At 64.2% G+C, this 459,872-nt stretch carries 391 protein-coding genes, 6 tRNA genes, 1 rRNA gene, 1 other RNA gene and 4 pseudogenes (2 of these 403 running past the window's edge); 249 read left to right on the top strand and 154 right to left on the bottom strand.

The window, feature by feature from the left end; genetic code table 11:
* Positions 1-130 carry the start of a patatin-like phospholipase family protein gene (locus tag AC0MAZ_RS22640; protein WP_232857332.1) on the bottom strand. Its footprint begins 2,057 nt before the window's first position, so 130 of the gene's 2,187 nt are visible here — the first part of the coding sequence; the start codon lies at positions 128-130; the stop codon falls past the left edge of the window.
* 66 nt (positions 131-196) lie between these two features.
* On the opposite strand from AC0MAZ_RS22640, the gene AC0MAZ_RS22635 reads away from it, so the two are divergent.
* Positions 197-478, top strand: coding sequence for an Rdx family protein (locus tag AC0MAZ_RS22635; protein ID WP_203651500.1), 282 nt, complete (start codon positions 197-199; stop codon positions 476-478).
* On the opposite strand, the gene AC0MAZ_RS22630 is transcribed toward AC0MAZ_RS22635, so the two are convergent.
* Together AC0MAZ_RS22630 and AC0MAZ_RS22625 are read right to left on the bottom strand one after the other, a co-directional pair.
* Entirely contained in the window at positions 479-1,366 is an 888-nt protein-coding gene (locus AC0MAZ_RS22630; protein ID WP_475861480.1) for a DMT family transporter, read from the bottom strand.
* A 178-nt stretch (positions 1,367-1,544) separates the two neighbouring features.
* On the bottom strand, positions 1,545-2,312 hold the full coding sequence (locus AC0MAZ_RS22625; protein ID WP_203651502.1) for a helix-turn-helix transcriptional regulator: 768 nt from the start codon (positions 2,310-2,312) through the stop codon (positions 1,545-1,547).
* 124 nt (positions 2,313-2,436) lie between these two features.
* Here AC0MAZ_RS22625 and AC0MAZ_RS22620 point away from each other — a divergent pair, with 124 nt between their 5' ends.
* A complete protein-coding gene (locus AC0MAZ_RS22620) occupies positions 2,437-3,252 on the top strand; it encodes a UDP-2,3-diacylglucosamine diphosphatase (RefSeq protein ID WP_203651503.1) in 816 nt (271 codons plus the stop codon).
* Positions 3,253-3,401: 149 nt separating this feature from the next.
* On the opposite strand, the gene AC0MAZ_RS22615 is transcribed toward AC0MAZ_RS22620, so the two are convergent.
* Together AC0MAZ_RS22615 and AC0MAZ_RS22610 are read right to left on the bottom strand one after the other, a co-directional pair.
* Entirely contained in the window at positions 3,402-3,986 is a 585-nt protein-coding gene (locus AC0MAZ_RS22615; RefSeq protein WP_203651504.1) for an HD domain-containing protein, read from the bottom strand.
* Positions 3,987-4,088: 102 nt separating this feature from the next.
* Positions 4,089-4,400, bottom strand: coding sequence for an Mpo1-like protein (locus tag AC0MAZ_RS22610; RefSeq protein ID WP_186714521.1), 312 nt, complete (start codon positions 4,398-4,400; stop codon positions 4,089-4,091).
* A gap of 154 nt (positions 4,401-4,554) precedes the next feature.
* Between AC0MAZ_RS22610 and AC0MAZ_RS22605 the strand changes: the two genes are divergently transcribed.
* A complete protein-coding gene (locus AC0MAZ_RS22605; protein ID WP_050706761.1) occupies positions 4,555-5,601 on the top strand; it encodes an AraC family transcriptional regulator in 1,047 nt (348 codons plus the stop codon).
* Here AC0MAZ_RS22605 and AC0MAZ_RS22600 read toward each other — a convergent pair.
* Positions 5,558-7,012, bottom strand: a complete 1,455-nt coding sequence (locus tag AC0MAZ_RS22600; protein ID WP_110739850.1) for a TrkH family potassium uptake protein — start codon at positions 7,010-7,012, stop codon at positions 5,558-5,560. The two genes, AC0MAZ_RS22605 and AC0MAZ_RS22600, sit on opposite strands and share 44 nt — an antisense overlap.
* 203 nt (positions 7,013-7,215) lie before the next feature.
* Here AC0MAZ_RS22600 and AC0MAZ_RS22595 point away from each other — a divergent pair, with 203 nt between their 5' ends.
* Positions 7,216-7,773: a nitroreductase family protein gene (locus AC0MAZ_RS22595; RefSeq protein WP_203651505.1), complete on the top strand. Its 558-nt coding sequence runs from the start codon at positions 7,216-7,218 to the stop codon at positions 7,771-7,773.
* A gap of 119 nt (positions 7,774-7,892) precedes the next feature.
* Here the strand turns inward: AC0MAZ_RS22595 and AC0MAZ_RS22590 are convergent, their stop codons facing one another.
* The 6 genes from AC0MAZ_RS22590 to AC0MAZ_RS22565 all read right to left on the bottom strand — a co-directional run bounded on the left by AC0MAZ_RS22590 (position 7,893) and on the right by AC0MAZ_RS22565 (position 12,060).
* On the bottom strand, positions 7,893-9,224 hold the full coding sequence (locus AC0MAZ_RS22590) for a sensor histidine kinase (protein WP_475859236.1): 1,332 nt from the start codon (positions 9,222-9,224) through the stop codon (positions 7,893-7,895).
* Between the two features lie 70 nt (positions 9,225-9,294).
* Positions 9,295-9,711 carry a Spy/CpxP family protein refolding chaperone gene (locus tag AC0MAZ_RS22585; RefSeq protein WP_203651507.1) on the bottom strand — a complete coding sequence of 139 codons (417 nt, stop codon included), beginning with the start codon at positions 9,709-9,711 and terminating at the stop codon, positions 9,295-9,297.
* Between the two features lie 210 nt (positions 9,712-9,921).
* A complete protein-coding gene (locus tag AC0MAZ_RS22580; RefSeq protein WP_110739854.1) occupies positions 9,922-10,599 on the bottom strand; it encodes a response regulator transcription factor in 678 nt (225 codons plus the stop codon).
* A 7-nt stretch (positions 10,600-10,606) separates the two neighbouring features.
* A complete protein-coding gene (locus tag AC0MAZ_RS22575; RefSeq protein ID WP_203651508.1) occupies positions 10,607-10,999 on the bottom strand; it encodes an SH3 domain-containing protein in 393 nt (130 codons plus the stop codon).
* 163 nt (positions 11,000-11,162) lie between these two features.
* Positions 11,163-11,462, bottom strand: coding sequence for a YciI family protein (locus AC0MAZ_RS22570; RefSeq protein WP_186732960.1), 300 nt, complete (start codon positions 11,460-11,462; stop codon positions 11,163-11,165).
* Position 11,463: 1 nt separating this feature from the next.
* Positions 11,464-12,060: a septation protein A gene (locus AC0MAZ_RS22565; protein ID WP_232857334.1), complete on the bottom strand. Its 597-nt coding sequence runs from the start codon at positions 12,058-12,060 to the stop codon at positions 11,464-11,466.
* Between the two features lie 67 nt (positions 12,061-12,127).
* Here AC0MAZ_RS22565 and AC0MAZ_RS22560 point away from each other — a divergent pair, with 67 nt between their 5' ends.
* From AC0MAZ_RS22560 to AC0MAZ_RS22535, 6 genes and pseudogenes are all read left to right on the top strand, one after another.
* A complete protein-coding gene (locus tag AC0MAZ_RS22560; RefSeq protein ID WP_203651510.1) occupies positions 12,128-12,988 on the top strand; it encodes a PHP domain-containing protein in 861 nt (286 codons plus the stop codon).
* Positions 12,989-13,001: 13 nt separating this feature from the next.
* Positions 13,002-13,631, top strand: coding sequence for an L-threonylcarbamoyladenylate synthase (locus tag AC0MAZ_RS22555; RefSeq protein WP_475859233.1), 630 nt, complete (start codon positions 13,002-13,004; stop codon positions 13,629-13,631).
* 125 nt (positions 13,632-13,756) lie between these two features.
* On the top strand, positions 13,757-14,455 hold the full coding sequence (locus AC0MAZ_RS22550) for a segregation and condensation protein A (protein WP_475861478.1): 699 nt from the start codon (positions 13,757-13,759) through the stop codon (positions 14,453-14,455).
* A 14-nt stretch (positions 14,456-14,469) separates the two neighbouring features.
* A pseudogene (gene scpB, locus AC0MAZ_RS22545) lies at positions 14,470-15,225 on the top strand (SMC-Scp complex subunit ScpB); the annotation flags it as partial.
* Between the two features lie 235 nt (positions 15,226-15,460).
* On the top strand, positions 15,461-16,525 hold the full coding sequence (gene rluB, locus AC0MAZ_RS22540) for a 23S rRNA pseudouridine(2605) synthase RluB (protein WP_203651515.1): 1,065 nt from the start codon (positions 15,461-15,463) through the stop codon (positions 16,523-16,525).
* A 703-nt stretch (positions 16,526-17,228) separates the two neighbouring features.
* Positions 17,229-18,647, top strand: a complete 1,419-nt coding sequence (locus AC0MAZ_RS22535; RefSeq protein ID WP_232857337.1) for an amino acid permease — start codon at positions 17,229-17,231, stop codon at positions 18,645-18,647.
* 158 nt (positions 18,648-18,805) lie between these two features.
* Here the strand turns inward: AC0MAZ_RS22535 and AC0MAZ_RS22530 are convergent, their stop codons facing one another.
* Complete coding sequence (locus AC0MAZ_RS22530; RefSeq protein ID WP_475859231.1) at positions 18,806-19,690, bottom strand: LysR substrate-binding domain-containing protein; 885 nt, start codon at positions 19,688-19,690, stop codon at positions 18,806-18,808.
* A gap of 239 nt (positions 19,691-19,929) precedes the next feature.
* Between AC0MAZ_RS22530 and ydiJ the strand changes: the two genes are divergently transcribed.
* Positions 19,930-22,938, top strand: coding sequence for a D-2-hydroxyglutarate dehydrogenase YdiJ (ydiJ, locus tag AC0MAZ_RS22525; protein WP_475859230.1), 3,009 nt, complete (start codon positions 19,930-19,932; stop codon positions 22,936-22,938).
* A 245-nt stretch (positions 22,939-23,183) separates the two neighbouring features.
* Here the strand turns inward: ydiJ and AC0MAZ_RS22520 are convergent, their stop codons facing one another.
* From AC0MAZ_RS22520 to phhA, 4 genes are all read right to left on the bottom strand, one after another.
* Positions 23,184-23,312 carry a hypothetical protein gene (locus AC0MAZ_RS22520; RefSeq protein ID WP_256582346.1) on the bottom strand — a complete coding sequence of 43 codons (129 nt, stop codon included), beginning with the start codon at positions 23,310-23,312 and terminating at the stop codon, positions 23,184-23,186.
* Positions 23,313-23,678: 366 nt separating this feature from the next.
* Positions 23,679-24,875 carry an amino acid aminotransferase gene (locus AC0MAZ_RS22515; protein WP_475859229.1) on the bottom strand — a complete coding sequence of 399 codons (1,197 nt, stop codon included), beginning with the start codon at positions 24,873-24,875 and terminating at the stop codon, positions 23,679-23,681.
* Positions 24,872-25,228 (bottom strand): 4a-hydroxytetrahydrobiopterin dehydratase, encoded by a 357-nt coding sequence (locus tag AC0MAZ_RS22510; protein ID WP_203651524.1) that lies wholly within the window; start codon positions 25,226-25,228, stop codon positions 24,872-24,874. Before AC0MAZ_RS22510 ends, AC0MAZ_RS22515 begins: the two co-directional genes overlap by 4 nt.
* Before the next feature lie 38 nt (positions 25,229-25,266).
* A complete protein-coding gene (gene phhA / locus AC0MAZ_RS22505; RefSeq protein ID WP_062360651.1) occupies positions 25,267-26,055 on the bottom strand; it encodes a phenylalanine 4-monooxygenase in 789 nt (262 codons plus the stop codon).
* Positions 26,056-26,310: 255 nt separating this feature from the next.
* On the opposite strand from phhA, the gene AC0MAZ_RS22500 reads away from it, so the two are divergent.
* Positions 26,311-27,870, top strand: a complete 1,560-nt coding sequence (locus tag AC0MAZ_RS22500) for a sigma-54-dependent transcriptional regulator (protein WP_475859227.1) — start codon at positions 26,311-26,313, stop codon at positions 27,868-27,870.
* A 222-nt stretch (positions 27,871-28,092) separates the two neighbouring features.
* On the opposite strand, the gene AC0MAZ_RS22495 is transcribed toward AC0MAZ_RS22500, so the two are convergent.
* The gene (locus tag AC0MAZ_RS22495; protein WP_023630669.1) at positions 28,093-28,347 is read right to left on the bottom strand and encodes a DUF2790 domain-containing protein; all 255 of its coding nucleotides are present in this window, start codon (positions 28,345-28,347) and stop codon (positions 28,093-28,095) included.
* Between the two features lie 406 nt (positions 28,348-28,753).
* On the opposite strand from AC0MAZ_RS22495, the gene acs reads away from it, so the two are divergent.
* From acs to mgtE, 22 genes are all read left to right on the top strand, one after another.
* Positions 28,754-30,715 carry an acetate--CoA ligase gene (gene acs, locus AC0MAZ_RS22490; RefSeq protein WP_203651528.1) on the top strand — a complete coding sequence of 654 codons (1,962 nt, stop codon included), beginning with the start codon at positions 28,754-28,756 and terminating at the stop codon, positions 30,713-30,715.
* Between the two features lie 549 nt (positions 30,716-31,264).
* Positions 31,265-32,050, top strand: a complete 786-nt coding sequence (locus AC0MAZ_RS22485) for an ABC transporter substrate-binding protein (protein ID WP_203651530.1) — start codon at positions 31,265-31,267, stop codon at positions 32,048-32,050.
* Between the two features lie 91 nt (positions 32,051-32,141).
* Positions 32,142-32,831 (top strand): ABC transporter permease, encoded by a 690-nt coding sequence (locus tag AC0MAZ_RS22480; protein WP_028691070.1) that lies wholly within the window; start codon positions 32,142-32,144, stop codon positions 32,829-32,831.
* Complete coding sequence (locus AC0MAZ_RS22475; protein ID WP_475859226.1) at positions 32,828-33,526, top strand: ABC transporter permease; 699 nt, start codon at positions 32,828-32,830, stop codon at positions 33,524-33,526. The genes AC0MAZ_RS22480 and AC0MAZ_RS22475 overlap by 4 nt, the downstream gene beginning before the upstream one ends.
* Positions 33,527-33,548: 22 nt before the next feature.
* Entirely contained in the window at positions 33,549-34,313 is a 765-nt protein-coding gene (locus AC0MAZ_RS22470) for an ABC transporter ATP-binding protein (RefSeq protein WP_023630946.1), read from the top strand.
* A 103-nt stretch (positions 34,314-34,416) separates the two neighbouring features.
* A complete protein-coding gene (gene argR, locus AC0MAZ_RS22465; RefSeq protein WP_254465089.1) occupies positions 34,417-35,397 on the top strand; it encodes a transcriptional regulator ArgR in 981 nt (326 codons plus the stop codon).
* Positions 35,398-35,737: 340 nt separating this feature from the next.
* Positions 35,738-36,958: an aspartate aminotransferase family protein gene (locus tag AC0MAZ_RS22460; RefSeq protein ID WP_203651539.1), complete on the top strand. Its 1,221-nt coding sequence runs from the start codon at positions 35,738-35,740 to the stop codon at positions 36,956-36,958.
* Positions 36,959-37,094: 136 nt separating this feature from the next.
* Positions 37,095-38,114: an arginine/ornithine succinyltransferase subunit alpha gene (gene aruF / locus AC0MAZ_RS22455; protein WP_203651541.1), complete on the top strand. Its 1,020-nt coding sequence runs from the start codon at positions 37,095-37,097 to the stop codon at positions 38,112-38,114.
* Positions 38,115-38,169: 55 nt separating this feature from the next.
* A complete protein-coding gene (gene astA, locus AC0MAZ_RS22450) occupies positions 38,170-39,198 on the top strand; it encodes an arginine N-succinyltransferase (protein WP_232857738.1) in 1,029 nt (342 codons plus the stop codon).
* Entirely contained in the window at positions 39,199-40,662 is a 1,464-nt protein-coding gene (astD, locus tag AC0MAZ_RS22445) for a succinylglutamate-semialdehyde dehydrogenase (protein ID WP_475859222.1), read from the top strand. It abuts the gene before it with no gap.
* A gap of 23 nt (positions 40,663-40,685) precedes the next feature.
* Entirely contained in the window at positions 40,686-42,035 is a 1,350-nt protein-coding gene (gene astB, locus AC0MAZ_RS22440) for an N-succinylarginine dihydrolase (protein WP_475859221.1), read from the top strand.
* A gap of 15 nt (positions 42,036-42,050) precedes the next feature.
* Positions 42,051-42,341 carry a hypothetical protein gene (locus AC0MAZ_RS22435; RefSeq protein ID WP_011534960.1) on the top strand — a complete coding sequence of 97 codons (291 nt, stop codon included), beginning with the start codon at positions 42,051-42,053 and terminating at the stop codon, positions 42,339-42,341.
* Between the two features lie 10 nt (positions 42,342-42,351).
* Positions 42,352-43,359 carry a succinylglutamate desuccinylase gene (gene astE / locus AC0MAZ_RS22430; RefSeq protein WP_475859219.1) on the top strand — a complete coding sequence of 336 codons (1,008 nt, stop codon included), beginning with the start codon at positions 42,352-42,354 and terminating at the stop codon, positions 43,357-43,359.
* Between the two features lie 731 nt (positions 43,360-44,090).
* Positions 44,091-46,715 (top strand): alanine--tRNA ligase, encoded by a 2,625-nt coding sequence (gene alaS, locus AC0MAZ_RS22425; RefSeq protein ID WP_475859217.1) that lies wholly within the window; start codon positions 44,091-44,093, stop codon positions 46,713-46,715.
* Positions 46,716-46,798: 83 nt separating this feature from the next.
* The gene (locus AC0MAZ_RS22420; protein WP_028691060.1) at positions 46,799-48,034 is read left to right on the top strand and encodes an aspartate kinase; all 1,236 of its coding nucleotides are present in this window, start codon (positions 46,799-46,801) and stop codon (positions 48,032-48,034) included.
* 168 nt (positions 48,035-48,202) lie between these two features.
* Positions 48,203-48,391, top strand: a complete 189-nt coding sequence (gene csrA / locus AC0MAZ_RS22415; RefSeq protein ID WP_003254503.1) for a carbon storage regulator CsrA — start codon at positions 48,203-48,205, stop codon at positions 48,389-48,391.
* Positions 48,392-48,463: 72 nt separating this feature from the next.
* Positions 48,464-48,554, top strand: a tRNA-Ser gene (locus tag AC0MAZ_RS22410).
* A gap of 48 nt (positions 48,555-48,602) precedes the next feature.
* Positions 48,603-48,679, top strand: a tRNA-Arg gene (locus AC0MAZ_RS22405).
* 70 nt (positions 48,680-48,749) lie between these two features.
* Positions 48,750-48,826, top strand: a tRNA-Arg gene (locus AC0MAZ_RS22400).
* Positions 48,827-48,898: 72 nt separating this feature from the next.
* Positions 48,899-48,975, top strand: a tRNA-Arg gene (locus tag AC0MAZ_RS22395).
* Positions 48,976-49,046: 71 nt separating this feature from the next.
* Positions 49,047-49,123, top strand: a tRNA-Arg gene (locus AC0MAZ_RS22390).
* A gap of 399 nt (positions 49,124-49,522) precedes the next feature.
* On the top strand, positions 49,523-50,965 hold the full coding sequence (gene mgtE, locus AC0MAZ_RS22385) for a magnesium transporter (RefSeq protein ID WP_110738608.1): 1,443 nt from the start codon (positions 49,523-49,525) through the stop codon (positions 50,963-50,965).
* A 162-nt stretch (positions 50,966-51,127) separates the two neighbouring features.
* Here the strand turns inward: mgtE and AC0MAZ_RS22380 are convergent, their stop codons facing one another.
* Positions 51,128-51,454 carry an Arc family DNA-binding protein gene (locus AC0MAZ_RS22380; protein ID WP_003254499.1) on the bottom strand — a complete coding sequence of 109 codons (327 nt, stop codon included), beginning with the start codon at positions 51,452-51,454 and terminating at the stop codon, positions 51,128-51,130.
* 346 nt (positions 51,455-51,800) lie between these two features.
* On the opposite strand from AC0MAZ_RS22380, the gene phnN reads away from it, so the two are divergent.
* The gene (gene phnN / locus AC0MAZ_RS22375) at positions 51,801-52,424 is read left to right on the top strand and encodes a phosphonate metabolism protein/1,5-bisphosphokinase (PRPP-forming) PhnN (RefSeq protein ID WP_475859214.1); all 624 of its coding nucleotides are present in this window, start codon (positions 51,801-51,803) and stop codon (positions 52,422-52,424) included.
* A 74-nt stretch (positions 52,425-52,498) separates the two neighbouring features.
* Positions 52,499-52,575 (top strand) — tRNA-Arg (locus AC0MAZ_RS22370).
* A gap of 23 nt (positions 52,576-52,598) precedes the next feature.
* Here AC0MAZ_RS22370 and AC0MAZ_RS22365 read toward each other — a convergent pair.
* Positions 52,599-53,801, bottom strand: a complete 1,203-nt coding sequence (locus tag AC0MAZ_RS22365) for a benzoate/H(+) symporter BenE family transporter (protein ID WP_254465085.1) — start codon at positions 53,799-53,801, stop codon at positions 52,599-52,601.
* 360 nt (positions 53,802-54,161) lie between these two features.
* On the opposite strand from AC0MAZ_RS22365, the gene AC0MAZ_RS22360 reads away from it, so the two are divergent.
* Positions 54,162-55,553: an aminotransferase-like domain-containing protein gene (locus AC0MAZ_RS22360; RefSeq protein WP_475859212.1), complete on the top strand. Its 1,392-nt coding sequence runs from the start codon at positions 54,162-54,164 to the stop codon at positions 55,551-55,553.
* 380 nt (positions 55,554-55,933) lie between these two features.
* Positions 55,934-56,932, top strand: a complete 999-nt coding sequence (locus AC0MAZ_RS22355) for a diguanylate cyclase domain-containing protein (protein WP_475859210.1) — start codon at positions 55,934-55,936, stop codon at positions 56,930-56,932.
* 65 nt (positions 56,933-56,997) lie between these two features.
* On the opposite strand, the gene lpdA (AC0MAZ_RS22350) is transcribed toward AC0MAZ_RS22355, so the two are convergent.
* From lpdA (AC0MAZ_RS22350) to AC0MAZ_RS22335, 4 genes are read right to left on the bottom strand one after another with little or no spacing between them, the layout of a single operon-like run.
* Positions 56,998-58,377 (bottom strand): dihydrolipoyl dehydrogenase, encoded by a 1,380-nt coding sequence (gene lpdA, locus AC0MAZ_RS22350; protein ID WP_203651566.1) that lies wholly within the window; start codon positions 58,375-58,377, stop codon positions 56,998-57,000.
* Between the two features lie 2 nt (positions 58,378-58,379).
* Entirely contained in the window at positions 58,380-59,648 is a 1,269-nt protein-coding gene (locus tag AC0MAZ_RS22345) for a dihydrolipoamide acetyltransferase family protein (protein WP_203651568.1), read from the bottom strand.
* Positions 59,649-60,707: an alpha-ketoacid dehydrogenase subunit beta gene (locus AC0MAZ_RS22340; RefSeq protein ID WP_186714872.1), complete on the bottom strand. Its 1,059-nt coding sequence runs from the start codon at positions 60,705-60,707 to the stop codon at positions 59,649-59,651.
* 1 nt (position 60,708) lies between these two features.
* Positions 60,709-61,941 carry a 3-methyl-2-oxobutanoate dehydrogenase (2-methylpropanoyl-transferring) subunit alpha gene (locus AC0MAZ_RS22335; protein ID WP_110738599.1) on the bottom strand — a complete coding sequence of 411 codons (1,233 nt, stop codon included), beginning with the start codon at positions 61,939-61,941 and terminating at the stop codon, positions 60,709-60,711.
* A gap of 198 nt (positions 61,942-62,139) precedes the next feature.
* Here AC0MAZ_RS22335 and bkdR point away from each other — a divergent pair, with 198 nt between their 5' ends.
* From bkdR to AC0MAZ_RS22320, 3 genes are all read left to right on the top strand, one after another.
* Positions 62,140-62,628: an Lrp/AsnC family transcriptional regulator gene (gene bkdR, locus AC0MAZ_RS22330; protein ID WP_203651586.1), complete on the top strand. Its 489-nt coding sequence runs from the start codon at positions 62,140-62,142 to the stop codon at positions 62,626-62,628.
* A gap of 296 nt (positions 62,629-62,924) precedes the next feature.
* Positions 62,925-64,166, top strand: coding sequence for a glutamine synthetase family protein (locus AC0MAZ_RS22325; RefSeq protein WP_232857538.1), 1,242 nt, complete (start codon positions 62,925-62,927; stop codon positions 64,164-64,166).
* A 130-nt stretch (positions 64,167-64,296) separates the two neighbouring features.
* Positions 64,297-65,619 carry an MFS transporter gene (locus AC0MAZ_RS22320; protein WP_203651588.1) on the top strand — a complete coding sequence of 441 codons (1,323 nt, stop codon included), beginning with the start codon at positions 64,297-64,299 and terminating at the stop codon, positions 65,617-65,619.
* A gap of 206 nt (positions 65,620-65,825) precedes the next feature.
* Here AC0MAZ_RS22320 and AC0MAZ_RS22315 read toward each other — a convergent pair whose 3' ends face one another.
* The 4 genes from AC0MAZ_RS22315 to flgA form a co-directional block, all read right to left on the bottom strand.
* Positions 65,826-66,569: a flagellar brake protein gene (locus tag AC0MAZ_RS22315; protein WP_203651590.1), complete on the bottom strand. Its 744-nt coding sequence runs from the start codon at positions 66,567-66,569 to the stop codon at positions 65,826-65,828.
* An 81-nt stretch (positions 66,570-66,650) separates the two neighbouring features.
* On the bottom strand, positions 66,651-67,118 hold the full coding sequence (locus tag AC0MAZ_RS22310; RefSeq protein ID WP_203651591.1) for a flagella synthesis protein FlgN: 468 nt from the start codon (positions 67,116-67,118) through the stop codon (positions 66,651-66,653).
* Positions 67,119-67,165: 47 nt separating this feature from the next.
* Positions 67,166-67,480 (bottom strand): flagellar biosynthesis anti-sigma factor FlgM, encoded by a 315-nt coding sequence (gene flgM / locus AC0MAZ_RS22305; RefSeq protein WP_203651596.1) that lies wholly within the window; start codon positions 67,478-67,480, stop codon positions 67,166-67,168.
* A 177-nt stretch (positions 67,481-67,657) separates the two neighbouring features.
* Entirely contained in the window at positions 67,658-68,407 is a 750-nt protein-coding gene (gene flgA / locus AC0MAZ_RS22300) for a flagellar basal body P-ring formation chaperone FlgA (RefSeq protein ID WP_186714868.1), read from the bottom strand.
* A 63-nt stretch (positions 68,408-68,470) separates the two neighbouring features.
* On the opposite strand from flgA, the gene AC0MAZ_RS22295 reads away from it, so the two are divergent.
* On the top strand, positions 68,471-69,400 hold the full coding sequence (locus AC0MAZ_RS22295; RefSeq protein WP_050706714.1) for a chemotaxis protein CheV: 930 nt from the start codon (positions 68,471-68,473) through the stop codon (positions 69,398-69,400).
* Positions 69,401-69,451: 51 nt separating this feature from the next.
* Entirely contained in the window at positions 69,452-70,279 is an 828-nt protein-coding gene (gene cheR, locus AC0MAZ_RS22290; protein WP_050706713.1) for a protein-glutamate O-methyltransferase CheR, read from the top strand.
* Positions 70,280-70,355: 76 nt separating this feature from the next.
* Here cheR and AC0MAZ_RS22285 read toward each other — a convergent pair whose 3' ends face one another.
* The gene (locus tag AC0MAZ_RS22285; RefSeq protein ID WP_475859205.1) at positions 70,356-72,956 is read right to left on the bottom strand and encodes an autotransporter family protein; all 2,601 of its coding nucleotides are present in this window, start codon (positions 72,954-72,956) and stop codon (positions 70,356-70,358) included.
* 334 nt (positions 72,957-73,290) lie between these two features.
* Between AC0MAZ_RS22285 and flgB the strand changes: the two genes are divergently transcribed.
* From flgB to AC0MAZ_RS21950, 67 genes are all read left to right on the top strand, one after another.
* Positions 73,291-73,698 carry a flagellar basal body rod protein FlgB gene (gene flgB, locus AC0MAZ_RS22280; RefSeq protein ID WP_203651598.1) on the top strand — a complete coding sequence of 136 codons (408 nt, stop codon included), beginning with the start codon at positions 73,291-73,293 and terminating at the stop codon, positions 73,696-73,698.
* A gap of 2 nt (positions 73,699-73,700) precedes the next feature.
* On the top strand, positions 73,701-74,144 hold the full coding sequence (gene flgC, locus AC0MAZ_RS22275) for a flagellar basal body rod protein FlgC (RefSeq protein WP_198743001.1): 444 nt from the start codon (positions 73,701-73,703) through the stop codon (positions 74,142-74,144).
* Positions 74,145-74,159: 15 nt separating this feature from the next.
* Positions 74,160-74,858: a flagellar hook assembly protein FlgD gene (gene flgD, locus AC0MAZ_RS22270; protein WP_234561781.1), complete on the top strand. Its 699-nt coding sequence runs from the start codon at positions 74,160-74,162 to the stop codon at positions 74,856-74,858.
* Positions 74,859-74,888: 30 nt separating this feature from the next.
* Positions 74,889-76,262: a flagellar hook protein FlgE gene (flgE, locus tag AC0MAZ_RS22265; protein ID WP_203651599.1), complete on the top strand. Its 1,374-nt coding sequence runs from the start codon at positions 74,889-74,891 to the stop codon at positions 76,260-76,262.
* Between the two features lie 72 nt (positions 76,263-76,334).
* Positions 76,335-76,520 carry a hypothetical protein gene (locus tag AC0MAZ_RS22260; protein WP_050706708.1) on the top strand — a complete coding sequence of 62 codons (186 nt, stop codon included), beginning with the start codon at positions 76,335-76,337 and terminating at the stop codon, positions 76,518-76,520.
* A gap of 118 nt (positions 76,521-76,638) precedes the next feature.
* Entirely contained in the window at positions 76,639-78,369 is a 1,731-nt protein-coding gene (locus AC0MAZ_RS22255) for a type I secretion system permease/ATPase (protein WP_475859202.1), read from the top strand.
* Positions 78,366-79,679: an HlyD family type I secretion periplasmic adaptor subunit gene (locus tag AC0MAZ_RS22250; protein WP_475859200.1), complete on the top strand. Its 1,314-nt coding sequence runs from the start codon at positions 78,366-78,368 to the stop codon at positions 79,677-79,679. The genes AC0MAZ_RS22255 and AC0MAZ_RS22250 overlap by 4 nt, the downstream gene beginning before the upstream one ends.
* Before the next feature lie 66 nt (positions 79,680-79,745).
* Positions 79,746-84,149 carry a beta strand repeat-containing protein gene (locus AC0MAZ_RS22245; protein WP_475859199.1) on the top strand — a complete coding sequence of 1,468 codons (4,404 nt, stop codon included), beginning with the start codon at positions 79,746-79,748 and terminating at the stop codon, positions 84,147-84,149.
* Between the two features lie 217 nt (positions 84,150-84,366).
* On the top strand, positions 84,367-85,107 hold the full coding sequence (locus AC0MAZ_RS22240; RefSeq protein ID WP_203651601.1) for a flagellar basal body rod protein FlgF: 741 nt from the start codon (positions 84,367-84,369) through the stop codon (positions 85,105-85,107).
* Between the two features lie 48 nt (positions 85,108-85,155).
* Positions 85,156-85,941, top strand: a complete 786-nt coding sequence (gene flgG / locus AC0MAZ_RS22235) for a flagellar basal-body rod protein FlgG (protein WP_050706704.1) — start codon at positions 85,156-85,158, stop codon at positions 85,939-85,941.
* A 79-nt stretch (positions 85,942-86,020) separates the two neighbouring features.
* Entirely contained in the window at positions 86,021-86,716 is a 696-nt protein-coding gene (gene flgH, locus AC0MAZ_RS22230) for a flagellar basal body L-ring protein FlgH (RefSeq protein ID WP_050706703.1), read from the top strand.
* A gap of 12 nt (positions 86,717-86,728) precedes the next feature.
* Positions 86,729-87,838, top strand: a complete 1,110-nt coding sequence (locus AC0MAZ_RS22225) for a flagellar basal body P-ring protein FlgI (protein WP_408005613.1) — start codon at positions 86,729-86,731, stop codon at positions 87,836-87,838.
* 11 nt (positions 87,839-87,849) lie between these two features.
* Positions 87,850-89,043 carry a flagellar assembly peptidoglycan hydrolase FlgJ gene (gene flgJ / locus AC0MAZ_RS22220; RefSeq protein ID WP_475859196.1) on the top strand — a complete coding sequence of 398 codons (1,194 nt, stop codon included), beginning with the start codon at positions 87,850-87,852 and terminating at the stop codon, positions 89,041-89,043.
* A gap of 12 nt (positions 89,044-89,055) precedes the next feature.
* Entirely contained in the window at positions 89,056-91,104 is a 2,049-nt protein-coding gene (flgK, locus tag AC0MAZ_RS22215; protein ID WP_475859195.1) for a flagellar hook-associated protein FlgK, read from the top strand.
* Between the two features lie 13 nt (positions 91,105-91,117).
* Positions 91,118-92,686, top strand: coding sequence for a flagellar hook-associated protein 3 (locus AC0MAZ_RS22210; RefSeq protein ID WP_234560350.1), 1,569 nt, complete (start codon positions 91,118-91,120; stop codon positions 92,684-92,686).
* Between the two features lie 123 nt (positions 92,687-92,809).
* The gene (locus AC0MAZ_RS22205; protein WP_475859193.1) at positions 92,810-96,382 is read left to right on the top strand and encodes a glycosyltransferase; all 3,573 of its coding nucleotides are present in this window, start codon (positions 92,810-92,812) and stop codon (positions 96,380-96,382) included.
* Between the two features lie 54 nt (positions 96,383-96,436).
* Positions 96,437-99,172 carry a glycosyltransferase gene (locus AC0MAZ_RS22200; protein WP_475859191.1) on the top strand — a complete coding sequence of 912 codons (2,736 nt, stop codon included), beginning with the start codon at positions 96,437-96,439 and terminating at the stop codon, positions 99,170-99,172.
* A 253-nt stretch (positions 99,173-99,425) separates the two neighbouring features.
* Positions 99,426-100,196 (top strand): glucose-1-phosphate cytidylyltransferase, encoded by a 771-nt coding sequence (rfbF, locus tag AC0MAZ_RS22195; RefSeq protein WP_234560347.1) that lies wholly within the window; start codon positions 99,426-99,428, stop codon positions 100,194-100,196.
* A complete protein-coding gene (gene rfbG / locus AC0MAZ_RS22190; RefSeq protein WP_234560346.1) occupies positions 100,178-101,254 on the top strand; it encodes a CDP-glucose 4,6-dehydratase in 1,077 nt (358 codons plus the stop codon). The genes rfbF and rfbG overlap by 19 nt, the downstream gene beginning before the upstream one ends.
* Positions 101,247-102,569, top strand: coding sequence for a lipopolysaccharide biosynthesis protein RfbH (rfbH, locus tag AC0MAZ_RS22185; RefSeq protein ID WP_234560345.1), 1,323 nt, complete (start codon positions 101,247-101,249; stop codon positions 102,567-102,569). Before rfbG ends, rfbH begins: the two co-directional genes overlap by 8 nt.
* A gap of 68 nt (positions 102,570-102,637) precedes the next feature.
* Positions 102,638-106,150 (top strand): glycosyltransferase family 2 protein, encoded by a 3,513-nt coding sequence (locus AC0MAZ_RS22180; protein ID WP_475859188.1) that lies wholly within the window; start codon positions 102,638-102,640, stop codon positions 106,148-106,150.
* 149 nt (positions 106,151-106,299) lie between these two features.
* Positions 106,300-107,409: an N-acetylneuraminate synthase family protein gene (locus AC0MAZ_RS22175; RefSeq protein ID WP_186714849.1), complete on the top strand. Its 1,110-nt coding sequence runs from the start codon at positions 106,300-106,302 to the stop codon at positions 107,407-107,409.
* Between the two features lie 2 nt (positions 107,410-107,411).
* Entirely contained in the window at positions 107,412-109,256 is a 1,845-nt protein-coding gene (locus AC0MAZ_RS22170; protein WP_475859187.1) for a thiamine pyrophosphate-binding protein, read from the top strand.
* A complete protein-coding gene (locus AC0MAZ_RS22165; protein WP_475859185.1) occupies positions 109,249-110,382 on the top strand; it encodes an FkbM family methyltransferase in 1,134 nt (377 codons plus the stop codon). Before AC0MAZ_RS22170 ends, AC0MAZ_RS22165 begins: the two co-directional genes overlap by 8 nt.
* On the top strand, positions 110,379-111,344 hold the full coding sequence (locus AC0MAZ_RS22160; RefSeq protein WP_475859183.1) for an NAD-dependent epimerase/dehydratase family protein: 966 nt from the start codon (positions 110,379-110,381) through the stop codon (positions 111,342-111,344). The genes AC0MAZ_RS22165 and AC0MAZ_RS22160 overlap by 4 nt, the downstream gene beginning before the upstream one ends.
* A 48-nt stretch (positions 111,345-111,392) precedes the next feature.
* On the top strand, positions 111,393-112,283 hold the full coding sequence (locus AC0MAZ_RS22155; protein ID WP_475859182.1) for a class I SAM-dependent methyltransferase: 891 nt from the start codon (positions 111,393-111,395) through the stop codon (positions 112,281-112,283).
* 271 nt (positions 112,284-112,554) lie between these two features.
* Entirely contained in the window at positions 112,555-113,490 is a 936-nt protein-coding gene (locus tag AC0MAZ_RS22150) for a ketoacyl-ACP synthase III (protein ID WP_475859180.1), read from the top strand.
* A gap of 249 nt (positions 113,491-113,739) precedes the next feature.
* On the top strand, positions 113,740-114,594 hold the full coding sequence (locus AC0MAZ_RS22145; protein WP_186714844.1) for a flagellin domain-containing protein: 855 nt from the start codon (positions 113,740-113,742) through the stop codon (positions 114,592-114,594).
* A 72-nt stretch (positions 114,595-114,666) separates the two neighbouring features.
* Entirely contained in the window at positions 114,667-115,026 is a 360-nt protein-coding gene (locus AC0MAZ_RS22140) for a flagellar protein FlaG (RefSeq protein WP_234560338.1), read from the top strand.
* Between the two features lie 78 nt (positions 115,027-115,104).
* Positions 115,105-116,514, top strand: a complete 1,410-nt coding sequence (gene fliD, locus AC0MAZ_RS22135) for a flagellar filament capping protein FliD (RefSeq protein WP_475859178.1) — start codon at positions 115,105-115,107, stop codon at positions 116,512-116,514.
* Between the two features lie 131 nt (positions 116,515-116,645).
* Positions 116,646-117,041, top strand: coding sequence for a flagellar export chaperone FliS (gene fliS, locus AC0MAZ_RS22130; protein WP_475859176.1), 396 nt, complete (start codon positions 116,646-116,648; stop codon positions 117,039-117,041).
* Positions 117,042-117,055: 14 nt separating this feature from the next.
* Positions 117,056-117,352: a flagellar protein FliT gene (gene fliT / locus AC0MAZ_RS22125; RefSeq protein WP_186714840.1), complete on the top strand. Its 297-nt coding sequence runs from the start codon at positions 117,056-117,058 to the stop codon at positions 117,350-117,352.
* Between the two features lie 166 nt (positions 117,353-117,518).
* Complete coding sequence (fleQ, locus tag AC0MAZ_RS22120) at positions 117,519-118,994, top strand: transcriptional regulator FleQ (protein ID WP_186714839.1); 1,476 nt, start codon at positions 117,519-117,521, stop codon at positions 118,992-118,994.
* Between the two features lie 160 nt (positions 118,995-119,154).
* Positions 119,155-120,372, top strand: a complete 1,218-nt coding sequence (locus AC0MAZ_RS22115; protein ID WP_475861476.1) for a sensor histidine kinase — start codon at positions 119,155-119,157, stop codon at positions 120,370-120,372.
* The gene (locus AC0MAZ_RS22110) at positions 120,369-121,745 is read left to right on the top strand and encodes a sigma-54-dependent transcriptional regulator (protein WP_475859174.1); all 1,377 of its coding nucleotides are present in this window, start codon (positions 120,369-120,371) and stop codon (positions 121,743-121,745) included. The genes AC0MAZ_RS22115 and AC0MAZ_RS22110 overlap by 4 nt, the downstream gene beginning before the upstream one ends.
* A gap of 107 nt (positions 121,746-121,852) precedes the next feature.
* Positions 121,853-122,185: a flagellar hook-basal body complex protein FliE gene (fliE, locus tag AC0MAZ_RS22105; RefSeq protein WP_050706674.1), complete on the top strand. Its 333-nt coding sequence runs from the start codon at positions 121,853-121,855 to the stop codon at positions 122,183-122,185.
* 15 nt (positions 122,186-122,200) lie between these two features.
* The gene (gene fliF, locus AC0MAZ_RS22100) at positions 122,201-123,979 is read left to right on the top strand and encodes a flagellar basal-body MS-ring/collar protein FliF (RefSeq protein WP_050706673.1); all 1,779 of its coding nucleotides are present in this window, start codon (positions 122,201-122,203) and stop codon (positions 123,977-123,979) included.
* Positions 123,972-124,991 carry a flagellar motor switch protein FliG gene (gene fliG, locus AC0MAZ_RS22095; RefSeq protein WP_023631000.1) on the top strand — a complete coding sequence of 340 codons (1,020 nt, stop codon included), beginning with the start codon at positions 123,972-123,974 and terminating at the stop codon, positions 124,989-124,991. The genes fliF and fliG overlap by 8 nt, the downstream gene beginning before the upstream one ends.
* A gap of 176 nt (positions 124,992-125,167) precedes the next feature.
* Positions 125,168-125,941, top strand: a complete 774-nt coding sequence (fliH, locus tag AC0MAZ_RS22090) for a flagellar assembly protein FliH (protein WP_254463830.1) — start codon at positions 125,168-125,170, stop codon at positions 125,939-125,941.
* Positions 125,931-127,286 (top strand): flagellar protein export ATPase FliI, encoded by a 1,356-nt coding sequence (gene fliI, locus AC0MAZ_RS22085; RefSeq protein ID WP_203651647.1) that lies wholly within the window; start codon positions 125,931-125,933, stop codon positions 127,284-127,286. The genes fliH and fliI overlap by 11 nt, the downstream gene beginning before the upstream one ends.
* 6 nt (positions 127,287-127,292) lie before the next feature.
* Positions 127,293-127,748: a flagellar export protein FliJ gene (gene fliJ, locus AC0MAZ_RS22080; protein ID WP_475859171.1), complete on the top strand. Its 456-nt coding sequence runs from the start codon at positions 127,293-127,295 to the stop codon at positions 127,746-127,748.
* A gap of 287 nt (positions 127,749-128,035) precedes the next feature.
* Positions 128,036-128,341 carry an STAS domain-containing protein gene (locus tag AC0MAZ_RS22075; protein ID WP_232856532.1) on the top strand — a complete coding sequence of 102 codons (306 nt, stop codon included), beginning with the start codon at positions 128,036-128,038 and terminating at the stop codon, positions 128,339-128,341.
* An 8-nt stretch (positions 128,342-128,349) separates the two neighbouring features.
* Positions 128,350-130,041: a SpoIIE family protein phosphatase gene (locus AC0MAZ_RS22070; protein ID WP_475859169.1), complete on the top strand. Its 1,692-nt coding sequence runs from the start codon at positions 128,350-128,352 to the stop codon at positions 130,039-130,041.
* 50 nt (positions 130,042-130,091) lie between these two features.
* Positions 130,092-130,439, top strand: a complete 348-nt coding sequence (locus AC0MAZ_RS22065) for an Hpt domain-containing protein (RefSeq protein WP_254463829.1) — start codon at positions 130,092-130,094, stop codon at positions 130,437-130,439.
* Between the two features lie 67 nt (positions 130,440-130,506).
* Positions 130,507-131,853, top strand: a complete 1,347-nt coding sequence (locus tag AC0MAZ_RS22060) for a flagellar hook-length control protein FliK (protein WP_475859167.1) — start codon at positions 130,507-130,509, stop codon at positions 131,851-131,853.
* Positions 131,854-132,000: 147 nt separating this feature from the next.
* Positions 132,001-132,498 (top strand): flagellar basal body-associated protein FliL, encoded by a 498-nt coding sequence (gene fliL / locus AC0MAZ_RS22055; RefSeq protein WP_050706666.1) that lies wholly within the window; start codon positions 132,001-132,003, stop codon positions 132,496-132,498.
* Between the two features lie 10 nt (positions 132,499-132,508).
* Positions 132,509-133,477: a flagellar motor switch protein FliM gene (gene fliM / locus AC0MAZ_RS22050; RefSeq protein WP_050706665.1), complete on the top strand. Its 969-nt coding sequence runs from the start codon at positions 132,509-132,511 to the stop codon at positions 133,475-133,477.
* A 46-nt stretch (positions 133,478-133,523) separates the two neighbouring features.
* Positions 133,524-133,988 (top strand): flagellar motor switch protein FliN, encoded by a 465-nt coding sequence (gene fliN / locus AC0MAZ_RS22045; protein WP_050706705.1) that lies wholly within the window; start codon positions 133,524-133,526, stop codon positions 133,986-133,988.
* 9 nt (positions 133,989-133,997) lie between these two features.
* Positions 133,998-134,435, top strand: a complete 438-nt coding sequence (gene fliO / locus AC0MAZ_RS22040; RefSeq protein WP_267967042.1) for a flagellar biosynthetic protein FliO — start codon at positions 133,998-134,000, stop codon at positions 134,433-134,435.
* Complete coding sequence (fliP, locus tag AC0MAZ_RS22035) at positions 134,435-135,190, top strand: flagellar type III secretion system pore protein FliP (protein ID WP_186714830.1); 756 nt, start codon at positions 134,435-134,437, stop codon at positions 135,188-135,190. The genes fliO and fliP overlap by 1 nt, the downstream gene beginning before the upstream one ends.
* Before the next feature lie 21 nt (positions 135,191-135,211).
* On the top strand, positions 135,212-135,481 hold the full coding sequence (gene fliQ, locus AC0MAZ_RS22030) for a flagellar biosynthesis protein FliQ (protein WP_050706662.1): 270 nt from the start codon (positions 135,212-135,214) through the stop codon (positions 135,479-135,481).
* A 7-nt stretch (positions 135,482-135,488) separates the two neighbouring features.
* On the top strand, positions 135,489-136,265 hold the full coding sequence (gene fliR / locus AC0MAZ_RS22025) for a flagellar biosynthetic protein FliR (protein WP_198742974.1): 777 nt from the start codon (positions 135,489-135,491) through the stop codon (positions 136,263-136,265).
* A gap of 2 nt (positions 136,266-136,267) precedes the next feature.
* On the top strand, positions 136,268-137,410 hold the full coding sequence (flhB, locus tag AC0MAZ_RS22020; RefSeq protein ID WP_475859163.1) for a flagellar biosynthesis protein FlhB: 1,143 nt from the start codon (positions 136,268-136,270) through the stop codon (positions 137,408-137,410).
* A 954-nt stretch (positions 137,411-138,364) separates the two neighbouring features.
* The gene (flhA, locus tag AC0MAZ_RS22015; protein WP_475859162.1) at positions 138,365-140,494 is read left to right on the top strand and encodes a flagellar biosynthesis protein FlhA; all 2,130 of its coding nucleotides are present in this window, start codon (positions 138,365-138,367) and stop codon (positions 140,492-140,494) included.
* A gap of 11 nt (positions 140,495-140,505) precedes the next feature.
* A complete protein-coding gene (gene flhF, locus AC0MAZ_RS22010) occupies positions 140,506-141,819 on the top strand; it encodes a flagellar biosynthesis protein FlhF (protein WP_475859161.1) in 1,314 nt (437 codons plus the stop codon).
* A 114-nt stretch (positions 141,820-141,933) separates the two neighbouring features.
* The gene (fleN, locus tag AC0MAZ_RS22005) at positions 141,934-142,767 is read left to right on the top strand and encodes a flagellar synthesis regulator FleN (RefSeq protein WP_016393812.1); all 834 of its coding nucleotides are present in this window, start codon (positions 141,934-141,936) and stop codon (positions 142,765-142,767) included.
* Positions 142,764-143,504: an RNA polymerase sigma factor FliA gene (gene fliA, locus AC0MAZ_RS22000; protein WP_050706656.1), complete on the top strand. Its 741-nt coding sequence runs from the start codon at positions 142,764-142,766 to the stop codon at positions 143,502-143,504. The genes fleN and fliA overlap by 4 nt, the downstream gene beginning before the upstream one ends.
* Positions 143,505-143,608: 104 nt before the next feature.
* Positions 143,609-143,983 carry a chemotaxis response regulator CheY gene (locus AC0MAZ_RS21995; RefSeq protein WP_023630863.1) on the top strand — a complete coding sequence of 125 codons (375 nt, stop codon included), beginning with the start codon at positions 143,609-143,611 and terminating at the stop codon, positions 143,981-143,983.
* A 19-nt stretch (positions 143,984-144,002) separates the two neighbouring features.
* Positions 144,003-144,791: a protein phosphatase CheZ gene (locus tag AC0MAZ_RS21990; RefSeq protein ID WP_203651664.1), complete on the top strand. Its 789-nt coding sequence runs from the start codon at positions 144,003-144,005 to the stop codon at positions 144,789-144,791.
* 12 nt (positions 144,792-144,803) lie between these two features.
* Entirely contained in the window at positions 144,804-147,029 is a 2,226-nt protein-coding gene (locus AC0MAZ_RS21985; RefSeq protein WP_203651666.1) for a chemotaxis protein CheA, read from the top strand.
* Between the two features lie 45 nt (positions 147,030-147,074).
* Positions 147,075-148,199 (top strand): protein-glutamate methylesterase/protein-glutamine glutaminase, encoded by a 1,125-nt coding sequence (locus AC0MAZ_RS21980; protein ID WP_203651668.1) that lies wholly within the window; start codon positions 147,075-147,077, stop codon positions 148,197-148,199.
* Positions 148,199-148,939 carry a flagellar motor protein gene (locus tag AC0MAZ_RS21975; protein WP_186735477.1) on the top strand — a complete coding sequence of 247 codons (741 nt, stop codon included), beginning with the start codon at positions 148,199-148,201 and terminating at the stop codon, positions 148,937-148,939. The genes AC0MAZ_RS21980 and AC0MAZ_RS21975 overlap by 1 nt, the downstream gene beginning before the upstream one ends.
* Before the next feature lie 3 nt (positions 148,940-148,942).
* Positions 148,943-149,800 (top strand): flagellar motor protein MotD, encoded by an 858-nt coding sequence (gene motD / locus AC0MAZ_RS21970; RefSeq protein ID WP_475859159.1) that lies wholly within the window; start codon positions 148,943-148,945, stop codon positions 149,798-149,800.
* 78 nt (positions 149,801-149,878) lie between these two features.
* Positions 149,879-150,667, top strand: coding sequence for a ParA family protein (locus AC0MAZ_RS21965; RefSeq protein ID WP_203651672.1), 789 nt, complete (start codon positions 149,879-149,881; stop codon positions 150,665-150,667).
* Complete coding sequence (locus AC0MAZ_RS21960) at positions 150,667-151,587, top strand: CheW domain-containing protein (RefSeq protein WP_232856540.1); 921 nt, start codon at positions 150,667-150,669, stop codon at positions 151,585-151,587. The genes AC0MAZ_RS21965 and AC0MAZ_RS21960 overlap by 1 nt, the downstream gene beginning before the upstream one ends.
* A gap of 67 nt (positions 151,588-151,654) precedes the next feature.
* Positions 151,655-152,134: a chemotaxis protein CheW gene (locus AC0MAZ_RS21955; RefSeq protein ID WP_003254393.1), complete on the top strand. Its 480-nt coding sequence runs from the start codon at positions 151,655-151,657 to the stop codon at positions 152,132-152,134.
* A gap of 1 nt (position 152,135) precedes the next feature.
* Positions 152,136-152,531 carry a DUF2802 domain-containing protein gene (locus tag AC0MAZ_RS21950; RefSeq protein ID WP_023630608.1) on the top strand — a complete coding sequence of 132 codons (396 nt, stop codon included), beginning with the start codon at positions 152,136-152,138 and terminating at the stop codon, positions 152,529-152,531.
* A gap of 32 nt (positions 152,532-152,563) precedes the next feature.
* On the opposite strand, the gene AC0MAZ_RS21945 is transcribed toward AC0MAZ_RS21950, so the two are convergent.
* From AC0MAZ_RS21945 to fliK, 4 genes are all read right to left on the bottom strand, one after another.
* A complete protein-coding gene (locus AC0MAZ_RS21945) occupies positions 152,564-155,269 on the bottom strand; it encodes a dermonecrotic toxin domain-containing protein (protein ID WP_475859158.1) in 2,706 nt (901 codons plus the stop codon).
* A 115-nt stretch (positions 155,270-155,384) separates the two neighbouring features.
* Positions 155,385-158,093: a dermonecrotic toxin domain-containing protein gene (locus AC0MAZ_RS21940; RefSeq protein ID WP_475859156.1), complete on the bottom strand. Its 2,709-nt coding sequence runs from the start codon at positions 158,091-158,093 to the stop codon at positions 155,385-155,387.
* A gap of 123 nt (positions 158,094-158,216) precedes the next feature.
* Positions 158,217-158,561 (bottom strand): EscU/YscU/HrcU family type III secretion system export apparatus switch protein, encoded by a 345-nt coding sequence (locus AC0MAZ_RS21935; RefSeq protein ID WP_203651676.1) that lies wholly within the window; start codon positions 158,559-158,561, stop codon positions 158,217-158,219.
* Positions 158,558-160,120, bottom strand: a complete 1,563-nt coding sequence (fliK, locus tag AC0MAZ_RS21930; RefSeq protein ID WP_234560325.1) for a flagellar hook-length control protein FliK — start codon at positions 160,118-160,120, stop codon at positions 158,558-158,560. Before fliK ends, AC0MAZ_RS21935 begins: the two co-directional genes overlap by 4 nt.
* Before the next feature lie 267 nt (positions 160,121-160,387).
* Between fliK and ccmA the strand changes: the two genes are divergently transcribed.
* The 12 genes from ccmA to AC0MAZ_RS21870 all read left to right on the top strand — a co-directional run bounded on the left by ccmA (position 160,388) and on the right by AC0MAZ_RS21870 (position 169,733).
* On the top strand, positions 160,388-161,020 hold the full coding sequence (gene ccmA / locus AC0MAZ_RS21925) for a cytochrome c biogenesis heme-transporting ATPase CcmA (protein WP_254463825.1): 633 nt from the start codon (positions 160,388-160,390) through the stop codon (positions 161,018-161,020).
* Positions 161,017-161,685 (top strand): heme exporter protein CcmB, encoded by a 669-nt coding sequence (gene ccmB, locus AC0MAZ_RS21920; RefSeq protein WP_028691018.1) that lies wholly within the window; start codon positions 161,017-161,019, stop codon positions 161,683-161,685. Before ccmA ends, ccmB begins: the two co-directional genes overlap by 4 nt.
* Positions 161,686-161,731: 46 nt before the next feature.
* Positions 161,732-162,499, top strand: a complete 768-nt coding sequence (locus AC0MAZ_RS21915) for a heme ABC transporter permease (RefSeq protein ID WP_232856545.1) — start codon at positions 161,732-161,734, stop codon at positions 162,497-162,499.
* Positions 162,496-162,672, top strand: coding sequence for a heme exporter protein CcmD (gene ccmD / locus AC0MAZ_RS21910; RefSeq protein WP_011534872.1), 177 nt, complete (start codon positions 162,496-162,498; stop codon positions 162,670-162,672). The genes AC0MAZ_RS21915 and ccmD overlap by 4 nt, the downstream gene beginning before the upstream one ends.
* Positions 162,669-163,124 carry a cytochrome c maturation protein CcmE gene (gene ccmE / locus AC0MAZ_RS21905; protein ID WP_110739738.1) on the top strand — a complete coding sequence of 152 codons (456 nt, stop codon included), beginning with the start codon at positions 162,669-162,671 and terminating at the stop codon, positions 163,122-163,124. Before ccmD ends, ccmE begins: the two co-directional genes overlap by 4 nt.
* An 11-nt stretch (positions 163,125-163,135) precedes the next feature.
* Positions 163,136-165,109, top strand: a complete 1,974-nt coding sequence (locus tag AC0MAZ_RS21900; RefSeq protein ID WP_475861474.1) for a heme lyase CcmF/NrfE family subunit — start codon at positions 163,136-163,138, stop codon at positions 165,107-165,109.
* Complete coding sequence (locus AC0MAZ_RS21895) at positions 165,106-165,642, top strand: DsbE family thiol:disulfide interchange protein (protein WP_475859152.1); 537 nt, start codon at positions 165,106-165,108, stop codon at positions 165,640-165,642. The genes AC0MAZ_RS21900 and AC0MAZ_RS21895 overlap by 4 nt, the downstream gene beginning before the upstream one ends.
* Positions 165,639-166,115, top strand: coding sequence for a cytochrome c-type biogenesis protein (locus tag AC0MAZ_RS21890; protein ID WP_475859151.1), 477 nt, complete (start codon positions 165,639-165,641; stop codon positions 166,113-166,115). The genes AC0MAZ_RS21895 and AC0MAZ_RS21890 overlap by 4 nt, the downstream gene beginning before the upstream one ends.
* Positions 166,108-167,295 (top strand): c-type cytochrome biogenesis protein CcmI, encoded by a 1,188-nt coding sequence (gene ccmI, locus AC0MAZ_RS21885; RefSeq protein ID WP_475859149.1) that lies wholly within the window; start codon positions 166,108-166,110, stop codon positions 167,293-167,295. The genes AC0MAZ_RS21890 and ccmI overlap by 8 nt, the downstream gene beginning before the upstream one ends.
* A 12-nt stretch (positions 167,296-167,307) precedes the next feature.
* The gene (locus AC0MAZ_RS21880) at positions 167,308-167,730 is read left to right on the top strand and encodes a hypothetical protein (protein ID WP_203651691.1); all 423 of its coding nucleotides are present in this window, start codon (positions 167,308-167,310) and stop codon (positions 167,728-167,730) included.
* A gap of 147 nt (positions 167,731-167,877) precedes the next feature.
* Positions 167,878-168,816 carry an NAD(P)-dependent oxidoreductase gene (locus AC0MAZ_RS21875; protein WP_475859147.1) on the top strand — a complete coding sequence of 313 codons (939 nt, stop codon included), beginning with the start codon at positions 167,878-167,880 and terminating at the stop codon, positions 168,814-168,816.
* Positions 168,817-168,944: 128 nt separating this feature from the next.
* On the top strand, positions 168,945-169,733 hold the full coding sequence (locus AC0MAZ_RS21870; RefSeq protein ID WP_475859146.1) for a PhzF family phenazine biosynthesis protein: 789 nt from the start codon (positions 168,945-168,947) through the stop codon (positions 169,731-169,733).
* Between the two features lie 62 nt (positions 169,734-169,795).
* Here AC0MAZ_RS21870 and AC0MAZ_RS21865 read toward each other — a convergent pair whose 3' ends face one another.
* From AC0MAZ_RS21865 to AC0MAZ_RS21850, 4 genes are all read right to left on the bottom strand, one after another.
* Positions 169,796-171,844: a hypothetical protein gene (locus AC0MAZ_RS21865; RefSeq protein WP_475859144.1), complete on the bottom strand. Its 2,049-nt coding sequence runs from the start codon at positions 171,842-171,844 to the stop codon at positions 169,796-169,798.
* Between the two features lie 297 nt (positions 171,845-172,141).
* Positions 172,142-174,172, bottom strand: coding sequence for a hypothetical protein (locus tag AC0MAZ_RS21860; protein ID WP_475859143.1), 2,031 nt, complete (start codon positions 174,170-174,172; stop codon positions 172,142-172,144).
* A 209-nt stretch (positions 174,173-174,381) separates the two neighbouring features.
* Positions 174,382-176,604 carry an autotransporter outer membrane beta-barrel domain-containing protein gene (locus AC0MAZ_RS21855; RefSeq protein ID WP_475859142.1) on the bottom strand — a complete coding sequence of 741 codons (2,223 nt, stop codon included), beginning with the start codon at positions 176,602-176,604 and terminating at the stop codon, positions 174,382-174,384.
* A gap of 258 nt (positions 176,605-176,862) precedes the next feature.
* Positions 176,863-178,656, bottom strand: coding sequence for a hypothetical protein (locus AC0MAZ_RS21850; protein ID WP_475859140.1), 1,794 nt, complete (start codon positions 178,654-178,656; stop codon positions 176,863-176,865).
* Between the two features lie 255 nt (positions 178,657-178,911).
* Between AC0MAZ_RS21850 and AC0MAZ_RS21845 the strand changes: the two genes are divergently transcribed.
* The 4 genes from AC0MAZ_RS21845 to AC0MAZ_RS21830 all read left to right on the top strand — a co-directional run bounded on the left by AC0MAZ_RS21845 (position 178,912) and on the right by AC0MAZ_RS21830 (position 181,852).
* Positions 178,912-179,325, top strand: a complete 414-nt coding sequence (locus AC0MAZ_RS21845) for a GFA family protein (protein WP_475859138.1) — start codon at positions 178,912-178,914, stop codon at positions 179,323-179,325.
* Between the two features lie 73 nt (positions 179,326-179,398).
* Positions 179,399-179,737 carry an FKBP-type peptidyl-prolyl cis-trans isomerase gene (locus AC0MAZ_RS21840; protein ID WP_203651705.1) on the top strand — a complete coding sequence of 113 codons (339 nt, stop codon included), beginning with the start codon at positions 179,399-179,401 and terminating at the stop codon, positions 179,735-179,737.
* Between the two features lie 213 nt (positions 179,738-179,950).
* Positions 179,951-180,613: a histidine phosphatase family protein gene (locus AC0MAZ_RS21835; protein WP_232856556.1), complete on the top strand. Its 663-nt coding sequence runs from the start codon at positions 179,951-179,953 to the stop codon at positions 180,611-180,613.
* 45 nt (positions 180,614-180,658) lie between these two features.
* Positions 180,659-181,852 (top strand): D-amino acid dehydrogenase, encoded by a 1,194-nt coding sequence (locus AC0MAZ_RS21830; protein ID WP_234560314.1) that lies wholly within the window; start codon positions 180,659-180,661, stop codon positions 181,850-181,852.
* A 111-nt stretch (positions 181,853-181,963) separates the two neighbouring features.
* On the opposite strand, the gene AC0MAZ_RS21825 is transcribed toward AC0MAZ_RS21830, so the two are convergent.
* The 5 genes from AC0MAZ_RS21825 to AC0MAZ_RS21805 all read right to left on the bottom strand — a co-directional run bounded on the left by AC0MAZ_RS21825 (position 181,964) and on the right by AC0MAZ_RS21805 (position 187,271).
* Entirely contained in the window at positions 181,964-182,692 is a 729-nt protein-coding gene (locus AC0MAZ_RS21825; RefSeq protein WP_203651710.1) for an aspartate/glutamate racemase family protein, read from the bottom strand.
* 17 nt (positions 182,693-182,709) lie between these two features.
* Positions 182,710-184,245: an NCS1 family nucleobase:cation symporter-1 gene (locus AC0MAZ_RS21820; RefSeq protein ID WP_475859135.1), complete on the bottom strand. Its 1,536-nt coding sequence runs from the start codon at positions 184,243-184,245 to the stop codon at positions 182,710-182,712.
* 430 nt (positions 184,246-184,675) lie between these two features.
* Entirely contained in the window at positions 184,676-185,152 is a 477-nt protein-coding gene (locus tag AC0MAZ_RS21815; protein ID WP_475859134.1) for a toxin-activating lysine-acyltransferase, read from the bottom strand.
* A 4-nt stretch (positions 185,153-185,156) separates the two neighbouring features.
* Positions 185,157-186,878, bottom strand: a complete 1,722-nt coding sequence (locus AC0MAZ_RS21810) for a hypothetical protein (RefSeq protein WP_475859133.1) — start codon at positions 186,876-186,878, stop codon at positions 185,157-185,159.
* 165 nt (positions 186,879-187,043) lie between these two features.
* Positions 187,044-187,271, bottom strand: coding sequence for a response regulator transcription factor (locus tag AC0MAZ_RS21805; RefSeq protein ID WP_475859132.1), 228 nt, complete (start codon positions 187,269-187,271; stop codon positions 187,044-187,046).
* 244 nt (positions 187,272-187,515) lie between these two features.
* Between AC0MAZ_RS21805 and AC0MAZ_RS21800 the strand changes: the two genes are divergently transcribed.
* The 5 genes from AC0MAZ_RS21800 (at position 187,516) to AC0MAZ_RS21780 (ending at position 194,515) form a co-directional block, all read left to right on the top strand.
* A complete protein-coding gene (locus AC0MAZ_RS21800; protein ID WP_475861473.1) occupies positions 187,516-188,769 on the top strand; it encodes an HlyD family secretion protein in 1,254 nt (417 codons plus the stop codon).
* 10 nt (positions 188,770-188,779) lie between these two features.
* Entirely contained in the window at positions 188,780-190,933 is a 2,154-nt protein-coding gene (locus AC0MAZ_RS21795) for a peptidase domain-containing ABC transporter (protein WP_475859130.1), read from the top strand.
* Between the two features lie 32 nt (positions 190,934-190,965).
* A complete protein-coding gene (locus tag AC0MAZ_RS21790; protein WP_475861471.1) occupies positions 190,966-192,345 on the top strand; it encodes a TolC family protein in 1,380 nt (459 codons plus the stop codon).
* A 663-nt stretch (positions 192,346-193,008) separates the two neighbouring features.
* A complete protein-coding gene (locus AC0MAZ_RS21785) occupies positions 193,009-193,179 on the top strand; it encodes a hypothetical protein (protein ID WP_234560308.1) in 171 nt (56 codons plus the stop codon).
* A 361-nt stretch (positions 193,180-193,540) separates the two neighbouring features.
* Positions 193,541-194,515 (top strand): SbmA/BacA-like family transporter, encoded by a 975-nt coding sequence (locus AC0MAZ_RS21780; protein WP_475859128.1) that lies wholly within the window; start codon positions 193,541-193,543, stop codon positions 194,513-194,515.
* A 57-nt stretch (positions 194,516-194,572) separates the two neighbouring features.
* Here the strand turns inward: AC0MAZ_RS21780 and AC0MAZ_RS21775 are convergent, their stop codons facing one another.
* Complete coding sequence (locus AC0MAZ_RS21775; protein WP_475859126.1) at positions 194,573-195,010, bottom strand: Lrp/AsnC family transcriptional regulator; 438 nt, start codon at positions 195,008-195,010, stop codon at positions 194,573-194,575.
* A gap of 133 nt (positions 195,011-195,143) precedes the next feature.
* Between AC0MAZ_RS21775 and AC0MAZ_RS21770 the strand changes: the two genes are divergently transcribed.
* Positions 195,144-196,049, top strand: a complete 906-nt coding sequence (locus tag AC0MAZ_RS21770) for a DMT family transporter (RefSeq protein ID WP_475859125.1) — start codon at positions 195,144-195,146, stop codon at positions 196,047-196,049.
* Positions 196,050-196,243: 194 nt separating this feature from the next.
* Here the strand turns inward: AC0MAZ_RS21770 and AC0MAZ_RS21765 are convergent, their stop codons facing one another.
* The 8 genes from AC0MAZ_RS21765 to AC0MAZ_RS21730 all read right to left on the bottom strand — a co-directional run bounded on the left by AC0MAZ_RS21765 (position 196,244) and on the right by AC0MAZ_RS21730 (position 204,616).
* Positions 196,244-197,104, bottom strand: coding sequence for a glutathione S-transferase C-terminal domain-containing protein (locus tag AC0MAZ_RS21765; protein WP_051555768.1), 861 nt, complete (start codon positions 197,102-197,104; stop codon positions 196,244-196,246).
* A gap of 1 nt (position 197,105) precedes the next feature.
* On the bottom strand, positions 197,106-197,753 hold the full coding sequence (locus AC0MAZ_RS21760; protein ID WP_023629104.1) for an FMN-dependent NADH-azoreductase: 648 nt from the start codon (positions 197,751-197,753) through the stop codon (positions 197,106-197,108).
* A gap of 206 nt (positions 197,754-197,959) precedes the next feature.
* Entirely contained in the window at positions 197,960-198,397 is a 438-nt protein-coding gene (locus AC0MAZ_RS21755) for a PaaI family thioesterase (RefSeq protein WP_028692820.1), read from the bottom strand.
* A gap of 11 nt (positions 198,398-198,408) precedes the next feature.
* A complete protein-coding gene (locus AC0MAZ_RS21750; protein ID WP_213884160.1) occupies positions 198,409-199,485 on the bottom strand; it encodes an acyl-CoA dehydrogenase family protein in 1,077 nt (358 codons plus the stop codon).
* A 10-nt stretch (positions 199,486-199,495) separates the two neighbouring features.
* Positions 199,496-200,620, bottom strand: coding sequence for an FAD-dependent oxidoreductase (locus tag AC0MAZ_RS21745; RefSeq protein WP_046856510.1), 1,125 nt, complete (start codon positions 200,618-200,620; stop codon positions 199,496-199,498).
* The gene (gene asnB / locus AC0MAZ_RS21740; protein ID WP_234560304.1) at positions 200,617-202,560 is read right to left on the bottom strand and encodes an asparagine synthase (glutamine-hydrolyzing); all 1,944 of its coding nucleotides are present in this window, start codon (positions 202,558-202,560) and stop codon (positions 200,617-200,619) included. Before asnB ends, AC0MAZ_RS21745 begins: the two co-directional genes overlap by 4 nt.
* 80 nt (positions 202,561-202,640) lie before the next feature.
* A complete protein-coding gene (locus tag AC0MAZ_RS21735) occupies positions 202,641-203,423 on the bottom strand; it encodes an enoyl-CoA hydratase-related protein (protein WP_110739294.1) in 783 nt (260 codons plus the stop codon).
* A gap of 5 nt (positions 203,424-203,428) precedes the next feature.
* Complete coding sequence (locus tag AC0MAZ_RS21730; RefSeq protein WP_475859121.1) at positions 203,429-204,616, bottom strand: hydroxymethylglutaryl-CoA synthase; 1,188 nt, start codon at positions 204,614-204,616, stop codon at positions 203,429-203,431.
* On the opposite strand from AC0MAZ_RS21730, the gene AC0MAZ_RS21725 reads away from it, so the two are divergent.
* Together AC0MAZ_RS21725 and AC0MAZ_RS21720 are read left to right on the top strand one after the other, a co-directional pair.
* Positions 204,539-204,745 (top strand): hypothetical protein, encoded by a 207-nt coding sequence (locus AC0MAZ_RS21725; protein WP_475861507.1) that lies wholly within the window; start codon positions 204,539-204,541, stop codon positions 204,743-204,745. The genes AC0MAZ_RS21730 and AC0MAZ_RS21725 overlap by 78 nt on opposite strands.
* A gap of 453 nt (positions 204,746-205,198) precedes the next feature.
* Complete coding sequence (locus tag AC0MAZ_RS21720; RefSeq protein ID WP_203651719.1) at positions 205,199-206,095, top strand: LysR family transcriptional regulator; 897 nt, start codon at positions 205,199-205,201, stop codon at positions 206,093-206,095.
* Positions 206,096-206,695: 600 nt separating this feature from the next.
* On the opposite strand, the gene AC0MAZ_RS21715 is transcribed toward AC0MAZ_RS21720, so the two are convergent.
* From AC0MAZ_RS21715 to AC0MAZ_RS21700, 4 genes are all read right to left on the bottom strand, one after another.
* On the bottom strand, positions 206,696-208,063 hold the full coding sequence (locus tag AC0MAZ_RS21715; RefSeq protein ID WP_254463811.1) for a TolC family outer membrane protein: 1,368 nt from the start codon (positions 208,061-208,063) through the stop codon (positions 206,696-206,698).
* Between the two features lie 78 nt (positions 208,064-208,141).
* Complete coding sequence (locus tag AC0MAZ_RS21710; protein ID WP_203651721.1) at positions 208,142-211,219, bottom strand: MexW/MexI family multidrug efflux RND transporter permease subunit; 3,078 nt, start codon at positions 211,217-211,219, stop codon at positions 208,142-208,144.
* A gap of 36 nt (positions 211,220-211,255) precedes the next feature.
* Entirely contained in the window at positions 211,256-212,359 is a 1,104-nt protein-coding gene (locus AC0MAZ_RS21705; RefSeq protein ID WP_232856566.1) for an efflux RND transporter periplasmic adaptor subunit, read from the bottom strand.
* Entirely contained in the window at positions 212,356-213,009 is a 654-nt protein-coding gene (locus tag AC0MAZ_RS21700; RefSeq protein ID WP_203651723.1) for a DsbA family oxidoreductase, read from the bottom strand. The genes AC0MAZ_RS21705 and AC0MAZ_RS21700 overlap by 4 nt, the downstream gene beginning before the upstream one ends.
* Positions 213,010-213,170: 161 nt before the next feature.
* Here AC0MAZ_RS21700 and AC0MAZ_RS21695 point away from each other — a divergent pair, with 161 nt between their 5' ends.
* On the top strand, positions 213,171-214,097 hold the full coding sequence (locus AC0MAZ_RS21695; RefSeq protein WP_475859118.1) for a class I SAM-dependent methyltransferase: 927 nt from the start codon (positions 213,171-213,173) through the stop codon (positions 214,095-214,097).
* Between the two features lie 123 nt (positions 214,098-214,220).
* On the opposite strand, the gene AC0MAZ_RS21690 is transcribed toward AC0MAZ_RS21695, so the two are convergent.
* The 8 genes from AC0MAZ_RS21690 to gcl all read right to left on the bottom strand — a co-directional run bounded on the left by AC0MAZ_RS21690 (position 214,221) and on the right by gcl (position 223,944).
* A complete protein-coding gene (locus AC0MAZ_RS21690; RefSeq protein ID WP_475859116.1) occupies positions 214,221-215,219 on the bottom strand; it encodes a sulfate ABC transporter substrate-binding protein in 999 nt (332 codons plus the stop codon).
* Between the two features lie 220 nt (positions 215,220-215,439).
* Positions 215,440-216,261: an ion transporter gene (locus AC0MAZ_RS21685; protein ID WP_203651729.1), complete on the bottom strand. Its 822-nt coding sequence runs from the start codon at positions 216,259-216,261 to the stop codon at positions 215,440-215,442.
* A gap of 45 nt (positions 216,262-216,306) precedes the next feature.
* Positions 216,307-217,182 (bottom strand): urea transporter, encoded by an 876-nt coding sequence (locus AC0MAZ_RS21680; protein ID WP_475859114.1) that lies wholly within the window; start codon positions 217,180-217,182, stop codon positions 216,307-216,309.
* Positions 217,183-217,353: 171 nt separating this feature from the next.
* Positions 217,354-218,769 carry a pyruvate kinase gene (gene pyk / locus AC0MAZ_RS21675; protein WP_232856782.1) on the bottom strand — a complete coding sequence of 472 codons (1,416 nt, stop codon included), beginning with the start codon at positions 218,767-218,769 and terminating at the stop codon, positions 217,354-217,356.
* Positions 218,766-220,040 carry a glycerate kinase type-2 family protein gene (locus AC0MAZ_RS21670; protein ID WP_254463808.1) on the bottom strand — a complete coding sequence of 425 codons (1,275 nt, stop codon included), beginning with the start codon at positions 220,038-220,040 and terminating at the stop codon, positions 218,766-218,768. The genes pyk and AC0MAZ_RS21670 overlap by 4 nt, the downstream gene beginning before the upstream one ends.
* Before the next feature lie 218 nt (positions 220,041-220,258).
* Positions 220,259-221,152, bottom strand: coding sequence for a 2-hydroxy-3-oxopropionate reductase (locus tag AC0MAZ_RS21665; RefSeq protein ID WP_011532931.1), 894 nt, complete (start codon positions 221,150-221,152; stop codon positions 220,259-220,261).
* Between the two features lie 179 nt (positions 221,153-221,331).
* A complete protein-coding gene (gene hyi / locus AC0MAZ_RS21660; protein ID WP_186715579.1) occupies positions 221,332-222,114 on the bottom strand; it encodes a hydroxypyruvate isomerase in 783 nt (260 codons plus the stop codon).
* Between the two features lie 54 nt (positions 222,115-222,168).
* Positions 222,169-223,944, bottom strand: coding sequence for a glyoxylate carboligase (gene gcl, locus AC0MAZ_RS21655; RefSeq protein WP_254463807.1), 1,776 nt, complete (start codon positions 223,942-223,944; stop codon positions 222,169-222,171).
* 257 nt (positions 223,945-224,201) lie between these two features.
* Between gcl and AC0MAZ_RS21650 the strand changes: the two genes are divergently transcribed.
* Positions 224,202-224,642, top strand: coding sequence for a GlcG/HbpS family heme-binding protein (locus AC0MAZ_RS21650; protein WP_028692837.1), 441 nt, complete (start codon positions 224,202-224,204; stop codon positions 224,640-224,642).
* 126 nt (positions 224,643-224,768) lie between these two features.
* On the opposite strand, the gene AC0MAZ_RS21645 is transcribed toward AC0MAZ_RS21650, so the two are convergent.
* Entirely contained in the window at positions 224,769-225,380 is a 612-nt protein-coding gene (locus AC0MAZ_RS21645) for a TetR/AcrR family transcriptional regulator (protein ID WP_102684647.1), read from the bottom strand.
* Between the two features lie 130 nt (positions 225,381-225,510).
* On the opposite strand from AC0MAZ_RS21645, the gene AC0MAZ_RS21640 reads away from it, so the two are divergent.
* The gene (locus AC0MAZ_RS21640; RefSeq protein ID WP_475859112.1) at positions 225,511-226,425 is read left to right on the top strand and encodes a DUF808 domain-containing protein; all 915 of its coding nucleotides are present in this window, start codon (positions 225,511-225,513) and stop codon (positions 226,423-226,425) included.
* A gap of 145 nt (positions 226,426-226,570) precedes the next feature.
* Here the strand turns inward: AC0MAZ_RS21640 and AC0MAZ_RS21635 are convergent, their stop codons facing one another.
* The 7 genes from AC0MAZ_RS21635 to puuE all read right to left on the bottom strand — a co-directional run bounded on the left by AC0MAZ_RS21635 (position 226,571) and on the right by puuE (position 233,523).
* Entirely contained in the window at positions 226,571-227,353 is a 783-nt protein-coding gene (locus tag AC0MAZ_RS21635; RefSeq protein WP_046856491.1) for an outer membrane protein OmpK, read from the bottom strand.
* Positions 227,354-227,703: 350 nt separating this feature from the next.
* Entirely contained in the window at positions 227,704-228,489 is a 786-nt protein-coding gene (locus tag AC0MAZ_RS21630; protein WP_186715585.1) for an outer membrane protein OmpK, read from the bottom strand.
* A 141-nt stretch (positions 228,490-228,630) separates the two neighbouring features.
* On the bottom strand, positions 228,631-229,986 hold the full coding sequence (locus AC0MAZ_RS21625; RefSeq protein WP_028692843.1) for a nucleobase:cation symporter-2 family protein: 1,356 nt from the start codon (positions 229,984-229,986) through the stop codon (positions 228,631-228,633).
* Between the two features lie 179 nt (positions 229,987-230,165).
* On the bottom strand, positions 230,166-231,485 hold the full coding sequence (locus tag AC0MAZ_RS21620; RefSeq protein WP_186715589.1) for a urate hydroxylase PuuD: 1,320 nt from the start codon (positions 231,483-231,485) through the stop codon (positions 230,166-230,168).
* 45 nt (positions 231,486-231,530) lie between these two features.
* A complete protein-coding gene (locus AC0MAZ_RS21615; RefSeq protein WP_050706598.1) occupies positions 231,531-232,034 on the bottom strand; it encodes an ureidoglycolate lyase in 504 nt (167 codons plus the stop codon).
* A gap of 47 nt (positions 232,035-232,081) precedes the next feature.
* Positions 232,082-232,597 carry a 2-oxo-4-hydroxy-4-carboxy-5-ureidoimidazoline decarboxylase gene (gene uraD / locus AC0MAZ_RS21610; protein ID WP_028692845.1) on the bottom strand — a complete coding sequence of 172 codons (516 nt, stop codon included), beginning with the start codon at positions 232,595-232,597 and terminating at the stop codon, positions 232,082-232,084.
* Positions 232,597-233,523: an allantoinase PuuE gene (puuE, locus tag AC0MAZ_RS21605; protein WP_232856778.1), complete on the bottom strand. Its 927-nt coding sequence runs from the start codon at positions 233,521-233,523 to the stop codon at positions 232,597-232,599. Before puuE ends, uraD begins: the two co-directional genes overlap by 1 nt.
* A gap of 377 nt (positions 233,524-233,900) precedes the next feature.
* Between puuE and uraH the strand changes: the two genes are divergently transcribed.
* Positions 233,901-234,254: a hydroxyisourate hydrolase gene (uraH, locus tag AC0MAZ_RS21600; protein WP_028692847.1), complete on the top strand. Its 354-nt coding sequence runs from the start codon at positions 233,901-233,903 to the stop codon at positions 234,252-234,254.
* Positions 234,255-234,532: 278 nt separating this feature from the next.
* Here uraH and AC0MAZ_RS21595 read toward each other — a convergent pair whose 3' ends face one another.
* The gene (locus AC0MAZ_RS21595; RefSeq protein ID WP_203651739.1) at positions 234,533-235,882 is read right to left on the bottom strand and encodes an NCS2 family permease; all 1,350 of its coding nucleotides are present in this window, start codon (positions 235,880-235,882) and stop codon (positions 234,533-234,535) included.
* A 359-nt stretch (positions 235,883-236,241) separates the two neighbouring features.
* Here AC0MAZ_RS21595 and AC0MAZ_RS21590 point away from each other — a divergent pair, with 359 nt between their 5' ends.
* Both AC0MAZ_RS21590 and aqpZ read left to right on the top strand, forming a co-directional pair.
* The gene (locus AC0MAZ_RS21590; protein WP_203651740.1) at positions 236,242-236,997 is read left to right on the top strand and encodes a GntR family transcriptional regulator; all 756 of its coding nucleotides are present in this window, start codon (positions 236,242-236,244) and stop codon (positions 236,995-236,997) included.
* Positions 236,998-237,224: 227 nt separating this feature from the next.
* Positions 237,225-237,923: an aquaporin Z gene (gene aqpZ / locus AC0MAZ_RS21585; protein WP_475859111.1), complete on the top strand. Its 699-nt coding sequence runs from the start codon at positions 237,225-237,227 to the stop codon at positions 237,921-237,923.
* 47 nt (positions 237,924-237,970) lie between these two features.
* Here the strand turns inward: aqpZ and guaD are convergent, their stop codons facing one another.
* The 4 genes from guaD to xdhA all read right to left on the bottom strand — a co-directional run bounded on the left by guaD (position 237,971) and on the right by xdhA (position 244,130).
* Positions 237,971-239,275 (bottom strand): guanine deaminase, encoded by a 1,305-nt coding sequence (guaD, locus tag AC0MAZ_RS21580; RefSeq protein WP_203651744.1) that lies wholly within the window; start codon positions 239,273-239,275, stop codon positions 237,971-237,973.
* Positions 239,276-239,285: 10 nt separating this feature from the next.
* Positions 239,286-240,131, bottom strand: coding sequence for a xanthine dehydrogenase accessory protein XdhC (gene xdhC / locus AC0MAZ_RS21575; RefSeq protein ID WP_232856777.1), 846 nt, complete (start codon positions 240,129-240,131; stop codon positions 239,286-239,288).
* Between the two features lie 152 nt (positions 240,132-240,283).
* A complete protein-coding gene (xdhB, locus tag AC0MAZ_RS21570; RefSeq protein WP_475859110.1) occupies positions 240,284-242,683 on the bottom strand; it encodes a xanthine dehydrogenase molybdopterin binding subunit in 2,400 nt (799 codons plus the stop codon).
* A complete protein-coding gene (gene xdhA / locus AC0MAZ_RS21565) occupies positions 242,676-244,130 on the bottom strand; it encodes a xanthine dehydrogenase small subunit (RefSeq protein ID WP_475859109.1) in 1,455 nt (484 codons plus the stop codon). Before xdhA ends, xdhB begins: the two co-directional genes overlap by 8 nt.
* Before the next feature lie 272 nt (positions 244,131-244,402).
* Here xdhA and AC0MAZ_RS21560 point away from each other — a divergent pair, with 272 nt between their 5' ends.
* The 7 genes from AC0MAZ_RS21560 to AC0MAZ_RS21530 all read left to right on the top strand — a co-directional run bounded on the left by AC0MAZ_RS21560 (position 244,403) and on the right by AC0MAZ_RS21530 (position 255,013).
* Positions 244,403-245,062 carry a GntR family transcriptional regulator gene (locus tag AC0MAZ_RS21560; protein ID WP_050706590.1) on the top strand — a complete coding sequence of 220 codons (660 nt, stop codon included), beginning with the start codon at positions 244,403-244,405 and terminating at the stop codon, positions 245,060-245,062.
* 3 nt (positions 245,063-245,065) lie between these two features.
* The gene (gene smc / locus AC0MAZ_RS21555; RefSeq protein ID WP_475859107.1) at positions 245,066-248,554 is read left to right on the top strand and encodes a chromosome segregation protein SMC; all 3,489 of its coding nucleotides are present in this window, start codon (positions 245,066-245,068) and stop codon (positions 248,552-248,554) included.
* A gap of 205 nt (positions 248,555-248,759) precedes the next feature.
* Positions 248,760-249,650: a cell division protein ZipA gene (gene zipA, locus AC0MAZ_RS21550; RefSeq protein WP_203651753.1), complete on the top strand. Its 891-nt coding sequence runs from the start codon at positions 248,760-248,762 to the stop codon at positions 249,648-249,650.
* Between the two features lie 100 nt (positions 249,651-249,750).
* Positions 249,751-252,093, top strand: coding sequence for an NAD-dependent DNA ligase LigA (gene ligA, locus AC0MAZ_RS21545; protein WP_475859105.1), 2,343 nt, complete (start codon positions 249,751-249,753; stop codon positions 252,091-252,093).
* A gap of 291 nt (positions 252,094-252,384) precedes the next feature.
* Positions 252,385-252,481, top strand: an RNA gene (ffs, locus tag AC0MAZ_RS21540) — signal recognition particle sRNA small type.
* Positions 252,482-252,644: 163 nt separating this feature from the next.
* On the top strand, positions 252,645-253,040 hold the full coding sequence (locus AC0MAZ_RS21535) for a hypothetical protein (protein ID WP_203651755.1): 396 nt from the start codon (positions 252,645-252,647) through the stop codon (positions 253,038-253,040).
* A 23-nt stretch (positions 253,041-253,063) separates the two neighbouring features.
* Positions 253,064-255,013, top strand: coding sequence for a hypothetical protein (locus tag AC0MAZ_RS21530; RefSeq protein WP_475859104.1), 1,950 nt, complete (start codon positions 253,064-253,066; stop codon positions 255,011-255,013).
* 33 nt (positions 255,014-255,046) lie between these two features.
* On the opposite strand, the gene AC0MAZ_RS21525 is transcribed toward AC0MAZ_RS21530, so the two are convergent.
* Positions 255,047-255,448: a helix-turn-helix domain-containing protein gene (locus tag AC0MAZ_RS21525; RefSeq protein WP_475859103.1), complete on the bottom strand. Its 402-nt coding sequence runs from the start codon at positions 255,446-255,448 to the stop codon at positions 255,047-255,049.
* 84 nt (positions 255,449-255,532) lie between these two features.
* Between AC0MAZ_RS21525 and AC0MAZ_RS21520 the strand changes: the two genes are divergently transcribed.
* Entirely contained in the window at positions 255,533-256,039 is a 507-nt protein-coding gene (locus AC0MAZ_RS21520) for a DUF2938 domain-containing protein (RefSeq protein WP_475861470.1), read from the top strand.
* A gap of 358 nt (positions 256,040-256,397) precedes the next feature.
* On the opposite strand, the gene AC0MAZ_RS21515 is transcribed toward AC0MAZ_RS21520, so the two are convergent.
* The gene (locus AC0MAZ_RS21515; RefSeq protein WP_203651759.1) at positions 256,398-257,156 is read right to left on the bottom strand and encodes a substrate-binding periplasmic protein; all 759 of its coding nucleotides are present in this window, start codon (positions 257,154-257,156) and stop codon (positions 256,398-256,400) included.
* A 131-nt stretch (positions 257,157-257,287) separates the two neighbouring features.
* Here AC0MAZ_RS21515 and dnaX point away from each other — a divergent pair, with 131 nt between their 5' ends.
* The 3 genes from dnaX (at position 257,288) to recR (ending at position 260,444) form a co-directional block, all read left to right on the top strand.
* On the top strand, positions 257,288-259,354 hold the full coding sequence (dnaX, locus tag AC0MAZ_RS21510; protein WP_203651761.1) for a DNA polymerase III subunit gamma/tau: 2,067 nt from the start codon (positions 257,288-257,290) through the stop codon (positions 259,352-259,354).
* Between the two features lie 63 nt (positions 259,355-259,417).
* Positions 259,418-259,753, top strand: coding sequence for a YbaB/EbfC family nucleoid-associated protein (locus AC0MAZ_RS21505; protein ID WP_023632783.1), 336 nt, complete (start codon positions 259,418-259,420; stop codon positions 259,751-259,753).
* A gap of 88 nt (positions 259,754-259,841) precedes the next feature.
* A complete protein-coding gene (gene recR, locus AC0MAZ_RS21500) occupies positions 259,842-260,444 on the top strand; it encodes a recombination mediator RecR (protein WP_028692866.1) in 603 nt (200 codons plus the stop codon).
* Positions 260,445-260,691: 247 nt separating this feature from the next.
* On the opposite strand, the gene AC0MAZ_RS21495 is transcribed toward recR, so the two are convergent.
* From AC0MAZ_RS21495 to ccoN (AC0MAZ_RS21420), 16 genes are all read right to left on the bottom strand, one after another.
* Positions 260,692-261,240 (bottom strand): adenine phosphoribosyltransferase, encoded by a 549-nt coding sequence (locus AC0MAZ_RS21495; protein WP_232856763.1) that lies wholly within the window; start codon positions 261,238-261,240, stop codon positions 260,692-260,694.
* A 52-nt stretch (positions 261,241-261,292) separates the two neighbouring features.
* Positions 261,293-262,027 (bottom strand): Crp/Fnr family transcriptional regulator FnrA, encoded by a 735-nt coding sequence (gene fnrA, locus AC0MAZ_RS21490; protein ID WP_110739928.1) that lies wholly within the window; start codon positions 262,025-262,027, stop codon positions 261,293-261,295.
* A 187-nt stretch (positions 262,028-262,214) separates the two neighbouring features.
* Complete coding sequence (gene hemN / locus AC0MAZ_RS21485; RefSeq protein ID WP_050706579.1) at positions 262,215-263,597, bottom strand: oxygen-independent coproporphyrinogen III oxidase; 1,383 nt, start codon at positions 263,595-263,597, stop codon at positions 262,215-262,217.
* Positions 263,598-263,725: 128 nt separating this feature from the next.
* A complete protein-coding gene (locus AC0MAZ_RS21480; protein WP_203651764.1) occupies positions 263,726-264,409 on the bottom strand; it encodes a sulfite exporter TauE/SafE family protein in 684 nt (227 codons plus the stop codon).
* Positions 264,402-264,614, bottom strand: a complete 213-nt coding sequence (ccoS, locus tag AC0MAZ_RS21475) for a cbb3-type cytochrome oxidase assembly protein CcoS (RefSeq protein WP_050706577.1) — start codon at positions 264,612-264,614, stop codon at positions 264,402-264,404. The genes AC0MAZ_RS21480 and ccoS overlap by 8 nt, the downstream gene beginning before the upstream one ends.
* Positions 264,596-267,067, bottom strand: a complete 2,472-nt coding sequence (locus tag AC0MAZ_RS21470) for a heavy metal translocating P-type ATPase (protein WP_475859099.1) — start codon at positions 267,065-267,067, stop codon at positions 264,596-264,598. The genes ccoS and AC0MAZ_RS21470 overlap by 19 nt, the downstream gene beginning before the upstream one ends.
* A gap of 148 nt (positions 267,068-267,215) precedes the next feature.
* Positions 267,216-267,746 (bottom strand): FixH family protein, encoded by a 531-nt coding sequence (locus tag AC0MAZ_RS21465; RefSeq protein WP_028692872.1) that lies wholly within the window; start codon positions 267,744-267,746, stop codon positions 267,216-267,218.
* A gap of 15 nt (positions 267,747-267,761) precedes the next feature.
* On the bottom strand, positions 267,762-269,177 hold the full coding sequence (gene ccoG, locus AC0MAZ_RS21460) for a cytochrome c oxidase accessory protein CcoG (RefSeq protein WP_203651766.1): 1,416 nt from the start codon (positions 269,175-269,177) through the stop codon (positions 267,762-267,764).
* A 304-nt stretch (positions 269,178-269,481) separates the two neighbouring features.
* On the bottom strand, positions 269,482-270,459 hold the full coding sequence (ccoP, locus tag AC0MAZ_RS21455; RefSeq protein ID WP_203651767.1) for a cytochrome-c oxidase, cbb3-type subunit III: 978 nt from the start codon (positions 270,457-270,459) through the stop codon (positions 269,482-269,484).
* Complete coding sequence (locus AC0MAZ_RS21450; RefSeq protein ID WP_186715629.1) at positions 270,456-270,647, bottom strand: cbb3-type cytochrome oxidase subunit 3; 192 nt, start codon at positions 270,645-270,647, stop codon at positions 270,456-270,458. The genes ccoP (AC0MAZ_RS21455) and AC0MAZ_RS21450 overlap by 4 nt, the downstream gene beginning before the upstream one ends.
* Before the next feature lie 5 nt (positions 270,648-270,652).
* The gene (gene ccoO, locus AC0MAZ_RS21445) at positions 270,653-271,261 is read right to left on the bottom strand and encodes a cytochrome-c oxidase, cbb3-type subunit II (protein WP_186715631.1); all 609 of its coding nucleotides are present in this window, start codon (positions 271,259-271,261) and stop codon (positions 270,653-270,655) included.
* Positions 271,261-272,703, bottom strand: a complete 1,443-nt coding sequence (gene ccoN / locus AC0MAZ_RS21440) for a cytochrome-c oxidase, cbb3-type subunit I (RefSeq protein ID WP_011533054.1) — start codon at positions 272,701-272,703, stop codon at positions 271,261-271,263. The genes ccoO (AC0MAZ_RS21445) and ccoN (AC0MAZ_RS21440) overlap by 1 nt, the downstream gene beginning before the upstream one ends.
* A gap of 599 nt (positions 272,704-273,302) precedes the next feature.
* Positions 273,303-274,244, bottom strand: a complete 942-nt coding sequence (gene ccoP, locus AC0MAZ_RS21435; RefSeq protein ID WP_475859097.1) for a cytochrome-c oxidase, cbb3-type subunit III — start codon at positions 274,242-274,244, stop codon at positions 273,303-273,305.
* The gene (locus AC0MAZ_RS21430) at positions 274,241-274,435 is read right to left on the bottom strand and encodes a cbb3-type cytochrome oxidase subunit 3 (RefSeq protein ID WP_023632287.1); all 195 of its coding nucleotides are present in this window, start codon (positions 274,433-274,435) and stop codon (positions 274,241-274,243) included. The genes ccoP (AC0MAZ_RS21435) and AC0MAZ_RS21430 overlap by 4 nt, the downstream gene beginning before the upstream one ends.
* A 5-nt stretch (positions 274,436-274,440) precedes the next feature.
* On the bottom strand, positions 274,441-275,049 hold the full coding sequence (ccoO, locus tag AC0MAZ_RS21425; protein ID WP_028692880.1) for a cytochrome-c oxidase, cbb3-type subunit II: 609 nt from the start codon (positions 275,047-275,049) through the stop codon (positions 274,441-274,443).
* 13 nt (positions 275,050-275,062) lie between these two features.
* Positions 275,063-276,487, bottom strand: a complete 1,425-nt coding sequence (gene ccoN / locus AC0MAZ_RS21420; RefSeq protein WP_050706570.1) for a cytochrome-c oxidase, cbb3-type subunit I — start codon at positions 276,485-276,487, stop codon at positions 275,063-275,065.
* 49 nt (positions 276,488-276,536) lie between these two features.
* On the opposite strand from ccoN (AC0MAZ_RS21420), the gene AC0MAZ_RS21415 reads away from it, so the two are divergent.
* Positions 276,537-277,229 carry an alpha/beta family hydrolase gene (locus AC0MAZ_RS21415; RefSeq protein ID WP_203651771.1) on the top strand — a complete coding sequence of 231 codons (693 nt, stop codon included), beginning with the start codon at positions 276,537-276,539 and terminating at the stop codon, positions 277,227-277,229.
* A 102-nt stretch (positions 277,230-277,331) separates the two neighbouring features.
* Here AC0MAZ_RS21415 and ppnP read toward each other — a convergent pair whose 3' ends face one another.
* Both ppnP and AC0MAZ_RS21405 read right to left on the bottom strand, forming a co-directional pair.
* Positions 277,332-277,616: a pyrimidine/purine nucleoside phosphorylase gene (ppnP, locus tag AC0MAZ_RS21410; RefSeq protein WP_038705716.1), complete on the bottom strand. Its 285-nt coding sequence runs from the start codon at positions 277,614-277,616 to the stop codon at positions 277,332-277,334.
* A gap of 73 nt (positions 277,617-277,689) precedes the next feature.
* Positions 277,690-278,241 (bottom strand): 3'-5' exonuclease, encoded by a 552-nt coding sequence (locus AC0MAZ_RS21405; protein WP_475859095.1) that lies wholly within the window; start codon positions 278,239-278,241, stop codon positions 277,690-277,692.
* 188 nt (positions 278,242-278,429) lie between these two features.
* Between AC0MAZ_RS21405 and AC0MAZ_RS21400 the strand changes: the two genes are divergently transcribed.
* On the top strand, positions 278,430-279,230 hold the full coding sequence (locus AC0MAZ_RS21400) for a substrate-binding periplasmic protein (RefSeq protein ID WP_203651775.1): 801 nt from the start codon (positions 278,430-278,432) through the stop codon (positions 279,228-279,230).
* 187 nt (positions 279,231-279,417) lie between these two features.
* On the opposite strand, the gene AC0MAZ_RS21395 is transcribed toward AC0MAZ_RS21400, so the two are convergent.
* Positions 279,418-279,945: an RNA polymerase factor sigma-70 gene (locus tag AC0MAZ_RS21395; protein WP_203651777.1), complete on the bottom strand. Its 528-nt coding sequence runs from the start codon at positions 279,943-279,945 to the stop codon at positions 279,418-279,420.
* A gap of 319 nt (positions 279,946-280,264) precedes the next feature.
* On the opposite strand from AC0MAZ_RS21395, the gene AC0MAZ_RS21390 reads away from it, so the two are divergent.
* The 4 genes and pseudogenes from AC0MAZ_RS21390 to AC0MAZ_RS21375 all read left to right on the top strand — a co-directional run.
* Entirely contained in the window at positions 280,265-293,212 is a 12,948-nt protein-coding gene (locus tag AC0MAZ_RS21390) for a non-ribosomal peptide synthetase (RefSeq protein ID WP_475859093.1), read from the top strand.
* A 148-nt stretch (positions 293,213-293,360) separates the two neighbouring features.
* On the top strand, positions 293,361-297,920 hold the full coding sequence (locus AC0MAZ_RS21385; RefSeq protein ID WP_475859091.1) for an RHS repeat-associated core domain-containing protein: 4,560 nt from the start codon (positions 293,361-293,363) through the stop codon (positions 297,918-297,920).
* A gap of 11 nt (positions 297,921-297,931) precedes the next feature.
* On the top strand, positions 297,932-298,351 hold the full coding sequence (locus AC0MAZ_RS21380) for a hypothetical protein (protein ID WP_475859090.1): 420 nt from the start codon (positions 297,932-297,934) through the stop codon (positions 298,349-298,351).
* Positions 298,352-298,437: 86 nt separating this feature from the next.
* Positions 298,438-298,572: pseudogene (locus AC0MAZ_RS21375) on the top strand (IS5/IS1182 family transposase); the annotation flags it as partial.
* Between the two features lie 182 nt (positions 298,573-298,754).
* Here AC0MAZ_RS21375 and dsbG read toward each other — a convergent pair.
* Genes dsbG through dsbD form a run of 3 tightly spaced genes read right to left on the bottom strand, consistent with a single transcriptional unit; the run spans position 298,755 to position 302,063 of the window.
* Positions 298,755-299,513: a thiol:disulfide interchange protein DsbG gene (dsbG, locus tag AC0MAZ_RS21370; RefSeq protein ID WP_475859089.1), complete on the bottom strand. Its 759-nt coding sequence runs from the start codon at positions 299,511-299,513 to the stop codon at positions 298,755-298,757.
* A gap of 1 nt (position 299,514) precedes the next feature.
* Positions 299,515-300,345: a TlpA family protein disulfide reductase gene (locus AC0MAZ_RS21365; RefSeq protein WP_198742788.1), complete on the bottom strand. Its 831-nt coding sequence runs from the start codon at positions 300,343-300,345 to the stop codon at positions 299,515-299,517.
* Complete coding sequence (gene dsbD / locus AC0MAZ_RS21360) at positions 300,345-302,063, bottom strand: protein-disulfide reductase DsbD (protein ID WP_475859087.1); 1,719 nt, start codon at positions 302,061-302,063, stop codon at positions 300,345-300,347. Before dsbD ends, AC0MAZ_RS21365 begins: the two co-directional genes overlap by 1 nt.
* A 290-nt stretch (positions 302,064-302,353) precedes the next feature.
* On the opposite strand from dsbD, the gene AC0MAZ_RS21355 reads away from it, so the two are divergent.
* From AC0MAZ_RS21355 to AC0MAZ_RS21345, 3 genes are all read left to right on the top strand, one after another.
* Positions 302,354-303,037 carry a response regulator gene (locus AC0MAZ_RS21355; protein ID WP_254463787.1) on the top strand — a complete coding sequence of 228 codons (684 nt, stop codon included), beginning with the start codon at positions 302,354-302,356 and terminating at the stop codon, positions 303,035-303,037.
* Positions 303,034-304,356 carry an ATP-binding protein gene (locus AC0MAZ_RS21350; RefSeq protein ID WP_475859086.1) on the top strand — a complete coding sequence of 441 codons (1,323 nt, stop codon included), beginning with the start codon at positions 303,034-303,036 and terminating at the stop codon, positions 304,354-304,356. Before AC0MAZ_RS21355 ends, AC0MAZ_RS21350 begins: the two co-directional genes overlap by 4 nt.
* A gap of 228 nt (positions 304,357-304,584) precedes the next feature.
* Positions 304,585-305,985: a diaminobutyrate--2-oxoglutarate transaminase gene (locus AC0MAZ_RS21345; protein WP_475859084.1), complete on the top strand. Its 1,401-nt coding sequence runs from the start codon at positions 304,585-304,587 to the stop codon at positions 305,983-305,985.
* Between the two features lie 168 nt (positions 305,986-306,153).
* Here AC0MAZ_RS21345 and AC0MAZ_RS21340 read toward each other — a convergent pair whose 3' ends face one another.
* Positions 306,154-307,086: a siderophore-interacting protein gene (locus AC0MAZ_RS21340; protein ID WP_267812853.1), complete on the bottom strand. Its 933-nt coding sequence runs from the start codon at positions 307,084-307,086 to the stop codon at positions 306,154-306,156.
* Between the two features lie 135 nt (positions 307,087-307,221).
* Here AC0MAZ_RS21340 and pvdP point away from each other — a divergent pair, with 135 nt between their 5' ends.
* Positions 307,222-308,844 carry a pyoverdine maturation tyrosinase PvdP gene (gene pvdP, locus AC0MAZ_RS21335; RefSeq protein WP_232856750.1) on the top strand — a complete coding sequence of 541 codons (1,623 nt, stop codon included), beginning with the start codon at positions 307,222-307,224 and terminating at the stop codon, positions 308,842-308,844.
* A 92-nt stretch (positions 308,845-308,936) separates the two neighbouring features.
* On the opposite strand, the gene AC0MAZ_RS21330 is transcribed toward pvdP, so the two are convergent.
* From AC0MAZ_RS21330 to AC0MAZ_RS21320, 3 genes are read right to left on the bottom strand one after another with little or no spacing between them, the layout of a single operon-like run.
* A complete protein-coding gene (locus tag AC0MAZ_RS21330; RefSeq protein ID WP_475859083.1) occupies positions 308,937-310,340 on the bottom strand; it encodes an efflux transporter outer membrane subunit in 1,404 nt (467 codons plus the stop codon).
* A 3-nt stretch (positions 310,341-310,343) separates the two neighbouring features.
* Entirely contained in the window at positions 310,344-312,305 is a 1,962-nt protein-coding gene (locus AC0MAZ_RS21325; RefSeq protein ID WP_475859082.1) for a MacB family efflux pump subunit, read from the bottom strand.
* 1 nt (position 312,306) lies between these two features.
* Positions 312,307-313,485, bottom strand: coding sequence for an efflux RND transporter periplasmic adaptor subunit (locus tag AC0MAZ_RS21320; RefSeq protein ID WP_475859081.1), 1,179 nt, complete (start codon positions 313,483-313,485; stop codon positions 312,307-312,309).
* Positions 313,486-313,701: 216 nt separating this feature from the next.
* Between AC0MAZ_RS21320 and AC0MAZ_RS21315 the strand changes: the two genes are divergently transcribed.
* The 6 genes from AC0MAZ_RS21315 (at position 313,702) to AC0MAZ_RS21290 (ending at position 318,808) form a co-directional block, all read left to right on the top strand.
* Positions 313,702-314,178, top strand: a complete 477-nt coding sequence (locus AC0MAZ_RS21315) for a sigma-70 family RNA polymerase sigma factor (RefSeq protein ID WP_186732870.1) — start codon at positions 313,702-313,704, stop codon at positions 314,176-314,178.
* 172 nt (positions 314,179-314,350) lie between these two features.
* Positions 314,351-314,836: a histidine kinase gene (locus AC0MAZ_RS21310; protein WP_232856744.1), complete on the top strand. Its 486-nt coding sequence runs from the start codon at positions 314,351-314,353 to the stop codon at positions 314,834-314,836.
* A 53-nt stretch (positions 314,837-314,889) separates the two neighbouring features.
* Positions 314,890-316,215, top strand: coding sequence for an MFS transporter (locus AC0MAZ_RS21305; RefSeq protein WP_232856743.1), 1,326 nt, complete (start codon positions 314,890-314,892; stop codon positions 316,213-316,215).
* A gap of 94 nt (positions 316,216-316,309) precedes the next feature.
* On the top strand, positions 316,310-316,606 hold the full coding sequence (locus tag AC0MAZ_RS21300; RefSeq protein ID WP_203651799.1) for a type II toxin-antitoxin system MqsR family toxin: 297 nt from the start codon (positions 316,310-316,312) through the stop codon (positions 316,604-316,606).
* A 1-nt stretch (position 316,607) separates the two neighbouring features.
* On the top strand, positions 316,608-317,009 hold the full coding sequence (locus AC0MAZ_RS21295) for a type II toxin-antitoxin system MqsA family antitoxin (protein WP_203651800.1): 402 nt from the start codon (positions 316,608-316,610) through the stop codon (positions 317,007-317,009).
* 149 nt (positions 317,010-317,158) lie between these two features.
* Positions 317,159-318,808 (top strand): hypothetical protein, encoded by a 1,650-nt coding sequence (locus AC0MAZ_RS21290; RefSeq protein ID WP_232856741.1) that lies wholly within the window; start codon positions 317,159-317,161, stop codon positions 318,806-318,808.
* Positions 318,809-318,871: 63 nt separating this feature from the next.
* On the opposite strand, the gene AC0MAZ_RS21285 is transcribed toward AC0MAZ_RS21290, so the two are convergent.
* Positions 318,872-320,536 (bottom strand): electron transfer flavoprotein-ubiquinone oxidoreductase, encoded by a 1,665-nt coding sequence (locus AC0MAZ_RS21285; protein ID WP_203651802.1) that lies wholly within the window; start codon positions 320,534-320,536, stop codon positions 318,872-318,874.
* 542 nt (positions 320,537-321,078) lie between these two features.
* On the opposite strand from AC0MAZ_RS21285, the gene AC0MAZ_RS21280 reads away from it, so the two are divergent.
* The 9 genes from AC0MAZ_RS21280 to AC0MAZ_RS21240 all read left to right on the top strand — a co-directional run bounded on the left by AC0MAZ_RS21280 (position 321,079) and on the right by AC0MAZ_RS21240 (position 329,026).
* A complete protein-coding gene (locus AC0MAZ_RS21280; RefSeq protein WP_102683119.1) occupies positions 321,079-321,828 on the top strand; it encodes an electron transfer flavoprotein subunit beta/FixA family protein in 750 nt (249 codons plus the stop codon).
* Positions 321,829-322,758 (top strand): electron transfer flavoprotein subunit alpha/FixB family protein, encoded by a 930-nt coding sequence (locus AC0MAZ_RS21275; RefSeq protein ID WP_028692906.1) that lies wholly within the window; start codon positions 321,829-321,831, stop codon positions 322,756-322,758.
* A gap of 87 nt (positions 322,759-322,845) precedes the next feature.
* The gene (locus AC0MAZ_RS21270) at positions 322,846-323,667 is read left to right on the top strand and encodes a substrate-binding periplasmic protein (protein WP_232856739.1); all 822 of its coding nucleotides are present in this window, start codon (positions 322,846-322,848) and stop codon (positions 323,665-323,667) included.
* Positions 323,668-323,676: 9 nt separating this feature from the next.
* Positions 323,677-324,030 (top strand): DUF4398 domain-containing protein, encoded by a 354-nt coding sequence (locus AC0MAZ_RS21265; RefSeq protein WP_203651804.1) that lies wholly within the window; start codon positions 323,677-323,679, stop codon positions 324,028-324,030.
* Positions 324,027-324,836: an OmpA family protein gene (locus tag AC0MAZ_RS21260; RefSeq protein WP_203651805.1), complete on the top strand. Its 810-nt coding sequence runs from the start codon at positions 324,027-324,029 to the stop codon at positions 324,834-324,836. Before AC0MAZ_RS21265 ends, AC0MAZ_RS21260 begins: the two co-directional genes overlap by 4 nt.
* Positions 324,837-326,037: 1,201 nt before the next feature.
* On the top strand, positions 326,038-327,480 hold the full coding sequence (locus AC0MAZ_RS21255) for an aminotransferase-like domain-containing protein (RefSeq protein ID WP_475859076.1): 1,443 nt from the start codon (positions 326,038-326,040) through the stop codon (positions 327,478-327,480).
* A 62-nt stretch (positions 327,481-327,542) separates the two neighbouring features.
* Positions 327,543-328,025 (top strand): hypothetical protein, encoded by a 483-nt coding sequence (locus tag AC0MAZ_RS21250; RefSeq protein ID WP_475859075.1) that lies wholly within the window; start codon positions 327,543-327,545, stop codon positions 328,023-328,025.
* Positions 328,026-328,132: 107 nt separating this feature from the next.
* Complete coding sequence (locus tag AC0MAZ_RS21245) at positions 328,133-328,387, top strand: YkgJ family cysteine cluster protein (protein ID WP_203651810.1); 255 nt, start codon at positions 328,133-328,135, stop codon at positions 328,385-328,387.
* Positions 328,388-328,417: 30 nt separating this feature from the next.
* A complete protein-coding gene (locus tag AC0MAZ_RS21240) occupies positions 328,418-329,026 on the top strand; it encodes an START domain-containing protein (RefSeq protein WP_475859072.1) in 609 nt (202 codons plus the stop codon).
* Positions 329,027-329,247: 221 nt separating this feature from the next.
* Here the strand turns inward: AC0MAZ_RS21240 and gltA are convergent, their stop codons facing one another.
* Positions 329,248-330,537 carry a citrate synthase gene (gltA, locus tag AC0MAZ_RS21235; RefSeq protein WP_203651814.1) on the bottom strand — a complete coding sequence of 430 codons (1,290 nt, stop codon included), beginning with the start codon at positions 330,535-330,537 and terminating at the stop codon, positions 329,248-329,250.
* 352 nt (positions 330,538-330,889) lie between these two features.
* Here gltA and sdhC point away from each other — a divergent pair, with 352 nt between their 5' ends.
* The 11 genes from sdhC to AC0MAZ_RS21180 all read left to right on the top strand — a co-directional run bounded on the left by sdhC (position 330,890) and on the right by AC0MAZ_RS21180 (position 345,031).
* A complete protein-coding gene (sdhC, locus tag AC0MAZ_RS21230; RefSeq protein ID WP_011534755.1) occupies positions 330,890-331,276 on the top strand; it encodes a succinate dehydrogenase, cytochrome b556 subunit in 387 nt (128 codons plus the stop codon).
* Positions 331,270-331,638 (top strand): succinate dehydrogenase, hydrophobic membrane anchor protein, encoded by a 369-nt coding sequence (sdhD, locus tag AC0MAZ_RS21225; protein WP_023628896.1) that lies wholly within the window; start codon positions 331,270-331,272, stop codon positions 331,636-331,638. The genes sdhC and sdhD overlap by 7 nt, the downstream gene beginning before the upstream one ends.
* Positions 331,639-331,641: 3 nt before the next feature.
* Positions 331,642-333,414, top strand: coding sequence for a succinate dehydrogenase flavoprotein subunit (gene sdhA, locus AC0MAZ_RS21220; protein WP_023628895.1), 1,773 nt, complete (start codon positions 331,642-331,644; stop codon positions 333,412-333,414).
* A gap of 11 nt (positions 333,415-333,425) precedes the next feature.
* Positions 333,426-334,130 carry a succinate dehydrogenase iron-sulfur subunit gene (locus AC0MAZ_RS21215; protein ID WP_012315348.1) on the top strand — a complete coding sequence of 235 codons (705 nt, stop codon included), beginning with the start codon at positions 333,426-333,428 and terminating at the stop codon, positions 334,128-334,130.
* A gap of 245 nt (positions 334,131-334,375) precedes the next feature.
* Positions 334,376-337,207: a 2-oxoglutarate dehydrogenase E1 component gene (locus AC0MAZ_RS21210; RefSeq protein ID WP_186734737.1), complete on the top strand. Its 2,832-nt coding sequence runs from the start codon at positions 334,376-334,378 to the stop codon at positions 337,205-337,207.
* A gap of 41 nt (positions 337,208-337,248) precedes the next feature.
* Positions 337,249-338,478: a 2-oxoglutarate dehydrogenase complex dihydrolipoyllysine-residue succinyltransferase gene (odhB, locus tag AC0MAZ_RS21205; RefSeq protein WP_475859069.1), complete on the top strand. Its 1,230-nt coding sequence runs from the start codon at positions 337,249-337,251 to the stop codon at positions 338,476-338,478.
* Positions 338,479-338,570: 92 nt separating this feature from the next.
* The gene (lpdA, locus tag AC0MAZ_RS21200) at positions 338,571-340,007 is read left to right on the top strand and encodes a dihydrolipoyl dehydrogenase (protein ID WP_110739478.1); all 1,437 of its coding nucleotides are present in this window, start codon (positions 338,571-338,573) and stop codon (positions 340,005-340,007) included.
* A 172-nt stretch (positions 340,008-340,179) separates the two neighbouring features.
* Positions 340,180-341,346, top strand: a complete 1,167-nt coding sequence (sucC, locus tag AC0MAZ_RS21195) for an ADP-forming succinate--CoA ligase subunit beta (RefSeq protein ID WP_023629628.1) — start codon at positions 340,180-340,182, stop codon at positions 341,344-341,346.
* Positions 341,346-342,230, top strand: a complete 885-nt coding sequence (gene sucD, locus AC0MAZ_RS21190) for a succinate--CoA ligase subunit alpha (RefSeq protein ID WP_004376004.1) — start codon at positions 341,346-341,348, stop codon at positions 342,228-342,230. Before sucC ends, sucD begins: the two co-directional genes overlap by 1 nt.
* Positions 342,231-342,687: 457 nt before the next feature.
* Positions 342,688-344,001, top strand: coding sequence for a branched-chain amino acid transport system II carrier protein (brnQ, locus tag AC0MAZ_RS21185; protein WP_110739479.1), 1,314 nt, complete (start codon positions 342,688-342,690; stop codon positions 343,999-344,001).
* 280 nt (positions 344,002-344,281) lie between these two features.
* On the top strand, positions 344,282-345,031 hold the full coding sequence (locus AC0MAZ_RS21180; RefSeq protein ID WP_203651816.1) for a DUF599 domain-containing protein: 750 nt from the start codon (positions 344,282-344,284) through the stop codon (positions 345,029-345,031).
* A 66-nt stretch (positions 345,032-345,097) separates the two neighbouring features.
* Here the strand turns inward: AC0MAZ_RS21180 and AC0MAZ_RS21175 are convergent, their stop codons facing one another.
* Entirely contained in the window at positions 345,098-345,373 is a 276-nt protein-coding gene (locus AC0MAZ_RS21175) for a hypothetical protein (RefSeq protein ID WP_050706517.1), read from the bottom strand.
* A gap of 136 nt (positions 345,374-345,509) precedes the next feature.
* Between AC0MAZ_RS21175 and AC0MAZ_RS21170 the strand changes: the two genes are divergently transcribed.
* From AC0MAZ_RS21170 to AC0MAZ_RS21155, 4 genes are all read left to right on the top strand, one after another.
* Entirely contained in the window at positions 345,510-345,986 is a 477-nt protein-coding gene (locus AC0MAZ_RS21170) for a PaaI family thioesterase (protein ID WP_254465237.1), read from the top strand.
* Entirely contained in the window at positions 345,983-346,441 is a 459-nt protein-coding gene (locus AC0MAZ_RS21165) for a PaaI family thioesterase (RefSeq protein WP_050706515.1), read from the top strand. Before AC0MAZ_RS21170 ends, AC0MAZ_RS21165 begins: the two co-directional genes overlap by 4 nt.
* A 94-nt stretch (positions 346,442-346,535) precedes the next feature.
* Positions 346,536-348,443 carry a molecular chaperone HtpG gene (gene htpG / locus AC0MAZ_RS21160; RefSeq protein WP_234560546.1) on the top strand — a complete coding sequence of 636 codons (1,908 nt, stop codon included), beginning with the start codon at positions 346,536-346,538 and terminating at the stop codon, positions 348,441-348,443.
* 112 nt (positions 348,444-348,555) lie between these two features.
* Complete coding sequence (locus tag AC0MAZ_RS21155; protein WP_110739484.1) at positions 348,556-349,281, top strand: dienelactone hydrolase family protein; 726 nt, start codon at positions 348,556-348,558, stop codon at positions 349,279-349,281.
* A gap of 103 nt (positions 349,282-349,384) precedes the next feature.
* Here the strand turns inward: AC0MAZ_RS21155 and AC0MAZ_RS21150 are convergent, their stop codons facing one another.
* A complete protein-coding gene (locus tag AC0MAZ_RS21150; RefSeq protein ID WP_475859065.1) occupies positions 349,385-350,248 on the bottom strand; it encodes a pirin family protein in 864 nt (287 codons plus the stop codon).
* A 109-nt stretch (positions 350,249-350,357) separates the two neighbouring features.
* On the opposite strand from AC0MAZ_RS21150, the gene AC0MAZ_RS21145 reads away from it, so the two are divergent.
* The 3 genes and pseudogenes from AC0MAZ_RS21145 to AC0MAZ_RS21135 all read left to right on the top strand — a co-directional run bounded on the left by AC0MAZ_RS21145 (position 350,358) and on the right by AC0MAZ_RS21135 (position 353,105).
* The gene (locus tag AC0MAZ_RS21145; RefSeq protein ID WP_475859064.1) at positions 350,358-351,365 is read left to right on the top strand and encodes an amidohydrolase family protein; all 1,008 of its coding nucleotides are present in this window, start codon (positions 350,358-350,360) and stop codon (positions 351,363-351,365) included.
* A gap of 114 nt (positions 351,366-351,479) precedes the next feature.
* A pseudogene (locus AC0MAZ_RS21140) lies at positions 351,480-352,202 on the top strand (MCP four helix bundle domain-containing protein); the annotation flags it as partial.
* 39 nt (positions 352,203-352,241) lie between these two features.
* Positions 352,242-353,105 carry a methyl-accepting chemotaxis protein gene (locus AC0MAZ_RS21135; RefSeq protein ID WP_420713669.1) on the top strand — a complete coding sequence of 288 codons (864 nt, stop codon included), beginning with the start codon at positions 352,242-352,244 and terminating at the stop codon, positions 353,103-353,105.
* Positions 353,106-353,314: 209 nt separating this feature from the next.
* Here the strand turns inward: AC0MAZ_RS21135 and fabB are convergent, their stop codons facing one another.
* From fabB to AC0MAZ_RS21110, 5 genes are all read right to left on the bottom strand, one after another.
* Positions 353,315-354,535 carry a beta-ketoacyl-ACP synthase I gene (gene fabB / locus AC0MAZ_RS21130; RefSeq protein ID WP_050706509.1) on the bottom strand — a complete coding sequence of 407 codons (1,221 nt, stop codon included), beginning with the start codon at positions 354,533-354,535 and terminating at the stop codon, positions 353,315-353,317.
* Positions 354,536-354,546: 11 nt separating this feature from the next.
* Positions 354,547-355,062: a 3-hydroxyacyl-[acyl-carrier-protein] dehydratase FabA gene (gene fabA / locus AC0MAZ_RS21125; protein ID WP_102684717.1), complete on the bottom strand. Its 516-nt coding sequence runs from the start codon at positions 355,060-355,062 to the stop codon at positions 354,547-354,549.
* 206 nt (positions 355,063-355,268) lie between these two features.
* Positions 355,269-357,197: a response regulator gene (locus tag AC0MAZ_RS21120; RefSeq protein WP_475859061.1), complete on the bottom strand. Its 1,929-nt coding sequence runs from the start codon at positions 357,195-357,197 to the stop codon at positions 355,269-355,271.
* Positions 357,194-358,084 carry an ABC transporter substrate-binding protein gene (locus tag AC0MAZ_RS21115; protein ID WP_232856376.1) on the bottom strand — a complete coding sequence of 297 codons (891 nt, stop codon included), beginning with the start codon at positions 358,082-358,084 and terminating at the stop codon, positions 357,194-357,196. The genes AC0MAZ_RS21120 and AC0MAZ_RS21115 overlap by 4 nt, the downstream gene beginning before the upstream one ends.
* A complete protein-coding gene (locus AC0MAZ_RS21110; protein ID WP_475859059.1) occupies positions 358,084-360,231 on the bottom strand; it encodes a TonB-dependent receptor plug domain-containing protein in 2,148 nt (715 codons plus the stop codon). Before AC0MAZ_RS21110 ends, AC0MAZ_RS21115 begins: the two co-directional genes overlap by 1 nt.
* 195 nt (positions 360,232-360,426) lie before the next feature.
* Here AC0MAZ_RS21110 and AC0MAZ_RS21105 point away from each other — a divergent pair, with 195 nt between their 5' ends.
* The 14 genes from AC0MAZ_RS21105 (at position 360,427) to AC0MAZ_RS21040 (ending at position 374,796) form a co-directional block, all read left to right on the top strand.
* A complete protein-coding gene (locus tag AC0MAZ_RS21105; RefSeq protein WP_475859058.1) occupies positions 360,427-361,452 on the top strand; it encodes an NAD(P)H-dependent glycerol-3-phosphate dehydrogenase in 1,026 nt (341 codons plus the stop codon).
* A gap of 11 nt (positions 361,453-361,463) precedes the next feature.
* The gene (locus AC0MAZ_RS21100) at positions 361,464-361,811 is read left to right on the top strand and encodes a DUF4389 domain-containing protein (protein WP_203651828.1); all 348 of its coding nucleotides are present in this window, start codon (positions 361,464-361,466) and stop codon (positions 361,809-361,811) included.
* Positions 361,808-362,266 (top strand): phosphohistidine phosphatase SixA, encoded by a 459-nt coding sequence (sixA, locus tag AC0MAZ_RS21095; RefSeq protein WP_475859055.1) that lies wholly within the window; start codon positions 361,808-361,810, stop codon positions 362,264-362,266. The genes AC0MAZ_RS21100 and sixA overlap by 4 nt, the downstream gene beginning before the upstream one ends.
* 320 nt (positions 362,267-362,586) lie before the next feature.
* Entirely contained in the window at positions 362,587-362,934 is a 348-nt protein-coding gene (locus AC0MAZ_RS21090; protein WP_203651830.1) for a hypothetical protein, read from the top strand.
* 99 nt (positions 362,935-363,033) lie between these two features.
* Positions 363,034-363,822, top strand: coding sequence for an alpha/beta fold hydrolase (locus tag AC0MAZ_RS21085; protein ID WP_475859053.1), 789 nt, complete (start codon positions 363,034-363,036; stop codon positions 363,820-363,822).
* Positions 363,819-364,673 carry an alpha/beta hydrolase gene (locus AC0MAZ_RS21080; RefSeq protein ID WP_203651833.1) on the top strand — a complete coding sequence of 285 codons (855 nt, stop codon included), beginning with the start codon at positions 363,819-363,821 and terminating at the stop codon, positions 364,671-364,673. The genes AC0MAZ_RS21085 and AC0MAZ_RS21080 overlap by 4 nt, the downstream gene beginning before the upstream one ends.
* Before the next feature lie 102 nt (positions 364,674-364,775).
* Positions 364,776-365,570, top strand: a complete 795-nt coding sequence (locus AC0MAZ_RS21075; protein WP_203651834.1) for a DUF4892 domain-containing protein — start codon at positions 364,776-364,778, stop codon at positions 365,568-365,570.
* 12 nt (positions 365,571-365,582) lie between these two features.
* Positions 365,583-366,635 (top strand): AI-2E family transporter, encoded by a 1,053-nt coding sequence (locus AC0MAZ_RS21070; protein ID WP_254464442.1) that lies wholly within the window; start codon positions 365,583-365,585, stop codon positions 366,633-366,635.
* Between the two features lie 238 nt (positions 366,636-366,873).
* Complete coding sequence (gene kdpF, locus AC0MAZ_RS21065) at positions 366,874-366,963, top strand: K(+)-transporting ATPase subunit F (protein ID WP_011534724.1); 90 nt, start codon at positions 366,874-366,876, stop codon at positions 366,961-366,963.
* Between the two features lie 9 nt (positions 366,964-366,972).
* Positions 366,973-368,667 (top strand): potassium-transporting ATPase subunit KdpA, encoded by a 1,695-nt coding sequence (gene kdpA / locus AC0MAZ_RS21060; protein WP_475859052.1) that lies wholly within the window; start codon positions 366,973-366,975, stop codon positions 368,665-368,667.
* Between the two features lie 10 nt (positions 368,668-368,677).
* Positions 368,678-370,732, top strand: coding sequence for a potassium-transporting ATPase subunit KdpB (gene kdpB, locus AC0MAZ_RS21055; protein ID WP_203651838.1), 2,055 nt, complete (start codon positions 368,678-368,680; stop codon positions 370,730-370,732).
* Positions 370,733-370,742: 10 nt separating this feature from the next.
* Positions 370,743-371,300: a potassium-transporting ATPase subunit KdpC gene (kdpC, locus tag AC0MAZ_RS21050; protein WP_475859050.1), complete on the top strand. Its 558-nt coding sequence runs from the start codon at positions 370,743-370,745 to the stop codon at positions 371,298-371,300.
* Between the two features lie 149 nt (positions 371,301-371,449).
* Complete coding sequence (locus AC0MAZ_RS21045; RefSeq protein ID WP_475859048.1) at positions 371,450-374,104, top strand: DUF4118 domain-containing protein; 2,655 nt, start codon at positions 371,450-371,452, stop codon at positions 374,102-374,104.
* A complete protein-coding gene (locus AC0MAZ_RS21040) occupies positions 374,101-374,796 on the top strand; it encodes a response regulator (protein ID WP_475859046.1) in 696 nt (231 codons plus the stop codon). Before AC0MAZ_RS21045 ends, AC0MAZ_RS21040 begins: the two co-directional genes overlap by 4 nt.
* Positions 374,797-374,883: 87 nt before the next feature.
* Here the strand turns inward: AC0MAZ_RS21040 and lysA are convergent, their stop codons facing one another.
* Positions 374,884-376,113 (bottom strand): diaminopimelate decarboxylase, encoded by a 1,230-nt coding sequence (gene lysA, locus AC0MAZ_RS21035; protein ID WP_475859045.1) that lies wholly within the window; start codon positions 376,111-376,113, stop codon positions 374,884-374,886.
* Between the two features lie 228 nt (positions 376,114-376,341).
* Here lysA and AC0MAZ_RS21030 point away from each other — a divergent pair, with 228 nt between their 5' ends.
* A complete protein-coding gene (locus AC0MAZ_RS21030) occupies positions 376,342-377,268 on the top strand; it encodes a LysR family transcriptional regulator (RefSeq protein WP_232856364.1) in 927 nt (308 codons plus the stop codon).
* A gap of 4 nt (positions 377,269-377,272) precedes the next feature.
* Here the strand turns inward: AC0MAZ_RS21030 and AC0MAZ_RS21025 are convergent, their stop codons facing one another.
* Both AC0MAZ_RS21025 and AC0MAZ_RS21020 read right to left on the bottom strand, forming a co-directional pair.
* Positions 377,273-377,572, bottom strand: coding sequence for a hypothetical protein (locus AC0MAZ_RS21025; RefSeq protein ID WP_234560528.1), 300 nt, complete (start codon positions 377,570-377,572; stop codon positions 377,273-377,275).
* An 18-nt stretch (positions 377,573-377,590) separates the two neighbouring features.
* Positions 377,591-377,977, bottom strand: a complete 387-nt coding sequence (locus AC0MAZ_RS21020; protein ID WP_475859043.1) for a hypothetical protein — start codon at positions 377,975-377,977, stop codon at positions 377,591-377,593.
* Positions 377,978-378,142: 165 nt separating this feature from the next.
* Between AC0MAZ_RS21020 and AC0MAZ_RS21015 the strand changes: the two genes are divergently transcribed.
* Together AC0MAZ_RS21015 and AC0MAZ_RS21010 are read left to right on the top strand one after the other, a co-directional pair.
* Positions 378,143-378,982 carry an AraC family transcriptional regulator gene (locus AC0MAZ_RS21015; protein ID WP_475859042.1) on the top strand — a complete coding sequence of 280 codons (840 nt, stop codon included), beginning with the start codon at positions 378,143-378,145 and terminating at the stop codon, positions 378,980-378,982.
* Between the two features lie 95 nt (positions 378,983-379,077).
* Entirely contained in the window at positions 379,078-379,416 is a 339-nt protein-coding gene (locus AC0MAZ_RS21010; protein WP_110738724.1) for a hypothetical protein, read from the top strand.
* A gap of 3 nt (positions 379,417-379,419) precedes the next feature.
* Here the strand turns inward: AC0MAZ_RS21010 and cynR are convergent, their stop codons facing one another.
* Positions 379,420-380,310 (bottom strand): transcriptional regulator CynR, encoded by an 891-nt coding sequence (gene cynR / locus AC0MAZ_RS21005; RefSeq protein WP_475859040.1) that lies wholly within the window; start codon positions 380,308-380,310, stop codon positions 379,420-379,422.
* A gap of 110 nt (positions 380,311-380,420) precedes the next feature.
* Between cynR and AC0MAZ_RS21000 the strand changes: the two genes are divergently transcribed.
* The 3 genes from AC0MAZ_RS21000 (at position 380,421) to AC0MAZ_RS20990 (ending at position 382,989) form a co-directional block, all read left to right on the top strand.
* Positions 380,421-381,080 (top strand): carbonic anhydrase, encoded by a 660-nt coding sequence (locus AC0MAZ_RS21000; RefSeq protein ID WP_186733909.1) that lies wholly within the window; start codon positions 380,421-380,423, stop codon positions 381,078-381,080.
* Positions 381,081-381,110: 30 nt separating this feature from the next.
* The gene (cynS, locus tag AC0MAZ_RS20995; RefSeq protein WP_186714928.1) at positions 381,111-381,581 is read left to right on the top strand and encodes a cyanase; all 471 of its coding nucleotides are present in this window, start codon (positions 381,111-381,113) and stop codon (positions 381,579-381,581) included.
* Between the two features lie 184 nt (positions 381,582-381,765).
* Positions 381,766-382,989 carry an amidohydrolase family protein gene (locus AC0MAZ_RS20990; RefSeq protein ID WP_475859037.1) on the top strand — a complete coding sequence of 408 codons (1,224 nt, stop codon included), beginning with the start codon at positions 381,766-381,768 and terminating at the stop codon, positions 382,987-382,989.
* 9 nt (positions 382,990-382,998) lie between these two features.
* Here AC0MAZ_RS20990 and AC0MAZ_RS20985 read toward each other — a convergent pair whose 3' ends face one another.
* From AC0MAZ_RS20985 to AC0MAZ_RS20975, 3 genes are all read right to left on the bottom strand, one after another.
* Positions 382,999-384,252, bottom strand: coding sequence for an arsenic transporter (locus AC0MAZ_RS20985; RefSeq protein ID WP_475859036.1), 1,254 nt, complete (start codon positions 384,250-384,252; stop codon positions 382,999-383,001).
* A gap of 8 nt (positions 384,253-384,260) precedes the next feature.
* On the bottom strand, positions 384,261-385,514 hold the full coding sequence (locus tag AC0MAZ_RS20980; protein WP_254464451.1) for an MFS transporter: 1,254 nt from the start codon (positions 385,512-385,514) through the stop codon (positions 384,261-384,263).
* A gap of 133 nt (positions 385,515-385,647) precedes the next feature.
* Entirely contained in the window at positions 385,648-386,541 is an 894-nt protein-coding gene (locus tag AC0MAZ_RS20975) for a LysR family transcriptional regulator (RefSeq protein WP_028690499.1), read from the bottom strand.
* Positions 386,542-386,687: 146 nt separating this feature from the next.
* Between AC0MAZ_RS20975 and AC0MAZ_RS20970 the strand changes: the two genes are divergently transcribed.
* The 6 genes from AC0MAZ_RS20970 to AC0MAZ_RS20945 all read left to right on the top strand — a co-directional run bounded on the left by AC0MAZ_RS20970 (position 386,688) and on the right by AC0MAZ_RS20945 (position 393,984).
* Positions 386,688-387,767 (top strand): 4-oxalomesaconate tautomerase, encoded by a 1,080-nt coding sequence (locus AC0MAZ_RS20970; protein ID WP_028690500.1) that lies wholly within the window; start codon positions 386,688-386,690, stop codon positions 387,765-387,767.
* Positions 387,768-387,843: 76 nt separating this feature from the next.
* Positions 387,844-389,157 carry a C4-dicarboxylate transporter DctA gene (dctA, locus tag AC0MAZ_RS20965; protein ID WP_028690501.1) on the top strand — a complete coding sequence of 438 codons (1,314 nt, stop codon included), beginning with the start codon at positions 387,844-387,846 and terminating at the stop codon, positions 389,155-389,157.
* 124 nt (positions 389,158-389,281) lie between these two features.
* A complete protein-coding gene (locus AC0MAZ_RS20960) occupies positions 389,282-390,586 on the top strand; it encodes a CitMHS family transporter (protein WP_050704953.1) in 1,305 nt (434 codons plus the stop codon).
* Between the two features lie 63 nt (positions 390,587-390,649).
* Positions 390,650-391,903 (top strand): OprD family porin, encoded by a 1,254-nt coding sequence (locus AC0MAZ_RS20955; RefSeq protein WP_232856356.1) that lies wholly within the window; start codon positions 390,650-390,652, stop codon positions 391,901-391,903.
* A 179-nt stretch (positions 391,904-392,082) separates the two neighbouring features.
* Positions 392,083-393,435 carry a spinster family MFS transporter gene (locus tag AC0MAZ_RS20950; RefSeq protein WP_232856355.1) on the top strand — a complete coding sequence of 451 codons (1,353 nt, stop codon included), beginning with the start codon at positions 392,083-392,085 and terminating at the stop codon, positions 393,433-393,435.
* Positions 393,436-393,534: 99 nt separating this feature from the next.
* Positions 393,535-393,984 carry a hypothetical protein gene (locus tag AC0MAZ_RS20945; RefSeq protein ID WP_084942532.1) on the top strand — a complete coding sequence of 150 codons (450 nt, stop codon included), beginning with the start codon at positions 393,535-393,537 and terminating at the stop codon, positions 393,982-393,984.
* A gap of 85 nt (positions 393,985-394,069) precedes the next feature.
* Here the strand turns inward: AC0MAZ_RS20945 and AC0MAZ_RS20940 are convergent, their stop codons facing one another.
* Complete coding sequence (locus AC0MAZ_RS20940) at positions 394,070-394,891, bottom strand: helix-turn-helix domain-containing protein (protein ID WP_475859032.1); 822 nt, start codon at positions 394,889-394,891, stop codon at positions 394,070-394,072.
* Between the two features lie 246 nt (positions 394,892-395,137).
* Here AC0MAZ_RS20940 and AC0MAZ_RS20935 point away from each other — a divergent pair, with 246 nt between their 5' ends.
* From AC0MAZ_RS20935 to AC0MAZ_RS20925, 3 genes are all read left to right on the top strand, one after another.
* Entirely contained in the window at positions 395,138-395,452 is a 315-nt protein-coding gene (locus AC0MAZ_RS20935) for a DUF2834 domain-containing protein (protein WP_475859031.1), read from the top strand.
* A complete protein-coding gene (locus tag AC0MAZ_RS20930) occupies positions 395,449-395,877 on the top strand; it encodes an MAPEG family protein (protein WP_475859030.1) in 429 nt (142 codons plus the stop codon). The genes AC0MAZ_RS20935 and AC0MAZ_RS20930 overlap by 4 nt, the downstream gene beginning before the upstream one ends.
* Before the next feature lie 101 nt (positions 395,878-395,978).
* Complete coding sequence (locus AC0MAZ_RS20925) at positions 395,979-396,434, top strand: hypothetical protein (protein WP_475859028.1); 456 nt, start codon at positions 395,979-395,981, stop codon at positions 396,432-396,434.
* Between the two features lie 2 nt (positions 396,435-396,436).
* Here the strand turns inward: AC0MAZ_RS20925 and AC0MAZ_RS20920 are convergent, their stop codons facing one another.
* Entirely contained in the window at positions 396,437-397,228 is a 792-nt protein-coding gene (locus AC0MAZ_RS20920; protein WP_475859027.1) for a helix-turn-helix transcriptional regulator, read from the bottom strand.
* Positions 397,229-397,366: 138 nt separating this feature from the next.
* On the opposite strand from AC0MAZ_RS20920, the gene AC0MAZ_RS20915 reads away from it, so the two are divergent.
* The 3 genes from AC0MAZ_RS20915 (at position 397,367) to AC0MAZ_RS20905 (ending at position 400,169) form a co-directional block, all read left to right on the top strand.
* Positions 397,367-398,470 carry a polyamine ABC transporter substrate-binding protein gene (locus AC0MAZ_RS20915; RefSeq protein WP_203651876.1) on the top strand — a complete coding sequence of 368 codons (1,104 nt, stop codon included), beginning with the start codon at positions 397,367-397,369 and terminating at the stop codon, positions 398,468-398,470.
* 165 nt (positions 398,471-398,635) lie between these two features.
* The gene (locus tag AC0MAZ_RS20910) at positions 398,636-399,508 is read left to right on the top strand and encodes a contractile injection system protein, VgrG/Pvc8 family (protein WP_475859025.1); all 873 of its coding nucleotides are present in this window, start codon (positions 398,636-398,638) and stop codon (positions 399,506-399,508) included.
* Positions 399,509-399,626: 118 nt separating this feature from the next.
* Positions 399,627-400,169, top strand: a complete 543-nt coding sequence (locus AC0MAZ_RS20905) for a hypothetical protein (RefSeq protein ID WP_475859024.1) — start codon at positions 399,627-399,629, stop codon at positions 400,167-400,169.
* A gap of 13 nt (positions 400,170-400,182) precedes the next feature.
* Here AC0MAZ_RS20905 and AC0MAZ_RS20900 read toward each other — a convergent pair whose 3' ends face one another.
* From AC0MAZ_RS20900 to gloB, 14 genes and pseudogenes are all read right to left on the bottom strand, one after another.
* On the bottom strand, positions 400,183-400,569 hold the full coding sequence (locus AC0MAZ_RS20900) for a hypothetical protein (protein WP_475859023.1): 387 nt from the start codon (positions 400,567-400,569) through the stop codon (positions 400,183-400,185).
* A gap of 24 nt (positions 400,570-400,593) precedes the next feature.
* Positions 400,594-401,088, bottom strand: coding sequence for a GNAT family N-acetyltransferase (locus AC0MAZ_RS20895; protein WP_475859021.1), 495 nt, complete (start codon positions 401,086-401,088; stop codon positions 400,594-400,596).
* A gap of 187 nt (positions 401,089-401,275) precedes the next feature.
* A pseudogene (locus AC0MAZ_RS20890) lies at positions 401,276-401,514 on the bottom strand (DUF3077 domain-containing protein).
* A 33-nt stretch (positions 401,515-401,547) separates the two neighbouring features.
* Positions 401,548-402,123, bottom strand: coding sequence for a PIN domain-containing protein (locus tag AC0MAZ_RS20885; RefSeq protein WP_475859020.1), 576 nt, complete (start codon positions 402,121-402,123; stop codon positions 401,548-401,550).
* Entirely contained in the window at positions 402,120-402,587 is a 468-nt protein-coding gene (locus AC0MAZ_RS20880) for a helix-turn-helix domain-containing protein (protein ID WP_213657552.1), read from the bottom strand. Before AC0MAZ_RS20880 ends, AC0MAZ_RS20885 begins: the two co-directional genes overlap by 4 nt.
* A gap of 188 nt (positions 402,588-402,775) precedes the next feature.
* Positions 402,776-403,045 carry a DUF3077 domain-containing protein gene (locus AC0MAZ_RS20875; RefSeq protein ID WP_182323516.1) on the bottom strand — a complete coding sequence of 90 codons (270 nt, stop codon included), beginning with the start codon at positions 403,043-403,045 and terminating at the stop codon, positions 402,776-402,778.
* A gap of 198 nt (positions 403,046-403,243) precedes the next feature.
* The gene (locus tag AC0MAZ_RS20870; protein WP_475859017.1) at positions 403,244-403,489 is read right to left on the bottom strand and encodes a hypothetical protein; all 246 of its coding nucleotides are present in this window, start codon (positions 403,487-403,489) and stop codon (positions 403,244-403,246) included.
* Between the two features lie 387 nt (positions 403,490-403,876).
* A complete protein-coding gene (locus tag AC0MAZ_RS20865; RefSeq protein WP_232856344.1) occupies positions 403,877-405,487 on the bottom strand; it encodes an ABC transporter ATP-binding protein in 1,611 nt (536 codons plus the stop codon).
* Between the two features lies 1 nt (position 405,488).
* The gene (locus AC0MAZ_RS20860; protein ID WP_254464464.1) at positions 405,489-406,508 is read right to left on the bottom strand and encodes an ABC transporter permease; all 1,020 of its coding nucleotides are present in this window, start codon (positions 406,506-406,508) and stop codon (positions 405,489-405,491) included.
* A gap of 1 nt (position 406,509) precedes the next feature.
* Complete coding sequence (locus tag AC0MAZ_RS20855) at positions 406,510-407,583, bottom strand: microcin C ABC transporter permease YejB (protein ID WP_046854817.1); 1,074 nt, start codon at positions 407,581-407,583, stop codon at positions 406,510-406,512.
* Position 407,584: 1 nt separating this feature from the next.
* Positions 407,585-409,417 (bottom strand): extracellular solute-binding protein, encoded by a 1,833-nt coding sequence (locus AC0MAZ_RS20850; protein ID WP_475859015.1) that lies wholly within the window; start codon positions 409,415-409,417, stop codon positions 407,585-407,587.
* Entirely contained in the window at positions 409,414-411,246 is a 1,833-nt protein-coding gene (locus AC0MAZ_RS20845) for an extracellular solute-binding protein (RefSeq protein ID WP_475859013.1), read from the bottom strand. The genes AC0MAZ_RS20850 and AC0MAZ_RS20845 overlap by 4 nt, the downstream gene beginning before the upstream one ends.
* A 217-nt stretch (positions 411,247-411,463) precedes the next feature.
* Positions 411,464-412,891 (bottom strand): lytic transglycosylase domain-containing protein, encoded by a 1,428-nt coding sequence (locus AC0MAZ_RS20840; RefSeq protein ID WP_203651896.1) that lies wholly within the window; start codon positions 412,889-412,891, stop codon positions 411,464-411,466.
* A gap of 100 nt (positions 412,892-412,991) precedes the next feature.
* Positions 412,992-413,771 carry a hydroxyacylglutathione hydrolase gene (gene gloB / locus AC0MAZ_RS20835; RefSeq protein ID WP_475859011.1) on the bottom strand — a complete coding sequence of 260 codons (780 nt, stop codon included), beginning with the start codon at positions 413,769-413,771 and terminating at the stop codon, positions 412,992-412,994.
* A gap of 84 nt (positions 413,772-413,855) precedes the next feature.
* On the opposite strand from gloB, the gene AC0MAZ_RS20830 reads away from it, so the two are divergent.
* The 4 genes from AC0MAZ_RS20830 to AC0MAZ_RS20815 all read left to right on the top strand — a co-directional run bounded on the left by AC0MAZ_RS20830 (position 413,856) and on the right by AC0MAZ_RS20815 (position 418,405).
* Entirely contained in the window at positions 413,856-414,629 is a 774-nt protein-coding gene (locus AC0MAZ_RS20830; protein WP_203651900.1) for a class I SAM-dependent methyltransferase, read from the top strand.
* Positions 414,630-414,642: 13 nt separating this feature from the next.
* Entirely contained in the window at positions 414,643-415,089 is a 447-nt protein-coding gene (gene rnhA / locus AC0MAZ_RS20825) for a ribonuclease HI (protein WP_028690529.1), read from the top strand.
* A gap of 162 nt (positions 415,090-415,251) precedes the next feature.
* Positions 415,252-416,007: a DNA polymerase III subunit epsilon gene (gene dnaQ / locus AC0MAZ_RS20820; RefSeq protein WP_254464468.1), complete on the top strand. Its 756-nt coding sequence runs from the start codon at positions 415,252-415,254 to the stop codon at positions 416,005-416,007.
* A gap of 154 nt (positions 416,008-416,161) precedes the next feature.
* Entirely contained in the window at positions 416,162-418,405 is a 2,244-nt protein-coding gene (locus AC0MAZ_RS20815; RefSeq protein ID WP_475859008.1) for an Orn/Lys/Arg family decarboxylase, read from the top strand.
* Here the strand turns inward: AC0MAZ_RS20815 and AC0MAZ_RS20810 are convergent.
* Entirely contained in the window at positions 418,389-418,607 is a 219-nt protein-coding gene (locus AC0MAZ_RS20810) for a hypothetical protein (protein WP_028690532.1), read from the bottom strand. The genes AC0MAZ_RS20815 and AC0MAZ_RS20810 overlap by 17 nt on opposite strands.
* A gap of 158 nt (positions 418,608-418,765) precedes the next feature.
* Between AC0MAZ_RS20810 and AC0MAZ_RS20805 the strand changes: the two genes are divergently transcribed.
* Entirely contained in the window at positions 418,766-419,326 is a 561-nt protein-coding gene (locus tag AC0MAZ_RS20805) for an NADPH-dependent FMN reductase (RefSeq protein WP_232856337.1), read from the top strand.
* A 127-nt stretch (positions 419,327-419,453) separates the two neighbouring features.
* Here the strand turns inward: AC0MAZ_RS20805 and phnX are convergent, their stop codons facing one another.
* The gene (phnX, locus tag AC0MAZ_RS20800; RefSeq protein ID WP_475859006.1) at positions 419,454-420,281 is read right to left on the bottom strand and encodes a phosphonoacetaldehyde hydrolase; all 828 of its coding nucleotides are present in this window, start codon (positions 420,279-420,281) and stop codon (positions 419,454-419,456) included.
* 34 nt (positions 420,282-420,315) lie between these two features.
* Positions 420,316-421,422 carry a 2-aminoethylphosphonate--pyruvate transaminase gene (locus AC0MAZ_RS20795; RefSeq protein WP_475859004.1) on the bottom strand — a complete coding sequence of 369 codons (1,107 nt, stop codon included), beginning with the start codon at positions 421,420-421,422 and terminating at the stop codon, positions 420,316-420,318.
* A 113-nt stretch (positions 421,423-421,535) separates the two neighbouring features.
* On the opposite strand from AC0MAZ_RS20795, the gene AC0MAZ_RS20790 reads away from it, so the two are divergent.
* From AC0MAZ_RS20790 to AC0MAZ_RS20755, 8 genes are all read left to right on the top strand, one after another.
* A complete protein-coding gene (locus tag AC0MAZ_RS20790) occupies positions 421,536-422,399 on the top strand; it encodes a LysR substrate-binding domain-containing protein (protein ID WP_203651913.1) in 864 nt (287 codons plus the stop codon).
* A 64-nt stretch (positions 422,400-422,463) separates the two neighbouring features.
* A complete protein-coding gene (locus AC0MAZ_RS20785; protein WP_203651914.1) occupies positions 422,464-423,492 on the top strand; it encodes an AraC family transcriptional regulator in 1,029 nt (342 codons plus the stop codon).
* 70 nt (positions 423,493-423,562) lie between these two features.
* Positions 423,563-428,116 carry an NEL-type E3 ubiquitin ligase domain-containing protein gene (locus tag AC0MAZ_RS20780; protein WP_475859002.1) on the top strand — a complete coding sequence of 1,518 codons (4,554 nt, stop codon included), beginning with the start codon at positions 423,563-423,565 and terminating at the stop codon, positions 428,114-428,116.
* Between the two features lie 89 nt (positions 428,117-428,205).
* The gene (locus AC0MAZ_RS20775; protein ID WP_475859000.1) at positions 428,206-429,852 is read left to right on the top strand and encodes an AMP-binding protein; all 1,647 of its coding nucleotides are present in this window, start codon (positions 428,206-428,208) and stop codon (positions 429,850-429,852) included.
* 12 nt (positions 429,853-429,864) lie between these two features.
* Complete coding sequence (locus AC0MAZ_RS20770) at positions 429,865-430,632, top strand: SDR family NAD(P)-dependent oxidoreductase (protein ID WP_254464470.1); 768 nt, start codon at positions 429,865-429,867, stop codon at positions 430,630-430,632.
* Between the two features lie 12 nt (positions 430,633-430,644).
* On the top strand, positions 430,645-431,838 hold the full coding sequence (locus AC0MAZ_RS20765; protein WP_232856331.1) for an acetyl-CoA C-acyltransferase: 1,194 nt from the start codon (positions 430,645-430,647) through the stop codon (positions 431,836-431,838).
* Between the two features lie 8 nt (positions 431,839-431,846).
* Positions 431,847-432,974, top strand: coding sequence for an acyl-CoA dehydrogenase (locus AC0MAZ_RS20760; RefSeq protein ID WP_203651921.1), 1,128 nt, complete (start codon positions 431,847-431,849; stop codon positions 432,972-432,974).
* Between the two features lie 13 nt (positions 432,975-432,987).
* Positions 432,988-433,761: an enoyl-CoA hydratase gene (locus AC0MAZ_RS20755; RefSeq protein WP_198743228.1), complete on the top strand. Its 774-nt coding sequence runs from the start codon at positions 432,988-432,990 to the stop codon at positions 433,759-433,761.
* Positions 433,762-433,798: 37 nt separating this feature from the next.
* Here AC0MAZ_RS20755 and AC0MAZ_RS20750 read toward each other — a convergent pair whose 3' ends face one another.
* Entirely contained in the window at positions 433,799-438,334 is a 4,536-nt protein-coding gene (locus tag AC0MAZ_RS20750) for a hypothetical protein (protein WP_475858999.1), read from the bottom strand.
* A gap of 341 nt (positions 438,335-438,675) precedes the next feature.
* On the opposite strand from AC0MAZ_RS20750, the gene AC0MAZ_RS20745 reads away from it, so the two are divergent.
* The 3 genes from AC0MAZ_RS20745 to AC0MAZ_RS20735 all read left to right on the top strand — a co-directional run bounded on the left by AC0MAZ_RS20745 (position 438,676) and on the right by AC0MAZ_RS20735 (position 441,151).
* Complete coding sequence (locus AC0MAZ_RS20745) at positions 438,676-439,080, top strand: TraR/DksA family transcriptional regulator (RefSeq protein WP_050704989.1); 405 nt, start codon at positions 438,676-438,678, stop codon at positions 439,078-439,080.
* Between the two features lie 161 nt (positions 439,081-439,241).
* Complete coding sequence (locus AC0MAZ_RS20740; protein WP_203651924.1) at positions 439,242-440,840, top strand: methyl-accepting chemotaxis protein; 1,599 nt, start codon at positions 439,242-439,244, stop codon at positions 440,838-440,840.
* A gap of 116 nt (positions 440,841-440,956) precedes the next feature.
* Entirely contained in the window at positions 440,957-441,151 is a 195-nt protein-coding gene (locus AC0MAZ_RS20735) for a hypothetical protein (RefSeq protein WP_203651925.1), read from the top strand.
* Positions 441,152-441,155: 4 nt separating this feature from the next.
* Here AC0MAZ_RS20735 and AC0MAZ_RS20730 read toward each other — a convergent pair whose 3' ends face one another.
* Positions 441,156-441,296 (bottom strand): hypothetical protein, encoded by a 141-nt coding sequence (locus AC0MAZ_RS20730; RefSeq protein WP_203651926.1) that lies wholly within the window; start codon positions 441,294-441,296, stop codon positions 441,156-441,158.
* A 362-nt stretch (positions 441,297-441,658) separates the two neighbouring features.
* Here AC0MAZ_RS20730 and AC0MAZ_RS20725 point away from each other — a divergent pair, with 362 nt between their 5' ends.
* On the top strand, positions 441,659-442,129 hold the full coding sequence (locus tag AC0MAZ_RS20725) for a hypothetical protein (RefSeq protein WP_028690546.1): 471 nt from the start codon (positions 441,659-441,661) through the stop codon (positions 442,127-442,129).
* Positions 442,126-442,335 (top strand): hypothetical protein, encoded by a 210-nt coding sequence (locus tag AC0MAZ_RS20720; RefSeq protein WP_203651927.1) that lies wholly within the window; start codon positions 442,126-442,128, stop codon positions 442,333-442,335. Before AC0MAZ_RS20725 ends, AC0MAZ_RS20720 begins: the two co-directional genes overlap by 4 nt.
* 165 nt (positions 442,336-442,500) lie before the next feature.
* On the opposite strand, the gene AC0MAZ_RS20715 is transcribed toward AC0MAZ_RS20720, so the two are convergent.
* The 7 genes from AC0MAZ_RS20715 to AC0MAZ_RS20685 form a co-directional block, all read right to left on the bottom strand.
* Positions 442,501-442,866 (bottom strand): Na+/H+ antiporter subunit G, encoded by a 366-nt coding sequence (locus tag AC0MAZ_RS20715; RefSeq protein WP_475858996.1) that lies wholly within the window; start codon positions 442,864-442,866, stop codon positions 442,501-442,503.
* Positions 442,863-443,141, bottom strand: coding sequence for a K+/H+ antiporter subunit F (locus AC0MAZ_RS20710; protein WP_011534656.1), 279 nt, complete (start codon positions 443,139-443,141; stop codon positions 442,863-442,865). The genes AC0MAZ_RS20715 and AC0MAZ_RS20710 overlap by 4 nt, the downstream gene beginning before the upstream one ends.
* On the bottom strand, positions 443,138-443,626 hold the full coding sequence (locus AC0MAZ_RS20705; RefSeq protein ID WP_475858995.1) for a Na+/H+ antiporter subunit E: 489 nt from the start codon (positions 443,624-443,626) through the stop codon (positions 443,138-443,140). Before AC0MAZ_RS20705 ends, AC0MAZ_RS20710 begins: the two co-directional genes overlap by 4 nt.
* Entirely contained in the window at positions 443,623-445,302 is a 1,680-nt protein-coding gene (locus AC0MAZ_RS20700; RefSeq protein ID WP_475858993.1) for a monovalent cation/H+ antiporter subunit D, read from the bottom strand. Before AC0MAZ_RS20700 ends, AC0MAZ_RS20705 begins: the two co-directional genes overlap by 4 nt.
* A complete protein-coding gene (locus tag AC0MAZ_RS20695) occupies positions 445,299-445,643 on the bottom strand; it encodes a Na+/H+ antiporter subunit C (protein WP_028690551.1) in 345 nt (114 codons plus the stop codon). The genes AC0MAZ_RS20700 and AC0MAZ_RS20695 overlap by 4 nt, the downstream gene beginning before the upstream one ends.
* Positions 445,643-448,549 carry a monovalent cation/H+ antiporter subunit A gene (locus AC0MAZ_RS20690; protein ID WP_203651931.1) on the bottom strand — a complete coding sequence of 969 codons (2,907 nt, stop codon included), beginning with the start codon at positions 448,547-448,549 and terminating at the stop codon, positions 445,643-445,645. Before AC0MAZ_RS20690 ends, AC0MAZ_RS20695 begins: the two co-directional genes overlap by 1 nt.
* Before the next feature lie 298 nt (positions 448,550-448,847).
* Complete coding sequence (locus AC0MAZ_RS20685; RefSeq protein WP_203651932.1) at positions 448,848-449,792, bottom strand: DMT family transporter; 945 nt, start codon at positions 449,790-449,792, stop codon at positions 448,848-448,850.
* Positions 449,793-449,876: 84 nt separating this feature from the next.
* Between AC0MAZ_RS20685 and AC0MAZ_RS20680 the strand changes: the two genes are divergently transcribed.
* On the top strand, positions 449,877-450,440 hold the full coding sequence (locus AC0MAZ_RS20680) for a helix-turn-helix domain-containing protein (RefSeq protein WP_254464475.1): 564 nt from the start codon (positions 449,877-449,879) through the stop codon (positions 450,438-450,440).
* 4 nt (positions 450,441-450,444) lie between these two features.
* Here the strand turns inward: AC0MAZ_RS20680 and AC0MAZ_RS20675 are convergent, their stop codons facing one another.
* Positions 450,445-450,993 (bottom strand): cysteine hydrolase family protein, encoded by a 549-nt coding sequence (locus tag AC0MAZ_RS20675; RefSeq protein WP_475858990.1) that lies wholly within the window; start codon positions 450,991-450,993, stop codon positions 450,445-450,447.
* 82 nt (positions 450,994-451,075) lie between these two features.
* Here AC0MAZ_RS20675 and AC0MAZ_RS20670 point away from each other — a divergent pair, with 82 nt between their 5' ends.
* Positions 451,076-452,053 (top strand): GlxA family transcriptional regulator, encoded by a 978-nt coding sequence (locus AC0MAZ_RS20670; RefSeq protein WP_475858989.1) that lies wholly within the window; start codon positions 451,076-451,078, stop codon positions 452,051-452,053.
* Here AC0MAZ_RS20670 and soxR read toward each other — a convergent pair.
* Positions 452,020-452,508 (bottom strand): redox-sensitive transcriptional activator SoxR, encoded by a 489-nt coding sequence (gene soxR / locus AC0MAZ_RS20665; protein ID WP_232856325.1) that lies wholly within the window; start codon positions 452,506-452,508, stop codon positions 452,020-452,022. The two genes, AC0MAZ_RS20670 and soxR, sit on opposite strands and share 34 nt — an antisense overlap.
* A gap of 88 nt (positions 452,509-452,596) precedes the next feature.
* Here soxR and AC0MAZ_RS20660 point away from each other — a divergent pair, with 88 nt between their 5' ends.
* On the top strand, positions 452,597-452,977 hold the full coding sequence (locus AC0MAZ_RS20660; protein ID WP_203651937.1) for an antibiotic biosynthesis monooxygenase: 381 nt from the start codon (positions 452,597-452,599) through the stop codon (positions 452,975-452,977).
* Here AC0MAZ_RS20660 and AC0MAZ_RS20655 read toward each other — a convergent pair.
* Entirely contained in the window at positions 452,956-453,726 is a 771-nt protein-coding gene (locus AC0MAZ_RS20655; protein ID WP_203651938.1) for an alpha/beta hydrolase family protein, read from the bottom strand. The genes AC0MAZ_RS20660 and AC0MAZ_RS20655 overlap by 22 nt on opposite strands.
* Positions 453,710-454,822 (bottom strand): DUF3182 family protein, encoded by a 1,113-nt coding sequence (locus AC0MAZ_RS20650; protein WP_475858987.1) that lies wholly within the window; start codon positions 454,820-454,822, stop codon positions 453,710-453,712. The genes AC0MAZ_RS20655 and AC0MAZ_RS20650 overlap by 17 nt, the downstream gene beginning before the upstream one ends.
* A 195-nt stretch (positions 454,823-455,017) precedes the next feature.
* Between AC0MAZ_RS20650 and AC0MAZ_RS20645 the strand changes: the two genes are divergently transcribed.
* Positions 455,018-456,820 carry an aminopeptidase P family protein gene (locus AC0MAZ_RS20645; protein WP_232856323.1) on the top strand — a complete coding sequence of 601 codons (1,803 nt, stop codon included), beginning with the start codon at positions 455,018-455,020 and terminating at the stop codon, positions 456,818-456,820.
* 48 nt (positions 456,821-456,868) lie between these two features.
* Here AC0MAZ_RS20645 and AC0MAZ_RS20640 read toward each other — a convergent pair whose 3' ends face one another.
* Both AC0MAZ_RS20640 and rhtA read right to left on the bottom strand, forming a co-directional pair.
* Complete coding sequence (locus tag AC0MAZ_RS20640; protein WP_186714886.1) at positions 456,869-457,150, bottom strand: hypothetical protein; 282 nt, start codon at positions 457,148-457,150, stop codon at positions 456,869-456,871.
* A 185-nt stretch (positions 457,151-457,335) separates the two neighbouring features.
* Entirely contained in the window at positions 457,336-458,223 is an 888-nt protein-coding gene (gene rhtA / locus AC0MAZ_RS20635; RefSeq protein WP_475858985.1) for a threonine/homoserine exporter RhtA, read from the bottom strand.
* Positions 458,224-459,202: 979 nt separating this feature from the next.
* Between rhtA and AC0MAZ_RS20630 the strand changes: the two genes are divergently transcribed.
* Positions 459,203-459,872 (top strand): 16S ribosomal RNA (locus tag AC0MAZ_RS20630); it runs 867 nt beyond the window's last position.

Genomic DNA, 459,872 nt, shown 5'->3' with positions numbered 1-459,872 from the left:
CGCCGATATGGGCCAGGCCGCGGGCGGCGCCGCCCGACAGCACCAGGCCGATCTTTGGCCGTGCCGCTTCGGCGGCCAGCACGGTGAAGGAGGTGAGCATCAGCAGGAGGCAGTACAGCAGGCGGCGCATCGTGAGTCTCAAACCAGAGGATAAAGACCGCTAGTATAAGCGGCCCTTCCTACGGAGTTTCCCTACATGGCAGACAGCAAGCCACAAATCGTCATCACCTATTGCACCCAGTGCCAGTGGCTGCTGCGCGCCGCCTGGCTGGCCCAGGAACTGCTCAGCACCTTCGCCGATGACATCGGCCAGGTAGCGCTGGAGCCTGGCACCGGTGGGGTGTTCCGTATCACCTGCGACGGCGTGCAGATCTGGGAGCGCAAGGCCGACGGCGGCTTCCCCGAGGCCAAGGTGCTCAAGCAGCGGGTGCGCGACCAGATCGATCCGCAGCGCGACCTGGGCCACAACGATCGCTGATCAGGCGCTTTCGGGCTGTGGCTGGCGGGCCGGTTGCTCGGCGGCCAGGCGGCTGGACAGCACGATGGCGAAGATGATCAAGGCACCACCGGCGAGCATGCGCAGGGTCGGCTGTTCGGCGAACACCACCCAGGCCACGGCGATGCCGTAGATCGGTTCCATGCCGAACACCACCGCGGCGGTGCGCGCCTTGATCACCGCCAGGCTGGCGACGAACAGGCTGTGGGCGACGCCGGTGCAGAAGACGCCGAGCAGGGCGATCCACAACCAGTCCAGCGGCGCCACCGCGCCCAGGCCGGGGGCCGCGAACGGCAGCAGGCACAGGCTCACCACCAGGTTCTGCCACAGCGCCGCCTGCACGGCGGGCAGGCGCCCGGAACCGGCGCGGTTGGTCAGCGACAGCAGCGAGAACAGCAAGCCCGAGAGCAGTGCCCAAAGCAACCCGCCGGTGGCCTCGCTGGCCAGGTCGAATGCCGGGGTGACCAGCACCAGGCCGATGCTCACCAGCAGCACCAGCAGCGCTTCGTTGCGGCGGATGCGTTCGCGGAACAGCAGGCCCTCGAGGATCACGGTGAAGGCCGGGAAGCTGGCGAAGCCGAGGGTGGCGATGGCCACGCCGCCGACCTTGACCGCGATGAAGAAGCTCACCCAGTGCCCGGCCAGCAGCGCGCCGCCCAGCAGCAGGCGGCGCAGGTCCTGGCCGCGTAGCGGTTGCCAGGCCTGGCGCGCCAGGCTGGCGAACAGGGCCAGGGCCAGCACCGCGAACAGGGCGCGGCCGAAGACGATGATCGAGGGGCTGGCGCTGGCGGCCAGCTTGCCGAAGACGCCGGTCAGGCCGAAGAACAGCGCGCCGATGTGCAGGGCGCCGAGGGCGGTGCGGTGGTTCATGGTGGTCCTTTGCATTCGCAGGTTCCTGTGCTGGCCTCTTCGCGGGTAAACCCGCTCCCACAGGTCAGTGCGAATCCTGTGGGAGCGGGTTTACCCGCGAAGAGGCCAGCACAGGGAGAGAAGATCTAGGCGCTCAGTGTAAGAGCCCGGTCTGCCCGTGTCTGTCGCGCATCTCGCGTCAGTTGTCGCCAGACTCGCGCCGCAACGCCAGCGGCGTACAGCCGAACGCCCGCATCACCGCCGCGCTGAAGGCGCTCTGCGAGCCATACCCCACCCGCGCCGCGACCTCTCCCACCGGCAACAGCGTCTCACGCAACAATCGTCGCGCCATCGACAGCCGCCGCTGGCGGATGTAGTCCATCGGCGTCATGCCGCACTCGCTGGCAAAACGCGCGTGCAGTCGCGCGCTGGACAGCCCGGCCAGGCGTGCCAGGTCGGCGACCTGCAATGGATAGGCGGCGTGCTGCTCGATATGCCGGTCGAAGGCGGCATAGGGCAGGCGCCTGCTGGCCAGTAGCGGAGCGCCGGCCTGCGGGTTGAGGCTGGCCAGCAGCAGCACCGCGCCCTGGCGGGCAATCAGCGGGTCGTCCACCGGGCTTGCCGCCAGCCAGTCGACCAACTGCTGCTGGCGGCTGTTCAGGCCCAGGGGGCCGGGGCGGTCGAGCAGGCGGCGGCTGTTATCGGCGTGTTCGCCCAGATGGTCACCGAGCCAGTGCCCGCCCGGCACGTCCAGCACCAGGCAGTGGCTGCCCTCAGGGCTGCCGCAGGTGTGGTGGGCACCGGCAGGCACCACCATCAGGTCCTGGCGACCGACCCGGCCGCCGTGGCCATTCACCTCGAAGTCCAGGCGCCCGCCCAGGCCGAACACCAGCTGCGGGTGGTCGTGACTGTGGGCGATCAGGTCGTGGCGATAATGGCGCAGCGAAAGCAGGGGGCCGGCGGTCATGGTGAGTCCTCACGAAGCAGGTGAAGAGTGTACACCTCAAGGCGGGCGCAGGATGGTCATGTGCCTGCCACCAATCTGTCACCTGTGCCTGCCAGTCTCCAGCAAACAGCGCCGGAGCCTGCCCATGACCCACGCCGAACCTCTCCGCCCGTCACGCAAGCAGCGTGTCCGTACCCTGTGGATTTCCGATGTGCACCTGGGCACCCGGGATTGCCAGGCCGAACACCTCGCGCACTTTCTCAAGGGCTACCAGGCCGAGCGCATCTACCTGGTCGGCGATATCATCGACGGCTGGAAACTGCGCGGCGGCATCTACTGGCCCCAGGCCCACACCAACGTCATCCGCCGCCTGCTGACCCTGAGCAAGCGCGGTACCGAAGTGATCTATGTCACCGGCAACCACGACGAGTTCCTGCGCCGCTATTCGAAACTGATCCTGGGCAATATCCAGCTGGTGGACGAGGCCGAGCACCTTACCGTCGATGGTCGGCGGCTGCTGGTGATCCACGGCGACCAGTTCGACGTGATTACCCGCTACCACCGCTGGCTGGCGTTTCTCGGCGACCGGGCCTACGAGTTCACCCTGGTGCTCAACCGTTGGCTCAACCACTGGCGCGCCCGTTATGGCTATGGCTACTGGTCGCTGTCGGCGTACCTCAAGCACAAGGTCAAGGGCGCGGTGAACTTCATCAGCGATTTCGAGGACGCCATCGCCCACGAGTGCACCCGGCGTGGCTTCCAGGGCGTGGTGTGCGGTCATATCCACCATGCCGAGATACGCCGGGTGGGCGAGGTGGAGTACCTCAACTGCGGCGACTGGGTGGAGTCGTGCACGGCGCTGATCGAGCACTGGGACGGGAGGATCGAACTGTACCGGTTCGCCGATGCTCAGGCGCGCGAGGCGGCGTCGCGGTTGGCGGAGCTGGGTGAGCCGGCCTAGGTCGCCTTCAGCCCTGTAGGAGCGGCCTTGTGCCGCGAAAGGGGCGCGCAGCGGCCCCAGGATCTCGGGTATGTCTCAAGATCGTCGGGGCTGCTGCGCAGCCCCTTTCGCGGCACAAGGCCGCTCCTACAGGTGGCGGGTAGCTGGAATCAGGCCGACGCCTTCAAGGCCGCCTTGTAGATCGACTGCCTGGGCTGGGCGAACAGCCGCTCCATCATCGGTTCGAAGAACGACAGCGGCAGGCTCGGGTACTCGGGGTCGAACGCCGCCGCGTCGTAGCGTGCGCAGAATTCGATGGTCCGCTGGTACTGCGGGTGATCGCTGAACTGCTCGCGCAGGTGGCGATCCATGCCCAGGTGGTGGAAGAAGTAGTAGCCCTGGAAGATCCCGTGCTTTTCGATCATCCACAGGTTCTCGGTGCTGACGAAGGGCTTGAGGATCGCCGCGGCGATATCCGGGTGGTTGTAGCTGCCGAGGGTGTCGCCGATGTCGTGCAGCAGGGCGCAGACCACGTATTCCTCGTCGCGGCCGTCACGGTAGGCGCGGGTGGCGGTCTGCAGCGAGTGGCTCAGGCGATCGATGGGAAAGCCGCCGAAGTCGCCATCGAGCAGGCGCAGGTGGGCGACGATGCGTTGGGGCAACTGCCGGGCATAGGCGCGAAAGTCGTCGGCGATGATCGCCCAGTCCTGGGCGGTGCCGTCGCGCATGTGGCTGAAGTTCGCTTGCTTGTTCATCGCCGCGGGCCACTCGTGTCGGGGACATGTCTGGCAGTGTTGGCCAGGACACGGGCTTTGGCAGTGGCCGGCCGGGACGCGAACCTGGCCTTGCGGGCCGATTCAGAGGCTGAGGCGGCCCAGCAGGATGTCGCGGAACATGGCGAAGTCGCCGACCAGGCTGTACCAGGGGTGGGTGAAGGTGGCCGGTCGGTTCTTCTCGAAGAAGAAATGCCCGGCCCAGGCAAAGCCGTAGCCGGCCAGCGGCACGGCCAGCAGCAACAGCCACTGGCCGCTGCCGATGCTGTAGGCGAGCAGGGCGATCACCAGGCTGGTGCCGACGAAGTGCAGGCGGCGGCAGGTGGCGTTGCTGTGCTCGCCCAGGTAGTAGGGATAGAACTCGGCAAAACTGCGGAACTGCGCTGTGCGGGTCATGGCGGGTTTCCGGATCTGCGGGTCGTGCTTACAGGATACACGGCGTGGAGCCTGAATCGAGTCTAGAGTCACTGGGTGCAGTGGCCAGTGACAATAGGCGCCAATTGAGTATCCTTTCGGTTCACCGCAGGAGCGGTCAGCACAAGAGCCTGTCATGAGTGAGAGAACCACGTCAGCCAGCTGGGCATCAGGGATCGTCAAGGCACTCGAGCTGGAAGGGCTCGATTGCCCGGCCATGTTCAAGCAGCTCGGGCTCGACTTTTCCGCCCTCGACGACCCCGATGCGCGATTCACCCAGGATTCGATGACCCGGCTGTGGCAGCTGGCGGTCGAGTTGTCGGGCAACGAGGCCATCGGCCTGAACATGGCCCGGGTGGTGCGACCGGCGTCGTTCCATGTGGTGGGCTATGCGCTGATGTCCAGTCGCACCCTGGCCGAGGGTTTCGAACGCCTGGTGCGCTACCAGCGGATCATCGCCGAGAGCTCGGACCTGAGCTTTCGCCGCGAGCCCGACGGCTACGCCCTGGTGCTGACCGTGCATGGCGACCACCTGCCGCCGACCCGGCACAGCGCCGAGGCGTCCCTGGCCTGCGCCCTGGCCCTGTGCACCTGGCTCAGCGGGCGGCCGATCCAGCCGCGGCGGGTGCTGATCCAGGGCGGCCAGCCGAAGAATGTCGAGCCGTACAAGGTGGCCTTCCATGCGCCGCTGGTATTTGGCGCGCCCCATGACGCGCTGGTGCTCGAGCGTGCCGACATGGAGGCGCCGCTGCCGACCGCCAACGAGGCGATGGCGGTGCTGCATGATCGCTTTGCCGGGGAATACCTGGCGCGCTTCTCGGAAAGCCGCGTGACCCACCGGGTGCGCCAGGTGCTGTGCCGCATCCTGCCCCAGGGCGAGCCCAAGCGCGAGACCGTGGCCCAGGCCCTGCACCTGTCGCAGCGCACCTTGCAAAGGCGTCTGCAGGACGAGGGCACCAGCTTCCAGACCCTGCTCGACGACACCCGCCGCGAACTGGCCGAGCAGTACCTGGCGCAGCCCGGCACCACCTTGCTGGAGACCGCCTACCTTTTGGGTTTCGCCGATCCGAGCAACTTCTACCGGGCGTTCCGCCGCTGGTTCGACACCACGCCGAGCGAGTACCGCACGCGGCTGTCGGTCAGTGACGCCAGAACGCCGGCATGCACAACACCAGCACCGTGATGATCTCCAGGCGGCCCAGCAGCATGCCGCCAGCGAGGATCCACTTGGCCGCGTCCGGCAGGCTGGCGTAGTTGCCGGCCGGGCCGATCACCTCGCCCAGCCCGGGGCCTACGCCCGACACCGTGCCGGCGGCGCCGGTCAGCGCGGTCATCCAGTCCACGCCCAGCAGCGACAGCAGCAGGGCGATGATGCAGATGGTGATGGCGAAGAAGAACGAGAAGGTCAGGATCGAACGCACGATCTCTTCGTCGAGGCGATGGCCGTTGTACTTCTGCTTGATCACCGCCCGTGGGTGGATCAGCTGGTTGAGGTTGGCCTTGAGCAGGATGTAGGCGACCTGGAAGCGGAAGATCTTGATACCGCCGGCGGTGGAGCCGGAGCAGCCGCCGACGAAGCCCAGGTAGAAGAACAGCATCAGCGAGAAGTTGCCCCACATGCTGTAGTCGCCCAGGGCGAAACCGGTGGTGGTGACCACCGAGGTGACGTTCAGCGCCACGTGACGCAGGGCGTCGAGCCAATGCAGGTCAGTGGTGGCCCAATACCAGGTGCCGAGCACCAGCCAGGTGGCCACCAGCATGGCCAGCAGTCCCTGCACCTGCTGGTCCTTGATCAGCGCCTTGCGGTGGCCGCGCAGGGTGGCCACGTACAAGGTGAATGGCACGCTGCCCATGATCATCACCACCACCGCGACCCAGTGCACCGCGGGGATGTCCCATTTGGCCAGGGACTGGTCGGACGTGGAGAAACCGCCGGTGGAGATCGCCGACATGGCATGGTTGATCGCGTCGAACGGGCTCATCCCCGCCCACCAGAACGCCAGGCTGCCGAGCACGGTAATGCCCACATACACCGCGACGATCGACTTGGCGACCATGTGCGAGCGCGGCATGACCTTTTCCGAGCGGTCGGAGGACTCGGTCTGGAACAGGCGCATGCCACCAATGCGCAGCAGTGGCAGGATCGCCACCGCCATACCGATGAAGCCGATGCCGCCCAGCCAGTGCAGCATTGAGCGCCACATCAGGATGCCCGGCGACATGTTGTCCAGGCCGCTGAGCACGGTGGCGCCGGTGGCGGTGATGCCGGACATGCTTTCGAAGAAGGCGTCGGTGTAGCTGATGTGCTGCGTCAGCAGGAACGGCAGGGCGGCGAACACGCAGACCACCAGCCAGCTGCTGACGGTCAGCAGGTACATGTCGCGTGGGCGCAGGTGCACGTGCTCGGGGCGGCCGGGGATGACCAGGCCGAGCCCGGCGAGGAAGGTGATCAGGCTCGACCAGAGGAACGACGGCATGTCGCCGGTGCGCTCGAAGACCACCAGGGTCGCCATGGGCACCACCATGCTCACCGCCAGGGTGATCAGGAAGATGCCGATGATGAAACCAATGATCCTTAAGGTCGGCAACGCCATGTGATCTGCTCTGACTCGCTACGGAAAGGGCGCCATTCTACCTGTGCACCGGGGCTTGTAAACGAACGATTGGCTGGGGCATGGTAGCGGGCTTGCACCGCGATACCTACCGGGTCGATGCCATCGCGGGACAAGCCCACTCACATGTTGCCTTCTGGTTAGTGCAGAATGGCCGCACTTTCAATCTGCCAGGAGGTAAGCCCATGGAGGCTCTCGACGCATTGCTCAACCGTGTTTCCGTGCCACGCCTGACCGAACCGGCGCCCAATGCCGCCCAGCGCGAGGCGCTGTTCCAGGCCGCGCTGCGTGCGCCGGACCATGGCCAGCTGCGTCCCTGGCGCTTCCTGACCATCGAGGGACAGGGCCGCGAGAAGCTCGGCGAACTGTTCGCCGAGGCGGTGCAGGCCAAGGGCGATGCCACCCCGGCCGCGCTGGACAAGGCCCGGGCGATGCCGCTGCGGGCACCGTTGCTGATTGTGGTGGTGGCCCGGTTGCAGGAGCATTTCAAGGTGCCGAAGATCGAACAGCGCCTGGCCGCCGGCTGCGCCGCCCACGGCATCCTCGTTTCCGCCCACGCCCAGGGTATCGGCGCGGTGTGGCGCACCGGTGACATGGCGTATGACGTCCATGTGCACGAGGGCTTGGGTCTTGAGGCGAATGAAGAGGTGATCGGCTACCTGTATGTCGGCACGCCGATGGGCGAGCCGCGCACGGCGCCGGTCCTGGAGACGGCCAAGTACGTCAGCGCCTGGGGAGAGTGATGTGAGGCGGGGCCGCTCTGCGGCCCATCGCGGCACAAAGCCGCTCCTACAGGCGATCGCGGATTCTTGTAGGAGCGGCCTTGTGCCGCGAAAGGGCTGCGCAGCAGCCCCGCGGTCTGTCAGACTGCACTGATATTGCAGGGAATCTCCAGCGTCGCAATAAACCCACCCTGCGGATGATTGCCCAACACCAGGCTGCCGCCATGGCGCTCTGCCGCCTTGCGCGCAATCGCCAGCCCCAGTCCATGCCCAGGTGCGTCCTGCCCCGGCGCCCGGAAGAACGGCTCGCCCAGTTGCGCCAGGTGCTCTGCCGCCACCCCCGGCCCATGATCGCGCACGCTCAGCACGATGCGATCCTGCTCCCGACGGGCATGCACCTCGATCGGCTGCCCGGCCGGATTGAAACGCAGGGCATTGCGCAACAAATTGTCCACCGCCCGTTCGATCAAGGTCGGCCAGCCGTGCAAGGTCAGGCCTGCCTGCGCTTCCAGTCGCACTTCCTGTTCCGGCGCTGACAGTTGGGCGTCCTTGCGCACGCCGCCCAGCAAGGCATTGAGGTCCACGGGTTCGGCATGGGCCTGGTCGGCATCGACCCGGGCCAGCACCAGGATCTCGCTGATCAGGTCTTCCAGGCGATCGCACTCGCGGGTCAGGCGCGGCCACAGGGCCTGGCGCTGCTCCGGCTCGGCGCGCTCGGCCAGGGCCAGGGCGATGCGCAGCCGCGCCAGCGGCGAGCGCAGTTCGTGGGACACGTCACGTAGCAACTGGCGCTGGCTGCCGATCAGACTCTGCAAGCGCGCCCCCATCTTGTTGAAGTCGTTGGCCAGCACGCCGAACTCGTCGCGGCGCACTGCCAGCCGCGCCAGGCTGTTCTGCTGGTAGCTGGTCTGCCCCAGGTCGTGCACCGCGCCGCGCAGGCGGCTGAGCGGGCGGGTGATCGACAGGGTCACCAGCAGGCTGAACAGGGTCAGTACCACCAGGGCGATCCCCAGGGCGCTGAGCGGCCAGATCAGGCTCTCGCGGTGCCAGGCGGCCAGTTCGGGGTGGGGGATGCGGTAGATCAGCAGGTAGGTCTCGCCGCTGGTGGGGCTGGTGTATTCCTCGGTCAGGCGGCGCCAGGGTAGGCGCCGCTCGTCGTTGTGCTGGCGCGCCTCGAAGGCGGCGGCGCGGCGCGGAAAGGTGCCGGGCACCACGGCGTCGCCGCTGTCATCGAGCACCTGCACGTCGATCTTGTAGCGCTGCTTGCGTCTTTCCAGGAAGCGCTGCGACGACTCCAGGCCGTCCTGTTCATAGTGCTGGGCCCAGTGGCTGGCCAGGTTGTTCAGGCCCGGATGGCGGCTGAGGATCCAGGTGTCCTGGTTGAGCATGTGCCCGAGCAGGATCGACAGCCCGGCGACCAGGGCGATGGCCAGCCAGAAGCTGGCCAGGATGCGCCAGAACAGTGAACGCAAGACGAGCACCTCCGAGAAATGGCGAAAGCCCGGCCCGCGGGGGGGGCGGGCCGGGCATCGGGCTGACAGCTTACTGGGCCTTGCCGGCTTTTTCAGCCTTCCAGGCCTGGAACTCCTGCCACTCGGCCTTGCGCGCGGCGCGTTCCTTCTGCAGGTCGTCGAACTTCTTCTGCTGCTCGGGCTTGAGCAGGGCGCGGATCTGGCCGTCGGTCTTGTCGTGGCTGGCCTTGAGTTCGTCCTTCATGGCTTTCTGCTCGGCGGCCGGCAGCTTGGCCATGTAGCGCTCGGTGATGTCGCGGCGCTGCTGCATCTGCTCGCCCATCAGCTTGCCGATCTGCTGGCGCTGGTCGCGGCTCAGGTCCAGCTGGGCGAAAGGCGCGTCACCGCGATGATGCGGGCCGTCGTGGCGCGGGCCGCCGTCAGGCATGGCCATGGCCACGGTCGGCAGGGCGGCGGCGAACATCAGGGCGATCAGGGTCTTGCGCATGGTGTCTCTCCTTTCAGGGGCCGGTGGTTACCGGATGAGCCCAGTCTAGGGAGATCAAGGTCAAGGGCGGTCAGGCGAGGGTAAAGGCTGGGTAAAGATGCTGTCGGGACAGAGGACACTCGTGTGGGAGCGGGTTTACCCGCGAATGCTGCGGTGGGTTCAACGACGCATTCGCGGGTAAACCCGCTCCCACAGGACCTGTGCAGCCTGTCAGAGGCTGTAGTAGTAGCCGCGGCTGCGCAGCGCGACGATGCGCGGGCGGCCGTCCGGGTGCGGGCCGATCTTCTTGCGCAGGTTGCTGACGTGCATGTCCAGGCTGCGGTCATAGAGCGTGAGTTTGCGACCCAGGCCGATCTGCGCCAGCTCCTGCTTGTCCAGCGGTTCGCCGGGCTGGCGCAGCAGCGCCTCGAGGATGCGGCTCTCGGACAGCGTGAGGGTCATCTCGCGCTCGTCGATGCTGACCACGCCGCGCACCGGACTGAAGGTCAGGTCGCCGATCTCGACCTGGCTGCTGGGCGCGCTGGGGTGGCTGCGGCGCAGCACGGCGCGCAGGCGGGCGGTAAGTTCGCGGGGGTCGCAGGGCTTGGCCAGGTAGTCGTCGGCGCCCAGCTCAAGGCCGAGTATGCGGTCCAGCGGCTCGCCACGGGCCGAGAGCATCAGCACCGGCAGGTCGGTGTGCTCGCTGCGCAACTGTTTGAGCAGTTCCAGGCCGCTGCCGTCGGGCAGCATGACATCCAGCACCACCGCCGCCGGGGCGTGGCTGGCCAAGGCCTGGCGCGCACTCTGGCCATCGTGGCAGGCGCGCACCGCAAACCCTTCCTGGGTCAGCCAGCTGCCGAGCAGCTCGCACAGTTCCTGGTCATCATCAATCAGTAACAGCTCGCTCATGTCTCACTCAATTCAACCATTGCCGGCGTCTTCTGTGTCCGCCGCTGGCTAAGATACCGCAGACTGCCGACAACAGTGCAACGACCGAGCCGATCAGGAACCACTGCTGCTGGTCGGTGAGCAGGCGCTGGGGGGCGCTGCTGGCGGCCTGCAGTTCCTTGACCGTCAGTTTCAGGCGCTGGTTGTCCTGGCGCAGGCGCGAGAGCTGGGCGCTTTCGCGTTCGCTGTCCTGGTTCTGCAGTTGCAGGGTCAGCGCGTCGCGCTGTTTCTCGCTCTCTTCCAGGCGCTGCTGCAGCTCGGTGATCCGCGCCCCGGCTTCCAGCGACAGCGGCTGCTCGGCCGCGGCGAAAGGGGACAGCAGTAACAGGCAAAGCAGCAGGGACATCGGACCTTGACGCATTGGAACTCCTGATTCGTATCGATTCAGGAGGTTGTCGGCCAGTTGTCGGATTAGATGAGGCGGGTATCGAGTTGGCCTCATTCGCGGGTAAACCCGCTCCCACAGAGGCGTGCGGCGCCTGTGGGAGCGGGTTTGCCCGCGAAAAAGGCGATGCGGTTTCGGATCAGGGCAGGACTTGCTTGAACGGCTTGACCACGACCTTGTCGTAGACGCCTGCGGCGATATACGGGTCGGCGTCGGCCCAGGCCTGGGCGGCGGCCAGCGAATCGAACTCGGCGACGATCAGGCTGCCGCTGAAACCGGCGGCGCCCGGGTCGTTGCTGTCGATGGCCGGGTGCGGGCCGGCGAGGACCACGCGGCCCTCGGCCTTGAGCTGCTGCAGGCGCTCGATATGGGCGGGGCGGGCGGCCAGGCGTTTTTCCAGGGAGTTTTCGACGTCGCTGGCGATGATGGCGTAGAGCATGTCAGTCCTTGGGTTTGGAGGTGGAAGGATCGGCATCGTGCAGGTGGCGCGACAGATAGACACCCTGGGCCACCAGGAACAGCACGGTCATGCCGAGGCTGCCGAACACCTTGAAGTCGACCCAGATGTCCTGGAAGGTGAAAGCGACAAACAGGTTGGCGGCTCCGCACACCAGGAAGAAACCGATCCACGCCAGGTTCAGGCGGGTCCAGACGGCTTCCGGAAGGGTCAGGGCGTGGCCCATGATGCGCTTGATCAGCACCCGATCACCGATGAAGTGGCTGCCGGCGAAGGCCAGTGCGAACAGCCAGTTGACCACCGGTGCTTTCCACTTGAGGAAGGTCTCGCTGTGGAAGGCCAGGGTCAGGCCACCGAACACCAGGCAGGCGACCAGGGTCAGCAACTGGCCCTTTTCCAACTTGCCGTGGCGCAGGAACAGCGCGCCGTAGACCACCACGGAGCTGGCGATCAGCATGGCGGTGGCGCTGTAGATCCCGCCGAACTCGAAGCCGTGGCCGGCGAATTCGACCGGGCGCGGGTCCAGTTTGTAGACGATGAAGAACAGCAGCAGCGGGATGAAATCGATGAATTGTTTCACAGTGGCAGCCAGAAGCGGGATGTGACGGCATAATAACAAACATCGATTCCTGCGAAAGCGCTCCTCCATGAATGTTGATCTGCACTGTCACAGCACGGCCTCCGACGGCGCCCTGTCGCCCACGGCACTGGTCGCCCGGGCCCACGAGCACGGGGTGCGGACGCTGTCGCTCACCGACCACGACACCCTCGAAGGCCTGCCCGAGGCCCGCCAGGCCTGCCTGGACAACGGCATGCAGTGGGTCAGCGGGGTAGAGTTGTCGTGCACCTGGGGCGGCGCCACCATCCATGTGCTGGGTTACGATTTCCCGCTCGATGCCCCGCCCTTGCTCGAAGCCATCGGCAATCTGCATCGCGGCCGCTGGCTGCGCGCCGAGGAAATCGACCGCAAGCTGGCGGCCAAGGGCATGCCCGGCGCGCTGGACGGTGCGCGGGCCGTGCAGCAGGAACTGGGTGACAGCGGCAACGCCCCGGCGCGCCCGCATTTCGCCGAATTCCTGGTGCGCGCAGGCTTCGTCAAGGACCGTGGCGAGGCCTTTCGCAAGTGGCTGGGCGCCGGCAAGCTGGGGGACGTCAAGCTGCACTGGCCGACGCTGGAGGAAACCGTCGCCACGTTGCGCCAGTCCAATGCCTGGGTGAGCCTGGCCCATCCCATGCACTACGAACTGACCCGCAGCAAGCGCAGACGGCTGATTGCCGACTATATTCAGGCAGGGGGGCAGGCGCTGGAAGTGGTCAATGGGATGATGCCGCCCGAGCAGGTGGGGACAATGTCGATCCTCACCCGTGAGTTCGGCTTGCTGGCAAGCGCCGGCAGTGACTTCCACGGCCCCGGCACCTGGGGCGAGATCGGTGCCTACCGGCCATTGCCCGAGGACCTGCCACCTCTGTGGCGTCGATTCCGACATGAACAGTCTATGGCGGTATGAACAGGACGACTACGTGAGCCAATTTTTCCAGATTCATGCGGAAAACCCGCAGGCTCGGCTGATCAAGCAGGCCGTGGAGATCATCCGCAAGGGGGGCGTAGTGGTCTATCCGACCGACTCGGCCTACGCGTTGGGCTGCCAGATCGGCGACAAGGGCGCGATCGAACGTGTGCGCCGGCTGCGCCAGCTGGACAAGCAGCACAACTTCACCCTGTTGTGCTGCGACCTGTCGCAGATGGGCACCTTCGCCAAGATCGACACCGCGACCTTCCGTCTGCTCAAGGCGCACATTCCAGGCCCCTACACATTCATCCTCAACGCTACCCGGGAAGTGCCGCGTCTGCTGATGCACGAAAAACGCCGCACCATTGGTCTGCGCGTACCCTCCAAGCCAATCGTTCTGGCCTTGCTCGAAGAGCTCGGTGAGCCATTGATGAGCGTGAGCCTGATCCTGCCGGGCGATGAAGAGCCGATGACCGACCCTTACGAGATCCGTCAGCGCCTGGAGCATCATGTCGACCTGATCATCGATGGCGGCTTTGGTGACCTCAAGGCATCCACCATCATCGACCTGACCGGCGACGAGCCTGCGCTGATCCGCGAAGGTTGCGGCGACCCCACACCGTTCCTGGTCGACGCGTGAGCCAGGTGGAAGCGCCCGAGGCGCCGGCCATCGAGGCAGAAGCGCCGTTCCAGCTGCAACTGGCCCTGGTCTACGGCGAAGCCCTGACCGAGATGCCGGTCGACCTGTATATCCCGCCTGATGCCCTGGAAGTCTTCCTCGAAGCTTTCGAGGGCCCGCTGGACCTGCTGCTGTACCTGATCCGCAAGCAGAACGTGGACATCCTCGATATCCCGGTGGCGGAGATCACTCGCCAGTACATGAGCTATGTCGAGCTGATGAAGAACGTGCGCCTGGAACTGGCCGCCGAGTACCTGGTGATGGCCGCCATGCTCGCCGAGATCAAGTCGCGCATGCTGCTGCCGCGTTCCAGCGAGATCGAGGAAGAGGAAGGCGATCCACGCGCCGAGCTGATCCGCCGCCTGCAGGAGTACGAGCGCTTCAAGGCTGCCGCCGAAGGTATCGATGAGCTGCCGCGGGTTGGCCGCGACGTCGTCGTGCCGCGTCTCGAGGCCCCTCAGGCCAAGGTGCGCAAGCTGTTGCCGGAGGTCGCCCTGGAGGAGATCCTGCTGTCCATGGCCGAGGTCATGCGCCGCAACGACCTGTTCGAGAGCCACCAGATCACTCGCGAGACCTTGTCGACCCGCGAGCGCATGAGCGAGGTGCTCGAACGCCTCAAGGGCGGTGGCTTCGTGCCCTTCGTCGAACTGTTCACCCGCGAGGAGGGCAAGCTCGGCGTGGTGGTGACCTTCATGGCGATTCTCGAACTGGTGAAGGAATCGCTGATCGAACTCGTGCAAAATGAGCCTTTCGCCCCGATCCACGTCCGTGCCCGGGCAGAGTGACCTGACGACTACCGATGAACCTGAACGAACCCCGCGAACTGGCGTCGCTGATCGAGGCCTTCCTGCTCGCCTCGGGCAAGCCGCAATCCCTCGAGCGCCTCTATGAGCTGTTCGAGGAAGCCGAGCGCCCGGCCCCCGCCGTTTTCAAAAAGGCCCTGGAGGTGCTGGGCAAGTCCTGCAGCGGCCGTGCCTTCGAGCTCAAGGAAGTGGCCAGCGGCTATCGGCTGCAAATCCGCGAAGACTATGCACCCTGGGTCGGCCGCCTGTGGGAGGAGCGCCCGCAGCGCTATTCCCGTGCGCTGCTGGAAACCATGGCGCTGATCGCCTACCGCCAGCCCATCACCCGCGGCGAGATCGAGGACGTGCGCGGCGTGGCGGTCAACAGCAACATCATCAAGACCCTGATGGAGCGCGAGTGGATCCGCATCGTCGGCTACCGCGAGGTGCCAGGGCGTCCTGCGATGTTTGCCACCACCAAGGCGTTTCTCGATCACTTCAACCTCAAGAGCCTCGATGAACTGCCGGCGCTGGCCGAGTTGCGCGAGCTGGAGCCGGAACCGCTGCTCGACCCGGACGAGGCGCCGGTGCCCGCTCACCTGCAAGCCCTGGCCGATGCCAGCCTGGGCGAGGAGGGTGAGGAAGCGGAGCCCAAGGATGAGACCAGCTTCCGTTCGCTGCTGGTGGAGCTGGATGCGATGGAAGAAGGGCTCAAGACCGATTTCGATGATTTGCGCGATGAAGAAGAGCCTGAGGCCTCGGAGCAGGACGAGGGCAAGCTGCAGTCTTGATTTAACTACTGCCTGTGCCGGCCTCTTCGCGGGTAAACCCGCTCCCACAGGGGTATCACAAGCTGTGGGAGCGGGTTTACCCGCGAAGAGGCCGGCCCTGATCAGACAAAGGCCATTTGGCAGAAAAACACTTCCAATTCCACAAAACACTCTACTCTCCAGTGCGTTGCGCGTATGATGCGCGCCCGCTTTCACTACTACACCGGGAGGTGCCCAGATGAGTGACAAAGACCTGCAAGACCAACAACCCACCCCGCCGTCCGGCGAAAAACTGCAGAAAGTACTGGCGCGTATCGGCGTCGGCTCGCGTCGTGACGTCGAGGCCTGGATCGGCCAGGGCCGTATCAAGGTCAACGGCGTCGAGGCCACCCTGGGCCTGCGCGTCGACCTGCACGACGCCATCACCGTCGACGGCAAGCTGATCAAGCGTGTCGAGGCCGCCGAGGCGACCCGCCGCGTGATCATGTACAACAAGCCCGATGGCGAGATCTGCACCCGTGACGACCCGGAAGGCCGCCCGACCGTGTTCGACCGCCTGCCGCGCCCGAAAGAGGGGCGCTGGATCAACATCGGCCGCCTGGACATCAACACCACCGGCCTGCTGTTGTTCACCACCGACGGTGAGCTGGCCAACCGCCTGATGCACCCGTCCTATGAAATGGACCGCGAGTACGCCGTGCGTGTGCGCGGCGAGGTCGACGACGACATGGTCGACCGCCTCAAGGCCGGCGTGGTGCTCGAGGACGGTCCGGCCAAGTTCACCGATATCCAGAAGGCACCGGGTGGCGAAGGCTTCAACCACTGGTACCACTGCGTGGTGATGGAAGGCCGCAACCGTGAGGTGCGCCGCCTGTGGGAGTCCCAGGGGGTGGTGGTCAGCCGCCTGAAGCGCGTGCGTTTCGGCCCGGTGTTCCTCAACTCCGACCTGCCGATGGGCCGCTGGCGCGAAATGAGCCAGGGCGAGATCGACATCCTCGCCGCCGAAGTCGGCCTGCAGCCGGTGGCGCTGCCGGAGATGAAGCTCAAGGCCAAGGACAAGCTCGAGCGCCTGCAGCGCAAGTCGACCCGCCCGCTGGGGCGTGGCGAGCGTGTGCGCACCCTGCGTCCGGCCGCCGAAGGGCAGGGCGAGCGCCCGGCGCGCGCGCCGCGTGAAGAGGCTGCACCACGCAAGGGCAGCCGCGGCAGCGCGGTGGCCGAGCGCCCGAGCGAGATGCGCAAGCGTCCAGCCCGTCCCGAAGGCGACAAGCCAGCCGGTCGTGGTCGCGGCAAGCCGCGTGGCTGATCCGGCCCGGTAACGAAAGAGCCAGCCTTCGGGCTGGTTTTTTTGTGCCTGTTGAAAAGGAAGTCCCTCGATACGCATCCCAGTGTAGGAGCGGGCTCGCCCCGCGATGGGCCGCAAAGCGGCCCCAAGTACCTGAACAGACAGAATTTTTCCCGACCGGTGGCAAATTTTCAAACCACCTTGTAAAGAAAACTATACGATTCTGGGCCTTTTCCCCGGCTTGCCTGTGCTTCCCCACTCTTCGTCACAAAATCTTTCCAAGACTTGCGCGCCAGAGCCTCCCCGGTCCCCTTCACCCCCTTCCCAAACCCCCGCCCAAACGTTGAGATAGCGCCATTGCCGTGTGCAGAGCCAGGCAGGATAGCCAGGCATCGAAAACAACAAAATGGAGGCGCCATGTACGCCGATCACTCCGCCTTTTCAGGCCTTCACCCCAGGACCGGTGCGTTTTTTCCACAGGAAACGATGCAACGCGTTGACGCCTGCGCGTTTGCAGGGGTATACAATGCGCCGCGTTTTACCTGTGACCCCCTTGCGTACCGCGCACGCTTGCTGACACCCGGTTGATCCGCACCTGGCTACCAAGGCCACGAGCGACTTCCCGTCACAAGTATCCAAGGTAACCACCTTGCCCATTCCGCTGCGCCACGAGTGCGGTGGGTCCGATTCCGTCACAGATAAAAACAAGCAGGTGACTTCGTTCATGAGTGGACATAATTCACAGTCTGGCGAACTCAAGCGTGGCTTGAAGAACCGCCATATCCAACTGATCGCCCTGGGTGGCGCGATCGGCACCGGATTGTTCCTGGGCTCGGCCGGCGTGATGAAGTCCGCCGGTCCGTCGATGATCCTCGGCTATGCGATCTGCGGTTTCATCGCCTTCATGATCATGCGCCAGCTCGGCGAGATGATCGTCGAGGAGCCGGTGGCCGGCTCCTTCAGCCACTTCGCGCACAAGTACTGGGGCGGTTTCGCCGGCTTCCTGTCGGGCTGGAACTGCTGGGTGCTGTACATCCTGGTGGGCATGTCGGAGCTGTCGGCAGTGGGCAAGTATGTCCATTACTGGTGGCCGGAGATCCCGACCTGGGTCACCGCGGCGGCATTCTTCCTGCTGATCAACGCCATCAACCTGATGAACGTGAAGTTCTTCGGTGAAGCCGAGTTCTGGTTCGCGATCATCAAGGTCGCCGCCATCGTCGGCATGATCGGCCTGGGCGCCTACCTGCTGACCAGCGGCAGTGGTGGCCCGGAAGCGTCGGTGACCAACCTGTGGGCCCATGGCGGTTTCTTCCCGCATGGCGTCAGCGGCCTGGTGATGGCCCTGGCCTTCATCATGTTCTCCTTCGGTGGCCTGGAAATGCTCGGCTTCACCGCGGCCGAGGCCGACAAGCCGAAGACCGTGATCCCCAAGGCGATCAACCAGGTCATCTACCGCATCCTGATCTTCTACGTGGGTGCCCTGGTGGTGCTGCTGTCGCTGACCCCGTGGGACAGCCTGGTGGCCAGCATCGACGCGTCCGGCGGCAGCTATGGCAGCAGCCCGTTTGTCCAGGTCTTCTCGCTGCTGGGTAGCGACGTGGCCGCGCACCTGCTGAACTTCGTGGTCCTGACCGCGGCGCTGTCGGTGTACAACAGCGGTACCTACTGCAACGCCCGCATGCTCCTGGGCATGGCCGAGCAGGGCGATGCCCCGGCGGCGCTGGCCAAGGTCGACCGTCGCGGCGTGCCGGTACGTTCGATCCTGGTGTCGGCGGCCGTGACCCTGATCGCGGTGCTGCTCAACTACCTGATGCCGCAGAATGCCCTGGAGCTGCTTATGTCGCTGGTGGTGGCGACCCTGGTGATCAACTGGGCGATGATCAGCTACTCGCACCTGAAGTTCCGCCAGCACCTCGACCGCACTGGCCAAAAGCCGCTGTTCAAGGCGCTGTGGTACCCGTACGGCAACTACCTGGTGCTGGCCTTCGTGGTGCTGATCCTCGGCATCATGCTGCAGATCCCTGGCATCCAGGTGTCGGTGTACGCCATGCCGGTATGGCTGGTGGTGATGTATGTGTTCTACGTGCTCAAGAGCAAGCGTGGGGCGCAGGCCAACGGCGCTGCCGGTAGCGTGGCCAAGTAAGCGTCGAGGCGCTTCGAGAAAACCCGATGCCGGGTGACTGGCATCGGGTTTTTTGTTGTCTGTACCGGCCTCTGCGCGGGTAAACCCGCTCCCACAGGGGGCACAGAACCTGTGGGAGCGGGTTTACCCGCGAATGGCCGGCTCTGGCAACCGATGACTCAGATCTGTTCCAGCAACCAGCCACGAAACGCCCGCAACGAAGGCAATGCCTCATTCCTCGGCGGATAGATCAGGTAGTAGCTGCGCTGGCTGGCAAACGGCGCCCCCGGGCTGAACAGCTCGCCACTGGCCAGTTCCTCCTCCACCAGAATCCTGGGCACCAGGCCAATCCCTATCCCCGCCCGTACCGCCTGGATCAAATGTGACGTCAGCTCGAAGCTCGGCCCCAGGCGCATTGAGCGGTGGGGCAGGGCGTGGTGGGAGAACCATTCGCCCCAGGCGTGTGGATTGTTGGCGACGTTCAGCAGCACCTCTTCGCTGATCCGCGCCGGGCACCAGTCCTGGCTGTCGCGAGCGCTGTCCGGCGGCAGGATCACCAACAGTTCCTCGGCGTGCAGGCGATGGCAGACCAGCCCGGGCAGGTCGTGGGTGGCCACGCCGATGGCCGCGTCGATCTCGCTGGTGTCGAAGTTGATCGCTTCGATACGAGAATGAATGTGCACCAGCATGCCCGGATGAGCGCCATAGAACGCATGCAGGCGCGGCAGCAGCCATTTCGAGCCGAAGGTCGGCAGGGTCGCCAGGCGCAGGGTGCCGACCCCGGTCTGATAGGCCAGGGCTTGCAGGGTGGCGCTGCGGATACGCCCCAAGGCTTCGCTCAGCTCGCGCTGGTAAAGACGGCCCACGTCGGTCAGTTGCACCTGGCGCCCCTCGCGGCGGAACAGGGTGAGCCCCAGCTGCTGTTCCAGCGCCTGCACCTGGCGACTTACCGCGCTCTGGGTCAGCGACAGCTCGGCGGCGGCGCGGGTGTAGCTTTCATGTCGCGCGGCGGCCTCGAAGGCCAGTAGCAGCGACATCGAAGGGGTGAGGTGGCGGTAATTCATTCATAAAGCTCATCGATAGCGGCAGGAATATCCGTTTGCCCCTGGCGCGAAACTACAGGAACATGGGCGTATTCGTCATGCGGTATAGATCATTCATACCGTAGTCGCAGGAAATACAACATCTCGTGGGAGCGGGCTTGCCCCGCGATGGCGCCATCGCGGGGCAAGCCCGCTCCCACGAGATGTTGCAATGCCTGGAACCCGTGAACTAGCCAATATCGAATAGAGGCCATCCTTCGATGATCGCCCAGCTGCCGCCCCGCGCGCCCGCCGCCCATTACCCTGAATTCCTCGAAGCCCTGAAGAACAGCGGCTTCCGTGGCCAGATCAGTGCCGACTACGGCACCCGTACCGTGCTGGCCACCGACAACTCCATCTACCAGCGGCTGCCCCAGGCGGCGGTGTTCCCGTTGGATGCCGACGATGTGGCGCGGGTTGCCACGCTCATGGCCGAGCCACGCTTTCGCGACATCAAGCTGACCCCGCGTGGTGGCGGCACCGGCACCAACGGCCAGTCGCTGACCGACGGCATCGTCGTCGACCTGTCGCGGCACATGAACAGCATTCTTGAAATCAATGTCGAGCAGCGCTGGGTGCGGGTCCAGGCGGGCGTGGTCAAGGACCAGCTCAACGCCGCGCTCAAGCCCCATGGGCTGTTCTTCGCGCCGGAGCTTTCGACCTCCAACCGCGCCACCGTCGGCGGCATGATCAACACCGACGCCAGTGGCCAGGGCAGTTGCACCTATGGCAAGACTCGCGACCACGTGCTCGAGCTGCACAGCGTGCTGCTTGGTGGCGAGCGCCTGCACAGCCTGCCGATCGACGACGCGGCCCTGGAGCAGGCCTGCGCCGCGCCCGGCCGGGTCGGCGAGGTGTACCGCATGGCCCGCGAGATCCAGCAAACCCAGGCCGGGCTGATCGAAAGCACCTTCCCCAAGCTCAACCGCTGCCTGACCGGCTACGACCTGGCGCACCTGCGCGACGAGCAGGGCCGCTTCAACCTCAACAGCGTGCTGTGCGGCGCCGAAGGCTCGCTGGGCTATGTGGTCGAGGCCAAGCTCAATGTGCTGCCGATCCCGAAGTACGCGGTGCTGGTCAACGTACGCTACACCAGCTTCATGGACGCCCTGCGCGATGCCAACGCGCTGATGGCGCACAAGCCGCTGTCGATCGAGACCGTTGACTCCAAGGTGCTGATGCTGGCGATGAAGGACATCGTCTGGCACAGCGTCGCCGAGTACTTCCCGGCCGATGCCGAGCGCCCGACGCTGGGCATCAACCTAGTGGAGTTCTGCGGCGACGAGCCGGCCGAGGTCAATGCCCGGGTCGAGGCGTTTGTCGCGCACCTGCAGCGCGACACCAGCGTCGAACGCCTGGGACATACCCTGGCGGAGGGCGCCGAGGCGGTCACCAGGGTCTACACCATGCGCAAGCGTTCGGTGGGGCTGCTGGGCAACGTCGAAGGCGAGGTGCGGCCACAGCCGTTCGTCGAGGACACCGCCGTGCCGCCGGAGCAACTGGCTGACTACATCGCCGACTTCCGCGCGCTGCTCGACGGTTACGGCCTGGCCTACGGCATGTTCGGCCATGTCGATGCCGGCGTGCTGCACGTGCGCCCAGCGCTGGACATGAAGGATCCGGCCCAGGCCGCGCTGGTCAAGCCGATCTCCGATGCCGTGGCGGCGCTGACCCAGCGCTATGGCGGCCTGCTCTGGGGCGAGCATGGCAAAGGCCTGCGCTCCGAGTACGTGCCGGAATACTTCGGCGCGTTGTACCCGGCACTGCAGCGCCTCAAGGGCGCCTTCGATCCGCACAACCAGCTCAACCCGGGCAAGATCTGCACCCCGCCGGACAGCGCCGAAGGCCTGACCCCGGTGGATGGCGTGACCCTGCGCGGTGACCTTGACCGCAGTATCGACGAACGCGTCTGGCAAAGCTTCGGCAGCGCCGTGCACTGCAACGGCAACGGCGCCTGCTACAACTACGATCCCAACGACGCCATGTGCCCGTCGTGGAAGGCCACCCGCGAACGCCAGCACTCACCCAAGGGGCGCGCTTCGCTGATCCGCGAATGGCTGCGCCTGCAGGGCGAAGCGAACATCGATGTGCTCGCCGCCGCCCAGCGCAAGGCGTCCTGGTTCAAGGGGCTGCCGGCGCGCTTGCGCAACAGCCGTGCGCGCCAGGAAGACTTCTCCCACGAGGTGTACGACGCCATGGCCGGCTGCCTGGCGTGCAAGTCCTGCGCGGGGCAGTGCCCGATCAAGGTCAATGTGCCGGACTTCCGCTCGCGCTTCCTCGAGCTGTACCACGGCCGCTACCAGCGTCCGCTGCGCGATTACCTGATCGGCTCGCTGGAATTCACCATCCCGTACCTGGCCCATGCACCGGGCCTGTACAACGCGGTGATGGGCTCGAAGTGGGTGAGCAGGTTGCTGGCGGACAAGATCGGCATGGTCGACAGCCCGCTGATCAGCCGCTTCAACTTCCAGGCCACCCTGACCCGTTGCCGCGTCCAGGTGGCGAGCGTGCCGGCCCTGCGCGAGCTGACCCCGGCCCAGCGCGAACGCAGCATCGTGCTGGTGCAGGACGCCTTCACCCGCTATTTCGAGACGCCACTGCTGGCCTCGTTCATCGAGCTGGCCCATCGCCTGGGGCACAAGGTATTCCTCGCGCCTTACAGCGCCAACGGCAAGCCGTTGCACGTGCAGGGTTTCCTCGGTGCCTTCGCCAAGGCGGCGATCCGCAACGCCACCCAGCTCAAGACCCTGGCCGACTGCGGCGTGCCGTTGGTGGGGCTGGACCCGGCGATGACCCTGGTCTATCGCCAGGAGTACCAGAAGGTCGATGGCGTGGAGTGCCCGTCGGTGCTGTTGCCCCAGGAATGGCTGATGAACGTGCTGCCCGAGCAGGCGCCGGTCAAGGCCGACAGCTTCCGCCTGATGGCCCACTGCACCGAGAAGACCAATGTGCCGGCCAGTACCCGGCAGTGGGAGCAGGTGTTCGCCCGCCTGGGGTTGAAGCTGGTCACCGAGGCCACCGGCTGCTGCGGCATGTCCGGTACCTATGGGCATGAAGCGCGGAACCAGGAAACCTCGAGGACCATCTTCGAGCAGTCCTGGGCGACCAAGCTGGACAAGCAGGGCGAGGCGTTGGCGACCGGTTATTCGTGTCGCAGCCAAGTCAAGCGCATGACCGAGAAGCAGTTGCGCCATCCGCTGGAGGTGGTGTTGCAGTACGCGCAGCGCTGAGGCGCGTCATTCGGTGCATGCCTCTTCGCGGGTAAACCCGCTCCCACAGGATCGTCGCTGCCTTTGATGGCGGTGCTGTACCTGTGGGAGCGGGTTTGATGGAAACGACTTGCAGGGTGACCGCAATGGGGGTGCGGTAAGTCGGGTATGGAAGTCTTCGGTAGGGCTTCTGGACGGTGTGAAAACGCGATGACGGGGATGTCCCGCAGGTCAGCCGTTTTCACACAGTCGGGTGGGGTGCGCGATTATTCCTGGTCGGCGCTGGATTGATCGTCACCGTCCTGGTCGACGGCGGGCGTCGGTTCGGCGTGGGCGGCAACGGATTGCTCTTCGGGGTTCAGGCTTGGGAAGGGAAGATTCGGGATTTCATGCATCTCGTCGTTCCTCGCAAGTGTGAGTGAAAAGGCGGCGCCAGGGCGCATGTGTGGCTTCGAAAAACTGGGGCAGGATACAGCAGTCTGGATGACAGTTTGAGATTTTTGCCGGGCGCTGGTCGGTTTTAGCGGGCGATCAGCGCACCGCCGACTGTGTTCGGGCGCCGGAAACACTGTGGGAGCAACAGTCTTGTACTGCCTGCGTTCGATTCATCGCAGGCTGCGCTCCCCCACAGTTACAGCGCTTGATGTCGAAGCGGCGCGTATCCTGTGGGAGCGGGTTTACCCGCGAACACCGGCGAAGCCGGTGCCATCCACCGCGTCGCTTGCTTCGCGGCTAAAGCCGCTCCCACAGGTACTGCGATATCAGCGACAGACGTCGGCGATGGCCGCCGCCAGCTTCTCCAGGCGCTGCGCATCCGCCCCGGCGATGTTCGCCCGGCCGGTACCGACCATGTACACACTGTGCCGTTCACGCAGCAGGCGCACTTGCTCGGGGTTCAGCCCGGTGTAGGAGAACATCCCGCGTTGCGCGGCGATGTGCGCGAAGCGCTCGGCCAGGCCGTGTGGCGCCAGCGCCTGCACCAGGCCCTGGCGAAGCTCGGCAATGCGCTGACGCATGGCGTTCACTTCCTCGACCCACAGCGCCTTGAGCGCCGGATCACCGAGGATCTCGGCGACCACTGCGGCACCATGGTCCGGTGGCGTCGACCACAGGTTGCGCGCAATGAACGCCAATTGGCTGCGCACATCCAGCAGTTTCTCGGCATCGTGGCTGCACACCAGCAGGGCGCCGGTGCGATCGCGGTACAGGCCGAAGTTTTTCGAGCAGGAGCTGGTGACCAGCAGTTCCGGCAGTTCGGCGGCAAACAGGCGCACCGCCCAGGCGTCTTCCTCCAGGCCGTCACCGAAGCCCTGGTAGGCAAAATCGATCAGTGGCAGCAGGTTGCGGCGCTTGACGATGTCGAGTACCGCGCGCCAGTCGTCCTGGCCCAGGTCGAAGCCGGTCGGGTTGTGGCAGCAGGCGTGCAGCAGCACCACGTCGCCTTCCGGTGCCTGTTCCAGCGCGGCGAGCATGCCGTCGACGTTAAGGCGGTTGTCCTTGCCCACGTAGGGGTAGTGGGACACCTTGAGCCCGGCGCCGGCGAAGATCGTCTCGTGGATCGGCCAGGTCGGGTCGCTCAGAAAGATGCCACGCCCCGGCAGGCAATGGGCGATGAACTCCGCCGCCAGGCGCAGGGCGCCGGTGCCGCCCGGGGTCTGGGTGGCACCGGCGCGCTGGCTGGCCAGCAACGGCGATTCGCTGCCCAGCACCAGTTCGCTGATCAGGCGCCCGAACGCCGCGTCACCATGGCCACCGATGTAGCTTTTGGTGTCCTGGCGTTCGACCAGGCGCTGCTCGGCCTGCTTGACCGCTGCGGGAATCGGCGTCAGGCCCTGGGCGTCCTTGAACACGCCGACCCCCAGGTCGAACTTGGCCGGATTGTCGTCGCGGGCGTAGGCCTCCATCAGCCCCAGGATCGGGTCGCCAGGGACCCGTCCGATGGCCGCGAAGTGCATCACTTGCGCCCTTCGGCGGTTTTGGCGACCTCGTCGGTGCGCGCGCACATGATGAAGTCGTTGCGGTGCAGGCCCTTGATCGAGTGGCTCCACCAGGTCACGGTGACCTTGCCCCACTCGGTCAGCAGGCCCGGGTGATGGCCTTCGGCTTCGGCGATCTCGCCGACGGCGTTGGTGAAGGCCAGGGCGTGCTTGAAGTTCTTGAACAGGAACACGCGCTCGAGCTCCATGTGGCCGTCGCGGGTTTCGATGTTCCAGTCCGGGATCTGCCGGATCAATACCGGCAGTTCCTCGTCGCTGACTTTCGGCGCATCGGCGCGGCAGGCTTCGCAGTGGGCTTGGTTCAAGGCATTCATGGGTGTTTTCCGGTTTGAGTTGTTATCGACAGGGGCGCTCAGGCGGCGACCTTGGGTGGAAACTTCGGTGCGTGCAGGCCCAGCTGCATGGCCTGGTGGACCATGGCCATGATGTCTTCGTGGGCCAGGTCGAACAGGCGTTTCATGTTCGGCAGGACGAAGTACAGGGGCTGCAGGATATCGATGCGGTACGGCGTGCGCATGGCCTCGATCGGGTCGAAGGCCTGGTGCTCCGGCTCGCCGGACAGGCTGTAGACGGTCTCCTTCGGCGAGGAGAGGATGCCGCCGCCATAGATCTTGCGACCCTGCGCGGTCTCCATCAGGCCGAACTCGATGGTCATCCAGTACAGGCGCGCCAGGTACACACGCTGTTCCTTGGTCGCCGCCAGGCCCAGCTTGCCGTAGGTGTGGGTGAATTCGGCGAAGAAGGGGTTGGTCAGCAGCGGGCAGTGGCCGAAGATCTCGTGGAAGATGTCGGGCTCCTGCAGGTAGTCCAGTTCTTCCGGGGTGCGGATGAAGGTGGCGACCGGGAAGCGCTTGCTGGCCAGCAGCTCGAAGAAGGTCTGGAAGGGGATCAGTGCCGGCACGCGGGCGACCTGCCAGCCGGTGGTGGCGCCCAGCACCTTGTTGATTTCGCCGAGCTGGGGGATGCGGTCATGGGGCAGCTTGAGCTGCTCGATGCCGTCCAGGTATTCCTGGCATGCCCGGCCTTCGATCACTTTCAGTTGGCGAGTGATCAGGGTGTTCCACACCGCATGCTCTTGCTGCGGGTAGTCGATAAAACCATGCGCATCGGGCTCGCGTGCCACGTATTGCGTCTGTTTCATGTGGCTCTCCTGGTGAGGGCGTTCTTGTTATGTACAGGACATACCTTAGGAATATCCCTACAAACGCGGCTTTGCACTGGGGTGAAGGGCAGTTAATCGTCACCGCTCATCCTGAATTCGTAACGATAATTTTACAAAAATACCCTTATCCCGGAAAATCACGGGTGTCGAGCTGGGCAGAAGGTTGATTTTGTCAGCTTATCTTTACGACTTTTCCGCGCGCCGGGTAAAAACCTGGCCGCTTCGAGAGCCTTCATGCGTATCAAAGTGCACTGCCAGAACCGCATCGGCATCCTGCGGGACATCCTCAACCTGCTGGTGGAGTACGGCATCAACGTGCTGCGCGGCGAGGTGGGGGGGGATCACGGCAACGCCATTTATCTGCATTGCCCGAACCTGATCAACCTGCAGTTCCAGGCCCTGCGGCCGAAGTTCGAGTCGATCGCCGGGGTGTTCGGGGTCAAGCGCGTCGGCCTGATGCCCAGCGAGCGCCGGCACATGGAACTCAATGCGCTGCTGGGCGCGCTGGACTTCCCGGTGCTGTCGATCGACATGGGCGGCAGCATCGTTGCCGCCAACCGTGGCGCGGCGCAGTTGCTCGGGGTGCGGGTGGACGAGGTGCCGGGCATTCCGTTGTCGCGCTATGTCGAGGACTTCGACCTGCCGGAGCTGATCCGCGCCAACAAGTCGCGGATCAACGGCCTGCGCATCAAGGTCAAGGGCGATGTGTTCCTCGCCGATATCGCGCCGTTGCAATCTGAGCATGACGACAGCGAGGCGCTGGCGGGCGCGGTGATCACCTTGCATCGCGCCGATCGCATCGGCGAGCGCATCTACAACGTGCGCAAGCAGGAGCTGCGTGGCTTCGACAGCATCTTCCAGAGCTCGCGGGTGATGGCTGCGGTGGTGCGCGAGGCGCGGCGCATGGCGCCGCTGGATGCGCCGCTACTGATCGAGGGCGAGACCGGTACCGGCAAGGAATTGCTGGCGCGCGCCTGCCATCTGGCCAGCCCTCGTGGCCAGGCGCCGCTGATGGCGCTCAACTGCGCCGGCCTGCCGGAGTCGATGGCCGAGACCGAGCTGTTCGGCTATGGCCCAGGGGCGTTCGAAGGCGCACGGGCCGAAGGCAAGCTGGGGCTGCTGGAGCTTACCGCCGGTGGCACGCTGTTCCTCGATGGCGTCGGAGAGATGAGCCCGCGCTTGCAGGTCAAGTTGCTGCGCTTCCTGCAGGATGGCTGTTTCCGCCGGGTCGGCAGTGACGAGGAGGTGTACCTGGATGTGCGGGTGATCTGCGCGACCCAGGTCGATCTGTCCGAGCTGTGCGCCCGGGGCGAGTTCCGACAGGACCTCTACCATCGCCTCAACGTGCTGTCGCTGCACATTCCGCCGCTGCGCGAATGCATGGATGGCCTGGAGGGGCTGGTGCAGCACTTCCTTGACCAGGCCAGCCGGCAGATCGGCTGCCCGATGCCGCGCCTGGCGCCGGCGGCGATGGACAAGCTTGCTCAATATCATTGGCCGGGCAACGTGCGCCAGTTGGAGAACGTGCTGTTCCAGGCGGTGTCGTTGTGCGAGGGCGGGGTGGTGAAGAGCGAACATATCCGTTTACCGGATTATGGCGCACGCCAGCCATTGGGCGAGTTTTCCCTGGAGGGCGATCTTTCGCAAATTGTCGGGCGGTTTGAAAAGGCGGTATTGGAAAGTTTGATGAGCGAGTTTCCAAGTAGCCGGGCGCTGGGGAAAAGATTGGGTGTTTCCCATACGACCATTGCCAACAAGTTGCGGGATTATTCGTTGAGCAAGTCGGTGGAGTGAACGTGGTTAATTACCTTGAAAGTTACACTTGTCCCTGTAGGAGCGGCCTTGTGCCGCGAAAGGGCCGCAAAGCGGCCCCGACGATCTTGGCATGCTGCTGAAAACCCAGGGCCGCTACGCAGCCCTTTCGCGGCACAAGGCCGCTCCTACAGGGATCGCGCAAGGCTTGAGGTTGGCGCGGTCGGAGTGGGAGCGGGCTTGCCCCGCGATATACCTATGGCCTCAGCCGTTGGAACAACCGTTCCCCATCACGCGGTATTCGAGAATGTGCTTCTGGCCCTGGGAGTCCTCGTAGGTCATGCGGGCCGGCACCACTTCACAGACGTTCGGCACTTCGCTCATGGAGATGACGCGGGCGATGTCCAGGTGCTGCGAATAACTGTACTGTTCAACCGGAATCTGCTCGACATCTTTTGCTTCGCCGGCCAATGCCGCGCCGCAAAAACCGCCAAGTACCAATACCAGTAAAGCTTTCATTTTCAAGTTACCTGTCTAAGGTCGTGAGGGGGCACGCGGCGCTTATGGCGCCGCGAGTACAGCAAGTTTCAACTATCGGGATGAGGTACGGATTAACGCTGCCTGCGTGGGGGCTGTTACCAAGTTAATCGCGTTGCCGTTGCTGGCGAGATGAATTTTAGGGAGGCGCCCACGGCTGAAACAGAGGGGGTTTTGATAAAGTCTTTTGACAGAATATGTAACAATCCCCGTCGAAACCCTGTCTTTTCCTCTCGGAGATGGCTGCATGCCATGTACTAGAGCGGTCGCGCCTGATTGGTGAGTCGACGGCCCGTCGTGTTACTACCAACGTCGAATGGCCTTGGCCGCTCTGGTACAGTTACAAACGGTTCCATACAAAAACAACTATTACACCGAGGTAACACAGATGAGTGCGGCTCCACTGTATCCCGTTCGTCCCGAGGTTGCGGCCAGTACCCTGACCGACGAGGCCACCTACAAGGCCATGTACCAGCAATCGGTGATCAACCCGGACGGCTTCTGGCGCGAGCAGGCCCAGCGTCTGGACTGGATCAAGCCTTTCACCAAGGTCAAGCAGACCTCGTTCGACGACCACCATGTCGATATCAAGTGGTTCGCCGACGGCACTCTGAACGTTTCCTACAACTGCCTGGACCGCCACCTCGAAGAGCGCGGCGACCAGCTGGCGATCATCTGGGAGGGCGACGACCCTTCCGAACACCGCAACATCACCTACCGCGAGCTCCACGAGCAGGTCTGCAAGTTCGCCAACGCCCTGCGTGGCCAGGACGTGCACCGCGGCGACGTGGTCACCATCTATATGCCGATGATTCCCGAGGCAGTGGTCGCCATGCTGGCCTGCGCCCGCATCGGTGCGATCCACTCGGTGGTGTTCGGCGGCTTCTCGCCGGAGGCGCTGGCCGGTCGCATCATCGACTGCAAGTCGAAAGTGGTGATCACCGCCGACGAAGGCCTGCGCGGCGGCCGCCGTACCCCGCTCAAGGCCAACGTCGACCTGGCCCTGACCAACCCTGAAACCAGCAGTGTGCAGAAGATCATCGTGTGCAAGCGCACCGGTGGCGACATCGCCTGGCACCAGCATCGCGACATCTGGTACGAAGACCTGATGAAGGTTGCCTCCAGCCACTGCGCGCCGAAAGAGATGGGCGCCGAGGAGGCGCTGTTCATCCTCTATACCTCCGGCTCCACCGGCAAGCCCAAGGGCGTGCTGCACACCACTGGCGGTTACCTGGTGTATGCCGCGCTGACCCACGAGCGCGTGTTTGACTACCGTCCGGGCGAGGTCTACTGGTGCACCGCCGACGTGGGCTGGGTCACCGGTCACAGCTACATTGTCTACGGCCCGCTGGCCAACGGCGCCACCACGCTGCTGTTCGAAGGCGTGCCGAACTACCCGGACATCACCCGGGTGTCGAAGATCGTCGACAAGCACAAGGTCAATATCCTCTACACCGCGCCAACCGCCATTCGCGCCATGATGGCCGAAGGTGAAGCGGCGGTGGCCGGTGCCGATGGCTCCAGCCTGCGCCTGCTGGGCTCGGTGGGCGAGCCGATCAACCCCGAGGCCTGGAACTGGTACTACAAGACCGTCGGCAAGGAGCGTTGCCCGATCGTCGATACCTGGTGGCAGACCGAGACTGGCGGTGTGCTGATCAGCCCACTGCCAGGCGCCACCGCACTGAAGCCTGGCTCGGCGACCCGCCCGTTCTTCGGCGTGGTGCCGGCGCTGGTGGACAACCTGGGCAACCTGATCGAGGGCGCCGCCGAGGGCAACCTGGTGATCCTCGACTCCTGGCCGGGCCAGTCGCGCTCGCTGTACGGCGATCATGACCGTTTCGTCGACACCTACTTCAAGACCTTCCGTGGCATGTACTTCACCGGTGACGGTGCCCGTCGCGACGAAGACGGCTACTACTGGATCACCGGTCGCGTCGACGACGTGCTCAACGTCTCCGGACACCGCATGGGCACCGCCGAGATCGAGAGCGCGATGGTGGCGCATCCGAAGGTCGCCGAAGCGGCGGTGGTGGGCGTGCCGCACGATATCAAGGGGCAGGGCATCTATGTCTATGTCACCCTCAATGCTGGCGAGGAGTCGAGCGAGCAACTGCGCCTTGAGCTGAAGAACTGGGTGCGCAAGGAAATCGGCCCGATCGCCTCGCCGGATGTGATCCAGTGGGCGCCGGGGCTGCCGAAGACCCGTTCGGGCAAGATCATGCGCCGCATCCTGCGCAAGATCGCCACCGGCGAGTACGACGCGCTGGGTGATATCTCCACACTGGCCGACCCAGGGGTGGTGCAGCACCTGATCGACACCCACAAGGCGATGAGCCTGGCCACCGCCTGAGTCGAAGCGTCGCGGCAAGTCGGCTCCTGAAGGTCGTGGGAGCGGGCTTGCCCCGCGATCAGGCCATCAGTAAAAGCCCCGCCCACACCCGGCGGGGTTTTTGCTTTACTGATGCAGACTGTTACTCCGACATTCATCGGTAACCCTGGCTGTCACCGATTTCGCCCAAATGCGGGGCTTGTGGAAACATTCATGTGCCATTTGAGTGCATTCCTGCGAGCATTTTGTGCAGGGTCGCACGCTGCGCTTGCCGGAATACAAGGCTTTGCCAATAATGGGCCCGCTTATTGCTTTGGGTATAGGTTATTTCTCTTTTGCTCTTGCATATCTCGCAGGAGCTGTCAATATCGCCCGCCGCGGTTCCTGGCGCTTCTGTAATTAGTTGTCGCTTTGAAGAAATATCGACCACCGGGCTGTCGCTAGAATGCCACTCACTCGCTCGTGGTCTGCGACCTTGGTCGAAACCTGCGCGGCTCGCGCTGTACCCATTCGCATATCGGGCAGCCGTTACAACTGCCTTGTATTGCCCCGTACCGATGGAGTTACCTGATGAAGAAGCTCGCACTGCTTGGCGCCCTGGCGCTTTCCGTGTTTTCCCTGGTATCGCAGGCCGATGAGAAGCCGTTGAAGATCGGTATCGAGGCCGCCTACCCACCCTTCGCCTTCAAGCAGCCTGATGGCAGCCTCGCCGGCTTCGACTACGACATCGGCAACGCCCTGTGCGAAGAGATGAAAGCCAAGTGCACCTGGATCGAGCAGGAGTTCGACGGCCTGATCCCGGCGCTGAAAGTGCGCAAGATCGACGCCATCCTGTCGTCCATGTCGATCACCGACGATCGCAAGAAGTCGGTCGACTTCACCAAGCGCTACTACCTGACCCCGGCGCGCCTGGTCATGAAGGAAGGCACCACCGTCAGCGACAGCCTGGCTGAGCTCAAGGGCAAGAAGATCGGCGTGCAGCGCGGCTCGATCCATGATCGCTTCGCCAAGGAAGTCCTGGGCGCGCAAGGCGCCACCGTCGTGCCTTACGGCACCCAGAACGAAATCTACCTGGACGTCGCCGCCGGTCGTCTTGACGGTACCGTGGCCGACGCCACCCTGCTCGAAGACGGTTTCCTGAAAACCGACGCCGGCAAGGGCTTTGCCTTCGTAGGCCCGGCCTTCACCGATTCCAAGTACTTCGGTGACGGTATCGGCATCGCCCTGCGCAAGGGTGACAAGGCCAACGCCGACCGCATCAACGCCGCCATCGACGCGATCCGTGCCAACGGCAAATACAAAGAGATCGAGAAGAAGTACTTCAACTTCGACATCTACGGTCCAGACTCGAAGTAAGCCATCGAGTTTCACCTGTGCAATGGTGCAAACAGCAGAAGCTCTGAGGTTTGCACCATTTTTCATTCCCAAGCCCTGAGGAATTCGAATCATGTTGAAAGGCTATGGGGCAGTCATCCTCGACGGAGCGTGGCTGACGCTGCAGCTCGCCCTGTCGTCGATGGCCCTGGCCATCGTCCTCGGCCTGATCGGCGTGGCGCTGCGCTTGTCGCCGGTGCGCTGGCTGGCCTGGCTGGGGGATCTGTATTCCACGGTGATCCGTGGCATCCCTGACCTGGTCCTGATCCTGCTGATCTTCTACGGCGGCCAGGACATCATCAACCGGGTGGCGCCGCTGCTCGGCTATGACGACTACATCGACCTGAACCCCCTGGTCGCCGGCATCGGCACCCTGGGCTTCATCTTCGGTGCCTACCTCTCGGAAACCTTCCGCGGCGCCTTCCTGGGGATTCCCAAGGGGCAGGCCGAGGCGGGTGCGGCCTACGGCATGAGCGGTGTCCAGGTGTTCTTCCGGATCATGGTGCCGCAGATGATCCGCCTGGCGATCCCGGGCTTCACCAACAACTGGCTGGTGCTGACCAAGGCTACCGCGCTGATTTCGGTGGTCGGCCTGCAGGACATGATGTTCAAGGCCAAGCAGGCGGCGGACGCCACCCGCGAACCCTTCACCTTCTTCCTCGCGGTGGCGGCGTTGTACCTGGTGCTGACCAGTGTCTCGCTGCTGGCGCTGAAGTATCTCGAGAAGCGCTACTCGGTGGGCGTCAAGGCGGCTGAACTATGATCTTCGACTACAACGTCATCTGGGAGGCCCTGCCGCTGTACCTGGGCGGCCTGCTGACCACCCTCAAGCTGCTGGCGCTGTCGCTGCTGTTCGGCCTGCTGGCGGCAATTCCGCTGGGCCTGATGCGCGTCTCCAGGCAGCCGCTGGTGAACATGAGTGCCTGGCTGTACACCTACGTGATCCGCGGCACGCCGATGCTGGTGCAGTTGTTCCTGATCTACTACGGCCTGGCCCAGTTCGAGGCAGTGCGCGAGAGCTTCCTGTGGCCGTGGCTGTCCAGCGCGACCTTCTGCGCCTGCCTGGCCTTCGCCGTCAACACCAGTGCCTACACCGCCGAGATCATCGCTGGCAGCCTCAAGGCCACGCCCCATGGCGAGATCGAGGCGGCCAAGGCCATCGGCATGTCGCGCATGAAGATGTACCGCCGCATCCTCCTGCCGTCGGCCCTGCGCCGGGCGCTGCCGCAGTACAGCAACGAAGTGATCATGATGCTGCAGACCACCAGCCTGGCGTCGATCGTCACCCTGATCGACATCACCGGTGCCGCGCGCACGGTCAACGCCCAGTACTACCTGCCTTTCGAGGCCTACATCACGGCGGGCGTGTTCTACCTGTGCCTGACCTTCATCCTCGTGCGCCTGTTCAAGATGGCCGAACGCCGCTGGCTCGGCTACCTGGCGCCGCGCAAGCACTGACCGCTCTGTGAGATCCGACAGCATGTACAAACTTCAAATCCAAGACCTGCACAAGCGCTACGGCAGCCATGAGGTGCTCAAGGGCGTCTCCCTCGAAGCCAAGGCAGGCGACGTGATCAGCATTATCGGCTCCAGCGGCTCGGGCAAATCGACCTTCCTGCGCTGCATCAACCTGTTGGAGCAGCCGCACGCGGGCAAGATCCTGCTCAACAACGAAGAGCTCAAGCTGGTGGCCGGCAAGGACGGCGCGCTCAAGGCCGCCGATCCGAAACAGCTGCAGCGCATGCGCTCGCGCCTGTCGATGGTGTTCCAGCATTTCAACCTGTGGTCGCACATGACGGCGCTTGAGAACGTCATCGAGGCGCCGGTGCATGTGCTGGGCGTGAACAAGAAGGAAGCGCTGGAGAAGGCCGAGCACTACCTGGCCAAGGTCGGCGTGTCCCATCGCAAGGATGCCTTCCCCGGCCACATGTCCGGCGGCGAGCAGCAGCGCGTGGCCATTGCCCGCGCCCTGGCCATGGAGCCTGAGGTGATGCTGTTCGACGAGCCGACCTCGGCGCTCGACCCGGAGCTGGTGGGCGATGTGCTCAAGGTCATGCAGTCGCTGGCCCAGGAAGGCCGCACCATGGTGGTGGTCACCCACGAGATGGGCTTTGCCCGCGAGGTGTCCAACCAGCTGGTGTTCCTGCACAAGGGGCTGGTGGAGGAGCGCGGCTGCCCGCGCGAGGTGCTGGTCAATCCGCAGTCCGAGCGCCTCAAGCAGTTCCTTTCCGGCAGCCTGAAGTAATCGCTGCAAATTTGCACCATAATGGGGCATGCTGCGCCATCCGCGCGGCATGCCCTGGCGCCACAAGCGCGAACCTTTCCTTCCAGGTTTCGGACCACGCCCTATGACCACCCAGCGAATCGGATTTCTCATCTGGCCAAGCACCAAGCCGCTGACCCTGGCGTTGGCCGAAGAGGTGCTGCAGGTGGCCCAGCGGGTGCATCCGGACGTGGTCTACGAGCTGGCCTATCTGCAGGCCGAAGCCGTGCAGGAGGGTGCCTGGCGCCTGCCGGGCGAGGCCTGGAACGGTCGTCTGGAGGGTTGCCACAAGCTGTTCCTGCTGGCCGACGAGCCGCCGACGGCCATCGGCTCGTCGCTGTCCGCCGCGCTCAAGCAGCTGGCGCGCAGCGGCTGCATGATCGGCGGCCTGTCTGCTGGGGTGTACCCGCTGGCGGCGCTGGGCCTGCTTGATGGCTACCGCGCCGCGGTGCACTGGCGTTGGCAGGATGATTTCGCCGAGCGCTTCCCCAAGGTGATCGCCACCAGCCACCTGTTCGACTGGGACCGTGATCGCCTGACTGCCTGCGGCGGCATGGCGGTGACCGACCTGCTGCTGGCGGTGCTTGCGCGCGATCATGGCGCGGAGCTGGCGGGCGCGGTGTCGGAAGAGCTGGTGGTCGAGCGTATCCGTGAAGGGGGCGAGCGCCAGCGCATTCCGCTGCAGAATCGCCTGGGCTCCAGCCATCCCAAGCTCACCCAGGCGGTGCTGCTGATGGAGGCCAATATCGAGGAGCCGCTGACCACCGACGAGATCGCCCAGCATGTGTGCGTGTCCCGTCGCCAGCTGGAGCGGATCTTCAAGCAGTACCTCAATCGCGTGCCCAGTCAGTATTACCTGGAGCTGCGCCTGAACAAGGCACGGCAGATGCTGATGCAGACCAGCAAGTCGATCATCCAGATCGGATTGTCCTGCGGGTTCTCTTCGGGGCCGCATTTCTCCAGTGCGTACCGCAATTTCTTTGGCGCCACACCGCGTGAAGACCGTAACCAGCGGCGCAGCAGCAGCCCGTTCGAGCTGAGTTCGGCGCCGGCCGAGCGGGGCTGATTTCTCTATTGTCTGTGCCGGCCTCTTCGCGGGTAAACCCGCTCCCACAGGCAATCTGCTGTTTTCAGGTACGGTGCCATCCTGTGGGAGCGGGTTTACCCGCGAAGAGGCCGGTGCAGGCAACCTCTTTTCATATGTGAACGGTCGTTCACCCGATTCCTATCTCCCGTTACACTGCGCGATTGCGACACTGTTTGTCGCATTGCCGAAAACCGCGTGAAAACACGGTTTGGCGCTGTAACAAGTTGTCGCCTGGCAGCAAGGACAGGCGCCGATCAGTCCTTACAATCCCTTCATCGCTCGCCACTTCCAGGCCAGCGTTCCTCTTCAGGAGACTCAGATGTCCGTTGAGCAAGCCCCGGTGCAACGTGCCGATTTCGACCAGGTCATGGTTCCCAACTACTCCCCGGCGGCGTTCATTCCTGTGCGAGGCGAGGGTTCCCGAGTCTGGGACCAGACCGGTCGCGAGCTGATCGACTTCGCCGGCGGCATCGCGGTTAATGCCCTGGGCCACTGCCATCCGGCGCTGGTCAAGGCGCTCACCGAGCAGGCCAACACCCTCTGGCACGTCTCCAACGTGTTCACCAACGAGCCGGCCCTGCGCCTGGCGCACAAGCTGGTGGACGCGACCTTCGCCGAGCGTGCGTTCTTCTGCAACTCTGGTGCCGAGTCCAACGAGGCCGCCTTCAAGCTGGCCCGTCGCGTCGCCCACGACCGCTTCGGCCCCGAGAAGCACGAAATCATCGCCACCGTGAACAGCTTCCACGGTCGCACCCTGTTCACCGTCAGCGTCGGTGGCCAGCCCAAATACTCCGACGGCTTCGGTCCGAAGATCACCGGCATCAGCCATGTGCCGTACAACGACCTGGAAGCGCTGAAAGCGCAGATTTCCGACAAGACCTGCGCCGTGGTCATTGAGCCGATCCAGGGCGAGAGCGGCGTGGTCCCGGCCGACCAGGCCTACCTGGAGGGCGCGCGCAAACTGTGCGACGAGCACAACGCCCTGCTGATCTTCGACGAAGTCCAGACCGGTGTCGGCCGTACCGGCTCGCTGTACGCCTACCAGCACTACGGCGTCACCCCGGACATCCTCACCAGCGCCAAGAGCCTGGGCGGCGGCTTCCCGATCGGCGCCATGCTGACCACCAGCGACCTGGCCAAGCACCTGGCCGTCGGCACCCACGGCACCACCTACGGTGGCAACCCGCTGGGCTGCGCCGTTGCCTGCGCGGTGCTGGATGTGATCAACACCCCGGAAACCCTGGCGGGCATCAAGGCCAAGCATGAGCGCTTCAAGACTCGCCTGGAGAACATCGGCCAGCAAACCGGCCTGTTCACCCAGGTGCGTGGCGTCGGCCTGCTGATCGGCTGCGTGCTGAGCGAGGCCTGGAAAGGCAAGGCCAAGGACATCCTCAACGCCGCCGAGAAAGAAGGCGTGATGGTCCTGCAGGCAGGTCCCGACGTGGTGCGCTTCGCCCCGAGCCTGGTGGTCGAGGATGCCGACATCGACGAAGGCCTGGATCGTTTCGAACGCGCCGTGGCAAAACTGATCAAGGGCTGATCGCCCTTCGCCGGCCCCGAGAAGGGGCTGGCGATACCCGAATTCCAGTGCGGGCACCTGCTTGCAGGTGGTGGCGCGTGCCCGCCGTTTTTCCGTGCCGATGTGATCGGCGCGCTTTCCCGAAAGGAGTGACACCATGCTGGTGATGCGCCCCGCGCAAATGGCTGATCTGAACGAAGTGCAGCGCATGGCTGCCGACAGCCCCATTGGTGTCACCTCGCTGCCGGATGACGCCGGCCGCCTGGGCGACAAGATCGCCGCCTCGGAAACCTCGTTCGCTGCCGAGGTCAGCTTCAATGGCGAAGAGAGCTACTTCTTCGTGCTTGAGGACAGCGCCACCGGCAAGCTGGTCGGCTGCTCGGCCATCGTCGCTTCGGCCGGCTACTCCGAGCCGTTCTACAGCTTTCGCAACGAGACCTTCGTGCACGCCTCCCGCGAGCTGAAGATCCACAACAAGATTCACGTCCTGTCGCTGTGCCACGACCTCACCGGCAACAGCCTGCTGACCAGTTTCTACGTGGTGCCGGAACTGGTGAGCAGCGCCTTCGCCGAGCTCAACTCACGGGGCCGCCTGCTGTTCATGGCCGCGCACCCCGAGCGCTTCGCCGAGTCGGTGGTGACCGAGATCGTAGGCTACAGCGACGAGCAGGGCGAGTCGCCGTTCTGGGACGCCATCGGCCGCAACTTCTTCGACCTCAACTACGCCGACGCCGAGCGCCTGTGCGGCCTGAAGAGCCGCACCTTCCTCGCTGAACTGATGCCGCACTACCCGATCTACGTGCCGCTGCTGGCCGACGAGGCGCAGGAGGCCATGGGCCAGGTGCACCCGCGGGCGCAGATTACCTTCGACATCCTCATGCGCGAAGGCTTCGAGACCGAGCATTACATCGACATCTTCGACGGCGGCCCGACCCTGCACGCCCGCGCCTCGGGCATCCGCTCCATCGCCCAGAGCCGGGTGGTGCCGGTCAAGCTCGACGAGACGCCAGTCAAGGGCGGCCGTCCGTACCTGGTGTGCAACGGCCAGTTGCAGGATTACCGCGCCGTGCTGCTGGAGCTGGACTGGGTGCCGGGCAAGCCGGTCAGCCTGAGCGGCGAAGCCGCCGAGGCCCTGGGTGTCGGCGAAGGCGCTAGCGTGCGCCTGGTCGCGGTCTGAACCGCCGGAACAGAGAGTTTCGCGGCAGGCACAGACCGCCGCACAAGGAGATAGCATGATCGTTCGTCCTGTACGCAGCAGCGATTTACCCGCGCTGATCGAATTGGCCCGCAGCACCGGCACCACCGGCCTGACCACGCTGCCGGCCAACGAGGAGCGCCTCGGCCAACGGGTCGGCTGGGCCGAGAAAAGCTTTCGCGGCGAAGCCGAGCGCGGCGACACCGACTACCTGTTCGTGCTGGAGAACGACGAAGGCATGGTGGTCGGCATCAGTGCCATCGCCGGTGCCGTCGGCCTGCGCGAGCCCTGGTACAACTACCGGGTCGGCCTGACCGTCAGCGCCTCGCAGGAGCTGAACATCTACCGCGAGATCCCCACGCTGTTCCTGGCCAACGACCTGACCGGCAACTCCGAGCTGTGCTCGCTGTTCCTGCGCAGCGACTACCGCAGTGGCCTCAATGGCCGTCTGCTGTCCAAGGCGCGGATGCTGTTCATCGCCGAGTTCCCGCAGCTGTTCGGCAACAAGATCATCGCCGAGATGCGCGGCATGTCCGACGAGGCAGGCCGTTCGCCCTTCTGGGAGAGCCTGGGCCGGCACTTCTTCAAGATGGAGTTCAGCCAGGCCGACTACCTCACCGGCGTGGGCAACAAGTCGTTCATCGCCGAACTGATGCCCAAGTTCCCGCTGTACACCTGCTTCCTCTCGGAAGCGGCGCGCAGCGTCATCGGCCGCGTGCACACCGACACGGAGCCTGCGCTGGCCATGCTCAAGCGCGAAGGCTTCAACTACCAGGGGTATGTCGACATCTTCGATGCCGGCCCGGCCATCGAGTGCGAGACCTCGAAGATCCGCGCCGTGCGTGACAGCGAGACCCTGGTACTGGCCGTCGGCACCCCGGGTGACGACGCCACCCCTTACATCATTCACAACCGCAAGCGCGAAGACTGCCGCATCACCGCCGCACCGGCGCGCCTGGCGGCAGGTACCCTGGTGGTCGATCCGCAGACCGCCAAGCGCCTGCGCCTGGGCGCCGGCGACAATGTCCGCGCCGTGCCGCTGTCCGCCGGTCGGGAGGCCCAGTAAATGAACACGCATTACATCGCAGGCCACTGGCTGGCCGGCCAGGGTGAAACCCTGCAGTCGCTCAACCCCGTCACCCAGGCGGTGATCTGGCAAGGGCAGGGCGCCGACGCCGCCCAGGTCGAAACCGCCGTGCAGGCCGCCCGCCAGGCGTTCCCGGCCTGGGCATCGCTGAGCCTGGAGGCGCGCATCAGCGTGCTGGAGGCCTTCGCCGAGAAGCTCAAGGCCAATGCCGAGGCGCTGTCGCGCTGCATCGGCGAAGAAACCGGCAAGCCCCTGTGGGAGTCGGCCACCGAAGTGACCAGCATGGTCAACAAGGTCGCCATCTCGGTGCAAAGCTACCGCGAGCGCACCGGCGAGAAGAGCGGCCCGCTGGCCGACGCCACCGCCGTGCTGCGGCACAAGCCCCATGGCGTGGTGGCGGTGTTCGGCCCGTACAACTTTCCCGGCCACCTGCCCAACGGCCACATCGTTCCGGCGTTGCTGGCCGGCAACTGCGTGGTGTTCAAGCCCAGCGAGCTGACCCCCAAGGTCGCCGAGCTGACGGTGCAGTGCTGGATCGAGGCCGGCTTGCCGGCCGGCGTGCTCAACCTGGTCCAGGGCGCTCGCGAAACTGGCGTGGCGCTGGCCGCCAACCCGGGTATCGACGGCTTGTTCTTCACCGGTTCCAGCCGCACCGGCAACCTGCTGCACCAGCAGTTCGCCGGCCGCCCGGACAAGATCCTCGCCCTGGAAATGGGCGGCAATAATCCGCTGGTTGTCGATGAGGTCAAGGACCTGGACGCTGCGGTGTACACCATCATCCAGTCGGCGTTCATCTCCGCCGGTCAGCGTTGCACCTGCGCCCGCCGCCTGCTGGTGCCGCAGGGCGACTGGGGTGACGCGCTGATCCAGCGCCTGGTCGAGGTGAGCCGCAGCATCAGTGTCGGTGCCTTCGATCAGCAGCCCGCGCCCTTCATGGGTTCGGTGATTTCGCTGCAGGCCGCTCGCGCACTGCTGGCGGCCCAGGCCGAGCTGCTCGGCAAGGGCGCCGTGGCATTGCTGGAGATGACCCAGCCACAGGCCGGCGCTGCCTTGCTTACGCCGGGCATCATCGATGTCAGCGCCGTGGCCGAGCGCCCGGACGAAGAGTTCTTCGGCCCGCTGCTTCAGGTGATCCGCTACGCCGACTTCGACGCGGCGATCGAGGAGGCCAACAACACCCAGTACGGCCTGGCCGCTGGGCTGCTGTCGGACTCCAACGCCCGCTACCAGCACTTCTGGCTGCGCAGCCGCGCCGGCATCGTCAACTGGAACAAGCAGCTGACCGGCGCCGCCAGCAGCGCGCCGTTCGGTGGCGTCGGCGCCAGCGGCAACCACCGCGCCAGCGCCTACTACGCGGCGGACTACTGCGCCTACCCCGTGGCTTCGCTGGAGACCGCGAGCCTTGCACTGCCGGCGACCCTGACGCCGGGCGTCACCCTATAACAACAGGTCTCGGAGCCTTGCCGATGAAATCCTTTGAAGTGAATTTTGATGGCCTGGTGGGGCCGACCCACAACTACGGCGGCCTGTCGTACGGCAACGTGGCCTCGCAGAGCAACAGCCAGCAGGGTTCCAACCCGCGCGAGGCGGCGCGCCAGGGCCTGGCGAAGATGAAGGCGCTGATGGAAATGGGCTTCCAGCAGGGCGTGCTGGCCCCGCAGGAACGTCCGGACGTGGCCGCGCTGCGTCGCCTGGGCTTCACCGGCAGCGATGCCGAAGTGATCCAGCGTGCGGCCAAAGACGCAATGCCGCTGCTGGTCGCCAGTTGCTCGGCCTCGAGCATGTGGGTGGCCAACGCCGCCACCGTCAGCCCCAGCGCCGATACCGCCGATGGCCGCGTGCATTTCACCGCCGCCAACCTCAACTGCAAGTACCACCGCAGCATCGAGCACCCGACCACCAGCCGTGTGCTGGGCGCCATGTTCAGCGATGACAAGGTCTTCGCCCACCATGAGGCGCTGCCGGCGGTTGCCCAGTTCGGTGACGAGGGCGCGGCCAACCACACCCGCTTCTGCCGCGCCTATGGCGATGCCGGCGTCGAGTTCTTCGTCTATGGCCGCAGCGCCTTCGACAGCCGCTATCCCGCGCCGCAGAAGTATCCGGCGCGACAGACCCTGGAAGCCTCCCAGGCCGTCGCTCGCCTGCATGGGCTGAGCGATGAAGGCGTGGTCTACGCTCAACAGAATCCGGCGGTGATCGATCAGGGCGTGTTCCACAACGACGTGATTTCGGTGGGCAACGGCGAGGTGCTGTTCTACCACGAGGACGCGTTCCTCGAGACCGACGCCGTGCTCGGCCAGCTGCAGGCTAAACTGGCCAGCAAGGGCGGCAACTTCCAGGGTATCTGCGTGCCGCGCGCGGCGGTGACGGTGGAGGACGCGGTGCGTTCCTACCTGTTCAACAGCCAGCTGCTCAGCCGCGAAGACGGTTCGATGCTGCTGGTGGTGCCGGAGGAGTGCCGCAACAACGAGCGCGTCTGGGCTTATCTGAGCCAGCTGACCAGCCAGGGCGGCCCGGTGAAGGAGGTCAAGGTTTTTGACCTCAAGCAGAGCATGCAGAACGGTGGCGGCCCGGCTTGCCTGCGTCTGCGCGTGGCGCTGAAGGAAAACGAACTGGCGGCGGTCAATCCAGGCGTTATCATGACCGCCTCGCTGTACGACACCCTGGTGCAGTGGGTCGACAAGCACTACCGCGATCGCCTCGGCGAAGCGGACCTGGCCGACCCGCAGCTGCTGGTGGAATGCCGCACGGCCCTGGATGACCTGACCCAGATCCTCAAGCTGGGCTCGGTGTATCCGTTCCAACGCCAACCTTGATAGAGAGAAATTGCAATGTCCGACGCCCTGCGCCTGATCCTGGAAGATGAAGACGGCACCCAGCTGGAAACCTCGTGCACCCGTTTTGCCGTGGTCTGGCAAGGCAAGGAAGTGTGGATCCAGCAGGACGGCCGCGGCCAGCTGCTGATCGGCGTCGATGTCGAGGAAGACGACACCGAGTACGCCAACCTGCTGCTGCGCCCGATGGCCACCAACCTGGTCAGCCTGCAACTGGAAATGGAACCGGCCGACGTTGCCGGTGACGACGACCACGTCCACGGCCCGGACTGCGGCCACCACCACTAAGGAAGCGCCTATGCTCGCCCTCGGCAAACTGCTTGAGCTGACCCTGACCGATCACGAACCGGCCGAGAAGACCCAAGTGACCACCGGGGGCGTGCGTTTGCGCTGGCTGGGGGAGGGCGCGCTGGAAGTGCGTCCCCCCGAAGGTGAGGATTGCGGGCTTGACCTGCTGCTGTCGGCCGGTATCCACGGCAACGAGACGGCGCCGATCGAGCTGCTCGAAAGGCTGCTGCACGGTGTGGCCAGCGGCAAGATCAAGCCGCGTGCGCGGGTGCTGTTCCTGTTCGGCAACCCGGCGGCGATCCGCAAGGGCGAGCGCTTCATCGAGCAGGACATCAACCGCCTGTTCAATGGCCGCCACGAACTCTCCAGCGGCTTCGAGGCGCTGCGCGCCGCGGAGCTTGAGCAGTTCGCCCGGGTGTTCTTCAGCAAGCCTGAGCGCACTCGTTTGCATTACGACCTGCATACTGCCATCCGCGGGTCCAAGATCGAGCAGTTCGCCTTGTATCCCTACAAGGAGGGCCGCACGCATTCCCGACGTGAACTGGCGCGCCTGGCTGCGGCAGGGATGGAGGCAGTGCTGTTGCAGAGCAAGCCTTCGATTACTTTCAGTGCCTTCACCTATGAGCAGCTGGAGGCCGAGGCCTTTACCCTCGAATTGGGCAAGGCGCGGCCATTTGGGCAGAACGAAGGCGTCAATCTCGACAAGCTCGAAGAACGCCTCATCCAGATCATCGAAGGTACCGAGCCTGAGACCGGCGACTCGCTCGATAGCCTGAAGCTGTTCAGCGTCGCCCGCGAGATCATCAAGCACAGCGACAGCTTCCACCTGCACCTGCCGGCCGATATCGAGAATTTCTCCGAGCTGAGCAAGGGCTACCTGCTGGCCGAAGACCTGGCCGAGACGCGCTGGGTGGTGGAGGAGGAGGGCGCGCGAATCATCTTCCCCAACCCCAAGGTGAAGAACGGGCTGCGCGCCGGCATCCTCATTGTGCCCGACTCGGGCCAACGGCTGGCTTAAGCCTTGCGCGATCCCTGTAGGAGCGGCCTTGTGCCGCGAAAGGGCTGCATAGCAGCCCCGGGATCTCAGCTGCGAAGCTGATATCGCTGGGGTCGCTTTGCGACCCTTTCGCGGCACAAGGCCGCTCCTACAGGAGCGCTCAGCGCTTGGCCGGTTTTGGATCCCTTCGGTGATGAAATTCTTTTAATTCACCAACCTGTTAATTTTCCCCGTCCCGGGACCGTAATTGGCTTGCCAGTAGCGAAACGCTGGCTTTAGCATCGCGGTCATGCCGTTTTCTGCCCGACTCGGGCCAACGGCTGGCTTAAGCCTTGCGCGATCCCTGTAGGAGCGGCCTTGTGCCGCGAAAGGGTCGCAAAGCGACCCCGGCAATATCTGCTTTGCTGCTGAGATCCTGGGGATGCTTTGCAGCCCTTTCGCGGCACAAGGCCGCTCCTACAGGAACGCTCAGCGCTTGGCCGGTTTTGGATCCCTTTGGTGATGAAATTCTTTTAATTCACCAACCTGTTAATTTTCCCCGTCCCGGGACCGTAATTGGCTTGCCAGTAGCGAAACGCTGGCTTTAGCATCGCGGTCATGCCGTTTTCAATTGCTGTAGTCCGACAAACCGTCCATTCGACGGTTTCTATCGCATAAACACACTGCACCGAGACTGCAGGACCGATATAATGCGGCCCTTTGCCGTCGTTTCGTCGATTCGACGTGTGGCCGCCGTTTCCGTGGAAGAACCTATGAAAAGCGCAGAAATCCGTGAAGCCTTCCTCCGCTTCTTCGAAGAGCAGGGACATACTCGCGTTGCCTCCAGCTCCCTGATCCCGGGCAATGACCCGACCCTGCTGTTCACCAACGCCGGCATGAACCAGTTCAAGGACTGCTTCCTCGGCCAGGAAAAGCGCGCCTATACCCGCGCCGTGAGCAGCCAGAAGTGCGTACGCGCCGGTGGCAAGCACAACGACCTGGAAAACGTCGGCTACACCGCCCGTCACCACACCTTCTTCGAGATGCTGGGCAACTTCAGCTTCGGCGACTATTTCAAGCGCGATGCCATCACCTTCGCCTGGACCTTCCTGACTTCGGACAAGTGGCTGAACCTGCCGAAGGAAAAACTGTGGGTCACCGTCTACGCCAGCGACGACGAGGCCTACGACATCTGGACCAAGGAAGTCGGCGTGCCGGCCGAGCGCATGGTGCGCATCGGTGACAACAAGGGCGCCCCGTACGCCTCCGACAACTTCTGGACCATGGGCGACACCGGTCCGTGTGGCCCGTGCACCGAGATCTTCTACGACCACGGCGCCGACATCTGGGGCGGCCCACCCGGCTCGCCGGAAGAAGACGGCGATCGCTACATCGAGATCTGGAACAACGTCTTCATGCAGTTCAACCGCACCGCCGACGGCGTCCTGCACCCGCTGCCGGCGCCGTCGGTGGATACCGGCATGGGCCTGGAGCGCATCAGTGCGGTGATGCAGCACGTGCACTCGAACTACGAGATCGACCTGTTCCAGAGCCTGCTGGCCGCTGCCGCCAATGCCATCGGTTGCGCCAATGACGACCAGCCGTCGCTGAAAGTGGTCGCCGACCACATCCGTTCCTGCGGCTTCCTGATCGCCGACGGCGTGCTGCCGTCCAACGAAGGCCGCGGTTACGTGCTGCGCCGCATCATTCGTCGCGCCTGCCGCCACGGCAACAAACTGGGCGCCAAGGGCAGCTTCTTCCACAAGATCGTCGCCGCGCTGGTGGCCGAGATGGGCGAAGCCTTCCCAGAACTCAAGGGCCAGCAGGCGCACATCGAGCGCGTGCTCAAGACCGAGGAAGAGCAGTTCGCCAAGACCCTCGAGCAGGGCCTGCGCATCCTCGAGCAGGACCTGGCCCAGCTGCAGGGCCAGGTCGTGCCAGGGGATGTGGTGTTCAAGCTGTACGACACCTATGGCTTCCCCATGGACCTGACCGCCGACATCGCCCGCGAGCGCGAGCTGACCATCGACGAAGCCGGCTTCGAGCGCGAGATGGAAGCCCAGCGTGAGCGTGCCCGCTCCGCAAGCGCCTTCGGCATGGACTACAACAGCCTGGTCAAGGTCGACACCGTCACCGACTTCCTCGGCTATGACGCCACCGAAGGCCAGGGCAAGGTCATCGCCCTGTACAAGGACGGCCAGGCTGTCGAGCAACTGGCTGAAGGCGAGGAGGGCGTCGTGGTCCTCGACCGCACCCCGTTCTACGCCGAGTCCGGCGGGCAGGTCGGTGATTGCGGCTACCTGCAGGCCGGCGCCGTGCGCTTCGACGTGCGCGACACCACCAAGACCGGCGGTGCCTTCCTGCACCACGGCGTGGTCGCCAGCGGCGCGCTGACTGTAGGTGCCGCAGTTGATGCCCGCGTCGATGCCGAGGTGCAGCACGCCACCTCGCTGAACCACTCCGCCACCCACCTGCTGCACGAAGCCTTGCGCCAGGTGCTGGGCGAGCACGTGCAGCAGAAGGGCTCGCTGGTCGACAGCCAGCGCCTGCGTTTCGACTTCAGCCACTTCGAGGCGGTCAAACCAGAACAGATCAAGGCCCTGGAAGACATCGTCAACCGCGAAGTGCGTCGCAACACCGAGGTACAGACCGAGCTGACCGACATCGAGACCGCCAAGGCCAAGGGCGCCATGGCGCTGTTCGGTGAGAAGTATGGCGACACCGTGCGCGTGCTGAGCATGGGCGGTGACTTCTCCGTCGAGCTGTGCGGCGGCATCCATGCCAAGCGCACCGGCGACATCAGTCTGTTCAAGATCATCAGCGAAGGCGGTGTGGCCTCTGGCGTGCGCCGTATCGAAGCGATCACCGGCGCCGCCGCGCTGGCCTACCTGAACACTGCCGAAGAGCAGGTCAAGGAAGCCGCGCAGCTGGTCAAGGGCAATCGCGACAACCTGATCGACAAGTTGTCGGCTGTGCTCGAGCGCAACCGCCAGCTGGAAAAGCAGCTCGAGCAGCTGCAGGCCAAGGCCGCCAGCGCCGCCGGGGATGATCTCTCCAACGCGGCCGTTGAGGTCAAGGGTGCCAAGGTCCTCGCCGCCCGCCTGGATGGGCAGGATGGCAAGGCGCTGCTGGCGCTCGTCGATCAACTGAAGAACAAGCTCGGCCACGCAGTGATCCTGCTGGGCAGCGAGCATGAGGGCAAGGTCGTGCTGGTGGCTGGCGTGACCAAGGACCTCTCCAGCCAACTCAAGGCTGGCGACCTGATGAAACAAGCTGCTGCGGCGGTCGGTGGCAAGGGCGGCGGTCGTCCTGACATGGCCCAGGGCGGTGGCGTCGACGTCGCCGCGCTGGACCAGGCGCTGGCCCTGGCCGTGCCGTTCGCCGAGCAGGGACTTTGAGATGGAGGGGGCGCCGGTCTAGTCGGCGTCCCCGCCATGTTGGATTGTTTTTTGGGGCCCTTGAGGGCTGAGGCACCTTTGAAATGGCGTTGATCGTACAGAAATTTGGCGGTACCTCTGTCGGTTCCATCGAGCGGATCGAGCAGGTTGCCGACAAGGTCAAGAAATTCCGCGAGCAAGGCACCGACCTGGTGGTTGTGCTGTCGGCGATGAGCGGGGAAACCAATCGCCTGATCGACCTGGCGAAGCAGATCACCGACAAGCCCGAACCCCGCGAGCTGGACGTGATCGTCTCGACCGGCGAGCAGGTCACCATCGCCCTGTTGTCCATGGCCCTGATGAAGCGCGGCGTGCCGGCGGTGTCCTACACCGGCAACCAGGTGCGCATCCTCACCGACAGCGCGCACAACAAGGCGCGCATCCTGCAGATCGACGACCAGAAGATCCGCGCCGACCTCAAGGCCGGCCGTGTCGTGGTGGTCGCCGGTTTCCAGGGCGTCGACGAGCACGGCAACATCACCACCCTCGGCCGTGGCGGCTCCGACACCACCGGCGTGGCCCTGGCGGCGGCGCTGAAGGCCGACGAGTGCCAGATCTACACCGATGTCGATGGCGTCTACACCACCGACCCGCGTGTCGTGCCCCAGGCCCAGCGCCTGGAGAAGATCACCTTCGAGGAGATGCTGGAAATGGCCAGCCTCGGCTCCAAGGTGCTGCAGATCCGCTCGGTGGAGTTCGCCGGCAAGTACAACGTCCCGCTGCGCGTGCTGCACAGCTTCAAGGAGGGTCCGGGTACCCTCATTACCATTGATGAAGAGGAATCCATGGAACAGCCGATCATTTCCGGTATCGCCTTCAACCGTGATGAGGCCAAGCTGACCATTCGTGGTGTCCCGGATACCCCAGGCGTCGCCTTCAAGATCCTCGGCCCGATCAGCGCCGCCAACATCGAAGTCGACATGATCGTGCAGAACGTCTCGCACGATAACACCACCGACTTCACCTTCACCGTGCACCGCAACGAGTACGAGAAGGCGCTGAGCGTGCTGGAGAACACCGCCCGCGAAATCGGCGCGCGTGAAGTGATCGGCGACACCAAGATCGCCAAGGTGTCGATCGTCGGCGTCGGCATGCGCTCCCACGCGGGCGTTGCCAGCCGCATGTTCGAGGCCCTGGCCAAGGAGAGCATCAACATCCAGATGATCTCCACCTCCGAGATCAAGGTCTCGGTAGTGATCGAAGAGAAGTACCTGGAGCTGGCCGTACGCGCGCTGCACACCGCGTTCGAACTCGATGCGCCTGCCCGACAGGGTGAGTGACACGCTGCCTGGAGGGGCGCGGCTTGCCGCGCCCTTCGTGTTTCTGGCCGCTGCGGCTGTCCCTGTCCAGGCAGCCATGGTGGTCGATCCGGGCCAGTGCCGTCGTCCCCGGCCAGGCCCTGCTTTTCAAAGACTGTTGTCCCTGAAGATTCATGTGAGGAGAAAACTATGCTGATTCTGACTCGTCGGTGCGCCGAGAGCCTGATCATTGGTGACGGTGAGATCACCGTGACGGTCCTGGGTGTCAAAGGCAACCAGGTGCGTATTGGCGTTAGCGCGCCCAAGGAAGTGGCTGTTCACCGCGAGGAAATCTACCTGCGGATCAAGAAAGAGAAGGACGAGGAGCCAAGCCTTTAATTTTTTTGAAGTTTTTTTCAAAAAAAGGGTTGCAAACGAGGAAGGGTGTGTTTAATATTCGCCTCGTGTTGCGGTGAGGTGGCCGAGTGGCCGAAGGCGCTCCCCTGCTAAGGGAGTATACCTCATAAGGGTATCGGGGGTTCGAATCCCCCCTTCACCGCCATTATTTGCCTGGAGCGCTTCAAGCGATCCGAATGGCACAGCAAGACACGGACTCATAGCTCAGCTGGATAGAGTACTCGGCTACGAACCGAGCGGTCGGAGGTTCGAATCCTCCTGAGTCCGCCACTTTTGAAGTGGCTTTGCCTGCAAGGCTGCTTCAATCCACCAGTGGTAATCTGGTCTAAAACTACCCCACGGACTCATAGCTCAGCTGGATAGAGTACTCGGCTACGAACCGAGCGGTCGCAGGTTCGAATCCTGCTGAGTCCGCCACTTTTGAAGTGGTTTTGCTTGCAAAGGCACTTCAACAAGCCAGTGGTAATCTGGCCTAAAACTACCAACCACGGACTCATAGCTCAGCTGGATAGAGTACTCGGCTACGAACCGAGCGGTCGCAGGTTCGAATCCTGCTGAGTCCGCCACTTTTGAAGTGGTTTTGCTTGCAAAGGCACTTCAACAAGCCAGTGGTAATCTGGCCTAAAACTACCACTACGGACTCATAGCTCAGCTGGATAGAGTACTCGGCTACGAACCGAGCGGTCGCAGGTTCGAATCCTGCTGAGTCCGCCACACATCAAGAAGCCCGCTCATTAGAGCGGGCTTTTTGTTTTTCTGGCGCGCTGAATTGTCACGGATGTCCATCTACGCTGTTCTTTAGATGTTCCCGAAAGGGGCCAGGCGCCGCAAATCGAACCAGCGCAAGACGAATGTGCTTTTCACGCCAGAGCGACCGTCGCACTGATGGCTTCGAGCGTTGTCACAGCTTTAGCGCGCAAACGATTGTTCTGGCCAAAAATTTAAGCGATCCGACAGCTTGCACAGTGTATGATTGCGCCCGTCAGCCCCGCCGGGGCTTGTGGAATCCCACCATGGACTTACCCAGTAGTTACTCGCCAACACGCTTCATACAGCCTGATCTGACCGATTGATTCTCCCGGCGTGCTCCGCTGCTGGGAGTGGAGTTCGCCTATGACCGAAATCGAAGTAAAGAAAGCCCAAGACAGCCTGCAGGATCGCCTGGCCCAGGTGATCGAGCTGCTGCAGCGCCAGCGGGTGGTCGAGGACCTGACGCACCGTCAGGAAGGTCACCACCATGACCTGGTGGAAAACCTCGTCCACCGCCAGAACCTCGTCGAACTGCAGCGCAAGCTCGACGACCTGCACCCCGCCGACATCGCCTATATCCTCGAAGCCTTGCCGCTGGACGACCGCCTGACGGTCTGGCAGCTGGTGCGCTCGGATCGCGACGGCGACATCCTGCTCGAAGTCTCCGACGCCGTGCGCCAGACCCTGATCGCCGACATGGACGATCACGAGTTGCTGGCCGCCGCCAAGGAAATGGACGCCGACGAACTTGCCGACCTGGCGCCGGAGCTGCCTCGCGACGTCGTGCACGAGCTCATGGAAACCCTCGATGCCCAGCAGCGCGAGCGTGTGCGCTCGGCCCTGAGCTATGACGAAGAGCAGGTCGGCGCGCTGATGGACTTCGAGATGGTCACCATCCGCGAAGACGTCAGCCTCGAGGTGGTATTGCGCTACCTGCGCCGGCTCAAGGAGTTGCCAGGGCATACCGACAAGCTGTTCGTCGTCGATTACGATGGCATTCTCAAGGGCGTGCTGCCGATCAAGCGGTTGCTGGTCAACGACCCGGACAAGAAAGTCGCGGAGGTCATGGCCAATGACCCGGTGACCTTCCACCCCGAGGAAGATGCCTACGACGCCGCCCAGGCCTTCGAGCGCTACGACCTGGTTTCCGCCCCGGTGGTGGACAAGAACGAGCGCCTGATCGGCCGTCTGACCATCGATGAAATGGTCGACCTGATTCGTGAAGAGAGCGAGAGCGAAGTGCTCAACATGGCCGGTCTGCGCGAGGAGGAAGACATCTTCGCCTCGGTCTGGCGCTCGCTGCGCAACCGTTGGGCGTGGCTTGCCATCAACCTGATCACCGCATTTGTCGCCTCGCGGGTGATCGGCCTGTTCGAAGGCTCCATCGAAAAGCTGGTAGCGCTGGCGGCGCTGATGCCGATCGTGGCGGGTATCGGCGGCAACTCGGGCAACCAGACCATCACCATGATCGTGCGCGCCATGGCCCTCGACCAGGTGTCGCCGGGCAATACCAGCCGCCTGATGCGCAAGGAGCTGGCGGTGTCGCTGCTCAATGGCCTGATCTGGGGTGGCGTGATCGGTGTCGTGGCGTTCTGGCTCTATGGCAGCTGGTCGCTGGGCCTGGTGATGACGGCGGCGATGACCCTGAACCTGTTGCTGGCCGCCTTGATGGGCGTGCTGATCCCGATGACGTTGACGCGCCTGGGGCGTGATCCGGCGATGGGGTCGAGTGTGATGATTACGGCGGTCACCGACAGTGGTGGTTTCTTTATCTTCCTGGGGCTGGCTACGCTGTTCCTGCTGTAAGCGTTGGGTTCAGGTCATGCGCCCCCCCCCCCTGTAGGAGCGGCCTTGCGCCGCGAAAGGGCCGCAAGGCCGCTCCTACAGTAGGGGTGTGCGTGACTCGGCAATCAGATGCAAAAAAGCCAGCTTGCGCTGGCTTTTTTGTGTGCGGTGTCGCTGCCTGGATCAGGACGCGTCGGCGGCCATTTCCACATCGTGAGCGATGAGGGCGACCAGGGCATTCTGCTGGCGGTGGGACAGTTGGCGGAAGCGCTGCAGCAGTTCACGTTCGTGGAGGCTGAGCTCTGGGCTGTCCAGGCGCATGCTCAGTTCATCACCCAGGGCGCCTTCCTGGATAAGGCTCTGCTCCAGGCGGGCGATGATCTCGGAGTTCATGCTGCGGTGGTGGTTGCGCGCTACCTCGGCAATGCGCTCACGCATCCCGTCTGGCAGGCGGACGACAAACTTGTCAGCGGTGCGGCTCGAATAGATAGCCTGTTTCATTGGGCGCATATAAATTGACCGGTTGTTCTGGTTCAGGGGGAGCGGTTCGCAAATTGGCCGCACGGTGGAAGTACGACCGCGGCGACGACAAAATGTTCAACCGTGATGTGATTTTGGTTCTTCATCTTGCCTCAGGGTCGCCGTTTCCTTGGCGTCAATTCTGTGACAAATAGTGATCTCGATAAAGGCTTTTTGCCAGTACCAATTATCAGAAATGAGCACTGGTTTGAAAAGTTTCACATTCATCGAATTACACCGGTGTCAGACAAATGCCGTCAAAATCTGGTGAAAGACGGTAAAGGCCTAGGGAAAATCCTGGAATAGGCTGGTTTCCCATACATTGAGCATAGTGGCTATGCAATATGACGCAAGCGGTGGGGCAACCTCAAGGGGGCGCCTTGTATTCCTCATGGGACCGTCGGGTTCGGGAAAAGATTCCCTGATCGATGCGGCGCGTGAGCGATTGTTCACCCTAGGTGTCGAAGTCGCCCGGCGGGTCATCACGCGCTCAGCCGAGGCCAAGGGCGAAGCTGCGCTCGGAGTGAGCGTCGAGCGCTTCGAGGCGATGCGCGAGGCGGGGGCCTTTGCCCTGGACTGGCAGGCTAACGGCTTGAGCTATGGCATTCCTGTTCAGCTGGACGCATGGCTCGCTGCGGGTCGGTCGGTGCTGGTCAATGGTTCGCGTGCCTACCTGGCCAATGCCCGGCAGCGCTATCCCGACCTGGTGGCCGTGGGGCTGACCGTTTCACAGCAGGCGCTGCGCCAGCGTCTGCTGGCCAGGGGGCGAGAGAGCAACGAAGAGATCGAACAGCGCCTGGCCCGCAACTTCAGGTTGCAGGCGTATGATCCCGGCGTGCATGTCGTGGACAACTCCGCTTCGCTGGCCGGTGCGGTCGAGGCGTTGCTCGCGCTGTTGCGCAGCGAAGGCGTGATCGCTGACGCGCAGGGGAAAAAGCCGACGTGCAAAACGCCCGATTGATACATGACAAATGCCCGCACGCTGGTTAACATGCTCGCCGTCCCCGCCGCACAGCGTCTGTTGTCGGCTTCAGTGTCTCAGTAGCTCAATTGGATAGAGCATCCCCCTCCTAAGGGGAAGGTTGGCAGTTCGAACCTGCCCTGGGACGCCATTTCCCCATTCCCCTTGTCTTCTTCACCGTACCTGAACGCTTGCCTGCGGCTGTTGAGCCGTGCGGCTGTAGCTCAGGGCGAAGTGTGCCGCCAGCCCGAAGATCAGCCCCCAGAACGCGGCGCCAAGACCGAGCAGGCTCATGCCCGATGCGGTGACCAGGAAAGTGATCAGCGCCGGCTCCCGCTGTTTCTCGTCACTCATGGCGCCTGCCAGGCCGTTGGCGATGGCACCGAACAGTGCCAGGCCGGCGAGGGCGGCGATCAGTTCCCTCGGCAGGGCGGCGAACACCGAGGCCAGGGTGGCGCCAAAACTGCCCATCAGCAGGTAGAAGGCACCGCAGGCCATGCCGGCGATATAGCGTTTATCCGGGTTCTCGTGGGCCTCGCGGCCGGTGCAGATGGCAGCGGTGATCGCCGCCAGGTTGACGCCGTGGCAGCCGAACGGCGCCAGCAGCAGCGAACCCAGGGCGGTGACCGAGACGATCGGGCGTGCCGGCACCTGGTAGCCGGAGGTGCGCAGTACGGCGATGCCGGGCACCGACTGGCCGGTGAGCGATACCAGGGCCAGGGGCAACCCGATATTGACGATGGCCTGCCAGCTCCACTGCGGGCTGGTCCAGGTCGGGATGGTCATTTCCAGCACCAGCGCCTGGGTGTCCAGTTGGCCCAGGCCGGCGGCGAGGCCGCAACCGACGATCAGCACCGAAAGAATCGCGTAACGCGGCGACAGGCGCTTGAACAGCAGGTAGCTTGCCAGCATCGACAGTACCAGCACGGGCTGCAGGCGGATCGAGCTGAACAGCTCGGCGCCGAAGCGGAACAGGATGCCGGCCAGCATCGCCGCGGCAATGGCCTTGGGCAGGCGATTCATCAGCTTGTCGAAGGCGCCGCTCAGCGCGATCACGGCAATCAGCAGCGAGGCGACGATGTAGGCGCCCACCGCCTGGGCCAGTGACACACTCGGCAGCATCGACACCAGCAGCGCCGCGCCGGGCGTGGACCAGGCGGTGATCACCGGCACCCGCAGTTTCCAGCTCAGCAGCAGGCCGGTCAGGCCGCTGCCGATGGAGATGGCCCAGATCCACGAAGCGGTCGCTGCGTTGTCCAGACCTGCCTGGTCGGCGGCCTGGAACACAATGATCAAGGGGCCTGCGTAGGAGATGATCACGGCGATCAGGCCGGCGACCAGGGCGGAGAGGGAAAAATCCTTTCTGAGGTTGTCCATGGCGAGTCCAGGTGAGTTAATTGATTCGATTGAGTCGATTCAAATTGAATCTATACGGTAACGAGACCTGAATTCAAGTGGGGCTGCTCTCCAGCCCGTCGCGGGCACGCTCACTCCTCCTGGAGCAAGCTGTAACTTGTTGATTCAGTGAGTACCTGTGGGAGCGGGTTTACCCGCGAAGCATTCGGCGCGGTGGATGGCACCGGCTCCGCCGGTGTTCGCGGGCAAGCCCGCTCCCACAGAGGGACAATTTCATCCGTGATTTCATGGCAGGAAGGCACAACTTGAATCGCTCGGAGGATCGACTCAAGTCGGCCTGTGTGTTCAAATTTCAATCATTTTCAGCCCGGTAGCCGTCTCATGTGGGTTCCACGGATCAGCGAAAGCAATCAGCCTGTCTACCTGTCCATCGCCGATGCGCTGGCGCATGACATTGCCAGCGGCGCGCTGCGGCGTGGCGAGCGCTTGCCGACGCTGCGCGAATTGGCGCAGGCGCTGGATGTCACGCCCGGCACCATCAGCCGCGCCTACACCGAGGCGTCGCGCCGTGGCTTGACCCAGGGCGAGGTGGGGCGTGGCACCTACGTCCTTGACCGGATCACCGAGACGGACGAGGCCCCCGTTGCCGCCCGTGCTGCCCCCGCGGTCCGCAGCGAAGTGCTCGACCTGTCGATCATCAAGCCCTACGGCGAAACCCTGCAGTACTGGTTGCGCAACGCCTTGACCGAGCTGGCCAATACCTCACGGCTGGAGCAGGTGCTGGACTACGCCCCCGACGGCGGCCATCCGGCGCATCGCGAGGCGGGCGCGCAATGGTTGCGCCAGTGGCTACCGGGTGCGCAGTGGCAGCAGGTGGTCATCACCAGCGGTGCCCAGCATGGGCTGATGGTGGCGATCAGCGCCCTGACCGGGGCGGGCGACCTGATACTGTGCGAGTCGCTGTGCTATCCGGGCATCATTTCCGTGGCCCATGGCCTGGGCCGCCGTCTGCGTGGCGTGCCGATGGACGAGCAGGGCATCATCCCCGAGGCCTTGCGCGAGATCTGCCAGCGCGAGCGGCCCACCATGCTGGTGTGCGTGGCGACCTGCCAGAACCCGACCATGGCAATCATGTCCAACGAGCGGCGCGCCCAGATCGCGGCGCTGGCGGAGGAGTTCGACTTCCTGCTGCTGGACGATGACATCTACGGCTTCCTTGCCACCGACCCGCAGACCCGGCCGCTGGCGACCTTCGCCCCGGAGCGTTCGATCTACCTCACCAGCCTGTCCAAGTCGGTCATGCCGGCGCTGCGCATCGGCTACCTGTACAGCCCGCCGAAGCTGCTGTCGCGCCTGACCGCCATGGTGCGCAGCACGGTGTGGATGCCTTCGCCATTGACCGCGCAATTGGCCAGCCATGTGATCGGCGAAGGGTTGGACAGCCAGTTGATCCGCATGCACCGCGCCGAGGCGGCGGCACGTCAGGCCATCGCCCGTGAAGTCTTCGGCAGTGCGTCGCTGCAGAGCCAGTCGCACTGCTATCACCTCTGGCTCAACCTGCCCGAGCCGTGGCGCAGCGACGAGTTCGCCCTGCTGGCGCGGGCCAATGGCGTGGTGGTCATGAGCGCCAGTCAGTTCCAGGTGGAGCGCACGGGCGATCCACGTGGCGTGCGGGTCGTGCTGATGGCGCCGACCAGTCGGGAGGAGTTGCGCTTCGCCCTGACCCAGTTGGCCAGCCTGCTTGAGTCAGGGGATCCGCAGCGCTTTTACTGACGGATGCTCAGGGCTACAGCTTGGCGCTGTACTTACGCTCGGTGTCCCTGTCATCCGCCGAGGTCATGGCGCCCTGGGCGCGCTGCGCTTCCTGATCGTTTCATCTCGGTCTCCTCCTGCATGCGTTGGGCGATCTGTCGAGCGATCGCGGTGATAAGCATGATGGCTCCCGGGATGGAGCTGAAGACACGACGAAAGGGGCAAAAGCAGTACCAGTAGTGGTACCGGGGCGAAATAGGCCGTCAGGGCTATTCCGGCAGCCTGTTGCTCGGAATATGCTTGCCCGGCATAGGAACAGGATTGCCGCTTGCGGCAAATACAAGCATGTGTCGGCAGCACCGGATACGGGGCGCAGTTGCTGGACAACAGGGAGCGCGTCCATGAGTCAGGCAACAAAGCCGCTACCGGCTGGCTTCACCGAGCAGCAATTGCACACCTTGTTCGATCTGATCAGCGACGGTATCTGGGACTGGGATGCCAACAGCGGCTATGTCTACCGCAACCCGGGCTGGTACGCGATGTTGGGCTACGCCAGCCATTCGCTGGACAATTCCGTGCTGACCTGGGAAAGCGTGATTCACCCCGAGGATTACCCGCGGGTGATGGCGCATTTCGAGGCTTACATCAACCAGCGCAACGAGCGTTATCTCATCGAGTACCGTTGCCGCTGCCAGGATGGCAGCTATCTGTGGATCGAGGACAGCGGCCATGTCATCGCCCGCAACGCCGACGGTTCGGTGGCGCGCATGCTCGGCGCCCACCGCAACATCGACGCGGGCAAGCGCCTGGTCGCCGAACTCGAGCAGCGCAACCTGTCCCTGGAAAGCCTGGTGGCCGAGCGCACCCGCGAACTGTCTTGGGTCAACCAGCAGTTGCAGCGCCAGCTCGACGAGAATCGCGAGTTGGCCGAGCGCGACGCCCTGACCCGTACCGCCAATCGCTATCGCCTGGAAAAGACCCTCGAGGAGGCGTGCGAGCGTGCCCGGCGCTTCCGTGAACCGCTGGCGTTGATCGCCATGGACCTGGACGACTTCAAACCGATCAACGACCTGCACGGCCACGCCCGTGGCGATGCCGCACTGGTCGAGGTTACCGAACGGATCCGTCGGTGTCTGGGCGAGCAGGACTTGTTGGCACGTTGGGGCGGCGATGAATTCGTGGTGGTCTTGCCGCGAACTTCGCAGGAGCAGGCACGTGAAGCGGCGCAGCGAATCCAGGAGGCCGTGGCCAAAGTGCCGCCGATAGGCCAGTGCCAGCTGACCATGAGCTATGGCGTGGTGCAGTGGCGCGAAGGGGAGGACCGTCAGGGGTTGCTGGGCCGTGCCGACAAGGCGCTGTACCGGGCCAAGGCAGCCGGCAAGAACGTCGTCGCCGAGTGAAAAAAAGACCCGCTGCGCCAGGGGCGTAGCGGGCCAAATACGGCGATTGCCGCTTCAGTGTCAGGTCAGATGTGCAGGGCGTGGCCCAAGGCGCGCAATGCCGCTTCCTGCACCGCCTCGCCCAGGGTCGGGTGGGCGTGGATGGTGCCGGCGATGTCTTCCAGGCGTGCGCCCATCTCCAGCGACTGGGCGAAGGCGGTGGACAGTTCCGACACCGCCACGCCCACGGCCTGCCAGCCGAGGATCAGGTGGTTGTCACGGCGGGCCACCACGCGCACGAAGCCGGTCTTTGATTCCAGGCTCATTGCCCGGCCGTTGGCGGCGAAGGGGAACTGCGCGACGATGCAGTCCACGCCCTGCTGGCTGGCTTGTTCCGGGGTCTGGCCGACCACCACCACTTCCGGGTCGGTGAAGCACACCGCGGCGATTGCGCTCGGCTCGAAGCGTCGGCTCTTGCCGGCGATGATCTCGGCGACCATCTCGCCCTGGGCCATGGCCCGGTGCGCCAGCATCGGCTCGCCGGCCACGTCGCCGATGGCCCAGACGTTGCGCATGCTGGTCTGGCAGCGCTCGTCGATGGCGATGGCCGCGCCGTTCATCTTCAGATCCAGGCTTTCCAGGCCGAAGCCTTTGGTACGAGGGCGACGGCCCACGGCCACCAGCACCTGGTCAGCCTCAAGGCGCAGCTGGCCACCTTGGCCATCGCTGGCCAGCAGGCAGCCGTCGGCATAGCCTTCGACACTGTGGCCCAGGTACAGGGCGATGCCGAGTTTCTTGATCGAGTCGGCCACCGGCGCGGTGAGTTCGGCGTCGTAGGTCGGCAGGATGCGTTCGCGGGCTTCCACCACGCTGACCTTGGCGCCAAGCTTGCGGTAGGCGATGCCCAGTTCCAGGCCGATGTAGCCGCCGCCGACCACCACCAGGTGCTGAGGCAGCGCCTTGGGCGCCAGGGCCTCGGTGGACGAGATGATCGGCCCGCCGATCGGCAGCATCGGCAGTTCGACGCTGTTCGAGCCGGTTGCCAGCAGCAGGTGCTCGCACTGGATGCGCTGGCCATCGACCTCGACGCTCTTGCCGTCGAGGATCTTCGCCCAGCCATGGATCACCTTCACGCCGTGCTTTTTCAGCAGGGCGGCGACGCCGCTGGTGAGGCGGTCGACGATGCCGTCCTTCCACTCGACGCTGCGCGTGATGTCCAGGCGCGGCGAGGATACGCTGATACCCAGCGGCGAAGGTTCGGTGAAGCGACTGGCCTGGTGGAACTGCTCGGCCACATGGATCAGCGCCTTCGAGGGAATGCAGCCGATGTTCAGGCAGGTGCCGCCCAGGGCCTGGCCTTCGACCAACACGGTGGGGATGCCCAGTTGTCCGGCGCGGATGGCGGCCACATAACCGCCGGGGCCGCCGCCGATGATCAGCAGGGTGGTGTTGATGAGCTCTTGCATGATCACTCCACGAACAGGCAGGCAGGCTGTTCCAGCAGGCCGCGCACGGCCTGGATGAACAGGGCGGCATCCATGCCGTCGACCACGCGGTGGTCGAACGAACTGGACAGGTTCATCATCTTGCGCACGACGATCTGGCCGTCGATCACCACCGGCCGTTCGACCATGCGGTTGACGCCGACGATCGCCACTTCCGGGGTGTTGACCACCGGGGTGCTGACAATGCCGCCCAGGGCGCCGAGGCTGGTCAGGGTGATGGTCGAGCCGGTCAGCTCTTCGCGGCTGGCCTTGTTGTTGCGCGCGGCGTGGGCCACGCGGGCGATCTCGCCGGCGTTGCTCCACAGGTTGCCGGCCTCGGCATGACGCAGTACCGGCACCATCAGGCCGTTGTCGCCCTGGGTGGCGATGCCGACGTGCACCGCGCCGTGGCGGGTAATGACCTGGGCCTCGTCGTCGTAGGTGGCGTTGATCTGCGGGAAGTCGCGCAGGGCGACGACCATGGCGCGCACCAGGAACGGCAGCAGGGTCAGCTTGCCGCGGCTGTCGCCGTACTTGGCGTTGAGCTGCTGGCGCAAGGCTTCCAGGTTGGTGACGTCGATTTCCTCGACGTAGCTGAAGTGGGCGACGCGACGCTTGGCGTCCTGCATGCGCTGGGCGATCTTGCGGCGCAGGCCGATCACCGGTACCTGCTCGCTGTCGGTGCGCTTGCCGTAGCCGCCCGGTGCCTGGCCGGCGCCGGTCTGCGGCTTGCTGATGAAGGCGTCGAGGTCTTCATGCAGGATGCGCCCGGCCGGGCCGCTGCCATGTACGTAACGCAGCTCGATCCCGGCGTCCAGGGCGCGCTTGCGCACGGCCGGGGACGCCAGTGGCTTGTCGTGGGCTTCGCGCGGCACGATAGGCGCGGCGGCATGGGCCGCAGCAGCCTGGGGTTGTGCCTCGATGCGTGGCTCGGGCTGGGCCACGGCCTTGACCGGCGCGGCTTCCGGCTCAACCGGCTTGGCCTGTGGCGCGTCGACATGGTTGCCACTGCCTTCGACCTCGATGCGGATCAGCTCGCTGCCGACCGCCATCACTTCACCCGGCTGGCCGCCCAGGGCCAATACCTTGCCGCTGACCGGCGAGGGAATTTCCACGGTGGCCTTGTCGGTCATGACATCGGCCACCACCTGGTCCTCGGCGATCATGTCGCCGACCTTGACGAACCATTCCACCAACTCGACTTGCGCGATGCCTTCACCGATATCCGGCATCTTGATGACGTGCGTGCCCATTCAGACCTCCATGACCCGTTTCAGTGCCGCGCCTACCCGCGAAGGGCCGGGGAAGTAGGCCCATTCCTGTGCGTGGGGGTAGGGCGTGTCCCAGCCGGTGACGCGCTCGATCGGCGCCTCGAGGTGATGGAAGCAGTGCTCCTGGACCAGCGACACCAGTTCGGCGCCGAAGCCGCAGGTACGGGTGGCCTCGTGCACGACCACGCAGCGACCGGTCTTCTTCACCGAGGCGACGATGGTCTCCAGGTCCAGCGGCCAAAGGCTGCGCAGGTCGATGACCTCGGCGTCGACGCCGCTCTCCTCGGCGGCCACTTGCGAGACATACACGGTGGTGCCGTAGGTCAGCACGGTGACGTCATTGCCTGGGCGGGTGATCACCGCCTTGTCCAGCGGCACGCTGTAGTAGCCATCAGGCACTGCGCTGTGCGGGTGCTTGGACCACGGCGTTACCGGGCGGTCGTGGTGGCCGTCGAACGGGCCGTTGTACAGGCGCTTGGGCTCGAGGAAGATCACCGGGTCGTCGCATTCGATCGAGGCGATCAGCAGCCCCTTGGCGTCGTACGGGTTCGACGGCATCACGGTGCGCAGGCCGCAGACCTGGGTGAACATCGCCTCGGGGCTCTGGCTGTGGGTCTGGCCGCCATAGATGCCACCACCGCAGGGCATGCGCAGGGTCAGCGGCGAGATGAACTCGCCGGCCGAGCGATAACGCAGGCGGGCCATCTCCGAGACGATCTGGTCGGAGGCGGGATAGAAGTAGTCGGCGAACTGGATCTCGACCACCGGACGCAGGCCATAGGCGCCCATGCCCACGGCGGTGCCGACGATGCCGCTCTCGGAGATCGGCGCATCGAACACGCGGGACTTGCCGTACTTGGTCTGCAGACCTTCGGTGCAGCGGAACACGCCGCCGAAGTAGCCAACGTCCTGGCCGTAGACCACCACGTTGTCATCGCGCTCGAGCATGACATCCATGGCCGAGCGCAGGGCCTGGATCATGGTCATGGTGGTGGTGGACATGGCGTTTTCCAGATGGATGCTGTTGTTGTGATCGTTCATCTCAGACCCCCAGTTCCTGGCGCTGACGGCGCAGGTGGTCGGGCATTTCCTTGTACACATCCTCGAACATCGAGGCGGCGCTGGGGATATGGCCATTGCTCAGGGTGCCGAACTGCTCGGCGTCCTTCTGCGCCTTGATCACCTCGGCCTCGAGCTCGGCGGTGACCGCCTGGTGCTCTTCCTCGGACCAGTGGCCGAGCTTGATCAGGTGCTGCTTGAGGCGGGCAATCGGGTCGCCCAGCGGGAAGTGGCTCCAGTCGTCGGCCGGGCGGTACTTGGACGGGTCGTCCGAGGTCGAGTGCGGGCCGGCACGGTAGGTGACCCACTCGATCAGCGTCGGGCCCAGGCCGCGGCGGGCGCGTTCGGCGGCCCAGCGCGAGGCGGCGTAGACGGCGATGAAGTCGTTGCCGTCGACCCGCAGCGAGGCGATGCCGCAACCCACGCCACGGCCGGCGAAGGTGGTCGACTCGCCACCGGCGATGGCCTGGAAGGTCGAGATCGCCCACTGGTTGTTGACCACGTTGAGGATCACCGGGGCGCGGTAGACGTGGGCGAAGGTCAGGGCAGTGTGGAAGTCGGACTCGGCGGTGGCGCCGTCACCGATCCACGCCGAGGCGATCTTGGTGTCGCCCTTGATCGCCGAGGCCATGGCCCAGCCGACCGCCTGGACGAACTGGGTGGCCAGGTTGCCGCTGATGGTGAAGAAGCCGGCTTCGCGCACCGAGTACATGATCGGCAGCTGGCGGCCCTTGAGCGGGTCACGGGTGTTGGACAGCAGCTGGCAGATCATGTCCACCAGCGACACCTCGCGGGCCATCAGGATGCTCTGCTGGCGGTAGGTGGGGAAGCACATGTCGCTGCGGTTCAGGGCCAGGGCCTGGCCGCTGCCGATGGCTTCCTCGCCCAGGCTCTGCATGTAGAAGGACATCTTCTTCTGGCGCTGGGCAACCACCATGCGGCTGTCGAAGATACGCGTCTTGAGCATGGCGTGCATGCCCTGGCGCAGTACCTGCGGCTCGATGCCCTCGGCCCAGGGGCCGACGGCGTCGCCGTGCTCGTTGAGCACGCGCACGAGGCTGTAGGAGAGGTCCGCCGTGTCGGCAGGCTCCACATCGATAGGGGGTTTACGGACTTGACCGGCGTCGTTCAGGCGCAGGTAGGAGAAATCGGTCTGGCAGCCTGGCCGGCCTGTAGGCTCGGGCACATGCAGACGCAGGGGGGCGTACTCGTTCATGCTTTTTACGCTCGCTCGAATGTTGTTTTTGTGAGCTTTGAAGCGGCCGCCGCTGACTGCCGGCTCGTGACTGGCAGGTCAGCGTCTTTTTACATCATAGGGGGACGGCAGGAGAATTTTTCTCTCAAGTTCATTGCCTTTGTCCGGCGGCGCAGATAAACATTCCGTACAAACACAAAAACCAGGTCAATTTCTCTCATGCGTAAACTGGATCGAACGGATATCGGCATCCTCAACAGCCTGCAGGAAAACGCCCGGATCACCAATGCAGAGCTGGCGCGCTCGGTCAACCTGTCGCCCACGCCGTGCTTCAACCGGGTCAAGGCCATGGAGGAGCTTGGGGTGATCCGCCAGCAGGTCACGCTGCTGTCGCCCGAGGTGCTGGGGCTGGATGTGAATGTGTTCATCCACGTCAGCCTGGAAAAGCAGGTGGAGCAGTCGCTGCACCGCTTCGAGGAGGAGATCGCCGAACGGCCGGAGGTGATGGAGTGCTACCTGATGACCGGGGATCCGGACTACCTGCTGCGGGTGCTGCTGCCGAGCATTCAGGCGCTGGAGCGCTTCCTCGATTACCTCACGCGCTTGCCCGGGGTGGCGAACATTCGTTCCAGCTTTGCCTTGAAACAGGTCCGTTACAAGACCGCGTTGCCGCTGCCGGCCAATGGCATGACGCTGCGCGAGCAGTAACCTGGGCTGGCCCTTTCGCGAGTAAACCCACAGGTTCACCTTTGCCCTGAAGGCTGGCCAGGTTCCTGTGGGAGCGGGTTTACCCGCGAAGAGGGCGCCACGATCCCTGGGGTGCTTGATATTTTAAACACCCCCGGCCTATGTTGTGTGCGTCGCCATTCCCGGCATGCGAACACAACAAGAAGGACAGCGTCATGACGACCGAAGGCCCGCGCAACCAGGCAGCGTTCCTCAAGGGCATCGATGAAATCGAGTGCGTCACCCCCGACCTCAACGGCGTGCCCCGCGGCAAGGTGATGACCGCCGAGGGCTTCCTCGAGGGCCGCCGCCTGCAGATGGCTCGCGGCGTGCTGCTGCAGTGCATCATGGGCGGCTACCCGGCGGCCAAGTACTACGGCAGCGACGACGGCGACCTGGCGTTGGTGGCCGAGCCTTCGCAGATCCACCGCCTGCCCTGGAGCGACGAGCCTCGCGCGCTGGCCATCTGCGATGCGGTGGAGCTCGATGGCACGCCCTCGGGCCTGTCCAGCCGTGGCCAGCTCAAGGCGGTGATCGCCCGCTATGCCGAGCGCGGGCTGGCGCCGGTGGTGGCGACGGAACTGGAGTTCTTCGTGTTTGCCGCCAACAGCGACCCGACCCAGCCGTTCCAGCCGCCACTGGGCAAGGACGGTCGTCGGGAAATGGGCCACTCGGCCTTCAGTGTCAGCTCCAACAACGGCCTGCGTCCGTTCTTCAACGATGTGTACCGCTGCATGGCGGCGTTGGGGCTGCCGCGTGACACCTTCATGCACGAGATGGGCGTCAGTCAGTTCGAGATCAACCTGCTGCACGGCGATCCCTTGCTCTTGGCCGACCAGACCTTCCTGTTCAAACACCTGCTCAAGGAAGTCGCGCTCAAGCATGGCCTGACCGTGGTGTGCATGGCCAAGCCCCTGGCGCACACCCCCGGCAGTTCGATGCATATCCACCAGAGCCTGGTCGACAGCGCCAGCGGGCGTAACGTGTTCAGCGACGAGCAGGGCAGGGCGACCGACACCTTCCACCATTTCATCGGTGGCCTGCAGGCCTGTCTGGCCGACTTCACCGTGCTGTTCGCGCCGAACGTCAACTCCTACCAGCGCCTGTGTCACCCCTATGCGTCGCCGAACAATGCCTGCTGGTCCGAGGACAATCGCGCAGCGGGCCTGCGCATCCCGGCCAGCTCGCCTGCGGCGCGGCGAGTGGAGAACCGCCTGCCGGGCGCCGACGCCAACCCTTACCTGGCCCTTGCCGCGAGCCTTGCCGCCGGCCTGCATGGAATCGAGCGGCAGCTTGCGCCGACGCCGGCGATCCAGGGCGAGTTCGAAGTCCCCGAGCACCTGAGCCTGCCCTGCACCCTGCACGCCGCGCTGGAGCGCCTCAAGCGCAGCAACCTGGCGCGGGAACTGTTCGGCAGGGAGTTCATCGAAGGCTACATCGCCACCAAGACCCTGGAGCTGAGCGATTTCTTCGATGAGATCACGCCCTGGGAGCGCCGCGTGCTCGCCGCGCAAGCCTGAGCGCGACACGACCGCTACTGGATGCGCCCCCGGCGGCCGATTTCGCCGTCCGGGGCCTGCGCCGCGATGGATTTGCTTTTATGCTTGGCAGCACCCCCGCGCCACCAGATCAAGGAGCTTGACGGGACGTATGCGAAATATCTGGAAGCCGTTTCAGTCGTTGTACTTCGCCGCCCTGATGATGCTGATCGGTTCGGGCCTGCTCAGTACCTACCTGGCCCTGCGCCTGGCCGCCGACCATGTCGACAGCCTGTGGATCGGTGCGTTGATGGCGGCAAACTACTTCGGCCTGGCGGTGGGCGGCAAGGTCGGGCACCGGCTGATCGGCCGGGTCGGGCATATCCGCGCCTACGCCACCTGTGCCGGCATCGTCGGCGCGGCGGTGCTCGGGCACGGGCTGACCAGCTGGCTGCCGGTGTGGATCGGGCTGCGGATGATCGTCGGCCTGGGGATGATGTGCCAGTACATGGTCATCGAAAGCTGGCTCAACGAGCAGGCCGATGCCAAGCATCGCGGCGCGGTGTTCAGCGGCTACATGATCGCCTCGTATCTTGGGCTGGTGCTTGGCCAGTTGATCCTGGTGGTGCATCCGCAGCTGGGGCCTGAGTTGCTGATGCTGGTGGCGATGTGCTTTGCCCTGTGCCTGGTGCCGGTGGCCATGACCCGGCGTATCCACCCCGCGCCTTTGCGGCCGGCGCCGATGGAGCCGAAGTTCTTCATCAAGCGCGTGCCGCAGTCGTTGTCCACGGTGCTCGGCTCGGGTCTGATCGTCGGTTCGTTCTATGGCCTGGCGCCGCTGTATGCGTCCAGCCAGGGGCTGTCCACCGAGCAGATCGGTCTGTTCATGGGCAGCTGTATTTTTGCCGGCCTGCTGGTGCAGTGGCCGCTGGGCTGGTTGTCCGACCGTTATGATCGCGCCGTGCTGATCCGCAGCGTGGCGATCGGCCTGGCGCTGGCCTCGGCGCCGCTGGCGATCCTGCCGGGCGTGCCGTTGGCGCTGTTGTTCGGTATCGGCTTCGTCATATCGCTGTTGCAGTTCTGCCTGTATCCGCTGGCGGTGGCGTTCTCCAACGACCATGTGGAAAGCGAGCGGCGGGTCTCGTTGACCGCCATGCTGCTGGTCACCTATGGCGTGGGCGCCTGCATCGGGCCGCTGGCGGCGGGGGTGCTGATGAAACTGCTGGGTGCGCAGATGCTGTACGCCTTCTTCGTGTTCTTCGCCCTGGTGCTGGTCTGGCGCATTCGGCCCAAGGCGGTCACCGGGCTGCACCAGGTCCAGGATGCGCCTCTGGGGCACGTGGCCATGCCGGCGGCGGGGTCGCCCTTGTCGGCGGCCCTTGACCCTCGGGTGGACGAGCAGACCGTGCAGGAGGTGATGCAGGCGCCGGTGGCGGCGGAGGATACCGAAGAGGAGGCCGGCGCGGAGCGGGAAAGCGAGATGAGCAAATCCTAGCCAGTCAGTTAAGCCAATTGGGGTCGCTGCGCGACCCTTCGCGGGTAAACCCGCTCCCACAGGATCGCGCAGACGCTGAATCGAGCGCTGTACCTGTGGGAGCGGGTTTACCCGCGAAGGGCTGCAAAGCAGCCCCAATAAGTGCGATCAAGCGCTAACTGCCTGGCATTAACCCGTGGGGTGGCGTTTTCGTGCCCTGCTGACGCTCAATAGTCGTCTTTGTCGAACCGCCGCGCCTCGCGCTGCAGCTGATAGACGAAACTCTCGATCTTGCGCTGCGCCTGACCGTTGAGGTTATGGAAGCGCACCCCAGCGAAGGTGGTGTTGATACGCTCCTCGAAGTGCAGGTGGCGCAGTTCGACCAGGGTGTCGGTCAGCCCCAGTGGGTTGCTGGCCTTGAAGCGCTCGTAGACCTGGCCCAGTTGCAGGCGGTCCTCGACGTTGCCGTCGAAGCGCAGCTTGCAGCCGGTGGCGGAAATGTCCAGCAGCTTGCCGCGCAGGGCGCCGTTGCCCTTGAGGTGGGCGCCGTCGAGGACGATGTCGACCAGTTGCGACAGTTTCAGCGCGGCGCGGAAGGCGTTGCGGCGCTGGTGGTAAGTTACTTCCTCGGGCAGCGGGCCACGGTAGCAGCGGTGGCCGTCGATCTCGCCGATGGTCAGTGCCGTGTTGGATTCCCAGGCGATGCGCACGCCGTCATGGAAGCCTTCGACACGGAACGGTTCGCCGTTCTCGATGTACTTCTCGCCGTCGCGAGGGATCATTTCATCCAGTGCCAGGACGCCGCTGTCCCGGTCGACATGCACCACGTAGCTTTGAAACCGCTGGCTGCGCTCATGGAAGCTGATGATCAGCGGGTCGTGGCTCTCCAGCAGCTGGCGCAAGTTGGCCGTGATCTCCAAAGGGGTGGTCAGCACCTTTGGTGGCTGGGGAGCATCGGTTTCATTGAACACGGGTAATCAATCTCCAGGCGAATACGGCACACGCAAGTAACGGCATTATGCCAGTATGTTCCGTGCCTTGATCAGGGTCAATCAGACTTGGCCGATGGCCCTGGGCTTGTCCATTGGCGAGGTGGCGCCGCGGCTGTCATAGAGCGACGGCGAGTCGCCGCCCATGAGGATTCTGATCTGGTTGGCCGTGGCGTATTGCTGCATCTGGATGATCCGGCCATTGTTCTCGTTGACCTTCTGGCAGGCATCCATCAGCTGGGTGAGCTCATTGAGCTGCTGCATGATGAGTTCGCCGTTGGGCGACTGGTCGGCCACTGCCTGCACGCCCGCGCGGTCGGCGCTGAGGCCGAGATCGATGAGCAACTGGTTGCGCCGCAGGCCCTGCTGTTCGAGCAGCACGACCAGCGACTGCTTGCGGGCAAGGATATGCTCCAGCGCCATGATTTCCCGGCCATGCAGGGAAACTGCCTCCTTTTGCAGAAGGTCGAGCAGTTCCTGGGTCGGCGCGATGTCGTCTTCGATCAGTTGCAGCAGGGTGATGTCGTGCATGGCTAACTCTTGGCGAATTGCGTCCTTGAAGTCAGCGCCCCTGGGGGTCAGCGCTGGGCTTCGAAATCAAGCAGTTTGCTGGCGACCCGGTCGGCATCGACCTTGTAGCTGCCGTCTGCGATGGCCTGTTTCAACTCGGCCACGCGGGCGCTGTTGACGGTCGGCTGATCGCGCAGCTTGTCGCTGATCTTCTGCAATTGCTGGGCCTCTGGGCTCAGGTGTACCGCTTCTCCGCTGACACTGGCGTGCTTGGGCGCTGCGCTGGCCTCGCCGGCTTTATCGGCGTTGCCTGGCGCGGCATTGCCGCGAACGCCGCCCGTGACGGACGGAGAGTTGTTGAGACGACTGAAGTCGATGACCATGTTCAGAACCCCTGGGAATTAGGACGCATGCCTTGCTTTCGGCCTACCCGAGCAAAACTTTAGGCGTGAATGCATCACCGCCTCTCGGCACACGTGCGCAACCCGATCTGTGACACAGTTTAGGGGGCGCGGTTCCACATCGCCAGCGTTGCGTCACTATCCCGACGCAGTGCAGTCCTACATGGCCACCTCGACCTGCCCCGGGCCCGTGACGCGGGCCTTGACCACGCGTTTGGAGTTCAGGTTGCGCACCCGGATCTGCGTCTGCAGGCCGCCCTTGTCCAAGGCCTCGCCGGGCATGCGCACGCTCAGGCTGCCGCTGCGGGCGATGATCACCACGTGATCGCCCTTGCGCACCACATCGGCCTGCTCCAGGTGCTGTTGCGTCAGCACCTGGTCGAGCACAGTGGGGCGCAACAGCTTCAAGCCCACGGCCTGGTCAAGCTGGGTCAGGTAGCCGACGCCGAGGGTGCCCACATCGCGTTCGCGCAAGGCCACATCGCCTTCACCCACCACGCTTTCACGTTTCAGGGGGCGAGTCATGACCACCACGTCGCGCATCAGGCGCACCTGGGCTGGGACGAATACCGTCCAGGGCGCCGTGCCGTCGCAGCGGACCCGTACCGTAACCCGCCCCAGGGGCGTCGAACCTTCCAGCGAGGCGTCCAGCTGCTGGCTGCACAGCGGCATGCGCAGGCGTGGGTCGAGGTTGTTGACCTGGATCTCGTAGCGGCCCGGGGTCTGGGTGGTCGCCAGGTAGTCCTCCACGGTGAATTCAAGAAACCCCTGAGTGACACCGATAAGCTGTTCAGGCAAGGTAAAAGAGTCCGCCAGCGTACGAATGCCGGGTGCCAGCAGGCACAGGGCGGCCAGTGAGCCGGTCAACAGGCGCGTCAGTCGTCGGAAATTTGTCGTTTTCGTATACATGGCGTTCAAAAAAGCAAAGCCCGTGCCGATTCGGTACATAGGCAATCGTTGAAGGAGTCTGGCATGGCTGGAGTGATGGATTCGGTCAACCAGCGCACGCAACTGGTGGGGCAGAATCGCCTGGAGCTGCTGTTGTTTCGCCTCAATGGCGATCAGCTCTACGGCATCAATGTGTTCAAGGTACGGGAGGTGCTGCAGTGCCCGGACCTGACGCTGCTGCCCAGGTCCCACCCGGTGGTGCGCGGCGTGGCCAACATTCGGGGGGCGACCATCCCGATCCTGGACCTGTCGATGGCCACCGGCCTTCCGCAGTTGAAGGAAGAAACGCGCAACAGTTTCGTGATCATCACCGAGTACAACACCAAGACCCAGGGTTTCCTGGTGCATTCGGTCGAGCGCATCGTCAACATGAACTGGGAAGAGATCCATCCGCCACCCAAGGGTACCGGACGCGATCACTACCTGACAGCCGTGACCCGGGTCGACAACCGCATGGTCGAGATCATCGATGTGGAGAAGGTGCTGGCCGAGGTGGCGCCTTCGTCCGAGTCGGTGTCCGATGGCGTGATCGATGCCGAAGTGCAGGACAAGGCGGTGATGCTGCGGGTGCTGACGGTCGATGACTCGTCGGTGGCGCGCAAGCAGGTGAGCCGTTGCCTGCAGACCGTGGGAGTCGAGGTGGTGGCGCTCAACGACGGTCGCCAGGCCCTGGATTACCTGCGCAAGCTGGTGGACGAGGGCAAGCGTCCGGAGGAAGAGTTCCTCATGATGATCTCGGATATTGAAATGCCGGAAATGGACGGCTATACCCTCACGGCGGAGATCCGCAGCGATCCGCGCATGCAAAAACTGCACATCTGCCTGCATACTTCGCTGTCCGGGGTATTCAACCAGGCGATGGTCAAGAAAGTCGGTGCCGATGACTTCCTGGCCAAGTTCAGGCCGGATGACCTCGCCCAGCGCGTGGTCGATCGGATCAAGGCAAGTCATTGAAACGGCCGGGGCCCGTCCCCGGCGCTAGCGATTTAAGAAGAGGCGGCAGCATTGTCTACGGGTAATTTGGATTTCGAACAGTTCCGGGTCTTCCTGGAGAAAGCCTGTGGCATCCTGCTGGGCGAGAATAAGCAGTACCTGGTCTCCAGCCGTCTCAACAAGCTGATGGAGCAACAGGGCATCAAGTCGCTGGGCGAACTGGTGCAGCGCATCCAGACCCAGCCACGCAGTGGCCTGCGCGAACAGGTGGTCGATGCCATGACCACCAACGAGACGCTGTGGTTTCGCGACACCTACCCGTTCGAGGTGCTCAAGAGCAAGGTGATCCCGGAGTTCATCAAGAACAACCCGGGCCAGCGCCTGCGCATCTGGTCGGCGGCCTGTTCGTCCGGTCAGGAGCCGTACTCGATCTCGATGTCGATCGACGAGTTCGAGCGCACCAACCTCGGCCAGCTGAAGATGGGGGCGCAGATCGTCGCTACCGACCTGTCGGGTGCCATGCTCAACAACTGCAAGACCGGCGAGTACGATAGCCTGGCCATCGCCCGCGGCTTGTCGCAGGAGCGCCTGCAGCGCTACTTCGACCCAAAGGGGCCGGGGCGCTGGGCGATCAAGTCGCCGATCCGCAGCCGCGTCGAGTTCCGTTCGTACAACCTGCTCGACAGCTATGCGCCGCTGGGCAAGTTCGACATCGTGTTCTGCCGCAACGTGCTGATCTACTTCTCGGCCCAGGTCAAGAAGGACATCCTCATGCGCATTCACGGCACCCTCAAGCCCGGTGGCTATCTGTTCCTGGGGGCGTCCGAGGCGCTCAACGGGCTGCCTGACCATTATCAGATGGTCCAGTGCAGCCCGGGGATCATCTACCAGGCCAAGTAAGGCTGGGCGAAAAAAGGCCGGTATCCTGCGATACCGGCCTTTTTGTTTTCGCTGCGGGCTTGCCTGTAATGGCGTGTCAGAACGCGTAGCGCAGCCTGGCCGAGAACACGTCGGCATCGAAGCCCGATTTGCCCACGTAGTCATAGCTGACGCCGATGCTCACCGCACCCAGTTTGTAGTCCGCACCCAGCCCGGCCTCGTAGCTGTTACGCGCCACGCTGGCGCCATGGCTGACGAAAGGTGTGGTGCCCAGCACGAAGGTCGCGGTGTTCTGCACAGGATCCGCGGCAAAGTCGTGGAAGGCCATGACTTTCACCTGCGGCTCCAGGATGCCGGCGCCGAGCGGCAGTTGGCTGGCCACGCGCACGCCGGCGCCCAGCTCGATGGCCTCGTAGCGCTGCGCCTCGACCTTGAGTGCGGCGGCCGAGCCTTTCTCGTTGAAGCGGTCGATGTCGACGCGGCTGTAGCGCGCTGCCAGGCGCGGCTCGACCAGCAGTCGCGGATTCAGCTGCCAGCTGTAGCCGCCCACCAGGTTCAGGCCCAGCAGGTTGCTGTCATAGTCCGACTTGGCCCGTGTGCCCGCGACCTCTCGCTTGCCTTGGTTGTCGTTGAAACCGTAGGTCAGGCTGGCGTCGACGAAGTAGTTGTCCAGGGTGTAGCTGCCATACAGCGAGAAGGCGTGGCTCTGTACCTGGGTCTTGTTGCCGCGTTTGCCGTTGACGTCAGTGTCGATGAAGCTGTAGGCCGCACCGAGGGTGAGCTGGTCGTCCAGTTGGCCATCGGCGCCGACCGCCACGCCGCGGCTGTAGGCGTTGTAACCGGCAATGCCATCGCGCTGCTGCTGGCTGGCGTCGCTGTACAGCGACTGCATCCACACGCCGGAGGCGCGGCGTGCCTCGTCGGCGCGAGGGGCGCGCAGGCTGCTGGAGCGGTTGTCGATGGCGTTGCCGATCAGTCGCTGGCTGGCCATGGCGGCCTGGCGGGCGCCGTCGCTGACGTCCGGCGCCAGTTGCTCGGCGAGCCTGGCCAGTTGCGCCTCGTCGGCGCTGGCGGCGGCGAGGAACAGTGGGTCCTGGTTGCCCAGGCGTGCCAGCAGGCCGGCTTCGGCCAGGTTGCCCAGGGCACGCTGTGCATTGCTGTCGCCACCCTGTTGGGCGACGATCTGCTCAAGGTCCTCGGTCGGCTTGGTGCTGACGGTGACGTAGACCTTGTTGTCATCGAGCGTGCTGCTCAGCACATTGAGCATGGCCGAGGTGCTGGCGACCAGGGGCTTGGCGTTGACCTGCAGGCCGTTGGCGTCGAGGACCTGCACCTGGCCGGCCTCGAGCAGCAGGTAGCGGCTGCCGCTGGCCTCGAAGTCGGTGTCCTCCGGCTCCAGCAGGATCCGCGCGTTCTGGGCGAACTCGGCGATGCCGCTGACCTTGAGCAACGCTGTGTTCGGGTCAGTGCTGCTTGCCAGCCACAGGCCCAGCGCCGAGTTGTCGGCAATCCTCAGGTTGCCGTCGAGGGTGGTGTGAAGGCTGTGCAGGGTGAAGGTAGTGGGTGGCTCGCTGCTGTCGCCAACGTCGATCCAGCCACCGTTTGCCAGGCGGATGCTGTTGCTGCCGGGCGGGGCGTAGGCGACGCCATAGGTGCTGTCGCCTTCGACCTCGATGTTGGCCAGGTCGACGAGGTCGCCGTAGATCTTGCTGCCCTGGCGCATGATCAGCTCGACCGGGCGGTTGCTGGTGGTGGCGTCGATGGCGACTTTGGCCCAGATCTCGCCGCTGTTGAAGATGTTCAGGTCACCGTTGGCCTTGTACCCGGGTTGCAGGCCGGGGCCGTCAAAGGCGGTATTGCCAATGCGGATAGCGGTGTCGCCGGCCACGATCCTGCCGCTGTTTTCGACATGGCGTCCCAGGCTGTCGAACAGGGTCGCGCCGTCGAGCACGATGGCCTGGGAGCCTTGGTCACCAGCGAAAATCTGGCCCTGGTTGTCGATGCCGGCCAGTACGGTCGGCCGGTTGGCGGCATCCGTGGTGGCGTGGATGGCGATGGCGCCCGGGCCCGTCGCGCTGATCTCGCCGCGGTTGACCACCCGCTCTTCCAGGTTCGCCCCTGCCAGGTTGATGGCCCGTGAGTTGCGGCCGGTGGCGATGATGCGGGCGCCTGCGGTATTGATCAGGCCGCCGTGGATGCGGCTGATGTTGCTACCGGGGCTGGACAGGTCGATGCCGTAGGTGGGGCCGCCATTGTTGTACGAGAAGCTGGTGCCGGCCTTGAGCAACCCTTCGTTGGTCAGGTCGTCGTCGACGGTGCTGGCGCTCAGGCGCAGGGCGGCACCGTCGAGGCTGGTGGTGACAACATTGCCGCGGTTGGTCAGGAAGCCGCCGATGTTGGTGCCGCTGATACGGATACCGTCGCTGCGATGGATCAGGTCGACAGCGTTCGTGTCGCTGTCGTTGATTGCACTGCCAAGCGTCATGTTGCCCGCCACCAGGCTGTTCGCGAGGGCGATCGCGTCCTGCTGGTAGCCGGTGAAGCTGCCGGTGAATTCGAGGTCGTCGGCAAAGGACTGGTGGTCACCCCTGTAGCCAGCATGGGTGAGTGCAATGGTCTGGGGCAAAGCCAGGGCGGGGGCGGGAATGGCGCCGATCAGGAGGGCCAGGAGGGTCTTGCGCAGGTTAAGCGGTGGCACGGTTTCGTTCCTTTGAAATCGTAATGAAAGCGGCGCGCATCCATGCGGGCGACAACCGTGATGGCGTGGGCTGGTGCGCGAGGACGCGGATGCTATCGCGATTGGTGGCTAAATGACATGTCGAATTGACGTCAATTTTTTGTTTTGCCGCTTTTGCCGCCTGGCAATTGCCGCTTGCCGAGTTGGATGCGGAAGCACATTGCCGCTTTTCTGGCATCGCCAGTGTCCTGATATCTGGCTAGCCCCCGCTTTACTGGGGTTGCGCAGGTTGGCACAGCCCTTGCTAAAGCCTAAGCCAACGAAACTCTGGTCAACCTTTGAAGGTTTCCCCGATATGAGCATCAGCTTCGACAAGGCGCTTGGCATCCACGAAAAGGCATTGGGCTTCCGCGCCCAGCGTGCCGAGGTGCTGGCCAATAACATCGCCAACGCCGACACGCCCAACTACAAGGCGCGTGACATGGACTTCTCGTCGGTACTCGCCGCCGAGGCCGACAAGCAGCAGAAGGGGCGCATAGCCCTGGACCGCACCAACAACCGCCACATCGAGGCCGAAGGCCTGGCGATGATGGACGACACCCTGCAGTACCGTACGCCGATGCAGCCGTCGATCGACCAGAACACCGTGGATGCGCAGATCGAGCAGTCGAACTACGCGGAAAACGCCGTTGGCTTCCAGGCCAGCTTCACCCTGCTCAACAGTAAATTCAAAGGGCTGGTATCGGCCCTGCGTGGAGAGTGACCATGTCCCTTGCCAGTGTCTTCAACATCGCCGGTAGCGGCATGAGCGCGCAGAACACGCGCCTGAACACCGTTGCCTCGAACATCGCCAACGCCGAGACGGTGTCCTCGAGCATCGACCAGACCTACCGCGCCCGCCATCCGGTGTTCGCCACCACCTTCCAGAACGCGCAGAACGGCATGGGCCAGTCGCTGTTCGAGGAGCAGGGCGAGGCCGGGCAGGGCGTCCAGGTCAAGGGCATCATCGAGGACCAGAGCAACCTCGAGGCACGTTACGAGCCCAATCATCCGTCGGCGAACAAGGACGGCTACGTCTACTACCCGAATGTCAACGTGGTCGAGGAGATGGCCGACATGATCTCCGCCAGCCGTGCGTTCCAGACCAACGCCGAGCTGATGAACACCGCCAAGACCATGATGCAGAAAGTACTGACCCTGGGTCAGTGATAAGGAATCCCGACCATGGCAGTCGAAAACCCCAGCGTGAACCTCAATGATGTGCTGACAAAATCCGGGGTCAGCACCGGCACCAAGAAAACCACCACCGAGCCTGTCGACAAGAATGCGCTGGGCAAGGATGCGTTTCTCAAGCTGCTGGTCACCCAGATGCAGCACCAGAACCCGCTGGATCCCCAGGACAACGGTCAGTTCATCGCCCAGCTGGCGCAGTTCAGCAGCCTGGAAGGCATCCAGACCCTGAACAGCTCGGTCAACTCGATCATCAGCGGCATGGGCTCGTCCCAGGCGCTGCAGGCCTCCTCCCTGGTAGGGCGTTCGGTGATCGTGCAGAACGACAAGGCCCTCTTCGATCCGAAGGAAAGCCTCAATGGCCAGGTGGTCGTGCCGCAGAACATCACCGACGGCAAGGTGACCATCAAGGACAAGGATGGCAACGTGGTCAAGACCATCCAGTTGGGCGAGCAGAAGAAAGGCACCGCCGATTTCATCTGGGACGGCACCAACGACAAGGGCGAAAAAGTCGAGGCGGGTACCTATAGCTTCACCGCCACCACCACTGTCGACGGCAAGTCGCAGGAGATGTACACGATGCTGCCGGCCAAGGTCACCAGTGTCAGCTTCCAGAACGGTGGCGAGATGATGCTCAACCTTGCCGGGATCGGCAAGCTGGGCATCTCCAAAGTACAAACTATCGGAATCTAAGGCCGCTAGCACGGCATAAGGAGTGAATGCATGTCTTTCAATATCGGCCTTAGCGGTCTGTACGCAGCCAACAAGAAGCTGGACGTCACCGGCAACAACATCGCCAACTCCGAGACCGTCGGCTTCAAGTCGTCGCGCGCCGAGTTCGCCGACGTCTACGCCGGCGCCAACCGCCTGGGCGTGGGCAAGAACCAGGTCGGCAACGGCGTGCGCCTGGCCACGGTTTCTCAGCAGTTCGGCCAGGGCGACGTCAACAACACCGGCAACGTACTGGACATGGGCATCCAGGGCCAGGGCTTTTTCGTCCTGTCCGACAACGGCTCGCTGAGCTATACCCGCGCCGGTGCGTTCCAGACCAACAAGGACGGCTATGTCGTCACCTCCGATGGCCTGGGTCTGCAGGGCTATGGGGTCGATGCCAATGGCAAGATCATGAAGGGCGTGCTGACCGACCTGCGGATCGATACCTCGGCAATGGCGCCGAAGGCGACCACCCTGATCGACCAGGGCATCAACCTGAACTCCTCGGCCCCCGACATCCCGCTGCAGGTCCCGGACAACTCCACGCCGCCCGTGATGGTGCCGAACAAGCCGTTCGATCCGAAGGATCAGAGCACCTACACCAAGTCGTTCCCGACCAAGGTGTACGACAGCCAGGGCAACGAGCACGTCATGGAGCAGTTCTACCGCAAGACCGGCGAGAACCAGTGGACCATGTACACCCTGGTGGAAGGTCGCAACCCTTACGATCCGAGCAAGACCACGCCGCTCATTGGCAACATCGACTTCAACCCCGATGGCAGCGTCAAGGCCATGACCGCCAGCCCTGACAACGTGCCGACCACGCCGGTGGGAGCGTTCGACTGGAGTGTGGTCAACAACACCTTCACCATGAAGGGCTGGATCCCGGCCGCCAAGGACGCCGCGGGCAACTGGGGTTCCAACGGCTCGGTGGGTAACGCCGACGGTATGCGTCTGTCGATGAACAGCACCACCTCCTACAACCTCGAGACCGCGCGCAGCTCGCAGTCCCAGGACGGTTATGCCACGGGTGTCCTGTCGAACCTGTCGATCGACTCCACCGGCGTGATGTTCGCTAGTTTCAGCAACCAGCAGTCCCGCGCCATCGGCCAGGTAGCCATTGCCAGCTTCGCCAACGAGCAGGGCCTGCAGCAGGTCGGCGGTACCCGCTGGAAGGAAACCTTCTCCTCGGGTATTCCAGGTATCGACGCGCCAAAAACTGGCACCCTGGGCTCGGTGGAGTCCAACTCGCTGGAGGCTTCCAACGTCAACCTGACCAAGGAGCTGGTCGAGCTGATCAAGGCGCAGAGCTTCTACCAGGCCAACGCCAAGACCATCTCCACTGAAAGCACCATCATGCAGACCACCATCCAGATGACCTGATGGTCGCTGGCTGAGCGTTTGTCGACGAACCCCTTTGCACGAAGGGGTTCGTCGTTTTCGAGGAGAGGCTCCATGAAAAAGCTGGTCGCTGCCGCTGTTGCGGCGCTCTGCCTGCTCCAGGCGCAGGCCGCGATGGCCCCCTGGTGGCGCTGGGAGAGCCAGGCCGATGGGCGTCTGGTGTGTTCGCAATGGTCACCTGGCGAGGGCTGGAAACGCTTTGCCGGGCCGTTCGACAATGCCGGTTGCAGGTCGCTTTGACCCAAGGCAAAAATTGATGGCTTGAGGCCATCGATTGGCGGATTTGCTTCAGGTATGATCCGCGTCATTCCACTCGTTCGAGTGGCTGGCAAGCGTCATTTTCCAAGGATCGGAACTCTTGAAAAGCAGTAAGGATACTGGCGCGCGCGTGCTGCCGGCGCCGCTTCGCGTGGCCTTGAAAAAGGGCCTGGTCGGCGCAGCCCTGTTCTCTGGCGTGATCAACCTGCTGGCGTTGATCGGCCCCCTGTTCATGCTCGAGGTCTATGACCGGGTCATCCCCAGTCGCAGCCTGCCCACCTTGGTGGCGCTGGGGCTGCTGGTGGCGGGTGCGTACCTGGTGTTCGCCGTGCTCGACATCATTCGCTCGCGGGTCATGTCGCGTATCGCTGGAGCTGTGGACGGAGCGCTTTCGACGCAGGTGTTCAGGATCATCGCCGGCACGCCGCTGAAGATCGCCCTGGACCAGGATCCGCTCAAGCCCGCCCAGGAACTCGAACAGATCCGCGCCTTCATCGCCGGCCCCGGGCTCATGGCGTTCTTCGACCTGCCGTGGATGCCGGTGTACCTCGCGGTCAGCTTCTACATCCATCCATCACTGGGCTGGCTGGCGTTGGGCATGATCGTGCTGATGGTACTGCTGACCTGGCTCACCGACCGTGGCACGCGCCGGGCCATGCGTGACAGCGCGGTACTGGCCAGCCAGCGCAATCGCCTGGGCCAGCAGGCCCATGTCGGCGCTGAAGTGCTCGCCGCGATGGGCATGACCGAGCGTGCCGCTGCACGTTGGCAGGTGCTGCAGGAGCAGTACGCCACGTTGCAGCGGCGCAGCGCCGATGTCGGCAGCTTCTATGGCGGGATCACCAAGGCCCTGCGCCAGTTGGTGCAATCGGCGTCCCTGGGTGTGGGTGCCTGGTTGGTGATCGGGGGCGATCTCAGCGGCGGTGCGATTGTCGCCGCCTCGATCATCGTTGCCCGCACCCTGGCCCCGGCCGAGCAGATCATTGGCACATGGCGCAGCCTGGTGTCCGCGCGATTTGCCTGGCAGCAGTTGCGCGGCGTGCTGGCGATCTTTCCGGCACCCGCGCACAGGACTGCGCTGCCGACTGCTCGCAGCCAGCTGCTGGTGAGCGGCCTGTGTGTGGCGCCGCCGGGCGTGCAGCGGCTGGTGCTGCAAGGGGTGAATTTCAGCCTGGCTGCCGGCGGCTCGCTGGCGGTGATCGGCCCCAGCGCCTCGGGCAAGTCGTCGCTGGCGCGGGCCTTGGTCGGCGCGTGGCCGGCGCTGCGCGGCCAGGTCTGCCTGGATGGCGCGGCACTGGAGCTCTGGCCGGATGCGGCGCGGGCGGTCATGACCGGTTACCTACCGCAGAGCGTCGATCTGTTCGAGGCGAGCGTGGGGCAGAACATCGCGCGTCTGGATCCGCAGGCCGATGCCGCGGCGATTGTCGCGGCGGCGCGTCAGGCCGGCGTGCACGAGTTGATCCTGCAACTCCCGCAGGGCTACGACACGCCGGTCGGCGAGGGCGGCGTCAATCTTTCGGCAGGGCAGCGCCAGCGTATCGGCCTTGCCCGCGCGTTGTATGGCGAGCCGTTCCTGGTGGTGCTCGACGAGCCCAATGCCAACCTTGATGCCGAGGGCGAACGGGCGTTGGCCCGGGCGATCGAGGGCGTCAAGGCGCGCGGCGGGGTGGTGGTGGCCATCGCCCACCGTTCCGGGCTGCTGGCGGTGATGGACCAGGTGCTGGTGCTTGAGCAGGGGGTGCAGGCGGCATTTGGCCCGCGCGATACCGTGCTGGCGCGACCGGTGACGCTCGCCGAGCCGCGAGTGGTCAAGGGGGGTGTGCAGGCATGATGCGGATCGATGATGAACAGGGGCTGCTGCGTTCGCTGCGTGGCCACCTGTGGGTCGGTGCCGGGGTCGTGGTGGTGTTGCTGGGCGGCGCGCTGACGTGGTCGGCCGTCACTGAACTGGCCGGTGCGGTGATTGCGCCGGGGGCGGTGGCGGTGCAGGACAGCGTGAAGAAGGTCCAGCATCCCAGTGGTGGTGTGGTGGCGCAATTGCTGGTTGGCGAGGGGCAATCGGTGCAGGCCGGTGACGTGTTGCTGCGACTGGACGCGACCTTGCAGGAGGCCAGTCATGCCATCGTCGCCAAGGCCCTTGACCAGGCCTTGGCGCGTCAGGCTCGGCTCGAGGCGGAGCGCGATGGCCTGGCGCAGGTGGACACGCCGTCACGGCTTGTCGCGCGCGAGGGTGAGGCACAGGTGCAGGCGGTGCTGGCCAGTGAGCGGCAGTTGTTCGTCGACCGCCGCCAGTCGCGGGATGGGCAGAAGCAGCAATTGCGCGAGCGTATCGAGCAACTGATCCAGACCATCGCCGGTCATGACCTGCAGCAGCGCACCAAGGGCGAGGAAATCCGCCTGATTGACGAGGAATACCAGGCCGTCAAGATCTTGCAGAAGAAGGGCCTGATGACCCTCGACCGAGTCAATGCCCTGGCCCGCGGCATCGCTCGCCTGCAGGGCGAACGTGGCCAGTTGGTCGCGGCCATCGCCGAGGCGCGGGCGCGCATTGCCGAAACCCGTCTGGAGCTGTTGCAGGTGGACCAGCGGTTCCGCGAACAGGTTTCCGGCGAGCTGCGTGACCTGATGGCGCAGCAGGGCGAATGGGTGGAGCGCGAGGTCGCTGCGGCCGACCAGCTCAAGCGCATAGAAGTGCTGGCGCCCAGTGCCGGGCGGGTCCAGCAGTTGGCGGTACACACCGTGGGCGGTGTGATCTCGCCGGCCGAGACCCTGATGCAGATCGTCCCGCTGGACGACGAACTGTTGGTCGAGGCGCGCATCAGCCCGCAGGACATCGATCAGGTCGTGCTCGGCCAAGAGGCGTTGCTGCGCTTCAGTGCGTTCAATCGCGCGACCACCCCCGAAGTGCTCGGGCGGGTGGTGCGTCTCTCCGCCGACCTGGTAACCGACCCGCAGAGCGGGCTCGGCTTCTACCGCGCCGGCATTCATATCGACAAGGCCGAGCAGCGCAAGCTGGACGGCCTCACGCTGGTGCCGGGCATGCCGGTGGAGTCGATGATCCAGACGGGTCATCGCACCGTGCTGTCCTATCTGCTCAAGCCAGTAGGCGACCATGCGCAACGGGCATTCAGGGAAGGATGAGCGCCGACCGGAGGGTGGGCGCTGTCATGCAGGGATTGTTCAACCATTGGCAAGGAATCAGTAGACATGGCTGTTATCCAGGGAACCGAAGGCGCCGACAATCTGGTCGGTACCAGCGCGGACGATCAGATTTTTGGCAAGGGTGGCGATGACATCATCAATGGCGGTGATGGTAACGACACGCTATACGGTGGCGCGGGTGCCGATCGCTTCATCGGTGGTGCGGGCAACGACACCGTGTCGTACACCGATGCCAGTGCCGGCATTACCCTGAACTTCAAGACCGGCGTGCATACCGGTATCGCCGCTGGCGATACCTTTGAAAGCATCGAGGTGTTCCAGGGTTCGAACTACGCCGACACCTTCATCAGCGATGCGCGCGCGCAGACCTTCAATGGCGGCCTGAACGACACGATGGACTACTCGCTGTCCGACCAGGCGGTGACGATCACCATCGACAACACCGGCGGCAAGGGCCAGGGCGGCGACGCCGAAGGCGACAAGTTCACCGGCATGTACAGTGTCATCGGCAGCAGCCAGAACGACACCTTCATCATGCAGGCGACGGGTTCGAGCAAGAGCTTCGCCGGTGGTGCCGGCAACGACGTGTACTACCTGCATGGCGCTGCCGGCGTGTTCGAGCAGGCCGGCGGCGGCATCGACGAGGTGCGCACCTCCCTGGCCAGCTACACCCTGACCAGCGAGGTGGAAAACCTCACCTACATCGGTAGCGGCAACTTCACCGGTGTCGGCAACGCCAGCGACAACATCATCACCGGCGGCAGCGGCAACGACGTGATGCGCGGCGGCGCCGGTGGCGACCGCTTCATCGGCGGCGCGGGCAATGACACCGTGTCGTACACCGATGCCAGCGCTGGCATCACCCTGAACTTCAAGACCGGCGTGCATGGCGGCATCGCCGCTGGCGACACCTTCGACAGCATCGAGGTGTACCAGGGCTCGAACTATGCCGACACCTTCATCAGCGACGCGCGCGCGCAGACCTTCGATGGCGGCCTGAACGACACGATGGACTATTCGCTGTCCGACCAGGCGGTGACGATCACCATCGACAACACCGGCGGCAAGGGCCAGGGCGGCGACGCCGAAGGCGACAAGTTCACCGGCATGTACAGTGTCATCGGCAGTAGCCAGAACGACACCTTCATCATGCAGGCGACGGGTTCGAGCAAGAGCTTCGCCGGTGGTGCCGGCAACGACGTGTACTACCTGCATGGCGCTGCCGGCGTGTTCGAGCAGGCCGGCGGCGGCATCGACGAGGTGCGCACCTCCCTGGCCAGCTACACCCTGACCAACGAAGTGGAAAACCTCACCTACATCGGTAGCGGCAACTTCACCGGTGTCGGCAACGCCAGCGACAACATCATCACCGGCGGCAGTGGCAACGACGTGATGCGCGGCGGTGCCGGTGGCGACCGCTTCATCGGCGGCGCGGGCAATGACACCGTGTCGTACACCGATGCCAGCGCCGGTATCACCCTGAACTTCAAGACCGGCGTGCATGGCGGCATCGCCGCTGGCGACACCTTCGACAGCATCGAGGTGTACCAGGGCTCGAACTATGCCGACACCTTCATCAGCGATGCGCGCGCGCAGACCTTCGATGGCGGCCTGAACGACACGATGGACTACTCGCTGTCCGACCAGGCGGTGACGATCACCATCGACAACACCGGCGGCAAGGGCCAGGGCGGCGACGCCGAAGGCGACAAGTTCACCGGCATGTACAGTGTCATCGGCAGCAGCCAGAACGACACCTTCATCATGCAGGCGACGGGTTCGAGCAAGAGCTTCGCCGGTGGTGCCGGCAACGACGTGTACTACCTGCATGGCGCTGCCGGCGTGTTCGAGCAGGCCGGCGGCGGCATCGACGAGGTGCGCACCTCCCTGGCCAGCTACACCCTGACCAACGAAGTGGAAAACCTCACCTACATCGGTAGCGGCAACTTCACCGGTGTCGGCAACGCCAGCGACAACATCATCACCGGCGGCAGCGGCAACGACGTGATGCGCGGCGGCGCCGGTGGCGACCGCTTCATCGGCGGCGCGGGCAATGACACCGTGTCGTACACCGATGCCAGCGCCGGTATCACCCTGAACTTCAAGACCGGCGTGCATGGTGGTATCGCCGCTGGCGACACCTTCGACAGCATCGAGGTGTACCAGGGCTCGAACTATGCCGACACCTTCATCAGCGACGCGCGCGCGCAGACCTTCGATGGCGGCCTGAACGACACGATGGACTATTCGCTGTCCGACCAGGCGGTGACGATCACCATCGACAACACCGGCGGCAAGGGCCAGGGCGGCGACGCCGAAGGCGACAAGTTCACCGGCATGTACAGTGTCATCGGCAGCAGCCAGAACGACACCTTCATCATGCAGGCGACGGGTTCGAGCAAGAGCTTCGCCGGTGGTGCCGGCAACGACGTGTACTACCTGCATGGCGCTGCCGGCGTGTTCGAGCAGGCCGGCGGCGGCATCGACGAGGTGCGCACCTCCCTGGCCAGCTACACCCTGACCAACGAAGTGGAAAACCTCACCTACATCGGTAGCGGCAACTTCACCGGTGTCGGCAACGCCAGCGACAACATCATCACCGGCGGCAGCGGCAACGACGTGATGCGCGGCGGCGCCGGTGGCGACCGCTTCATCGGCGGCGCGGGCAATGACACCGTGTCGTACACCGATGCCAGCGCCGGTATCACCCTGAACTTCAAGACCGGCGTGCATGGTGGTATCGCCGCTGGCGACACCTTCGACAGCATCGAGGTGTACCAGGGCTCGAACTATGCCGACACCTTCATCAGCGACGCGCGCGCGCAGACCTTCGATGGCGGCCTGAACGACACGATGGACTATTCGCTGTCCGACCAGGCGGTGACGATCACCATCGACAACACCGGCGGCAAGGGCCAGGGCGGCGACGCCGAAGGCGACAAGTTCACCGGCATGTACAGTGTCATCGGCAGCAGCCAGAACGACACCTTCATCATGCAGGCGACGGGTTCGAGCAAGAGCTTCGCCGGTGGTGCCGGCAACGACGTGTACTACCTGCATGGCGCTGCCGGCGTGTTCGAGCAGGCCGGCGGCGGCATCGACGAGGTGCGCACCTCCCTGGCCAGCTACACCCTGACCAACGAAGTGGAAAACCTCACCTACATCGGCTCTGGCAATTTCACCGGTTATGGCAATGCCGGCAACAACGTGATTGTCGGTGGCGCTGGCAATGACACCTTGTTTGGCGGTGCCGGTGCCGACCGTTTCGTCGGCGGCGCGGGTATCGACACTGTTTCGTATGGCGACAGCACTGCCGGCATTCTCCTGAATCTCAAGACCGGCGTGCATGGCGGTATCGCCGAGGGCGATACCTTCGAGGGCATCGAGAAGTTCGTCGGCTCGTCGTCGGGCGATGTCTTCGTGGCCAACGACCAGCCCAACGACTTCAATGGCTCGCTAGGTGTCGATCTGTTGACGTTCGCCGGCGAGGGCGCTGGGGTTACGCTCGATCTGAACGCTACCGGTAATGACCTGTTCACCAGTATCGAGAGTTTCGAGGGTACGGCGTTCAACGATACGTTCGTGGGGACCACTGCGAACGAGAACTTCATTGGCGGTGCTGGCGCGGATGTGATCAATGGTGGGGCCGGTCGGGATTCGGCCTGGTACATCTCGAGCAATGCCGGCGTGTCGATCGATCTTGCCGCAGGTACTGTGGCTGGCGGGCATGCCGAGGGTGATGTGCTGAGTGGAATCGAAGGGCTGGCGGGCTCCGCGTTCGCCGATGTGCTCAATGGCGATGCCGGTGCGAACACGCTCTACGGCGCCGAAGGCGACGATGTCATCAATGGCGGTGCGGGCAATGACATCCTCTACGGGGATGGCATCTACTCCACCGATTTCGGTGCCCTGGCGCGCCCGGCGAACACCCAGGTCGCCCAGGCGGATGTCGTCAATGGCGGTGACGGCGACGACACCATCACCGGTGCGCTGAACGACACGGGTTCCGTCTACCATGGTGATGCCGGCAACGACACCATCCAGACCACCAACGGCAAGGCGTATGGCGATGATGGCAACGATCGCCTGGTTGGTAACGGTTTTGCCTACGAACTCTATGGTGGCGCCGGCGCCGATCGCCTGGACATGATGTCGGCCGGCTACGCCTTCGGTGGCGAGGGCAGCGATGTCTACACGATCTACTCCAAGGCGGGCGTGGTGATCCAGGATACCGGTAGCGCAGGTGTCGACGTGGTGGTGCTGAAGAACATCCAGACCTTCCAGGATGTCGTGGTGCAGAACGATGGCGTCAATGCCTTCATCTTCTCCAAGGCTGACTGGAATGCCGGCAACCTCGATTCGGGGGTGATGCTCAGCAACTGGTACGCCGGCTCGAACACCATCGAGTCGTTCCAGACCAACAACGGCGACACCTTCACCATCACCTGACAGGCAAGCGGCGTCTGACAGCGTCCGCAGGCGGCCAAGCCTTGCCGCTGTCAGACGCTCGCCGCCGAGATTTTGTCTCTCTGACAGCGTGCTTTTCGGCAAAGGCCCCGTAAACCGGGGCCTTTGTCGTTTCTGTGGTAATTGGCGCGAAACTTGCTAGAAGCTTCGTACAGCCACGGCGACCGGCAATCGATCGCCCGTGCAGCGGAGGATGACTGTGGACAAGATGCTTTACGTGGCCATGACCGGCGCCAGCCAGAACGCGCTGGCGCAGAAGGCCCATGCCAACAACCTGGCGAACGTTTCCACCAACGGCTTCCAGCGTGATCTGGAGCAGGCCCGTTCGATGCCGGTGTTCGGCGACAGCTTTCCGGCGCGTGCGTTTGCCATGAGCGAACGGCCGGCCACCGATTTCAGTGCCGGTCCGCTGGTGGAAACCGGTCGCGAGCTGGACGTGGCGGTCAGCGGCAACGGCTTCATTGCCGTGCAGGCCCCCGATGGCAGCGAGGCCTACGTGCGCACTGGCGGCCTGAACATTGACGCCCTCGGTGTGTTGCGCGCCGGCAACGGCATGGCGGTAATCGGCAATGGCGGTCCGATCGCCATACCACCGGAGCAGAAGGTCGAGATCGGCGATGACGGCACCATCAGCATCCGCGCCATGGGCGAGGACCCACGGGTGATGGCCGAGGTCGACCGGATCAAGCTGGTCAACCCTGACATCAAGGGCATGATCAAGGGCCAGGACGGGCTGATCCGTACCGCCAGCGGCCAGCCGGCCGACATGGACGTGAACGTGCGCGTGGTGTCGGGATTCCTCGAAGGCAGTAACGTCAATGCCGTGGAGGAAATGACATCGGTGCTGGCGCTGTCCCGACAGTTCGAGTTGCACGTCAAGATGATGAAAGCGGCCGAGGAAGGCGATCAAGCCATGGCTCGGGTTTTGCAGATCGGCTAATCACATTTGAACGGGTGCCGTAAAACAGGCGCACGAGGAGAACACTAAATGCTTCCGGCTCTTTGGGTCGCTAAAACCGGCCTTTCCGCCCAGGATACCAACCTGGCGGTCATCTCGAACAACCTGGCCAACGTCTCGACCACTGGCTTCAAGCGTGATCGCGCCGAGTTTCAGGACCTGCTGTACCAGATCAAGCGCCAGCCCGGTGCGCAGTCCACCCAGGACAGCGAGCTGCCTTCGGGCCTGCAGGTCGGTACCGGTGTACGTATCGTCGGCACCCAGAAGAACTTCCAGACCGGCAGCCTGCAGACGACCGAGAATCCGCTGGACATGGCCGTCAACGGTCGTGGCTTCTTCCAGGTGCTGCAGCCTGACGGCACCGTCTCCTATACCCGTGACGGTACCTTCCACCTGAACTCCGACGGCCAGGTCGTCACCGCCAACGGCTTCGCCCTGGAACCTGCGGTCGTCGTACCGCCGGATGCCCAGACCTTCACTGTCGGCCAGGACGGCACGGTGTCGATCACTACCCCCGGCAACCCGGCCGCGCAGGTCATCGGCAACATCCAGACCGCCGACTTCATCAACCCGGCGGGCTTGCAGGCCATCGGCGGCAACCTGTTCCTCGAGACCGCCGCCAGCGGCGCGCCGCAGATCGGCACGCCTGGCCTGAACGGTTTCGGCCCCACCCTGCAGAAAACCCTGGAGGCGTCCAACGTCAGCACCGTGGAAGAAATGGTCAACATGATCACCACCCAGCGTGCCTACGAGATGAACTCCAAGGTCATCTCCGCCGCCGACAAGATGCTGTCGTTCGTCACCCAGCAGCTGTAAGCCCTGGCGGCCCGATCAAGGCGGGCCGCTGATCATCCGCTCGCTGTTGCAGCGCCTGTTTCACCATGAGGTAAGTGTCATGAGCCGTCTGTTGTCCGTATTCGCCCTGGGGGGGGTGGTGTTGCTGGCTGGTTGCGTTGCGCCGACGCCCAAGCCAAACGACCCGTATTATGCGCCGGTCCTGCCGCGCACCCCGTTGCCGGCGGCGGCCAACAACGGCTCGATCTACCAGGCCGGTTTCGAGCAGGGTCTGTACACCGATCGCAAGGCGTTCCGGGTCGGTGACATCATCACCATCACCCTGAACGAGCGTACCTCGGCGAGCAAGAACGCCGGTTCCCAGATCCAGAAGAACAGCAAGGCCGATATCGGCCTGACCTCGCTGTTCGGCACCGTGCCCAACACCAACAACCCGCTGGGCAGCGGCGACCTCACGCTTGAAGCCGGTTACAGCGGCGACCGCTCCACCAAGGGCGACAGCAAGGCCACCCAGGGCAACACCCTGACCGGCTCCATCACGGTGACCGTGGCCGAGGTGCTGCCCAACGGCATCATCGCCGTGCGCGGCGAGAAGTGGATGACGCTGAACACCGGCGAGGAACTGGTGCGCATTGCCGGCCTGATCCGTGCCGACGACATCGCCACCGACAACACCGTGCCGTCCACTCGCGTGGCCGACGCGCGCATCACCTATTCGGGCACCGGCTCGTTCGCCGATGCCAGCCAGCCCGGTTGGCTGGACCGTTTCTTCATCAGCCCGCTCTGGCCTTTCTGAGTACGGATGACCATGTTCAACGCTAGGCGGTTGATTGCCGCGACCCTGCTTCTGTCCTGTGCGTTCGGTGCTCACGCCGAGCGCCTGAAGGATATCGCCAGCATTTCCGGCGTGCGCGCCAACCAGCTGATCGGCTACGGCCTGGTGGTGGGCCTCAACGGCACGGGTGACCAGACCACCCAGACACCGTTCACCCTGCAGACCTTCAACAACATGTTGTCGCAGTTTGGTATCAAGGTGCCGCCGGGGTCGGGCAACGTGCAGTTGAAGAACGTTGCCGCCGTGTCGGTGCATGCCGACTTGCCGGCATTCGCCAAGCCCGGCCAGGTGGTCGATATCACCGTGTCTTCCATCGGCAACTCCAAGAGCCTGCGTGGCGGCAGTCTGTTGATGACGCCGCTCAAGGGTATCGACGGCAACGTCTACGCCATCGCCCAGGGCAATCTGGTGGTGGGTGGCTTTGATGCCGAAGGTCGCGACGGCTCGAAGATCACCGTCAACGTTCCGTCGGCCGGTCGCATTCCCGGCGGGGCCTCGGTCGAGCGCGCGGTGCCGAGCGGATTCAACCAGGGCAATAGCCTGACGCTCAATCTCAATCGTCCGGACTTCACCACCGCCAAGCGCATCGTCGACAAGGTCAACGAGCTGCTCGGGCCGGGCGTGGCCCAGGCCGTCGATGGCGGTTCGGTGCGGGTCACCGCGCCGATGGACCCGAGCCAGCGCGTGGACTACCTGTCCATCCTCGAGAACCTCGAGATCGACCCGGGCCAGGCGGTGGCCAAGGTCATCATCAACTCGCGCACCGGGACCATCGTCATCGGCCAGAACGTCAAGGTGTCGCCGGCGGCGGTTACTCACGGCAGCCTGACCGTGACCATCACCGAAGATCCGATCGTCAGCCAGCCGGGGCCGTTCTCCAATGGTCAGACCGCGGTGGTGCCGCGTTCGCGGGTCAACGCCGAGCAGGAAGCCAAGCCGATGTTCAAGTTCGGCCCGGGCACCACGCTGGATGAGATCGTCCGTGCGGTGAACCAGGTCGGCGCGGCGCCGAGCGACCTGATGGCCATCCTCGAAGCGCTGAAGCAGGCCGGTGCGTTGCAAGCCGACCTGATCGTGATCTGAGGACGCCAGGGATGAATTCGAAGAGTCTTGTTTCCAGTCAGGCCGACAGCGGCGCCTACACCGACCTCAATCGCCTGGGCTCGCTCAAGCGCGGGGATCGCGACAGCGAGGGCAACATCCGCAAGGTGGCCCAGGAGTTCGAGTCGTTGTTCATCAGCGAGATGCTCAAGGCGTCGCGCAAGGCCAGCGATGTGATGGCTGACGAAGACAGCCCGATGAACAGCGACACGGTCAAGCAGTACCGCGACATGTACGACCAACAGATGGCCGTGAGCATGTCGCGCGAAGGGGGTGGTATCGGCCTGCAGGATGTGCTGGTGCGCCAGCTGTCGAAGAACAAGGCCGCGCGCCCGAACACCAGTCCGTTTCCCCGGATCGAAGGGCAGGCGCCGGCATTGTGGGCCTCGAAAGTGGCCGAGCCCGCGCACATGGTCGAGAGTGTCGCTACGCGTAACGATGTGGCTGCGCTCAATGCGCGGCGCCTGGCGCTGCCTGGCAAACTCACCGATCGCTTGCTGTCCGGCATCGTGCCGTCTGCTGGCAATGCCGTCGCCAATGCCACGGCGCTGCCTGGGCGTGGCGATATCCCGCCCGGTGGCGTGGCCGTCGGCGACTGGGAGCCGGCCCGCACCTTCGCGGCGCCAGGTGGCAACCTGCAGATTCTCGGTCGGGCCGTGGCCCAGCCGCCGCTGGCACCGAAAAAGGCCTTCGCCGACAGCGACGCCTTCGTCGCCACCATGCTGCCGATGGCCGAGCAGGCCGCCAAGCGTATCGGTATCGATCCGCGCTACCTGGTGGCCCAGGCCGCGCTGGAAACCGGCTGGGGCAAGTCGGTCATGCGCAACCCCGATGGCAGCAGCAGTCACAACCTGTTCGGCATCAAGGCCACCGGCAGCTGGCAGGGCGGCGAGGCGCGGGCGATCACCAGCGAGTTCCGCAACGGCCAGTTCGTCAAGGAGACCGCGGCGTTCCGTTCCTACGACAGCTACCAGGACAGCTTCCACGACCTGGTGAGCCTGTTGCAGAACAATTCGCGCTATCAAGATGCAGTGCGGGCGGCCGATAAACCAGAACAGTTTGTGCGGGAGTTGCAGAAGGCCGGTTACGCCACCGACCCCAACTACGCCAGCAAGATCTCGCAGATCGCAAAACAGATGAAGTCGCAGCAGAGCTACGCAATGCTCGGTACCACCACGAAACTTTAAGGGCAGGAAACCATGGCGAGTTTGATCAATATCGGTATGTCTGGCCTGGGCGCCGCCCAGTCCGGGATGTACACCCTGGGTAACAACATCGCCAATGCCGATGTGGAAAGTTACTCTCGCCAGCAGATCGTCCAGAAGACCAAGGGTGGCCAGCAGGTCGGCCAGGTGTTCATCGGCACCGGCACCACGCTGTCCGATGTGCGCCGGGTGTACAACGCCTTCCTCGAGAACCAGCTGCGTTCCACCACGTCGCTGTCCAGCGACGCGAACGCCTACCTCAACCAGATCGGCCCGCTGAACAATGCCCTGTCCAGCGCCGACACCGGTATCACCGCAGCGCTCAAGAGCTTCTTCAGCGCGATGCAGGACGCCTCGGCCAAGCCCACCGAGGATGCCTCGCGGCAATTGCTGCTGACCAGCGCCCAATCGCTTGCCAAGCGTTTCAACAGCCTGTCGGCGCAGTTCAACCAGCAGAACAGCAACATCAACACTAACATGGCGGCGACGGCCGACCAGATCAACAAGCTGACCGCGACGATCTCCGAGTACAACCAGCAGATTGTCAAGATGACCGCCATCACCGGCAAGCCCAACGACCTGCTCGACCAGCGCGACGGCGCGGTGCGCGAGTTGAACAAGCTGATTGGCGTGGACGTGGTCGAGCGTGACGGCAACTACGACATCTACCTGAAGAACGGCCAGTCGCTGGTGCTGGGCAACACCACCCAGACCCTGGGCGTGGAGCCTGCGGCGACCGACCCGTCGCGGATGAACCTGGTGCTCAATCGCGGCTCGACCAAGATGGACATCACCGACAGCACCACCGGCGGCGAGCTGGGCGGTCTGCTGCGCTACCGCAAGGACACCTTGGACCCTGCGCTCAACGAGCTGGGCCGTGTGGCCCTGGTGGTGGCCGATGCGATCAACAGCCAGCTGGCCCAGGGCATCGACAAGAACGGCGAGTTCGGCGCGACCCTGTTCGGCGACATCAACAGCGCCGCCGCCATGGCCGGGCGCAGCGTGGCCAAGCTCGGTAACAGCCCCGGTTCCGGCAACCTCGATGTGAACATCAAGGACACCGGCAAGCTGACCACCAATGACTACCAGGTAACGTTCACCAGCGCCAACGAGTTCACCGTACGCCGCCTGCCCGACAACACCGAGATGGGCAAGTTCGACATCACCGCCAATCCACCACCGGTGATCGATGGCTTCAGCCTCAACCTGCGCGGTGGCGCGCCGATCGCCGGCGACAGCTTCAAGATCACCCCCACCCGCAATGCCGCGGCCAGCATCGAGACGGTGCTCACCGATCCCAAGCGCCTGGCGATGGCCAGCCCGCTGACCGCTACCAGCGGCTCGGGCAACAAGGGCACCGGGCAGATCGGCCAGCCCACGCTGACCTCCGAGCTGGACATCTACGATGCCGCCCAGCGCGCCGACCTGCAGACGGGGCTCAAGTACTCGACGCCGGTCAAGCTGGTGTTCGGTGACGAGAAGACCTCGCCCCAGACCTACACCATGTTCGATGCCAAGGGCAGCCCCATCGGCAGCGGCACGATCATCCCCGGCCAGGAGAACAAGCTGCAGCTGTCCGTGCCGATGGTCGATGGCAGCGGCAACCCGATCAACGACGCCAGCGGCACGCAGAAGAAGTTCACCTTCGAGATGACCGTCGCTGGCGCCCCGAAGGGCGGTGACAACTACACCGTCTCGCTGACCGGTGCCGGCTCGGCCGACAACCGCAACGCCCAGTCGGTGATCAACCTGCAGACCAAGCCCACCGTCGATACCGGTGCCGATGGCAAGGGCATCAGCTTCACCGATGCCTACGCCAAGCTGGTGTCCAACGTCGGTGGCAAGACCAACCAGGCCGAGATGGACAGCAACGCCACCCAGGCGCTGCAATCCTCCGCCCTGACCAGCCGCAACTCGAGCTCCGGCGTGTCCGTGGACGAAGAGGTCGGCAACCTGGTCAAGTTCCAGCAGTACTACACCGCGTCGTCGCAAATCATCAAGGCGGCCCAGGAAACCTTCGCCACTTTGATCAACAGCCTTTAAGGAGCCGTAGACCGTGCGCATCTCCACCCCGCAGTTCTACAACAGCAGCAGCGCCAACTACGAGCGCACCTTCGGCAACGTCAACAAGACGACGCAGGAAGCCAGCGACTTCATTCGCGTGCGCACCGCCGCCGACGATCCGGTCGGCGCCGCGCGCCTGCTGCAGCTCGAGCAGCAGCAGAACATGCTCGGCCAGTTCAAGGGCAATATCACCAACGTGCGCAACGCGCTGGGCAGCAGTGAAAGCACGCTCAATGCCATTGGTACCGTTCTGCAGCGGGTCAACGAGCTGGCTGTCAGCTCCGGTAACGCGAGCTTTACCGACGCCGACCGCAAGGCCAATGCACAAGAGCTGGCCTCGCTGGAAGACCAGCTGTTCTCGTTGATGAACAGCAAGGACGAGAACGGCAAGTACCTGTTCTCCGGCTCCAAGGGCGATACCCAGCCTTACGTGCGCAACTCCGATGGCACCTACAGCTACCAGGGCGATCAGAGCAACCTGATGCTGCAGGTCGGCGACATGCTCAGCCTGGCCGCCAACGAGACCGGCTACAGCGCCTTCGAGCAGGCGCTCAACACCAGCCGCAGCGAGACCCGCCTGACCGCGCCGGCCACCGATGACGGCCGGGTCAGCCTGTCCAACGGCCAGGTGTCCGGCAACACCACCTACAATGACCGTTTCCGCAGCGGTGAACCCTACAGCGTCCAGTTCACCAGCAGCACCGAGTACAAGATCCTCGATGCCGGCGGCAACGATGTGACGCTGGAAGCCAGCCAGGGTGGCAAGTTCGATCCCAATGGCACGAACATGGCCATCAGCTTCCGCGGTGTCGACCTGCGTCTGAAGATCAGCTTCAAGCCGGGTGACGAAGCCAACCCGGATGCCGCCATCGCCGGTCACACCTTCAACCTGAGCTCCAAGGCCGATTCGATCGCCGGCACCCGCAGCCCGGGCAACACCTCGTCGGCGCAGATCACCGATGCAAACATCAGTGACCCGGCCGCCTACAAGGCCGCGTTCCCCGGTGGTGGCGCGGTGCTGAAGTTCACCAGCGCCACCGATTTCGAACTGTATGCTTCGCCAATGACCGCCGACAGCCGTCCGATCTCCAGCGGCACGCTCAGCGGCACCACGGCCACCGCCGCCGGTGTGACGTTCGACCTGGCCGGTGCCCCGAATGCTGGCGATTCGTTCGCGGTCAAGGTGGACACCCATCAGAACCAGAATATCCTCAACACCATCAGCCAGTTGCGCACCGCGTTGAATACCCCGCAGGACAACGATCCGGTGGCCAAGCAGAACTTCCTCGCCGCCCAGGATGCGGCGCTGGGCAATATCGCCAGCGGCATGAACCAGGTGTCGTCGTCGATCTCGTCCATCGGTGGTCGCGGTCAGGCGCTCGATGTACAGGCTGAAACCAACGAGGCGCTTGCCGGCGAGAATACCAAGACTCAGAGCTCGATCCGCGAGAGCGACCCGGCCGAAGTGATGCTGCGCCTTGAAATGCAGAAAAACATGCTGCAGGCCTCGATGCAGTCCTTTGCCAAGATTGCCGGCCTGTCGCTGGTCAACTACATCTGATCGATCCTGCCCAAGGCAACGGCCTTTTGCCGTTGCTTTGCCCGTTACCCAGCGCAATGCTGGGCAGCGGGCTGGTCTGAGCCAGAGGCCTGGCTGTTCGAACCATTGCCTGAGTGAGCCTCCGTGGACGCACAACCCCTTGTCACTATCGCCATTCCAGCGTTCAATCCCGACTTCTTCCGCAGTACGCTGAACAGCGCGTTGACCCAGGACTATCCAAACCTGGAGATCGTGGTATGCGATGACAGTGCCGGAAGTGAGATCGAGGCTATCTGCCATGGGTTGACCGAGGGCTCGAGCCGCGTCCTGCACTACGTGCGCAACCCTCGCAGGCTTGGTTTTGCCTGCAACCTGATGGCGTGCCTGGAGCAATCATCGGGGGACTACATCAAGTTCCTCTGCGATGACGACACGTTGCTCGGGTATTGCGTCGGCCTGCAGGTCAATGCGCTGGAGGGCCGGCCCGAGGTCAGCATGGTAATAGGCCAGCGGCTGGTGTGTGCCGCTGACGATGTGCTCCTGCCGTCACGTCCGCTCAACTTCATCATCTCTCCTGAGAGCGCGGTGTTGAAGGGGACGGATCTGCTCGACAGTATCGCCGACAACGTACCGAATCTGTTCGGCGGTATCAGTCACGCTTTGTTCCGCAGGGCGCAGGTCGAAGAGTATCTGCCGACGCTGGTGCAGGAAGGCCGTGGGTTCATTGCGCGACTGGATCTGGCGTTGTACACCTGCATGTTACGCCGCGGTGACTTGTGCAGCCTTGAGCAGATCCTCAGCCTCGAGCGCGTTTACCCGGGCCGGCTCAGTTATCAGTCCTCAATGACCGAGGCGGCCAAGGCCGAGACCGAATGGTTGCGGCAAATGCTCGCGGCCCGCACGGGTGACGCGGCGCCAGCGGTCGGCTGGGTGCGTTACCTGCCGCTTGCATCCTATCCCGCAGGAGAGGGGCAGGCGTGGGAGGAGGTTGACATGCGTGCGGCCTTTTCCAAGCAAATGGCCAATTACAATCAGCAGGTCGGTACCTACAGTCTCGATTTCACCGAGCTCTATGAGCAGTGGCTGGCGCACCGTGAACTATCGCCGGGCCAGGCCCGCCTACTGCCCAAGCGACTGGAGCAATGGCCTGTCCTTCCGCGTATCGTCGCCGTGGTGTTGTGCAACGAAGGTGAGGAGGAGGCATTGCGTGCCACTCTGGACAGCCTGGCGGCGCAATCCTATGCAGCGAGTCGCATCCTGATGGTCGCTCCGGCAGTCGTCGAGGGGGTGACTGAAGAGGTACGCTTCATCCGGCGGCGTGGTCACGGTTTTGCCGAACTTGAGCAGTGGCTTGACGGCAATGAGCAGGCCGAGTGGGTCTACCTGCTGCGAGCCGGTGACCGGCTGCATCCTCATGCGCTAGTGATCATGGCCGAGCGCATGGCGCTGCGTGCCGACTGTGCCTGCCTGTACAGCGACGAGGGCAGTCATGATGGGCTGGCGCCTTCCCACCCTATCCTGAAACCCGACTTCAATCTCGACTTGATGCGCAGCCTGCCCTATGTGGGGCGCCTGCTGGCATTTCGATGTTCGGTATTGCGTAACCTGGGTGGCTTCGATGAGCGTTTCGCTGCCCTGGCGCCCCACGACCTGCTCTGGCGCATAGTGGAGCAGCACGGCTTGCAGGCGGTGGAGCACGTCGCAGAGGTGCTGGTGCATTGCAAGGAAACCTACGCGAACTGGCTGGGCCACCCGGAAGGCGGGGGGCAGGCTGTGCAGGTGGTAGAGGCGCATCTGCAGCGCCTTGGGGTTGGTGCGCAGGTTGCCGGTGTCGAGGGCGGCATGGTCTCTCGCGTGACCTATCTGCATGACTACACAGCGAGCGTTTCGATCCTGATCCATGCGGGCACGCAGTTGTCGGTGTTGATGCGTTGCCTGCAGTCGTTGCTGGCCAATACCGCCTATGCTGGCTTTGAAGTGCTGCTGGTGGCTGACGAGCAGACTCCGGCCGATGTACTCGACTGGCTCTCGGCAATGGCTGGCATGGGTAGTGAACAACTGCGTGTGACTCGGGTCGCAGGTCGGGGCCGGGCGCATAGTCTCAACCTGGCCTGCCAGCAGGCGCGCGGTGAGTATCTGTTGTTGCTGGAAAGCACCTGTGTGGTGTACGAGTCGCAATGGCTGCAGGAGTTGATGCAACATGCCCAGCGACCGGAAGTCGGCGTGGTCGGACCCAAGCTTTTCTCCAGCGACGGCAACGTGGTGTCTGCAGGTCTCGTGCTCGGACTCAACGGCCTGGTGGGTAGTGCATTCGTCGGCTGTGCAGTGAATGCCGAAAGCTACATGAATCGTCTGGGCATGGTGCAGAACTGGAGTGCCCTGAGCCTCGATTGCCTGGTAATACGGCGGGAGCTGTTCACCGAGCTGGGTGGCCTGGATACGGCATCCCTGGAGCAGTCGCTGTTCGATGCAGATCTATGCCTGCGGGTTCGTGAAAAAGGCTACCTGGCTGTCTGGACGCCTTTCTCGAAGGTGGTCAGATTCCCCTCTGCACCGCACGAGGGAGAGGTGGTGCAGCTCGGATCCGCCGACAGCGATGTCTTCTTCGAGCGTTGGCTGCCGTGGATAGCCCGGGATCCGGCGTACAACCGCAACCTGAGCCTGAAACTGGCGAATTTCAACTTCGAGCCCGGCCTGCGATCGGGCTGGGACCCCTTCATGGCGCGGGCGATGCCGTCAGTGCTTGGCTTGCCGAGCAACACCTCGGCGATTGGTCACTACCGCGTGGTCCAGCCGTTTACTGAGCTTGAGCAGCGCGGTTGGATCCAGGGGCGGATCAACTACAGCACGCCGGGCCTGATCGAGCTGGAGCGGGAGAAGCCTGATGTGCTCATTCTGCAATGTCGCTACATGCCGCACAGCATCAGGGAGCTGAGCCAGCTCAAGCGCTATTCTGGCGCACGGCGCATCTACGAGCTCGATGACTACGTGATCGAGCCTTCGCAGAAGAATGACCATGTGCGCAACCTGCCAGGGAATATCCGCGAGCTGGTCCGTGAGGGCGTCGGCCTGTGCGATCGGGTGGTAGTTTCCACCGAGCCTTTGGCCGATGCGCTTTCTAGCATGCACCATGACATCCGGATTGTGCCGAACATGCTCTCGGCCCCCTTGTGGACTGGATTGACCAGTGAGCGTCAGACGAGCGCCAGGCCGCGTGTCGGTTGGGCTGGGGGGACCAGTCACCGTGGCGATCTGGAGTTGTTGCTGGAAGTCATCAAGACACTGGCCAATGAGGTCGACTGGGTGTTCTTCGGCATGTGCCCGGAAATGCTGCGACCCTACGTCAAGGAGTTCCATCCGGGCATCTCGTTTGCAGACTATCCGCGCAAGCTGGCCAGTCTCAATCTTGACCTCGCTCTGGCACCGCTCGAACAGAACCTGTTCAACGACTGCAAGAGCAACTTGCGGTTACTGGAGTATGGCGCATGTGGTTTTCCGGTGATCTGTACCGACACCAAGGCCTATGCGGGCTATCTGCCGTGCACCCGGGTGAAGGACAACAGCAGCGGGCAATGGCTGGAGGCGATTCGCATGCACCTTGCAGACCCGCAGGCCAGCTACCGGCAGGGCGACGCCCTGCGCGAGGCGGTATTGCGCGACTATTTACTGACACCGCATCACCTGCAGCATTGGGCCAATGCCTGGCTCGCGGACTGAATCTGGTAGCTGCGGGATGACCGCGCTCCGAACCGACATTTTGAAGAGGGCACTATGGCCGAAATCACAACTGCACCGTGCACCAAGGTGACTGTCGTATTGCTGGGGCAGGAGCAGGCTGACTACCGGGCTCGTGCGCAGCACTATTACCAGAGGGCCGGCGTCCAGTGCTTGTCGCTTGACGTGCAGCCTCAAAATCAGGCGGCGCAGCATTACAGCGAGCTTCTGGGGCAATTGTTGCAGCAGGTGACCACTCCCTACGTGGTGCTTGCCCACGAGTCTGACTTTGCGCTGGTTCCAGCCCTGCAGGCCGCCGTTGTTCAGCTGGAGGCGCAGTCGAGTGCCATTGCAGCCCAAGGCCATGCGCTGGGCTTCAGGACGGGCAATGCCCAGCTGACGTACCACAAGGTGGGGGGAGCAATTCCCGCACTGGAGGGCGAAGGGGGGCTGGCGCGTCTACGCCAGTATGGTCAGGCCCGCCGTCAGGCATGGCGTGCCGTCACCCGGCTGCCAGCCATGCTGGCGGCGCTGGATCAGACCCCAGCGGGCGATGATCCGGCCGTGTTCTGTCTGGGGCTGTCATATGCGATCCTCGCCCAAGGCGAAGTCGCCTTGCTCGAACAGACCGATGTGCTGTGCAGCCTGGAATCCGAGGGCTGCGATCAGGTCTTGCGCGAGGAGCGCATGAATCGTGCGTTGTTCGCTCTTCGTCAATGGGATGCCCAGGGGCAGGCCCTATGCGTTGGCGAAGGTGAATTTGCAGTACTCCATCGCTTCGTTCGCGGGACCTATGATCACGGCGAGGCGCCCCTGCTGTTCACTTCCACCTGGAGCAGCGTGATCGATGATCCTGAACGGCTTTTCGAGCCGCGCCAGTATGTCGAGATGCCTTACTACAACAGCGCCCTGTTTACCCAACTGGCAGCGCTGGAGTTTCTCTGCCATGCCTTGCCGGCTGGCAAGGCGCAGCACGCGGCACTGGAAGGCCGCTGGGTACGCCAGCGTGACCTGTTGCAGGTGCATCCCAATGACACGCCCGCCAGTTTGCAATTGCGTTACTGGCAAGCGCTGGCGCTCGGACTGTTCGACCCGCAGCTCTGTCAAAAGCTTGTGGAGACGTTGGACGCAGAACGCGATGGTGATCAATTGCGTGAGATACGCAATTGGCTCGAGCGTTTGCGACAAGTGCCGGGGGTTGATCACCAGCCGCGCTTGCAGGCCACCCCGTCCGGGCAATTGCTGGCGAGTATTGGCGCGGCGACGCCTGACGCTGCGGCGCGTCAGCAGGTGTTGAATCACCTGTCCAGCCATCCCGCTGCGCAGATCGCCTTCGTGGTACTGGATCTGGAGAACGATGATGCGGCGTTGCAGGCTACTTTCGACAGCCTGCTGGCCAGCGGTATTCGCGACTTCAAGCTGGTGGTCCTCAAAGGTGGCAAGCCGCCGGTGATCACCACTGCGCGCGATACCTTGCACTTTATCCAGGTCAATGACGGCAACTGGTTGGCGCATCTGAACCAGGTGGTGCGCCAGTTGCCGAGCGAATGGTTGCTGTTGTTGCAGGCAGGAGACGAACTGCAGACGGGTGGATTGCTGCACCTTCTGGTGGAGCTGGCCGAGTCGCCTGCTTGTCAGGCGATTTGTGCCAACGAAGTGCAGCGTGACGAGGAGGGACGTTTACATGCCGTGATGCGTCCTGGCGCGGACCTGAATCTGCTACGTAACCAGCCGGGCCTGATGTCCCGGCACTGGCTGTTGCGTCGTCAGGCGGTGGTCGATCTGGGTGGCTACAGCGAAGCCCACCGGCAAGCCCTGGAGTTCGACTTGCTGCTGCGACTGATCGAGGCGCAGGGGGTCGGTTGTCTTGCGCACCTGGATGACTATCTCGTCATCACGCAGCAAGCTACGGCTGCACTGATGGATGCGGCGCAAGGTGCGCTCAATCGTCATTTGACCCACCTGGGGTATCGCGCCCAGGTGAGCGAACAGCCGAACACTGGGTTGCGTATCGATTTTCGGCATGCGGCAACACCGCTGGTGAGTATTCTGGTGGCCAGTACGGGTGACCATGCCCAGCTCGAGGCCTGCCTGACCAGTGTCCTGCAACGTACCCGATACCCGCGTTACGAGGTGCTGGTGGTGTGCGCCGAGGAGGAAGTGGAGGCGTTGCAGCACCTGGGGGGGCGCGTACAGGTGTTGGTGGGCGAATCTGCTGGCTCGCGCAGTGCCTGGCTGAACCAGGCCGCAGGGCAGGCGCGCGGTGAGTACCTGGTGCTGTTGTCGGCGCAATGCCAGGTCATCACGCCAGCCTGGATCGAAGCGTTGCTCAATGAGGCGCAGCGCCCGGAAGTGGGTGTGACGGGAGCGGCGCTGCGTACCGTCGATGGCGCCCTGGCACATGGCGGCTATGCCCTATTGGAAGGGCCGCAAGTGGCGGTGCCTTGGCAGGGCATTTCGGACGAGGAGTGCCGCAATGCCCGCTGGCCGGAGGCCGTGCGCGGTTGTGCTGCCGTTTCGGCTGACTGCCTGATGGTTCGCCAGGAGGTGTTCGCCCATTGCGGTGGCTTGCAGATCGTGGAGGGGGCCGACCTTGACCTGTGCCTGGCGGCGACTGAAGCTGGCCAGTTGGTGGTGTGGACGCCTCAGGCACAGCTGCAGGTGAGCGCGTTGTCTGTACCGGCCGAGGGCCTGGCGCTCGAGCTGCAGGCTCGCTGGCCGGCGGCGTTCAGTGGCCGAGACGTACAGGTTCCTGCTTTGGCCTGGCTCGACCAACTCCGCCAGGGCTTGTAAGCCAGGCGGTTTATTGACGGGGTGCGGCGCCAGTCGCCGTATCCCCGTTTCGCGTCACCTTCTCCTCCCGGCATGTTCCGATGTCGTGCAATACCATCCTACCTCCCGCCCATCGCCAAAAACCTCGTAAACCCTTTGTATGACTGAGTGCTAACGGAATTGGCAATATTTTTGCTTTGGAAGCCCAAGTAGCTGAATTGGTCAGTATTTTGTCAGCCCGTCCAGGGCCGCGGCCTTCCAAGGTAAGTCGACAATGAAAACAGTCATCCTGGCCGGCGGCCTGGGTACACGCATCAGCGAAGAATCACACCTTCGCCCCAAGCCAATGATCGAGATCGGCGGCAAGCCGATCATCTGGCACATCATGAAGATCTACTCCCATCACGGGATCAACGATTTCGTGATTTGCCTGGGCTACAAGGGCTACGTGATCAAGGAATACTTCGCCAACTACTTCCTGCACATGTCCGACGTGACTTTCGACATGTCGGAAAACCGCATGCACATTCACAACCGCAATGCCGAGCCGTGGCGAGTAACGCTGGTGGACACCGGTGAGAACACCGCCACCGGCGGGCGGATCAAGCGCGTGCGTGACTACGTGGGCGACGACACCTTCTGCCTCACCTATGGCGATGGCGTGGCCGACGTCGATATTCCGGCGTTGATCGACTTCCACAAGAGCCACGGCAAGCTGTCGACGGTAACTGCGGTGCAGCCGCCTGGGCGCTATGGCGCGCTCGATGTGCGGGGCGAGCAGGTGCGGGGTTTCCAGGAGAAGCCACTGGGCGACGGTGGTTGGATCAACGGCGGTTTCTTCGTGCTGGAGCCTGGCATTTTCGACTACATCGACGGTGACGACACCACCTGGGAATACGAACCCATGCGCGCGCTTGCGCAGGACGGTCAATTGATGAGCCACACCCACCGGGGCTTCTGGCAAGCGATGGATACCCTGCGTGACCGCAATTACCTCGAAGAGCGCTGGAAGTTGGGAGAGGCGCAATGGCGGGTATGGCCGTAAGCCGCGAATTCTGGGCCGGGCGTCGGGTATTCCTGACCGGCCACAGCGGCTTCAAGGGTGGCTGGCTGGGTTTGTGGCTCAGCGAGCTTGGTGCTGAAGTGTACGGATATTCGCTTGCCCCGCAGACCCAGCCGGCATTGCACCAGAGCATTCGCCTGGCTGAGTGCCTGGCGGGCGAGTTCGCCGATATTCGCGACGCCGAGCAACTGCGTCGCAGCCTTCAGGCATTCCGTCCCGAAGTGGTCCTGCACCTCGCCGCGCAACCTCTGGTACGGGAGTCTTACCGGACCCCAGCGGACACCTACGCCACCAACGTCATCGGCACCCTCAACCTGCTCGAGGCCGTGCGCCAGTGCGACACGGTGCGCGCTGTGCTGGTGGTGACCAGCGACAAGTGCTACGAAAACCGCGAGTGGCTATGGCCCTATCGTGAGCAGGACGCCCTCGGTGGTCACGACCCTTACAGCAGCAGCAAGGCCTGTGCCGAGCTGCTCTGTGTCTCATGGCGTGACTCCTTCCTGCGCGAGCGCGGTGTCGCGCTGGCGACCGCCCGCGCCGGCAATGTGATCGGCGGCGGCGACTGGTCGGCCGACCGGTTGCTGCCGGACATCCTGCGTGCCTGGGATGCGGGCGAGTCGTTGACCCTGCGCTATCCGGGCGCGGTGCGTCCGTGGCAGCACGTGCTCGACCCGCTGCAAGGCTATCTGCTTCTGGCCCAGGCGTTGGTCGAACAGGGTCAGGCGGTTGCCCAGGCCTGGAACTTCGGCCCCGACAGCGAAGGCACGGCCACCGTTGGCGAGGTGGTCCAGGCCATGGCCGAGCGGTGGTCCGGCGATGCGCGCTGGGCGGTCGAATCGCTCGACCAGCCCCATGAGGCGGGGCTGCTCACCCTCGATTCATCCCGGGCCCGCCAACGGTTGGGCTGGCGCCCGAGCTGGGACTTGCCGCAGGCCCTGCAACGAACCCTCGATTGGCATCGTGCCTGGCGCGACGGCCAGGACATGCAGCAATACAGCCGTGCACAGATCGCGGAACATGAAGGCGAAAACAATGACTGATCAAACGGCGCAGCAGTTGCGCCAGCAAATTGCCGAGCTCGTGGGCCGCTATGCGGAGCTGGAACTGGCGACCCCGCAATTTGTACCCGGGCAGCATGCCATACCGCCGTCGGGCAAGGTCATCGGGGCGCCGGAGCTGCAAGCCATGACCGAGGCGGTGCTCGATGGCTGGCTGACCACCGGCCGTTTCAACCAGGCCTTCGAAAAGCGCCTGGCCCGCTATCTCGGCCGACGCGGCGTACTGACTGCCAACTCCGGGTCATCGGCCAACCTGCTGGCGTTTTCCGCGCTAACCTCGCCGCGTCTGGGTGACCGTGCCATTCGCAAGGGTGACGAAGTCATCGGTGTCGCTGCCGGTTTCCCGACTACGGTCAACCCGATCCTGCAGTTCGGCGCGGTGCCGGTGTTCGTCGATATCGAGATGGGCACCTACAACATCAACCCGGCGTTGATCGAAGCGGCTATCGGCCCGCGTACCAAGGCAATCATGCTGGCCCACACGCTGGGCAACCCGTTCAACCTCAAGGTGGTGCGCGAGCTCTGCGACCGCTATGGCCTGTGGCTGATCGAGGACTGCTGCGACGCCCTGGGCGCCACTTATGACGGTCGCCAGGTTGGCAGCTTCGGTGACCTGGGAACGCTGAGCTTCTATCCGGCGCACCACATCACCATGGGCGAGGGCGGGGCCGTGTTCACCGACTCGCCTTTGCTCAAGCGCATCGTCGAGTCGTTCCGCGACTGGGGGCGGGATTGCTATTGCGGTCCAGGCGAGGACAACACCTGCAGCAAGCGCTTTTGCTGGCAGCTTGGCGACCTGCCGCAAGGTTACGACCACAAGTACACCTACTCGCACCTGGGCTACAACCTCAAGATCACCGACATGCAAGCCGCCTGCGCCTTGGCGCAGATGGATCGGGTGGATGACTTCATCGCCGCGCGCAAACGCAATTTCGCCTGGCTCAGCGATCGCCTCGCCGGGTGCGCCGAACAGCTGATCCTGCCCCACGCGACCCCCAACAGTGATCCCTCCTGGTTCGGCTTCCCGTTGACCCTGCGCGACAATTGCGGCACCGATCGCCTGGACCTGCTGCGCCACCTCGATGCACACAAGATCGGTACGCGTTTGCTGTTTGCCGGCAACCTGACCCGCCAGCCCTATATGAAGGACCAGCAGTACCGCGTGGCCAGCGATCTACATGTCACTGACAAGGTGATGAAGGACACGTTCTGGACGGGTTTGTGGCCGGGGCTCGGCGAAGAGCATCTTGAGCACGTTGCCAGCACGATCGAACAGTACGTGCGCAGGTTGCGTTGATGAACTGCTTCGAACAGACGCGTTTCAAGCTCAATCGTCCACCGAAGCAGAGGCTCGAAGGATAGTTCATGGCCAGCCGCACCTACCCGCCGTTGCACACGGCACCGAAGCGTCCGTACTACATCTACGCTCCGGATTACCGTCAGACCTCGGCGGGCATTCGTGTGACCCACCTGATCTGCCATCTGCTCAATCGTTGCGGGCAGGATGCGTATCTGCTGTTCGCCAAGCAGACCAATCCGCTGTGGCATACGCCCCTGCTGACTGACATCCTGGAGCAGCAACATGCTGAGGCGGGGCGTCAACCGATCGTGGTGTATCCGGAGGTGGTGCGGGGTAACCCTGCCAATGGGCAATCGGTCGTGCGGTACTTGCTGAATGTGCCAGGATTGTTGGGGGGCGACAGCGAGTTCCCCGCCACGGACATGATTTTCGCGTATGGCGAGAACCTGCTTCCTGAAGGGCTTGGTGACGACCACATTCTGTTCATGCCGCCCATCGATACGTCGATTTTCAACAACCAGGCTAACAGTTTCGATCAACATCGAAAGGGCTGGTTGCTGTATCCAGGGCGTTACATCGATGCCTTGCAGCAGTACCCAGAGCTGGCTGCGAAATGCACCATCATCACGAGCAAGTGGCCCGCTACGCCGGAGGAAATGGCTGAGCTTTTCCGGCGCAGTGAGCGCGTCTACTGTTTCTCATCCACGGCCATTGCGCTGGAAGCAATGCTATGCGGTTGCCCGGCAGTGATTCTCAAGTCACCCTTTTTTGACGGTGTGCCTATTGGTGGTGGCGAGTTCGGTACTCACGGTCTGGCCTTTGAGGATTCTGATGAAGCAGTCGCTCAGGCCGTTGCCGGGCTGGATATTGTTTCGCAGACCTATGCCAGGCTGCAGAATCGCTTCTGGGAACAGTTTGATATCTTTATTGCCAAGACACAGGCGATGCCGATCCAGCCGCGTTTGCTCAATGACGTTTCCGTGGAACAGGGTGCTGCGACGCCAGCGTTTGCGCATAGCCAGATGGTCAGGCAGTGGCTGCGCCAGCGTACCCCCAATGATGCCCAGGCTGAATTGATCATCCAGCGCCTGGAGGCATGCCAGCAAGCATTGCCTCGTTTCGATTTTATTCTCGTGCCGGATGGCCAGCCAGGTGCGGTTGAAGTCACGCGTCAAAGCTTGCTGGAGCAAGGTTACCCATTCATTGGTATCCATCTGCCGGGCGATGCCGAAGCTGAAACCCTTAACGAAGTCGCGCTGAATCAATGTCACGGACAGTGGTTGTGCTTCGTTCGCGCCGGGACGACGTTCACGACGTTTGGGTTGGCCCTCCTTGCCCTGGAATTACTGGCATCGGCGAATGTGCGCGCGTTCTACACCGATGAGGTCGTCCGCCATCCTTCCGGCGATATGGAAACGATACTGCGACCGGACTTCAACCTCGACATGCTACTGAGCGCGCCAGCAGACATGGCGTATCACTGGCTTTACAAGCGTGAGGTATTCCTCGACGCAGGTGGTTTTGACCCGGCATGTGCCGGTGCGATCGAGCTTGCCCTGCTACTGTGGTTGATTGAGGGCAGTGACGGCGTGGACGGCCTTGCGCATGTCAGTGAGCCGGTATTCATCACAGATGCCATCCGGCCGGCCCATAGTCCGCAGGCGCAGGCTGTTGTGGCCCAGCATCTGAACCGTCGTGGGTATACGCGCGCAAGGGTGCAGAAGCACCTTCCAGGCATTCATCGAATCCATTACGGCCACGGGGATGAGCCGCTGGTCTCGATCATCGTTCCCATTGGTGGGCAAGCTGGACAGATCCAGCACTGCATCACCTCGCTGATGGAAACAACCACCTATCCCCGCTATGAGATTCTCCTGCTGGACGATGGCGAGGCTGATTGGGCCACGCGGGTCTGGCTCGATGCTCTTGCGTCCCAGCAAGTGGGTGGCATCAGTGTGCTGACCGGCGGTGGTGCGGTGGCCATGCAGCGTGCTGTCCAGCATGCCCGAGGTGATTACCTGCTCATGTTGAGTAGTGACACAACGGTGGTCCACAGCGACTGGCTGGATGCATTGCTCAACCACGCGCAGCGCCCGGAGGTGGGAATTGTTGGCGGCAAGTTGCTGCACCCTGGTGGCACGGTGGAGCAGGCCGGCATGGTGCTTGGACTCAACGGTGCAGCAAGTACTGCCTTCAGTGGCCAGACCAATGGTTTGGGCTATATGCGCCGCCTCGAAATGGATCAGAACTACAGCGCGGTTTCCGCTGCCTGCCTGATGATCCGGCGCTCGCTTTTCGAGGCGTTGGGTGGCCTGGACATGCTGCAATTCAACGGCTCTGGCGCAGCCATCGACTTGTGCCTGAAGTCGATGCAAGCGGGCTATCTCACCGTCTGGACGCCTCACGCTGTTCTGTTCTGCGAGGGTCGTGATGTGTCCGGGCAGGAGGCTGCGACCAGTGACGAAGGGCAAGCGCAGCAAGATGCGCTGTTGCGAAAGTGGTTGCCTCTAATTGCTCATGATCCGGCGTACAACCGCAATCTGACTCTGCAAGGTTCTGGTTTTACGCTGGAAACCGATCCCGGGCTCGCCTGCCGTTATTTAAGCTGGCGTCCGCTGCCCGTGGTGTTGACGATGCCTGCGGATTTCGAAGCCAGTGGACATAGCCGCATCATCGATCCCGCGCTGGCCATGAGGAGCAACGGTCAGGCCGATATCCGTCTGGCCCTTCGCAATTATTCGCCGGTTGAGCTCGAACGTTTGCAGCCTGACGCATGGGTCATGCAGCCGCCTCGCCTCGAGACGCAGGTCGAGGCATTGCGGAAAAACGCACGGTTCACATCGGCATTCAAGGTGCTGGAGGTCGATACTCTGTATTGCACAGAGGCTGGGGATTCACTGTCGGCGCCGGTTGACGGAGCGCTGCGTCGCTTGTCTGCCATGGCCGACCGGTTGCTGGTGGCGACGTCGGGATTGGCCGAAGCGTTGCGCGATACCTGCGCGGATGTTCGTGTAATCCCTGATCGATTGAATCCGGCTCGCTGGAGCGGGTTGCGGAGTCAGCGGCGGTTCAGTGCTCGTCCTCGCCTCGGGTGGGTTGAAGGAGGGGGCGCGCAGGAGCAGGCATTGTTACTGGAGATCGTCCAGCAGTTGCATGGGGAAGTCGACTGGGTATGTCTGGGTCAGTGTCCGTCGCTTCTTCGCCCTTATCTTAGCGAGCAGCATGATGCGGTGTCGTTCGATGAATATCCGGTAAAGCTTGCCTCCTTGAATCTGGACCTGGCCATCGCGCCCTTGGCTCCGGGTTTGCTCGGCGAATGCCGAAGCCCGTCGCGCCTGTTGGAATATGCCGCGTGCGGAGTGCCTGTGGTCTGCAGTGACGTTTGGTCCCTGCAAGGGCTGTCTGTGATACCGGTCAGGAACATTTCCAGGGACTGGGTTGAAACCATTCGGATGTACCTGGCGGAGCCGGAGGCCAGCGCCAGGTGTGGCGATGCATTGCAGGAAGCGGTCCTGACGCAGTGGATGCTGGATGAGGACCATATCCAGACGCGACTAAAGGCCTGGCTCCCCGGCTGACGGGCGGGTACGCAACAGGCCGCGATTATCCACACAACATTTACAGGATCGGTGCACTGCAAGGTCATCATCCATTTGCGGTAGTCCAGACGGACCAAGATCTGGGCGCCGACATCCATTCAGTCATGCGAGTGAGCAGGGGAGCTTTAATGAAAACCATCAGCCAACGTGACAAAGATCTGTTCGAAAACCTGTTCGTGCTTGAACTGGCCAACAATCACTGGGGCAGCCTGGAGCGGGGGCTGAAGATCATTCGAGATCACGGCGCAATCGCACGCTTCAACAATGTCAAGGCTGCGATAAAACTGCAGTTTCGCGACGTCGATGAATTCATCCACCCGGACTTCAAGGGTACGACAGAGCTGCGCTATGTGAAGAAGACCGAGGACACTCGACTGAGCAAGGCCGAGTTTGCCCGGATGGTTGAGGAAGTCCGCAATCTGAGTTGCATTCCCATGGCTACCCCGTTCGACGAGGCCTCGGTAGACCTGTGCGTCGAGTTCGACATGCCGATTCTCAAGATTGCCAGTTCTGACATGAATGACTGGCCATTGATCGAGAAGATCGCCTCCACGCGCCGTCCGACCATCATCTCGACTGGGGGGGCATCGGAGAAGGACCTCGATGACGTAGTTCGATATTTCGAGAAGCGTGACATCCCGCTTTCGATAAACCACTGCGTTTCGCTCTACCCCAGTGAAGATGATGAACTGCACCTGGATCAGATCGACTATCTGCGCAATCGCTATCCAGGTCACGTGATTGGCTTGTCTACCCATGAGTATCACGACTGGCATTCGTCGATGCTGATCTCCTACGGCAAAGGAGCCCGTACCTGGGAGCGTCATATCGACATACAGTATGAGGGCGTTCCGGTCTCCAACTACTGCTCGCTGCCGGAGCAGTGCGACAGTTGGTACAAGGCATTCCACAAGGCCAAGGAAATGTGCGGGGGCGTGAGTGCCAGCCGACGCATCATCTCGCGCAAGGAAACCGAGTATCTCAACGCCCTCGTGCGCGGCGCCTATGCGCGACGTGACCTGGAGCCTGGTTATGTGCTGACGCGTGACGAATTCGAAAAGGATTTCTATCTGGCCATCCCGTTGCATAAAGGGCAGCTGTCGTGCCGTGAGGTGATGAATGGCGAGCGTCTCTTGCAGTCGATCAAGGCCAACGAGCGCTTGACTATCGAGCATATCGACGGCCCCTACAGCGAAACGCCCGCGCTCAAGAACCTGATCCTGAACAGGGGGCTTTGAGCATGAAGCGTGTTTCCGAGCAGATCGCTCAGTGGTTGGTGCAGCAGGGTGTCGAACAAGTCTTCACTGTCACTGGCGGCGGTGCCATGTTCCTCAATCAGGCGCTTGGTGGGCATGAGGGCCTGCGTTGCACTTTCATGCACCATGAGCAGGCATGTGCCATGGCTGCTGAGGGGTACGCACGGGTCACCGGCAAGCCTGCGGTGGTGATGCTGACCACCGGGCCGGGTTCGATCAATGCTCTCAATGGTGTGCACGGCGCATTCACCGACTCGATTCCGATGATCGTGATCTCTGGTCAGATCAAGCGTGAAACCTGTGTTTCCTTCCAGGACGTGCCGGGCCTGCGGCAGTTGGGTGACCAGGAGGGGCCGACCATCGCGATGGCCAGTCCGGTTTGCAAATATGCCCGGATCGTGCGCAGCGAAAAAGACCTTGAGGACATGCTGCCCACCGCCTACGCCGAGGCAGTTGGCGGACGTCCTGGGCCGGTATGGCTTGATATTCCCCTGGACATCCAGCAGTCGACCGCGTCGATCAATATTCCCGCCCCGGTTCTGACTCGGCCTGCTCCGGCCGAAGGTCTGAGGAGCGCCTGCACGCAGATCGCCCGTCGTTTGCTGGAGTCGCATCGACCGCTGATCCTGGGTGGTACGGGGGTTCGGCTTTCGGCTACGGAGAAGCGCTTGCTGGCCTTGGTCGAGCGCTACCGTATCCCTCTGGCCACTGCGTGGACTCACGACCTGATTGCCAGTGACCACCCGCTGTTTGCCGGGCGCCCTGGCACCATCGGTACGCGCTCTGGCAACTTCTGTCTGCAAACCGCTGATTTCGTGCTGGTGTTGGGGTCACGGTTGAATGTGAGACAGACGAGCTACAACTGGCAGGCCTTTGCGAGAAACGCCTGGGTCGCTCAGGTGGATATCGATGCTGCGGAACTGAACAAGCCCACCGTTCGTCCAGACCTCGGGGTTGTCGCAGACCTGAATGATTTTCTGGATATGTTCGAGGAGGAGCTGGCGCGTTGCGTCCTGCCGAACTTCTCCGCTTGGGTGCAATGGTGCAAACGCATTGGCGAGACCTACCCGGCTATTGCGGAGCATCGCCAGCAAGCTGGGGCGGCGCTCAATCCCTATGTCATGGTAGAGCGTATCTTTGCTCAGATGCGTCCTGACGACATTGTTGTCTGTGGCAATGCTTCTGCGTGCATCCTGCCGTTCCAGGTGGGAGCGCTACAGTCTGGTCAGCGTTTGTTCAGCAACTCCGGCTCGGCCTCCATGGGGTATGACTTGCCGGCGGCCCTGGGTGCTGCAGCGGCTGCTGCTCAGGAGAATGGGCGGCGGGTGATCTGCTTCGCGGGCGATGGCAGCCTGCAGATGAATATCCAGGAGTTGCAGACGCTGAAAACCGTCGCGGCCAATCTCATCGTGATTGTTCTGAACAACCGTGGCTATCTTTCCATCTGGCAGACGCATGAGAACTTCTTCGGTCGTGTGATTGGCGCAACTCCCGAATCGGGAGTGGAGTTCCCTGATTTCACCGCCGTTGCTCGCGCCTATGGTTTGCGGGCCGAATCGATCCACGGTGAGGAGGATCTGCGCCGGCTCGATGAGCTCTTGGGCTGCAACGGGCCACTGCTCATCGACTTGCACGTTGATCCTCGGCAAGAGTTCGTGCCGCGCATCAAATCTCGCGTCGATGCTAACGGTGCATTCGTGACGCCAGAGCTGGACGACATGCACCCGTTCCTTGAGCAGGCGACACTCGAGCAGTTACGCAACGAGGCCCTGGCCATACGCGCAATCCCCCATACCGTCACTGACTCAGGAGCCAACGGCAATGGTTGACAAGACTTATCGCACTGCTGATTTCAATGCCCTGCGTGAGCAGGCGGCCGGTTTGCCGCGGACACATATCGAACCAGGCAGCGTCATCTGGATTTTTGGTGCGGGCAACTTCGGTCGAAGCCTGGCGGCGGCGATGCAGAAACAAGGTATTGTCGTGGCGGGCTTTGTCGAGACCGCTCCCCGTGTGGCAACCGTGCTTGACCTGCCTGTGCTGGACTGGCGGGCATTGGCGCGGGAGCATTCGGGAGCGCGGCTGGCGCTTGGGATCTTCAATCGCGATACGCCGTATGATGAGCTGCTGACGATTGCCGCCGAGGCAGGTTTCGCACCGCCGTTGATGCCGTGGATGCTGTACGAGCAATTTTCCCAAGATCTTGGCTGGCGATTCTGGCTCAGCGCCCGTTCGTTCCTGTTAGAGGCAATGGGACGAATTGCTGGAGTGGCCGAGCAATTGGCTGATGAGCAAAGTCGGGAAATCCTGTATCGCATGTGCGCGTTCCGTCTTGGCCTGGATATGGAATACGCCAGCTACCTTTCCAGCGAGGCGCGCTACATCAATGAATTGACCTTGCCTGCGTTGCGGGGCCACGGTATCACCTACGTGGACTGCGGTGCCTATGATGGTGACAGTTACGAAGAGCTGATAGCGTGTCCCGACATTACCTGCAAGCAAGCGTTTTTGCTGGAGCCTGATGCGGAAAACTTCAGTCGTCTGGTAAGGCAGGTAGCGCTTGGCGGTACCAACGCCGTTTGCTTGCCCATGGCCGCTGCCCAGACCTACAGTATCCTGACGTTCAACGCCGGACAGGGAGAGGCTTGCTCCCTGAGTCAGGATGGTGCTGGCACTTCGATCGCAGCGGTAGCCTTGGATCAAATGCTGCCCTGTCTGCCGGTTGACCTCATCAAGCTCGATGTCGAAGGGGCAGAGGCTCAGGTGCTGAGGGGAGGCGAGCAGATCATCCGTCGCAGCCGTCCAACGCTGATCGTATCGCTCTACCATAACCCGGAAGATCTCTGGGAGTTGCCGGAGCTGCTGTTCAATTTCTGCCCGAACTACCGTTTCTACATCCGCCAGCATTGCCCGAATACATTCGAGTCGGTCCTCTACGCTGTACCCAACCCATGAACGTGTTACTGACCGGGGGTACTGGATTTTTCGGGCGCGCATTGTTGCGGCATTGGCAGGAATGTGCAGATGCCGGCGCCCAGGTACCCAAGGTTACTGTGCTAAGTCGGATGCCGTATGCATTCCTTGAGCGGTACCCTGAGTTTGCGGGCCAGCCTTGGCTGCGCCTGCATGAAGGTGACATTCTGGTGCCGGATTCGCTGCCGGTATCACGGAATTTTACGCATGTGCTGCATGCGGCTGCTGACTCGACAACCGGGCCTGCCCTCGGCCCGCTGGAGCGCTATCTGCAGATCGTCGACGGAACCCGGCATCTGCTGGACTATGCCGTTGCCAATCGTATTCCGCGTTTCCTGCTGACAAGTTCTGGTGGCGTTTATGGTCCTCAGCCGCAAGGCATGGGGAGCATCGTGGAAAGTTACAATGGCATGCCGGATCCGCTCGAGCCAGGACATGCATATAGTGTGGCCAAACGCTGTGCCGAGCATCTTTGCGCCCTGTATGGCCATCGGCACGGTCTTGATGTTGTGATTGCCCGCTGTTTTGCCTTCGTCGGGCGTGATTTGCCTCTGGATGTGCATTTCGCCATCGGCAACTTCATCAGGGATGCGCTTGGTTCACCCGTCATTGCAGTGAATGGCGATGGTACGCCCGTGCGTACCTACATGGATCAGCGAGATCTGGCGCACTGGCTAGAGGTGCTCCTGAGTAGCGGGAAGCCAGGGCATGCCTACAACGTAGGCTCTGATGAGGTCATTACGATCGGTGAACTGGCACACTTGGTTCGCGACACACTCGCGCCCGGGAAGCTTGTGCGCATTGCTCAGCGTGAAGAGTCGCCTGGAAGTTTCCGGAATCGTTACGTGCCAGCAATCAGCAAGGCGCGTGATGAACTGGGGCTATCCCTGCGTTACAACCTGGCAAGGTCGATACGGGATGCGGCGGAGCATGTGGGTCGTTGACCGGTACGTAATGACTCTCTTCTTCTTTGATGTATCAGGAATGCAAGCATGAACAACGACTTCCCTGCTTCGTTGCGACGTGAGCGCGTGGCTCAACAGTGCATCTGCTGTGGTGGTGTGCAACTGCAACGGTCGCCGGCTATTCTCATGCCGTTCGTTTCCCATCGGGCATTGGGGCTGGCGCCTGTTCTCATTGATGAGCAGTGGGGTCTGAAATCCATTCCTCAAGGTATGGCGTATTGCCTGTGCAATACACTTCATTGTTCACAATGTGAATTGTTGTTCTTGGACATTCGTTTTTCCGACCGCGAGATGGCCTGCCTGTATGACGGCTACTACGGTGAGGCATACGAAGCGCTTCGAGAACACTATGAACCCGGCTTCAAGGCGCGAAATCTTGCCCTGAGGGCGCCTAGCGAGCTAATGGGGCTGACGATCGATTACATTCTGCAGTACCTCAGCCCCGTGCGCATCCTTGATTGGGGAGGGGGAGATGGCACGAACACTCCGTTCAAGGGGGATGGGTACCAGACTGACATCTTTGATATCGACCGCAAACCTACCGTGGTGGGTACTCGCAGCGTCGCAAAGGACGATGTTGACGGCGTCGCTTACGATCTCATTGTCTGCCGCCAGGTGCTTGAGCATGTTCCCTATCCAACGGATGTGCTTGCCGAGATCCGTCACTGCATGGGGGATGAGACTTTGCTCTACGTGGAGTTGCCGCATGAGGCGCTCATGGTCGGCAACCAGGCGCTTTCACCGTCGCAAAAGCGGCATTGGCACGAACATATCAACTTTTTCTCACCTGCTGCGCTCGCTAACCTCTTCCTGGCCTGCGGTTTCAAATTGTTGAATGTGCAATCGACTCCTATAGGGAGTGACCCACGATTGAGCTCAGCCTCTCGGATTCTGCAGGCCATGGTAAGGAAGGCATAAGTACTGCGGGTAATGTCGCAGTGGCATTGGCGTTGAAATGAAGGCCGGCGGTGCAATGCCGCCGCCTGACGCCGTGAGGTCTTCGGGCGCTTCAATAGCGCAGGTGGCATTGCGTGGATTACAGGATTGGTCGTATAACCGTGACCTGGCAGTCAAAACGTGCATCACACATGCATTGAGTCTGCGGGCAGCCATGTCGACATGCCAGGCCAGGCGTATGGTTCTGGTCGCCAGCCCCGTGATTTTTCGTCATTTCCATTGGGAAGCCACAATGATTGGCATTAAAAGCATCGCCAGTTACGTACCTGTGGAGGGCGTCGACAACTACGCCCAAGGTGCGAAATTCGGCAAGGATCAAGAATTCATTTTCGGCAAGATCGGTTCGACCTTCCTGCCGCGCAAGGGTGTCTCCCAGGAAACCTCCGACCTGTGTGTCGAGGCCGCGAAAAATCTGTTCGCTGCCAATCCGGCACTGGACCCGGCGTCCATCGATGTCGTCATTGTCGTCACCCAGAACGGTGACGCGGAAGGCCTGCCGCACACGGCGGCCATCGTTCAGCACAAGCTTGGGTTGTCGACCGCCCTTGCCGCGTTCGACATCTCGCTGGGCTGCTCGGGCTATGTCTATGGGCTGTACGCGATGAAGGGCTTCATGGAGGCCGCAGGCCTGAAGAACGGCTTGTTGCTGACCGCTGACCCTTATTCGAAGATCGTCGACCCAGAGGATCGCAACACCACCATGCTGTTCGGCGACGCCGCTACCGCCACCTGGATGGGTGATGGGGCGATCTGGCAATTGGGCAAGTCGCTGTTTGGCAGTGATGGTGCCGGTGCCGAGCATCTGCGTACCACCGACGGCAAGTTCTTCATGAACGGTCGTCAGGTCTACAACTTCGCCCTGGTCAAGGTGCCTGCGCACTTGCAGCAGTTGCTCGAGGCCAGTCAACTGAAGGCCGAGGATGTCGACCTGTACTGCCTGCATCAAGGCAGCGCTGCGATTGTCGATGCCGTTTCCGCGCGGTTCTGTGAAGGCGAGCACAAGGCCAGGTTCGTCAAGGACATGGTCGAAACCGGCAATACCGTTTCGTCGAGCATCCCGCTGCTGCTGGAGAAGCATGTGCTTGGATCGCAGCACCAGCGCGTCGCCCTGAGTGGCTTTGGCGTGGGCCTGTCCTGGGGGTCGGCCATTATCGAGCGCGCCACTTGACCGAAAGTGGGTGTTCAGCAGAAGCGCCGACCACAAGTGGTCGGCGTTTTTTTTTGTTCTGGGGTTGAGTTTCTGGCGTCAAATCCCTGAATTCATTGAGGGTGGCAGGGTGCCAGTAAAAAATTTGAGAATTCGCCCTAAAGCAAACTGCCCTGGCGACGATAAACATTACGAAGGTTCTCTAGGCCAACCACCCGGCGAATTGCCAAGGCCGGAAGCCGTAGTACCCAATCCAACGAGGAATTCGTCATGGCTTTGACTGTAAACACTAACACCACCTCTCTGGGCGTTCAGAAGAACCTGAACCGTGCTTCCGACGCACTCAGCACTTCGATGACCCGTCTGTCCTCCGGCCTGAAAATCAACAGCGCCAAAGACGACGCCGCCGGCCTGCAGATCGCTACCCGCATGACCTCGCAGATCCGTGGTCAGACCATGGCTATCAAGAACGCCAACGACGGTATCTCCATCGCCCAGACCGCTGAAGGCGCGATGCAAGAGCAGACCAACATGCTGCAGCGCATGCGGGAACTGGCCAACCAGTCGCGAAACGACTCCAACAGCACCCTGGACCGTGAAGCACTGGACAAAGAGTTCCAGTCGATGCTGAAGGAAATCGACCGTATCGCCAGCAGCACCGAACTGAACGGCAAGAAGCTGCTCAACGGTAGCTCGGGTGTCATGACCTTCCAGGTTGGCTCCAACATCGGTAGCGACAACCAGATCACCATCAGCCTGAGCTCCTCGATGAGCACCGGCACCGGTGGCGCTCTGAGCGGTCTGAACGGCAAGGCCATCACTGGCACCAGCGCCAACATCGAAGCCAACTTCACTGCTGCCATGAGCGCCATCGACGACGCTCTGCAGGCAATCAACACCTCGCGTGCTGACCTGGGTGCTGCCCAGAACCGTCTGACCAGCACCATCAACAACCTGCAGAACGTCAACGAGAACGCCGAAGCTGCTCGTGGCCGTGTACAGGACACTGACTTCGCTGCTGAAACTGCCCAGCTGACCAAGCAGCAGACCCTGCAGCAAGCTTCGACCTCGGTTCTGGCCCAGGCCAACCAGCTGCCGTCGGCAGTCCTGAAGCTGCTGGGCTAATCTGCCTGATAGCTGATGGCGGGGAAGTGCTCTCCAGGCGCTTCCCCGCCTTTTCATTGTGAGGTGGTGGACATGGACATGAGCGTCAAGCTGAACCTGTCTTACCCGGCCGCAAGGATGGCCGAGCAGGTTGCCGATAAACCGGTTGCCCGGTCTGTGAATGTTCCCGGCGACGGCGAAAAAAGGCAGGATCCGGCCAAGGTGCAGGGCGCCGACAAGGTCAAGGACGCTGTCTCGGAAATCGAGAAGTTTTTGAAGGAAACGCGACGTAACCTGGAATTCGTCACTGACGAAGAATCCGGTAAGATCGTGGTCAAGGTCATCGCCAGCGAAACGGGCGAGTTGATCCGACAGTTGCCCTCCGAAGAGGCCCTGCGGATTGCTCATAGCCTGAGCGATGTCAAGAGTGTTCTGTTCGACGCCAAGGTCTGACCGGCGGCGAACACCATCATGTAATTCAAGTTGGCCTTGCAGGAGCGGGGCTGACGCATTGAAGAGAGGAGCAACAGCATGGCAAGCCCGATTACTACCAGCACGGGTGCAGGCTATGGGCTCGACATCGCCAACATCGTCAAAGTGTTGGTGAATGCCGATACATCGGCCAAGGCCAATCAGATTGCCCGGCAGACGAGCAACAACTCGGCGATGATCTCCGGCATCGGCTCCCTGCGCAGCGCCCTCACGGCGTTCCAGGATGCGATGAAGAAGCTCAACGACAAGGATGCTCCTTCTTTCAATGCATTCGCCGGCACGTCCGCCGACGAAAAAGTGGTCAAGATCAAGTCTGGCAACACTGCGGTTGCCGGTGCCTACGATATCAAGGTCGACAAGCTGGCCACTGGTTCCAAGGTCGCCAGCCAGAAGTTCGTCGGTGGAGCGGCGACGCCGATCGATGCCGGGGAGTTGGTGATCAGTCAGAATGGCAAGGACTACAAGGTCACCGTTGCCAGCGGCGCCACACTGCAGACCGTGCGTGATCAGATCAACAAGGAAATGAGCACCAAGGGGATCACTGCCAACATCATCAACGAGGCAGGTGGTTCGCGGCTGGTGTTCAGCTCCACCACGACTGGTGCAGGTAGTGATATTTCTGTTGGCGGTATTGCGGCACTGGCTATCGACGGTACCCAGCCGATTTCGGGAGGCGGTGCCGGTTACATCAGTGCGAAGGCCCAGGATGCGGAATTTTCCATCGATGGACTGAAACTGACCAGTCCGACCAATACCGTGGACAAGGCGATCAGTGGCCTGACCCTCGAGCTTACCGGTACCACTGCGCCGGGCGCCGCCACTGGCACCAAAGTGACTGTGGCCCTTGACAATCAAGGGCTGCAAAAGTCGGTACAGTCGTTCGTCGATGCCTACAACACCCTGCAGAAGGCTATCACTTCGCTGGTAACGCCAGAGAAGGATGCGAGTGGCAATGTCAAGAGCCTTGGTCCGCTGACCAACGATCCGACCACGCGTTCGTTGGTGGGTGACGTACGCAAGGTGCTGGCTGATGTAGGTGCCGGTGACAAGTTGACTACCCTCAGTCAGCTGGGTGTCAATACCAAGAATGATGGTACGCTTGAGTTCAACAGCACCAAGTTCAATGCTGCGCTGAACGACAAGAAGCTCGGTCCGGAAATTCAGGAATTGTTCTCTGGTACCAATGGCCTGTTCGAGCGAATGAACAAGGCGATTGATCCGTACAATGCGTCTGGTGGTACGCTGGATTCGCGCAAGAACAACCTCGACAAGGCGACCAAGGATCTGCAGAACCAGCAGGCCGCACTGGATCGTCGTACCGAGTTGCTGACAGCGTCGCTGACCAAGAAATTCTCCGCGCTCGACGCGGCCCTGGCCAAGATGAAGAAGCAGGGCGAGCAGATCACCTCGATCTTCGAGGCAATCAACGCCCAGGCCAAGAAGTCCTGATCGATCGCGCATGACAAAAGCCCGGCGGCGCCTCACAGGCGTGCCGGGCTTTGTCTTTTCCGGCTAAAGTTTTTTGACGCGGCGGCGATACAAGAGGTATATGCACCTTTTCGCTGCAACGAGGTAGATCCATGAACCCGATGTTGGCCCTTCGGCAATACCAGAAAGTCAATGGCGTGGCACAGACTTCTGAAGCCAGTCCGCACCGCCTGGTGCAGATGCTCATGCAGGGTGGTCTCGACCGCCTGGCCCAGGCCAAGGGCGCCATTGCCCGCAAGGATATCGCCCAGAGGGGCATTCTGATCGGCAAGGCCATCGATATCATCGGCGGCCTGCGCGAGGGTCTCGACCTGGAGAACCATGCCGACAGCCTGACCGACCTGGACAACCTGTACACCTACATGAGTCGTCGCCTGGTCGAGGCCAACGTCAAGAGCGATCCCGAGATCATCGACGAAGTCGCGCGTCTGCTGATCACGGTCAAGGAAGGCTGGGACGCGATCGGCGAACAGCAGCCGGCGCCCTGAACCAGGAGGTTGTCATGAGTGAGGTGATCGAGCGTATCGACCAGACCCGCGAGCTGCTGCTCGCCGCCCTGGCCAGTCGCGACTGGGAGGCGGTTGGCGAGCTGGATCTGGAGTGCCGCCTGTGCGTCGACGATGTGCTGGCCGAGGCGTTGTCGAACGAGGATGAGGTGCGTGCCAGTCTGGAGCAGCTGCAGGCTGTCTATCGGCAGCTAATCGAAGTTGCAAGTGGCGAGCGTCAATCAGTGGTCGACGAGATGGCGAAGATACGTCAGGCAGAAAACGCGACAAAGGTATACCATTTGTTCACCTGACCACAGGTTACACAAAAATCAGCGCGCCATAAATTTGACTGTGTGCCGTTTTTTGACTTTACTAGTGGCTGTTTTCGAAATTCAGACGTCCGAACACTGACCATTCAGTCGGAATGATGTCGTGCACGCCTTCGGGCGCCGATATGACTAGGGAAGTTGCTATTGCATGTGGCGTGAAACCAAGATTCTCCTGATCGATGACGACAGCGAACGCCGCCGCGATCTGGCGGTGGTCCTGAATTTTCTCGGCGAAGAAAACCTGTCCTGCTCCAGCGACGACTGGCAGCAGGTGGTCGAGGGTTTGTCTTCCAGCCGTGAAGTGCTGTGTGTCCTGATCGGTACCGTAAATGCCCCGGCCAGCGTGCTGGGGCTCCTTAAGACAGTGGCCGGGTGGGATGAGTTCCTTCCGGTTCTGCTTCTGGGTGAAATTTCTTCTGCGGACTTCCCCGAGGACCTGCGCCGCCGTGTGCTGTCCAACCTCGAGATGCCGCCGAGCTACAGCCAGTTGCTCGACTCCCTGCACCGTGCCCAGGTCTATCGCGAGATGTACGACCAGGCCCGCGAGCGTGGTCGCCAGCGCGAGCCCAACCTGTTCCGCAGCCTGGTGGGCACCAGCCGTGCCATCCAGCATGTGCGGCAGATGATGCAGCAAGTGGCCGACACCGATGCCAGCGTGCTGATCCTTGGCGAGTCGGGCACCGGCAAGGAAGTGGTGGCGCGCAACCTGCACTACCACTCCAAGCGTCGCGAGGCACCGTTCGTGCCGGTCAACTGCGGGGCGATCCCCGCGGAGCTGCTCGAAAGCGAACTGTTCGGTCACGAAAAGGGCGCCTTCACCGGGGCGATCACCAGCCGTGCCGGGCGTTTCGAGCTGGCCAACGGCGGCACGCTGTTCCTCGACGAAATTGGCGACATGCCCCTGCCGATGCAGGTCAAGCTGCTGCGCGTGCTGCAGGAGCGTACCTTCGAGCGGGTCGGCAGCAACAAGACCCAGAGCATCGATGTGCGCATCATCGCCGCGACGCACAAGAACCTCGAGACCATGATCGAGGACGGGACCTTCCGCGAAGATTTGTATTACCGGCTGAATGTGTTCCCGATCGAGATGGCGCCATTGCGTGAGCGGGTCGAAGACATCCCGTTGCTGATGAACGAGCTGATTTCGCGCATGGAGCACGAGAAGCGCGGCTCGATCCGCTTCAACTCGGCGTCGATCATGTCGTTGTGTCGCCACGGCTGGCCGGGCAACGTCCGCGAGTTGGCCAACCTGGTGGAGCGCATGGCAATCATGCATCCGTACGGGGTGATCGGCGTGGCGGAGCTGCCGAAGAAGTTCCGTTATGTGGATGACGAGGATGAACAGCTGGTCGACAGCCTGCGCTCCGATCTCGAGGAGCGCGTGGCGATCAATGGCCATGCGCCGAACTTCGCCAGCCACGCCATGCTGCCGCCCGAGGGGCTGGACCTCAAGGACTACCTCGGCAGCCTCGAGCAGGGGCTGATCCAGCAGGCGCTGGATGATGCCAACGGCATCGTTGCCCGGGCTGCCGAACGACTGCGCATCCGGCGTACCACGCTGGTGGAGAAGATGCGCAAGTACGGCATGAGCCGCCAAGGTGGCGAGGAACAGGCGGACGACTGATCCCGTCTTGCCTGGACGCAATGGTCGGGGGCTGTGACAGTCCCGGCCATTGCCTTCGATCAACGATCCTGCAGTCGATTATCCCCATCTCCGGCACGGCTATTGCTACAGCGCAGGCAACATACCGTTTTTATGACGGTCAGCCATGCGAGAGAGCACGATGCCCCAGGCCGCCCACCGTTCCCATGCCGCCGATCAGCGCGGGCACACCCCGCTCGAGCAGGAAAGCCGGCAGGGTCTTGAGCAGGCGTTCGCCCTGTTCGATCAGGTTTCCAGCCAGCTGAGCCAGTCCTACACCATGCTCGAGACGCGGGTCAGCGAGCTCAAGGGCGAGCTGGCGGTGGTCAGTGCGCAGCGCATGGCCGAGCTCGATGAGAAGGAGCGCCTGGCCAATCGCTTGCAGAACCTGCTCGACCTGCTGCCGGGCGGGGTGATCGTGATCGACGCCGAAGGGTGCGTGCGCGAAGCCAATCCGGCGGCCTGCGAGTTGCTTGGCGAGCCGTTGATCGGTATGCGCTGGCGCGAGGCGATCGCCCGCAGTTTCGCGCCGCGTGATGATGACGGCCATGAGGTCTCCCTGCGTGACGGGCGTCGCCTGTCCATCGCGACGCGCTCGCTGGATGCCGAGCCGGGTCAGCTGGTGTTGCTCAACGACCTGACCGAAACCCGCCGTATGCAGGATCAGCTGGCGCGGCACGAGCGCCTGTCCTCGCTGGGGCGCATGATCGCGTCCCTGGCGCATCAGATCCGCACGCCGCTCTCGGCGGCGATGCTCTATGCCAGCCACCTGGCCGAACCGCAGCAGGTATTGACGGACGAAACCCGGCTGCGCTTTGCCGGCAACCTCAAGGAGCGTCTCCACGAGCTCGAACACCAGGTGCGTGACATGCTGGTGTTCGCCCGCGGGGAATTGCCGCTCAATGACCGGATCAGCCCGAAGGCGTTGTTCCAGGCGCTGCAGCAGGCGGCTCATGCCCATGTCGAGGGGCATGCGGTGCGCTGGCAGTGCGACAGTCGTCTCGGGGAGTTGCTGTGCAACCGTGACACCCTGGTCGGCGCCTTGCTCAACCTGATCGAGAATGCCCTGCAGGCCAGTAGTGGGCCGGCGAAACTCAAGGTGCACCTGTCGCGTCGCGACGACAATCTGCGCGTGTGCGTCAGCGATGCCGGCAGCGGTATCGACGAGCAGTTGCTGGCGCGCCTGGGGGAGCCATTCGTGACCACCAAGGCGACTGGCACCGGCTTGGGGTTGGCGGTGGTCCAGGCGGTGGTGCGCGCGCACCGCGGCACCCTGCAGCTACGCTCCAGGCTTGGCCGTGGTACCTGTGTCACCGTGCTGCTGCCGTTGATCGACGGCCGTGGGGAGGTAAATCAATGAGCGTCAAGGTACTGCTGGTCGAGGATGATCGGGTTCTGCGTCAGGCGTTGGCCGATACCCTGGAGATCGGCGGTTTCTGCCACCGAGCCGTCGGCAGTGCCGAGGAGGCCTTGCTGGCGGTGGCTGAAGAGTCGTTCAGCCTGGTGGTCAGCGACGTGAACATGCCGGGCATGGACGGTCATCAACTGCTCGCCCAGCTGCGTCGACAGCACCCGCAGCTACCGGTGTTGCTGATGACCGCCCATGCGGCGGTGGAGCGGGCGGTGGAGGCCATGCGCCAGGGGGCTGTCGATTATCTGGTCAAGCCTTTCGAGCCCGCAGCGCTGAACGGCCTGGTGGCGCGTCATGCCGTCGGCAGCGCTGCCGGCAGCGATGACGAAGGGCCGGTGGCGTGCGAACCGGCCAGCCGGCAATTGCTGGAATTGGCGGCACGGGTTGCGCAAAGCGACTCCACCGTGCTGATCTCCGGTGAGTCGGGAACCGGCAAGGAAGTGCTGGCGCGCTACATCCATCAGCAGTCGCGGCGGGCGGACCAGCCCTTCGTGGCGATCAACTGCGCGGCAATCCCGGACAACATGCTCGAGGCGACCCTGTTCGGCCATGAAAAGGGCGCCTTCACCGGGGCGATCGCCGCCCAGGCGGGCAAGTTCGAGCAGGCCGACGGCGGCACGTTGCTGCTGGACGAGATTTCCGAGATGCCGCTCGGCTTGCAGGCCAAGCTGCTGCGGGTGCTGCAGGAGCGCGAAGTCGAGCGCGTCGGTGGGCGCAAGCCCATCGCCCTGGACATCCGCATCCTTGCCACGACCAATCGCGACCTGGTGGGGGAGGTGGCGGCCGGCCGTTTCCGTGAAGACCTGTACTACCGCCTTTCGGTGTTCCCCATGGCCTGGCGCTCCCTGCGCGAGCGTCCTGCCGATATCCTGCCGCTGGCCGAGCGCCTGCTGGCGCGCCATGCCCGCAAGATGCGCCATGCCCAGGTGTGCCTGTCCAGCGAGGCGCGGGCGTGCCTGCAGGCGTATGCCTGGCCGGGTAACGTGCGGGAGCTGGATAACGCCGTGCAGCGGGCGCTGATCCTGCAGCAGGGCGGTGTGATCGAGGCGGCGGATTTCTGTCTGGCTGGCGCCATTCCATTGTCGGCGCCGAAAGTGGCCACTATTGAGCCATTACCTGCTGAGCCGGTTGTCGAGGTTGGGGGGCTGGGCGACGACATGCGTCGTCATGAGTTCCAGATGATCATCGACACCTTGCGTGCCGAGCGCGGCCGTCGCAAGGAGGCTGCCGAGCGCCTGGGGATCAGTCCGCGCACCTTGCGCTACAAGCTGGCGCAGATGCGTGACGCGGGCCTGGATGTCGAGGCCAGCCTGTTCGGTTGATGCGTCGTTTTGAATGATTTTCGGGTTGGCTGGCACTCCTCTTGCTAGTTCCAACCCATTCGCTGCACGAGTGTCAAAAAAAGTGCGGCAGCCGGAGAGAGAAGTCCATGACCCAAGGTGTTGAATTCAATCGTCTGATGTTGGACATGCGTGCCATGCAGGCCGAAGCCATGTCCCAGCCCAAGGCTGTCGCCGCGCCTGAACTGGCGCCAGGCCAGAGCAGCTTTGCCGACATGCTTGGCCAGGCCATTGGCAAGGTGCATGAAACGCAGCAGGCCTCCTCCCAGCTGTCCAACGCTTTCGAGATCGGCAAGAGCGGGGTCGACCTGACCGACGTGATGATCGCCTCGCAGAAGGCCTCGGTGTCGTTCCAGGCCCTGACCCAGGTGCGCAACAAGCTGGTACAGGCGTACCAGGACATCATGCAGATGCCGGTATAAGGGCGAGAGTGAGTCATGGCCGAAGCAGTCGTCGATAACGCCCCCGCCAAGAGTGGTCCGCCAGCGGCCAAGCCGCCGCTGTTCGGCATGGCATTCCTGGAAAACATCTCGCAGATGCCCATGCTGCGTCAGGTCGGCCTGCTGGTCGGCCTGGCCGCCAGCGTGGCCATCGGTTTCGCCGTGGTGCTGTGGTCGCAGCAACCGGACTACCGGCCGCTGTACGGCAGCCTGGCGGGCACCGACACCAAGCAGGTGATCGATGCCCTGACCGCCGCCGATATCCCCTACCGCGTAGAGCCGAACTCCGGCGCCCTGTTGGTCAAGGCCGACGACCTCTCCCGTGCGCGCCTGAAACTGGCCTCCGCCGGTGTAGCGCCAAGCGATGGCAACGTCGGCTTCGAGTTGCTCGACAAGGAGCAGGGCCTGGGCACCAGCCAGTTCATGGAAGCCACCCGCTACCGTCGCAGCCTGGAAGGCGAGCTGGCGCGTACCGTGTCGAGCCTGAACAATGTCAAGGCCGCCCGCGTGCACCTGGCGATCCCGAAAAGCTCGGTGTTCGTGCGTGACGAGCGCAAACCCAGCGCCTCGGTGCTGGTCGAGCTGTACCCGGGCCGCGCCCTGGAGGCGGGCCAGGTCATGGCCATCGTCAACCTGGTGGCCACCAGCGTTCCGGAGCTGGACAAGTCCCAGGTGACCGTGGTCGACCAGAAGGGCAACCTGCTTTCCGACCAGTTGCAGGACACCGCCCTGACCATGGCAGGCAAGCAGTTCGACTACAGCCGCCGCATGGAAGGCATGCTCACCCAGCGCGTGCACAATATCCTCCAGCCGGTGCTGGGCAACGACCGCTACAAGGCCGAGGTGTCGACCGACGTCGACTTCAGCGCCGTCGAGTCCACCTCCGAGCAGTTCAATCCCGACCAGCCGGCGCTGCGCAGCGAGCAGTCGGTCAACGAACAGCGTGCCAGCAGCCAGGGCCCGCAAGGTGTGCCGGGTGCCCTGAGCAACCAGCCGCCGGCCGGCGCCTCCGCGCCCGAGAACGCCAAGGCCGCCGCCACGCCGGCCGGTGCCATCCAGCCTGGCCAGCCGCTGGTGGATGCCAACGGCCAGCAGATCATGGACCCGGCCACCGGCCAGCCGATGCTTGCGCCGTACCCGAGCGACAAGCGTCAGCAGAGCACCAAGAACTTCGAGCTGGATCGCTCCATCAGCCACACCCGTCAGCAGCAAGGTCGCCTGACCCGCCTGTCGGTGGCCGTGGTGGTGGACGACCAGGTCAAGCTCGACGCCGCCACCGGCGAAACCACCCGCACTCCGTGGGGTGCCGAGGACCTGGCGCGCTTCACTCGCCTGGTGCAGGACGCAGTGGGCTTCGATGCTAGCCGTGGCGACAGCGTCACCGTGATCAACGTGCCGTTCGCCGCCGACCGTGGCGACGAGCTGGTCGACATTCCGTTCTACTCGCAGCCGTGGTTCTGGGACATCGTCAAGCAAGTGCTGGGCGTGCTGTTCATCCTGGTGCTGGTGTTCGGCGTGCTGCGTCCGGTGCTCAACAACATCACAGGTGGCGGCAAGCAGGCTGCCACGGACAGCGACATGGAGCTGGGCGGCATGATCGGTCTGGATGGCGAACTGGCCAACGACCGCGTCAGTCTGGGTGGCCCGACAAGCATTCTGTTGCCGAGCCCGAGCGAGGGTTACGAGGCACAGCTCAACGCAATCAAGGGCCTGGTGGCCGAAGACCCGGGCCGCGTGGCCCAGGTCGTGAAAGAGTGGATCAACGCCGATGAGTGACAATCGAGCCATTACCGCCAAGCTGAGCCGCGTCGACAAGGCGGCCATCCTCCTGCTCTCGCTCGGCGAGACCGATGCCGCGCAGGTCCTGCGCCACATGGGGCCCAAGGAAGTGCAGCGGGTCGGTGTGGCCATGGCGCAGATGGGCAACGTCCATCGCGAGCAGGTCGAGCAGGTGATGAGCGAGTTCGTCGAGATCGTCGGCGACCAGACCAGCCTGGGCGTCGGTTCCGACGGTTATATCCGCAAGATGCTCAACCAGGCCCTCGGCGAGGACAAGGCCAACGGCCTGATCGACCGTATCCTGCTCGGTGGCAACACCAGTGGCCTGGACAGCCTCAAGTGGATGGAGCCGCGTGCCGTGGCCGACGTCATCCGCTACGAGCACCCGCAGATCCAGGCCATCGTGGTCGCCTACCTCGACCCCGACCAGGCCGGCGAGGTACTGAGCAACTTCGACCACAAGGTGCGCCTGGACATCGTCTTGCGCGTGTCGTCGCTCAACACCGTGCAGCCGGCGGCGCTCAAGGAACTCAACCAGATCCTCGAGAAGCAGTTCTCCGGCAACTCCAATGCCGCGCGCACCACCCTGGGTGGCATCAAGCGCGCCGCCGATATCATGAACTTCCTCGACAGTTCCGTGGAAGGCGCGCTCATGGACTCGATCCGCGAGATCGACAGCGACCTGTCGGAGCAGATCGAAGACTTGATGTTCGTCTTCAACAACCTGGCCGACGTCGACGACCGTGGCATCCAGGCGCTGCTGCGCGAGGTGTCTTCGGACGTGCTGGTGGTGTCGCTCAAGGGCGCCGACGAGCGGGTCAAGGACAAGATCTTCAAGAACATGTCCAAGCGTGCGTCGGAGCTGTTGCGCGACGACCTGGAGGCCAAGGGGCCGGTTCGGGTCAGCGACGTGGAGACGGCGCAGAAGGAAATCCTCACCATCGCCCGTCGCATGGCCGAGGCCGGCGAGATCGTGCTGGGCGGCAAGGGCGCCGAGGAAATGATCTGATCAGCGGGGCGACGCGGTCCCCTGTAGGAGCGGCCTTGTGCCGCGAAAGGGCAAGGCTGCCCCGACAATTTTGCGGTGACATCGATATCGAGGGGCTGCTTTGCAGCCCTTTCGCGGCACAAGGCCGCTCCTACAGGGGCGCGTTGGTTGCAGATGGCTTTTGAGTACCTGAAAACATGTCCACCACCGAACACCCCAGCGACCTGATCCGTGCCCGCGACCTCGAGGGCGTGGATGTGTGGGCGCTGCCCAGCTTCGACCCCGAGCCCGAGCCGCAACCCGAGCCGGAGCCTGAGGTTATCGAGGAAGAAGTCGAAGAGGTGCCGCTGGAGGAAGTCCAGCCGCTGACCCTCGAAGAGCTCGAGGCCATCCGCCAGGAGGCCTACAACGAAGGCTTCGCCACTGGCGAGCGCGAAGGCTTCCACAGCACCCAGCTGAAGGTTCGCCAGGAGGCCGAAGTGGCCCTGGCGGCCAAATTGGCCAGCCTCGAACAGGTCATGAACCATCTGCTCGAGCCCATCGCCGAGCAGGACACCCAGATCGAGAAAGCCCTGGTGCAACTGGTCGCCAGCATGACCCGCCAGGTCATCGGTCGCGAGTTGCGCAGCGATTCGAACCAGATCACCCACGTCCTGCGTGAGGCGTTGAAACTGCTGCCGATGGGTGCCGACAACATCCGTATCCACCTCAACCCGCAGGATTTCGAGCTGGCCAAGGCCTTGCGCGAGCGTCATGAGGAGAGCTGGAAACTGCTTGAGGATGAGTCGTTGCTGCCGGGCGGCTGCCGGATCGAGACCGCTCACAGCCGTATCGACGCGACCATGGAGACTCGCATCGAAAAGGCCGTGATGCAGTTGTTCGACCAGTCCCACGACCAGGCCCTGCATCCTGCTGCGCCGGATATATCCGTCGAGCTGGACGTGCCGGCGGGTGAAGCCGATGCGCCTTGACCGTACCAGCTTCGGCAAGCGCTTGGAGGGCTACGCCGACGCGGTGAAGCTGCCCGACCAGCCGATCGTCGAAGGGCGCCTGCTGCGCATGGTCGGTCTCACCCTGGAGGCTGAAGGCCTGCGCGCTGCGGTGGGCAGCCGCTGCCTGGTGATCAACGACGACAGCTATCACCCGGTGCAGGTGGAGGCCGAAGTCATGGGCTTTGCCGGCAGCAAGGTGTTCCTGATGCCGGTCGGCAGTATTGTCGGCCTGGCGCCCGGTGCCCGCGTGGTGCCGCTGGACGACAGCGGCCGCCTGCCCATGGGCATGAGCATGCTTGGCCGGGTGCTCGATGGCGCCGGTCGCGCGCTGGACGGCAAGGGTGGGATGAAGGCCGAGGACTGGGTGCCGATGGACGGCCCGATCATCAACCCGCTCAACCGTGATCCGATCAGCCAACCGCTGGATGTCGGTATCCGCAGTATCAATGGTTTGCTCACTGTCGGCCGCGGCCAACGCCTGGGCCTGTTCGCCGGTACCGGTGTCGGTAAGTCGGTGCTGCTGGGCATGATGACCCGCTTTACCGAGGCCGAGATCATCGTGGTCGGCCTGATCGGCGAGCGGGGTCGGGAAGTGAAGGAATTCATCGAGCACATCCTCGGCGAGGAGGGGCTCAAGCGCTCGGTGGTGGTCGCCTCACCAGCGGATGACGCGCCCTTGATGCGTCTGCGTGCGGCGATGTATTGCACGCGCATCGCCGAGTACTTCCGCGACAAGGGCAAGAATGTCCTGTTGCTGATGGACTCGCTGACCCGTTTCGCCCAGGCCCAGCGCGAAATCGCCCTGGCCATCGGCGAGCCGCCCGCCACCCGCGGTTATCCGCCGTCGGTGTTCGCCAAGCTGCCCAAGCTGGTGGAGCGGGCTGGTAATGGTGAACCGGGCGGAGGTTCGATCACCGCGTTCTACACGGTGCTGTCCGAAGGCGACGACCAGCAGGACCCGATCGCCGATTCGGCGCGGGGCGTGCTCGACGGCCACTTTGTGCTGTCCCGGCGCCTGGCCGAGGAAGGGCACTACCCAGCCATCGACATCGAGGCCTCGATCAGCCGGGTCATGCCCCAGGTGGTCGACCCCGATCACCTGCGTCAGGCGCAGAAGTTCAAGCAGCTGTGGTCGCGCCTGTCGCAGAGTCGCGACCTGATCAGCGTCGGCGCCTATGTGGCTGGTGGCGATCCGGAGACGGACCTGGCCATCGCCTTGCAACCCAGGCTGGTGGACTTCCTGCGCCAGGGTCTGGATGAAAACGTCGGCATGGCGCAGAGCCGTGAAGAACTGGCCGCGGTGTTCGCGCCGCCGGCGGGCTGATAGGCCATGGCCCAGCCCAGCCGAGCGGCACGCCTGGTGCCGGTGGTGGACATGGCCGAGGAGGCCGAGCGCAAGGCTGCCCAGCGCCTGGGGCATTTCCAGAGGCTGCTCAGCGATGCCCAGGCCAAGCAGGCCGAGCTCGAGAGTTTTCGCGAGGCCTATCAGCAGCAGTGGATCAATCGCGGCAGCCAGGGGGTCGACGGCAACTGGCTGGTGAACTACCAGCGCTTCCTTGGGCAGTTGGAAGCGGCAATGACCCAGCAGCGCCAGAGCATGGCCTGGCACCAGAACAACCTGAACAACGCCCGTAACACCTGGCAGCAGGCCTATGCCCGGGTCGAAGGGCTGCGCAAGCTGGTCCAGCGCTACCTGGACGAAGCGCGCCGGGCTGAGGACAAGCGCGAGCAGAAGCTGCTCGACGAGCTGTCCCAGCGCCTGCCGCGCCAGCATATACCTTATTGATTTAGCAGGGACCTGTGGGAGCAACTGTCTTGCTCAATTTTTAGAGTCTGGCGCGATCCCTGTGGGAGCGGGCTTGCCCGCGAACACGGGCGAAGCCCGTGCCATCCACCACGGTGTCGGCTTCGCGGGCAAACCCGCTCCCACAGGGTGTGTGCTGGCCAGGCAATCGCGGTTCTCTGCGCGACAGCCCTGCACGGGGGCAACCCAGGTCCACCACCTTGCACCTGCCGTCAGCGCCTGCTAAACCTTCAGAAGTCGCATTCGCCATCATCGAAGGAATCGCTCGCATGGCAGTCGAAACTGATTTTTCACAGGATGGGAAAAAGCTGACGATCAAGGTCAAGGGTCGTTTCGATTTCGGCAAGCACCAGGAATTCAGGGATGCCTACGAGCGCCAGCGCCCGCGTCCGGACTCCGTGGTGGTCGACCTGAAGGAGGCCACGTATCTCGACAGCTCGGCGTTGGGCATGTTGCTGCTGCTGCGCGACCATGTCGGTGGCGAGGATTCGGATATCCGTGTGGTCCATGCCAGCCCTGATGTGCGCAAGATCCTGGCGATCTCCAACTTCGAAAAGCTGTTCGACATCAGTTGAGCGTGGCCATGTCCGCCGATCAGCCGTTGACCGTGCTGGTGGCCGAGGACGGCGCCGCGGACAGGCTATTGCTGGCGCAGATCGTCCGGCGCCAGGGGCATGAGGTGGTCACTGCCGAGAACGGCGAGCAGGCGGTGGCGCTGTTTGCCGAGCGGCGGCCGCAACTGGTGCTGCTCGATGCGCTGATGCCGGTGATGGATGGCTTCGAGGCGGCGCGGCGGATCAAGGCGCTGGCCGGCGAGGCGCTGGTGCCGATCATCTTCCTGACCTCCCTTAATGAAGAGGAGGGGCTGGTACGTTGCCTGGAGGCCGGGGGCGACGATTTCATGGCCAAGCCCTACAGCGCCGTCATCCTGGCGGCGAAGATCCGAGCCATGGACCGCTTGCGTCGCCTGCAGGCGACGGTGCTGGAGCAGCGCGACCAGATCGCCCGCCATCACCATCACCTGCTCAACGAGCAGCGGGTGGCCAAGGCGGTGTTCGACAAGGTCGCCCACTCCGGCTGCCTGGGTGCCTCGAACATCCGCTACCTGCAATCGCCCTACGCGCTGTTCAATGGCGATCTGTTGCTGGCGGCGTTTACCCCTTCGGGCGACATGCATGTGCTGCTGGGGGATTTTACCGGCCATGGCCTGCCGGCCGCGGTCGGCGCCATGCCGCTGGCGGAGGTGTTCTATGGCATGACCGCCAAGGGCTACGGCCTGGTCGAAACGCTGCGGGAGATGAACGCCAAGCTCAAGCGCATCCTGCCTGTGGACATGTTCTGTTGTGCGCTGTTGCTCAACCTGAGTTTCCAGCGAGAAACCGTGGAGCTCTGGAACGGTGGCATGCCGGATGGCTATCGGTTGTCGGCGCAAGGCGAGGTGCTCGAGGTGTTGCCTTCGCGTCACCTGCCGCTGGGCATCCTGCCGCCCGAGCAGTTCGACGATACCACCGAGGTGAGGCCGCTTGCGGCGGGGGAGCGACTGTTCCTGCTGTCTGATGGCGTGGTCGACACCGGGGATGCCCGGGAATGCCTGTTCGGCGTCGAGCGTCTGTTGGCGGTGCTGGCGGCTAACCGCGATCCGGTGGTGTTGTTCGACGAGGTCATGCAGGCACTGGCGGGCTTCGGCGGCCAGTCTCGTGACGATATCAGCCTGTGCGATATCCGCATGCTGGCGCCTGAACATGCAGTACCGCAGGCGGTGGTTTACTCCGACAGTGGTCGTTCCAGCCCGTTGGACTGGTCGATGCAGTTCGAGTTGCGGGGCCAGAGCCTGGGGCGTTTCAACCCGGTTCCTTATCTGGTACAGCTGTTGCAGGAAATTCACGGTCTCAGGCCCAGCAGCGGCAAGTTGCACAGTGTGCTGAGCGAGCTGTACTCCAATGCGCTGGAGCATGGTGTGCTGGGGCTGGACTCGGCGCTCAAGCGCGACGCCGAAGGCTTCGCCGAGTACTATCGCCAGCGCGCCGAGCGCCTGGGGCGAGAGGTGCACGGCAGCGTCGGTATTGCCCTGCGGGTGGAACCTCAAGGTGCGGGTGGGCGTCTGATCATCGAGGTCCGCGACAGCGGCGCGGGCTTCGACGTGGAGCGCCTGTCGGCCGCCACGCCAGTGGAACAGGGCTTCAGTGGGCGAGGGGTGGGCCTGGTGCGGCGGTTGGCCGGCAATGCCCAGTGGTTGGAGGGTGGACGCTTGGCGCGCGTGGCGTTTCAATGGTGAGCCGGTTTGCGCGGCTCGGGCCTAATCAGGCTTGATCAAGGAGTGAACAAGTGGCGGACATGCATATTGATCAGAAGGTGCTGAGTGACTTGCGGGAGGTCATGGAAGATGGCTACCTGCAGTTGCTGGAAACCTTCCTGGAAGACTCCGAACGGCGGCTGAAGCAGCTGCTCGAGGCCAAGGATGCCGACGAGCTGGGTCTTGCCGCACACAGTTTCAAGGGCAGCAGCAGCAATATGGGGGCCGTGGGCCTGGCCAAGCTGTGTCAGCAGCTCGAGGAGCGAGTGCGTCAACAACCCTTGTATGGCATCGAGGACCTGATCAACCGCATCGACCAGGAGTACCTGGAGGTCCAGCGCTTCTACCGTGGCGAGCGTCAGCGAATCGCCGCCGAGTAAAGCTGGCGCGAGTTTTGCTTTTCTTCGCACAGATGCACTTTACCAGTTCTGCCGCGGAGACCTTTCAATGCCTGTCGCATCCAATCCATTGTTGCAAGCCGGCCTCGTCAATACGGCGTCGCGCCCGGCTGCCGGAGTGGCGGACAAACCGCTGCAAGCCCCGGCCAGCCAGGGCGGTGGCTTCGACCAGGTCATGGCTCGGCAGGGTCGCGACAATACCCCTTCCCGTGATGTCAAGGTTGCCAAGGATACCGCTGCGGCCAAGCCCAAGGAGCAGGCAGCCCCCGCCAATGGCGGCAAGCCGGCGGATGCCAGCAAGCCAGCGGTTGCCGATGACGGCAAGAACTTGCCTGCGACGGCTGAAGCCAAGCCGGTCGGCGAAACGGACGAGTCGGCTGATAGCAGTAATACTCCCTCCCTCGATGCCAATCTGGTGGCAGGGCAGATCACCAATGCCCAGGCCGGCGCGCAGTTGATCCAGGCCCAGGCCGAAGCGGTCGCGCCGGTTTTGCAGGCGGCGGTGCAGACGCCGCAACCCGCCGTGCCGGCTCCGCCGGTCGGTGAGGAGGTCCTCAAGGACGCAAACTTCGATCCGGAGGCCGACCCATTGGCCGATATGCCGACCTTGCGTCTGGCGTTGGAGCACGAGGCCCAGGCCAAGGGCACGACTTCGGCGCATGCCGCCAGCGCGCGCCCGGAAAATGGCCAGGTACCGGCCGACCCGGCCGCGACTGCCGTCAATACCTTGGCGAATGTGACAGAGAAGGCCGAGTCCGAGGCCGGGCACTCCGAGCGTGGTGACAAGGCGTTCGCCGGGCTGATCGACGATGGCCTCAAGGACATCAAGGAAGCCAGCAGCGACACGCGTGTGGATGACTTCGCCAATCGCCTGGCAAACCTGACGCAAGCGGCGACGCCCAAGACCGCCAACGCCGTGCCGGTAGCGCCGAACCCGCTGCAGCAGCCGCTGGCGATGAACCAGGGGGCCTGGACCGAAGGCCTGGTGAATCGGGTCATGTACCTGTCCAGCCAGAACCTGAAGTCGGCGGATATCCAGCTTGAACCTGCCGAGCTGGGTCGCCTGGACATTCGTGTCAATGTCGCGGCGGATCAATCCACCCAGATTCACTTCGTCAGCGGTCACGCCGGGGTGCGCGATGCCCTCGACAGCCAGGCCTACCGTTTGCGCGAGCTGTTCGCCCAGCAAGGCCTGGCGCAGCCGGACGTCAGCGTGGCCGATCAGTCCCGCGAGCAGCAGCAACAGCAGCAGGCGCAGCAGGGTGGGTCGAACCTGTCCGGCGTCGCGGCGAGGCGCGCCGAGGCGGCCGGGGAGGGCAGCGAACTGGCCGATGCCGCGCATCCCGTCGAGCAGCAGACGGTGATCGGCAGCAGCATGGTCGACTACTACGCCTGATCTTCCCCCCGGCCCTGGCCATGCCCCGTCGGGCGGGTACTTTCCCGCGACGGGGCTGGTACTTTCCGACTCGGGCAGATTTGGCATAACACTTGCTCAAGCCACGTCATCCTTCCTTGAAACCCCGATGGACGACGGATTATTGGCATGGCGAAGAGTGACGCAGTGAAAGACCCCGCCACTAAAGGCAAACTCAAGTTGATCCTGCTGCTGGTGCTGGCCCTGCTCCTGGCGGTCGGCCTGTCGGTAGGCGCTACCTGGTTCTTCATGCACAAGAGCGAGTCGGCGCCAGCGCCTGACGCCGCGCAGAGCAATGTCAAGCTGCCGGCGATCTACGAGCCGCTGGCACCGGCCTTCGTGGTCAACTTCAACCAGAATGGCCGCCAGCGCTACATGCAGGTGAGCATCACCATGCAGGGGCGCAGCCAGGCCGATCTTGAAGCGCTCAAGGTGCACATGCCGGTGATCCGCAACAACCTGGTGATGATGTTCTCCGGCCAGGGCTTCGACACCCTTGCCGCCAGCCCCGTCGGGCAGGAGATGCTGCGCCAGAAGGCCACCGCGGTGGTGCAGGAAGTGGCGCAGAAGGAAGTCGGCAGGCCGGTCGTCGACCAGCTGCTGTTCACCAATTTCGTATTGCAGTAGGAGCACATAGATGGCCGTGCAGGACCTGCTGTCCCAGGATGAGATCGACGCCCTGCTGCATGGGGTGGACGATGGGCTGGTACAAACCGAGAGCGCTGGCGAGCCCGGCAGCATCAAGAGCTACGACCTGACCAGTCAGGACCGTATCGTGCGGGGTCGCATGCCGACCCTGGAAATGATCAACGAGCGTTTCGCCCGTTATACCCGTATCAGCATGTTCAACCTGCTGCGTCGCTCCGCCGACGTGGCGGTGGGCGGCGTGCAGGTGATGAAGTTCGGCGAGTACGTGCACTCGCTTTACGTACCCACCAGCCTCAACCTGGTCAAGATCAAGCCGTTGCGCGGTACCGCGCTGTTCATCCTCGACGCCAAGCTGGTGTTCAAGCTGGTGGACAACTTCTTCGGTGGCGACGGGCGTCACGCCAAGATCGAGGGTCGCGAGTTCACCCCGACCGAGCTGCGCGTGGTGCGCATGGTCCTGGACCAGTGCTTCGTCGACCTCAAGGAAGCCTGGCAAGCGATCATGCCGGTCAACTTCGAGTACATCAACTCCGAGGTCAACCCGGCCATGGCCAACATCGTCGGCCCCAGCGAGGCGGTGGTGGTCTCGACCTTCCACATCGAACTCGATGGCGGTGGCGGCGACCTGCACGTGACCATGCCCTATTCGATGATCGAGCCGGTGCGCGAAATGCTCGACGCCGGGTTCCAGTCCGACCTGGACGACCAGGATGAGCGCTGGGTCAAGGCCCTGCGCGAAGACGTACTGGACGTCAACGTGCCGGTGTCGGCCACGGTCGCCCGTCGCCAGCTGAAGCTGCGCGACATCCTGCACATGCAGCCGGGTGACGTGATTCCGGTGGAACTGCCGGAGCACCTGGTGCTGCGCGCCAACGGCGTGCCGTCGTTCAAGGCGCGGCTGGGTTCGCACAAGGGCACCTTGTCGCTGCAGATCATCGACCCGATCGAACGCCGCTGACGGCGTGCCGGTCGCTCCAACGTATTGAATGCCTGTCGAGGAAATCATGGCTAACGAAAACGAGATCAACTCTCCCGAGGAACAGGCCCTGGCCGATGAGTGGGCTGCCGCCCTGGAAGAGACCGGTGATGCCGGTCAGTCTGACATCGACGCACTGCTGGCAGCCGACGCCGCTTCGGCCGGCGCCGGCCGCCTGCCAATGGAAGAGTTCGCCAGCTCGCCCAAGCCCAACGAGCATGTCAGCCTCGAAGGCCCCAACCTGGACGTGATCCTGGATATCCCGGTGAGCATCTCCATGGAAGTGGGCAGCACCGAGATCAGCATCCGCAACCTGCTGCAGCTCAACCAGGGCTCGGTGATCGAGCTCGACCGCCTGGCCGGCGAGCCGCTGGACGTACTGGTCAACGGCACGCTGATCGCCCATGGCGAGGTGGTGGTGGTCAACGAGAAGTTCGGCATCCGCCTGACTGACGTGATCAGCCCCAGCGAACGTATCAAGAAGCTGCGCTGAGTGAAGGGCATGCTGCGGAGCGTCACAGCCTTCGGTGCGTTGCTGGTCAGCGAGGTGGTGATCGCCGCCGCCGAGCCTGCTGCTGCCTCGACGGCGACGCCCGGTGGAATGGGCGCGCAGCTGGCGCAAACGGTGATCGGCCTGCTGCTGGTGGTGGGGCTGATCTTCTTCCTGGCCTGGCTGCTGCGACGCATGCAGGGCAGCGCGCAGCAGGGCGCCCAGGTGATCGAGGTCATCGGCACCCGGGCCATCGGTCCGCGTGATCGGCTGCTGCTGGTGCAGGTCGGCAAGGAGCAGATCCTGATCGGCCATACCCCCGGCAGCATCGAGGCCCTGCACGTGCTGGCCGAACCCGTGGATGTGCCCGCCTCGGCGCGCCAGGCCACGCCGGAATTCGCCCAGCGGCTGCTCGAGCTGATGGGCAAGGACCAGAAGGACAAGAAGTGATGAGCGGCGCAGTGCGCTTTCTGTTGACCCTGGCGCTGCTGCTGGCCGCGCCGCTGGCCCTGGCCGCCGATCCGTTGTCGATTCCGGCCATCACCCTGTCCAGTGGGGCGGACGGGCAGCAGGAGTATTCGGTCAGCCTGCAGATCCTGCTGATCATGACGGCGCTGAGCTTTATCCCGGCGTTCGTCATCCTGATGACCAGCTTCACCCGCATTATCATCGTTTTCTCGATCCTGCGTCAGGCCCTGGGTCTGCAGCAGACTCCTTCGAACCAGTTGCTTACCGGCATGGCGCTGTTCCTGACCATGTTCATCATGGCGCCAGTGTTCGATCGGGTGAACAAGGACGCCTTGCAGCCCTACCTGGCCGAGCAGATGACCGCCCAGCAAGCGATCGACAAGGCCCAGGTACCGTTGAAGGACTTCATGCTGGCACAGACCCGGCAGAGCGATCTCGACCTGTTCATGCGCCTGTCCAAGCGCACCGATATCGCCGGGCCCGACCAGGTGCCGCTGACGATCCTGGTGCCGGCGTTCGTCACCTCCGAGCTCAAGACTGCGTTCCAGATCGGCTTCATGATCTTCATCCCGTTCCTGATCATCGACATGGTGGTCGCCAGCGTGCTGATGGCCATGGGTATGATGATGCTGTCGCCGTTGATCATCTCGCTGCCGTTCAAGATCATGCTGTTCGTCCTGGTCGATGGCTGGGCGCTGATCATGGGCACCCTGGCCGGAAGTTTCGGCGGTGTCTGACGCCGTCAAGGAGAGCCTCGCATGACACCTGAAGTCGCCATCGACCTGTTTCGCGAAGCGTTGTGGATGACCACCATGATGGTCGCCATCCTGGTGGTGCCGAGCCTGCTGGTGGGCCTTGTGGTGGCCATGTTCCAGGCGGCGACGCAGATCAACGAACAGACCCTGAGCTTTCTTCCGCGCCTGCTGGTGATGCTGGTCACGCTGATCGTCGTCGGTCCGTGGCTGACGCAGAAGTTCATGGAGTACTTCATCGGCCTCTACACCAGCATTCCGCAGCTGGTCGGTTGACGCCACGATGCTGGAATTGACCGACACGCAGATCGGCACCTGGGTCGCCACCTTCATCCTGCCGTTGTTCCGGGTGACCGCCTTGCTGATGACGATGCCGATCATCGGCACCAAGATGCTGTCGGCCCGGATACGCCTGTACGTTGCCGTTGCCATCACCGTGGTGATCGTGCCGGCCCTGCCACCGCTGCCTGAAATCGACCCGTTGAGCCTGCGTGGCGTGCTGTTGTGCGCCGAGCAGGTGATTGTCGGGGCATTGTTCGGTTTTTCCCTGCAGTTGCTGTTCCAGGCCTTCGTGGTCGCAGGGCAGATCGTCGCGGTGCAGATGGGCATGGCCTTCGCCTCCATGGTCGATCCGGCCAACGGCGTCAACGTCGCGGTTATCGGTCAGTTCATGACCATGCTGGTGAGCATGCTGTTCCTGCTGATGAATGGCCACCTGGTCGCGTTCGAGATACTCACCGAGAGCTTCACCACGTTGCCGGTGGGGCACGCGCTGGTGGTCGATCATTTCTGGGAAATGGCCGGGCGCATGAGCTGGGTGCTGGGGGCCGGGTTGTTGTTGATCCTGCCGGCTATCGCCTCGCTGCTGGTGGTCAACATCGCCTTTGGCGTGATGACCCGCGCCGCCCCGCAGTTGAACATCTTCTCCATCGGTTTCCCGCTCACGCTGGTGCTGGGCATGGTGATCTTCTGGATCGGCCTGGCCGATATTCTTTCACACTATCAGGCACTGGCCAGCGAAGCGCTGCAGTGGCTGCGTGAGCTGGCACGGGCGCGCTGAACATGGCGGAAAGCGAAAGCGGTCAGGACAAGACAGAGGAACCCACCGACAAGCGCAAGCGCGACGCGCGGGAAAAAGGTGAGGTCGCCCGCTCCAAGGAATTGAACACGGTGGCGGTGACCCTGGCTGGCGCCGGGGGACTGCTGGCCTTTGGTGGGCACCTGGCTGAAGAATTGATGGCGCTGATGCGCATGAACTTCAGCCTTACCCGCGAGGTGGTGGTGGACGAGGGGAGCATGGCGGCGTTCCTGCTGGCCTCGGGCAAGATGGCCATCTGGGCGGTGCAGCCGGTGCTGATCCTGCTGTTCGTGATCGCGTTCGTCGGCCCGATCACGTTGGGCGGCTTCCTGTTTTCCGGAAGCCTGCTGCAGCCCAAGTTCAGTCGCATGAACCCTTTGTCGGGGATCAAGCGCATGTTTTCGATGAATGCGCTGACCGAGCTGCTCAAGGCACTGGCCAAATTCTTCGTGATCCTGATCGTGGCACTGGTGGTGTTGGCCGGGGATCGCCAGGCACTGCAGGCGATTGCCAACGAACCGCTCGAGCAGGCGATCATCCATTCGGTTCAGGTGGTGGGTTGGAGCGCGTTGTGGATGGCGGCTGGGTTGTTGCTCATCGCTGCGGCCGATGTGCCGTTCCAGCTGTGGCAGACCCACAAGAAAATGAAGATGACCAAGCAGGAAGTGAAGGACGAGTACAAGGACAGCGAGGGCAAGCCTGAGGTCAAGCAGCGTATTCGCCAGCTGCAGCGCGAGGCGTCGCAGCGCCGGATGATGGCGGCGGTGCCGGATGCTGATGTGATAATTACCAACCCGACCCACTATGCCGTGGCCTTGCAGTACGACCCCGAGAAGGGCGGCTCGGCGCCGCTGCTGGTGGCCAAGGGTACCGATTTTGTCGCCTTGAAGATGCGGGAGATCGGGGTCGAGCATAACGTGCAGATACTTGAGTCGCCGGCCCTGGCGCGGGCTATCTATTACTCTACCGAGATGGAGCAGGAGATTCCGGCGGGGTTGTACCTGGCGGTGGCGCAGGTGTTGGCCTATGTGTTCCAGATTCGGCAGTATCGGGCGGGCAAGGGGAAGGCGCCGGAGCCTTTGAAAGAGGATTTGCCGATTCCTGATGATTTGCGGCGGGATAGTTGAGTTGAGTTGAGTTGAGTTGAGTTGAGTTTGGTTGTGGTTGTGGTTGTGTTGAAAGTTGTATGTGCATTCATTTGTGATGTCGACGCTTATTCACCTTTCCGCCCTTACGGCGGGTAACTTTTTGAAGGATCAAAAAGTCACCAAAAAATCCTCGCTCCATTCATCCGGCCCCTGCGCTTCGCTCCGGGGTCCCCTCACTCCGGCCTTGCTCCCGGGAGGGCCGCGCTGCAGGGCCCATCCTGGGCCCCAGCGCTTGACGGGCATCCATGCCCGTCACCTCCCTCCGCAAGTCCTGCGTTCGGCCTCCTGAAGTCGCGAAGTTACGAGCGGCGCCTGGACTGGCGCAGCTATCGCTAGTTGAAGCTTAATTAAGCTCTCGATTACATCGCGGGGCAAGCCCGCTCCCACGCAATAGTCGCCGTTATATAGATCCCTGTAGGAGCGGGCTTGCCCCGCGAAAGGGCCGGAACAGCCAATACATAATTAACTGTCAAACAACTAACTTCGAATTTCTTGCTCTTGCTCTTGCTCTTGCTTCTAAACGCGCGATAGTTCAGGCGCCACCAATTGCGACTTCAGGAGGCCGAGCGGAGTTCTTGCGTAGTGGGGCGACGGCCATGGATGGCCGTCGAGCGCTGCGGCCCAGGATGGGCCGTACAGCGCGGTACCCACGGGAGCAAGAACGGAGCGAGGGAACCCCGGAGCGAAGCGTAGGGGCCGGATGAATGGAAGTCAGCGGTTTTTGCCTACTTTTGCCCAAGAGCAAAAGTAGGTCGCCGTAAAGGCGAAAAGGTGCCTATGCGTCACCATCGCCAATGAATGCGCATAAAAAAATCAAAACAGTAATCCCCGAACCCCCGAAAACCCCCACCCCCAGAAAAGTTGGAAAGCTTCTTGCAAAGGCAGCGCCAGCCGCCACACAGGCGTCAAAGTTTTGCTTGAAGAGGAATAGCGGTGGATCGCACTCAGTTAATCAGCAACGCCCGCAACAACCTGGCCGGTCTCGGCCGGGGCAACCTCGGCGTGCCGCTGCTCCTGCTGGTGATGCTGGCAATGATGATGTTGCCGATCCCGCCGTTCCTGCTTGACGTGTTCTTCACCTTCAACATCGCCCTGTCGATCGTGGTCCTGCTGGTCTGCGTCTACGCCCTGCGTCCCCTGGACTTCGCCGCGTTTCCCACCATCCTGCTGGTGGCAACGCTGCTGCGCCTGGCGCTGAACGTGGCCTCCACCCGCGTGGTCATGCTTCATGGCCAGGAGGGCCATGGCGCCGCGGGCAAGGTGATCCAGGCCTTCGGTGAAGTGGTGATCGGCGGCAACTACGTCGTCGGTGCGGTGGTGTTCGCCATCCTCATGATCATCAACTTCGTCGTGGTGACCAAGGGCGCCGGGCGTATCTCCGAGGTGAGCGCGCGCTTCACCCTCGACGCCATGCCCGGCAAGCAGATGGCCATCGACGCCGACCTCAACGCCGGCCTGATCGACCAGGCCCAGGCCAAGTCGCGCCGCGCCGAGGTCGCCCAGGAGGCCGAGTTCTACGGCTCCATGGACGGTGCCAGCAAGTTCGTCCGCGGTGACGCCATCGCCGGCCTGCTGATCCTGTTCATCAACCTCATCGGTGGCATGCTGATCGGCATGCTGCAGCACGGCATGACCTTCGGCGACGCCGGCAAGGTCTACGCCCTGCTGACCATCGGTGACGGATTGGTGGCGCAATTGCCATCGCTGCTGCTGTCCACCGCCGCTGCGATTATGGTTACCCGGGCCTCGGGGTCCGAGGACATGGGCAAGCTGATCAACCGGCAGATGTTCGATTCGCCCAAGGCCCTGGCGGTCTCCGGTGCGTTGATGATCGTCATGGGCCTGGTGCCCGGCATGCCGCACATCGCCTTCCTCGGCCTGGGCGGGTTGGCTTGCGGTGGCGCCTACCTGGTATGGAAGAAACAGCAGAAGGCCAAGCTCGTGGCTGAGCAGGAGGTCCAGCGTCAGCAGGACCTGCTGCCTTCACCGCAGCGCGCCATGGACACCAAGGAGCTGGGCTGGGACGACGTCTCGCCCATCGACATGATCGGCCTGGAGGTCGGCTATCGCCTGATTCCGCTGGTGGACCGCAACCAGGGTGGCCAGTTGCTGGCGCGGATCAAGGGCGTGCGCAAGAAGCTCTCCCAGGACCTGGGCTTCCTCATGCCGACCGTGCACATTCGCGACAACCTCGACCTGCAGCCCAGCGCCTACCGCCTGACGCTGATGGGGGTGATCCTGGCCGAGGCCGAGATCTACCCGGATCGGGAGCTGGCGATCAACCCGGGCCAGGTGTTCGGCTCGGTCAATGGTATCGCCTCGCGGGATCCGGCCTTCGGCCTGGAAGCCGTGTGGATCGATGTCGGCCAGCGCGCCCAGGCGCAATCGCTGGGCTATACGGTGGTGGACGCCAGCACCGTGGTCGCCACCCACCTCAACCAGATCCTGCAGAAGCACTGCCATGAGCTGATCGGGCACGAGGAGGTGGTGCAATTGCTGCAGGTGCTGGCCAAGGTCTCGCCGAAGCTGGCCGAGGAGGTGGTGCCGGGTGTCATTTCCTTGTCGGGTCTGCTCAAGGTCCTGCAGGCGCTGCTCGCCGAGCAGGTACCAGTGCGTGACATCCGCAGCATTGCCGAAGCCATCGCCAACAACGCGGCGAAGAGTCAAGATACCGCCGCGCTGGTGGCGCTGGTGCGCGTCGGTTTGTCCCGCGCCATCGTGCAAAGCATTGTCGGCGTTGAGTCCGAGCTGCCTGTGATTACCTTGGAACCAAGGTTGGAACAGATCTTGCTCAATAGTTTGCAAAGGGCCGGGCAGGGTCAGGAAGATGGTGTTCTTCTTGAGCCGAGCATGGCCGAGAAGCTTCAGCGTTCGCTGATCGAGGCGGCCCAGCGTCAGGAAATGCAGGGTCAGCCGGCCATCCTCCTGGTCGCCGGCCCGATCCGCGCCATGCTGTCGCGCTTCGGTCGCCTGGCTGTACCGAATTTGCATGTTTTGGCGTATCAGGAAATACCTGACAACAAGCAAGTCACCATTGTTGCCACCGTGGGCCCCAACGGCTGAGGTAGTGGGTTATGCAAGTTAAGCGTTTTTTCGCCGCCGATATGCGTCAGGCCATGAAGCTGGTCCGGGATGAGCTCGGCTCCGACGCCGCCATCATCGGCAACCGCCGCATCGCTGGCGGTGTCGAACTGACGGCCGCGCTGGACTACAAGCTGTCCGCCCTGGCCCCACGCGTGCCCAATGCGGAGCTCGAGGACGAGTTGCGCAAGACGCAGTCGCGCATCGTCACCGCCCAGGCCGAATTGACCGGGCGCGGTGATGCCGTCGAAGGCGGCAACCGGCAATTGTTTGCCGGCCAGTCGCTGACTGCGTCCGAGCCGTTGATCGAACCGCATGTCGATGAGCCGGCGGTAGCCGTTGCGCCTGCTGCGGCCCCCGTCGATCCGCGTCTGTTCGATGCCATGCGCTCCGAGCTGACCGGCCTGCGCGAGCTGCTGGAAGTCCAGCTCGGTTCGCTCGCCTGGAGCCAGCTGCAGGGCAGCAAGCCACAGCAGGCCAACCTCTGGCGCCGTCTGCAGCGCCTCGGCCTGTCCGGTGGCCTGGCCCGCGAGTTGCTCGACCTCACTGCCGAAATCGAAGACCCACGTCATGCCTGGCGCATGGTCCTGGCACACCTGGCGCGGATGATCGAAGTGCCCGAGATCGAACCGATCGAGGAGGGCGGGGTCATCGCCATGGTCGGCCCGGCCGGCATGGGCAAGACCACCACCCTGGCCAAGCTGGCCGCCCGCTACGTGCTCAAGTACGGCGCGAACAACCTGGCGCTGGTCAGCATGGACAGCTTCCGCATCGGCGCCCAGGAGCAGCTCAAGACCCTGGGGCGCATCCTCAACGTGCCGGTCACCTATGTCGACCCGGGCGAGTCGCTGGCCCAGGCGCTGGAACCACTGCTGCGCAAGCGCGTGGTGCTGATCGACACCGCCGGCCTGCAGGCCAGCGACCCGGCGCTGCGCATGCAGCTCGAGACCCTGGCCGGGCGCGGCATCGCCGCCAAGAATTACCTGGTGCTGGCAACCACCAGCCAGAAGCAGGTGCTCACCGCCGCCTACCACAGCTACAAGCGCTGCGGCCTGGCCGGTTGCATCCTGACCAAGCTCGATGAAACGGCATGCCTCGGCGAAGTGCTGAGCCTTGCCATCAGTCATGAACTGCCGGTGGCCTATCTGACCGATGGGCCGCGCATTCCTGACGACCTGCAACTGCCGCGCAAGCACCAGCTGGTGAGTCGCGCGGTCAGCGTGCAGTTGCAGGACGAGCCCAGCGACGAGGCCATGGCCGACATGTTCGCTGATCTCTACCACAACCCTGGCAAGCGTGCGGGTTGAGGGTGAATACTGTGCAAAGTACCTACATCATGGGGTTGCCCGGCCGGACCGTGGCCTTGAACGTTCAGCCCCTCATGTGGCCTGGGTCCAAGCGAGACAAGGTAAAGAACAGACATGGGTAGCATGCATCCCGTACAGGTGATCGCCGTGACCGGTGGCAAAGGTGGCGTCGGCAAGACTAACGTTTCAGTGAACCTGTCCCTGGCGCTGGCCGAACTCGGCCGCCGGGTCATGTTGCTGGACGCCGACCTGGGCCTGGCCAATGTCGACGTTCTGCTGGGGCTCACGCCCAAGCGCACCCTGGCCGACGTCATCGAAGGCCGCTGCGAGCTGCGCGATGTGCTGCTGCAGGGCCCCGGCGGCGTGCGCATCGTCCCGGCGGCGTCCGGCACCCAGAGCATGGTGCACCTGGCGCCCGCCCAGCACGCTGGCCTGATCCAGGCCTTCAGCGAGATCGGCGACAACCTCGACGTGCTGGTGATCGACACCGCTGCGGGTATTGGTGACTCGGTGGTCAGCTTTGTCCGCGCGGCCCAGGAAGTGTTGCTGGTGGTGTGTGACGAGCCCACCTCGATCACCGACGCCTACGCCCTGATCAAGCTGCTCAACCGCGACTACGGGATGAATCGGTTCCGCGTGCTGGCCAACATGGCCCAGAGCCCGCAGGAAGGGCGCAACCTGTTCGCCAAGTTGACCAAGGTCACCGACCGCTTCCTCGACGTCGCCCTACAATACGTCGGCGCCGTGCCGTACGACGAGTGTGTGCGCAAGGCCGTGCAGAAGCAGCGGGCGGTCTACGAGGCCTTCCCGCGCTCCAAGTGCGCGCTGGCGTTCAAGGCCATCGCGCAGAAGGTCGACAGCTGGCCGTTGCCTGCCAACCCGCGCGGGCACCTGGAATTCTTCGTCGAGCGCCTGGTGCAGCCCACCAGTGCAGGGCCAGTGTTATGAACGCGAGTGGTTTCAAGATGTACAGCAAGGCCGCCAAGGACGCTCAGTACGAGCTGATCGAACGCTACGCGCCACTGGTCAAGCGTATCGCCTACCACCTGCTGGCGCGCCTGCCAGCCAACGTCCAGGTCGAGGACCTGATCCAGGCCGGGATGATCGGCCTGCTGGAAGTGGCCAACAAATACGATGCCAGCAAGGGCGCCAGTTTCGAGACCTATGCCGGTATCCGCATCCGCGGCGCCATGCTCGACGAGGTGCGCAAGGGTGACTGGGCGCCACGCTCGGTGCACCGCAACACGCGCATGGTCAGCGACGCGATTCGCTGCGTTGAAGCAAAGACGGGGCGCGACGCTAAAGATCACGAGGTTGCTGCCGAACTCCAATTGAGTCTCGATGATTACTACGGGATTTTGAACGACACCCTGGGCAGTCGCCTGTTCAGTTTCGACGACCTGCTGCAGGACGGCGAACACGAGGGGCTGCACGAGGATGGCGCCAGCAACCAGCTGGAGCCGGCGCGGGACCTGGAGGACGAGCGCTTCCAGGCCGCATTGGCCGAGGCGATCGCCAACCTGCCGGAACGCGAGCGCCTGGTGCTGGCGCTGTACTACGACGAAGAGCTGAACCTCAAGGAAATTGGTGAGGTGCTGGGGGTCAGCGAATCGCGTGTCAGCCAGTTGCACAGCCAGTGCGCGGCACGTCTGCGCAGTCGCCTGGGTGAATGGCGGGCGCGTTGAGCCAAGGTTCGATGCAGTCGTTTTTTTGTGGTGCCGAATTGATTGAGTGCGCGCTCGGCGCCGAGCGCGTTTAAGACTGCTTGGAGGTCTAATTGAACAAAGACATGAAAATCCTCATCGTTGACGACTTCTCGACGATGCGGCGGATCATCAAGAACCTGTTGCGTGATCTGGGTTTCACCAACGTCAAGGAAGCCGATGACGGCAACACGGCACTGCCGATGCTCACCAGTGAGCACTTTGACTTCCTGGTAACCGACTGGAACATGCCGGGCATGACCGGTATCGACCTGCTGCGCGCGGTCCGTGCCGACGAGCGCCTCAAGCACCTGCCGGTGTTGATGGTCACCGCCGAAGCCAAGCGCGAGCAGATCATCGAAGCTGCCCAGGCCGGCGTAAACGGCTATGTGGTCAAGCCTTTCACCGCCCTGGCGCTGAAAGAAAAGATCGAGAAGATCTTCGAACGCGTCAACGGCTGAGTCACGTCTGGGGGGCGCAATGGAGTCAACCAACAACTCTTTGGGTGAGTTTGAATCAACCCTGAAGAAGCATGCCCAGGAGCTGGTCGAGAGCCTCGAGCGCGGCCGGTTCGGTGATGCGGTGCAGCTGATCCACCAACTGAACCAGACCCGCGACCGCGGGCTGTACCAGGAGGTCGGCAAGCTCACCCGTGAACTGCACAGTGCAATCGTCAACTTCCAGATCGACCCGTCCATGCCGCAGGCCGAGGAAGTGTCGCAGATTACCGACGCCGCCGAACGCCTCTCCTACGTGGTTCGCCTCACCGAAGGTGCGGCCAACCGCACCATGGACCTGGCGGAGGCGTGCACCCCGGTGCTCAACGACCTCGCCGCCGAGGCCCAGAGCCTGTCCGCCGACTGGCAGCGCTTCATGCGCCGCGAGGTGGCAGCGCCGGAATTCCGTGAGCTGGTCAAGCGTGTGGACAGTTTCCTGGCGCACAGCGCCGAAGGTAACCAGAAGGTCGCCGGCCATCTCAACGATATCGTCCTGGCCCAGGATTATCAGGATCTCACCGGCCAGGTGATCAAACGGGTGACCGCGCTGGTCACCGAAGTCGAAAGCAATCTGCTCAAGCTCGTGCTGATGGCAAGCCAGGTCGACCGCTTTGCCGGGATCGAACATGACCACCAGCAGCTGCGCGCTGAAAAAGATCAAGAAAAACATCCGACTCGGGGTGAAGGTCCGCAGATTCATGCCGATAAGCGTGAAGACGTCGTGTCCAGCCAGGACGATGTCGACGATCTGTTGTCCAGCCTGGGTTTTTAAGGAGCACGTTTAATGAGCTTCGGCGCCGATGAAGAAATCCTTCAGGATTTCCTGGTAGAAGCCGGCGAAATCCTCGAGCAACTGTCCGAGCAATTGGTCGAGCTGGAAAGCCGGCCCGATGATGCGGACCTGCTCAACGCGATTTTCCGCGGTTTCCACACTGTAAAAGGGGGCGCCGGCTTCCTTCAGCTCAATGAGTTGGTGGAGTGCTGCCACATTGCCGAGAACGTGTTCGACATTCTGCGCAAAGGTGAGCGCCGGGTTGACGCGGAACTGATGGACGTGGTGCTCGAGGCCCTCGACACGGTCAACAGCATGTTCGGCCAGGTGCGCGAACGTACCGATGTCACGCCGGCCACGCCGGAGCTGCTGGCGGCGCTGTCGCGCCTGGCCGAGCCCGGTGGCGCCGAAGCGCCGGCCCCGGTGGTCGAAGCCGCGCCCGTGGTTGAAGCTGCGGCTGCCGAGCCCGACATCACCGATACCGAGTTCGAGCAGCTGCTCGACTCGCTCGATGCGGTCAAGGCCGAAGCTCAGGCTCATGAGCAACTGCAGGGTGAAGAAATCAGCGGCGGCGGTGACGAGATCACCGACGCCGAGTTCGAGTCGCTGCTTGACCAGCTGCACGGCAAGGGCCAGTTCTCGGCCGATGCCGCCGTCAGCGCGCCTGCGGCAGCCGCCCCGGCCAGCGATGAGATCACCGACGACGAGTTCGAATCGCTGCTCGACCAGTTGCACGGCAAAGGCACCTTCGCCGTCGACGCACTGCCAGGCGCCGCCGCGCCAGCGGCCAGCGCCGCATCCGCTGCGGGCGACGAGAGCATCAGCGAACACGAATTCGAGGCGCTGCTCGACCAGTTGCACGGCAAGGGCAAGTTCTCCGGTGACGCAGTCACCGCCGAAGCGCCTGCCGCTGCCGTTGCCGCACCTGTCGCGGCCAAGGCCGAGGTCAAGCCAGTTGCCAAGCCGGCACCGGCCGCCGCGCCCGCCGCAGCTCCGGCTGCCGCCGCCAAGCCTGCCGCACCGGCCCGCGCTCCGGCGCCTGCCGCCGAGAAGCACGGCGCCAGCGAGGCGGAAACCACCGTGCGGGTCGATACCGCGCGCCTGGACGAGATCATGAACATGGTCGGCGAACTGGTGCTGGTGCGTAACCGCCTGGTGCGCCTGGGGCTCAACAGCGGCGACGAGGCCATGTCCAAGGCCGTGTCCAACCTCGACGTGGTCACCGCCGACCTGCAGACCGCGGTCATGAAGACCCGCATGCAGCCGATCAAGAAAGTCTTCGGCCGCTTCCCGCGCCTGGTCCGCGACCTGGCCCGCCAGCTCAAGAAAGAGATCAACCTCGAGCTGGTCGGTGAAGAGACCGACCTCGACAAGAACCTGGTCGAGGCCCTGGCCGACCCGTTGGTGCACTTGGTGCGCAACGCCGTCGACCATGGCGTCGAGATGCCCGATGAGCGCGAGGCCTCTGGCAAGTCGCGCATGGGCCGGGTGGTGCTGTCCGCCGAGCAGGAGGGCGACCACATCCTGCTGTCGATCTCCGACGACGGCAAGGGCATGGACCCGAGCATCCTGCGCGCCAAGGCCGTGGAGAAGGGCCTGATGGACAAGGACGCGGCCGATCGCCTGAGCGAGTCGGACTGCTACAACCTGATCTTCGCCCCGGGCTTCTCGACCAAGACCGAGATCTCCGATGTATCCGGCCGTGGCGTCGGCATGGACGTGGTGAAGACCAAGATTTCCCAGCTCAACGGCTCGATCAACATCTTTTCGGCCAAGGGCCAGGGCTCGAAGATCGTCATCAAGGTGCCGCTGACCCTGGCGATCATGCCGACCCTGATGGTGATGCTGGGCAACCAGGCGTTCGCCTTCCCGCTGGTCAACGTCAACGAGATCTTCCACCTCGACCTGTCGCGCACCAACGTGGTCGACGGCCAGGAAGTGGTGATCGTGCGCGACAAGGCGCTGCCGCTGTTCTACCTCAAGCGCTGGCTGGTCCAGGACCACGAGCACGAGGAGCAGCACGAAGGCCATGTGGTGATCCTGTCGGTCGGCACCCAGCGCATCGGCTTCGTCGTCGACCAGCTGGTCGGCCAGGAAGAGGTGGTGATCAAGCCTCTGGGCAAGATGCTGCAGGGCACCCCGGGCATGTCCGGCGCGACCATCACCGGTGACGGCCGGATCGCGCTGATCCTCGACGTCCCGAGCATGCTCAAGCGTTACGCCGCCCGGCGTATTTGATTTCGGTGGCGCGCCCTGGCGGGTGCGCCGCCTAATGGAGTGTTTATGGCAGTCAAGGTCCTGGTGGTGGATGATTCCGGTTTCTTCCGCCGCCGTGTCTCGGAAATTCTCTCGGCGGACCCGACGATCCAGGTCGTGGGTACCGCGACCAACGGCAAGGAAGCGATCGACCAGGCGCTGGCGCTCAAGCCCGATGTCATTACCATGGACTATGAAATGCCCATGATGGACGGCATCACCGCGGTGCGGCACATCATGCAGCGCTGCCCGACGCCGGTGTTGATGTTCTCCTCGCTGACCCACGAAGGCGCCCGCGTCACCCTCGACGCCCTGGACGCCGGCGCGGTCGACTACCTGCCGAAGAACTTCGAGGACATCTCGCGCAACCCGGAAAAGGTCAAGCAGATGCTCTGCGAGAAGGTCCACACCATCTCGCGCAGCAATCGCCGTTTCAGCGCCTATTCCAGCCCGGCGCCGACTGCCGCGCCAGCTCCAGCCAGCAGTCATGCGCCGGCCAGCAGCTTCGCCAGCACCGCACCTGCGCGCACGACCGCCCCGGTGCGTACCGCGGCACCGGCCACCGCGCATTCGCCGGCGCCCAAGCGCAAGCCGTACAAGCTGGTCGCCATCGGCACCTCCACCGGTGGTCCGGTGGCGCTGCAGCGGGTGCTGACCCAGTTGCCTGCCGGATTCCCGGCGCCGATCGTGCTGATCCAGCACATGCCGGCGGCGTTCACCAAGGCCTTCGCCGAGCGCCTGGACAAACTGTGCAAGATCAGCGTCAAGGAAGCCGAGGACGGTGACGTGCTGCGTCCCGGCCTGGCGCTGCTGGCCCCGGGTGGCAAGCAGATGATGGTCGACGGTCGTGGCACGGTGAAGATCCTGCCGGGTGACGAGCGCCTGAACTACAAACCTTGCGTCGACATCACCTTCGGCTCCGCCGCCAAGTCCTATGGCGACAAGGTGCTCTCGGTGGTGCTCACCGGCATGGGCGCCGACGGTCGCGAAGGCGCGCGCCTGCTCAAGCAGGGTGGCAGCACCGTGTGGGCACAGGATGAAGCCAGCTGCGTGATCTATGGCATGCCCATGGCCATCGTCAAGGCCAACCTGGCCGATGCCGTGTACAGCCTGGACGAGATCGGCAAGCACCTGGTCGAGGCCTGCGTCTGATGGATGTGTTGAGCCTTATCGGCCTGATCCTCGCCTTTGTCGCCATTGTCGGCGGCAACTTCCTCGAGGGTGGCCACGTCGGTGCGCTGATCAACGGCCCGGCGGCATTGATCGTGCTGGGCGGTACCCTGGCAGCTGCGTTGCTGCAGTCGCCGCTGTCGTCGTTCAAGCGCGCGCTGCAGATCGTGCGCTGGATCTTCTTCCCGCCGCGGGTGGACCTGCCCGGTGGTATCGACCGGGTGGTGAACTGGAGCCTGACCGCACGCAAGGAAGGCCTGCTGGGGCTGGAGGGCGTGGCCGACGCCGAGCCCGATCCCTATGCACGCAAAGGCCTGCAGCTGTTGGTCGACGGCGCCGAGCCCGAGGCTATCCGCAGCATCCTTGAAGTCGACTTCCTGACCCAGGAGGCCCGCGACATACAGGCCGCCAAGGTGTTCGAGAGCATGGGCGGCTACGCGCCGACCATCGGCATCATCGGTGCGGTGATGGGCCTGATCCACGTGATGGGCAACCTGGCCGACCCGTCGCAGCTGGGCAACGGCATTGCCGTGGCCTTCGTCGCCACCATCTACGGCGTGGCCAGCGCCAACCTGATCCTGCTGCCGGTCGCCAACAAGCTCAAGGCCATCACCCTGCGGCAGTCGCGTTACCGCGAGATGCTGCTCGAAGGCCTGCTGTCGATCGCCGAAGGCGAGAACCCACGCTCGATCGAGCTGAAGCTGCAAGGCTTCATGGAGTAAGCCATGGCCCGTCGTCGCAAGATCGAAGAGCACGAGAACCACGAACGCTGGCTGGTCTCGTATGCCGACTTCATCACCCTGCTGTTCGCCTTCTTCGTGGTCATGTACTCGATCTCGTCGATCAACGAGGGCAAGTACAAGCAGATTTCCCAGGCACTGATCGGGGTATTCAACGACCCCGAGCGCAGCATGAAGCCGATCCCCATCGGTGACGAGCGGCCGTTGAGCGTCAAGCCCGCCGAGCCGCTGATCAAGGACAGCGAGCAGACCGATGCGGGCCTGGCCCAGACCAGCGCCGACCCGCTCAGGACCATCACCGACGATGTCCGCGACGCCTTTGGCGACCTGATCAAGTCCAACCAGATGACCGTGCGCGGCAACGAACTGTGGGTGGAGATCGAGCTCAACTCCTCGCTGCTGTTCGCCAGCGCCGACGCCATGCCCAGCGATGTCGCCTTCGAGATCATCGAGAAGGTGGCGAAGATCCTCAGGCCGTTCGCCAACCCGGTGCACGTCGAGGGCTTCACCGACAACCTGCCGATCCGCACCGCCCAGTACCCGACCAACTGGGAGCTGTCGTCGGCGCGGGCGGCGAGCATTGTCCGGCTGCTGGCCATGGAAGGGGTCAGCCCGGGGCGCATGGCCTCGGTGGGGTATGGCGAGTACCAGCCGGTGGCTGGCAACGACACCGCCGAAGGCCGTGCGCGCAACCGCCGGGTGGTGCTGGTGATCTCGCGCAACCTGGAGGTGCGCCGCAGCCTGACTGGCAGCGGCAGCGCCAATGCCACCCCGGATGCGGCGATGCGTCGGGCTGGCACACAAAGTGCACCAGCCTCGCCAGCGCCGTCGACCGGGGGCTGATTTCGTCAAATCCCCGTCACTGAATTTCACACCGTTCCCGGCAGGGCAGGCGGCCATACCGGGAGGAAGCAACGCACGATGAGAGTCTGGGCAGTAGCCAATCAAAAAGGTGGTGTCGGCAAGACCACCACCACCATCGCCCTGGCCGGCCTGCTGGCCGAGGCGGGCAAGCGCGTGGTCGTGGTCGACCTCGACCCGCACGGCTCGATGACCAGCTACTTCGGGCACAACCCCGATGCGCTCGAGCACAGTTGCTACGACCTGTTCCTGCACAAGGGCACGGTGCCCGAGGGCCTGCCGGGCCAATTGCTGCTGCCGACCAGCGACGAACGTATTTCGCTTCTGCCGTCAAGCACCGCACTGGCGGTGCTGGAGCGCCAGTCGCCGGGGCAGAGTGGCCTGGGCCTGGTGATCGCCAAGAGTCTGGCGCAGCTGTGGCAGGATTTCGACTTCGCCTTGATCGACAGCCCGCCGTTGCTGGGCGTGCTGATGGTCAACGCCTTGGCCGCCAGCCAGCAGTTGGTGATCCCGGTGCAGACCGAGTTCCTTGCGGTCAAGGGCCTGGAACGCATGGTCAGCACCCTGGGCATGATCAACCGTTCGCGCAAGCAGGCGCTGCCCTACCAGATCGTGCCGACCCTGTTCGACCGCCGCACCCAGGCGTCGCTGGGCACCTTGAAGGTGCTGCGTGACACCTATGGCGACCAGGTCTGGCAGGGCTACATTCCGGTGGACACGCGCCTGCGTGACGCCAGCCGCAATGGCGTCACGCCTTCGCAGTTCGACGGCAAGAGCCGTGGCGTGGTGGCCTACCGGGCGCTGCTCAAGCATATGCTCACCTACCGTTCCGCATTGCAGGTGGCGTGATGAACCAGGCACGGCACATCACCACCAAGCCACAGATGGCCTTGCAGTCCTATCTCGATGGGCTGTTGCAGGAGGCCACCGAGTCGTTCGAGCTGCCGGCGGAGCTGGAGGCACCTGTCGAGGAGCCTGTCGAGCAGGCCCCCGGCGATGACTTCGAAGCCGCGGTCCGCGAGGAACAGGCTCGTGACGCCCAGCGTCAGGTGGCCCCGGCCCTGCCTGCGGCGCGGCCCTTTGCCGAGCCGCAGGCGAAGGTCCTGCCGACCGTGCTGCCGCCTGCCGCGCCGGTGGTGGAACCGGTGGTCGCCGTGGTCGAGACCGAGGTGGTGGCTGAAGCCAGCATCCCGGTCCTGAGTGAAACCCAGGCCATCGAGCCCGTGGCGCCGCTGGTGGAGCTCAATGTGACGGTGGCACCCGCCGCGCCTACACCGCCGGCCAGCGTCGATGGCCGTCCGGATTGGGCCGCCGAACCGTTCGAGTGCCTGCTGTTCGATGTCGCCGGGCTGACCCTGGCGGTACCGCTGGTGTGCTTGGGCTCGATCTACACCCTGGCCGGCCAGGAGCTGACACCATTGTTCGGCCAGCCGGACTGGTTCCTCGGCATCCTCAGCTGCCAGGCGGGCAACCTCAAGGTGCTCGACACGGCGCGCTGGGTGATGCCGGATCGCTACCGCGACGACTTCCGCCAGGGTCTGCAGTACGTGATTTCGGTCCAGGGCTACGAGTGGGGGTTGGCCGTGCACCAGGTCAGCCGCTCGCTGCGCCTGGACCCGAACGAGATCAAGTGGCGCAGCCAGCGTGGTCAACGCCCGTGGCTGGCCGGCACGGTGATCGAACACATGTGCGCGCTGCTCGATGTCGCCGAACTGGCCGAGCTGATCGCCAGTGGCGCGGTCAAGCAGATGAACACCAAACACAACTGAATCAACGCCGCTACTGCCGCGGCAACACAGAGCACACCGCCGATGGCGGATTTTGAGGGCTAGGGGAATGAAAAAGTCGTCTGCACAAGGTTCCGAAGATCCGATCCTGCAGTGGGTAACCTTCCGTCTGGACAACGAGTCCTACGGCATCAACGTCATGCAGGTGCAGGAAGTCCTGCGCTACACCGAGATCGCTCCGGTTCCGGGCGCACCCAGCTACGTGCTGGGCATCATCAACCTGCGCGGCAACGTGGTGACGGTGATCGACACCCGCCAGCGCTTCGGCCTGATGCCGACCGAAGTCACCGACAACACCCGCATCGTCATCATCGAGGCGGACAAGCAGGTGGTCGGTATCCTGGTCGATAGCGTCGCCGAAGTGGTCTACCTGCGTCAGTCGGAGATCGAGACCGCACCGAACGTCGGCAACGAAGAGTCGGCCAAGTTCATCCAGGGCGTCTGCAACAAGAACGGCGAACTGTTGATCCTGGTCGAGCTGGACAAGATGATGACCGAGGAAGAGTGGTCCGAGCTGGAGAACATCTGAGTTGATCTTCGAGGTTGCTGTCATCTTCCTGGCGCTGCTCTGGGCGCTGAGCCTGTGGTTCTTCCTCAACTACAGCAAACGCCAGCGCGAGCTGGCCGCCCAGCAGGCCCAGGGCGATGCGCTGCGTGACCAGCGCATCAAGGACCTGGCCAAGCGCCTGGACGACTACCAGAACGGCACCGTGCGCATGGGCGAGGCGATCCATGAACTGCGCGCGGTGGTCGCGCCGTTGCCCGAGAAGCTCCAGCAACTGGAGCAGCGCGACCCCAACAGCGTCACCTTCGCCCAGGCCGCCAAGCTGGTGGGGATGGGCGCGAGCGTCGAGGAGCTGACCCAGACCTGCGGGTTGACCCAGGCCGAGGCGCAGTTGATGAGCAAGCTGCACCGCGGCGAGTGATGATCCGGGCGACGCAAGTCGCCCGGCTTGTATCAGGGTTTCGCCCACGAATTGTTGTTGCCTACCGTCACAAGGTCTCTCAGCGCCTGGTCGCCACGCTGCGCCTCGGAAATGCCGGCGTGGGCTGGACTTGTGAGGAAGGTGAAGTCTTTCTGAGGGACTGACTCCAGCTTGGTGATTTGTCGCAAGATACGCAGCCTGGACAGATCCTCGTAGTCCTCATCGTCAATCACATCGTTGAGGACGCCAGGACCGGTCATCTCGTTCAGTTTCTTGGCGTAGGTCTCATGATCGGGGGCGCCATACAACGGTCTGCTGTCATAAAAGTTCGGGTTGTCCTCGAAGCGTTTGAGTATCTCATCGGAGATAGCGTCCAGCGTATCGTTCCCTGCATGACTGCCAATCAAGCTGTTCGAGTAGGCGCAATGCATGCCCAGGCGTGCATTGTCCATCGGGGCGCCCAGCACAAGACCATTTTGCGTCGCTTTCAAGGGCGTCGAAGCGATCATTGCATCGGTGTCAGGATGATCGCCAAGGGTGCGCAGGGTGTCGTCGATGTCTATATAAACGCCGCCTTCGCTGTTGAGTAGTTGGTAGCGAAGCACGTCGCAGGCCGAAGCATAATTTCCACCTTTGATGGCCTTCTCGTATTGCCCAAAGTAAGGACTGTCCTGGAAGTCATCGTAGAAGGCTTGCTCTTCCAGCGGCAGTATCTGCAGATTCTCAGCATGCTTGAGCAGCGCGGCATGGTTGATGCTGTATACATTCGAATCGGCAGTGGACAGGTATATCCGGTAGGAGGTTCTGGAATGCAGCAACCCCCTGGCGTTGGCTTCCACGGTCTTCAGCAGATTGTCGGGGATGATTTTGTCACCGACCCAGATATTCAGGATCTGCTTGGGAAGTTCGAACATTTCGCTGGTGGGCGTTGGGATTTTGATGGGCAGTTGCAGGTCGACGCCCAGTGCGCGCATTGTCCTCATGCGCATGGCGTCAGTGACTGGGCGGTTTGTGACATCGATGACTTCCAGGCCGTTGCTCTGCTCGGAAACCTGATAATAGGTTGGCGATTCATTCTTGCTATTCGGCCTGCGGACGAATGCATCGTGTTCACTGTCGTAGCGTACTTCGAACCTCGCTTCTTCCAGGGTTGCCTCCATATGCTTTACGCCATTGCCATCAATGAATCGGGTGATCCAGTTGCCTAGATGGCTATCTTGTGGAAGTGCTATTGGCTCTGGAGGTGGGGCGAAGAATTGCGCGGCCCCCTCTTCGGGTAGCCTGGGCGGATCCATGGGGCTAAGAGGGTAACCCAACTGATCGTTCACTCGCGTTGGCATGACGAATCGTGGGCTTTTGCCAGGGAACAGGATTTTCACGCGAGTCGCTTCTCGCAAGACCAGCGGGACGGCATTGAGCAGGCCGAACTCGATGTTACTTACGCCGTCGGCCTTGTCCTCCAGCGTCTTGCCGTTGATTGCCTGGTCGATCCCCAGGCCAAATTGCGCGATGCCACCGACGGCCAGCAGTGGTATGAGTTCGGGCACCACCAGCGCCAGGGGCGCCAGCAGATTGATCGAGGTCACCAGGTAGTCACGCCAGCGGGCCTTGGTCACTTGCGTCCTGCTGGTGATGAGAAAGTCGGCGTCGGCATAGCTGCGTTTGCGCTGGCGCAGCGTGAGGGCTTCGAACAAGTCGCCTTCTATCAATGGGCTGTACTTGTGGGGCTTGTAGTTGACGTAGTCCCTGGGAGGCCATGGACCATCGACGGTGAAGCCTGGCCGGTTGGGCGATCGCGTGTGGAAGCGCGGGAAGGTGCCAAGGCCATCCAGCGCGGTATCCAGGCCGCTGAAGTCCAGGCCGTCGGGGGTGTCTGCCGCTTTGAAATACTGACGCAGGCGCTGGCGTTTTTCGCTGGTGCGGCACTGTTCAGCGAACCAGTCCTTCAGGGCATTCATGCCGTCGAACTCATGGAAGGGTGATGAATTTCCCGGCAGGTACAGCAGTACTGGCTGATGTGCTGGGTCAGCAATCTGGATGATGTCGGTGGCGGCGTAGCCATAGACATTCAGAGGCCTGATTTCCAGGCCGGAAGCTCTCGGCATGAGTCCCGCCGCTTGCCAGGCCAACTGACGGCCAGCGTCACTCAAGGAACCTTCCTGGACCTGTTTGTTGCAGGCTGCGATAAAGCTTATTTGCAGAGACTGTGGATGGGTTTTGCTGGTCTTTTGCCAATACTCGTCCAGCATCGAGACGAAGCGGGTGTGAACGTCCAGATCCCAGATGAACCGCTGCATGGCCTCGACATCCACTGGCAGGTGCGTGGTGCTGTCGTAGCGGGCCGGGGTGGACCTGCGGAAGACACCGTCGAAGACCGAGAAACGTGCGCTGTTGTCGAGCGGTCCGAGCGCTGGCAGATGTTCGACAATGGTCAGCGGGCCGTCTGGCAAGGTACCTGCCCAGTTACCCGGGAATAGCTGGCCAACCAGGTCCTTGTTGTTTTCACCTTGCCAGTTCGAGAGCACCGCCTGGGTGAGTGAAAGGCGCTGGGCAATCATGACCTGATTGCCACGGTAGTGCAGGGTGACGACGTCGGTCTGGTCGGGGTCGAGTTGATGTTGCTCTTGCCCAGCCCATTCACGGATTGCCTTGGCGGCAAATAGGCTAGGCCTGGGAATATTCTGCAGGTGGCGGCGGATGAACTGTTTGCCCGCGTTATTTACGAAAGTGGAAGCCATTGGAATCGATCCGTGTGGATAAATGAGGCTCCACGGTAGCGACGGCGAGGCCCCAAGCTTGCGTATATGTTTACCACCTGATGACAAGGGCGGCCGTCAGGCCGCCCTTGTTACATCAGGGCTTGGCCCACGAGTGGTAGTTTCCGACTTCGGCTACCTGGTTGAGCGGAATGTCGCCGGTCGCGGCTTCCCGCAAGGCCTGTTCGATCGGGGTCACCAGGTACATCGGATTGTGTTGCGGCAAGGCGTGCAGGTTGATGATCCGCCGTAGTGCCCGCAGCCTTGGCAGGCGCTGGTCGATGACATCATTCAGCAGGCCGGGCCCGGTCATGTGGCTCAGGCGCAAGGCATAGGCATCGAATTCGGGGCCCTTCACTACTGGCCTGTTGCCGTAGAAGTCACGGTTGGCCAGGTAGCGTTCGTGCATGGTGTCCGAGATCGCCTGCAGCGTCGGGTTGCCAGCATGGCTGGCGATCATGTTGGTGTTGTACTGGCAGTGCATCCCCAGGGCGTCGTTGTTCATCGGGCCACCTAAAATGAGGCTGTCCGGTGTGGTGGCCAGGGTCACCGAGTCGATCGCGGCGCGGTTGGGATTGTCCGGATGAACCGGGTCGGCAAGCAAGGTATCGTCGACGTCCAGGTACAATCCGCCTTCCTCGGCGAGCAGGGGATAACGCAGGATGTCGGATGCCGAAGAGAAATTTGCACCTGCGCCGCCAACGGCATCTTGATACTGCTCGAAGTATTTGGTTTCGCGCAACCTTGCGAAGAACGGCTGCTCCTCCAGGGTCAGCACATCGAGATGCGGTGCGTGTGCGGCCAGTAGCCTCAGGTTCGCGCCGAAGGCCTGGGCATTGGCGTTGGACAGGAACAGTCGGTAGGCATACTGGCTGTTCGTCAGGCGTTGCTGATTGCGGACCAGCGTGGTCAACAGTTTGGGTGCGATCACCTTGTCGCCTACCCAGAGGCTCGAGATCTTCCGTGGGATCGGCTGGCGCAGGTGTGCCTCGAAGGGCGGGATTTCCAAAGGCAGTTGCACATCCACGCCCATGGCTCGCAGGCTGCTTATGCGCATCGGGTCGGTGACTGTGCGTGCGTTCAGGGGCATCTCGACAAGCCCATGGCCTTCTGGCGATACCTGGTAGTAGCTTGGCCTTATCTCGTTGGCCTCGGACTCAAGGATGAAAGCATCATGTTCACTGTCGTAGAGGACCAGTGTGTTGTAGCCATTCAACAGGGATTGAAGCTGCGCTTGCGAGTCCGCAGAGACCGGCACGTGCGCCAGCCATTGGGCAATGGCGGTGTCGCCGCCGGGCAAGGGGGGGACTGTCGAACCGAACAGACCGGCCAGCTGGCGTTCGGGCAGTGCCGGGGGCGTCATCGGGCTCAATGGGTAGCCCAGTTGGTCGTTCACCCGACTGGGGAAGATAAAACACCTGTCTTTGGCGGGGTACAGCACTCGCGCTCGCGCCAATGGGCGCAAGGCAAGTGGTGCAGCGTTCATTAGCCCGAACTCGATGTTCGTCACGCCATCGGCCTTGTCTTCAAGTGACTTGCCGTTGATTGCCTGATCGATCCCAGCCGCGAACTGGGCAATGCCACCCAGAGCAAGCAGCGGCGCCAGTTCTGGCAGTACCACGGCCAAGGGGGCCAGCAGATTGATGGTATTGACCACATAGCCGCGCCAGCGCGCCTTGTTCACCTCCTGATTGCTGGTAACGATGAAGTCAGCGTTGGCATAGCTGCGCTTGCGCTGACGCAGGCTCAGGGCTTTGAACAGATCGCCGTCGAGCTTCGGGCTGTATTTGTCCGGACGGTAGTTGACGTAGTCCCTTGGTGACCAGCGGCCGTCGGTGGTGAATCCCGGTCGGTTTGGCGAGCGATAGTGGATGCCCGGGTAGGCGCCCAGGCCTTCGAGGGCAGTGTCCAGGCCGCTGAAGTCCAGTCCATCTGGCGTGTCGGCCAAGTTGAAATGCTGGCGCAGGCGCTGACGTTTATCGGGGTTCTGGCACTGTCTGGCGAACCAGTCCTGAAGCGCCGCCATGTTGGCGAACTCGTGAAGGGGGGAGGCGTTGCCTGGCAGGTAGAGCAGGGTGAGCGGTTGGGATTTGTCGGTGATGCACAGCAGATCGGTGGCACTGTAGCCGTAGACGTTCAGTGGCCTGATTCGCAGGCCAACCGCCCGAGGGGCCAAGCCGACAGCCTGCCAGGCCAGCTGGCGTGCTCCATCGCTCAATGAGCCTTCGCTTACCTGCTTGTTGCAGGCGGTGATGAAGCTGATCCGCATGGACAGCTGGTGGCCATGCAGGGCGCGCTGCCAGTAGTTGTCCAGCATGGCGGTGAAGCGGGCGTGAAAATCCAGGTTCCAGATGAAGCGCTGCAGGGCTTCGACATCCACGGCAAGATGCGTTGTGCTGTCGTATTGGCCGTTACCGGTCCGGCGGAACAGACCATTGAATACTGAATGATCGGCACCGTTCGCCCATGGCTCGCGAGCAGGCAATCGATCGACGATCTGCAACGGGCCGGATGGCAGGGTACCGGTCCAATGACCCGGGAGCAGTTGGCCGATCAGGTTCTTGTCGGTCTCGCCTTGCCAGTTCGAGAGCACCGCTTCGGTCAGTGACAGGCGCTGGACGATGACGGCCTGGTGGCCTCGGTAGTGCAGGGTGACGACGTCGGTCTGATCCGGATCCAGGTCCGATCCCTGGCGTTTGGCCCAGTCACGGATGGCTTGTGCGGCGTGCTTGTCGGGGCGGGGGATGGTCTGCAGGTGATCGCGAACGAGCTGTACGCCCAGGTTGGTGATGAAGGTTGGAGGCATGATTGAGTCGACCTGTGTGGAGAAACCAGGCACAACGGTGACTCAACCCTTATGTCGGGGAGCGGTAATGAATTATCGCGCAAGCATGGCATTGCCCCTTTGGGAGTGGTGCCACACGCAGGGTCAGCGTGTATCCACGCCTGCCGGCAGGAACAGCTGCTCGGGCGTGATATCTCGTGGCGGCGCAGGCTGGTCGTCGAAGCCCACCGGCACTTTGCCGCGCAATTGCCAGGCGAAGGCGATGATCTCGGCGATGGTCAGGTACAGCGCCTCGGGGATCTGCTCGCCCAGTTCCAGCCTGGCCAGCAGGCGTACCAGCTCGGCGTTCTCGTAGATCGGCACTTCATGTTCACGGGCCAGGGCGAGGATGGCCTCGGCCAGTTCGTCGTCGCCCTTGGCGCTCAGGGTCGGGGCCTGCTGGCCGTCGTAGCTCAGGGCAATGGCCTGGCGTGGCTGCTTGTGCTTCATGCGGTCTCATCCACCCAGCGTTGTTCGAGGCGTGTGCGGGGGCCTTGCGGTGGCGTGCCGGGGTGGCACTCCAGGTCGCCGACATCCAGGCCGCGTGCCAGCAGGCGCTCGCGCAGCGTGCCGAGCTGACTGTCGATCAGGCGGGCGGTCTGTTCCTGCTCTGCCCACAGCTGTCCCGACAGACGTCCTTGCAGCAGTTGCGCCTGGACCTGCAGCGGACCGAGTGGTGACAGGTCGAAGGCCAGTTCGATCCGCCATATGGCCTCCAGCGGATCACGCCCTTCACGTTCGCGATCGGCTTGCTGCTCCGGCGTTTCCTCGCGCTGCAGCTTGACCTGCAGGGGAATGAACTCCTGGCCATGGCGGATGGGGATCTCGGTCTGCCAGGTGGTCTGTTGGTTGCCGTTCTCCAGTGGTCCGGATTGCTGCAGGCTGGACAGCGCATGGCTCTGCAGGCGCGAGATGGCGGCGGCGGCCAGGCGCAGCAATTGCTGCAGGTCGCCTTCGTTTTCCAGGCTCTGCAACAGCCGCGAGGGCAGGGGGAAGGCTCCAGGTTGCGGGCGCGGGCTGACCTGGCCGAGCATGCCCAGGGCACTGCGGGCGAAACCGGGCAGGGCATGGGCCAACGTACTGGTCTGTGCGGGCGTGAGCATCTGTCCCGTGGGAGGATTGGGCAACTGTGCGATCAGCCTGACCAGTTGCGTCTTCAGGTCGGGCGCCACGCCGCTTGCCAGGCCACCCAGCAGCTTGGCTTCAAGGAAGGCGCCACTGTTGTTCAGGGCCTGGGCCAGATTTTTCGCATCACCCAGTTGGCGGGCATCGGGCAGGCTGGCCAGCAGGCGTTCGGCGCTGGCGCGCAGTTGCGTGCCAGCGTCGCCGGAGGTGGCGACCTGCTGCAGGGCATTGAGCAAGCCAGGCAGCGAGGCCTGGCGGCCTTGCTGGGTCACCAGCTGCTGGGCAATGGCCAGTTGATCCTGGCGGCCGCTCAGGGGAACGAAGCGCAGCGACTGGTCACCTTGTACCAGCGCGCTGAGCAGGCTGCCGATCGGCAGTGGCCGCGGGCTGTCGATGGCCAGGGTGGCGCCGGCCTGGCTGCTGTTGAGCAGGCTTACCAGCGAGCGGAAACTGGCGATCTCGCCGGCGTTCTGAACCAGGGGCTGGCTGGTCAGGACCTTGCCTTGCAGCAGTGTGCCGACTGGAACCTGGCTGGTGTCCAGGCGGGTGAGGGTAGTGATGTTGTTGGCGTTGACCTGCTGCACCATGACCGCCAGGCGGTTGCTTTCAGTCTGCGTGACCGTGATCTGGCTGCCCTGGGGCAGGGGTTGGCTGGCATTGGCCTGCAACTGGGTCTGGTTGCCGTTGCCCTGGGTCAGGCGTAGCAGCAGCTGGAAATCCACGCCGACCTGGCGCATCGACATGACCTCGGCACGTGCCGTCTCGCCCGGGGCCAGCAGGCCGGGTTGCGCTTGCAGCAGGCGCAGCAGCTCGCCGGTCATGGCCGCCTTGGCCGCCTGGGGCCCTGGCACGGTTTGTGCGCCGAGACTATTGATTTCAGTCATGATTGTATACAACCTGTCGAACTCGGCCTCTTGGCAGCGCGGTGACGCGTGTAATAATGCCGACCGCCCATTGTTGCCAGTATAACGGCAGTGCGGCGGGCGACTTGAGACATAGGGGCTTTGGAGCGGCGTTGCCTGCATCGCGGGTAAACCCGCTCCCACAGGGTACGGCGCAGCTTTCAGATGCCGCGCAAGACCCTGTGGGAGCGGGTTTACCCGCGAAGCAGGCGACACCGCCCCGAAGCCCTACATAGATAAGGCGAAACCGTGACCCTTCACCTCCAAGCCGCAGGCCTGGCCTGCGAGCGCGACTGGCGCTTGCTGTTCGAGCAGCTCGATTTCGAGCTGGGCGCTGGCGACATGCTGCAGATCAGCGGCCCCAACGGCAGCGGCAAGACCAGCCTGCTGCGCCTGCTGGCCGGGCTCATGCAACCCACCGCCGGGCAGATCCTGCTCGGCGGCCAGCCATTGGCCGAACAACGCCATGCCCTGGCCAGCATCCTGCTGTGGATCGGCCATGCCGCCGGGATCAAGGACCTGCTTACCGCCGAAGAGAACCTCGCCTGGCTCTGCGCCCTGCACCGACCGGCTGGTAGCGAGGCGATCTGGCAGGCACTGGAGGCTGTCGGCTTGCGCGGTTTCGAGGACGTGCCCTGTCACACCCTGTCCGCCGGCCAGCAGCGCCGGGTCGCCCTGGCACGGCTGTACCTGGACAGCCCGCCGCTGTGGATCCTCGACGAACCCTTCACCGCCCTCGACAAGCAGGGCGTGGCCCAGCTGGAAGCTCACCTCGCGGCCCACTGCGAGCGGGGCGGCACCGTGGTGCTGACCACCCACCATACGCTCGAGCGCAAGCCATCCGGCTACCGTGAGCTGAACCTGGGGCAATGGGCGGCATGAGCGTATTCCTTCTGCTGTTGCGCCGCGAGGCGCGCCTGTTGTTCCGCCGCCCGGCGGAGCTGGCCAATCCGCTGGTGTTCTTCGCCATTGTCGTCGCCCTGTTTCCGCTGGCGGTCGGTCCTGAGACACAATTGTTGCAAACCTTGTCGCCGGGACTGGTCTGGGTTGCGGCCCTGCTGGCGGTGCTGCTGTCGCTGGACGGGTTGTTCCGCAGCGATTTCGAGGACGGTTCGCTCGAACAGTGGGTGCTTTCGCCGCACCCGCTGGCCCTGCTGGTGCTGGCCAAGGTGCTGGCGCACTGGATCTTTTCCGGGCTGGCGCTGGTATTGTTGGCGCCACTGCTGGCGCTGATGCTGGGCCTGCCGAGCGCCTGCCTGCCGGTGCTGCTCGCCTCCCTGCTGCTGGGCACGCCGGTGCTGAGCCTGCTGGGCGCGGTGGGGGCGGCGCTGACGGTCGGTCTCAAGCGTGGCGGCCTGCTGCTGGCGTTGCTGATTCTGCCGTTGTATATCCCTGTATTGATCCTGGGCAGTGGTGCGTTGCAGGCGGCGTTGCAGAATATGCCGGCCACCGGCCATCTGCTCTGGCTCGCCAGCCTGACGGCCCTGGCGGTGACACTGGCACCCTTTGCGATCGCGGCCGGCCTGAAGATCAGCGTCGGCGAATAACGAGTCTCGGGCACCGCAGCCCGGCCAATACCCTGGATGTACCCTGATGAAAATGAGTTGGACGTGGTTCCACAAGCTGGGTTCCCCAAAATGGTTCTATGCCATCAGCGGCCGCATGCTGCCGTGGCTGACCGTTTCCTCTGTCGTGCTGCTGCTGGTCGGCATCACCTGGGGCCTGGCCTTCGCCCCCCAGGACTACCAGCAGGGCAACAGTTTCCGCATCATCTATATCCACGTGCCGACGGCCATGCTTGCCCAGTCGTGCTACGTGATGCTCGCGGTGGCGGGGGTGGTGGGGCTGGTGTGGAAGATGAAACTGGCCGACGTCGCGCTGCAGTGCGCGGCGCCCATCGGCGCCTGGATGACCGCGGTGGCCTTGGTTACCGGGGCGATCTGGGGCAAGCCCACCTGGGGCAGTTGGTGGGTCTGGGATGCGCGGCTGACGTCCATGCTCATCCTGCTGTTCCTGTACTTCGGCATCATCGCCCTGGGCCAGGCCATCAGCAACCGCGACAGCGCGGCCAAGGCCTGCGCGGTGCTGGCCATCGTCGGCGTGGTCAACATCCCGATCATCAAGTACTCGGTGGAGTGGTGGAACACCCTGCACCAGGGCGCCACCTTCACGCTGACCGAAAAGCCGGCCATGCCGGTGGAAATGTGGCTGCCGCTGCTGCTCACCGCGCTGGGTTTCTACTGCTTCTTCGGCGCTGTGCTGCTGCTGCGCATGCGCCTCGAAGTGCTCAAACGCGAAGCCCGCGCCAGTTGGGTCAAGGATGAGGTGCTGGGGCAACTCGGACGGGAGGCGGTACGATGAGCTTTGCCTCCTTCAGTGATTTTCTCGCCATGGGCCACCATGGCCTGTACGTCTGGTCGGCCTACGGCATCTGCCTGGCGGTGCTGGCGCTGAATGTCGCCGCGCCCCTGCTGGCCCGTCGCCGCTACCTGCAAGAAGAGGCGCGTCGTCTGCGCCGGGAGAGCAAACCGTGAATCCGCAGCGCAAGAAACGCCTGTTCATCATCCTCGGCCTGCTGGCCGGTGTCGGCGTCGCCGTGGGCTTTGCCCTGAGCGCGCTGCAGCAGAACATCAACCTGTTCTACACCCCCACGCAGATCGCCAACGGCGAGGCGCCGCTGGACACCCGCATCCGCGCCGGCGGCATGGTCGAGAAGGGCTCGGTGCAGCGCTCTGCCGACTCGCTCGATGTGCGCTTCGTGGTCACCGACTACGCCAAGTCGGTGCCGATCACCTACCGTGGCATCCTCCCCGACCTGTTCCGCGAAGGGCAGGGCATCGTCGCCCTCGGCAAGCTCAACGCCGACGGCGTGGTGGTGGCCGACGAGGTGCTGGCCAAGCACGATGAGAAATACATGCCGCCGGAAGTCACCAAGGCCCTGAAGGAAAGCGGCCAGGCCGCCAGCGACGCGGGGGCCAAGCCATGAATGCGGCCCTGGTGATCCCCGAACTCGGCCAGCTGGCGATGATCCTGGCGATCTGTTTCGCCGCGGTGCAGGCCAGCGTGCCGCTGCTCGGCGCCTGGCGTGGCGACAGCCTGTGGATGAGCCTGGCGCGGCCGGCGGCCTGGGGGCAGTTCGCCTTCCTGGCCTTCGCCTTCGCCTGCCTCACCCACGCCTTCATGACCGACAACTTCTCGGTCGCCTACGTCGCCAGCAACTCCAACAGTGCCTTGCCCTGGTACTACAAGTTCAGCGCCGTGTGGGGCGCCCACGAAGGCTCGCTGCTGCTGTGGGCGTTGATCCTCGGCGGCTGGACCTTCGCCGTGTCGATTTTCTCGCGCCAGTTGCCACAGGTGATGCTGGCCCGGGTGCTGGCGGTGATGGGCATGATCAGCGTGGGTTTTTTGAGTTTCCTGATCATCACCTCCAACCCGTTCTCGCGCCTGCTGCCGCAGGTGCCGGGCGATGGCCGCGACCTCAACCCGCTGCTGCAGGACTTCGGCCTGATCGTTCACCCGCCGATGCTGTACATGGGCTATGTGGGCTTCTCGGTGGCGTTCGCCTTTGCCATTGCCGCTTTGCTCGGCGGGCGTCTTGATGCCGCCTGGGCCCGCTGGTCGCGGCCCTGGACCATCGTCGCCTGGGCCTTCCTCGGCGTGGGTATCACCCTCGGCTCGTGGTGGGCCTATTACGAGCTGGGCTGGGGCGGCTGGTGGTTCTGGGACCCGGTCGAGAATGCCTCGTTCATGCCCTGGCTGGTGGGCACGGCGCTGATCCACTCGCTGGCGGTCACCGAAAAGCGCGGGGTGTTCAAGAGCTGGACCGTGCTGCTGGCCATCGCCGCGTTCTCCCTGAGCCTGCTGGGCACCTTCCTGGTGCGCTCGGGCGTGCTGACCTCGGTGCACGCGTTCGCCGCCGACCCGTCGCGCGGTATCTTCATCCTGATCTTCCTGCTGTTCGTGGTCGGTGGTTCGCTGACCCTGTTCGCCCTGCGCGCGCCGGTGGTCAAGAGTCAGGTGGGCTTCGCCCTGTGGTCCCGTGAAACCCTGCTGCTGGCCAACAACCTGGTGCTGGTGGTGGCGGCCTCGATGATCCTGCTGGGCACCCTGTACCCGCTGGTGCTCGACGCCCTGACCGGGGCCAAGCTGTCGGTCGGCCCGCCTTACTTCGACGCCCTGTTCCTGCCGCTGATGGCGCTGCTGATGGTGGTGCTCGGGGTGGGCGTGGTGGTGCGCTGGAAGGACACTCCCGGCAAATGGCTGGCCGGCATGCTGACCCCGGTGCTGGTCGGCAGTGCAGTGCTGGCGCCGGTCGCCGGGCTGATCGTCGACGACTTCGACTGGCCGGCCCTGAGCGTGTTCGCCCTGGCCGCCTGGGTGGTCCTGAGCGGCGTGCGCGACATCCTCGACAAGACACGTCACAAAGGCCTGGTCAAGGGGTTGGCGGGTCTGAGCCGCAGCTACTGGGGCATGCACCTGGCGCACCTGGGCCTGGTGGTGTGCGCCCTGGGCGTGGTGCTGTCGAGCAACAACAGCGCCGAGCGCGACCTGCGCATGGCACCGGGCGAGACCGTCGAACTGGGTGGCTATCACTTCCTGTTCGAGGGCGCCAAGCACTTCGAAGGTCCGAACTTCATTTCCGACAAGGGCACCGTGCGGGTTTCGCGCGATGGCCGCGAAGTGTCCGTGCTGCACCCGGAAAAACGCCTGTACACCGTGCAACAGTCGATGATGACCGAGGCCGGCATCGACGCCGGTTTCACCCGCGACCTGTATGTCGCCCTGGGCGAGCCGCTGGAAAACGGCGCCTGGGCGGTGCGGGTGCATATCAAACCCTATGTCCGCTGGATCTGGCTGGGCGGTCTGCTGACCGGCCTGGGCGGCTTGCTGGCGGCCTTCGACCGACGCTACCGCGTCAAGGTCAAGACCCGGGTGCGTGAGGCCCTGGGCGTGTCTGGAGCGACTGCATGAAGCGTTGGATCATGGTGGTACCGCTGGCGGTGTTCCTGCTGGTGGCGGTCTTTCTCTACAAGGGGTTGTTCCTCAAACCCGACGAACTGCCTTCGGCGATGATCGGCAAGCCGTTCCCGGCGTTCGCGCTGGCGAGCGTGCAGGGCGATCGCAGCCTCACCCAGGCCGACCTGGTCGGTCGCCCGGCGCTGGTCAATGTGTGGGGCACCTGGTGCCCGTCGTGCAAGGTCGAGCACCCGTACCTGAACCAGCTGGCCGAGCAGGGCGTGGTGATCCACGGCGTCAACTACAAGGACGACAACGCCGCCGCGCTGAAGTGGCTGGCCGAGTTCCACAACCCGTACCAGCTGAACATCGCCGACCAGCAAGGCTCGCTGGGCCTGGACCTGGGCGTGTACGGCGCGCCGGAAACCTTCCTGATCGACGCCAAGGGCATCATCCGCTACAAGCACGTCGGCGTGGTCGATGCCACGGTGTGGCGCGAACAGCTGGCGCCGCTGTACCAGGGCCTGGTCGACGAGGTCCGGCCATGAGGCGCTGGCTGACGGCCGCCGTGCTCGGCCTGAGCCTGGCCGGCGTGGCCAAGGCGGCCATCGACACCTACCAGTTTCGCGACGACGCCGAGCGCGAGCGCTATCAGCAACTGACCAAGGAACTGCGCTGCCCCAAGTGCCAGAACCAGGACATCGCCGACTCCAACGCGCCTATCGCCGCCGACCTGCGCCGCGAGATCTTCCGCATGCTGGGCGAGGGCAAGGACAACCAGCAGATCGTCGATTTCATGGTCGATCGTTATGGCGACTTCGTGCGCTACAAGCCGGCGCTCAGCGGGCGCACCTGGCTGCTCTGGTTCGGCCCGGGGATCCTCCTGGGCGCAGGCTTCGTGGTGCTGGCGCTGATCGTGCGCCGTCGCCGTGGCCAGGCCGTGGCCGGCAATACCGAACTGTCCGCCGACGAACGCGAGCGTCTGGCCAAACTGCTGGATAAAGAACGTACCCATGACTGAATTCTGGCTTAGCGCGGGCCTGCTGCTGCTCGCCGCCCTGGCTTTCCTGCTGTTGCCGATCCTGCGCGGTCACCGCCGCCAGCAGGCCGAGCAGGATCGTACCGCCCTAAACGTGGCGCTCTATGAAGAACGCGTCGCCGAACTGGTTGCCCAGCAGGCGGCCGGCGTTCTTGATGAACAACAACTGGCCAATGGTCGTGACGAGGCCGCCCGTGAGCTGCTGGCCGACACCGAGCGCGGCGAGGTGACGCGCCAGGGCCACCTGGGCAAGGCCGTGCCGCTGCTGGCGGCGGTGCTGGTACCGGCCATGGCCCTGGGGCTGTACCTGCACTTCGGCGCCTCGGACAAGGTCGAGCTGACCCAGGAGTTCGCCCGCGCGCCGCAGTCGATGACGGAGATGACCACGCGCCTGGAGCGTGCGGTGCAGGCCCAGCCCGACTCGGCCGAAGGCCTGTACTTCCTGGGCCGGGCCTACATGGCCGAGCAGCGCCCAGCTGAGGCGGCCAAGGCCTTCGAGCGCGCCGTGGCCCTGGCCGGGCGTCAGCCCGAGTTGCTCGGGCAATGGGCGCAGTCGCTGTACTTCGCCGCCGACAAGCAGTGGTCGGCGCAATTGCAGGCACTCACCGATGAGGCGCTCAAGGCCGACCCGCAAGAGGTCACCAGCCTCGGCCTGCGTGGTATCGCCGCCTTCGAGGGCGAGCGCTACCAGGAGGCCATCGACTACTGGCAGCGTCTGCTGGCGCAGTTGCCGCAGGGCGACGCGTCCCGCGACGCGCTGCAGGGCGGCATCGACCGCGCCGCCGACAAACTCAAGGCCGGTGGCGGCAAGGTGGCCGAAACAGCGCGCCTGAAGGTGCGGGTGGAGCTGGCCGCGGCGCTCAAGGACAAGGTGCGTCCCGACGACACCGTGTTCATCTTCGCCCGCGCCAGCAATGGCCCGCCCATGCCGCTGGCGGCCAAGCGGGTGACGGTGGCGCAGCTGCCGATCGAGGTGGAGCTGTCCGATGCCGACGCGATGATGCCGCAGATGAAACTGTCGGACTTTGCCGAAGTCCAACTGGTTGCCCGAGTCTCACGCGCCGGGCAGCCCACCCACGGTGAATGGAAGGGCCAGAGCGCCCCGCTGGCCACCGGCACCCAGGGCATCCAGCATGTGACCATCGACAGCCCCGACTCATAAGAGAGCACCCCCATGAACAGCACCGTCCGCCTGACCCTGATCACCCTGGCCCTGGGTCTTTCCGCGTGTACGGTGCATCAGCCCGGGGAGCGTGAGCCGCTGCCGCCGATCGAGACCACGCCGCCGCACAAAGGACCGGTGGTCAAGCCCTTGCCGGGTGGCCAGCCCGGCACCCAGCCGAGCAAGCCGGCGGCGATTCCCAAACCGATGCCACGCACCTCCGCCAGCTTCGCGCCGCCGCCGGGGGGCGCCAGCCACTGGGACCCGAAGCTTGGGGTCTATGTGCTGGAGAAGCAGCCCAACACCTTCTACCGCCAGCGCACCTATTACCGTTGGAACAACGGCTGGAGCTGGTCGCTGAGCCCCAACGGGCCGTGGCAGGACACCGACAGCAGTGGTGTGCCGGGCGGGTTGGGCAGGGCGTTTGGGCAATAATTGCCGTTGAGGCCTTATCGCGGGGCAAGCCCGCTCCCACGCCAGTAATGCTCATCGTCAATTGCGTGGGAGCGGGCTTGCCCCGCGATAGGGCCGGCCGCGCCAACAGCTGGCATAATCCCCCTTCGCATTCAACCGGAGGGTGGCATGAGCAAGACAGTCCTGGTGCTGGTGGAAACCGTCGATGACTACCTGCCACTATTGGAACGGGCCGGCTATCGCCTGATCCGCGCACCGTCGCCGCAGATGCGCGCCGACGCCATCATCCGTCATGCCGGCGAGATTGACGCCGTCCTCACCCGCGGCCCGCTGGGCCTGACAGCCGGCGAAATCGCCACATTGGTCAACCTGCGGATCATTTGCGTGATCGGTGCCGGCTACGAACAGGTCGACCTGGCCGCCGCCGCCGCCCGCGGTATCACCGTCACCAATGGCGCCGGTGCCAATGCCGCCGCCGTGGCCGACCACGCCATGGCCCTGCTGCTGGCCCTGTTGCGCGACATTCCCCGTGCTGATGCCAGCACCCGCCGTGGCGAATGGCAGCGGGTAATCAGCCCGTCGGTGAGCGGTAAACGCTTGGGCATCCTGGGGCTGGGCGCGGTGGGGTTGGCAATCGCCAAGCGTGCCAGCCTCGGCTTCGACATGCCCGTCAGCTATCACAGCCGTACCCCGCGCAACGATGTGCCCTACACCTGGTACGACAGCCCGCTGCACCTGGCCGATGCCGTCGATATCCTGGTCGTCGCCACCCCGGGCGGGGCTGGCACCCAGCACCTGGTCGACGCGCAGGTGCTTGATGCGCTGGGCGCCGAGGGCTACCTGGTGAATATCGCCCGCGCCAGCGTGGTCGATACCCAGGCGCTGGTCGCCGCCCTGGCCCAGGGGCGGATTGCCGGCGCCGCGCTCGATGTGTTCGATGACGAACCCGGCGTGCCCGATGCCCTCAAGGCCCTCGGCAATACCGTGCTCACCCCCCATGTCGCCGGCCAGTCGCCCGAGGCCGCCCGCGACACGGTTAGCCTGGTGCTGCGCAACCTGCAGGCGTTCTTTGCCGGTGAGCCGGTGCTTACACCGGTGCGCGGATAGCCTGATACCCGTCACCGGCAGGCCAATTCCCACAGGCCATCTCTATTCCCTGTGGGAGCCGGCTTGCCGGCGATGGGCTGCAGAGCAGCCCCAGTCAGCCCATAACTCTCACTTGAAGGAGTGCATGCATGCAACTCGAGATCTTCCAGGTCGATGCTTTTTCCGCCAAGCCGTTCGGCGGCAATCCAGCGGCGGTGATCCCTTTGGACAGCTGGCTACCCGATGCGCTGCTGCAGCGTATCGCCGAAGAAAACAATCTGTCCGAAACTGCCTATTTCGTTCGCAACGGTGAAAGCTACGACCTGCGCTGGTTCACACCGACGGTCGAAGTTGATTTGTGCGGCCACGCCACCTTGGCGTCGGCCTGGGTGCTGTTCGAGCAGTTGGGCGAGCAGCGCGAAGAGCTGCGCTTCAACACCCGCAGCGGTGAACTGCGGGTCAGCCGCGGCACCGAGGGCCTGCTGGCGATGGACTTCCCGGCCAAGCAGCCGCTGGCAGTGGAGATGCCAGCGGGGTTGCTGGAGGCCTTGGGCTTGGCCAGTGCGCGAGGCTTGTATCGTACCGACGACTACATCGTGGTGATCGATGACCCAGCGGAGCTTGCGGCCTTGCAGCCCGATTTCGTCGCTTTGTCTCGCTTCGACGTGCGTGGCATCGCGGTGACGGCGCCGGGGGGAGGGTTCGATTTCGTTACACGTTGGTTCGGGCCTCGGGTCGGGGTCAATGAAGATCCGGTCACCGGCTCGGCGCATACCTCGTTGGTCCCTTACTGGTTCGAGCGGCTCGGGCAGGCACGGCTTCATTGCCAGCAGGGTGGTGCGCGCAAGGGGCAGTTGGTCTGTGAGTCACCTGGCAATGGCCGGGTAATCATCTGCGGCCATGCTGCATTGTATTTGCGCGGCATAGTGAATCTGTAACGAAGAGGGCGTACCCCCGGAGGGGTACGCTGATGGTGCAAGCTTGCCATTGTCTACTGTAGTCAGGACTTGTTTCCAGACTCAACGTTATCGCCGCGGGTGTCGACAATCACCAGAGGAGTCGTGGTATTTGACACAAGGCCAAATCCATTTCTCGCGGTCCATGTGGCATGGATATGGCAAAAGTCATTTGGGAACAACAGGTGATGTGCCGGGATTTCAAACTCTGTTGCCGTGTCTTTATCGTCTTCACCAACGGTTTTCAAGAAGGAGTATCTGCTCCCTTCGATAGGCGTTTCGCCATCGTCGTGTTCACCCTCAACGGCCTGGTACAGCTCGATCGAAATAATGTCACCCGGCTCCTTTTTTTTATAGTACGGTGTAATGAACTTGACCCCTTGATTGATCTCGTCCTTTGTGATTCTGCCGGAGGCATTGAGAGGGTCATATTCGCCATCGTCGAGGCTTCCTTCACCCGGAAGCTCATCGTTTCCGTGCACTGTGATCGGTTGTTCATAGGACCGCGAAGTATTCTCCTTCCCCCCTGTGACCGCTCGGGTTACCAAGAAGTGGAGCGGTTTTGTACCAGAGCCTTCTTGCGCGATCTGGGCGGCAGTCAGCGGAAACCGCAGATCGTCCGTGCCGTTCGCTTCCAGGTCAGTGACGGTACGTGCAGGGAACTCTATTGCACCATAAACGACGGAGACCTTGTCGTCCTTCTCCAAGACCTTCTTGGGTGGGAATTTTCGATCGTACAACGGTATGTAGATCGTGGCGTCCTGGTCGAATTCATCACTGGGGATTTCATTGTATTTTTTGCTTGCGGTCTCCAGGTAAGGGGGGCGCAGGTTCGGATGCACCGGATCTTCCGGATCTGGATTTGGATCGCCCCCAACCTGGAACAAGTTAACCGCCACTGTGGTGGTCTGCGAGGTGCCGGCAACAATATCGTTTCGCATAATGCGGTAGAACACATCGATACTGGCGACCAGGTTGTCACCTGCCGTTGCCTTCTTCCACGTATCGTAGAGGGCTGCATAGGAGGGATACAAAGTCTGCGGATTGCCTTCTTCGCCACCAGGGATAGGCACCAGTTCATGCACGGCGTCACCCCACACCAGTTCAATCTTGTCACCCGGCTGGATAGCCGGCGTGCCAGTGTGGGCGGGTACGACCAGTTCCAGAGGCTCGCGTGCCTCTGCATCGATGATGAGACCGTCATTGTGTGCAGCAATCAGCGGGGCGAGCAGGCCTTTCAGTTCCCCCTTGAGGAGTACCTTCAGCGTCAGTGGGAGGGACACCATCGAAACATTGCCTGCTCGATCCGTGACCGTGTAGGTGAAAACGAGCGTACCGTCCCCCAAGGCCTCGATATCTGCCCGTGAGAAGCGCAGCTTCAATCCGTCCTTGGGACGACGACGCATGCTTCCTCGGGCTTTGCGTCGAGGACGTAAAGTGCTGCTGATCGTCCCCTCGATGATGTCGCCGGGCGCTATGCCGCCATAGCCGGCAAGGGTGCATTCCAGGTATTGCTCGCCGTCCTCTTCCTTGAGCTTGTCCGAGGTCAGCCCGTTCGTTTTGATTAGCTCATCAACAATCAACTCGGCCAGCAAGGGTTCGCCAGGTTTGGTCAGGTCGACAATGAAGGATTGTGCTGGGCCACTCTCGTTACCACTGCCGGAGTATATGACTCGGTAGATGATCGTGTGGGTGCCTTCCGTGCGAACAGACGCAGGAAGGTCGATTTCAAAAGTGTCCCCAGGTTTTTTACCTTTGAACGTGACGGCCGGATCCAATGGAGCACCATCTACTATCAGTTGCACGCTATCGCCGTCCGGGTCCTTGATCGAGTCCGGCACTGGAAATGTGAGCTTGAGCGGGTCGGAGCTGACGCTTGCCAACAGTAAATTGTCTGCAATGCCGGACGGCGGCAATTCCGCCAGGGCGTTTGCCGGGAACACCAAGGGATCAGTAAAACCCAGTATGCCTGGCGACCGTTTGCGTGTTGGCTTGTAGAACATAGGGCACTTGCAACGCCCGGAGTGGGTAATGGATTGGCTTGGCACCTTGCCGGGTGTGTGCACGTCGATGCGAGAAGATTGGTCAGACATGGTTGCATTCCAGTGGCTAGGGGATTCACAGGGTTGCTGCTGGGCGACGTGCCCCGTCAGGCACTGCCACAGCAGTCCTACTGGCTGTCCCGGTACCTGGCGCAGCCGATGCGATCGCAGAGTCATGGTCGGAAAAAAGCGCGCGCTTGTAACCTGACAGAATTGCCAGGTCGCCACTGGCGGGTGTCTATCATCGAAGGGGGAGGCGCAAGGAGAGTGCGCTCATCGTGCGTGTTGTGGGACCCTCGGCGTCAACCGAAGGGCCCATTGGAGGAGAACTCGTGCACTTTGCAGTGCTCACTGAGTACCGCGGGAGTCTACGATCAGCTTGGCGGTGGTGTCGTTCTTCACCGTTTTCCCATTTCTGGTAACTTGCCATATGGAATGAATATGGCAACGTTTCTTGGGGGCGAGCAATTTGGCCGTTTCAAGGGGGAATTTGTACGCCTCGGTCTCTTCACTGGCATCGAGGACCGTATATGCCATGGTGATTCTTGACTCCTCCAAGGGCGACTCATTATCTGTGTGTTCGATACCCTCTACCTGGACCAGATCGATTTCAATCAGGTCGCCACTTCGCTTGTGCTTGTACGGCGGCGTCACGAAATACACGATCTTGCCATCCTCGAGATCAGCCGGGATGATGCAGCAGGCGGACTTGAGGGGCGCGTACTCACCTTCTCCCAGGTCGCCATCGCCTGGCAGTTGCTCATCAGCGTCCACGAGCACTGGTTGGACCGGCCCCTGTGACGTGTTGTGGGTCGGGCCTTGGACAGGGCGCTCCACCTCATAGACCAGGGCTTGTGTGCCACCCGCTTGTTCTGCGATCAGGTCGGCCGTTAGGGCAAATTCGAGGTCAGCCTTCTTGCCGACGTCAGCGTCGCTGACGGTCCGTGGGGGAAACGCATAGGTACCGTAGCTGAGCCGGACCACATCGTCCTCGATCAGCACCGGTGCCGTCGGTGAGTGCCGGTTGAACCATGGCACGAAGAGCCTGGCGTCCTTGGCATAGTCATCTTTGGGGATGTAGTTGAGCTGCCCTGACCAGGACATCAGCACGGCTGGACGCAGGTTCGGGTGGGTCGGTACCTCTGGTTCTGGATCGCCACCCACCTGGTGCAGGTTGATGACCACGTCCAACCCTGCGGAGGTGCCGGCCACCATGCCTTCGCGAATGATCCGATAGCTTACGGTGATGCGGGCGGTTTCATCGCGCCCCTGCGATTGCGCCTTCCAGGTGTCGTAAAGGGCTGCATAGTCCGGGTAGATCGGCAGGCGAGCACCTTCCTCGCCATCGGGGATGGGTAGTGGTTCGTGGTGGGCATCGCCCCAGATCAGCTCGATCGCGTCGCCTGGCAGAATGGGTTTGTCCGAATAGGCGGGGATGATCACTTCCAGCGGTTTGCGCGCCTCTTCATCGTTGATGATGCCATCGGCGCTGTCTGCCACTTCTGGTGCCGGAAGATTGGTCAGCTCGCCGTCGAGCAGTACCTTGAGAGTCACGGGGCGCGAAGGGAGCGAAATATTGCCGGCGCGGTCGGTGACGGTATAGGCGAATGTTCTAAGGCCATCCCCTGCACGTTCGATGTCCTCCCTCAGGAACCGCAAGATGATCTCGTCTCCAGGCCCGTATTCTTGCTCGACATCCGTTGTGCTACCGAACCCGTCGAGGTCGGCGATCACGCCACGGATCCTGTCGCCTATTCCAAGGCCGTTGTAGCCATTGAGGGTCGTTTTGAGATAGTGCTTGCCATTGTGGATTTCGAGGGTGGCCGAGGTGACCCCGCCTTTGATGATGTCGCTATCGACGTTCAATTCGGCCAGTGACGGCAGGCCAGGTGCAGTCAGATCGACCTTGAAGGATTGGAGGGGACCGTCCTCCGATCGATTGTTCGAGTAATGTATGCGGTACTGGATCGTATGGATGCCTTCTTGGCGAGCGCTGGCGGGCAGTTCGATGGAAAAGATGTCCCCCGCCTTGTAGCCCTCGAAGGTGATGGGGATGCTGAACGCGCTCCCGTCCACGAGAAGCAGTACGGCATCCCGGGTTGGGTCGACAACCTTAGCCGGGATCCTGAACCGTAGCGTGATAGGGTAGTTCCTGAAGTCTGCCAGCAACAGGTTGTCTGCCTCGACACCCGGGAGGGTCGGAGCGAGCGCATCCTTGGGAAACACCAGTTCCTCATCAAAGCCCCACGTGGCGTTAATGCGAGCAGGTTTTCGAACCGCCTTGTAGGCGTGCCGGCTATGGCAACCACATTGCGAGACAATGGATTTGGCCGGCAGGGTGGCAGGCCGATACTCGGCGATGAAATAACGTTCAGACATGGTTGTTTTCCTGTGCTGTCAGGGCTTCAGGTTTGGGGCTGGCGGTGACGGGCCTCGGCAGTGTTCCAAGTCGTTCCGATACCGGGTACGGTGCAAACGAACGCAGGTTCATAGTCGGGAAAAAGCGCGAATTTGTAAGCTGACAGAATTACTAGGTCGGGCTGGCGGGAGGGGGCATGCGTCGGTTTGGCCGACGCATGCCCAGGCGATCAGAAGGACAGGCGCACGGCCAGTGAAGCCGCGGTGTCGGAGAAGTCGTTGCTGCCCACTTGCTGGGCCAGCGACGCGGTGATCGTGAGGTCGCGGTTGATGCGGCCTTCCGCGCCGACCTTGAATTCGGCGATGTTGCGGGTGCCGGCCTGGGTCACGCTAACGCCGTCGAGGTTGACGCCGGCCTGGCGATTGTTGTGAATCCAGTTGGTTTCGACGAAGGGCTTGAAGCTGTCGGCCAGGGTGTCATCGCCGGTGTAGTTCAGCTTGAGCGAGGCGCGGGCGCCGACACTGACGCTCAGGGTATCGCTGCCCTGGGTGGAGACGACGGTGCCGTTGTCTTCGCGGTGATCGTCGGGGGTCACACCCGACCAGACCACCTTGGCCTTGGGTTGCAGGTACCAGGCATCGCCGTCTTCGAAGCGGTCGCTGAACACATAGCCGGCTTCCAGTGACGTGGAGACGCCCTTGGCACTGTAGCGCTCGGTGGCCACGTCGTCGCCGGAGACCTGGGCGTCGAACCAGCTGTATTGCAGCACAGCGTCGGTGTACAGGCCCTGTTCGCTGTTACCGTTGGCAAACCAGGTGCCATAGACACCGGTGGTATAGCCCTTGACCTGACTGCTGGCGGAGTGATTGGTCAGCTGCGAGGTGCTGTTGCCATGGCTGTTGCCGTAGCCGGCAAAGACCCCGGTGCGCCAGGCGCCGCCGGCACGGGTCGAGCCGCCGGCCAGGTCGGCGCCGAACAGCGTGGCGTTGCGGCTGACGTGGGTGTTGAGTTGCCCGCTGCTGTCGGTGCTGCGCTGGTGCCCGCCGCTGTGCTTCATCCACAGGTTGGTCGAACGGCCGTCGGCCGCCAGGGTGTCGGCACGTTCGGTGTCGCCGCCGCGCTGGCCGACACTGGCGTCGAACAAGGTGCTCATCGCGTACAGGTTGGCCGCGTAGGCGCCGCCTTCGGGACGGACGATCAGGATCGGCGCGTCAGGGTTGCCCGGATCGATCAATTCATTTCGCAGGTACCAGTTGCCGCTGTTGTCGCCTTCACCCCGTACCAGTTGATAGTCGTAGGCTCCGGCAACGATACGACCTGCCTGGGTGAATTCCCCGTTGGAGGCGCCGCCGACGGTGATCAGTTCGATACCATTCAAGGTCTTGGCACCGGACCCGCCGAGGTTGTTGACGCTGACTGACGTGGTGCCGCTGGTATCGCCTTCGATGATCAACCTGTCGGTTACCGAGGCATCGCCCTCCAGCTTGGTGTTGAATTCTATGCTGCCGCCATCGCCGACATAGTCGCCATGCACGGTCAGAATCCGGCCGGCTTCGTCGCCTTCCCTATCGCTTTGAAAGGTGATTCTGCCACTGTTGGTGAGAAGCTCGTCGATGGAGGAGTCAGCGGTGACGATCCATTGCGCGGAGGCACCGACATCGAGCTGGTCCACACCCTGCATTGCGCCACGCAAGATGGCTTTTTCACCGAGTGCCACATGGGTCGTGGCGGTGTCGGCAGAGATGATATCGCCTTCGATTTCACTGGTCTTGATGGTCAGGAATACGCTGGCGTCGTCCTCCACCTCGAGCAGGGTGCCATTGTTCGCATGCACCACGGTGCCATCGCGCAGGGTGATATGGGCTGTCGGGGCGATGGGCTCCGAGGCGAAGGCCTTGCCGACATGGATGGCGCTGCCGGTGGTCGAAATCAGCTGGCTGCCGGCGATATCCAGGGTGGCCACTTGGTCACCGGCGTTGTCGCCCCGGCTGTCCGAGCTGATGGCAATTGCGTGACGGGCGCCATCGAGCACCGAGCCCACGACGGTGCTGGTGCCGCCGTACATCTGCAGTGCGACGCCGGACAAGGCACTGGTGCCATCATCGGTGGCGGTCACACGGCTGCCGACCAGGGTGACGTTGCTGTCGTTGTTGAGAATCGCACGCCCGGCGGCACTGATGGTGGCGCCCGTGGCGTTGAGGTTGCCGCCTTGGGTCAGTGAGATCGCCACACCCGAAGACGAATCCGAGGCATCGGCCTGGCTGCCGGCGTTCATGTTCAGGGTAGCGCCATTGCTCACCTGCCAGGACTCCGCAGGGCTGCCGGCCTCGACAGTAGCCTGTTCACTGCGACCCTCAAGGACGCCCGCTGTGGCAAGGGGCGTGCAGCCGAGCAGCAGGACACAGGCGAATCGATACGGCCTGCGGACACGCAGGCGCAGTTCTTTTTTCATCGTGGACTCCGACGCGAATAAGTAAGTGGGACAGGCATTCGGGGAGCGCTGAAGAGTGCGGGAAGAAGTGAACTGAGGCTGTAGGAAAAGTCTGGGCATGGGGCGGGAAAAGGTGAACATTGGTGTCACTTCCTGGCTCATGCGTGCGGGTAGCTTGAGCCAAGGGTGATGGGAAGTAACCTGACAAAAATGCTAGTTTTCAGGTGCCAGGAAATCGGCATGGGTTACCAGGGCCCGGCTTGGGCCCTGGTTGGTAGTTCAGAGCTGAATGAGCTCGGGGCGTGAGAAGAGGTAGGTCTTATCCTTGGTGCGCCAGATACTGTAGTTGAACAAGACGGGGCCGCCTCGGTTTTCAGCTATCCAGGTGTCTAGTGCCAGAATTGTAGCTCTTTCAGGTTCATCAAATCGCTGATAACTAGTGGAGCGCTTTGCCACTCGTCCATTAATTATGAGGTTAACCCTGTCGCTATCTTCCCAGTCTGGGAACTCGATATCGGCAGTGTACTTATCACCACCAGAGGTGATTTTGATGGCCGGAGTTTCCACCGCTTGAGGCTCAACGGCCACCCTGCGTGGTGTGGAGGCTATGCCATTTACAAAGCTGGTCACGGAGACCTCACTCGAGTAGCCCCCCATTGCCAGCGAATCCGGCAGCAAGAAATTCAGTGTCTCCGGTGAACGGACTGTTTTCTCCTCGCTGCGCCATTCAACAACGCCCGTTGCCTTCCACACTACAGTGACCTTTTGTCCAGCTCGCATGCCGGGGTAAGGCTCCACGTCGACCTTGAGATGCTGATCGGGTTGCACATCACGTAGGTAATCCAGCTTGTCGTTCTTGGCTTGGGGAAGTTTTGGGGCTGCAATGACGGTGTGGGTGACCGGCCGGGAAGTACTTTTCGAGAGATGTTGACCGTCCACGTGGTAGGCGACACGGATCGAACCTTTTACCAATGCTTTTACGAAGCCATTGGGAATCTTGAACAACATGTCCTCAACCGGAGAGCCGACGTTCTGGGGTTCACTTGTAAAAGGCATGTCTTCGCCGTCGGCGTTCCGACCGTATGCCTCGACGATGACAGCTTGTCCCGGCTGCAGATTCTCATTCGCAGGCACCACCACCGCCAGGTCGGCGGTCAACAGGTACCTCATGTCGATCTCTTCGTCTTCATGTCCATCGACAAGAAGGCGCGGCGCGGCGGGCTGTTCGGGATAGTCGAAGTCTACATCCACCGTCGTGGACGGAGCCAAGAGGGAGTAATTGCCTGCATCGTCGGTAATACTGTAGCGCAGCGAAGTTCTACCGCCAGGGATCTTGGATTGCAAGTCGTCGAGGACGATCACCGTGTCATTATCGATATCATCAATTCGGATACTGTGTTCGAAACCGGACCAATGTATCGTCAAGGTGTCGTAGCCGGATTGATAAGTCCATTTGGGGACCGTTATGGTGACCTTCTCGGTGTCTCCTGCCAGCCATTCAGGGACGATTGAGGCTTTTTCCAGCTTATAGTTTTCCTCTGGGAACGGCAGGTCTTTATCAGGGTCCCCGGGGATCGTGGTCTTGATGAGTAGTGCGGTTTCATCCGAGGGGAATTCTATTCCGCCTGGGAAACTTATGAACTTGTACCAGAGTCCATGCAAGCCTTCTTTTGTATTTATAAAATGTTCTGCAGTAGGTTCTAGCACTATGACGCCGGTCTCGTCTTTTTTGACGAATCGACTGTATATCATGGTGTCGTCCAGAAATAACTGAATGTCATCGCCATCCGCTACGTCGAGGTACGGGCCCACACGCGTTTCCAGAATCTTCTTCGGGTTGTGCAACAAATCATAATAACCGAGTCCACCATTCCCCTGGCCATCGTCGTCGGCATCCACCATTTTCGGAGGCATCAAGTTGGCGTAGGAAGTGGGGTTGGTGCTGGTATCATTTGTAGTGGTTGTAGTTGTAGTTGTGGTTGTTGTAGGTGTTGACGTCGTTGTCGTTGTCGTTGTGATATGAGTGGCGGATGTTGTAGTGTTTTTCGCGGGTGTATTGGACGTGCTGCTCATAGGTGCTTCTCCTGGCCGGCGCGGGGGACAGGCATTGCCGGAGCTTCCAAGTTAGGAATTGTGCTGCTATGTAACAACTGGCAAAAATGCTAGGTCGAATGGGCACGAGCGGGCCTGAATTATCCGGGGTACGGCCACGCACACTTGCCTACGAGCGCCTGGCCAGGATGCTGGGCTGAGGCAGGGTGATGCCGGACATGCCTGGAGCCTGCGCCTATACTGCAACTCCCCGGAACAACCGCAAGGAGCCCCAAGATGTCCGTGGAAAAACAAGGCAGTTGCCTGTGTGGTGCAATTTACCTGAGTGCAACAATCGACAACACCCATGTCAGCGCCTGTCATTGCAGCATGTGCCGAAAATGGACCGGTGGCCCGCTGCTGGCGGTCCATTGCACCGAGCCCCCGAAATTCGAGGGCCCAACCCCGAGCGTCTATGATTCCTCCCCCTGGGCCCAGCGCGGCTTCTGCGGCCGGTGCGGTACGCACCTGTTCTACCGCTTGAAAGAGGGCAACCTCTATGTCGTGCCGGTCGGCCTGCTGGACGGCACGGAAAACTGGACCTTCACCGAGCAGATCTTCATCGACGAAAAACCCGCCTGGTATTGCTTCGAGAACGAGACCAAGAACCTCACCGGCCAACAGATCTTCGAACAGTTCGCCCCGTCCTGAGCCGACCCGCCTTGCCAAACTCAAGCATTCCTGAGAAAAGGGCGCCCACCAAAACCGTCTCGAGGAACCTGCCATGAGCAGTGAGCTGCAAGTCATCGATCTACACGAAGGCGACGGCAAGTCCGTGGTCAAGGGCGCGCTGATCACCACCCAGTACCGCGGCACCCTGGCCGACGGCAGCGAGTTCGATTCGTCCTGGTCGCGCGGCAAGCCGTTCCAGTGCGTGATCGGCACCGGCCGGGTGATCAAGGGCTGGGACCAGGGCCTGATGGGCATGCGCGTGGGCGGCAAACGCAAGTTGCTGGTGCCGGCGCACCTGGGCTATGGCGAGCGCTCGGTCGGTTCGATTCCACCGAATTCGGACCTCACCTTCGAGATCGAGTTGCTGGAAGTACTGACCCGCGACGATTGAGCTGCGAGCAATAATTCAGCAACACACAGGCGTTAACGTGGCCTTGTCCATGGAACGGCATGTGTGCCCAGGGAGGAACCAAACGGGTCGAAGGCACTCTGAGCCTCACTCGCTGCCACGGATGGCATTCACGACAGGGACGACCAGCAGCCAGGGCTGCCGGACCATGTGGCGGGGCAACCCAGTACCCCTTGCCACAAGAGTCCGTCCCAGATGAAGCTGCCCACCTTCCTTCGCCGTCGTCGTCACCTGTTGTTGAGCCTGACGCTCGCCGCTGCGGCCGTGCCGTTGGCCTTGGCAGTGGTCGAGAGCCGCGCGCAACCCGTGGATGGCACCCAGACCCTGGTTTTCCTGCGCCACGCCGAGAAGCCCGGCGAAGGGCTGGGGCAGTTGAACTGCCAGGGGCTCAACCGCGCTCTGGATCTCGCCACCTTGCTGCCCGAGCGTTTTGGCGAGGCTGACTACGTATTCGCCGCCAACCCTTCGCGGGGTGTCGAGGAAGGTAGCCTGGATGAGCGCTACAGCTATATCCGCCCGCTGATGACCATCAGCCCCAGCGCCATCCGCCTCGGCTTGCCGGTGAACATCGACTATGGCGCCAACGACACCGAGGATCTGGCGGACGAGCTGCTTAGTAGCAAATACCGCAATGCGACGGTCTACACCGCCTGGTCCCGCGGTTATCTCCCGGAACTGATCAACACCGTGGCCGGCAAGGCCCTGGGCGAAGAGCGGGTGCTCACCGAAGACTGGCATCGCGACGACTTCGATACCTTGTACGTGCTCACGCTGACCTGGCGCGATGGCAAGGCGACCCTGCTCAGCCGTAACCTGCGCCAGGGGCTCGATCACGGCGAGTCTGGCTGTCCGACCTGACCTGCTGTTACTGTCTGGCCATCAGGCCTGGACGGGAACGGATGCATGAACCAGCGGGTGACAGTGATCGGCGGCGGGGTGGTCGGCCTGGCGACGGCTTATGCGCTGGTGCGCGACGGCTGGCAGGTCGACCTGGTCGAGGCCCGCGACAGCCTGGCCAGCGCCACAAGTTTTGCCAACGGCGGGCAGCTTTCGTACCGCTACGTGGCGCCACTGGCCGATGCCGGTGTGCCGTGGCAGGCGCTTGGCTGGTTGTTGCAGGGGGACTCGCCGTTGCGCCTTCGGTTGCGTCTGGACCCAGCGCAGTGGCGTTGGCTGGCGGCTTTCGTCATGGCCTGCCGTACCTCCGTCAATCGCCGTAATGCCGCTCGGCTGCTGAGTCTGGCGCTCGAAAGCCAGGCGGCTTTGCAGCGCTGGCGCGAGCAGGACGGCCTCGATGATTTCGCCTGGCGGCGCAATGGCAAGCTGGTCGCATTCCGTACCCAGCGTGCATTCGACCACGGGCGCCAAAACTTGCTTGATTCCCACAGCCAGCGAACACTGGATGCCGCCGAACTGCGCGAACTCGACCCGGCGCTTTTCGATGCACCGTTCGTTGGCGGCGTGTTCACCCCGGACGAAGAGGTCGCCGATTGCCACCGTTTTTGCCTGCGTCTGGCCGAGCGCCTGGAGGCGTCGGGACAATGCAGGTTGCTGTTGGGGCGACCGGTGACACGGCTGATAGCGCACGATGATCAGGTGCTGGCCCTTGAGCTGGGCAACGAACGGCTGGAAGTGCAGCACCTGGTGCTCTGCGCCGGGCACCGTAGCGCCGGCCTGGCATTGCCGGGCTTGAATTTGCCGGTCTATCCCTTGAAAGGCTACAGCCTGACCGCGCCGATTGGCGCCGCGCATCGGGCGCCCGATGTGAGTATCACCGACTACGAGCGCAAGATCGTCTATGCCCGGCTGGAGGATCAGCTGCGTGTGGCGGCGATGGTGGACATCGTCGGTTACGACGAGTCGGTGGATGCCGGCAGGCTCGCGAGCATGCGACGGCTGGCGCGCGAGACCCTGCCGGAGGCCGCTGATTACAAGCAGGCGGTGGAGTGGGCTGGGATGCGGCCGGCGACGCCGACCGGAGTGCCGATCATCGAGGCCACACGGTATCGCAACCTGTGGCTGAACCTGGGGCATGGTGCGCTGGGGTTCACCTTGGCGTGTGGCAGTGGCGAGCGGCTGGCGAGGCTGTTGCGCTGACCTTGTTGGCCTCATCGCAGGGCAAGTCGGGTCGCCGCATCGCCGCTCCCACGGGTTGCTTTTGACGCCAGGGGAGTGGGCTTGCCCTGCTACGGGCGCGCTGCTGGTAGATCAGTGCCCGAAGCGCATCGGCCAGCCCACCACCTTCTTCGCCCGCGGCGTGGCGTAGGTGCGCACCTTGGAGGTGCTCAACCCCAGCCTCACCAGTGATTCGGCAATGGTCACCGCCGCGCTCACACCGTCCACCACCGGCACCCCGGTGCGCTGGCGGATCTGCTCGTCGAGTCCGGCCATGCCGCCGCAACCCAGGCAGATCACTTCGGCCTTGTCCTCGCGCACGGCGCGCTCGGCCTGCTCGACGATGGCTTCCACCGCACGCCGAGGGTCGCTTTCCAGCTCCAGCACCGCCAGGCCGCTGGCGCGCACCGAGGCGCAGCGCTCATACAGTCCGGAGAGCTTGAGGCGGTCCTCGATCAGCGGTACGGTGCGGTCCAGCGTGGTCACCACCGAGTAGGCGTGGCCCAGGTACATGGCAGTGCTGGCGGCGGCATCGGTGATGTCCACCACCGGCACGTCCAACAGCTCCTGCAGGCCTTCGCGGCCATGCTCGCCGTAGCCGGCCTGGATCACGGCATCGAAGGGTTGATCGTAGGCCAGCACCCGGTCCATCACCGCGATGGCGGCCAGGTAGCTCTCGAAGTTGCCCTCCACCGACTCGGCGCCGAACCACGGGGTCAGGCCGACGATCTCGGTACCGGGCGCGGCCACGCTGCGCGCTTGCTCGGCAATGGCTTCGGTGATGGCTTCGGTGGTGTTGACGTTGGCGATCAGAATACGCATGACGGATCTCCCTGAAATCAGTGGCTGCTGTGGTCGACGGCGATGCATTCGCCGCTGACATCGAGGTATTGGCGGTTGCGTGGCGCGATCAGCAGGTAGACGGCGGCGGCGATACCGGCACCGATCAGCCAGGAGAACGGCGCGATGCCGTGGAAGTTGGGCACCAGGGCCAGGACGATGGCCAGCAGCGCGGCCGGGATGAACGCGGCCAGGGCGCGCAGGTTGATGCCGCGGGTGTAGTGGTAGGCGCCGGCGGGGTTCTCGCTGTACAGCTCGGGCACGTTGATGCGGCCCTTACGCAGCAGCCAGTAGTCCGCCATGATCACGCCGTACAGCGGGCCGAGCAGGGCGCCCAGGCCCGAGAGGAAGTACACGATCACCAGCGGGCTGTTGTACAGGTTCCAGGGCAGGATCAGCACCGCCAGGGTGGCGCTGATCAGCCCGGCGCGGCGGAAGTTCAGGTGGCGCGGCGCCAGGTTGCTGAGCACGAAAGCCGGGGCGACGAAGTTGGCCATGATGTTCACCGCCACGGTGACGATCAGGAAGGCCAGGCAGCCCAGCACCAGGAACGCGGTGTTGGGGATGCTGGCGACGATCTGAGTCGGGCTGTCGATGACCTGGCCGTTGATCTGGAACTGCGCGCCGCACAGCACCACGGTGATCGCCGCGAACACCAGGATGTTCACCGGCAGGCCCCAGAAGTTGCCGACGCGTATGGTCCTGCGGCATGGCGAGGAGCGGGCGAAGTCGCAGAAGTTGAGCACCAGGGTGCCGTAGATCGCCAGCCACAGCGCGCCGCCAGCGAAGATGTTGCGCCACATCTCGTAGCCGCTCAGGGGCTCGGCGACCGACCAGGCGATGCGTGCATCGGCCTTGAAGTACATGAACACCGCCAGGCTGGCCACGGTCAGCAGGATTACCGGCCCGGCGAAGGCCTCGTAGCGGCGCACCATCTCCATGCCGTAGGCGAGGATCACCAGCTGCACCAGCCAGATCGCCACGAAGCACACCCAGCCCAGGCTCGACAGACCGAGGATGCTGTCGTGGTCATAGGCGGCCACCTGTGGCCACACGGCGGTCAACAGCACCCGCAGCACCACCGAGGCCAGGTAGGTCTGGATGCCGAACCAGGCGATGGCGATCACCGCGCGGATCAGCGCCGGGATCTGCGCGCCATGGATGCCGAAGGCGATGCGGCTGATCACCGGGAACGGCACGCCGGTCTTCTGCCCCATGTAGCCGGACAGGTTCATGAAGAAGTACACCAGCGCCGCGCCGATCGCCAGCGACAGCAGGATCTGCCAGCCGCCCAGGCCGAGGGCGAACAGCCCCATGGCGAAGGAGTAGTTGGCGATGTTGTGCACGTCGTTGGTCCACAACGCGAAGATGCTGTAGCCGCCCCAGCGGCGGCCTGCCAGTTTGGTCGGGGCGAGGTCGCGGTTATGCAGGCGCGGGCTCAGTTCGAGATCGGCCGGAAGGCCTTCGAGGGCGGTGGTCGAGGGATGGGTGCTGGCAACGGAAAGTTCAGGGGCAAGGGGGAGGCTGCTACTCATTCCGGCGGCTCCTGATGCGTGTGACTGCGATGAGCGGGCGCTGGCGCACGGGCTCGCCATCTCGTCGGTGCAGGCGTTGGCATCACTGGGTTCTGGGCGCAACGGTCGCCGGTGGGGCGACGCTGCGGGTTCTTGTGTATTTATGTTTTGCTGAACTTGTATACAAAACACGGACACACAAAAGCCAGTTCCATGCCAGCAGGAGCAGGGATGTTAGGTACTCGTTATTTCGAATCTATATATGTAAAGGGTAAGTAGATGAAAATATTGAGCTATAAATTGACCGAATGAACAGGTTTAAATTTTAGAGTGCTGATTTAGTTGATCATTTGGTCAATTTTATTGGGGGGATGTGTAACCTATTGGGGCGTTACCTCGATAAAGTGCACACAAAAATGGCACTAAACGTGACATTTATGTGTACAAGTATTCATCTGGTTTGCTTCTCTGTCCTGCAGCCCCCAATTCGTCGGATCGAATAGTCTGCGCGCCTGCGCACCCAGGAAATCTGGTCGACGCCAGCCTCGCGCAAATGCTGTCTCAGCATGGCAAGTGCCTCTTTGACAGCCCCGCCCGGGAAACAGAAATCAATGACCCAGGCGCGTCCACCCTCATTCCATTCACTCGGGTGCAGCAGGAAATTCGGGTCGTGGAGCAGACGTTGCTCGGTGTCGGGGGCCAGGTGCGCCCAGATGAGAAAGCCCCTCGGCGCACTGCTCGAGTCGAAGAGCATGATGATCTGTGCATGCTCGATAGCGGGTGCGATCCAGTAGTACAACGTGCGTATCTGGAAGCCTGAAGAGCGTCGGCAGCCGGCCATGACCATGGCGGCATGGCCCAGCATCGTTGCCTTGTCATTGAGCTTGGTGTCTCGACAACTGGTCTGCAGATTGTAACGTTTGTTCATCTGTTCACCTCACAAGGCCAGGGTAGAAATTCAATGCCTGCCTGATTTCTTCATGGCCTTCGGCCTGTGCCGACAGCGCCTCCAGAGTCAGCGGGGTCGTATCGTGCTCCGACAGGGTGAACCGGCCGGTTTGCGGGTTGAAGCAGATGGCCAGCGTGGCACTTGACCAGAACGGCAGGGCATGCTGCTGCTCGTGGCCGAGATTGAAGCGACCGGCCAGCAGCGCGTGGTCTTGCAGTGCATGCAAGGCCGCTTTTCGGTCGCCGACCGGTTCTGCATCAATAGCCTCGATGAGGCTTTGCAGCTCATGTAGCACACGGTGGCTCCGGTTAAGCCGGGTGGTATTGATCAGCAGGGTGAGGTGGAGGTTATGGCGGTCGATGTTGTACTCGACAGCCGCCTGCGCAACCCTGTCAAACAGCTGGTCGTAGCTTGAGCACAATGGGCCGGTCAGCGTGGCATCGCTCCCCAGCCAGGCCAGATCGGCTGGCTCTGCATCTTTGCCCAGGCTGGACAACAGCGCGTAAAAGAGTGGTCCGCTCCAGCGTTCATAGCCGTCCCAACCCGTAGTGTCGGCGATGGCGGTTACCGTGAAATCGTCAAGTTCCAGAATGCGTTGCAGTGCGTTGGCAAAGGCGGCGAATTCCGGGGTGTTTTCCAATTGGCGCAACAACCAGAGTGGGAATCCGGCCTGGGCGACCTGATACAGACTCAGGTAATGGCTGTAGCGTTGGTTGAAGTGCTCAAGGGTCTTTTGCCAGAGGCGTAGCGACACCTCGTTGTCCACGACTGCGTACTTGCCCAGGTAGTAGCACAGGCTCTGCAGGCTCTGCAGGGCGGGCAGGTATTCGCTGTTGAAGCGCTCGATGCTGGAGCGGTCGCCATTGATGAAGTGAGTGAACAGGCAAACGCCACTCAGGTCCAGCCAGCCCCCTGTCAGGGAAACGTTGGATGCGCTGACATTGAAATGGATGATGTGCTTTGCCCGCGCGGCCGCGAACTGCTCCGCGTAGCGCCCGGCCAGCTCGACCAAGCCACTTTCCAGGCGTTGTTCGAGTGAGGGCATAAGAGCGGTCGAGGCCTGTACTCCGGGGAGGAAGTCGACCAGGCGTTGAATGACCTGTTTAACCCGCAGGGCATCCTCGCCCAGACAATCCAGCCGCTGTTGTCTGAAATAGATGGACCTGATGAAATGTGCAGGGCGCACAACCGGCTGGCGAACCAGAAGACCGCGTTTCAATGTCCCGCGCCAGGTCTCATAGGTCTGGCCGGTGTCGAGGATGGCAATGGTCCTTGTGGCCCCGAAAGGCAGCACCGACGCGATGATTTCTGCCCAGACCGACTCATAGAGTGCGATGGTCAACGACAAGTTGCCATCACCGTGGCCCGCGTCCACATCGTGGCCTACCAATGGATTGGCCCCAAGCCCCTTTAGTTGCCACACACCATCAAAACCACAGCGTGCGCCACCGCCGTTGCTGAGAATACCGTCGCCGCCGTAACGTTCAGCCATGAAGGTCTTGCGGGTCACATTGACGCGCCGGGGCACGGTATCGGACCGGATCACGTAGCTGTAAGAGGCCAGCAAGTCAGCCGAAGTCTGCCGTTCACACAGCGCTTCATTAAGATAGATAACTTCACAGTCCTCGATATATTCCGTTTCGAAAGGGACGAATACTTCGTGCAACTCATTGAGTTGCGCCACTTCATTGTCTGGGGCGATCATCTGGGCGGAATAAGTTCTGGCGTTTAGTCGAGGCGTGTCAAGGCCGGGGAGGCCCGCTACGTCGCGGCTCTGTGAGGCGGGCAATGTTGGCGTTTATATCCCACGGGCATGCCAAAGTGCCACCCTACAGGTGTAGGATGGCCTTCGCTTCAAGAATGTGGATAATTACGTATTGCCTGTGACTTTGTGTTGAAGTGAGGGCAGGCGGGCGTTCGATGTGTTGAACAAAATGGCCAGTTCAATGCGGTTGCCAATATTCAGCTTTTTGAATACCGAAGACAAATGGTCCCTGACGGTATGTTGGCTGATACCCAGTTGTTGTCCGATTTCCTTGTTGGTCAACCCTCTCGATAAGCAATGAATGACGTCGTGTTCTCGTTCCGTGATGTTCAACGCATGTTTCCTTTGTATTGCGGTTGCCGAATGTCAGGCGGCGGATGACAAAGTCGTGTGGCTCTGTGTGCTGTCCTGCTCATGGTGGGAGAGGACGAGCAGTGGCGTCAAAAATTTAGCTGGCCGCAGATTATTTTTTCGTCCGTTGAGGGCACCCTCGTAATCAAGTCGACCCGTTGAGGTTGGGCCCGGAGCGAAGACTCCCGGCCAGGTAAAGGATGACTGCGTGACAGGTAAGGCCCCCTTGTTTCGACCCGAAGCGCTGGCCGCGCGACAGACCACCTGGCTGGGTGACATCGTGCTGGTCAGGCCTGTTTCCTTCACCGTGATGACACTCGTGGCGTTGTTGCTCGCGGTGATGGTCGTGAGTTTTTTCTTTTATGGCAGTTATACAAGGCGTAGCACCGTCCCAGGCCAACTGGTGCCGTCATCCGGGCAGTTGAAAATACACGCGCCGCAGTACGGTGTCGTGCTGGAGCGTTACGTCGAGGAAGGGCAGCAGGTGGAGCGGGGCAGGCGGCTGTTCCTGATTTCCAGTGAGCGCTCGGTCGACTCGGGGCCGGTCCAGGCAGAGGTCAGCGATCAGCTTCAGAGTCAGCGTCGTTCTCTGGAGGAGGAGCTGCGCAAGCAGCAGCAACTGCAGGTTGAAGCGCGGCAGAGTCTGGATAGCAAGCTGCGAAGCCTGACCCAGGAACTGGACACGCTGGCGCAGCAAATCGCCAGCCAGCAGCGGCTCGTGCAACTGGCCGGCAATGCGGCCGAGCGTTACCAGGGCCTCATGGACAAGGGCTATATCTCCATGGACCAGCTTCAACAGCGCCAGGCCGAGCTTCTGGGTCAGCGCCAGAGCCTTCAAGGGCTGGTGCGCGAATCGACGGTGCTCAAGCAGCAGTTGGTCGAACGACAGCATGAACGGGCAGGGCTGGAGGCGCTGCACGGCAATCAGCTGGCCAGCATTCACCGATCGTTGTCGTCGGTGCAGCAGGCGTTGATCGAAAGCGAAGCCAAGCGCTCGCTGGTCATTACGGCACCTCAGCCAGGCGTGGCCACCTCCATCCTGGTGGGGCCGGGGCAGGTAGTGGACAGTTCGCGAGCACTGATGAGCCTGGTACCGGCGGATGCCAACCTGCAGGCAGAGCTGTATGCCCCCAGCAAAGCGATTGGCTTTATCCAGGCAGGCGACGCGGTGCTGCTCCGCTACCAGGCCTACCCCTATCAGAAGTTTGGCCAGCACCATGGCCAGGTCATTTCGGTGTCCAGGACGACGCTTTCCGCCGCCGAGCTTGCCAATGTGGTTGGGACCGTGCCCGGTCTGGGTGGCAACGGCGAACAGATCTATCGCATTCGCGTGGCCCTCGAGAGGCAATCGGTGCAGGCATACGGGGAGTCCCGGGCATTGCAGGCCGGCATGCTGGTCGAGGCAGATGTGCTGCAGGAGACCCGGCGTCTTTACGAGTGGGTGCTCGAACCGCTCTACAGCCTGACGGGCAAACTCTAGGAATGGACGCATGAACTACATCGACGCCATTACCCCGAGCCTTGGGCGCCGTCTTCCGCTGATCCTGCAGACCGAGGCAACCGAGTGCGGACTTGCCTGTCTGGCCATGATCGCTGGCATGCACGGCCACCATACGACCCTGATGGAGCTGCGCCGGCGGTTCAGCGTCTCGCTCAAAGGCATCACTCTCAGGCAACTGATGCAGACTGCCGAGCGCCTCAACCTCGGTACCCGTGCGGTAAGGCTGGAACTGGGCGATCTGAACAAGCTCAAGCTACCCTGCGTGCTGCATTGGAACTTCAACCATTTCGTGGTGCTCAAGGCTGTTCATGGGCAGCACCTGACCGTGCATGATCCCGCCCAAGGGGTGCGCCAGCTGAGCTTTGCCCAGGCCAGCGAATGCTTTACCGGTGTTGCACTGGAGGTATGGCCCGAGCAGGGCTTCGAGCAGCAGGCCGCCAAGCCTCGGCTGGGCTTGACCAAGATGCTCGGCCGTGTGAGCGGGCTGTACCGTGGTTTGGCCCAGGTGCTGCTGTTGGCGCTGGTGCTGGAAGTGTTCTCGCTGGTCAGCCCGTTCCTGTTGCAATGGACCCTCGACAACGTAGTGGTCACCCAGGACCGTGATCTGCTGACCACGCTGATGATCGGCTTCGGCCTGTTGCTGTTGATGCAGCAGGTGGTCAGCGCCACGCGCGCCTGGGTAATGATGCACATGAGTACATTGCTCAGCGTGCAGTGGCGGGCGAACCTCTTCAGTCACCTGCTGCGTCTGCCGATCCAGTACTTCGAGAAGCGCCACCTGGGTGACGTGGTGTCCCGCTTCGGAGCTGTCGATCAGATTCAGCATACGCTGACCGCGGCGTTCTTCTCGGCGATCCTCGACGGCCTGATGACCATCGCCACCCTTGCCTTGATGTTCCTCTACAGCCCGTCGCTGGCGATGATCGCCGTGTTGGCGATGGTGGCCTATATCCTGGTTCGCTGGATGTGGTATGGCCCACTGCGCCGTGCCAGCGAGGAGCAGATCGTTCATGCGGCGCGCCAGCAGAGCCATTTTCTCGAAACGCTGCGAGGGGTACGCACGCTCAAGTTGTTCCAGCGTCAAGGTGAACGGCGCTCCACCTGGCTCGGATTGTTGGTTGCCCAGATCAACGCCGGATTGCGCACGCAGAAACTGCAGATGCTCTACACCCAACTCAACGCGCTGATCTTCGGGTTGGAAAACCTCTGCACCATCGGTCTAGGTGCATCGCTGGTCATGAGCAATCACTTCACGGTCGGCGTGCTGATGGCGTTCATGGCGTACAAGGGGCAGTTCGTCAGCCGTGTAGCCAGCCTGGTAGACCATCTGTTCGACCTGCACATGTTGCGTTTGCAGGGTGAGCGGCTGGCCGACATCGTCACCCACCCTCCCGAGGAACAGCGGGATACCCCCCAGGGCGCGGACTGGCCAGCGCGCCAGATGACCATCGACATCCAGAACCTGAGCTATCGCTACTCCGAGCATGAGCCGCTGGTGCTCGATGGCATCGACCTGCACATCGCGCCCGGGGAGTCCGTTGCCATCACCGGTGCCTCGGGATGCGGCAAGAGTACCTTGGTGAATGTGCTGCTGGGGATATTGCCGCCCACCAGTGGCCAGATTCGCATGGGTGGGCATGAGCTGCGCCAGCTGGATCTGGAGTCCTGGCGCGGACGGATCGGCACGGTGATGCAGGATGACTGCCTGTTCGCCGGCTCGCTCACAGACAACATCACGTTCTTCGAGTCGAGCCCCGATCTGGAATGGGCCATGGAATGCGCGCGCATGGCGGCCATCGATGCCGAAATCATGGCCATGCCAATGGGCTACAACACCTTGGTGGGCGACATGGGCACGGTGCTGTCCGGAGGCCAGAAACAGCGCTTGCTGCTGGCCAGGGCACTGTACAAGCGGCCGGATATCCTCATCCTCGACGAGGCGACCAGCCATCTTGATGTGGCCAGTGAGCAGCGGGTCAATGCTGCGGTGCGTGCGCTCGCCGTGACCCGAATCATCGTTGCCCACCGCGCCGAGACGATTGCCTCGGCAGACCGGGTGGTACACCTTGAAGCAGGCCGAGTCAGGCTCGATCTGCCGAGGGTGGATTCACCGTCCTGCCCAGGCGGGGCGGTCACATCGTGAGCGCTGGCACTTTCTTTGGCTGTCTGCTCGGCATGCTGTGCGCGTGGTCGTCCGGCGTCGTTGCGCTGGATGTATTCTCGACCGGTGAGTCCGTGGCGGTCATGGTTGCGCGCAACGATGCCGAAGCAGGTGCAACCTGTATTGACCCTGCGCCACCAGGGGGGCTTACCCTCGATGTCATGATCGAGCGTGTGTTATGTCGTGACCCCAAGGCCCGACGTGCCTGGGCTGAGGCCAAGTTCCAGGCCGCGCAGGTGGGAATAGCCCAATCGGCGTACCTGCCAAGGCTTGATGCTAGGTCCTCGTTCAGTCGCAGTCGCAATGACAGCCGTTACGACAACCGAGAGGATCACTCGATCCAGGGCAGGCAGCGTCAGCTCGAAAATCGACTGGGCCTGAGCTGGGTGCTGTTCGATTCCGGTCGACGAGAGGCCGACCTGCGTCATGCGCGGCAATTGCTGGTGGCGGCCAATGCCGATCAGGACGAGCGCTTGCAGCAGGCATTTTTGCAAGCGGCCCGTTTGTACTACGACACCTTGGCGGCCCAGGACAGGCAGCGGCTTGCAGAACAGGTTGCCGCACTGGCGGCCGAGAATCTCAAGGATGCGTCCGCCAAGTACGAAGCGGGCGCGGCCGCGCTTTCAGATCGTTTGCAGGCACAGACCGCCTACACGCAAGCCAGCCTGAACGAAGTTCGGGACCGGGGGGCGGTACGCAGCGCCCAGGGGCAGATTGCCCTGCTTGCAGGGTTGCCGCTGCAGACGACGCTGACGCTGGCGGGGACGCTGGCCTGGCGCCCGACCACGTCTTTCGTCCAGGACCTGGATGCGCTACTCGAACAGGCGGGATTGGACCATCCCGCAGTCATAGCCGCAAAGGCCCGGCTGGATGCGGCGAAAGCCGGTATCGCCGAGCGCGAGGCTGCCGGTCGCCCGTCGCTGTCGCTGATCGCTTCGCTTTCAGATATGCAGGCACATCGGTCAACCGACTTTGATGGCGACAGCCGCGCCCGTGACAGCGTTGTCGGTCTGCAACTCAACATCCCGCTGTTCGAAGGATTCGAGCGCACCTACCAGGTGCGTGGTGCCCGGGCCAGGATGCAGGCCAGTGAAGCAGAGCTGGCGGATGTCGAGCAGCGCGTATCGCTGCAACTGTGGGACAGCTACCAGTCCCTGGGTACCGAAACCCAGGCACTTGAAAGAACCGCCGAGTGGGTGGAGCAGGCAATGCTTGCCCTGAACGTGGTCCAGGGCCGTTATCGCTCTGGAGTGGGCAGCATGATCGAGCTGCTCAATGCTTCTTCCGCCTATGCAATGGCGGAGCAGGAGCATATTGCTGCATTGAACCGTTGGCACCTCGCGCGTTTGCGACTGGTGGCGAGCCTGGGGCGCCTGGGATTCTGGGCGCTTTGATCGCTGCTATTCGAAAAGGTGCTTCGCGCGCGTGTAGCCGAAGGGTAAACGCTGAACATCTTTTAATAAAACCATAGGGAATTGTAATAATGCGCGATATCACAGTAGAAGAACTCGAGATGGTGGCAGGCGCCTTTGGTCCTATTGGGGCAGTCGGTGGTGCAGCCGTTGGCGTTGCTACTTACCTCGGTAGCCAAACGGGTGGTGGCAGCATCAATGGCGCTGACCTGGCATTGGCGGCTGGGGCTGGCGCGCTGGTAGGTGCTATCGCCGGGCCTGCGGGCATCGGAAGTATCGCTGCGGGTACGACAGCAGGTTTTGGCGGCGGCGTGATTGCAGGTAATGGATCCCGGATGTGGGGCAGTGCTTCGACTGGCGCTTAAGCGTTTAACGCTGTTGATCGTCCATCACCAGGGCGGGCAGTCTGGTCAATTTTGATCGGTTGTCCGCTTGCAAGGTCGGAAGAGGCTGAAATAGCTCAGAATTCGCTGGGTGTTTGAGCCTCTTTTCGACTTGGGGAGTCAAGTGGTCCGTCGCCATCCCTACACATGTAGGGTGTCGGGCGCGGTACGCGGACGCTAGACTGAGTGTCAGTAGTGGCTTCAAGCCATTCTGTCGACGTAAATACTCGGCGTCAGAGGGTAGGTGACCTGGAATGTACCCATGAATTCTTTCGTCGTCATGGCCGTGACGATCTCCATCGGAATAGCGGTGGGGACAGCGGCCGACTATTGGATGATCAATGTTTACATCAAGTACGCGTTGATGGCGTTGGCGATAACGCTGTCGCTTCGTGTACTGGGCGAAAAAAAGGGTAAAGTCAAACGCTCCTGAGGGATGTGGCGTGCGTTAGGACCTACGTCGTCAAGGGGCAGTTGGCGGGTGCCGGCGTCATCGGAGCGATCGCTGATCGCGCCAGCGCAACGCGTGGTTGTTTTGTATTGAGATGCACGTTTAGTGTGATGACCCTGTACGCGACGGTCAGACGGTCCGTTCAGAGTGACTATAAGGAGCGATACACGCTCCGCTAATAATTAATTTATATTCCGTGATGTCAATGAATTCGAAAATTTCTAGCGGGAATGATGACGCTCCCGAAGATTCGTCATTCTTTCGTAAAACTTTTTATTTGGTGTCATTGTACTGGAAGAGCGAAGAAAAACTATTCGCCTGGTGCTCACTGGTGGCGTTAGGAGTGCTGTCCCTTCTGGCGGTGGCCACCGCACTGGCGATCAATGAATGGTACAAGCACTTCTATAATGCCATTCAAGAACTCGATGCCTATTCCTTCTATCGGCTGGTACTGGTGTTCATTGCCATTGTGCTGTTCTCGGTGTTTCGTTCGGTATTGATCACCTATTGGGTCGACGTCTTCGCGCTGAGATGGCGTCGCTGGTTGACCAATCACTACCTGTCTGCCTGGGTCGTCGAGTCGAATCGCCCCGATCAGGTCGAGCGGCAGGTCGACAATCCCGATCAGCGCATCGCCGAAGACATCAACAAGTTCACCTTCGAAACCATTGACCTGGCCTGTGGCCTGTTCTACACGCTGGCCAGCGTCGTGTCGTTCAGTGTGGTATTGATCGGCATTTCCGGTAGTGCGCAGTTGTGGGGCCTGAACATTCCCGCCTATATGTTCTGGGCCGCCTTACTTTATGCGTTTCTGGGAACCTACATCAGCCAGAAAATCGGTTTCAAGCTGGTCTCCTTGAGCAACAATCAGCAACGCTCCGAGGCGGACCTGCGTTATTTCCTGATCCGCTTTCGCGACAGCTCCAGCGACCAGGCGGCCTCTTGTGGGCGTCATGGCGAAAAACAACGGATCAGTGAGAAGCTCGATGTCAGCCTGGCCAACATGCGTCGTACCATCAATGTGAAAATGCGTCTTTCCCTGTTCACCGAGAGCTACAGTCAGCTGTCGCTGGTGTTCAGCAGCCTGTTGGCTGTTCCGCGATTCTTTTCCGGCGCCATCATGTTTGGCGACGTCATGCAGATCAACTCGGCATTCGGCAATCTTTGCGGGAACCTGAGCTGGTTCATCAATGCCTATCACCGCCTGGCCGACTGGAAAGCCACGACGGACCGCTTGATCTCGTTCGATGGAGCCTTGGCCGAGCGTTGCGAAACCCATGGCGCAGTACGAGGGCATGGAACTGTCTTTGCGAAGTAGCCTGAACCTGAGAGGGCTTGCGTCGGCTGACTGCTGCAACGCTGCTGCCAGGCCTGCTCACTCCATCGGCGGCAACCGCCGCTTCACCGGCGTCTTCTTGATGATCGCCGTATTGGTCTCGGCCAGCACGTTGAGGCGGTCGAGCAGCGTGTCCAGCTGCTCCATCGAGCGCACATGCAGGCGGGCGATGAAACAATCCTCGCCGGTGACCTTGTCGCACTCGGTGAACTCGGGAATGGCGATGATCTGCCGCTCCACCTCCTGCAACTGCCCCGGCAGCGGGCGAATGCGCACGATCGCCTGCAACTGGTAGCCGAAACAGCGCGGGTCCACCTCCACCGTATAGCCGCGCAGTACGCCGCGCTCTTCCAGGCGGCGCAGGCGCTCGCTGACGCTGGGCGCCGACAATCCGCTGATCTGCGCCAGGGCCTTGAGCGAGCGGCGCGAGTCTTCCATCAGGGCGTTGATCAGCAACTGGTCGATGGCATCAGTCATGGCAGCCTCGTTAGGTGATTTTCAAGATATGCCTTGATAGTAAAGGCGAGAGCACAGATATGCCTTGGTTATCCGCTGGAAGGTCGCCCTCGACCCTCCGCATACTGTGCCCATCGTCGACAGGAGGTGTGAGATGGACAATTCGCTGCGCCGTGGCTCGCTGGAAATGATCGCCGCCATGCTGATCTCCGGGACCATCGGCTGGTTCGTGCTGGTATCCGGGCAGCCGGTGCTGGAAGTGGTGTTCTGGCGCTGCGTGTTCGGCGCCGGCACCTTGCTGCTGATCTGCGCGGCCATGGGCTTTCTCAAACCGGGTGTGCTGACCCGCGCCACCTTCCTGCTGGCGGTGGCCAGCGGCGTGGCGATCGTCGGCAACTGGGTGCTGCTGTTCGCCTCCTACTCGCGAGCTTCGATCGCCATCGGCACCGCGGTGTACAACGTCCAGCCGTTCATGCTGGTGGGGCTGGCCGCGCTGTTCCTCGGCGAGAAGATCACCCTGGCCAAGCTGACCTGGTTGAGCGTGGCGTTCCTCGGCATGCTGGCCATCGTCAGCGCCCATGGCGCGGGGCAGGCCAGTGGCGACGAGTACCTGTTGGGCATCGTCCTGGCATTGGGCGCGGCGTTCCTGTACGCCGTGGCGGCGTTGATCATCAAGCGCCTGACCGGCACGCCACCGCACTTGATCGCGCTGATCCAGGTGAGCACCGGCGTATTGCTGCTGGCGCCCTGGGTGAAGCTCGGTGGACTGCCGGGTGAACTGCCGGCGCTCGGTAGCCTGGTGACGCTGGGGGTCGTGCATACCGGGTTGATGTACGTGCTGCTGTACAGCGCCATCCAGCGCCTGCCCACGGCGCTGACCGGTGCGCTGTCGTTCATCTACCCGATCGCGGCGATCCTGGTCGACTGGGTGGCCTTCGACCATCGCCTGGCGCTGGTGCAGTGGCTGGGGGTGGGGCTGATCCTGCTGGCGGCGGCGGGCATGCAGCAGGGCTGGTGGTTCCGGCCGGCCAGCGGCCGCGGCGTGGCAAGGCCTGAATGAGGTTCAGTTTGTAAGATCGGCGTGGTCTTGGCGTGTAACAGCCTCAAGGTGTTGAAGTCGTCCGGAGTCGGTATTCGGCTTCAACCGCCGGGGCTGCGAGGCAGCCCTTTCGCGGCACAAGGCCGCTCCTACAGGGGGATGCGCTTCCTGTAGGAGCGGCCTTGTGCCGCGAAAAGACCGCAAACGCCGACTGCTCAGTTCAACCAGCTCAACGCCGGCCCCTGGGGCACGATCCGGGTCGGGTTGATGTGGTTGTGCGAGTAGTAGTAGTGCAGCTTGATATGCGCCATGTCGATGGTGCGGTAGATCGCCGGGATCTGCGTCAGGCGTACCAGGTACTGGTACAGCGCCGGGTACTCGGCCAGGGTCTTGTGGTTGGTCTTGAAGTGCACGTAGTACACCGCCTCATAGCGGATCAGCGTGGGCAGCAGGAACAGGTCCGACAGGCTCAGCTTGCCGCCCACCAGGTACGGCTGCTTGCGCAGCCGGTGCTCAAGGGTGTCCATGGCCGCGAAGAATTGCTGGAAGGCCTGGTCGTAGCTCTCCTGGTCCGGGGCGAAGCCCATGTGGTAGACCATGCGGTTGATGTTGGTGTGCAGCCACTGGTTGAGCTCGACGATGTCGCAGCTGGAGCGGTCGGGCACCAGGTCGATCGGGGTCTTGGCCAGGGGCAGCAGGCGGGTCGCCATCTGCAGCGCCAGCTCCGCCGAATCGTTGTGCACGATACGGTTCTGCTGGCGGTCCCAGAGGACCGGCACCGACTGGTTGCCGGTGAAGCCCGGGCGCGAACGCTCGTACAGGCTCGACAGCAGGGTGACGTCCTTGTGCAGCGGGTCCTGGTCGTGTTCGTCGAACTCCCAGCCCTGGTCGTGGCGGCGGGCCGCCACCGAGGTGACGTCCAGCGCGTCTTCCAGGCCCAGCAGGCTCTGCACCAGGTGCACCCGGTGCGAGAACGGGCAGGCGTGGGAGATGTACAGGTGGTAGCGATTGGGCTCGGCCACCAGTTCGCTGAGGAACAGTTCCTGGACCGACGGGTTGTCTTGGCTGCGGGTCATCTTACCTCCCTACGGCGGTGGCCAGGCTTGGGCATGGGCGTTCGCCGAGGGCGGCGATGCTGTGCTGGATCTTCAGGTTGGCGGCGGCCAGGCCCGCGGCCAGGCTTTCTTCGCCCATGCCCAGGCCTTCGGCGTAGATGAACTCGACGCTGTTCAGGCCGACGAAGCCCAGGGTCTGCGACAGCCAGCCGGCCAGAGTATCGGTGCCCTGGCTGTAGACGCCGCCGCTGGCGTTGAGCACGTGCACCGGCTTGTCATCCAGCAGGCCGACCGGGGCGCCGTCGACATAGGTGAAGGTGACGCCGCCACGCACGATGTAGTCGACCCAGGTGTGCAGGATCGACGGTGCGCCGAAGTTGTAGCGTGGCAGGCCGATCACCACGCGGTCGGCTTCCTGGATCTCTTCGATCAGCTCGTTGGACAGCTTCAGTGCTGCGGCCGCCTCGATGCTGCTGGCGTCACCGCCGAACAGGGCGTCCATGGTCACCGCATTGAGGTGCGGGATGGGCTGGGCGTGCAGGTCGCGTACCGCCACCGAAGCTTCGGGGTTGACCTCTTTGAGCTGCTTGAGGAAGTTGTCCACCAGTTGGCCGGAGAAGCCGCCATCGGACTTGATCGAGGAGCGGATGACCAGGACCTTGTGATTCATTGCGAGAATCCTTTCAGTGATGTGTGTGACAGCCAGTCTTGAGCAATCGGGCGGGAGTGAAAAGCGCAGATAATCAGGGTATTACCCTTAAGGTTGTCATGTATCGCCAGGGGCTCTGTGCTGAAACGATCGCGGGGCAAGTCCGCCCCCACATATCACGTGGGAGCGGGCTTGCCCCGCGAAGAAGGTGATGGGTGATTACGCCGTCACCACTCCCGCTTGAGCCTGAACTTGCTCAGCTGCGCGCTGGCGATGCGCGTCTGGCTGCCGTCGGCGTTGACCCGCCAGGCCTCGGCCTGGGTGAACATCAGGTTGCGTCCATCACGGATCACCTTGGCGTGGAACAGCACCTCGGTGTCCCGCGGTGTGGCCGATAGCAGCAGGGTGTTGAAACTGTTGGTCAGGGCGTACTCGTCAGGCCCCAGCAAGGGCAGGGTGGCGAGCATGCTGGTGACGTCGAGCATCGAGTAGATCACCCCGCCGTGCAGGGTCTGGCTGAGGTTGTCGATGGCATCGGTGACGGTCAGCCGGCAGGTGCACTGGCCGGGGGACTGTTCCAGCATTTCCAGCCCGCAGTAGCGCTGGTAGGCGTGTTCGAGCAGCGCGCGCGAGTGCGCGGCGGCGTGGTCGCTGATGGTGCTCATGGTGTGATCCTTCACAGGTGCCGGGCAATGATTTCCAGCATGATTTCGTGGGTGCCGCCGCCGATGGCCAGCAGGCGGGCGTCGCGGTGGATGCGTTCGACCAGCGAGGGCTCGACGCAGCCGTGGGCGCCATGCAGTTGCACGGCGTCGCGGGCCAGGGTTTCCAAAGTCTGTACGGCGCTGTTCTTGGCGATGGCCACCTGGTGCGCGTCCAGGGTGCCTTCGGCCTGGCGGGCCACGCAGGTGTCGACGAACTGGCGGCTGACCGTCAGCTGCGCGTAGTGCTCGGCCAGGCGCTGGCGGATCACCGACTTGTCGAACAGCGGCTTGCCGCCGACCTGGCGGCTCTTGCACCAGTCGATGGCGGCCTGCAGGGCCATGTCGGCGCTGGTGATGGCCATCACCGCCAGGTTCAGCCGCTCCTGCTGCAGGCTGGCCTGCAGCAGGCGGCCGACGCCGCCCTTGCCGGTCAGGCGCAGCGCTGGCACGTCGACAAGCTCCAGGTCGGCCAGCGGCAGGCAGCGCCAGCCCAGGGCCTGGCGCGGGGTGTGGCGGATGCCGGCGGCGGAGCCTTCGACCAGGAACAGCGCCAGGCCGTCCTCGCAGTGGCCGACCATCAGCAGCCAGTCGGCGCGGGTGGCGTTGCAGATGAACGCCTTGTGCCCGTTCAGCCGGTAACCGTCGGCCTGGCGCGTGGCCCGGCACTCCAGGGCGCGCAGGTCGGAACCGGCCTGGCGCTCGGTGATCGCCAGGGCGATGCTCTGGCGGCCATCGAGCACTGCCGGCACCAGATCGTGGACGATCGGGTGGCCGGTGGCTTGCACCGCCTTGAGGCTGACGAAGTGCGAGCCCAGGCCCATGGTGATGCCCTGGGCGCCGCTGCGGGTCAGCTCCTCGATCAGCACCGCCACGGCCCTTGGGTCGTCCGGCAACTGGCGGTGGTCGTGGCCCAGGCCGAGCAGGCCGGCGGCGCCGGCCTCGCGGTTGAGCGTGGCCGGGTAGGCGCCGAGCTGCTCCCAGGCCGCCACGTTCGGCGTGATGCGCTCGCTGACGAAGGCCTGCAGGCGCTGGCGGTATGCGTCACTCATGGCGATCTCCTCAGAACACCGTGGTCAGGGCCAGGTCGTGGAAACGCTCGACGATCGGCCGGATCCGCGAGGAGGTCATGGCGCTGTCCTCCTCGAAGTAGTACAGGTCGGTCATGTCGCGCATCACTTCCAGCATCACCCGCGAACGCTCGGCGGCGCGGATTTCGTAGCGCTGCAGGGCGCTGTCGAGGCGCTCGTCGCAGCAGCCGACCAGGGCCTGGGCGAGCATGAAGGCGTTCTCCAGGCCCAGGGTCAGGCCGTAGCCGAGGGTCGGCAGCATGGCGTGGATGCTGTCGCCGAGCATCACCACGCGGCCGTTCTGCCAGCAACCGGCGCCGGTCAGCGCCATCATCTTGTGGGTGAGGATCTGCTCGTGCTCGGTGGCTTCCATCATCCGCACCACGTCCGGCGGCAGGTCGGCAAACAGCTGTACCAGGCCGTCACGGTCGAGCAGCGGCTGGTTGCGGTGCTGGTAGGCGGCGAACCAGTAGCGGTACGGGCGGTCGGCCGCCAGCGGGTAGGTGACCACCCGCGAGAACTCCGAGGCGAAGATCTGGCAACGGTCGGGCAGCAGCAGCGGCGAGTCGAACTCGACCATGCCGCGGCTGGCCACCAGGCCCGTGTCGTAGGGCGTCAGGCCCGGCTCCAGGCACTGGCGCACGGTGGAGCCGACGCCGTCGCTGCCGATCACCAGGTCGAAGTCTTCCTGCTCGCCGTTGCTGAAGGTCACCCGCGCCTGTTCGCCGACCTTCTCCACCTTCTCGCAACCCATCTGGTAGCGGATCTGCCCGGGGGCCAGGCGTTCGCGCAGCAGGCCGAACAGCTCGGGACGCGGGAACATCACCGCCGGCGCCGGGATCCCCAGGCCGTCCGGGCGCACCGGCTGGCTGTGGATCAGGCGACCGTCGCGGCCATGGGTGTCGAGGAACTCGATGGCCTTGCCGCGGCCGATGAAGCCGGTGTCGTTGAACAGGAAGCGCAGCACCTGCACGCCCTGGGGCCAGACGTAGATGCCGGTGCCCGAGTCGCGCGGGCCATGGGCCCGCTCGTACACCGTGGCCTCGAGGCCGAAGCGCTTGAGAATCAGGGCGCAGGCCAGGCCATTGAGGCCGGCGCCGATGATCGCGATCTTCATGCGGCCACCTCGCTCAAGGTGTTCCAGCTCTGGCCGCTCATGCGGTAGCGGCGCTGCAGCAGGCACAGGCTGGTCAGCTCCATCAGCATCGGGTCGAGCAGGCCCTGTTCCTGGGCGCTGAGGGTCGGCAACTGCTTGAGCAGGGTGCGCACCTTGGCCGCGTCGAAGAACGGCAGCGCGTCCAGATCACGGCTGTGCAGGGTGTCCTGCACCAGCTGCCACAGGCGGCCTTGCTGCTGCAGGGTGGCCGGCGGGGCGCGGAAGTAGTGCTTCTTGCGCTCGTACAGGGCCTTGGGCAGGTAAGGGCGCATGGCTTCGCGGAACACGAACTTCTCGGTGGCGCCGCGCACCTTCATCCACACCGGCAGCTGGCAGGCCAGTTCGACCACGTGGTGGTCGAGCAGCGGCACGCGGCCTTCGATGCTGTTGGCCATCTCCATGCGGTCGCCCAGGGTGGTGAGGACGAAGTTCGGCAGGTACGACTTGGCCCACAGGTACATGGAGTTGTGCACCGGATCGCGGTCGGCGAGCTTGCCGTGGTCGAGGCGGTCGAAGAACTGGCGGTACGGGTCGACACCGCTGAAGTGATCGCGGAAGTCGCCGCGGTACAGGCTCTCCAGGGCCTTGAACCAGCCGGCCTGGTTGTCCAGCCACGACACGCCGTGCTTGAGCTGCTCGACCATCCAGTGGATGTCGTGGGGCATGTGCGCGTTGGTGTAGCCCTGCTCGTTGGCCTGGATGCGCTGGCGCAGCAGGTCGATGACTTTCGGGTCTTGTTGTTCGTTGTTGTACAGCAGCATGTCGCGGCGGAAGTGCGGGTAGCCGGCGAACACTTCGTCGGCGCCTTCGCCGGTCAGCACCACTTTCAGGCCGGCCTTGCGCACTTCCTTGCTGAGGATGTACTTGGCCACACCGTGGGCGTTGAAGAATGGCGTCTCGTTGTGCCACACCGCCTGCTCGAAGTTGTCCGCCAGGTCGTCCTGGGTGATCTCGATGGTGTGGAAGCGCGCGCCGTTGTGCTCGGCGGCCATGCGCGCGAAACGGTTCTCGTCGTAGTCGTCCATGTCGGTGAACGACAGGTTGAAGGCGTCCAGCGGCTCGCCCTTGAGGGCGGTGGCCATGCCCAGCATCGCCGAGGAGTCGATGCCGCCGCTCAGGTACACGCCCATCGGCACGTCGGCGCGCAGGCGCAGGCGCACCGCTTCCTCGATGGCGGCGCGCACGGATTCGATCATGCCGGCCTCGTCGCTCGGCGCCGGGGTGTCGCGGCGGGCGAATTCCATGTCCCAGTAGCGGCCGCTGTGCAGGCCGCCGTGGTCGACCATCACCCAGCAGCCCGGCTGCACGCTGCGCACGCCTTCGAACAGGGTGTGGTCGCGCAGGTAGAAGGCGCGGCTGGCATAGGCGTTCTCGTCCCAGGTCGGGTTGACGCCGGCGGCCAGCAGGGCCTTGATCTCGGAGGCGAAATACCAGTTGCCTTCATGCTGGGTGTAGAACAGCGGCTTGATGCCCAGGCGGTCGCGTACCGCCAGCATCAGACGACGACGGCGGTCGAACAGGACCATGGCGAACTCGCCGCGCAGCTCCTTGAGCCCGGCCATGCCGGAGCGGCGGTACAGGTGCAGGGCGATCTCGCTGTCCGAGGCGGTCTTGAAGATCGCGCCTTCGGCCTGCAGTTCGGTACGGATGCGTTCGTGGTCGTAGAACTCGCCGTTGACGATCACCGCCAGGTCGCCTTCATCGGCGACGATCGGCTGCATGCCGTTGTCCAGGCCGATGATGCTCAGGCGGGTGTGGCCGAGCACGGCGCGCTCGCCCGGGTCACGCCACAGGCTGTGCTCGTCGGGGCCGCGGTGATTGATGGCGGCCAGGGCGTCGAGGATCGACTGGTCGCTGATGCTGTTGCGTTTGGACTGGTAGACACCGATGAAACCACACATGGCAAAATCCTTTTCTCATAGGTCGGGCGTCGTCGGCGACGCCGGAACGGCGCGGGCTTCGTGGTCCGCGCACCCAGGGTTCATTGCGCCCAGTCGGGGCGGCTGCGTTCGAAGAAGGCGGCAAGACCGTGCTGGCCCTCGCTGGAGGTGCGCAGGCGGGCGATCAGCTGCAGGTTGCAACCCTGCTCGTCGAGCAGGTGGTCGCGGCCTGCCAGGCGCGCCAGCATCTGCTTGATCTCGCGACTGGCCTGGGGGCCGGTCTGCAGCAGGGTGGCCAGCCAGCGGTCGCGGGCCTGCTCCAGCTCGGCGGCGGGCACCAGGCGGTGGACCAGCTGCAGGCGCAGCGCATCCTCGGTGCCGAACACCTCGGCCGAGAGCATGTAGCGCCGTGCCTGGCGCACGCCCATGGCGCGCACCACGTAGGGGCTGATCAAGGCCGGGGCCAGGCCCAGGCGCGCCTCGCTGAAGCAGAAGCGCGCATCCTCGGCGGCTAGCACGTGGTCGGCGCAGCACAGCAGGCCCAGGGCCCCGCCGAACACCGCGCCGCGGGCCAGCATCAACACCGGCACCGGGAAGTCGTCCAGGCGCTGCAGGACGTTGGCCAGCAGGCTGGCGTCCTCCAGGTTGCGCGCATGGTCGAAGTCGCGGCTGCGGCGCATCCACTCCAGGTCCGCCCCGGTGCACAGGTGCTCGCCGGCGCCGTCGAGCACCAGGGCGCGCAGCCCCGGGTGCTCGGCGAGGGCCTGCAGCTGCTCGTGCAAGGCCCCGAGCAGGGCCTCGTCGAGGGCGTTGCCGGCATGCGGACGGTTCAGGGTCAGGCAGGCGACCGCGGGTTGCGGCCAGCTCAGCAGCACGTCGCTCATGGTCGTCAGCTCGCCATCTTCAGGGACAGGGCGGTGCTCTCGTACTGACGGCGATAGCCCTCGCAACCGCCGTAGCGGAACGCGCCGCCGGTGACGTACGGCGTGCTGTAGTCGGCCACGGCCGGGTGGTTGTCGCCGTAGAACCAGGCGCTGTACTGCTCATGGCCCAGGCGGGTGCGGCTGGCCAGCATGCGCGCATGCGCCTTGCGCCGCGAATGGGCCTGGTAGCCCGGCACCACGGTGGCGCTGAAGAACTCGCCGACGCTGCCCGAACCGTAGCTGAACAGGCCGATGTTGCGGCCGGTCAGGTCCTCGTCGCTGTTGTCCAGCAGCGACAGCAGGGCGATGTACAGCGAGGCGGTGTAGCAGTTGCCGATGGCCTTGCCGTACAGCTGGCTGGTGGAATAGGCCTTCTCGCCCAGGGCCTTGGCCGCTTCGGGTTCGATCGCCTCGAACACCGAGAAGGCTTTCTTCGCCATCTTGGTGAACGGCTGGTGGAAGCACAGGAAGCTCATATCTTCCAGGCCCAGGCCGCCGTCGGCGCGGTAGCTCTGCCAGGCGTTGCGCAGCGACTCCAGGTAGACCTCGATCGACAGCTTGCCGTCGACCAGCGCGGTGCTGCGCAGGTTCGGCCGCCAGAAGTCCGAGACGTCCAGGCTGTAGCGGCCCTGGTGCGGGTGCAGTTCCAGCAGGCGCGGGTTTTCGGCCACGATCATGGCCACGGCGCCGGCGCCCTGGGTGCATTCACCTTCGGAGTTCTGCTCGTAGCGGGCGATGTCGGTCGCGATCACCAGCACCTTCTCGTGAGGGCGCTGGGCGACCAGCGCACGGGCCATCTGCAAGCCGGCGGTGGCGCCGTAGCAGGCCTGCTTGAACTCCACCACGCGGCAGTCGGCACGCAGGCCGAGCAGGCTGTGGACGAACAGGCCGGCGGCCTTGGACTGGTCGATGCCGCTCTCGGTGGCGAGGATCACCGTGGCGATCGAGGCGCGGGTGGCGTCATCGAGCAGCGGCAGGGTGGCGTTGGCCGCCAGGGTCACGATGTCTTCGTCCGGGGCCGGCACGGCCATGAACTCCTGGCCGATGCCGACCAGGTATTTCTGCGGATCGATACCATGCCGTTCGGCAAGTTCTTCCAGTGCGAAAAAGTGTTGCGGTACAGACAGCCCAATATCATCAATGCCGATTTTCATGTGTATGCCCAATTATTTTTCACTGTTGAAAAAATCCCAAAATACACAACCGGTCTTGTTGTTCCGGTGCCAGACCCTGCTGGCCATTTAATTATTGCGGCTGAAGCTTTTGGCAAAAAAAGCGAATAATTCCGATGGGATTGATGACGCCAGTTCATGGTTTTTTGAGGGTGGAAAGTTCGGCGTTTATTTATCGCGCACAGGCGTGCGCCCCGTGATTCCACGCGGCTTGTGCAAAGGGGGATGAGCGGATTGTCGAACAATTGGGCAATTAAAATTTTCAATTGTTTTAATATGAAAATTTTATGGCGGTGTTATCGCCTGATTGACCTGTTGTTTTGGCTATATATTTATGCCGTATCGCTTGTGCATATCTGCATGGTCGGGACTTCCTTGTCCATTATTCATCCATTAGTGCCGGGCACCGTGAGGGAGGTTGTTGTCGCACGAACCGCGCCGGGCGAATAGTGACAAAAAGTGCGTGCATCGCGGCATGGTCTTCATGTGTCGTACGCAGCTGTGGTACAACGCCGCAGGACAAAGGATTCGTCGCCCGGCTTTCGGGTACACAAGGAGGTAGTGGTGTTTTCCAAGATCAGTCTCGATCAGTGGCGCGCGTTCGTCTGCACGGTCGAGTGCGGCGGTTTCCAGCAGGCCGGCGAGCACATGTACAAGTCGCAGTCGGCCATCAGCCACTCGGTCAACCGCATGGAAATGCTCCTGGGCCAGGAGCTGTTCATCATCGAAGGCCGCAAGGCCGTGCTCACCTCCCTGGGCAAGGCCCTGCTGCCCCAGGCCAAGCACCTGCTGGGGGCGGCGCAGAAGCTCGAGCACCTGGCCAACCAGTACCAGCCCGGGCTGTTCACCGAGCAGGCGCTGGCGGTGGATGTGCTGTTCCCCATCGAATTGCTGCAGCAGGCGTTGCAGGAGTTTGCCCTGGAGTACAAGGATCACCGTATCCGCCTGTACGAAACGGCGTTGTCCGGGGCCCGCGAGCTGCTCGAAGACGGCAAGGTCGAGCTGGGTATCGCCAGCAGCCTGCCTTCCGGCTACCTGCAGGAGTTCCTGCTCAATGTCTCGCTGGTCTGCGTGGTGGGGGCCAGCCACCCGCTGAGCGAGGCGCAGGGGGAGTTGAGCCTGGACGACATGAAGAACCACCGGCAGGTGGTGATCCGCGATTCCGGCACGCGCAATTCGCAGAACAGTGGCTGGCTGGGGACCTCGCAGCGCTGGACGGTGAGCAGCCTGGCGGCGGCCGAGAGCTTCGTCGAACGGGGGATGGGCTTTGCCTGGTTGCCGGAGCATCGGGTGCAGCAGGGGTTGGCGCAAGGGCGGCTGGTGCGGGTCAACCTGCAGCATCAGCGGGAGCGGGAGGTGCCGATGTACATGGGGTATCCCGAGGAGTACCGGCACAGTCCCGAGGTGCGGTTGCTGGCGCAGATATTGCGGGAGCGGTGTCGGGAGTATCGGCCGGGGTGATTGTTGGGGCGGTAGCCGGGGCTGCTGCGCAGCCCTTTCGCGGCACAAGGCCGCTCCTACAGGATATGCGCCAGTTTTGCCATTCCCTGTAGGAGCGGCCTTGTGCCGCGAAAGGGCCGCGCAGCGGCCCCAGCTATTTCAAAGACTGTCAGATCTTTCCGAACCTGAAACCAAATGCTTCAGCCAGCAAGGCTTGGGAACTATCCTACGCGCTTGCCGGAAGCCGCCGTGTTGTCGGGGAAATACCCCACGGATAACTTCACTGGGTCGCCACACCAGGTGACCGGGCGTGAGAACCCGAGGCGTAAAGTATCGGCAATCCAGTTATGGCAGCCGTGCCCGGGCAGACTTCGGTCTGGCCGAGTTTTTCTTGCGCCTCGGTTTCTCACCCCGTGCACGGCTGCCACCATTTGTTTCTCGCTCCAAAGTGCTGTCGTGGGAGCGGGCTTGCCCCGCGATTCGGGCGCTGCCAGGTCAATGCTTCATGGTTGCCGTACGCGGGCAGACTTTGGTCTGGCCGGCTTCAGTGCGTCGGTTTCTCACCCCGCGTACGGCGGCCACCTACTTCGTGTGAAAGATCGAACTGGGCAGTGCTCCCAGTCAACCCCGCAGATCACTCGGCAGGAAGTCCCGCTCCGGCTCGTAATCCAGCTTCAGATACCCCGCCAGCTCGCGCAGGTCATCCGGGCTCAGGCTGCCGGCCTGCTGCTTGAGCCGCAGGCTGTCGACGATGTACGCATAGCGCGAGACGTTGTAGTCGCGCACCGCGTTGTACAGGTCGCGCTGCGCATCGAGGATATCGACGATGTTGCGGCTGCCCACCTCATACCCCGCCTCGGTGGCCCGCAACGAGCCCTGGCTGGAGACAATGCTCTGGCGTCGCGCCCGCACCTGCTCGACATCGCTGACCACCGCGCGGAAGGCGTTGCGCGAACCTTCCAGCACCTCGCGCTCGAGGCTGGTGCGACCGTACTCGGTGCGCGCCAGCTCATGGGTGGCCTGGCGCACCCGCGCGCTGGTGCCGCCGCCGCTGAACAGCGGCAGCTTCATCTGCACCATCACCGAGCTGTCGCGCTGGTTGCCGGGGCGCTGGCCGAAGTGCGCGCTGGAGTCCATCAGGTCGCTGTCGCCCTCGGCGTAGCCCATGGCCAGGTTGAAGGTCGGCAGGTGATCGGCCTTGCTGCTGCGCAGGGTCTGGCCGGCCTGGCTGACGGCGGCCTGGCTGGCGCGCAGGCGCAGGTTCTGCGCCATGGCCTGCTCGACCCAGGCGTCGGCGCGCTCGGGCACCGGCGCCTGCACCGGCAGGCTGTGGCGGATCCCGGCCAATGCCGGTTGCGCCTGGCCGGTCAGGCGCATCAGCGCCTGGTAGGCGTCTTCGCTGCGGCGCTGGCTGTCGATCAGGTTGGCGCTGGCGCGGTCGAAGCTGGCCTGGGCCGAGAGCATGTCGTTCTGATCCGACAGGCCGGCGTCGTAGCTCAGCCGGGTCTGCTGCAACTGGCGGTCGAAGGCGCGCAGCTCGGCCTTGGCGGTGGCCAGGTTGTCCTCGGCCAGCAGGGTGTCGAAGTAGCTGCTGGCGGTGTCGAGGATCAGCTGTTGCTGGAACGCCGAGAAGTCCAGTTCGGCCTGTTCGTTCTCGGACTGCGCGGCCTTGAAGTCGAACCAGCGGCTGAGGTCGAACAACGGCTGGTCGAGGCTCAGGCGGTACAGGCTGCCGCTGCGCTGCTCGACCTGGCGGCGGTCGCTGCGCACGTCGCCGGCCTCGGCATCCAGGGCCACCTGCGGCAGCAGGCGGGCGCGGGCCAGGGGCACGGCCTCGCGGCGGGCCAGGTAGTTCTCGCGGGCGGCGGCCATGTCGCTGTTGTGCTCGACCACCTGGGCGTACACCGACATCAGCGTCGCACGCTCGGCGGCAACGGCCTGGGCCAGGGGCGCCAGGAGCAGCAGGGGCAGAAGGGTCTTACGTAGCATGTCGTTTCTCTTAATTCGGGCCGGCCGCTCCCAGGGGCAGCCGATCACGGCTGCCACAGGGGAGGGCGGGCGAAGGGGTCAGGCCGGCTGGGTGTAGGCGGCCAGTTCCTGCAGGCGTGGGTCTTCGCTGGCACGGTGGTCCTTGGCCAGCAGCGAGTACACGGTGGGCAGGATGAACAGGGTGAACAGCGTGCCGACCAGCATGCCGATGACGATCACCAGGCCCAGGCTGAAGCGGCTGTGGGCACCGGCACCGCTGGCCAGCAACAGTGGGACCAGGCCCACCACCATGGCCGCGGTGGTCATCAGGATCGGCCGCAGGCGAATCTGCGCGGCGCGTTCGATGGCCGTGCGGCGGTCGAGCTGGTCGGCCTGCTGCAGCTCGTTGGCGAACTCGACCATGAGGATGCCGTGCTTGCTGATCAGGCCGACCAGGGTCACCAGGCCGATCTGCGTGTAGATGTTCACCGTGGCGTAGCCCAGGTACAGCGGGATCAGCGCGCCGCACACCGACATCGGCACGCTGACCAGGATCACCAGCGGGTCGCGCAGGCTTTCGAACTGCGCCGCCAGCACCAGGTAGATGACCAGGATGGCGAAGATGAACGTCACCACCAGGGCACTGCCTTCCTGGACGAACTGGCGGGCATCGGACAGCCAGTCATGGCTGAAGCCGGTGGGCAGGGCATTGGCTTGGGCGGCGAGGAACTGCACCGCGTCGCCGATGCTCACGCCCGGCGCCGGCACCGCTTGCAGGGTGGCGGAGTTGAGCTGGTTGAACTGGGTCAGCTTGTTGGGCTCGATCGACATGTCGAAGCTGACCAGGGTCGACAGCGGCACCTGGGCGCCGTTGGCGGCCTTGACGTACTGGCCGACCAGCATCTCCGCCGACAGGCGCTGGGCTCGCGCCACCTGCGGGATCACATCGTAGGAACGGCCGTCGAGGGCGAAGCGGTTGACGTAGTTCTCGCCCACCAGCACCGCCAGGGCGTCGCCGATGGCCTGCATGCTGATGCCCAGGTCGTTGGCCTTGCTGCGGTCGATGTTGATGTTGACCAGCGGGCTGTTGAAGTCCAGGTCGGAGTCGACCACGGCGAACAGGCCGCTGGCCATGGCCGCCTGCTTGATCTTGTCCATGGCGTCGAACACCACGCGGTGGTCCTGGGAGCTCTGGATCACCATCTGCACCGGCAGGCCGCCGGTGGAGCCGGGCAGCGGCGGCAGCTGGAAGGCGAAGATGGCCACGCCCTCGATCTCGCCGACGGCTTTCTGGATCTCGGCCTGCAGCTGGTCGGCGCTGCGCTGGCGTTTTTCCCAGGTGCTCAGGTTGGCGCCGCCGAACGCGGTGCGTGGGCCGTCGTTGCCGTTGACCACCCAGGTGATGTCGGTTTCCGGGAAGGTGGCGAACAGGCGGTCCATGCGGTGCGCGTACATCTCGGTGTAGTCGATGTTGGCGTACTGAGGGGCCTTGGCCACTGCCAGCACCTGGGCCTGGTCCTCGACCGGCGCCAGTTCGCGCTGGGCGCCGAGGTAGAGGATCGGCAGGCTGACGAACACCGCCGCGGCAATCGCCAGGGTCAGCCAGCGGTGGTGCAGGGACACGTCCAGCACACGCCCGTAACCCTTGCCCAGCCACTGGAAGAAGCGCTCGGCGCCACGGGCCATCGGCCCTTCGCTGGCCTGGCGGTTGAGCAGGAAGGCGCTCATCACCGGCGACAGGGTCAGCGCCACCACGCCGGACACCACCACGGCGCCGGCGAGGGTGAAGGCGAACTCCTTGAACAGCGCGCCGGTGAGCCCGCCCATCAGGCCGATGGGTGCGTACACCGCGGCCAGGGTCAGGGTCATGGCGATCACTGGGCCGGCGATCTCGCGGGCGCCGACCAGCGCCGCCTGCAAGGGCGACTTGCCTTCCTCGATATGGCGGTGGACGTTCTCCACCACGACGATGGCGTCGTCCACCACCAGGCCGATGGCCAGGACCATCGACAGCAAGGTCAGCAGGTTGATACTGAAACCGAACAGACTCATGATCGCCGCCGCGCCGATCAGCGACAGCGGGATGGTCACCAGCGGGATCAGCACGCTGCGCAGCGAGCCGAGGAACAGGAAGATCACCACGGCGACGATCACCACGGCCTCGACCAGGGTCTTGACCACCTCGTCGATGGACGCCTGGATGAAGCGCGCCACTTCGAACACGATGTTGGCGGTCATGCCCGGCGGCATGGTCTCGCGGATCTGCGGCATCATCTCCTGCACCGCGCCGACGATGGTCAGCGGGTTGCCGGCGGGGGTGGCGTGCAGGCCGATGAACACCGCCGGCTCGCCGTCCATGATGCCGCTGGTGTCGTAGGAGGTGGCGCCGAGCTCGGCGGTGCCGATGTCGCTCAGGCGGATCAGCGTGTCGCCGTCGCGGCGCACCACCATCTGGCGGAACTGGTCGACGCTGGTCAGGTCGGTGTTGATGTTGATGTTGGCCGAGACGTACTGGCCCTTGGTCTGCCCGGGGGCGGCCTGGAAGTTGTTCTGGCGGATGGCCTCGGCCACGTCGCTGGCCGACAGGTTGCGCGCGGCCATGCGCGCCGGGTCCAGCCACAGGCGCATGGCCAGTTTCTGGCCGCCGAGGATCTGCGCCTCGGCGACGCCGTCGATGGCCGCCACGCGTGGCTGCACCACCCGCGAGATGTAGTCGGTGATCGCCGGCAGGCCGATGTCCTTGCTCGAGAAGCCGATGTAGATCACCGCCGTGCCTTCACCGGAGGACTTGGCCACCACCGAGTCGTAGGCGCCTTCGGGCAGGCGGTACTTGACCTGGTTGACGGCGGCCATGATCTCGGTGAGGGCCTTGTTGGAGTCGGCGTTGAGCTTCAGGCGCACGCTGATGACGCTCTTGCCCTGGGTCGAGGTCGAGCTCAGGTAGTCGACACCGTCGACCGAGGCCACGGCTTGCGAGATGGGCTGGGTGACGAAGCCCTGCATCAGCTGCGAGCGGGCGCCGGGGTATTCGGTGGTGATGGTGATGGTCGCGCTTTCCAGCTGCGGGTACTGGCGGATCGGCAGGTTCAGCAGCGCCAGCAGGCCAAGCATGACGATCATCGCGCAGACCACCAGGGTCAGTACCGGGCGGCGGATGAACAGGTCGGTGAATTTCATGGTGCTACAGGTCCTTTTCAGTGGCACGCAAACCCATTACTGCTGGGCCAGGTCCGGCTTGCGCGTGGTGCTGGCGGCCAGGGTGTCGTCGGTGACCCGCACCGGCATGCCATTGCTCAGGCGGATCTGCCCGGACACCACCACGCGGTCGCCCGGTGTCAGCGCGTCGAGCACCACTACACGGTCGTCGCGGCGGGCGCCGAGCTTGACGAACACCTGCTCCACGCGCAGCGCGCCGTCCTTCTCGCGCAGCACGTACAGCGAGTTGCCGTAGGCGCTGTAGCTGATCGCCGTTTCCGGCACGCTGAGCACGTCGGCGTGGCTCGGCAGCTCGATGCTGACGTTGGCGAACATGCCCGGCTTGAGTTGCTGGCCGGGGTTGTCGAGGGTCGCTTGCACCTGCATGGAGCGGGCACCCGGATCGATCTGCGGCTCCAGGGTGGTGACCGCGGCGACAAAGCGCTGCTGCGGCCAGGCGTCGACCTTGAGGGTGATGGCCTGGCCCGCTTGCAGGGCGGCGGCGGACTGCTCGGGCAGCGGGAAGTTGACATGCAGGCGCGACAGCTCGGTGAGGGTCACCAGGCTGTCGCCGGGGCTGACGTACTGGCCGAGGTTGACCTTGCGAATGCCCAGCACGCCGGCGAATGGGGCGCGGATGGTCTTCTGCGCGATCTGCGCCTGGACCTGGGCGATCTCGCCAAGCAACTGGTCGTAGTTGGCCTGGGCCTGGTCGAGCTGGGCCTGGGTGGAGGCCAGCGGCAGCACCTTGCGCGTGCGCTCCAGGGCCAGCTTGGCGTTCTTGGCCTGGGCCTGCAGCTTGGCCAGCTCGCCGCGCTCGGGCGCGTCGTTGAGCTTGACCAGCACTTGGCCGGCGGCCACGGCCTTGCCGGCGGTGAACTCCAGCGCGGTGATGCGCCCGCCGACTTCCGGCGAGACATTGACCTGGTGCACGGCCTCCAGGGTTCCGACGGCGCTGAGCACCTGCGGCATGGGGCCGGACTGCACCCGGGCGACCGCCACCGGGGTGGCGTTGGCCTGGGCGGCGGGGGCGTCGTTGGCCATCACCGCCGGGGCGGGCAGCAGGGCCATGGCCAGTAGCGACAGCGAGGTGCCGGCGGCGATCCAGTAGCGATTGTTCATTGTGCGGCTCCTTGTGCCTGGTTCTGGTTGGCACGGACCTGGATGAAGGTCTGGCGCAGTTGCTCGAGGCTCAGGGCGCCGGGGACCAAGTAGCGGCCATCGATCACCAGGCTGGGTACCGAGCTGATGCCCAGGCGGCGGCCCAGGGCCAGCTCTTCGTCGAGCATTTGCGGGGCCTGTTGGTCGAATGCCGTGGCGAAGGCCTGCGGGTCGAAGCCGGCCTCGGTGGCGACCGCCAGCACGGTGGCGCGGTCGCCAATGTTGCGGGCCTGCACCAGGTGGGCTTCCTGCAGGCGGTCGAACATACGCTCGTGGCCTTCGTTGCCGCCCAGCGCCTTGGCGGTCTGGCAGGCGAGGCCGGCGAGCAGGCCGGTGGGGTATTCGAAGTCCTGCTGGCGCATGGCTTCGATGTTGATGCGCTTGACGTCCTCGGCGCGCGAGCACGACAGCCAGTGGCTGAGGATGGTTTCCTTGGCCTTGGGCATCGAGCCGAAGCGCTCGACCATCGCCTCGCGGCTGGTCTGCAGGATGAAGCTGCGGTGCTGGATGTCCAGGTTGAGTTCGTCCTGCAGCTGCTTGAGGCGCGGGGCGAGGACGAAGCACCAGCCGCAGACGACATCGTGGAAGAATTCGACTTTCAGGGGTGACATGGCAGTGATCCGGTTTCAGGGAGGGATGGCCGCACTATCCACAGCGCCCCGGCAAGAAAAAAGCGACAAAAGTGCCGCAAACCCTCTCATCCCCTTCATCGATGGCCGCCCGGCCCGGCCGCGAGCAGGTAGAATGGCGCTTTTGCCTGACCGTAGCCGACATGAGCCCAGCCATCGCCACCCTTGAGCAGCACCTGCTCGCCGCCCTCGATCCCGCCCCCCAGGAGACCCGCCGCCTGTTCCATGGTCGTGGCCGCTGCTGGCCGGGGCTCGAGCAGATCACCGTCGACTGGCTCGATGGCGTGCTGCTGGTGGCGCTGTTCCGCGAGCCGCCCGAGGGCCAGCTGGCAGAGCTTGAAGCCATGCTGATGGCGCTGGCCGAACGCCCGCAGTGGACCGGCCAGGCCATCCTGCTGCAGCACCGCTACCTGCCGGACAGCCCCGGCCAGTGGTTGTGGGGCGCGCCGTGCCAGCAGCGCGAGGTGGTCGAGGATGGCCTGAAGTACCTGCTCGACCTGGGCGTGCGCCAGAACAACGGCCTGTTTCTCGACATGCGCTATGGCCGACGCTGGGTGCGCGAGCAGGCGGCCGGCAAGCGCGTGCTCAACCTGTTCGCCTACACCTGCGGTTTTTCGGTGGCGGCGATCGCTGGCGGCGCCGAGCAGGTGGTCAACCTGGACATGGCCAAGTCGGCGCTGTCCCGGGGCCGCGACAATCACCGGCTCAACGGTCATGACGCTTCGCGCGTCGCGTACCTGGGGCATGAGCTGTTCAAGTCGTGGGGCAAGGTGCGCAAGTACGGGCCGTACGACCTGATCATCATCGACCCGCCGACCTTCCAGCGTGGCAGCTTCGTGCTGACTCAGGACTACGCCAAGATCCTTCGGCGTTTGCCGGAGTTGTTGACTGAAGGCGGCACGGTGCTGGCCTGCGTCAACGACCCGGGGATCGGACCGCAGTTTCTCATCGAGGGGATGGCCGAGCAGGCGCCGGGGCTGGCGTTTGTCGAGCGGCTGGAGAATCCGCCGGAGTTTCCGGATGCGGATCCGGAGGGTGGCCTGAAGGCGCTGGTGTTCCGCCAGGGTTGAGGTTGATCTTGCCGGCCTCTTCGCGGCTAAAGCCGCTCCTACAGGGATCGCGCACGGGTCAGACCTGTGGTGAGCCTGTGGGAGCGGCTTTAGCCGCGAAGAGGCCGGCCCTGCCTATATCAATTACTGACCACTATAGATCTGGTCGAACACACCACCATCATTGAAGTGGGTCTTCTGCACGGTGCGCCAGTCGCCGAAGGTCTTCTCCACCGACAGGAAGTCGACTTTCGGGAAACGGTCGGTGTACTTGGCCAGTACGGTGGCGTCACGCGGGCGCAGGTAGTTGTTCGCGGCGATCTCCTGAGCCTCTGGCGACCACAGGTACTTCAGGTATTCCTCGGCCACGGCCTGGGTGCCTTTCTTGGCCACCACCTTGTCCACCACGCTCACCGGCGGCTCGGCCTCGGCCGACACGCTCGGGTAGATCACCTCGAACTGGTCGCGACCGAACTCGCGGGCGATCATCTCGGCCTCGTTCTCGAAGGTCACCAGCACATCGCCGATCTGGTTGGTCATGAAGGTGGTGGTGGCGGCGCGGCCCCCGGTGTCCAGCACCGGCGCCTGCTTGAACAGCTTGCCGACGAAGTCGCGGGCCTTGGTTTCATCACCGCCCTGCTTGAGCACGTAGCCCCAGGCCGAGAGATAGGTGTAGCGGCCGTTACCCGAGGTCTTGGGGTTGGGCACGATCACCTGCACGCCATCCTTGAGCAGGTCCGGCCAGTCCTTCAGCGCCTTGGGGTTGCCCTTGCGCACGATGAACACGGTGGCCGAGGTGAACGGCGCGCTGTTGTTCGGCAGGCGGCTCACCCAGTTGTCCGGCACCAGCTTGCCGTTGTCGGCCAGGGCGTTGATGTCGGTGGCCATGTTCATGGTGATCACGTCGGCCGGCAGGCCATCGATCACCGCGCGCGCCTGCTTGCTCGAGCCGCCGAAGGACATCTGCACATTGACCTTCTCCTTGTGCTCGGCCTCCCAGTGCTTCTGGAACGCCGGGTTGTAGTCCTTGTAGAAGTCGCGCATCACGTCGTAGGAGACGTTGAGCAGGGTCGGGGCGGCCTGGGCGAGGTTGCCCAGGGCCAGGCCCGCGGCGAGCAGCGAGGCGCTGAAGAGTTTTTTCACTGGGGCATTCCTTGTTCTGGTTCAAAGGGTTGGCGATTTGCCAGCGACTATAGCGGGTGGCTTTGCGTGGGTTAAAGAACAAAACGGTCTTTGGTTATGTCGTTGTCAGTGCCGGCTTCTTCGCGGGTAAACCCGCTCCCACAGGTACTCAGCAGCCCTTGAACACTGCGAAATCCCTGTGGGAGCGGGATTACCCGCGAAAGGGCCAGCACAGTCAGCCTCACTGCTTGGGAAACAACGCATTGCCACACCGCGAACAGAACGCCGCGCCATGCTCGTGGTGATGCTTGGCGCAGGTCGGGCAGTCATGCTGCAACTGCTCGCCGCGCAGGGCATTGGCCAATTCGGCGGTGAAGATGCCGGTGGGCACGGCAATGATCGAGTAACCGGTGATCATCACCAGCGACGACAGCACCTGCCCCAGCGGCGTCTTCGGCACGATATCGCCGAAGCCTACCGTGGTCAGGGTGACGATGGCCCAGTAGATGCCCTTGGGAATGCTGGTGAAGCCGTGCTCCGGCCCTTCGATCACGTACATCAATGTGCCGAACACCGTGACCAGGGTCGACACGCTGACCAGGAACACGATGATCTTCTGCTTGCTGCCCTGCAGCGCCGCCAGCAGGTAGTGGGCCTGCTTCAGGTAGGGGCTGAGCTTGAGCACGCGGAAGATCCGCAGCATGCGGATCACCCGGATCATCAGCAGGTACTGGGCGTCGCTGTAGTACAGGGCGATGATCCCGGGCACGATCGCCAGCAGGTCGACCAGCCCGTAGAAGCTGAAGGCATAGCGCAGCGGCTTGGGCGAGCAGTACAGGCGGGTGATGTATTCGGCGAGGAAGATCGCCGTGAAGCCCCACTCGATACCGGCCAGCAGCCCGGCGTAGTTCTGGTGAACATCGTCGATGCTGTCGAGGATCACCGTGACCAGGCTGGCGAGGATGATCAGCAGGAGGATCTTGTCGAAGCGTCTTCCAGCGACCGTGTCGGTCTGGAAGACGATGACGTAGAGCCGCTCGCGCAGGCTCGAAGGGTTGTCCATGGGCGCGTTCCATTGTGCGAATGGGCAGAGCCTAGGGGCTGTGTTTCAGCTGTGCAAGCGAGGCGCGTTACGGCGCTGGTTGACCTGGGCCAGGTGGTTGCCCAGGTGCATCAGCCAGCAGGCGGTGACGAACGGCGCGGTCAGCCCGGCGATCGGCAGCAGGTTGAACAGAGGTTGCAGCACCAGGGCGCAGGCGATGGCGAGCAAGGTCACCCAAGGCTTCTCACCCTGGCGGCTGAAGGCCAGCGCGGCCAGTGCCGCATTGAAACCGTACAGCCCCAGCCAGGCCCCTTGTGCCTCGCCCGCCAGCAGCGCGACACCGCCACCGATGGCCGAGCCGATCAGCGCCCAGGTGGCGGCATAGGGGTTGGCGAAGTACATGCCGATGACGATCAGCAGGCCGGCCATGGGCTTGTCGAGCAGGAAAATCTGCCCCACGCCGCGCAGCAGGGCATATACAGGGTCTGCCTCGACAAAGCTGCTGATCGAGGGCTCGGCCAGCAGCAGGGTGGCCCAACCCAGCAGCACGAAGGGCGCGGTATAGGCGACCAGCAGCTTGCCGCCACGCTTGCGCCACTGGTGGGTGAGCATGCTCGACAGGCCGCCGGCGGCAATGATCAGTGGCGGCAGGATCGCCGACCAAGGCAGCACGGCGCTGATCAGGATGCCGATCAGCACGCCGTTGTAGCAGTACAGCCCGGCCTGGCGATCGGCGCGGTCGTAGCCGCGGCGCTGGGCGGTGAGCAGGCCGGCCAGGGCGCCGAGCAGGGCGCCGCCGACCAGGTTCGGCGCGGTCAGCAGGATGGCCAGCAGGCAGCACAGGCCACACAGGGGATTGCGCAGCAGCAGCACCTGGCTGAAACCGTTGAGCAAGGCCGTGGCCCAGTCGGGGCACGGGTTGACGAAATTCTTGGTGTACATGGGCAGTCGGTAAGGTGGGTGGGGGAGCGGTGGGCCTCTTTGGGCCTCGGTTTTCCGCAATGGTTGTTGGGGCTGCTGTTCCTGTGGGAGCGGGTTTACCCGCGAATACGTCGGTAGATTCAACATCGTATTCGCGGGTAAACCCGCTCCCACAGTGGAGATGCGGTGGCTTTAGACCAACGTCTCGATCCGCAGCGTATTAGTCGAACCTGGCTTGCCGAAAGGCACACCGGCGGTGATCAGCAGCGTGTCGCCACGGCTGGCCATGCCTTGCGCCTGGGCGATTTCCAGCGCCGTGGAGACCACCTCGTCGACCTGGCGCAGGCGGTCGTTGACCACCGAATGCACGCCCCAGGCCACGCTCAGGCGGCGTGCGGTGTTGAGGTTCGGCGTCAGGTTGAGGATCGGCGCCCGTGGCCGCTCGCGGGCGGCGCGCAGGGTCGAGGCCCCCGACTCGCTGTAGTTGACCAGCACCGCCACCGGCAGGATGCCGCTGATGCGACGGATCGCGCAGCTGATGGCGTCCGACACCGTGGCCTCGGCCTTGGGCCGGCCGACGTCGAGCTGGGCCTGGTAGTCCGGGCCGTTTTCCACCTGGCGGATGATCTTGCTCATCATCTGCACCGCTTCCAGCGGGTAGTCGCCCGAGGCGGTCTCGGCCGACAGCATCACAGCATCCGCGCCTTCGGCCACAGCGTTGGCCACGTCGGTGACTTCGGCGCGGGTCGGGGCCGGGGAGAAGCGCATCGATTCGAGCATCTGGGTTGCCACCACCACTGGCTTGCCCAGCTGGCGGCAGGTGCCGATGATGCCTTTCTGGATCTGCGGCACGCTCTCGGCCGGCACTTCCACGCCCAGGTCGCCACGGGCGACCATGATCGCGTCGGACAGCTCGGCGATGGCCTGCAACTGCTCGACCGCCGAGGGCTTCTCGATCTTGGCCATCAGGTAGGCGCGGTCACCGATCAGCTGGCGCGCCTCGACGATGTCTTCGGGGCGCTGGACGAACGACAGCGCCACCCAGTCCACGCCAAGCTCCAGGCCGAAGGCCAGGTCGCGGCGGTCCTTTTCGGTCAGCGGGGAGAGGTCCAGAACCGCCTGGGGCACGTTGACGCCCTTGCGGTCGGACAGCTCGCCACCGGCCAGCACTTCGGTGTCGATGGCGTCGCCGTGCTTGGCGGTGACGCGCAGGCGCAGCTTGCCGTCGTCCAGCAGCAGGTCCATGCCCGGCTCCAGCGCGGCGATGATCTCCGGGTGCGGGAGGTTGACCCGGCGGCTGTCGCCCGGGGTCTTGTCCAGGTCCAGGCGCAGGGCCTGGCCGCGTTGCAGCTGGACCTTGCCGTCGGCGAAACGGCCGACCCGCAGCTTCGGACCCTGCAGGTCCATGAGGATGCCCAGCGGGTAGTTGAGCTGCTGCTCGACTTCGCGGATCCACTGGTAGCGCAGGGCGTGGTCGGCGTGCTCGCCGTGGCTGAAGTTGAGGCGGAAGATATTTACCCCGGCCTCGACCAGCTGGCGGATGTCATCGATGCCTTTGATCGCAGGCCCGAGGGTGGCGAGGATTTTGACTTTTTTATCAGGCGTCATGATTGCGGAGTCTCGAGGATCAGGATGGCACGGAAGTCGTTGACGTTGGTGCGGGTCGGCTCGGTGACGATCAGCGCGTCGAGGGCGGCGAAGTAGCCATAGCCGTTGTTGTTGTCCAGCTCATCGCTGGCCGACAGGCCCAGGGCCTCGGCGCGAGCGAAGCTGTCCGGGGTCATGAAGGCGCCGGCGTTGTCCTCGGAGCCATCGATGCCGTCGGTGTCGCCGGCCAGGGCGTACACGCCGGGCAGGCCCTTGAGGCTTTCGGTGAGGCTGAGCAGGAACTCGGCGTTGCGCCCGCCACGGCCGTTGCCGCGCACGGTGACGGTGGTCTCGCCGCCGGAGAGGATCACGCAGGGTGCCTTGAGCGGCTGGCCGTGCAGGACGATCTGCCGGGCGATGCCGGCATGCACCTTGGCCACTTCGCGCGACTCGCCCTCCAGGTCGCCGAGGATCAACGGGCTGAATCCGGCCTGGCGGGCTTTCACCGCGGCGGCCTCCAGCGACTGCTGGGGCCTGGCGATCAGCTGGAAGTGGCTGCGGGCCAGGGCCGGGTCATCGGCCTTGACGGTCTCGGAGGCCGGGTTGTTGAGCCAGTCGATGACGGCCTTGGGCGCGTCGATGTCGTAGCGCTTGATGATCGCCAGGGCGTCGGCCGAGGTGCTCGGGTCGGCCACGGTGGGGCCGGAGGCGATGACCGTGGCGAGGTCGCCGGGCACATCGGAAATCGCGTAGGTGTAGACGGTGGCCGGCCAGCAGGCCTTGGCCAGGCGGCCGCCCTTGATCGCCGAGAGGTGCTTGCGCACGCAGTTCATCTCGCCGATGGTGGCGCCGGACTTGAGCAGGGCCTTGTTGATCTGCTGTTTGTCGGCCAGGGTCAGGCCTTCGGCGGGCAGGGCCAGCAGGGCCGAGCCGCCGCCGGACAGCAGGAAGATGACGCGGTCGTCTTCGCTCAGGTTGCTGACCAGGTCGAGCACCCGCTTGGCCACGGCCAGGCCGGCGGCATCGGGGACCGGGTGGGCGGCTTCGACCACCTCGATTTTCTGGCAGCTGGCGCCATGGCCATAGCGGGTGACCACCAGGCCGGAGACTTCGCCGTGCCAGCTTTTCTCGACCACTTCGGCCATGGCCGCGGCGGCCTTGCCGGCGCCGATGACGATGACCCGGCCGCTGCGGTCGGCGGGCAGGTGGGGTTCGAGGACCTGGCGGGGGTGGGCGGCGGCGATGGCTGTGTCGAACAGTTCGCGCAGGAGTTTTTGTGGATCGACCGACATGGCAGGCTCCCAGATTCTTGTTGTTCTGCAAAATCGAAAACGCCCCTGGAACTGCCTCCGTGCAGGCCGAACCAGGGGCGGGTGTTGCTCGGTTTCACCTGATGGGCCTGGGGTTGCAGGTTCATCGGTGTTGGCTTCTTCGCGGGGCAAGCCCGCTCCTACACGGACCACGCATTTCTGTAGGAGCGGGCTTGCCCCGCGAAGAGGCCGGTACAGGCTTACTTGTCGTCGCGGATCGAGAAGTTGGCCATGTGCTCCAGGCCCTTGATCAGCGCCGAGTGGTCCCAGTTGCCGCCGCCCAGCGCCACGCAGGTGCTGAACACTTGCTGGGCGTTGGAGGTGTTGGGCAGGTTGATGCCCAGCTCCTTGGCGCCTTGCAGGGCCAGGTTCAGGTCCTTCTGGTGCAGGTTGATGCGGAAGCCCGGATCGAAGGTGCCCTTGATCATGCGCTCGGCGTGCACTTCAAGGATCTTCGACGAGGCGAAGCCGCCCATCAGCGCTTCACGCACCTTGGCCGGGTCGGCGCCGTTCTTGGCGGCGAACAGCAGCGCTTCGCCAACGGCCTGGATGTTCAGGGCGACGATGATCTGGTTGGCCACCTTGGCGGTCTGGCCGTCGCCGTTGCCGCCGACGCGGGTGATGTTCTTGCCCATGGCTTCGAACAGCGGCAGGGCGCGCTCGAAGGCTTTCGGGCAGCCGCCGACCATGATGCTCAGGGTCGCGGCCTTGGCGCCGACTTCGCCGCCGGACACTGGGGCGTCCAGGTAGGCGGCGCCGGTGGCCTTGATCTTCTCGGCGAAGGCCTTGGTGGCGGTGGGGGAGATCGAGCTCATGTCGATCACCACCTTGTTCGGACCGACGCCTTCGACGACGCCGTTCTCACCGAACAGCACGCTCTCGACCTGCGGGGTGTCCGGGACCATGACGATGATGAACTCGGCTTCCTGGGCCACTTCCTTCGGGTTGGCCAGGGCCACGGCGCCGGCGGCGATCAGGTCGGCCGGTGCGGCGTCGTGGTGGGTGGAAACGAAGATGCTGTGACCTGCCTTTTGCAGGTTCTGGGCCATGGGCTTGCCCATGATGCCGGTGCCGAGGAAACCGATTTTAGCCATGAGAGTTCTGCCTCTTTGTATTTGTATGAACAGGCGACCAGGCCCCTGTAGGAGCGGCCTTGTGCCGCGAAAGGGGCGCGTAGCGGCCCCACGATCTCAATCACGCCGGTAGATTGCCGGGGCTGCTGCGCAGCCCTTTCGCGGCACAAGGCCGCTCCTACAAGGGGCCGGCGTGTGTCTCAAATTGCGTTGTGGGTCTTGAGCCAGCCCAGGCCGGCCTCGGTGGTGGTCTTGGGCTTGTACTCCGCGCCCACCCAGCCCTGGTAGCCGATGCGGTCCAGGTGCTCGAACAGGAAGCGGTAGTTGATCTCGCCGGTGCCCGGCTCGTGGCGGCCCGGGTTGTCGGCCAGCTGCACGTGGTTGATCAGCTTCAGGTTGGTTTCCAGGGTGCGGGCCAGGTCACCTTCCATGATCTGCATGTGATAGATGTCGTACTGCAGGAACAGGTTGTCGCTGCCCACCTCGGCCTGGATTTCCAGGGCCTGCTTCGTGGTGTTCAGGTAGAAGCCCGGGATATCGCGGGTGTTGATCATTTCCATGACCAGGCGGATCCCGGCGCCCTTGAGCTTGTCGGCGGCGTAGCGCAGGTTGTCGACGAAGGTCTTGCGCACGGTGGCGCAGTCCAGGCCTTCGGGGCGAATGCCGGCCAAGGCATTGACCTGGGTGTTGCCCAGCACCTTGGCGTACTCGATGGCCTTGTCGACGCCAGCGCGGAATTCTTCGACGCGGTCGGGGTGGCAGGTGATGCCGCGCTCACCTTTCGACCAATCGCCCGCAGGAAGGTTGAACAGCACCTGGGTCAGGCCGTGGGCGTCAAGCTGCTGCTTGATCTCGGCGGCGCTGAAATCGTACGGGAAGAGGTATTCGACGCCGCTGAAACCAGCGTCGGCGGCGGCCTTGAAGCGGGCCAGGAAGTCCTGTTCGGTGAACAGCATGGACAGGTTGGCGGCGAAGCGAGGCATAAGTCGTCTCCTTGCGTTGAAGACCCCCGCGCAAGGCGCGGGGGCGTCAGGCGATCAGTCCAGCAGCGAGATGGCGGTTGGCGCGTCGTTGCCGACCAGGGCGAGGTCTTCGAATTCGTTGACCGCGTTGATCTCGGTGCCCATGGAAATGTTGGTCACGCGCTCGAGAATCACTTCGACCACCACCGGCACGCGGAACTCTTCGGCCATCTTCTGCGCCTTGAGCAGGGCAGGGGCGATGTCGGCCGGTTCGAACACGCGCAGGGCCTTGCAGCCCAGGCCTTCGACCACGGCGACGTGATCGACACCATAGGTGGCGGCGTCGGTGGAATTGATGTTCTCGAAGGCCAGTTGTACACAGTAATCCATGTCGAAGCCACGCTGGGCCTGGCGGATCAGGCCGAGGTAGGCGTTGTTCACCAGCACGTGGACGTACGGCAGGTTGAACTGCGCGCCTACCGCCAGCTCTTCGATCATGAACTGGAAGTCGTAGTCACCGGACAGCGCGACGACCTTGCGCTTCGGGTCGGCCTTGACCACGCCGAGGGCGGCAGGGATGGTCCAGCCCAGCGGGCCGGCCTGGCCGCAGTTGATCCAGTGGCGTGGCTTGTACACGTGCAGGAACTGTGCGCCGGCGATCTGCGAAAGACCAATGGTGCTGACGTAGCAGGTGTCCTTGCCGAATACCTGGTTCATCTCTTCGTACACGCGCTGCGGCTTGACCGGCACATTGTCGAAGTGGGTCTTGCGCTGCAGGGTGGCCTTGCGCTGCTGGCAGTCTTCCAGCCAGGCTTTGCGGCACTTGAGTTTGCCGGCGGCTTTCCACTCGCGGGCCACTTCCAGGAACACATCCAGCGCCTTGCCGGCATCGGAAACGATACCCAGGTCAGGGGTGAACACGCGGCCGATCTGGGTTGGCTCGATGTCCACGTGCACGAACTTGCGGCCTTCGGTGTAGACGTCGACGGAGCCGGTGTGGCGGTTGGCCCAGCGGTTGCCGATACCGAACACCAGGTCGGACTTGAGCATGGTCGCGTTGCCGTAGCGGTGCGAGGTCTGCAGGCCGACCATGCCGACCATCAATTCGTGATCGTCCGGAATGGTGCCCCAGCCCATCAGGGTTGGCACTACCGGCACGCCGGTCAGTTCGGCGAACTCGACCAGTTTGTCGCTGGCGTCGGCGTTGATGATGCCACCGCCGGCTACCAGCAGCGGGCGCTCGGCGTCATTGAGCAGGGCGAGGGCTTTCTCGGCCTGGACGCGGGTGGCGGCTGGCTTGTTGATCGCCAGTGGCTCGTAGGCGTCGATGTCGAACTCGATCTCGGCCATCTGCACGTCGAACGGCAGGTCGATCAGCACCGGGCCTGGGCGGCCGGTACGCATTTCGTAGAAGGCCTTCTGGAAGGCGTAGGGCACCTGGCCCGGCTCCAGGACGGTGGTCGCCCACTTGGTCACCGGCTTGACGATACTGGTGATGTCGACGGCCTGGAAGTCTTCCTTGTGCAGGCGCGCGCGCGGGGCCTGCCCGGTGATGCAGAGGATCGGGATGGAGTCGGCCGAGGCGCTGTACAGGCCGGTGACCATGTCGGTGCCGGCAGGGCCGGAGGTGCCGATGCATACACCGATGTTGCCCGGGTTGGCGCGAGTGTAGCCCTCGGCCATGTGCGAGGCACCTTCGACGTGGCGAGCGAGGACGTGATCGATGCCACCGACTTTCTTCAGGGCCGAATACAGCGGGTTGATGGCAGCCCCCGGAATGCCGAACGCGGTATCTACACCTTCACGGCGCATGACCAGAACGGCTGCATCGATTGCTCTCATTTTGCTCATGGTTTGTGCCTCATCGATTTTGTAATTGTATACAACTTGTGTTGCGGCAGAGTGTATTCATGCTCGGCGCAAAAGGTCAATCCATTTTCGTCGGCGGCGTTGACTGAGCGGTCATTGGGCGATGAGGCGGCATTTCGTCGCACTTGGCAAGATTGATTCAAATAATTGTATACAAAGCGTGTCTTCGTTGTGTTCTATTCTGTCTACTGGTTTTCAACTGCCCTCAGGGCTTCTCACAACAAGAAGAGGACCTTTCCATGAACGCATTGACCCTCAAAGACGCTGTCGGCGTGGTAAACGCCGCGCTGGCCGCCGGGCGCAAGATCAACGCCGCACCGCTGACCGTGGCGGTGCTGGACGCTGGCGGGCACCTGCTGGCGCTGCAGCGCGAGGATGGCGCCACCCTGCTGCGTCCGCAGGTGGCCATCGGCAAGGCCTGGGGCGCGGTGGCCCTGGGCAAGGGCTCGCGCCTGCTGGCGCTGGATTCGCAGCAGCGGCCGGCGTTCTATGCCGCGCTGAACGGGCTGGGCGAGCGGCCGGTGGTGCCGGTACCGGGCGGGGTGCTGATCCGTGATCGGGACGGCAAGGTGCTGGGGGCTGTCGGGATCAGCGGGGATACGTCGGATATCGACGAGCAGTGCGCGATCAGTGCGATCGAAGAGGTGGGGCTGACGGCGGATGCTGGAGTGGCAGCTTAAGGCTCAAGGTGTCGGGGCCGCCTTGCGGCCCATTCGCGGCACAAGGCCGCTCCTACAAGGGATAGCGGTCTCCTGTAGGAGCGGCCTTGTGCCGCGATGGGCTGCGTAGCAGCCCCGTTGGCTCGGTCAGGCCGCCTCGGGCTCGCAGCCCTTCAATACCAGGCGGATGATGGTCTCCGCCGCCGCGTCATAGTCGCTGTCGGCCAGCTTGGCCTTGCCGGTGACCACGGCGATCTGCCAGTCGAAATCCGCGTAGGTCTGCGTCGCCGCCCAGATGCTGAACATCAGGTGGTGTGGGTCGACATGGGCGATCTGGCCGCGCTCGATCCAGCGCTGGATGCACTCGATGTTGTGCCGGGCCTGCTCGTTGAGCTGCTCGACCTGGCGCGGCGACAGGTGCGGCGCGCCATGCATGATCTCGCTGGCGAACACCTTGGAGGCGTGGGGCAGGTCGCGGGAGATGCGGATCTTCGAGCGGATGTACGAACTGAGCACCTCTTTCGGATCACCGTCGGCGTTGAACGGCGTCGAGGCCTGCATGATTGGCGCGATGATGCTCTCGAGCACCTCGCGGTAGAGGTTTTCCTTCGACTTGAAGTAGTAATACACGTTCGGCTTGGGCAGGCCGGCCTTGGCCGCGATATCGCTGGTCTTGGTGGCGGCGAAGCCCTTGTCGGCGAATTCTTCACTGGCCGCGCGCAGGATCAGTTCCTTGTTGCGCTCGCGAATGGTGCTCATTGTCGGGGATCGTCCTCGTGTCTGGCCGCCTCAAAGAGGGATCGGGCATGGTAGCACCGGCGCAGATGAGCGCTCAAGGCAGCCGCTTTCGGCTAGAATCGCAGCCTTTGAACCCCTCTGGATAAAGAACATGGCAGGAAGCAGTCTACTGGTACTGATCGACGACATCGCCACGGTGCTCGACGATGTCTCGGTGATGACCAAGGTCGCGGCAAAGAAGACTGCGGGGGTGCTGGGCGACGACCTGGCGCTCAACGCCCAGCAGGTCACCGGGGTACGCGCCGAGCGCGAGATCCCGGTGGTGTGGGCGGTGGCCAAGGGCTCGCTGGTGAACAAGGCGATCCTGGTGCCGGCGGCGCTGTTGATCAGTGCCTTCATTCCCTGGGCGGTGATTCCGCTGCTGATGGTCGGCGGCGCCTACCTGTGCTTCGAGGGCTTCGAGAAGCTGGCGCACAAGTTCCTGCACAGCAAGACCGAGGACGACGCGCAGCACGAGGCGCGCAAGGCGGCCGTGGCCGACGAGCAGGTCGACCTGGTGGCGTTCGAGAAGAGCAAGATCAAGGGCGCGGTGCGCACCGATTTCATCCTCTCTGCCGAGATCATCGCCATCACCCTGGGCACCGTGGCCGATGCGCCGCTGAGCCAGCAGATCATCGTGCTGTCGGGCATCGCGCTGGTCATGACCATTGGCGTCTATGGCCTGGTGGCAGGCATCGTCAAGCTCGATGACCTGGGGCTGTGGATGACCAAGAAAGCCTCGGCGCTGAGCCAGGCGGTGGGCAACGGCATCCTGCGCGCCGCGCCGTACATGATGAAGAGCCTGTCGGTGATCGGCACCGCGGCGATGTTCCTGGTCGGCGGCGGCATCCTGGTGCACGGCATCGCGCCGCTGCATCACGCCATCGAGGCGTTCAGCGAAGGGCGGGGCGGGGCGTTGACCGGGGCATTGCTCAATGGTGTGGCGGGGGTGATTGCGGGGGCGGTGGTGCTGCTGGTGGTGAGCGTCGTTGGCAAGCTGTGGCAGGCGGTAAAACCGGCAAACTGAGGCGCTTACCTGTAGGAGCGGCCTTGTGCCGCGAAAGGGCCGCGAAGCGGCCCCAGGTTCTCGGCATCATGCAAAATCGCCGGGGCCGCTGCGCAGCCCTTTCGCGGCACAAGGCCGCTCCTACAGGTTATGCACTGGCCTCAGATCAGAAGTGCACTTTCACCAGGAAACTCATGGTGTTCTGATCGGTGGTAAAGGCATCGCTGTCCTTGATGCCGTACTTGTTCTTCCAGTAGTCGTACTCGATACCCACGTACAACTGCTTCTCGCCCAGGTGCAGCGCCTTGCCCAGGTCGTACTTGACCTGCGGGTTGAAGTGCAGGTTCGCCTGATAGGTGCCGCGACGGTTCTCGTCGTTGTCGACCACCCAATCCATGAAACCGTCGATCAGGATGTCGGACGAGCCCACAGGGATGGTGTACGACCAGACCGGGGTGATCTGCCAGACATTGTCGCCTGGACGGCTGCCGTCGGTGGTGCGCTGGTAGAAGTTCAGCTGGAAGTAGTCGAAGCCGGGGATGGCCAGGTCGAAGCCGGGGCCGATCAGGTAGGACTCGGTGTCACCCTCGCCGAACTCGTAGGTCATGGCCAGGAGCACGTCTTTCACCGGGCCGAACTCGAGCTTCTGGTCGAAGATCTTGCCGAACGACAGGCGCGGGCTGAACTCGCCGTAGTAGGTGTTGGGGCCGTTGCTGGCGTCCTTCTTGCCCTGGTAGAAGATCTTGTCGAAGAAGAAGAAGTTGTCGCCGTACTTCCACGCATCGGCGTGCTCGAAGGTCACGGTCTGCTGGATCTCGGGGTTGACCTTGAAGTTCTTGCCCCACAGGTAGGTCAGGCTGTTGTTCTGCCATTGCAGCAGGTCGCCGGCTTGGCTGGCGCCGCAGGCCAGCAGGCCACCGGCGAGGATCAGGCTATTGATGGTACGCATTGCGAGTGTCGCTCCCTTGATTGGATCTGTTGTCAGCGCTCGGGCGCTGTTCTTGTCTTTTGGGTCAGCTTTTTTCAATTGGCCACAGCTGTTTGGCAAGAGCTGCGCCAACTTTTCCACGTTGGGCACAACCATCCTGCTCGACGTCTTTCTGAACGGATGAAATGGGTATTTCACGCTGGCAACACGTTGGCCAACCGCCCGGAAACATTGACTGAGCGGTCAGCAAACGCGGGCGGGATCCTTCCCGCCCCGATCGAGGGGGCGCGCAGATTACTCACTTGCGCGCCGGGCCTCAAGTGCTCCGTCCTGGAGCACAGTGGTGCAAATTTGGGCGTTCGGTCAGTTTTTCAGAAATGCACCTTCACCAGGGCGCTGGCCACGCTCTGGTTGCTGTCGACGTTGCCGCGGCTGTCGATGCCGTACTTGTCCTTCCAGTAGCTGTATTCGAAGCCGACATAGAGCTGCTTGGCGCCCAGGTTCAGGGCCTTGCCCAGGTCGTACTTGACCTGCGGGTTGAACTGCAGGTTGGCGTGGTAGGTGCCGCGACGGGTCTGGTCGTTGTCGACCACCCAGTCGATGTAGCCGTCGATCAGGATGTCGGACTTACCCACCGGGATGGTGTACGACCAGGCCGGGGTGATCTGCCAGACGTTGTCGCCGGGGCGGCTGCCTTCGGTGTTGCGCAGGTAGAAGTTCAGGGTGAAGTAGTTGAAGCCGGGCACGTTCAGGTCGAAGCCGGGGCCGATCAGGTAGGCTTCGTTGTCGCCTTCGCCACGTTCGTAGGTCATGGCCAGCAGCACGTCCTTGATCGGCCCGAAGGCCAGGTTGCGCTCGAAGATCTTGCCGAACGACAGGCGCGGGCTGAACTCGCCGTAGTAGGTGGTCACGCCTTTGCCGGGGTCGGCCTTGCCGTTGTAGAAGATCTTGTCGACGAACAGGAAGGTGTCGCCGTACTTCCACTTGTTGGCATGTTCGAAGGTGATGGTCTGCTGGATGTCGGGGTTGACCTTGAAGTCCTTGCCGTACAGGTAGGACAGGCTTTCGCCGTGCCATTGCAGCCATTCGCCGGCATGGGCGGGGAGGGTGGCCAGCAGGCTGCTGCCCAGCAGGACGGACGTGGTGATGCGCTTCATGTTGTGATTCCCGGACTTATTGTTTTTGTAAGGGCTTTTTCGGCGCGCAAGCGCCCCGGGCGGCCCATTCCGGCGGGCCGACGGTCCAGCGTTACCGCGTGGTTGGAACGGGGCGGCCGGTACGGCGCCGCCCCTGGTCACTCAATGCTGGTGACAGGCATCGTTGTGCGCGGCGCGGTCGGCGCCGCCGAGGATGTTGAACAGCAGGTTCAGCACCAGGGCGCTGAGGGTGGCCATGGCGATGCCACTGTGGGTGATGGGTTCCATCCACTGTGGCATCTGTGCGAAGAACTCCGGCCGCACCACCGGGATCAGGCCGAAGCCGACGCTGACCGCGACCAGCAGCTGGTTGCGCCGGTCGGCGATGTCCGCTTCCTGGAGGATCTTGATCCCGGTGGCGGTGACCATGCCGAACATGGCGATGGACGCGCCGCCCAGTACCGCGGGCGGGATCGAGGCGATCAGGAAGGCCGCCTTGGGCAGCAGGCTGAGCAGGATCAGCAGCGCGCCGGCCATCACCGTGACGTAGCGGCAGCGAACCCCGGTCATCTGCACCAGGCCGATGTTCTGGGCGAACGAGGAGTGGGTGAAGGTGTTGAAGAAACCGGCGATGAACGACGCGCCGGCATCGCACAGCAGGCCGCGACGCAGCATGCCGGGCGTGACTTCGCGGTCGGTCACCTTGCCCAGGGCGAGGAACATCCCCGTGGACTCGACGAAGATGATCACCACCACCAGGCACATCGACAGGATCGGCGCCAGGCTGAAGGTCGGCATGCCGAAGTGCAGGGGGGTGACCACCTGCAGCCACGGCGCCTCGCTCAGGCCCGACAGGTCGACCATGCCGATGGAGCCGGCGAGCACGTAGCCCAGGCCCATGCCCACCAGTACCGACACATTGACCCAGAAACCGCGCATGAAGCGGTTGATCAGCAGGATCACCGCCAGCACCAGGCCGGCGACCATCAGGTAGATCGGCGCGCCGAAGGCTTGCGCCTCATGGCCGCCGCCGGCCCAGTTGACCGCCACCGGGAACAGCGACAGGCCGATGGAGGTGATGACCGTGCCGGTCACCAGCGGCGGGAAGAAACGCACGACCTTGGACATGAACGGCGCGATCAGCATGCCGAAGAAGCCGGCGGCGATGGTCGCGCCGAAGATCCCCTGCAGGCCGACGCCAGGCATGCCGGCCATGGCCACCATGCTGCCGACCGCGGCGAAGCTGGCGCCCATCATGACAGGCATGCGGATGCCCACGGGGCCGATACCGAAGGATTGGATGATGGTGGCAACGCCGGCGACCAGCAGGTCGGCGTTGATCAGGAAGGCGACTTCTTCGCGGGACAGGCCCGCCGCCTGGCCGATGATCAGCGGCACCGCGATGGCGCCCCCGTACATCAGCAGAACGTGTTGCAGACCCACCAGGATCAGCTGGAACAAGGGCAGGGGCTGTCGTGGCGGCGCAACAGGGATGTACGCCTTGGGTGACTCGGACATGCAGCACCTCGAGTTTTGTTTTTATTCTCGGATCCAAGCGGGCGGCTTCAGGCGGAAGATTCCCGCCTGAAGTCGAACGCTCGATGCTTGCTTGTTGCGTAAACCTTGAAACAGAGGCCGGGTCTGCCGGCCTCTTCGCGGCGCAAGGCCGCTCCTACAGTCTTTGCACGCCGTGTCGGTCAGTTGACCTGCGCGCCTTTGGCGATCCAGTCGCCGACCAGCTTGCGTTCTTCAACGGTCATCTGGGTGATGTTGCCCAGCGGCATGATCTGGCTGGCGACGGCCTGCGCCTGGATGCGCGCGGCCTGGGCCTGGATCTGCTGCGGGGTGTCGAACATCACGCCGCCAGGGGCGGCGCTGAACAGCGGGCTGGTCGGCTTGGCCGAGTGGCACACAGTGCAGCGTTCCTGGATGACGGTGTGGATCTTGTCGAAGCTGCCGGTGGCCGCCTGGGCCGTGGCCTGGGCAGGCTCTGCGGCCGGTGCCTGGGCAGGCTTGGCGGCCTCCTCGGCGCGCAGCTCGGCGGCGGTCTTGCCACCCACGGCAGTGGCCGGCAACGGCTGGTACTCGACCTTGGCGGCGGCTTGTTCCGGGGCGGTCGGCAGCGGCTTGGGACCGGTCACGTAGGCCAGGCAGATCATCGCCAGGGCGCCGACGGGCAGGGTCCAGGCGTACTTGTTGCTGTCGTGGCGGGTGTTGAAGTAGTGACGGATCAGTACCGCGGCCACCGCGATCCCGGCCAGGATCAGCCAGTTGTACTGGCTGCCGTAGGTGCTCGGGAAGTGGTTGCTGATCATGATGAACAGCACCGGCAGGGTGAAGTAGTTGTTGTGACGCGAGCGCAGCAGGCCCTTGGCCGGCAGTACCGGGTCGGGGGTCTGGTTGTTCTCGATCGCCGCCACCAGCTGGCGCTGGGCCGGCATGATGATGCGGAACACGTTGCCGACCATGATGGTGCCGATGATCGCACCGGTGTGCAGGTAGGCGCCACGGCCGCTGAACACCAGGCTGAAGCCCCAGCAGGCGGCGATGATCAGCACGAACAGCACGCCGCCCAGCAGGGCCGGTTGCTTGCCCAGGGGCGAGTCGCACAGGAAGTCGTAGATGAACCAGCCGGCAACCAGCGAACCGATCCCGATGGCCACGCCTTCGGCACCGCTCAGGGTGCTGCCGGGCGCCAGCAGGTAGAGGCTCGGGTTCCAGTAGAACACCACGCACAGCAAGGCGATCCCAGACATCCAGGTGAAGTAGGCTTCCCATTTGAACCAGTGCAGGTTCTCGGGCATTTTCGGCGGCGCGAGCTTGTATTTCTCCAGGTGGTAGATACCACCACCGTGAATGGCCCAGAGGTCACCCGACAACCCATCGCGCGGGTTGCTTCGATTCAGGTGGTTCTCCAGCCAGACAAAGTAGAACGATGCACCGATCCAGGCCACGCCGGTGATCATGTGAACCCAGCGAATGCTCAGGTTCAGCCATTCGTGAAGGTGTGCTTCCACAGTATGTACCTCTCGCCAGTCACCCTATCGATGACCGACCCTTTCTTATTGGTGGGGATTGAGGATCAACATCTGTTCCTCGGGGAAGTAATGCTCATCGCAGTTGTTGCCGGAACCACTGCGATCAACCACCAGGAAGTCATCCCGCTTTTCGATCGTCAGCACCGGGTGGTGCCAGACGCCGCGATGGTAATTGACGCCCTGCCTGCCATTACTGCGGAAGGCACGGACCAAGCCTGATACAGGTGCATCGCCAACCGGCGCGACCACGATCAGAAAGGGGTTGCCGAGCAGCGGGATGAAAGCCTGGCTGCCCAGCGGATGGCGCTCCAGCATGCGGACGGTCAGCGGCATGTCCAGCGCGTCGGCGCGGAAGATGCTGATGATCGCCTTGTCCTCGGGCTCGGCGGTCTCGACCGTGGCGAGCTTGTGGAAGCGCATGGTCGAGCCATTGTTGATCATGAAGTGGTCGCTGCCGTCGGTTTCGATCACGTCACCGAAGGGGGCGAAGGCTTCTTTGCTCAGGGGCTCGATCATCAGGGTGCGCATGCGGGTCTCTCTTATATGTTCGTTGTACTGAAAAGTTCGGCTGTCGCTTACAGCTGCAGCAGGCGGAACAGGGCGATCAGGTTGATCTGCGCCAGGGCTTCCTTGAACTCGGCATCCTGGTCGTTGTGGATGCGTTTTTCGAAGGCGGCGAGGATCTGGTGCCGGTTGCTGCCCTTGACCGCCATGATGAACGGGAACTGGAACTTGGCCTTGTAGGCGTCGTTCAGCTCGGTGAACCGGGCGAACTCCTCGGCGGTGCACTGGTGGATGCCGGCGCCGGCCTGTTCATTGGTGCTCGATTCGGTCAGCTCGCCCTGGATGGCGGCCTTGCCGGCCAAGTCCGGGTGAGCGTTGATCAGGGCCAGTTGCTCTGCGTGGCTGGCGCTGAGCAGGATGTCGCTCATGCGCTGATGCAGCGCCTCGATCTCGTCCAGCTCGGCCAGCTGGCCCAGGTCGTAGGCTTTCTCGGCGACCCACGGCGAGTGCTCGTAGATGTCGGCGAAGGCGGCGACGAAGGCGGCGCGCTCGAGGGTGGAAGGCTTGAGGGTCTTGAAGGCGGTCATCAGGCGTTCTCTTTCTTGTACGGATGGGTGGCGTGCCAGTGGCGGGCGATGTCCACGCGACGGGCGAACCAGACCTGCTCGTGGCTCTTGGCGTAGTCGACGAAGCGCTTGAGCGCGGCCAGGCGTGCCGGGCGGCCGACCAGGCGGCAGTGCAGGCCGATCGAGAGCATCTTCGGTGCCTCGGCGCCCTCGGCGTAGAGCACGTCGAAGGCGTCCTTCAGGTACTGGAAGAACTGCTCGCCGCAGTTGAAGCCCTGCACCTGGGTGAAGCGCATGTCGTTGGTGTCCAGGGTGTAGGGGATCACCAGGTGCGGCTTGTCGGTGGGGTTGTTCGGCTCCCAGTAGGGCAGGTCGTCGTCGTAGGTGTCGCTGTCGTAGAGGAAACCGCCTTCCTCCATCACCAGGCGCCGGGTGTTCGGGCCGGTGCGGCCGGTGTACCAGCCCACGGGGCGCTCGCCGGTAATCTCGGTGAGGATGCGGATGGCCTCGAGCATGTGCTCGCGCTCTTGCGCTTCATCCATGTACTGGTAGTCGATCCAGCGGTAGCCGTGGCTGCAGATCTCGTGGCCGGCCTCGGCCATGGCACGGATCACGTCGGGGTGGCGCTGGGCGGCCATGGCCACGGCGAAGATGGTCAGCGGCACGCCGCTGTCCTTGAACAGCTTGAGCAGGCGCCAGACGCCGGCGCGGCTGCCGTATTCGTAGAGCGACTCCATGCTCATGTTGCGCACGCCCTGCAACGGCTGGGCGGCGACCATTTCGGAAAGGAACGCTTCGGACTCCTTGTCGCCGTGCAGGATGTTGCGCTCGCCACCTTCTTCGTAGTTGAGCACGAAGGACAGCGCAATGCGGGCATTCCCCGGCCATTGCGGATGAGGTGGGTTGTTGCCGTAACCGATCAGGTCGCGTGGGTAGTCAGCGCTCACTGCAGTCTTCCTTCTTGTACGTTAATGCGGGTGGTGGGCGCGCCGCGTCGGGATGTCGCACCACCGGATGGGCTGATTGTATACAACTTCTTAAATCTTTTGTAAGCCTGTTTTTCCGCATTTCTTCCCATTTGTCGCGTGAGAATGACTTGCAAGAAACCTGCCTGATTGGTCAGGTAATGCCAAGGATGGCGGCATGGTGCGTGTCTTTGCGACTGGCGACCTGTTCTGTAGAGGTTGCGCGGGAGGGGATAAAAAATTGTGTACAATTTATCGGTAAACTGTCTTAATGGCTTCATTCCCGCACGCCGCAGGCCCCGTGCCCGGTGATTGCCGTGTATTTTTTGCCCACGCATACGACAAGAGGCGACAAGCAAATGGGACGTTTGACCACACATGTACTGGACGCCGCGCATGGCTGCCCGGGCAGCTCGATCAAGGTCGAGCTGTACCGCGTCGAAGGCCAGCAGCTGGAGCTGGTGAACACCGCCCTGACCAACAGCGACGGCCGCGTCGATGCGCCGCTGCTGCAGGGCGACGACTACCGCACCGGCGTCTATCAATTGCAGTTCAGCGCCGGTGACTACTACCGCGCCAAGGGCGTGAAGCTGCCGGACACCGCGTTTCTCGACGTGGTCGTGTTGCGCTTTGGTATCGACGAGCAGCAGGAGCACTACCACGTGCCGCTGCTGATCTCGCCGTACAGCTATTCGACCTATCGTGGAAGCTAGTTGGTCGCTAGAAGAATCTTCGTAGGTCCTTGGCCCGCTCTCACACTGGCGGGCTTTTTTTCGTCTGTTGTTTCTACACTTCGGGCGCGACCTGCCCTGTAGGAGCGGCCTTGCGCCGCGAATGGGCTGCGTAGCAGCCCCTGGATCTCAGCGTCTACGCATGGATCGCCGGGGCCGCTGCGCGGCCCTTTCGCGGCGCAAGGCCGCTCCTACAGGGGGATCGTCATGAGCAGGCAAAAAGAAAGGGCGCCGAGGCGCCCTTGGTTGTTGCAGCCGGGTCAGAGGAATACAAACTTGGCAATGAAGATCAGGCACAGCACCCACAGGCTCGCCGAGATCTCCTTGTACTTGCCAGTCCCGGCCTTGAGTGCCACATAGCTGATGAAGCCCAGGGCAATGCCGTCCGCCACCGAGAAGGTCAGCGGCATCATGATCACCGTGACGATCGCCGGAATGCTGTCGGTGGCTTCGTCCCACTCGATATGCGCCATGCTGCCCATCATCAGCATCGCCACATAGATGAGTGCACCGGCGGTGGCATAGGCCGGGATCATCCCGGCCAGCGGGGCGAAGAACATCGCGGCAATGAACAGCACGCCCACCACCACGGCCGTCAGGCCGGTACGCCCACCCGCCGCCACACCCGCGGCACTTTCCACATAGCTGGTCACTGGCGGCACGCCGACCACCGCGCCGAACACGCTGGAGGTACTGTCGGCCTTCAGCGCCCGCGACAGGTTCTCGATGCGTCCGTCAGGCGCCACCAGGTTGGCGCGCTGGGCCACGCCCATCAGCGTGCCGGCGGTGTCGAACATGTGCACGAACAGGAACGCCAGCACCACGCTGATCATGCTGACGTTGAACACCCCGGCCACGTCCATGGCCATCCAGGTCGGCGCCAGGCTCGGCGGCATCGACATCACCCCGCCGAACTTGACCAGGCCCAGGCCCCAGCCGGCCAGGGTGACGCCGATGATGCTGATCAGGATCGCGCCGAACACCCGCTTGTAGCTGAGGATAGCGATCGACAGGAAGCACACGGCCGCCAGCAGCGGGCCGGGCTCATGCAGCGAGCCCAGCTTGACCAGGGTGGCCGGGCTGTCGACGATGATGCCGGCGGTCTTCAGGCCGATCAGCCCGAGGAACAATCCGACGCCGGCCCCCATGGCATGGCGCAGGCTCACCGGGATGCTGTTGAGCAACCACTCGCGCACCCGCGAAACGGTCAGGAACATGAACAGCACGCCCGAGACGAACACCGCCCCCAGCGCGGTTTCCCAGTTGTAGCCCATGGTGCCGACCACGGTGTAGGTGAAGAAGGCGTTGAGGCCCATGCCCGGCGCCAGGCCCACCGGCCAGTTGGCGTACAGGCCCATCAGCAGGCAGCCGAGGGCGGCGGCGATGCAGGTGGCGACGAACGCCGCGCCGTGGTCGATACCGGCGTCGGCCATGATGTTGGGGTTGACGAAGATGATGTAGGCCATGGTGATAAAGGTGGTCACCCCGGCGATCAGTTCGGTCCTGACGGTAGTGCCATGTCGCTTGAGTTTGAAAATCCGCTCCAGCCAGCCCGTTTCGAGCGGTGGGGCGAGATCCAGCGTAGGTGCTTCGGATTTGCGGCTTTCCACAGCGAGTACTCCTCAAGTCTTTCTTGTTGTTCGAAGCCTGGTCCTGAGCTGATGCACTTGGGGGCTTCGCGAGGGAGGGTGTGGCAGACGTCCGACCATTTTGTTGACTTATGGGTCAGGAAGTTGCTCGCAGGATTATGCTTTTGTGTACAAATAAAGCAAATAATGTTTTATCTTTTGTGCGTACAAACGGTCGTACAACGGCTATATAGGTAAAAGGCCACCTGCAGAATCGGGTCAGCCTGTGTACAATGGCGCCATACCTTGGCCCTTCATCTTCATTTCCGGACTTGCCATCCCCCCGTCGACAGGCAGTACAGTCACGGTCCGACTGGCAGATCCCCTGTGCTCGAGCGCCCATGAACGAACAGCTGCAACCTCTGAAAAAACCTGTGCGCACTGGCAAGGCCGGCCGCAGCGGTACCCAGGACGACATCGTCTACGCGCACATCTTCGAGGCGATCCTCGAGCAGCGCCTGGCTCCGGGGACCAAGTTGAGCGAGGAAGCACTGGGCGAGATCTTCGGCGTCAGCCGCACCATCATCCGCCGCGCGCTGTCGCGCCTGGCCCACGAAAGCGTGGTGCTGCTGCGGCCCAACCGCGGCGCAGTGGTGGCCAGCCCGACGGTGGAAGAGGCGCGCCAGGTGTTCTTCTCCCGGCGCATGGTCGAGCGCGCCATCACCGAACTGGCCGTGCAGCACGCTACCGTCGAGCAGCTCAACGAACTGCGCCAGATGGTCCGCGAGGAGCGCGACAGCTTCTCCCGTGGTGACCGTGGCGCCGGCATCCGCCTGTCCGGCGAGTTCCACCTCAAGCTGGCCGAGGCGGCGGGCAACGCGCCGCTGGTGAGCTTCCAGCGCAGCCTGGTGTCGCAGACCTCGCTGATCATTGCCCAGTACGAGAGCGGCAACCGCTCGCACTGCTCGTACGACGAGCACATGCAACTGATCGACGCCATCGAGGCGCGTGACGCCGAACAGGCGGTGAGCCTGATGATGCACCACATGGACCATATCGACAGCAAGCTCAACCTCGATGAGGAGAGCGCCTCGGACGATCTGCACGCGGTGTTCTCGCACCTGCTGAAAAAGCCCAAGGCCACCGCCAAGGGTTGAACGTTTGCCTGCCTGACTCAGGGCCCTTTCGCGGGCAAACCCGCTCCCACAGGAAATGCGTTGCCATCAAGCAGGGCATCGTCCTGGTGGGAGCGGGTCTACCCGCGAAAAGGGCCTTTGTCGTTTCTGGCCACTTGTCAAAGCTCTGCTAGATTTCTCCTCAGCAAACCTTCATCAAGCAGTTGGGCTTGCGCAGTCGTTGCGTCCAATTACTTGAGGAATGCTCCATGAGTTCGTCCCTGGGTGTACGCATGGGTGCCGAGTTGGTCGGCACGTTCTGGTTGGTCCTTGGCGGGTGTGGCAGCGCGGTGCTGGCGGCCAGCTCCCCGGTCGGCATCGGGGTCCTCGGTGTCGCCTTCGCCTTTGGCCTGACGGTCCTGACCATGGCCTTCGCCATCGGTCATATCTCCGGTTGTCACCTCAACCCCGCCGTGTCGTTCGGCTTGGTGGTGGGCGGGCGCTTCCCGGCCAAGGAATTGCTGCCCTATGTGATCGCCCAGGTGATCGGCGCGATCCTCGCCGCGGCGGTGATCTACTTCATCGCCAGCGGCAAGGCCGGTTTCGAGCTGGCCAACGGCTTGGCCTCGAACGGCTACGGCGAGCACTCGCCCGGTGGCTACAGCTTGGCGGCAGGCTTCACCAGCGAAGTGGTGATGACCGCGATGTTCCTGGTGATCATCATGGGCGCCACGGATGCCCGGGCGCCGGCGGGGCTCGCGCCGATCGCCATCGGCCTGGCGCTGACCCTGATCCACCTGATCTCGATCCCGGTGACCAACACCTCGGTGAACCCGGCGCGCAGCACGGGGCCGGCGTTGTTCGTCGGTGGCTGGGCCGTGCAGCAGCTGTGGCTGTTCTGGCTGGCACCGCTGATCGGCGCGGCGATCGGCGGGGCTTTGTACCGCGGGTTGGCGAAGCAGCCCTAGCTGCCTATCGCGGGGCAAGCCCGCTCCCACGGAGCCCCGCGATCTTGTCAGCGCTGGTGCACGCAGCGCCCGGCGGCGTAGGTTTCGCGCACGGTGCGGTCGTCGCCCAGGGTGGTGAGCACGAACAGGGTCTCCTCGATGTTCTTCGACTGCTGCAGGCGGTAATCCAGCAGCGGGGTGGCCTTGTAGTCGAGCACCACGAAGTCGGCGTCATTGCCCGGGCGCAGGCTGCCGATGCGGTCGTCCAGGCGCAGGGCGCGGGCGCCGCCGAGGGTGGCCAGGTACAGCGACTTGTAAGGGTGCAGGCGTGCGCCTTGCAGCTGCATCACCTTGTACGCCTCGTTCAGGGTGTTGAGCAGCGAGAAGCTGGTGCCCGCGCCGACGTCGGTGCCCAGCCCCACATTGACCTTGAAGCGCTCGGCCTGGGGCAGGTTGAACAGGCCGCTGCCGAGGAACAGGTTGGAGGTCGGGCAGAAGGCGATGGCCGAGCCGGTCTCGGCCAGGCGCTGGCATTCGTCGTCGCACAGGTGCACGCCATGGGCGAACACCGAGCGCTCGCCGAGCAGCTCGAAGTGGTCGTAGACGTCCAGGTAGCCTTTCTGCTCGGGGAACAGCGACTTGACCCAGTCGATTTCCTTGAGGTTCTCCGACAGGTGGGTATGCATGTACACGCCCGGGTGCTCCTTGAGCAACTGGCCGGCCACGCTCAATTGCTCCGGCGTGCTGGTCGGCGCGAAGCGCGGGGTGACCGCGTAGTGCAGGCGGCCCTTGCCGTGCCAGCGCTCGATCAGCGCCTTGCTGTCGCGGTAGCTGGATTCGGCGGTGTCGGTCAGGTAGTCGGGGGCGTTGCGGTCCATCATCACCTTGCCGGCGATCATGCGCAGGTCGAGGCGCTCGGCCTCCTCGAACAGGGCGTTGACCGACTCCGGATGCACGCTGCCGAACACCAGGGCAGTGGTGGTGCCGTTGCGCAGCAGTTCCTTGAGGAAGATCTTCGCCACCTGGTCGGCGTGGCCCTTGTCGGCAAACTGCTTCTCACAGGGGAAGGTGTAGGTGTTCAGCCAGTCCAGCAGTTGCTCGCCGTAGGAGCCGATCATGCCGGTCTGCGGGAAGTGGATGTGGGTGTCGATGAAGCCCGGGGTGATCAGGGCGTCCTGGTAGTGTTGCACCGGGATGTCGGCGTCGAGGGTCGGCAGCAGCTCGCTGGCATGGCCCAGTGCACTGATGCGGCCGTTGTCGACCACCAGCAGGCCGTCTTCATAGTATTCGCAGGACGCCTCAAGGCCGACCTCGGCGGGGTCGGCGATGCTGTGCAGGATGGCGGCTCGGTAGGCTTTGCGGGTTGCGCTCATGGGGCTCTCGTCAAAGGGTCTGGCTGCGTCGCGAGGACGGCAGCAACTGGGCGATGGGGCCTGAATTGGCGGCAGCGTCGTGCTGGCCGAAGCAGGCGTTGTAGGTGGCAATGATCTCGGCGGCGATGGACACGGCGATCTCGATCGGCAGCTTGCCCTTGACCTCGGCCAGGCCCATCGGGCAGCGCATCCGCGCCATTAGCGTGTCGTCGAAACCGCGCTCGCGCAGACGGTGCTCGAACTTGACCCGCTTGGTCTTCGAACCGATCAGGCCGAACCAGGTGAAATCGTTGCGCTTGAGGATCGCGGCGGTCAGTTCCAGATCCAGCTGGTGGTTGTGGGTCATGACGATGCAGTAGCTGCCGGCGGGCAGGTCGGCGACTTCGTCGACCGGCTCTTCGCTGACGATCCGGCTCACCCCGTTGGGGATGGCGTCGGGGAACTCCTGCTCGCGCGAGTCGATCCAGCGCACCCGACAGGGCAGCGCGGCGAGCAAGGGTACCAGAGCGCGCCCGACATGGCCCGCGCCGAACACGGCGATCTCGGCCTGCACGCCGGTCATCGGCTCGAACAGCAGCACGGTGGCGCCGCCGCAGCACTGGCCCAGGCTGGCGCCGAGGCTGAAGCGCTCCAGGTGCGGGGTGTTGCGGTGTTCCTCGAGCATCTGCCGGGCGATGTGCAGGGCCTTGAACTCCAGGTGGCCGCCGCCGATGGTGTCGTACAGCGCGCTGGCGCTGACCACCATTTTCGAGCCGGCGTTGCGCGGCGTGGAGCCGCGTTCCTCGATGATGGTCACCAGGACGCAGGGTTCGCCGCGGGCTTGATGGTCGGCGAGGGCATTGATCCATTGGTGCATGGTGTGAATCCTCCTCGATCCCCTGTGTAGGAGCGGCCTTGTGCCGCGAAAGGGCTGCGCAGCAGCCCACAAATCTTCATTGCGGCACAGATCCAGGGGCCGCTGCGCGACCCTTTCGCGGCGCAAGGCCGCTCCTACAGAGGGGCGCGCTGTCAGTGCGTCACCGGTTCCAGTTCCTGTTCCACAGGCTGCTGCGCAGCCACCGCCTTGCGCATCTGCTCGCACCCCCACAACACCCGCTCCGGCGTCGACGGCGCGTCGATCTCGGGCTGCACACGGTAGTCGGCGATGCTCGCCACTGCGTCCTTGATCGCGCACCAGGCGGCGATACCGAGCATGAACGGCGGCTCGCCCACGGCCTTGGAATGGAACACCGTGTCCTCGGGGTTCTTGCGGTTTTCGACCAGCTTCACACGCATGTCGATCGGCATGTCGGCCACCGCCGGGATCTTGTAGCTGGCCGGGCCGTTGGTCATCAGCTTGCCCTTGGCATTCCACACCAGCTCCTCGGTGGTCAGCCAGCCCATGCCCTGGACGAAGCCGCCCTCGACCTGGCCAATGTCGATGGCCGGGTTCAGCGAGTCGCCGACGTCGTGCAGGATGTCGGCGCGCAGCATCTTGTACTCGCCGGTCAGGGTGTCGACGATCACCTCCACGCACGCCGCGCCGAAGGCGAAGTAGTAGAACGGCCGGCCACGGGCCTGGGAGCGGTCGTAGAAGATCTTCGGCGTGCGGTAGAAACCGGTGGTCGACAGCGACACCTGGGCGAAGTAGGCCTGCTGCACCAGTTGCTCGAAGCTGACGATCTGGTCGCGCACGCGCACATGGCCGTTGCGGAACTCGACGTCCTCCTCGGAGACGTTGTAGTGCCGGGCGGCGAACTCGGTCAGGCGCTTCTTGAGGATCTCGGCGGCGTTCTGCGCTGCCTTGCCATTCAGGTCGGCGCCGCTGGAGGCCGCGGTCGGCGAAGTGTTGGGCACCTTGTCGGTGTTGGTGGCGGTGATCTGGATGCGGTCGAAGTCGACCTGAAACACCTGGGCCACCACCTGCGCAACCTTGGTGTTCAGGCCCTGGCCCATCTCGGTGCCGCCGTGGTTGAGGTGGATGCTGCCGTCGGTGTAGATGTGGATCAAGGCACCTGCCTGGTTGAGGAAGGTGGCGGTGAACGAGATACCGAACTTCACCGGGGTCAGCGCCAGGCCCTTTTTCAGTACCGGACTGTTGGCGTTGAAGCGGCGGATCGATTCGCGGCGCTCATGGTAATCGCTGCTCGCCTCGATCTCGGCGGTCATCTCCTCGAGCATGTTGTGCTCGACGGTCTGGTAGTAGTGGGTGACGTTGCGCTCGGTCTTGCCGTAGTAGTTGGCCTTGCGCACCGCCAGCGGGTCCAGCGCCAGGTGGCGGGCGATATGGTCCATCACCTGCTCGATGGCGACCATGCCTTGCGGGCCACCGAAGCCGCGGTAGGCGGTGTTGGAGGCGGTGTTGGTCTTGCAGCGGTGGCCGTGCACCGTGGCGTCGCCCAGGTAGTAGGCGTTGTCGGAGTGGAACATGGCGCGGTCGACGATCGAGCCGGAAAGGTCGGGCGAGTAGCCGCAGTTGCCGGCCAGGTCGAAGTTGATGCCGTGCAGGCGGCCGCTGTCGTCGAAGCCGACGTCGTACTCGACGTAGAACGGATGGCGCTTGCCGGTCATCATCATGTCTTCGACGCGGGGCAGGCGCATCTTGGTCGGCTGGCCGGTCAGGCGCGCGATCACCGCGCACAGGCAGGCGGGGCTTGCGGCCTGGGTTTCCTTGCCGCCGAAGCCACCACCCATGCGGCGCATGTCGACGACGATCTTGTGCATCGGCACGTCGAGCACCTCGGCGACCAGCTTCTGCACCTCGGTGGGGTTCTGCGTGGAGCAGTAGACGATCATGCCGCCGTCTTCGCTGGGCATCACCGAGCTGATCTGGGTCTCCAGGTAGAAATGCTCCTGGCCGCCGATGTGCAGGCTGCCCTGGATGCGGTGCGGGGCGCTGGCCAGGGCCGTGTCCGAATCACCGCGCTTGTGGGTGTGGCTGTCGAGCACGAAGTGCTTCTTGCGCAGCGCCTCGACCACGTCGAGCACCGGTTCCAGGTCTTCGTACTCGACGATCGCCGCCATCGCCGCGCGGCGCGCGGTGTCCAGGTCGCGGGCGGCCACGGCGAGCACCGGCTGGCCGAAGAACTCGACCTTGTCGATGGCCAGCAGCGGGTCGCCGGCCACCACCGGACCGATATCCTTGAGCCCCGGGATGTCCTCGTGGGTGATGGCGATGCGCACGCCTTCGAACTGATAGCAGGGCGTGGTGTCGATGCGCAGGATGCGCGCATGGGCGCGGTCCGCGGTGCGCGCATAGACGTGCAGCTGGTTGGGGAATTCCAGGCGGTCGTCGATGTACACCGCCTCGCCCGCCACGTGCTTGTCGGCGCTGTCGTGCTTGAGGCTGCGGCCGACCCCGGTGGTCAGGTCCTGGCTGAACAATGCGGCCATCTCGGCCTGGCTCTTGACGGCGTGATGATTAGACATAGGCGGTCACCCGGGTTTCGATGTGCGGCGTTTGCAGTTCGATGAAGTACTTGCGCAGCAGGTTCTGCGCGGTCAGCAGGCGGTACTCGCGGCTGGCGCGGAAGTCGCTGAGCGGGGTGAAGTCCTCGGCCAGGGCCTGGCAGGCACGCTCGATGTTGGCCTGGTTCCACGGCTTGCCGCGCAACGCGGCTTCGCAGGCGCGGGCGCGTTTCGGAATCGCCGCCATGCCGCCGAAGGCGACGCGCACGCCGCTGACCACGCCGTTCTCGATGCTCAGGTTGAACGCCGCGCACACGGCGGAGATGTCGTCGTCCAGGCGCTTGGACACCTTGTAGGCGCGGAACGCCCAGTCGTTGCTGGCGCGCGGCACGATGATCTTCTCGATGAACTCGCTGTCCTGGCGCGCGGTGATGCGGTAGTCGATGAAGTAGTCTTCCAGGGCCAGGGTGCGCTGGCGCTCGCCCTGGCGCAGGACGATCTGCGCGTCCAGGGCGATCAGCAGGGGCGGCGAGTCGCCGATCGGCGAGGCGTTGCCGATGTTGCCGCCCAGGGTGCCCTGGTTGCGGATCTGCAGCGAGGCGAAGCGGTGCAGCAGGTCGCCGAAGTCGGGGTATTCCTCGTTGAGCGCGGTGTAGCAGTCGGTCAGCGGGGTGGCGGCGCCGATCTCCAGGTGGGTGGCGGTCTTGTCGATGCGCTTGAGCTCGGCGACATGGCCGACGTAGATCATCACCGGCAGGGTGCGGTGGAACTGGGTGACCTCCAGCGCCAGGTCGGTGCCGCCGGCCAGCAGGCGCGCCTCGGGGTGCGAGCTGTACAGGTCGGCCAGGTCGGCCACGGTCAGCGGCACCAGGCAGCGCTTGTCGCCGCTGTTGAGCTCGCCGGTCTGTTGCGGGGCGATGGCCTTGAGGCGGGCGATGGTCTGCGCCTGCTGGGCGTCGAACTGGTCGCGGCAGGGGCGGGCGCAGCTCTGCTCGGCGGCTTCGAGGATCGGCCGGTAGCCGGTGCAGCGGCACAGGTTGCCGGCCAGGGCCTCCTGGGCCTGGTGCAGGTCGTGGCCCTCGCTGTTCTTCTGCAGGGCGAACAGCGACATGACGAAACCGGGGGTGCAGAAGCCGCACTGCGAACCATGGCAGTCGGCCATGGCTTTCTGCACGCTGTGCAGTTCGCCCTGGTGCTTGAGGCCCTCGACGCTGATCAGCTGCTTGCCGTGCAGGGAGGACACGAACGTCAGGCACGAGTTGAGGCTGCGGTAGCGGATGGCGTCGCCGCCCTGTTCGTTCTGGACGAGTTCGCCGACGACCACGGTGCAGGCGCCGCAGTCGCCGCTGGCGCAACCTTCCTTGGTGCCGGGTTTGCCCAGGTGCTCGCGCAGGTATTGCAGCACCGTCATGTTCGGGTCCAGGGCGTGCTCGTTGCGCAGCTCCTGGTTGACGAGAAACTGGATCACGGGGGAGGGCCTCGCAATGGTTTTATTGTTGTTCGGGCGGACTCTAAGCAACGCTTGACCCTGAGGTCAATAATTTTCTGACTCAAAGGTCAAGATTTCGTCCAGAGGCCTTCCGAACCGCTTCATCGAGCCTTTCTCCAAGCATAGTTCGCGCCGAGTGGGAAAGTTGACCCGCCAGTCGCACAAAGCGCGTCGCGCCGCTGCGCGGGCACGGGACAAGTGCGCTACAATCGCGCCCTTGTGCACAGCTACCCAGATCGCGAAGGAAAACCATGACGTTCAAGGCGCCGGACAGCCTCTCCGAGCAAATTGCCCACTACCTGGCCGAGCGGATCATCCGCGGCGAACTCGCACCCGGCGAGCGCATCCAGGAGCAGAAGGTCACCCAGGCCCTCAACGTCAGCCGCGGCTCGGTGCGCGAGGCGCTGCTCATTCTCGAACGCCGTCACCTGGTGGCGATCCTGCCGCGCCGTGGCGCCCATGTGACCGAGCTGGACGAGAACAGTGTGCGCAGCCTGTGCACCCTGATGGGCGAGTTCTACATCCTGCTGGGCAACGCTGTTGCCCAGCATTGGCGCAGCGACAGCGACCTGCGCCCATTCCTGGACATCCAGCAGCGCCTCAAGCAGGCCCATGCCGCCAAGGACATCAAGGCCTTCGTTGGCGACAGCTTCGCGGTGATGCGCGCCGCCTATCCGTTCGCCAACAACCCGTACCTGCAGGAAACCGTCGAGAACCTGCAGCCGGCCATGAGCCGCGCCTACTACCTGGCCCTGGACCAGCGCCAGGCCAACATGGTCGATTACCTCGAGCTGTTCGCCCGCCTGCTCGAAGCCGTGGTCGCCCGCGACCTGCCGCGCATCCGCGAGGTGCTCACCGCCTATTGCCAGCGCAGTTGCGAACTGGTGCTGGCGGCGCTGGCGCGGGTCTGACCGATGCGCCTGAAGTGCATCCGCCTGGCCGGATTCAAGTCCTTCGTCGACCCGACCACGGTCAATTTTCCCAGCAACATGGCGGCCGTGGTCGGTCCCAATGGCTGCGGCAAGTCCAACATCATCGACGCGGTGCGCTGGGTGATGGGCGAAAGCTCGGCCAAAAACCTGCGCGGCGAGTCGATGACCGATGTCATCTTCAACGGCTCCACCAGCCGCAAACCGGTCAGCCAGGCCAGCATCGAACTGGTGTTCGACAACAGCGACAACACCCTGGTCGGCGAGTACGCCGCCTACGCCGAGATCTCGATCCGCCGCAAGGTCACCCGCGACGGGCAGAACACCTATTACCTCAACGGCACCAAGTGCCGGCGCCGTGATATCACCGATATCTTCCTCGGCACGGGCCTGGGGCCGCGTAGCTACTCGATCATCGAGCAGGGCATGATCTCCAAGCTGATCGAGGCCAAGCCCGAGGAGCTGCGCAATTTCATCGAGGAGGCGGCCGGCATCTCCAAGTACAAGGAGCGCCGCCGCGAGACCGAGAACCGTATCCGCCGCACCCAGGAGAACCTGGCGCGCCTGACCGACCTGCGCGAAGAGCTGGAGCGCCAGCTCGAGCGCCTGCACCGACAGGCCCAGGCCGCCGAGAAGTACCGCGAGTACAAGGCCGAGGAACGCCAGCTCAAGGCGCGCCTGGCGGCCCTGCGCTGGCGCGACCTGGACCAGCGGGTGCGCCAGCGCGAGGCGGTCATTGGCGACCAGGAGATCGCCTTCGAGGCGCTGGTGGCCGAGCAGCGCAACGCCGATGCCAGCATCGAGCGCCTGCGCGACGGCCATCATGAGCTGTCCGAACGCTTCAACCAGGTGCAGGGCCGCTTCTATTCGGTGGCCGGTGATATCGCCCGGGTCGAGCAGAGCATCCAGCATGGCCAGCAACGCCTGCGCCAGTTGCAGGACGACCTCAAGGAAGCCGAGCGCAGCCGCCTTGAAACCGAATCGCACCTGGGGCACGACCGCACCTTGCTGGCGACCCTCGGTGAAGAGTTGGCCATGCTCGAACCCGAGCAGGAACTGACCCTGGCTGCGGCCGAGGAGGCCGCCGCGACCCTGGAGGAGGCCGAGCAGGGCATGCACGGCTGGCAGGAGCAGTGGGACAGCTTCAACACCCGCTCCGCCGAGCCGCGTCGCCAGGCCGAAGTGCAGCAGGCGCGCCTGGCGCAGCTGGAGGCCAGCCTGGAGCGTCTGGCCGAGCGCCAGCGCAAGCTGGGCGAAGAGCGTGACCAGCTCGGCGAGGATACGCAGGATACCGAGACCAGCGACCTGGGCGAGCAGGTGGCCGGCAGTGAGTTGCTGCTCGAGGAACTCCAGCTGCAGGAGCGGCAGGTGGTCGAGCAGCTGGATGCGTTGCGCGAGCAGATGCAGCAGGCCAGCCAGGCGCAGCAGCAACAGCAGGGTGACCTGCAGCGCCTGGGCGGGCGCCTGGCGTCCCTCGAAGCCTTGCAACAGGCCGCGCTGGAACCGGGTGTCGGGGCCGCCGACTGGCTGCGCGCCCAGGGCCTGGAACAGCGCCCACGGCTGGCCGAGGGGCTGCGGGTCGAGCCCGGCTGGGAGCTGGCGGTGGAAACGGTGCTGGGCGCCGATCTGCAGGCAGTGCTGCTGGATGATTTCGCCGGCCTGGAGTTCGCCGCGCTGGAGCAGGGCGAACTGCGCCTGCTGCTGGCGGGCGCGCAGGGCGCGAGCGTTGCCGGCAGCCTGCTCGACAAGGTCGAAGGAAGCGTCGACCTGTCGCCCTGGCTGGGCCAGGTCATGCCGGTGGACACCCTGGAGCAGGCCCTGGCCCGGCGGGCGTCGCTGAACGATGGGCAGAGCCTGGTCAGCCGTGACGGCTATTGGGTCGGGCGACACTTCCTGCGGGTCAGCCGAGGAAGCGAGGCCCAGGGTGGCGTGCTGGCCCGTGGCCAGGAGATCGAGCGCCTGGGGCAGGAACAGTTGGAACAGGAGGCCTTGCTCGAACAGCTCGACGAACAGTTGCAACGCCTGCGCGAGCAGCAGCTCGACCTGGAGGAGCAACGCGAGCAGCTGCGTCGTCGCAGTCAGGACGAAGGCCGTCAGCACGGCGAGCTCAAGGCGCGCCTGTCCGCCGGCCGTGCCCGTGCCGAGCAGCTGGAGCTGCGCCGCCGGCGCCTGCAGGAAGAACTGACCGAGCTGCAGGAGCAGCGCGCCCTGGAGCACGAGCAGCTGGGCGAGGCGCGCCTGCTGCTGCAGGAAGCCCTGGAACTGATGGCCCAGGACACCGAGCAGCGCGAGCTGTTGATGGCGCGCCGTGACACCCTGCGCGAAGGTCTCGACCACATCCGCCAGGAGGCCCGCCAGCACAAGGACCACGGTCACCAGCTGGCCGTGCGCCTGGGCTCGCTGCGCGCCCAGCATGACTCGACCCGTCAGGCCCTCGAACGCCTGGAACAGCAGGCCGCACGCCTGGGCGAGCGCCAGGAGCAGTTGAACCTGAACCTGGAGGAGGGCGAGGCGCCGCTGGAAGAATTGCGCCTCAAGCTCGAAGAGCTGCTGGAGCGACGCATGAGCGTCGACGAGGAAATGCGCCAGGCGCGCCTGCACATGGACGAGGCCGACCGTGAGCTGCGCGATGCCGAACGGCGCCGCACCCAGGCCGAGCAGCAGTCGCAACTGTTGCGCGGCCAGCTGGAGCAGCAGCGCCTGGAGTCCCAGGGCCTGGACGTGCGACGCAAGACCTTGCAGGAACAACTGCTCGCCGACGGCTACGATCTTCAGGGCGTGCTCGCCACGCTCGAGGCCGATGCCAGCGAGCAGGGTACCGAACAGGCATTGGAGCAGATCGAGGCGCGCATCCAGCGCCTGGGCGCGATCAACCTGGCGGCCATCGAGGAATACGAACAGCAGTCCGAACGCAAGCGTTACCTGGACGCCCAGGACGCCGACCTGGTTGAGGCGCTGGAGACCCTGGAAAACGTCATCCGCAAGATCGACAAGGAAACCCGCAACCGCTTCAAGGATACCTTTGATCAGATAAATGCCGGATTACAGGCACTTTTCCCAAAAGTTTTCGGTGGCGGCAGCGCTTATCTGGAACTGACGGGCGAAGATCTACTCGATACAGGGGTGACGATCATGGCGCGTCCACCGGGCAAGAAGAACAGCACCATCCATCTGTTGTCCGGCGGCGAGAAGGCACTGACGGCCCTGGCCCTGGTGTTCGCCATCTTCAAGCTGAACCCGGCGCCGTTCTGCATGCTCGACGAGGTCGACGCGCCGCTGGACGACGCCAACGTCGGGCGCTATGCCCGCCTGGTCAAGGAAATGAGCGAGACCGTGCAGTTCATCTACATCACCCACAACAAGATCGCCATGGAAATGGCCGACCAGCTGATGGGGGTGACCATGCACGAGCCGGGTTGTTCACGTCTTGTTGCAGTTGATGTGGAAGAGGCAATGGCCATGGTCGATGCGTAAGGGGTAAAGAATGGGTGTGAACATGTAGGCAAAAGCCTCAGCAGATGCGACAGACGGTGTAAAGTTGCCTTTGGTCGTGCTAGCTTAATGTCACTTGTTTTTTGCGTGGGTAAAACGCCTGTCAGAACATAGAGTTGGCGCCACGTGTTAAAGGCCTTTGAAGCCTTTGTTTTCAAGCATATTTTTTATAGAGGCACGGGATTACATGGAAATCGGTCTGCGCGAGTGGCTGATCGTCATCGGCATCATTGTCATCGCCGGTATTCTTTTCGACGGCTGGCGCCGCATGCGCGGCGGCAAGGGCAAGTTGAAGTTCCGTCTGGACCGTAGCTACGCCAACGCCCCGGACGACGACAGCGGCAGCGCCGAGGTGCTCGGCCCTGCGCGTGTGCTGGATACCCATAAAGAGCCCGAGCTGGACGAGTCCGACCTGCCGTCGGTGAGCGTTCCTGCGCGTGAACGGGAGCGCGAGCGCGAACCCAAGCCGGCCAAGGCCAAGCGCGGCAAGCGCAACCACAGCGAGCCGCAGCAGGGTGACCTGAACCTGGCCGCCGAGCCCCGCGAGCCCGACCTGTTCGAGGGTGGCGACGACGATTTCGCCGCCGACAACACCCGCGCCAACGGCTTCACCGCGCCGAGCACGCCGGCCAAGGAGCTGCCGCCGGCCGAGGAAGTGCTGGTAATCAGCGTCATCTCCCGTGACGAAGGTGGCTTCAAGGGCCCGGCGCTGCTGCAGAACATCCTCGAAAGCGGCCTGCGCTTCGGCGAAATGGACATCTTCCACCGCCACGAGAGCATGGCCGGCCACGGCGAAGTGCTGTTCTCCATGGCCAACGCGGTCAAGCCCGGCGTGTTCGACCTGGACGACATCGACCACTTCAGCACCCGTGCGGTGAGCTTCTTCCTCGGTCTGCCTGGCCCGCGTCATCCCAAGCAGGCCTTCGACGTGATGGTGGCTGCCGCCCGCAAGCTGGCCCACGAGCTCAATGGTGAGCTCAAGGATGACCAGCGCAGCGTGCTGACCGCCCAGACCATCGAGCATTACCGTCAGCGCATCGTCGAATTCGAGCGCCGCGCCCTGACCCAGAAACGCTGATGTTTACGAGCGGGCGGATCCTGCCTCGATCCGCGCCGCGATGATTCAAGTAAAAGAGCAGCCAGGGGCTGCTCTTTTGCTTTGCAAGAGAAGACCAACCATGAACGCCGAATCCCGAATCCATGCCCTGCGCGCCGAACTCGACCAGCACAACTACCGCTATTACGTGCTCGACGAACCCAGCGTGCCCGATGCCGAATACGACCGCCTGTTCAACGAGCTCAAGGCGCTGGAGGCCGAGCATCCGCACCTGGTGACCCCGGACTCGCCGACCCAGCGCGTCGGTGGTGCGGCGCTGGCGGCTTTCAGCCAGGTCCGCCACGAGGTGCCGATGCTCAGCCTGGGCAACGCCTTCGAGGAGGATGACCTGCGCGATTTCGGTCGCCGCGTCGTGGAGGGCCTGGACCTGCCGGGCGGTGATCAGGCCGCGGTGGACTACAGCTGCGAGCCGAAACTCGACGGCCTGGCGGTGAGCCTGCTGTACCGCGATGGCCAGCTGGTGCAGGGCGCCACCCGCGGCGACGGCACCACCGGCGAGGACATCAGCACCAACGTGCGCACCGTGCGCAACATCCCGCTCAAGCTGCAGGGCGAGGGTTGGCCGGCGGTGCTGGAAGTGCGCGGCGAGGTGTACATGAGCAAGGCCGGTTTCGACCGGCTTAACGCCGCCCAGGCCGACGCCGGCGGCAAGACTTTCGCCAACCCGCGCAACGCCGCGGCCGGCAGCCTGCGCCAGCTGGACTCGAAGATCACCGCCAGCCGCCCGCTGGAATTCTGCTGCTATGGCGTCGGCCAGGTATCCGAGCCTTTTGGCGACAGCCATATCGGCATCCTCGAAAAGCTCAAGACCTGGGGGTTGCCGATCAGTCGCGAGCTGCGCCATGCCGCCGGCATCGAGGAGTGCCTGGCCTACTACCGCGATATCGGTGCCCGTCGCAATGGCCTGCCCTACGAGATCGACGGTGTGGTGTTCAAGGTCAACAGCCTGGCCTCCCAGCGTGAGCTGGGCTTCCGCGCCCGCGAGCCACGCTGGGCGATCGCCCATAAGTTCCCGGCCATGGAAGAGCTCACCGAGGTGCTCGACGTCGAGTTCCAGGTCGGTCGCACCGGCGCGGTGACCCCGGTGGCGCGGCTCAAGCCGGTCAAGGTGGCCGGCGTGACCGTGTCCAACGCCACCTTGCACAACATGGACGAGATCGCCCGCCTGGGCCTGCGCATCGGCGACACGGTGATTATCCGCCGCGCCGGCGATGTGATCCCGCAGGTGATGCAGGTGGTGCTCGACCGCCGTCCGCAGGACGCCAGGTCGGTCGAGGTACCCACACAGTGCCCGGTGTGCGGCTCGCAGGTCGAACGCACCCAGCTGGTCAAGCGCAGCAAGGGCAAGGAAACCACCAGCGAAGGCGCCGTGTACCGTTGCGTGGGGCGCCTGAGCTGCGCCGCCCAGCTCAAGCAGGCGATCATCCACTATGTGTCGCGCCGGGCCATGGACATCGACGGCCTGGGCGAGAAGAGCGTCGAGCAGCTGGTCGACGAGAACCTGATCCGCTCACCGGCCGATCTCTATCACCTGACCTTCGACCAGGTGGTGGCGCTGGAAGGCTTTGCCGAGGTATCGAGCAACAAGTTGCTGGCCGCCATCGAGGCGAGCAAGCGCCCGAGCCTGGCGCGCTTCATCTATGCGCTGGGCATCCCCGATGTTGGCGAGGAGACCGCCAAGGTCCTGGCCCGCTCCCTGGGCAGCCTGGCGCGGGTGCAGGTGGCGTTGCCGCAGGTGCTGACCTATCTGCCGGACATCGGCCTTGAGGTTGCCCACGAGATCCACAACTTCTTCGAGGACGCGCACAATCGCGAAGTCATCGCGCAGTTGCTGGCCTGCGGCATGCAGTTGCAGGACGAGGGCGAGCTTGCCGCCGAGTTCGCCGCCAGCACCACGTTGGCCGGGATGCTGGCCAAGCTCGACATCCCCTCGGTCGGTCCGACCGGTGCCGAGAAGCTGGTGGACAAGTTGGGTACGCTGGACAAGATCATCGCCGCCGATGGCATCGACTTGCGCCAGGCCCTGAATACCAAGGCCGCCGACGGGGTGCGCGAGTTCTTCAAGGTCGAGGCCAACCAGCAGCTGGCCCGTGCCATCGAGGCCCAGTTGCTGGAATTCGGCATGCACTGGTCGTGTGAGAAGAAGTCCGCCGAGGGCTTGCCGCTCGCCGGACAGACCTGGGTGCTGACCGGCACCCTGGAACGCATGAGCCGCGATATCGCCAAGGAGAAGCTGGAAAGCCTGGGGGCCAAGGTCGCGGGTTCCGTGTCGGGCAAGACCCACTGCGTGGTCGCCGGCCCCGGCGCCGGCTCCAAGCTGGCCAAGGCCGCTGAGCTGGGCGTGGCGGTGATGGACGAGGAGGCGTTCGTGGGCTTCCTGGCGGAGCGTGGTATCAGCGTCTGACTCCGCCGTAAATACGGATCAGGTTCCCTGTGGGAGCGGGTTCACCCGCGAAGAATCCAGCGCGGTGGATGGCACCGGCTCCGCCGGTGTTCGCGGGTAAACCCGCTCCCACAGGGGGCGTGGAGCACCTGAGCACTCAGCTTCCTGCGAGCCAGCGCAGCCCGACCCGAGACCGCGTCAAAACCACAAGTCCTTGAGAAATGATGGTTTTTTCACGATCAAAGGTTGTAACTTCGCCCCGGCGCTGTACAATGGCGCGGCTCGTCAGCTGACGAGCCGTCGTGGTGGCCCCATCGGTCCCCCCGCATTGATTACCCGTTAACCTGGTCAGGCCCGGAAGGGAGCAGCCATAGCGGGAACATCGAGTGCCGGGGTGTGGCTGGTGGGGCCGCCTCCATTTTGGGCGCAGGGGTTTTCCGGCGTACCTGTCAGGCGTCGCCCATCAGACGCTTTTCTTTACACCCTCGCACCGTTTTCCGCCTGCACGATCCCGCGCAGCGCCTTATCATGCATCCCATCGTGTCAGCCCATTCGGCCAGGAGATAGCGACCGTGGAACATGTCGACGACCTCACCCGCCAGAAAATCCGTGAGTGGCAGATGCGCCGCCTGGAAATCAAGGACCAGATGGCCGCCAGCCCCGAGCGTGTGCTGGAGCTGTCGCAGGTGCTCGACCAGATGGAAGAAGAGCATGAGCGCATCCTCGAGGAAGCGGCTGCCCCTGTGGCAGTGACGGCTGACGCGGCGGCCTTCGCGTTGCAGGTGCAGGTGTCGGCGCACTCGGTGCGTGACTTGCGCAAGTTGCTGGAACTGGCCCTGCATGAGCTCGATGGCGTACTTGATGCGCCGCAGGCGGGTATCAGCTATCCCGGCGACATGGCGGGGTCGTTGGGAGCCTACCGCTTCGAACTGGTGGTGGGGCAGGCCGCTGAATCCGACAACCCTTGAGTGATCCCCGGACCCGTACCGATATGCAGCCCGAGCACTTCGACTTTTCCCATCCGGTGTACCTGCCGGTCAGCGCAGAGGTATGCCAGGCCTTGCTGCAGGCCGAGGGCGCGCCTGCGCTCGACGCCTTGGGCGAGCCGGAGCTGGCAGCAATACTGGTGATCCAGAACCTGGCCCAGGCACCGGGCCAGGTCGATGCGCGGGCGGCGGAAAAGGTCCTGGGCAAGCTGCTGGCGTGGGCGGTCGATGGCGCGCACTCGCCTGGCGTGGGCTTGCTGTCCGAGGCCCGTCGGCTGTTCGATGCGCGCAAGCTCTATTTCGGCCTCGAGGTGATCAAGGGCTCGAAACTGCGCCTGCTCGATGCCGAACAGGTGCAGGCGCGGGAGTACCTGCTGGCGGATGGCAAATGGGATTTCGACTACCGCATCCGCCTGCATCACAGTGACAACCCGTTCAGCCAGCGGGTGACCACCGGCTTCGACAGCGAGCGCTGGCTGACCGTCGAGCAGGACAAGCTGCTCAAGGTCATCCAGGCCAACCTCGACGAGGATATCCACGTGCAGGGCTATGCCGGGATCGGCAAGAGCTACCTGCTCGGCGCCCTGATGGAATGCCTGCCGCGTGGCCGGGTGCTGGCCCTGGCGCGCACACCGGCCAAGCTCGGTACCCTGCGTCGGCGCATGGGGCTGGATGCCCAGGCCAAGGTCGGCATGACCTTCGGCCAGTTCGCCCGGGCCCTGCTCAAGGATAACCGGCCGGTTTCCGCCCGGACGGCGCCGCGCGGCCCCGGCAAGCGCCGGCTGGCCGAAGAGCTGGGGATCGTCGGGCTGCGCCAGTACGACGCCGAGCACGCCCTGGATATCTGCCTGGAAGTGCTGCGCAACTATTGCGAGTCGCGGGACTACAGCCTGTCCAACCGCCACCTGCCGCACTTTCGCCAGGCGCTGTCCAGCCTCGATGCCCAGGTGCTGCTCGAGTACGCCAGCCGCCTGTGGCGTTACCTGGAGGCGCAGCCGAGCTGGGGTACGCAGACCGGGTTCGAGGCGTTGCTGCTGCTCAAGCGCGCCAGCCTGGGTGGCTGCAGCGTGCCCGGGCGCTTCAGCCATGTGATCATCGACGAGAGCCAGGATGTGCCGGCCTCGCTGCTGCAGGTCATCGAGCGTGGCCGCCAGGTGCTGATCACCCTGGGCGACGAATACCAGAAGGCCAGCGGCGAGGTGGTCAGGCGCGAGCGTCAGGTACGGCAGAAGGACATGGCCTTCGCCGTGCGCTCCGGGCCCAAGGTGGAGCGCCTGATCAACCCGCTGATCGGTGTGCACTCGAAAAAATCCAAGGTCGCGTTCGAGGCGGCGCGGCATGTCGATGTCGGCATCGAGCACTTCCCCGAAGGTTTTGTCCCGCCCGAGGGCTGCGTGGTACTGACTGCCTCGCGCTGGGACACGATGCGCTGGGCCATGGAGATGGCCGAGTCCAACTGCCTGCTGAACTTCCCCGACTGGCCAGATATGCGGCGGTTCATGGTCACCGCGATTGGCCTGTTCAGGTCGGCGTTCTATGCGCCGGGGCAGGACGCCGAAGGGCCGCATGGGTACTTCGCGCACCTGCTCGACTGGCAGCAGGTGCGCGAGTCCGAGCGTTTCGATGCCGCGTTTCAGTGGGTCGAGGCGCGGCTGGAGGCGGGTTTCAAGCTTGCCGACCTGACCGGTCTGGATGCGCGCGTCGCCGTGCAGCCCACCAGCCTCACACTGTTGATGGCTGAGGAGGCCGGTGGCCTGGAGTTCGATCAGGTGCTGTTGACGCCGGAGCTGATGACCACCCAGCGCTTCAAGGACGCCTACGCCTTCGATGCGCGGATCTGCGCGGTGTACATCGCCCTGTCGCGGGCGCGGCGGCAGTTGTACCTGCCCTATGACGTGGAGGAGTGGATCAATTACCACAAGGGCCAGCCGTTCCGCGAGTTGCACGGCTACTGAACCCGTCGCCGTGCTCTGGTCTGGTGGGCCTCATCACGGGGCCAGGCGACTCCCACGCTTGCCCCTGCTGGCCGACACTTGCATCAATCGCTGGAAGGTCGGGCACTGCAGGTGGTTCTCCTCGGGGCACACCGCCGCATGCCGCAGCCCTTTGCTCATCGCCTGCAGGCGCTTGATCTTCTGCTCGATCTCATCGGCCTTGGCCAGCAGCAGCGCTCGGTCGACCCGTTGCTCGTCCAGCATCGCCGCCACTTCGTCCAGCGAAAAGCCCGCCGCCTGGCCCAGGGCGATCAGGGCCAGGCGTTCGGGCGTATCCGCCGGGAATTGCCGGCGCTGGCCGCGGTCAGCGAGTGATGTGAGCAAGCCCTTGTTCGCGTAGTAACGCAATGTCGACGCCGGCACTCCGGTGCGCCTGGCGACATCGGCAATGTCCATCGCGGCTCCCTTGACTTGAAGTTGACTTCAACTTGCATGCTGCTCGGCATCGACCTTTCCGTCAATCTGCCAAGGGCTTTTGTCATGAGCGTTTCTTCTCTCGTATTTTCCATTCTGCTGATCGGCATCGGCGCCACCCTGGTCATGGACCTGTGGACCCTGCTGCTCAGGCGCCTGGGCATTACCACCCTGAACTACGCGATGGTCGGGCGCTGGGCGGGCCACCTGTTCGCGGGGGGCTGGCGGCATGCGGCGATCGGCAAGGCTGCGCCGGTCAGGGGGGAACTGGCGTGGGGCTGGTTGCTCCATTACGCCACGGGGCTGGTGTTTGCGGCGCTACTGGTGGCAATTGCAGGGGAGGGGTGGTTGCAGGGGCCGCTCCTGTGGCCCGCGTTGCTGTTCGGGGTGGTCTCGGTGCTGGTGCCGTTGTGTGTGGTGCAGCCTGCGTTTGGGGCGGGGTATTTTGCCAGCCGTACCCCGACGCCGCTCAGGAGTTGCCTGCGTAGCTTGGCCACGCATGGCGTGTTCGGTTTTGGGTTGTTCCTGAGTGCGGTAGTGCTGGCAGGGGTTCGGGGAGGGGTGGCAGGTTAAACAGGTGTGTTTGGACCAATGGAGCCTGCCTTATGCTTGCCTTGGGTGAGGGCCTCCAGATGTCCGCCGCAACCCCTGCAGCGCCTATCAGATTGAGCGCCGCCCGCGCGGCGCATCGCGGGACAAGCCCGCTCCTACATTTGTTGCAACGTGCCGAACCTGTCAGGCCATGGTTGCCCGCCTTGGTGCATGTCTTGAGACAGATGAGGCGGCAGTGGTGCCCACGCTGAAACCGTGTCGGACCAACAAGGCGGACCAGGTAATGGCACAGGATTGACTGGCCCGAAACAGATGTAGGAGCGGCCTTGCGCCGCGATGCGCCGCGCGGGCAGCGCTCGAACTGATAGGCGCTGCAACACTAACGTCGAGCACCTTGAAAGACCTGGCCGTCGGTATACCGCTGGACAATCCGCTGCATCTCCCCGGACTCCTTGATCCGCACCAGCGCCCTGAGCACACCTTGGGTCGGTAGTTGGGGATCATTGCGCACCATGCAGCCCAGCGCTTGCTCTTCCAGCACGGCCAAGGCTTGCAGGCGTTGCCCCGGCGGCAGGGAGCGGTTGTACCATTGCAATGACAACTGGTTGCTGATCGCGTGGCGAAAGCGTCCGGCCTGGAGCTTCTGCAGGGCCAGCAACTGGTTGCGGCTGTCCTCGCGTTGCAGGCGGCCCTGGCTGAACAGGGGTTCGAGGGTGGGGTAGGTGTAGCCGAGTACAGTGCCGATAGCCTGCGGCGGCAGTGCTTCCGGGTGGGTGGGGCCGCTGTCGCCGGGGCGGCCGATCAGCAGGTCACGCTGTTCGATGACGGGGATGCTCCACAGGAAGTCGCCCGGCCGGTCGGTCAGCCACTGGGTGGAGACGTAGCAGCGCACGTCGATTTCGCCGGCCTGCATCGCCTCCTGCAGGCGCAGGCGGGCCATCACGTGGTATTGCGGGCGGGCGTCGACCTCCCGGGCAATGGCCTGCATCAGCTCGAAAAGGATGCCTTCCACCGGTTGCTGGTCCTCGGTGCGCATCAACGGCATGCTCCAGCTTTCGGCGACGGAAAAGCGCAGCACCGGCGGGTGCGCCAGGCTTTGGGTGGTCCACAGCAACAGGATAGCCAGGACTCGCCGCACGCCTCATCCTCCCTGATCCGCCGTCCGTGTGCCCGCTACTGAGCTTAGTCGAGATCGGCAGGGTGCAATTTCGGCCCCGCTCCGCTAGCATTAGCGCTCTTTCCGCCCGCTCCGGTCACGATGGTTTTTTGATGAGTTATCAGGTTCTTGCACGTAAATGGCGTCCGCGCTCGTTCCGCGAAATGGTCGGCCAGACCCATGTGCTCAAGGCTTTGATCAACGCCCTGGACAACCAGCGCCTGCACCACGCCTACCTGTTCACCGGTACCCGGGGCGTGGGCAAGACCACCATTGCGCGGATCATCGCCAAGTGCCTGAACTGCGAGACTGGCATCACCTCCACGCCGTGCGGCACCTGTTCGGTGTGCCGGGAGATCGACGAGGGCCGATTCGTCGACCTGATCGAGATCGACGCCGCCAGTCGAACCAAGGTCGAGGACACCCGCGAACTGCTCGACAACGTGCAGTACGCGCCGAGCCGCGGACGCTTCAAGGTCTACCTGATCGACGAAGTGCACATGCTCTCCACCCACTCGTTCAACGCCCTGTTGAAGACGCTGGAAGAGCCGCCGCCCTACGTCAAGTTCATCCTCGCCACCACCGACCCGCAGAAGCTGCCGGCGACCATCCTGTCGCGCTGCCTGCAGTTCTCGCTGAAGAACATGAGCCCGGAACGGGTGGTCGAGCACCTGACCCATGTGCTGGGCGCCGAGAACGTGCCGTTCGAGGACGACGCCCTGTGGTTGCTCGGTCGCGCCGCCGATGGTTCGATGCGCGACGCCATGAGCCTGACCGACCAGGCTATCGCCTTCGGCGAGGGCAAGGTGCTGGCCGCCGATGTGCGGGCGATGCTCGGCACTCTCGACCATGGCCAGGTGTACGGTGTGCTGCAGGCGTTGCTCGAGGGCGATGCCCGGGCATTGCTGGAGGCGGTGCGCGATCTGGCCGAACAAGGTCCGGACTGGAACGGCGTACTGTCGGAAATGCTCAACGTGCTGCACCGGGTGGCGATTGCCCAGGCCCTGCCCGAGGCGGTCGACAACGGCCAGGGCGACCGTGAGCGCGTGCTGGCGCTGGCCCAGGCCCTGCCGGCCGAGGATGTGCAGTTCTACTACCAGATGGGCCTGATCGGCCGACGCGACCTACCGCTGGCGCCGGACCCGCGTGGTGGCTTCGAAATGGTCCTGCTGCGCATGCTGGCCTTCCGCCCGGCCGACACCGACGATGCACCGAAGCCGGTACTAAAGCCGGTGGGGATCAGCCAAGCCACAGCTGATCCGGCCCAACCGGTGGCAGCGGCGCCTGCGGTCGTGGCGCCGCCCGTTGCCGCCAGCCCTGTCGCTGAAACGGTCGCGCCGGAGCCCGTGGCTGAGCCATCTGTACAGCCAGAGCCGCCAGTCGTCGAAGTGCCGGCCGTTGCCGAGGTTATCGAGGCACCGCAACCGCAATCGGAACCAGAGCCCGAGCCGCAGCCCGTCGAGGAGGTCATCGACCTGCCTTGGGAGGAGCCCGTTGCCGCGCCGGCGCCGGTTGCGCCCGAGCTGCCGCCCGAGCCTGCACCTGCGGTCGAAGCCGCCAACCCGCAGCCGGACTACGACGAGCCGCCATTCGATCCGTCGGCCTACAGCCCGGCGGGCATGGAGCGCGACGACGAGCCGCCGGCGGACGAGGACTACTACACGCCCGACAGCGACCCGGCCGGCTTCAGCTACCTGGACGAGTTGGCCGAGCACGTGCAGGAAGAGGCGCCCGCCCAGGCGCCGGAGCCGCTGCCGGCGGCCATGCCCGCGAGCGGCCTCGCCCTGCAATGGCTGGAATTATTCCCACAGTTGCCTGTCTCCGGTATGACAGGCAACATCGCCGCAAACTGTACGCTGATCGCCGCCGATGGCGATGACTGGCTGTTGCACCTGGACCCGGGGCAGGGCGCGCTGTTCAACTCGACGCAGCAGCGCCGCCTGAACGACGCGCTCAACCAGCAGTTGGGTCGCGAGATCCGCCTGAAGATCGAGTTGATCCGCCCTGAGCAGGAGACCCCGGCCCAGGCCGCCTCGCGCAAGCGTGCCGAGCGTCAGCATGATGCGGTTGTGTCGATCGAGCAGGATCCGCTCATCCAGCAGATGATCCGGCAGTTCGGCGCGACGGTCAGGCAGGATACTATTGAGCCTGTAGACGCCCTGGCCAGCCAGGGCCAATGAACGGATAACCATGTGGCCCGCCTGTGCCGGGCCGCATCACATGACCCAATCGAGGTATACCCCATGATGAAAGGTGGCATGGCCGGCCTGATGAAGCAGGCCCAGCAGATGCAGGAAAAGATGCAGAAGATGCAGGAAGAGCTGGCCAACGCGGAAGTCACCGGCCAGTCCGGCGGCGGCCTGGTCAGCGTGGTGATGACCGGTCGCCACGACGTCAAGCGCGTCAGCATCGACCAGAGCCTGATGTCGACCGACGCCGACGACAAGGAAGTGCTCGAGGACCTGATCGCCGCCGCGCTGAACGACGCCGTGCGCAAGATCGAGCAGAGCAGTCAGGAAAAGATGGGCGGCATGACCGCTGGCATGCAGCTGCCGCCTGGTTTCAAAATGCCGTTCTGATCGGCTTCTGGCTTCAAATGGGGAGCAACGACCCGACGGTCGTTGCTCCCTTGTTCATTCTGTTTCCTGAATTGGCAGGCCTGCACACATGAGCTTCAGCCCCCTGATCCGTCAACTGATCGACGCCCTGCGCATCCTGCCCGGCGTCGGTCAGAAAACCGCCCAACGCATGGCCTTGCAGCTGCTCGAACGCGACCGCAGCGGCGGCACGCGCCTGGCCCAGGCCCTGAGCCAGGCCATGGAAGGCGTTGGCCACTGTCGACAGTGCCGGACCCTGACCGAGCAGGAGCTGTGCCCGCAGTGCGCCGATCCGCGCCGCGACGACAGCCAGCTGTGTGTGGTGGAGGGGCCGATGGATGTGTACGCGGTGGAGCAGACCGGCTATCGCGGTCGCTACTTCGTGCTCAAGGGGCACCTGTCGCCGCTTGATGGGCTGGGGCCTGAGGCCATCGGTATTCCGCAGCTGATGGCGCGGATCGAGGAGCAGGGCACCTTCAGCGAGGTGATCCTGGCCACCAACCCTACGGTGGAAGGGGAGGCGACTGCCCATTACATCGCCCAGTTGCTGGCCGAGAAGGGCCTGGCTGCCACGCGCATCGCCCATGGCGTGCCGTTGGGCGGGGAGCTGGAGCTGGTGGATGGCGGGACGCTGGCCCATGCATTTGCCGGACGCAGGCCGATTTCGCTGTAAGACCCAGCCCTTTCAAGGTGTCGATATTTGGCGTTCGGCTTGGATGTGCCGGGGCTGCCTTGCAGCCCTTTCGCGGCACAAGGCCGCTCCTACAGGCGACTGTGCCCCCCTGTAGGAGCGGCCTTGTGCCGCGAAAGGGTCGCAAAGCGACCCCGGCAATCCTGAGTTGGAACGGTCATATCCAAAAAATCGCAAAACCTTGAAGGAGGCTGGCTGTAAGCCCTAGCAAAGCATCGCCAACGCGAACTCAGTATTCGCTCAGGGAAAACTCGGTCAGGCAGAAGGTCGGCACCCCGGCCGCTTGCAGGCGGCGCGAACCTTCCAGCTCCGGCAGGTCGATGATCGCCGCCGCCTCGAACACCCGGGCGCCGGTGCGACGCACCAGGTTGGCCGCGGCCAGCAAGGTGCCGCCGGTGGCGATCAGGTCATCGAAGATCAATACCGAGTCGCCATCGCACAGGCTGTCGGCGTGCACTTCCAGGAAGGCCTCGCCGTACTCGGTCTGGTAGCCCTCCGACAGCACGTCTGCCGGCAGCTTGCCCTGCTTGCGGAACAGGATCAGCGGCTTGTTCAGCTGGTGGGCGATGATCGAGCCGATCAGGAAGCCCCGCGCGTCCATGGCGCCGATATGGCTGAACTCGGCTTCGACATAGCGCTCGATGAACTGGTCGGCGACATAGCGCAGCCCGCGCGGCGATTGGAACAGCGGGGTGATGTCGCGGAAGATCACGCCCGGCTTGGGGAAGTCCACTACCGGGCGGATCAGGGCTTTGAGGTCGAAGGTGTCGCTGTACATGGGCGGGTATCCTGGAAAAACTCGGCGCCAGTATACCCCGTCCGCAGGGCAATCAGGCGTCCAGCGCACCACCGGCCAGCGCACACAGCTGGATCGGATCGAGGATGTGCACTTCCTTGCCCTCGGCCTTGAGTAGGCCGTTCTGCTGGAAGCGGGTGAACACCCGCGACACGGTTTCCACCGCCAGGCCCAGGTAGTTGCCGATCTCGTTGCGCGACATGCTCAGGCGGAACTGGTTGGCCGAGTAGCCGCGGGCACGGAAGCGTGCCGACAGATTGACTAGGAAGGTGGCGATGCGCTCGTCTGCGGTCTTTTTCGACAGCAGCAGCATCATCTGCTGGTCGTCGCGGATCTCGCGGCTCATCACTCGCATCAGCTGGCGGCGCAGCTGCGGCAGCTGCACCGACAGCTCGTCGAGGCGCTCGAAGGGGATCTCGCACACCGAGGTGGTTTCCTGGGCCTGGGCCGACACCGGATAGGCCTCGGTGTCCATGCCGGACAGGCCGACCAGCTCGCTGGGCAGGTGGAAGCCGGTGATCTGCTCTTCGCCGGCATCGCTGAGGCTGAAGGTTTTCAGGGCGCCAGAGCGGACCGCGTAGACCGAGCCGAAATTGTCACCCTGGCGGAACAGGAACTCGCCTTTCTTCAACGGGCGGCCGCGTTTGACGATTTCATCCAGTGCATCCATGTCTTCCAGGTTCAGGGACAGGGGCAGGCACAGGGGGGCCAGGCTGCAATCCTTGCAGTGGGCCTGGTTGTGTGGGCGCAGTTTTACTGGCTCGGACATTTCTTTCGATCCTTGTGGGAAAGCACACATAAGCCGTAAGGATAACCTGCGGCATGGGCTGTAGGCCAGTGTGCGCATTTTTGGTGCACGCTAGCGGCGGTGCGGAAGGGGTGTTCCGCTACCGTTCAACTGTCCATAGTGTGCCCCGAAAGGCGGGCTGTCCATGCGGTGAAACGCCTCAATCGCCTCAGATCACCCGGGAGAAACGCTGGCGATTCTGCTGCGCGAGGTAGGCGTCGAACACCATGCATACCGAGCGCGCCAGCAGGCGACCGGCTGGCAGGATGCGGATGCCTTTGCTGTCCAGGCTGATCAGGCCGTCGCGCTGCATGGCTTGCAGCTGTGGCCACAGCTCCTTGAAGTAGCCACGAAAATCGATGGTGAAGGCCTGCTCGAACGCCTCGAAATCCAGTTCGAAGTGGCAGATCAGTTGCTGGATCACCGCCCGGCGCAGGCGGTCGTCCTGATTGCAAAGAAGGCCGCGCTGGGTCGCCAGCTGGGCGGTGGAGAGCGTGTCCTGGTAGGTATTGAGGTCGCTGCTGTTCTGGCAGTACAGGTCGCCAATCTGGCTGATCGCTGACACGCCCAGGCCGATCAGGTCGCAGTGGCCATGGGTGGTGTAGCCCTGGAAGTTGCGCTGCAGGGTCCCTTCTTCCTGGGCAATGGCCAGCTCGTCGTCGGGCAGGGCGAAGTGGTCCATGCCGATGTAGCGGTAGCCGGCGGCGGTCAGTTGGTCGATGGTAGCGTGGAGCATTTCCAGCTTGGCCGCCGGCGCCGGCAGGTCGGCGCTGTCGATACGCCGCTGGGGCATGAAGCGCTCGGGCAGGTGTGCGTAGTTGAATACCGACAGACGGTCGGGCTGCAGGCGGATCACTTCCTCGACGGTGCGGGCAAAACCTTCCGGGGTCTGCTTGGGCAGGCCGTAGATCAGGTCGAGGTTGATCGAGCGGAACTGCAGGGTACGTGCCGCCTCGATCAGGGTGCGGGTCTGCTCCAGGCTCTGCAGGCGGTTGACCGCGCGTTGCACGGCCGGATCGAGGTCCTGCACGCCGAGGCTGACGCGGTTGAAACCCAGCTCGCGCAGCAGGCCCATGGTCGACCAGTCGGCCTCGCGCGGGTCGATCTCGATGCCGTAGTCGCCGGAGTCGTCGTCCAGCAGGTGGAAGTGCTGGCGCAGGGTGGCCATCAGCTGGCGCAGTTCGACATGGCTGAGGAAGGTCGGCGTGCCGCCGCCGAAGTGCAGCTGCTCGACCACCTGTTTCGGGTCGAGGTGGCAGGCGATCAGCTGGATCTCCTGCTCCAGGCGCTGCAGGTAGGGCGCGGCGCGGCCACGGTCCTTGGTGATGACCTTGTTGCAGGCGCAGTAGTAGCAGATGTTGGCGCAGAACGGCACGTGCACGTACAGCGACAGCGGGCGCGTGGCGCGGCGGCTTTCGCGCAGGGCGTGAAGCAGGTCGAACGAGCCCACTTCGCCGTGCAATTGCACGGCGGTCGGATAGGAGGTGTAGCGTGGCCCGGCCAGATCGTAGCGACGAATCAGGTCGGCGTCCCAGCGTAGGTCGTCGAGCATGTGGGTGGTCCCCGGATAGAGCTGCAGTGTCCGGAGTCTAGGGGCGGATGTAAGAAGTCGTGTTGATTTGTATCAAGGTGAGTTGGCGGCCGTCGCGGGGCTGGCGTGGGAGCGGGCTTGCCCCGCGATCAATGTCCCATCAACCAATGCTGGTGAGGTCCGGGCAGTGTCCACAGGCCAAAGAGGATCACCAGCACGCCGCCGGCCATGCGCACCCCGCGCTTGCGCAGCAGGCGACCCACGCGCTCGGCGGCAAGCCCGGTGGCCAGCAGCACCGGCCAGGTGCCGACGCCGAACGCCAGCATCAGCGCCGCGCTGTGCAGCGCATCGCCCTGGCTCGCCGCCCACAGCAGGGTGCTGTACACCAGCCCGCACGGCAGCCAGCCCCACAGGGCGCCCAGCAGCAGGGCGCGAGGCAGGCTGGACACCGGCAGCAGGCGGGTGGCGATCGGTTGCACATGGCGCCACAGGCCGCGGCCGAGCGCCTCGATTCGGGTCAGGCCGCTCCACCAGCCGGCCAGGTACAGGCCCATGGCGATCAGCAGCAGTGCCGCGACAACGCGCAAGCCGATGGCCAGCGGGCTACTGGCCAGCGCCACGCCGGCAAGGCCCAGCAACAGGCCGGCGGCGGCATAGCTGAGGATGCGCCCGAGGTTGTAGGCCAGCAGCAGGCGCAGGCGGCGGCCGCGCTGTTCAGCAGGGATGGCCAGGGTGAGGGCGCCCATCAGGCCGCCGCACATGCCCAGGCAGTGGCCGCCACCGAGCAGGCCCAGGACCAGCGCCGAGCCCAGCAGTGGAATCAGTTCAGGCACGTGGCGCGGGGTCCTTGTCGTCGGGCTGTTCGTCCCCGGGCTTCACGGCGGCCTGGTGGCGCGGGTCCTGGTCATCGAACAGGATGCTGTGGGCCGGGCCTTCGAGGTCGTCGTACTGGCCGCTGTCCACCGCCCAGAAGAAGATGTACACGGCGACGCCGACCAGCAGCAGGGCGGCGGGGATCATCACGTAGAGGGCGGGCATAGCGGTTTCCTTTCGAGCGACGTCGGCTCGCGCGCGCCCGGCGCCGCCTCGGCGGGCAGCCGGGTCAGGCGCAGGGCGTTGAGCACCACGATCAGCGAACTGACCGACATGCCGATCGCCGCCCACACCGGGGTAATCCAGCCGAGCGCGGCGAACGGCAGCATGAGGCCATTGTACAGCGTCGCCCAGAGCAGGTTCTCGACAATGTTGCGGCGGGTCCGGCGGGCCAGGTCGAAGGCCTGCACCAGCGCCTGCAGGCGGTTGGACAGCAGCACCGCGTCGGCGCTGGTCTTGGCCAGGTCGGTGGCGCTGCCCATGGCGATGCTGATGTCGGCGGCGGCCAGCACTGGCACGTCGTTGACGCCGTCGCCGAGCATCAGCACCTTGCGTCCTTCGCCTTGCAGGGCCTTGAGGCGGGCGAGCTTGTCGTCCGGGCGCAGGCCGCCGATCGCCTGGTCGATGCCCAGCTGCGCGGCCACTTCCGCGACCATCGGCGAACTGTCGCCGGACAGCAGCAGCGTTTGCCAGCCCCGGGCCTTGCAGGCGGCCACCAGATCCTGGGCGTCGTCGCGCAGGCGGTCGTCCAGTCCGAACCAGGCCAGCGGCCCTTGCCGGTCGCCCAGCAGCAGCCATTGCCCGCGTGGCTCCGGCACGGCGGGGACCTCGGCGCCGCTGAGGGCGCAGACGAAGGCGGGCTGGCCGATGCGCAGGCGCTGGCCGGCCAACTCGCCTTCCAGGCCCAGCCCCGGCATGGTGCTGACGCTTTCGGCGGCCTCGGCGGCGCGGCCAAAGGCGCGGGCGATGGGGTGCTCGGAGCGGTTCTCCAGCGCGGCGGCCAGCGCCAGGCACTGGTCGCCGTCCAGCCGGCCCAGTGGGCGCACGCTGCGCAAGGCCAGGCGGCCCTCGGTGAGGGTGCCGGTCTTGTCGAAGATCACCGTGTCGATCTGGTTCAGCCCCTCCAGTACATGCCCGCGGGTGACCAGCAGGCCGAGCTTGTGCAGGCTGCCGGTGGCGGCGGTAAGGGCGGTCGGCGTGGCCAGCGACAGGGCGCAGGGGCAGGTGGCGACCAGCATGGCCAGGACGATCCAGAACGCCCGGGGCGCATCAAGCTGCCACCAGACCACACCGATCACGGCGGCCGCCACCAGGGTGAACAGCAGGAACCATTGCGAGGCGCGGTCGGCGATTTCCGCCAGGCGCGGCTTTTCCGACTGGGCACGCTCCAGAAGACGGACGATGGCCGACAGCCGCGAGTCCTGGCCCAGGGCCTGGACTTCGACCGTGAGGGTACTCTCGACGTTGAGGGTGCCGCCGGTCACCCGGTCGCCGGCGCGGCGGGCCAGGGGCAGGTATTCGCCGGTGAGCAGCGACTCGTCGACGCTGGAGCGCCCGTCGACGATCAGCCCGTCGGCCGGGATCACCGCGCCGGGCAGCACCTGCACCCGGTCGCCGCACTGCAGTTCGCCAAGCAGGATGCGCTCGCCCTGGCCGTTGGCGTCCAGGCGCAGGCACGAGGCCGGCAACAGGTTGACCAGTTGCGCGGTGGCCGCCGCAGTGCGCTCGCGGGCCCGGCGCTCCAGATAGCGGCCGGTGAGCAGGAACAGGGCGAACATGCCGACGGTGTCGAAGTACAGCTCGCCGCTGCCGGTGATCGCGGTCCAGATCCCGGCGCAGTAGGCCAGGGCGATGGCCAGCGACACCGAGACGTCCATGGTCAGGTGGCGGGTACGCAGGTCGCGGGCCGCGCCCTTGAAGAACGGCGCGCAGCTGTAGAACACGATAGGGGTGGTGAGGAACAGCGCGACCCAGCGCAGGATGGTGTGCAGCTCGGGCGACAGGTCGATGTTGAATTCCGGCCAGGTGGCCATGGTCGCCATCATCGCCTGGAACCACAGCAGCCCGGCCACGCCCAGGCGGCGCAAGGCGCTGCGGTTTTCCCGGGCCAGCTGTTCGGCGGCCTGGTCGGGTTGGTAGGGGTGGGCGGCGTAGCCGATCTGGCGCAGCTCGGCCAGCAGCCTGGACAGCGGCAGTTGCTGGTCGTCCCAGCTGACCAGCAGGCGGTGGTTGGACAGGTTCAGGCGGGCGTCGTCGACGCCGGGAAGGTTGCGCAGGTGCTTCTCGATCAGCCAGCCGCAGGCGGCGCAGCTGATGCCCTCGACCATCAGGATGGTTTCGGCCAGCTCGCCTTCATGGCGAACGAACGTCTGTTGCACGTCGCTGCGGTCGTACAGCGCCAGTTCATCCTGGAGCTGGCGGGGTAGGGCTTCGGGGTTGGCGCTGGTGTCGCTGCGGTGCTGGTAGTAGTGCTCCAGGCCGCCGGCGACGATGGACTCGGCCACTGCCTGGCAGCCGGGGCAGCAGAACTGTCGCGGCTCGCCGAGGACCACGGCGGTGAAGCGGTTGCCGGCGGGGACGGGCAGGGCGCAGTGGTAGCAGGGGGTGGGTTGGGTCATCTTGGGTCTGTCTTTTGGCTTGGAATGGCCGGGGGCGCTTTGCGCCCCTTTCGCGGCACAAGGCCGCTCCTACAGAAGCACGCGTTCCCCTGTAGGAGCGGCCTTGTGCCGCGAAAGGGCTGCAAGGCAGCCCCGGCGGTGCGGCGGTTCATTGCTGGTGCTCGGCACCTTGCAACGCCTCATCCCCCAGCTGCAAGGTCACCCCATGCTCGACCTTCTCTTCCTCGAACAGTCGCCACACATGCTCATCCTGGCTGCCCAGCAGTTCGACGAAGCGCCGCCCCTGGACCTTGTCGTCGAGCTGGCCGACATAGCGGCCCTGTTCGGCGCGGATCAGCGGCACCTTGCGGTCCTTGTCCGGCTGGGTCGGTGAGATCAGGTTCAGCTCCAGCGTCTGCGGGTCGCTGTTGCCGGTCAGGCGTACTTCCACTTCGCCGGTCAGCTCGTCCAGGTGCACGCTGGCCTTGAGGTTGAGGGTCTGGGCCAGCAGTTCGCGGTCCAGCGAGCGGTTGATGCCCTTGCCGGCCTCGTAGTAGTTGTCGTTGACCAGGTTGTCCGGGTTGCGCACGGCAATGCTGACCATGGTCAGGCTCAGGCACACCGAGGTGGCCAGGATGCCGATGATGATCCAGGGCCAGAGGTGCTTGTACCAGGGGCTGGCGGCGGTGGCTGCAGGCATTGTTGGTGTTCTCTCTCAGCGGATCTGTGGGCCGATGAAGCGGCTCTTGGCTTCAACCTGGCTGGCGCTGTCGTCGGCGTCCTTGAGGATGAAGGTGATTTCGTTGGTGGTCGAGGGCAGTTGTTCCGGGGCGACCGACAACTGCACCGGCAGGTTGACGATGTCGCCGGCGCTCACGCGGATCTCACGCTGGCCTTCGAGCTTGAGGTCGGGCAGGCCGGCGGCGTCAAGCACGTAGACGTGGTCGCGCTGGTCCTTGTTCATCACCTTCAGGCTGTAGACGTTCTCGATCCGGCCCTGGGCGTTCTCGCGGTACAGCACGCGGTCCTTGGCCACGTCGAAACCGATCAGCGAACGGGTGGCGAAGGCGGTGGCCAGGGCGCCGATCATCACCAGCAGCACCAGGGCATAGCCGATCAGGCGCGGGCGCAGCATGTGGGTCTTCTGCCCGGACAGGTTGTGCTCGGTGGTGTAGCTGATCAGGCCCTTGGGATAGTTCATCTTGTCCATGATGCTGTCGCAGGCGTCGATGCAGGCGGCGCAGCCGATGCACTCGATCTGCAGGCCGTCACGGATGTCGATGCCGGTGGGGCAGACCTGTACGCACATGGTGCAGTCGATGCAGTCGCCCAGGCCCTTGGCCTTGTAGTCGATGTCTTTCTTGCGCGGGCCACGGGTCTCGCCGCGGCGCGGGTCATAGGAGACGATCAGGGTGTCCTTGTCGAACATCACGCTTTGGAAGCGCGCGTACGGGCACATGTAGATGCACACCTGCTCGCGCAGCCAGCCGGCGTTGCCGTAGGTAGCGAGGGTGAAGAAGCCGACCCAGAAGTAGGCCCAGCCATCGGCTTGACCGGTAAAGAACTCGATGGCCAGCTCGCGGATCGGCGAGAAGTAGCCGACGAAGGTCATGCCGGTGACGAAGCCGATCAGCAGCCATAGGCCGTGCTTGGCCAGCTTGCGCAGGAACTTGTTGGCGCTCATGGGCGCCTTGTCCAGTTTCATGCGTTGGTTGCGATCACCCTCGGTGACTTTCTCGCACCACATGAACACCCAGGTCCACACGCTCTGCGGGCAGGTATAGCCGCACCAGACCCGCCCGGCGTATACGGTGATGAAGAACAGGCCGAAGGCGGCGACGATCAGGATGCCCGAGAGCAGGATGAAGTCCTGGGGCCAGATGGTGGCGCCGAAGATGTAGAACTTGCGTTCCGGCAGGTTCCACCAGACGGCCTGGTGGCCGCCCCAGTTCAGCCAGACGGTGCCGAAGTACAGCAGGAACAGCACCGCGCCACCGACCATCCGCAGCCTGCGGAAGATGCCGGTGAAGGCGCGGGTGTAGATTTTTTCGCGCGAGGCGTAGAGGTCGACGGAATCCTTCCCTTTGCTGGCAGGCGGGGTGACGTCATGTACCGGAATTTGCTTGCTCATCATCAAGTCCCACGGCAGTGGAGAAATGCCGCGGCCAGTGCGTGCCGGCCGCAGTCTCGCGCGTTCTGCTAGCGCTCTGCGGCCCATGATACGCCTGAGATGGCGCGTGCGGGGCGCGCTGCGACCTTTAGTCGCGTTGGGTTCATGGTGTGAATCGTGTTATGGCGGGTGTCAATTGATTCAGGTCATGAGGCCTGCAGGAATTGTACTGTCAGTGCCGGCCTCTTCGCGGGTAAACCCGCTCCCACAGGTTCAGTGAAGTACCTGTGGGAGCGGGTTTACCCGCGAAGAGGCCAGGCCTGCCTTACTCGGTCTTGGCCGGTTCCGCCTGATGCGACAAGCTGTACACATAAGCGGCCAGCAAGTGCACCTTGTCATTACCCTGCATCTGCGCCTGGGCCGGCATCTGCCCCTGGCGGCCATAGCGGATGGTCTGCTGCAACTGGGCGAAGCTCGAGCCGTAGATGAACGCCTGCGGATGGGTCAGGTTCGGCGCGCCCATGGCCGGGGTGCCCTTGCCTTCAGGCCCGTGGCAGGCCACGCAGTTGGTGGCGAAGATCTGCTGGCCCTTGGCCGGGTCGGCCTTGGCGTCCTCGGGCAGCTTGCGACCGTCAAGGTTGGTCAGCACGAAGGCCGCCACATCCGCCACGCCCTGCTCGCCGATCACCGTGGCCCAGCCCGGCATCACGCCGTGGCGACCGTTCATGATGGTGGTCTTGATGGTCTCCGGCTCACCGCCCCAGCGCCAGTCGCTGTCGGTCAGGTTGGGGAAGCCGTAGGCGCCCCGGGCGTCGGAACCGTGGCATACCGAGCAGTTGGAGGCGAACAGGCGCGCGCCCATCTTCAGGGCCTGCGGGTCCTTGGCCACATCCTCCAGCGGCATGGCGGCGAACTTGGCGAAGATCGGCCCGAAACGGGCGTCGGCCTTGGCCATTTCCTTTTCCCACTCGTGCACGCCGGTCCAGCCGGCCTGGCCGTTGGAGAACTCGGTCTTCTTGTCGTTGTCGACGTAGGCGTAGCCCGGCAGGATGCCTTTCCAGTTGCCCAGGCCGGGGTACAGCACCAGGTAGCCGAGGGCGAAGACGACGGTGCCGACGAACAGCCAGAACCACCATTTCGGCAGCGGGTTGTCGTACTCCTCGATGCCGTCGAAGGCATGGCCGACGACTTCGTCGGTAATCTCTTCGCGCTGGCCCTTGCGGGTCGACAGCAGCAGCCAGGTCAAGGCGAAGATGGTGCCCAGGGTCAGGACGGTGACGTACAGACTCCAGAAGGTTGTCATTGTTGTTTGCTCCTAGAAGCTTTTGCTTGCTCGACGTGCCGGGTGGCGTCTGGATCGTCCGCGAACGGCAATTGCGTCGCTTCGTCGAATTCCTGCTTGCGCCGCGGGCTGAACACCCACAGCGCCAGGCCCACGAAGGCCACCAGCACCACGACGGTGCCCAGGCCGCGAATCATCCCGATATCCATCAGCGTCACCGTTTGCTTTTGATGAGGGTGCCAAGGCCTTGCAGGTACGCGACGATGGCGTCCATTTCGGTCTTGCCCTTGACCGCGTCGCGGGCGCCGGCGATGTCTTCGTCGGTATACGGCGTGCCCAGGGTGCGCAGCACTTCCATCTTCTTGGCGGTGTCCTTGCCGTCGAGCTTGTTCTCCACCAGCCACGGGTACGACGGCATCTTCGATTCCGGTACCACGTTGCGCGGGTTGTACAGGTGGGCGCGGTGCCAGTCGTCCGAGTAGCGGCCGCCGACCCGGGCCAGGTCCGGGCCGGTGCGCTTGGAGCCCCACAGGAACGGGTGGTCCCACACGCTTTCGCCGGCCACCGAGTAGTGGCCATAGCGTTCGGTCTCGGCGCGGAACGGCCGGATCATCTGCGAGTGGCAGCCCACGCAGCCTTCGCGGATGTAGATGTCGCGGCCTTCGAGCTCCAGCGCGGTACGCGGCTTCATGCCCTCGACCGGCTTGTTGGTGACGTCCTGGAAGAACAGCGGGACGATCTGGGTGAGGCCACCGACGCTGACGGCGATGACCATGAAGAAGGCCATCAGGCCGATATTCTTCTCGACTGCTTCATGCTTCATCAGTGGGCTCCCACGACGACGATTTTGGCGGCTTCCTCAGCCTGAACCGGGTTGGCGGCGCGCACGGTACGGAACACGTTGTAGGCCATCAGCAGCATGCCGGAGGCGAAGAACGCACCGCCCAGGGCGCGGACGATGAAGCCCGGGTGGCTGGCCTGCAGGGCTTCGACGAAGGAGTAGGTGAGGGTGCCGTCGTCGTTGATGGCGCGCCACATCAGGCCCTGGGTGATGCCGTTGACCCACATCGAGGCGATGTACAGCACGGTGCCGATGGTGGCCAGCCAGAAGTGCGCGTTGATCAGGCCGACGCTGTGCATCTGCTCGCGGCCGTAGAGTTTCGGGATCATGTGGTAGACCGCGCCGATGGAAATCATCGCCACCCAGCCGAGGGCGCCGGCGTGGACGTGGCCGATGGTCCAGTCGGTGTAGTGCGACAGCGAGTTGACCGTCTTGATGGCCATCATCGGGCCTTCGAAGGTGGACATGCCGTAGAACGCCAGCGACACCACCAAAAAGCGCAGGATCGGGTCGGTGCGCAGCTTATGCCAGGCGCCCGACAGGGTCATCATGCCGTTGATCATGCCGCCCCAGCTCGGCGCCAGGAGGATGATCGACATCACCATGCCCAGCGACTGCGCCCAGTCCGGCAGCGCGGTGTAGTGCAGGTGGTGGGGACCTGCCCAGATGTACAGGGTGATCAGCGCCCAGAAGTGCACGATCGACAGGCGATAGGAGTAGATCGGGCGTTCGGCCTGCTTGGGCACGAAGTAGTACATCATCCCGAGGAAACCGGTGGTGAGGAAGAAGCCCACGGCGTTGTGCCCGTACCACCACTGGATCATCGCGTCGGTGGCGCCGGCGTAGGCCGAGTAGGACTTGAACAGGCTCACCGGCAGCGAGATGTGGTTGACGATGTGCAGCATCGCGGTGACCACGATGAAGGCGCCGTAGAACCAGTTGCCGACGTAGATGTGCTTGGTCTTGCGCTTGACGATGGTGCCGAAGAACACCAGGGCGTAGGTGACCCAGACGATGGCCAGCAGGATCGCCAGCGGCCACTCGAGCTCGGCGTATTCCTTGGTGGTGGTGAAGCCCATCGGCAGGGTGATCAGCGCGCCGACGATCACCGCCTGCCAGCCCCAGAAGGTGAAGGCGGCCATGCTGTCGGAGATCAGGCGGGTCTGGCAGGTGCGCTGCACCACGTAGTAGCTGGTGCCGAACAGGGCACAGCCACCGAAGGCGAAGATCACCAGGTTGGTGTGCAGCGGGCGCAGGCGGCCGAAGCTCGTCCATGGCAGGTCCAGGTTGAGCTGGGGCCATACCAGTTGCGAGGCGATGAAGACGCCGAGCCCCATGCCAAGGATCCCCCAGACCACCGTCATGATGGCGAACTGGCGGACGACCTTATAGTTATAAGCAGTCGGACTGATTGCAGTGCTCATTCTAAGGTTCCACGGTTTGGGTGTTCTTGTTGGTTGGTAAATCGGCGCCAGTATCGATAACCACCAGGGTTATGGCAACGCAAGGAAACCTGCGCCGACCCGTGTCCAGACCCTTTTCACCGCCGTCCCGCGGCTCTTGGGCTGAATGATTGTACACAAATAAATATTTGTAATGTGTACCGTTTTCCATGTTTTTCTGATCGTTCGGTCAAGCTTTTTAGTCGGGGACGGGCACGCAAGGCGTCATCCCAAAGCCGCAGGCTCGTGAGCGTGGAGTCGAGGCGTGATGTCAGGCTGTGCACCACGTCTGTTCCGGTCGCTGCGAGCGGAGCCACTGTGGCAACAAGCTTAGTTGTGTTCGGAGGGGGTGCAAGGCGGGGAGTGCCTGGGAGCACTGTCTTGCAGGGGGAAGGCGGGATTTGCGCTAGAGCCTGTAGGAGCGGCCTTGTGCCGCGAAAGGGCTGCGTAGCAGCCCCGGGATTTCAGTATTGAACAAAGATCGCCGGGGCCGCTTTGCGGCCCTTTCGCGGCACAAGGCCGCTCCTACAGGGGTCGCGCATGAAGTTAGCGCAGTCGAGTGAGGCTTGCCCCACGAGGTATTACTTGGCGGTTACGGTTTCAGGCACTTGCTCCTGCGACAGGCTATACACATAGGCCGCCAGCAGGTGGACCTTGTCGTTGCCCTGGATGTCATGCTGCGCCGGCATCTGGCCCTGACGGCCATAACGGATGGTCTGCTGCAGCTGGGCGAAGCTCGAGCCGTAGATGAACGCCTGCGGGTGGGTCAGGTTCGGCGCGCCCATGGCCGGGGTGCCCTTGCCTTCAGGCCCGTGGCAGGCCACGCAGTTGGTGGCGAACAGCTCCTTGCCCTTGGCCGGGTCGGCCTTGGCATCAGCCGGCAGGGTGCGACCGTCGAGATTGGTCAGCACGAAGGCAGCCACATCGGCCACGCCCTGCTCGCCGATCACCGTGGCCCAGCCCGGCATGATGCCGTGGCGGCCGTTCATGATCGAGGCCTTGATGGTCTCCGGCTCGCCGCCCCAGCGCCAGTCGCTGTCGGTCAGGTTGGGGAAGCCGTAGGAGCCCTTGGCGTCGGAGCCGTGGCACACCGAGCAGTTGGAGGCGAACAGCCGGCTACCCATCTTCAGCGCTTGCGGATCCTTGGCCACCTCTTCCACCGGCATGGCGGCATACCTGGCGAAGATCGGGCCGAACTTGGCGTCGGCCTTGTCCATCTCTTTCTGCCACTCGTCCACCTGGGTCCAGCCATTCTCGTAGCCGGGCAGGATGCCTTTCCAGTTGCCCAGGCCCGGGTAGAGGATCAGGTAGCCGACCGAGAACACCAGGGTGCCGACGAACAGCCAGAACCACCATTTCGGCAGCGGGTTGTCGTACTCCTCGATGCCGTCGAAGCTGTGGCCCATGGTCTGGTCGGTGGTGTCGCTGCTCTGGCCCTTGCGGGTGGCGAGCAGCAGCCAGGTCAGGCCGATCAGGCTGCCGATGGTCAGTACGCTGATGTACGTACTCCAGAAGGTGGTCATTGCCGGGTACTCCTCATTGCAGCAGGTTCCTGCCCGGCGGGGGGCAGGCGGTCGTCGACGAAGGGCAGCAGGCGCGCTTCGGCGAAATCACGGTCGCGGCGACGGTTGAACACCCAGAGCGACAGGCCGATGAAGGCGATCATCACCACCAGGGTGCCCAGGCCGCGGATCATGCCGATGTCCATTTCCATCGCACTCACCTCTTGTTCTTGATCGCGGTGCCGAGCACCTGCAGGTAGGCGACCAGCGCGTCCATCTCGGTCTTGCCCTTGACCGCGTCCTTGGCACCGGCGATGTCGTCGTCGCTGTAGGGCACGCCGAGGCCGCGCAGGACGCGCATCTTGACGTCGGTGTGGCTGTTGTCGACCTGCGCGGCCACCAGCCACGGATACGACGGCATCTTCGATTCCGGTACCACGTTGCGCGGGTTGTACAGGTGCGCGCGGTGCCAGTCGTCCGAGTAGCGGCCGCCGACCCGGGCCAGGTCCGGGCCGGTGCGCTTGGAGCCCCACAGGAACGGATGGTCCCACACGCTTTCGCCGGCCACCGAGTAGTGGCCGTAGCGCTCGGTCTCGGCTCGGAACGGCCGGACCATCTGCGAGTGGCAGCCCACGCAACCTTCGCGGATGTAGATGTCGCGGCCTTCGAGCTGCAGGGCGGTGTAGGGCTTCATGCCCTCGACCGGCTTGTTGGTGACGTCCTGGAAGAACAGCGGGACGATCTGGGTCAGGCCGCCGATGCTGACGGCGAACACCATCAGCAGGGCCATCAGGCCTATGTTTTTCTCAACGACTTCATGGTTCATCAGGCTCTACTCCTCAAGCCAGCTGGGCGTTGGCGGTGGCTTGCTCGGCGGCCGGGGCGCGCACGGTACGCCAGGTGTTCCAGGCCATCAGGAACATGCCGCTGAGGAAGATCACGCCGCCGACGAAGCGCACGACGAAGCCTGGGTGGCTGGCCACCAGGGTTTCGACGAACGAGTAGGTCAGCGTGCCGTCGCTGTTGACCGCGCGCCACATCAGGCCCTGGGCGATGCCGTTGACCCACATCGAGGCGATGTAGAGCACGGTGCCGATGGTGGCCAGCCAGAAGTGCGCGTTGATCAGCCCGAGGCTGTACATGCGCTCCTTGCCGAACACTTTCGGGATGGTGTGGTACAGCGCGCCGATGGAGATCATCGCCACCCAGCCGAGGGCGCCGGCGTGGACGTGACCGATGGTCCAGTCGGTGTAGTGGGACAGGGCGTTGACCGTCTTGATGGCCATCATCGGGCCTTCGAAGGTGGACATGCCGTAGAACGCCAGCGAGACGACCAGGAAGCGCAGGATCGGGTCGCTGCGCAGCTTATGCCAGGCGCCCGAGAGGGTCATCATGCCGTTGATCATGCCGCCCCAGCTCGGGGCCAGCAGGATCAGCGACATGATCATGCCCAGCGACTGCGCCCAGTCCGGCAGCGCGGTGTAGTGCAGGTGGTGGGGACCGGCCCAGATGTACAGGGTGATCAGCGCCCAGAAGTGCACGATCGACAGGCGATACGAGTACACCGGACGTTCGGCCTGCTTGGGCACGTAGTAGTACATCATCCCCAGGAAGCCGGCGGTCAGGAAGAAGCCCACGGCGTTATGGCCGTACCACCACTGCACCATGGCATCGGTGGCGCCGGCATACAGCGAGTAGGACTTGGTCAGGCTGACCGGCACTTCCAGGTTGTTGACGATGTGCAGGATCGCCACGGTGAGGATGAAGGCGCCGAAGAACCAGTTGCCCACGTAGATGTGCTTGGTGTTGCGCTTCATCAGCGTGCCGAAGAACACCACGGCATAGGCCACCCAGACGATGGTGATCAGGATGTCGATCGGCCATTCCAGTTCGGCGTATTCCTTGGTGCTGGTGTAGCCCAGCGGCAGGCTGATCGCCGCCAGCAGGATCACCAGCTGCCAGCCCCAGAAGGTAAACGCGGCCAGGCGTGGCGCGAACAGGGTGGTCTGGCAGGTGCGTTGCACCGAATAATAGGAGGTGGCGAACAGGGCACAGCCGCCGAAGGCGAAGATCACCGCGTTGGTGTGCAAGGGTCGCAGGCGGCCGAAGCTGGTCCACGGCAGGTCGAGGTTGAAGGCGGGCCAGGCGAGCTGGGCGGCAATGAAGACGCCGAGCCCCATCCCGACGATGCCCCACACCACCGTCATGATGGCGAATTGGCGGACCACCTGGTAGTTGTAGGCGGTACTGCTGGTTGTGTTCATGTATGGGTTCCCATCCACGGTTATAGGCAGGCTAAACAGCGAGGCAAGCATGATTAATGGGCAAAGTGCCGGTATTGACGGGGATCAATGGGCGAAGATCGGAAATGTCCCAGGCTTGCGCTGCGATCCTCCGAAAATGGCGGAGGATCGCGGCATTTCCAGCTGCCTGATCCTGGCCCATGGCGCCGGTGCGCCAATGGACAGCGGGTTCATGGAGGACATGGCGCAAAGGCTGGCGGGGCAAGGGGTAGGGGTGGTGCGCTTCGAGTTTCCGTACATGGCCGAGCGGCGCCTGAACGGTGGCAAGCGACCGCCCAATCCGCAGAAGGTGTTGCTCGAATGCTGGCGGACTGTATACGACCAGCTGCGACCATTGGTCGCAGGGCGGTTGGCTGTCGGCGGCAAGTCCATGGGCGGGCGCATGGCCAGCTTGCTGGCAGACGAACTGGGCGCCGATGCGCTGGTCTGCCTGGGGTATCCGTTCTATGCCGTGGGCAAGCCTGAGAAGCCACGGGTGGAGCACCTGGCCGGGCTACGCACGCGCACGCTGATCGTGCAGGGCGAGCGGGATGCCCTGGGCAATCGTGAGGCGGTGCAAGGATATGAGCTATCGCCGGCGATCGAGGTGAGCTGGCTGGTGGCGGCCGATCATGACCTCAAGCCGTTGAAGGCGTCGGGGTTCAGCCATGAGCAGCACATGCAGGCGGCGGCGCAGCGGGTGGCGGCTTTCCTGAAAGATTGATGCAGCCTTCTTCGCGGGTAAACCCGCTCCCACAGGGACGGTGCAATGCTCGAACCCTGTGGGAGCGGGTTTACCCGCGAAGAGGCCGGTGCAGGCTATCGCTTAGTCGCGGTACTCGCACAGGTAAGCGGTATCCACGGCGACCTTCAGCTGGAACTTGCTGTCGGCGGCCACGTTGAACTTGTCGCCAGCGTTGAAGGTTTCCCAGTTGTCGCTGCCCGGCAGCTTCACGCTCAGGGCGCCGGAGACCACGTGCATGATCTCGCGCTTGGCGGTGCCGAACTCGTATTCGCCCGGGGCCATCACGCCCACGGTGGCCGGACCTTCCTTGCCTTCGAAGGCGATCGACTTGACGGTGCCATCGAAGTACTCATTGACCTTGAACATCGGGCGACTCCTGAAAAAGGACTGAAAAAAGGGCTGGCCAGTATGCCCAAGGCCCGCCCCTGCGTCATCTGTTTCAGGCGCTGCCCGGCGGTAGGCTCAGAGGCAGCAGGCGCGCGGTGTTGCGGGCGTCTTCCAGGGCCCGGTGCTGTTGCCCGGAAAACTGCAGGCCGGCCAGTTGCAGGGCGCTGTTCAGGCCTGCCGGGCGCTGCAGGTGGCGGGCCTTGGCAAAGCGTTGCTTGAGGTTGATGTGCGGCAGCTGCTCGAGCAGGCTGCGCACATGGTGCGCCTGCCATTCCTGCAGCAGCTGCTTGCGGTCGTAGTCGCCCCAGCTGACCCAGGCCTGCAACTGCGCCTGGTGATGGCCCAGCCAGCGTTCGAACGCGGCCCAGACCTCGGGGAAGGGCGCGGCCGCATCGACCTCGGCCTGGCCGATGTGGGTCAGCTCGCGGCAGAAGGGGGTCAGCTGCGGCCGCCGCCGGGGCCGTACAAAGCGCTGGAAGTGGTCGACCTCGCGCCCATCGCGGGTGACCAGGCTTGCGCCGATTTCAATGATTTCCATCTCCGTGACCGGCCAGCCGCCGTCGTCGGTGGTGGCTTCCAGGTCGATCACCAACCAGTGGCCCATGCCAGGCTCCCTATCAATGCACAAAAACCAGCGCGCTCGCCGGGGCGCGTGCGCAGGCCAGTAGAGCGTAGCCAAACTCGAGGCCCACGACATCCCCTGGCACTTTGGCATATTCGGCGGTTGTGCCTGTGCGGGAAAACGCCTAGCTTAGGCGCATTCAGGCCTTTACCCGTGATGAGTGTCCCGACTTGACTCCACTGCCCAATGCCAAGCTGTCGTCCGCCCTGTTGCTGTTCGCGACGGTTTTGCTGAGTGCTGCGGCGCAGGCCGAGGTGGTGCGGGAAGTGAAGATCGGGGCGGCGCATTTCCCGCCCTACACCGTGCGCCCGGAGCAGGGTGCCGATACCGGCCTGCTGCCGCAGTTGGTGGAATCGCTCAATCGCTCGCAGTCCCTGTATCGTTTCGTCCTGGTGCCCACCTCGATTCCCCGGCGTTTCGGCGATTTCCAGCAGGGCCGCACCGACATGGCGATCTTCGAGAATCCGCAGTGGGGTTGGCAGGAGATCGAGCACAAGGCGGTGGACATGGGCCTGGAGGATGCCGAGATCTTCGTCAGCCGCCAGCAGGCCGGGCGTGACCAGCATTACTTCGACGACCTCGAGGGCAAGCGCCTGGCGCTGTTCAATGGCTACCACTACGCCTTCGCCGATTTCAACGCGGACCCGGCCTGGCTGAAGAAGCGCTACCGCGCCACGCTGACCTATTCCCACGACAGCAACCTGAACATGGTCGAGCGCGGGCGTGCCGACATCGCCCTGGTCACCCGCTCGTACCTGAGCGACTTCCTCCAGCGCAACCCGGACAGCGCCGGCCAGTTGTTGGCGTCGCAACGGGTCGATCAGGTCTACCATCACTACGCGCTGCTGCGCCCGGGTGCGGCCATCAGCCCCGAGGCCTTCGCCAGCCTGTTGCGCCAGCTGCGGGAAAATGGCGAACTGCTGCGCATCTTCAAGCCCTACAAGATCACCGTCGAAGCGCCGCACGACTAAATTTCGGCGAAGTTGCCGCGTATTCAGTAATGAGCGTGCAGGATTCTGCAGTGCCCGAGGCAAACGCGTGCTCCTGTGGGAGCGGCTTCAGCCGCGAACACCGGCGCAGCCGGTGCCAGGCGCCGCGTTGGATTCTTCGCGGGTAAACCCGCTCCCACAGGGTCCAGCAGAATCGATGGAGAACAGCTCAGCCCAGGCGACTGCTCTTGCGGCAATGGATCAGCGCATCGCGGATCATGAAGTTGACCAGCGTCGGCGACACCCCCAGCTCCTTGGCGATGTCCTTCTGTGGCACGCCATGCAGGCGGTACATCTCGAAGGCGTAGCGGGTGCGCTTGGGCAGTTCGTCGAGGGCGTCGGCGATGTGCTCCAGGGCGGCGAGATTGATGTGGGTGGCTTCAGGCGAGGCGTTCTGGATGACCACGTTCATCCCTTCCTCTTCGCTGCCGGTGTATTTCAGCTCCATGGCCTGCTTGCGGTAGTGATCGATGGCCAGGTTGCGCACGATCTGGAACAGGTAGCTGAGCTGGGCCTTGAATGAAGAGGTGATCTGCGGGGCGGCGCTGAGCCTGAAGAAGGCGTCCTGCACCACATCCTCGGCGCGGGAGCGGCAACCGGTGATGCGCGCCGCGATCTTCACCAGGATGCTGCGGTTGTCGACGAATGCCTGGAGTAATGGTGAATCGCACTTACTTGTGGATAGTTGTTCCGCCATGGAAATCACCTTGTCTCGAAGAGGAGTGGGAGCGCACCCCTGAGGGAGGCTTCCTACGACGTGCGACAAACTATTCGTAATGATAATGATTGTCAAATACGAAAGTTAATGAGTTTTGATCCATTTTGGTTCTAAGCTCCAGGCTGTGAACGGCTTCACTCCATCCCTCTGCGCCCGGCCTTCCCGGGCCGTCCGACGGGCCTAATTTCTTCCCAGGCCCATCCGTTCCCCTGTGTACATCTCGGCTGCCGAACACTGCCCGCCTGTCGTGCGCGGGCCAGTCAGGCGCGACTCACCCAGACACTGGCAGGAACATTCCATGACGGACGCCTTCGAACTCCCGCACTCGCTGGTCCAGGCCCTGGCGCAGCGCGCCGCCCAGACCCCTGAGCGCATTGCCTTGCGCTTCCTGGCCGACGCGCCCGGCGAGCAGGCGGTGCTCAGCTACCGGGACCTCGACCAGCGCGCGCGGACCATCGCCGCGGCGTTGCAGGCCCGGGCCGGGTTCGGCGAGCGCGCCGTGCTGCTGTTCCCCAGCGGCCCGGACTATGTCGCGGCCTTCTTCGGCTGCCTGTATGCCGGGGTGATCGCCGTGCCGGCGTATCCGCCGGAGTCTTCGCGTCAGCATCACCAGGAGCGCCTGCTGTCGATCATCGACGACGCCGAGCCGCGCCTGCTGCTGACGGTAGAAGCGCTGTGTGACAGTTTGCAGGGCCTCGAAGCCCTGGCAGGGGCCAACGCCCCGGGCCTGCTGGCAGTGGATCGCCTGGACCCGCAGTTGGCCGGGCAGTGGCGCGAGCCTGAGCTCAAAGGCAATGACATCGCCTTCCTGCAGTACACCTCCGGCTCCACCGCGCTGCCCAAGGGCGTGCAGGTCAGCCATGGCAACCTGGTGGCCAACGAGCAACTGATCCGCCAGGGCTTCGGCATCGACCTGAACCCGGACGACGTGATCGTCAGCTGGCTGCCGCTGTACCACGACATGGGCCTGATCGGCGGCCTGTTGCAGCCGATCTTCAGTGGCGTGCCCTGCGTGCTGATGTCGCCGGGCTACTTCCTCGCCCGGCCGCTGCGCTGGCTGCAGGCGATCAGCGAATACGGCGGCACCATCAGCGGCGGCCCGGACTTCGCCTACCGCCTGTGCAGCGAGCGGGTCAGCGAGGCCGCAATCGCCGGCCTGGACCTGAGCCGCTGGCGCGTGGCCTATTCCGGTTCCGAGCCGATCCGCCAGGACAGCCTCGACACCTTCGCCGAAAAATTTGCCGGCTGTGGCTTCGACGCCAGCAGTTTCTTCGCCAGCTACGGCCTGGCCGAAGCCACCCTGTTCGTCAGTGGCAGCCGCCGTGGCCAGGGCATCGGCGCCCTGGAGCTGGATGCCGAGGCCTTCGCCGCCAACCGGGCCGAGCCGGGCAAGGGCAGCGTGCTGATGAGCTGCGGCTATCCGCAGCCGGGCCACGCGGTACGCATCGTCGAGCCGCAACAGCTGCAGGTGCTGGCTGACAACCAGGTGGGTGAGATCTGGGCCGGTGGCCCGAGCATCGCCCTGGGTTACTGGCGCAACCCCGAGGCCAGCGCCCGCACCTTCGTCGAGATGGACGGCCAGACCTGGCTGCGCACCGGCGACCTGGGCTTCATGCGCGACGGCGAGGTATTCGTCACCGGACGCCTGAAGGACATGCTCATCGTCCGTGGCCAGAACATCTACCCGCAGGACCTGGAAAAGACCCTGGAGCGTGAGCTCGAGGTGCTGCGCAAGGGGCGTGTGGCGGTATTCGCCGTCGACGACCAGGGCGAGGAAGGCATTGGCGTGGCGGTGGAGATCAGCCGCAACGTGCAGAAGGCGCACACGCCCGAGGCGCTGATCAACACCCTGCGCCGGGTCATCGCCGACGCCTGCCGCCAGGCGCCGGCCGTGGTCCTGCTGCTCAACCCCGGCGCGCTGCCCAAGACCTCCAGCGGCAAGCTGCAGCGCTCGGCCTGCCGCCTGCGCATGAACGACGGCAGCCTGGATATCTATGCGCGGTTCCCGACGGCGCAAACGGCGCAGGAAAATGGCGTGGCCGCTGACGACCTGCAGGCACGGATCGCCGGCATCTGGCGTGAGCTGCTCAAGGTCGAATCGGTGGCGGCGGACGATCACTTCCTGCTGCTGGGCGGTAACTCCATCGCCGCCACCCAGGTGACCGCGCGCCTGGGCGACGAGCTGGGCCTGCAACTGAGCCTGCGCATCCTGTTCGAAGCACCGACCCTGGCCGAGTACAGCGCCGCCGTGGCGGCCATCCTCGCCGAAGGCGGCAGCGCCGCCGGCGTCATCCACAACCAGGACCGCGACCAGGCATTGCCGCAGTCCCTGGCGCAGAATCGCCTGTGGCTGTTGTGGCAACTGGAGCCGCAGTCCGCCGCCTACAACATCCCCGCCGGCCTGCACCTGCGCGGCGAGCTGGACGAAGTGGCGCTGCAGGCGAGCTTCCAGGCCCTGGTCGCCCGCCACGAATCCTTGCGCACGCTGTTCGACGAGGTCGACGGCCAGGCCGTGCAGCGCATCCTGCCGGCCCCGTCGTTCACCCTGCGCCATCTGGACCTCGAAGGGCTGTCGCCCGCCGAGGTGGCCGCGCGCCGTGAGGACGAGGCGCAGCAGCCGTTCGACCTGCGCCAGGGCCCGCTGCTGCGGGTGACCCTGGCGCGCCTGGACGACGAAGAGCACCAGCTGTGGGTGACCCTGCACCACATCGTCGCCGACGGCTGGTCGCTGAATATCCTGCTGGATGAGTTCGCCCGCCTGTACGCCGCCCAAGGCCAGGCCGTGCAACTGCCCGAACTGACGCTCGGCTACGCCGACTACGGCCAGTGGCAGCGCCAGTGGCTGGCCGACGGCGAGAGCGCCCGTCAGCTCGACTACTGGAAGAACACATTAGGTGATGAACTGCCGGTGCTCGACCTGTGCACCGACCAGCCCCGCGCCAGCCAGCAGCACACCCGCGCCGCGCGCCACAGCCTCAAGGTGCCGACTGCGCTGACCAGCGCCCTCAAGGGCCTGGCCCGCGACCAGCAGGCCAGCCTGTTCATGGTCCTGCTGGCCGGCTGGCAGGCCCTGCTGCACCGCTACAGCGGCCAGGGCGACATCCGTGTCGGCGTGCCCAACGCCAACCGCCCGCGCCTGGAAACCCAGGGCATGGTGGGCTTTTTCATCAACACCCAGGTGCTGCGCGCCGAACTCGACGGCCGCCTGCCGTTCGCCGGGCTGCTGGCCCAGGCGCGCCAGGCTACCCTGGAAGCCCAGGCCCATCAGGACCTGCCGTTCGAGCAACTGCTCGAAGCGCTGCCGCAGGCCCGTGAACAGGGCCTGTTCCAGGTCATGTTCAACCACCAGCAGCGCGACCTGTCGGCCCTGCGCCGCCTGCCCGGGCTGCTGGCCGAAGAGTTGCCGTGGCACAGCCGCGAGGCCAAGTTCGACCTGCAGCTGCACAGCGAGGAAGACCACCAGGGCCGCCTGACGCTGGCCTTCGACTACGCCGCCGGGTTGTTCGAGGCGGCCACCGTCAAGCGCCTGGCCAGCCATCTGCTGGCCTTGCTCGAGCAGGTCTGCGCCGAGCCGCAACTGGCCCTCGGCGAGGTGCGCCTGCTCGACGAGCAGGGCCGCGCGCAACTGCTCGGCTGGGGGCAGGCGCCGATGGCGAGCGCGCCGCGGCTGCTGGTCGAGCAACTCAATGAACAGGCCCGCCTGACCCCCGAGCACACCGCGCTGGTGTGGGAGGGCGGCCAGCTCAGCCATGCCGAGTTGCACCAGCAGGCCAACCGCCTGGCCCACTACCTGCGCGACAAGGGAGTCGGCCCGGACACCTGCGTGGCCATTGCCCTCGAGCGTTCGCCGCAGTTGCTGGTCGGTCTGCTGGCCATTCTCAAGGCCGGCGCCGCCTATGTGCCGCTGGACACCGACTACCCGGCCGAGCGCCTGGCCTACATGCTGGCCGACTGCAAGGCCGGCCTGCTGCTCAGCCACGCCAGCCTGCTCGACAAGCTGCCGCAGGTGGACGGCGTCAGCGCCATCGCCCTTGATCAGCTGCACCTGGACAGCTGGCCGAGCCAGGCCCCGGGCCTGCACCTGCACGGCGACAACCTTGCCTACGTGATCTACACCTCCGGCTCCACCGGCCAGCCCAAGGGCGTGGGCAACACCCACGCGGCCTTGGCCGAACGCTTGCAGTGGATGCAGCAAACCTACGCGCTGGACGCCAGCGACGTGCTGATGCAGAAGGCACCGATCAGCTTCGACGTGTCGGTGTGGGAGTGCTTCTGGCCGCTGGTCACCGGTTGCCAGCTGGTGCTGGCCGGCCCCGGCGAGCACCGTGACCCGCAGCGCATCGCCCAGCTGATCCAGCAACACGGGGTGACCACGCTGCACTTCGTGCCGCCGCTGTTGCAGGTGTTTGTCCAGGAGCCGCTGGCCGCTGGCTGCACCAGCCTGCGCCGGCTGTTCTCCGGTGGCGAGGCGCTGTCCGCGGCCTTGCGTGACCGCGTGCTGCAACTGCTGCCGCAAGTGCAACTGCACAACCGCTACGGCCCGACCGAAACCGCCATCAACGTCACCCATTGGCACTGCCTGGCGAGTGATGGCGAGCGCTCGCCCATCGGCCGCCCGCTGGGCAACGTGCTGTGCCGGGTGCTGGACGACGAATTCGAGTTGAGCGCGCCGGGCGTGCCCGGCGAGCTGTGCCTGGGGGGCGCGGGCCTGGCCCGTGGCTACCTCGGCCGCCCGGGGCTGACCGCCGAGCGTTTCGTGCCCCAGCCCGATGGCGACGGCGCGCGCCTGTACCGCAGTGGCGACCGTGCCCGCTGGCATGTGCAGAGCCAGGCCCTGGAGTACCTGGGCCGCCTCGACCAGCAGGTGAAGGTGCGCGGTTTCCGCGTCGAGCCCGAGGAAGTGCAGGCGGTGCTGCTGGCCCAGCCGGGTGTTGCCCAGGCCCTGGTGCTGATTCACCAGGACGCCGTTGGCGCCCAACTGGTGGGTTACTACAGTGGCATCGAGCAGAGCGACGCGCTGCTGGCCGCGCTGGCGGAGTGCCTGCCGGCCTACATGGTGCCGGCCCAGCTCATCCACCTGGCGCAGATGCCCCTGGGGCCGAGCGGCAAGGTCGAGCGCAGGGCGCTGCCGGCGCCGGTCTGGCAGCAACGTGAGCATGTCGAGCCGCAAAGCGCGCTGCAGCAGCAGGTCGCGGCGATCTGGCGCGAGGTGCTGAACCTTCCGCAGGTTGGCCTGCAGGACGATTTCTTCGCCCTCGGCGGCCACTCGCTGCTGGCCACCCAGATCGTCTCGCGTACCCGCCAGGCGCTGGATGTCGAGCTGCCGCTCAAGGCCCTGTTCGACGCCAGCGAACTGGGCGCGTTCTGCGCCGAGATCGCCCGCCTGCAAGGCAGCGGCGAGCGTAACCGGCAAGGCGTCATCGCCCGTGTCGACCGCCGCCAGGCCGTGCCACTGTCGTACTCGCAGCAGCGCATGTGGTTCCTCTGGCAGATGGACCCGCACAGCCCCGCCTACAACGTCGGCGGCATGGCCCGCTTCCAGGGACCGCTGCACGTGGACGCCTTCGAGCGTGCCCTGCAGGCGCTGATCGTGCGCCATGAAACCCTGCGCACCACCTTCCCCAGCATCGACGGCAAGCCGTACCAGTGCGTGGCCGACGACAGCCACCTGCAACTGCACTGGCACGACTTCAGCGCCCTGGCCGACGAAGCCCGCCAGCAACGCCTGCAGCAACTGGCCGACGACCAGGCGCACCAGCCGTTCGACCTGGAGCGCGGCCCGCTGCTGCGCGCCTGTCTGGTCAAGGCCGGCGAGCGCGAGCACTACTTCGTCCTGACCCTGCATCACATCGTCACCGAAGGCTGGGCCATGGACATCTTCGCCCGTGAACTGGGCGAGCTGTACGAGGCTTTCGTCGACGAGCGCGAGTCGCCGCTGGCGCCGCTGCCGGTGCAGTACCTCGACTACAGCGTCTGGCAGCGCCAGTGGCTGGAAGGCGGCGAGGGCGCCCGTCAGCTGGCCTACTGGAAAGACCGTCTGGGCGAGGAGCATCCGGTGCTGGCGCTGCCGGCCGACCGTCCGCGCCCGGCAGTGCAGAGCCACCGCGGCGAGCTCTACCGCTTCGACCTGGATCCTGCGCTGGTCAAGCGCGTGCATGCCTTCAACAGCCAGCGCGGCCTGACCCTGTTCATGACCATGACCGCCACCCTGGCCACGCTGCTGCACCGCTACAGCGGCCAGCGCGACCTGCGCATCGGCGCGCCGGTGGCCAACCGCATCCGTCCGGAAAGCGAAGGGCTGATCGGCGCCTTCCTCAACACCCAGGTGCTGCGCTGCGAGCTGGACGGGCAGATGAGCGCCGGCGCGTTGCTCGACCAGGTGCGCCAGACCATCATCGACGGCCAGTCGCATCAGGACCTGCCGTTCGAGCAACTGGTCGAGGCCCTGCAGCCGCCGCGTTCGAGCGCCTACAACCCGCTGTTCCAGGTGATGTGCAACGTGCAGCGCTGGGCCTTCCAGCAGAGCCGTGAGCTGGTGGGCATGCAGGTGGACTACCTGGTCAACGACGCCAGCGCCACCAAGTTCGACCTGTACCTGGAGGTCACCGACCTCGATGGCCGCCTGGGCTGCTGCTTCACCTACAGCCGCGACCTGTTCGACGAACCGCGTATCGCCCGCATGGCCGAGCACTGGCAGCAACTGCTGGTGGCGTTGATCGACGACCCGCAACAGCGCCTGTGCGAACTGCCGATGCTGGCCGAGGCCGAACAGCAGGTGCTGATCGGTCAGCTCCAGGGCGAGCAGGACTTCGAGCTGAACCAGACGCTGCACGGGTTGTTCGCCGCCCAGGCCGAGCGTACCCCGCATGCCCTGGCCCTGACCTTTGCCGGCCAGCACCTGAGCTACGCCGAGCTCGACCAGCAGGCCAATCGCCTGGCCCGCGCCCTGCGCGAGCGCGGCGTAGGCCCGCAGGTGCGGGTAGGCCTGGCGCTGGAGCGCTCGCTGGAGATGGTGGTGGGCCTGCTGGCCATTCTCAAGGCCGGTGGCGCCTACGTGCCGCTGGATCCGGAATACCCGCTCGACCGCCTGCGCTACATGATCGAGGACAGCCGCCTTGGCCTGCTGATCGGCCAGCGGGCGCTGCTCGACACCCTGGGCGAACTGCCGCCAGGTGTCGCGCGCTGGAGCCTGGAGGACGATGCCGCGAGCCTGTCCGCCTACAGCGACGCCGCCCTGGACAACCTCAACCTGACGCAGCACCAGGCTTATCTGATCTACACCTCCGGCTCCACCGGCAAGCCCAAGGGCGTGGTGGTCAGCCACGGTGAAATCGCCATGCACTGCAAGGCGGTGATCGCCGAGTTCGGCATGCGCAGCGACGACTGCGAGCTGCATTTCTATTCGATCAACTTCGACGCCGCCAGCGAACGCCTGCTGGTACCGCTGCTGTGCGGCGCCCGCGTGGTGCTGCGCGCCCAGGGCCAATGGGGCGCCGAGGAAATCTGCCAGCTGGTACGTGAACAGCAGGTCAGCGTGCTCGGCTTCACCCCGAGCTACGGCAGCCAGCTGGCCCAGTACCTGGCCGGGCAGGGCGAGCAGTTGCCGGTGCGCCTGGTGATCACCGGTGGCGAGGCGCTGACCGGCGAACACCTGCTGCGCATCCGCCAGGCTTTTGCCCCGCAACAGTTCTTCAACGCCTATGGCCCGACCGAGACCGTGGTCATGCCGCTGGCGTGCCTGGCGCCGGACACGCTGCCCGTCGATGCCGGCAGCGTGCCGATCGGCCGGGTGATCGGCGCCCGCACCGCCTATATCCTCGACGACGACCTGGCCCTGTTGCCGCAGGGTGGCATCGGTGAGCTGTACGTGGGCGGCGCGGGCCTGGCCCAGGGGTATCACGACCGCCCAGGCCTGAGCGCCGAGCGCTTCGTCGCCGACCCGTTCAGCCATGACGGTGGCCGCCTGTATCGCACCGGCGACCTGGTGCGCCTGCGCGCCGATGGCCTGGTGGAATATGTCGGGCGTGCCGACCAGCAGGTGAAGATCCGCGGCTTCCGTATCGAGCTGGGCGAGATCGAGAGCCGCCTGCAGGAGCACGCCGACGTCGAGGAGGCGGTGGTCCTGGCCCTTGACCTGCCGGGCGGCAAGCAGCTGGTGGGCTACCTGGTGTGCCCGCAGGCCGGCGCCGACGCCGAGGCCCAGGCCCTGCTGCGCGAGGCGGTCAAGGCCGATGCCCGCCAGCATCTGCCGGACTACATGGTGCCGGCGCACCTGGTGCTGCTCGACAGCTTGCCACTGATGGGCAACGGCAAGCTCGACCGCCGCGCGCTGCCGGCGCCGGACCTGGAGCAGGCGCGCCAGCACTACCAGGCCCCGGCCAACGAGCTGGAAAGCCAGCTGGCGCAGGTCTGGCGCGAAGTGCTCAACCAGTCGCGCATCGGCGTGCAGGACAATTTCTTCGAACTGGGCGGCGACTCGATCCTGTCGATCCAGGTAGTCAGCCGGGCCCGCCAGCTGGGGTTGCAGTTCACCCCGCGCGACCTGTTCCAGCACCAGACCATCCAGACCCTGGCGGCCGTGGTGACCCGCAGCGAGGCGCCGAGCAGCATCGAGCAGGGCGCGCGCGAGGGCCACAGCGGCCTGACGCCGATCCAGCACTGGTTCTTCGACAGCGAAGTGCCGCAACCGCAGCACTGGAACCAGGCGGTGCTGCTGCAGGCGCGCCAGCCATTGCAGGCTGAGGCGCTGGAGCAGGCCCTGGCCGCGCTGGTCGAGCACCACGACAGCCTGCGGCTGCGCTTCGACCAGGCCAACGGCCGCTGGCGGGGTGAGTACGCCCAGCAGAGCGCCCAGCCGTTGCTGTGGACCGCGACGGTGACCGACTTCGAGGACTGCCAGGCGCTCTATACCGATGTGCAGCGCAGCCTCGACCTTGCCGAGGGGCCGCTGCTGCGTGCCTTGCTGGTCAGCGACGGCCAGGGTGCCCAGCGCCTGCTGCTGGCCATCCATCACCTGGTGGTCGATGGTGTGTCCTGGCGCGTCCTGCTGGAAGACCTGCAGGCGCTGTACCGCGGTGAAACGCTGGCTGCCAAGACCCATGCCATGGGCGACTGGGCGGCGCGCCTGGCCAGCTATGCCGGCAGCGATTCGCTGCGCGACGAGCTGGGCTGGTGGGAAGCCCAACTGGGTAGCGCCCGCCGCGAACTGCCTTGCGATCATCCCCAGGGTGGCAACCTGCACCGCCATGCCCGCAGCATCGCCATCGAACTGGACGTCGAACAGACCCGTCAGCTGCTGCAACAGGCGCCGGCGGCCTACCACACCCAGGTCAACGACCTGCTGCTGACCGCCCTGGCGCGCACCCTGTGCCAGTGGAGCGGCGACCAACAGGTGTTGGTGCAACTGGAGGGCCATGGCCGCGACGGCTTGTTCGAGGACATGGACCTGACCCGCAGTGTCGGCTGGTTCACCAATGCCTACCCGCTGAGCTTGAGCCCGCAGATGGGTGAGGGCGAATCGGCCCGTGCCGGCTCGATCAAGCGCATCAAGGAGCAGCTGCGCCAGGTGCCGCACAAGGGGCTGGGTTATGGCGTGCTGCGTTACCTGGCCGACGAGGCCGGGCGCGAACGCATGGCCGCGCTGCCCCAGGCGCGCATCACCTTCAACTACCTGGGCCAGTTCGACCAGCAGTTCGACCAGGCGGCGCTGTTCCAGCCGCTGGATGCCCCCGCGGGCCTGGCCCATGACCTCGACGCGCCGCTGCCGAACTGGCTGAGCGTCGATGGCCAGGTGTACGGCGGCGCGCTGCAACTGCGCTGGAGCTTCAGCGCCGAGCGCTACGACGAAGCGACCATTGCCCGTCTGGCCGAAGCCTACCGCCAGGAACTGCTGGCCCTGGTCGGCCACTGCCTGGTGGACGGCAACGGCAGCTTCACGCCGTCGGACTTCCCGCTGGCGCAACTGACCCAGGAGCAGATCGACGCGCTGCCGATCCCGGTCGCCGAGATCGAGGACGTCTACCCGCTGACGCCGATGCAGGAAGGCCTGCTGCTACACACCCTGCTCGAGCCGGGCACCGGCATCTATTACATGCAGGACCGCTACCGCATCAACAGTGCCCTCGACCCCGAGCGCTTCGCCCAGGCCTGGCAGGCCGTGGTGGCGCGCCACGAGGCGTTGCGTGCGTCGTTCAGCTGGAACGCCGGCGAAGCGATGCTGCAGATCATCCACAAGCCCGGCAAGACCCCGGTGGACTACCAGGACTGGCGCGGCCTCGACGAGACCGCCCAGGAAGCGCGCCTGCAGGCCCTGCACAAGCAGGAGCGCGAGGCCGGATTCGAACTGCTGCGCGAAGCGCCGTTCCACCTGCGCCTGGTGCGCGTCGACGACGCACGCTACTGGTTCATGATGAGCAACCACCACATTCTCATCGATGCCTGGTGCCGCTCGCTGCTGATGAACGACTTCTTCGAGATCTACCAGGCCCTGGGCGAAGGGCGCCAGGCCCAGCTGCCGGTGCCGCCGCGCTACCGTGACTATATCGGCTGGCTGCAGCGCCAGGACCTCGACGAGGCGCGCCAGTGGTGGCAGGCCAACCTGGCCGGCTTCGAACGGGCCACGGCGATCCCCAGCGACCGACCGCTGCGCCACGATCACGCCGGTGACGGCATGGTAGTGGGTGATTGCTACACCCGCCTCGAGGTGAGCGAGGGCGCGCGCCTGCGCGAACTGGCCCAGGCCCACCAGCTGACGGTCAATACCTTCGCCCAGGCGGCCTGGGCGCTGACCCTGGCCCGTTACAGCGGCGACCGCGACGTGGTGTTCGGCGTCACCGTGGCCGGGCGTCCGGTGAGCCTGCCACAGATGCAGCGCACGGTCGGCCTGTTCATCAACAGCATCGCCCTGCGCGTGCAGATGCCGCAGCCCGGCGAGCGGCGCAGCGTGCGTGACTGGCTGCAAGGCCTGCTCGACCGTAACATGCAGCTGCGCGAGTACGAGTACCTGCCGTTGGTGGCGATCCAGGAGTGCAGCGAGCTGCCCAAGGGCCAGCCGCTGTTCGACAGCCTGTTCGTGTTCGAGAACGCCCCGGTGGAAACCGCCGTACTCGACCACGCCCAGCACCTGGACGCCAGCTCCGACTCGGGCCGCACCCACACCAACTTCCCGCTGACCGCGGTGTGCTACCCGGGCGATGACCTGGGCCTGCACCTGTCGTTCGACCAGCGTTACTTCGACTATCCGACCGTCGAGCGCCTGCTCGCCGAGTTCAAGCGCCTGCTGCTGGCGCTGGTCGAAGGCTTCGACGGTGAGGTGGATGAACTGGCATTGCTGGGCGCCGACGAGCAGCGCTTCCTGCTCGAGGACTGCAACCGCACCGAGCACAGCTACGCCCTGGAGCAGAGCTACGTCGAGCTGTTCGAGGCGCGGGTCGCCGCGCACCCGCAGCGCACCGTGGCCCGCTGCGAGGCGGCCGCTTACGACTATGCGGGCCTGAACGTGGCGGCCAACCGCCTCGGCCATGCCCTGGTCGCGGCCGGCGTGGCCATCGACCAGCCGGTGGCGCTGCTGGCCGAGCGCGGCCTGGCGCTGTTGGGCATGATCGTCGGCAGCTTCAAGGCCGGCGCCGGCTACCTGCCGCTGGATCCGGGCCTGCCGTCCGCGCGCTTGCAACGCATCGTCGAGCTCAGCCGCACGCCGGTGCTGGTGTGCAGCGCGGCCTGCGCCGAGCAGGCGCGCCAGCTGCTCGACGAAGTGGTGGGCGCGGCGCGGCCGAAGCTGCTGGTCTGGGAAGAGGTGCAGGCGAGCAACGTGGCCAGCCACAACCCCGGCATCCACAGCGCGCCGGACAACCTCGCCTACGTGATCTACACCTCCGGGTCCACCGGCCTGCCCAAGGGCGTGATGGTCGAGCAGCGCGGCATGCTCAACAACCAGCTGAGCAAGGTGCCGTACCTGGCCCTGGACGAGCAGGACGTGATCGCCCAGACCGCCTCGCAGAGCTTCGACATCTCGGTATGGCAGTTCCTCGCCGCGCCGCTGTTCGGGGCCAAGGTGCAGATCGTGCCGAACGCCATCGCCCATGACCCGCAAGGCCTGCTGAGCCATGTGCAGGCCACCGGCATCACCGTGCTGGAGAGCGTGCCGTCGCTGATCCAGGGCATGCTGGCCAACGACCACCAGGCCCTCGACGGCCTGCGCTGGATGCTGCCGACCGGCGAGGCCATGCCGCCCGAGCTGGCCGCCCAGTGGCTGCAGCGCTACCCGGCCATCGGCCTGGTCAACGCCTATGGCCCGGCGGAGTGCTCGGATGACGTGGCGTTCTTCCGCGTCGATGCCGCCTCGACCCAGGGCAGCTACCTGCCGATCGGCACGCCGACCGACAACAACCGCCTGTACCTGCTCGGCGAGGACCAGACCCTGGTGCCGCTGGGCGCGGTGGGCGAGCTGTGCGTCGCAGGTACCGGCGTGGGCCGTGGCTATGTCGGCGACCCGCTGCGCACGGCGCAGGCCTTCATCCCGCACCCGTACGGTGCACCGGGCGAACGCCTGTACCGCACCGGCGACCTGGCTCGCCGTCGTCCGGACGGCGTGCTGGAGTACGTCGGGCGTATCGACCATCAGGTGAAGATCCGCGGCTACCGCATCGAACTGGGCGAGATCGAGGCACGCCTACACGAGCAAACCGAACTGCGCGATGCCGCGGTGGGCGTGCAGGAAGGCGTCAACGGCAAGCACCTGGTCGGCTACCTGGTGGCGCACCAGGGCGTCGCCGCCGACGCCGCGCTGCTCGACCAGCTCAAACAGCGCCTGCGCGCCGAACTGCCGGAGTACATGGTGCCGCTGCACTGGGGCTGGTTCGACAGCCTGCCGCACAACGCCAACGGCAAGCTCGACCGCAAGGCGCTGCCGGCCATCGACATCGGCGGCCAGCACAGCCAGGCTTACCTGGCGCCGCGCGACGAGCTGGAGCAGACCCTCGCCGGCATCTGGGCCGATGTGCTCAAGGCCGAACGGGTGGGCGTGCGCGACAACTTCTTCGAGCTGGGCGGGCATTCGCTGCTGGCGACACAGATCGCCTCGCGGGTGCAGAAGGCCCTGCAGTTGAACGTGCCGCTGCGGGCGATGTTCGAGTGCAGCACGGTGCAAGAGCTGGCGGACTATGTGCGCGGGCTGCAGGACAGCGCGCTGGATGACGCCAAGGTCGATCGGTTGAGCGACCTGATGGCGGAGCTGGAGGCGTTGTAACTGCATTGCCTTCAGCGCGGGGCGTGCCTGTTCCCACAGGATCAGGCAGGCCCCGCGCTGACGCGCCGATGTGGCGTATGGCCACCCTGTAATCCTCACCCTTGCCGGTGCTACGCTGCACACAGTGCGCAAGGATTTCACGGGTTTCATGGACGATAGCCTGCATGCCGCCCGCATGGGCGATCTCATACTTCATCCCCCGCTGATGGCCGAGCTGGTCAGTGGCCTGGTCGAGGCCGCCGTCTATGCGGCGGCGGTCGCCGCGGTCGGTGCCGCCATTGGTGGCACGGTGGTCGCGGTGGTCGGTACCGGCGGTGCCGCCGCCGTGCTCACGCCGTTGATCGCCGGGGTCATGGTCAGTGCCGCCGCCATGCTGCCGGCCGGTGAAGACAAGAGCATTGGCGACCATATCAGCGACTTCAGCAACTGGGTCGGCAATTCGCTGTTTCCGCCCGAGCCGTACGGCTCGATCAGCAGTGGCTCGCACAATACCCGCATCAACGGCATCCTCGCGGCGCGCGCCGCCGGGGTGAGTGGTGGCCCGGTCGAGGCGCCGGGCCCAGCCGATGAACCGTCGATCCTCGAAAACATCGGGGCCTACGCCATGGTTGGCGCCTCGATGGTATTGCCGGTGATCGGCTTGGCGCAGGAGATCAACAGCATCTTCAACCCGCCGGTGACCACGCCAGCCGCGCCCGGATCGATTCCCAAGCCCGAGGACAAGGCGGTCTGCAGCAAGCACCCTCCAATGCCCGAACAGTTCATTGCCCAGGGCTCGGACAAGGTGTTCATCAATGGCCAGCCGGCAGCGCGGGTCGGAGACAAGACCACCTGCGACGGGCCGATCGGCATGACCTATTCGCCCAATGTGCGCATCGGTGGCGGCACCACCACCGTGCGCGACATCCACGACGGCAAGAGCGCTGCGGCGAAGATCATTGGCCTGATTGCCGGGATGCTCATCAGTCGCCGGGGCATGCTCAAGGGTCGCCGCTGCGGGGTGGGCAACCCGGTGGCTCCAGCCATGGGCAGCAAATTCCAGGATGGCCCCGAGGATGTGGATTTCAAACTCGCGGCGCTGGTCCCGATCACTTGGGCGCGGCGCTATGACAGCAACGACCGACGTAGCGATGGCCTGTTCGGCATAGGTTGGAGTGTGCCCTACGAAGTGCGCCTGGAGCGTGTCGCGCACCCTGAGGGGGGCGAGTTGTGGATCTACGTCGATGATGAGGGCGCCAGGCTGGAGCTCGGGCGTCTGCAGGTCGGCAGTGCCTTCGTCAGCATTCTCGATGGCCTGGCGTTTTTTCATCAGGACAACGGCTTCACCATCGTCGAGGACATCAACAGCGGGTTGTACCAGGTGTTCCATACCGATCCATTGGACAGTCGGCGGTCGCGCCTGGTCAAGGTCGGTGATCGTAACCTCAATTGCCTGGAGCTGTTCTACGACGAACAAGGCCGATTGCAGTTCCTCGGCGACAGCTCGGCCCGGATCTTCATCGAACTGCGCTTTGCCGACGGGCAACCGCGCCGGGTAGCCGAGATACACAGATTGTACTTGCGGGCCGGTCGGGCCTTTGCCGTCGAGCAGCGCGAATGCCTGGTGCAGTATCGCTACACCTCGGCAGGGCAATTGGAGGTTGTCGCCGATGCCGAAGGGCAATTGCTGAGGCAGTTTACCTACACCGACCAAGGGTTGCTGGCCAGCCATACGCTGCCCATGGGGGCTACGCGGTACTACGAGTGGGCCCGCTTCACGCCACCGCCGGCGCGCCAACCGTGCAGTCTGGATGGCACGCCTTACGCCATGCCCGCGCTGTTGGAGCTACAGCCTGAGCATGAATGGCGCGTGGTTCGGCACTGGGGCAGCGACGGCGAGGACTATCGCTTCATCTATGACCTGGAGCATGGCCATACCCAGGTCATCGATGGCCTGGGGCGTGAGGAGCACTATCACTGGGGCGCGCTGAACGAGGTCCACACCTACATCGATGCGCTGGGATACTGCTGGCGGCACGACTATGTCGATGGCCTGTTGCGGCGCACCCTCGATCCACAAGGTGGCGAGTGGTCCTATAGCTACGATGCGCTCGGGCGCGTGGTTGCCACTGCCGACCCGTTGGGGCGTCGTGAAAGCATCGGCTACACCGAACATTGGGCCTTGCCCACCCGTATCGTCGACGGAGCAGGGCATGAGCGTCGTTATACCTATGATGCTCGGGGCAACCTGTTGTCCGAGGTCGATCCACTCGGGCAACTGACACGTTACGACCACGATCGTCAGGGACGTATGGTGCGTAGTGTCGATGCCATAGGCAAGGAACGTTCGTTCAAGTGGAACGGGCGTGGCCAGCTGACTGCCTCACGCGATTGCTCGGGGCAACAGACTCACTATCGTTACGACCTGCGTGGGCACCTGAGCGAGGTGCGCAATGCCGAGGGCGGCGCCACGCGCTATCGTTTCAATGTGCGTGGCCATCTGCAGCAGCGCGAATTGGCCGATGGCCGGGTCGAGCACTATCAGATCGATGCCGCCGGTCAGTTGGCCCACCATGTCGACCCAGCGCAGCGCATGACCCAATGGCAATACGACGGCAGCGGTCGACTGCTGCAGCGTACTGATGCACTGGGGCACACTGTGCGGTTGCACTGGGATGCCTATGGCCGCTTGCAGCAGTTGGAAAACGAGAACGGCGAGCACTATCGCTTCCAGTGGGATGCGCTAGACCGGTTGGTTGGTCAGCGTAACCTCGATGGTGGCGGTTTCAGTCTGCTTTATGATGCCCTGGATGCGATCACCCAACGCACCGTGCATCCATGCCGCGAAGCGGAGCCCGTGTTGCCGGGCAGCCCGGATGAGCCCGAAGTGTTTGCACAGGTTCACCACCATGAACACGATGCGGTCGGTCGTCTGCTGTGCAAGCGGACCGACGATGGCGAGACGACCTACCGCTACGATGCTGCTGACAATCTGCTGGCGATCCATTTCACTCACCGTAGTGGGCAGGTCCAGCAGTTGGACTTCACCTACGACGCCATGGGGCGATTGCTGAGCGAAAGCCAGGGTCCAGGGCAACTCGGTTACACCTATGATCCCCTCGGTAACCTGCAGACCTTGACGCTGCCTGACTCCCGCCGGATCAACTACCTGTGCTATGGCAGCGGACATCTGCACCAGATCAATCTCGACGGGCGGGTGATCAGCGACTTCGAGCGCGATGCGTTACACGACGAGGTCTTGCGCAGCCAGGGTGCATTGCTTACCAGAACCCGTTATGACAGTACGCGGCGCCTGCTGCGCAAGGCTGTGGAATATCAGGATGGCGAGCGCACCCGCATGCCCTTGCTGCAGAAGGACTATGAGTACGATGCGGCGGACAACCTTGTCGGCGAGGTACTGACCCAGACCCAGCGCGCTGGTAGCGGGCTGGGGGTGGAGCTTGAGCATCTGGTCGGTCGTTTCCAGGCCGGTGCCGGTGGGCGTGGCAGCTACCAGGGGCGCATTGGTTATGACTACGGGCCCACCGAGCGAATCCATGGCGCGTCACGCCAGTTGCCTCAGCAACAGCCGATGGTCGAGCACTTTGGCTACGACCTTGCCGGCAACCTGCTGGAGGGATATCAGGTCAACGGTCGGGTACGGCACAACCGGGTCAAGGTGTTCCAAGATAGACGCTATCGCTACGACCGCTTTGGTCGGCTCGAGGAGAAGCGCTCCGGCAATCGTCTGCTCCAGCGCTTTGAATACGATGCAGAGCATCGGCTGGTCTGTATCCGTCAGCGGCGTGGGCCGCTTCGCGAACGGATCGAGTTTGCTTACGACCCCTTGGGCAGGCGCATCGACAAACGAGTCTACCGTGACGACCTGGACGCGCCGGTCAGTCGAACCGAGTTTCAGTGGCAAGGCCTGCGTCTGTTGCGAGAAGTTCAGGACGGCAAACCGAGTCTCTATCTGTACGCAGACGCGGCGGGCCATGAGCCGCTGGCCAGGGTAGATGGGGTGCCTGGGCATGAGCAGGTTTTCCACTTTCATACGAATCTGGTCGGCCTGGTAGAGCAACTGACCGACGAACACGGGATAACTGCCTGGCAGGGGCAGCACCAGGTATGGGGCAACAACTGCGAGGAATGGCATGCGCCGGAGCAGGTCAGTCGGCAGAATGTGCGTTTTCAGGGGCAGTACCTGGATCGGGAAACTGGGCTGCACTACAACACATTCAGATTTTATGACCCGGATATCGGGCGATTTACCCAGCAAGACCCGATAGGCTTGAGGGGCGGGATCAACCTCTATCAATATGCGCCTAATCCTCTGTCATGGATCGATCCGTTAGGCTTGGAGGTGGTGCGTGTTTATCATTACACGAGCAAGGAAGGTTATAAGGGAATCATGGGGACAGGCGTGATTAATCAAAGTGACCCCGGCGCCAGGGGGCGAGGCGCTATTCAAGGCAAGCCCAAAGGTGTCTACGTGACGACGCTAACGCCAGAAGAAATGGAGAGCACCAATGTAAGAGGTAAAATGGGGCTGACCAAAGAGAAAAGTACCCATTTTGTTTCGTTTGAAGTTGATGGCGGTAAAGTTAAAAAGGTGGATCGGCAGAATGCTTATCTAAGGCTCTATATACAAGAAGATATTCAGCTCAGGGACGCTAATAGAAGACTTCGTGCTGATGTCAGTCACGGTGCTTCCGGATGCAAGCTATAGGAGACAGTGGGATGGCTGATTGGTCGGGTGTCATGTATGGCTTCTATACCGATACGTCGCTGGAACTGGGGCTCGCGGCATTGATGGAAAAAGCAGCACGTCTGGGGTTTCAGTCACAGCAGGAGTGCATTCGGGGAGAGGAGTTTATTCTTTTCTATAAAGATGAGGGGATGCTGAAGGCCCACCTTGAGCAAGGTTACAATCTGGGGGCGACGGGCGAGGGGTGCTTTGGCGTTGAGGCAAAGCCAGCAGCGTTGAACGGGATCGCTACGCTATTCGAGTTTGAAGGTGATTCGGATTTCGAACCCTACGATATCAATTTGCGCTTAAATCGAATTTTTTACTATGTATTGGTGTTGCCGGACAGTGTCGATGAATCAGATTTCTGCCGGCGTATACACACTATGTTTTCCGAGACCTTGATGGATTGAGCCACGATCAAGGTCGAGGGTGAAGCGGGCGTATCAATGAGCCTGAAAAGGACGGCTCCGGCCTGGCGACCGTATCTCCTTGTCCACGACTGTTTGGTTGGCTGAAGGAGAACCGCCGCCTGGATACACGCTACTGCAAGCTGGCGGAAAGCTCTGCTGCAATGGTCACGCTGGCTTGCTGGCGGCGGTGTCTACGACATGATTTTGCGTACAGTGCCTAGGCTTTGTACGAAAAGTGCCTGATCGCCGCTCGGCTACTTTTCGTACAGTGCCTAAGCGAACGCAAAGCGCTCTGCGACCCATCAGGATCGCTGGGCTTGAAGCGCTATCTGCTGGTTGGTTACGACAGCCATGTCGAGGTATTCGCCAAAGGCTATCGTTGCACCTTCAGATAGACTGCGGTTTAACGCTTGCCGAGTATCCTCCCCAGCATCTCCGGCCGCGGCGCGCCTTGCTGGCTCTGCAACTGCCCCTTTTCATCCTGATAGAAGATCGCCGGGGTTGCGGCCAGGCCCAGTTCTTCCATCAGGGCCAGGTTCGCCTCGAGCTTCTTCTGCACCGCCTCCGGCACCTTGTCCAGCGCCTTGAGCGTGCTGGCCTTGCCGGCCTTCTCGTGTTCCTGCAAGGCCTTGGCCGGGTCCTTGGCGGCGAGCAGCGCGGCGGACTTGCCCGGACTGTCCTCGCGGATGATGCCGACCATGATGTGACGCAGTTGCACCTTGCCCGACTCGACCCAGGGCCGGGCCTGCTGCCAGAACATGTTGCAGTAGGGGCAGTTTGGGTCGCTGAACAGGTAGACAATGCGTGGCGCGTCTACCTTGCCGTCCTGGATCCAGGCAGTGCTTTCCATCTTCGCCCAGACCGCCTTGCTCATCGGTGCGTACACCAGCTTTTCCAGCGGCTCGGCGCTGAGGTCCTTGCCTTGTTCGTCGAACAGGCTGCCCACCAGCACGTGCTTGCCGTCGGGCGTCAGGTACAGGGCGATGCCGTTGTTGTGGTACTCGGCGGCATAGCCGCGCAGGCCGTTGGGGGCGTCGAAGCTGCCCTTGATCACGGCGCCCTTGGCCTGCAGTTGCTGGATCGCCTTGGGTAGCTCTTCGGCGTGCAGCAGGGGGGCGGCGAGCAGGGTGAGGGTCAGGGGCAGCAGCGCATTCAGTCGCATGTCAGTTTCCTTGTGGGGCGGGCGCATCGGCGCGTTCGAAGGGTTCCAGGGCGTGGCGCAGGCTGGCGCGCGACAGTTCGCCCAGGTGGCTGCCGACCAGCCGCCCTTCGGCGTTGTAGAACAGGGTGGTGGGCAGGGCCATGGAGCCGACCTTGCGGGCCAGCTCGCCGGTGCCGTCGAACAGCACGTGGGACAGAGTCAGGCCGGTGGTGGCCATGAAGGTGCTGACGTTCTCCGGGGTTTCTCCCTGGTTGACGAACAGGAAGGTCACGTGGGGATAGTCGTCCTCGGCTTGTTGCAATACCGGCATTTCGCGCCGGCAGGGCGGGCACCAGGTGGCCCAGATGTTGATCACCAGCGGCCGCCCGCGGTAGCTGTGCAGGGCCACCGCCTGGCCACGGTTGTCGCGCAGGCTCATGTCCGGCAGCTCGGTGCCCTTGCTGTACAGGTGGCTGGCCAGGCTGCCGAGGCCCCAGAACAGCGCGCCGCTGAACAACGCCCAGCCCAGGGGGCGGCGCAGACCGGGTCGCCGCCAGCCCTGCCACAGGGTGCCGAGGACGAGGCCAAGCAGGCCGCCCCAGAGCAGGAAGCCGCCGTCGCGGATATCGATGACCTGCAGCGGGTCGTCGCGGTACATCGGCCAGTAGGCCAGGACGAAGCCCAGGCGGGCGAACAGCAGGCCCAGCAGGAACAGGTTGAACAGCGCCGACTCCGGGTTCTCGCCGCCGCGCCTGGCCACCCGCCAGCCGACCAGGCTGGCGATGCCCAGCGCCGCGAGCAGCAGCAGGTGGTTCAGGGCCATGGTCAGCGGCCCGAGGGTGACGGTCAGCATCAGCCTTGGCTCCTGGTCTGGGCCCAGTGTTGCAGGAAGCCGGCGGCGTCGATCTCGCCGGTGATGCGGCGGGCGCGGCGCTCGTCGCCTTCCGGGCCGATCCAGATCAGGCTGGGCGGGCCTGGTACCTGGTAACGCTGCAGCAGTTCGCGGCTGGCCGGGGAGTCGGCGGTCACGTCCAGGCGCAGCAGGTGCACGCCGGCCAGGCTGGCCTGGACATCGCCACGGCCGAACACCTGCTTTTCCATGACCTTGCACGACACGCACCAGTCGGCATAGTAATCCACCAGCACCCATTGACCACGGGCCTTGGCAGCGTCGAGTTCAAGCTGCAGGTCGGCCGGTGCGCTCACGGTGACGAAGGCGTCGTGGGCGTTGGCCGGAGCTTGCGCGGTGCCCTTGCCGGCGAAGGGTTGCAGGGGTTGCCACAGGTCGCTGCCCCCGGCTGCGGCGCCCACCAGCAGCAGGCCACCCCACAAGGCGCCGAGCAGGGGAATGGCGCGCAAGGCGGGCAGGCGCTGCAGGGCCGGCCAGGCGGCCCAGCCCAGGGCGATCAGCCAGGCGCCGGCCAGGGCCAGCACCAGGGTTTGCGCCAGCAGGCCACGCACGGTGTACAGGGCCATGGCCAGGAACACGAAGCCGAACAAGCCCTTGACCAGGTTCATCCAGGCCCCGGGGCGTGGCAGGTAGCGGTTGCCCAGGGTCACCAGCAACAGCAGGGGCACGCCCATGCCCAGCCCGAGGGTGAACAGCACCAGCGCGCCTTGCAGCACGTCACCGCTCTGGGCGATGAACAGCAGGGCGCCGGCCAGCGGCGCGGTCATGCACGGGCCCAGCAGCAGGCCCGACAGGGCGCCCAGCAGTGCCGCACCGTACAGGTTGCCGCCACGGGTGCCTTGCCCGGCGCGGTCCAGGCGGTCGCGCAGGGCGGCCGGCAATTGCAGTTCGAAGGCGCCGAACATCGGCAGGGCCAGGAGCACGAACAGGCCGGCCAGGCTGCCCAGCAGCCAGGGCTGTTGCAGCCAGGCCTGCAGGCTTGCCCCCAGCAGCGCGGCGATCACGCCGAGGGCGGCGTAGACCAGTGCCATGCTCAGCACATAGACGCCGGCCAGCCACCAGCCGCGCCGGGCACTGGCGCCATTGCCCATGACCAATCCGGCGAGGATCGGCAGCATCGGCAGCGAGCACGGGGTGAAGGCCAGCAGCAGGCCCAGGCCGAAGAATGCCAGCAGGCTCCAGGCCAGGCTGTCCTGTTGCAGGGTACCGGCCAGGGCCTGGTCGCTGGCCTGGTCGGCAGCGGCGGGTGGCGCAGCGCTGCCGCCCAGGGCGATTGGCGTGGTCTGCGGCGGGTAGCACAGGCCGGCGTCGGCGCAGCCTTGCCAGCCCAGGCGCAGCTCACCGCTGGCGTTGGCCGGGAGCAATAGCTCAAGCTCGGAGCGGTAGACCGCGCTGTCGCCGAAGAACTCGTCATGGTGGTTTTCGGCCTGGGGCAGCGATGGATGCTGCTCGGGAGGCAGGCCGTCGAACTTCAGGCGCTTCTGGTAGAGGTAGTAACCGTCCTTGATCTGGAAATGCAGGCGCATCTGGCCGTTTTCCAGGCGATCGTGGGTCAGGACGAAGGCCTCGTTGACCGGCAGGAAGTCAGGCTTTACCGCAAAGGGGTTGGCCTGGAGGGGGCCGGCGAGCAGGAATGTCAGGAAGAGCAGGAGAACACGCATGTCGACGCCTTGGCAGAGCTTTGAAGAGCGCCATGCTGGCCTTGGCTTATTAACTGAAGGTTAAGTTGGTCCTAGGACCAGGCCTTTCAAGGTGTTCGCCATGAGCGTTGTGGTGCCTGTGAGACCGAGCGCCGCCCGCGCGGCGCTCGGTCTCACAGGCGTAGCAAGGGCTGCGTCTGGCCCTGTTCGCCTCGATGCTATCAGCCCGACGAACATCTCCAAACCCGTTCATAATCCCCCCTTAATCGCCACCCTGTGCAATGCCAGCTTCCCCACCCAGGAGATCCCTTATGCACGTTCTGCTCTGCGAGGACGACGACCTGATCGCCAGCGGCATCTGCGCCGGCCTTTCGGCCCAGGGCCTGACCGTGGACCGGGTGGCCAGCGCCTCGCAGGCCCGGCAGATGCTCGGGACCGCGAAGTTCGACGTGATGATCCTCGACCTGGGCCTGCCCGACGAGGACGGCCTCAAACTGCTGCGCCGCCTGCGCCAGCAGGGCGAGACCCTGCCGGTGCTGGTGCTCACTGCCCGCGACGCGGTCACCGACCGGGTCGACGGCCTGCAGGCTGGCGCCGACGACTACCTGCTCAAGCCCTTCGACCTGCGCGAACTGGCCGCCCGCCTGCACACCCTGCTGCGCCGTGTGGCCGGGCGGGCGGTGAACGTCATCGAGCACGGCCCGCTGCGCTACGACCCCAGCAGTTGCGCGGCGACCCTGGCCGGCCAGGCGGTGGACCTGTCGCGCCGTGAGCAGGCGTTGCTTCAGGCCTTGCTGCAGAACCCGGGGCGTGTGCTGTCCAGCGAGCAGCTCAAGGACTGCGTCTACGGTTTCAGCGACGAGGTCGAAAGCAATGCGTTGAACGTGCATATCCACCACCTGCGGCGCAAACTGGGCAACAGCATCGTCGAGACCGTACGCGGCCTTGGCTACCGCCTGGGGCCGGCCCAGGCACCGGAGGAGCGCGCGTCATGAGCCTGCGGGTTCGCCTTTCACTGATCCTCGGCAGTGTGTTCATCGTCATCTGGGCGCTGGCGGCTGCCTGGATGCTGCGCGACCTGCGCCAGCAGATGATGTTTTCCCTCGACCAGCGCCTGGTGGCGTCGGCGCGCATGGTCGCGGGGCTGATCGACCAGTTGCCGCAACCGTTGACCGCCAAGGGCCAGGACGCGCACTTTTCCGCCGACCAGTTCAGCGTGCCGGACGGCATGGCCTGCCAGGTCAGCTCGCTGCGTGGCGAGATCCTCGCCAGCAACCACAAGCACGACGGCGCCATGGACGACGAGCGCAGCGGCTTCCGTGACCAGACCATCGATGGCGCCTCCTGGCGCACCTTCACCTACAACCATGGCGATGTGCGCATCACCACCGCCGACCGCCACCAGGAGCGCGAGGCGCTGAACCAGTCAATCCTGCTGGCGGCCTCGGCGCCGGTGCTGATGGCCTTGCTGGGCAGCCTGGGGCTGTTGTGGATCGGTCTGGGCAAGGGGCTGGAGCCGCTCAATCGCATGCGTGACGCCTTGCGCAGGCGTCGCGCCGACAGCGTCGAGCCGTTGCAGGTGGCCGGCCTGCCCAGCGAGCTGCAACCTTTGCTCGACACCCAGAACCAGCTGTTCCTGCGCATCGCCCAGACCATCGAGCGCGAACGTCGCCTGACCGACGATGCCGCACACGAACTGCGCAGCCCGCTGACCGCCATCAAGACCCACCTGCAGGTGGCGCGGATGACCGACGGCGCCGTGCGCGAACAAGCGCTGGAGCACGCCGAGCAGGGTACTGATCGCATGCACCGCACGCTGGAGCAGTTGCTGATGCTGGCGCGAGTCGAGGGCAGCCTGTCGTTCGACGATGGCGTGCAGTGCAGTGCCGAGCAGGTCGCCCGGCAGGCCATCGAGGACGCCGGCGGCGGTGACAACCGGCGCATCCATCTGCGTTTGCCCGAGGCCGCGGCCAAGGTCTACCTGAGCATGCCGGCGCCGCTGGCGGTAGCGGCGCTACGCAACCTGCTGGACAACGCCCTGCGCCATGGTGGCGATGCCGTCGTGGAGCTGGAGGTACAGGCGCAGGACGGGCAGGTGGATTTCCTGGTGCGCGATCATGGGCCGGGGATTGCCCAGGAAGATCTCGAGCACCTGACCGAACGCTTCTGGCGTAACGGCCAGAGCGGTGGCTGTGGGCTGGGGCTGGCGATCGTCCAGGCGATCGTCCAGCGTTGCGCTGGCAACCTGCGGTTCGACAGTCGGGCCGATGGTTTGCGGGTAAGCCTGCAGGTGCCGGCGCGTTCGGGGAGTTGAGTTCGGCGTTGTACCCATCGCGGGGCAAGCCCGCTCCCACGCAGCTTGGCGCATGAGCCCGTGGGAGCGGGCTTGCCCCGCGATGCAGGTCGTACATCCACAACAAATCACACGACAACCGCTAAATCCGCACCTCGCTGAAGCGTTTTTCAAACGATAAGAACCCGACACACATCCGGTTACAGGGCGCGTGGCGGGCACATTCGCTTGCTTGCGAGGGATTTTCCGATGTCGACCGCTTCCAGCCTTGCCCAGGTGCTGCCGGCCACCACGCCGCGCCCCCTGTACGAATTCGAGGATTCGCCCCTGCTGTTGCGCCAGCAGCAGCAGGAGTCCAACGCCCGCAGCTACCCGCGGCGCATCCCCCTGGCGCTCAAACGCGCCCGTGGCCTGTACGTCGAGGACGTCGAGGGCCGCCAGTTCATCGACTGCCTGGCCGGCGCTGGTACCCTGGCCCTGGGGCACAACCATCCGGTGGTGATCGACGCGATCCAGCGCGTGCTGGCCGATGAGTTGCCGCTGCACACCCTGGACCTGACCACGCCGGTCAAGGATCAGTTCGTCCAGGACCTGTTCGGTCTGCTGCCTGAAGGTTTGCGCGGGGAGGCGAAGATCCAGTTCTGCGGCCCGACCGGTACCGACGCGGTCGAAGCGGCGCTCAAACTGGTGCGCACGGTCACCGGGCGCAGCACCGTGCTGGCGTTCCAGGGGGCCTACCATGGCATGACCCAGGGCGCGCTGAGCCTGATGGGCAGCCTGGGACCGAAAAAACCGCTCGGCGCACTGTTGAACAATGGCGTGCAGTTCCTGCCGTATCCCTATGACTACCGCTGCCCGTTCGGCCTTGGCGGCGAGGCGGGCGTGCGCGCCAACCTGCACTACCTGGAAAACCTGCTGTGCGATCCGGAGGCCGGCGTGGCGCTGCCGGCGGCGGTGATCGTCGAGGTGGTGCAGGGCGAAGGCGGCGTGATTCCCGCCGATATCGAATGGCTGCGCGGGCTGCGTCGGATCACCGAGCAGGCCGGGGTGGCGCTGATCGTCGACGAGATCCAGAGCGGCTTCGCCCGCACCGGCAAGATGTTCGCCTTCGAGCACGCCGGTATCGTGCCCGACGTGGTCACCCTGTCCAAGGCCATCGGCGGCAGCCTGCCACTGGCGGTGATGGTCTACCGCGACTGGCTCGACCAATGGTCGCCGGGCGCCCATGCCGGCACCTTCCGTGGCAACCAGATGGCCATGGCCGCAGGCTCCGCGGTGATGAAGTACCTGGTGGAGCACCGCCTGTGCGAGCACGCCGAGGCCATGGGCGAGCGTCTGCGCGGGCATCTGCAACGGTTGCAGCAGGACTATCCGCAGCTTGGCGACATCCGTGGCCGTGGCCTGATGCTGGGCGTGGAGCTGGTGGATCCGACGGGCAAGCGTGACGTCCAGGGGCACCCGCCGGCCTGCCGCAAGCTGGCGCCGAAGGTACAGCGCGAATGCCTGCGCCGTGGCCTGATCCTCGAATTGGGCGGCCGCCACGGTGCGGTGGTGCGCTTCCTGCCGCCGCTGATCATCAGTGCCGAGCAGGTCGATGAGGTGGCGGCAAGGTTTGCCGAGGCCGTCGCGGCGGCGGTATTGGCTGGCTGAGACTCCCAGGCCGGACGCAAACCCTGTGTAGGAGCGGCCTTGCCGAGGCGTCGGACCGACCGGAAAGGGCTGCGAAGCGGCCCCGACGATCTTTGCATTAACGCTGAAATCCTGGGGCCGCTACGCGGCCCTTTCGCGGCGCAAGGCCGCTCCTACAGGACGCAGGTACTAGTCGAAGGTGCGTCCGGCACGCCAGTAGCCCATCAGCGTCAGGCTTTCCCTCGGCAATCCGCGTTCCTTGATCAGATGCCGGCGGATATCCATGACGGTCCCCGATTCCCCGGCGATCCAGGCATGGAAGTCGCCATGCTCGCCGCTGGCCTGTTCCCACAGGATACGCTCGTCTATATCCACGTCCTCCAGCTCGACCGTCGACGCACCGCGCACCGCCGGCAGGCTGGCCAGCTCGCGCACGGCGTGCTGCATGCCCTGGCCGTGCTCGCTGCGCAGCAGGTCGCGCGGCAGCCAGTGCAGGCGGGTGGCCGGGCTGTGGCGCAGGTCGAGGCAGTCGGCCTCCAGCGGCACTTCGATGAATGCCTCCACCAGCAGTTCCGGCGCGCTCGCGGCCAACTGCTCGAGGATGCCGGCGATGGCCGGCAGGGCGGTTTCATCACCGATCAGCAGGATGCGCCGGGCACTGTGCGGTGGCTTCCACTCATAGCCGCCGGGGTCTTCGGCGTAGGCCAGGTTGGGGGCGACCATCTGCAGGCGGTCACCCGGGCGGGCGTGGGTGGCCCAGGCCGAGGCCGGGCCATTGACGCCGTGCAGGACGAAGTCCACATCCACCTCGAGGGCATCGCGGCGCAGGGCGCGAATGGTGTAGGTGCGCATGGGTGGCATGTCCTGCGCTGCCAGCTCGCGCCGGGCCTGTTGCCATTGCTCGTGCTTGGGCAGGCTCGGCGGCGCTCCGGCGGGCGTCGGGAATAGCAGCTTGACGCGTTGGTCGGGGGCCAGGGTGGTCATCTGCGCCACGTCCTCGCCGGTGAAGATGAAGCGGCTCAGCGAAGGACTCAAGGGTTCGATGGCCTTGAGGTCGAGGTCGAAGACCCGGTAGGGCGTGGCCTTGACCGGTTGGGTCAGGCGATCGAGCAGGGAGGTCATGGCTATGCCTCTGTCAGCGGGAGATACCCAACAGACGAGCGCGCCGGTTGGTTAATTAGAAGGCTAAATTTCCCCGGTCCGCCTACGTCCTAGCTTGGATAGAAGTCGCGGCACGCGAAGACGGATTGAGGCGCAATGACAATTTCCCGACGAGGATTCATCGCTGGCCTGGCTGTGGCGGGCGCCACAGGCACGGCGGCCTATTACGCGCACAAGCAACTGACCCACGACCCTGAAGACGATATCGTCACGCCCGGCGAAGCCAGCGTGGAGCTGGCCGACTATGCCGGGCAGGTCCTGGCGGACCAGCTGCGCGGCGTTTGGGAGATTCGCTTCGACGGTGCCGAGCGTGGCCTGGACGGCCTGCCCGTGCAGGGGGTCGAGATGTTCCTCGACGTTGCCACCAAGGGCCGTGGCCTGCGCGGATATGTCGATACCGGCGAGGGGCTGCGTGGCGTCGCGGAGCCTGCCTACCGTGTGCTCGGTGACCTGGTCGGTGCCAGCAGCGCCGAGGTGCGTTGGCGCCTGGTCAACCAGCACGGCGGGCCGGGTTATGAGTGCGTGGCCAGCCTCGATGAGGTCTGGGCCGAGTTTGCCAACGCCGGCAGCGGTACGTTGAGCGGCCGCGTGCAGCGCCTGGACCGGCCACTGACCCTGCCGCTGCCTGACAGCCGTTTTGTCGCGGTCAAGCGGCTGTTCCCCGAGGCCCGCGAGCGTCTGCCGTATACCCCCGAAATGCGCGAGTGGGTGATCGGCGCTGAACATCGCCTGTTCCACCAGCTCTGGCACGCCACCCGCGACAAATGGCACAAGCTGCCGGAGAAAAAGCAGGATGCCCTGCGTGGCCTGGGCTGGCAGCCGGGGCCACGGGACCGTGAGCGCGATGCCCGTGGCCCGCGCAAGCACCGCAATGGCTCCGGTATCGATTTCCTGTTCATGCACCGGCACATGTTGATGTATGCCCGCACCTTGCAGGACCTGCCTTCCTGGCAGCGCTTCCCGCTGCCGCAGCCGAGCGTCGAGTTCGATCGGGCAGGTTTCGCCCGCTACTTCGACAACCACGACGGCTGCTGCGTGCCGCCAGGCTGGCAGGCCCCGGGCGATGACGCCTATGGGCAGTGGGTCGGGGCGATCAAGGCAGGGGAAACCTATTGCAGCAATTTCCAGGTGTGGGAGTCGCAGTACCAGGACCCGGTGTACCTGTCGAAACTGACCCTGGGCGCCTTTGGCTCGGAACTGGAGATGAACCTGCACGACTGGCTGCACATGTGCTGGGCATCGGTGCCGCGCGACCCCAACAATGGCGCACCGGTACCGTTCGCCCGTGACCAGGCGGATTTCGCCGCGCGCTGGTTCGAGCCTGAGAACGACTTCCTCGGTGATCCGTTCTCATCCCATGTGCACCCAGTGTTCTGGGGCTTCCATGGCTGGATCGACGACCGTATCGACGACTGGTTCCGCGCCCATGAGCGCCACCACCCCGGTCAGGTGCGACGTCTGGAAGTCAATGGCGTGCCGTGGTTCGCCCCGGGGCGCTGGGTGGAGGTCGACGACCCCTGGCTGGGGCCGGACACGCATGGCTGCAGCACGCAGCCAGGCATGCGTCTGGGCAAGTCGGTGGAGATGGATGTGGAGACCATGAAGCTCGCCTTGCGCATCACCTTCGGCGCCGACGACAAGATCGAAAACCTGTTGCGCAAGGTGCCGCAACGGCCTTGGTATGCGCGGCACCTGTCAATGAAGAATATTGTCTCCTGAAGCGCCCCTGTAGGAGCGGGCTTGCCCCGCGAAAGCGCCAGACCTGAAAGCATCGTTGTCTGGTCTGGCGCTTTCGCGGGGCAAGCCCGCTCCTACAGGTTTTGCGGCGCCTGCCAGCCTCCGCCCAGTGCCTTGTACAACGCCACGCTCCCGCGCAACTGCTCCAGGCGCAGCTGCGCCTGCTGGTCCTGGGCCAGGTACAGCGTGCGCTGGGTCTCGAGTACGGTGAGCAGGGTCTCGGCACCGGCGGCGTAGCGTTGCTGGGCCAGGTCGAAGGCGATGCGCGCCTGTTCCACTTCCTGGTCCTGCCAGCGGCGCTGGCGCTCCACGCCGGCGATGGCATTCAGGGCTTTCTCCACATCCGAGAACCCGGCCAGGATGCTGGCGCGGTACAGCTCCAGCAACTCCTGCTGTTCGGCGCTGGCCACGTCCCGGGCGGCACTCAGCCGACCGTTGTTGAAGATCGGCGCGGTGAGGCCGGCGGTGAGGGTGTAGTAGGGGCTGTCGAAGATGTTGGGCAAGGTCCGGGCGCCACTGCCCAGGTCCGCTCCCAGTATCAGACGCGGCAGCATCGCCGCCCGGGCCACCTGGATATTGGCGCTGGCCGCCGCCAGGCGGGCCTCGGCGGCGGCGATGTCCGGGCGGCGGCCGAGCAGTTCGCTGGGCACGCCGCTGCCGATGGCCGGCCACTGCACGTTGCCGATGGTTTCGCGGGTGGCGGGCAGCGCCTGCACCGGATCGCCCAGTAGGGTGGCAAGGACGATGCGATTGTCCTGGCGGCGCTGTTCGAGCAGCGGCAGCTGGCGCTCCTGGGCGGCTACCAGGCTGCGCTGCTGGGCCAGTTCCAGGCGGGTGGCCGAGCCCGAGCGTTCGCGGGCTTCGACCAGGCCCAGCACATCGCGGGCGTTGTCCAGGTTCAAGTGGGCGATGCGCAGTTGCTCGTCGAATGCCAGGCCCTGCAGGTAGCTGTCGGCCACGGCGCTGACCAGGGTCAGTTCCACGGTCTGGCGGTCGAAGTGGCTGGCGTCGAGGCTGCGCAGGGCGCTGTCGCGGGTGGCGCGCAGGCCGCCCCAGAAGTCGATCTCGTAGCTGGCGCTCAGGCGGGTGCCGAACGAGGTGCTGGTGCGTTCGCTGCTGCTGGCGTCGAGCTGGCTGTTGCCGTCGCCGCGCAACAGGCGCTGGCGGCTGCCGTTCAGACCCAGCTTCACCTCGGGCAACAGCGGTGCACCGGCGATCACCGCGCTGGCCTGCGCTTTGCGCACCCGCGCGGCGGCCGCCGCCAGGTCGTGACTGTTCAGGCGGGCGCGTTCGACCAGACGGTCCAGCTCGGCGCTGGCAAAGGCGCGCCACCATTGGCTGTCGGGCAGGGACTGGGCCGTGGTTGGCCCTTGCCAGGCGGGGGGTGTGTCGATGTTCGCCGCCGGTGGGGGCGGGCTGCTGCAGGCGGCCAGGCAAAGGCTCAGGGTCAACAGGCTGATGCGGCTGGGGATCGTCATGAACTATTCGCTGGTAAGGGCCTTGACCGGGTCGAGGCGGGCGGCCTTGCGGGCCGGCATGAAACCGAACACCACGCCGGTGATCACGGCGCAGGCGAAGGCGCCGAGGATGGCGGGCAGGGCGAAGGCCACGGCGATGTCGGCCAGCAGCAGGCTGGCGCCGATGGCCAGGGCCAGGACAATGCCGGTCACCCCGCCGACCATCGACAGCATCACCGCCTCGGTGAGGAACTGGCGCAGGATGTCGCGCTGGCGTGCGCCGGTGGCCATGCGGATGCCGATCTCGCGGGTGCGTTCGCGCACGGTCATGAGCATGATGTTCATCACGCCGATGCCGCCGACCAGCAGCGAGATCGCGGCGATCGCCCCGAGCATCAGCGACAGGCTGTTCTGGGTGCGGGCCTCGGCCTGGATCAGTGCGGCGTCGTTGGTCAGGACGAAATCGTACTTGCCCTGGTGACGCTGCAACATGAGGCGTTCGATCGCCTGCTCGGTTTCCTTCACGCGGCTGGAATCCTGGGCGGCGATGGTGACGTACTCCGGATCGCGGCTGCCAAACAGGCGGATGGAGGCGGCGGAGTAGGGCACCACCACGCGCTCGTCGCTGTCTTCGCTGCCGGAGCTGGCGCCCTTGCCCTGAAGCACACCGATCACCTGGAACGGCACGTTGCCGATCAGCAGGTACTGACCGAGCGGGTTGCTCCCCACGCCAAACATCTTCTCGCGCACCTTCTGGCCGATCACGGCCACGGCGGCGGCGTTGGCTTCGTCGGCCTCGCTGTAGAAGCTGCCTTCGACCACCGGCCAGTTGAAGATCTCGGGGAACCCGGTGTTGTTGCCGCCGACATAGAACTGCTCGCCCTTGTTGCCGTGGCGCACCATGAGCTTGTCGCCGATGACCGGCATGACGCGCTTGACCTGCGGCAGTTCGCGGATGGCGTCGACATCGTCAAGGGTGACGATGCCCATCAGTTCCTCGGAGGAGTGCTTGCCGTTGAGGTAGAGGATATTCGAGCCGAAGGCGGCCATCTGCGCCATGACCTGGCGCTTGCTGCCTTCGCCGACCGCCAGCATCACCACCACCGAGGCCACCCCGATGATGATGCCGAGCAGGGTAAGGGCGGTACGGAAGCGGTTGATCCACATCACCCGCCAGGCGGCCTGCAGGGACTCGACCAGCTCGCCCTTCCAGGCGCCGCGCTGGGTGGCGCCGAAGTCCAGGCGCTGGCGCAGGTCGTCGGCCTGCACCTGCCGGGACGGTGCATCGACCGAGGAAGGGGTGGCCGAATCGCTGACTACCTCGCCGTCGCGCACCTCGATGATCCGCTGGGCGCGGGCCGCGACTTCACGGTCATGGGTGATGAGGATGATCACATGGCCCTGGCTGGCCAGTTCGTCGAGCAGGGTCATCACCTCGGCGCCGCTTTGGCTGTCGAGTGCGCCGGTGGGCTCGTCGGCGAGGATGATGTGCCCGCCGTTCATCAGCGCGCGGGCGATCGACACCCGCTGCTGCTGGCCGCCGGACAACTGGTGCGGACGGTTGCCGGTGCGGCTGGCCAGGCCCAGGCGTTCGAGCAGGGCGTGGGCGCGGGCATGGCGTTCGGCGGGCTGAGTGCCGGCGTAGATGGCCGGCATCTCGACGTTCTCCTGGGCCGAGCCCGAGGGGATCAGATGATAGCCCTGGAACACGAAGCCGAAGGCTTCGCGGCGCAGCCAGGCCAGCTCGTCGCTGTCCAGCTCGGCCACGTCCCGACCGGCAAAGCGGTAGCTGCCCGAGGTGGGGCGGTCGAGGCAGCCGAGGATGTTCATCAGGGTCGACTTGCCGGAGCCCGAGGCGCCGACGATGGCGACGAATTCTCCGGGGTGGATGCTCAGGCTGATGCCGCGCAGCACCTCGACCCTGGGCGAATCGACACCGCCGTAGACCTTGCGGATGTCGCACAGCTCGATCAGGGGCGTGGACATATCAACCCCCACTGGCGGCGGGTAGGCCGATGACCAGGCGCTCACCTTCGTTCAGGCCCTCGAGGATCTGCACCCGCAGGCGGTCACTCAAGCCGGTGCGGACCTGGCGCGCCTCGATCTGGCCCTTGTTGTTCAGCACCTGTGCCATACGCACACCGTCGCCGGGGGTGTCGTCGAGCGCGGCCAGGGGTGCGCTGAGCACCTGGCTGGCCTGGCCGGCGACGAAGAACACCTGGGTGGTCATCTCCGCCATCAGGGCGCCGTCGGGGTTGTCCACGTCCAGCAGCACGGTGTACTGGACCACCTTGGTGCCAGTGGTGCCGGCCGTGGCGCTGGCCGGGCTGCCCCCGCCCTGGCTGGATTGGTCCAGCGGCTTGGGCGGCACCGGCAGGATCTGCCGGACGGTGCTGGTCCAGCGCCGCTTGCCGCCGGCCAGGGTGTTGAAGTAGGCGGTCATGCCCGGTTTGACCTTGCCGATGTCGGCTTCGGACACCTGGGCCCATACGGTCATCGGCGACAGCTTGGCGATGCGCAGGATCAGCGGTGTCTGCTGCTGGGCGTTGAGGGTCTGGCCCTCGCGGGCGTCCACCGCCACCACGGTGCCGCTCATGGGCGCATAGATCCGCGTGTAGCCCAGCTCCGCTTCGTCGCTGCGAAGGCTGGCCTGGGCCTGGCGGATCTGCGCCAGGTACATGTCGATGCGGGCCTGGGTCACCTTCAACTGCGCCGCGGCCGTTTGCAGGTCTTCCTGGCGGCTGGCGCCGGTGGCGGCCAGATCCTGCTGGCGCTTGTACTGCTGCTGGGCGAGCAGGTACTGCGCCCGTTGTTCGGCCAGCTGGGCCTTGAGGTTCTCGATCGAGAAGCGTCCGGCATCGAGCTTGGCTTGTTGTGTTGACGGATCGATTTCAACCAGCAGTTGGCCCTGACGCACCTCGTCGCCGGCTTCCACATGCAGCTTGCGGATCTGCCCCGAGGCCTGGGCGCCGACATCGACATAGCGGCGTGGTTGCAGGGTGCCCAGGGCAGTGACGCTGCTCTCGATATCGGCGCGGGTCACTGGCACGGTGCTGACCGGTGCGCCGCCCAGAGGCAGGGCCTGCCAGGCCACCAGGCTGCCGAGGCCGGCCAGGCCCAAGGCGCCGATCAGCACTCGGCGGCGGGTATTGGATGTGCGTGTCATGCGGGCTTCCAGCCGGAGATAGTGGCCGAGTGCCGCGACGGGGCATGCGCTCGGGGGTCCCAGTTAAACGAATGATCTCGATGACGATTTAGCGCAGCGCGGGGGTGGTCTGCGTGTTGCTGCGAATAATTATAATTTGTAAGATCGCACGCTGACATCATCCAGAACACTGCCCCTGACTACCAACGCTTGAGCAGGGAGACGCCAGGTGCCGTCGTGGAACATTACTATCGCGAATTGGTGAGCTTCCTGTCCGCCCGACTCGGTAATCGCCAGGCGGCCGAAGACGTCGCCCACGATGCCTACATCCGGGTGTTGGAGCGCACGGAGGGCGAGCATATCGAGCATCCACGCGCCTTCCTTTATCGCACGGCCATGAATCTCGTGGTCGATCATCATCGTCGACATCTGGTGCGTCAGGCCGAGCCGCTGGAGGTACTGGACAGCGATGAGCGCTGGCATACCCCTGCTCTGACGCAGAGCATGCAGCTCGACCAGCGCCTGGCGCTGATGCAGCAAGCCCTGGGCGAACTGAGCGGGCCTTGCCGCGACAGCTTCCTGCTGCGCAAGCTCGATGGCCTGTCGCATCAGCAGATCGCCGAGCGCCTGGGTATTTCCCGCAGCCTGGTGGAAAAGCATATTGTCAATGCCATGAAGCATTGCCGCGTACGCATGCGCCAGTGGGAGTCCTGAGCGAGCCGTCCGTGGAATGTGAAAATTCCGTGAGTTGGCGACTTGATTTCTCCCGGGTTCACGACAACTATCAATAAAGACCCCCCGCTCAGGCGTCCCGTCTGACGTTGCCGTTGCCGGCGCAGTATGGTCATGGAGCCACCGTCACCACCCAACTGCCCAGGTTCGGACGATGCCTAACAAATCCATGCGCATCCTCATCGCCGATGAGCACCCCGGCCAGCGCCTGCAGCTGGAGAAGATGCTCAATGGCCTGGGTTATTACCGGATCGCCCCGGTGGAGAGTTTCGACGACCTGCAGCGCCTGGTGCACAGTGCCCTGGAACCCTTCAACCTGCTGGTGGGCAACATCGAGCTGGCCAGCCATGCCGGGGTCGACCTGGCGCGTTTTTGCCGGGTCAGCTCGCAGATCCAGCACGCGCTGCTGTACCACTCGCCACACCTGAAAGTGCCCGCTGTACCGCCCAACGATCGCCACGCCGTCAGCATCAGCCTGCCCCATGCCCCCGACAGCGAGGCACTGGAATCCTTCATGGCAATCATCGATATGCCGGTGCTGGTCGGGCAGTTGCCGCTGCCGCCGGGGCTGGCGGGGGCGTCGAACCATGCCCGGCGGCGCACCAACCTCGCGCAGACGGTGTTCTGTCGTAACCCCTGAGCAGGGGGTGGATTTGCTATCCTCTGGCCTTTTGCCTCGTTGCGGAAGCTGCCATGACTGCCATCGATACCACCCGTCCGCCACGGTTCAGCCGTCGCGATCACCGGACCCTGGGGCTGGCCGCGCTGGGTGGCGCCCTGGAAATCTACGATTTCATCATCTTCGTGTTCTTCGCGCTGACCCTCAGCCAGCTGTTCTTCCCGCCTGAAATGCCGGAGTGGCTGCGCCTGCTGCAGAGCTTCGGGATCTTCGTCACCGGCTACCTGGCCAGGCCGCTGGGTGGCATCCTCATGGCCCATTTCGCCGACCACCTGGGGCGCAAGCGGGTGTTCAGCCTGAGCATCCTGATGATGGCGCTGCCGTGCCTGCTGATCGGGGTGATGCCGACCTACGCCGACATTGGCTACGCCGCGCCGCTGATCCTGCTGGCCCTGCGCATCCTGCAGGGTGCGGCGGTTGGCGGTGAGGTACCCAGCGCCTGGACCTTCGTCGCCGAACATGCGCCGTCAGGTCGTCGCGGTTATGCGCTGGGCTTCCTGCAGGCCGGGCTGACCTTCGGCTACCTGCTCGGTGCGCTGACCGCGACCTTGCTGGCGCAGCTGTTCACGCCCCAGGAGATCCTCGATTACGCCTGGCGCTATCCTTTCCTGCTTGGCGGCGTGTTTGGCGTGATCGGTGTCTGGCTGCGTCGCTGGCTGAGTGAAACCCCGGTGTTCCTGGCCCTGCGGGCGCAGCAGGAGCAACCGGTGGCCTTCCCCCTGCGACGGGTGCTGGGCACTCATCGACGGGCCTTGATTCCAGCGGCGCTGCTGACCTGTGTGCTGACCTCGGCGGTAGTGGTGCTGGTGGTGATTACCCCGACCGTGATGCAACAGCGGTTCGGCATGACAGCCGGGCACACCTTCGCCCTGAGCAGCGTGGGTATCGTCTTCCTCAATATTGGCTGCGTGCTGGCCGGCTTGCTGGTGGACCGTATCGGTGCCTGGCGGGCGCTGATGCTCTACTGCCTGCTGCTGCCGTTGGGCATCGGCGCCTTGTACGCCAGCCTGGTGGGCCAGTGGGGGCAGCTCTGGGCGGCCTATGCATTGGCTGGCCTGTCCTGTGGCGTGGTAGGGGTGGTGCCGTCGGTGATGGTCGGGCTGTTCCCGGCCGAGATCCGGGTGTCGGGCATCTCCTTCACCTACAACGTCGCCTACGCCCTGTGGGCCAGCACCACGCCGCTGGCGCTGATTGCCCTGATGCCCTGGAGCCCATGGGTGTGTGTCGGTTTTTGTCTGGTCATGGGCATGGTCGGATTGCTGACGGCGCTCTATTTCGGACGCCGCGAGCCGTTGGAGTTCGCTGCGCAGCCGCTGGCGCTCATGTGCGGTGACAAATGAGGCGGTAATGACTGCTGGGCAGTGAGGCAGACTTCCGGGTGGGGGTTATTAAAATAACCTATTGGCCAAGAATAACCTTAAAGGTTAATTTCTCATGGAAAAGAGAACGCCGCACTGCCCGCTGGAAAGGGTGCGAATGTTGATGAGCCAGGGCCGGGTCAGGCCCACCCGGACAGCTATCCAGGACTGTGATGCGCTCGGGCTGAGCCCTCGCCAGATGCTTGAAGTCGTTCGAGGCTTGTCGGCACACGATTTCTACAAAAGCATGACGACCTATCACGATCATCGGATCTGGCAGGATGTCTATCGTCCCCGAACCGTCTTTGGCGATCTCTACATCAAGCTGACGGTGGTCGATGACGTGCTGATCGTGTCATTCAAGGAGCGTTGAAATGAAGTGTCCCGTGTGTGGTGGTGCTGAGCTGGTCGCCCAGGCTCAGGACATGCCTTATCGATACAATGGCCATTCGACGGTGATCCGCGATGTCTTCGGCGATTATTGCCCTGTTTGCGGCGAGGCGGTGCTGAGCATGGCTGAAGCTGAGCGCCTCGGTGATCTGATGCTGGCCTTCAAGCGACAGGTCAATGCCGCCGCTGTCGACCCTGCCTTCATTGCCAGCGTTCGGCGCAAATTCGACCTCGATCAGCGTGAGGCGGGCGAAATCTTTGGCGGCGGGGTCAATGCCTTTTCCCGTTACGAGAACGGCAAGACCCAACCACCGGTCGCACTGATCAAGCTGTTCAAGCTCCTGGATCGTCATCCGGAACTGTTCGAGGAAGTCAGGACTGCCTGATGCGTCCAGGCAGTCAACAGGTCCTACAGGCAGGGTAGGGATTTTGAGCGTCGGCAGCTCTGCACCCCTACAGCGCCTTCGAGGTTGTGCACGTAATTTCGACTGATCGTTGACGGACCCTTCCGTTCATACAGTCAGGAGAAATATGCATGTCCAGTTTCAACATCACCTGGATGACGCGGGCCCAGCTGCCTGCGTTTCCGCCACAGATGAGCTTTTCGGCTGCCAATCCCGCCAGCACGAAACCGGATGATCAGGCCAGGACTCCGGTTATCCGCTGGGGCCGTAGCCTGGCCTGCGTGCTGGAGTCCCGTCACCACCACGACCAGGCCTGGGTGGTAGTCTACGGTGATGGCAAGCAATTGACCGGCGTACACCCGCTGCATGACTTTCGCCATATCAGCCGTATCCAGCTGGCCGCCAACAGCCATGCCGTACTGTTGACCGACAGTGCGCAGCGCCAGCAAACGGTCGAATTCATCCAGCTGAAGGCACTGGATGGCAGTGGTGGTGCCGGGGACCCCGTGAACGGCCTACCCAGCGGTATCCCGTTCATGCTTACCAATGGTCGTGATTACCTGATGGCGGACGAGGAGGGCGTGTGCCTCGCCGTGAACCCGGATCCCAAGGCCATGCAATGGCTCTACAGGGACGGGCAACTGGTCAATGTCACCACCGGGCAGGCCTTGGGGCTCGGGATCTGCGGCAAGGCGAGCGCAGCCTCGGGAGATCGCTGGCGGCTGTCTTCCAAGGGCGAGCTTCTCTATGGCGACGGCACCCGTACCTTGTGCAGTGCTCCGATTTCGGGTGAGGTCTGGCTGCAGCGACGAAGCGAGGTGCTGCCTTCCGACGCCTGGCGGGTGCAACTGCCCCAGCTCCCCCGCCGGGGGCAGGCGCCGAGCATGGTCGTAGACAAACTGAGCGTGTGCCTCGCTGTCTCTGCCGACTACAGTGCCGGAACAGGCGATACCCTTTCGTTCTCGATCAATGGCAGCGAGCACCGCCAGCCGTTGGCCGGCAACTTCGAGCGTGGGGCGCACTTCAAGGTCGAGGTCGACCTGGCCAAGATGTTCCAGCGCAGCGTGATCTATGCCGATGAGCTGCGCTCGGTCGAGATCTACCAGGCCAGTGCCGGGGGGTACGGTCCGGCCTGGAAGATGCAGTCGCTGGACCTGAAGGTCAATGACCAGCTGAACAACCGCGTGGTAGGGAGCGACAACCGCTGGATCGAGGCCAGGGACGGCGTGGCATGGCAAGGCCGGGTGAACTGGCTGGACTGGCGCAAGGCCGATATCTCGGCGCCCCTGGACTTTGCCGGCTACACCTACCCGGTGCAGTTGCAGCAATGGCTGATCGACGTGCTGAAATGGCGCAGCTATCAGCCTGAAACCCTCGATGGCGTCTGCCAATTGATCGGCGAGGAGCGCGGCCAGATACTGGCGTATGAGCTCAAGAGCGGCAGATTGACCTATCTGCGCCCCAATACTGCCCAGGATGCCTACACCTGGGTCTATACCCCGCAGAAAAGCATTCTGGTCAAATACTGGGACCAGTCCCTCGATCGCACAAGTTATACCCGGCACAGTCAGCTTGGCGGCGGTCAGCCGGTGGTGTGCGCCGGAGAAATGCGCATCGACCGCAAGACCACCAGCAATGCGGTGAGCGACATCCTTGGTCTGGTCAATGATGCCTCCGGGCACTACAAGCCCGATGGCGGGCAGTGCCTGGGGCATGTCCTGGAGCGGCTCGAACAACTGGGGCTGGACACCACGCACACCGTGGTTTCGTACAAGGGATAGCGACCATGAAAAAGCCCCCGGGTCTCACGACCAGGGGGCTTTTGCTTGCCGCCAGGGCAGGGCTTACATGTTCGGGTAGTTCGGCCCGCCGGCGCCTTCAGGGGTGACCCAGGTGATGTTCTGGGCCGGATCCTTGATGTCGCAGGTCTTGCAGTGCACGCAGTTCTGCGCGTTGATCTGGAAGCGCTTGTTGCCGTCTTCCTGGGTGACCACTTCGTACACGCCGGCCGGGCAGTAGCGCTGTGCTGGTTCGTCGTACAGCGGCAGGTTGCTGGCGATCGGGATGTTCGGGTCGGTCAGCTTCAGGTGGCAGGGTTGTTCCTCTTCATGGTTGGTGCTGGAGAGGAATACCGAGCTGAGCTTGTCGAAGCTGAGCTTGCCGTCCGGTTTCGGGTAGTCGATCTTCTGCGAGTCCGCCGCGAGCTTGAGGCAGGCGTAGTCCGGCTTGGTGTCATGCAGGGTGAACGGCAGCTTGCCGCCGAACCAGTTCTGGTCGATGTAGTTGAACGCACCACCGAGCAACGGGCCGAACTTGTGCAGCGCCGGGCCGAAGTTGCGGCTGGCGAACAGCTCTTCATGCAGCCAGCTGGCCTTGAAGGCGCTGACATAGCCGTTGAGCTGGTCACCGCCTTCGCTGCCGGCGATCAATGCGTCGGCCACGGCTTCGGCGGCGAGCATGCCGGACTTCATCGCGGTGTGGCTGCCCTTGATCTTGGAGAAGTTCAGGGTGCCCAGGTCGCAGCCGATCAGCGCGCCGCCATTGAAGACCATCTTCGGCAGCGAGTTCAGGCCGCCCTTGCAGATGGCGCGGGCGCCGTAGCTGATGCGCTTGCCGCCTTCGAGGTACTGGGCCATCACCGGGTGGTGCTTCAGGCGCTGGAACTCGTCGAACGGTGACAGGTACGCGTTGGAGTAGGACAGGTCGACGATCAGGCCGACCACCACCTGGTTGTTTTCCAGGTGATAAAGGAAGGAGCCGCCGGTGTTCTCGGCGCTCATCACGTCCAGCGGCCAGCCGGCGGTATGCACCACCAGGCCCTGCTCGTGCTTGGCCGGGTCGATTTCCCAGATTTCCTTGAGACCGATGCCGTAGTGCTGGACGTCGGACTCGTTGTCCAGGTCGAAGCGCTTGATCAGCTGCTTGCCGATATGGCCACGGCAGCCTTCGGCGAACAGGGTGTACTTGGCGCGCAGCTCCATGCCCGGGGTGTACAGGCCTTCTTTTGGCTGGCCTTCGCGGTCGACACCCAGGTCGCCGGTGACGATGCCACGCACCACGCCGTTTTCATCGAACAGTGCCTCTTGCGCGGCGAAGCCCGGGTAGATCTCGACGCCCAGGTTCTCGGCCTGCTGGGCCAGCCAGCGGCACAGGTTGCCCAGGGAGATGATGTAGTTGCCGTGGTTGTGCATGGTCTTGGGCACGAACAGGTCGGGGACCTTGGTCGAGCTGTCGGCACTTTTCAGCACGTAGATGTCGTCGCGCTTCACTTCGGTGTTCAGCGGCGCGCCGAGTTCTTTCCAGTCGGGGAACAGTTCGTTCAGGGCGCGTGGTTCGAACACCGCGCCGGAGAGGATGTGGGCGCCGACTTCGGAGCCTTTCTCGACCACGCAGACGCTGATCTCGCTACCGGCTTCGGCGGCCTTCTGCTTCAGGCGGCAGGCGGCGGACAGGCCCGCCGGGCCTGCGCCGACGATGACCACGTCGAATTCCATGTATTCGCGTTCCACAGGTTCTCTCCTACTCAAGGCTCATCGCGTTGCTTGTCTTTTATGGGTGTTCACGGTCACGTGCGGCGTGCAGAGGCTGTAGCTTCGCAGGTGATGGACTACACCGTTTTGTCTTGGCCGCGCATTATATCTACACCACTTGGCGGGTCCAATACAAACGTTTGTTTGAATTTGCCGGAGGCCCGTAGAATCGCAGGTAGGCGGCTGGAGGCTGGCCAATTTGCCGTATTGACCGGATTGGGTGTTACGGTCAAGATACGAGCGCTTTCGCGTTCGCCGTAGGCTGACCGTCGGGCGCAGGTGCACCCCTAAAGACCAGGCGTGGAGCAGGGTTTACGGGCCGAATCAGGTTTTGTAGTGGAGTCTACACGCCACGACACAAAATGACCCGCGGGTTTTGTCCCTGAAGGTCGCAACAAGACTGATCGGTCAACTGAACTTTGTCGGCGTCGGAACGTTTTTAGAGGTGCCCTTGTACCCACGCGCATTCGCCGGGCCGTCCCCAGGCGATCTTCTTTTCACCGGAGAGTAACGAGGAATCCATGAAGGTTCTTGTAGCTGTCAAACGAGTGGTCGACTACAACGTCAAGGTTCGCGTCAAGGCGGACAACTCCGGCGTCGACCTTGCAAACGTCAAGATGTCCATGAACCCCTTCTGCGAAATCGCCGTGGAAGAAGCCGTCCGCCTGAAAGAGAAGGGTGTGGCGAGCGAAATCGTCGTCGTCTCCATCGGCCCGACCGCCGCCCAGGAGCAACTGCGTACCGCCCTGGCCCTGGGTGCCGACCGCGCCATCCTGGTCGAGGCCGCTGACGAACTGAACTCCCTGGCCGTGGCCAAGGCGCTGAAAGCCGTTGTCGACAAGGAGCAGCCGCAGCTGGTCATCCTCGGCAAGCAGGCCATCGACAGCGACAACAACCAGACCGGCCAGATGCTGGCCGCGCTGACCGGTTACGCCCAGGGCACCTTTGCCTCCAAGGTCGAAGTTGCCGGCGACAAGGTCAACGTCACCCGTGAAATCGACGGCGGCCTGCAGACCGTTGCGCTGAACCTGCCAGCCATCGTCACCACCGACCTGCGCCTGAACGAGCCGCGCTACGCGTCGCTGCCGAACATCATGAAGGCCAAGAAGAAGCCGCTGGAGACCGTCACTCCAGACGCGCTGGGCGTATCCCTCGCCTCCACCACCAAGACCCTGAAGGTCGAAGCGCCTGCCGCCCGCAGCGCCGGTATCAAGGTCAAGTCGGTGGCCGAACTGGTCGAGAAGCTGAAGAACGAAGCGAAGGTAATCTAAATGACTATCCTGGTTGTCGCTGAACACGAAAACGGTGCCGTAGCCCCGGCCACCCTGAACACTGTCGCCGCTGCCGCCAAGATCGGTGGTGATATCCACGTGCTGGTCGCAGGCCAGAACGTCGGTGGCGTCGCCGAGTCCGCCGCCAAGATCGCCGGCGTGGCCAAGGTGCTGGTCGCCGATAACGCCGCCTACGCCCATGCCCTGCCGGAAAACGTCGCGCCGCTGCTGGTCGAGCTGGCCAAGGGTTACAGCCACGTGCTGGCCCCGGCCACCACCAATGGCAAGAACATCCTGCCGCGCGTTGCCGCGCTGCTGGACGTCGACCAGATCTCCGAGATCATCGCCGTTGAATCCGCCGACACTTTCAAGCGTCCGATCTATGCCGGTAACGCCATTGCCACCGTGCAATCGAGCGCTGCGGTCAAGGTCATCACCGTGCGTACCACCGGCTTCGACGCCGTGGCCGCCGAAGGTGGTTCGGCCGCTGTCGAAGCCGTCGCTGCCGCCCACGACGCCGGCAAGTCGGCCTTCGTTGGCGAAGAGCTGGCCAAGTCCGACCGTCCTGAGCTGACCGCCGCCAAGATCGTCGTTTCCGGTGGTCGCGGCATGGGCAACGGTGACAACTTCAAGCACCTGTACGCCCTGGCCGACAAGCTCGGCGCCGCCGTCGGCGCCTCGCGCGCCGCGGTCGACGCAGGCTTCGTGCCGAACGACATGCAGGTCGGCCAGACCGGCAAGATCGTCGCGCCACAGCTGTACATCGCCGTCGGTATCTCCGGCGCGATCCAGCACCTGGCCGGCATGAAGGACTCGAAAGTGATCGTCGCAATCAACAAGGACGAGGAGGCGCCGATCTTCCAGGTCGCCGACTACGGCCTGGTCGCCGATCTGTTCGAAGCGGTTCCGGAGCTGGAAAAGCTGGTCTGATCCGCCTGCTTCACTTATAAAGAACCCGGCCCGCCCTTGGCGGTCCGGGTTTTTTCATGGATTTTTTCAGGGGCGGGGAGAGGTTGCATGGCGTTTCGCTGGAGCAAGGGGGGGCTGGCCTGCGTGCTGGCGCTGCTGTCGACGCAGGCCCTGGCGGTGGGCAAGTGCGAGCGTCTGGTGGCCACCGGCAGCCCGGATGCGCCGCCGTACTCCTGGCAGGATCCGCAAGACCCGAAACATCTGATCGGCGCCAATGTCGACCTGCTGCGCCAGGTGGCTGCCGAGCTTGGGGTGAAGGTCGAGGTGCTGCACGCCGGCAAGCGCGAGCAGGCTCTGGAGGAGGTGCGCAGCGGGCGCATGGACCTGTTGCTCGACACGCCGATGCAGGTCACCCAGCTGACCAGTCTGGATTACATCCATCCGGCCTTGCAGCTCAACGAATACCTGGTCTGGACCCGCCATGACGCCACCCTGGTGTTCGATGGCCCGGCTGACCTTGCCCAGTACCGCGGCGCCCTGTCCGAGAAGGCCCGCCTGACCCCGGCCTTCGATGCCTTTGCCAGGACCCAGCTCAAGCTGGAGCCGGCGCAGAACCTGACGCAGGCCTTCCAGAAACTGGTGCTCGGCCAGGTCGACTATGTGCTGGCTGGGCGCTACTCGGGCATGGCCATGGCGCAGAGCCTGGGCGTGGGCAACGACCTCATCGCCCGGGGTTTGCCGGTGGATCGTCCGGGGCTGTACCTGGCGGTCTCGCACAACTCGGCGTGCAACGACAGCTGGTTGCGCGGACAACTGGCGAAAAAACTGACAGAATTGCCGATCTCCGGGGCGAGCGAAGCTGTGCTGCAGCGCAATGTCGAGCGTTGGAAGGCGCAGATGCAGGCGTCGCAGGGTGCCCCCAAACAGTAGGAAGCGTGAGTGAGAATCCAACCCTTGATGCTTGCCCTGGCCGTGCTCGGCCTGGTCGGCTGTGCCAACGACCCGGCACCCAATGAACAACTGCGCCTGTCGGAACAGGCCTTGGAGCAGGCCAAGGCGGTCGGCGCCAATGAGCAGGTGCCGGAGTTCAAGTTGGCCGAAGACAAGCTGGCCCGGGCCAAGAGCAACATGCTCGGCGAAAGCCACCGCGATGCGCGCATGCGCGCCGAGCAGGCCGAGCTCGATGCGCGCCTGGCCGAGGCGCGGGTGCTGAACCAGAAGAGCGAGGAGCAGCTGCAGGCGATGCAGTCGCGGATCAAGCGCCTGCGTAAGCAACTGGAGGTGCAGCCATGAAGTCTCTCAAGCCCATGGCGGCCCTGGCCTTGCTGGCCCTGGTCGGTCTGCAGGGCTGCGCCAGCCAGCGCAGCGAGTCGGCACTGGACGATGCCAGTGCTGCGTTCCAGAAGGTCAAGGACGATTCCGACGTGCTGCGTAGCGCGCCTCGCGATGTGATCCGCGCCGGCGAGTCGTTGGCGCGCGCGGAGCGCCTGGCGGGCTATGTCGGCACCGGCAGCGATGTTCGTCATTACGCCTACCTGAGTCAGCGCTACAGCGAGATTGCCAGCGAGCATGCCAAGCTGGCGTTGAACCAGGAGCGCCTGGCCAAGCTCGACCTGGAGCGCCAGCGCCTGCAGTTGGCGCTGCGCGAGGCCAAGCTGGCCAGCGTCCAGCAGCAGGGCAAGTTCGTCGAAGCGCAGATTGTCGCGCTGGCGTCGGAGCAGACCGATCGCGGTCTGGTCATGACCCTGGGCGATGTGCTGTTCGATACCGGCCAGGCTGATCTGAAGAACTCGGCCAGCCGTACTGTATTGAAGCTGGTGCAGTTCCTTCAGCTCAATCCACGGCGCGTGGTGCGGATCGAGGGTTATACCGATAGCACCGGTGCGGCGGAGGAGAACCTGAAACTGTCCCGTGATCGTGCGCAGTCGGTGGCCGATATGCTGGTTGATCTGGGCGTGGACGAGAAGCGGATCCAGGTCGAGGGTTATGGTGACCAGTACCCGGTTGAGGCCAATGCTTCGGAGCGGGGCAGGGCGCAGAATCGTCGGGTCGAGATCGTCTTCTCCGATGACAAGGGTAAGCTCGCGCCAGCGCGTTGAATTCTGTTTTGATTTCGAGCAAGCCCGTTCCTGCAAGAAGTTATACATAACTTGTAGAAGCGGGCTTGCACACGATAGGGTTCATCCAGTCAATTCATAGTCAGTCGGCTAACTACCACTTCGCATTTCTTGATCTTGATCTTGATCTTGATCTTGCTGTTGCTCCTAAGTGCGCAATAGTTCAGGCGCCGCCAATTGCGACTTCAGGAGGCCGAGCGGAGTTCTTGCGAAGGGAGGTGACGGGCATGGATGCCCGTCAAGCGCTGCGCCCCAGGATGGGGCGTTCAGCGCGGTCCTCCCGGGAGCAAGAACGGAGCGAGGGGACCCCGGAGCGAAGCGTAGGGGCCGGATGAATGGAGCGAGGATTTTTTGGTTCCTTTTTGATCCTTCAAAAAGGGACCCGCCGTAAGGGCGGAAAGGTGACTTTGCGTCACCATCGCAAATGAATGCGCATATAACTTTCAAAACTCATGCTCTAAAAGTCAAAGTCAAAGTCAAAGTCAAAGTCAAAGTCAAAGTCAAAGTCAAAGTCAAAGTCAAAGTCAAAGTCAAAGTCAAAGTCAAAGTCAAAGTCAAAGTCAAAGTCAAAGTCAAAGTCAAAGTCGGCTAGTGCTGGTTTTAATAGTTGTAAGTGCATTCATTTGTGATGTCGACGCATAGTCACCTTTTCGCCCTTACGGCGAGTTCCTTTTTGAAGGATCAAAAAGGAACCAAAAAATCCTCGCTCCATTCATCCGGCCCTCCGCTTCGCTCCGGGTCCCCTCACTCCGGCCTTGCTCCCGGGAGGACCGCGCTGCAGGGCCCATCCTGGGCCCCAGCGCTTGACGGGCATCCATGCCCGTCACCTCCCTCCGCAAGGCCTGCGTTCGGCCTCCTGAAGTCGCGAAGGTACGGGCGGCGCCTGGACTGGCGCAGCTGTCGCTAGCTGGGTGTGGCGCTAGACTCTCGATCGGCAACGGCAACGGCAACGGCAACGGCAACGGCAACGGCAACGGCAACGGCAACGGCAACGGCGGGCAGTGTCACCACTCTGTGCGTTCGTCGGCGCGCCGACTCAAACATCGATCGTTTCTCTGTCACGCAACTGTATTGTTGACTATCCTGCGATCTGTCCCAGTACACTTCGCAACTGTTACGGTATTCTGCCTCGGCAGTGAGTCGCACAAGAACAACGATCCCGTCCGCGCTTCGAGAACACGCCATGACCAACCTGCTGCTGTACCAGCGTATCGCCCAGCAACTGGCCGATGACATCCGCCGGGGTGTCTACCAGCCGGGCGAACGGGTGCCGTCGGTACGCAAGATGAGCGCCCAGCTCAATGTCAGCCACGCCACCGTGCTGCAGGCTTATGCCAATCTCGAGGACCAGGGCCTGATCCGTGCCCGGCCGCAGTCGGGCTACTATGTCCACCAGACTCCGGCGCTGACGGCGCAGACCCCGGATATCGCCCGGGTCGAGCGCCCCGGGCTGGTCACCCGGGCGAGCATTATCCAGCAGGTACTGGTCGAGGCGCGCCGCGATGGCGTCTTTCCCTTCGGCGCGGCGGTGCCCCATGTCGACTACTTGCCCGTGCGCGCCCTGCACCAGCAGTTGGCCAAGGTGACGCGCTTCCATAGCCCGCGTGCCTTCAGCTACATGTTCAGCCCCGGCTTCGAGCCGCTGCGCCGGCAGATCGCCATCCGCATGCGCGATGCTGGTGTACTGGTCGATCCCCGTGAAGTGGTGGTGACTCATGGTTGCGTCGATGCCCTGCAGATGTCGCTGCGGGTCCTGACCCGGCCGGGCGACCTGATCGCCGCCGAATCGCCTACCTACTATGGGCTGCTGCAACTGGCGGACCTGCTCGGGCTCAAGGTCATCGAAATCCCCAGCGATCCCTCCACCGGCATCAGCCTGGAGGCCCTGCAACTGGCCGCCAACCAGTGGTCGATCAAGGCCCTGGTGCTGACGGCGCGGTTGAGCAACCCGCTGGGTGGCACCATTCCCGAAGAGCGGCAGAAACAGTTGCTGCGCCTGGCCTCGGATTTCGACATCCAGATTGTCGAGGATGATATCTACGGCGAGCTGATGTTCGAGCAAGGGCGCACCAAGTCGCTCAAGGCGTTCGATCGGCTGGACCGGGTGATCTACTGCTCGAGCTTCTCCAAGACCTTGTCGCCGGGAGTGCGGGTCGGCTGGATGATCGCCGGGCGCTATCAGGACGAGATCCAGCGACTGCAGACCTTCACTACCCACTCGGCGTGCAGCGTCACGCAGATGGCGGTGGCCGCCTACCTGGAGAATGGTGGCTACGATCGGCATTTGCGCTACATCCGACAGGAATACCGCAAGAACCTCAGCGCCTACCAGCTGGCGGTGCAGCAGCACTTCCCGGAAGGCACGCAGATGACCCGGCCCACCGGTGGCTTCATTCTCTGGGTCAGTCTGCCGGGGCGGGTCAATACCCAGGAACTGCATGTGCGGGCGTTGGAGCAGGGCATCAGCATTGCCCCCGGGCTGATCTTCAGCAATACCGAGCAGTTCAACCACTGTATCCGGCTCAATTGCGGCATTCCCTGGAATCGGGAGGCTGAGCGTGCAGTGATGACGCTGGGGTTGCTGGCCCAGCAATTGTGCCGGGAATCGAACGGCATGCTGTTGTAGGCTTGTCAGACGAGCCGGGAACAGGGAGCATACGCGCTTTACTGCTTGCGTTCCTGGTACCCATGAATCTGCTTCGTCCTCTCGTCATCGCCCTGTGTTTCGCCTTGCCCTGGCTGTCGGTCGGTGCGGTGCAGGCTGCCGAACCGGCGGCCAAGGCACAGGGTGTACACAAACCGGCGAACAAGGCGTCCAGCAAGGCCCCTGCCAAACCGCAGGCCAAACCGGTAACCAAGGCGAAGCCCAAGCCCAAGCCCAAACCGAAGGCCAGGGCTGTCAGCAAGGCCGTCGCCAAACCGCTGCCCCAGCCGAAGATCGACCTGAGCCTGCCCAGGGACATGGTCAAGCATCTCGAACCGGACCTCGGCGACGGGCCGGTGGTGCGCAAGCCGCTGTTGCCCTCGATGTTCCCCACCAAGCCCGAATCCGACAGCAGTCCGTTCCAGCTCAACGGCCGGCTGATCAGCAACGAAATGCAGTTGCAGCTGCGCAACGACAGTCGGCGGGACGTGGAGGGCGCAGCCATCGAATTCGAATTCCGCAACTGACTGCCGGGTCATGGGTGATTTCATCCGTCCGGCAATTTCAAACATATGTTTGAGCGGTTAGTATCCAGGGACGTTCGTCCCGTTTTGCTCCTGGGAGTCCTGTTGTCATGAAATGCCGCGAGGGCTGCGGTGCCTGCTGCATCGCCCCGTCCATCAGTTCGCCGATCCCTGGCATGCCGCAGGGCAAGCCGGCCGGCGAACGCTGCCTGCACCTGAATGTCGAAAACCTCTGTGCGCTGTTCGGCAGGCCCGAGCGGCCGCAGGTGTGTGGTGGCTTCAAGGCGGAAGCGGACATCTGTGGCAACGATCGTGACGAGGCCATCCGTATCATCGGGTGGCTGGAGCAGATGACGGCGGCGTGACAGGTTGGATCTTCGACAACAAGGAACAAGATGATGAGATCGATCAAAGGTATTGCACTGCTGTGTGGCATGGGCGTCCTGCTGGCACCGACGGCCTGGGCCGAGAACTGGCAGGTGGCCAAGGACGAGGAGGGGATCAGGGTTTCCCTCAGCGAGGTGGCCGGCTCGAAGTACAAGGCCTATCGCGGCGTGACCGTGATCAAGGCGCCGCTGGCCAGAGTCAAGGCGCTGCAGGAAGACGTGGTGGGGGCCTGTGCCTGGATCCACGAGTGCAAGTCGCAGAAGCTGCTCAAGAGCGAAGGTGACCAGAGCTGGACCTACACCCAGTTCAACACGCCCTGGCCGGTGACGCCGCGGGATTCGATCCTGCATGTGACCACGGTCCAGGAGGCTGATGGCAGCCTGACCCGAAAGCTCGAGGGGCAGCCCAAGTACCTGCCTGAGACCGATGGTTTCGTGCGGGTGGCCCAGGTGCAGGGTTTCTGGAAACTGGTGCCCAAGGGTGACAGCACCGAGGTGATCTACCAGGTGCACACCGAGCCGGGTGGTAGCGTGCCGGCGATGGTGGCCAACAAGTTCGTGGTCGATGCGCCGTTCAATACCCTCAAGGGGTTGAAAGAGCGCGCGGAGAAGAACTAAAGGCTGGCTGGCCTGTTCCCTGTAGGAGCGGCCTTGCCGAGGCGTCGGACCGGCCGGAAAGGGCTGCGTAGCAGCCCCGGCGATTCTGAGTCTGACACGAGATCTTGGGGCTGCTGTGCAGCCCTTTCGCGGCACAAGGCCGCTCCTACACAGGGAAGGGTATATAGGCCGGAACAAAAAAGGCTGCCCGAGGGCAGCCTTTTTGCGTTCAACCGAGAGGCTTACTTGCGGTCCTTCAGCTCAACGATGTCACGCTGCTCGTAACCGGTGTACAGCTGGCGCGGACGGCCGATCTTGTACGGGCTGGAGAGCATTTCCTTCCAGTGCGAGATCCAGCCCACGGTACGTGCCAGGGCGAAGATCACGGTGAACATGCTGGTCGGAATGCCGATGGCCTTGAGGATGATGCCCGAGTAGAAGTCGACGTTCGGGTACAGCGAGCGCTCGACGAAGTACGGATCGGTCAGGGCGATCTCTTCCAGGCGCATGGCCAGTTCGAGTTGCGGATCGTTCTTGATGCCGAGTTCGCTGAGGACTTCGTCGCAGGTCTGCTTCATCACGGTGGCGCGCGGGTCGCGGTTCTTGTACACGCGGTGACCGAAGCCCATGAGCTTGAACGGGTCGTTCTTGTCCTTGGCCTTGGCGATGAACTTGTCGATGTTCGAGACATCGCCGATTTCATCGAGCATGGTCAGTACCGCTTCGTTCGCGCCGCCGTGGGCCGGGCCCCACAGTGCGGCGATGCCGGCGGCGATACAGGCGAACGGGTTGGCGCCCGAGGAGCCCGCCAGGCGCACGGTGGAGGTGGAGGCGTTCTGCTCGTGGTCGGCGTGGAGGATGAAGATCCGGTCCATTGCCTTGGCCAGCACCGGGCTGATCGGTTTGATCTCGCACGGGGTGTTGAACATCATGTGCAGGAAGTTCTCCGCGTACGACAGGTCGTTGCGCGGGTACATCATGGGCTGGCCCATGGAGTACTTGTAGACCATCGCGGCCAGGGTCGGCATCTTGGCGACCAGGCGCACCGCGGAGATTTCGCGGTGCTGCGGGTTATTGATGTCCAGCGAGTCGTGATAGAACGCCGACAGGGCGCCGACCACGCCGCACATCACCGCCATCGGGTGGGCGTCGCGGCGGAAGCCGTTGAAGAACGACTTCAACTGTTCGTGAACCATGGTGTGGTTCTTCACGGTGCTGACGAACTGGGCCTTCTGCTCGGCATTCGGCAGTTCGCCGTTGAGCAGCAGGTAGCAGGTCTCGAGGTAGTCCGATTGCTCGGCGAGCTGTTCGATCGGGTAGCCGCGGTGCAGCAGGATGCCCTTGTCGCCGTCAATATAGGTGATCTTCGACTCGCACGAGGCGGTCGCCATGAAGCCTGGGTCGAAGGTGAAGTGGCCGGATGCCCCCAACCCGCGGACGTCGATAACATCGGGACCAACGGTGCCGGTTAAAATGGGCAGCTCGACGGGGGCAGCGCCCTCGATGATCAACTGCGCTTTTTTGTCAGCCATGTGGCCTCCTATTAATGCTTGAAATCATCAGACAGACCCCCCACGCAGGGCCCGCACCACTATAGAGGGATAAATTCGAATGTCAATTTGCCTAAAGGCTGGTTGAAACGCCCCTTGAAGCCTGGTTTTTCACGAAATTCTCGCCCGTTTACGCCTTTTGTTCACTAAAGGCAATGCGCTATTTGGGCGAGCCCCTCACGTTGTCATAAGCAGCCTAACTGTCTATACTCGGCAGCCGACTCCCAGGGGCTTTCAAGCCCGCCCTGCTGGGTGTCGTCGCTCTCCTGGGTGGTGGGTACCTGACCAGTACACTTACCAACAACTTTGCCCTGTTAGCTAGGGGCTCTTCAGTGTGAAAAAAGCCGTGAAAAGCCAACGACCTGTAAACCTAGACCTAAGGACCATCAAACTCCCGATCACCGCGTACACGTCCATTCTTCACCGTATCTCCGGCGTCATCCTGTTCCTCGGCCTTGCCATCATGCTTTACGCACTGGGCAAGTCGCTGGGTAGCGAGGAAGGCTTTGCCGAGGTGAAGGCGTGTCTGACCAGTCCGCTGGCCAAACTGGTGACCTGGGGCCTGCTGTCCGGCCTGCTGTATCACCTCGTGGCAGGTGTGCGCCACCTGATCATGGACATGGGCATCGGTGAGACGCTGGAAGGCGGCAAGCTGGGCTCGAAAATCGTGATCGTCATCTCCGTGGTGCTGATCGTTCTGGCAGGAGTTTGGGTATGGTAACTAACGTCACGAACCTGTCGCGTTCGGGCCTCTACGACTGGATGGCGCAGCGCGTCTCGGCGGTCGTTCTCGCGGCTTACTTCATCTTCCTGATCGGCTACCTCGCCGCCCACCCGGGCATCGACTACGCCCAGTGGCACGCTCTGTTCACCAACAACGCGATGCGCATCTTCAGTCTGCTGGCCCTCGTTGCCCTGGGCGCCCACGCCTGGGTCGGCATGTGGACCATTGCCACCGACTACCTGACGCCGATGGCGTTCGGCAAGTCGGCGACTGCGATTCGTTTCCTGTTCCAGGCGGTATGCGGCGTAGCGATGTTCGCTTACTTCGTCTGGGGTGTGCAGATTCTCTGGGGTATCTGATTCATGGCTAACATTCCTACGATTTCCTTCGACGCCATCATTATCGGTGGCGGCGGCGCTGGCATGCGCGCAGCGCTGCAGCTGGCTCAAGGCGGCCACAAGACTGCCGTAGTCACCAAGGTGTTCCCGACTCGTTCGCACACCGTTTCCGCCCAGGGCGGCATCACCTGCGCCATCGCTTCGGCCGACCCGAATGACGACTGGCGCTGGCACATGTACGACACCGTCAAGGGTTCCGACTACATCGGTGACCAGGACGCGATCGAGTACATGTGTCAGGAAGGCCCGGCCGCGGTCTTCGAGCTGGACCACATGGGTCTGCCGTTCTCGCGTACCGAGACCGGTCGCATCTATCAGCGTCCGTTCGGTGGCCAGTCCAAGGACTTCGGTAAAGGTGGCCAGGCCGCCCGTACCTGCGCCGCTTCCGACCGTACCGGTCACGCGCTGCTGCACACCCTGTACCAGGGCAACCTGAAGGCAGGCACCACCTTCCTCAACGAGTACTACGCCGTCGACCTGGTGAAGAACCAGGACGGCGCCTTCGTCGGTGTGATCGCGATCTGCATCGAAACCGGCGAAACCATGTACATCAAGTCCAAGGCCACCGTGCTGGCGACTGGCGGTGCGGGCCGTATCTACGCCTCCACCACCAACGCCCTGATCAATACCGGCGACGGTATCGGCATGGCGCTGCGTGCCGGTGTACCGGTGCAGGACATCGAGATGTGGCAGTTCCACCCGACCGGCATCGCCGGCGCCGGTGTACTGGTAACCGAAGGTTGCCGTGGTGAAGGTGGCTACCTGATCAACGCCCACGGCGAGCGCTTCATGGAGCGTTATGCGCCGAACGCGAAAGACCTGGCTGGCCGCGACGTGGTTGCCCGTTCCATGGTCAAAGAGATCATCGCCGGCAACGGCGTGGGCCCGAACAAGGACCACGTGCTGCTGAAGCTGGATCACCTGGGCGAGGAAGTGCTGCACAGCCGCCTGCCAGGTATCTGCGAGCTGTCCAAGACCTTCGCCCACGTCGACCCTGTGGTCGCGCCGGTCCCGGTCGTTCCGACCTGCCACTACATGATGGGCGGCGTTGCCACCAACATTCATGGCCAGGCCATCACCATGGACGCCGAAGGCAAGGACCACATCATTCCGGGCCTGTTCGCGGTCGGTGAAGTGGCGTGCGTATCGGTCCATGGCGCCAACCGCCTGGGCGGCAACTCGCTGCTCGACCTGGTGGTGTTCGGCCGTGCCGCCGGCCTGCACCTGGAAAAGGCGCTGACCGAAGGCGTCGAGTACCGCGATGCCAGCGACACCGACGTCGATGTTGCCCTGAACCGCCTGAACAAGCTCAATGAGCGTACCAGCGGTGAAGACGTGGCAAGCCTGAAGCGCGAACTGCAGAGCTGCATGCAGAACTACTTCGGTGTATTCCGTACCGGCGAATACATGCAGAAGGGTATCGAGCAGCTGGCTGGCCTGCGTGACCGCATCGCCAACGTCAAGATCAACGACAAGTCCCAGGCCTTCAACACCGCGCGTATCGAAGCGCTGGAGCTGCAGAACCTGCTGGAAGTCGCCGAAGCGACCGCCATTGCCGCTGAAGCCCGTAAAGAGTCCCGCGGCGCGCACGCCCGTGAAGACTTCGAAGACCGTGACGACGAGAACTGGCTGTGCCACACCCTGTACTACCCGGGTGAGAAGCGCGTTGCCAAGCGTGGCGTCAACTTTGCGCCGAAGACAGTTCCTGCCTTCGAACCAAAAGTCCGGACTTACTAAGGGTGGCTGCTATGTTGAAAGTCGAAGTTTATCGTTACAACCCCGACACCGACTCGGCGCCCAAGATGGAGTCGTTCGACGTCGATACCGGCGGCAAGGACCTGATGGTTCTGGACGTGCTGGCGCTGATCAAGGAAAAGGACGAGGGCTTCTCGTACCGTCGCTCCTGCCGTGAAGGCGTGTGCGGTTCCGATGGCATGAACATGAACGGCAAGAACGGCCTGGCCTGCATCACCCCGCTGTCGGGTGTGGTCAAGGGCAACAAGCTGGTCCTGCGTCCGCTGCCTGGCCTGCCGGTCATTCGTGACCTGGTGGTCGATATGAGCATCTTCTACAAGCAGTACGAGAAGGTGAAGCCTTTCCTGCAGAACGACACGCCGGCCCCGGCCATCGAGCGTCTGCAGTCGCCGGAAGATCGCGACAAGCTGGACGGTCTGTACGAGTGCATCCTGTGCGCCTGCTGCTCGACCTCCTGCCCGTCGTTCTGGTGGAACCCGGACAAGTTCCTGGGCCCCGCCGCACTGCTGCAGGCCTACCGCTTCCTGGCCGACAGCCGTGACACCAAGACTCAGGAGCGCCTGGCGTCCCTGGATGACCCGTTCAGCGTATTCCGCTGCCGCGGGATCATGAACTGCGTGAACGTTTGCCCGAAAGGTCTGAATCCGACCAAGGCAATCGGCCACGTACGTAACATGCTGCTGCAAAGCGGCACCTGATTCAAAGCGTTGTACCTGCAGTAAGCCGAGGTGCGGGTGGTGAGCCCGCACTGAGGTAAAACCCGAGCAAGGGCCCAAAAAGCCCGCGCTCATTACCTATGAAGATATGAGACCAGCAGGGGCTTCCGGGCTGGTACCCGGAAAATCAGCAGGATCCAGGTGGCGTGGTTCAGTCGCTGTGTTCGGACTTTTCCAGGTTTGCTGTGGCTCTCGCCGATCAGTCCCCTAACCGAGGGTGACCAAGCATGCAAGAAAGCGTGATGCAGCGCATGTGGGATAGCGCCCACCTTTCAGGTGGTAACGCTGCATATGTGGAAGAGCTTTATGAGCTCTACCTGCACGACCCTAACGCTGTGCCAGAAGAGTGGCGCACTTACTTCCAGAAGTTGCCCGCCGACGGCAGCACCGCTACCGATGTATCGCACTCGACGATCCGCGACCATTTCGTACTGCTGGCAAAGAACCAGCGCCGCGCCCAACCGGTATCCGCCGGGAGCGTGAGCAGTGAACACGAGAAGAAGCAGGTTGAAGTGCTGCGACTGATCCAGGCCTATCGTATGCGCGGCCATCAGGCTGCCAAGCTCGACCCGTTGGGGTTGTGGCAGCGTCCTGCGCCCGTAGACCTGTCGATCAATCACTACGGCTTGACCAATGCCGATCTTGATACGACCTTCCGTGCCGGCGACCTGTTCATCGGCAAAGAGGAAGCGAGCCTACGCGAAATCTTCGAAGCGCTGCAGAAGACATATTGTCGCACCATTGGCGCCGAGTTCACCCACATCGTCGATTCCGAGCAGCGCAGCTGGTTCCAGCAGCGCCTGGAAAGCGTACGTGGCCGTCCGGAATTCTCCGCCGACGTGCAGGCTCACCTGCTCGAGCGCGTCACGGCCGGTGAGGGCCTGGAGAAGTACCTGGGCACCAAGTACCCGGGCACCAAGCGCTTCGGCCTCGAGGGTGGCGAAAGCCTGATCCCGATGCTGGACGAAATGATCCAGCGCTCCGGTTCCTACGGCACCAAGGAAGTCGTGATCGGCATGGCCCACCGTGGCCGCCTCAACGTGCTCGTCAACACCTTCGGCAAGAACCCGCGCGAGCTGTTCGACGAGTTCGAAGGCAAGAAGATGAACGAGCTGGGCTCCGGTGACGTGAAGTATCACCAGGGCTTCTCCTCCAACGTGATGACTCCCGGTGGCGAAGTCCACCTGGCCATGGCGTTCAACCCCTCCCACCTGGAAATCGTCTCGCCAGTGGTGGAAGGTTCGGTTCGCGCCCGCCAGGATCGCCGCAACGACACCGTTGGCGACAAGGTCCTGCCGATCTCCATCCACGGTGACGCAGCGTTCGCCGGCCAGGGTGTGGTCATGGAAACCTTCCAGATGTCGCAGACCCGCGGTTTCAAGACCGGCGGCACCGTGCACATCGTGATCAACAACCAGGTCGGTTTCACCATCAGCAACCCGCTGGACGCGCGCTCCACCGAGTACGCCACCGACGTTGCCAAGATGATCCAGGCGCCGATCCTGCACGTGAACGGCGACGATCCGGAAGCGGTGATGTTCGTCACCCAGCTGGCCATCGACTATCGCATGCAGTTCAAGCGTGACGTGGTCATCGACCTGGTCTGCTACCGTCGTCGCGGCCACAACGAGGCCGACGAGCCGAACGGCACCCAGCCTTTGATGTACCAGCAGATCAGCAAGCAGCGCACCACCCGTGAGCTGTACGCCGAGCAACTGATCAGCGCCGGTCGCATCGACGCCGAGCGCGCCCAGGCCAAGATCGACGAGTACCGCAACGCCCTGGACAATGGCCTGCACGTGGTCAAGAGCCTGGTCAAGGAGCCGAACCGCGAGCTGTTCGTCGACTGGCGTCCGTACCTGGGCCATGCCTGGACCGCGCGTCACGACACCCGCTTCGACCTCAAGACCCTGCAGGAGCTGTCGGCCAAGCTGCTCGAGCTGCCTGAAGGTTTCGTCGTCCAGCGCCAGGTCGCGAAGATCTACGAAGATCGCCAGAAGATGCAGGCCGGTGGCTTGCCGATCAACTGGGGTTATGCAGAGACCATGGCCTACGCCACCCTGCAGTTCGAAGGTCACCCGATCCGCATGACCGGCCAGGACATCGGCCGTGGCACCTTCTCGCACCGTCACGCGGTGCTGCACAACCAGAAGGACGCCAGCACCTACGTGCCGCTGAAGAACCTGTTCCCGGGCCAGCCGCGTTTCGACCTGTACGACTCCTTCCTCTCGGAAGAAGCGGTACTGGCCTTCGAATACGGCTACTCGACCACCACGCCGAACGCGCTGGTGATCTGGGAAGCCCAGTTCGGCGACTTCGCCAACGGTGCGCAAGTGGTGATCGACCAGTTCATCACCAGTGGCGAGCACAAGTGGGGCCGCCTGTGCGGTCTGACCATGCTGCTGCCGCACGGCTATGAAGGCCAGGGTCCGGAGCACTCCTCCGCGCGTCTGGAGCGCTACCTGCAGCTGTGCGCCGAGCACAACATCCAGGTTTGCGTGCCAACCACCCCGGCACAGATCTACCACCTGCTGCGTCGCCAGGTCATCCGTCCGCTGCGCAAGCCGCTGGTCGTGCTGACGCCGAAGTCGCTGCTGCGCCACAAGCTGGCCATCTCGACCCTGGAAGACCTGGCCGATGGCTCGTTCCAGACCGTGATCCCGGAAATCGACACCCTGGATCCTGCCAAGGTCGAGCGCCTGGTCCTGTGCGGTGGCAAGGTCTACTACGATCTGCTGGAAAAACGCCGTGCCGAAGGCCGCGAAGATATCGCCATCGTGCGTATCGAGCAGCTGTATCCGTTCCCTGAGGACGACCTGGTCGAAATCCTCGCGCCTTACACCAACCTCAAGCACGCAGTGTGGTGTCAGGAAGAGCCGATGAACCAGGGCGCCTGGTACAGCAGCCAGCACCACATGCGCCGTATCCTGGGCCGCCACAACAAGGCGCTGGTCCTGGAATACGCCGGCCGCGACGCTTCCGCCGCGCCAGCTTGTGGTTATGCATCGAAGCACGCCGAACAGCAGGAAAAACTGCTGCAAGACGCCTTCACTGTCTAACGCCTCGCGCACCTGAAACCGAATTTAAGGAAACACAGATAATGGCTATCGAGATCAAAGCCCCAACCTTCCCGGAATCGGTTGCCGATGGCACCGTTGCCACCTGGCACAAGCAGCCGGGCGACGCCGTCAAGCGTGACGAGCTGATCGTCGACATCGAGACCGACAAGGTCGTCCTGGAAGTCCTGGCCACCGCCGACGGCGTGCTGGGCGCCATCGTCAAGGGCGAGGGCGACACCGTCCTGTCCGACGAAGTCCTGGGCTCGATCGTTGAAGGTGGCGCCGCCGCCGCCGCCGCAGCTCCGGCTGCCGCGCCTGCCGCTGCTGCTCCGGCCGCCGCTGCCGCCGATGCTGGCGAAGACGACCCGGTCGCCGCTCCAGCCGCGCGCAAGCTGGCTGAAGAGAACGGCATCGACCTGGCTACCGTTGCCGGCACCGGCAAGGGCGGTCGCATCACCAAGGAAGACGTCGTCGCTGCCGTCGCCAACAAGAAGTCGGCCCCTGCCGCTGCACCGGCTGCCAAGCCGGCCGCCGCTGCCGCTGCCCCGGTCGTCGTCGCCGCTGGCGACCGCACCGAGAAGCGCGTGCCGATGACCCGCCTGCGCGCCAAGATCGCCGAGCGTCTGGTCGAAGCACAGTCGAACATGGCCATGCTGACCACCTTCAACGAAGTCGACATGACCGAAGTCATGGCCCTGCGTTCGAAGTACAAGGACCTGTTCGAGAAGACCCACAACGGCGTGCGCCTGGGCTTCATGTCGTTCTTCGTCAAGGCGGCCACCGAGGCGCTGAAGCGCTTCCCGGCGGTCAACGCCTCGATCGACGGCAACGACATCGTCTACCACGGCTTTGCTGACGTCGGCGTCGCCGTCTCCAGCGACCGTGGCCTGGTGGTACCGGTGCTGCGCAACGCCGAATCGATGAGCCTGGCCGAAATCGAGAACGGCATCGCCACCTTCGGCAAGAAAGCCCGTGACGGCAAGCTGTCGATCGAAGAGATGACTGGCGGTACCTTCACCATCACCAACGGTGGTACCTTCGGCTCGATGATGTCGACCCCGATCGTCAACCCGCCGCAGGCCGCGATCCTGGGTATGCACAACATCATCCAGCGCCCGATGGCCATCAATGGCCAAGTGGTGATCCGCCCGATGATGTACCTGGCGCTGTCCTATGACCACCGCCTGATCGACGGCAAGGAAGCGGTAACCTTCCTGGTGACCATCAAGAACCTGCTGGAAGATCCGTCTCGCCTGCTGCTGGACATCTAATCAACTAGCCGCGCGCCGCCGGCCCCGCTCTTCGCAAGAGGCGGGGCCGTGCGGTAGGCGGCCTGTAGCTTGTAGCTGATAAGGAATCTTTTATGACCCAGAAATTCGACGTAGTGGTGATTGGTGCAGGTCCTGGCGGCTATGTTGCCGCCATCAAGGCTGCCCAACTCGGTCTGAAGACTGCCTGTATCGAGAAATACACCGACGCCGAGGGCAAGCTGGCCCTGGGCGGCACCTGCCTGAACGTGGGTTGCATTCCGTCCAAGGCGCTGCTGGACAGCTCCTGGAAGTACAAGGAAGCCAAAGAGAGCTTCAACGTGCACGGTATCTCCACTGGTGAAGTGAAGATGGACGTTGCCGCGATGGTTGGCCGCAAGGCCGGCATCGTCAAGAACCTGACCGGTGGCGTCGCCACCCTGTTCAAGGCCAACGGCGTCACTTCGATCCAGGGCCACGGCAAGCTGCTGGCCGGCAAGAAAGTCGAAGTCACCAAGGCTGACGGCACCACCGAAGTCATCGAAGCCGAGAACGTGATCCTGGCCTCCGGTTCGCGTCCGATCGACATTCCGCCGGCCCCGGTCGACCAGAACGTCATCGTCGACTCCACCGGCGCCCTGGAATTCCAGAGCGTACCGAAGCGCCTGGGCGTCATCGGTGCCGGCGTGATCGGCCTGGAGCTGGGCTCGGTATGGGCTCGCCTGGGTGCCGAAGTCACCGTCCTGGAAGCCCTGGACACCTTCCTGATGGCTGCCGACACCGCCGTGTCGAAAGAAGCCCAGAAGACCCTGACCAAGCAAGGCCTGGACATCAAGCTGGGCGCTCGCGTCACCGGCTCGAAAGTCAACGGCAACGAAGTCGAAGTCACCTACACCAACGCCGAAGGCGAGCAGAAGATCACCTTCGACAAGCTGATCGTCGCGGTCGGCCGTCGTCCGGTGACCACCGACCTGCTGGCCGCCGACAGCGGCGTGACCATCGACGAGCGTGGCTACATCTTCGTCGACGATCACTGCGCTACCAGCGTTCCGGGCGTATTCGCGATCGGTGACGTGGTGCGTGGCATGATGCTGGCGCACAAGGCCTCGGAAGAGGGCATCATGGTCGTCGAGCGCATCAAGGGCCACAAGGCCCAGATGAACTACGACCTGATCCCGTCGGTTATCTACACCCACCCGGAAATCGCGTGGGTCGGCAAGACCGAACAAGCCTTGAAGGCCGAGGGTGTTGAGGTTAACGTAGGCACCTTCCCGTTCGCGGCCAGCGGCCGTGCGATGGCAGCCAACGATACCGGTGGTTTCGTCAAGGTCATCGCCGACGCCAAGACCGACCGCGTCCTGGGTGTTCACGTGATTGGCCCGTCGGCTGCCGAACTGGTACAGCAGGGCGCGATCGCAATGGAATTCGGCACCAGTGCCGAGGATCTGGGCATGATGGTCTTCAGCCATCCGACCCTGTCCGAAGCGTTGCATGAAGCAGCGCTGGCGGTGAATGGCGGTGCCATTCACGTCGCCAACCGTAAGAAGCGTTAATTATAAGAAACCACGGCGGTCTGCCCGTCGTGGGTCTTGCGTGCAAGACTCACCGCGGAACGTCCGCCGGACCGGATCACATGGGAAAACCCGGGGTCAACGGTCACAGGTGGTGCGGCGCCAGTAATGGCGCAGCGCCGAAGCGCAGTACCTAACGAAGACGGTAAAAAGCATGAATCTTCACGAGTATCAGGGTAAGCAGCTGTTCGCTGAATACGGCCTGCCAGTTTCCAAGGGTTTCGCAGTCGACACCCCTGAAGCTGCAGCAGAAGCCTGCGACAAGATCGGCGGTTCCGAGTGGGTTGTAAAAGCCCAGGTTCACGCGGGTGGTCGCGGTAAAGCGGGCGGCGTCAAGCTGGTTCGCAGCAAGGAAGACGCCAAGGCGTTCGCTGCCCAGTGGCTTGGCAAGAACCTGGTTACCTACCAGACCGACGCCAATGGTCAGCCAGTTTCCAAGATCCTGGTCGAATCCTGCACTGACATCGCCAAAGAGCTGTACCTGGGCGCTGTAGTCGATCGTTCGAGCCGCCGCATCGTGTTCATGGCTTCCACCGAAGGTGGCGTGGACATCGAGAAAGTCGCTCACGACACTCCTGAGAAGATCCTCAAGGCCACCATCGATCCGCTGGTCGGCGCTCAGCCGTTCCAGGGTCGCGAGCTGGCGTTCCAGCTGGGCCTGGAAGGCAAGCAAGTTCAGCAGTTCGCCAAGATCTTCGTAGGCCTGGCCAAGCTGTTCAAGGATCACGATCTGGCCCTGCTGGAAGTGAACCCGCTGGTGATCAAGGCCGACGGCGATCTGCACTGCCTCGATGCCAAGATCAACATCGACGCCAACGCCATGTACCGTCAGCCGAAGCTGAAGACCTTCCACGACCCGTCGCAGGACGACGCCCGTGAAGCCCACGCCGCCAAGTTCGAACTGAACTACGTTGCCCTTGAAGGCAACATCGGCTGCATGGTCAACGGTGCCGGCCTGGCCATGGGTACCATGGACATCGTCAACCTGCACGGCGGCAAGCCAGCCAACTTCCTCGACGTGGGCGGCGGCGCTACCAAAGAGCGCGTTACCGAAGCGTTCAAGATCATTCTGTCCGACAGCAATGTCGCGGCCGTCCTGGTCAACATCTTCGGCGGCATCGTTCGCTGCGACATGATTGCCGAAGGCATCATCGGCGCTGTGAAAGAAGTCGGCGTCAAGGTTCCGGTTGTCGTTCGCCTCGAAGGCAACAACGCCGAACTGGGCGCTAAAGTACTGGCAGAAAGCGGTTTGAACATCATTGCGGCAACCAGCCTGACCGACGCTGCTCAACAAGTTGTCAAAGCTGCGGAGGGCAAGTAATGAGCGTCCTGATCAATAAAGACACCAAAGTCATCTGCCAGGGCTTCACCGGCTCGCAGGGTACTTTCCACTCCGAACAAGCCATCGCCTACGGCACCAAGATGGTCGGCGGCGTCACCCCGGGCAAGGGTGGCACCACCCACCTGGGCCTGCCGGTGTTCAACACTGTGAAAGAAGCTGTAGAAGCCACCGGCGCTGACGCGTCGGTCATCTACGTACCGGCTCCTTTCTGCAAGGACTCGATCCTGGAAGCCGCCTTCGGTGGCATCAAGCTGATCGTCTGCATCACCGAGGGTATTCCTACCCTCGACATGCTGGACGCCAAGGTCAAGTGCGACGAGCTGGGCGTGACCCTGATCGGCCCGAACTGCCCAGGCGTGATCACTCCGGGCGAGTGCAAGATCGGCATCATGCCGGGTCACATCCACCTGCCAGGCAAGGTCGGTATCGTTTCGCGTTCCGGCACCCTGACCTACGAAGCTGTGAAGCAGACCACCGACGCCGGCTTCGGCCAGTCGACCTGCGTCGGCATCGGCGGTGACCCGATCCCGGGCTCCAACTTCATCGACATCCTGAAGCTGTTCCAGGAAGATCCGAAGACCGAAGCGATCGTCATGATCGGTGAGATCGGCGGTTCCGCTGAAGAAGAAGCCGCGGCCTACATCAAGGCCAACGTGACCAAGCCTGTCGTTTCCTACATCGCCGGTGTTACCGCACCTGCGGGCAAGCGCATGGGCCACGCTGGCGCCATCATCTCCGGTGGCAAGGGTACTGCGGACGAGAAGTTCGCCGCCCTGCAGGACGCCGGTGTTAAAACCGTGCGTTCCCTGGCTGACATCGGCAAGGCCCTGGCCGAGCTGACTGGCTGGGAAGTCAAGAAGTAAGTAACACGCAGTACCCCCCACGCGCACAAAGGCCACCTTCGGGTGGCCTTTGTCGTTGTTGCGGCTGTGCCGGCCTCTTCGCGGGTAAACCCGCTCCCACAGGGCATCACACAATCCCTGTGGGAGCGGGTTTAGCCGCGAAGAGGCCGGCACAGGTGATGGGGAAAATTCGATCACCTCAATCAGGATTTTCAACCAGACATCTACCCAAATGAGCAATAAATTGTCGCCTAACACGTTCAACCAGACGACAAACACATACGCACATCGGACAAGCAGCACTGTGCCAGTGCGTTTGTCAGGCAAAACAGGTAGGCTACGCGTTCACTCTGTGCCCGTACCCCAAAAGGGAACGACACGCTAAACGGGTCTGGCTCACCAAGCCGGGCAGCATTTCCCTTCATCCTATGGGAAATCCCCTCCGACTCCCGATTTCAGCAGTGTGGTATTTCCTTAAATGAAAGTGTTAAAAGGCCAGGATATCCTGGCACTTGGCTTTATGACGTTCGCGCTGTTCGTCGGCGCCGGCAACATCATCTTCCCGCCCATCGTCGGCCTGCAATCCGGCCCGAACGTATGGATGGCCGCACTCGGCTTCCTGGTCACCGCCGTAGGCCTGCCGGTCATCACCGTCATCGCCCTGGCCAAGGTCGGTGGCGGCATGGACGCCCTGAGCAGCCCGATCGGCAAGTTCTTCGGTGGCCTGCTGGCGGCCGTGTGCTACCTCTCCGTCGGCCCGCTGTTCGCCACTCCGCGTACCGCGACCGTGTCGTTCGAAGTGGGCGTTGCACCGCTGACCGGCGAGAGCCCGACGGCGCTGCTTATCTACAGCATCGTGTACTTCGCCGTGGTGCTGGCCGTGTCCATGTACCCGGGCAAGCTGCTCGACACCGTGGGCCGTTTCCTCGCGCCGTTGAAGATCATCGCCCTGGCGGTGCTGGGCATCGCGGCCTTCGCCCTGCCGGCCGGCACCATTGGCGAGGCCCAGCCTGCCTACGCCGCCGCTGCGTTCTCCAAAGGGTTCTCCGATGGCTACCTGACCATGGACACCCTGGGCGCCCTGGTCTTCGGTATCGTCATCGTCAACGCCATCCGCTCACGTGGCGTCGAGTCGCCGAAGCTGATCACCCGCTATGCCATCATCGCCGGCCTGATTGCCGGTGTCGGCCTGGTGCTGGTGTATGTCAGCCTGTTCCGCCTCGGCGCGGGCAGCCATGACATCGCCGCCGACGCCACCAACGGCGCGATGGTCCTGCATGCCTACGTGCAGCACACCTTCGGTTCCCTGGGCAGCGGCTTCCTCGCCGTGCTGATCGCCCTGGCCTGCCTGGTGACCGCCGTTGGCCTGACCTGCGCCTGCGCCGAGTATTTCAGCCAGATCCTGCCGTTGTCGTACCGCACCCTGGTGGTGATCCTGGCCGGCTTCTCGCTGGTGATCTCCAACCTGGGCCTGACCAAGCTGATCATGTTCTCGATTCCCGTGCTGACGGCGATCTACCCGCCGTGCATCGTGGTCGTGGGCCTGAGCTTCGTGAAGGACCTGTGGAATTCACCAACCCGCATCCTGGCCCCGGTCATGCTGGTGTCGCTGGTGTTCGGCGTTGTCGATGCGATCAAGGGCAGCAGCTTTGCCCACGTACTGCCTGACGCCTTGGCTCACCTGCCGTTCAGCAACGAAGGCATGGCCTGGCTGGTGCCTTCGGTGGTCACCCTGGCCGCCGCCGTGGTCTTCGACCGCATGTTGGGCAAGCCGCGCGAGGCGCTGGCCTGATGGATTGAAACCTGAAGGGCAGGGCGCTGGCCACAAGCCGAAGGGCGCCTGACCAAGGTGGATATCGAAACCCCGCTTCCTGTGAAGGAGCGGGGTTTTTTATTGCCTGCACTGGCCTCTTCGCGGGTAAACCCGCTCCCACAGTCACCGTGCGATCCCTGTGGGAGCGGGTTTACCCGCGAAGAGGCCAGTGCAGGAAAAGCCAAAAATGGCGCACATGTGTCTTATGGCGAATCCGGACGTCGAAAACCGGTCTGTTTCTCTTTCACGGGATTCCTGCATGAGCTTCATCCAAAACAACCTGGGCAACCTCCTGGCCGCCTGCTGGTTCGCCATCTGCTGGGGCGGCTACACCCGCTACGCCATCTGGAAAGGTCGCGACACGGCGTGCCTGGCCAGCGTGCTGCACTTGTACCGCGAAGACTGGATGCGCCGCATGCTGCTGCGCGACAACCGCATCGCCGATGCCAGCGTGATCGGCAACCTGGAGCGCAACGCGTCGTTCTTCGCCTCCAGTACCCTGATCATCCTCGCCGGTATCCTCACCGTGCTCGGTGCATCGGATCGGGCGCTGTCGCTGCTGGCCGACCTGCCATTGGTACAGCAGGCCTCGCAAGGCATGTCGGAAATCAAGCTGCTGTGCCTGGCAACGGTATTCGTCTACGCCTTCTTTACCTTCAGCTGGTGCATGCGCCAATACAACTTCGCCGCGGTGCTGGTGGGCTCGGCCCCGATGATCGGCGAGCGTCTGGTCAACGAACTCGAACGCAAGGCTTTCGCCTCTCGGGCCGCACGAGTACTGTCGCTGGCCGCCAACCAGTTCAACCTGGGGTTGCGTTCGTATTACTTCGGCATGGCCATGTTGAGCTGGTTCATCAGCCCCTGGTTGTTCATGGTCATGAGCGTCGGCGTTGTATTCATCCTGTATCGCCGCGAGTTCCATTCCCATGTGCTGGAAGTGATGGTGTTCACACCGACCGAAAGTGTGTCGGTAGAGCCAGGCAAGGACACTTCCGGTATTGCCGGCTGAAGCCTTTCAGCGTTAAACGCAGGTACAAAAAAACCCGACATTGTCGGGTTTTTTTGTACTGCGCGATTACTGCTTGGCAGGTTCGGCAGGTGCAGTGGTCGGCGCTGGGGTAGTCGGCGCGGCTTCCTCGGCGGCCTTCTGCTGCGCTTCGGCCTGATCTTTGGCGGCTTCGGCGTTTTCCTTGGCGGCTTCGTTCATCTTATCCTGAGCTTCGCCCATCTTCTCTTGGGCTTGCTCGGCGTGTTGCTGTGCGTCCTGGGCTTTGTCTTCGCTCGCTTTATCGCAAGCAGCCAGGCCCATGGCAGCGGCCAGCATCAGAGCAAAAGCAAAAGGTTTACGCATGGGGTGTTTCTCCTGGGTGGAATAACTTTACTTGTACCTTCGAGTTCGCCGGGTACGAATAAGTTCCACAAAGGTTACAGATATATAACTGCCCGACCTATATAGACTTTTTATCCATTTTATGCAGCGAGGGACAATGAACGAGACGCCGTTGATGGCGATGGCCGAGCGTTTTCTCTCGGCGCTGAAACATTGCCAGGTATTGCAGATGCGCGTGCACCACGCCGATGCCGATGGCATGACGCTGGTGCTGCCCTGGCAGCCGGCGATTGTCGGCAATCCGCAGAACGGCGCGGTGCATGGCGGCGTGCTGACCACGCTGATGGACACCACCTGCGGCATGGCCACGCTCTGCGCGCTGCCCCGTTTCGAAGTGTGCCCGACCCTGGACCTGCGCATCGACTACATGCACCCGGCCGAGGCGGGCAAGGATATCTACGGTTACGCCCAGTGCTACCGGGTAACCCGCGATGTCATCTTTACCCGTGGCACCGCCTACCAGGATGACCCTGCGCAACCGATCTGCCAGGTGGTCGGCACCTTCATGCGCCTGGGGCAGGACGTCAAGGGTGGTATCCGCTTCGGCAACAGCCTCAAGGAGGGCCGCGCGTGATTCCTGCCGATATCCGTCAACAGCTGAACCAGGCCCATGCCCGCGGCGACTACCAGCCCCTGCTGGCGTTGATCCCGTATGCCGGGCTGATCGGCATCGAATGCGAGCGCCAGGGCGACGACCTGCTGTTCCGCCTGCCGGCCAACCCCGACAACATCGGCAATCCGTTGCTGCCGGCGATCCATGGTGGCGTCATCGCCGGGTTCATGGAGCTGTCCGCGGCGCTCTACCTGCTGATCTACAGCGAGAGCGCGAGTATTCCGAAGATCATCGATTTCTCCATCGACTACCTGCGCGCCGGGCATTTTCGCGACACCTATGCCCAGTGCCAGCTGTGGCGCCAGGGGCGGCGGGTGACCAACGTGGCGATCACCGCCTGGCAGGGCGATCGCGACACGCCGATCGCCACGGCGCGCGCGCATTTCAAGATCGAACCGGAAAAGCCCTTGAAATAGTCGGGGCTGCCCCCATCTGTTGGACATCCGCCATCAAAAGCAGGCCAGACGGCCGCCAGGCGCCAACAACCAACAGATTGGAGTTTTGAAGACCATGAGTGTGGAGACTCAAAAACAAACCCTGGGCTTCCAGACCGAGGTAAAGCAGCTGCTGCACCTCATGATCCATTCCCTGTATTCGAACAAGGAGATCTTCCTGCGCGAGCTGGTCTCCAACGCCTCCGACGCCGTCGACAAGCTGCGTTTCGAGGCCCTGGCCAAGCCTGAGCTGCTCGAAGGCGGCGCCGAGCTGAAGATCCGCGTGAGCTTCGACAAGGCCGCCAATACCGTGACCCTCGAGGACAACGGTATCGGCATGAGCCGCGAAGACGTCATCGCCCACCTGGGCACCATCGCCAAGTCCGGCACTGCCGACTTCATGAAGAACCTCACCGGTGACCAGAAGAAGGACTCGCACCTGATCGGTCAGTTCGGCGTGGGCTTCTACTCCGCGTTCATCGTCGCCGACAAGGTTGATGTGTTCAGCCGTCGCGCCGGGCTGCCGGCCGCCGAAGGCGTGCACTGGTCGTCCAAGGGCGAGGGCGACTTCGAAGTTGCCACGGTCGACAAGCCAGAGCGCGGCACCCGCATTGTCCTGCACCTGAAGAAGGGCGAGGACGAGTTCGCCGATGGCTGGCGCCTGCGCAACATCATCAAGAAATACTCCGATCACATCGCCTTGCCGATCGAGCTGCCGAAAGAGCAGGCAGCGGCCGCCGAAGGTGAAGAACAGCCGGCGCAGGAGTGGGAAACCGTCAACCGCGCCAGCGCCTTGTGGACCCGCCCGCGTACCGAGATCAAGGACGAGGAATACCAGGAGTTCTACAAGCACATCGGCCATGACTTCGAAAACCCGCTGGCCTGGACCCACAACAAGGTCGAAGGCAAGCTCGAATACAACTCGCTGCTGTACGTGCCGGCCCGCGCGCCGTTCGACCTGTACCAGCGCGAAGCGCCACGCGGCCTGAAGCTGTACGTGCAGCGCGTGTTCATCATGGACCAGGCCGAGTCGTTCCTGCCGCTGTACCTGCGCTTCATCAAGGGCGTGGTCGACTCCAACGACCTGTCGCTGAACGTTTCCCGCGAGATCCTGCAGAAGGATCCGATCATCGATTCGATGAAGACCGCGCTGACCAAGCGCGTCCTGGACATGCTGGAGAAGCTGGCGAAGAACGAGCCCGAGCAGTACAAGGGCTTCTGGAAGAACTTCGGCCAGGTGCTGAAGGAAGGCCCGGCCGAGGACTTCGCCAACAAGGAGAAGATCGCCAGCCTGCTGCGCTTTGCCTCCACCCATGACGACAGCGGCGAGCAGAGCGTTGCCCTGGCCGACTACCTGGCCCGCGCCAAGGAAGGCCAGGACAAGATCTACTTCCTCACCGGCGAGTCCTACGCCCAGGTCAAGAACAGCCCGCACCTGGAAGTCTTCCGCAAGAAAGGCATCGAAGTGCTGCTGCTGACCGATCGCATCGACGAATGGCTGATGAGCTACCTCAGCGAGTTCGATGGCAAGGCCTTCGTCGACGTCGCCCGTGGCGACCTGGACCTGGGCAAGCTGGACTCCGAAGAGGACAAGAAGGCCCAGGAAGAAGTCGCCAAGGACAAGGAAGGCCTGGTCGAGCGCCTCAAGGGCGCGCTGGGTGACAGCGTGGCGGAGGTGCGTGTCTCGCACCGCCTGACCGACTCGCCGGCAATCCTGGCCATCGGCGAACAGGACCTGGGCCTGCAGATGCGCCAGATCCTCGAAGCCAGCGGGCAGAAGGTGCCGGAGTCCAAGCCGATCTTCGAGTTCAACCCGACCCACCCGCTGATCGAGAAGCTCGATGGCGAGCAGAGCGAAGATCGCTTCGCCGAGCTTTCGCACATCCTGTTCGACCAGGCGGCCCTGGCGGCCGGCGACAGCCTGAAGGATCCGGCGGCCTATGTGCGTCGCCTCAACAAGCTGCTGGTCGAGCTGTCCGCTTGATCTGACGCAGACAAAGCCCGCTTCGGCGGGCTTTTTCATTTCTGGCGGGGGCAAGCCCGCTCCCACGAATACATCTATCATGTGCTGACCCGTGAAGCCCAAGGAGAGCTGAATGAGCAAGGTCATCGTCGAATCGCTGGTCTATCACCTGTCAGGCAAAGCTTACGAAAGCCGTCTGGTTTACACCCAGGGCGCGCTGCCGCAGCCGGGGCTGGTGATGGCGCCGAACTGGATGGGTATCGGCGAGGGCGCCGAACGTATCGCCAGGGAAGTGGCCGAGCAAGGCTATGTGGTGCTGATCGCCGACCTGTACGGCCAGTCGGTACGTCCGTCCAATGCCGACGAGGCGGGCGCGGCGATGATGCCGCTGAAGAACGATCGCGCCGAGCTGCGCAAGCGCATGCAGGAGGCGCTGGCGCAACTGGTGGGGCAATCGAAGGCCTTGCTGGAGCCCGGCAAGGTGGCTACCTTCGGCTTCTGCTTCGGCGGCTGTTGTGCCCTGGAGCTGGCCCGCACCGGTGCCGACCTGAAGGCCGCTGTTTCATTCCATGGCACCCTGGATACGCCAAACCCCGAGGATGCCAAGCGTATCAAAGGCTCGGTGCTGGTCCTTCATGGCGCCTCCGACCCGCTGGTGCCCAAAGAGCAGCTACCGGCCTTTGAGGAGGAGATGAACGCCGCTAAAGTCGACTGGCAGTTGCTCAGCTACGGCGGTGCGGTGCACTCGTTCACCGACCCGAATGCCAATGTTCCGGGCAAGATGCAGTATGACCGGCGTACGTCGGAGCGGGCGTTCCGCGCGATGCATAACCTGCTCAAGGAAGTGTTCCAGCGCTGATACCGCAGGGGGACGCTTCGCGGCACAAGGCCGCTCCTACAGGGGGCGCGTATTTCTGTAGGAGCGGCCTTGTGCCGCGAAAGGGCTGCAACGCAGCCCTAATTCAGCGAGGCAGCTCGATTCTCGAAGTTTCCCCCGGCACCCTCGGCCAATCCTCCGCAGCCCAATTAGTCCGCGCTTGCTCGATCAGCTCCGCATCACTGGCCACAAAATTCCAGTTCATCCGCCGCGGCCCATCCAGCGGCTCGCCGCCAATCAGCACCAACTGGCATTCTTCTTCGGCATACAGCGTCACCTCTTCCCCTTCCTGCAGTACGATCATGCTGCAAGCCTCGACCTGCTCGCCGTTGATGAATAGCTCACCGTCCAGTAGATACAATGCTCGCTGCGCATGTTCATCGGGCACCACCAGCGTCGTGGCCGATTGCATGTGCACGTGGGCATACAGGGTAGGGGAGAGCACCGGCACTGGCGACTCCAGGCAAAAACCATTGCCGGCAATCATGCGGATCTGCACGCCCAGGCTGTCACTGACCGGCAGGCTCGCCGCCGGATGATGGCTGTAGCTCGGCCTACCCTGCTCGTGCTCGCGTGGCGACGCCAGCCAGACCTGCAGCCCGTGCAGTCTTGAACCCTTGGCCAGCAGATCGGCTGGCGTGCGCTCGACATGCGCCACACCCGCCCCGGCAGTCATCCAACTGACGTCCCCGGGGCCCACGCGCTGGTCCGAACCCAGGCTGTCCTTGTGCTGGATTTCACCCTCGAACAGGTAGGTGAGGGTGGACAGACCGATATGCGGGTGCTGGCGAATGTCCATGCCATGGCCCGGCGCGTAGTCGGTTTCCAGCATATGGTCGAAGAACACGAAGGGGCCGACGCTGCGGCACTGCGCCGAGGGCAGCGGGCGCAGGATCGGCTGGCCCTCGACCGATTCGGCGCGTGGGCGGATGACCAGGGGACTGCTCATGGCGACACTCCTTGAGGGATGCCTGCAAGCATAGCGTTTCGCCGCCCGTGGCTGAACCGTCGCGGGCGCTGCCCGGTCTACTCTTGCGGGACCGGCAAAGGAGGCTCCGATGATCGCCCGCACACTGGCTTGCCTGCTGCTGAGCGCAGGCCTGTTCGACACCGCGCAGGCCCGCGACTACCGCTACAGCGACGCGCACCTGCACTACGTGGACTTTTTCCAGGAAACCGAGGGCATGCCGGCGCTGCTCAAGGCCATGGATGCAGCTGGGGTTGAGCAGTCGATGATTTCCGGCATCCCGGTTGCCAAGAAGTGGCATGAGGATGAGCCCAAGCGCCCGCGCTATTACGCCGGAGATGACGCCGACGCCTACTGGTACAGCGCCACCGACCTGTACGTCGCCGACGCGTTGCAGAAGCTGCCAGCGCAGCAACGCCGTCGCTTCCACCCGTTCCTCACCGGCTTCAATCCGGTGGACAAGAACGCCGTCAACCATATCGAGCGCATGCTCGAGCTTTATCCGGGGCTGTGGCAGGGCATCGGCGAAGTATTCACCCGCCACGACGACCTCACCGCCTTGACCAGCGGCGACACGCCGCGGGCCAACAACGAAGCCATGACCCGCATCTATCACCTGGCCGCCGAGCGCGATTTGCCGGTGCTGCTGCATTCGAACATCACCTCCAAGCGCGAGCGCAACCCGCTGTACCTGGCCGAGATCGAGGAGCCGCTGCGTAACCACCCGCATACCCGCTTCATCTGGGCCCACGCCGGCAGCAGCCTGGAGATCCACCGCCACCAGGAGCAGATGGATTTTCTCCTGCCGGTGCTGACCCGGCTGCTGGAGAACTACCCGAACCTGTATGTCGACCTGTCCTGGAGCGTCCTCAAGCCCTACCTGCTCGACTCGCAGGGTGTGCCGCGCCAGGACTGGGTGACGTTGGTGAAGCGCTTCCCGCAGCGTTTCGTACTCGGCTCCGACCTGGTGGGGCGGTTTGACAGCCTGGGTGAGCAGATGCACGGTTTCAACCCCTTCCTCGATGCCTTGCCGGCAGCGGTGGCGGAGCAGGTGAGTCGGACTAATTTTGTCAATCTGCTGCCAAAAGCGGCGAAGTAGCGCGTTTTAGCAGTAGATAGCTTTTTGATATCGCCTTTTCGTCTTACGCAATTTTCAGGCGGCCCGATACCTTCATTAAGCGACGGAACAACGCTTTTGGGAGGGATCCTGGAAATGAGCCTGAGACGCTTGAATATCGCCCCGCGCGCGGGCCTGGGTTTCGGCATCATGGCGCTGCTGGTGGTGGCGCTGGGCGGCTTCGCGCTGCAGCAGATGACCAGCATGCGCCAGCAGTCCGAGCAGGTCGACAACAACTGGCTGCCGAGCGTGATCTCGGTGGGCCGCATGACCCAGGACATGCTGCGCATCCGCGCCTTGACCCTGCGCCTGCTGGTCAACACCGACCCGGCGGCCCAGCAGCAGAACCGTGCCCGCATCGAAGAGATCAAGGGTGGCTTGAGCAAGGCCCAGAACCACTACGATGGGTTGATCGTGCTGCCTGAGGAGCGGACCTTGTTCGACCGTTACCAGGTCCTCGAGCGCCAGTACATGATCTTGCAGGGGCAGGTGGTGCAGTTGGCCACCGATGGGCATGTCCAGGCGGCGGCAGCGCTGGTCAATGGCGAGATGAACCAGCTGGCCGACCAGATGACCGCCACGCTCAACGAGCTGATCGAGCTGAACAACCACCAGGCCAACTCCGCCACCGACCTGGCCGAGGCCGTGTACAACGGCGCGAAGGTCTGGGTCGGCGTGCTGTTGGTGATCGCCCTGAGCCTCACCGTGGTGCTCGCCCTGGCCCTGACCCGTAGCATCGTGCGGCCGCTCGGGCAGTCGCTGAAGGTGGCCGAGACGGTCGCGACGGGCGACCTGACGCCGCAGATCACCGTGCAGGGCGACGATGAGCCGGCGCGCCTGCTGGCGGCGCTCAAGAGCATGCAGCAGAGCTTGCGCGAGACCATCGGGCGGATTTCCGACTCGGCCAGCCAGCTGGCCTCGGCCTCCGAGGAACTGAGCGCGGTCACCGAGGACGCCACCCGTGGCCTGCAGCAGCAGAGCATGGAGATCGAGCAGGCCGCGACCGCGGTGAACCAGATGACGGCGGCGGTGGAGGAGGTGGCGAGCAATGCGGTGGCCACCTCGGAGGCTTCCCGCGAATCCGACCAGATTGCCCGTCGCGGGCGCGAGCAGGTGCAGGCCACGGTCACCGCCATCGAGGCGCTGGCCAATGGCGTGGCGGGTAATGCCGAAGAGGTGGGGCAGCTGGCCCAGCAGGTACACGACATCAGCAAGGTGCTGGATGTGATCGGCTCGATCGCCGAGCAGACCAACCTGCTGGCGCTAAACGCCGCCATCGAGGCGGCGCGGGCCGGCGAGGCCGGGCGCGGGTTCGCGGTGGTCGCCGACGAGGTGCGGGCGCTGGCCCATCGCACGCAGTCCTCGACCCAGGAGATCGAGCAGATGATCGTCGCCATCCGCAGCGGCGCCGAGCGGGCCGTGCAGGGCATGCAGCACAGCGACGCCCAGGCCCGTTCGACCCTGGATGGCGCCCATGCCGCCGGCCAGGCGCTGGAGGCGATCGCCGCGGCCATCGGCCAGATCAACGAGCGTAACCTGGTGATCGCCAGTGCCTCGGAGCAGCAGGCCCAGGTGGCGCGGGAGGTGGACCGCAACCTGACCACCATCCGCGACCTGGCGCACCAGTCCTCGGCCGGGGCCGAGGAAACGTCCGCCGCCAGTCAGGCGCTGTCGCGGTTGGCGGTGGACCTGAACACCCTGGTGCAGCGGTTTTCTGTCTGACGCTCATCGCCTCTGTAGGAGCGGCCTTGTGCCGCGAAAGGGGCGCGAAGCGGCCCCAGGATACTGGCCTCACCGATGAATCGCCGGGGGCGCTTTGCGCCCCTTTCGCGGCACAAGGCCGCTCCTACAGGTGGGCGTGCTTCGTCTGGCAGCACAAACAAAAACGCCCGGACCAAGGTCCGGGCGTTCTCGTTCAGCAGATCAAGCGATCACTTGCCAGTCCAGCGCTTGAGCACCAGGGTGGCGTTGGTGCCGCCGAAGCCGAAGCTGTTGCTCATGACCGTGTCGATCTTGGCGTTCTCTTCGGTCTTGCGCAGTACCGGCAGGTCGGCGACCTCCGGGTCCAGCTCGTCGATGTTGGCGGAGCCGGCGATGAAGTTGTTCTCCATCATCAGCAGGCAGTAGATCGCCTCGTGCACGCCTGCGGCGCCCAGCGAGTGGCCCGACAGGCTCTTGGTCGAGCTGATCTTCGGTGCCTTGTCGCCGAACACTTCACGCACGCCCTTCATTTCGGCGACGTCGCCGACCGGGGTGGAGGTGCCGTGGGTGTTCAGGTAGTCGATCGGGGTGTCGACGGTGGACAGCGCCTGCTGCATGCAGCGGATCGCGCCTTCGCCGCTTGGGGCGACCATGTCGTAGCCGTCGGAAGTGGCGCCGTAGCCGACGATCTCGGCGTAGATCTTGGCGCCACGGGCCAGGGCGTGCTCGAGCTCCTCGACCACCACCATGCCGCCGCCGCCGGCGATGACGAAGCCGTCACGGTCGGCATCGTAGGCGCGCGAGGCCAGTTCCGGGGTTTCGTTGCGCTTGGTCGACAGGGCGCCCATGGCGTCGAACAGGAACGACTGGCTCCAGTGCTCTTCTTCACCGCCACCGGCGAAGACGATGTCCTGCTTGCCCCACTGGATCTGCTCCAGGGCGGTGCCGATGCAGTGCGCGGAGGTGGCGCAGGCCGACGAGATCGAGTAGTTGATGCCCTTGATCTTGAACGGAGTGGCCAGGCACGCCGACACGGTGCTGCCCATGGTGCGGGTGACGCGGTACGGGCCGACGCGCTTGACGCCTTTTTCGCGCAGGGTGTCCAGGGCTTCCATCTGGTTCAGGGTGGAAGCGCCGCCGGAGCCGGCAACCAGGCCGGTACGCGGGTTGGAAACCTGCTCTTCGGTCAGGCCCGAGTCCTTGATCGCGTCCTGCATCGCCAGGTAGGCGTAGGCCGCGGCGTGGCCGACGAAGCGATAGACCTTGCGGTCGATCAGCTCTTCGAGGTTGAGGTCGATGGAACCGGAAACCTGGCTACGCAGCCCCATTTCCTTGTATTCCGGGTTGTAACGGATACCCGGACGGCTGTTGCGCAGGTTTTCGGTGACGGTAGCTTTGTCATTGCCCAGGCACGATACGATGCCCAGACCAGTGATCACGACGCGGCGCATGCGAATAACCCTTAGAAATTGTCAGTGGAGGTGAACACGCCGACCCGCAGGCCTTCGGCGGTGTAGATCTCGCGACCGTCGACGCTGACCGAGCCATCGGCGATGGCCATGTTCAGCTTGCCCTTCAGGACGCGCTTGATATGAATGTTGTAGGTGACTTTCTTGGCGGTAGGCAATACCTGGCCGAAGAATTTCACTTCGCCCGAACCCAGGGCGCGGCCACGGCCCGGCAGGCCCTGCCAGCCGAGGAAGAAACCGACCAGCTGCCACATGGCGTCCAGGCCCAGGCAGCCCGGCATCACCGGATCGCCTTCGAAGTGGCAGGCGAAGAACCACAGGTCCGGATTGATATCCAGCTCGGCGACCAATTCACCTTTGCCGAACTTGCCGCCTTCCTCGCTGATATGGGTGATGCGATCGACCATCAGCATGTTCGGGGCGGGCAGTTGCGCATTACCGGGGCCGAACAGCTCACCGCGACTGCAGCGCAGCAGGTCTTCCCGAGTAAAGGCGTGTTGTTTGGTCATGCGAGCTCCTCAATAACCCCCTGCGGCAGGGGATGAATCTTCCCGGCCGGCCCAAAGCGCTTGGCATTCGAGGCGGCAGCCTACAGGTAGACTATTGCGTTGTGGTGAAAGTCACAGCGCACCTGGCAAAAGAAGTACAGGTGTGCACTGAAATGTTATTTTCCGGCCCTGAGGCGGTCCTGTCCAGTCCTTAAGACTGCCGCACTTTAGCATTTATCGCCAGTCGCGGCTGTCCGACCCGGCAACCAGCGCTGCAGGATGCGCTGTAGATCCGTGCGTTTGAACGGCTTGCTCAGGTAATCGTTCATTCCGGCGGCCAGGCAGCGTTCGCGGTCGCCCTGCAGCGCGCTGGCGGTCAGGGCGATGATCGGCAGGCCCTCGGTGCGCGGCAACTGGCGGATGCGCCGGGTCGCCTCGTAGCCGTCGACATTCGGCAGGCGGCAATCCATCAGCACCGCGGCAAAGCGCTGCTGGCCGACTAGGTCGACCGCCTGGGCACCGTCCATGGCCAGGCTCACCTCAAAACCAAGGCTGCGCAGCATCGCCTCGATGACGCTCTGGTTGACCGGGTTGTCTTCCACCAGCAGGACTCGCCCGCTGCCTTCGCCCATCGTGCTGGCCTGGGGCGTCGCGCCGGGCAAGGTGGCAGGAGCGCTGGCCAGGGCCAGCGGCATTTCCAGGGTGAAGGTCGAGCCCAGCCCCTCGCGGCTCTCGCCGCGCAACTGGCCGCCCATGCGCTCGGCCAGGGTGCGGGCGATCGACAGGCCCAGGCCGGTGCCGCCGTAGCGCCGGGAAATGGTGTTGTCGGCCTGCTGGAAGGCCACGAACATCATCTCCAGGCGGTTGCTGTCGATGCCGATGCCAGTGTCGCGCACGGTGCAAGTCAGCCAGATCAGCTGGCGGTCGAGCACCTGCCAGCGGGCCTCGATGGCCACCTCGCCGCACTCGGTGAATTTCAGCGCATTGCCTACCAGGTTCAGCAGGATCTGGCGGATGCGCGTCGGATCGCCCACCACCTGCAGCGAGTTCATGCCCGCTGGCAGCTGCAGGCGCAGGTCCAGGTTGCGCTGCTGGGCGCTGTGCTGGAACGACAGCACGCTGCTGGTGATCAGCTCGCCGAGGTTGAAGTCGATATGTTCCAGCTCCAGGGTGGTGCGCTCGATCCGCGAGAAATCGAGGATGTCGTTGATCACCTTGAGCAGGTGGCCGGTGGACTCGCTGGCCACCGCGGTGTAGTCGGCCTGCTCGCTGGTCAGCTCGGTGGTCTCCAGCAGTTGCAGCATGCCCAGCACGCCGTTCATGGGCGTGCGCAGTTCGTGGCTCATCATCGCCAGGAAGTCCGACTTGGCGCGGTTGGCCTGCTCGGCTTCCTCGCGGGCCTGGATCAGCTGGCCCATGGCCTGCTGCTGTTCGTGGGCAGCCTGGTCGAGGGCGCTGGCCAGGTTGTTGATGTGCCGGGCCAGGTGGCCCAGCTCGCTGTCGTCGACCACCGGCAGCGGCGCGTTGAAGTCGCCCTGCTGGATCGCCCGGACCGCGTGACCCATGTCGCTGATCGGCTTGGACAGGCTGGTGGCCAGGCGCCGGGCCAGCAGGAAGGTGAACAGCAGGGCGAACAGGGCGAGGATCGCGGCCTTGATCACGATCTCCTGCTGGCGCTGGCTGAAGGCGTCGTCGGACATGCCGACGATCACCCGGCCGAGGTAATCGTCGCCGATGTTTGGCGCCGGCGCCTTGCCCTGCAGGAAGTCATTGTCCAGGCGGATCTGCTGCAGGCGGATCGGCGCCTGGAACACCTCGACGCGCTGGGCGCGGCTGTGGCTTTCGTCGGGTTGCTCGACGTACACCAGGATATGGTTGCGGCTGTCCTGCACCTCGAGGAAACGCACGTGGGGAATGCTCAGGGTGGCGCGCATCAGGCTCTCGAGTACTTCATTGTTGCCCGAGATCACGCCGTACTCCGAGGCCGGTGCCAGCTGGTTGGCGATCAGTTGCCCGGTGTGGTTGAGTTCCTGGCGCAGGTCCTGGATCCGCACGAAGGTGAAGAAGCTGATCAGCAGCAGGGTCAGCAACAGGGCCGGGCCCAGGCTGATGATCTGGGTGCGGGTGTGGATGTCCCAGCTCAGGCGCTTGCTCATGGGGTGGAGGTTCCTTCGGCAAGGGCCAGGGCGGCGGCGACCGGGTCGATCGCCTCCAGGCCCAGGGCGCGGGCCACCTGCTGGTTGCCGCTGACACCGAAGTGCGCGGGGTAGAGGCTGCGCGGCCAGCGGGCCGGTGGCAGGTCGAGCAGTTGCCCGAGCACCGCCAGCCAGTCGTCCTGGTCGCTATAGGTGCTGGCCAGGGCGCCGGCGCGGACGAAGCCGACGTTCGGCCCGATCAGCGCCATCTGCCGGCCATAGCTGCTGAGCAGCACGTTCTTGGCCGACTTGGAGTTGTACAGGTCGGGATCGTCCAGGCCGAGCAGTACGTCGCTGTTGCCCAGCAGGTCTTGCAGGGGACGGCTGTCGCGCAAATCGGGCCAGTCCTGGGCGACGATTTCCAGGCCCAGTGCACTGGCGGCCTGGCGCAACTCGTCGAGCAGGAAACGGCTGTGTTCGCCATAGAGCACGCCGATACGCCGCGCCTGCGGCAACAGGTAGCGGGCCAGGCGCAGCTGCCGGGCCAGGGGCGGATCGCTCCACAGCAGGGTCAGGTAGGCAGGGCGCGAGGTGCCCAGGCGCTGTTCGATCTGGACCCGGCTGACCCGCAACGCCAGCGCCGCCGGCCCTACGGATTCAGCCAGGCGCCACTCCAGGGCCGAGGTGTCGAGGAGGATCAGGCGGGTGTCGGCCTTGAGCTTGGCCGGGCTTGGCAACTGCTCGACGGTCTGGAACCGCACCTGGTCGTTGGGACGACGTTTTTCCAGGGCCGTGACGAAGCTGCGGATGCCGGGCTGGTCCTCGGCGCCGACCAGCAGGATTTCGCTGGCGGACAGCGATCCCAGGGGCCAGAGGCACAGCAGCAACAGGCGCAGCAGACGGACCATCAGAATTCCAGCTCCGCACTGACGCTCAGGCGGTGGCGGCTGTCGTAACGGTTCTGTTCCAGGGTGATCGGCTCGTCATCCAGGCGCTGCTGCCACAACGCGGCCAGCTCCAGGTTGCTGCCTTGCACTTTGAAACGCTTGGCCAGGCGCAGGTCGACCCGTTCGTAACGGTAACCATTGAGGGCGTCGTCACCGTAGTAGAAGAGGGCGCTGGACCAGCCTTCGCCCCAATCGCGCAGCCAGCCGGCCGAACCGCTGTTGCGGGCGCTCAGGCGCCGGTCGTTGGGGTTGCTGGCCCAGGCGTCGACGTAGGCGTAGGTCAGACGCAGGCGGTCGCGCTGGGTGGTGTGCCAGTCGAACTGCGCCTCGCTGCCGCTGAAGCGGGCCTTGTTGGCGTTGCTGGCGATGTACTGGTTGTTCTTCAACGGTTCGCTGATCATCCCGGTGATCTCGTCGTAGAACAGTTTCACGTCCATGCTCAGGTCGAGGTCGGTGAAGTAGCCGTTGTAGCCAAGCTCACGCGAGCGCATGCGCTCCTGGTCGAGGTTGCCCGGGCCGCGGGTCTTGACGAAATATTCGCCGTTCTGCAGGCCGTAGCGGTTGGGCGTGAGGTTCTTGACGGTGTAGCTCCAGTTGACATTGTTCTCGAACATGTCCGGCGAACGGATCGCCTCGGAATACACCGTGCGCAGGCCATGGCGCGGGGTGATCAGGTAGTTCACCGCCACCCGCGGGGTGAGCGAGTTGCCCGACAGCTGCGAGTGCTCGTGCATCGCCCCGCCCTGGACGATCCAGTGCTCGTCGATGCGCCACTCGAGCTGGCCGAACAGGCGCCAGGTCTGGTCGTCGATGCTGCCGTTGAAGTAGGTCTGCGAGTCGGCCTTGTCGTAGCGGTAGTTCATGCCGGTGACCAGGCGCAGGCTGTCGGTCAGGCTCAGGGTGTCCTGGATTTCCAGGTCGTAGCGGGTCTCGCGGGTGCTTTGGTCGACGTCGCCGCAGATCGTGTTGCGGCCACCGTTGGCCCATTGGTCTTGTACCTGGCCCATCAACGAACCGAGCTCGGGGTTGCTGGTGGTGGGCAGGTTGCCGGTAAACAGATTGCGCGCGACCTTCTCGGCGAAGTTCGGGTCGAGCTGCCACAGGCGGGTCAGCTCCGGGCTGAAGGCGATCGCCGCATCGCAGGCGCGCCACACCTGCTGGCGGTCGAAGTGCTGGGCCGAGCCCTGCACATACAGGCTGTGCTCGGGGTTCAGGTCGAGGTTCCAGCGCACCGAGCCTGCGTAGTCCTTGGCGTTGACGTCGGCGTTGTCGCCGGCCCGGTAGTTGCCGAACACCGGCTGGTAGGTATAGGGCCGCTGGTTGCTGCCTTCCTTGGCCGCCAGTTGCCATTCCAGGGTCTGGTTCGGCGCCAGGGTGTGGCTGGCGTTGAGGTTGACGCGGTTGAGCCGGCGGCTGTCGCGGTAATCGCGACCGAACTGGTCGTGGTCGAAGCCATCGTCCTGCTGGCCGGAGAGCGACAGGCGCAGGTCGCCGCTGTCCCAGCCAAAGCCCTGGCTCGCGTAGTAATCGTTGATGCCATCCTGGCCACGGGTCAGCTTGACCCGCGAGCCGTGGCTGTCGGCCGGGTTGCGGGTGAGGATGTTGACCACCGCCATCAGCGCGTTGGCGCCGTAGCTGACGGTGTTGGGGCCGCGGAACACCTCGATGCGCTCGATGTCCTCGATCGCCACCGGGATATCGCTCCAGTCCACCGTGGCCAGGCCTGCGCGGTACACCGATCGACCGTCGATCAGCACCTGCATGCGCCGGGCGTCGCTGACATTGCTGCCATGGTAGTTGACCGTCGGCTGGTTGCCGGCGCCGTAGCCGATCATCATCCCTGGCACCAGGCGCAGCAGTTCGGGGATGTCGCGGGCGCCGCTGGCGCGGATCAGCTCGTTGTCGAGCACAGTCATGCTGCCCGGGACCGCCGCCGGGGATTGTTTCAGGCGCGTGGCGGTCAGAACCTGCGGCAGGTCCTGGTTGTCGATGAACAGGTCGTCGGCCACGGCCGGGCCGCCTAGCAGGGCAGTCAGCAACAGCAGGCGTGGATAGGGAGGCGTGCCAGGGAACACGAAACGGCCTTGTTTCACAAATGAATCAGGCATGTTAACCGACCGTACGGCTTTTGCCAGTGATCGACGGATGGCCTATTGCCGCATCGCACCACCTGAACTTTCTCTTGATTGTGTCCGGGTGCGTGGGAGCGGGCTTGCCCCGCGATGCATACGCACTGGTTCTGTCGCAACGGCACCGTATAATGCCCCGGTCGCCACTTACTTTTATTGGTTAACGGATTGGATATGACTGAACAGCAACCTGTTGCGGTTCTTGGAGGCGGCAGCTTCGGCACCGCCGTGGCGAACCTCTTGGCCGAAAACGGCCATCCGGTGCGCCAGTGGATGCGCGATCCGGCGCAGGCCGAGGCGATGCGCGTCGATCGCGAGAATCCGCGCTACCTCAAGGGCATTCGCCTGCACCACGGCGTCGAGCCGGTCAACGACCTGCTCGCCACCTTGCAGGGCAGCGCGTTGATCTTCGTTGCCTTGCCCTCCAGCGCCTTGCGCAGCGTGCTCGCGCCCCATGCCGAACTGCTGCGTGGCAAGGGCCTGGTCAGCCTGACCAAGGGCATCGAGGCGCACACCTTCAAGCTGATGAGCCAGATCCTCGAAGAGATCGCCCCCCAGGCGCGCATCGGCGTGCTGTCGGGCCCTAACCTTGCCCGCGAGATCGCCGAGCATGCGCTGACCGCCACCGTGGTCGCCAGCGAGGACGAGGCGCTGTGCCAGCAGGTGCAGGCCGTGCTGCATGGCCGTACCTTCCGCGTCTACGCCAGTGCCGACCGTTTCGGCGTCGAACTGGGCGGCGCGCTGAAGAACGTGTACGCCATCATCGCCGGCATGGCCGTGGCCTTGGGGATGGGCGAGAACACCAAGAGCATGCTGATCACCCGCGCCCTGGCCGAGATGACCCGCTTTGCCGTGAGCCAGGGCGCCAACCCCATGACCTTCCTGGGGCTGGCCGGGGTCGGCGACCTGATCGTCACCTGCTCCTCGCCCAAGAGCCGCAACTACCAGGTCGGCCACGCCCTTGGCCAGGGCCTGAGCCTGGAGCAGGCGGTCAGCCGCCTGGGCGAAGTGGCCGAGGGCGTCAACACGCTCAAGGTGCTCAAGGCCAAGGCCCAGGAAGTGGGCGTGTACATGCCGCTGGTGGCGGGCCTGCACGCGATCCTGTTTGAAGGGCGCACGCTCAACCAGGTGATCGAGCACCTGATGCGTGCCGAACCCAAGACCGATGTCGATTTCATTTCCACCAGCGGTTTCAACTGAAGGAGCGACCCATGAACGATACTCCCGAGCGCGCCCAGCGCGAGTCGATCATCCTGCGGGTGCTGTGGATGCTGGTATTCCTGGTGGCCTGGCAACTGGCCGAGCTGCTGCTTGGCGGCCTGGTGCTGGTGCAACTGATCTACCGGCTGATCTACGGCGCGCCCAGCGCCAGCCTGATGAACTTCGGCGACAGCCTCAGCCAGTACCTGGCACAGATCGGCCGCTTCGGCACCTTCCACTCCGACCAGAAGCCCTGGCCGTTCGCCGACTGGCCGACGCCGCGCACCCCGGAAGGCGAGGCACCGCATGCCGTCACCCCGGCAGCGCACCCGGTGCGTGATGAGGAGCCCAAGCTGTGAAGCTCTGGGTGCTGCGTCACGGCGAGGCGGAACCCCGGGCCAACAGCGACGCCGAGCGCCGCCTGACCGGCCACGGTCGCGAGCAGGTGCTGCGCAGCGCCGCGCACCTACTCGGCCAGCCGTTGCAGGCGATCATCGCCAGCCCCTACGTGCGCGCCCAGCAGACCGCCGCCCTGGTGCACGGCGCGCTGGGCTTTGCCGAACCGGTGCGCACGGTGCCCTGGCTGACGCCAGACAGCGACGTGCAGCAGGTGATCGGCGAAGTCGAGCGCCTGGGGCTCGAGCATGTGCTGCTGGTCAGCCACCAGCCGCTGGTGGGAACCCTGGTCGGCCTGCTCGAGCACGGCCACTGCCAGCAACCGGCGCCGCTGAGTACGGCTAGCCTGGCGGAGCTGGAAGGGGATTGGCCGCTGGGCGGCCTGATGACCCTGCGTAGCCTGCGTCATCCCGGTTGAACCCTCAGCCCTTTCAAGGTTTTGTGATTTTTTGGATATGACCGCTCCAACTCAGGATTGCCGGGGTCGCTTTGCGACCCTTTCGCGGCACAAGGCCGCTCCTACAAGAGCACGCGGTCGCCTGTAGGAGCGGCCTTGTGCCGCGAAAGGGCTGCAAAGCAGCCCCGGCAAGTCCAAGCCGGACGCCAAGTATCAAGACCTTGAAAGGGCTGGGCTGAGCCCTGGCAACTGGTATTTCTGTCAGTTGCCAGCTGGCGGGTGGGCCAAGTAGCGTGGCGCGGTGAATGATTCATGGGGCCGACAGGCACAGGGAGTGGTGAGTGAGCCGTTATCGCATGGCGCTGGTGCGCTCGGTCGACCCGCAGTGGCTGCTCGACAAGCTGACGGACGATGGTCGGCTGGATTTCGCCGAGTATCGCCTGATGCAGGACATCGCCGATGCCAAGCTTGATGAGCTGATACGCCGGTTCGAAGGCCAGCATGAGTTCGAGCAACTGCGCCAGGCCAGCATCCGCATGGCGCACCTGCTGCAGACCAGCTGTCTGGCCCTGCGCCGTTTGGCTGACAATGAGAACGACTGCAGCCTGGGCCGCCAGGCCCTGGAGTGGCAACTGGGCTACATGCAAGCCTGCCTGCACCGTTCGCTGGCCAGCCTCGAGCGCTGCTGAATGACCTGATCGCCACCGGCGATGACCTTTCCGAACGTTGCCGCCAGGGTCCGGCTTGCCGACAATGGGCTATCCATCCCTCGTGCAGAGCAGGCGGCCATGTCGCAGCAGATCTTCTTCGCCCACGCCAACGGCTTCCCCTCGGCCACCTACGGCAAGCTGTTCGCCGCCCTGGAGCCGGACTACGAGGTGCATCACCTGGCGCAGCACGCCCACGACCCGCGTTTTCCGGTCAACGACAACTGGCAGAACCTGGTGGACGAACTGCTGCATCACCTCGAGCAGCAAGAGGCGCCGGTCTGGGGTGTCGGCCACTCTCTGGGCGGCGTGCTGCACCTGCATGCGGCGCTGCGTCGTCCGGAGTTCTACCGCGGGCTGGTGATGCTCGACTCGCCAGTGCTGACCCGTGCCGATGAATGGCTGATCCAGGCCGCCAAGCGCCTGGGCTTCATCGACCGCATCACCCCGGCCGGGCGCACCCTGGGCCGGCGCGAGGCATTTCCCGACCGCGACAGCGCCCGCCGCTACTTCGCCGGCAAGACCCTGTTCCGCCACTTCGACCCGGACTGCCTGGAAGCCTACCTGGAACATGGCCTGGAGCAGGGCGAGGAGGGCCTGCGCCTGCGCTTCGACCCGGCCACCGAGATCAGCATCTACCGCAGCATTCCCCATGTCAGCCCGGCCCGGCCACGCCAGTTGCAGGTGCCGCTGGCGATGGTACGCGGCGCCCAGAGCCGGGTGATCCGCAAACACCACGCCCTGGCCGTGCGCGCCATGGCCAAGGGCGAGTACCACAGCCTGCCGGGTGGGCATATGTTCCCGCTGGAGCGGCCTACCGACACCGCTGGCCTGATCAAGGGCCTGTTCGACCGCTGGAGCCAGGCATGAGCGCCCAGGTCGAGGAGATCCGCCTGACGCTGGGCCATATCGAGCTGGCCGCGCACCTGTTCGGCCCGGCCGACGGCCTGCCGGTGATCGCCCTGCATGGCTGGCTGGACAACGCCAACAGCTTCGCTCGCCTGGCGCCGCAACTGAAGGGGCTGCGTATCGTCGCCCTGGACCTGGCCGGGCATGGCTACTCCGAGCATCGTCCGGTCGGCGCCGGCTATGCCCTGGCGGACTACGCCCATGACGTGCTGCGGGTTGCCGAACAACTGGGCTGGAAGCGCTTCGGTCTGCTCGGTCATTCGCTGGGCGCAATCATCTCGGTACAGCTGGCCGGGGCCTTGCCCGAGCGGGTCAGCCACCTGGCGCTGATCGACGGGGTGATTCCGCCGACGCTCAGCGAACAGGACGCTGCCGAGCGCTTGGGGCTGGCGCTGCAGGCGCAACTGCGCCTGGAGGGCAAGCGCAAATCGGTGTACGCGACCCTGGAGGCGGGCGTCGAGGCGCGCATGAAGGGCATGGTCGCGGTCAGCCGCGAAGCTGCCGAACTGCTGGCCCAGCGCGGCCTGATGCCGGTGCCCGGCGGCTACAGCTGGCGCAGCGACAGCCGCCTCACCTTGCCCTCGCCAACCCGCCTGAACCAGGACCAGGCCATGGCCTTCGTCAAACGCATCGCCTGCCCGGCCTGCCTGGTGGTGGCCGCCGACGGCATGCTGGCGCGCCACACGGAATTGCTGGAGCAGCTACCCTTCGAGCGGGTGACCCTGCCGGGCGGCCACCACTTGCACCTGAACGACGCCGAGGGCGCGGCCCTTGTCGCAGACTGTTTCAATCGCTTCTTTGGCATTCCTTGACTTGCACCGGACAAGTGTCGAGGCTTGGCGGGTTGAAAGGGAGACAACCATGTACATGCCAGACATCCACGCGCCTTGCCCCGCCACCTGTGAGGGCGGTCGATGAGCGCACCTGTTTTCGTTCGCGGCGCCATTGCCGCCTGCTTCGCCATCGCCAGCCCCCTGTTGTGGGCCGGCAGCCTGCCGGTACCGCCTGACGCCAAGGTGGTCGACCAGCGCCCGGCGGTGGAGCAGGAGCGGGTCTACCCCATGGGACCGCTGCGCAAGATCAGCGGCCGCCTGCGGGTCGACGACAAGGTCGAGAGCCGTGGCCAGGTCAGCTCGGTGACCTATGAGCTGCCGGTCGAGCGCAGCGCCCGCGAAGCTTTCACCAGCGCCCGCGAGGCCCTGCAGCAGGAGGGCGGCTATCCACTGTTCTGGTGCCAGGGCCGCGATTGCGGCGAGGCCAGCCTGTGGGCCAACGACGTGTTCGCCAATGCCCGGCTCAATGGCGGTGACGAGCAGCAAGCGTTCATCCTGCTGCGTCGCTCAGCCGAGGAAGCCGACACCCTCGTGGCGCTGTACAGCGTGACTCGCGGCAACCGCCGTGCTTATCTGCATGTCGAGGAGTTCGTCGCCGGCAGCCCGCTGGGCGAGCTGCTGCCCACTGCCGCCACGGTGCTGCGCGAACTGCGCGATACCGGCAAGCTCGACTACCCTGATCTGGCCGAGCCCCAGGCTACCTGGGCAACGTTGCTGGCCCGCAGCCTGAACCTCGACAGCACCCTGCGCGTCAGCCTCAGCGGCAAGGGCGCCGAGGCCTGGCGCGAGCAGCTGGTCAAGGCCGGCGTGCGCAGCGCGCGGCTGGAGGTCGGTGACGCCCCGACCGAGGGCCTGCACCTGGAACTGATCCGTTGAGTGAGCGCCACCATGGCCAACAATGACCGCCTGTTGATCCAGATCCTGCTGCTGACCCTGCTGGGGGCCGCGCTGTGGGTGATGGCACCGTTCATCTCGGCGCTGCTGTGGGGCGCCATCCTGGCCTTTGCCAGCTGGCCGCTGATGCGCCTGCTGACCCGTGTGCTGGGTGGGCGCGAAACCCTCGCCGCGAGCCTGCTGACCACGGTGTGGATCCTGCTGGTGGCGCTGCCGCTGGTGTGGCTGGGTTTCAACCTGGCCGACCATGTGCGCGATGCCACCGCGTTCATTCGCGACGTGCAGGTCGATGGCCTGCCGGACGCGCCCGCCTGGGTGGCGGGCATTCCATTCGTCGGTGAGCGCCTGGTGAGCTGGTGGGAGTCGTTCGACCAGCAGGGCGCGGCCTTGCTGGCCTCGGCCAAGCCGTACCTGGGCCAGGTCGGCAACTGGTTGCTGGCGCGCAGCGCGCAGATCGGCGGCGGGGTGCTGGAGCTGACCCTGAGCCTGGTGTTCGTGTTCTTCTTCTACCGCGACGGGCCACGCTTGGCAGCTTTCGTCCATCGTCTGCTGCAACGGCTGGTGGGCGAGCGCGCCGAGTACTACGTCGACCTGGTGGCCGGCACCGTGCAACGGGTGGTCAACGGCGTGATCGGTACCGCCGCGGCCCAGGCCCTGCTGGCGCTGATCGGCTTCCTGATCGCCGGCGTGCCGGGGGCCATCGTGCTGGGCCTGGTGACCTTCATGCTCAGCCTGATCCCCATGGGTCCGCCGCTGGCCTGGATCCCCGCCACCGCCTGGCTGGTATGGAAGGGTGACTACGGCATGGCGGTATTCCTGGGGGTGTGGGGCACGTTCATCATCAGTGGCGTGGACAACGTGCTCAAACCCTACCTGATCAGCCGGGGCGGCAACCTGCCGCTGGTGATCGTGCTGCTGGGGGTGTTCGGCGGCCTGATCGCGTTCGGTTTCATTGGCCTGTTTATCGGGCCGACCCTGTTGGCGGTGGGGTACAGCCTGCTGCTGGACTGGAGCCGCAATTCGGCGCAGCACACGCCGCAACGTTGACCTTTCGGGCCTCTTCGCGGGTAAACCCGCTCCCACAGGTACAGCGCAGCCCTTGAGCTTGGCGCAGCACCTGTGGGAGCGGGTTTACCCGCGAATGGGCCCGTGAAGCGATCCGGTGTATCTGATCTTTACGCTTTCTTTATGCCCTGACCCCACCCCCGATCTCGCCCCTTTACGCCCCTCCCTCGGACAATTTCCCCAAAGCGGCCCTCACGCCGCACCAAGGGGAGATTCACTCATGTACATGCTCGACGGGCTGTCACTGCTATTGGCGGTGGCGTTGGCGGTTTACCTGCTGGTGGCGCTGCTGCGCGCCGACCGCGGCTAAGGGGCGACCATGCACAGTTACGATTACCTGCTGCTGCTGGCGTTCTTCGCCATCGTGCTGCTGCCGGCGCCCTGGCTCGGTCGCTTCTACTACAAGGTGATGGAAGGCCAGCGCACCTGGCTGTCGCCGCTCCTCGGCCCGGTGGAGCGGGGCTGCTACCGCGTTGCCGGCGTGCGCGCCGACCAGGAGCAGAGCTGGAAGCAGTACACCCTGGCCCTGCTGGCTTTCAACCTGGTCGGTTTTTTGATGGTGTTCGGTGTCCTGCAACTGCAGGGCAGCCTGCCGCTCAACCCGCAGCACCTGCCGGGCCAGGAATGGTCGCTGGCGTTCAACACTGCGGTCAGTTTCATGACCAACACCAACTGGCAGGCCTACAGCGGTGAAGCCTCGGTCAGCTACCTGAGCCAGATGATCGGCCTGACCGTGCAGAACTTCGTCAGCGCCGCCACCGGCCTTGCCGTGCTGGTCGCCCTGTGCCGGGGTATCGCCCGTCGCTCGGCCACCACCCTGGGCAACTTCTGGGTCGACCTGACCCGCGCCACCCTCTACGGCCTGTTGCCGCTGTGCCTGGTGCTGGCGCTGCTGCTGGTCTGGCAGGGCGTGCCGCAGACCTTTGCCGACTACGTCCACGCCGTGACCCTGCAAGGCACCGACCAGACCATCCCGCTGGGCCCGGCCGCCAGCCAGATCGCCATCAAGCAGCTGGGCACCAACGGTGGCGGCTTCTTCGGTGTCAACTCGGCGCACCCGTTCGAGAACCCCACGGCCTGGAGCAACCTGTTCGAGGTGGCCTCGATCATCCTGATTCCGGTGGCCCTGGTGTTCACCTTCGGCCATTACGTCAAGGACCTGCGCCAGAGCCGCGCGATCATCGCCTGCATGCTGGCGCTGTTCCTGATCGGCGGCAGCACCGCGCTGTGGTCGGAACATCAGCCCAACCCGGCCCTGGAAAGCGCCCAGGTACAGCAGAGCGCGCCGCTGGAAGGCAAGGAGAGCCGCTTCGGTACCACCGGCTCCGTGTTGTGGACGGTGACCACCACCTCCGCCTCTAACGGTTCGGTCAACGCCATGCACGACAGCCTCAACCCGATTACCGGCATGGTGGCGATGGTCAACATGATGCTTGGCGAAGTGATCTTCGGCGGCGTCGGCGCCGGCCTCTACGGCATGCTGCTGTTCGTGCTGATCGCGGTATTCCTGGCCGGCCTGATGATCGGCCGCACCCCGGAGTACCTGGGCAAGAAACTCCAGGCCCGTGAAGTGCAACTGCTGGTGGCGAGCCTGCTGGTGATGCCGGTGGGCGTGCTGATCCTCGGCGCCATCGCCGCCAGCCTGCCAGGGCCGGCCGGCGCGGTGACCAACCCCGGCGCCCACGGTTTCAGCCAGCTGCTGTACGCCTACACCTCCGGCACCGCCAACAACGGCTCGGCCTTCGCCGGTTTCGGCGCCAACACGGTGTTCCACAACGTGATGATCGGCCTGGCCATGCTGATCGGCCGCTTCGGCTACATCCTGCCGGTGCTGGCCCTGGCCGGCAGCCTGGCGGCGAAGAAGAGCGCGCCGCAAGGCATCAACAGCTTCCCCACCCACGGCCCGCTGTTCACCACGCTGCTGCTGGTGACCATCCTGCTGGTCGGTGGCCTGACCTTCCTGCCGACCCTGGCCCTGGGGCCGATCGCCGAACACCTGAGCCTGGGTTTCTGAGGAATACACAATGAACATGCCCATTCCCGAAGTGAAGGCGCGTCAAGGCGCCAAGGACCAGACCCGCTTCAGCGCGTTGTGGCGCCCGGCGCTGGTCCAGGCTTTCGTCAAGCTCGACCCGCGCCAGCTCAAGCGCGCCCCGGTGATGCTGGTGGTGGCCCTCACCGCCGTGCTCACCACCGTGCTGTGCCTGGTGCCCGGCAGCGGCGTGAGTACCGGCGTGGCGGTGCAGATCGCCGTCTGGCTGTGGTTTACCGTGTTGTTCGCCAACTTCGCCGAAGCCCTGGCCGAGGGCCGCGGCAAGGCCCGCGCCGACAGCCTCAAGGCCGGCAGCCAGGGCCTGACCGCCAAGCGCCGCAAGAGCGACGGCAGTTTCGAGAGCGTCGCCGCCACCCAGCTGCGCAAGGACGATGTGGTGCGCGTGGTGGCCGGCGAAATGATCCCCGGCGACGGCGAGGTGCTCGAAGGCATCGCCGCGGTCAACGAGTCGGCGATCACCGGCGAGTCCGCCCCGGTGATCCGCGAGTCCGGCGGCGACCGTTCGGCGGTCACCGGCAACACCCGCCTGGTCTCCGACTGGCTGCTGATCCGCATCACCAGCAATCCGGGCGAGTCGACCCTGGACCGCATGATCGCCCTGGTCGAAGGCGCCAAGCGCCAGAAGACCCCCAACGAGATTGCCCTGGACATCCTGCTGATCGGCCTGACCCTGATCTTCCTGATCGTGGTGGTCACCCTGCAGCCGTTCGCCCGCTTCGCCGGTGGCGAGCTGCCGCTGATCTTCCTCGCCGCGCTGCTGGTGACTTTGATCCCCACCACCATCGGCGGCCTGCTGTCGGCCATCGGCATCGCCGGCATGGACCGCCTGGTGCGCCTGAACGTGATCGCCCGCTCCGGTCGTGCGGTGGAAGCAGCCGGCGACGTGCACACCCTGATGCTCGACAAGACCGGCACCATCACCTTCGGCAACCGTCGTTGCAGTGCCCTGCATGCCGCCTCGGGCGTGACCGCCAAGGAGCTGGGGGAGGGCGCCTTGCTCGCCTCGCTGGCCGACGATACCGCCGAGGGCAAGTCGATCGTCGAGTACCTGCGCCAGCTGCATGACTTCGCCGAGCCTTCGGTCGAGCAGTACACAGCCATCGCCTTCAGCGCCGAGACCCGCCTGTCGGGCATCGATTTCCAGCAGCGCCGCTACCGCAAGGGCGCCGTCGACGCGGTGCTGGCCTTCTGTGGCTTGCAACGCCTGGAGCTGCCTGCCGCCCTGGCCCGTGAAGTGGAGCGCATCGCCCAGAGCGGCGGCACTCCGCTGCTGGTGTGCGTCGACACGCACCTGCTCGGCGTGATCCATCTCAAGGACGTGGTCAAGCCCGGTATCCGCGAGCGCTTCGCCGAACTGCGCAAGCTCGGTATCCGCACCGTGATGGTCACCGGCGACAACCCGCTGACCGCCGCCGCCATCGCCGCCGAGGCCGGCGTGGACGACGTGCTGGCCGAAGCTACCCCCGAGAAGAAGCTGGCGCGCATCCGCCAGGAGCAGAACGACGGCCGTCTGGTCGCCATGTGCGGTGATGGCGCCAACGACGCCCCGGCGCTGGCTCAGGCCGATGTGGGCATGGCCATGAACGACGGCACACAGGCCGCCCGCGAGGCCGCCAACATGGTCGACCTGGACAGCGACCCGACCAAGCTGCTGGACGTGGTGCAGGTGGGCAAGGAGCTGCTGGTTACCCGCGGTGCGCTGACCACCTTCTCCATCGCCAACGACGTGGCCAAGTACTTCGCCATCCTGCCGGCGCTGTTCGCCGCCATCTACCCGCAGCTGGGCGTGCTCAACCTGATGCACCTGGCCAGCCCGCAGAGCGCGATCCTCTCGGCCATCGTGTTCAACGCGCTGATCATCATCGTGCTGATCCCCCTGGCTTTGCGCGGGGTGCGGGTGCAGGCCGCCAGCGCCGCCCACCTGCTGCGCCGCAACCTGCTGATCTACGGGCTGGGGGGCATCGTTGTGCCGTTCGCCGGGATCAAGCTGATCGACATGCTGCTCACTGCGCTGCACCTGGTCTGAGGAGACTGACATGACTGCTTATGTACGCCCGGCCCTGAGCCTGGTCCTGCTGATGACCGTGATCACCGGCGCGCTGTATCCCCTGGCGGTGACCGGTATTGCCCAGGTCGCCTTCCCTGACCAGGCCAATGGCAGCCTGGTGCACGACGAGCGCGGTGAGGTGCGTGGCTCGGCGCTGATTGCCCAGGAGTTCAAGGGCGACGCCTGGTTCCAGTCGCGGCCTTCGGCGGGTGCCTATGCCACCGTGGCCAGCGGCGCCAGCAACCTGGCGCCGAGCAATCCGGCGCTGGCCGAGCGGGTCAGGACCGATGCCGCCGCGCAATATCAGGCACAGCAGGGGCCGGTGCCCCAGGCGCTGCTGACCACCTCGGGCAGTGGGCTGGACCCGCACCTGCCGCCAGCGGCGATCGCCTACCAGCTGCCGCGCGTGGCGGCGGCGCGGCAGGTCTCGGAGGAGCGCTTGCAAGCGCTGGTGAATGAGGCCACCCTGCGACCACTGGTCGGGCCACCGGTGGTGAATGTGCTGGCGCTGAACCAGGCGCTTGAGCGCCTGGCACCGAGCCATTGAAGTCGGGGCCGCTGTGCGGCCCTTCGCGGGTAAACCCGCTCCCACAGGTACTGCGCTGACCTTCAGAGTTGTGCCGAACCTGTGGGAGCGGGTTTACCCGCGAAGGCCTGCGTAGCAGGCCAAAATTGGTAATTAGTGAAGGATGAAGCATGAGTGACTCCGCCCGCGCCGACGCGTTGTTGGCGGGCCTGCCCCGGGAAGGCCGGGGCAGGCTCAAGGTATTTCTCGGCGCCGCGCCCGGGGTCGGCAAGACCTTTTCCATGCTGCAGGCCGCCCACGCCCAGCAACGCCAGGGCGTGCGCGTGGTGGCCGGGGTGGTCGAGACCCACGGCCGCGCCGAGACCGAGGCCCTGCTCGGCGGCCTGGCTCAGCAACCGCTGTTGCGCAGCGAATACCGCGGCGTGATGCTTGAGGAAATGGACCTCGACGGCCTGCTCAAGGCCGCGCCACCTCTGGTGCTGGTCGACGAACTGGCCCACACCAACGCCCCCGGCAGCCGCCACGCCAAGCGCTGGCAGGACGTGCAGGAGCTGCTCGCCGCCGGCATCGATGTGTACACCACGGTCAACGTCCAGCACCTGGAAAGCCTCAACGACAAGGTCCGCGACATCACCGGCGTGCAGGTGCGCGAGACCCTGCCCGACTGGGTGCTGCAGGAAGCCTTCGAGCTGGTACTGATCGACCTGCCGCCCCGCGAGTTGCTCGAGCGCCTGCGCGAGGGCAAGGTCTACGTGCCCGAGCAGGCGCGGGCGGCCATCGAGGCCTATTTCTCCCAGACCAACCTCACCGCCCTGCGCGAGCTGGCCATGCAGACCGCCGCCGCCCAGGTCGACGCGGACCTGGCCAGCGGCTACCGCCAGCGCGGCCAGGAAGCCCCTGCCTTGCGTGGGCGCCTGCTGGTGGGCATCGATGGCGACGACCAGGCTGAGCGTCTGGTGCGCCACGCCTGCCGTGTGGCCCAGCGCCGGCATCTGCCGTGGAGCGTGGTGCATGTGGACAACGGCCGCCTGCGCGACGAGACCGCCCGCCATCGCCTGCAGGCCGCCCAGCAACTGGCCGAGCGCCTGGGCGGCGAAGTGGTGCTGCTACGTGCCGGTGAAGTGGCCCGTACGCTGATCCAGCACGCCACCGAACGCCGGGCCAGCCTGGTGCTGGTCGGCCAGTCCCGCGACCTGCTGCGCCGGCGCTTCTTCGGCGCCGGCGTCGCCGCGCGCCTGTTGCGCGAAAGCCACGGCCTTGAGATCAACGTCCTCGACCGCGACGCCCAACCGCAACCGGCGCGGGCGGCGGTCAAGCGCGTGTGGGTATGGCGCCACTACCTGCTGGCGCTGTTCGCCACCGTGCTGGCCACCGGCCTGGCCTGGGCCGTGTCGAGCATGCTGGCGCTGCCCAACATCTCCCTGGTGTTCCTCGCCGCCGTGCTGCTGGTGGCGGTGCGCAGCAGTCTGGGCCCGGCGTTGGCCTGCGCGGCGTTGTCGTTCCTGACCTACGACTTCCTGTTCATTCCGCCGAACTTCTCCTTCGCCATCCAGCGCGAGGAAGACGTGCTGACCCTGGTGTTCTTCCTGCTGATGGCCGCGCTTACCGGCAATCTTGCCGCCCGCCAGCGCCGTCAGCTGCAGGCCCTGCGCGAGACCCAGGCGCAAACCAACCAGTTGCTCGACCTGTCGCGCCGCCTGACCGTGGCCACCGACCGCCAGGCCGTGTTCAGCGCCGCCGGCCAGCATATGGACGGCTGGCAGGACGTGCAGGTGTGCCTGCTGGAGCGCAGTGCCGATGGCTTGCTGCAAGTCGCCAGCGGTGGCAACCATGCCTTCACCGACAACGAGCGCGCCGCCGCCGAATGGGCCTGGCAGCATGGCCAGGCCGCAGGCTTTGGCAGCGATACCTTGCCTCACGGTCGTTGGTGGTGGTGGCCGTTGGCCGTGGAAGAGCAACCCCTGGCGCTGCTCGGCATACGTCCCCGCGATGGCGAGCCGCTGAGTGCCCAGCGCCGCCGTCTGCTCAAGGCCCTGGCGCAACCCCTGGCCCAGGCCCTGGCCCGCGCACGCCTTGGCGAGCAACTGGAAGCCGCGCGCCTGCATGGCGAAACCGAGCAACTGCGCAGCGCCTTGCTCGCCTCGGTATCCCACGACCTGCGCACCCCGCTGACCTCCATGCGCGGCAGCATCGACAGCCTGCTGGCCCTGGGCGACGCGATTCCCCCGGACGACCGCCGCGAACTGCTCGAAGGCACCCGCAACGAAGCCGAGCGCCTGGATCGCTACATCCAGAACCTGCTGGACATGACCCGCCTGGGCCACGGCACCCTCAAGCTGGCCCGCGACTGGGTGGCCCCGGCCGATATCGTCGGCAGTGCCCTCAATCGCCTGCGCGTGGTGCTGGCGCCCCTGCGCGTGCACACCGAAGTGCCGCCGGAGCTGCCGCTGCTGTTCGTGCACGCGGCGTTGATCGAGCAGGCGCTGATCAACGTGCTGGAGAACGCCGCCCGTTTCTCCCCGCCGCAGGGCCGCCTGGAGCTGCAGGTCTCGGTGCGCGACGAGCAGCTGTGCTTCGCCGTCGCCGACGAAGGCCCCGGCATTCCTCCGGACGAGCGCGAAAAGATCTTCGATATGTTCTACACCGCCGCCCGCGGCGACCGCGGCGGGCAGGGCACCGGCCTGGGCCTGGCGATCTGCCAGGGCATGATCGGCGCCCATGGCGGCCGCATCCTGGTCGATGACGGCATCGATGGTCACGGCACCTGCATCACTTTATGCTTGCCGCTGCCCACTCAACCTGAAACCGAAAGTGAAGCCCCATGAGCCAAGCCGCCACCCTGCTGGTCATCGACGACGAGCCGCAGATCCGCAAGTTTCTGCGCATCAGCCTGGCGTCCCAGGGCTACAAGGTGCTCGAGGCCGCCACCGGCAGCGAGGGCCTGGCCCAGGCCGCGCTGAACAAGCCCGACCTGGTGGTGCTCGACCTGGGCCTGCCGGACATGGACGGCCAGCAGGTGCTGCGCGAGCTGCGTGAGTGGAGCGCAGTGCCGGTGATGGTGCTGTCGGTGCGCGCCAGTGAGGTGCAGAAGGTCGATGCACTGGATGGCGGGGCCAACGACTACGTGACCAAGCCATTCGGCATCCAGGAGTTCTTGGCCCGGGTGCGGGCCTTGCTGCGCCAGGCGCCGCAGGTCGGTAGTGCGACGTCTGCCGCGAGCTTCGGGCCATTGGTAGTGGACTTCGCCTTTCGCAAGGTGACCCTGGATGGCGTGGAAGTGGCGCTGACGCGCAAGGAGTATGCGCTGCTGGCGCAACTGGCCGGGCACCCGGGGCGGGTGATCACCCAGCAGCAGCTGCTGAAGGACATCTGGGGGCCGACCCATGTGGACGACACCCACTACCTGCGCATCGTGGTGGGGCATCTGCGGCAGAAGCTGGGGGATGACCCCACGGCGCCGCGGTTCATCGTCACCGAGGCGGGGGTAGGGTACCGGCTGGTGACGCCGGCCCTGTAGGAGCGGGCTTGCCCCGCGACCACCGGCGAAGCCGGTGCCACGCATCGTATCGCGGGGCAAGCCCGCTCCCACAGGTAGAGCTGGGCGCTAAATACCCAGTTCCAGTGCCAAAAGCTCCTGCACGGTCTGGCGCCGACGGATCATGCGCAGGTTGCCCTGCTCGACCAGAAACTCAGGCAGCAACGGGCGGCTGTTGTAGTTCGACGACATCGAAGCCCCGTAAGCCCCCGCGTCATGAATCACCAGCAGGTCACCCACCTTGGCCTCTGGCAGTTGCTGCGGGGTCAGCTCCTCGTCGTTCTGGGTAAATACATCCCCCGACTCGCACAGCGGCCCGGCCACCACGGTCGGTTGCAGCGGACGGCTCACTGGCCGGCCCACGGCATCGAACAGGCTCATGCGGTGGTAGGCCCCGTACATCGCCGGGCGCATCAGGTCGTTGAAGCCGGCATCGACCAGTATGTAGTTCCGGTCGCCCATCTGCTTGACGGCACGCACCTCGGCCACCAGGCAACCCGACTCCGCCACCAGGAAGCGCCCCGGCTCGATTTCCATGCGCACGGGATGGCCGAGCATGGTTTCAACTTCCGCCCGCGCCACCGCCCAGGTGCGGGCGTAGCGTTGCAGGTCCACCGGCTGGTCGTCGCTGCGGTATGGCGTGGACAGCCCGCCACCGATGGAGAAGGCCTCGATGTCCACGCCCAGCTTGCCGATCAGCCCGACCATGGCGCCGGCCACCTGTTCCAGATGCTCGTAGTCCACGCCCGAGCCGATATGCATGTGCACGCCGACCAGGTGCAGGCCGTTTTCTTTCACGCAAGCCAGCGCCTCGGGCAGTTGCTCGTGCCAGATGCCGTGCTTGCTGTTCTCGCCACCGGTGTTGGTCTTGCGGCTGTGGCCATGGCCGAAGCCCGGGTTGATGCGCAACCAGACCCGGTGCCCACGGGAGTGCTCGCCCAGCTGACGGAGCATGTCGATGGAACCGGCGTTCACTTCGATCTTCGTCTCTACCACTCGGGCCAGGGTCGGCTGGTCCAGCACGTCGCAGGTCAGCACCACGCCGGCCGGGTCACCGTCCACCGTCGCCCCGGCCGCGAAGGCCCGCTCCATTTCCCCCAGCGACACGGCATCGAGCACCAGGCCACGTTCGCGCATCAGGCGCAGGACGTGCAGGTTGGGGTTGGCCTTCTGGGCGAAGCGGACCGTGTCGAAGTGCTGCTGCAACTGGTCGATGCGTTGGTGGATGGTCTGGGCGTCATAGGCCCACAGCGGGGAGCCGTGTTGGCGGACGGCCTGGGCCAGGAGGGTGGTGGTCATGGTGGTGTTCCTTGTAATGGATGCACCGATCTTGAGTGAGTTGGATGATTCATAAAAATAGATAATTTTCAGAAGGTCATCCGTATTTGATATACATTCGACTGCTGTAGGAGCGGGCTCGTCCCGCGAACACCGGCAAAGCCGGTGCCATCCACCGCGTTGCCGGTGTTCGCGGGACGAGCCCGCTCCTACAGGTCCCTGCCAAACGTTCAGGTGTTGCATGCCCCCATGAAACTCTCCATCCGCCACATTGAGGTGTTCCGCGCCATCATGGCTGCCGGCAGTGTCACCGGCGCCGCGCGCCTGCTGTTCACCTCGCAGCCCACCGTCAGTCGCGAGCTGGCGCGCATGGAGCAGGTCACCGGTTTGAACCTGTTCGAACGCGAAGGCGGGCGCCTGGCACCCACGGCCCAGGCCTTGCTGCTGATCGAGGAGGTCGAGCGCGCCTTCGTCGGCCTGGAGCGCATCGATCGCTTCGCCCAGGCCATCCGCAACTTCGAACAGGGCCGGCTGGCCATCACCTGCCTGCCACTGTTCTCGCAAACCCTGCTGCCCAAGGCCTGTAAGGCGTTCCACCAGCAACACCCCGGCGTGAGCGTGAGCATCACCGCGCAGGAGTCGCCGCTGCTGGAGGAGTCGCTGGTGGCCCAGCAGCACGACCTCGGCCTGACCGAAACCGCGCAGGTGCCACGGGGCGCGGTCGGGGAGCTGCTGTTCAGTGCCGACATGGTCTGCGTGCTGCCCGAAGACCACCCATTGCAGGCCAAGCCGGTGCTGGCGCTGCAGGATTTCCACGAGGTCGACTTCATCAACCTGGCCAGCCTGGACAGTTACCGGCAACAGCTTGACCGGCACTTCCGCGAAGCAGGGGTGAACCGACGCACGATCATCGAGACCACCAGCGCGGCGTCGGTGTGCGCGATGGTCCGGCAGGGCCTGGGGGTGGCGATCATCAATCCGCTAAGCGGGCTGGAAGCGGGGCAGGGGGGCTTGCCGATTCGCCGCTTGAGCCTCTCGGTGCCGTACCAGGTGATGTTGATCCGGCCGGAGCTGCGCCCGGCATCGGCGGTGCTGGAACCGTTTTGCCAGGCATTGAGGGCGCAGGCGCGGGACATGCAGGCGGCATTGGCGAAGGCCTTCCATGGCGCCACCTGATCGCTCAATGCGCCATGGCCTTGAACGTTCGGAAGCAAAGCCCCGTCGCCAGCCGTTGCGCGGTCAGATCGAAGAGCATGGCCAGGCACGGTAGCTTGAAGTGCGCGGTCATCTGTTCGACACAGTCCCAGTGGCCGGTGATGATCCAGCGTTCACTCGGCAAGGCTGCGTACTTGAGGCTGTACACCACGCATCCCGAGGTACGGTTCAACACCTCCAACAAGCCTTCCAGCCTCTCCTGGAGCACCGCTGCCGAACCGATGGCCGGGATGATCTCGACGGTGTTGATTGCGACCAGACCCATGGCGAGCCCTCCCTGTGTTCACTTCGCCAGCAGCTGGTTCGCCACTTTGAAGGCTTCTTCCTGGGTGGCGACGATATGCAGGGGGTAGCCCCAGAAGGCTTCGAACTTGGCTGCGAACAATTGAGCGGCCTCCTGTTTGTCGGCATCCGGCTCGATGAGGATCTGCCCCCGGACGTAGGTGCGCAGCGCGGCCTTGTGGCGCTTCATCCACAGTGACAGTTGTTTCTGTTCGTCATGGGTATGTCCATTGGCTTTTTGCCTGGCGCGTTCCGCGTCCAGCAAGACGAACGGTTCGGCGCCTGCCAGCAGCGTTTCGAAGGCTGCGAAACCTTCATCGCGGGTATCGATGGTGGTATTACCGGTATCCATCCAGACCAGCGGGAAATAGGTGGAATCCAAAAGCATCTGTCTGATCCTCTGCGTGTGTTGATGCGTGGTCGCCGTTCTGGAAAACCGACATCGGCGACCCAGATGCACGATAACCACGTGACTCATGGACGTCATTGCGAAATCTTGTCATTCTGTTTTTCATTTCGGCCAATGCGTCAGCTTCGAGCAATGAGCAGCATCGTGGAATCAATCACCCCCGAAACCCTGGCCAGCCCATGGGATGTCGATGGCATTCCACGTCAGGTCATCGCCTTGTGCGCGTCCCGCGTAGGCAAGGACTGGGAGCTTGCCCCTCACCGTCATCGCAAGGCGCAGTTCATCTACACGGTGCGCGGCATTCTCAACTGTGAGGTGGAGACCGGGGTGTGGATCGTGCCGCCGCAGTGCGCGGTGTGGATCCCAGGGGGGCTGCTGCATTCGACCCGTGGCTCGGGAGAAACCGAATGCCATTGCCTGTTCGTCGAGCCGGAGGCGGTCGAGTATCTGCCGACCACCTGCTGCACGCTGGCGGTGTCGCCACTGTTGCGCGAACTGTTGCTCAAGGCGACGGGCTTCGAGGCGCTGTACGCCGAGCGCGGGCCCGAGGCGCGACTGATCGCCACGTTGCTGGACGAATTGTGCGCCGCCCCCGTCGAGGACCTGCACCTGCCCATGCCCCAGGACCGCAGGCTGCGCCAGCTGGCGCAGCGACTGCTGGCCGACCCGGCGAGCACAGCGCCGATCGGCGAATGGGCCCGGCGCATCGGCATGAGCGAGCGCAGCATGAGCCGGCTGTTGCTGCAGGAAGTCGGCATGAGTTTCGGCCGCTGGCGGCGGCAGCTTCATGTGATCCTTTCGTTGCAACGCCTTGCCAAGGGCGAGAGTGTGCAGGCGGTGGCCCTGGCGTTGGGTTACGAAAGCGCCAGTGGCTTCGTCACCATGTTCCGCAAGGCCATGGGCAAGCCGCCTGCGCGCTATCTGCTCGAGCGCGGTGCCGGTGATCCGGCCGAAGCAGCCCGTGGCATCGTGCTCGCGCCCTGAGCGGGAGGTACCCCGGAAACCTGAACGATTCGATTCCCGTCAGGGTCAACCCCTTCAGCAGTGATCAGAAACGCTCCACAGCATGAGGATTGATCATGAGTACCCTGACGATCGAAGGCTGGTGCAAAGGTGACGGTGACCGCAGGTCCACCCCGGTGGGCGACATCCACTTTGACATCCAGGGCGCCGCCCACACGGCGCTGGAGCAGGCCGAAGAGCGCCTGCAGCAGAGCCACGAGCGCGAAGCGATGGTGGATGTCGACATGGACACACTGAACCTGGTCTTGCCTGAAGGCTATGGCCCCTTGTCCGACTGCCGCCTGCGTGTCTACCTGAGCGACGACGAGCGGGGCCAGTTCCATCTGGTCGGGCATCGGGCCAGCGATGGCAGCCTGATCTACACCAATGCGGTGCTGATTGCGCAATTGAGCTGAGCCTCAGCTGCGCTCCAGCTGTGCGGCCACTTCCTTGGCCAGCGCCAGGAAGGCCTGCGCCGCCGCGGTCTGGTAGACACCCCTGCGCTGCATGAGCACGGCCGTGCGTTGCAGGCGCAAGGGGTCGAGGGCGATGGCGGTCAGGTCGTCATGCGCCAGGACGATGTTGGCGGGGAGCAGCGTCGACAGCGTCGTCCTGCGCACCACTTCGATGACCGCGCCGATAGCATTGGCCTCCATCCGCACCTGCGGGCGTATGCCGTGCTGCCGGCAATAGCGCTCGATCTGCTCCCGAGTGGCGAATTCGGCGCTGAGCAGGATCATCGACTCGTCGTTCAGCGCCTGTAGCCCGATGGCGCGTGCATGGGCCAATGGGTGCTGGCTGCCGACCACCAGCGCCAGTGTCTCGACCAGCAATGGGTAGGTGTCGATGTCCTGGGCGTGGGGCTCATCGAAGGCGATACCGACATCCAGTTCGTCCGCCAGCAGCAGTTCCTCCATGTGCTCCTGGGCGATTTCGCGCAAGTTCAGGGTGATATTCGGGTACCGGCTGTGGAAGGCCTCGACCAAGGGGCCGACCAGATAGCTGGTAAAGGTCGGCGTCACCGCCACCCGCAATGACCCTCGGCTGAGGTCGCTCACATCATGGATCGCGCGCCTGGCCTCCTGCAGTTCCTGCGACGCCCGTTTCGCATAGCGCAGATAGACCTCGCCGGCATCGGTCAGCCGAGTCGTGCGCCCCGAGCGATCGAACAACTGCGCCCCCAGGCTTTCCTCCAGTTGCCTGACCTGCTGCGAAAGCGCGGGCTGGGAGACGTGCAGGGCTGCCGCCGCCCGAGTGAAGCTATGGTGTTGCGCGACCGCGAGAAAGTACTGGATATGCCGGGCGAGCATGCTTCTCTCCATAAGATAATCTGATGCCATTCATCATAAATGAGACTTTTACCTTATGTAACGCACCGCCTAACCTTTGCCTCACACACCGCGACACTGAGGCATCAGCCATGCAAGACATCATCGACGGCTTCCTGAAGTTCCAGCGCGACGCCTTCCCCGAGCGAGTCAAGCTGTTCAAGGACCTGGCCACCCAGCAAAGCCCGCGGGCGCTGTTCATCTCCTGCTCCGACAGCCGCCTGGTGCCCGAGCTGGTCACCCAGCGCGAGCCGGGCGACCTGTTCGTCATCCGCAACGCCGGCAACATCGTGCCGTCCTACGGCCCTGAACCCGGCGGGGTGTCGGCCTCGGTCGAGTATGCCGTCGCCGCCCTGCAAGTGGCCGATATCGTCATCTGCGGTCACTCCGACTGCGGCGCCATGACTGCCATCGCCACCTGCAAGTGCCTGGACCACATGCCCGCCGTGGCCGGCTGGTTGCGCTACGCCGACTCCGCCCGTGTGGTCAACGAAGCCCGCCCGCATCAAACCCCTCACGCCAAGGTCGAGGCCATGGTGCGAGAGAACGTGATCGCCCAGCTGGCCAACATCCAGACCCACCCCTCGGTGCGCCTGGCCCTGGAAGAGGGCCGCGTGGCCCTGCATGGCTGGATCTACGACATCGAGAGCGGCCGCATCGACGCCTTCGACGGACGCACCGGCCAGTTCGTATCCCTGGCGGACAATCCAGACGTCCGCGCTGTTTCCCACGCTTCCCGGCACGTTGCCTGAACCCGATTTTCAACCCAAGGAGACACTCCCATGATCCAGTCGCAAATCAGCCAGAACGCCCGTCTTGCCCTGAGCGAGGTCATCCTCCTGGCCAAGGCCCGCAAGGACCTGTCGTTCGCCCAGATCACCGATGGCACCGGCCTGTCCGAAGCCTTCGTCACCGCCGCGCTGCTGGGCCAGCACCCGCTGCCGGCCAGCGCCGCCCAGGTGGTGGGTGACAAGCTCGGTCTGGACGCCGACGGCATCGCACTGCTGCAGACCATCCCACTGCGCGGCAGTATCGAAGGTGGCGTGCCGACCGACCCGACGATCTATCGCTTCTACGAGATGCTGCAGGTGTACGGCACCACGCTCAAGGCGCTGGTCCACGAGAAGTTCGGCGACGGCATCATCAGCGCCATCAACTTCAAGCTGGATGTGAAGAAGGTCGATGATCCGGAAGGCGGTTCCCGCGCTGTGATCACCCTGGATGGCAAGTACCTGCCGACCAAACCGTTCTGATTCGCCCATAGGGACATGGCCCGGTCTCCACAGGGTGGCCGGGCCATTTCTACAGACGATATTGGCCCCCTGTAGGAGCGGGCTTGCCCCGCGAACACCGGCAAGGCCGGTGCCATCCACCGCGTTGTCCAACATCGCGAGTACAGGGTGTCGACCGTAATGACTGATTACGAGAAACGACGGCATGGACCTGATCATCAGAAATGTCCGCATCGACGATGCAAAACCCTTGATGGATGTGGCCGTGCACAACGGCAAGATCACTGAAATCGCCCCGACGATCACCGCAACGGCAACCCAGGAAATCCAAGGCAATGGCAATGTCCTGATCCCAGGCTTCGTCGAAGGCCACCTGCACCTGGAAAAAGCCAATGTCATGCAACGCAAGGCCAACCGCTCCGGCACCTTGAAGGAAGCGATCGCCGTCACCGCCGAGCTCAAGCCCACGCTCACCCGCGAAGACATCCGCGAGCGCTCGACGCAGGTGTTGCGCGCGCTGGTGCAGGCCGGCACCACCCATGTCCGTGCCCACGCCGAGTTCGACCCCGCCCAGGGTTTCACGGGCCTGGATGTGGTGCTGGAGCTACGGGAAACATTCCGCGATGTCATCGATATCCAGGTGGTCGCCTTTCCCCAGGAAGGCATCCTCAAGGTGCCCGGCATGAAAGCGATGATGGTCGAGGCGATGGAGAAGGGCGCCGATGTGGTCGGCGGCATTCCCTACAACGACGTATCGCCCCACGAGCACATTGATTTCGTCTTCGACCTGGCCCAGCGCTATGGCAAGGACATCGACCTGCACCAGGACTTCGCCGATGACGCCGAGCAGATGACCATCGAATACGTGGCCCGCCGGACCATCGCGGCAGGCTACCAAGGGCGCGTCAGCGTCGGCCACCTGACCAGCCTGGCGGCCGTCGAACCAGCGCGCCAGTCGCGTATCATCGCGCTGCTGCGCGAAGCCGACATCAGCGTGATGTGCTTGCCGGCCACCGACCTGCACCTGGGCGCCCGTGGCGACAGCCACAATGTGCGGCGCACCCTGACCCCGGTGCGAGCCTTGCGCGATGGCGGAGTGAACGTGTGCCTGGCCACCAACAACATCCGCAATGCCTTCACTCCCTACGGCACCGGCGACCTGCTGCATATCGCGCAGCTGGCCATCCCCGCCTGTCACCTGGGCGGGGCGGACGACCAGGCCACGGTGCTGCCGATGCTCACCAGCAACCCGGCCAAGGCCCTGGGTTTGCAGAGCCATGGCTTGGCGGTGGGCAACGACGCGGACCTGGTGCTGATGGACACCCACCGTGTCAGCGACGTGATCCTCGACCTGCCCGCGCGGCTGATGGTGCTCAAGCGCGGCAGGGTGGTGGCGACAGCGGAGCAGCGGCGTTCGGTGGTGTTCTGAAGGCCGGGTTCAGACGGCCAGCAGCAACAGTGCCGCCAGCAGTGCCGGGGGCATTACCAGCACGCCCAGACGCAAGAAACTCGATGCGCCGACATGCTCGCCCTCGCGGCGGATCGCCACCAGCCACAGCAGCGTGGCCAGGGAGCCGGTGATCGACAGGTTCGGTCCCAGGTCGACGCCGATAAGCAAGGCGGCGGTGGTCTGCCGGGGCAGTTCGACGAGGTGGCCGATGGAACCGGCGATCAGGCCGGTGGGCAGATTGTTCATCAGGTTGCTGGCCACGGCCGCAGTCACGCCCGCCGTCCAGCTTGCCGTGCCTGCCGACTGTTGCGCCAGGGCGGCCAACGATTGGGCAAGACGGTCGATCACGCCGGTGTGGGCCACGGCTTCCACCAGCACGAACAATCCTGCGACCAAGGGCAGGACCCCCCAGGCCACGTGACGCAGCAACGCCGCCGGGTTGCGCCGCTGACGCAGGTGGATCAACCCGGTGGTGGCCATGCCTGCGCAAAATGTCGGCAGCCCTAGCGGCACGTCCAGTGCCGATACCGTCAACAGCAGGGTGCCGGTGAACATCAGGCCCAGCGCGCAAAGCCGGGCGCCGGCCGACAGGGGGCGCATCTCGATGGCCACGGCCAGCGGCTGACGGATGCGCTTGCGCTGGGTCACGCGCAGTACCAGGTAGGTCATGGCGATGGCGCCCAGCGAGGGCAGGGTGAGCTGGCGCAGCCATTCCAGCAGCGGTGGCATCTGGCTGCCGAAGACTACCAGGTTGGCCGGGTTGGAGATGGGCAGCACGAAGCTGGCGGCATTGGCGATGAAGGCGCAGATGAACAGGTAGGGCAGCGGCTCGGCCTTGGCCGCCTTGCACGCCGCATACACGGCCGGTGTCAGCACCACAGCGGTGGCGTCATTGGACAGGAACACGGTGACCAGTGTACCGACCAGGAATACCAGGTCGAACAGGCGTTGGCCCGAGCCCCTGGCATGCTGCACCGCGTACCTGGCCAGCCAGTCGAACAAGCCTTCCTGGCGAGCCAGCTCGGCCAGCACCATCATGCCGGTCAGGAACAGGTAGACATCGCCTCCTTCGGCGATTGCCGCCAAGGCCAGGCGCCATGGGATCAGGCCGCAGGCCGTCAGCCCTAAGGCGGCGCCCATCGCCCAGACATATTCGGGCACGCGTCCCGGCCGAAGGATGACCAGGGCGGTGGCCGCGGCCGCAACCGACCAGATGATCAGGGATGACTCAGCGACAGGCATGCGAGGACTCAGTTTCCGGAAGGGGAGTGAAGGGGAGGGGCTTGCTCGGCGTTGGCATCGCTGGCAGGTCGGCGGGTCTCCGGCATGGCCAGCCAAAGCAGAAGCAACGCTGCAGTCGCGATGCCCGCCAATGTCAGGAATGCCGCGTCGTAGCCTGCGGACTGTACCACCAGCCCCGCGACACCGGGACTTAGCGCCGCGCCCAGGCCGAAGGCCGTGGACAATGCGCCAAGGCTGACATTGAAGCGCCCGCTGCCTTGGGTGAGGTCCTTGACCACTACCGGGAACAATGCCCCGAACAGTCCGGCGCCGATGCCATCGAGCAATTGCACGGCCACCAGCCAGAACGGATCGTCCGACATCACGTAAAGCACGCCACGCAGCGGCAGGATCAGAAAGCCGGCGAGCAACAGCGGCTTGCGTCCCCAGCGGTCGGCCCTGGCGCCGGCCAGCAGCGCCATGGGCACCATCACCAGCTGCGCCGCGACGATGCACGCCGAGGTCAGCGGCGTGGCCAACTGCAGGTTGGCCTGAGCCAGCTTCTGGCTCACCAGCGGAAGCATTGCCGCGTTGGCCAGATGGAACAGCGCGCAGCACACGGCGAACAGCAGCAAGGGGCGATTGTGCAACAGTACGGCAAGGCCGGCGGGGTGGGCATGCTGGCCCGGCGGCCGCGGGTCAAGGCCGCGCGCGAGGTCATGGTCGATGGCTGTCGCCGGCACTCGGCTGATGGCGATCAGGCTGGCCACAGTCATCGCCGCCATCAGGTAGAACACCGCCACCGGTCCGAACAGGTAGGCCAGCCCGCCGGCGAGCACCGCCGAGCAGGCATTGCCGGCATGGTTGAAGGTTTCGTTGCGGCCCATGCGCCGGGTGAATGCCCGGGGCCCGGTCAGGCCCAGTGAAATGGCAGCGATGGCCGGTGCGAACACGGAACCGGCGAGCGCGCTGATGGCTTGGGTCAACGTCACCAGCGCGACGCTGGTGACCCAGGGCAGCACCAGGCAACTGCCGGTCACCAGCAGCGCGGCGATGGCCATCACGGCGCGCTTGGCCGTGGTCCTGTCGATCAGCGCGCCAGCTGGCGTCTGGGTCAGCAATGCCGTGACGCTGGCCAAGGTCATGACCAGGCCGATGCTGCCGGGCTCCCAATGGTGCACCGCCAGCAGGTAGATCGCCAGGTAGGGCCCAAGCCCATCACGGACATCGGCCAGGAAAAAATTCAACCCATCGAGCGAACGTTCATGAGCAGGCGAGGCCAAGGAAAACTCCGCAGGGACAAGTGAACAGAGCACCCTGGATTTCAAGGGCGGTCAACAGCCGCATACGTTATGCACTCCGCGGCGCAGGTGCTGATGAACTTTGCGCGGATCCGGCATGCCATCGGTCCAGGGGTCAGCGATTGGGCCATTGCTGCAAGAGGATCGATACGAACTTTTCGGCCGCCGGCGACAGCGACGCACCGCGACGAAACACCAAGCCCAGCGTGCGGCTGACCTGCGGCTCGCCCAGCGGCACGCTGACCAACGTCGGATGGTCGGCGCTGGGCATGGCCAGGCTAGGCATGGCCGAGACCCCCAGCCCGGCCTCGACCATGCCCAGCGAGGTCGACAGGTGCTGGACCTCGTAGAACCATTGAGGACGAAGGTTCAGGCCGGCTAGCGCATGATCGAGCAACATGCGGTTGCCGCTCAGGCGACCGACCCCGATCAAGCGGTAGTCGGCCAGTTCGGCCCAGGTCACCGACTCGCGCTTGGCCAACGGGTGGTCCCGGCGGCATGCGAGCACAAAATGCTCCTGTACCAGCGAGACGAACTCGATGTCCGGATGCTGGCCACTCATCATGTTGATGCCAAAATCGGCCTCTGCGCGCAGTACGGCTTCCAGCCCATCGTTGGCACTGAGGTCCAGCAGGCGGATGCGGATCTTCGGGTACTGCGCGTTGTAGTCGCGGATCACCGAGGGCAGAAAGTAGAACGCTGCCGTGGGAATGCAAGCGAGGGTGACCTGCCCCGTCTGGCGCTCGGCCAGTTCGCGGATGCTCAGGATCGAATCCTCGAAATCATCCAGCAGGCGCCTGGCCTTGGGCAGGAAATCCCGACCCACGCTCGTCAGGCTGACCCGGCGCGTAGTGCGTTCGAGTAACGAAGTACCGAGCCCTTCCTCGAGCTTCTTGATTCGTCGGCTCAGGGCGGGTTGGGACAAGTGCAGCGCTTCTGCAGCCTCGTGAAAGCTGCCAAGTTCGGCGATTTTCACGAAAGATCTTATATCTTGCAGTTCATATTCCATCAGGCATCGCTCAGTGGGCCGTTCGATTATTGATGCTTGCATCGCAATAATGACTACGATATTTGCATTGGATTGATTTATCCATCCCTGTCACTCTTTTGCTCACAACATCAATGATGTCCATTGATCAACAAGAGTGCGAAATCATGCAACGAATTCCTTGCGTACTCATGCGCGGCGGTACCTCCAAAGGGCCGTTCTTCCACGCCTGGGACCTGCCTGCAAACGTGGTCGAGCGCGACGAGTTGCTGATCAACCTGATGGGCTCCGGACACGAGCTGGAAATCGACGGCATCGGTGGCGGCAGCCCGCAGACCAGCAAAGTGGCGATCATCAGCCCGTCGTTGCACGCCGATGCCGATGTCGACTATCTGTTCGTCCAGGTGATGGTCGCCCAGCGGCGCGTCGACACCGCGCCCAACTGCGGCAACATGCTGTGCGCCGTCGGGCCGTTCGCCATCGAGCAAGGGCTGGTCAAGGCCAACGACGGCAAGACCCTGGTACGCATCCGCAACCTCAATACCGGAACCTTCGTCGATTCACTGGTGCAAACGCCTGGTGGCATCGTGCGCTACGAAGGGCGCACGGCGATCGACGGCGTCCCTGGCACGGCGGCCCCGGTGCACCTGACGTTCCTCGATGCAGTGGGCAGCAAGACCGGCAAGCTGTTCCCTACGGGCAAACCTCAGGATGTGATCGACGGCGTGCCGGTCACCTGCATCGACATGGCGATGCCCATGATGATCGTCGACGCCCGGCAACTGGGCGTGACCGGCTCGGAAACCCCGGCCGAGCTGGATGCCGACAATGCCTTGCTGCAGCGCCTGGAAGCCTTGCGCCTGAAGGCTGGCAAGGCCATGGGCCTGGGTGATGTCAGCGGCATGGTGATTCCCAAGCCGGTGCTGGTCGCGCCACCTCGGCATGACGGTACAGTGCAGGTGCGCTATTTCATGCCGCACAATTGCCACCGGGCCCTGGCGATCACCGGCGCCGTCGGGTTGGCCACGGCTTGCGTCAGCGCCGGTACGGTGGTCGGCGACCTGCTCGGCGAGGGGGCACAACACTTGGAGCAGGTGCGCATCGAACATCCCAGTGGTGGCATCGACGTGGCGCTGTCGCGTAGCGGCGTCGATGGCAAGACCCTGCAGGCATCGGTGGTGCGTACCGCCCGTCGGCTTTTCTCAGGGTTCGTCTATGCCCCGTCCTCGCGCAGGCTGGCGGGATAGACCCAGGCCGCCGCCACCATCAGCGTGGCTTCAGCAACAAGCGCATCCGCACAATTTCAACAATGGGTGATGCCTCATGAAACTTGCCAGATCCCTGTATTTCCAGATCCTCTGCGCCGTCCTGCTGGGCGTGGTGGTCGGCCACTTCTGGGCGCAACAGGCCGTTGCCCTCAAACCCCTGGGCGACGCCTTCATCAAGTTGATCAAGATGATGATCGCGCCAGTGGTGTTCTGCACCATCGTCACCGGCATAGCCGGCATGACCGACAAGCGCTCCCTGGGGCGCCTGATGAGCAAGACCTTGCTGTTGTTCCTGCTGCTGACCGTGATCAGCCTGGTGATCGGCCTGGCGGCGGTGTACCTGTTCCGGCCCGGCGCCGGCATGAACATCGATCCTGCCACCCTGAGTACAGAGGGCCTGGGCCAATACGCCGCCTCGGCGGCGAAACTGGGCGTGGTCGACTTCTTCATGCACATCATTCCGGAGACATTCATCGGTGCCTTCAACAAGGGTGAGGTGCTGCCGGTGCTGTTCATCGCCGTACTCAGCGGCTTCGCCCTGTCGTCCATGGGCGAGAAGGGCCGGCCCGTCCTTGCGGTGCTGGAGTCGGTCTCGATCATGGTGTTCCGTATCTTCGGTTACCTGATGCGTTTCGCCCCGGTCGGTGCGTTCGGTGCGCTGGCCTTCACCGTCGGGCAATACGGCGTCACCTCCCTCGGCGCCCTGGCCAAGCTGGTGGGCACGCTGTACATCGCTTGCGCCTTCTTCGTCCTGGTTGTGCTGGGCGGCATCTGTCGCGCCCATGGCTTCAGCCTCTGGAAGCTGCTGCGCTATTTCCGCGAAGAATTTCTGGTGGTGCTGGGTACCTCGTCCACCGAGCCGGTGCTGCCGCGCATGCTCGAAAAGCTCGAGCGGCTCGGTTGTCGCAAAGGCGTGGTGGGTTTGGTGCTGCCAACCGGGTATTCCTTCAACCTCGATGGCACCGCCATCTACCTGTCGCTGGCGGCCGTGTTCATCGCGCAGGCCTGCAACATCGACCTGACCCTCGGGCAGACGGTAACCATGCTGGCAATCATGCTGCTGTCGTCCAAGGGGGCCGCCGGCGTGACCGGCAGCGGCTTCGTGGCGTTGGCCTCGACCCTCACGGTCATTCACGACATACCGCTGGCCGGGCTTGCCTTGTTGATCGGTATCGATCGCTTCATGTCCGAGGCGCGGGCCCTGACCAGCCTGGCCAGCAACGCCGTGGCCACCGTGGTCATCTCGCTGTCGGAGCATGCCTGCGATCGCGAAACCTTGCTGCGCCGCCTCGACGGCGCGCCATCGGCGGCCGACGAAGCCGTCGACGCTCACCCCGAGTGGTCCGCGCAGCCTCCCCGGCACGGCTGACCAACCGGTTATCGCTCCCATGTTGCAGTAGACTTCCCCCCAGCATCCCTGCGATGCCGGGTGGGGCAGGGGGCCGCCTGCGCGTCGGGCGGCCAAACACAGAATAAAAACAAGAGAAAAAACCATGCTCGCACTCCTGGGCCTGATCATGGTGGTGACGTTCACCTACCTGATCATGAGCAAACGCCTGTCGCCGATCGTCGCGCTCACAGTGGTACCCATCGTTTTTGCCGTGATCGGCGGTTTCGCTCCCGAGCTCGGCAAGATGATGCTCGATGGCCTGAAGATGGTGGCACCCTCGGCGGCGTTGCTGCTGTTCGCCATCCTGTTCTTCGGCCTGATGATCGATGCCGGCCTGTTCGACCCTTTGATCCGCAAGATTCTCAAGCGGGTGAACGGCGATCCGATCAAGATCGCCATAGGCACCGCGCTGCTGTCGTTGCTGGTTGCCCTCGACGGCGACGGCACCACCACCTACATGATCACCTGCGCGGCGATGCTGCCGCTGTACAAACGCATCGGCATGAACCCGATGATTTTGGCCACGGTGTCGATGCTATCGCTGAGTATCATGAGCGGCATGAGCCCCTGGGGCGGGCCTGCCACCCGCGCGATCGCCGCCCTTGGCCTGGATGCGACCGAATACTTCATCCCGATGCTGCCCACCGTGATCGGCGGCGCGGCCTGGGTGGTGTTCACCGCCTATCTGTTGGGGCGCGCCGAGCGTCGGCGCATCGGCAATGTCACCCTGGCGTCAGGGGGCGGCAATTGCTACATCAAGGAGATCCTAGGCGACAACCCACACAAGCGTCCGCGCCTGGCCTATGTGAACCTGATGCTGGTGATCGCCGTGATGACCGCGCTGGTGATGGGCGTGATGCATTCCGCGCTGCTGTTCATGATCGGTTTCGTCGCCGCGTTGATGATCAACTATCCGCAACTGGAGCTGCAGAAGGAGCGCATTCTCGCCCATTCGGGCAATGCCATGACCGTCGTGCTGCTGGTGTTCGCCGCCGGCATATTCGCCGGCATCTTCTCCGGCACCAAAATGGTCGACGCCCTCGCCCAGACCTTGGTGGACTGGATCCCCGACGCCTGGAGCCACTGGTTCCCGCTGGTGGTGGCGCTGACCAGCATGCCGCTGACCTTCGTACTGTCCAATGACGCCTACTACTTCGGGGTGGTGCCGATCCTGGCCAACGCGGCCGCGGCCTATGGCATCGACCCGGTGGAAATCGCCCGGGCCTCGGTACTGGGGCAGCCGGTGCACCTGATGAGCCCGTTGGTAGCCTCGACCCTGTTGCTGGTGGGGATGGTCGACCGCGATATCGGCGACTTCCAGAAAGCCACCGTCAAGTGGGCGGTGCTTACCTCGCTGGTGATCACCGCGCTGGCGCTGCTCACAGGTGCCTTGTCTTTCTTCGTGTGAATCACCGGGCGCCGCGCGGCGCCCACCCACCGCTCATCCAAGAACAACAACAGAGTACCGATCATGTTCCGAAGTGTTTTCCGTGGGGCCACCTGTGGCCTGCTCTGCGGCTGGTTGCCCGTTGCCGGCGCTGGCGGATTCGTCGACGACGGCAAGCTCAAGCTGCAGCTGCGCAACGTCTATTTCAACGAGAACTTCCGTGACGAGCAGGGCCTGTCCCCACGCGCGGCGGCCTCCGCCAAGCATGAGCGGACCGAGTGGGCGCAGGGCTTTTTGCTCGACTACCAGTCCGGGTTCACCCAAGGCACCTTGGGCGTTGGGCTCGATGCCCTGGCCCTGGTGGGCGTGCGGTTGGACTCCGGACGCGGTCGCAGCGGCAGCGGCCTGTTGCCGGTGCACGACGACGGTCGGGCCGCGGACGAATTCAGCAGCGCCGGCCTGACCGCCAAGGCGCGCCTGGGCCAGACCGTGATCAAGCACGGCACCTTGCTGCCCAAGACCCCGGTGCTGGTCTACAACGACGCGCGGTTGTTGCCGCAGACTTACCAGGGCACGCAGCTGACCAGCACCGACATCGATGGGTTGAGCCTCACCGCCGGTCACCTGGACAAGTTCAAGTTGCGCGACTCCTCGGACAGCACCGGCTTGTACCTGGATGGCTACAGCGGCAACGCGTCCGGTGATTTCTCCTACGTCGGTGCCGATTATGCGGTGGGCAAGCCGCTGCGCCTGAGCTACTTCCACGCCCAGCTCGACGGCTTCTATCGCCAGGACTTCGCCGGCCTGGTGCATGACCTGCCGCTGGCCGGCGGTGTGCTGACCACCGACCTGCGCTACTTCAGAAGCCGCGACAGCGGTGCCGCCCATGGCGGCGCCATCGACAACGACCTGTACAGCGGGCAACTGGCGTATGCGCATTCCGGGCATACGGTCGGTGCCGGCTACCAGGTGCTTGATGGCGAGGCGGGGCTGCCCTATATCAGCGGCGCAACGGTGTATTCGTTCAGCAACGTCGGTATCGGCAAGTTCATCGAGGAGCAGGAAAAAACCTGGATGGCCAGCTATGCCTACAACTTCGCCGCCGCAGGGGTGCCCGGGCTGACCTTCATGACGCGTTACCTCAGCGGCGACAACGGTCGCGCCGGGGAGGCGGGTATCAAGGAATGGGAGCGTGACGCCGAACTGGCCTACGTGGTCCAGGGTGGCCCGCTCAAAGGCCTGGGGGTGAGGTTGCGTAACTATGTCTATCGTTCCGACTTCGCCCGAGGTCGCGATAGCAACCGTGTGTACCTGACCTACGACATCGCGCTTTGGTGAGTGTCCATCCTGGGTGGACGGTGCGCGTCCAGGCGTTGGTTGTGGGCATTGATGGCGGGCTTGTCGAGGTCCATCGGCTGCTATCAGCGCGATCAATGTTGGCAGACGATGGCCTGATGTCCCTCTAGATTGCAAAGGCGTGCTGGAAGCCCCGAACAACAATAACGAGGGACCCGACTATGCCCACCGCCACCCAAGCATCCAACGCCTGGCGCATCCTGTTCCTGCTGTTCCTGGCCAACCTGTTCAACTTCTTCGACCGCACCATCCCCGCCATCGTCATAGAGCCGATCCGCCTGGAGTGGCACCTGAGCGACTTCCAGATCGGCATCATCGGCACCGCCTTCACCCTGGTCTATGCCATCGCCGGCCTGCCGCTGGCGCGTATCGCCGACACGGGTTCACGCAGCAAGCTCATGGGCTGGGGCCTGCTGGCGTGGAGCGGGCTGACGGCGGTCAACGGCATGGTCGGCAGTTTCTGGAGTTTTTTGCTGGTACGCATGGGCGTGGGCATCGGCGAGGCCAGCTACGCGCCGGCCGCCAACTCGCTGATCGGTGACCTGTTCCCGGCCGGACGGCGGGCACGGGCGATGGGCATCTTCATGCTCGGCCTGCCGCTGGGCCTGTTGCTGGCGTTCTTCACCATCGGTGCGATGGTCCAGGCCTTCGACAGCTGGCGCGCGCCGTTCTTCATCGCCGCCGTGCCTGGCGTGCTGCTGGCGCTGTTCATCTTCATGATCCGCGAGCCCGCGCGCGGCGCGGCGGAGACGGTGGCCACCGCCCAGGCCCCGCTGGACCGCCCCCTGCGGCGGGTGCTCAGCGTGCCCACTTTCGCCTGGCTGGTGCTGGCGGGGCTGACCTTCAACTTCGCCTCGTATGCCTGCAACTCGTTCATGGTGCCGATGTTGCAGCGCTACTTCGCATTGCCGCTGCACGACGCCGCGGTGGCCACCGGGATGATCGTCGGCCTGAGCGGCCTGGTGGGCCTGACCCTTGGCGGCTGGGTGGCCGACAAGGTACACCAGCGTTTTGCCAACGGACGTCTGGTGTTCGCCGCGCTGAGCATGTTGGGCGCTACCTTGTGCACCGCCTGGGCGCTGCATGCCGGGCGTATCGAGTTGGGCGTGTTTGTGGCGGTGTTCGGGATCGGCTGGTTGTTCTCGTACAACTTCTACACCTGCGTGTACACCGCCATCCAGGATGTGGTGCAGCCGCGCCTGCGGGCCACGGCCATGGCGCTGTTCTTCGCCGGGCTCTACCTGCTGGGTGGCGGCCTGGGGCCAGTGGTGGTCGGTGGGCTGTCGGACCACTTTGCCGGAGCGGCCATGGCGGCGGCGGGCGAGGTGGCGATGAGCGAAGCGTTCAAGGCCCAGGGTCTGCATGACGCGATGTACCTGATCCCCGTGGCCCTGTTGCTGACCATGGTGTTCCTGCTGGCGGCCTCGCGGTGTTTCAGCCGGGATGCGCAACGGATGCGCGAGGGTATGGTGCTGGATGGGGCAGAGGTGGCGGGGCAGGGCGCACAGGCTTGAGTCCAGGTGTATCGGCCTGGTCGCCAGCACTTGCTGGCATGTCCCTTGGCTTTCTCGCAGACTACCCATCTTTGCGCAAGAGCAGGAGAGCAACAGTCAATGCGCGTGGTGATGGATACCCGGACAGACGAAATACTTCGACTGGAGCATTTGTTGGATGGGATGAACTATACGCTCTGGTTGAACGCGTATGGTCCCTTTGCACTGGACAGACCACTCGAAGCGCAGTTGCGTCATTCGGTGGGCAAAGGTTGTACCGTGGGTGGTGATTCACCGATCTGTGCAAGCGACGCTCGCGGCGAAATCATCGAACACCTGCTGCACCCAGGGGACGGCGGCTACGGGCCGTTGGACCTGCCGGCCAAACGTCCGGAAGTGCTCAGGTTGGTAGAGGTGCTGCTCGGCCAGGTCCGTCTTGACCGGGCCGACATCATCCGCAGGTTCTGGCTTGCCGAAGGGCACCCGGCGTATCCCGTGTGGTGGGATTTTGCCTTCGACATTCAAACCCAGGGGCAGCGGTGGATACTGATGAGCAGCGCGAGTGATTGAGCGGATAGCTTGGTTTCTCAGTACTTGCTTGTCGTCGTGACGGTTGGCAGTGAGGTTCATCGAGACCTGACGCCGCGCCGGTTACTCAAGTCTTGGCGTTGCGGATTCCCCGTTGATAGGCTGCCGTCATGGTTTGCCATGTTTCATCGTCGGCCGGCACCAGATGTTCAATACGTAGCGATGCCACCGTGATGTCCTGTGGCATGCCGAAGGTAGTGAAGGTGGACAGAAACCTCAATTCACCTTCGGCAGTCCGCACTCGCGTCAACACCACAGGTGATTGCGGCGTGCCTGCTGCCAATGTGGGCGGGGCGGGCAAGCCTTGCAGCCGCCGCGCCAGGTCAGGATTGCCCACCGCCTCCCTGGCCGCCCGCTGCCAGGCGATCGCCCGTATCTCATCGGCATTGAGCAGATGATCTCCCAGTCCGCCCGGGCGCAGCAGTGTGTCCAGCAGGTTGAGTTCCGATGTGCTGGTTGTCGCTACCCCGGCCATGGCGAACAGCAACCCGGCACTGGCATTGGCCGCAGTGATGTCCCAGTTGCTGGCGATGACGATGGCCGGTGCGGGGTTGTTGGCCTGCAGGATGTGCTCCACTGCGTCATGCACCATCTTCATGGCTGGGGCATCGGGTGCAGAGGCGGCATAGCGCGGTGCATAGCCTGCCGCGAGGAACACGTCGTTGCTGTGTTCGAGCGGCACTTCCAGCGCGCTGAGCAGGGCATGCAGTGTGCTTGGGCTGGCTTTGGCGCGGCCGGTTTCCACACAGCTCAGGTGGCGTTGCGACAGGCCTGCCAACAGCGCCAGGTCGAGTTGGCTGAGGCCGGCCTGGCGGCGTAGGCGCCGCAGGTGCTCTCCGGCATCGGTGATGGCAGGTGCTTGCGTCGGGTGAAAGGGAGTGGGGCTCATGCGTCGACTCTGGCTGTCCTTGGCTGAAGCGTCCATGACCTGTGAGGTCATTGAGGCGGGGACGACTCTATCACTACCGTGAAAGCAGGATCGCGGTCATGGAGCAAAACACAATGCTTAGATTTAACTGGGGCTGCGTGGGAGCGGGCTTGCCCCGCGATCACCCGCGTAGCGGGTGCAAGGCTCCGCGGCGCCTGCATCGCGGGGCAAGCCCGCTCCTACAGGTCCCTGCCAAGGAGTCGGACGATGAAAGCTGAATGGATCGCGCTGCCCGTATTGGTGTTGTTTACCCTGTACACCGGTTGGACCCTGATGATTGCGGACCAATCACTTGTTGCCTTTGGCCTAGACCTGATGTCCCGGCCGGATACAGCTCAAGTCGTTATCGACCTGTATGTGATGGCCGGGCTGGGCTGTGTGTGGATGGTCAGCGACCAGCGCCAGCGAGGCGGCTCGTTGCTCGGGGTCTTGCCCTATCTGTTGCTGACGGCGATTTTCGTCTCCCTGGGGCCGCTGCTGTACATCGTGGTCAAGGGCTTTGCACAGAAGAGCGGGGCATGAGCGCCGCCTTGGCGGTCTATGCCAGCTGCGTGGTGGTGCTGTGCTTCAAGATGCTGGCGATTTCCTGCTACCAGGGTTACTTCCGCTTGCGCTTCCTGGTCTTCATCAACAGCGAGGATGCGGCGGTGTTCAAGCGTTCGGCTTGCCCTGCGGAACTGCCGCAGGTAACGCGGGCCATGCAGGCCTGGCGCAACGATCTGGAGAACATCCCGATGTTCCTCGCGCTGGGCGGCCTGGCGGTTGTGCTGGAGGCGCCCGTGGTCGTGACGGCATGGCTGAGCGGGGTATTCACCGTAGCGAGGGTGTCGCATACGGTGACTTACCTGGCAGGTATCCAGCCGTGGCGGACGGTGAGTTATGGGGTCGGGGTACTGTGCCTGATCGGGCTGGCGGCGCTGGTCATCAACAGGCTGTGTTTGGCGTAGGGTTCAGCAAGCGCTCGTGCCCAAAGGCCGGCTGTGCTAGCGTGCGCCGCCCAGCCATGAGGCTGCGGGCCGTTGGTTCTCGAATGACAAGGACAGTCGATATGAGCGATACCCCTTCCGTACTCAGGAAACTGGCCATTCGGCTATTGGGGTTGGTCGTGGTGCTGCCCGTGTTTTTGGTAACGGGATACTGCACCACATTCGCCGTGTTCTTGCTCCCGGGGTTGATCTATAAAGGGTTCGATGACCCTTGGGACTATCAACTGAATCGCGTTGGCTTGGTTATTGTGTTGATCGTAGGCCTTGTCGGCGTGAACACAGGGCTAAAGCTGTACCGGCACTTCCTGCGCAGCACCCGGGCGCCGGAATGGATCGGCTCGGCCTGGGCGGGGCTGGGCTGCGGGGTCGTAGCGAACCTGGCGATCATGTGCTGGTTTCCAGGGTCGCTGTGGTTCAAGGTGTTTCTGGGATGGCCATTGCTGGGCTGCGCGGTGTTTGCCCTGTTGTTGCTGCAAAGCACCGGATGGACAGGGAGCAGCGTCAGTCAAAAAGCCTGACTTCAACGGGTACAGAATGCATCCGGCTTGGGCACAAAGAACCGAGCAAACAATTCAGACTGTGACTTGATGTTCAACTTGGCGTAAATGTTCCGGCGGTGCACTTTCACCGTTTCCGCCGAGAGCGAGAGTTTTCCGGCAATCTCTTTGTTGGAGAAGCCGCTCAGCAGCAGCCTAAGTACATCGCTTTCACGGGTGGTGATCTGCGCGCCCAGCTGGTTCAGTGTTTCCTGCCAGGGCGGTGCCTCGGCAAGGTCCTTCTCGACGTCCACCTCGAAGGCCATGCGCTGGTGCATCAAGGCCGTCACCCAGGGCTTGATGAGGTCGAGGATGGTGATCTGCTCCTGGCTGAAGCGCGCCTTGCTGCCAATGGAGATGCACAGTGTCCGGTCGGCGTCGAGCTGAACGTTGTACTGCGCCTCATCGGCCGAGATGTAGTGCGCGAAGTACTGGTGGTAGTACTCGGTCTCGAGAAAGTATTCCGGCGCGATATCCAGCAGGTGGAAGAAACCGCTCTGCGGATTTTCCCGGTTGGCGATGTAGAAAGGGTCCAGCAGGTAAAGCCCCTTCACATAGCGATGGATGAACGCGTTGACCTCTTCGGCATCCGCCACCTCGGGCAGGCTCACCACTTCCACTTGCTGGTTGGTGAAAATCAATACCACCCAGTTGTCGATCTGCACGTACTCGTTCAACACCCGAACCAGCGAACTCCAGAACGCCGGACGGTCCAGCTGCATGATCAGCTTGCCGATCGATCGGTGCCAGGCCAGGCTTTGCAGGTCGAACGGCATTATCTACCCCTTTTGGGTTAGGCATTCGCGGGTCAGAGGTAAGTATTCCGAGGTATTTACTATCCAGTCCTGCCCGGTATAGTCGCTCACTGGGCCTAGGATGGCCGTGAAGATACATCGATTCGATAAGGATGTTGCATGACAAGGTCACGTTTGCGAACCCTTTTTTCGGCCTCGCTGCTTTGCGCAGGGATCAGCACATCGGTGCTGGCCGCCGAGCCCGGGATGCACCTGTACAACTGGTTCGGGCTGCTTGCGCCGGAGACGCCGAAGGCGTTCGAGCAGGAAACCGGCACCCGCGTGCACATGGACGCGTTCGACAGCGCCGACATCATGCAGAGCAAGGTCATGGCCGGGCGCACCGGTTACGACGTGGTAGTGGCGACCTCCAATGTGCTGCCCAGCCTGATCGCCGCGGGCGTGCTGCAGCCGCTGGACCGCGCACAGTTGGGCAATCTTTCGCATATCGACCCCGATATCCTCGCCCAGCTGGCGGTCAACGACCCCGGCAATCGCTACGCGGTGCCCTACCTGTGGGGCACCACCGGCATCGGCTACGACATCGACAAGGTCAAGGCCGCGTTGGGTGACCAGGCGCCGGTGGACAGCTGGGACCTGATCTTCAAGGAAGAGAACATCAGCAAGCTCAAATCCTGCGGCGTGGCGATGCTCGACTCGCCCAGCGAGATCATCTCGATTGCCCTGAACTACCTGGGCCTGCCCAGCAACAGCAGCAACCCGGCGGACTACCAGAAGGCGCAAGACCTGCTGATGAAAATCCGCCCGTACGTGCTGTATTTCGACTCGTCGCGCATCGACACCGACATGGCCGACGGCAATATCTGCGCGGTGGTCGGCTGGGCCAACGGCGCCCTGGCCGCGCAGGCTCTCAACGAGAAGAACAACACCGGGCGGCGGATCGGCTACAGCCTGCCGCGCGAAGGCGCGCTGGTGTGGTCGGAAAACCTGGTACTGCTCAAGGATGCGCCCCATCCCAAGGCCGGCATGGCGTTCATCAACTACATGATGCGCCCGGAAGTGATCGCCAAGACTTCGAACCACACCCTGTACCCCAACGCCAACAAGGACGCCACCCAGTTCGTCGAACAGGCGCTGCGGGACAACCCGTGGATCTATCCCGACAAGAAGACGGTTGCCACGTTGATTCCGCTCGAGCCGCTGCCGTTGAAGCTGGAGCGGATCCGTACGCGGGTCTGGACCAAGGTGAAGAGCGGCGTCTGACTTGAGCTGACGTGTCGGCAGCTGCCCGGTGCCGAGCGGTATCGGGCAGCACGTTTGCGGCCTACTGATTCAAGCGATTTGTGAAACATCGTCTCACGGCGCCCGGCAAAGCGGGGCGATGTTTTCGCGTGCTTCATCCCATCTTATGCCGGAGGAGAACAGCGGATGTTCAGCCCAGCCCATAAGACACACTTGAGTTTGACCATCGAAGGTATGGAGCACGATTTCCAGGTGCTTGGCTACACCGGGGAAGCGGTGGCCAACAGGCCTTACTTCTTCAATGTGGAACTGGCCAGCGATTGGCCTGTCCTGGACCTTGAACGCTATCTCGACCTTGAGGCGTTCTTCAGCTTCGACAGGAACGGTAAGGGCATCCATGGGCGGATCTACCACATCGCGCCGATCGGGCAGGCCCCGTGTTCGGCGCGTTACAGGTTGACCCTGGTGCCGCATCTGTCCTACCTGCGCCATCGCATCAACCAGCGGATCTTTCAACAGTTCTCGGTGCCCAGGATCGTGGCCTTGATCCTGGAAGAGCATGGCATCGTGGGCGACGCTTACCGCTTCGAGCTGAGTGCAAGCTATCCCGAGCGCGACTACTGCACCCAGTATGGCGAAACGGATCTGCACTTCGTCCAGCGCCTGTGTGAGGAGGAGGGCATCCGCTTTCACTTCCAGCACAGTGCCCAAGGCCATGTGCTGGTGTTTGCCGATGGCCAGGCGGTGCTGCCGTGGGGCGTGCTTTATCGCCCGCCTCTGGTTCATGCCAAGCCCAGGGTGCCGGGGAGCCAGACCGCCGTGGTCATTGCCGTGGAGGATGACGAAAGCCGGTGTGATCGGCGGCTTGCCAGGATTCAGGTCAAGTTTCCCTGGGATCCTGAGGACAGGTTTGATGACAAGAGTTGTTGTTGGCTGACGGTGGCGGCTGATTGGCGTTGTGAAAGCACGCCACCGCAAACGGGGATGGAGGTCATGGTAACGTTTCTTGGGAACGACCCTGATCAGCCGCAGGTCAGTGGGTGCCTGTGTTGCCGATAGCCTCATTCTGGCTACGGCAGCTTTATCCGAAATTATTCCAGGCCGATAATTATTGGCATCCAATAATTTCGAATAAACCCATGGCTGACGATTCCCTGCCCCCCGGTGGGGCACAAAGATGAACATCGACTCTCGATATGGTGTGATTACCGTCGTTGACGAGCCGACCTACACGTTCGACTCCACAGACAATATCCGGTGTTATGCCCGGGAAATCATCCTGGGCGACGATGGCGTGTCATCGGTTCATGGCGTAATGCGGGGCGACACCGGCCTGCTGGTGGTCGGTGCCGGCGGGGGCGGGACAGGAGTACATGCACAGTCGGCGCTGGTGATCGACGACAAGCTGCTATTGGCCGTGGGCAACCAGGTTGCCTGCGTGTCGCTGACCCCTCCCCATGACCTGCTTTGGTCGCGCAAGGTGGATATGGCGACGTGTTTCGGTCTCTATTGGGCAGCGCAGCAGCGTGTACTGATCTCGCACGGCGAGCTGGAAATCACAGGTTTGTCTCTTGAGGGCGACGTTATCTGGAAGGGCATGGGTGCCGACATCTTCACCGGGCGCTTTCAGCTGGCGCCTGACCATGTGGAGGTCGTGGATTTCTACGACACCGTCTACCGTTTTGATGTGGTGACGGGGGAGGCATTGAAATGCAGTTGATGCATGGAGCCGGTTAAACGTCGCGATGCAATCCTTCTGCGTCCTGCCAATACAGAGTTCGTTCGAATTGAAAGCTGATCACGAAGTGTGAGCCTGTTCGCGCAATGGCATTGGCAATCTTGTCCAGATCCGCCATGGGAGAATGCTCTTGCGGTCCAGGCCCTTTGATCCTGATGCTGCAACGCGTGGCGACCCTGAAGTCGAGTTGTTTGGTGTCCTCTGCATAGAGGGTGTTGTCGGTGATGATGAGGTCGGCGGTCAGCGTCAGCCATGACGGGAAGTAGGCTTCCAGGCTGTCGCTTGTACGCGTGACTTCAATCGCGCCGGCTGCTTGCAGGGCGTTTGCCAGTGCTGTTGCGTCAAGCGCAGCATCAGCTTCCAGGAACAGATCAAGGCTCAATGACGTTACTCTCGATTAAAATGCTCATTCGTAGCCCATCTTGAGGGCCTGGGTTGCTTCCCGGAGAGTAAACGCGGATTTCTCCATGACGATGGTGCGCTCGACGCCATGGAATTCATCACGAAGCTTATGATAACCCAGTCGTGCGTAGAACCCTTGGGCGGTAATGGACGAGGGAACGCACAACGCCGTGACGCCAGCCCTGATCGCCGCAGCATGAACGGCCTCCATCAACCCTTTGCCGACACCTGTCCGATGATGGATTGGAGCGACGAACACTGTCCTGACAACCTGGCCATCCAGGCTTGCCGTCCCCAGCAATTCGTTTTGGTTGAATGCTACGAATACCACTCGGCTATCGAGTAATGCACTGACTGCTGCAGGTGAAAAGCTTTGTTCTACCTGGGCGATCACCTCTGCCGGGTAATCCTGCGAGTTGGATTCGCGCAATGCCGCGATCACGATGCGGCTGATGGCTTCTGCATCTTCGCGCTGAGCGTGGTGGATATGACAATCCATGGACGTCTCCCTCTGCTCCAAGGCGTATCGCAATCCCCTGTAGGAGCGGCCTTGCCGAGGCGTCGGACCGGCCGGAAAGGGCCGCAAAGCGGCCCCAGATCTTCGCATCATGCACCATTGCCGGGGCTGCTACGCAGCCCTTTCGCGGCACAAGGCCGCTCCTACAGAGTCCGCATGCACCTGGACGTCAGTGCTTCATCCCCAACTCCGCATCATCCATCAACGCCTTGGCCAGCGCGCTCAGGTAATACGATGCCCAGATCAGTTGAGGCTTCTCCTCCATGATCCCGGTGATGGTCAGGTCGCACACGCAGCCCATCAACTCCGAGGCTTGCTCGCGTGCGTGCTGGCAAGGGATACCGGGCTTGATGTAGAGCAGCGGGGTTGGTCATGGCCTTTGCTCTGGTAGAACCTGGTCTTCTCCATGGTGATGTGGAGGTGCCTGAAGCCATCTGTGCATCAGAGCAGGAACTTAAACCCGGAAAGCAGTTTTACCGTTTCAGGCAGCTTCTGCTGGAGTAGCTTGTCCAGATACATTTGGACGCTTTGAGGTGGATGCTTCAACGACTGCCGTTGTCGCTGGACGGCTTCAAGCACCGCTGCCTTGTCCAGGTCCCACAGGTCGGCGATGAAATCATCGGGGTGCAGCGCTTCGATATCGAAGCCACGAAGCGCAGTGTCAGGAAAGTCTTTGAGGTTGAAGGTGACGATCACCGAAGCGTTACCTTTGATTGCGGCAGCAAGAACGTGGCGATCGTCTTCATCCGGCAGGTCCAGCCCGCTCACCAGTGCTTCGTAATCGCTGACCGGTGCGTCGGGTACTGCTGCATCCATCAGGCCGGAGGTGCGATCCAGTTGCTCTTGGGTAAGGTCCGGGCGATTCAATAGCAGATTGCGCTTCCACTCGTCATGAATCCTGGCTGACCAGCGAGCGCGGTACGCGCCGGTTAGTGCAAGGTTCATGAGGAGGTCGCGCAGTATTGCGGGGTAGAGGACATTGGCGTCGTACAGGGCTGTGAAGGAAGAGTGCTTCATTCGTAGCCCATCCTTAACGCCTGGGCTTGGGCCGCCAGTTCGTCCATCGCCGCACGGCTCGCCTCGTCGCGCTTGTCCTTGTAACCCACCAGATCTGCGAATTTGACCCGGCGATGACGGCCCGTCTTGGTGTGAGGAATCAAGCCATCGTCCAGCAGTTTCACCAGGTGCGGACGCGATACGTTGAGCAGGTCGGCCGCTTCCTGGGTGGTTAGCTCGGCGTGGATTGGCACGACTTTGACAGCGTTGCCCAGTGCCAGCTCGCTGAGGATTTCTCCGAACAGACGCAGTGCAAAGGTAGGCACCTCGACGACCTGGCGCTGGTTGTCTTCGTTGAGCAGCTCGATCCGTTGAGTTTGCGAGGCTGTCGAAAGAAAGGCGGCCAGGGTGCGGCTGGATTCGACGGCTGCGGCAATCTCATGCTCGTCGGGCAGCAGCTTGTGAGAAAGGTCGGCAGTAGTCATTGTCTTCTCCGGAGGGGTATCGAGGGTAGGGGGCTTTACAAGGGGCGATAGTCTGAGCTGAATGTATATTCGAAATAATCGAAAATCGCAATAAACGAAACGCTCAGAGTGAATGCAGTAAGCCCGATGCAAGCCTGCAGGAGTGGGCTCGCCTGCGATGAGGCAAGCCCTCCCTACCTACATAGCCTTCAGTGCTTCATCCCCAACTCCGCATCATCCATCAGCGCCTTGGCCAGCGCGCTCAGGTAATACGATGCCCAGATCAGCTGAGGCTTTTCCTCCATGATCCCGGTGATGGTCAGGTCGCACACGCAGCCCATCAACTCCGAAGCCTGTTCCCGTGCGTGCTGGCAAGGGATGCCGGGTTCGATGCAGAACAGCGGGTCGGTATGCCCTTCACCCTGATAGAACTTGGTCTTGCCCGCCGTAGTCTGGGGCGTGGTGTCGTCTGTGCTCATTGCTCAATCTCCCTGAAATGATGCGTGCCTGGGCTTGCGCAATCGCGGGACAAGCCCGCTCCCACGGGTACATGTATCTCGCCGCATGTGGGGTGCTGCGCGTGGATCGCAGCCATGGATCACAGCGTGTTGAGATCACAGCGTGGGAGCGGGCTTGCCCCGCGATTGCGTCAGCCCAGCCAACAACTGACTTAAGTCCTAGTGCAACGTCCGAGGCTCCACCTGCGACATCTGCACCTGAATCAACGCCGATTCGAGCAGCACCCGCAGCGCCTCCATTTCATGCATCGCGGCCAAGACCAGAATCGACACGGGCGACTTGGGATGCAGCAGAACAGCCTGATGCGCCACGGTCTGCGCGCACAGGGCGTACTCCGTGGCCTGGATGATGGTGTCTTCGAGGGAGTGGTGGTTGTGGGGTGGGTCGGGGACGATCTTTAACATAGCAACTTCCCTTTGGTGGTGCGGCCACCTGCCTGCTGTCAAACAGTAGGGTGGCAGCTGTACGTGGGTTGACAGACCGGCGGAAATTGCAAAGTTCCGGCGCACGCAAGCGTGCCCGCACGTACAGCTGCCATAAAGGTTGAGCTGCGTGCAATTTGCCGTCACAGCCTGTCAAAGCTGTATCGTTGATGTGCAACGATAGGCCGAGACTAGAGCCCCGCCAGGGAGACCGCAACGGAAAAAAGGCGGCAGAAGTATGTTTGGGAAATGGACTACAGCATAGGGTTTTAATCTGATTTTTCTGGACGACCCACCGCGATACAGCGTAATACCAACAAGGCGGACAGCGGTTGCGCGTCCGATGACATTTGAGTTGGCTACGATGCTTCAGGCGGTCGACGTCGTCCCCAAAAACGCAGCTTCCAACAACTGCCTCGTATACCCATGCCGCGGCTCATGAAATATAGCCCCCGCATCCCCCTGTTCCACCACCTGCCCATGCTTGATCACCATCAACTGATGACTCAACGCCTTGACCACCGCCAGGTCATGACTGATAAACAGATACGTCAGGTTGTACTTGACCTGCAAATTCCGCAAAAGCTCAACCACCTGCCGCTGCACCGTCCGATCCAGCGCCGAGGTTGGCTCATCCAGCAGAATCAAAGCCGGCTTCAACACCAACGCCCGAGCAATCGCAATCCGCTGCCTTTGCCCCCCAGAAAACTCATGGGGATACCGATGCCGCGTCCTCGGATCCAGCCCCACTTCCTCCAACGCCGCAATAATCGCCGCTTCCTGCTCAGCCGGCGTGCCGATCTTGTGAATCCGTAAACCCTCGCCGACGATATCCGCCACGCACATGCGCGGGCTCAGGCTGCCAAAGGGATCCTGAAACACCACCTGCATCTCCCGCCGCAGCGGCCGCACTTCCTTCTGATTCAGCCCTTCAAGATTCTGTCCATGGAAGCGAATCCCGCCTTGGCTGGAAATCAACCGCAAGATGGCCAACCCCAAGGTGGACTTGCCCGACCCACTCTCGCCAACGATCCCCAGCGTCTGCCCCCGGGGCAGGCTGAAGTTCACCCCATCCACCGCCTTCACATGGTCCACGGTCCGGCGCAGCAGCCCCTTTTTGATCGGGAACCATACCTTCAGGTCCTTCACCTCCAGCAACGGCGCCCCTTCGGCATTCGCGGCAGGTGCGCCGCTGGGCTCGGCATTGATCAGCATCTGTGTATACGGATGCTGCGGCTTGCTGAACAGCGTGGCGCAGTCGGCCTGCTCGACGATCTTGCCGCACTGCATCACGCACACGCGGTGGGCGATGCGGCGCACCAGGTTGAGGTCGTGGCTGATCAGCAGCAGGGCCATGCCGAGGCGCGCCTGCAGCTCCTTGAGCAGGTCGAGAATCTTCAACTGCACGGTCACGTCGAGCGCCGTGGTGGGCTCGTCAGCGATCAGCAGTTCGGGTTCGTTGGCCAGGGCCATGGCGATCATCACCCGCTGGCGCTGGCCACCGGACAGCTCATGGGGCAGGGCTTTCAGGCGCTTGTGCGGCTCGGGAATGCCGACCAGTTCCAGCAGCTCAAGTGTGCGGGCGGTGGCGGCCTTGCCGGTGAGTCCCTTGTGCAGCAACAGGATCTCGTTGATCTGCTTCTCGATGCTGTGCAGCGGGTTCAGCGAGGTCATCGGCTCCTGGAAGATCATCGCAATGCGGTTGCCGCGAATCCGCTGCATGGGCTTCTCGCCCAGGTGCAGCAGGTCTTTGCCTTCGTAATGGATGGTGCCGGAGGGATGCCGGGCCAGCGGGTAGGGCAGCAGGCGCAGGATCGAGTGGGCGGTCACCGACTTGCCCGAGCCGCTTTCGCCCACCAGGGCCAGGGTCTCGCCCTTGCGGATGTCGAAGCTGATGCCGTCGACCACGCGGTTGACCTGCTCGCCAGTGACGAACTCCACCGCCAGGTCGCGGACTTCGATCAGGGTGTCTTGGCTCATGTCATTTCCTCGGGTCGAAGGCGTCGCGGGCGGATTCGCCGATGAATACCAGCAGGCTCAGCATCACCGCCAGCACGGCGAAGGCGCTGATGCCCAGCCACGGGGCTTGCAGGTTGGACTTGCCCTGGGCCACCAGCTCGCCCAGCGACGGGGAACCTGCGGGCAGGCCGAAGCCGAGGAAGTCCAGGGCGGTGAGGGTGCCGATGGCGCCGGTGAGGATGAACGGCATGAAGGTCATGGTCGAGATCATGGCGTTGGGCAGGATGTGGCGGTACATGATCGGGCCGTTGCTCATCCCCAAGGCGCGGGCGGCGCGTACGTATTCGAGGTTGCGCCCGCGCAGGAACTCGGCGCGCACCACATCAACCAGGCTCATCCACGAGAACAGCAGCATGATGCCCAGCAACCACCAGAAGTTGGGCTGCACGAAGCTGGCGAGGATGATCAGCAGGTACAGCACCGGCAGGCCGGACCAGATCTCCAAAAAGCGCTGGCCGGCGAGGTCCACCCAGCCACCGTAGAAGCCCTGCAAGGCGCCGGCGATCACGCCGACGATGGAGCTGGCGATGGTCAGCGTCAGGGCGAACAGCACCGAGATGCGAAAGCCGTAGATCACCCGGGCCAGCACGTCGCGGCCCTGGTCGTCGGTGCCCAGCAGGTTGTCGGTGGAGGGCGGTGCGGGGGCCGGTACTTTCAGGTCGTAGTTGATGCTCTGGTAGCTGTAGGGGATCGGCGCCCACAGCACGAAGGCGTCCTTCTTCTCCATCAGCTCGCGGATGTACGGGCTCTTGTAGTTGGCCTCCAGCGGGAACTCGCCGCCAAAGGTCGTCTCCGGGTAGCGCTTGAAGGCGGGGAAGTACCATTCGCCGTCGTAGCGCACGGCAATCGGCTTGTCGTTGGCGATGAACTCGGCGCCCAGGCTCAGCACGAACAGCACCAGGAAGATCCACAGCGACCACCAGCCGCGGCGGTTGGCCTTGAAGCGCTCGAAGCGCCGGCGATTGAGGGGGGACAGGGCCATGTCAGTGCTCCCGGCTGGCGAAGTCGATACGTGGATCGACCAGGGTGTAGGTGAGGTCGCCGATCAGCTTCACCACCAGACCAAGCAGGGTGAAGATGAACAAGGTGCCGAACACCACCGGGTAGTCGCGGTTGATCGCCGCCTCGAAACTCATCAGGCCCAGGCCGTCGAGGCTGAAGATCACCTCGATCAGCAAGGAGCCGGTGAAGAAGATGCCGATGAACGCCGAGGGGAAGCCGGCGATCACCAGCAGCATGGCGTTGCGGAACACATGGCCGTAGAGCACGCGGGTGCGGCTCAGGCCCTTGGCCTTGGCGGTGACCACGTATTGCTTGTTGATCTCGTCGAGGAAGCTGTTCTTGGTCAGCAGGGTCATGGTGGCGAAGTTGCCGATCACCAGCGCGGTGATCGGCAGCACCAGGTGCCAGAAGTAGTCGAGCACCTTGCCGGTGGTGGAGAGCTCGTCGAAGTTGTTGGAGGTCAGCCCGCGCAGCGGGAACCAGTCGAAGTAGCTGCCGCCGGCGAACAGCACGATCAGCAGGATGGCGAACAGGAACGCGGGGATGGCGTAGCCGACGATGATCGCCGAGCTGGTCCAGACGTCGAAGTGGCTGCCGTGGCGCACGGCCTTGGCGATCCCCAGGGGAATCGACACCAGGTACATGATCAGCGTGCTCCATAGCCCCAGCGAAATGGACACGGGCATCTTCTCGGCGATCAGGTCGATGACCTTGGCGTCGCGGAAGAAGCTGTTACCAAAGTCCAGTTGGGCGTAGTTCTTGACCATGATCCACAGCCGTTCGGGCGCCGACTTGTCGAAGCCGTACATGCGCTCGATTTCGGCGATCAGCGCCGGGTCCAGGCCTTGCGCGCCGCGGTAGTTGGAGCCGGCCACCGACACTTCGGCGCCGCCGCCGGCAATGCGGCTGGTGGCGCCTTCGAAGCCTTCGAGCTTGGCGATCATCTGCTCGACCGGGCCGCCGGGGGCGGCCTGGACGATGATGAAGTTGATGATGAGGATGCCGAACAGGGTCGGGATGATCAGCAGCAGGCGCCGCAGGATATAGGCCAGCATGTCAGTTGGCCTCTTCCGCGGCGGGGGCTTCGCTCACGGCAGGCGTGACGTCGGGCTTGATCCACCAGGTGTCGATGCCGATGTCGTACTTGGGCGACACGGCGGGGTGGCCGATGTGGTTCCAGTAGGCCACGCGGGAAGTCTTGATGTGCCAGTTGGGGATCACGTAGTAGCCCCACAGCAGTACCCGGTCCAGGGCACGGCAATGGTCGATCAGGCTCTGCCGGGAGTCAGCGTTGATCAACTGCTCCACCAACTGGTCGATGGCCGGGTCACGCAGGCCGATGAAGTTGCGGCTGCCGGGGTTGTCGGCGGCGGCGCTGTTCCAGTATTCACGCTGCTCGTTGCCGGGCGAGTTCGATTGCGCGAAACCGCCGACGATCATGTCGTAGTCCCGCGAGCGCAGGCGGTTGATGTACTGCGATACGTCTACCCGGCGGATCTCGAGGTTGATGCCCAGGTCCGCGAGGTTGCGCTTGAACGGCAGCAGTACGCGCTCGAACTGGGTCTGGGCCAGCAGGAACTCGATGGTCACCGGCTTGCCGTCCTTGTCGACCATCTTGTCGTCGACGATCTTCCAGCCGGCGTCCTGCAGCAGCTTGTAGGCCTGGCGCTGCTGGTCGCGGATCATGCCGCTGCCGTCGGTGACGGGGTTGCGGAAGGCGCCGTTGAACACCTCGTCGGGCACCTTGGCGCGCAGTGGTTCGAGGATCTTCAGCTCGGCGGGCGAGGGCAGGCCGCTGGCGGCCATCTCGGAGTTCTCGAAGTAGCTGCCGGTGCGGGTGTAGGCGCCGTTGAACAGCTGCTTGTTGGTCCATTCGAAGTCCATCAGCAGGCTGATGGCGTGGCGCACGCGGATGTCCTGGAACACGGGTTTGCGCAGGTTGAAGATGAAGCCCTGCATGCCCACCGGGTTGCCGTTGGGGATCTCTTCCTTGATCAGGCGGCCGCCGCGCACGGCGGGCACGTCGTAGGCGGTGGCCCAGTTCTTCGCGCTGACTTCCAGGGCGTAGTCGAACTGGCCGGCCTTGAGGGCTTCGAGGGCGACGGTGTTGTCGCGGTACGAGTCGAAGGTCATCACGTCGAAGTTGTAGAAGCCGCGGTTGATCGGCAGGTCCTTGGCCCAGTAGTCCTTGACCCGCTCGTAGCGGATCGAGCGGCCGGCCTTCACCTCGACGACCTTGTACGGGCCGCTGCCCAGTGGGATCTCCAGGTTGCCGCGGTTGAAGTCACGGCCCTCGTACCAGTGCTTGGGCAGCACCGGCAGCTGGCCGAGGATCAGCGGCAACTCGCGGTTGTTGGTGTGCTTGAACTTGAACAGCACCTTGAGCGGGGCTTCGGCGACCACCTCGGCGACGTCGGCGTAGTACTGGCGGTACAGCGGCGCGCCGTCCTTGATCAGGGCGTTGAAAGTGAACACCACGTCCTCGGCGCGCATCGGCTGGCCGTCGTGGAAGCGTGCTTCGGGGCGCAGGTAGAAGCGCACCCAGCTGTTGTCGGGGGCCTTTTCGATCTTGCCGGCCACCAGGCCGTATTCGGTGAAGGGCTCGTCCAGGCTCTGGCGCATCAGGGTGTCGTAGATGCTGCCGACGTTGTCGGCGGGCACGCCCTTGTTGATGAACGGGTTGAGGCTGTCGAAGCCGCCGAAGCTGGACTGGCGGAAGGTGCCGCCCTTGGGCGCGTCAGGATTGACGTATTCGAAGTGCTTGAAGTTGGCCGGGTATTTTGGCGGCTCGTCGTACAGGGTCAGGGCGTGCTGCGGGGCGGCCACGGCCGGGAGCGTGAGGCAGGCCAGCAACAGGCTGCCGGCCAGGCGGCGCAAGGTGGGCGTCATTTGGCTTTCTCCGAAGTCTTCTTGATCCACCAGCTGTTCAGCCCGAGGGTGTAGGGCGGCGTGGTGACGAAGGCGAACCGGTTGCGGTAGGCCAGGCGGTGATTGTCGAGGTACCAGTTGGGGATCATGTAGTACTGCCATGAGAGCACGCGGTCCAGGGCACGCGCCGCGGCGATCTGGTCATCACGCGTGCGGGCGGCGAGCAGGGTGTCGAGCAGGTGGTCGACCACCGGGTCCTTGACCCCAGCATAGTTCTTGCTGCCCTTGGTGGCGGCTTGGCTCGAGTGGAAATACAGCCACTGTTCGAGGCCCGGGCTCAGGGTCTGGTTCAGGGTCATCAGGATCATGTCGAAATCGAACTGGTCGAGCCGTTGTTTGTACTGGGCGCGGTCGACGGTGCGCAAGCGCGCATCGATGCCGATGCTGGCCAGATTTTCGACATAAGGTTGCAGGATGCGTTCGAGGTTCGGATTCACCAGCAGCAGTTCCATACCGAATTGCTGGCCCTTGCTGTCCACCAGGCGCTGGCCGTTGAGCTTCCAGCCGGCCTGGGCGAACAGCGCCAGGGCCTGGCGCAGGGCCGGGCGGCTGATGCCGCTGCCGTCGGTGTGGCTGACCTGGTAGGGCTGGGTGAACAGCTTCTCGGGCAGTTGGTCGCGGAACGGCTTGAGCAGCAGCCATTCCTTGCCGGTGGGCAGGCCTGTGGCGGTGAAATCACTGTTGGGGTAGTAGCTGGTGGCGCGCCGGTAGGCGCCGTTGAACAGCGCGCGGTTGGTCCACTCGAAATCGAGCATCAGGCCCAGCGCCTGGCGTACCCGCGGGTCGCTGAAGGTGGCGCGGCGGCTGTTCATGAACAGGCCTTGGGTCTGTGTCGGGATCTTGTGCGGGATCTGCGCCTTGATCACCTCACCGCGGCGCACGGCGGGGAAGTTGTAGCCGTTGGCCCAGTTCTTCGCCTGGTGCTCGATGTAGAGGTCGAACTCGCCGGCCTTGAAGGCCTCGAAGGCCACGGTGGCGTCACGGTAGAACTCGTATTCGACGCGCTTGAAGTTGTACTTGCCGCGGTTCACGGCCAGGTCCTTGCCCCAGTAGTCCTTCACCCGCTCGAACACCAGCCGGCGGCCGGGTTGCACCTCGGTGATGCGGTAGGGGCCGCTGCCCAAAGGCGGCTCGAAGGTGGTGGCCTTGAAGTCGCGCTTTTCCCAGTAGTGCCTGGGCAGCACCGGCATCTCGCCCAGGCGCAGGATCAGCAGCGGGTTGCCGGCGCGCTTGAACACGAAGCGGATGCGCAGCGGGCCGAGGATGTCGACCCGGGCCACTTCCTGGAGGTTGGTGCGGTAGATCGGGTGGCCGTCCTTGAGCAGGGTGCGGTAGCTGAAGGCGACGTCGGCGGCGGTGATCGGCACGCCGTCGTGGAAGTGCGCCTCGGGGCGCAGGTTGAACACCACCCAGCTGCGGTCCTCGCTGTACTCGACCGAGCGGGCGATCAGGCCGTAGCTGGAGGTGGGCTCGTCGCCGGAGGGGTCGTACATGCCGGTGCCGACCATCAGCGGCTCGTTGAGCTCGTTGATGCCGTACTGCAGGAAGTTGGGCGTGGTGACCGGGCTCGAGCCCTTGAAGGTGTAGGGGTTGAGCGTGTCGAAGGTGCCGAAGGCCATGGCCCGCAAGGCGCCGCTTTTGGGGGCTTGCGGATTGACCCAGTCGAAGTGGGTGAAGCTGGCCGGGTACTTGAGCGTGCCGAACTGCGCGTATCCGTGGCTTTCGCTCACCATCGCGACGGCGGGGAAGCTCAAGGCCAGGCTGAGAGACAGCAGGAGGGGACGTATCAAGTCGGCATCCGATCCAGAAGGCGTTGGGCTTGGTTCGGGGTACAGTAACAGCTTGTCTGGAATGGAAAAAGGGTGCGAGCCGGTCAGATGGATGTGGCTGATTGGGGCTGCTTCGCAGCCCTTTCGCGGCACAAGGCCGCTCCTACAGAGTCTGCGTAATCCCTGTAGGAGCGGCCTTGTGCCGCGAAAGGGGCGCGAAGCGCCCCCGGGATTCACATCAACGCGACAGGTAAACGGTCAGCGTCTGCCCCGGCTTGAGCGCATGCCCGCTGCGCGGGTTCCAGCGCTTGAGGTGTTTCATCTCGACGTTGAAACGCTTGGCCACCAGGTAGTACGAGTCGCCCTTGCGCACCTTGTACTGGGTGGAACGCTGCTTGGCATCGGCCACGCGGTTGGCCGCCGCGCTCGGCGCGTTGCCGCCACGCAGGGCCAGCACCTGGCCGACCTTGAGGCTGTTGCCGCGCAGGCTGTTCCAGCGCTGGATGTCCTTGACCGCGACGCGGTTGGCCTTGGCGATGCTGCCCAGGTTGTCGCCGCGCTTGACCCGGTAGCTGCGCGCCGCCGGCGCCTTGGCATCGGCCAGGGCGGCCTGGAACACGGCCTTGTTCGGCTGCAGGGCGACCAGTTCCTCGGGCTTGAGGTTGGACATGCGGTCGCTCAGCAACTGTGCCTTGGCGGTAGGCACCAGCAACTGCTGCGGGCCGTCCACGGTCATGCGCTTCTTGAAGGCGGGGTTGAGCTGGATCAGCTCGTCTTCGTCGATGTCGGCGAAGGCCGCGACGCGCGACAGGTCGAGGCGGTCGTTGATGGCGACGGCTTCGAAATAGGGTTCGTTGGCGATCGGGTTCAGGTTGATCCCGTAGGCGGCCGGGGTGTTGACCACCTGCGACAGGGCCAGCAGCTTGGGCACGTAGTCGCGGGTTTCCTGCGGCAGCGGCAGGTTCCAGTAGTCGGTCGGCAGGCCCAGGCGCTCGTTGCGCTCGATGGCGCGGCTGACGGTGCCTTCGCCGGCATTGTAGGCCGCCAGGGCCAGCAGCCAGTCGCCGTTGAACATGTCGTGCAGGCGGTTCAGGTAATCCAGCGCGGCGTTGGTCGAGGCGGTGACGTCGCGACGGCCATCGTAGAAGTTGGTCTGGCGCAGCTTGAAGTGGCGCCCGGTGGACGGGATGAACTGCCACATGCCGGCGGCGTGTGCGCGGGAGTAGGCCATCGGGTTGTAGGCGCTCTCGATGGCCGGCAGCAGGGCCAGCTCCAGCGGCATGTCGCGTTCTTCGAGGCGCTCGACGATGTAGTGCAGGTAGAGGCTGCCGCGCTCGCCGGCGTTCTCGAGGAACGACGGGTTGCTGGCGAACCATAGGCGCTGCTGTTCGATGCGCGGGTTGACGTCCATGCCGTCCTGTAGGGCGAAGCCCTGGCGCATGCGCTCCCAGACGTCCTGGGGCGGCGCTTCCTTGGGCTTGACCACCAGTGGCGCGGGCTTGTGCTTGATCCGCGCCTGGTAGTTGTGCGCGCGAACGCTGTCGGATTCGTCGAGCTGACGGGTGCTCTGGCAGCCGACCAGGGTGGCGGCCAGCGCCAGTGCACTGATCTGTGCCAGTCGCGTCAGGGCGACCGAATGAGCGGTTCTGCGGCTAGGGGAAGACATCGGCTGGAACGGTTATCCGGGCAAAAAAGTTGGGCGATTCTAGAAACCGGCCCCGGCCGGGTCAACCTTTGGGCTTGTGTCACGATATATCTTGAGGTTATCAGAACACGTCCTTCCAAGACCTCAAGGCAGCAAAAACAGTGGCTTGGGTGGGGTTGGAATGTCCCTTCCATTCGTCTGCTTTTTGTTTAACGAATGTTTCAGCGGTACGCAAAAACGGGTTGGTCAGGCGCTCCAGGCCGATGGTGGAGGGCAGGCTGATGCGATTGTTGGCGCGCAGGCGGGTAACGTCTTCGAACCGTTGCAGAACGTGCGGGTTTTCCGGTTCCACGGCGCGGGCGAAGCGCAGGTTGCTCAGGGTATATTCGTGGGCGCAGTACACTTCGGTCTCGGCGGGCAGGGCGGCCAGGCGCTGCAGCGAATGGTGCATCTGTTCAGGCGTGCCTTCGAACAGGCGACCGCAACCGGCGGCGAACAGGGTGTCGCCACTGAACAGTAGCGGCGTGGGCGATTGCGCAGTGTAATAGGCGATATGCCCCAGGGTGTGGCCGGGCATGGCCATGACTTCGAACGTCAGGCCCAGGGCTTTGACCTGCGCGCCATCCTCCAGGGCGACGTCGCGGGCCGGAATGAGCTCGTTGGCCGGGCCGTAGACGGTGGCACCGGTGGCCTGCTTCAGGGCCTCGACGCCGCCGACATGGTCATGGTGGTGGTGAGTGACCAGGATCGCCTCCAGCGCCCAGTCGCGATGCTGGCCCAGCCAGGCCTGCACCGGCCCGGCATCGCCGGGATCGACCACTGCGCAGCGGCGATTGGCAGTATCCTGTAACAACCAGATGTAGTTGTCGTTGAAAGCGGGTAGGGCATCGATCTGTATCATGTGCGGATCCGTATCGCCAAGCCTGGACATTGAGGGCATCTTAGCCGCGATGGCGCGGCCGGAGAACCTTCGAGGGAGAATGCAATGACCGACCAAGCCTTCGCCCAGGCCGACCCCGACTGGGTCGAACTCATCAGCCTGGCCCGCGACTGGTTCAATGGCCCCCTTGGGCAGTTGATGCTAAAGGAAGAGGAAAAGTTGCTCGAAGAAGAGCTGCGGCGCTTCTTCGGTGGCTACCTGGTGCACTACGGCCCCTGCGCCGAACCGCCGCCCAACGCCCCGCAGGTGCAGCGCAACGTGCGCCTGGGCGCGCCGTTGCCGGGGGTGGAGATCGTCTGCGAGGAGCAGGCCTGGCCGCTGTCGGAACATGCCGCCGACGTGGTGGTGCTGCAGCACGGCCTGGACTTCAGTCTCTCTCCCCACGGATTGCTCCGGGAGGCGGCCAGCGCGGTGCGCCCGGGCGGTCACCTGCTGATCGTCGGCATCAATCCGTGGAGCAGTTGGGGGCTGCGGCATTTCTTCAGCCAGGGCGCCTTGCGCAAGGCCCGCTGCATCTCGGCGTCGCGGGTCGGCGACTGGCTCAACCTGCTGGGCTTCGCGCTGGAGAAACGCCGCTTCGGGTGCTATCGTCCGCCGCTTGCCTCGCCGGCCTGGCAACAGCGCCTGGCCGGTTGGGAGCGGGTGGCCGGGGGCTGGCAGGGCGCCGGTGGCGGTGTCTACCTGCTGGTGGCGCGCAAGATGGTGGTCGGCCTGCGGCCGCTGCGCCTGGAACGCCGCGAGCCGATGGGCAAGCTGCTGCCGCTACCGTTGGCCAAGGTCAATCGCAGCGCCACCCACCCCGATTCCGAAAAGCACTGAACACGAGTGGTACATGAGCGATAGCGTCGAGATCTACACCGATGGTGCCTGCAAGGGCAATCCCGGCCCGGGCGGCTGGGGCGTCCTGATGGTTTTCAAGGGCGTCGAGAAGGAACTGTGGGGCGGCGAGCGCGAGACCACCAACAACCGCATGGAGCTGATGGCCGCGATCGAGGGCCTGAAGGCGCTCAAGCGCGAGTGCGAGGTGGTGCTGACCACCGACTCCCAGTACGTGATGAAGGGCATCAACGAGTGGATGACCAACTGGAAGAAGCGCGGCTGGAAGACCGCCGCCAAGGAGCCGGTGAAGAACGCCGACCTGTGGATGGCCCTCGATGAACAGGTCAACCGGCACAAGGTGACCTGGAAGTGGGTGCGCGGGCACATCGGCCACCCGGGCAACGAGCGGGCCGACCAGTTGGCCAATCGTGGGGTCGATGAGGTGCGGGCTCAGCGTTGAGCCAACTGGGGCTGCTGCGCAGCCCTTTCGCGGCACAAGGCCGCTCCTACAGGATTTACACGGTCCCAGTAGGAGCGGTCTTGTGCCGCGATGGGCCGCAAAGCGGCCCCGATTCCGGTATACTCCCGCCCCGAATTCAAGCCCCGCAAGTTGGAGTCACCCGTGGAGCAGCAGCAAGACAAACGGTTCGTCATCCTCGACACCGAGACCACCGGCATGCCGGTGGCCGAAGGCCACCGCATCATCGAGATCGGTTGCGTCGAGGTCGTGGGCCGGCGCCTGACCGGGCGGCACTTCCATGTCTACCTGCAGCCCGACCGCGAGAGTGACGAGGGTGCGATCAACGTCCACGGCATCACCGACGCCTTCCTGGTCGGCAAACCGCGTTTCGGCGATGTGGCCGAGGAGTTCTTCGACTTCATCCAGGGCGCCACCCTGGTCATCCACAACGCGGCGTTCGACGTCGGCTTCATCAACAACGAGTTCGCGCTGATCGGTCAGCAGGACCGCGCCGACATCTCGCAGCACTGCCCGATCCTCGACACCCTGATGATGGCGCGCTCGCGTCATCCGGGGCAGCGCAACAGCCTCGATGCGCTGTGCAAACGCTACGGCATCGACAACTCCGGCCGTGAACTGCACGGCGCACTGCTCGACTCGGAACTGCTGGCCGACGTCTACCTGGCGATGACCGGTGGCCAGACCAGCCTGTCGCTGGCGGGGGATGGCGCGCAGGGCGAGGATGGGCAGGGCAGCACCGGCAGTGAGATCCGTCGGATTACCGGTCGTGCGGCGGGTAAGGTGATCATGGCTAGCGAGGAAGAGCTCGAGGCCCATGCCGAGCGTTTGGCGGCCGTCGCCAAGTCGGCGGGTGGGCCGGCGATGTGGCAGGTGCTGACCGAGGCCCCCGCCAGCTGATTCTCTGACAGTACCGGCCCTTTCGCGGGTAAACCCGCTCCCACAGGCAACCCCCCCGAACCTGTGGGAGCGGGTTTACCCGCGAAGAGGCCGGCACTGACGACACCAGCCTCAACTACCCTGAGGGGGAAGCCCCCGCAGAGGTAGCCGCCCGATGTACAAGGACCTCCAGTTCCCCATCCTCATCGTCCATCGGGCGATCAAGGCCGACAGCGTCGCCGGCGAACGGGTGCGTGGCATCGCCGACGAACTGGCCAGGGACGGCTTCGCCATCCTCGCCGCCGCCGACCAGGCAGAGGCGCGCCTGGTGGCCGCCACGCATCATGGCCTGGCCTGCATGCTGATCGCCGCCGAGGGTGTCGGCGACAATAGCCGCCTGCTGCAGAACATGGCCGAGCTGATCCGCCTGGCCCGGCTGCGCGCACCCAACCTGCCGATCTTCGCCCTGGGCGAGCAGGTCACCCTGGAGAACGCCCCGGCCGAGGCCATGGGTGAGCTCAACCAGTTGCGCGGCATTCTCTACCTGTTCGAAGACACCGTGCCCTTTCTCGCCCGCCAGGTGGCGCGGGCCGCGCACACTTACCTCGACGGTTTGCTGCCACCGTTCTTCAAGGCCCTGGTGCAACACACCGCGCAGTCGAACTACTCCTGGCACACCCCAGGCCACGGCGGCGGCGTGGCCTATCACAAGAGCCCGGTGGGGCAGGCCTTCCACCAGTTCTTCGGCGAAAACACCCTGCGTTCGGACCTGTCCGTGTCGGTGCCCGAGCTGGGCTCGCTGCTCGATCACACCGGCCCCCTGGCCGCCGCCGAGGCGCGGGCGGCGCGCAACTTCGGCGCCGACCATACCTTCTTCGTCATCAACGGCACCTCCACCGCCAACAAGATCGTCTGGCACGCCATGGTCGGGCGCGGTGACCTGGTGCTGGTGGACCGCAACTGCCACAAGTCGGTGGTGCATGCGATCATCATGACCGGCGCCATCCCCCTCTACCTGTGCCCGGAGCGTAACGAGCTGGGCATCATCGGGCCGATCCCGCTCAGCGAGTTCACCCCAGCGTCCATACAGGCAAAGATCCAGGCCCACCCGCTGGCCCAGGGGCGGCCGGCGAAGATCAAGCTGGCGGTGGTCACCAACTCCACCTATGACGGCCTGTGCTACCACGCTGGCCTCATCAAGCAGACCCTCGGCGCCAGTGTCGAGGTGCTGCACTTTGATGAGGCCTGGTTCGCCTACGCCGCCTTCCACGAGTTCTTCGCCGGCCGCTATGCCATGGGCACGCCGCGCGGCGATGAGGGGCCGCTGCTGTTCAGCACTCATTCCACCCACAAGTTGCTGGCCGCCTTCAGCCAGGCGTCGATGATCCATGTGCAGGATGGCGCCTCCCGCCAGCTGGACCGCGACCGTTTCAACGAAGCCTTCATGATGCATATCTCCACCTCGCCGCAGTACAGCATCCTTGCCTCGCTGGATGTGGCCTCGGCGATGATGGAGGGCCCGGCCGGGCGCTCGCTGCTGCAGGAGATGTTCGACGAGGCCCTGAGCTTTCGCCGGGCGCTGGCCAACCTGCGCGAGCACATCGCCGCCGACGACTGGTGGTTCAGCATCTGGCAGCCCCCGCTGGCGCAGGGCGGCGAGCGCCTGGAGGCGGCGGACTGGCTGTTGCAGCCGGGGGCCGAGTGGCATGGCTTTGCCGAGCTGAGCGACGACTATGTGCTGCTCGATCCGCTCAAGGTCACCCTGGTGATGCCGGGAGCCGGTGGTGGGGCGGGCGAGCACGGCATTCCGGCCGCGGTGGTCGGCAAGTTCCTCTGGGAACGGGGGCTGGTGGTGGAGAAGACCGGTCTGTACAGCTTCCTGGTGCTGTTCTCGATGGGCATCACCAAGGGCAAGTGGAGCACGCTGCTGACCGAACTGCTGGAGTTCAAGCGCCACTACGACGCCAATACCGCGCTGGCCGACTGCCTGCCCAGCGTGCTGACGCCGCAGCCGTCACGCTACCAGGGGCTGGGGCTGCGCGACCTGTGCCAGCAACTGCATGCCTTCTACCGCAGCAATGCCACGTCCAGGCAGCTCAAGCTGCTGTTCACCCGTTTGCCCGAAGTGGCGATGACCCCGGCCGAGGCCTATGACCGGATGGTGCGCGGGGAGGTGGAGGCGGTGCCGATCGAGCAGCTGCTGGGCCGGGTCGCGGCGGTGATGCTGGTGCCGTATCCGCCGGGGATCCCCTTGATCATGCCGGGCGAGCGCTTCACCGAGGCGACCCGCTCGATCCTGGTCTACCTGGAGTGCGCCCGGGCCTTCGACCAGGGCTTCCCGGGCTTCGTCGCCGACGTGCATGGCCTGCAGCGCGAGGGGACGCTGTACACCGTCGATTGCGTCAAGGAATGCGGATGATCTCGACGCCGGTCTGGGCCAGCTCGAAGCGGTCGTCGCCCAGGTGGTTGACGCGGTCGCCGATGGCCAGCCGATAGCTGGTGACCGGCGCGCCGAGGGTGCTGCCGTCAGCCTGCAGGGTGGATTCCTGGAATTCGTGGACGGGGTAGATACGGCCTTCGGCGTCGCGGGCGTGAAACTGGCCGACCATTACTGCTGCCATTTAGGTGGAAACCTCTGAATCGTGTAGGAAATGTCTGTAGGCATAGACCAGTGAAACGCCCGGGAAGTTTTCAGCCGAATGGAAAAAAACCGGGAAGCCGAGGAACGGTCATCTATAACTAACAGGTCCCATTCCCAGAGCAGAGGTTGCAAAACGCCATGAGCCAGGTCTATTCGGTAGCGGTTGTCGTCGGCAGCTTGCGCAAGGAGTCCTACAACCGCAAGGTGGCCCGCGCGCTATCTGAGCTGGCGCCGTCCAGCCTTGCCCTGCGGATCGTCGAGATCGGCGACCTGCCGTTGTACAACGAAGATGTCGAGGCCGAGGGTGCCCCCGAGGCGTGGAAGCATTTTCGCGACGAAATCCGCCGCAGCGACGCGGTGTTGTTCGTCACCCCGGAGTACAACCGTTCGGTGCCGGGCGGGTTGAAGAACGCCATCGACGTGGGTTCGCGGCCCTATGGGCAGAGCGTATGGAGCGGAAAGCCGGCGGCGGTGGCCAGCGTGTCGCCGGGGGCGATCGGCGGGTTCGGCGCCAATCATGCGGTGCGCCAGTCGCTGGTGTTCCTCGACATGCCGTGCATGCAGATGCCCGAGGCTTATATCGGTGGGGCGGCGACGCTGTTCGATGATAGCGGCAAGCTGAACGACAAGACCCGGCCCTTCCTGCAGGGCTTTATCGACCGGTTCGCGTCGTGGGTGAAGTTGAACCGGGCAGTCTGATGGTTCTCGGTTGTCTGCTCTGACGCCTTCGCGGGTAAACCCGCTCCCACAGGAAAATCACCGACTTCCAAGGCAGTGGTATCTCTGTGGGAGCGGGTTTACCCGCGAAGAAAGTAACACCGACCTGTCAAGAGGCCTGCGGCATCTCCCCCTTGGCCAACCGCCGATTGATATCGGCAATTACCTCGGGCAGCTCGTTGATGGTATCGATCAGGTAGTGCGGGCGGGAGCTGGCAAACATCCCATGGATCCGCTTGCGCTCGCTCTCCAGCTTCTCTGCGCTCAACGCCCGGTAGCCTTCCCAGGTCAGCCCCAGGGCATTGCCCGAGCACACCAGCGCCACGGTCCACATCCCGGCGCGGCGGCCTTCGAGAATCCCTGGCACGGTGTCGTCGACCTTCACGCAGGCAGCCACGTCATCGATGCCCAGGGCAATCACGTTGGCCAGCGCCTGGGCCGGCCACGGGCGGCCGTTCGGTGTCTCGTCGGTGGCCACCACATGGTCGGCCACGTAGCCGTTCTGCGCGGCCAGTTCGACCACCTTGTCCATCACCACCTTCGGGTAGCCGGAGCAGGAGCCGATTTTCAGGCCGTCCTTGCGCAGCCCGGTCAGGGTGTCCAGAGCGCCTGGGATCAGCGCCGAGTGCACGGCGATCTTCTCGATCTGCAGCGGCATGAAGCGCTCGTAGATGGCGGTGACATCGTCGTCGGTGGGCGTGCGGCCGAACACCTTGCGGTAGCGCTCGGCGATTTCCGGCACGTCGCACAGGGTGCGGATATGGTCCCACTTGCCCATGCCCATCGGGCCACGGGCTTCTTCGATGGACACCTGCACGTCGAACTCGGCGAAGGCTTCGACGAAGATCTGGGTCGGGGCGAAGGAGCCGAAGTCGACCACGGTGCCGGCCCAGTCGAGGATGGCGGCTTGCAGCTGGGTGGGGTTGCTGTAGTTCATGTGCGCGTTTTCCTTGAATTGGGTGGGCAGAGGGTCAGATGTCCAGCACTTCCATTTCCCGCAGCACCTCGGCCACGGCGTTCACGGCGGCCTGCATGCCATCGGCGCCAACCACGCCGATGCAGCCGACGCGGAAGGTCTCGACCTGGGTCAGCTTGCCCGGGTAGAGGATGAAGCCCTTGGCCTTGACCCGCTCATAGAAGTCCTTGAACTGGTAGCGCGGATCCTTCGGCGCGTGGAAGGTGACGATGATCGGCGCCTGGATGTCGGCGGGCAGGAAGCTCTGCAGGCCGATCTTCGCCATGCCGTCGAGCAGGGTCTTGCAGTTGTCGGCGTAGCGCTGGTGGCGGGCGGGCAGTCCACCCTCTTCGTTGTATTGCTGCAGCGCTTCGTGCAAAGCGGCGACCACGTGGGTCGGCGGGGTGAAGCGCCACTGGCCGGTCTTGGCCATGTAGGCGTGCTGGTCGTGCAGGTCCATGGCCAGGGAGTGGGCGTTGCCTTCGGCGGCGGCCAGGGCGGTTTTCTCGGCGAAGACGAAGCCCATGCCCGGCACGCCTTCCAGGCACTTGCCGGAGGCGGCGATCAGCGCTTCGAAGGGAATTTCACGAGCATCGATCGGCAGCGCACCGAACGAGCTCATGGCGTCGATGATCAGGCGCTTGCCGTGGCGCTGGATCACCTGGGCGATCTCGGGCAGCGGGTTGAGGATGCCGGTGCTGGTCTCGCAGTGGATCAGCGCCACATGGGTCACGGCGGGGTCGGCGGCCAGCAGGCGGTCGACGTCGGCGGCGGTGGTCGGCTGGTCCTCGGCGGTCTCGAAGGTGCTGTAGGCGCGGCCCAGCACCTTGCAGATCTTCGCCAGGCGCTGGCCGTAGGCGCCGTTGATCAGCACCAGCACCTTGCCGTCACGGGGTACCAGGGTGCCGATGGCGGCCTCGACGGCGAAGGTGCCGCTGCCTTGCAGGGGCACGCAGTGGTGGCTGGCGCTGCCGTCGATGATGGCCAGCAGTTGTTCGCACACGCTGGCGGTCAGCTGGTTGAAGTCGCGATCCCACGAGCCCCAGTCCACGAGCATGGCCTGGCGGGTGCGGATCGAGGTGGTCAGTGGACCGGGGGTCAGCAGGATCGGGGCGTTGCTCATTCCGGGGTTCCTCACTTGCGGTGGGCTGGAAACTAGTGGGACTAGGTTGCAATTCGCCGTGTCATCAATCAAATTGTTTGTAGATATGCCAGCCATAAGTCAGGCCGATAGATATGAACCTGTTCCAGCTCCGCGCCTTCGACGCCGTCGCCCGCGAGGGCAGCTTCACCCGCGCCGCCGAGCGCCTGTTCATCAGCCAGCCGGCGGTGACCGGGCATGTGAAGGCGTTGGAGGAGCACTACCAGATCACCTTGCTGCGCCGTACCGCCCGGCGGGTCGAGCTGACCGAGGAGGGCACGCGCCTGGCGGCCATCACCCGGGCCATGTTCGGCCTGGCCGAGGAAGCCCAGGCCATGCTCGAGGCCAACCGGCAGTTGCTGACCGGGCGCCTGGAGGTGGCGGCGGACGGCCCGCACCGGGTGATGCCGATGCTGGCGCAACTGCGCGAGCGCTACCCCGGCATCACCGTCAACCTGCGCCTGGGCAATGCCCAGGAAACCCTGGCCGCGTTGCTGTCGGAACATGCCGATGTGGCCGTGCTGACCGAGATCGAGCCGCGCAAGGGCCTGCACCTGCAGGCGTTATGCGAATCGCGGTTGTGTGCACTGTTGCCGGTGGGGCATGCCTGGGCGGGTGCCGGGGGTGACTTGCCGCTGGCCGAGCTGGACAGGCAGATCATGGTGCTGCGCGAGCCCAGCTCGACCACCCGGCGCACCTTCGACAAGGCCTGCGCCGACGCTGGCGTGCAACCCCGGGTGCTGCTGGAACTGGACAGCCGCGAAGCGGTCACCGAGGCGGTGGCGGCGGAGCTGGGCATCGGCGTGGTGTCCTCCACCGAAGTGGCCCATGACCCGCGGGTGGTGGCCCGCCCCCTGGGCGGCCAGGGTCTGGTCAACCAGCACATGGTCGGTTGCCTGGAGCGCCGCCGTGAGTTGCGCCTGATCCAGGCGTTCCTGAGCCTGGCCGCCGGTCAGTGATTGGCGGCTGACGTTTTCCCCATGGCGGCCTAAGATGGCGGCCACAGCGCAGACTGGATTGTCGATGAGCGAGAAGGACACCATTTCCATGCAACTGGTGCGCGAAGCCCTGTTGCAGACCTGCCCGGCCGGCGAGCCCGACGCCGGGCTGCTGGCGCGTGCCGGGATCGCGGCCGAGCAGTTGGACCTGCCCGAGGCGCGGGTCACGGCGGAGTCCTACGCCCGGCTCTGGCGCCTGTTGGCGCGCCGTTGCAACGACGAGTTCTTCGCCATGGACCGGCGCGGCCTGCGCAGCGGCAGCCTGGCCTTCATGGCCCGCAGCGCCATGGCCCAGCCGACCCTGGGCGCGGCCCTGGACAACCTGCTGGCGTTCCTGTCGCTGATGCTCGAAGACCTGCAGCCGGGCCTGGTGCGCCAGCAGAGCCTGGCCGAGATCGTCATCAACGAACCCGGCGATACGCCGCGCCGGGCGTTCACCTACTTCACCTTCTGGATGATCGTGCACGGCCTGGCCTGTTGGTTGGCCGGGCGGCGCATCCCGATCCTGGCCATCGACCTGCGCTGCGCCGAGCCGCCGTTTTGCGACGACTACCGGGTGATGTTTTCCGAGAACCTGCAGTTCGAGCGCCCGCGCACGCGGATGATCATCGCCGCCGAATGCCTTGAACTGCCGGTCAGACGCAGTGACGAGGAGTTGCAGCGCTTCCTGGCCGAGGCCCCGGGCAACATCCTGGTCAAGTTCCGCGACCCGGCCAGTCTGGCCCGGCAGATCCGCCACCGCTTGCTGGAAATGCCGCCGGGGGGCTGGCCGGACGCCGAGCAGGTGGCCGCCACCCTGCACATGTCGGTGTCGACGTTGCGCCGGCGTCTGTCGGAAGAGGGCCAGAGCTACCAGGGCATCAAGGATGGCGTGCGTCGGGAGCTGGCCATTGCCTGGCTGGCCGAGGCGCAACTGGGGTTGGGCGATATCGCCGAACGTCTGGGCTTTGCCGACAGCAGCTCGTTCTACAAGGCGTTTCGCAAGTGGTTCGGCTGCAACCCGGGGCATTACCGTTCGCTGGTCATGCAAGAAGGCGGCGTACCGGGTGGGTGAGCCTTCCCGCTGAAGCGCCGCCGAGGGCTTGTGCATTGTGAGGCACCTCCAAGCACAAGGTCCCTACAGCATGAACGCCAACACTCTCCAGCCAACTGAAGCGGGCAGGAACGCGCAATTGCGCGTGCTTCTGGACAAGTTTATCGGTGCAAAGCTGCCGGACTGGTTTACGCAGGTTCCCGTGGAGCGCCTGAGGGCGCTGCATAACGCATTCCAAGGCCATGAAAAGAGTCGCCAGCGCCTGGTGCGGGCGACGGTGGGGCTGGTCTCGGCGCAACAGTTCGCCGAACAGCATTTCCAGCCGATGCTCAAGACCATGTTGCCCGAGGGAGTCGCGCTGGATGCGCTGGAATGGGTCGACGCGTGGTACGGGCTGACGCCGATCCTGTCCACGCCAGGTGTCGAACCACGCGAACTGCGTTCGCCGGCACGGTTGCGGTTGATGCAGAACTTCCCCTCGGCAGCTTCGTTCTTCGTCGCCACAGGTCTGGTGAGCAGCGGCACTTCGGCGGTCCTGGCCAGCCCGGAGGGCGTTGCCGGTGCCTGCCGCAAGCTGGATCTGGGCAAGCAGTACCAGGCACTGGTTGCTCAGGTGCTCAGCCCGGCCAGTCGCACATTGCTTGCTGAACACAAACGAGCCGCGTTTGTCCTGATGTGCGAGCTGGCCCTGTGCCGCGCGCAGATCAGCGCCGAAGAGTACATGGCCCTTGACCAGCTATCGAGCGGCAAGGCAGATCAGCCAGGTCAACAATGCTTCGCTGGCGCCGGCGAACTGCGCATGCTGGGATTCACCGTCGAGAACGCCTTGAAAATCCAGTTGCGCGATGCGCAGGGTACGGACAAGGGCGTGATCCTCTACGTGCCCGACGACGGCCAGAACTCCCTGCGCCGTTTCGATTCGGTCCAGCGGATGGAGCAGACGCTGGCAAGTGAGCTGGAAAACGCGAATATCCGCCGCGACTTTCGCGAGCGGATTCGCCTGCGTGACCGTGCTGCCTTCAGTCAGTTGCTGGACAAGCGCCTGAGTGATGATGTGCCGGACCTGCAAATGGTCGGTGCCGCGTCCGGGCAGGATATCTTCATCACCCTGGCCATTACCCAGGTCGAGCGGTTCAAGGATGACGGCAAGCTGCTGCTGGTCTCGAATGCGGACGCCGATCAGCGGGTGGCCAACGAACGTCTGGCCGTCTGGTCCGAGATCGGTCTCGGCGTGCTTGGCCTGGCCGGCCTGGGTATCCCGATCGTCGGTGTCGCGTTGTTCGCGACCTTGGTGGTGGACACCCTCGCGCATGTCTATGAGGGCGCCGTCGACTGGAGCAAGGGACATCAGCATGAAGCGCTCGAGCACCTGTTCGCTGTTGCCGAAACTATGGCGATAACTGCTGCCGTCGCCGCAGGTGCCACGGCGCTGGCGAGCGTGTTGAAGCGCAGTTCATTTGTCGACCTGCTGGATCCGGTCAGGACAAGCCTTGGGGCACGCCTGTGGCAGGCGGACCTGCAGGTGTACGAATCGGACCCGGGTGCCGCGCGGCTTTTGGATAATGGTCTGTATGGCGAGGGCCGTCGACGCTGGTTGCGTGCCGACGACAAATACTACGAGTTGCAGCGGGAGGCGCCAGACAAGCCCTGGCGCCTGCGCCATGCCGAACGCGGGAACGCTTACGGGCCGCCGGTCGACTTCAATGGCGAACGTTGCTGGCGCATACGTCTGGAGCGGCCTCTGGAGTGGAATGACAGCACGCGGATGCTCAACCGCCTGTGGCCGTTGGACCCACCGCTGTGCGCCGAAACGGCCGGGCGGATCCTGCAGGTGGCCGGGGTCGACAAGGAGGCGTTGCGTGGGGTGCTGGTGGAAAATCGTCAGGCACCGATCGCTCTGCGGGATACGCTCAGACGCTACATGGCGGCGAGTCGGGTTTCGGCGCTGTTCAGCGCCCTGGAGAAGCCCGGCGTAATCCTGAAGGACACCCAGGTGCTGGCCTGGTGCAGGGGCAGCGCGGATATGCAAGCGCTGGATGACCAGGCCATCGGCAGGCAGTTGTTGACGCGACGGTACGAGCTGCGTGAGGCGTTGCAGAGCCACCTGGCGGAAGACCTGCTGCTTGCCGAGGATCCCCTGGAGGCATTGCCGGACGATGAACCTGCTGCAGACGCGCTGCTGCAGCAGTTGCAAAGCGAGTTTCCCGGCTTGCCCCTGGCCTACGCCACCGAGGCGCTGCAAAACGCAGACTCGATGCTGCGGCGGGTGGCCATCAGCGAGTCTCGGTTGCCGATGGCAATCCTCAAGCAGGTTCGCTCGCTGCTTGGGCAAGCGCGGCTGACACGGGCACTTGAAGGTCTTCTGCTGGACACCAGCTACAACGATGGGACTGGCGAGCTGGTGCTGGCCTTGCTGCCCAGGCTCGCCAAATGGCCTGCGTCGTTGAATCTGGAACTGCGCGAAGGTTCGGCGTTTGGCCGACTGATCAGTGTGCTGGACCCTCAAGGTCCGAGCGAGAAACGCACGGTACTGGTCTGGCGCTCGGGCCAGTTCCACCTCTACGACCACCGGGGGCTGGCGCTGGAGCAGGACATCGACGCGCCGGGCGGGCTGTTCCAGGCCTTGGTGAGCTTGCTCGGGCAGGAGGGGAGGCAGGCCCTCAGACTGACCGGGCAGTTGCCGGCCGAACAGCTGCGCCAGGCAATCATCGGCGAACTGCCGAAAACTCGGGACGCAATCATCAACCGTTTAGGCTGGCGGGCGGTGGCTCCCAGGTTCAACCCTGGCAGGCGTTTGCCCGATGGGCGAGTCGGCTACACCCTTGGTGGCTCTTTCTCCAGGCGCTCGGGGACCATGGATACCCTGAGGCTGCGGGTTCGGGCGCTGTATCCCTCGCTCAGTGCCATCGAGGTGGACAGGATGATTCAGGAGTGGCAGTTGCGCACAGGGGATGCCATAGAGGAGCTGTTGTCCCAGGAAACCAACTTCACATACCTGGACGATACCCTGAGCACTTGGGAGCGCGAGCCGCGCAGCCGCGGGCTGCGCAATCGGCGCCGGCAGTTCTCCAACCGCCTGCGCAGCGCCTGGCGTCATGAAGGGGAAACCATTCGCAGCAGCAGCGAGGAGCGAGTCGGGCGTATCCTGAGCATTGAAGGGTGGCGCATCGGCTCGTTGCCAGACCTGCCAGCGGAAGTCGACATGGGGCACATCTATGAGTTGCGCATGTCCGGCATGGACTTGATGAGCATGTCGCCGATGTTCCTGGGCTGTTTCGATTCCCTGGAAACGCTGAGCCTGAACAACAACCTGCTGACTTCTGTGCCAGAGCAGATCGCCCAGTTGCCCAGGCTCAGGCGGCTGGAGATGAGGTCGAACCGGATCCAGATGAATGCCTCGGGCGTCGAGACCTTGTCCAGCCTTGAAGGTTTGGAGACATTGGTGCTCGATTTCAACCCGCTGCGTTCGCTCGATCTGGATTTCGCCCGTCTTCCCGAATTGCAGTTCCTCAGGGTGAACCGATGCTCCCTGAGAAGCGTGCCGACAGGTATCGAGCGATGTACTCAACTGATCCTGGCCGATCTACGCTTCAACCTGATTACCACGATTCCCAATGGCCTGATGGCCACCTCGCGCCCCTTCAGGCGCCGTGTGAACCTGGATGGCAATCCGTTACCGTTGCAAACCCTGACCGCGTTCATGGCCGGGGACGCCGAGGAACCTGTCGATGCTCAGCTCCCTGAGGTTGTCGACCCTCTGCAACGCTGGCTTGAAACATGCGAACTGCAAGGGCGCACCGAGCGACGCACCATGTGGCAGCGCGTGCAGCAACTCGAAGGCAGCGCGCAATTGTTCCGGTTGTTGGCCAGTCTCACCAGGACCCAGGATTTCCTCCAGGCCCCCGAGTATCTGGGCGACCAGGTCTGGCAGTTGATCGAGGATCTCGACACCGACAGCGTGTTGCGCGATGACCTCTTCACCCATGCCGGTATCCAGCTCACCTGCCATGACAGTGTCGCGGAACGCTTCAGCAGGCTGTGGATGCGGGCGTTGGTTCACCATGCCGAAGTAGAGGGCAAGGTAGGAAGCAATGGTGACGAACTGTTGAAACTGGGGCGGGCCCTGTTTCGCCTGGACCGTCTCGACGAGTTCGCCAGGCAGGAGGTAATGCTGCGCGAGGCGGCGGGGCAGGAGGTCGATGAACTGGAGGTCGTGCTCGGCTTGCGGGTCGAGCTGGCCGACACGCTGGGTCTGATCGGGCAGCCCAGGTCGATGTTGTATGGGGCTGTAGCGGATATCACGCCTGCGTTGAAGGAGCGGGCGGTCGATGCGGTGCTGGCGGATGAGACGGATGGGCACCTGGTGCGGAGTCTGGTGAACCGCGAGTTCTGGCGTGATTACCTGAAAGTGCGGCATGACGAACTCTTTGCCCAGCATGACGAAGAGTACGTTGAAAAGCTTGCCGCGCTGGACGAGCAAGCCTTGAGCAGCGATGCCTATCTGAAGGCCTGCAATGCCGTGGCGGCTGAGCGTGAGGCCAGTGAGCGCACCATGCTGGTCACGCTGACCCAGGAGGTGCTCGACCTTGAGGCGGTGGGCGTCAAGCTCGGCCCGGAGGATGGCGAATCCGCTCAGCCGGATTGACAGCTTTGGCCATTGCCGGTTGCGCCTGGCGGCGCGAACATCGTCAGACCGATGGTGCACTCCAACAATAAGAAACCAGGAGTCTGACGATGCGCGATTACGCCGAGGCCGCCCGTTCGTTCGACCATGCCCGGGCCGCCGCCGCGGCGCTGCATGGCAACCTCGAGGCCCTCAACGCCTGTGTCGAGTGCTGCGACCGCCACACCGGCAGCAACAAACCCGCCCTGGTCTGGGAAGACCGGGATGGCAACAGCGGGCGCTACACCTTCGATCAACTGCAGGCCCTGGCCGCACGCTTTGCCAACGTGCTCAAGGCCCAGGGCGTCGAGGCCGGCGACCGGGTCGCCGGGCTCATGCCGCGTACCCCCGAATTGCTGGTGACCATCCTTGCCACCTGGCGCCTGGGCGCGGTCTACCAACCCCTGTTTACCGCATTCGGCCCGAAGGCCATCGAGCACCGCCTCGAGCAGTCCCACGCCAAGGTGGTGATCACCGATCGCAACAACCGGCCCAAGCTCGATCAGGTGGCGGACTGCCCGACCATCGTCACGGTCGCCGCCGTCGAGGGCGAACTGGACTTCCATCGCAGTCTCGAGGCCGCCGCCGGCGATTGCGCGCCGGTGATGCGTACCGGCGACGATCCTTTCCTGTTGATGTTCACCTCGGGCACCACCGGCCCGGCCAAGCCGCTGGAAGTGCCGCTGCGCGCCATCGTCGCGTTCCAGGGCTACATGCGTGACGCCATCGGTCTGCGCCCGGACGACAACTTCTGGAACCTGGCCGACCCCGGTTGGGCCTATGGCCTTTACTACGCGGTCACCGGACCGCTGTCGCTTGGCCATGCCACCACCTTCTACGACGGCCCGTTCAGCGTTGAAAGCTGCGCGCGGGTCATCGACAAGCTGGGCATCACCAATCTGGCAGGCTCGCCCACGGCCTACAGGTTGCTGATCGCGGCGGGCAGCGCATTCTCGGCGCCGATCAAAGGGCGCCTGCGGGTGGTCAGCAGTGCCGGCGAACCGCTCAACCCGGAAGTGATCCGCTGGTTCGCCGACGAGCTCGGGGTGACCATCCACGACCACTATGGCCAGACCGAGCTGGGCATGGTGCTGTGCAACCACCATGCGCTGGCGCACCCGGTGCACCTGGGTTCGGCCGGCTTCGCCATTCCCGGCCACCGCATCGTGGTGGTGGACGAGCAGGGCAACGAACTGCCAGTCGGCCAGCCTGGCATCCTCGCGGTGGATCGCGAGCAGTCGCCGCTGTGCTGGTTCGCCGGCTACCACGGGCTGCCGACCAAGGCCTTTTGCGGTAAGTACTACCTGTCCGGCGACACCGTCGAGCTCAACCAGGATGGCAGCATCAGCTTCGTCGGTCGTAGCGACGATGTGATCACCACCTCCGGCTACCGGGTCGGCCCATTCGATGTGGAAAGCGCCCTGATCGAGCACCCGGCAGTGGTCGAGGCGGCGGTGATCGGCAAGCCCGACCCGGAACGCACCGAACTGATCAAGGCCTTCGTGGTGTTGGCCCAGGGTTACCAGGGCAGCGCCGAACTTGAGGAAACCCTGCGCCAGCATGTACGCCAGCGCCTCTACGCCCACGCCTACCCGCGTGAAATCGAATTCGTCGGCGAGCTGCCCAAGACCCCGAGCGGCAAGCTGCAGCGCTTCATCCTGCGCAACCAGGAAATCGCCCGACAACAAGCCGCGCAGCCGATCGCTGCGGGCGCCTGAAGGAAGACCGACATGCACATCACTCAAAAGAATTTCATCGTCAGCGGCGCGGCCTCGGGCCTGGGCGCCGCCACCGCGCAAATGCTCATCGAGGCCGGCGCCAAGGTCATGCTGGTCGACCTGAACGCCGCGGCAGTCGAAGCCAAGGCCGCCGAACTGGGCGCCAATGCCCGCTTCGCGGTGGCCGACATCAGCGACGAACAGGCCGCCAAGGCGGCGGTCGATGCCGCCGTCGGCGCCTTCGGAAGCCTGCACGGGCTGGTCAACTGCGCCGGCATCGTCGGTGCCGAGAAGGTCCTGGGCAAGAACGGCCCGCACGCCCTGGGCAGCTTCGCCAAGGTCATCAACGTCAACCTGATCGGCAGTTTCAACCTGTTGCGCCTGGCCGCCGCGGCCATGGCCGAAGGACCGGCGGACGAGGGTGGCGAGCGGGGCGTGATCATCAATACCGCCTCCATCGCCGCCTATGACGGCCAGATCGGCCAGGCCGCCTATGCCGCCTCCAAGGGCGCCATCGCCAGCCTCACCCTGCCGGCGGCCCGTGAGCTGGCGCGCTTCGGCATCCGCGTGATGACCATCGCTCCCGGCATTTTCGAAACCCCGATGATGGCCGGCATGACCGACGAAGTCCGTGCCTCGCTGTCCGCCGGCGTGCCGTTCCCGCCACGCCTGGGCCGCCCGCAGGAATACGCAGCACTGGCCCGTCATATCATCGAGAACAGCATGCTCAACGGCGAGGTGATCCGCCTCGACGGCGCGCTGCGCATGGCTGCCAAGTAAGGAGAACCGAACATGACCCTCGCCAATGATCCGATTGTCATCGTCAGCGCCGTGCGCACGCCCATGGGCGGCCTGCAGGGTGACCTCAAGAGCCTGACCGCGGCGCAGCTGGGCAGCGCGGCGATTCGTGCCGCCGTCGAGCGCGCCGGTATCGATGCCGCCAGTGTCGAGCAGGTGCTGTTTGGTTGCGTGCTGCCGGCCGGGCAGGGCCAGGCACCGGCACGCCAGGCGGCGCTGGGTGCCGGCCTGGACAAGCACACCACCTGTACCACCCTGAACAAGATGTGCGGCTCGGGCATGCAGGCCGCCATCATGGCACATGACCAGCTCCTGGCCGGCAGCGCCGACGTGATCGTCGCCGGTGGCATGGAAAGCATGACCAACGCCCCCTACCTGCTGGACAAGGCCCGTGGCGGCTACCGCATGGGGCACGGCAAGATCATCGACCACATGTTCATGGACGGCCTGGAAGACGCTTACGACAAGGGCCGTCTGATGGGCACCTTCGCCGAGGACTGCGCGCAGAAGGGCGACTTCAGCCGCGAGGCCCAGGACGCCTTTGCCATCGCTTCGCTGACCCGCGCCCAGGACGCGATCAAGAGCGGCCGCTTCGCCGCCGAGATCGTTCCGGTGGAAGTCACCGAGGGCAAGGAAAAGCGCATCATCAAGGACGACGAGCAGCCGCCCAAGGCGCGTCTGGACAAGATCCCGCAGCTCAAGCCGGCTTTCCGCGAGGGCGGCACCGTCACCGCGGCCAACTCCAGCTCGATTTCCGACGGCGCCGCCGCGCTGGTGCTGATGCGTCGCTCCGAGGCCGAGAAACGCGGCCTCAAGCCGCTGGCGGTGATCCATGGCCACGCGGCCTTCGCCGACACCCCGGCACTGTTCCCCACCGCGCCCATCGGTGCCATCGACAAGCTGCTCAAGCGTACCGGCTGGAACCTGGCCGAGGTGGACCTGTTCGAGATCAACGAGGCCTTCGCCGTGGTCACCCTGGCGGCCATGAAACACCTCGACCTGCCCCACGACAAAGTCAATATCCACGGCGGCGCCTGCGCCCTGGGCCACCCGATCGGCGCCTCGGGCGCGCGCATTCTGGTGACCCTGCTGTCGGCCCTGCGCCAGAACAACCTGCGCCGTGGCGTGGCGGCCATCTGCATCGGCGGTGGCGAAGCGACGGCCATGGCGGTCGAGTGCCTGTACTGAGGTGAATCATGCTGGTAACTGAAGAGCAACAACAGATCGCCGACGCCGTGCGCGACTTCGCCCAGGAGCGCCTGAAGCCGTTTGCCGAGCAATGGGACAAGGAACACCGTTTCCCCAGGGAGGCCATCGAGGAGATGGCCGGCCTGGGCCTGTTCGGCATGCTGGTACCGGAGCAATACGGCGGCAGCGACACTGGCTACGTGGCCTATGCCATGGCCCTGGAAGAGATCGCCGCCGGTGACGGCGCCTGCTCGACCATCATGAGCGTGCACAATTCGGTGGGCTGCGTGCCGATCCTCAAGTTCGGCAGCGAGGCGCAGAAACAGCAGTTCCTCGCGCCATTGGCCAGCGGCTCGATGCTCGGCGCCTTCGCCCTGACCGAGCCCCAGGCCGGCTCCGACGCCAGCAGCCTGAAGACCCGCGCCCGCCTGGACGGCGACCATTACGTGCTCAACGGCAGCAAGCAGTTCATCACCTCCGGGCAGAACGCCGGGGTGGTGATTGTCTTCGCCGTGACCGACCCGGACGCCGGCAAGCGCGGCATCACCGCCTTCATCGTGCCCACCGACTCACCGGGTTACCAGGTGGCACGGGTCGAGGACAAGCTCGGTCAGCACGCCTCCGACACCTGCCAGATCGTCTTCGACAATGTGCGGGTGCCGGTAGCCAATCGCCTGGGTGAGGAAGGGCAGGGCTACAAGATCGCCTTGGCCAACCTTGAAGGCGGCCGCATCGGCATCGCCTCGCAGTCGGTGGGCATGGCCCGCGCCGCCTTTGAGGCAGCACGCGACTACGCCAACGAGCGGCAGACCTTCGGCAAGCCACTGATCGAGCACCAGGCCGTGGCCTTCCGCCTGGCCGACATGGCAACGAAGATTGCCGTGGCCCGGCAGATGGTGCTGCACGCCGCCGCCCTGCGCGATGCCGGGCGTCCGGCACTGGTGGAAGCGTCGATGGCCAAGCTTTTCGCCTCGGAAATGGCCGAAAAGGTCTGTTCGGACGCCTTGCAGACCCTCGGCGGTTATGGCTATCTGAGCGACTTCCCGCTGGAGCGGATCTACCGCGACGTGCGGGTCTGCCAGATCTACGAAGGCACCAGCGACATTCAGCGCATGGTCATTGCGCGCAATCTTTGAAGGAGCAGACTGCATGGCATTCGAAACCATCCTGTTGGACATCCACGGCAAGGTCGGCCTGATCACCCTCAACCGCCCGCAGGCGCTCAACGCGCTGAACGCGCAGATCGTCGGCGAGATCAACCAGGCCCTGGACCAGCTGGAGCGTGACCCGAACATCGGCTGCGTGGTACTGACTGGTTCCGCCAAGGCCTTTGCCGCCGGCGCCGACATCAAGGAAATGGCCGAGCTGCAATACCCGCAGATCTACGTCGAGGACCTGTTCAGCGATTCCGATCGCATCGCCAACCGGCGCAAACCGATCATCGCCGCGGTGTCGGGCTTCGCCCTGGGCGGTGGCTGCGAGCTGGCGATGATGTGCGATTTCATCCTGGCCGCCGACAACGCCAAGTTCGGCCAGCCGGAAATCAATCTCGGCGTGCTGCCGGGCATGGGTGGCACCCAGCGCCTGACCCGCGCCGTGGGCAAGGCCAAGGCCATGGAACTGTGCCTGACCGGCCGCCTGATGGGCGCCGAGGAGGCCGAGCGCGCCGGCCTGGTGGCGCGTATCGTGCCGCAGGCGGAGCTGGTGGAAGAGGCGCTTAAAGTGGCCGCGACCATCGCCAGCAAGTCGATCCCGGTGAGCATGATGGTCAAGGAAAGCGTCAACCGCGCCTTCGAAGTCACCCTGAGCGAGGGCGTGCGCTTCGAGCGCCGGGTATTCCACGCTGCATTCGCTACCGAAGACCAGAAGGAAGGCATGGCCGCGTTCATCGCCAAGCGCGAGGCGCAGTTCAAGGACCGTTGATGTCACGCGGGCGCCGTTTGTACGGCGCCCCATGTCACTACAGGTTGAAGAAGTAGCGCTCGGCTGCGGCGCTGGTGATGGGCGCCCGGTAGACCTCAACCTCCTTGCCGCTGGCGTCGGTATGGCGCCCGCCGGCGGCATGGCGCTGGGCAGCAGTCTTCAGGTGGCCGGCGGTGAAGTCGGCCTTGGCCGTGTCCGCTGCCGGGTAGTGGAAGTGGGCGTACCACAGCGCCTGGCCACCCCGGCTGATGCTGTATTCGTCCAGGTAGTCGACGGGGCGGCCCTTGACCTTGGCCAGGCGGGTGCGGCCACCGACCAGGGCGATCCGCACTTCGCCTTGCTCCAACAGGAACTGCACCTCGCCCATCCTCGGTTGACGCGCCACGGCGGCGTCCATACGCATCCGGGTCGCCTGGCGAGCCATCTCTGCGGCCAGATCGCGCAGGTGCCTGGCCACCCTTTCGGCATCCTTGCCCTGGCTCGCCTCGTCGGTTTCATTGTCCGCTGTCAGACGCGCCTCGATGTCCTCGACCCGTTCCAGCAGGCGGTCACGCTGGTGCAGCACGGACTCCTCGATCTCCACTGGCAGGTAGCTGTCCGAGGCCCGTTGCAGGCGGGCCACTTCCTGCGCGGTTTCGGCGATAAGCCCGTCGCTGCCCTTGAGCAGGCGCTTGAGGCTCAGGCCTGACGCACGGTTGACCACAATCGCCGGTGCGACCTCGACCCATTCACCGTGCTTGAGATGGTAGGTCTGGCCCGGGGTCTTGCTGTCGGGGCCCGGAATGTCCACGGTGCTGGCGTCGTTCGTGCGGGGCTCGGCCAGCAGCAGGCCATGTTCGGTGGTTTCGATCAGGCCGGGAACCTTGCTGCGCAACTGCTTGAGGGAGCTGACCGGTGGGTAGTCGGGCAAATTGCCCAGGTCCTGGGCAATCAGGCCCTGGATGTGCTCCAGCTCGTCGCGCAGGCGTTGCAGGGTCTGTTGCGCGGCCTCGCCGGGCACGCGCTCCGCGAGGTTGCCCAACTGGCGCGCGGCGGCCTGGAAATGCCCCTGGATGCTGCGCAGCAAGCGCACCGACACTTCCTGATCGGCATCGGCCAGCTTGTACAGTTCGCTGCGCTGGATGATGCCGAGCTGGAAGCTGCGCCAGAAGCGGTCGCGCCAGTAGGCGGTATCGTTGCTCAGACCATGGACCAGGGTCAGGCGGTTGAGCAGGCTTTCGAGGTGCAGGAAGCGCAGGAACAGGTCCTTGTTCGCGGTGGCGGAGGGGACGGCCATCAGATCGCGCCAGTGGACGATATCGGGGTGTCGCTGGCCGGCCAGCCGAGTCAGTTCTTCCTGGCGTTGGCGTAGCAGGGTGTTGTTGTGGATCATCTGTTCAAGCAGCGGTTGCATGGTGTCCAGGCGCTGGGTGGCGATGCGGATGTCGGCGCGGCTGAGCTCCTCGCCGTCCTGGTCCTGTTGCCGGGCGATCTGCGCCAGTTGCTCGCGGATGGGCTGGTAGCGTTTTTGCAGCAGGGTACGCAAGAGCTGCTGGCAGGAGCAGTCCTGGTACAGCGCGAACGCGTGTACCTTGCGAAAGTCTTTCACCGGTTGCATGGCGTTGCGGGTCCTGAGGTGTTCTATATGGGTGGTCCAGAATGCCGACAAGGCCTGCACCTTGCCCTGGCAACGCTCCAGGGTCGCATCATCGAGGGCAGTGGCGGCCAGCTTGTCGATGGTGCTCAACTCCCGGATCCTGTCCGTCATCAGTGCCTTGTCCGCCATGATCGCCTCATTGGCCGCCTGCATGGCCGTCTCCTTGTCCAGGCGCATCCGGCGGATCTGTTCGGACAACGGCATGCCGCCCTTGAGGCCCAGGCGCAGGTCCAGTTGCCAGCGGCCGATCTCGTCGCGGTGCAGCCATGGACCCTGGGTGAGGTCCGGGCCGATGATGCGCAGCCGCTGCGGCATCACCAGTTCCACCTCGTAGACATTGCCGCCCTGCAGGGTGAAGAAGCGGGTGTCCTGCAGATAGAGCCCACGCAGCCTGCCGTTGGGTATCGGCGCTCCCAGCGCGGTGGCCTTGACCGTTGCCTGCAACGCCTCGAGCGCGTCGCGTTGGGTGTCGTTGAGTCGCCGATCAGGGCGGGCCCAGGTGAAATCCAGCTGGGTGAAGGGCACTGCTGTCGCGACAGGCAGGGGAGCGCCGGGTTCGGAGGCGGGGAGTGGTGTCAGCTCGACGGGCGGCCGGGGTGTCATGCCCTGTTCCAGTTGCAGCCGTATGAGCGAGTGGGAGAACAGCAGCAGGGCAATGTTCAGCAACAGGTTGACCAGGGCCAGTTCGTGCCCGGTGGGGTTGCGCTCGGCATCGGATTCGACGAACTCGGCCAGGGCCACTTCCATCTGGACCAGCCAGGCTACTTTGCCCAGGGTGCCGCCGGCCAACGGCAGCAAGGTGTTGAACAGCAGCCAGCCCAGTTCTTTCCAGCTGTTCCAGCGGGTCTGCGCGCTGGTGCTGGCCTGGGCCTCGAAGCGCTGGATCGACTCGGTCACGCAGCCGTCGTACAAGGCCTGGTCGACATGGGCGACAGCGTCCTCGATGGACAGGCTGACAGGCGCAGGCGTGCTGAATGGCACGGCGCTGGTGTCGTCCAGCGGCACGAACAGATGCGGTTCGAGGAAGCCGCCGTGGGCATAGAAGCGACGGTCCTCGGCCGGCAGGCGTTGCAGCAGGTCGTCCTGCAGCGGCCCGGTTGCGCTGATCGCGACGAACAGCGCCATGCGATCGGCGAAGTGCACCAGTGGCTCCTGATGCAGCGGGCGGTACAACAGGCAGCCTGCGCTGCCCGGATCGTCAGGCTCGATCAACCAGGTGTTGAGGGGATGGTCCGGCGCCGAACCGGGTGCCTTGATGAACCCCAGTGGCCGCAGGATCCAGCGTGGTAGCAGCCCATCGGGGCCGGAGGCGAACACCTGGGCGACATGTCCTGGAATCGTCGGGTCCGGCAGGCTACCCCGCAGGTAAAGCTCCATGGCCAGGGCCGGGAGCTGGGCCCGCAGTTGCTGGTACAGCAGGTGCTGGCGCTGCTGCCGGCGGGGCGGATCATCCAGCAGTTTACCGCGCAGCATGGCCGGGTAGGCGCTGGCGATGTCCAGTTCGCTGACCAGGCGACGCAGGTAGGGTTCGTCCAGCCATTGCGGCAGGGCATCCCCGCTCGTGCTGCTCAGCACCACGCGTCCGGGCCTGAGCAGCCCGAGGTTGCCGATGGCCAGTTGGGCGAGGGTCAGCACCACCGGCGTGACCTCGCCCGAGGTGATGATCATGTCCTGGCCCGCAGCGGCGGCGGCGATGGTCTGGTAGTTGGTGAGGCGAATGGTTTCGGGCGCGGGCGCGTCGGCGGGATGATCGCTGGCCATGCGGGCGGCGAGGCGGCGATTGGCGAATGCTTCGGCATCGTCGATGCCGTCGAGCCAGAACTGCCCCTGGGTGTCTCGATATTGCTGGGCGACATCGATCAGCAGTTCGCTGTAGTGCATCAGTGAACGGCTGTCGGCATTGCGCAACCAGTCGGGTAGCTGTTCACTGAGTGTCTTGCGCTGGGCAGTCTCGACCTCGTCGCACAGGTCGATCAGCGAGGTCAGGCGATCCAGGTCACGGTTCATGGCCATGGCATCGAACTCGCCGTGGTAGCGTCCGGCGAGGTGTTCCACCAATCGCAACTGCTGCTCGAGCAGGCCCAGGGCCTGGACCTGGAACACCGGGTCGGTGGAGGCCGCTATTTCGATCTGGCGTTGACCGGATCGCACGACCTTGGCCAGGGCGTGGTCGATGTCTTCAAGCATGACCTGGCGGGAGTTGAAGCGCAGCAGCTTGCCGGTCAGGGTAAAGAGCAGGGTCAGCGCGCGTTGTGGATCGCCGTCGTCATGCTCGATCAGCACGGCGCTGGACAGGTCGGCATCGAGCTTGTTGTCGGCGCTCAGGTCCACGCCCAGGTTGAGTACTTGCAGGCCCTTGGTATTGGACCAGTCGCTGCGCTGGGCCGGTGTCGGATAGTCATGCACCAGGCGCACGATGGCCTGTGCGAAGCCGGGCAGGGTCTGGGTTCTGGCCTGCAGGAACTGGTCCTTGAGGTAGCTGGAATACCAGCTCCAGGGGGTCTGTCCGCTGCTGTCGTGGCGGCCCCAGTAAGCCACCAGTGCCTGCCGGTAGCCATCCACGAGCAGCGGGCCTGCTTCGTCGATCAGCAACTCGACGGCATGCAGGTCGAGGTCCACCTGCCAGGCCGGATCGCTGTCCTGACGGGTGCTGAGAAAGTCCTCGCCGACGGTCAGGTTGAGGGTGGCGCGCTGGCAGTAGCGCTCCACCAGGACCTGGGAGAGCGGTCGGATCCAGGGTGTGGTGGATTGCGCTCGGGCACTGACAAGGTACAGGCCTAGCGGGTCATGGGCATTGCCCAGTTGTCGCTGCCGCCATTGATCACGCAGGATATCGTCGGCGGCGTCGAGCAGGGTGGGGCGGTCGTTGAAGCGTTTGGCGACCTTGCAGTCCAGGTTGCTGAAGCTGGCCAGGCGTTGGTGCAGGTTGTCGTTCATGATGGGGCTTCGGGTCGTTGTGAGGGCCGCTATCAAGCGCGTTTTCCTGCTGTTTCGTGCGCTAGCTGGCTACTACCCGAGAGAACCATTATTATTTCGGCATATTACCCAATGGCGTCTTGCAGGCGCGCAATCCGTACTATTCCACGGTGCCAGTCAGCGGATTCCCAACCTGTTTCGGCCAAATCCGCCGTCATTTCTGTTGCCCACTCGGGCGCGGCACCTTAGACTGCCGCCCCCTGTAAAAGAGTGCCGGTTGGCGCTTGAAGAATTCCGCGGCCGACGAAGCTTCGTCGGCGGCACCCGAATCGCCCAATGCACATTTTTTCATAGAGAAATCGATGACCAAGGAACAGTTGCTGGCCATGTCGGCCGATGACTACATGAACGCCGAACAGCTCGCGTTCTTCACCAAGCTGCTGCAAGCGATGAAAGTCGAAACGCACGAGCGCATCGAACTCAGCCGCACCTCCATCGAAAGCCTGGACAGCCCCTCGGATCCGGCTGACGTGGCGTCGGTCGAGGAAGAACGCACCTGGCTGGTCAACGCCATTGACCGCGACCAGCGCCTGCTGCCGCAGCTGGAGATGGCCCTGGACCGCATCGCCGACGAAAGCTTCGGCTGGTGCGACGACAGCGGTGAGCCGATCGGCCTGAAGCGCCTGCTGATCAGCCCGACCACCAAGTACTGCATCGAAGCCCAGGAGCGTCACGAGCAGCTCGACCGCCACCAGCGGCAGATCTGATCCAACGCCTTGCGCAAGGCCCCACGGAGCGATCCCTGGGGCCTTCGTGTTTTCTTGCCCTGTATCAACGGGTGGCCGGCTGCATCCAAGTGAGCGTGGATAATGGCGTTATAGTGGCGTTTAATGACGTCACAATAACGACATGCGGATGGACCACGACAATGATGCGAGAAGGATCTCTGCCGGCCGGCGCAGCGCCGCAGGCCACCCCGACCCGTGCGGGGGCCGCCGTCGCCCTGTTGCAGGGCGTCGCGCTGTGCGCGGTGTTGGCGGCCATGGCGTTCACCGGGCTGCCCTTGTACCTGGCCTTGCCGATGGCGCTGGCGGTGCTGTGGCTGCCGCGTGGGCGCAAGGTGGCCGCCGTGCAGCCGGTATCGACGCCGGCCCAGGACGGCACGCTGCTCCAGGAACTGGCCCGCGGCACCAGCCACAATGCTTTGTCGGCCGCCGCAGTGGCGCATTCGGTGCAGCAACTGGCGGCCCGGGTGCAGTCGCAACTGGGGGCTGCCCAGGAGATCGTCGGCAGTGCCGAGATCATGATCACCACCGAGGAGCAGACTGCCCAGCTCAGCCAGCAGGCGCTGCAAGCCGCTCGTTCCGCCCACGGCAGCAGCGTGGTCGGCAGCGAGGTGCTGGCCGAGTCCATCCAGTGCATGCGCGAGCTCAGTGTGCGCGCTTCGGCCAGTCGCGAGCTGATCGAGGCCCTGCATCAGCGCAGCGAGGATATCGCCCGGGTCACCCTGGTGATCCAGGGCATTGCCAGCCAGACCAACCTGCTGGCGCTCAACGCCGCCATCGAGGCGGCGCGGGCCGGCGAGCATGGCCGTGGCTTCGCGGTGGTGGCCGACGAGGTGCGCGGCCTTGCCGGGCGTACCGCCAGTGCCACCGAGGAGGTCGGCCAGATGGTTGCGGACATCCAGGCGCGCACCGCCCAGGTGGTGGCGCAGATCCGCACGCTGGCCGAGGACCTGGGCAAGGGGGTCGGCCAGGTCGAGCAGGCTGGCGGGCAACTGGCGCAGATTGCCAGCCTGGCGGCCAGTGTCGAGGGGCAGGTGAGCGAGATCGCCGGGGGCACGCAGGTCAACCAGGCCCAGCTCGACACCCTGTTCCAGGCCGTGGCCCAGGTGCGCGGCGACCTGGAGGTCAGCGACCAGCAGACCCGGCGCCTGGCCAAGGCGGCGGTGCAGATGGAGGGCCAGGTGGAAAGCCTGAGCGAACGGCTGGCCGAGGTCGGCCTGGACGCCTACCACCAGCGGGTATTCGAACTGGCGCAGGCGGGCGCGCGGCAGATCGGCGAATGTTTCGAGACGGATATCGAACAGGGGCGCATCGGCCTGGACGATCTGTTCGATCGCCAGTACCGGCCGATTGCCGGCATGCAGCCACCACGTTTCAGTACGCGCTTCGACCACTACACCGACACGGTGTTGCCGCAGCTCCAGGAACCGTTGCTGCAGCACGACGGTATGGTCTACGCCATTGCCTGTACCCAGCAGGGCTACGTGCCGACCCACAATAATGCGTTCAACCAGCCGCTGACCGGCGATGCCGCCCATGACACGGCGCACAACCGCAGCAAGCGCATGTTCGATGATCGTACCGGCGCTCGCTGCGGCAGTCACCAGCAGCGGGTGCTGCTGCAAACCTACACGCGAGACACCGGTGAGCTGATGCACGACCTGTCGGTGCCGATCTTCGTCGCGGGACGACACTGGGGTGGCCTGCGCCTGGGGTACCGGCCTGAACCCGGGCTCGATTGAGGCGATTTGTTGCCTGGAGTGCAACACTGCTGTACCGCCTTGCGCCTTATTCGTGGGGTACCCAGGTCGTATCATGCGCACATCGTTAGGTTGCTAATTAAATTCCGGAGGGGATGATGACTAGCCGAGTCGATGTGGCCGTGATGATCGGCAGTGGTGTGCCACGGTCCTTGCAGGCCCTGGGCAAAAGGGCGTGCTGGGTGGTACTGGTTGACGGCGAACGTCGTGGCACGGCCTTCGCCAGCCGTGATGAGGCCCTGGAGTGCCAGGCTGCATGGCAACAGCAACTGGGCAGGAGCCAGGCGGCGTGAAGCTTCAGCGCTCCAGGTAGCGTGCAAGCTCCCAGGCGTCCTGGTAGCGCTGGCGGAATCCGCGGACCTTGCCAGAGGTGATTTCAGTGATGTGAAAGAAGCCGATACCGGCGGCCACAACGCTGTATCGGGATGTGCCTGGCATAGCCGTACGCCAAGAAATGTTACTTGCCTCTCGACGGAATTCGGTGTTTTCGTGCATATTCCTGTACCTGTAATGCGCGACGAAGGGTTGGGGCACACTCATGCTGAAGTGTCGCCCTCAGTAGTCGCATCTTCCTGACCCCTTTGCCGTCAGGTTATACGTTTCCTATTTGCGGATAGTTTGCCGAAGCACGCCGGATGTTCCAGCGGGGAAGTGTTCCCTGCTTGGCGTATCGTTCGTGTGCGTGGATCTTCGCTTATTGAATCCATGGTCCTTTGGACTTCGACTTTGTGTGGCTGCCACCCCAACGCCCAGCGGCGTGTGCGGTGCGGCTTGCTGTAATTGATGTGAGGAGCTTTTCATTGGCAGTCAGTACTCTGGATACCCATGCGTTGTTTGCCCTGGGCGATTTGCGCGCCAAGCTGGTCAAGTTGTTCCAGGGGCGCTTCGTGTATGTCACCGAGCAGAACCCCGACGGCCTGTACATGGCCGAGATCGATACCGATGACGCCATGGTGGTCGATGACAAACAGCGCCTTGAGCTGAAAGTGGGTGACCACTTCCGCGCCGCGGTGCTGCCCAGCCGCGAAGGCGGCAAGCTCGAACTGCGTTTTCGCGAGATCAAGTTCAATGTGTACGGGCAGGGCGACTACGCCTTCGTTTCGGTGCCGGAAGGCGAGGCCATCGTGTTCCGTGAAGGGCAGGGCGTGATGCTGGTGTTCGCGGCCCAGCAGCAGGTCCAGGAAGGCCTGGGCAAGCTGCTCAAGGCGGTGACCGGCAAGGTCGCCAAGTGGCGCAAGGGCGAGCTGACCACCTTCAAGGCCAGCGAGTGAGCGACGAGGACACGCCCGCCTCGCGGGCCGACTTCCACCGTGAGCATCAGGCCCGGGCCCTCGAGCAGGCCGAGCGCCTGCTGGCGCGCCGGGATGAACTGCAGGGGGCGTGGCTGGGCTGGGTGGCCGGCGAGCTCTACCAGATGAGCCCACCGCCCTTCGTCGCCATGGTGCGACGCGAGCTGCAGCGCTTGAGCCAGGCCTGACGGTTGGGGTTGCGCATTCCCCTGTAGGAGCGGCCTTGCGCCGCGAAAGGGCTGCAAAGCAGCCCCGGCAATTTATGCGTCAACGCTGAAACCCTGGGGCCGCTTTCCGGCCCATTCGCGGCGCAAGGCCGCTCCTACAACGGGCGTGCGTGGCTTGAGGCCACTTCAGTTACCGCGATCACGCCCGCTGCTGACTTCCTCCGGTACGTCCTCGCCCGAGGTGCGCTTGCGAAACAGCGCGGCCCTGGCCAGCAGCAGGGTGGTCACCGGCACGGTGATCGACAGCAGGATCGGAATCAGCCAGGCATGCAGCACCGGGCTCTGCTTGAGCACCGAGAAGTACAGGATCGAGGCCAGCGCCACGCACCAGGCGCCGATGGTCGAGGCCAGCGCGGGCGGGTGCATGCGCTGGAAGTACTCCTTCAGGCGCACCAGGCCGATGGCGCCAATCAGGGCGAACAGGCTGCCGATGAGCAGCAGGGCTGCCGTGATCAGCTCAAGCCAGAGCGGCAATACCACGGATTCGTTCATTCGATCACCTCGCCACGCAGGAGGAACTTGGCCAGGGCGAAAGAGCCGACGAAGCCGAACAGGGCTATCAGCAGGGCGCCTTCGAAGTAGGTGTCGCTGGCGTAGCGGATGCCCAGCACCAGCATCATCAGCATGCCCAGGATGTACAGGTAGTCCAGTGCCAGTACCCGATCCTGGGCGGATGGACCGCGAAACAGCCGGATCAGCGTCAGGCCCATGGCCAGGGCGAAGATGAACAGGCTGGCGAGGACGGCATTGGCAAGCAGGCCGCTCATTCGAAGATCTCCATCAGCGGGCGTTCATAGGTGTGTTTGAAGTGCTCGATGAATGCTGGTTCGTCGTCCAGGTCGAACACGTGCAGCAGCAGCATGCTGCGGTCCAGGGCCAGCTCCGACCAGATGGTGCCCGGCACCACGGTGGTGATCATCGACAGCGCCGCCAGGCCGTGGGCGTCGCGCAGGTCCAGCGGGATGTGCACGAATGCCGAGCGCGGTGGCGTGCTGCCGGCGCGCAGGACACCACGGGCGACTTGCAGGTTGGAATGGATCACGTCGAGGCCGACCCGGCCGATCAGCTTGGCGATCACCCAGGGCCGGCGCACGTGGGCATGCTGCGGGCGCAGCGGCGCCATCAGGATCGGCGCGAGGATGCCCAGCAGGGCGCCCAGCAGCAGGTTGCCCGGGCTGACCGACAGATTGAGCAGCAGCCACAGCACGAACAGCGCGACGGACAGCAGCGGCGCGGGGAACAGTCGGTTCATGGCTGCACCTCCAGGCCGGCGGTGGTCGGGCCGGGCACCGGCCGGGTCGCCATCACCGCCTTGATGTAGGCTTCCGGCGTGCGCAGGCTGGCGGCGGTGTCCTGGGTGTAGCGCAGCAGTGGTTCGGCCTTGAGGCTGAGGAAGATGCATAGGCCCAGGAGGATGACGATGGGCACGCATTCATAGCGACGCAACACCGGGGAGGGGCGCTCCTCGGGCTTCCAGAAGCGCTGGATGCCGACACGGCCGAAGGCGATCAGCGAGGCCATGCCGGACAGCACCAGCAGGGTGACCAGGGTCCAGCCCGCGGCGCCCAACGGTTGCTCCGGGGCAACGCCCAGACCTTGCGGGTTGAACAGCGCGCTGATCAGGTTGAGCTTGCCGATGAAGCCCGACAGCGGCGGCATGCCGATGATCAGCAGGGCGCAGGCGATGAAGCTCAGGCCCAGGAAGGCCATGGTCCAGGGAATGATCTGGCCGATCACTACCTGTTGCTCGTCGTCCAGGTTGATGCCCTTGGGCGGATGCAGCGACTCCAGCGGCGAAGGCATCGCATCTTCTTCATCGTCCAGCGGCGCCTCGTTGGCCGAGCGCGAACGCTCCACCAGCTCGGCCAGCAGGAACAGCGCGCACAGGGCCAGGGTGGAGCTTGCCAGGTAGAACAGCGCGGCGCCGGTCAGGATCGACTGGCCGAAGCCGACGGCGGCCAGCAGTGTACCGGCGGACATCAGGATGCTCAGGGCCGCCAGGCGCTCCAGGCGCTGGGCGGCGAGGATCGACATGGCCGCCACGGCCAGGGTCGCCAGGCCGCCGTACACCAGCCAGTCGCCGCCGAAGAACGCCGAGGCGCCGGCCTGGCCGGAGAACAGCAGCGTCCACATGCGCAGGATGGCGTACAGCCCGACCTTGGTCATGATTGCGAACAGCGCGGCCACCGGCGCGCTGGCCGATGAATAGGCCGGCACCAGCCAGAAGTTCAACGGCCACATCCCGGCCTTGGCCAGGAAGGCGATGGCCAGGATCGCCGCGCCGGCATGCAGCAGGCCGCGGTCGGCTTCCGGGACCAGCGGCACTTTCAGCGCCAGGTCGGCCATGTTCAGGGTGCCGGTCACGCCATAGAGCATGGCCGCGCCGACCAGGAACAGCGACGAGGCGAACAGGTTGATGGCGATGTAGTGCAGCCCGGCCTTGACCCGCGCCCGCCCCGAGCCATGCAGCAGCAGGCCGTAGGAGGCCGCCAGCAGCACCTCGAAGAACACGAACAGGTTGAACAGGTCGGCGGTGAGGAACGCACCGTACAGGCCCATCAGCTGGATCTGGAACAGCGCGTGGAAGCTGGCTCCGGCGCCATCCCAGCGCGCCCGGGCGAACAGCAGGGCGCTCAAGCCGACGATACCGGTCAGGGTCAGCAGCAGCGCCGACAGGTGATCGACCACCAGGGCGATGCCGAACGGCGCCGGCCAGTTGCCCGGCAGGTAGACGCCGATGGACTCGGCCTGGCCCTGGGTGCGCACCCACATCAGCAGGGTGACGGCGATGCCCAGGCCGAGGGCGGTGGACAGCAGGTTCAGGCGCGCCTTCAGCCAGCGGTGTTTCTCGCCGATCAGCAGCATCAACGATGCGGTGATCAAGGGCAGCAGGATCGGCGCGATGATCAATTGGTTCATCCCGCTCATTCCTCACGCTCCCGGCCATCGACGTGGTCGGTCCCGGTCAGCCCGCGGGAGGCGAGTAGCACCACCAGAAATAGTGCGGTCATGGCGAAGCTGATGACGATCGCGGTGAGCACCAGCGCCTGGGGCAACGGGTCGGTGTAGTGCAGCAGGTCGTGGGGCACGCCGTCCTTGATGATCGGCTCCTTGCCGATGAACAGGCTGCCCATGCTGAAGATGAACAGGTTGACCCCGTAGGACAGCAGGCACAGGCCCATGATCACCTGGTAGGTTCGCGGGCGCAGGACCAGCCAGACCCCGGAGGCGGCCAGGACACCGATGGCGACTGCAATGACTTCTTCCATCAGGCGGCTCCTGCTTGGCTGGACTTGGCGGGGCGGTAGGCACGCACCGACTGGTGGGCCAGGGCGGTGAGGATCAGCAGGGTCGAGCCGACCACCACGGTGTACACGCCGATGTCGAAGAACAGCGCGCTGGCCACGTGCACGTCACCCAGCAGTGGCAGGTGCAGGTGGGCGGTGTGGGTGGTCAGGAACGGGTAGCCCAGCAGCATCGCCCCGGCACCGGTGAGGGTGGCGCAGAGCAGCCCAGTGCCCATCCAGCGCAGCGGACGCAGGCTCATCTGCGCCTCGACCCACTGGGTGCCGGCGACCATGTACTGCAGGATGAACGCGACCGACATCACCAGGCCGGCGACGAAACCACCGCCCGGCTGGTTGTGGCCGCGCATGAACAGGTACATCGACACCAGCAGGGCGATTGGCAGCAGCAGGCGCACCAGGGCGGCCGGCACCATCATGAATCCGAGCGCGGTGTCGGTGGCCTGACGCGGGTTGACCAGGTCGGTGACCACGTCCGGCGCCAACTGGCGCTGCTGGGCCGGCAACTGCATGCTCTCCTTCGGCGGGCGGAAGCGGCGCAACAGGGCGAACACGGTCAGCGCCACGGCCACCAGCACGGTGACCTCGCCCAGGGTGTCGAAGCCGCGGAAGTCCACCAGCATTACGTTGACCACGTTGCTGCCGCCGCCCTGTGGCAGGGCGCGGCTGAGGTAGAACGAGGAGATGTCGTTGGGTGTCGGGCGGGTCAGCATGGCGTAGGACAGCAACGCCATGCCGCCGCCGACCAGCACTGCCAGCACCAGGTCGCGCAGGCGCCGCAGGCGTGCGCGGTCCTGGCTGCCGGGCAACGGCGACACGCCTTCGATACGCCGTGGCAGCCAGCGCAGGCCGAGCAGGATCAGCACGGTGGTGACCACCTCGACCGCCAGCTGGGTCAGCGCCAGGTCCGGCGCGGAGAACCAGACGAAGGTGATGCAGGTCATCAGGCCGCAGACACCGACCATGATCAAGGCCGCCAGTCGATGGTATTTGGCCTGGTAGGCGGCGCCGATGGCGCAGGCGATGGCGATCAGCCAGAGGGCGACGAACACCCCGGAGCCCGGGATCTTCGGCCGGTCGCCCCAGCTCAGACCGCTGTACAGCAGCGGCACCAGGCCGGCGACGAAGGCCGCCAGCACCAGCATGAACAGTTGCGTCTGCAGGCGCTTGGTGGTCAGCAGGCGCTCGGCATGCCGGGCCAGCAGCATCAGGCGCACCAGGCCGTGCTCGAACAGGCGCTTGCCGTTGAAGCGCTCGATCAGCGGCGGGTAGGGGAAACGGCCGCGCTGCAGCTGCTTGCGCAACAGCAGGTAGAGGACAATGCCGCCGGTCATGGCGATCAGGCTCATCATCAGTGGCGCGTTCCAGCCGTGCCAGATGGCCAGGCTGTATTCCGGCAGGACGCCGCCCACCACCGGTGTGGCGGCAGCGGCCAGCAGCGGACCGACCGATTGCGCCGGGAAGATGCCCACCACCAGGCAGGTGAGCACCAGCAGCTCGACCGGCGCGCGCATCCAGCGCGGCGGCTCGTGGGGCGTGTGCGGCAGGTCCTGGGCCGGTGGGCCGAAGAACACGTCGACGGTGAAGCGCAGCGCGTAGGCCACGCTGAAGGTCCCGGCGAGGGTGGCGATCACCGGCAGGGCCGCTTCGACCCAGGCCGTGGAGGTGATGAATACGGTCTCGGCGAAGAACATCTCCTTGGACAGGAAACCGTTCATCAACGGCACGCCGGCCATCGAGGCGCTGGCGACCATCGCCAGGGTCGCGGTGAACGGCACCAGGCGGAACAGGCCGCTCAGGCGGCGGATGTCACGGGTGCCGCTCTCGTGGTCGATGATCCCCGCCGCCATGAACAGCGAGGCCTTGAAGGTGGCGTGGTTGAGGATGTGGAACACCGCGGCGACCGCCGCCAGCGGGCTGTTCAGGCCCAGCAGCAGGGTGATCAGGCCCAGGTGGCTGATGGTCGAATAGGCCAGCAGGCCCTTGAGGTCGTTCTGGAACATCGCGGCGAAGGCGCCGAGCAGCAGGGTGGCGGCGCCGGCGCCGCCGACGATCCAGAACCATTCCTCGCTGCCCGACAGCGCCGGCCACAGGCGGGCCAGCAGGAACACCCCGGCCTTGACCATGGTCGCCGAGTGCAGGTAAGCCGAGACGGGGGTTGGGGCCGCCATGGCATGGGGCAGCCAGAACTGGAAGGGGAATTGTGCGCTCTTGCTCAGGGCGCCGATCAGGATGAGGGGCAGCAGCACCGGGTACAGCGCATGCTGGCGGATGGTGTCGCCGGCAGCCAGGACCTTGTCCAGGTCATAGCTGCCGACCACATGGCCGAGCAGCAGGGCCCCGACCAGCAGGCACAAGCCGCCGGCCCCCGTGACCATCAACGCCATGTAGGCGCCGCGGCGGGCGTCGGCGCGGTGGTGCCAGTAGCCGATCAGCAGGAAGGAGAACAGGCTGGTCAGCTCCCAGAAGAACACCAGCTGGATCAGGTTGCCGGAGATCACCAGGCCGAGCATGGCACCCATGAACGCCAGGAAGAAGGCGAAGAAGCGCGGCACCGGGTCCTGGGGCGACATGTAGTAGCGGGCGTACAGCGACACCAGGGTACCGATGCCCAGCACCAGCAGGCTGAACAGCCAGGCGAAGCCGTCCATGCGCAGGACCAGGTTCAGGCCCAGGCTCGGTAACCAGAGGAACTCTTCGCGGATCACCCCGCCATCGGCAATCTGGGGGTACAGCAACGCCACCTGGACGGTGCCGACCAGGGCCACGAGCCCGGCAAGAATGGACTCGGCGTTGCGTGCGTTGTGCGGCAGTACAGCCGCCAGGCAACTGCCCAGGAAGGGCAGAAGCAATAGCACAATCAATGACATAGCGTTCTGTTCTGAGAAGTTTGCCAAGGATCATACGTGCCGGACGGTTGATCACCAACACGCAAGGGTTTGCAGGATCCTACAAATGTGCTGTGACAAGCTGTTTTTTTATAACAGTTTCTTTCAGAGCATAGCGGCTGATCGTGTGCCCGTGGGGTTGTGCGTTCCCTGTGTAGGAGCGGCCTTGTGCCGCGAAAGGGCCGCATGGCGGCCCCGGGGATTCAGTGTTCAACCGCCGGGGCTGCTTTGCAGCCCTTTCGCGGCGCAAGGCCGCTCCTACACAGGGTGGTTGCCTTGCCTACAATCCCGCCTCGCGCTCGCGCGCCTCATCATCCTGCAAGGCGCTGGCCTCATCCTGGCGTCGGATCTTCAGCTCGCTCACCACCACTGCCAGCACGATCAGCAGCCCGCCGATCAGCGCCACGCCCGGCAGGCGCTCGCCGGCGATACGCCCGACGATACCGGCCCACACCGGCTCGCCAGCGTAGATCAGGGTAGCGCGGGTCGGCGAAACCGACTGCTGCGCCCAGTTCATCGCCACCTGGATCACCGCGCTCATGGCCCCCAGGCCCACCGCGCTTGCCAGCAGCAGCCAGGAAAAACCGGGCAGTTGCTCCTGGGTCGGCACGATCATCAGGAACGACAGCGCCGAGGCGGTGGCCAGTTGCACCACGGTGACCCGGCGCACATCGACCTTGCCGGCGTAGCGGCTGATCAGGATGATTTCGCCGGCAATCGCCACGGCGCTGACCAGGGTCACCAGTTCGCCTTCGCTGAAGTGCAGCGCGCCGCCCTCGGGGCCGGCCAGCAGCATCAGGCCGACGAAGGCCAGGCCGATGCCCAGGCTCGGCATCAGGCCCGGGCGCCGGCCCAGCACCAGCCATTGCAGCAGCGGCACGAAGGGCACGTAGAGCGCGGTGATGAATGCCGACTGGCTGCTGCTGATGGTCTGCAGGCCCATGGTCTGCAAGCCGTAGCCAAGCATGATCGACACGCCGATGAGCACGCCGGCCTTGAGCTCGGTGAAGGTCAGCCCCGACAGCGAACGGGCCGACACCAGGCCGACGAACAGCGCGGCGGCGGCAAAGCGCAGGCCGACGAAGAACATCGGCCCGCTGACGGTCATGACGTTGTGCACGATCAGGAAGGTGCCGCCCCAGAGCATGGTGATGAACACCAGCACCAGTTCGGCCTTGCTCAGGCGCAAGCTGACGGTGGGTTTGCGGGTGGGGGCCTGGCTCATGGTCTTGCGCACTCGGAAGGGGCGGCGCACAATTCGCCGCAAAGTGGGCAGTATACTGCGCATCCCCTACCAGTGAGCAATATAGTGCACAAAGATTCCGAGCACCGGGCATCGGTGCTGCAGCATGTCAGCCAGAACGTTCGTCGCCTGCGTGGCGACGCCGGCCTGAGCCAGGCCGTCCTGGCCGAGCGTTCCGGGGTCAGCCGGCGGATGCTGGTGGCCATCGAGGCCGGCGAGAAGAATGTCAGCCTCACCACCCTGGACCTGATCGCCGAAGCGCTGGGGGTGGCGTTCAGCACCCTGATCCAGGCGCCGGACCGGCGAGACCCCAGTCGCATCGAAGAGCTGGCCTGGGCAGGTGTGCACCCTGCCAGCCGCGCCGTGCTGCTCGGCAGCAGCCCGGCGCGCCGCGAGGTCGAGTTGTGGGAGTGGACCCTGGCCCCGGGCGAGTGCTACGCCAGTGAAGCCGACGCCGCCGGCTGGAGCGAGCAGATCTATGTGAGCGAAGGCCGCTTGACCCTGATCATAGAAGAAGGAGAGCGGCAACTGGGCAAGGGCGAGTTCTTCGTCTTCCCCAGCGACTGCCGCTACGCCTACCGCAACGATGGCCAGGAGCCGGTGCGTTTCGTGCGTAACGTGGTGATCTGAGCCCTCAAACGGCCAGCAGCTCGTCGGTACTGGCGACCCTTGCATAGGCGAACGCCAGCGCGGCCATTGCCGAGGCGTGCACATCGGCCGCCGCCACCCGCTTGCCGTCGAACTCCAACGCCAATGTTGCGCAGGCATCGTGGGCCACGCTGACTTCATAGCCGAAGTCGGCGGCGGCGCGGGTCGCGGCATCGATGCACATGTGGCTCATGCTGCCGGCGATAGTCAGTGCCTTGATGTCGTGCTGGTCGAGCAGCGCCTTCAGCTGGGTGTCGCGGAAGCTGTTGACCTTGTGCTTGAGCACCACCGTCTCGCCGGCCGCCAGCGCGACCTTGGGATGGATCTGCGCGCCGACCGACCCTGGCACGAAGAAGGGCGCGTCGGCACTTTCGAACTCATGGCGCACATGCACCACCAGGTCGCCCCGCTCGCGGGCCGCGGCCAGCAACCGGGCGGCGTTGTCGGCCGCCGCCTCGGCGCCGTCCAGGGTCCATTTGCCACCGGGGAAGTAGTCGTTCTGGATATCGATGATGATCAGGGCGCGCTTGCTCATGGTGCCTCCTGCGGCAGTAGTGATGAACTGCCGATAGTTATAGGCTTGGGCGACCCGATCGAGGATAGGCGCGAGCGACACAATGACGGCAAAAACTGACAGCCTGGAAATCGGCGTGCTGATCTATCCCGGCGCGCAGAGCGCGGCGGTGCACGGCCTGACCGACCTGTTCGCGGTGGCCAACCGGGTCGCCGCGCAGCTGGGCGCCCATGATCTGCCAGTACTGCGAGTGACCCATTGGCAGCTCGATGGAGCGGGTCAGTTGCAGGTGGTGCATGACAGCCAGCCGGCGAACGGCCATGCGCTGCGGGCGCTGATGATTCCGCCGAGCCTGGCGGCGACCCCTTCGGCCGAGGTGTTGCAGGCCCATCGCGCCGCGCTCTGCCAGGTGCACGGCCAGGGCACCGTGCTGGCTTCGGTGTGCATCGGTGTGTTCCTGGTGGCCGGCAGCGGCCTGCTGGATGGTCGGGCGGCCTGCACCCACTGGAACTATGCCCAGGCCCTTACCGAACGCTTTCCCAGGGTGCGGGTACAGGGCAGCCAGCCGCTGCTCGACGACGGCGACATCGTCACCTCCGCCGGGCTGATGGCCTGGACCGACCTCGGCCTGCACCTGATCGAGCGCTTCCTCGGCCACACCCTGGCCCGCGAGACGGCCCGCTATCTTGCGGTCGAGCCCTCGCCGGCGCCGTTGCCCGGCGCCCTGTTCCAGCCGCGCCTGGACCATGGTGACGAGGCGGTGCTGAAGGTGCAGCACTGGTTGCAGGCAGAGGAGGCCCGGGATGCCAGCCTGGCCGACATGGCCGGTTGCGCGGGCCTCGAGCCGCGCACCTTCCTGCGTCGCTTTCGCGCCGCCACCGGCCTGCGTCCCACCGAATACGCGCAGCAGGTGCGGGTCGGCCGGGCCTGCCGCTTGCTGGAGTTCACCCGGCGCAGCGTCGACCAGATCGCCTGGGGCGTCGGCTATCAGGACCCCAGCGCCTTTCGCAAGGTGTTCCAGCGCCTGACCGGGATGACCCCCAGCGATTACCGTCGGCGTTTCGCGGTCATCAGCGGCTGAGTTTCGCTGGTGGTTGGGTGCGGCCCCGGGCCTTCATCGGCGAGGCGGTCGTGATGGTTGCGCAGCGGGCATTCCTTCAACGACATGCAGCCACAGCCGATGCAGCCGTCGAGCTGATCGCGCAGCATCACCAGCTCGTCGATGCGCCGGCTCAGGTCGTCGCGCCAGCGCGCCGAGAGGCGCTGCCAGTCGTCGGCGGTAGGGGTGTGATCGCAGGGCAGGGCCTCCAGGGCGCTGGCGATGTCGGCCAGGGCGATGCCCAGGCGTTGGGCCATCTTGATCACCGCCACCCGGCGCAGCATGGCCCGTGGATAGCGGCGCTGGTTGCCGGCGTTGCGAGTGCTGTGGATCAGTCCCTTGGTCTCGTAGAAGTGCAGGGCGGTCACGGCCACGCCGCTGCGCGCGGCCAGCTGGCCGACGCTGAGCAGGCGCTCCTGGGCGGAAGGGGGCTTCATCGGCAATAAAATCCTTGACCTTGAGTTAGCTGGAGGTTTTACCCTCCACGACCATCTGCTGCAAGAGCCCGAAACGAGGAGATGCGTCATGGCGGCCAACACCCATTCCCTGTGGTTCACCCAGATGATCGAGTACGACGTGCCACCGTTGCGCCAGGACGCCCTGGCCGAGGCCCTGGTGGTGCGCAGCGAGCACCTCGCGCAACGCTGCGATGGTCTGCTGAGCGTCAGCATCCAGGTCAGCGACGACGGTCGTCGGGTGCTCCAGCACCTGCGCTGGCAATCGCGCCAGGCCTGGGTCGCCGCCGCCGGCTGCTTCATCGAGGAGCCGTTCCTCGACCTGCTGGGCGAGCACCAGGCCCGCGGGGTGAACTTCGCCGCGTACCAGACGCTGCGCAGCCTGGTGCGTGGCGCCGATGGCGGCCTGCATTGTCAGCTGGGTAGCACTCAGGCATACCAGGGCGCGTAGTGCGGGTAGCGGTCCAGGCGCGCGCCGATGACCATCTCGCTGATCCACGCCGTGAGTATGGCGCTGTAGGCTTTCTGGCTTTCCTCGCTGGACAGCGCGTGGTCGGCGCCGTCGACCAGGCGGTGGGTCATCGAGTGGGCGCCGACGAAGGCCGAGCGGTAGCTCATCAGCGTGCTGTGCGGCACATAGTCGTCCTGTTCGGATTCCACCAGCAGCACGTCGCCGGCGAATTCGGCGCAGGCGGCCAAGGCGCGGTTGTCGGCCGGCCCGAGGTCACGCAGGCGGTAGGCGTTGAGCCGCTGGCGGTCGAGGGCCTGCTTGGGCGCCTCCCATTCATCGTCCCAATAGAGGGCCGGTACCCTCAACGCCAGCCATTTGACTGGCCGGTGACGGGTGAGCAGGGTCGCCAGGTAGCCGCCATAGCTGCTGCCGATCACGGCGATGGCGCCGGGATCGACCGACGGGTGGCTGGCCAACCGGTCGTAGGCGGCCAGCAGGTCGGCCAGGTTCTGCTCGCGGGTGACGGTCAGGCGCTGGCTCTCGGTCTTTTCATGTCCGCGCAGGTCGAAGGTCATGCACACGCAGCCGAGCCCGGTGATCTGCCGGGCACGGGCCAGGTCGCGTTGCTGGCTGCCGCCCCAGCCATGGACGAAGAGGATCCCCGGCATGCGGCTGCCCGGGCTGACCAGGGTGCCGACGATGCTGTCACCCTCGACGTGCAGTTCCACGGTTTCACTCTCGATGGTCATGGTCGCGTATCCGTGCATATTTGCTGAGTTGTCCAAGTTCACTGTCATGGCCCTGGTAGAACAGGGTGGCGTCGGCGGGCAGTTGCGCGTCGCCGAATACCTCGTGAGTCGAGGCGCGTAGCCGTTGCAGCGCCGGATCGGCGGCGAAGGCCTGCAGCGCAAGGACCTCGGCGGGGCTGGCACCGCCCAGGCGCCAGGACTGTTCAAGCACGCCGCTGCGCAGATGGCCGTGATGGTCCTGGCCGCGGGCTATGTCGTAGTTGCGACGTGAGGCGATGAAGCCCGGGAAGTAGCGTTCGGCGGCCTCTTCGTAGGTCATGGCCTGGTTGATGGCCAGGCGCAGGTGGTCCTCGAGCGGCAGTTGCAGCAGTTGCTGGTAGTCGCCGCGCACGATCACCAGGTCGGAGCCACCATACACCTCGGTGCCCGCATGATCGCGGGTGAGGTGCTGGGTGCCGTGATAGCTCAAGGTTAGCCCGGCCACGCGTACCTGCCCTACGCTGAAGGTCTCGACCTCGTCGAGGTCTTCTTCCAGTACCAATCCCCACAAGCTCAGTTGTTGTTCATCCATCGCCTCCAGCAGCGGCTCCAGGGCCAGCCTGTCGATGATCACCTCCTGGCCCCGGCCGGCGCAGGCCAGTACCGGCTTGATCCTTACCGGCCCATCGCGCAGCAGCAGTTCGGCGGCGCGGCGGGCGTCGGCCCTGGAGAACACGGTATAGCCGCGCAGCAGGGCGTCGCTGGCATGCTGGGCAAAGGCATCGGTCCAGCCGCGCGGAAAGCTGGCGTCGGCCGGCAGCGGGTGGGAGATGGCTTTGGTGGCCATGTGCGGATGGCTGACCATGCCACCGAACAGATCCTGTTCGTCGTGAATGCCCAGCGCTGCGTGACGCTCCTGATCGACCAGGGTCTGGGTCGGTACATAGTAGTAGCCGGTCGCATCGGATTGCGTGGGCGAAGGCTCGACCCGCTCGACATCCAGCAGACGCGCCAGGTGATCGGCGATCTTCAGGTGGACTGCGCGTTCATGCTCGGGTGTGTGCTCGCGGGTGTCGAGCAGCACGACGGCGCTTTTCGGTTCGCGTGAGTGGGGCATGCTCGGCCTCGCGTACGCACGGTATGTAAGGGTTGTGAAGGCCCGCAGCCGGTTTAGTTCAGGAGGATGGATCGACGGTCGTCAGGGCAGTTGGGGCAATGCATGCCTTGTTACGGTCGTGGAGATTGCGGGCGCCAGCCGGCTGTTCCATTATCAACGCCCTGGACCCGTCGACACCTATCCGCAGGAGTGCGCATGAACAGTCAGTCCCCCCTTCACGAATCCGTCCCGGCGCGTCTTGCCCGCGTGCGCGAGGTCATGACCCGGGAGGGCGTGGATGCCCTGCTGGTGCCTTCGGCCGACCCGCACCTGTCCGAGTATCTGCCGGGCTATTGGCAAGGTCGGCAGTGGCTGTCCGGGTTCCTTGGTTCGGTGGGGACGCTGGTGGTGACGGCGGACTTTGCCGGGCTGTGGGCTGACAGTCGTTACTGGGAACAGGCGGACAAGGAACTGGCCGGCAGCGGCATCGAGTTGATGAAACTGCGCCCCGGGGAGCCCGGGGCGCTGGAGTGGCTGGGTGCGCAAGTGTCCGGCACCGTCGCGGTGGACGGCGCGGTCATGGCCCTGGCCTCGGCGCGGCAACTGGGCGAGCGTCTGCAGGCGCGTGGCGCGACATTGCGCACGGATCTCGACTTGCTGGACCAGGTGTGGGGGGGGCGCCCCTCGCTGCCGGGCAATCCGGTGTACCAGCACCTGCCACCCCATGCCACGGTCAACCGTGCGCAAAAGCTCGCCGAGTTGCGCAGCACACTGCGGGAGAAGGGCGCCGACTGGCATTTCATCGCCACCCTCGACGACATCGCCTGGCTGTTCAACCTGCGGGGTAGCGATGTCTCCTACAACCCCGTGTTCGTTTCCTTCGCCCTGGTCAGCCAGGACAAGGCGTTCCTGTTTGTCGGGCGTGACAAGGTCGATAGCCACCTGCGCCAGGTACTGGCGGCCGATGGTATCGAGGTTCGCGACTACGTTGGGGTCAATGACGCGCTGGCCGCGATTCCGGCTGCGGCGAGTCTGCTGGTAGATCCGGCGCGGGTCACCCGTGGCCTGCTGGACAACCTGCACGAGCAGGTGCGGCTGGTCGAGAGCATCAACCCGACTACCCTGAGCAAGTCGCGCAAGGGGGAGGGGGACCTCGTCCATATTCGCCAGGCCATGGAGCAGGATGGCGCGGCGCTGTGCGAGTTCTTCGCCTGGTTCGAGGCGAACCAGGGGCAGGAGCGGATCACCGAGCTGACCATCGACGAGCAACTGAGCGCGGCCCGGGCCCGTCGTCCTGGTTATGTGTCGTTGAGCTTTTCGACCATTGCCGCGTACAACGCTAATGGCGCGATGCCACATTACCGAGCTACGGACGAGTCTCATGCCGTGATCGAGGGTAATGGCCTATTGTTGATCGACTCCGGGGGACAGTACCTGGGGGGCACTACGGACATTACCCGTATGGTGCCGATCGGTGAGCCTAGCCAGGCACAGAAGGCCGACTGCTCGCGGGTGCTCAAGGGCATGATCGCGTTGTCGCGCGCGCGATTCCCGCGAGGCATTCTTTCGCCGTTGCTGGATGCCATCGCGCGGGCACCGATCTGGGCGGATCAGGTCGATTACGGTCATGGCACCGGTCATGGTGTCGGCTACTTCATGAATGTGCACGAAGGCCCGCAAGTGATTGCCTACCAAGCTGCGCCGGCGCCGCAGACAGCGATGCAGCCGGGCATGATCAGTTCGATCGAGCCGGGGACCTACCGGTCGGGCGAATGGGGCGTGCGCATCGAGAACCTGGTGGTCAACCGCCAGGCGGGTAGCAGCGAGTTCGGTGAGTTCCTTGAGTTCGAAACGCTGACCCTGTGCCCGATCGATACGCGCTGCCTGCTCGTCGAGAAGCTCGGTAGCGAGGACATTGCCTGGTTGAATCGCTATCACCAGACGGTGCGCGAACGGCTGGCCCCGTTGCTGGCTGGGGACGCGTTGGCATGGTTGGAGCAGCGTACTGCGCCGATCTGAAACAGGCGGGCCTGAAAGCGAAAGGGCAGCCCTTGGCTGCCCTTTTCGTTATTTGCAGATCACGATCATGCTGCGGCTGGTGTAACCGGCGGGGTTGATACCGAATACATAGTCGCCAGGCTCTTCGTCGGTGTCGCCGGAGCGGGCGATGACCTTGTAGCCCTTGCTGCTGCAGGCGCTGGCGGCTTTGCTATAACACTTGTCCCACGACGAGGAGAGCCCCGAGCAGTTGATGTGCAGGCCCTTCTTCCCCCGTTTCACCTCGGTGTTGGCTGTCGCGGCGCATCCCGCGATGGCCAGGATGCCCAGAATGAGCAAAATACGTTTCATTCCTGTCCTTATCGGCCCGACTGCTTTAACGGACCTGTCGTTTGCGCTTTGCCTCTTCCCTGATGATCCCCGGCGTCCATGTGCCGCCCAGTAGATAGCGTCAAGATGATGATTGGGTGACAGCTTAATCAGCCAGGCCGGGTGGTACAAGGTTGCAGGTCAGCTAAATGCAAATATTTCTCAAATCAGTCGACGGCAACGGGCGGTGCTGTGTCCCGTTTCATGGATAGGGTCGCCCCCACCGACGCGGTGATGATGGCAAGAATCGCCAGCCATTGCCAAAGGGTGAGTTTCTCACCCAGGAAGAGTAGGCCGGACAACGCGCCAAAGGCCGGTTCGATACTCATCAGCGTGCCGAAGGTACGGGCGGGCATGCGGGTCAGGGCGACCATTTCCAGGCTGTAGGGGAGGGCTGTCGACAGAATGGCCACGCCCAGGGCCACTGGCAGGAGCGCGGGTGTCAGCAGGGCACTGCCGGCGTGGACGATACCGATGGGGGCGACGAACAGCGCGGCGATCACAACGCCCAGGGCTGCGGTCTGGATGCCGTTCTCGGCACCGGCTTTCTGTCCATAGAGGATGTACAGCGCCCAGCACACGCCTGCCCCCAGGGCATAGGCGGCACCGACCGGGTCCAGCCCGCCACCGGTCTGGCCGACAGGAATCAGCAGCAGCAGGCCGGCGACCGCCAGGGCGATCCACAGGAAGTCCAGCGCCCGTCGCGAGGCCCATAGCGCCACGGCCAGTGGGCCAGTGAACTCGAGGGCGACGGCGATACCCAGTGGCACACTGCGCAAAGACATATAGAAGAGGAAGTTCATGCCGCCCAGGGCCATGCCGTAGATGATCACACTGCGCAGGGTGCTGGCGTCCAGGCGTGCGCGCCAGGGGCGTAGTAGCAGAAGCATGATGACGCTGGCGAAGATAAGGCGCAGGGCAGTGGTGCCCTGGGCGCCGACGATGGGGAACATGCTCTTGGCCAGTGATGCCCCGGACTGGATGGAGGCCATGGCGATCAGCAGCAGACCGATGGGGAACAGCGTGGCGGTCAGGCTGCGGTTTGGGGTGTTCATGGGGGGTTCCGATTATTGTGCGCGCTAGGGTGCGCAATATAGTGCGCAACGGGAGGGTGGGTTGGCAAGGTTGGGATAGGGTTGGTGGGTGGTGTGAGGGCTGGGAGGTGCCTGCCTTGGGGTTGTGTTGTGTTTCAGAGGTGTCCGCCGAAGATTCTCTGGCGCCTATGAGATCGAGCGCCGCCCGCGCGGCGCATCGCGGCACAAGGCCGCTCCTACATCTGTTTCGGGCCAATTGTTCCTGGGAGTGAGGCGGCGCCTGCCTTGGTGCATGCCTCAAGTCGTGCGGAGCGGCAGTGGTGCCCACGCCGAAACCGCGTCGGACCAACAAGGCTGGCAACCATGGCCTGACAGGTTCGGTACGTTGCAACAAATGTAGGAGCGGCCTTGTGCCGCGATGCGCCGCGCGGGCGGCGCTCGATCTGATAGGCGCTGCAAGGCTTTCGGCGAACACCTGGCAGCCCTGACACGGTCTTTTCCCCCGATATTCCAATTTGATGAAATTAACGGTTGACGCCCTCTCAGATCCCCTTATAATGCGCCCCACTTCCAGCGACATCGGAACGAAAAACTCCTTGAATATCAAAGAGTTGATTGTTGAAGAGGGTGGTGGAGGTGCTTCGATCATCTGATCGGCAGCGGTGAAAAAGGCAGTTGACAGCAAGTTGTAACGCTGTATGATTCGCCTCCCGCTACGAGAGATCGCAGCGAGTCAAGTGTTTGAAGTGAAACGAAAAACTTCAAAATAAACGCTTGACACGAAATGAGGAAAGCGTAGAATGCGCGCCTCGGTTGAGACGAAAAGCTCTTAACCAAACGCTCTTTAACAAATTGAATCAAGCAATTCGTGTGGGTGCTTGTGAGTATGGACTGATAGTCGCCAAGATTATCAGCATCACAAGTGGCCATGCGAGAAATCACATAGTCATTTGAGATTGCTGAGCCAAGTTTAGGGTTTCTTAAAAACCCAAGCAGTATTGAACTGAAGAGTTTGATCATGGCTCAGATTGAACGCTGGCGGCAGGCCTAACACATGCAAGTCGAGCGGATGATGGGAGCTTGCTCCTTGATTCAGCGGCGGACGGGTGAGTAATGCCTAGGAATCTGCCTGGTAGTGGGGGACAACGTTTCGAAAGGAACGCTAATACCGCATACGTCCTACGGGAGAAAGCAGGGGACCTTCGGGCCTTGCGCTATCAGATGAGCCTAGGTCGGATTAGCTAGTAGGTGAGGTAATGGCTCACCTAGGCGACGATCCGTAACTGGTCTGAGAGGATGATCAGTCACACTGGAACTGAGACACGGTCCAGACTCCTACGGGAGGCAGCAGTGGGGAATATTGGACAATGGGCGAAAGCCTGATCCAGCCATGCCGCGTGTGTGAAGAAGGTCTTCGGATTGTAAAGCACTTTAAGTTGGGAGGAAGGGTTGTACGTTAATACCGTGCAATTTTGACGTTACCGACAGAATAAGCACCGGCTAACTCTGTGCCAGCAGCCGCGGTAATACAGAGGGTGCAAGCGTTAATCGGAATTACTGGGCGTAAAGCGCGCGTAGGTGGTTTGTTAAGTTGGATGTGAAAGCCCCGGGCTCAACCTGGGAACTGCATCCAAAACTGGCAAGCTAGAGTACGGTAGAGGGTGGTGGAA

This window comes from Pseudomonas sp. A, assembly GCF_056270345.1.
The sequence above is the reverse complement of the archived record's forward strand: the minus strand, read 5'-3'. Positions and strand labels throughout refer to the sequence as shown.

Excerpts from the sequence above, each read along its gene's own strand:
- AC0MAZ_RS22635 (WP_203651500.1), top strand. The coding sequence starts at position 197 with ATGGCAGACAGCAAGCCACAAATCGTCATCACCTATTGCACCCAGTGC.
- AC0MAZ_RS22630 (WP_475861480.1), bottom strand. The coding sequence starts at position 1,366 with ATGAACCACCGCACCGCCCTCGGCGCCCTGCACATCGGCGCGCTGTTC.
- AC0MAZ_RS22625 (WP_203651502.1), bottom strand. The coding sequence starts at position 2,312 with ATGACCGCCGGCCCCCTGCTTTCGCTGCGCCATTATCGCCACGACCTG.
- AC0MAZ_RS22620 (WP_203651503.1), top strand. The coding sequence starts at position 2,437 with ATGACCCACGCCGAACCTCTCCGCCCGTCACGCAAGCAGCGTGTCCGT.
- AC0MAZ_RS22615 (WP_203651504.1), bottom strand. The coding sequence starts at position 3,986 with ATGAACAAGCAAGCGAACTTCAGCCACATGCGCGACGGCACCGCCCAG.
- AC0MAZ_RS22610 (WP_186714521.1), bottom strand. The coding sequence starts at position 4,400 with ATGACCCGCACAGCGCAGTTCCGCAGTTTTGCCGAGTTCTATCCCTAC.
- AC0MAZ_RS22605 (WP_050706761.1), top strand. The coding sequence starts at position 4,555 with ATGAGTGAGAGAACCACGTCAGCCAGCTGGGCATCAGGGATCGTCAAG.
- AC0MAZ_RS22600 (WP_110739850.1), bottom strand. The coding sequence starts at position 7,012 with ATGGCGTTGCCGACCTTAAGGATCATTGGTTTCATCATCGGCATCTTC.
- AC0MAZ_RS22595 (WP_203651505.1), top strand. The coding sequence starts at position 7,216 with ATGGAGGCTCTCGACGCATTGCTCAACCGTGTTTCCGTGCCACGCCTG.
- AC0MAZ_RS22585 (WP_203651507.1), bottom strand. The coding sequence starts at position 9,711 with ATGCGCAAGACCCTGATCGCCCTGATGTTCGCCGCCGCCCTGCCGACC.
- AC0MAZ_RS22580 (WP_110739854.1), bottom strand. The coding sequence starts at position 10,599 with ATGAGCGAGCTGTTACTGATTGATGATGACCAGGAACTGTGCGAGCTG.
- AC0MAZ_RS22575 (WP_203651508.1), bottom strand. The coding sequence starts at position 10,999 with ATGCGTCAAGGTCCGATGTCCCTGCTGCTTTGCCTGTTACTGCTGTCC.
- AC0MAZ_RS22570 (WP_186732960.1), bottom strand. The coding sequence starts at position 11,462 with ATGCTCTACGCCATCATCGCCAGCGACGTCGAAAACTCCCTGGAAAAA.
- AC0MAZ_RS22560 (WP_203651510.1), top strand. The coding sequence starts at position 12,128 with ATGAATGTTGATCTGCACTGTCACAGCACGGCCTCCGACGGCGCCCTG.
- rluB (WP_203651515.1), top strand. The coding sequence starts at position 15,461 with ATGAGTGACAAAGACCTGCAAGACCAACAACCCACCCCGCCGTCCGGC.
- AC0MAZ_RS22535 (WP_232857337.1), top strand. The coding sequence starts at position 17,229 with ATGAGTGGACATAATTCACAGTCTGGCGAACTCAAGCGTGGCTTGAAG.
- AC0MAZ_RS22530 (WP_475859231.1), bottom strand. The coding sequence starts at position 19,690 with ATGAATTACCGCCACCTCACCCCTTCGATGTCGCTGCTACTGGCCTTC.
- ydiJ (WP_475859230.1), top strand. The coding sequence starts at position 19,930 with ATGATCGCCCAGCTGCCGCCCCGCGCGCCCGCCGCCCATTACCCTGAA.
- AC0MAZ_RS22520 (WP_256582346.1), bottom strand. The coding sequence starts at position 23,312 with ATGCATGAAATCCCGAATCTTCCCTTCCCAAGCCTGAACCCCGAAGAG.
- AC0MAZ_RS22510 (WP_203651524.1), bottom strand. The coding sequence starts at position 25,228 with ATGAATGCCTTGAACCAAGCCCACTGCGAAGCCTGCCGCGCCGATGCG.
- phhA (WP_062360651.1), bottom strand. The coding sequence starts at position 26,055 with ATGAAACAGACGCAATACGTGGCACGCGAGCCCGATGCGCATGGTTTT.
- AC0MAZ_RS22500 (WP_475859227.1), top strand. The coding sequence starts at position 26,311 with ATGCGTATCAAAGTGCACTGCCAGAACCGCATCGGCATCCTGCGGGAC.
- AC0MAZ_RS22495 (WP_023630669.1), bottom strand. The coding sequence starts at position 28,347 with ATGAAAGCTTTACTGGTATTGGTACTTGGCGGTTTTTGCGGCGCGGCA.
- acs (WP_203651528.1), top strand. The coding sequence starts at position 28,754 with ATGAGTGCGGCTCCACTGTATCCCGTTCGTCCCGAGGTTGCGGCCAGT.
- AC0MAZ_RS22485 (WP_203651530.1), top strand. The coding sequence starts at position 31,265 with ATGAAGAAGCTCGCACTGCTTGGCGCCCTGGCGCTTTCCGTGTTTTCC.
- AC0MAZ_RS22480 (WP_028691070.1), top strand. The coding sequence starts at position 32,142 with ATGTTGAAAGGCTATGGGGCAGTCATCCTCGACGGAGCGTGGCTGACG.
- AC0MAZ_RS22475 (WP_475859226.1), top strand. The coding sequence starts at position 32,828 with ATGATCTTCGACTACAACGTCATCTGGGAGGCCCTGCCGCTGTACCTG.
- AC0MAZ_RS22470 (WP_023630946.1), top strand. The coding sequence starts at position 33,549 with ATGTACAAACTTCAAATCCAAGACCTGCACAAGCGCTACGGCAGCCAT.
- argR (WP_254465089.1), top strand. The coding sequence starts at position 34,417 with ATGACCACCCAGCGAATCGGATTTCTCATCTGGCCAAGCACCAAGCCG.
- AC0MAZ_RS22460 (WP_203651539.1), top strand. The coding sequence starts at position 35,738 with ATGTCCGTTGAGCAAGCCCCGGTGCAACGTGCCGATTTCGACCAGGTC.
- aruF (WP_203651541.1), top strand. The coding sequence starts at position 37,095 with ATGCTGGTGATGCGCCCCGCGCAAATGGCTGATCTGAACGAAGTGCAG.
- astA (WP_232857738.1), top strand. The coding sequence starts at position 38,170 with ATGATCGTTCGTCCTGTACGCAGCAGCGATTTACCCGCGCTGATCGAA.
- astD (WP_475859222.1), top strand. The coding sequence starts at position 39,199 with ATGAACACGCATTACATCGCAGGCCACTGGCTGGCCGGCCAGGGTGAA.
- astB (WP_475859221.1), top strand. The coding sequence starts at position 40,686 with ATGAAATCCTTTGAAGTGAATTTTGATGGCCTGGTGGGGCCGACCCAC.
- AC0MAZ_RS22435 (WP_011534960.1), top strand. The coding sequence starts at position 42,051 with ATGTCCGACGCCCTGCGCCTGATCCTGGAAGATGAAGACGGCACCCAG.
- astE (WP_475859219.1), top strand. The coding sequence starts at position 42,352 with ATGCTCGCCCTCGGCAAACTGCTTGAGCTGACCCTGACCGATCACGAA.
- alaS (WP_475859217.1), top strand. The coding sequence starts at position 44,091 with ATGAAAAGCGCAGAAATCCGTGAAGCCTTCCTCCGCTTCTTCGAAGAG.
- AC0MAZ_RS22420 (WP_028691060.1), top strand. The coding sequence starts at position 46,799 with ATGGCGTTGATCGTACAGAAATTTGGCGGTACCTCTGTCGGTTCCATC.
- csrA (WP_003254503.1), top strand. The coding sequence starts at position 48,203 with ATGCTGATTCTGACTCGTCGGTGCGCCGAGAGCCTGATCATTGGTGAC.
- mgtE (WP_110738608.1), top strand. The coding sequence starts at position 49,523 with ATGACCGAAATCGAAGTAAAGAAAGCCCAAGACAGCCTGCAGGATCGC.
- AC0MAZ_RS22380 (WP_003254499.1), bottom strand. The coding sequence starts at position 51,454 with ATGCGCCCAATGAAACAGGCTATCTATTCGAGCCGCACCGCTGACAAG.
- phnN (WP_475859214.1), top strand. The coding sequence starts at position 51,801 with ATGCAATATGACGCAAGCGGTGGGGCAACCTCAAGGGGGCGCCTTGTA.
- AC0MAZ_RS22365 (WP_254465085.1), bottom strand. The coding sequence starts at position 53,801 with ATGGACAACCTCAGAAAGGATTTTTCCCTCTCCGCCCTGGTCGCCGGC.
- AC0MAZ_RS22360 (WP_475859212.1), top strand. The coding sequence starts at position 54,162 with ATGTGGGTTCCACGGATCAGCGAAAGCAATCAGCCTGTCTACCTGTCC.
- AC0MAZ_RS22355 (WP_475859210.1), top strand. The coding sequence starts at position 55,934 with ATGAGTCAGGCAACAAAGCCGCTACCGGCTGGCTTCACCGAGCAGCAA.
- lpdA (WP_203651566.1), bottom strand. The coding sequence starts at position 58,377 with ATGCAAGAGCTCATCAACACCACCCTGCTGATCATCGGCGGCGGCCCC.
- AC0MAZ_RS22345 (WP_203651568.1), bottom strand. The coding sequence starts at position 59,648 with ATGGGCACGCACGTCATCAAGATGCCGGATATCGGTGAAGGCATCGCG.
- AC0MAZ_RS22340 (WP_186714872.1), bottom strand. The coding sequence starts at position 60,707 with ATGAACGATCACAACAACAGCATCCATCTGGAAAACGCCATGTCCACC.
- AC0MAZ_RS22335 (WP_110738599.1), bottom strand. The coding sequence starts at position 61,941 with ATGAACGAGTACGCCCCCCTGCGTCTGCATGTGCCCGAGCCTACAGGC.
- bkdR (WP_203651586.1), top strand. The coding sequence starts at position 62,140 with ATGCGTAAACTGGATCGAACGGATATCGGCATCCTCAACAGCCTGCAG.
- AC0MAZ_RS22325 (WP_232857538.1), top strand. The coding sequence starts at position 62,925 with ATGACCGCCGAGGGCTTCCTCGAGGGCCGCCGCCTGCAGATGGCTCGC.
- AC0MAZ_RS22320 (WP_203651588.1), top strand. The coding sequence starts at position 64,297 with ATGCGAAATATCTGGAAGCCGTTTCAGTCGTTGTACTTCGCCGCCCTG.
- AC0MAZ_RS22310 (WP_203651591.1), bottom strand. The coding sequence starts at position 67,118 with ATGCACGACATCACCCTGCTGCAACTGATCGAAGACGACATCGCGCCG.
- flgM (WP_203651596.1), bottom strand. The coding sequence starts at position 67,480 with ATGGTCATCGACTTCAGTCGTCTCAACAACTCTCCGTCCGTCACGGGC.
- flgA (WP_186714868.1), bottom strand. The coding sequence starts at position 68,407 with ATGTATACGAAAACGACAAATTTCCGACGACTGACGCGCCTGTTGACC.
- AC0MAZ_RS22295 (WP_050706714.1), top strand. The coding sequence starts at position 68,471 with ATGGCTGGAGTGATGGATTCGGTCAACCAGCGCACGCAACTGGTGGGG.
- flgB (WP_203651598.1), top strand. The coding sequence starts at position 73,291 with ATGAGCATCAGCTTCGACAAGGCGCTTGGCATCCACGAAAAGGCATTG.
- flgC (WP_198743001.1), top strand. The coding sequence starts at position 73,701 with ATGTCCCTTGCCAGTGTCTTCAACATCGCCGGTAGCGGCATGAGCGCG.
- flgD (WP_234561781.1), top strand. The coding sequence starts at position 74,160 with ATGGCAGTCGAAAACCCCAGCGTGAACCTCAATGATGTGCTGACAAAA.
- flgE (WP_203651599.1), top strand. The coding sequence starts at position 74,889 with ATGTCTTTCAATATCGGCCTTAGCGGTCTGTACGCAGCCAACAAGAAG.
- AC0MAZ_RS22260 (WP_050706708.1), top strand. The coding sequence starts at position 76,335 with ATGAAAAAGCTGGTCGCTGCCGCTGTTGCGGCGCTCTGCCTGCTCCAG.
- AC0MAZ_RS22250 (WP_475859200.1), top strand. The coding sequence starts at position 78,366 with ATGATGCGGATCGATGATGAACAGGGGCTGCTGCGTTCGCTGCGTGGC.
- AC0MAZ_RS22245 (WP_475859199.1), top strand. The coding sequence starts at position 79,746 with ATGGCTGTTATCCAGGGAACCGAAGGCGCCGACAATCTGGTCGGTACC.
- flgG (WP_050706704.1), top strand. The coding sequence starts at position 85,156 with ATGCTTCCGGCTCTTTGGGTCGCTAAAACCGGCCTTTCCGCCCAGGAT.
- flgH (WP_050706703.1), top strand. The coding sequence starts at position 86,021 with ATGAGCCGTCTGTTGTCCGTATTCGCCCTGGGGGGGGTGGTGTTGCTG.
- AC0MAZ_RS22225 (WP_408005613.1), top strand. The coding sequence starts at position 86,729 with ATGTTCAACGCTAGGCGGTTGATTGCCGCGACCCTGCTTCTGTCCTGT.
- flgJ (WP_475859196.1), top strand. The coding sequence starts at position 87,850 with ATGAATTCGAAGAGTCTTGTTTCCAGTCAGGCCGACAGCGGCGCCTAC.
- flgK (WP_475859195.1), top strand. The coding sequence starts at position 89,056 with ATGGCGAGTTTGATCAATATCGGTATGTCTGGCCTGGGCGCCGCCCAG.
- AC0MAZ_RS22200 (WP_475859191.1), top strand. The coding sequence starts at position 96,437 with ATGGCCGAAATCACAACTGCACCGTGCACCAAGGTGACTGTCGTATTG.
- rfbF (WP_234560347.1), top strand. The coding sequence starts at position 99,426 with ATGAAAACAGTCATCCTGGCCGGCGGCCTGGGTACACGCATCAGCGAA.
- rfbG (WP_234560346.1), top strand. The coding sequence starts at position 100,178 with ATGGCGGGTATGGCCGTAAGCCGCGAATTCTGGGCCGGGCGTCGGGTA.
- rfbH (WP_234560345.1), top strand. The coding sequence starts at position 101,247 with ATGACTGATCAAACGGCGCAGCAGTTGCGCCAGCAAATTGCCGAGCTC.
- AC0MAZ_RS22180 (WP_475859188.1), top strand. The coding sequence starts at position 102,638 with ATGGCCAGCCGCACCTACCCGCCGTTGCACACGGCACCGAAGCGTCCG.
- AC0MAZ_RS22175 (WP_186714849.1), top strand. The coding sequence starts at position 106,300 with ATGAAAACCATCAGCCAACGTGACAAAGATCTGTTCGAAAACCTGTTC.
- AC0MAZ_RS22170 (WP_475859187.1), top strand. The coding sequence starts at position 107,412 with ATGAAGCGTGTTTCCGAGCAGATCGCTCAGTGGTTGGTGCAGCAGGGT.
- AC0MAZ_RS22165 (WP_475859185.1), top strand. The coding sequence starts at position 109,249 with ATGGTTGACAAGACTTATCGCACTGCTGATTTCAATGCCCTGCGTGAG.
- AC0MAZ_RS22160 (WP_475859183.1), top strand. The coding sequence starts at position 110,379 with ATGAACGTGTTACTGACCGGGGGTACTGGATTTTTCGGGCGCGCATTG.
- AC0MAZ_RS22155 (WP_475859182.1), top strand. The coding sequence starts at position 111,393 with ATGAACAACGACTTCCCTGCTTCGTTGCGACGTGAGCGCGTGGCTCAA.
- AC0MAZ_RS22150 (WP_475859180.1), top strand. The coding sequence starts at position 112,555 with ATGATTGGCATTAAAAGCATCGCCAGTTACGTACCTGTGGAGGGCGTC.
- AC0MAZ_RS22145 (WP_186714844.1), top strand. The coding sequence starts at position 113,740 with ATGGCTTTGACTGTAAACACTAACACCACCTCTCTGGGCGTTCAGAAG.
- AC0MAZ_RS22140 (WP_234560338.1), top strand. The coding sequence starts at position 114,667 with ATGGACATGAGCGTCAAGCTGAACCTGTCTTACCCGGCCGCAAGGATG.
- fliD (WP_475859178.1), top strand. The coding sequence starts at position 115,105 with ATGGCAAGCCCGATTACTACCAGCACGGGTGCAGGCTATGGGCTCGAC.
- fliS (WP_475859176.1), top strand. The coding sequence starts at position 116,646 with ATGAACCCGATGTTGGCCCTTCGGCAATACCAGAAAGTCAATGGCGTG.
- fliT (WP_186714840.1), top strand. The coding sequence starts at position 117,056 with ATGAGTGAGGTGATCGAGCGTATCGACCAGACCCGCGAGCTGCTGCTC.
- fleQ (WP_186714839.1), top strand. The coding sequence starts at position 117,519 with ATGTGGCGTGAAACCAAGATTCTCCTGATCGATGACGACAGCGAACGC.
- AC0MAZ_RS22115 (WP_475861476.1), top strand. The coding sequence starts at position 119,155 with ATGCCCCAGGCCGCCCACCGTTCCCATGCCGCCGATCAGCGCGGGCAC.
- AC0MAZ_RS22110 (WP_475859174.1), top strand. The coding sequence starts at position 120,369 with ATGAGCGTCAAGGTACTGCTGGTCGAGGATGATCGGGTTCTGCGTCAG.
- fliE (WP_050706674.1), top strand. The coding sequence starts at position 121,853 with ATGACCCAAGGTGTTGAATTCAATCGTCTGATGTTGGACATGCGTGCC.
- fliF (WP_050706673.1), top strand. The coding sequence starts at position 122,201 with ATGGCCGAAGCAGTCGTCGATAACGCCCCCGCCAAGAGTGGTCCGCCA.
- fliG (WP_023631000.1), top strand. The coding sequence starts at position 123,972 with ATGAGTGACAATCGAGCCATTACCGCCAAGCTGAGCCGCGTCGACAAG.
- fliH (WP_254463830.1), top strand. The coding sequence starts at position 125,168 with ATGTCCACCACCGAACACCCCAGCGACCTGATCCGTGCCCGCGACCTC.
- fliI (WP_203651647.1), top strand. The coding sequence starts at position 125,931 with ATGCGCCTTGACCGTACCAGCTTCGGCAAGCGCTTGGAGGGCTACGCC.
- fliJ (WP_475859171.1), top strand. The coding sequence starts at position 127,293 with ATGGCCCAGCCCAGCCGAGCGGCACGCCTGGTGCCGGTGGTGGACATG.
- AC0MAZ_RS22075 (WP_232856532.1), top strand. The coding sequence starts at position 128,036 with ATGGCAGTCGAAACTGATTTTTCACAGGATGGGAAAAAGCTGACGATC.
- AC0MAZ_RS22070 (WP_475859169.1), top strand. The coding sequence starts at position 128,350 with ATGTCCGCCGATCAGCCGTTGACCGTGCTGGTGGCCGAGGACGGCGCC.
- AC0MAZ_RS22060 (WP_475859167.1), top strand. The coding sequence starts at position 130,507 with ATGCCTGTCGCATCCAATCCATTGTTGCAAGCCGGCCTCGTCAATACG.
- fliL (WP_050706666.1), top strand. The coding sequence starts at position 132,001 with ATGGCGAAGAGTGACGCAGTGAAAGACCCCGCCACTAAAGGCAAACTC.
- fliM (WP_050706665.1), top strand. The coding sequence starts at position 132,509 with ATGGCCGTGCAGGACCTGCTGTCCCAGGATGAGATCGACGCCCTGCTG.
- fliN (WP_050706705.1), top strand. The coding sequence starts at position 133,524 with ATGGCTAACGAAAACGAGATCAACTCTCCCGAGGAACAGGCCCTGGCC.
- fliO (WP_267967042.1), top strand. The coding sequence starts at position 133,998 with ATGCTGCGGAGCGTCACAGCCTTCGGTGCGTTGCTGGTCAGCGAGGTG.
- fliP (WP_186714830.1), top strand. The coding sequence starts at position 134,435 with ATGAGCGGCGCAGTGCGCTTTCTGTTGACCCTGGCGCTGCTGCTGGCC.
- fliQ (WP_050706662.1), top strand. The coding sequence starts at position 135,212 with ATGACACCTGAAGTCGCCATCGACCTGTTTCGCGAAGCGTTGTGGATG.
- fliR (WP_198742974.1), top strand. The coding sequence starts at position 135,489 with ATGCTGGAATTGACCGACACGCAGATCGGCACCTGGGTCGCCACCTTC.
- flhB (WP_475859163.1), top strand. The coding sequence starts at position 136,268 with ATGGCGGAAAGCGAAAGCGGTCAGGACAAGACAGAGGAACCCACCGAC.
- flhF (WP_475859161.1), top strand. The coding sequence starts at position 140,506 with ATGCAAGTTAAGCGTTTTTTCGCCGCCGATATGCGTCAGGCCATGAAG.
- fleN (WP_016393812.1), top strand. The coding sequence starts at position 141,934 with ATGGGTAGCATGCATCCCGTACAGGTGATCGCCGTGACCGGTGGCAAA.
- fliA (WP_050706656.1), top strand. The coding sequence starts at position 142,764 with ATGAACGCGAGTGGTTTCAAGATGTACAGCAAGGCCGCCAAGGACGCT.
- AC0MAZ_RS21995 (WP_023630863.1), top strand. The coding sequence starts at position 143,609 with ATGAAAATCCTCATCGTTGACGACTTCTCGACGATGCGGCGGATCATC.
- AC0MAZ_RS21990 (WP_203651664.1), top strand. The coding sequence starts at position 144,003 with ATGGAGTCAACCAACAACTCTTTGGGTGAGTTTGAATCAACCCTGAAG.
- AC0MAZ_RS21985 (WP_203651666.1), top strand. The coding sequence starts at position 144,804 with ATGAGCTTCGGCGCCGATGAAGAAATCCTTCAGGATTTCCTGGTAGAA.
- AC0MAZ_RS21980 (WP_203651668.1), top strand. The coding sequence starts at position 147,075 with ATGGCAGTCAAGGTCCTGGTGGTGGATGATTCCGGTTTCTTCCGCCGC.
- AC0MAZ_RS21975 (WP_186735477.1), top strand. The coding sequence starts at position 148,199 with ATGGATGTGTTGAGCCTTATCGGCCTGATCCTCGCCTTTGTCGCCATT.
- motD (WP_475859159.1), top strand. The coding sequence starts at position 148,943 with ATGGCCCGTCGTCGCAAGATCGAAGAGCACGAGAACCACGAACGCTGG.
- AC0MAZ_RS21965 (WP_203651672.1), top strand. The coding sequence starts at position 149,879 with ATGAGAGTCTGGGCAGTAGCCAATCAAAAAGGTGGTGTCGGCAAGACC.
- AC0MAZ_RS21960 (WP_232856540.1), top strand. The coding sequence starts at position 150,667 with ATGAACCAGGCACGGCACATCACCACCAAGCCACAGATGGCCTTGCAG.
- AC0MAZ_RS21955 (WP_003254393.1), top strand. The coding sequence starts at position 151,655 with ATGAAAAAGTCGTCTGCACAAGGTTCCGAAGATCCGATCCTGCAGTGG.
- AC0MAZ_RS21945 (WP_475859158.1), bottom strand. The coding sequence starts at position 155,269 with ATGGCTTCCACTTTCGTAAATAACGCGGGCAAACAGTTCATCCGCCGC.
- AC0MAZ_RS21940 (WP_475859156.1), bottom strand. The coding sequence starts at position 158,093 with ATGCCTCCAACCTTCATCACCAACCTGGGCGTACAGCTCGTTCGCGAT.
- AC0MAZ_RS21935 (WP_203651676.1), bottom strand. The coding sequence starts at position 158,561 with ATGAAGCACAAGCAGCCACGCCAGGCCATTGCCCTGAGCTACGACGGC.
- fliK (WP_234560325.1), bottom strand. The coding sequence starts at position 160,120 with ATGACTGAAATCAATAGTCTCGGCGCACAAACCGTGCCAGGGCCCCAG.
- ccmB (WP_028691018.1), top strand. The coding sequence starts at position 161,017 with ATGAGCGTATTCCTTCTGCTGTTGCGCCGCGAGGCGCGCCTGTTGTTC.
- AC0MAZ_RS21915 (WP_232856545.1), top strand. The coding sequence starts at position 161,732 with ATGAAAATGAGTTGGACGTGGTTCCACAAGCTGGGTTCCCCAAAATGG.
- ccmD (WP_011534872.1), top strand. The coding sequence starts at position 162,496 with ATGAGCTTTGCCTCCTTCAGTGATTTTCTCGCCATGGGCCACCATGGC.
- AC0MAZ_RS21895 (WP_475859152.1), top strand. The coding sequence starts at position 165,106 with ATGAAGCGTTGGATCATGGTGGTACCGCTGGCGGTGTTCCTGCTGGTG.
- AC0MAZ_RS21890 (WP_475859151.1), top strand. The coding sequence starts at position 165,639 with ATGAGGCGCTGGCTGACGGCCGCCGTGCTCGGCCTGAGCCTGGCCGGC.
- ccmI (WP_475859149.1), top strand. The coding sequence starts at position 166,108 with ATGACTGAATTCTGGCTTAGCGCGGGCCTGCTGCTGCTCGCCGCCCTG.
- AC0MAZ_RS21880 (WP_203651691.1), top strand. The coding sequence starts at position 167,308 with ATGAACAGCACCGTCCGCCTGACCCTGATCACCCTGGCCCTGGGTCTT.
- AC0MAZ_RS21875 (WP_475859147.1), top strand. The coding sequence starts at position 167,878 with ATGAGCAAGACAGTCCTGGTGCTGGTGGAAACCGTCGATGACTACCTG.
- AC0MAZ_RS21870 (WP_475859146.1), top strand. The coding sequence starts at position 168,945 with ATGCAACTCGAGATCTTCCAGGTCGATGCTTTTTCCGCCAAGCCGTTC.
- AC0MAZ_RS21865 (WP_475859144.1), bottom strand. The coding sequence starts at position 171,844 with ATGTCTGACCAATCTTCTCGCATCGACGTGCACACACCCGGCAAGGTG.
- AC0MAZ_RS21860 (WP_475859143.1), bottom strand. The coding sequence starts at position 174,172 with ATGTCTGAACGTTATTTCATCGCCGAGTATCGGCCTGCCACCCTGCCG.
- AC0MAZ_RS21855 (WP_475859142.1), bottom strand. The coding sequence starts at position 176,604 with ATGAAAAAAGAACTGCGCCTGCGTGTCCGCAGGCCGTATCGATTCGCC.
- AC0MAZ_RS21850 (WP_475859140.1), bottom strand. The coding sequence starts at position 178,656 with ATGAGCAGCACGTCCAATACACCCGCGAAAAACACTACAACATCCGCC.
- AC0MAZ_RS21845 (WP_475859138.1), top strand. The coding sequence starts at position 178,912 with ATGTCCGTGGAAAAACAAGGCAGTTGCCTGTGTGGTGCAATTTACCTG.
- AC0MAZ_RS21840 (WP_203651705.1), top strand. The coding sequence starts at position 179,399 with ATGAGCAGTGAGCTGCAAGTCATCGATCTACACGAAGGCGACGGCAAG.
- AC0MAZ_RS21835 (WP_232856556.1), top strand. The coding sequence starts at position 179,951 with ATGAAGCTGCCCACCTTCCTTCGCCGTCGTCGTCACCTGTTGTTGAGC.
- AC0MAZ_RS21830 (WP_234560314.1), top strand. The coding sequence starts at position 180,659 with ATGAACCAGCGGGTGACAGTGATCGGCGGCGGGGTGGTCGGCCTGGCG.
- AC0MAZ_RS21825 (WP_203651710.1), bottom strand. The coding sequence starts at position 182,692 with ATGCGTATTCTGATCGCCAACGTCAACACCACCGAAGCCATCACCGAA.
- AC0MAZ_RS21820 (WP_475859135.1), bottom strand. The coding sequence starts at position 184,245 with ATGAGTAGCAGCCTCCCCCTTGCCCCTGAACTTTCCGTTGCCAGCACC.
- AC0MAZ_RS21815 (WP_475859134.1), bottom strand. The coding sequence starts at position 185,152 with ATGAACAAACGTTACAATCTGCAGACCAGTTGTCGAGACACCAAGCTC.
- AC0MAZ_RS21810 (WP_475859133.1), bottom strand. The coding sequence starts at position 186,878 with ATGATCGCCCCAGACAATGAAGTGGCGCAACTCAATGAGTTGCACGAA.
- AC0MAZ_RS21795 (WP_475859130.1), top strand. The coding sequence starts at position 188,780 with ATGAACTACATCGACGCCATTACCCCGAGCCTTGGGCGCCGTCTTCCG.
- AC0MAZ_RS21790 (WP_475861471.1), top strand. The coding sequence starts at position 190,966 with ATGCTGTGCGCGTGGTCGTCCGGCGTCGTTGCGCTGGATGTATTCTCG.
- AC0MAZ_RS21785 (WP_234560308.1), top strand. The coding sequence starts at position 193,009 with ATGAATTCTTTCGTCGTCATGGCCGTGACGATCTCCATCGGAATAGCG.
- AC0MAZ_RS21775 (WP_475859126.1), bottom strand. The coding sequence starts at position 195,010 with ATGACTGATGCCATCGACCAGTTGCTGATCAACGCCCTGATGGAAGAC.
- AC0MAZ_RS21770 (WP_475859125.1), top strand. The coding sequence starts at position 195,144 with ATGGACAATTCGCTGCGCCGTGGCTCGCTGGAAATGATCGCCGCCATG.
- AC0MAZ_RS21765 (WP_051555768.1), bottom strand. The coding sequence starts at position 197,104 with ATGACCCGCAGCCAAGACAACCCGTCGGTCCAGGAACTGTTCCTCAGC.
- AC0MAZ_RS21760 (WP_023629104.1), bottom strand. The coding sequence starts at position 197,753 with ATGAATCACAAGGTCCTGGTCATCCGCTCCTCGATCAAGTCCGATGGC.
- AC0MAZ_RS21755 (WP_028692820.1), bottom strand. The coding sequence starts at position 198,397 with ATGAGCACCATCAGCGACCACGCCGCCGCGCACTCGCGCGCGCTGCTC.
- AC0MAZ_RS21750 (WP_213884160.1), bottom strand. The coding sequence starts at position 199,485 with ATGAGTGACGCATACCGCCAGCGCCTGCAGGCCTTCGTCAGCGAGCGC.
- AC0MAZ_RS21745 (WP_046856510.1), bottom strand. The coding sequence starts at position 200,620 with ATGAAGATCGCGATCATCGGCGCCGGCCTCAATGGCCTGGCCTGCGCC.
- asnB (WP_234560304.1), bottom strand. The coding sequence starts at position 202,560 with ATGTGTGGTTTCATCGGTGTCTACCAGTCCAAACGCAACAGCATCAGC.
- AC0MAZ_RS21735 (WP_110739294.1), bottom strand. The coding sequence starts at position 203,423 with ATGAGCGACGTGCTGCTGAGCTGGCCGCAACCCGCGGTCGCCTGCCTG.
- AC0MAZ_RS21725 (WP_475861507.1), top strand. The coding sequence starts at position 204,539 with ATGCCGTTCGGCAAGTTCTTCCAGTGCGAAAAAGTGTTGCGGTACAGA.
- AC0MAZ_RS21730 (WP_475859121.1), bottom strand. The coding sequence starts at position 204,616 with ATGAAAATCGGCATTGATGATATTGGGCTGTCTGTACCGCAACACTTT.
- AC0MAZ_RS21715 (WP_254463811.1), bottom strand. The coding sequence starts at position 208,063 with ATGCTACGTAAGACCCTTCTGCCCCTGCTGCTCCTGGCGCCCCTGGCC.
- AC0MAZ_RS21710 (WP_203651721.1), bottom strand. The coding sequence starts at position 211,219 with ATGAAATTCACCGACCTGTTCATCCGCCGCCCGGTACTGACCCTGGTG.
- AC0MAZ_RS21705 (WP_232856566.1), bottom strand. The coding sequence starts at position 212,359 with ATGAACAATCGCTACTGGATCGCCGCCGGCACCTCGCTGTCGCTACTG.
- AC0MAZ_RS21700 (WP_203651723.1), bottom strand. The coding sequence starts at position 213,009 with ATGTCACCCCTGAAAGTCGAATTCTTCCACGATGTCGTCTGCGGCTGG.
- AC0MAZ_RS21695 (WP_475859118.1), top strand. The coding sequence starts at position 213,171 with ATGAGCCCAGCCATCGCCACCCTTGAGCAGCACCTGCTCGCCGCCCTC.
- AC0MAZ_RS21685 (WP_203651729.1), bottom strand. The coding sequence starts at position 216,261 with ATGGACAACCCTTCGAGCCTGCGCGAGCGGCTCTACGTCATCGTCTTC.
- AC0MAZ_RS21680 (WP_475859114.1), bottom strand. The coding sequence starts at position 217,182 with ATGTACACCAAGAATTTCGTCAACCCGTGCCCCGACTGGGCCACGGCC.
- pyk (WP_232856782.1), bottom strand. The coding sequence starts at position 218,769 with ATGACGCCTGATAAAAAAGTCAAAATCCTCGCCACCCTCGGGCCTGCG.
- AC0MAZ_RS21670 (WP_254463808.1), bottom strand. The coding sequence starts at position 220,040 with ATGTCGGTCGATCCACAAAAACTCCTGCGCGAACTGTTCGACACAGCC.
- AC0MAZ_RS21665 (WP_011532931.1), bottom strand. The coding sequence starts at position 221,152 with ATGGCTAAAATCGGTTTCCTCGGCACCGGCATCATGGGCAAGCCCATG.
- hyi (WP_186715579.1), bottom strand. The coding sequence starts at position 222,114 with ATGCCTCGCTTCGCCGCCAACCTGTCCATGCTGTTCACCGAACAGGAC.
- gcl (WP_254463807.1), bottom strand. The coding sequence starts at position 223,944 with ATGAGCAAAATGAGAGCAATCGATGCAGCCGTTCTGGTCATGCGCCGT.
- AC0MAZ_RS21650 (WP_028692837.1), top strand. The coding sequence starts at position 224,202 with ATGAACGCATTGACCCTCAAAGACGCTGTCGGCGTGGTAAACGCCGCG.
- AC0MAZ_RS21645 (WP_102684647.1), bottom strand. The coding sequence starts at position 225,380 with ATGAGCACCATTCGCGAGCGCAACAAGGAACTGATCCTGCGCGCGGCC.
- AC0MAZ_RS21640 (WP_475859112.1), top strand. The coding sequence starts at position 225,511 with ATGGCAGGAAGCAGTCTACTGGTACTGATCGACGACATCGCCACGGTG.
- AC0MAZ_RS21635 (WP_046856491.1), bottom strand. The coding sequence starts at position 227,353 with ATGCGTACCATCAATAGCCTGATCCTCGCCGGTGGCCTGCTGGCCTGC.
- AC0MAZ_RS21630 (WP_186715585.1), bottom strand. The coding sequence starts at position 228,489 with ATGAAGCGCATCACCACGTCCGTCCTGCTGGGCAGCAGCCTGCTGGCC.
- AC0MAZ_RS21625 (WP_028692843.1), bottom strand. The coding sequence starts at position 229,986 with ATGTCCGAGTCACCCAAGGCGTACATCCCTGTTGCGCCGCCACGACAG.
- AC0MAZ_RS21615 (WP_050706598.1), bottom strand. The coding sequence starts at position 232,034 with ATGCGCACCCTGATGATCGAGCCCCTGAGCAAAGAAGCCTTCGCCCCC.
- uraD (WP_028692845.1), bottom strand. The coding sequence starts at position 232,597 with ATGACCGCCTTCAAGACCCTCAAGCCTTCCACCCTCGAGCGCGCCGCC.
- uraH (WP_028692847.1), top strand. The coding sequence starts at position 233,901 with ATGGGACGTTTGACCACACATGTACTGGACGCCGCGCATGGCTGCCCG.
- AC0MAZ_RS21590 (WP_203651740.1), top strand. The coding sequence starts at position 236,242 with ATGAACGAACAGCTGCAACCTCTGAAAAAACCTGTGCGCACTGGCAAG.
- aqpZ (WP_475859111.1), top strand. The coding sequence starts at position 237,225 with ATGAGTTCGTCCCTGGGTGTACGCATGGGTGCCGAGTTGGTCGGCACG.
- guaD (WP_203651744.1), bottom strand. The coding sequence starts at position 239,275 with ATGAGCGCAACCCGCAAAGCCTACCGAGCCGCCATCCTGCACAGCATC.
- xdhC (WP_232856777.1), bottom strand. The coding sequence starts at position 240,131 with ATGCACCAATGGATCAATGCCCTCGCCGACCATCAAGCCCGCGGCGAA.
- xdhB (WP_475859110.1), bottom strand. The coding sequence starts at position 242,683 with ATGTCTAATCATCACGCCGTCAAGAGCCAGGCCGAGATGGCCGCATTG.
- AC0MAZ_RS21560 (WP_050706590.1), top strand. The coding sequence starts at position 244,403 with ATGACGTTCAAGGCGCCGGACAGCCTCTCCGAGCAAATTGCCCACTAC.
- smc (WP_475859107.1), top strand. The coding sequence starts at position 245,066 with ATGCGCCTGAAGTGCATCCGCCTGGCCGGATTCAAGTCCTTCGTCGAC.
- zipA (WP_203651753.1), top strand. The coding sequence starts at position 248,760 with ATGGAAATCGGTCTGCGCGAGTGGCTGATCGTCATCGGCATCATTGTC.
- ligA (WP_475859105.1), top strand. The coding sequence starts at position 249,751 with ATGAACGCCGAATCCCGAATCCATGCCCTGCGCGCCGAACTCGACCAG.
- AC0MAZ_RS21530 (WP_475859104.1), top strand. The coding sequence starts at position 253,064 with ATGCAGCCCGAGCACTTCGACTTTTCCCATCCGGTGTACCTGCCGGTC.
- AC0MAZ_RS21525 (WP_475859103.1), bottom strand. The coding sequence starts at position 255,448 with ATGGACATTGCCGATGTCGCCAGGCGCACCGGAGTGCCGGCGTCGACA.
- AC0MAZ_RS21520 (WP_475861470.1), top strand. The coding sequence starts at position 255,533 with ATGAGCGTTTCTTCTCTCGTATTTTCCATTCTGCTGATCGGCATCGGC.
- dnaX (WP_203651761.1), top strand. The coding sequence starts at position 257,288 with ATGAGTTATCAGGTTCTTGCACGTAAATGGCGTCCGCGCTCGTTCCGC.
- AC0MAZ_RS21505 (WP_023632783.1), top strand. The coding sequence starts at position 259,418 with ATGATGAAAGGTGGCATGGCCGGCCTGATGAAGCAGGCCCAGCAGATG.
- recR (WP_028692866.1), top strand. The coding sequence starts at position 259,842 with ATGAGCTTCAGCCCCCTGATCCGTCAACTGATCGACGCCCTGCGCATC.
- AC0MAZ_RS21495 (WP_232856763.1), bottom strand. The coding sequence starts at position 261,240 with ATGTACAGCGACACCTTCGACCTCAAAGCCCTGATCCGCCCGGTAGTG.
- fnrA (WP_110739928.1), bottom strand. The coding sequence starts at position 262,027 with ATGTCCGAGCCAGTAAAACTGCGCCCACACAACCAGGCCCACTGCAAG.
- hemN (WP_050706579.1), bottom strand. The coding sequence starts at position 263,597 with ATGCTCGACGACCTACGCTGGGACGCCGACCTGATTCGTCGCTACGAT.
- ccoS (WP_050706577.1), bottom strand. The coding sequence starts at position 264,614 with ATGCCCGCCCTCTACGTGATGATCCCCGCCGCCCTGCTGCTGGTCGGC.
- AC0MAZ_RS21470 (WP_475859099.1), bottom strand. The coding sequence starts at position 267,067 with ATGACCCAACCCACCCCCTGCTACCACTGCGCCCTGCCCGTCCCCGCC.
- AC0MAZ_RS21465 (WP_028692872.1), bottom strand. The coding sequence starts at position 267,746 with ATGCCTGCAGCCACCGCCGCCAGCCCCTGGTACAAGCACCTCTGGCCC.
- ccoG (WP_203651766.1), bottom strand. The coding sequence starts at position 269,177 with ATGAGCAAGCAAATTCCGGTACATGACGTCACCCCGCCTGCCAGCAAA.
- ccoP (WP_203651767.1), bottom strand. The coding sequence starts at position 270,459 with ATGACAACCTTCTGGAGTCTGTACGTCACCGTCCTGACCCTGGGCACC.
- AC0MAZ_RS21450 (WP_186715629.1), bottom strand. The coding sequence starts at position 270,647 with ATGGATATCGGGATGATTCGCGGCCTGGGCACCGTCGTGGTGCTGGTG.
- ccoO (WP_186715631.1), bottom strand. The coding sequence starts at position 271,261 with ATGAAGCATGAAGCAGTCGAGAAGAATATCGGCCTGATGGCCTTCTTC.
- ccoN (WP_011533054.1), bottom strand. The coding sequence starts at position 272,703 with ATGAGCACTGCAATCAGTCCGACTGCTTATAACTATAAGGTCGTCCGC.
- ccoP (WP_475859097.1), bottom strand. The coding sequence starts at position 274,244 with ATGACCACCTTCTGGAGTACGTACATCAGCGTACTGACCATCGGCAGC.
- AC0MAZ_RS21430 (WP_023632287.1), bottom strand. The coding sequence starts at position 274,435 with ATGGAAATGGACATCGGCATGATCCGCGGCCTGGGCACCCTGGTGGTG.
- ccoO (WP_028692880.1), bottom strand. The coding sequence starts at position 275,049 with ATGAACCATGAAGTCGTTGAGAAAAACATAGGCCTGATGGCCCTGCTG.
- ccoN (WP_050706570.1), bottom strand. The coding sequence starts at position 276,487 with ATGAACACAACCAGCAGTACCGCCTACAACTACCAGGTGGTCCGCCAA.
- AC0MAZ_RS21415 (WP_203651771.1), top strand. The coding sequence starts at position 276,537 with ATGATTAATGGGCAAAGTGCCGGTATTGACGGGGATCAATGGGCGAAG.
- ppnP (WP_038705716.1), bottom strand. The coding sequence starts at position 277,616 with ATGTTCAAGGTCAATGAGTACTTCGATGGCACCGTCAAGTCGATCGCC.
- AC0MAZ_RS21405 (WP_475859095.1), bottom strand. The coding sequence starts at position 278,241 with ATGGGCCACTGGTTGGTGATCGACCTGGAAGCCACCACCGACGACGGC.
- AC0MAZ_RS21395 (WP_203651777.1), bottom strand. The coding sequence starts at position 279,945 with ATGGCGGAACAACTATCCACAAGTAAGTGCGATTCACCATTACTCCAG.
- AC0MAZ_RS21390 (WP_475859093.1), top strand. The coding sequence starts at position 280,265 with ATGACGGACGCCTTCGAACTCCCGCACTCGCTGGTCCAGGCCCTGGCG.
- AC0MAZ_RS21385 (WP_475859091.1), top strand. The coding sequence starts at position 293,361 with ATGGACGATAGCCTGCATGCCGCCCGCATGGGCGATCTCATACTTCAT.
- AC0MAZ_RS21380 (WP_475859090.1), top strand. The coding sequence starts at position 297,932 with ATGGCTGATTGGTCGGGTGTCATGTATGGCTTCTATACCGATACGTCG.
- dsbG (WP_475859089.1), bottom strand. The coding sequence starts at position 299,513 with ATGCGACTGAATGCGCTGCTGCCCCTGACCCTCACCCTGCTCGCCGCC.
- AC0MAZ_RS21365 (WP_198742788.1), bottom strand. The coding sequence starts at position 300,345 with ATGCTGACCGTCACCCTCGGGCCGCTGACCATGGCCCTGAACCACCTG.
- dsbD (WP_475859087.1), bottom strand. The coding sequence starts at position 302,063 with ATGCGTGTTCTCCTGCTCTTCCTGACATTCCTGCTCGCCGGCCCCCTC.
- AC0MAZ_RS21355 (WP_254463787.1), top strand. The coding sequence starts at position 302,354 with ATGCACGTTCTGCTCTGCGAGGACGACGACCTGATCGCCAGCGGCATC.
- AC0MAZ_RS21350 (WP_475859086.1), top strand. The coding sequence starts at position 303,034 with ATGAGCCTGCGGGTTCGCCTTTCACTGATCCTCGGCAGTGTGTTCATC.
- AC0MAZ_RS21345 (WP_475859084.1), top strand. The coding sequence starts at position 304,585 with ATGTCGACCGCTTCCAGCCTTGCCCAGGTGCTGCCGGCCACCACGCCG.
- AC0MAZ_RS21340 (WP_267812853.1), bottom strand. The coding sequence starts at position 307,086 with ATGACCTCCCTGCTCGATCGCCTGACCCAACCGGTCAAGGCCACGCCC.
- pvdP (WP_232856750.1), top strand. The coding sequence starts at position 307,222 with ATGACAATTTCCCGACGAGGATTCATCGCTGGCCTGGCTGTGGCGGGC.
- AC0MAZ_RS21330 (WP_475859083.1), bottom strand. The coding sequence starts at position 310,340 with ATGACGATCCCCAGCCGCATCAGCCTGTTGACCCTGAGCCTTTGCCTG.
- AC0MAZ_RS21325 (WP_475859082.1), bottom strand. The coding sequence starts at position 312,305 with ATGTCCACGCCCCTGATCGAGCTGTGCGACATCCGCAAGGTCTACGGC.
- AC0MAZ_RS21320 (WP_475859081.1), bottom strand. The coding sequence starts at position 313,485 with ATGACACGCACATCCAATACCCGCCGCCGAGTGCTGATCGGCGCCTTG.
- AC0MAZ_RS21310 (WP_232856744.1), top strand. The coding sequence starts at position 314,351 with ATGCCTAACAAATCCATGCGCATCCTCATCGCCGATGAGCACCCCGGC.
- AC0MAZ_RS21305 (WP_232856743.1), top strand. The coding sequence starts at position 314,890 with ATGACTGCCATCGATACCACCCGTCCGCCACGGTTCAGCCGTCGCGAT.
- AC0MAZ_RS21300 (WP_203651799.1), top strand. The coding sequence starts at position 316,310 with ATGGAAAAGAGAACGCCGCACTGCCCGCTGGAAAGGGTGCGAATGTTG.
- AC0MAZ_RS21295 (WP_203651800.1), top strand. The coding sequence starts at position 316,608 with ATGAAGTGTCCCGTGTGTGGTGGTGCTGAGCTGGTCGCCCAGGCTCAG.
- AC0MAZ_RS21290 (WP_232856741.1), top strand. The coding sequence starts at position 317,159 with ATGTCCAGTTTCAACATCACCTGGATGACGCGGGCCCAGCTGCCTGCG.
- AC0MAZ_RS21280 (WP_102683119.1), top strand. The coding sequence starts at position 321,079 with ATGAAGGTTCTTGTAGCTGTCAAACGAGTGGTCGACTACAACGTCAAG.
- AC0MAZ_RS21275 (WP_028692906.1), top strand. The coding sequence starts at position 321,829 with ATGACTATCCTGGTTGTCGCTGAACACGAAAACGGTGCCGTAGCCCCG.
- AC0MAZ_RS21270 (WP_232856739.1), top strand. The coding sequence starts at position 322,846 with ATGGCGTTTCGCTGGAGCAAGGGGGGGCTGGCCTGCGTGCTGGCGCTG.
- AC0MAZ_RS21260 (WP_203651805.1), top strand. The coding sequence starts at position 324,027 with ATGAAGTCTCTCAAGCCCATGGCGGCCCTGGCCTTGCTGGCCCTGGTC.
- AC0MAZ_RS21255 (WP_475859076.1), top strand. The coding sequence starts at position 326,038 with ATGACCAACCTGCTGCTGTACCAGCGTATCGCCCAGCAACTGGCCGAT.
- AC0MAZ_RS21250 (WP_475859075.1), top strand. The coding sequence starts at position 327,543 with ATGAATCTGCTTCGTCCTCTCGTCATCGCCCTGTGTTTCGCCTTGCCC.
- AC0MAZ_RS21245 (WP_203651810.1), top strand. The coding sequence starts at position 328,133 with ATGAAATGCCGCGAGGGCTGCGGTGCCTGCTGCATCGCCCCGTCCATC.
- AC0MAZ_RS21240 (WP_475859072.1), top strand. The coding sequence starts at position 328,418 with ATGATGAGATCGATCAAAGGTATTGCACTGCTGTGTGGCATGGGCGTC.
- gltA (WP_203651814.1), bottom strand. The coding sequence starts at position 330,537 with ATGGCTGACAAAAAAGCGCAGTTGATCATCGAGGGCGCTGCCCCCGTC.
- sdhD (WP_023628896.1), top strand. The coding sequence starts at position 331,270 with ATGGTAACTAACGTCACGAACCTGTCGCGTTCGGGCCTCTACGACTGG.
- sdhA (WP_023628895.1), top strand. The coding sequence starts at position 331,642 with ATGGCTAACATTCCTACGATTTCCTTCGACGCCATCATTATCGGTGGC.
- AC0MAZ_RS21215 (WP_012315348.1), top strand. The coding sequence starts at position 333,426 with ATGTTGAAAGTCGAAGTTTATCGTTACAACCCCGACACCGACTCGGCG.
- AC0MAZ_RS21210 (WP_186734737.1), top strand. The coding sequence starts at position 334,376 with ATGCAAGAAAGCGTGATGCAGCGCATGTGGGATAGCGCCCACCTTTCA.
- odhB (WP_475859069.1), top strand. The coding sequence starts at position 337,249 with ATGGCTATCGAGATCAAAGCCCCAACCTTCCCGGAATCGGTTGCCGAT.
- lpdA (WP_110739478.1), top strand. The coding sequence starts at position 338,571 with ATGACCCAGAAATTCGACGTAGTGGTGATTGGTGCAGGTCCTGGCGGC.
- sucC (WP_023629628.1), top strand. The coding sequence starts at position 340,180 with ATGAATCTTCACGAGTATCAGGGTAAGCAGCTGTTCGCTGAATACGGC.
- sucD (WP_004376004.1), top strand. The coding sequence starts at position 341,346 with ATGAGCGTCCTGATCAATAAAGACACCAAAGTCATCTGCCAGGGCTTC.
- brnQ (WP_110739479.1), top strand. The coding sequence starts at position 342,688 with ATGAAAGTGTTAAAAGGCCAGGATATCCTGGCACTTGGCTTTATGACG.
- AC0MAZ_RS21180 (WP_203651816.1), top strand. The coding sequence starts at position 344,282 with ATGAGCTTCATCCAAAACAACCTGGGCAACCTCCTGGCCGCCTGCTGG.
- AC0MAZ_RS21175 (WP_050706517.1), bottom strand. The coding sequence starts at position 345,373 with ATGCGTAAACCTTTTGCTTTTGCTCTGATGCTGGCCGCTGCCATGGGC.
- AC0MAZ_RS21170 (WP_254465237.1), top strand. The coding sequence starts at position 345,510 with ATGAACGAGACGCCGTTGATGGCGATGGCCGAGCGTTTTCTCTCGGCG.
- htpG (WP_234560546.1), top strand. The coding sequence starts at position 346,536 with ATGAGTGTGGAGACTCAAAAACAAACCCTGGGCTTCCAGACCGAGGTA.
- AC0MAZ_RS21155 (WP_110739484.1), top strand. The coding sequence starts at position 348,556 with ATGAGCAAGGTCATCGTCGAATCGCTGGTCTATCACCTGTCAGGCAAA.
- AC0MAZ_RS21150 (WP_475859065.1), bottom strand. The coding sequence starts at position 350,248 with ATGAGCAGTCCCCTGGTCATCCGCCCACGCGCCGAATCGGTCGAGGGC.
- AC0MAZ_RS21145 (WP_475859064.1), top strand. The coding sequence starts at position 350,358 with ATGATCGCCCGCACACTGGCTTGCCTGCTGCTGAGCGCAGGCCTGTTC.
- AC0MAZ_RS21135 (WP_420713669.1), top strand. The coding sequence starts at position 352,242 with ATGCAGCAGAGCTTGCGCGAGACCATCGGGCGGATTTCCGACTCGGCC.
- fabB (WP_050706509.1), bottom strand. The coding sequence starts at position 354,535 with ATGCGCCGCGTCGTGATCACTGGTCTGGGCATCGTATCGTGCCTGGGC.
- fabA (WP_102684717.1), bottom strand. The coding sequence starts at position 355,062 with ATGACCAAACAACACGCCTTTACTCGGGAAGACCTGCTGCGCTGCAGT.
- AC0MAZ_RS21120 (WP_475859061.1), bottom strand. The coding sequence starts at position 357,197 with ATGAGCAAGCGCCTGAGCTGGGACATCCACACCCGCACCCAGATCATC.
- AC0MAZ_RS21115 (WP_232856376.1), bottom strand. The coding sequence starts at position 358,084 with ATGGTCCGTCTGCTGCGCCTGTTGCTGCTGTGCCTCTGGCCCCTGGGA.
- AC0MAZ_RS21110 (WP_475859059.1), bottom strand. The coding sequence starts at position 360,231 with ATGCCTGATTCATTTGTGAAACAAGGCCGTTTCGTGTTCCCTGGCACG.
- AC0MAZ_RS21105 (WP_475859058.1), top strand. The coding sequence starts at position 360,427 with ATGACTGAACAGCAACCTGTTGCGGTTCTTGGAGGCGGCAGCTTCGGC.
- AC0MAZ_RS21100 (WP_203651828.1), top strand. The coding sequence starts at position 361,464 with ATGAACGATACTCCCGAGCGCGCCCAGCGCGAGTCGATCATCCTGCGG.
- AC0MAZ_RS21085 (WP_475859053.1), top strand. The coding sequence starts at position 363,034 with ATGTCGCAGCAGATCTTCTTCGCCCACGCCAACGGCTTCCCCTCGGCC.
- AC0MAZ_RS21080 (WP_203651833.1), top strand. The coding sequence starts at position 363,819 with ATGAGCGCCCAGGTCGAGGAGATCCGCCTGACGCTGGGCCATATCGAG.
- AC0MAZ_RS21075 (WP_203651834.1), top strand. The coding sequence starts at position 364,776 with ATGAGCGCACCTGTTTTCGTTCGCGGCGCCATTGCCGCCTGCTTCGCC.
- AC0MAZ_RS21070 (WP_254464442.1), top strand. The coding sequence starts at position 365,583 with ATGGCCAACAATGACCGCCTGTTGATCCAGATCCTGCTGCTGACCCTG.
- kdpF (WP_011534724.1), top strand. The coding sequence starts at position 366,874 with ATGTACATGCTCGACGGGCTGTCACTGCTATTGGCGGTGGCGTTGGCG.
- kdpA (WP_475859052.1), top strand. The coding sequence starts at position 366,973 with ATGCACAGTTACGATTACCTGCTGCTGCTGGCGTTCTTCGCCATCGTG.
- kdpB (WP_203651838.1), top strand. The coding sequence starts at position 368,678 with ATGAACATGCCCATTCCCGAAGTGAAGGCGCGTCAAGGCGCCAAGGAC.
- kdpC (WP_475859050.1), top strand. The coding sequence starts at position 370,743 with ATGACTGCTTATGTACGCCCGGCCCTGAGCCTGGTCCTGCTGATGACC.
- AC0MAZ_RS21045 (WP_475859048.1), top strand. The coding sequence starts at position 371,450 with ATGAGTGACTCCGCCCGCGCCGACGCGTTGTTGGCGGGCCTGCCCCGG.
- AC0MAZ_RS21040 (WP_475859046.1), top strand. The coding sequence starts at position 374,101 with ATGAGCCAAGCCGCCACCCTGCTGGTCATCGACGACGAGCCGCAGATC.
- lysA (WP_475859045.1), bottom strand. The coding sequence starts at position 376,113 with ATGACCACCACCCTCCTGGCCCAGGCCGTCCGCCAACACGGCTCCCCG.
- AC0MAZ_RS21030 (WP_232856364.1), top strand. The coding sequence starts at position 376,342 with ATGAAACTCTCCATCCGCCACATTGAGGTGTTCCGCGCCATCATGGCT.
- AC0MAZ_RS21025 (WP_234560528.1), bottom strand. The coding sequence starts at position 377,572 with ATGGGTCTGGTCGCAATCAACACCGTCGAGATCATCCCGGCCATCGGT.
- AC0MAZ_RS21020 (WP_475859043.1), bottom strand. The coding sequence starts at position 377,977 with ATGCTTTTGGATTCCACCTATTTCCCGCTGGTCTGGATGGATACCGGT.
- AC0MAZ_RS21010 (WP_110738724.1), top strand. The coding sequence starts at position 379,078 with ATGAGTACCCTGACGATCGAAGGCTGGTGCAAAGGTGACGGTGACCGC.
- cynR (WP_475859040.1), bottom strand. The coding sequence starts at position 380,310 with ATGCTCGCCCGGCATATCCAGTACTTTCTCGCGGTCGCGCAACACCAT.
- AC0MAZ_RS21000 (WP_186733909.1), top strand. The coding sequence starts at position 380,421 with ATGCAAGACATCATCGACGGCTTCCTGAAGTTCCAGCGCGACGCCTTC.
- cynS (WP_186714928.1), top strand. The coding sequence starts at position 381,111 with ATGATCCAGTCGCAAATCAGCCAGAACGCCCGTCTTGCCCTGAGCGAG.
- AC0MAZ_RS20990 (WP_475859037.1), top strand. The coding sequence starts at position 381,766 with ATGGACCTGATCATCAGAAATGTCCGCATCGACGATGCAAAACCCTTG.
- AC0MAZ_RS20985 (WP_475859036.1), bottom strand. The coding sequence starts at position 384,252 with ATGCCTGTCGCTGAGTCATCCCTGATCATCTGGTCGGTTGCGGCCGCG.
- AC0MAZ_RS20975 (WP_028690499.1), bottom strand. The coding sequence starts at position 386,541 with ATGGAATATGAACTGCAAGATATAAGATCTTTCGTGAAAATCGCCGAA.
- AC0MAZ_RS20970 (WP_028690500.1), top strand. The coding sequence starts at position 386,688 with ATGCAACGAATTCCTTGCGTACTCATGCGCGGCGGTACCTCCAAAGGG.
- dctA (WP_028690501.1), top strand. The coding sequence starts at position 387,844 with ATGAAACTTGCCAGATCCCTGTATTTCCAGATCCTCTGCGCCGTCCTG.
- AC0MAZ_RS20960 (WP_050704953.1), top strand. The coding sequence starts at position 389,282 with ATGCTCGCACTCCTGGGCCTGATCATGGTGGTGACGTTCACCTACCTG.
- AC0MAZ_RS20955 (WP_232856356.1), top strand. The coding sequence starts at position 390,650 with ATGTTCCGAAGTGTTTTCCGTGGGGCCACCTGTGGCCTGCTCTGCGGC.
- AC0MAZ_RS20950 (WP_232856355.1), top strand. The coding sequence starts at position 392,083 with ATGCCCACCGCCACCCAAGCATCCAACGCCTGGCGCATCCTGTTCCTG.
- AC0MAZ_RS20945 (WP_084942532.1), top strand. The coding sequence starts at position 393,535 with ATGCGCGTGGTGATGGATACCCGGACAGACGAAATACTTCGACTGGAG.
- AC0MAZ_RS20940 (WP_475859032.1), bottom strand. The coding sequence starts at position 394,891 with ATGAGCCCCACTCCCTTTCACCCGACGCAAGCACCTGCCATCACCGAT.
- AC0MAZ_RS20935 (WP_475859031.1), top strand. The coding sequence starts at position 395,138 with ATGAAAGCTGAATGGATCGCGCTGCCCGTATTGGTGTTGTTTACCCTG.
- AC0MAZ_RS20930 (WP_475859030.1), top strand. The coding sequence starts at position 395,449 with ATGAGCGCCGCCTTGGCGGTCTATGCCAGCTGCGTGGTGGTGCTGTGC.
- AC0MAZ_RS20925 (WP_475859028.1), top strand. The coding sequence starts at position 395,979 with ATGAGCGATACCCCTTCCGTACTCAGGAAACTGGCCATTCGGCTATTG.
- AC0MAZ_RS20920 (WP_475859027.1), bottom strand. The coding sequence starts at position 397,228 with ATGCCGTTCGACCTGCAAAGCCTGGCCTGGCACCGATCGATCGGCAAG.
- AC0MAZ_RS20915 (WP_203651876.1), top strand. The coding sequence starts at position 397,367 with ATGACAAGGTCACGTTTGCGAACCCTTTTTTCGGCCTCGCTGCTTTGC.
- AC0MAZ_RS20910 (WP_475859025.1), top strand. The coding sequence starts at position 398,636 with ATGTTCAGCCCAGCCCATAAGACACACTTGAGTTTGACCATCGAAGGT.
- AC0MAZ_RS20905 (WP_475859024.1), top strand. The coding sequence starts at position 399,627 with ATGAACATCGACTCTCGATATGGTGTGATTACCGTCGTTGACGAGCCG.
- AC0MAZ_RS20895 (WP_475859021.1), bottom strand. The coding sequence starts at position 401,088 with ATGGATTGTCATATCCACCACGCTCAGCGCGAAGATGCAGAAGCCATC.
- AC0MAZ_RS20885 (WP_475859020.1), bottom strand. The coding sequence starts at position 402,123 with ATGAAGCACTCTTCCTTCACAGCCCTGTACGACGCCAATGTCCTCTAC.
- AC0MAZ_RS20880 (WP_213657552.1), bottom strand. The coding sequence starts at position 402,587 with ATGACTACTGCCGACCTTTCTCACAAGCTGCTGCCCGACGAGCATGAG.
- AC0MAZ_RS20875 (WP_182323516.1), bottom strand. The coding sequence starts at position 403,045 with ATGAGCACAGACGACACCACGCCCCAGACTACGGCGGGCAAGACCAAG.
- AC0MAZ_RS20870 (WP_475859017.1), bottom strand. The coding sequence starts at position 403,489 with ATGTTAAAGATCGTCCCCGACCCACCCCACAACCACCACTCCCTCGAA.
- AC0MAZ_RS20865 (WP_232856344.1), bottom strand. The coding sequence starts at position 405,487 with ATGAGCCAAGACACCCTGATCGAAGTCCGCGACCTGGCGGTGGAGTTC.
- AC0MAZ_RS20860 (WP_254464464.1), bottom strand. The coding sequence starts at position 406,508 with ATGGCCCTGTCCCCCCTCAATCGCCGGCGCTTCGAGCGCTTCAAGGCC.
- AC0MAZ_RS20855 (WP_046854817.1), bottom strand. The coding sequence starts at position 407,583 with ATGCTGGCCTATATCCTGCGGCGCCTGCTGCTGATCATCCCGACCCTG.
- AC0MAZ_RS20850 (WP_475859015.1), bottom strand. The coding sequence starts at position 409,417 with ATGACGCCCACCTTGCGCCGCCTGGCCGGCAGCCTGTTGCTGGCCTGC.
- AC0MAZ_RS20840 (WP_203651896.1), bottom strand. The coding sequence starts at position 412,891 with ATGTCTTCCCCTAGCCGCAGAACCGCTCATTCGGTCGCCCTGACGCGA.
- gloB (WP_475859011.1), bottom strand. The coding sequence starts at position 413,771 with ATGATACAGATCGATGCCCTACCCGCTTTCAACGACAACTACATCTGG.
- AC0MAZ_RS20830 (WP_203651900.1), top strand. The coding sequence starts at position 413,856 with ATGACCGACCAAGCCTTCGCCCAGGCCGACCCCGACTGGGTCGAACTC.
- rnhA (WP_028690529.1), top strand. The coding sequence starts at position 414,643 with ATGAGCGATAGCGTCGAGATCTACACCGATGGTGCCTGCAAGGGCAAT.
- AC0MAZ_RS20815 (WP_475859008.1), top strand. The coding sequence starts at position 416,162 with ATGTACAAGGACCTCCAGTTCCCCATCCTCATCGTCCATCGGGCGATC.
- AC0MAZ_RS20810 (WP_028690532.1), bottom strand. The coding sequence starts at position 418,607 with ATGGCAGCAGTAATGGTCGGCCAGTTTCACGCCCGCGACGCCGAAGGC.
- AC0MAZ_RS20805 (WP_232856337.1), top strand. The coding sequence starts at position 418,766 with ATGAGCCAGGTCTATTCGGTAGCGGTTGTCGTCGGCAGCTTGCGCAAG.
- phnX (WP_475859006.1), bottom strand. The coding sequence starts at position 420,281 with ATGAACTACAGCAACCCCACCCAGCTGCAAGCCGCCATCCTCGACTGG.
- AC0MAZ_RS20795 (WP_475859004.1), bottom strand. The coding sequence starts at position 421,422 with ATGAGCAACGCCCCGATCCTGCTGACCCCCGGTCCACTGACCACCTCG.
- AC0MAZ_RS20790 (WP_203651913.1), top strand. The coding sequence starts at position 421,536 with ATGAACCTGTTCCAGCTCCGCGCCTTCGACGCCGTCGCCCGCGAGGGC.
- AC0MAZ_RS20785 (WP_203651914.1), top strand. The coding sequence starts at position 422,464 with ATGAGCGAGAAGGACACCATTTCCATGCAACTGGTGCGCGAAGCCCTG.
- AC0MAZ_RS20780 (WP_475859002.1), top strand. The coding sequence starts at position 423,563 with ATGAACGCCAACACTCTCCAGCCAACTGAAGCGGGCAGGAACGCGCAA.
- AC0MAZ_RS20775 (WP_475859000.1), top strand. The coding sequence starts at position 428,206 with ATGCGCGATTACGCCGAGGCCGCCCGTTCGTTCGACCATGCCCGGGCC.
- AC0MAZ_RS20770 (WP_254464470.1), top strand. The coding sequence starts at position 429,865 with ATGCACATCACTCAAAAGAATTTCATCGTCAGCGGCGCGGCCTCGGGC.
- AC0MAZ_RS20765 (WP_232856331.1), top strand. The coding sequence starts at position 430,645 with ATGACCCTCGCCAATGATCCGATTGTCATCGTCAGCGCCGTGCGCACG.
- AC0MAZ_RS20760 (WP_203651921.1), top strand. The coding sequence starts at position 431,847 with ATGCTGGTAACTGAAGAGCAACAACAGATCGCCGACGCCGTGCGCGAC.
- AC0MAZ_RS20755 (WP_198743228.1), top strand. The coding sequence starts at position 432,988 with ATGGCATTCGAAACCATCCTGTTGGACATCCACGGCAAGGTCGGCCTG.
- AC0MAZ_RS20750 (WP_475858999.1), bottom strand. The coding sequence starts at position 438,334 with ATGAACGACAACCTGCACCAACGCCTGGCCAGCTTCAGCAACCTGGAC.
- AC0MAZ_RS20745 (WP_050704989.1), top strand. The coding sequence starts at position 438,676 with ATGACCAAGGAACAGTTGCTGGCCATGTCGGCCGATGACTACATGAAC.
- AC0MAZ_RS20740 (WP_203651924.1), top strand. The coding sequence starts at position 439,242 with ATGATGCGAGAAGGATCTCTGCCGGCCGGCGCAGCGCCGCAGGCCACC.
- AC0MAZ_RS20735 (WP_203651925.1), top strand. The coding sequence starts at position 440,957 with ATGACTAGCCGAGTCGATGTGGCCGTGATGATCGGCAGTGGTGTGCCA.
- AC0MAZ_RS20730 (WP_203651926.1), bottom strand. The coding sequence starts at position 441,296 with ATGCCAGGCACATCCCGATACAGCGTTGTGGCCGCCGGTATCGGCTTC.
- AC0MAZ_RS20715 (WP_475858996.1), bottom strand. The coding sequence starts at position 442,866 with ATGAACGAATCCGTGGTATTGCCGCTCTGGCTTGAGCTGATCACGGCA.
- AC0MAZ_RS20710 (WP_011534656.1), bottom strand. The coding sequence starts at position 443,141 with ATGAGCGGCCTGCTTGCCAATGCCGTCCTCGCCAGCCTGTTCATCTTC.
- AC0MAZ_RS20705 (WP_475858995.1), bottom strand. The coding sequence starts at position 443,626 with ATGAACCGACTGTTCCCCGCGCCGCTGCTGTCCGTCGCGCTGTTCGTG.
- AC0MAZ_RS20700 (WP_475858993.1), bottom strand. The coding sequence starts at position 445,302 with ATGAGCGGGATGAACCAATTGATCATCGCGCCGATCCTGCTGCCCTTG.
- AC0MAZ_RS20695 (WP_028690551.1), bottom strand. The coding sequence starts at position 445,643 with ATGGAAGAAGTCATTGCAGTCGCCATCGGTGTCCTGGCCGCCTCCGGG.
- AC0MAZ_RS20690 (WP_203651931.1), bottom strand. The coding sequence starts at position 448,549 with ATGTCATTGATTGTGCTATTGCTTCTGCCCTTCCTGGGCAGTTGCCTG.
- AC0MAZ_RS20685 (WP_203651932.1), bottom strand. The coding sequence starts at position 449,792 with ATGAGCCAGGCCCCCACCCGCAAACCCACCGTCAGCTTGCGCCTGAGC.
- AC0MAZ_RS20675 (WP_475858990.1), bottom strand. The coding sequence starts at position 450,993 with ATGAGCAAGCGCGCCCTGATCATCATCGATATCCAGAACGACTACTTC.
- AC0MAZ_RS20670 (WP_475858989.1), top strand. The coding sequence starts at position 451,076 with ATGACGGCAAAAACTGACAGCCTGGAAATCGGCGTGCTGATCTATCCC.
- soxR (WP_232856325.1), bottom strand. The coding sequence starts at position 452,508 with ATGAAGCCCCCTTCCGCCCAGGAGCGCCTGCTCAGCGTCGGCCAGCTG.
- AC0MAZ_RS20660 (WP_203651937.1), top strand. The coding sequence starts at position 452,597 with ATGGCGGCCAACACCCATTCCCTGTGGTTCACCCAGATGATCGAGTAC.
- AC0MAZ_RS20655 (WP_203651938.1), bottom strand. The coding sequence starts at position 453,726 with ATGACCATCGAGAGTGAAACCGTGGAACTGCACGTCGAGGGTGACAGC.
- AC0MAZ_RS20650 (WP_475858987.1), bottom strand. The coding sequence starts at position 454,822 with ATGCCCCACTCACGCGAACCGAAAAGCGCCGTCGTGCTGCTCGACACC.
- AC0MAZ_RS20645 (WP_232856323.1), top strand. The coding sequence starts at position 455,018 with ATGAACAGTCAGTCCCCCCTTCACGAATCCGTCCCGGCGCGTCTTGCC.
- AC0MAZ_RS20640 (WP_186714886.1), bottom strand. The coding sequence starts at position 457,150 with ATGAAACGTATTTTGCTCATTCTGGGCATCCTGGCCATCGCGGGATGC.
- rhtA (WP_475858985.1), bottom strand. The coding sequence starts at position 458,223 with ATGAACACCCCAAACCGCAGCCTGACCGCCACGCTGTTCCCCATCGGT.